This window comes from Agrobacterium sp. DE0009 (assembly GCF_007680755.1).
In the GTDB taxonomy this organism is placed as follows: domain Bacteria; phylum Pseudomonadota; class Alphaproteobacteria; order Rhizobiales; family Rhizobiaceae; genus Agrobacterium; species Agrobacterium tumefaciens_B.
Window position 1 is genome coordinate 222214 of the sequence record NZ_VEIU01000003.1, and the last position, 356815, is coordinate 579028.

332 protein-coding genes, 4 tRNA genes and 2 other RNA genes (1 of these 338 cut by a window edge) are annotated in these 356815 nt (G+C 59.5%); 190 read left to right on the forward strand and 148 right to left on the reverse strand.

Annotated elements, in window-relative coordinates; all coding sequences use genetic code 11:
* From FS804_RS13820 to FS804_RS13835, 4 genes are all read left to right on the forward strand, one after another.
* Positions 1-60, forward strand: the 3' portion of a protein-coding gene (locus FS804_RS13820; RefSeq protein WP_144577115.1) for a DMT family transporter. 837 nt of this gene lie to the left of the window's left edge; the window shows 60 of its 897 coding nt (coding positions 838-897); its start codon lies off the left edge, out of view; the stop codon is at positions 58-60.
* 78 nt (positions 61-138) lie between these two features.
* The gene (locus FS804_RS13825; protein WP_063950767.1) at positions 139-756 is read left to right on the forward strand and encodes a L,D-transpeptidase; all 618 of its coding nucleotides are present in this window, start codon (positions 139-141) and stop codon (positions 754-756) included.
* A gap of 239 nt (positions 757-995) precedes the next feature.
* Positions 996-1385, forward strand: coding sequence for a DoxX family protein (locus tag FS804_RS13830; protein WP_063950766.1), 390 nt, complete (start codon positions 996-998; stop codon positions 1383-1385).
* Positions 1386-1544: 159 nt separating this feature from the next.
* A complete protein-coding gene (locus tag FS804_RS13835) occupies positions 1545-2453 on the forward strand; it encodes a DMT family transporter (protein ID WP_144577116.1) in 909 nt (302 codons plus the stop codon).
* 251 nt (positions 2454-2704) lie between these two features.
* Here FS804_RS13835 and FS804_RS13840 read toward each other — a convergent pair whose 3' ends face one another.
* Entirely contained in the window at positions 2705-4177 is a 1473-nt protein-coding gene (locus FS804_RS13840) for a DEAD/DEAH box helicase (RefSeq protein ID WP_144577117.1), read from the reverse strand.
* Positions 4178-4677: 500 nt separating this feature from the next.
* Here FS804_RS13840 and FS804_RS13845 point away from each other — a divergent pair, with 500 nt between their 5' ends.
* Positions 4678-8340, forward strand: a complete 3663-nt coding sequence (locus FS804_RS13845; protein WP_144577118.1) for a response regulator — start codon at positions 4678-4680, stop codon at positions 8338-8340.
* 33 nt (positions 8341-8373) lie between these two features.
* On the opposite strand, the gene mnmD is transcribed toward FS804_RS13845, so the two are convergent.
* The gene (mnmD, locus tag FS804_RS13850; protein ID WP_144577119.1) at positions 8374-9156 is read right to left on the reverse strand and encodes a tRNA (5-methylaminomethyl-2-thiouridine)(34)-methyltransferase MnmD; all 783 of its coding nucleotides are present in this window, start codon (positions 9154-9156) and stop codon (positions 8374-8376) included.
* Between mnmD and FS804_RS13855 the strand changes: the two genes are divergently transcribed.
* The 9 genes from FS804_RS13855 to FS804_RS13895 all read left to right on the forward strand — a co-directional run bounded on the left by FS804_RS13855 (position 9155) and on the right by FS804_RS13895 (position 15097).
* Positions 9155-10363, forward strand: a complete 1209-nt coding sequence (locus FS804_RS13855; RefSeq protein ID WP_144577120.1) for an FAD-binding oxidoreductase — start codon at positions 9155-9157, stop codon at positions 10361-10363. The two genes, mnmD and FS804_RS13855, sit on opposite strands and share 2 nt — an antisense overlap.
* 96 nt (positions 10364-10459) lie before the next feature.
* Positions 10460-11167 carry a DUF1045 domain-containing protein gene (locus FS804_RS13860; RefSeq protein WP_144577121.1) on the forward strand — a complete coding sequence of 236 codons (708 nt, stop codon included), beginning with the start codon at positions 10460-10462 and terminating at the stop codon, positions 11165-11167.
* A gap of 200 nt (positions 11168-11367) precedes the next feature.
* Positions 11368-12291: an allantoinase PuuE gene (puuE, locus tag FS804_RS13865; protein ID WP_144577122.1), complete on the forward strand. Its 924-nt coding sequence runs from the start codon at positions 11368-11370 to the stop codon at positions 12289-12291.
* Positions 12291-12788, forward strand: coding sequence for a 2-oxo-4-hydroxy-4-carboxy-5-ureidoimidazoline decarboxylase (gene uraD / locus FS804_RS13870; protein ID WP_144577124.1), 498 nt, complete (start codon positions 12291-12293; stop codon positions 12786-12788). Before puuE ends, uraD begins: the two co-directional genes overlap by 1 nt.
* A gap of 53 nt (positions 12789-12841) precedes the next feature.
* Entirely contained in the window at positions 12842-13132 is a 291-nt protein-coding gene (locus tag FS804_RS13875) for a nucleotidyltransferase family protein (protein WP_063950758.1), read from the forward strand.
* The gene (locus FS804_RS13880; protein ID WP_144577125.1) at positions 13129-13491 is read left to right on the forward strand and encodes a DUF86 domain-containing protein; all 363 of its coding nucleotides are present in this window, start codon (positions 13129-13131) and stop codon (positions 13489-13491) included. The genes FS804_RS13875 and FS804_RS13880 overlap by 4 nt, the downstream gene beginning before the upstream one ends.
* A 3-nt stretch (positions 13492-13494) precedes the next feature.
* Positions 13495-13995 carry an ureidoglycolate lyase gene (locus FS804_RS13885; RefSeq protein ID WP_144577127.1) on the forward strand — a complete coding sequence of 167 codons (501 nt, stop codon included), beginning with the start codon at positions 13495-13497 and terminating at the stop codon, positions 13993-13995.
* The gene (gene uraH, locus FS804_RS13890; RefSeq protein WP_063950755.1) at positions 13992-14348 is read left to right on the forward strand and encodes a hydroxyisourate hydrolase; all 357 of its coding nucleotides are present in this window, start codon (positions 13992-13994) and stop codon (positions 14346-14348) included. Before FS804_RS13885 ends, uraH begins: the two co-directional genes overlap by 4 nt.
* Positions 14349-14353: 5 nt before the next feature.
* Positions 14354-15097 (forward strand): metallophosphoesterase, encoded by a 744-nt coding sequence (locus FS804_RS13895; protein ID WP_144577129.1) that lies wholly within the window; start codon positions 14354-14356, stop codon positions 15095-15097.
* Position 15098: 1 nt separating this feature from the next.
* Here FS804_RS13895 and FS804_RS13900 read toward each other — a convergent pair whose 3' ends face one another.
* Positions 15099-16370 (reverse strand): D-alanyl-D-alanine carboxypeptidase, encoded by a 1272-nt coding sequence (locus tag FS804_RS13900; RefSeq protein WP_186376819.1) that lies wholly within the window; start codon positions 16368-16370, stop codon positions 15099-15101.
* Between the two features lie 190 nt (positions 16371-16560).
* Here FS804_RS13900 and FS804_RS13905 point away from each other — a divergent pair, with 190 nt between their 5' ends.
* Both FS804_RS13905 and FS804_RS13910 read left to right on the forward strand, forming a co-directional pair.
* Entirely contained in the window at positions 16561-17145 is a 585-nt protein-coding gene (locus FS804_RS13905; RefSeq protein WP_144577138.1) for a TetR/AcrR family transcriptional regulator, read from the forward strand.
* Entirely contained in the window at positions 17142-17486 is a 345-nt protein-coding gene (locus FS804_RS13910; RefSeq protein WP_144577139.1) for a multidrug efflux SMR transporter, read from the forward strand. The genes FS804_RS13905 and FS804_RS13910 overlap by 4 nt, the downstream gene beginning before the upstream one ends.
* Before the next feature lie 152 nt (positions 17487-17638).
* On the opposite strand, the gene FS804_RS13915 is transcribed toward FS804_RS13910, so the two are convergent.
* Positions 17639-18772 (reverse strand): alpha-hydroxy acid oxidase, encoded by a 1134-nt coding sequence (locus FS804_RS13915; protein ID WP_063950751.1) that lies wholly within the window; start codon positions 18770-18772, stop codon positions 17639-17641.
* A gap of 199 nt (positions 18773-18971) precedes the next feature.
* On the opposite strand from FS804_RS13915, the gene FS804_RS13920 reads away from it, so the two are divergent.
* On the forward strand, positions 18972-19574 hold the full coding sequence (locus tag FS804_RS13920) for a hypothetical protein (RefSeq protein WP_246665887.1): 603 nt from the start codon (positions 18972-18974) through the stop codon (positions 19572-19574).
* Here the strand turns inward: FS804_RS13920 and FS804_RS13925 are convergent.
* The 3 genes from FS804_RS13925 to puuD form a co-directional block, all read right to left on the reverse strand.
* On the reverse strand, positions 19551-20270 hold the full coding sequence (locus FS804_RS13925) for a sulfite exporter TauE/SafE family protein (RefSeq protein ID WP_144577520.1): 720 nt from the start codon (positions 20268-20270) through the stop codon (positions 19551-19553). The genes FS804_RS13920 and FS804_RS13925 overlap by 24 nt on opposite strands.
* A 303-nt stretch (positions 20271-20573) precedes the next feature.
* Entirely contained in the window at positions 20574-21884 is a 1311-nt protein-coding gene (guaD, locus tag FS804_RS13930) for a guanine deaminase (protein WP_144577141.1), read from the reverse strand.
* Positions 21881-23143, reverse strand: a complete 1263-nt coding sequence (puuD, locus tag FS804_RS13935; RefSeq protein ID WP_144577142.1) for a urate hydroxylase PuuD — start codon at positions 23141-23143, stop codon at positions 21881-21883. Before puuD ends, guaD begins: the two co-directional genes overlap by 4 nt.
* Positions 23144-23614: 471 nt before the next feature.
* Here puuD and FS804_RS13940 point away from each other — a divergent pair, with 471 nt between their 5' ends.
* Positions 23615-23953: a hypothetical protein gene (locus FS804_RS13940; protein WP_006699610.1), complete on the forward strand. Its 339-nt coding sequence runs from the start codon at positions 23615-23617 to the stop codon at positions 23951-23953.
* On the opposite strand, the gene FS804_RS13945 is transcribed toward FS804_RS13940, so the two are convergent.
* From FS804_RS13945 to FS804_RS13965, 5 genes are all read right to left on the reverse strand, one after another.
* The gene (locus FS804_RS13945; protein WP_144577144.1) at positions 23929-24852 is read right to left on the reverse strand and encodes a LysR substrate-binding domain-containing protein; all 924 of its coding nucleotides are present in this window, start codon (positions 24850-24852) and stop codon (positions 23929-23931) included. The two genes, FS804_RS13940 and FS804_RS13945, sit on opposite strands and share 25 nt — an antisense overlap.
* A gap of 255 nt (positions 24853-25107) precedes the next feature.
* A complete protein-coding gene (gene xdhC / locus FS804_RS13950; RefSeq protein WP_186376805.1) occupies positions 25108-25947 on the reverse strand; it encodes a xanthine dehydrogenase accessory protein XdhC in 840 nt (279 codons plus the stop codon).
* A 195-nt stretch (positions 25948-26142) separates the two neighbouring features.
* Positions 26143-28482, reverse strand: a complete 2340-nt coding sequence (gene xdhB / locus FS804_RS13955) for a xanthine dehydrogenase molybdopterin binding subunit (protein ID WP_186376806.1) — start codon at positions 28480-28482, stop codon at positions 26143-26145.
* A 2-nt stretch (positions 28483-28484) separates the two neighbouring features.
* Positions 28485-29954 (reverse strand): xanthine dehydrogenase small subunit, encoded by a 1470-nt coding sequence (xdhA, locus tag FS804_RS13960; protein WP_063950745.1) that lies wholly within the window; start codon positions 29952-29954, stop codon positions 28485-28487.
* Positions 29955-30091: 137 nt separating this feature from the next.
* The gene (locus FS804_RS13965; protein ID WP_144577147.1) at positions 30092-30868 is read right to left on the reverse strand and encodes a 3-hydroxybutyrate dehydrogenase; all 777 of its coding nucleotides are present in this window, start codon (positions 30866-30868) and stop codon (positions 30092-30094) included.
* A gap of 220 nt (positions 30869-31088) precedes the next feature.
* Between FS804_RS13965 and FS804_RS13970 the strand changes: the two genes are divergently transcribed.
* The 4 genes from FS804_RS13970 (at position 31089) to sbmA (ending at position 35880) form a co-directional block, all read left to right on the forward strand.
* Positions 31089-32150: an LLM class flavin-dependent oxidoreductase gene (locus FS804_RS13970; protein WP_144577524.1), complete on the forward strand. Its 1062-nt coding sequence runs from the start codon at positions 31089-31091 to the stop codon at positions 32148-32150.
* A 54-nt stretch (positions 32151-32204) separates the two neighbouring features.
* The gene (gene map, locus FS804_RS13975) at positions 32205-32957 is read left to right on the forward strand and encodes a type I methionyl aminopeptidase (RefSeq protein ID WP_144577148.1); all 753 of its coding nucleotides are present in this window, start codon (positions 32205-32207) and stop codon (positions 32955-32957) included.
* 297 nt (positions 32958-33254) lie between these two features.
* On the forward strand, positions 33255-34445 hold the full coding sequence (locus tag FS804_RS13980) for an MFS transporter (protein WP_144577150.1): 1191 nt from the start codon (positions 33255-33257) through the stop codon (positions 34443-34445).
* Positions 34446-34611: 166 nt separating this feature from the next.
* Positions 34612-35880 (forward strand): peptide antibiotic transporter SbmA, encoded by a 1269-nt coding sequence (gene sbmA, locus FS804_RS13985; RefSeq protein ID WP_144577152.1) that lies wholly within the window; start codon positions 34612-34614, stop codon positions 35878-35880.
* Positions 35881-36050: 170 nt separating this feature from the next.
* On the opposite strand, the gene FS804_RS13990 is transcribed toward sbmA, so the two are convergent.
* Complete coding sequence (locus tag FS804_RS13990) at positions 36051-37034, reverse strand: polysaccharide deacetylase family protein (RefSeq protein ID WP_144577153.1); 984 nt, start codon at positions 37032-37034, stop codon at positions 36051-36053.
* A gap of 150 nt (positions 37035-37184) precedes the next feature.
* On the opposite strand from FS804_RS13990, the gene FS804_RS13995 reads away from it, so the two are divergent.
* The 4 genes from FS804_RS13995 (at position 37185) to FS804_RS14010 (ending at position 40963) form a co-directional block, all read left to right on the forward strand.
* Entirely contained in the window at positions 37185-37769 is a 585-nt protein-coding gene (locus FS804_RS13995; protein WP_144577155.1) for an NnrU family protein, read from the forward strand.
* A gap of 155 nt (positions 37770-37924) precedes the next feature.
* Complete coding sequence (locus FS804_RS14000; RefSeq protein WP_144577156.1) at positions 37925-38596, forward strand: tetratricopeptide repeat protein; 672 nt, start codon at positions 37925-37927, stop codon at positions 38594-38596.
* Positions 38597-38728: 132 nt separating this feature from the next.
* On the forward strand, positions 38729-40159 hold the full coding sequence (gene der, locus FS804_RS14005; protein WP_004443070.1) for a ribosome biogenesis GTPase Der: 1431 nt from the start codon (positions 38729-38731) through the stop codon (positions 40157-40159).
* A gap of 195 nt (positions 40160-40354) precedes the next feature.
* Complete coding sequence (locus FS804_RS14010; protein ID WP_144577158.1) at positions 40355-40963, forward strand: DUF2026 family protein; 609 nt, start codon at positions 40355-40357, stop codon at positions 40961-40963.
* Between the two features lie 174 nt (positions 40964-41137).
* Here the strand turns inward: FS804_RS14010 and FS804_RS14015 are convergent, their stop codons facing one another.
* Both FS804_RS14015 and FS804_RS14020 read right to left on the reverse strand, forming a co-directional pair.
* Entirely contained in the window at positions 41138-42187 is a 1050-nt protein-coding gene (locus FS804_RS14015) for a bifunctional monoglucosyl/glucuronosyl diacylglycerol synthase (protein WP_144577159.1), read from the reverse strand.
* A 116-nt stretch (positions 42188-42303) separates the two neighbouring features.
* Positions 42304-43224 (reverse strand): sugar kinase, encoded by a 921-nt coding sequence (locus FS804_RS14020; RefSeq protein WP_186376807.1) that lies wholly within the window; start codon positions 43222-43224, stop codon positions 42304-42306.
* 155 nt (positions 43225-43379) lie between these two features.
* Here FS804_RS14020 and FS804_RS14025 point away from each other — a divergent pair, with 155 nt between their 5' ends.
* The 3 genes from FS804_RS14025 to FS804_RS14035 all read left to right on the forward strand — a co-directional run bounded on the left by FS804_RS14025 (position 43380) and on the right by FS804_RS14035 (position 46291).
* Positions 43380-45044, forward strand: a complete 1665-nt coding sequence (locus FS804_RS14025; protein WP_144577161.1) for an alpha-glucosidase family protein — start codon at positions 43380-43382, stop codon at positions 45042-45044.
* A complete protein-coding gene (gene aac(6'), locus FS804_RS14030; RefSeq protein ID WP_144577163.1) occupies positions 45041-45490 on the forward strand; it encodes an aminoglycoside 6'-N-acetyltransferase in 450 nt (149 codons plus the stop codon). Before FS804_RS14025 ends, aac(6') begins: the two co-directional genes overlap by 4 nt.
* 144 nt (positions 45491-45634) lie before the next feature.
* Positions 45635-46291, forward strand: coding sequence for a hypothetical protein (locus tag FS804_RS14035; protein WP_246665888.1), 657 nt, complete (start codon positions 45635-45637; stop codon positions 46289-46291).
* A gap of 64 nt (positions 46292-46355) precedes the next feature.
* On the opposite strand, the gene ade is transcribed toward FS804_RS14035, so the two are convergent.
* Positions 46356-48050: an adenine deaminase gene (gene ade, locus FS804_RS14040; protein WP_186376808.1), complete on the reverse strand. Its 1695-nt coding sequence runs from the start codon at positions 48048-48050 to the stop codon at positions 46356-46358.
* A 276-nt stretch (positions 48051-48326) separates the two neighbouring features.
* Between ade and FS804_RS14045 the strand changes: the two genes are divergently transcribed.
* On the forward strand, positions 48327-49274 hold the full coding sequence (locus FS804_RS14045) for an HD-GYP domain-containing protein (protein ID WP_144577166.1): 948 nt from the start codon (positions 48327-48329) through the stop codon (positions 49272-49274).
* Positions 49275-49289: 15 nt separating this feature from the next.
* Here the strand turns inward: FS804_RS14045 and FS804_RS14050 are convergent, their stop codons facing one another.
* Positions 49290-49799, reverse strand: a complete 510-nt coding sequence (locus FS804_RS14050; RefSeq protein ID WP_144577167.1) for a GNAT family N-acetyltransferase — start codon at positions 49797-49799, stop codon at positions 49290-49292.
* A complete protein-coding gene (locus tag FS804_RS14055; protein WP_144577169.1) occupies positions 49796-51985 on the reverse strand; it encodes an anthranilate synthase in 2190 nt (729 codons plus the stop codon). The genes FS804_RS14050 and FS804_RS14055 overlap by 4 nt, the downstream gene beginning before the upstream one ends.
* A gap of 283 nt (positions 51986-52268) precedes the next feature.
* Between FS804_RS14055 and FS804_RS14060 the strand changes: the two genes are divergently transcribed.
* Complete coding sequence (locus tag FS804_RS14060; protein WP_144577171.1) at positions 52269-53225, forward strand: extensin family protein; 957 nt, start codon at positions 52269-52271, stop codon at positions 53223-53225.
* Between the two features lie 56 nt (positions 53226-53281).
* Here the strand turns inward: FS804_RS14060 and FS804_RS14065 are convergent, their stop codons facing one another.
* Positions 53282-55543 carry a TonB-dependent hemoglobin/transferrin/lactoferrin family receptor gene (locus FS804_RS14065; RefSeq protein ID WP_186376809.1) on the reverse strand — a complete coding sequence of 754 codons (2262 nt, stop codon included), beginning with the start codon at positions 55541-55543 and terminating at the stop codon, positions 53282-53284.
* A 343-nt stretch (positions 55544-55886) separates the two neighbouring features.
* Between FS804_RS14065 and FS804_RS14070 the strand changes: the two genes are divergently transcribed.
* Complete coding sequence (locus FS804_RS14070) at positions 55887-56408, forward strand: TIGR00645 family protein (protein WP_063950726.1); 522 nt, start codon at positions 55887-55889, stop codon at positions 56406-56408.
* Positions 56409-56502: 94 nt separating this feature from the next.
* Positions 56503-57219 carry a LuxR C-terminal-related transcriptional regulator gene (locus tag FS804_RS14075; RefSeq protein WP_144577173.1) on the forward strand — a complete coding sequence of 239 codons (717 nt, stop codon included), beginning with the start codon at positions 56503-56505 and terminating at the stop codon, positions 57217-57219.
* A gap of 38 nt (positions 57220-57257) precedes the next feature.
* On the opposite strand, the gene FS804_RS14080 is transcribed toward FS804_RS14075, so the two are convergent.
* The 3 genes from FS804_RS14080 to FS804_RS14090 form a co-directional block, all read right to left on the reverse strand.
* Positions 57258-58415 (reverse strand): DUF2333 family protein, encoded by a 1158-nt coding sequence (locus tag FS804_RS14080; RefSeq protein ID WP_144577175.1) that lies wholly within the window; start codon positions 58413-58415, stop codon positions 57258-57260.
* Positions 58416-58638: 223 nt separating this feature from the next.
* Positions 58639-59091: a pseudoazurin gene (locus FS804_RS14085; protein WP_063950723.1), complete on the reverse strand. Its 453-nt coding sequence runs from the start codon at positions 59089-59091 to the stop codon at positions 58639-58641.
* 113 nt (positions 59092-59204) lie between these two features.
* A complete protein-coding gene (locus tag FS804_RS14090) occupies positions 59205-59786 on the reverse strand; it encodes a thymidine kinase (protein ID WP_063950810.1) in 582 nt (193 codons plus the stop codon).
* A gap of 330 nt (positions 59787-60116) precedes the next feature.
* Between FS804_RS14090 and FS804_RS14095 the strand changes: the two genes are divergently transcribed.
* The 4 genes from FS804_RS14095 to FS804_RS14110 all read left to right on the forward strand — a co-directional run bounded on the left by FS804_RS14095 (position 60117) and on the right by FS804_RS14110 (position 64056).
* A complete protein-coding gene (locus tag FS804_RS14095; protein ID WP_371417879.1) occupies positions 60117-61019 on the forward strand; it encodes a choline ABC transporter substrate-binding protein in 903 nt (300 codons plus the stop codon).
* 281 nt (positions 61020-61300) lie between these two features.
* Positions 61301-62152 carry a choline ABC transporter permease subunit gene (gene choW, locus FS804_RS14100; protein WP_063950721.1) on the forward strand — a complete coding sequence of 284 codons (852 nt, stop codon included), beginning with the start codon at positions 61301-61303 and terminating at the stop codon, positions 62150-62152.
* Positions 62149-63195, forward strand: a complete 1047-nt coding sequence (gene choV / locus FS804_RS14105; protein WP_144577179.1) for a choline ABC transporter ATP-binding protein — start codon at positions 62149-62151, stop codon at positions 63193-63195. The genes choW and choV overlap by 4 nt, the downstream gene beginning before the upstream one ends.
* A 540-nt stretch (positions 63196-63735) precedes the next feature.
* Positions 63736-64056 carry a helix-turn-helix transcriptional regulator gene (locus FS804_RS14110; RefSeq protein ID WP_063950719.1) on the forward strand — a complete coding sequence of 107 codons (321 nt, stop codon included), beginning with the start codon at positions 63736-63738 and terminating at the stop codon, positions 64054-64056.
* Positions 64057-64285: 229 nt separating this feature from the next.
* Here the strand turns inward: FS804_RS14110 and FS804_RS14115 are convergent, their stop codons facing one another.
* A complete protein-coding gene (locus FS804_RS14115) occupies positions 64286-65473 on the reverse strand; it encodes a DUF3095 domain-containing protein (protein ID WP_144577180.1) in 1188 nt (395 codons plus the stop codon).
* A gap of 281 nt (positions 65474-65754) precedes the next feature.
* On the opposite strand from FS804_RS14115, the gene FS804_RS14120 reads away from it, so the two are divergent.
* The 4 genes from FS804_RS14120 (at position 65755) to queF (ending at position 68870) form a co-directional block, all read left to right on the forward strand.
* Entirely contained in the window at positions 65755-66861 is a 1107-nt protein-coding gene (locus FS804_RS14120) for a branched-chain amino acid ABC transporter substrate-binding protein (RefSeq protein ID WP_063950717.1), read from the forward strand.
* Positions 66862-66929: 68 nt separating this feature from the next.
* Positions 66930-67331, forward strand: coding sequence for a glyoxalase superfamily protein (locus tag FS804_RS14125; RefSeq protein ID WP_144577183.1), 402 nt, complete (start codon positions 66930-66932; stop codon positions 67329-67331).
* Between the two features lie 154 nt (positions 67332-67485).
* A complete protein-coding gene (locus FS804_RS14130; RefSeq protein WP_144577185.1) occupies positions 67486-68388 on the forward strand; it encodes a cation diffusion facilitator family transporter in 903 nt (300 codons plus the stop codon).
* A 17-nt stretch (positions 68389-68405) separates the two neighbouring features.
* The gene (queF, locus tag FS804_RS14135) at positions 68406-68870 is read left to right on the forward strand and encodes a preQ(1) synthase (protein ID WP_004430149.1); all 465 of its coding nucleotides are present in this window, start codon (positions 68406-68408) and stop codon (positions 68868-68870) included.
* Between the two features lie 25 nt (positions 68871-68895).
* Here the strand turns inward: queF and FS804_RS14140 are convergent, their stop codons facing one another.
* Positions 68896-69648 (reverse strand): DUF2076 domain-containing protein, encoded by a 753-nt coding sequence (locus tag FS804_RS14140; protein ID WP_144577187.1) that lies wholly within the window; start codon positions 69646-69648, stop codon positions 68896-68898.
* A gap of 100 nt (positions 69649-69748) precedes the next feature.
* Positions 69749-70339, reverse strand: a complete 591-nt coding sequence (locus tag FS804_RS14145) for a HupE/UreJ family protein (protein ID WP_144577189.1) — start codon at positions 70337-70339, stop codon at positions 69749-69751.
* Positions 70340-70572: 233 nt separating this feature from the next.
* On the opposite strand from FS804_RS14145, the gene FS804_RS14150 reads away from it, so the two are divergent.
* Entirely contained in the window at positions 70573-71154 is a 582-nt protein-coding gene (locus tag FS804_RS14150) for an ATP-dependent Clp protease proteolytic subunit (protein WP_144577191.1), read from the forward strand.
* A gap of 75 nt (positions 71155-71229) precedes the next feature.
* Here the strand turns inward: FS804_RS14150 and FS804_RS14155 are convergent, their stop codons facing one another.
* A complete protein-coding gene (locus tag FS804_RS14155) occupies positions 71230-71487 on the reverse strand; it encodes a pentapeptide MXKDX repeat protein (RefSeq protein ID WP_144577192.1) in 258 nt (85 codons plus the stop codon).
* Between the two features lie 185 nt (positions 71488-71672).
* Between FS804_RS14155 and FS804_RS14160 the strand changes: the two genes are divergently transcribed.
* From FS804_RS14160 to leuA, 6 genes are all read left to right on the forward strand, one after another.
* Complete coding sequence (locus FS804_RS14160) at positions 71673-72221, forward strand: sigma-70 family RNA polymerase sigma factor (protein WP_144577532.1); 549 nt, start codon at positions 71673-71675, stop codon at positions 72219-72221.
* Positions 72218-72862 (forward strand): NrsF family protein, encoded by a 645-nt coding sequence (locus FS804_RS14165; RefSeq protein ID WP_144577194.1) that lies wholly within the window; start codon positions 72218-72220, stop codon positions 72860-72862. The genes FS804_RS14160 and FS804_RS14165 overlap by 4 nt, the downstream gene beginning before the upstream one ends.
* Before the next feature lie 84 nt (positions 72863-72946).
* Entirely contained in the window at positions 72947-74125 is a 1179-nt protein-coding gene (locus tag FS804_RS14170) for a benzoate/H(+) symporter BenE family transporter (protein ID WP_144577196.1), read from the forward strand.
* A gap of 34 nt (positions 74126-74159) precedes the next feature.
* Entirely contained in the window at positions 74160-74429 is a 270-nt protein-coding gene (locus FS804_RS14175) for a BrnT family toxin (RefSeq protein ID WP_144577197.1), read from the forward strand.
* Positions 74410-74652: a type II toxin-antitoxin system BrnA family antitoxin gene (gene brnA, locus FS804_RS14180; protein WP_077224986.1), complete on the forward strand. Its 243-nt coding sequence runs from the start codon at positions 74410-74412 to the stop codon at positions 74650-74652. The genes FS804_RS14175 and brnA overlap by 20 nt, the downstream gene beginning before the upstream one ends.
* A gap of 318 nt (positions 74653-74970) precedes the next feature.
* Positions 74971-76680: a 2-isopropylmalate synthase gene (gene leuA / locus FS804_RS14185; protein ID WP_063950708.1), complete on the forward strand. Its 1710-nt coding sequence runs from the start codon at positions 74971-74973 to the stop codon at positions 76678-76680.
* Positions 76681-76876: 196 nt separating this feature from the next.
* Here leuA and FS804_RS14195 read toward each other — a convergent pair whose 3' ends face one another.
* Entirely contained in the window at positions 76877-77842 is a 966-nt protein-coding gene (locus tag FS804_RS14195) for a metallophosphoesterase (RefSeq protein ID WP_144577199.1), read from the reverse strand.
* Positions 77843-77923: 81 nt separating this feature from the next.
* On the opposite strand from FS804_RS14195, the gene FS804_RS14200 reads away from it, so the two are divergent.
* A complete protein-coding gene (locus FS804_RS14200) occupies positions 77924-78400 on the forward strand; it encodes an NUDIX domain-containing protein (protein ID WP_371417881.1) in 477 nt (158 codons plus the stop codon).
* Positions 78401-78415: 15 nt separating this feature from the next.
* On the opposite strand, the gene FS804_RS14205 is transcribed toward FS804_RS14200, so the two are convergent.
* The gene (locus tag FS804_RS14205) at positions 78416-79408 is read right to left on the reverse strand and encodes a glutathione S-transferase family protein (protein WP_144577203.1); all 993 of its coding nucleotides are present in this window, start codon (positions 79406-79408) and stop codon (positions 78416-78418) included.
* A gap of 295 nt (positions 79409-79703) precedes the next feature.
* Between FS804_RS14205 and FS804_RS14210 the strand changes: the two genes are divergently transcribed.
* Positions 79704-80273 carry a GNAT family N-acetyltransferase gene (locus FS804_RS14210; RefSeq protein ID WP_144577205.1) on the forward strand — a complete coding sequence of 190 codons (570 nt, stop codon included), beginning with the start codon at positions 79704-79706 and terminating at the stop codon, positions 80271-80273.
* Between the two features lie 334 nt (positions 80274-80607).
* On the forward strand, positions 80608-81921 hold the full coding sequence (locus FS804_RS14215; protein ID WP_144577207.1) for an MFS transporter: 1314 nt from the start codon (positions 80608-80610) through the stop codon (positions 81919-81921).
* 57 nt (positions 81922-81978) lie between these two features.
* Here the strand turns inward: FS804_RS14215 and FS804_RS14220 are convergent, their stop codons facing one another.
* Positions 81979-82944: an MBL fold metallo-hydrolase gene (locus FS804_RS14220; protein ID WP_144577209.1), complete on the reverse strand. Its 966-nt coding sequence runs from the start codon at positions 82942-82944 to the stop codon at positions 81979-81981.
* A gap of 86 nt (positions 82945-83030) precedes the next feature.
* Here FS804_RS14220 and FS804_RS14225 point away from each other — a divergent pair, with 86 nt between their 5' ends.
* A complete protein-coding gene (locus tag FS804_RS14225; RefSeq protein WP_144577211.1) occupies positions 83031-83984 on the forward strand; it encodes a LysR substrate-binding domain-containing protein in 954 nt (317 codons plus the stop codon).
* Between the two features lie 3 nt (positions 83985-83987).
* Here FS804_RS14225 and FS804_RS14230 read toward each other — a convergent pair whose 3' ends face one another.
* From FS804_RS14230 to FS804_RS14250, 5 genes are all read right to left on the reverse strand, one after another.
* Positions 83988-84401, reverse strand: a complete 414-nt coding sequence (locus tag FS804_RS14230) for a GNAT family N-acetyltransferase (RefSeq protein ID WP_144577213.1) — start codon at positions 84399-84401, stop codon at positions 83988-83990.
* Between the two features lie 85 nt (positions 84402-84486).
* Positions 84487-86571 carry a hypothetical protein gene (locus FS804_RS14235; RefSeq protein ID WP_144577215.1) on the reverse strand — a complete coding sequence of 695 codons (2085 nt, stop codon included), beginning with the start codon at positions 86569-86571 and terminating at the stop codon, positions 84487-84489.
* Position 86572: 1 nt separating this feature from the next.
* Complete coding sequence (locus FS804_RS14240) at positions 86573-89383, reverse strand: DUF4159 domain-containing protein (RefSeq protein ID WP_144577217.1); 2811 nt, start codon at positions 89381-89383, stop codon at positions 86573-86575.
* Complete coding sequence (locus FS804_RS14245) at positions 89380-90294, reverse strand: DUF58 domain-containing protein (protein WP_063950698.1); 915 nt, start codon at positions 90292-90294, stop codon at positions 89380-89382. Before FS804_RS14245 ends, FS804_RS14240 begins: the two co-directional genes overlap by 4 nt.
* A gap of 25 nt (positions 90295-90319) precedes the next feature.
* Positions 90320-91330: a MoxR family ATPase gene (locus FS804_RS14250; RefSeq protein WP_063950697.1), complete on the reverse strand. Its 1011-nt coding sequence runs from the start codon at positions 91328-91330 to the stop codon at positions 90320-90322.
* A gap of 175 nt (positions 91331-91505) precedes the next feature.
* Here FS804_RS14250 and FS804_RS14255 point away from each other — a divergent pair, with 175 nt between their 5' ends.
* The 3 genes from FS804_RS14255 to FS804_RS14265 are packed head-to-tail and all read left to right on the forward strand — an operon-like array spanning position 91506 to position 94017.
* Positions 91506-92135, forward strand: coding sequence for a DUF1285 domain-containing protein (locus tag FS804_RS14255; protein ID WP_144577219.1), 630 nt, complete (start codon positions 91506-91508; stop codon positions 92133-92135).
* Entirely contained in the window at positions 92132-92764 is a 633-nt protein-coding gene (locus FS804_RS14260) for a CoA pyrophosphatase (protein WP_144577221.1), read from the forward strand. The genes FS804_RS14255 and FS804_RS14260 overlap by 4 nt, the downstream gene beginning before the upstream one ends.
* A complete protein-coding gene (locus tag FS804_RS14265; protein WP_144577223.1) occupies positions 92761-94017 on the forward strand; it encodes a CCA tRNA nucleotidyltransferase in 1257 nt (418 codons plus the stop codon). Before FS804_RS14260 ends, FS804_RS14265 begins: the two co-directional genes overlap by 4 nt.
* 26 nt (positions 94018-94043) lie before the next feature.
* Here FS804_RS14265 and FS804_RS14270 read toward each other — a convergent pair whose 3' ends face one another.
* The 3 genes from FS804_RS14270 to hemF form a co-directional block, all read right to left on the reverse strand.
* Positions 94044-94229, reverse strand: a complete 186-nt coding sequence (locus tag FS804_RS14270; protein ID WP_144577225.1) for a DUF1059 domain-containing protein — start codon at positions 94227-94229, stop codon at positions 94044-94046.
* A 118-nt stretch (positions 94230-94347) separates the two neighbouring features.
* Entirely contained in the window at positions 94348-94614 is a 267-nt protein-coding gene (locus FS804_RS14275; protein ID WP_144577227.1) for a hypothetical protein, read from the reverse strand.
* 122 nt (positions 94615-94736) lie between these two features.
* Positions 94737-95648, reverse strand: coding sequence for an oxygen-dependent coproporphyrinogen oxidase (gene hemF / locus FS804_RS14280; RefSeq protein ID WP_144577229.1), 912 nt, complete (start codon positions 95646-95648; stop codon positions 94737-94739).
* Between the two features lie 131 nt (positions 95649-95779).
* Here hemF and FS804_RS14285 point away from each other — a divergent pair, with 131 nt between their 5' ends.
* Positions 95780-96055: a hypothetical protein gene (locus FS804_RS14285; protein ID WP_063950690.1), complete on the forward strand. Its 276-nt coding sequence runs from the start codon at positions 95780-95782 to the stop codon at positions 96053-96055.
* Between the two features lie 102 nt (positions 96056-96157).
* On the opposite strand, the gene FS804_RS14290 is transcribed toward FS804_RS14285, so the two are convergent.
* Together FS804_RS14290 and FS804_RS14295 are read right to left on the reverse strand one after the other, a co-directional pair.
* Positions 96158-97810, reverse strand: a complete 1653-nt coding sequence (locus FS804_RS14290; protein ID WP_063950689.1) for a Na/Pi cotransporter family protein — start codon at positions 97808-97810, stop codon at positions 96158-96160.
* Between the two features lie 172 nt (positions 97811-97982).
* A complete protein-coding gene (locus FS804_RS14295) occupies positions 97983-98444 on the reverse strand; it encodes a tRNA (cytidine(34)-2'-O)-methyltransferase (protein WP_144577232.1) in 462 nt (153 codons plus the stop codon).
* Between the two features lie 381 nt (positions 98445-98825).
* Here FS804_RS14295 and FS804_RS14300 point away from each other — a divergent pair, with 381 nt between their 5' ends.
* Together FS804_RS14300 and FS804_RS14305 are read left to right on the forward strand one after the other, a co-directional pair.
* Positions 98826-100676 (forward strand): ABC transporter ATP-binding protein, encoded by a 1851-nt coding sequence (locus FS804_RS14300; RefSeq protein WP_144577233.1) that lies wholly within the window; start codon positions 98826-98828, stop codon positions 100674-100676.
* 342 nt (positions 100677-101018) lie between these two features.
* Positions 101019-102887 (forward strand): ABC transporter ATP-binding protein, encoded by a 1869-nt coding sequence (locus FS804_RS14305; RefSeq protein ID WP_144577235.1) that lies wholly within the window; start codon positions 101019-101021, stop codon positions 102885-102887.
* A 74-nt stretch (positions 102888-102961) separates the two neighbouring features.
* Here FS804_RS14305 and FS804_RS14310 read toward each other — a convergent pair whose 3' ends face one another.
* A complete protein-coding gene (locus FS804_RS14310) occupies positions 102962-103894 on the reverse strand; it encodes an endonuclease/exonuclease/phosphatase family protein (protein ID WP_144577236.1) in 933 nt (310 codons plus the stop codon).
* Between the two features lie 311 nt (positions 103895-104205).
* Between FS804_RS14310 and petA the strand changes: the two genes are divergently transcribed.
* The 4 genes from petA to FS804_RS14330 all read left to right on the forward strand — a co-directional run bounded on the left by petA (position 104206) and on the right by FS804_RS14330 (position 107766).
* Positions 104206-104784, forward strand: coding sequence for a ubiquinol-cytochrome c reductase iron-sulfur subunit (gene petA / locus FS804_RS14315; protein ID WP_035220195.1), 579 nt, complete (start codon positions 104206-104208; stop codon positions 104782-104784).
* A gap of 14 nt (positions 104785-104798) precedes the next feature.
* The gene (locus FS804_RS14320; protein WP_063950685.1) at positions 104799-106082 is read left to right on the forward strand and encodes a cytochrome b N-terminal domain-containing protein; all 1284 of its coding nucleotides are present in this window, start codon (positions 104799-104801) and stop codon (positions 106080-106082) included.
* A 22-nt stretch (positions 106083-106104) separates the two neighbouring features.
* Complete coding sequence (locus tag FS804_RS14325) at positions 106105-106992, forward strand: cytochrome c1 (protein WP_063950684.1); 888 nt, start codon at positions 106105-106107, stop codon at positions 106990-106992.
* A 231-nt stretch (positions 106993-107223) separates the two neighbouring features.
* Positions 107224-107766 carry an adenine phosphoribosyltransferase gene (locus tag FS804_RS14330; RefSeq protein WP_144577238.1) on the forward strand — a complete coding sequence of 181 codons (543 nt, stop codon included), beginning with the start codon at positions 107224-107226 and terminating at the stop codon, positions 107764-107766.
* 49 nt (positions 107767-107815) lie between these two features.
* On the opposite strand, the gene FS804_RS14335 is transcribed toward FS804_RS14330, so the two are convergent.
* The 3 genes from FS804_RS14335 to ychF all read right to left on the reverse strand — a co-directional run bounded on the left by FS804_RS14335 (position 107816) and on the right by ychF (position 110172).
* Positions 107816-108283: a MaoC family dehydratase gene (locus FS804_RS14335; protein WP_144577240.1), complete on the reverse strand. Its 468-nt coding sequence runs from the start codon at positions 108281-108283 to the stop codon at positions 107816-107818.
* Positions 108280-108753, reverse strand: a complete 474-nt coding sequence (locus FS804_RS14340; RefSeq protein ID WP_063950682.1) for a MaoC family dehydratase — start codon at positions 108751-108753, stop codon at positions 108280-108282. Before FS804_RS14340 ends, FS804_RS14335 begins: the two co-directional genes overlap by 4 nt.
* Positions 108754-109068: 315 nt before the next feature.
* The gene (ychF, locus tag FS804_RS14345) at positions 109069-110172 is read right to left on the reverse strand and encodes a redox-regulated ATPase YchF (RefSeq protein ID WP_063950805.1); all 1104 of its coding nucleotides are present in this window, start codon (positions 110170-110172) and stop codon (positions 109069-109071) included.
* A 241-nt stretch (positions 110173-110413) separates the two neighbouring features.
* On the opposite strand from ychF, the gene clpS reads away from it, so the two are divergent.
* Positions 110414-110725: an ATP-dependent Clp protease adapter ClpS gene (clpS, locus tag FS804_RS14350; RefSeq protein WP_006699463.1), complete on the forward strand. Its 312-nt coding sequence runs from the start codon at positions 110414-110416 to the stop codon at positions 110723-110725.
* Positions 110726-110728: 3 nt separating this feature from the next.
* Here the strand turns inward: clpS and FS804_RS14355 are convergent, their stop codons facing one another.
* From FS804_RS14355 to FS804_RS14375, 5 genes are all read right to left on the reverse strand, one after another.
* Positions 110729-111181, reverse strand: coding sequence for a GNAT family N-acetyltransferase (locus FS804_RS14355; protein ID WP_144577242.1), 453 nt, complete (start codon positions 111179-111181; stop codon positions 110729-110731).
* A gap of 6 nt (positions 111182-111187) precedes the next feature.
* The gene (gene pth / locus FS804_RS14360; protein ID WP_063950680.1) at positions 111188-111904 is read right to left on the reverse strand and encodes an aminoacyl-tRNA hydrolase; all 717 of its coding nucleotides are present in this window, start codon (positions 111902-111904) and stop codon (positions 111188-111190) included.
* An 87-nt stretch (positions 111905-111991) separates the two neighbouring features.
* Positions 111992-112705 (reverse strand): ABC transporter substrate-binding protein, encoded by a 714-nt coding sequence (locus FS804_RS14365; protein WP_063950804.1) that lies wholly within the window; start codon positions 112703-112705, stop codon positions 111992-111994.
* Between the two features lie 16 nt (positions 112706-112721).
* Positions 112722-115109 (reverse strand): EAL domain-containing protein, encoded by a 2388-nt coding sequence (locus tag FS804_RS14370; protein ID WP_144577244.1) that lies wholly within the window; start codon positions 115107-115109, stop codon positions 112722-112724.
* 235 nt (positions 115110-115344) lie between these two features.
* A complete protein-coding gene (locus FS804_RS14375; RefSeq protein ID WP_063950678.1) occupies positions 115345-115956 on the reverse strand; it encodes a 50S ribosomal protein L25/general stress protein Ctc in 612 nt (203 codons plus the stop codon).
* A gap of 303 nt (positions 115957-116259) precedes the next feature.
* Here FS804_RS14375 and FS804_RS14380 point away from each other — a divergent pair, with 303 nt between their 5' ends.
* From FS804_RS14380 to adh, 3 genes are all read left to right on the forward strand, one after another.
* A complete protein-coding gene (locus tag FS804_RS14380; RefSeq protein WP_144577246.1) occupies positions 116260-118344 on the forward strand; it encodes a bifunctional diguanylate cyclase/phosphodiesterase in 2085 nt (694 codons plus the stop codon).
* A gap of 103 nt (positions 118345-118447) precedes the next feature.
* Positions 118448-119407, forward strand: coding sequence for a helix-turn-helix domain-containing protein (locus FS804_RS14385; protein WP_063950676.1), 960 nt, complete (start codon positions 118448-118450; stop codon positions 119405-119407).
* A gap of 174 nt (positions 119408-119581) precedes the next feature.
* Positions 119582-121099 carry an aldehyde dehydrogenase gene (gene adh, locus FS804_RS14390; protein ID WP_112766604.1) on the forward strand — a complete coding sequence of 506 codons (1518 nt, stop codon included), beginning with the start codon at positions 119582-119584 and terminating at the stop codon, positions 121097-121099.
* Positions 121100-121237: 138 nt separating this feature from the next.
* On the opposite strand, the gene FS804_RS14395 is transcribed toward adh, so the two are convergent.
* On the reverse strand, positions 121238-123502 hold the full coding sequence (locus FS804_RS14395; RefSeq protein ID WP_144577247.1) for a methyl-accepting chemotaxis protein: 2265 nt from the start codon (positions 123500-123502) through the stop codon (positions 121238-121240).
* 190 nt (positions 123503-123692) lie between these two features.
* Here FS804_RS14395 and FS804_RS14400 point away from each other — a divergent pair, with 190 nt between their 5' ends.
* From FS804_RS14400 to FS804_RS14415, 4 genes are read left to right on the forward strand one after another with little or no spacing between them, the layout of a single operon-like run.
* The gene (locus FS804_RS14400) at positions 123693-124532 is read left to right on the forward strand and encodes a glycosyltransferase family 2 protein (protein WP_144577534.1); all 840 of its coding nucleotides are present in this window, start codon (positions 123693-123695) and stop codon (positions 124530-124532) included.
* A 20-nt stretch (positions 124533-124552) separates the two neighbouring features.
* Positions 124553-124840: a lipid-A-disaccharide synthase N-terminal domain-containing protein gene (locus FS804_RS14405; protein WP_144577537.1), complete on the forward strand. Its 288-nt coding sequence runs from the start codon at positions 124553-124555 to the stop codon at positions 124838-124840.
* Positions 124815-126323, forward strand: a complete 1509-nt coding sequence (locus FS804_RS14410; RefSeq protein ID WP_246665889.1) for a glycosyltransferase family 39 protein — start codon at positions 124815-124817, stop codon at positions 126321-126323. Before FS804_RS14405 ends, FS804_RS14410 begins: the two co-directional genes overlap by 26 nt.
* A complete protein-coding gene (locus tag FS804_RS14415) occupies positions 126313-127161 on the forward strand; it encodes a phosphatase PAP2 family protein (protein ID WP_144577249.1) in 849 nt (282 codons plus the stop codon). Before FS804_RS14410 ends, FS804_RS14415 begins: the two co-directional genes overlap by 11 nt.
* Before the next feature lie 137 nt (positions 127162-127298).
* Here FS804_RS14415 and FS804_RS14420 read toward each other — a convergent pair whose 3' ends face one another.
* The 6 genes from FS804_RS14420 to lgt all read right to left on the reverse strand — a co-directional run bounded on the left by FS804_RS14420 (position 127299) and on the right by lgt (position 133315).
* Positions 127299-128231, reverse strand: coding sequence for a ribose-phosphate pyrophosphokinase (locus tag FS804_RS14420; RefSeq protein WP_003522877.1), 933 nt, complete (start codon positions 128229-128231; stop codon positions 127299-127301).
* 218 nt (positions 128232-128449) lie between these two features.
* Complete coding sequence (locus tag FS804_RS14425) at positions 128450-129199, reverse strand: hypothetical protein (RefSeq protein ID WP_144577251.1); 750 nt, start codon at positions 129197-129199, stop codon at positions 128450-128452.
* A gap of 89 nt (positions 129200-129288) precedes the next feature.
* Complete coding sequence (locus tag FS804_RS14430) at positions 129289-130440, reverse strand: Xaa-Pro peptidase family protein (protein WP_144577253.1); 1152 nt, start codon at positions 130438-130440, stop codon at positions 129289-129291.
* A 1-nt stretch (position 130441) separates the two neighbouring features.
* Complete coding sequence (gene pgeF / locus FS804_RS14435) at positions 130442-131236, reverse strand: peptidoglycan editing factor PgeF (RefSeq protein WP_063950668.1); 795 nt, start codon at positions 131234-131236, stop codon at positions 130442-130444.
* 150 nt (positions 131237-131386) lie between these two features.
* The gene (locus tag FS804_RS14440; protein WP_063950667.1) at positions 131387-132487 is read right to left on the reverse strand and encodes a class I SAM-dependent methyltransferase; all 1101 of its coding nucleotides are present in this window, start codon (positions 132485-132487) and stop codon (positions 131387-131389) included.
* A gap of 15 nt (positions 132488-132502) precedes the next feature.
* On the reverse strand, positions 132503-133315 hold the full coding sequence (gene lgt, locus FS804_RS14445; protein WP_186376820.1) for a prolipoprotein diacylglyceryl transferase: 813 nt from the start codon (positions 133313-133315) through the stop codon (positions 132503-132505).
* Between the two features lie 309 nt (positions 133316-133624).
* Between lgt and FS804_RS14450 the strand changes: the two genes are divergently transcribed.
* The 4 genes from FS804_RS14450 to FS804_RS14465 all read left to right on the forward strand — a co-directional run bounded on the left by FS804_RS14450 (position 133625) and on the right by FS804_RS14465 (position 135988).
* Positions 133625-133888, forward strand: coding sequence for an accessory factor UbiK family protein (locus tag FS804_RS14450; protein WP_063950666.1), 264 nt, complete (start codon positions 133625-133627; stop codon positions 133886-133888).
* A 426-nt stretch (positions 133889-134314) separates the two neighbouring features.
* Positions 134315-134815, forward strand: a complete 501-nt coding sequence (locus FS804_RS14455) for a YbjN domain-containing protein (RefSeq protein ID WP_004442934.1) — start codon at positions 134315-134317, stop codon at positions 134813-134815.
* A 1-nt stretch (position 134816) separates the two neighbouring features.
* Positions 134817-135635 carry a pyrroline-5-carboxylate reductase gene (gene proC, locus FS804_RS14460; RefSeq protein WP_144577257.1) on the forward strand — a complete coding sequence of 273 codons (819 nt, stop codon included), beginning with the start codon at positions 134817-134819 and terminating at the stop codon, positions 135633-135635.
* 11 nt (positions 135636-135646) lie between these two features.
* The gene (locus tag FS804_RS14465) at positions 135647-135988 is read left to right on the forward strand and encodes a tRNA-binding protein (protein WP_063950664.1); all 342 of its coding nucleotides are present in this window, start codon (positions 135647-135649) and stop codon (positions 135986-135988) included.
* Between the two features lie 21 nt (positions 135989-136009).
* Here the strand turns inward: FS804_RS14465 and FS804_RS14470 are convergent, their stop codons facing one another.
* The 4 genes from FS804_RS14470 to FS804_RS14485 all read right to left on the reverse strand — a co-directional run bounded on the left by FS804_RS14470 (position 136010) and on the right by FS804_RS14485 (position 139486).
* Positions 136010-137389: an ATP-binding protein gene (locus tag FS804_RS14470; protein WP_144577259.1), complete on the reverse strand. Its 1380-nt coding sequence runs from the start codon at positions 137387-137389 to the stop codon at positions 136010-136012.
* Between the two features lie 31 nt (positions 137390-137420).
* Entirely contained in the window at positions 137421-138134 is a 714-nt protein-coding gene (locus FS804_RS14475; RefSeq protein ID WP_144577261.1) for a response regulator, read from the reverse strand.
* Between the two features lie 2 nt (positions 138135-138136).
* Positions 138137-138646 carry a MarR family winged helix-turn-helix transcriptional regulator gene (locus FS804_RS14480; protein WP_063950801.1) on the reverse strand — a complete coding sequence of 170 codons (510 nt, stop codon included), beginning with the start codon at positions 138644-138646 and terminating at the stop codon, positions 138137-138139.
* 240 nt (positions 138647-138886) lie between these two features.
* On the reverse strand, positions 138887-139486 hold the full coding sequence (locus FS804_RS14485; RefSeq protein ID WP_063950661.1) for a DUF1236 domain-containing protein: 600 nt from the start codon (positions 139484-139486) through the stop codon (positions 138887-138889).
* A gap of 221 nt (positions 139487-139707) precedes the next feature.
* Between FS804_RS14485 and FS804_RS14490 the strand changes: the two genes are divergently transcribed.
* Positions 139708-140352, forward strand: a complete 645-nt coding sequence (locus tag FS804_RS14490) for an MBL fold metallo-hydrolase (protein ID WP_144577263.1) — start codon at positions 139708-139710, stop codon at positions 140350-140352.
* 87 nt (positions 140353-140439) lie between these two features.
* Here FS804_RS14490 and FS804_RS14495 read toward each other — a convergent pair whose 3' ends face one another.
* The 4 genes from FS804_RS14495 to FS804_RS14510 form a co-directional block, all read right to left on the reverse strand.
* Positions 140440-140655, reverse strand: a complete 216-nt coding sequence (locus FS804_RS14495) for a cold-shock protein (RefSeq protein ID WP_003494703.1) — start codon at positions 140653-140655, stop codon at positions 140440-140442.
* A gap of 446 nt (positions 140656-141101) precedes the next feature.
* The gene (locus FS804_RS14500; protein WP_144577265.1) at positions 141102-142004 is read right to left on the reverse strand and encodes a DMT family transporter; all 903 of its coding nucleotides are present in this window, start codon (positions 142002-142004) and stop codon (positions 141102-141104) included.
* A 149-nt stretch (positions 142005-142153) separates the two neighbouring features.
* Positions 142154-142465 carry a hypothetical protein gene (locus tag FS804_RS14505; protein ID WP_077224982.1) on the reverse strand — a complete coding sequence of 104 codons (312 nt, stop codon included), beginning with the start codon at positions 142463-142465 and terminating at the stop codon, positions 142154-142156.
* A gap of 146 nt (positions 142466-142611) precedes the next feature.
* Entirely contained in the window at positions 142612-143526 is a 915-nt protein-coding gene (locus FS804_RS14510; protein WP_144577267.1) for an EAL domain-containing protein, read from the reverse strand.
* Positions 143527-143736: 210 nt separating this feature from the next.
* On the opposite strand from FS804_RS14510, the gene FS804_RS14515 reads away from it, so the two are divergent.
* On the forward strand, positions 143737-144939 hold the full coding sequence (locus FS804_RS14515; protein WP_144577269.1) for a pyridoxal phosphate-dependent aminotransferase: 1203 nt from the start codon (positions 143737-143739) through the stop codon (positions 144937-144939).
* A gap of 93 nt (positions 144940-145032) precedes the next feature.
* Here FS804_RS14515 and FS804_RS14520 read toward each other — a convergent pair whose 3' ends face one another.
* A complete protein-coding gene (locus tag FS804_RS14520) occupies positions 145033-146148 on the reverse strand; it encodes a calcium:proton antiporter (protein WP_144577271.1) in 1116 nt (371 codons plus the stop codon).
* A 193-nt stretch (positions 146149-146341) separates the two neighbouring features.
* Here FS804_RS14520 and FS804_RS14530 point away from each other — a divergent pair, with 193 nt between their 5' ends.
* A complete protein-coding gene (locus FS804_RS14530) occupies positions 146342-146599 on the forward strand; it encodes a DUF2188 domain-containing protein (protein ID WP_063950654.1) in 258 nt (85 codons plus the stop codon).
* 102 nt (positions 146600-146701) lie between these two features.
* Here FS804_RS14530 and FS804_RS14535 read toward each other — a convergent pair whose 3' ends face one another.
* Complete coding sequence (locus FS804_RS14535) at positions 146702-147646, reverse strand: LysR family transcriptional regulator (RefSeq protein ID WP_063950653.1); 945 nt, start codon at positions 147644-147646, stop codon at positions 146702-146704.
* 88 nt (positions 147647-147734) lie between these two features.
* Here FS804_RS14535 and FS804_RS14540 point away from each other — a divergent pair, with 88 nt between their 5' ends.
* On the forward strand, positions 147735-148772 hold the full coding sequence (locus tag FS804_RS14540; protein ID WP_144577273.1) for an NAD-dependent epimerase/dehydratase family protein: 1038 nt from the start codon (positions 147735-147737) through the stop codon (positions 148770-148772).
* Positions 148772-149161: a DUF6220 domain-containing protein gene (locus FS804_RS14545; protein WP_144577275.1), complete on the forward strand. Its 390-nt coding sequence runs from the start codon at positions 148772-148774 to the stop codon at positions 149159-149161. The genes FS804_RS14540 and FS804_RS14545 overlap by 1 nt, the downstream gene beginning before the upstream one ends.
* A 51-nt stretch (positions 149162-149212) precedes the next feature.
* Here the strand turns inward: FS804_RS14545 and FS804_RS14550 are convergent, their stop codons facing one another.
* The 4 genes from FS804_RS14550 to trxB form a co-directional block, all read right to left on the reverse strand.
* The gene (locus tag FS804_RS14550; protein ID WP_063950650.1) at positions 149213-150325 is read right to left on the reverse strand and encodes an alkene reductase; all 1113 of its coding nucleotides are present in this window, start codon (positions 150323-150325) and stop codon (positions 149213-149215) included.
* Positions 150326-150447: 122 nt separating this feature from the next.
* Positions 150448-150738, reverse strand: coding sequence for a helix-turn-helix transcriptional regulator (locus FS804_RS14555; RefSeq protein WP_063950649.1), 291 nt, complete (start codon positions 150736-150738; stop codon positions 150448-150450).
* Positions 150739-151334: 596 nt separating this feature from the next.
* On the reverse strand, positions 151335-152231 hold the full coding sequence (locus FS804_RS14560; protein WP_063950800.1) for a LysR family transcriptional regulator VtlR: 897 nt from the start codon (positions 152229-152231) through the stop codon (positions 151335-151337).
* Between the two features lie 24 nt (positions 152232-152255).
* A complete protein-coding gene (gene trxB / locus FS804_RS14565; protein WP_063950648.1) occupies positions 152256-153230 on the reverse strand; it encodes a thioredoxin-disulfide reductase in 975 nt (324 codons plus the stop codon).
* Between the two features lie 248 nt (positions 153231-153478).
* Here trxB and FS804_RS14570 point away from each other — a divergent pair, with 248 nt between their 5' ends.
* A complete protein-coding gene (locus FS804_RS14570) occupies positions 153479-153946 on the forward strand; it encodes an Lrp/AsnC family transcriptional regulator (protein WP_186376810.1) in 468 nt (155 codons plus the stop codon).
* Between the two features lie 33 nt (positions 153947-153979).
* Here the strand turns inward: FS804_RS14570 and FS804_RS14575 are convergent, their stop codons facing one another.
* The gene (locus FS804_RS14575) at positions 153980-155035 is read right to left on the reverse strand and encodes a glycosyltransferase family 4 protein (RefSeq protein ID WP_144577278.1); all 1056 of its coding nucleotides are present in this window, start codon (positions 155033-155035) and stop codon (positions 153980-153982) included.
* An 86-nt stretch (positions 155036-155121) separates the two neighbouring features.
* Complete coding sequence (gene greA, locus FS804_RS14580; protein ID WP_003522847.1) at positions 155122-155598, reverse strand: transcription elongation factor GreA; 477 nt, start codon at positions 155596-155598, stop codon at positions 155122-155124.
* Between the two features lie 221 nt (positions 155599-155819).
* Here greA and FS804_RS14585 point away from each other — a divergent pair, with 221 nt between their 5' ends.
* From FS804_RS14585 to FS804_RS14595, 3 genes are all read left to right on the forward strand, one after another.
* Positions 155820-157052 (forward strand): putative DNA modification/repair radical SAM protein, encoded by a 1233-nt coding sequence (locus FS804_RS14585; protein WP_144577280.1) that lies wholly within the window; start codon positions 155820-155822, stop codon positions 157050-157052.
* The gene (locus FS804_RS14590; RefSeq protein WP_144577281.1) at positions 157052-158500 is read left to right on the forward strand and encodes a UdgX family uracil-DNA binding protein; all 1449 of its coding nucleotides are present in this window, start codon (positions 157052-157054) and stop codon (positions 158498-158500) included. The genes FS804_RS14585 and FS804_RS14590 overlap by 1 nt, the downstream gene beginning before the upstream one ends.
* 137 nt (positions 158501-158637) lie before the next feature.
* A complete protein-coding gene (locus FS804_RS14595; RefSeq protein WP_144577282.1) occupies positions 158638-159777 on the forward strand; it encodes a GGDEF domain-containing protein in 1140 nt (379 codons plus the stop codon).
* A gap of 51 nt (positions 159778-159828) precedes the next feature.
* Here FS804_RS14595 and FS804_RS14600 read toward each other — a convergent pair whose 3' ends face one another.
* The 5 genes from FS804_RS14600 to FS804_RS14620 form a co-directional block, all read right to left on the reverse strand.
* Positions 159829-160014, reverse strand: a complete 186-nt coding sequence (locus tag FS804_RS14600; RefSeq protein ID WP_063950799.1) for an Arc family DNA-binding protein — start codon at positions 160012-160014, stop codon at positions 159829-159831.
* A 5-nt stretch (positions 160015-160019) separates the two neighbouring features.
* A complete protein-coding gene (locus FS804_RS14605; protein ID WP_144577283.1) occupies positions 160020-160397 on the reverse strand; it encodes an SPFH domain-containing protein in 378 nt (125 codons plus the stop codon).
* Positions 160327-160929, reverse strand: a complete 603-nt coding sequence (locus tag FS804_RS25445) for an SPFH domain-containing protein (protein ID WP_144577284.1) — start codon at positions 160927-160929, stop codon at positions 160327-160329. The genes FS804_RS14605 and FS804_RS25445 overlap by 71 nt, the downstream gene beginning before the upstream one ends.
* A 289-nt stretch (positions 160930-161218) precedes the next feature.
* The gene (gene carB / locus FS804_RS14615; protein WP_063950643.1) at positions 161219-164707 is read right to left on the reverse strand and encodes a carbamoyl-phosphate synthase large subunit; all 3489 of its coding nucleotides are present in this window, start codon (positions 164705-164707) and stop codon (positions 161219-161221) included.
* Positions 164708-164865: 158 nt separating this feature from the next.
* Positions 164866-165675 (reverse strand): LytTR family DNA-binding domain-containing protein, encoded by an 810-nt coding sequence (locus FS804_RS14620; RefSeq protein WP_246665891.1) that lies wholly within the window; start codon positions 165673-165675, stop codon positions 164866-164868.
* A gap of 93 nt (positions 165676-165768) precedes the next feature.
* Between FS804_RS14620 and FS804_RS14625 the strand changes: the two genes are divergently transcribed.
* Both FS804_RS14625 and FS804_RS14630 read left to right on the forward strand, forming a co-directional pair.
* On the forward strand, positions 165769-166257 hold the full coding sequence (locus FS804_RS14625) for a DUF2306 domain-containing protein (protein WP_144577539.1): 489 nt from the start codon (positions 165769-165771) through the stop codon (positions 166255-166257).
* 96 nt (positions 166258-166353) lie between these two features.
* Positions 166354-167262 carry a neutral zinc metallopeptidase gene (locus FS804_RS14630; protein WP_063950641.1) on the forward strand — a complete coding sequence of 303 codons (909 nt, stop codon included), beginning with the start codon at positions 166354-166356 and terminating at the stop codon, positions 167260-167262.
* A gap of 42 nt (positions 167263-167304) precedes the next feature.
* On the opposite strand, the gene FS804_RS14635 is transcribed toward FS804_RS14630, so the two are convergent.
* Positions 167305-167784 (reverse strand): DUF2938 domain-containing protein, encoded by a 480-nt coding sequence (locus tag FS804_RS14635; protein WP_063950640.1) that lies wholly within the window; start codon positions 167782-167784, stop codon positions 167305-167307.
* A gap of 296 nt (positions 167785-168080) precedes the next feature.
* Positions 168081-170171, reverse strand: coding sequence for a methyl-accepting chemotaxis protein (locus tag FS804_RS14640; protein WP_144577286.1), 2091 nt, complete (start codon positions 170169-170171; stop codon positions 168081-168083).
* A gap of 329 nt (positions 170172-170500) precedes the next feature.
* Between FS804_RS14640 and FS804_RS14645 the strand changes: the two genes are divergently transcribed.
* Positions 170501-171898 carry an MATE family efflux transporter gene (locus tag FS804_RS14645; RefSeq protein WP_144577287.1) on the forward strand — a complete coding sequence of 466 codons (1398 nt, stop codon included), beginning with the start codon at positions 170501-170503 and terminating at the stop codon, positions 171896-171898.
* A gap of 37 nt (positions 171899-171935) precedes the next feature.
* Here the strand turns inward: FS804_RS14645 and carA are convergent, their stop codons facing one another.
* Complete coding sequence (gene carA, locus FS804_RS14650; protein WP_144577288.1) at positions 171936-173141, reverse strand: glutamine-hydrolyzing carbamoyl-phosphate synthase small subunit; 1206 nt, start codon at positions 173139-173141, stop codon at positions 171936-171938.
* A 335-nt stretch (positions 173142-173476) separates the two neighbouring features.
* Here carA and FS804_RS14655 point away from each other — a divergent pair, with 335 nt between their 5' ends.
* The 4 genes from FS804_RS14655 (at position 173477) to FS804_RS14670 (ending at position 179881) form a co-directional block, all read left to right on the forward strand.
* Complete coding sequence (locus tag FS804_RS14655) at positions 173477-173929, forward strand: GatB/YqeY domain-containing protein (RefSeq protein WP_063950638.1); 453 nt, start codon at positions 173477-173479, stop codon at positions 173927-173929.
* Between the two features lie 392 nt (positions 173930-174321).
* Positions 174322-176307, forward strand: coding sequence for a DNA primase (gene dnaG, locus FS804_RS14660; RefSeq protein ID WP_144577289.1), 1986 nt, complete (start codon positions 174322-174324; stop codon positions 176305-176307).
* 390 nt (positions 176308-176697) lie between these two features.
* Positions 176698-178752 (forward strand): RNA polymerase sigma factor RpoD, encoded by a 2055-nt coding sequence (gene rpoD / locus FS804_RS14665; RefSeq protein WP_063950636.1) that lies wholly within the window; start codon positions 176698-176700, stop codon positions 178750-178752.
* A 196-nt stretch (positions 178753-178948) separates the two neighbouring features.
* Positions 178949-179881, forward strand: a complete 933-nt coding sequence (locus FS804_RS14670) for a DUF930 domain-containing protein (RefSeq protein WP_063950635.1) — start codon at positions 178949-178951, stop codon at positions 179879-179881.
* A 90-nt stretch (positions 179882-179971) separates the two neighbouring features.
* On the opposite strand, the gene FS804_RS14675 is transcribed toward FS804_RS14670, so the two are convergent.
* Positions 179972-182524 carry an HWE histidine kinase domain-containing protein gene (locus FS804_RS14675; RefSeq protein ID WP_144577291.1) on the reverse strand — a complete coding sequence of 851 codons (2553 nt, stop codon included), beginning with the start codon at positions 182522-182524 and terminating at the stop codon, positions 179972-179974.
* A gap of 249 nt (positions 182525-182773) precedes the next feature.
* Here FS804_RS14675 and FS804_RS14680 point away from each other — a divergent pair, with 249 nt between their 5' ends.
* Both FS804_RS14680 and FS804_RS14685 read left to right on the forward strand, forming a co-directional pair.
* Entirely contained in the window at positions 182774-183196 is a 423-nt protein-coding gene (locus FS804_RS14680; RefSeq protein WP_144577293.1) for a secondary thiamine-phosphate synthase enzyme YjbQ, read from the forward strand.
* Positions 183197-183345: 149 nt separating this feature from the next.
* Complete coding sequence (locus tag FS804_RS14685) at positions 183346-183681, forward strand: hypothetical protein (RefSeq protein WP_063950632.1); 336 nt, start codon at positions 183346-183348, stop codon at positions 183679-183681.
* 168 nt (positions 183682-183849) lie between these two features.
* On the opposite strand, the gene FS804_RS14690 is transcribed toward FS804_RS14685, so the two are convergent.
* Complete coding sequence (locus FS804_RS14690; protein WP_063950631.1) at positions 183850-184593, reverse strand: SIMPL domain-containing protein; 744 nt, start codon at positions 184591-184593, stop codon at positions 183850-183852.
* Between the two features lie 180 nt (positions 184594-184773).
* Here FS804_RS14690 and FS804_RS14695 point away from each other — a divergent pair.
* Positions 184774-184849: transfer RNA gene (locus FS804_RS14695), tRNA-Ile, on the forward strand.
* A 125-nt stretch (positions 184850-184974) separates the two neighbouring features.
* Here FS804_RS14695 and FS804_RS14700 read toward each other — a convergent pair.
* Complete coding sequence (locus tag FS804_RS14700; RefSeq protein WP_063950630.1) at positions 184975-185346, reverse strand: hypothetical protein; 372 nt, start codon at positions 185344-185346, stop codon at positions 184975-184977.
* A gap of 206 nt (positions 185347-185552) precedes the next feature.
* Positions 185553-186182: an outer membrane protein gene (locus FS804_RS14705; protein WP_144577295.1), complete on the reverse strand. Its 630-nt coding sequence runs from the start codon at positions 186180-186182 to the stop codon at positions 185553-185555.
* 418 nt (positions 186183-186600) lie between these two features.
* Between FS804_RS14705 and FS804_RS14710 the strand changes: the two genes are divergently transcribed.
* Together FS804_RS14710 and FS804_RS14715 are read left to right on the forward strand one after the other, a co-directional pair.
* A complete protein-coding gene (locus FS804_RS14710) occupies positions 186601-187053 on the forward strand; it encodes a hypothetical protein (protein ID WP_063950628.1) in 453 nt (150 codons plus the stop codon).
* Positions 187054-187262: 209 nt separating this feature from the next.
* A complete protein-coding gene (locus tag FS804_RS14715; protein WP_063950626.1) occupies positions 187263-187823 on the forward strand; it encodes a dual specificity protein phosphatase family protein in 561 nt (186 codons plus the stop codon).
* A 70-nt stretch (positions 187824-187893) separates the two neighbouring features.
* Here the strand turns inward: FS804_RS14715 and FS804_RS14720 are convergent, their stop codons facing one another.
* Positions 187894-189153, reverse strand: coding sequence for an AGE family epimerase/isomerase (locus tag FS804_RS14720; RefSeq protein ID WP_186376811.1), 1260 nt, complete (start codon positions 189151-189153; stop codon positions 187894-187896).
* A 180-nt stretch (positions 189154-189333) separates the two neighbouring features.
* On the opposite strand from FS804_RS14720, the gene metH reads away from it, so the two are divergent.
* A complete protein-coding gene (gene metH / locus FS804_RS14725; RefSeq protein WP_144577299.1) occupies positions 189334-193107 on the forward strand; it encodes a methionine synthase in 3774 nt (1257 codons plus the stop codon).
* Between the two features lie 65 nt (positions 193108-193172).
* Here metH and FS804_RS14730 read toward each other — a convergent pair whose 3' ends face one another.
* Both FS804_RS14730 and FS804_RS14735 read right to left on the reverse strand, forming a co-directional pair.
* Positions 193173-194504, reverse strand: a complete 1332-nt coding sequence (locus tag FS804_RS14730; RefSeq protein WP_144577300.1) for an MFS transporter — start codon at positions 194502-194504, stop codon at positions 193173-193175.
* 78 nt (positions 194505-194582) lie between these two features.
* On the reverse strand, positions 194583-195359 hold the full coding sequence (locus FS804_RS14735) for an AAA family ATPase (RefSeq protein WP_144577541.1): 777 nt from the start codon (positions 195357-195359) through the stop codon (positions 194583-194585).
* Between the two features lie 319 nt (positions 195360-195678).
* Here FS804_RS14735 and FS804_RS14740 point away from each other — a divergent pair, with 319 nt between their 5' ends.
* Positions 195679-196335, forward strand: a complete 657-nt coding sequence (locus tag FS804_RS14740) for a hypothetical protein (RefSeq protein ID WP_144577302.1) — start codon at positions 195679-195681, stop codon at positions 196333-196335.
* A gap of 14 nt (positions 196336-196349) precedes the next feature.
* On the opposite strand, the gene FS804_RS14745 is transcribed toward FS804_RS14740, so the two are convergent.
* From FS804_RS14745 to FS804_RS14775, 6 genes are all read right to left on the reverse strand, one after another.
* Entirely contained in the window at positions 196350-197393 is a 1044-nt protein-coding gene (locus FS804_RS14745) for a zinc-dependent alcohol dehydrogenase family protein (protein ID WP_063950622.1), read from the reverse strand.
* Positions 197394-197466: 73 nt separating this feature from the next.
* Complete coding sequence (locus FS804_RS14750; RefSeq protein WP_063950621.1) at positions 197467-198525, reverse strand: ABC transporter ATP-binding protein; 1059 nt, start codon at positions 198523-198525, stop codon at positions 197467-197469.
* 13 nt (positions 198526-198538) lie between these two features.
* Positions 198539-199321 carry an iron ABC transporter permease gene (locus FS804_RS14755; protein WP_063950620.1) on the reverse strand — a complete coding sequence of 261 codons (783 nt, stop codon included), beginning with the start codon at positions 199319-199321 and terminating at the stop codon, positions 198539-198541.
* A complete protein-coding gene (locus FS804_RS14760; protein ID WP_144577304.1) occupies positions 199318-200202 on the reverse strand; it encodes an ABC transporter permease subunit in 885 nt (294 codons plus the stop codon). Before FS804_RS14760 ends, FS804_RS14755 begins: the two co-directional genes overlap by 4 nt.
* Before the next feature lie 100 nt (positions 200203-200302).
* Positions 200303-201409 (reverse strand): ABC transporter substrate-binding protein, encoded by a 1107-nt coding sequence (locus FS804_RS14765; protein ID WP_063950618.1) that lies wholly within the window; start codon positions 201407-201409, stop codon positions 200303-200305.
* A gap of 291 nt (positions 201410-201700) precedes the next feature.
* Positions 201701-202579: a MurR/RpiR family transcriptional regulator gene (locus FS804_RS14775; RefSeq protein ID WP_063950617.1), complete on the reverse strand. Its 879-nt coding sequence runs from the start codon at positions 202577-202579 to the stop codon at positions 201701-201703.
* Positions 202580-202755: 176 nt separating this feature from the next.
* Here FS804_RS14775 and FS804_RS14780 point away from each other — a divergent pair, with 176 nt between their 5' ends.
* The 10 genes from FS804_RS14780 (at position 202756) to FS804_RS14830 (ending at position 213284) form a co-directional block, all read left to right on the forward strand.
* Positions 202756-203529: an N-formylglutamate amidohydrolase gene (locus FS804_RS14780; RefSeq protein WP_144577306.1), complete on the forward strand. Its 774-nt coding sequence runs from the start codon at positions 202756-202758 to the stop codon at positions 203527-203529.
* 221 nt (positions 203530-203750) lie between these two features.
* Complete coding sequence (locus FS804_RS14785) at positions 203751-205265, forward strand: amino acid permease (protein WP_144577308.1); 1515 nt, start codon at positions 203751-203753, stop codon at positions 205263-205265.
* A gap of 64 nt (positions 205266-205329) precedes the next feature.
* The gene (locus tag FS804_RS14790) at positions 205330-206697 is read left to right on the forward strand and encodes a glutamine synthetase family protein (RefSeq protein ID WP_144577310.1); all 1368 of its coding nucleotides are present in this window, start codon (positions 205330-205332) and stop codon (positions 206695-206697) included.
* A gap of 68 nt (positions 206698-206765) precedes the next feature.
* Complete coding sequence (locus FS804_RS14795; protein WP_063950613.1) at positions 206766-207188, forward strand: helix-turn-helix transcriptional regulator; 423 nt, start codon at positions 206766-206768, stop codon at positions 207186-207188.
* Positions 207181-207597 carry a type II toxin-antitoxin system VapC family toxin gene (locus tag FS804_RS14800; RefSeq protein WP_144577312.1) on the forward strand — a complete coding sequence of 139 codons (417 nt, stop codon included), beginning with the start codon at positions 207181-207183 and terminating at the stop codon, positions 207595-207597. The genes FS804_RS14795 and FS804_RS14800 overlap by 8 nt, the downstream gene beginning before the upstream one ends.
* Positions 207598-207614: 17 nt before the next feature.
* Positions 207615-209003, forward strand: a complete 1389-nt coding sequence (locus FS804_RS14805; protein ID WP_144577314.1) for an aldehyde dehydrogenase family protein — start codon at positions 207615-207617, stop codon at positions 209001-209003.
* Positions 209000-210145: an iron-containing alcohol dehydrogenase gene (locus tag FS804_RS14810; RefSeq protein WP_063950610.1), complete on the forward strand. Its 1146-nt coding sequence runs from the start codon at positions 209000-209002 to the stop codon at positions 210143-210145. Before FS804_RS14805 ends, FS804_RS14810 begins: the two co-directional genes overlap by 4 nt.
* A gap of 379 nt (positions 210146-210524) precedes the next feature.
* Positions 210525-211241 carry a ParA family protein gene (locus FS804_RS14820; protein ID WP_144577318.1) on the forward strand — a complete coding sequence of 239 codons (717 nt, stop codon included), beginning with the start codon at positions 210525-210527 and terminating at the stop codon, positions 211239-211241.
* A 167-nt stretch (positions 211242-211408) separates the two neighbouring features.
* Positions 211409-212032, forward strand: a complete 624-nt coding sequence (locus FS804_RS14825; protein WP_246665896.1) for a TetR/AcrR family transcriptional regulator — start codon at positions 211409-211411, stop codon at positions 212030-212032.
* Between the two features lie 46 nt (positions 212033-212078).
* Positions 212079-213284: an MFS transporter gene (locus FS804_RS14830; RefSeq protein WP_186376812.1), complete on the forward strand. Its 1206-nt coding sequence runs from the start codon at positions 212079-212081 to the stop codon at positions 213282-213284.
* A gap of 69 nt (positions 213285-213353) precedes the next feature.
* On the opposite strand, the gene FS804_RS14835 is transcribed toward FS804_RS14830, so the two are convergent.
* A complete protein-coding gene (locus FS804_RS14835) occupies positions 213354-214745 on the reverse strand; it encodes a L,D-transpeptidase (protein WP_144577323.1) in 1392 nt (463 codons plus the stop codon).
* Positions 214746-214900: 155 nt separating this feature from the next.
* On the opposite strand from FS804_RS14835, the gene FS804_RS14840 reads away from it, so the two are divergent.
* The 3 genes from FS804_RS14840 to FS804_RS14850 all read left to right on the forward strand — a co-directional run bounded on the left by FS804_RS14840 (position 214901) and on the right by FS804_RS14850 (position 216558).
* Positions 214901-215734, forward strand: a complete 834-nt coding sequence (locus FS804_RS14840; RefSeq protein WP_144577325.1) for an aldose 1-epimerase family protein — start codon at positions 214901-214903, stop codon at positions 215732-215734.
* A 97-nt stretch (positions 215735-215831) separates the two neighbouring features.
* The gene (locus tag FS804_RS14845; RefSeq protein ID WP_063950605.1) at positions 215832-216170 is read left to right on the forward strand and encodes a TIGR01244 family sulfur transferase; all 339 of its coding nucleotides are present in this window, start codon (positions 215832-215834) and stop codon (positions 216168-216170) included.
* Between the two features lie 46 nt (positions 216171-216216).
* The gene (locus FS804_RS14850) at positions 216217-216558 is read left to right on the forward strand and encodes a RidA family protein (RefSeq protein WP_004442838.1); all 342 of its coding nucleotides are present in this window, start codon (positions 216217-216219) and stop codon (positions 216556-216558) included.
* A 265-nt stretch (positions 216559-216823) separates the two neighbouring features.
* Here the strand turns inward: FS804_RS14850 and FS804_RS14855 are convergent, their stop codons facing one another.
* From FS804_RS14855 to FS804_RS14870, 4 genes are all read right to left on the reverse strand, one after another.
* Positions 216824-217588, reverse strand: coding sequence for a HugZ family protein (locus tag FS804_RS14855; RefSeq protein WP_144577327.1), 765 nt, complete (start codon positions 217586-217588; stop codon positions 216824-216826).
* 80 nt (positions 217589-217668) lie between these two features.
* Entirely contained in the window at positions 217669-219321 is a 1653-nt protein-coding gene (locus FS804_RS14860) for a thiamine pyrophosphate-binding protein (protein WP_144577328.1), read from the reverse strand.
* Complete coding sequence (locus FS804_RS14865) at positions 219318-220520, reverse strand: CaiB/BaiF CoA-transferase family protein (RefSeq protein WP_144577330.1); 1203 nt, start codon at positions 220518-220520, stop codon at positions 219318-219320. The genes FS804_RS14860 and FS804_RS14865 overlap by 4 nt, the downstream gene beginning before the upstream one ends.
* 168 nt (positions 220521-220688) lie before the next feature.
* The gene (locus FS804_RS14870; protein WP_144577332.1) at positions 220689-221669 is read right to left on the reverse strand and encodes an alpha/beta fold hydrolase; all 981 of its coding nucleotides are present in this window, start codon (positions 221667-221669) and stop codon (positions 220689-220691) included.
* Positions 221670-221816: 147 nt separating this feature from the next.
* Here FS804_RS14870 and ettA point away from each other — a divergent pair, with 147 nt between their 5' ends.
* The 3 genes from ettA (at position 221817) to metF (ending at position 225531) form a co-directional block, all read left to right on the forward strand.
* Positions 221817-223466, forward strand: coding sequence for an energy-dependent translational throttle protein EttA (ettA, locus tag FS804_RS14875; RefSeq protein ID WP_004442830.1), 1650 nt, complete (start codon positions 221817-221819; stop codon positions 223464-223466).
* Positions 223467-223622: 156 nt separating this feature from the next.
* Positions 223623-224636 carry a metalloregulator ArsR/SmtB family transcription factor gene (locus FS804_RS14880; protein ID WP_063950600.1) on the forward strand — a complete coding sequence of 338 codons (1014 nt, stop codon included), beginning with the start codon at positions 223623-223625 and terminating at the stop codon, positions 224634-224636.
* Between the two features lies 1 nt (position 224637).
* Positions 224638-225531 (forward strand): methylenetetrahydrofolate reductase [NAD(P)H], encoded by an 894-nt coding sequence (metF, locus tag FS804_RS14885; RefSeq protein WP_063950599.1) that lies wholly within the window; start codon positions 224638-224640, stop codon positions 225529-225531.
* Between the two features lie 466 nt (positions 225532-225997).
* On the opposite strand, the gene FS804_RS14890 is transcribed toward metF, so the two are convergent.
* The 7 genes from FS804_RS14890 to FS804_RS14920 all read right to left on the reverse strand — a co-directional run bounded on the left by FS804_RS14890 (position 225998) and on the right by FS804_RS14920 (position 233718).
* The gene (locus FS804_RS14890; RefSeq protein WP_144577334.1) at positions 225998-227224 is read right to left on the reverse strand and encodes a lytic murein transglycosylase; all 1227 of its coding nucleotides are present in this window, start codon (positions 227222-227224) and stop codon (positions 225998-226000) included.
* Positions 227225-227346: 122 nt separating this feature from the next.
* Positions 227347-228126, reverse strand: coding sequence for a GH25 family lysozyme (locus tag FS804_RS14895; RefSeq protein WP_144577336.1), 780 nt, complete (start codon positions 228124-228126; stop codon positions 227347-227349).
* Between the two features lie 230 nt (positions 228127-228356).
* Positions 228357-229076, reverse strand: a complete 720-nt coding sequence (locus FS804_RS14900; protein WP_186376813.1) for a class I SAM-dependent methyltransferase — start codon at positions 229074-229076, stop codon at positions 228357-228359.
* Complete coding sequence (locus FS804_RS14905; protein ID WP_144577338.1) at positions 229073-230323, reverse strand: DUF3419 family protein; 1251 nt, start codon at positions 230321-230323, stop codon at positions 229073-229075. Before FS804_RS14905 ends, FS804_RS14900 begins: the two co-directional genes overlap by 4 nt.
* 302 nt (positions 230324-230625) lie before the next feature.
* Positions 230626-231696 carry a lytic transglycosylase domain-containing protein gene (locus FS804_RS14910; RefSeq protein ID WP_144577340.1) on the reverse strand — a complete coding sequence of 357 codons (1071 nt, stop codon included), beginning with the start codon at positions 231694-231696 and terminating at the stop codon, positions 230626-230628.
* A 123-nt stretch (positions 231697-231819) separates the two neighbouring features.
* Complete coding sequence (locus FS804_RS14915) at positions 231820-232455, reverse strand: LysE family translocator (protein WP_063950593.1); 636 nt, start codon at positions 232453-232455, stop codon at positions 231820-231822.
* 51 nt (positions 232456-232506) lie between these two features.
* Positions 232507-233718: a pyrophosphate--fructose-6-phosphate 1-phosphotransferase gene (locus FS804_RS14920; RefSeq protein WP_144577342.1), complete on the reverse strand. Its 1212-nt coding sequence runs from the start codon at positions 233716-233718 to the stop codon at positions 232507-232509.
* Between the two features lie 319 nt (positions 233719-234037).
* Between FS804_RS14920 and FS804_RS14925 the strand changes: the two genes are divergently transcribed.
* From FS804_RS14925 to FS804_RS15015, 19 genes are all read left to right on the forward strand, one after another.
* Positions 234038-234778: a DnaJ family molecular chaperone gene (locus FS804_RS14925; RefSeq protein WP_186376822.1), complete on the forward strand. Its 741-nt coding sequence runs from the start codon at positions 234038-234040 to the stop codon at positions 234776-234778.
* A complete protein-coding gene (locus FS804_RS14930) occupies positions 234775-235554 on the forward strand; it encodes an N-acetylmuramoyl-L-alanine amidase (RefSeq protein ID WP_063950590.1) in 780 nt (259 codons plus the stop codon). Before FS804_RS14925 ends, FS804_RS14930 begins: the two co-directional genes overlap by 4 nt.
* A 248-nt stretch (positions 235555-235802) precedes the next feature.
* On the forward strand, positions 235803-236342 hold the full coding sequence (locus tag FS804_RS14935) for a lytic transglycosylase domain-containing protein (protein WP_144577344.1): 540 nt from the start codon (positions 235803-235805) through the stop codon (positions 236340-236342).
* A gap of 96 nt (positions 236343-236438) precedes the next feature.
* Entirely contained in the window at positions 236439-237626 is a 1188-nt protein-coding gene (locus FS804_RS14940) for an FAD-dependent oxidoreductase (protein WP_144577346.1), read from the forward strand.
* A gap of 59 nt (positions 237627-237685) precedes the next feature.
* Positions 237686-238876 (forward strand): FAD-binding oxidoreductase, encoded by a 1191-nt coding sequence (locus FS804_RS14945; protein WP_144577347.1) that lies wholly within the window; start codon positions 237686-237688, stop codon positions 238874-238876.
* A gap of 56 nt (positions 238877-238932) precedes the next feature.
* Positions 238933-239334, forward strand: an RNA gene (gene rnpB / locus FS804_RS14950) — RNase P RNA component class A.
* Positions 239335-239735: 401 nt separating this feature from the next.
* Positions 239736-240176, forward strand: coding sequence for a division/cell wall cluster transcriptional repressor MraZ (gene mraZ / locus FS804_RS14955; protein WP_004430734.1), 441 nt, complete (start codon positions 239736-239738; stop codon positions 240174-240176).
* Positions 240177-240190: 14 nt separating this feature from the next.
* A complete protein-coding gene (gene rsmH, locus FS804_RS14960; protein ID WP_144577349.1) occupies positions 240191-241216 on the forward strand; it encodes a 16S rRNA (cytosine(1402)-N(4))-methyltransferase RsmH in 1026 nt (341 codons plus the stop codon).
* Between the two features lies 1 nt (position 241217).
* On the forward strand, positions 241218-241778 hold the full coding sequence (locus FS804_RS14965; protein ID WP_063950582.1) for a hypothetical protein: 561 nt from the start codon (positions 241218-241220) through the stop codon (positions 241776-241778).
* The gene (locus FS804_RS14970; RefSeq protein ID WP_063950581.1) at positions 241778-243520 is read left to right on the forward strand and encodes a penicillin-binding protein 2; all 1743 of its coding nucleotides are present in this window, start codon (positions 241778-241780) and stop codon (positions 243518-243520) included. Before FS804_RS14965 ends, FS804_RS14970 begins: the two co-directional genes overlap by 1 nt.
* Positions 243521-243577: 57 nt before the next feature.
* Positions 243578-245047 (forward strand): UDP-N-acetylmuramoyl-L-alanyl-D-glutamate--2,6-diaminopimelate ligase, encoded by a 1470-nt coding sequence (locus tag FS804_RS14975; protein WP_144577351.1) that lies wholly within the window; start codon positions 243578-243580, stop codon positions 245045-245047.
* Positions 245044-246477: a UDP-N-acetylmuramoylalanyl-D-glutamyl-2,6-diaminopimelate--D-alanyl-D-alanine ligase gene (locus FS804_RS14980; RefSeq protein ID WP_144577353.1), complete on the forward strand. Its 1434-nt coding sequence runs from the start codon at positions 245044-245046 to the stop codon at positions 246475-246477. The genes FS804_RS14975 and FS804_RS14980 overlap by 4 nt, the downstream gene beginning before the upstream one ends.
* A 23-nt stretch (positions 246478-246500) precedes the next feature.
* The gene (gene mraY / locus FS804_RS14985) at positions 246501-247601 is read left to right on the forward strand and encodes a phospho-N-acetylmuramoyl-pentapeptide-transferase (protein ID WP_063950578.1); all 1101 of its coding nucleotides are present in this window, start codon (positions 246501-246503) and stop codon (positions 247599-247601) included.
* 3 nt (positions 247602-247604) lie between these two features.
* The gene (murD, locus tag FS804_RS14990; RefSeq protein ID WP_144577355.1) at positions 247605-249014 is read left to right on the forward strand and encodes a UDP-N-acetylmuramoyl-L-alanine--D-glutamate ligase; all 1410 of its coding nucleotides are present in this window, start codon (positions 247605-247607) and stop codon (positions 249012-249014) included.
* Between the two features lie 5 nt (positions 249015-249019).
* On the forward strand, positions 249020-250174 hold the full coding sequence (ftsW, locus tag FS804_RS14995; RefSeq protein ID WP_063950576.1) for a putative lipid II flippase FtsW: 1155 nt from the start codon (positions 249020-249022) through the stop codon (positions 250172-250174).
* 6 nt (positions 250175-250180) lie between these two features.
* On the forward strand, positions 250181-251317 hold the full coding sequence (gene murG, locus FS804_RS15000) for an undecaprenyldiphospho-muramoylpentapeptide beta-N-acetylglucosaminyltransferase (RefSeq protein ID WP_144577357.1): 1137 nt from the start codon (positions 250181-250183) through the stop codon (positions 251315-251317).
* Positions 251314-252729: a UDP-N-acetylmuramate--L-alanine ligase gene (murC, locus tag FS804_RS15005; protein WP_144577359.1), complete on the forward strand. Its 1416-nt coding sequence runs from the start codon at positions 251314-251316 to the stop codon at positions 252727-252729. Before murG ends, murC begins: the two co-directional genes overlap by 4 nt.
* Positions 252726-253691, forward strand: coding sequence for a UDP-N-acetylmuramate dehydrogenase (murB, locus tag FS804_RS15010; RefSeq protein WP_063950573.1), 966 nt, complete (start codon positions 252726-252728; stop codon positions 253689-253691). Before murC ends, murB begins: the two co-directional genes overlap by 4 nt.
* 201 nt (positions 253692-253892) lie before the next feature.
* Positions 253893-254702: a GGDEF domain-containing protein gene (locus tag FS804_RS15015; protein WP_144577361.1), complete on the forward strand. Its 810-nt coding sequence runs from the start codon at positions 253893-253895 to the stop codon at positions 254700-254702.
* 68 nt (positions 254703-254770) lie between these two features.
* Here the strand turns inward: FS804_RS15015 and FS804_RS15020 are convergent, their stop codons facing one another.
* On the reverse strand, positions 254771-256075 hold the full coding sequence (locus FS804_RS15020) for an MFS transporter (protein ID WP_144577363.1): 1305 nt from the start codon (positions 256073-256075) through the stop codon (positions 254771-254773).
* A 542-nt stretch (positions 256076-256617) separates the two neighbouring features.
* Here FS804_RS15020 and FS804_RS15025 point away from each other — a divergent pair.
* From FS804_RS15025 to recN, 7 genes are all read left to right on the forward strand, one after another.
* Positions 256618-257544, forward strand: a complete 927-nt coding sequence (locus FS804_RS15025; RefSeq protein WP_063950571.1) for a D-alanine--D-alanine ligase — start codon at positions 256618-256620, stop codon at positions 257542-257544.
* Positions 257532-258464 (forward strand): cell division protein FtsQ/DivIB, encoded by a 933-nt coding sequence (locus FS804_RS15030; protein ID WP_186376814.1) that lies wholly within the window; start codon positions 257532-257534, stop codon positions 258462-258464. Before FS804_RS15025 ends, FS804_RS15030 begins: the two co-directional genes overlap by 13 nt.
* Positions 258461-259792: a cell division protein FtsA gene (gene ftsA, locus FS804_RS15035; protein ID WP_063950569.1), complete on the forward strand. Its 1332-nt coding sequence runs from the start codon at positions 258461-258463 to the stop codon at positions 259790-259792. The genes FS804_RS15030 and ftsA overlap by 4 nt, the downstream gene beginning before the upstream one ends.
* A gap of 91 nt (positions 259793-259883) precedes the next feature.
* Positions 259884-261641: a cell division protein FtsZ gene (gene ftsZ, locus FS804_RS15040; RefSeq protein WP_144577366.1), complete on the forward strand. Its 1758-nt coding sequence runs from the start codon at positions 259884-259886 to the stop codon at positions 261639-261641.
* A 273-nt stretch (positions 261642-261914) separates the two neighbouring features.
* Positions 261915-262874, forward strand: a complete 960-nt coding sequence (gene lpxC, locus FS804_RS15045; protein ID WP_144577368.1) for a UDP-3-O-acyl-N-acetylglucosamine deacetylase — start codon at positions 261915-261917, stop codon at positions 262872-262874.
* Positions 262875-263107: 233 nt separating this feature from the next.
* Positions 263108-263974, forward strand: coding sequence for an outer membrane protein assembly factor BamD (locus tag FS804_RS15050; RefSeq protein WP_063950566.1), 867 nt, complete (start codon positions 263108-263110; stop codon positions 263972-263974).
* Between the two features lie 15 nt (positions 263975-263989).
* Positions 263990-265663 carry a DNA repair protein RecN gene (recN, locus tag FS804_RS15055; RefSeq protein ID WP_144577369.1) on the forward strand — a complete coding sequence of 558 codons (1674 nt, stop codon included), beginning with the start codon at positions 263990-263992 and terminating at the stop codon, positions 265661-265663.
* Here the strand turns inward: recN and FS804_RS15060 are convergent.
* Complete coding sequence (locus FS804_RS15060) at positions 265660-266274, reverse strand: LysE family translocator (protein WP_144577371.1); 615 nt, start codon at positions 266272-266274, stop codon at positions 265660-265662. The genes recN and FS804_RS15060 overlap by 4 nt on opposite strands.
* A gap of 132 nt (positions 266275-266406) precedes the next feature.
* Between FS804_RS15060 and ligA the strand changes: the two genes are divergently transcribed.
* Positions 266407-268581 (forward strand): NAD-dependent DNA ligase LigA, encoded by a 2175-nt coding sequence (gene ligA, locus FS804_RS15065; protein ID WP_144577373.1) that lies wholly within the window; start codon positions 266407-266409, stop codon positions 268579-268581.
* Between the two features lie 62 nt (positions 268582-268643).
* Positions 268644-269546, forward strand: a complete 903-nt coding sequence (locus FS804_RS15070; protein ID WP_144577375.1) for an aminoglycoside phosphotransferase family protein — start codon at positions 268644-268646, stop codon at positions 269544-269546.
* Here FS804_RS15070 and FS804_RS15075 read toward each other — a convergent pair.
* Both FS804_RS15075 and FS804_RS15080 read right to left on the reverse strand, forming a co-directional pair.
* Positions 269543-270076 carry a GNAT family N-acetyltransferase gene (locus tag FS804_RS15075; protein ID WP_144577376.1) on the reverse strand — a complete coding sequence of 178 codons (534 nt, stop codon included), beginning with the start codon at positions 270074-270076 and terminating at the stop codon, positions 269543-269545. The genes FS804_RS15070 and FS804_RS15075 overlap by 4 nt on opposite strands.
* Before the next feature lie 184 nt (positions 270077-270260).
* The gene (locus FS804_RS15080; protein ID WP_186376815.1) at positions 270261-271190 is read right to left on the reverse strand and encodes a DMT family transporter; all 930 of its coding nucleotides are present in this window, start codon (positions 271188-271190) and stop codon (positions 270261-270263) included.
* Between the two features lie 200 nt (positions 271191-271390).
* On the opposite strand from FS804_RS15080, the gene gcvA reads away from it, so the two are divergent.
* From gcvA to FS804_RS15095, 3 genes are read left to right on the forward strand one after another with little or no spacing between them, the layout of a single operon-like run.
* On the forward strand, positions 271391-272293 hold the full coding sequence (gcvA, locus tag FS804_RS15085) for a transcriptional regulator GcvA (RefSeq protein ID WP_144577378.1): 903 nt from the start codon (positions 271391-271393) through the stop codon (positions 272291-272293).
* 43 nt (positions 272294-272336) lie between these two features.
* Positions 272337-272945 (forward strand): 3'-5' exonuclease, encoded by a 609-nt coding sequence (locus FS804_RS15090; protein ID WP_144577380.1) that lies wholly within the window; start codon positions 272337-272339, stop codon positions 272943-272945.
* Between the two features lie 46 nt (positions 272946-272991).
* On the forward strand, positions 272992-273483 hold the full coding sequence (locus FS804_RS15095; protein WP_144577381.1) for a CreA family protein: 492 nt from the start codon (positions 272992-272994) through the stop codon (positions 273481-273483).
* A gap of 35 nt (positions 273484-273518) precedes the next feature.
* On the opposite strand, the gene FS804_RS15100 is transcribed toward FS804_RS15095, so the two are convergent.
* Positions 273519-273986 (reverse strand): chemotaxis protein CheW, encoded by a 468-nt coding sequence (locus FS804_RS15100; protein ID WP_003522339.1) that lies wholly within the window; start codon positions 273984-273986, stop codon positions 273519-273521.
* A 223-nt stretch (positions 273987-274209) separates the two neighbouring features.
* Here FS804_RS15100 and FS804_RS15105 point away from each other — a divergent pair, with 223 nt between their 5' ends.
* The 3 genes from FS804_RS15105 (at position 274210) to FS804_RS15115 (ending at position 276068) form a co-directional block, all read left to right on the forward strand.
* The gene (locus FS804_RS15105; RefSeq protein ID WP_233282456.1) at positions 274210-274368 is read left to right on the forward strand and encodes a hypothetical protein; all 159 of its coding nucleotides are present in this window, start codon (positions 274210-274212) and stop codon (positions 274366-274368) included.
* A gap of 132 nt (positions 274369-274500) precedes the next feature.
* The gene (sco, locus tag FS804_RS15110; RefSeq protein ID WP_063950555.1) at positions 274501-275109 is read left to right on the forward strand and encodes a cytochrome oxidase assembly protein Sco; all 609 of its coding nucleotides are present in this window, start codon (positions 274501-274503) and stop codon (positions 275107-275109) included.
* Positions 275110-275189: 80 nt separating this feature from the next.
* Positions 275190-276068: a 50S ribosomal protein L11 methyltransferase gene (locus FS804_RS15115; RefSeq protein WP_144577383.1), complete on the forward strand. Its 879-nt coding sequence runs from the start codon at positions 275190-275192 to the stop codon at positions 276066-276068.
* Between the two features lie 145 nt (positions 276069-276213).
* On the opposite strand, the gene FS804_RS24970 is transcribed toward FS804_RS15115, so the two are convergent.
* Positions 276214-276387 (reverse strand): hypothetical protein, encoded by a 174-nt coding sequence (locus FS804_RS24970; protein WP_003522343.1) that lies wholly within the window; start codon positions 276385-276387, stop codon positions 276214-276216.
* A gap of 294 nt (positions 276388-276681) precedes the next feature.
* On the opposite strand from FS804_RS24970, the gene FS804_RS15125 reads away from it, so the two are divergent.
* Positions 276682-278523: an aminopeptidase P family protein gene (locus tag FS804_RS15125; RefSeq protein ID WP_144577385.1), complete on the forward strand. Its 1842-nt coding sequence runs from the start codon at positions 276682-276684 to the stop codon at positions 278521-278523.
* Here FS804_RS15125 and FS804_RS15130 read toward each other — a convergent pair.
* The gene (locus FS804_RS15130; RefSeq protein WP_063950553.1) at positions 278520-278834 is read right to left on the reverse strand and encodes an AzlD family protein; all 315 of its coding nucleotides are present in this window, start codon (positions 278832-278834) and stop codon (positions 278520-278522) included. The two genes, FS804_RS15125 and FS804_RS15130, sit on opposite strands and share 4 nt — an antisense overlap.
* Positions 278831-279550 (reverse strand): AzlC family ABC transporter permease, encoded by a 720-nt coding sequence (locus FS804_RS15135; RefSeq protein ID WP_144577387.1) that lies wholly within the window; start codon positions 279548-279550, stop codon positions 278831-278833. Before FS804_RS15135 ends, FS804_RS15130 begins: the two co-directional genes overlap by 4 nt.
* 182 nt (positions 279551-279732) lie before the next feature.
* On the opposite strand from FS804_RS15135, the gene FS804_RS15140 reads away from it, so the two are divergent.
* Positions 279733-279969 (forward strand): DUF2164 domain-containing protein, encoded by a 237-nt coding sequence (locus FS804_RS15140; RefSeq protein WP_144577550.1) that lies wholly within the window; start codon positions 279733-279735, stop codon positions 279967-279969.
* Positions 279970-280073: 104 nt separating this feature from the next.
* Here the strand turns inward: FS804_RS15140 and pncA are convergent, their stop codons facing one another.
* Positions 280074-280700, reverse strand: coding sequence for a bifunctional nicotinamidase/pyrazinamidase (gene pncA / locus FS804_RS15145; RefSeq protein WP_144577388.1), 627 nt, complete (start codon positions 280698-280700; stop codon positions 280074-280076).
* A 455-nt stretch (positions 280701-281155) separates the two neighbouring features.
* On the opposite strand from pncA, the gene FS804_RS15150 reads away from it, so the two are divergent.
* On the forward strand, positions 281156-282436 hold the full coding sequence (locus tag FS804_RS15150) for a DUF2778 domain-containing protein (RefSeq protein WP_144577390.1): 1281 nt from the start codon (positions 281156-281158) through the stop codon (positions 282434-282436).
* Positions 282437-282449: 13 nt separating this feature from the next.
* Here the strand turns inward: FS804_RS15150 and FS804_RS15155 are convergent, their stop codons facing one another.
* The 4 genes from FS804_RS15155 to FS804_RS15170 form a co-directional block, all read right to left on the reverse strand.
* Entirely contained in the window at positions 282450-282872 is a 423-nt protein-coding gene (locus FS804_RS15155) for a DMT family transporter (RefSeq protein ID WP_063950548.1), read from the reverse strand.
* A complete protein-coding gene (locus FS804_RS15160; protein ID WP_063950547.1) occupies positions 282869-283351 on the reverse strand; it encodes a DMT family transporter in 483 nt (160 codons plus the stop codon). The genes FS804_RS15155 and FS804_RS15160 overlap by 4 nt, the downstream gene beginning before the upstream one ends.
* 92 nt (positions 283352-283443) lie before the next feature.
* A complete protein-coding gene (locus FS804_RS15165) occupies positions 283444-284307 on the reverse strand; it encodes an alpha/beta fold hydrolase (protein WP_144577391.1) in 864 nt (287 codons plus the stop codon).
* Positions 284304-285203, reverse strand: a complete 900-nt coding sequence (locus FS804_RS15170; RefSeq protein ID WP_371417882.1) for a choline ABC transporter substrate-binding protein — start codon at positions 285201-285203, stop codon at positions 284304-284306. Before FS804_RS15170 ends, FS804_RS15165 begins: the two co-directional genes overlap by 4 nt.
* Before the next feature lie 137 nt (positions 285204-285340).
* On the opposite strand from FS804_RS15170, the gene betI reads away from it, so the two are divergent.
* Entirely contained in the window at positions 285341-285934 is a 594-nt protein-coding gene (gene betI, locus FS804_RS15175) for a transcriptional regulator BetI (protein ID WP_144577394.1), read from the forward strand.
* A gap of 198 nt (positions 285935-286132) precedes the next feature.
* Here betI and FS804_RS15180 read toward each other — a convergent pair whose 3' ends face one another.
* The 3 genes from FS804_RS15180 to FS804_RS15190 form a co-directional block, all read right to left on the reverse strand.
* A complete protein-coding gene (locus FS804_RS15180) occupies positions 286133-286945 on the reverse strand; it encodes a glycosyltransferase family 25 protein (protein ID WP_144577396.1) in 813 nt (270 codons plus the stop codon).
* 103 nt (positions 286946-287048) lie between these two features.
* The gene (locus FS804_RS15185) at positions 287049-289523 is read right to left on the reverse strand and encodes an ATP-dependent helicase (protein ID WP_144577397.1); all 2475 of its coding nucleotides are present in this window, start codon (positions 289521-289523) and stop codon (positions 287049-287051) included.
* Between the two features lie 102 nt (positions 289524-289625).
* The gene (locus FS804_RS15190) at positions 289626-290036 is read right to left on the reverse strand and encodes a carboxymuconolactone decarboxylase family protein (RefSeq protein WP_063950543.1); all 411 of its coding nucleotides are present in this window, start codon (positions 290034-290036) and stop codon (positions 289626-289628) included.
* Between the two features lie 226 nt (positions 290037-290262).
* On the opposite strand from FS804_RS15190, the gene FS804_RS15195 reads away from it, so the two are divergent.
* The 4 genes from FS804_RS15195 to FS804_RS15210 all read left to right on the forward strand — a co-directional run bounded on the left by FS804_RS15195 (position 290263) and on the right by FS804_RS15210 (position 299898).
* Positions 290263-291414 carry an efflux RND transporter periplasmic adaptor subunit gene (locus FS804_RS15195; protein ID WP_144577399.1) on the forward strand — a complete coding sequence of 384 codons (1152 nt, stop codon included), beginning with the start codon at positions 290263-290265 and terminating at the stop codon, positions 291412-291414.
* Entirely contained in the window at positions 291411-294557 is a 3147-nt protein-coding gene (locus FS804_RS15200; RefSeq protein ID WP_144577401.1) for an efflux RND transporter permease subunit, read from the forward strand. The genes FS804_RS15195 and FS804_RS15200 overlap by 4 nt, the downstream gene beginning before the upstream one ends.
* Positions 294558-294686: 129 nt before the next feature.
* Positions 294687-296099: an FAD-binding oxidoreductase gene (locus tag FS804_RS15205; protein WP_144577403.1), complete on the forward strand. Its 1413-nt coding sequence runs from the start codon at positions 294687-294689 to the stop codon at positions 296097-296099.
* Between the two features lie 91 nt (positions 296100-296190).
* A complete protein-coding gene (locus FS804_RS15210) occupies positions 296191-299898 on the forward strand; it encodes an AsmA-like C-terminal region-containing protein (protein WP_144577405.1) in 3708 nt (1235 codons plus the stop codon).
* 449 nt (positions 299899-300347) lie between these two features.
* On the opposite strand, the gene FS804_RS15215 is transcribed toward FS804_RS15210, so the two are convergent.
* The 4 genes from FS804_RS15215 to ssrA all read right to left on the reverse strand — a co-directional run bounded on the left by FS804_RS15215 (position 300348) and on the right by ssrA (position 302033).
* Positions 300348-300557 (reverse strand): ribbon-helix-helix domain-containing protein, encoded by a 210-nt coding sequence (locus tag FS804_RS15215; RefSeq protein WP_063950538.1) that lies wholly within the window; start codon positions 300555-300557, stop codon positions 300348-300350.
* Positions 300558-300670: 113 nt separating this feature from the next.
* Positions 300671-300874 carry a DUF4169 family protein gene (locus FS804_RS15220; protein WP_144577407.1) on the reverse strand — a complete coding sequence of 68 codons (204 nt, stop codon included), beginning with the start codon at positions 300872-300874 and terminating at the stop codon, positions 300671-300673.
* Positions 300875-300917: 43 nt separating this feature from the next.
* Positions 300918-301430 (reverse strand): SspB family protein, encoded by a 513-nt coding sequence (locus tag FS804_RS15225; RefSeq protein ID WP_063950536.1) that lies wholly within the window; start codon positions 301428-301430, stop codon positions 300918-300920.
* A gap of 229 nt (positions 301431-301659) precedes the next feature.
* Positions 301660-302033, reverse strand: a transfer-messenger RNA (tmRNA) gene (gene ssrA, locus FS804_RS15230).
* 140 nt (positions 302034-302173) lie between these two features.
* Between ssrA and FS804_RS15235 the strand changes: the two genes are divergently transcribed.
* The 7 genes from FS804_RS15235 (at position 302174) to FS804_RS15265 (ending at position 308678) form a co-directional block, all read left to right on the forward strand.
* A complete protein-coding gene (locus FS804_RS15235) occupies positions 302174-302482 on the forward strand; it encodes a DUF2853 family protein (RefSeq protein ID WP_144577409.1) in 309 nt (102 codons plus the stop codon).
* Positions 302483-302575: 93 nt separating this feature from the next.
* A complete protein-coding gene (locus FS804_RS15240) occupies positions 302576-303370 on the forward strand; it encodes a thymidylate synthase (protein ID WP_063950534.1) in 795 nt (264 codons plus the stop codon).
* Entirely contained in the window at positions 303367-303894 is a 528-nt protein-coding gene (locus tag FS804_RS15245; RefSeq protein ID WP_063950533.1) for a dihydrofolate reductase, read from the forward strand. The genes FS804_RS15240 and FS804_RS15245 overlap by 4 nt, the downstream gene beginning before the upstream one ends.
* A 143-nt stretch (positions 303895-304037) precedes the next feature.
* Complete coding sequence (gene hflK / locus FS804_RS15250; protein WP_144577411.1) at positions 304038-305159, forward strand: FtsH protease activity modulator HflK; 1122 nt, start codon at positions 304038-304040, stop codon at positions 305157-305159.
* 1 nt (position 305160) lies between these two features.
* The gene (gene hflC / locus FS804_RS15255; RefSeq protein WP_144577413.1) at positions 305161-306102 is read left to right on the forward strand and encodes a protease modulator HflC; all 942 of its coding nucleotides are present in this window, start codon (positions 305161-305163) and stop codon (positions 306100-306102) included.
* A 192-nt stretch (positions 306103-306294) separates the two neighbouring features.
* The gene (locus FS804_RS15260) at positions 306295-307839 is read left to right on the forward strand and encodes a Do family serine endopeptidase (RefSeq protein ID WP_144577415.1); all 1545 of its coding nucleotides are present in this window, start codon (positions 306295-306297) and stop codon (positions 307837-307839) included.
* An 89-nt stretch (positions 307840-307928) separates the two neighbouring features.
* Positions 307929-308678 carry an SDR family oxidoreductase gene (locus FS804_RS15265; RefSeq protein WP_144577417.1) on the forward strand — a complete coding sequence of 250 codons (750 nt, stop codon included), beginning with the start codon at positions 307929-307931 and terminating at the stop codon, positions 308676-308678.
* Between the two features lie 26 nt (positions 308679-308704).
* On the opposite strand, the gene FS804_RS15270 is transcribed toward FS804_RS15265, so the two are convergent.
* Both FS804_RS15270 and serB read right to left on the reverse strand, forming a co-directional pair.
* Complete coding sequence (locus FS804_RS15270; protein WP_063949279.1) at positions 308705-309268, reverse strand: GNAT family N-acetyltransferase; 564 nt, start codon at positions 309266-309268, stop codon at positions 308705-308707.
* On the reverse strand, positions 309265-310155 hold the full coding sequence (gene serB, locus FS804_RS15275; RefSeq protein WP_144577419.1) for a phosphoserine phosphatase SerB: 891 nt from the start codon (positions 310153-310155) through the stop codon (positions 309265-309267). Before serB ends, FS804_RS15270 begins: the two co-directional genes overlap by 4 nt.
* On the opposite strand from serB, the gene miaA reads away from it, so the two are divergent.
* Positions 310154-311050 (forward strand): tRNA (adenosine(37)-N6)-dimethylallyltransferase MiaA, encoded by an 897-nt coding sequence (miaA, locus tag FS804_RS15280; RefSeq protein ID WP_144577421.1) that lies wholly within the window; start codon positions 310154-310156, stop codon positions 311048-311050. The genes serB and miaA overlap by 2 nt on opposite strands.
* A gap of 6 nt (positions 311051-311056) precedes the next feature.
* Here the strand turns inward: miaA and FS804_RS15285 are convergent, their stop codons facing one another.
* Positions 311057-313063 carry an ATP-binding protein gene (locus tag FS804_RS15285; RefSeq protein WP_144577423.1) on the reverse strand — a complete coding sequence of 669 codons (2007 nt, stop codon included), beginning with the start codon at positions 313061-313063 and terminating at the stop codon, positions 311057-311059.
* 382 nt (positions 313064-313445) lie between these two features.
* Here FS804_RS15285 and FS804_RS15290 point away from each other — a divergent pair, with 382 nt between their 5' ends.
* The 3 genes from FS804_RS15290 (at position 313446) to FS804_RS15300 (ending at position 316599) form a co-directional block, all read left to right on the forward strand.
* On the forward strand, positions 313446-315239 hold the full coding sequence (locus FS804_RS15290; RefSeq protein WP_144577425.1) for an acetolactate synthase 3 large subunit: 1794 nt from the start codon (positions 313446-313448) through the stop codon (positions 315237-315239).
* Between the two features lie 19 nt (positions 315240-315258).
* Entirely contained in the window at positions 315259-315831 is a 573-nt protein-coding gene (ilvN, locus tag FS804_RS15295) for an acetolactate synthase small subunit (protein WP_063949275.1), read from the forward strand.
* A gap of 84 nt (positions 315832-315915) precedes the next feature.
* Positions 315916-316599 carry an SDR family NAD(P)-dependent oxidoreductase gene (locus FS804_RS15300; protein ID WP_144577427.1) on the forward strand — a complete coding sequence of 228 codons (684 nt, stop codon included), beginning with the start codon at positions 315916-315918 and terminating at the stop codon, positions 316597-316599.
* Positions 316600-316682: 83 nt separating this feature from the next.
* Here FS804_RS15300 and FS804_RS15305 read toward each other — a convergent pair whose 3' ends face one another.
* Positions 316683-317528 carry an aldo/keto reductase gene (locus FS804_RS15305; RefSeq protein WP_144577429.1) on the reverse strand — a complete coding sequence of 282 codons (846 nt, stop codon included), beginning with the start codon at positions 317526-317528 and terminating at the stop codon, positions 316683-316685.
* A gap of 164 nt (positions 317529-317692) precedes the next feature.
* On the opposite strand from FS804_RS15305, the gene FS804_RS15310 reads away from it, so the two are divergent.
* Positions 317693-318286 carry a LysE family translocator gene (locus tag FS804_RS15310; RefSeq protein WP_144577431.1) on the forward strand — a complete coding sequence of 198 codons (594 nt, stop codon included), beginning with the start codon at positions 317693-317695 and terminating at the stop codon, positions 318284-318286.
* Positions 318287-318291: 5 nt separating this feature from the next.
* On the opposite strand, the gene FS804_RS15315 is transcribed toward FS804_RS15310, so the two are convergent.
* The 5 genes from FS804_RS15315 to FS804_RS15335 all read right to left on the reverse strand — a co-directional run bounded on the left by FS804_RS15315 (position 318292) and on the right by FS804_RS15335 (position 321877).
* Complete coding sequence (locus tag FS804_RS15315) at positions 318292-319080, reverse strand: anti-sigma factor (protein WP_144577433.1); 789 nt, start codon at positions 319078-319080, stop codon at positions 318292-318294.
* Positions 319077-319634: an RNA polymerase sigma factor gene (locus FS804_RS15320; protein ID WP_186376816.1), complete on the reverse strand. Its 558-nt coding sequence runs from the start codon at positions 319632-319634 to the stop codon at positions 319077-319079. The genes FS804_RS15315 and FS804_RS15320 overlap by 4 nt, the downstream gene beginning before the upstream one ends.
* A complete protein-coding gene (locus FS804_RS15325) occupies positions 319618-319998 on the reverse strand; it encodes a hypothetical protein (protein ID WP_063949269.1) in 381 nt (126 codons plus the stop codon). The genes FS804_RS15320 and FS804_RS15325 overlap by 17 nt, the downstream gene beginning before the upstream one ends.
* A gap of 110 nt (positions 319999-320108) precedes the next feature.
* Positions 320109-320591, reverse strand: a complete 483-nt coding sequence (locus FS804_RS15330) for a DUF2269 domain-containing protein (protein ID WP_144577435.1) — start codon at positions 320589-320591, stop codon at positions 320109-320111.
* Entirely contained in the window at positions 320591-321877 is a 1287-nt protein-coding gene (locus tag FS804_RS15335; protein WP_144577437.1) for an SDR family oxidoreductase, read from the reverse strand. The genes FS804_RS15330 and FS804_RS15335 overlap by 1 nt, the downstream gene beginning before the upstream one ends.
* 124 nt (positions 321878-322001) lie before the next feature.
* Here FS804_RS15335 and FS804_RS15340 point away from each other — a divergent pair, with 124 nt between their 5' ends.
* Complete coding sequence (locus FS804_RS15340) at positions 322002-323129, forward strand: ATP-dependent RecD-like DNA helicase (protein WP_144577439.1); 1128 nt, start codon at positions 322002-322004, stop codon at positions 323127-323129.
* Here FS804_RS15340 and FS804_RS15345 read toward each other — a convergent pair whose 3' ends face one another.
* A complete protein-coding gene (locus FS804_RS15345) occupies positions 323130-323831 on the reverse strand; it encodes a MerR family transcriptional regulator (RefSeq protein ID WP_144577441.1) in 702 nt (233 codons plus the stop codon).
* Positions 323832-324059: 228 nt separating this feature from the next.
* Between FS804_RS15345 and FS804_RS15350 the strand changes: the two genes are divergently transcribed.
* Complete coding sequence (locus tag FS804_RS15350; RefSeq protein ID WP_144577443.1) at positions 324060-324815, forward strand: pyridoxine 5'-phosphate synthase; 756 nt, start codon at positions 324060-324062, stop codon at positions 324813-324815.
* Positions 324816-324983: 168 nt separating this feature from the next.
* Positions 324984-326249 (forward strand): NAD(P)/FAD-dependent oxidoreductase, encoded by a 1266-nt coding sequence (locus FS804_RS15355; RefSeq protein ID WP_144577445.1) that lies wholly within the window; start codon positions 324984-324986, stop codon positions 326247-326249.
* A gap of 225 nt (positions 326250-326474) precedes the next feature.
* Here the strand turns inward: FS804_RS15355 and FS804_RS15360 are convergent, their stop codons facing one another.
* On the reverse strand, positions 326475-327521 hold the full coding sequence (locus FS804_RS15360; protein WP_144577447.1) for an NAD(P)-dependent alcohol dehydrogenase: 1047 nt from the start codon (positions 327519-327521) through the stop codon (positions 326475-326477).
* 180 nt (positions 327522-327701) lie between these two features.
* Between FS804_RS15360 and FS804_RS15365 the strand changes: the two genes are divergently transcribed.
* The 3 genes from FS804_RS15365 to ilvC all read left to right on the forward strand — a co-directional run bounded on the left by FS804_RS15365 (position 327702) and on the right by ilvC (position 330552).
* Entirely contained in the window at positions 327702-328607 is a 906-nt protein-coding gene (locus FS804_RS15365) for an AraC family transcriptional regulator (protein WP_063949263.1), read from the forward strand.
* A gap of 222 nt (positions 328608-328829) precedes the next feature.
* Positions 328830-329483, forward strand: a complete 654-nt coding sequence (locus FS804_RS15370; protein WP_063949262.1) for a TetR/AcrR family transcriptional regulator — start codon at positions 328830-328832, stop codon at positions 329481-329483.
* Between the two features lie 49 nt (positions 329484-329532).
* Positions 329533-330552 carry a ketol-acid reductoisomerase gene (gene ilvC / locus FS804_RS15375; RefSeq protein ID WP_063949261.1) on the forward strand — a complete coding sequence of 340 codons (1020 nt, stop codon included), beginning with the start codon at positions 329533-329535 and terminating at the stop codon, positions 330550-330552.
* Between the two features lie 127 nt (positions 330553-330679).
* Here the strand turns inward: ilvC and FS804_RS15380 are convergent, their stop codons facing one another.
* Complete coding sequence (locus FS804_RS15380; RefSeq protein ID WP_063949260.1) at positions 330680-331129, reverse strand: RbsD/FucU family protein; 450 nt, start codon at positions 331127-331129, stop codon at positions 330680-330682.
* Between the two features lie 273 nt (positions 331130-331402).
* Between FS804_RS15380 and FS804_RS15385 the strand changes: the two genes are divergently transcribed.
* The 5 genes from FS804_RS15385 (at position 331403) to FS804_RS15405 (ending at position 337863) form a co-directional block, all read left to right on the forward strand.
* Complete coding sequence (locus FS804_RS15385) at positions 331403-332647, forward strand: PLP-dependent aminotransferase family protein (protein ID WP_144577449.1); 1245 nt, start codon at positions 331403-331405, stop codon at positions 332645-332647.
* A 328-nt stretch (positions 332648-332975) separates the two neighbouring features.
* Complete coding sequence (locus FS804_RS15390; RefSeq protein WP_144577451.1) at positions 332976-333959, forward strand: ABC transporter substrate-binding protein; 984 nt, start codon at positions 332976-332978, stop codon at positions 333957-333959.
* A gap of 9 nt (positions 333960-333968) precedes the next feature.
* Positions 333969-335663 (forward strand): iron ABC transporter permease, encoded by a 1695-nt coding sequence (locus FS804_RS15395; RefSeq protein WP_144577453.1) that lies wholly within the window; start codon positions 333969-333971, stop codon positions 335661-335663.
* Positions 335651-336679, forward strand: a complete 1029-nt coding sequence (locus tag FS804_RS15400) for an ABC transporter ATP-binding protein (RefSeq protein ID WP_144577455.1) — start codon at positions 335651-335653, stop codon at positions 336677-336679. Before FS804_RS15395 ends, FS804_RS15400 begins: the two co-directional genes overlap by 13 nt.
* 74 nt (positions 336680-336753) lie before the next feature.
* Positions 336754-337863 (forward strand): endonuclease/exonuclease/phosphatase family protein, encoded by a 1110-nt coding sequence (locus tag FS804_RS15405; protein ID WP_144577457.1) that lies wholly within the window; start codon positions 336754-336756, stop codon positions 337861-337863.
* Positions 337864-337892: 29 nt separating this feature from the next.
* Here the strand turns inward: FS804_RS15405 and FS804_RS15410 are convergent, their stop codons facing one another.
* On the reverse strand, positions 337893-339632 hold the full coding sequence (locus FS804_RS15410) for a diguanylate cyclase (RefSeq protein WP_144577458.1): 1740 nt from the start codon (positions 339630-339632) through the stop codon (positions 337893-337895).
* A 211-nt stretch (positions 339633-339843) separates the two neighbouring features.
* On the opposite strand from FS804_RS15410, the gene FS804_RS15415 reads away from it, so the two are divergent.
* Both FS804_RS15415 and FS804_RS15420 read left to right on the forward strand, forming a co-directional pair.
* A tRNA-Thr gene (locus tag FS804_RS15415) sits at positions 339844-339919 on the forward strand.
* 213 nt (positions 339920-340132) lie between these two features.
* Positions 340133-340702, forward strand: a complete 570-nt coding sequence (locus FS804_RS15420) for a hypothetical protein (RefSeq protein WP_063949079.1) — start codon at positions 340133-340135, stop codon at positions 340700-340702.
* A 58-nt stretch (positions 340703-340760) separates the two neighbouring features.
* On the opposite strand, the gene FS804_RS15425 is transcribed toward FS804_RS15420, so the two are convergent.
* Positions 340761-341114, reverse strand: a complete 354-nt coding sequence (locus FS804_RS15425; protein WP_063948538.1) for a nuclear transport factor 2 family protein — start codon at positions 341112-341114, stop codon at positions 340761-340763.
* Between the two features lie 392 nt (positions 341115-341506).
* Here FS804_RS15425 and FS804_RS15430 point away from each other — a divergent pair, with 392 nt between their 5' ends.
* Positions 341507-342109, forward strand: a complete 603-nt coding sequence (locus FS804_RS15430; protein WP_063948542.1) for a J domain-containing protein — start codon at positions 341507-341509, stop codon at positions 342107-342109.
* Between the two features lie 6 nt (positions 342110-342115).
* Here the strand turns inward: FS804_RS15430 and FS804_RS15435 are convergent, their stop codons facing one another.
* Both FS804_RS15435 and FS804_RS15440 read right to left on the reverse strand, forming a co-directional pair.
* Complete coding sequence (locus tag FS804_RS15435) at positions 342116-342721, reverse strand: DUF922 domain-containing Zn-dependent protease (protein ID WP_144577460.1); 606 nt, start codon at positions 342719-342721, stop codon at positions 342116-342118.
* A 158-nt stretch (positions 342722-342879) separates the two neighbouring features.
* On the reverse strand, positions 342880-343335 hold the full coding sequence (locus FS804_RS15440; protein WP_063948546.1) for a PRC-barrel domain-containing protein: 456 nt from the start codon (positions 343333-343335) through the stop codon (positions 342880-342882).
* Positions 343336-343488: 153 nt separating this feature from the next.
* Here FS804_RS15440 and FS804_RS15445 point away from each other — a divergent pair, with 153 nt between their 5' ends.
* Positions 343489-343914 carry a DUF1801 domain-containing protein gene (locus FS804_RS15445; RefSeq protein ID WP_144577462.1) on the forward strand — a complete coding sequence of 142 codons (426 nt, stop codon included), beginning with the start codon at positions 343489-343491 and terminating at the stop codon, positions 343912-343914.
* Between the two features lie 24 nt (positions 343915-343938).
* Here FS804_RS15445 and FS804_RS15450 read toward each other — a convergent pair whose 3' ends face one another.
* Both FS804_RS15450 and uvrB read right to left on the reverse strand, forming a co-directional pair.
* A complete protein-coding gene (locus FS804_RS15450; RefSeq protein ID WP_063948548.1) occupies positions 343939-344907 on the reverse strand; it encodes an alpha/beta hydrolase family protein in 969 nt (322 codons plus the stop codon).
* A gap of 58 nt (positions 344908-344965) precedes the next feature.
* Positions 344966-347926: an excinuclease ABC subunit UvrB gene (gene uvrB / locus FS804_RS15455; protein ID WP_144577464.1), complete on the reverse strand. Its 2961-nt coding sequence runs from the start codon at positions 347924-347926 to the stop codon at positions 344966-344968.
* A gap of 264 nt (positions 347927-348190) precedes the next feature.
* Between uvrB and FS804_RS15460 the strand changes: the two genes are divergently transcribed.
* A complete protein-coding gene (locus FS804_RS15460; RefSeq protein ID WP_144577466.1) occupies positions 348191-348652 on the forward strand; it encodes a GNAT family N-acetyltransferase in 462 nt (153 codons plus the stop codon).
* Between the two features lie 174 nt (positions 348653-348826).
* Here the strand turns inward: FS804_RS15460 and FS804_RS15465 are convergent, their stop codons facing one another.
* Complete coding sequence (locus FS804_RS15465) at positions 348827-349210, reverse strand: helix-turn-helix domain-containing protein (protein ID WP_144577468.1); 384 nt, start codon at positions 349208-349210, stop codon at positions 348827-348829.
* Between the two features lie 152 nt (positions 349211-349362).
* Here FS804_RS15465 and FS804_RS15470 point away from each other — a divergent pair, with 152 nt between their 5' ends.
* Together FS804_RS15470 and FS804_RS15475 are read left to right on the forward strand one after the other, a co-directional pair.
* Complete coding sequence (locus FS804_RS15470; RefSeq protein WP_144577470.1) at positions 349363-349974, forward strand: NAD(P)-dependent oxidoreductase; 612 nt, start codon at positions 349363-349365, stop codon at positions 349972-349974.
* 12 nt (positions 349975-349986) lie between these two features.
* On the forward strand, positions 349987-350463 hold the full coding sequence (locus FS804_RS15475) for a nuclear transport factor 2 family protein (protein ID WP_144577472.1): 477 nt from the start codon (positions 349987-349989) through the stop codon (positions 350461-350463).
* 110 nt (positions 350464-350573) lie between these two features.
* Here the strand turns inward: FS804_RS15475 and FS804_RS15480 are convergent, their stop codons facing one another.
* The gene (locus FS804_RS15480) at positions 350574-350966 is read right to left on the reverse strand and encodes an acyl-CoA thioesterase (RefSeq protein WP_063949081.1); all 393 of its coding nucleotides are present in this window, start codon (positions 350964-350966) and stop codon (positions 350574-350576) included.
* Positions 350967-351043: 77 nt separating this feature from the next.
* A complete protein-coding gene (locus tag FS804_RS15485; RefSeq protein ID WP_144577474.1) occupies positions 351044-351931 on the reverse strand; it encodes an RNA methyltransferase in 888 nt (295 codons plus the stop codon).
* A 209-nt stretch (positions 351932-352140) separates the two neighbouring features.
* Between FS804_RS15485 and FS804_RS15490 the strand changes: the two genes are divergently transcribed.
* Together FS804_RS15490 and FS804_RS15495 are read left to right on the forward strand one after the other, a co-directional pair.
* A tRNA-Tyr gene (locus tag FS804_RS15490) sits at positions 352141-352225 on the forward strand.
* Positions 352226-352250: 25 nt separating this feature from the next.
* Positions 352251-352324: transfer RNA gene (locus FS804_RS15495), tRNA-Gly, on the forward strand.
* A 116-nt stretch (positions 352325-352440) separates the two neighbouring features.
* Here FS804_RS15495 and FS804_RS15500 read toward each other — a convergent pair.
* Together FS804_RS15500 and FS804_RS15505 are read right to left on the reverse strand one after the other, a co-directional pair.
* Positions 352441-352635 carry a hypothetical protein gene (locus FS804_RS15500; protein WP_144577476.1) on the reverse strand — a complete coding sequence of 65 codons (195 nt, stop codon included), beginning with the start codon at positions 352633-352635 and terminating at the stop codon, positions 352441-352443.
* Between the two features lie 115 nt (positions 352636-352750).
* On the reverse strand, positions 352751-353071 hold the full coding sequence (locus FS804_RS15505; protein WP_186376817.1) for a BA14K family protein: 321 nt from the start codon (positions 353069-353071) through the stop codon (positions 352751-352753).
* Positions 353072-353334: 263 nt separating this feature from the next.
* On the opposite strand from FS804_RS15505, the gene FS804_RS15510 reads away from it, so the two are divergent.
* Together FS804_RS15510 and FS804_RS15515 are read left to right on the forward strand one after the other, a co-directional pair.
* Positions 353335-353784 carry a hypothetical protein gene (locus FS804_RS15510; protein ID WP_063948566.1) on the forward strand — a complete coding sequence of 150 codons (450 nt, stop codon included), beginning with the start codon at positions 353335-353337 and terminating at the stop codon, positions 353782-353784.
* A 586-nt stretch (positions 353785-354370) separates the two neighbouring features.
* Positions 354371-354739 (forward strand): MliC family protein, encoded by a 369-nt coding sequence (locus FS804_RS15515; RefSeq protein ID WP_144577478.1) that lies wholly within the window; start codon positions 354371-354373, stop codon positions 354737-354739.
* 465 nt (positions 354740-355204) lie between these two features.
* Here FS804_RS15515 and FS804_RS15525 read toward each other — a convergent pair whose 3' ends face one another.
* Positions 355205-355837, reverse strand: a complete 633-nt coding sequence (locus tag FS804_RS15525; protein ID WP_063949082.1) for a TerC family protein — start codon at positions 355835-355837, stop codon at positions 355205-355207.
* Between the two features lie 394 nt (positions 355838-356231).
* Here FS804_RS15525 and FS804_RS15530 point away from each other — a divergent pair.
* On the forward strand, positions 356232-356815 hold a 584-nt coding region (locus tag FS804_RS15530; RefSeq protein WP_144577480.1), incomplete at its 3' end, for a GTP-binding protein.

The window sequence follows — 356815 nt, forward strand, 5'->3', positions numbered from 1 at the left end:
GCGGTCACCGGGGTCTACCTGACCAACCGCAAACCGTCGGGGACGGTTGCAGCGCGTTAATTCCCACAACCTCATATTAGAGGTTTGTTAACCATAAAATTATACCTCTCGTTAATCACATGATTTGCCGGGGGTTACATGTCAATTTCACGTCGTGGTGTTCTGTTCGGATTACCGCTGTTTCTGGCTGGTTGCGCGCATACCGGGATGGGTGAGCAAAGGCTTAATTATGCGGCGAAGCCGGAAGAGAAATTTCCGCTGCCCGCCATGCACCTCGACAAGGTCAAGCCGGAGCTGCGCCGTCAGGAAGTGGCGTACGAGACGCACCACCCGGCTGGCACCGTCGTGGTCGACACACCGGCGCGTCGGCTTTATTATGTTCTGGGTGACGGGCGCGCCATGCGCTATGGCGTCGGCGTTGGCCGACAGGGGCTCGCGCTCAAGGGTGATGCCTATATCGGCCGCAAGGCGGAATGGCCGTCCTGGACGCCGACTGCCAACATGATGCGCCGCGATCCACGCAATCTCAAATTCGCAGCCGGCATGCCCGGTGGCCCGAACAATCCGCTCGGGGCACGTGCGCTTTATCTTTATCGCGGCGGCAACGACACCATGTTCCGCCTGCATGGCACCAACCAGCCGCAGTCCATCGGCCATGCCATGTCGAGCGGCTGCATCCGCATGCTGAACCATGATATCATCGACCTCTATAGCCGCGTGCCCGTGGGCTCGAAGGTGGTTGTGCTGCAGGCCTGATCAGGGGCGGATTTTCCGCCCTCGCGATCAGAAAAAATGTCTGAAGCTCTGAGTTGATTTTTCGGACTGCAAGTAAGTTTTCTATGGTCAAATCAACTATTTGTAGAAAATCGGGGTTTGCGTATTTTAGGTAGTTCTGCAATATCGGAAACGTGATTTCCGCTATGCCAGAGGTGTATCCATAAACGTGCCATCGCGTCGTCGACGGCGCTTCACCACTTCAACGGGGACACATTAAAATGGCAATGTTCGACTCTCTCTCGCGTTATCGCCCGCAGGCGCTCGGCGCGCTGCGCATCATGACAGCGCTGCTTTTCATTTCGCACGGAACGCAGAAGCTGTTCGGTTTTCCGGCATCGCAGATGGAGGGCTCTCTGCCGACCATGCTGCTGGTGGCGGCACTTCTGGAATTCGTCGGCGGCATTCTGGTGCTGATCGGCCTTTTCACGCGTCCGGTCGCCTTCATCCTGTCCGGCCAGATGGCGGTCGCCTATTTCATCGCACATGGGCCGAAGAGCTTCTTCCCAGCGCTCAACGGCGGCGATGCGGCTATCCTGTTCTGCTTCATCTTCCTTTATCTTTTTGCGGCCGGTCCGGGCGCTTTCTCCGTGGATGAACGCCGGGCCTGATCGCGCTGTCATCACCGATCTTTATTGAGGCCCCGCATGGCTGGAACCATGCGGGGCCTCGTGTTTTGAAATGGCAGAAACTTCGGTCGCCGCCGAAGCATTGATGCTTGTTTTCGGGTTAGGAACGGTTCCTCCTAAATGCAGTTGGAAAATTGATCCGTGACCTCCCAGAACACCATCGCCCGTGAATTGCTGTTTCTCGCCCTGCTGTCCACGCTGTGGGCCGCTTCCTACACCTTCATCAAGATCGGGGTGGAGACCATCCCGCCCATCACCTTCATCGCATCGCGCACGCTGATTGCCGGTCTGCTGCTTCTCGCGGTCATCCGGCTGCGCGGGCTGCGCTTGCCCACGGATGTTGCGACGTGGCGGCTGTTCTTCATCCAGGCCTGTATCAACAGCGTGCTGCCCTTCACGCTGATCGCCTGGGCGGAACAGAGCATCGATGCCGGGCTTGCCGTCATTCTCAATGCCACGACGCCGATCTTCACCTTCCTTCTCACCGCGCTTGTCATCCGGCACGAGGCGGTGAGCGGCCGCAAGCTGTTCGGCACCATTGCCGGCATGACGGGCGTGTGCCTCATCATCGGCATGGAAGCGCTTGACGGAGCGGGCGACGCGCTATGGAGCCAGTTCGCCGTGCTGACCGCAGCGTTTTCCTATGCCTGCGCGGCCATTTTCAGTAAAAATTTCAAAGGGCTCGATCCGATCATGCCGGCAGCCGGCTCGCTGATCTGCGGTGCGGTTCTGCTGTTTCCCGTCAGCCTGATCGTTGACCGACCCTGGACCTTGTCGCCTTCGGCGGAATCATTGACGGCACTTGTGTGCCTCAGCGTCTTTTCCACCGCGCTCGCCTTCATGATCTATTTCCGGCTGATGCAGACGCTGGGCTCGGTGGGCACGACCTCGCAGGCTTATCTCAGGGTGCCGGTCGGTGTTGCCATCGGCATGGTGTTTCTGGGGGAAGTGCCGACATCAGCCATGTGGGTGGGGCTGGTCTGCGTGATCGCAGGCGTGCTGGCCATGACTTTGCCGTCGAGACGTCGGCCAGTTGCCGAGGGCGGTTGAAGACAAAGAAAACCCCGCAAAGCCTGGACTTGCGGGGTGAAATTTAAAAGCGCCTGGGTGCACGACAACCGCATATAGACCGAGCGGGTGCCGCTTGTTTCTTCTCCCCGAGGGGGAGAAGTCCGCGGCAGCGGGATGAGGGGGCGAGGCTAGCAGTATATGGAGAGCTGGCCCCTCATCCGACCCTTCGGACCACCTTCTCCCCGGCGGGGAGAAGAAAGGCGCGGCAGCGCCGAGCGCCTCATAGCAACTTAGCGGTTACGGCCGCGATTGCCGTTGCCGGAAGCACGCTTCTCCTGGCCGTTGCCGCCGGCAGGTGCGTGGCGGTTGGCGCCGCTGCCACCGGGCTTGCGGGCCGGGCGACGGTGCTTGCGCGGGCCGGCCGGGCGGCCTGCGTCGCCTTCAGCCTGCTTGACGCGTTTGAAGTCGGACGTGACCTCGAGATCATTGTCCGCTTCGCGCGGGGCATGGTGACGCGATGGGCGGGTTTCACCGTTATGGCGTCCACCCTCGCGCGGACCACGCTGCTGGCCGCCATTGTTGTTGCGTCCGCCGCGGTTGTTGTTGGGGCGCGTGGGGCTTGCGAGACCGGCCGGACGTTCACCAGAGGCAACCGGAATATCGATCTTCATCAGCTTTTCGATGTCGTGCAACAGGCGGGTCTCGTCCGGTGCGCAGAAAGCAATGGCGATGCCGTCGCGGCCGGCACGGGCGGTACGGCCGATGCGGTGAACATAAGCGTCAGGCACTTCCGGCAGATCGTAGTTGAAGACGTGCGTCACTGCTGGGATGTCGATGCCGCGGGCCGCGACGTCGGTTGCGACCAGAACCTTGATCTCGCCATCCTTGAAGCCCTTCAGGGCGCGCTCGCGCTGGCCCTGGCTCTTGTTGCCGTGGATGGAGGCGACCTTGAAGCCGATATGTTCCAGATGCTTGTAGAGCTTCTCCGCGCCGTGCTTGGTGCGCAGGAACACGATGGCGCGGCCATCCGGGTTCTCGTTGAGCGACTTCTTCAGAAGCTCGGTCTTGTCGTTCTTGCCGGCGACGAAGTGGACATATTGCTCCACCTTGTCGGCTGCCTTGCCGGGCGGGGTCACTTCGACCTTCAGCGGATCGGTCAGGTAGCTGTGGGCGAGATCGGCGATTGCCTTCGGCATGGTGGCGGAGAAGAGCAGCGTCTGGCGCTTGGCCGGAACCATCTTCGAGATCTTGCGCAGATCGTGGATGAAGCCGAGGTCGAGCATCTGGTCGGCTTCATCAAGCACCAGATAGGTGACCTTGGAGAGCGAAATGGCATTGCGGGCAATGAGATCAAGCAGGCGGCCGGGAGTGGCCACCAGAATGTCCGTACCCTTCTCCAGCTGGAGCTGCTGCTTGTTGATCGACGCGCCGCCGACAACCTGGTTGATGCGCAGCGGCGTCTTCTTCACGAAGGCGCGCAGGTTTTCGCCGATCTGGTTCACCAGCTCGCGGGTCGGGGCAAGGATCAGCGTGCGGCAGGTGCGGTTTGCCGGGCGGTCCGCCTGCTTCATCAGCATTTCGATGATCGGCAGGCCGAAAGCGGCGGTCTTGCCGGTGCCGGTCTGTGCGAGGCCGATCAGGTCGCGGCCTTCGAGCAGCAGCGGGATGGCCTTTGCCTGAATGGGAGTAGGGGTCGTATAGCCAAGCTGGGTAACGCTGGCGACAATCTTTTCGGAGAGGCCGAGTTCGCTAAAACTGGTCAATATAATGCCTTTCGGGGCGCCAAAAAACAATCGTCCGGAACAGGGCTGCTGTCCGGCGGTTTCGGCGTCAAGAACCCCGCGTGAATTGGGAACTTGTGGGTTGGAATAACTTTCTGCGCATCAGTGCGGCACATGCCGTCTTCTGTAGTCTCTGCGCTTTTCCTTCATGCGGGCCGGATCCGTTCGAGGACTTTTCTCCGGTCATACGCTGCAGCTCACGCGGCTGCCGATGGTGAAAGCTTGACGGGGATGTGGGCGTTTTATGCGCTAAAGTCAAGCGATAGTTTTGTAAGCGGGCTGTCGCGACGCGCATGGCAGCCATGCGCACCCGCTTTCGGCAGGTGTAGCGAGGGGATGGCGCGGTCAAGAATTATGGTTAAAAAAGGATCACTGTACCGATGGATACATAGCAAAGATCGCTTTTATCACATAACGTTTTTGCGACGACGCCGGGAAATATTTGATTCGGCAAGGATCGACTGCAGGATGTGGAGTATCGATTGACCGAGGGTGGCGGGTTGCTGGAAAAGGCTTGCAGGGCCGTCGCTGTCCTGGACCTGCCGGCGTGCGTCAAGGACAGCGAGCTGCGCTATGTCACGGCCAATGAGGCCTATGGTCGCCTTTTTGGACATCCGCCCGGCCTTTTGAAGGGCCGCACCAGTTTTTCCCTGTCGGGTGATAACCGCGACGCCGAGCGTGAGGACCGGGAGCGTCGCGCGCTGGTCTTTGCCACCGACGAGACCATTGCAAGCCATACCGCGACGGTGTCCGGCAACCTGCGCTGCGAGCGCTTCATCGGCGACGACGGCAATCTTTTTCTTTTCGAGGTGTTTGAAAAAATGCCCTCGCCGGTGCTGGCGGCACCGTCGGCCGTCGGCGATGCGTCCGATCTGCTTTTCACCAGCGGCGTGATGGATTTCATCGATGCCGGTATCGTTGTTTATGACCGGGAAAACCGGCTGGTCTATTGTAATGCTCGTTTCGCGGAGTTTTACAGGGCCTTTGGCGTTGAGCTGACGCCGGGCATACGGCTCGAAGCGCTGATGAAGGCGCTCTATTTCTCGAGCGGCTATCGCACCGTCCAGGAAGACGATCCGGATTTCGAAGGGTGGATGCAGGGGCAGCTGCGGGATTTTGCGCTGCCTTATCTCGAAAGGGTGGAGCAGTTTGCCGACGGACGCTGGGTGCGCATGGTCAACAAGCGCCTGGAAGATGGCACGCTGGTCGGCCTGCGAGTGGATGTCACCGAGTTCAAGGCGCACGAGACGCTTCTGAACACGCAGATCCGCGAGACCTGGCTGTTGCGCGCCGCGCTCGAGCAATTGCCGGTCGGTGTCTTCCTGCGGGATAAAGACAGGCGGCTGACCTTTGCCAACGCGGCCTATGAGACATTTCTGGATGGCAGCCTCGCCGATCATATCGGCAGAACCGAAAGCGATATGTTCCCTGAGGAAGGCGAGCAATTCCGTCTGGAAAACGAGCATATCCTTGAAACCGGGGAGTCGATAGAAAAGACAGGCTGCGTTTCTCTTGCCGATGGCGGCACCATCCCCATCATCACCCGGCTCGGCCGCGTCGCGACGCCCGACAATGACTACTATCTGGTAGGTTCGGTCACCGATGTGAGCCTGTTGCAGGAGAGGGAGAACGCCCTTATCGCCGCGCGGGCGGAGGCAGAGGCGCTGCACCGCCAGCTTGAGGCTGTTCTCCACGCGCTGCCGGTCGGGGTGCTGTTGCTCAACGCCGATCTCGTGATCGAATATATCAATCCCTGTTTTTACAAGGTGTGGGGAGAGATCGGCGGGGGGACGTCGCTCGTCGGGATGACCTATCGCGACTTCATGCAGCTGAACTACGACAGTGGGCTCTATGACTATGGCGACAAATCATTTGAGGAGGTCTATGGCGAGCGGGTGCACCGGCTTCTGAACACGGAGGGGTTTGCGCCACGCGAGGTACGCAGCAAAAGCGGCAAGGTCACCGTCATCTCGAAAACCCGCCTCGAGGGCGGTAAAATCCTCAGTACCTATGCCGACGTTACCGATGTGCGCTTGCGCGATGCGGAGATCAGCAAAGCCAGGGCGGAGCTGGAGCGTGTCGGCGAATATATGCAGGGCGCGACACGCGCCATGGCGCAGGGCCTGGTGCTTGTCGAGCAGGGTACGATCATCATGTCCAACGAGGCAATGGCGCGCATGTTCGATGTGCCGCCCCATCTTCTGGATAAGGGTGAAAACTGGTCGGGATTCTTTTCCCATTGCGCCGGCCGCGGCGATTTCGGCACCGCCGAGGAGGCGGCTGCGACCCTTTCCGCCTGGAGAGAGAATATCGCGGCCAACCGGCCGTTTTCCTGGCTCATCCAGGTGGCGGGCAAAAGCTGGCTCAATCTGGAGGCGACCAACAGTTCCGGCAATTACTGGCTCATCATCGTCACCGATGTGACTGAGATGAAAGTGCGCGAAGAGGAATTGCAGCGCCTGCTTTCGCGCGCCGAAGCGGCGGACCGGGCCAAATCGGAGTTCCTGGCCAATATGAGCCATGAAATCCGCACGCCCATGAACGGTGTGCTTGGCATGGCGGAGCTTCTGGCCAAATCCAAGCTCGACACGCGCCAGAAGACCTTTACCGATATCATCGTCAAATCGGGCAACGCGCTTCTGACCATCATCAACGACATTCTCGATTTCTCGCGCATCGAGGCGGGCCAGATGAAGCTGCGCAACATGCCGTTCGATCCGGCGGAAGCGGTTGAAGATGTTGTGTCGCTTCTGTCGTCGGCGGCTTTGGAGAAGGACATCGAGCTGATCGTTCGCATCGATGCCTCGGTTGCCGGCAAGGTTATCGGCGATGCCGGGCGTTTTCGGCAGATCGTTACCAATATCGTCGGAAACGCCGTCAAGTTCACGGAAACGGGTCACGTGCTGGTCGAGCTTTCCGCCCACGCGACGAAAACTTCCGAAACGATTTTTTCCCTGCGGGTCGAAGACAGCGGCATAGGCATTCCCGCCGACAAGATCGAAACCATCTTCGACAAGTTCAGCCAGGTCGATGGTTCCGCAACGCGCCGGCACGAGGGTACGGGGCTCGGGCTGGCGATCACAGTCGGTCTGGTGGGCCTGTTCGATGGGGCAATCAATGTCGCAAGCGATGTCGGCAAGGGCTCTACTTTCGAGGTCAATATTCCGTTTCAGGTCACGGAAAAGCGGACGGAGCTTCCGCTGTTTTCGAAGGCAATCGAGGATATCCGGGTTCTCGTTGTCGATGACAACGACGTCAACCGCCGCATCTTGACCGAGCAGCTGAAAAGCTGGGGGATCGATGGCCACGCGGTGGGTGACGGGCCTACCGGCATCGCGGTGCTGGAAGAAGCGGTGGCGCTTGGATTTGTCATTGATGCCATCATTCTCGATTATCACATGCCGATCATGAACGGGCTGGATGTGGTGGAGCGAATTCGCGCCGATGCCCGATTCGACGAAATCGCCATCGTTTTCCTCACCTCCATGGATGTCGTCGGTGACGAAACGCTGTTTGCCGATCTCAACGTGCAGGCGCATCTGATGAAGCCGGCTCGGGCCCGGCTGTTGCGCTCCACCCTGTTCGACGTGGTGCGAGACGTCCGGTTCAAACGCGCCCACGGACATGCCGCGCATTTGCCATCAGGCAATTTCCCCGTCCGACCGGAGGGTTCGTCTTCCGACAAAAAGGAGCGCGCCGCGCCCCCGGTCGTCGCTCCAGACCGGCGCCGTCCGTTCCTTCTCGACGTGCTGGTGGCCGAAGACAATGACGTCAACCAGATCGTCTTTAGCCAGATCCTGCAGCAGGCGGGCCTGCGTTTCCTGATTGTCGGCAACGGCAAGAAGGCGGTACAGGCTTGGGAAGAGCATAACCCCGCCGTCATCCTCATGGACGTCTCGATGCCCGTCATGAATGGGCACCAGGCCACCCGCGCCATACGCGCCGCCGAACAGGCCGCTGGCGATGGACGGCATGTGCCTGTCATAGGCGTGACCGCCCATACGCAGGAAGCGGATCGCGAGCTTTGCCTGCAGGCCGGCATGGACGATTACCTGTCGAAGCCGATCAGCCCCGAAATCCTCGAAGACAAGATTGCGCAATGGCTGGGCGAGGAAATGCCACGGCGCGACCTGCCTGTCGTCTGACGGACGCCGCGCCGATTTTGGCGCTCATCAACGCTACCTCTTGGTGCCGCAGAGCATCTCTCTCTTGCCGGCAAAGCCCTTGCGACGCTCCAGGTCAAATCCGGCGGCGATAAGGTTGCGTCGCACAAAGCCTGCAGCGGCATAGGTCGCGAATGTGCCTCCGGGTGAGGTCTTCGCAAAAAGCGCCTGCATGATCTCCAGTGACCACATGTCAGGATTACGCGCGGGTGCGAAGCCATCGAGAAACCACGCGTCGAAAATTTCCTCGCTGCCCGCGATGCCGGCAAGCGCTTCGCCGCAGACGACCGTCAGCTGCGTTTGATCGTCGAGTTCAATATCGACGCGACCCCTCGGCTCGGCAGGCCACAGAGACGTTAGTGCTTTTCTCTCTGCATCCACTTGCGGCCAGCGGGACAGCGCCCGGCCGATCTCGTCTGCCGTCATCGGGTAAAGTTCGAAGGAGACGAAATGCAGTCTGGAACGACTGTTGCGAACCTCTTTCCACTGCCGCCAGGTCTCGCAGAGATTGAGCCCGGTGCCAAAACCGAGTTCGCCGATGCGGAAGCCCCCCTCCCATTCGCGCCAGCGGTCTGGCAAGCCGTTTCCGGACAGGAAGACATGGCCGCATTCCAGCCTGCCATCCGTCTGGCAATAAAAATGGTCGTCAAAGGCCCTCGAATAGGGCATATCCCCGTCACGCCAGTCGAGCGCGCTGGTGGTTTCGGCGGTTTCGCCGTTTGGCGAACCCGTCGTCGTGCCAGTCTGGCTGTCAGCCGAGATGCCTGCCGGGATTGAAGTGTCGTTGGAATGTGTCATGGCTAAAGCCGATAATCCCGCTTTCGAACAGGGTCAATCGCCAAGATTGCCGACGTCGGTGCCGCTTCTCATCGTTGGCGGCGGCGTCATGGGACTGTGGGCGGCCGTGAAGGCGGAGCGGCTCGGCATCGAGGCGCTGCTGGTCGAGGCGGAGCGTGCCGGCAGCGGCGCAAGTGGCGGGCTTCTGGGCGCGCTTATGCCGCATATGCCCGACCGCTGGTCGGACAAGAAGCAGTTTCAGTTTGATGCTCTTGTTGCACTGGAAGAGGAAATTGCCAGGCTGGAGGCCGAGACCGGCCTTTCCGCCGGTTATCGTCGCTCTGGCCGCATCATTCCGCTGCCCAAACCGCATCTTCGCGCCATTGCCGAGCGGCATGAGAAGGATGCGCTAGAGAACTGGGTGTCGGGTGATCGTCGGTTCAGCTGGCATGTCGGCGACAGCCCCTCGGTCACGGGCTGGGTGGATGACGCAGCGGGTGAGGCGGGTTTCGTCTTCGATACACTGGCGGCACGCGTTTCGCCACGGGCGATGATCGCCCTTCTGGCGGCTACCCTTGGCAGGGCGCAGCATGTGCGAATGGCTGAGGGCGTCGCGGTTGCGTCGCTCGAGGCTGATGCCGGGCGGGCGGTACTGTCCTCGGGCGACGAGATTTCTTTTGGCCATGTCATTGTCGCCAATGGGTACGGTTCTTTTCCGCTGATCCGCGATGCGCTGGGCCTGCAGGCCAGGGTTTCGCTCGGACAGGCGGTGAAGGGGCAGGCGGCGCTTCTTGACGCTGCAGCCGATCCGGCGATGCCGGTCGTGTTCCTGAACGGTCTCTATATCGTCCCGCATGAAGACGGCACCGTTGCGATCGGCAGTACCAGCGAAGATTGTTTTTTCGATCCTTTCAGCACCGATGAAAAACTCGAAAAGCTGCTTGCAGAGGCGTCCGCCATCGTGCCTTCACTTGCCGGCGCACCAGTGCTGGAACGCTGGGCCGGGCTGCGGCCGAAGGCGGTTGGGAGGGATCCGATGGTTGGTTCGATCCCTGGCCGTCCCAGGCTCGTTGCGCTTTCCGGTGGCTTCAAGGTGAGCTTCGGCCTTGCGCATTTTCTGGCCGAGGCCGCGTTGCAGGTCGTCTGTGGTCGCACGCCGGTCCTCCCCGCGGGCTTTGGCCTTCAACACCACGTGAGCATTGCCTCCGCGGACTTCGCAAAGCTCTGATAGGACACCTTACGTCGTTAATCTGTCACGCAAATCACGTATCTGCTGGCCTGCAAAGAGGCCGGTTTGTCCGCATTGGCGGCGAGGTGACAGCGCATGCGATACGCCATTCATTTCACGCCTTCCCCCAATGACCCGCTGACGGCGGCCGCTGCCGCATGGCTAGGGCGCGATGTCTATTCCGGTCAATCGGTGGAGCCGCCTGGCATGATCGACCTCGGCATGCAGGAGATTTCATACCACACGGCGCTTCCACGCCGTTATGGTTTCCACGGTACGATCAAGGCGCCGTTTCGACTTGCGGAAGGCCAGTCCGAGGCGGCGCTGCTGCGCGACCTCATGTATTTTTCCGGCAGGCAGCAGCCCTTCACGCTACCGCAACTGGTGGTAGCTCGTCACGAGAACGTCTTCAGCCTCGTACCGGAGCGCCCCTGTGAGGTGCTGCATTTCTTTGCCGCGCGCGTGGTGCAGGAATTCGACCACTACCGTGCGCCCCTGTCGGATGCGGAAATCGAGCGGGCGGATCCGGACCGGCTGTCGGCCTCACAGCTTACAAACCTGCATCGCTGGGGCAGCCCGCATGTGATGGACGAATTCCGGTTCCAGATGTCGTTGACTGGCGGCGTTGAGCCAGCGAGCTGCCAGCGTATCGAGCGGGCCGTGCGCAAGGTTTTCGAGCCGCTTCTTGCGCGGCCTATCCAGTTCTCCAGCCTCGCGCTCTTCATAGAAGATGAGCCGGGCGCACCTTTCCGCGTACATTCGCTGCACCCGATGGGCCGCGTTTCCGCCCGCAAAATCGCCTGAAAAACGTATCGACACAATCGTATACAAAAAAGCATCGGAATGTCGGCAAAATTGATCTCGACATTCCAGATGCGGATGCTACCGTTCGGATATCGCATATTCGAAGCGTGTGTTTCCGTTCCGGCACGTCACGTTTTGAAGGTCTGTTTTTCGTCTCCCGCATCGGTTTCCGGTGCGGGATGGATGGTCTGGGTGGCTGAATGATTTCCGAAAATTACTCCCGCAATCTGGTAGGCTACGGTCGCGAGACGCCTGATCCGAAATGGCCGGGCGGGGCGCGTATCGCCGTACAATTCGTCATCAATTACGAGGAAGGCGGCGAAAGCTGCATCCTCGACAATGACAAGGCGTCGGAATCGCTGCTTTCGGAAATCGTCGGTGCCCAGCCTTGGCCCGGTCAGCGCAATCTGAACATGGAATCGATCTACGAATACGGCTCGCGCGCCGGTTTCTGGCGGCTGTGGCGCATGTTCACCGGCCTTGGCGTCACCACAACCGTGTATGGCGTGACCGCCGCCATGGCCCGCAACCCCGAAGCTGTGGCAGCGATGAAGGAGGCGGGCTGGGAAATCGCCAGCCACGGGTATCGCTGGCTGGAATATAAGGACTTTTCCGAGGAGGAAGAGCGCAAGCACATCCTCGAGGCCGTGCGTCTGCATACGCAGGTAACCGGCGAGCGTCCCTATGGCATGTATCAGGGCAAGCCTTCCGATAACACGCTGCGCCTCATCATGGAGGAGGGCGGGTTTCTTTATTCATCGGATTCCTACGCGGATGATCTGCCCTATTGGGTGAAGGGGTTGAAGGATGAGCCATTCCTGATCATTCCCTATACGCTTGAAACCAATGACATGCGTTTTGCCACACCGCAGGGCTTCAATTCCGGTGACCAGTTTTACACCTATCTGAAAGATGCTTTCGACGTGCTTTATCAGGAAGGCGTCGAGGGCGCGCCGAAGATGATGAGCGTCGGTCTGCATTGCCGTCTCGTCGGTCGCCCCGGGCGTGCGGCAGCGCTTCGCCGGTTCATTGACTATGTGCTTGACCACGAGAAGGTGTGGATACCGCAACGCATCGAAATTGCCCGGCACTGGCATGAACACCACAAGCCGGAGGCGCTGTGATGGTGACGCGTGAGGAATTTGTCGCCCGCTTCGGCGGTGTGTTCGAGCATTCGCCCTTCATCGCCGAACGGGCTTATGATGCGGGCGGGGCCGGCCTTGAGCTGACGGCAAAGGCGGTCCACGCTGCGCTTCGTGCGCAATTTCGCGCTGCGACGGACGGGGAAAAGCTCGGCGTACTGCGGGCGCATCCCGATCTGGCCGGCAAGCTGGCGATCGCCGGCGAACTGACTGCCGACAGCCGGAACGAACAGGCCGGCGCAGGGCTGGATCGACTGACGCCGGAGGAGCATGCCCGCTTCACTGCCTTGAACGGGGCCTATACCGATAAATTCGGTTTTCCCTTCATCATTGCGGTGAAAGGGCTCAACAGGCACGATATTCTTTCCGCGTTCGAAGCCCGCATCGGTAATGATGCGGCTGAAGAGTTTGAGGCTGCGACGGCGCAGGTGGAAAAGATTGCCCGGCTGCGTCTTTCCGCCATGCTGCCGGAAGGCTGAATTGGCGAGTTCGAACGGTTCTGGTAGGATCGTGCTGGCTGGAGATTGACATCATGAGGCCTTCCGAGGCGCTGGAAAAGAACAGGCAGGCGATCCGCGACGCGACGAAGCGCTTCAATGCGGCGAACCCGCGCGTGTTCGGCTCGGTCGCCCGCGGAGAAGACCGGCCGGACAGCGATCTCGATATTCTGGTGGATGCGCTGCCGGGGACCACGCTGTTTGATCTCGGCGGGTTGCTGGAGGAGTTGTCGGCGCTCCTTGGCGTCGAGGTCGATGTTGTCACCTCCGGTGGCCTGCGCCCTGACATCCGCGCCCGCGTTCTGCAGGAAGCCAAAGCGGTATGAGCACGGACCGGCTACTGCTCTACCTCAAAGAAATTGACGTTGCTGCCTCGCGTATTGGAGATTTCATCCGGGATATGAATGAGGACGATTTTTCACGCGACACGCGCACACAGATGGCGGTGATGATGGGTCTTGCCCTCATAGGCGAGGCCGTCGCGAAAATCGACAGGCACTATCCAGCGTTTTTGCAGCAGCACCCTGACATTCCTTGGATGAAGATGAAGGGTATGCGCAATCTGATCGTGCATGATTACTTCCGGGCGGAGCTTTCGGTCGTCTGGAAAACGATAAAGCAGAGTATTCCGGACTTGCAGACGCGATTATCCCTCCTTCGAAACTGGCATGCCCAAGGTGAATGATATTTGACCGATTTTCTTGAGATAAGGCCTCTCACCAAAGAGGCGTTTGCGCCTTTCGGTGATGTCATCGAAACAACACTGTCCTCCATGCGGTATATCAACGGCGGCCAGACAGAGCGGCATCATGCGCTTGCAGCGCCGGAGGCTGCGGGTGAGGGTGCGCGCATCATTCTCAACATCTTCCGCGGTCAACCCCGCGTTTTTCCGCACAAGATCGACATGATGGAGCGGCATCCGCTCGGCAGCCAGAGTTTTTCGCCGCTCTCGGGTAAGCCTTTCCTTGTGGTTGTAGCGGACGATGACGGCGGCAAGCCCGACCGGCCGCAGGTGTTTCTGGCGCGGGGCGATCAGGGCGTGAATTACCGTCGTAATGTCTGGCATTATCCGCTGATGCCGTTGTTGGCGGTTTCGGACTTCCTGGTTGCCGATCGCGAGGGGCCGGGTAACAATCTCGAAGAGTATTTTTTTGACGAGCCCTATGTGATCGCGGAGCCCAACCTATGACCGGTTTGACAACCCACGTCCTCGATGCCGCCCATGGAACACCGGCGCAAGGCCTGACGATCGAGCTTTACCGGCTTTCCGGTGATCGCCGCGAGAAGTTGAAGACGGTGACGACCAACAATGACGGCCGTGTCGATGGCGGGCCGCTGCTCGTTGGCGACAGTTTCAAGGCAGGCGAATACGAGTTGGTGTTCCATGCTGGCGATTATCTGCGTGGCAAGGGCGTCGCGCTGGCAGAACCGGCCTTTCTCGACATCATCCCCATTCGTTTCGGTATTGCTGATGAAAGTGGCCACTACCACGTGCCGCTGTTGCTTTCGCCCTATAGCTACTCCACCTATCGAGGAAGCTGACGCCGATGATTTTTGCCGCCATTGCCGATGTTCACGGAAACTGCGCAGCACTGGAAGCCGTGCTGGAGGATATTGCGAAACAAGGCATAACAGACATCGTCAATCTCGGCGATTGCTTCAGCGGTCCGCTGGAGGCTGGATTTACCGGTGACGTGCTTGTCGGCAACTGGATACCCAGCGTTCGCGGCAATCACGACCGGGAACTGATCGAGCGCGCGCCTGAAGAGATGGGCAGCTGGGAGCGGCCTGCCCATGCGCAGCTCACATCAGCCCATGTGGACTGGCTGCAAACCTTGCCCTTCAGCATGGTGTTCAGGGATGTTGCCTATTGCTGCCATGGTTCGCCGCTCGGCGACCTCGATTACTGGCTCGAAACGCTGTCGCCGGAAGGTGTGCTGAAACTGCGGCCACTTGCCGAAATAGAGGAGAGGGCGGCAGGTATCAGCCAGCCGCTCATGCTGTGCGGCCACACGCATATTCCCCGCGTGGTCCAGCTTTCCAATGGCCGGCTGATCGTCAATCCCGGCAGCGTCGGTTGCCCCGGCTGGAAAGATGACACGCCTTTCGATCACCACGTCGAAGCTGGCCATCCACTCGCAAGCTACGCGGTTCTGGAAGAAACGGCGCGGGGCTGGCAGGTTCATTTTCGCAATATCCGTTACGACAATCTCGCCATGTCGGAAATGGCGCGGGTCAACGGGATTCCCTATCTCGCCGATGCCCTGACGGGTGGGTGGCTCAAGCGCTGAATCACCCCTCGCTGGTCATCACCACGCAGGCATAGGACTGAGCCTTCAGTTGCTTGCAGGCGGAAACTGCCGAGGACTGGTCTTCGAAGCCGGTGAAGCGGGCGCGGTAGAGCGTTGCCGACCCGCTTTGTACGGCTTCGGTGTAGGGTGCGATGCCGGAATAGTTGCCGATATTGGAACGGGCATTGGCGAGCAGCGAGCGCGCGGCGGCTTCGCTATCGGTGGCGGCGATCTGCACTTCCCAGCGGCTGCGCTGACCGGCAGACGCCACAGAGGGAGCCGGCCGCGGAATGGCTGAGACCTGCATCATGTCAGCCACCTGTTCGTTTGCGGTGGCAATCTGCATGGCGACAGGGTCAGCGCGGCGCTCGGCGAACATCGGCAGAGGCACGGCAGCGGGTGGCACGGCAGCGGCCACATCGAAGGCGCGGCTGGCGCTGGCGCTGGCGACGAGTTGTTCGGTGTTGCGGCCTCTCGACGCCTGCGGCACGGCCTTGTCGAGAAGGGCCGCCATCTGGGCGTCGCGGCTGCGCGCAGTCTTGCCGCCCAGCACGACGCCAACGACGCGGCGGCCATTGTGGTTGACAGCGCTGACAAGGTTGAAGCCGGAGGCGTTGGTATAGCCGGTCTTGATGCCGTCCATTCCCTGATAACGATACATCAGGTTGTTGTGGCCGCGGATGCGCTTTCCACGAAAATTGAAGGATTGCGTGGCGAAGAGGCTGTATTCTTTGGGGAAATCCCGTTGCAACGCAATACCGAGCTTTGCCATGTCACGTGCGGTTGTCACCTGCGACTTGTTGGGCAGGCCGGACGCGTTGCGGAAGACCGTTTTGGTCATGCCGAGTTGGCGGGCCTTGCGGGTCATCATCTCCGCAAAGCGCGCCTCGGAGCCGCCGAGATGGTCGCCCATACCTTCGGCCATGTCATTGGCGGATTTGACGATCATGCCATAGACCGCTTCGCGGACGGTAAAGGTCTGGCCCTGGCGCACATAGAGCTTCGAAGGAATGACCGATGCACCGTTCTTGGACATGGTTATCTTCTGGTCCCAGCGGAGTTTGCCGGCATGCAGCGCTTCGAAGGTGAGGTAGAGCGTCATCATCTTGGTGAGCGAGGCGGGATGGTTGAGCACGTCGGCATTGCGGGCGGCGAGAACCTTGCCGGTGTTCGCATCCATGATGAAATGGGCATAACCCGCCTGCGCAGGCGACGCCTGCAATGAGAGGATCGCGCAAAAGAAGGTGAGTGCGAAAACCCAGGCACCCGCCATTCCCCGTTTGATCATTCCCGACATAATCCGCCCCTTTTCATCCGATCGCCGCGACGGGCGAATATTTACTGACACTTTCCGGCAACAAAACCGCTAAAACTTTAGAGATCGCTTTCATGCTTAATTAAGTATGAATTTCAACCCGACAGACGGCCCTACAATTTCCTTGTAAAGAAACCAACCATCCGGTATGTTGCCTTTCATGACAAATGCACATGAACGCAAGAAGCAACCCGAACTCGTACGCCGCAATCTTCTTGATTGTGCGGCCAGACTTGCTGCTGAACAGGGCGTTGCGGCGCTCTCGGTGCAGGCGGTGGCAGATGCGGCAGGGGTGACGAAAGGCGGGTTGTTCCATCATTTCCCTTCCAAGCAGGCGCTGCTGGAAGCGGTCATGGCGGACCTCCTGGCGGCCTTGGACCTGGAAATCGACGAGCTCATCTCACAGGATTGTGAAGCTTTCGGGCGGTTCACGAGGGCCTATGTGAAGGCGGTTTTCTCGGATCGGGGCAGGGATTCGGGCAGGCAGTGGGCAGCGATCTCGGTTTCCATGGTGGGCGAACCATCGCTTCGGCGCATGTGGAACAGCTGGATCGAGGGGCGGCTTGCCCGTCATAAGGAAACGGATGATGGGGTGGTATTGGAGCTGGTGCGGCTTGCCGCTGACGGCATCTGGTTCGCCGATCTTCTGGCCGACGACGGCAGGGCAGGTGGCGACAGGGCGGCTCTCAAAGCGCGGATGATCGCGCAGACAAAGAAGGATGCAGGGCGATGAATGCAGCTGTCTTGACCTATGGAGCGCTTGTCGCCGCCATTATCTGCGAAGTCATCGCGACCTCCTTTCTGCAGCAATCGCAGCAATTCACGCGGCTTTTGCCAACCGTGTTGATGGCGCTGTTTTATGGCGCGGCCTTTTATCTGCTGTCATTTACCCTGCGGGCGCTGCCGGTGGGGGTGGCCTACGCCATCTGGAGCGGGCTCGGCATCGTTCTGATTTCGGGCATCGGTTATTTCGTGTTTCGGCAGACACTGGATTTCGCCGCCGTCGTGGGCCTTGGTTTCATCATCACCGGGGTGGTGATCGTGAATGTGTTTTCGAAGACGGTGGGCCATTGAGGCTGGGTGGTCTAGCGCGAAGGCTAACCCGACCGCGAGAGACTCTTTCGCGGCACAGACGCGCCGCGGCTGGATGCCGGATCTAGTCCGGCATGACGGTAGAGAGGTCTGCGAGCTGTGGTTGCGATGCCGGAAGTTCTGCCTTCTGACCATCACGCCAGAATGCTGCGATCCACATCGGTGATCAGCCGCTTGCCGCAAAGCGCCATGCTGACATCCATCTCCTTGCGAATGATCTCCAGCGCCGTGGTCACGCCCCGCTTGCCATCCGCACCGAGGCCATAGAGGAAGGGTCTGCCGATATAGGTCCCCTTGGCCCCCAGCGCCACGGCCTTCAGCACATCCTGACCGGAGCGGATGCCGCCATCCATGTGTACCTCAACCCTGTCGCCGACAGCATCGACGATCTTCGGCAGCATGGCGATCGAGGAATGCGCGCCATCGAGCTGGCGGCCGCCATGGTTGGAGACGATGATGGCGTCGGCGCCGGTATCAAGCGAGGCGCGGGCGTCCTCCTCGTCAAGGATGCCCTTGAGGATAAGTTTACCGCCCCAGCGTTCCTTGATCCATTCCACGTCTTTCCAGGATAAACGCGGATCGAACTGTTCCGCCGTCCAGGAGGAGAGCGACGAGAGGTCTGAGACATTCTTGGCGTGCCCGACGATGTTACCGAAGCTGCGGCGCTTGGTGCGCGTCATGTCCAGGCACCACTTCGGCCGGGTCGCCATCTGCCAGATGTGTTTCGGGGTGAATTTTGGCGGTGCGGAGAGGCCGTTGCGCAGATCCTTGTGACGCTGGCCGAGGATTTGCAGGTCGAGCGTCAGTACCAGCGCCGAGCAGCCGGCGGCCTTGGCGCGGTCGATCAGATTGTTGACGAAATCGCGGTCCTTCATCACGTAAAGCTGGAACCAGAAGGGTTTCGAGGTAACGGAAGCGACATCCTCGATGGAGCAGATGCTCATGGTGGAGAGCGTGAAAGGTACGCCGAATTCTTCCGCTGCCTTGGCAGCCAGCATTTCGCCATCGGCATGCTGCATGCCGGTCAGGCCGGTGGGAGAGAGTGCGACCGGCATAGATACCTTCTCGCCGACCATTTCGGTCGCCAGCGACCGGTCGGTCATATCCACCAGCACGCGCTGGCGCAGCTTTATCTTGGCAAAATCATCTTCATTGGCGCGATAGGTGCTTTCGGTCCAGGCGCCGCTATCGGCATAGTCGAAAAACATCTTTGGCACACGGCGCTGCGCCTGTTGCTTCAGGTCCGCTATGGTCAGAATTTTGCCCATGTGTAAAGCCTTCACATTTAAATGATGGCTTCACATAGCATGGCCAGGCGCTCCGCGCGACGATAAAGATGGACATGCAGTTGGTTTTTTGAAGGGGCGGGAATATTTTGATATTTTCTGAATTTTTACTTATAATACCAAGATAAATATTTGATAATATTAATATAAGTTGATGGGTAATAATATTATGAAGACTATTATGATGGTTCTCTACTTGATGTTTTCGTTATCGGTCTCTGCTCTTTCGGCCCCGTGCCCATCTGCTGCGGATAAAAACGACGGATTTCTCCTGCGTCATGAGACGAAGAAAAGCGAATTCAGGTCGATAGGGCGGATCGTCCGGGTTGATATGGACTTCAACGGTGCCGGGTCACAAAAGCAGTTTCTATATCGAGGTTTGATAGGGCTCGCCAGTTTAGGAGATGACGGAAACAACAGCCAATATTTCCTTTCCGACCTTGAGTCGTTTTGGCCGCTTAAGGTCGGCGCCCGTCGGTCTTTCGAATTTCTACTTCTTGATGGAGGGGAAACCGATGACAAGTGGTCGCTTGACCTTACCGTTACGAAACAGCGCGCTTTTCCTATGAGGTTCTGCAACTATCTAGTTCTTTACGTCTCGTTCGATATCCGGAAAAACGGCAAGAGTGACCAAAAATGGACGGCTGTTTACTCGCCTGACCTGCAAGTCACACTCGCGACAATTGATGACGAGGGCACTGAAGACGAGACGATGGTGGCCTATGACGTTATCGAGCCCCTGGGCACAGGCAGAACGACGTCAGTAGAACGCCCTGAGGAATAGTTCTGCGCCCAGCAGAAGCAGGCAGATAAGAAACCAGCGCCGAAATGTCGCCGGGCTGACGATATGGCGGATTTTTTGACCCAGCCACATGCCGATCAGCGCAGGCAGGACGGCGAGGGCGGATAGTGACAGATGCTCGACATGAAAAGCATCCTGAGAAGCAAGGCCAGCGGCGAGCGCGATGGTTGAGACCGTAAAGGAGAGGCCGAGCGCTTGCACCAGATCGTCTCGGCTGAACCCCAGCGACTGGATGTAGGGCACGGCAGGTACGACGAAAATTCCGGTGCCGCCGGTCAAAAGGCCCGTCACCAGCCCCATGACGGGGGAGAGTTTTGGTTCCAGCCTTGCAGGAAGCAAGACCGGTCGGGCAACCAGGCTGTAGGCTGCGTAAATCGCAAGGCACAGGCCGAGCGCCGAACTCGTCCAGGCACCAGTATCCGATGTCATCAGCCGGATGCCGATGAGGGTGCCGAGGGTGATAGCAATCATCATCGGCCACAGCCTTTTCACAATGGTCCAGAAATCAGGCCCAGCCAGCAATTGCCAGACATTGGTGATGAAGGAGGGGAGGATGAGCAGGCCGGCGGCGATGACCGGGGGCATGAAGAGGCCGAGCACGCCCATGGCGACCGTGGGCAGTCCCATGCCGGTCACACCCTTGACGATGCCGGCAACGATGAATGTCGTGAGGATCATGAGCAGGGTGGTTGTGTCTAAGTTCGGCACGGGGACTCCAGAGCGCTTTCGCATTCGGCCGAGATGGCGTCAGGCAATCATGTGGAGCGAGCGAGTGCCGCTTGTTTCTTCTCCCCGCCAGGGAGAAGGTCGCGGCAGCGGGATGAGGGGGCAAGCTCTCCGAAATCCTGCAACGTCGCCCACTCATCCGACCCTTCGGGCCACCTTCTCCCCGGCGGGGAGAAGAAAGAGGCGGCACACGCTCGATCCAATATGTGACGGATATAAACAAGTTAGCAGCTATATGTTTCGGCCGCAGCCGAACTATGCCAGCACGCTCTTCATCGCCTTGCCGGCCACATAGGTCTCCACCACTGTGCGGTCGTCGCCCATGGTCAGCATCAGGAACAGTTCTTCCGTGAGGCTTTTCACCACTTCCATTTTCAGGGCCATGGCTGACGTCGAGGAGGCGTTCAGCACCGTGATGTCGGCATCCGTGCCGGCCTCCAGCGTGCCGATGCGGTCGACCATGGAGAGCGCTTCGGCATTGCCGCGGGTCATCAGATACCAGCTTTCCAGGGGGTTGAGACGTTCGCCCAGCAATTGCTGAATCTTGTACGCCTCGTCCATGGTGCGCAGCATGGAGTAGCTCGATCCGCCGCCGATATCGGTGGCGACGGCGATACGAACAGGCTTTTCGCGCCGCTGCAGTTTTTTCATCGGGAAGAGTCCGGAGCCGATGAAGAGGTTCGAGGTGGGGCAATGCACTGCCACCGCGCCGGTCTCCGACAGTACATCCGCCTCGCGATCGGACAAATGGATGGCATGGCCGAGCAAGGTCTTTTTGCCCATCAGGCCGTAACGCACATAGATATCGGTGTAGTCGGTCGCTTCCGGGTAAAGCTCGCAGGTATATTTGATCTCGTCCAGATTTTCGGACAGATGCGTCTGGATGAAGAGATCGGGAAATTCCTGCGCCAGCGCCTGTGCAGCTTCCATCTGCTTCGGTGTGGAGGTGATGGCAAAGCGCGGGGTGATGGCGACGTGGTTGCGGCCCTTGCCGTGCCAGTCGGCGATGACGGCGCGCGTCTCGTCATAGGAGGTTTCCGGCGTGTCCAGCAGGCCCTGCGGGGCATTGCGGTCCATCATCACCTTGCCGCCGACCATCAGCATGTTGCGCTTCATGGCCTCCGTGAAAAAGGCGTCGGCGGAGGTCTTGTGCACGGAGCAATAGGCGGCGGCCGTTGTCGTGCCGTGGCGCAGAAGCTCGTCGTAGAAGTGTGTGGCGATGCGTTGAGCATGCGCGCTTTCAACGAAACGGCACTCTTCCGGGAAGGTATAGGTGTTCAGCCATTCCAGCAGGTTGGCGGCATAGGAGCCGATGACCTGCATTTGCGGGAAATGCAGGTGCATGTCGATGAGGCCGGGCACGATGAGATGCGGGCGGTGGTCCTTTTCCTCGACGTCTTCGGGTGCTGTCTTACGGATATCGGCGTATTCGCCGATGGCGGCGATCTTGCCGTTTTCGAGAAGCAGGCCGCCATCTTCGATATAGAGATAGCTTTGCGTATCGTCGATTGCGAGCGGCGCGCGGCGGAAGCTCAGCAGGCGGCCACGCAGCAGAACCAGGCTCATTCAGTCTTTCCTTCGGCTTTTCCAGCCCCGGACACCGCACTTTCATACCAGGCGGTCAGCACCTTGCGCTCATCCGGGGTGATGGCGGTGATGTTGCCCGGAGGCATGGCATGGCTGCGGCCGGCTTGCAAATAGATTTCGCGCGCGTGGGCGGCGATCTGTTCGTCGGTTTCGAGCTTCACCGATTTCGGTGTGAAGGGCACGCCTTCCCACACCGGCTCGGCGGCATGGCACATGGAACAGCGTCCCTGAACCACATCACGCGCCTTGGTAAAATGGGCATCGCTGACGAATTGCTGCTGCATGGGGGAGAGGGTGGCGGCCTTCTGCTCCTCTTCGCCGGTCAGCACCTTCGGCACGGTGGAAAGCCACATAATGACGATGAAGATGAGGGCGGTGAGAAGCCATGTCCATGTCGGCTTTCCCTTGCGGGCATGGGTGGTGTTGAACCAGTGGCGGATGGTGACGCCCATCAGGAACACCAGTGCGGCGATGATCCAGTTGAACTGGGTCGCAAAGGCCAGCGGATAATGGTTTGACAGCATGAAGAAGATGACGGGCAGCGTCAGGTAGTTGTTGTGCAGCGAGCGCTGCTTGGCGATGCGGCCATATTTCGGGTCCGGCGTGCGCCCGGCGATCAGGTCTGCGACGACGATCTTCTGGTTCGGAATGATGATGAAGAAGACGTTTGCCGACATGATGGTGGCGGTAAACGCACCCAGATGTAGGAAGGCGGCGCGGCCGGTGAAGACCTGCGTATAACCCCATGCCATCGCCACCAGCGCGACATAGAGCACGACCATCAGGCCCCAGGTATTGTTGCCGAGCGGCGATTTGCAGAGAAAATCATAAAACAGCCAGCCGATGGCGAGTGAGGCCAGAGACAGGGCGATGGCCTGGAACTGGGTGAGATCAAGCACGGAATGGTCGATGAGGAACAGGTCCGCGCCGCCATAATAGACAATACAGAGCATGGCGAAGCCGGACAGCCAGGTGACGTAGCTTTCCCATTTGAACCATGTCAGGTGTTCGGGCATCTGGGCAGGGGCGACCAGATATTTCTGGATGTGATAAAAGCCCCCGCCATGCACCTGCCATTCCTCGCCATAGGCCCCCGGCGGCAGATGCGCCCGTTTGACCAGCCCGAGATCGAGCGCGATGAAATAGAAGGACGAGCCAATCCAGGCGATGGCGGTGATGACGTGGAGCCAGCGGACGGCAAAGGCCATCCATTCCCACGCAATGGCATATTCGTACATGCGGTTCCCCTGATCCTTGTGCAGCGCACCTTGCGAGAATTTTAGCCTTTAGGGAAGGGGCAAGCAGTGATCGGGCAGAGATTGTTCACAATGCAGCGGAGATGTGTCTGCAATCCTCCCTCGATTCGTTTCAGCCCGATGACTGGGCTTTGTGAACTTGGAGGAGGTATGTCGGCCGGTGAGTTTGTGCTTAGCTGGCTAAGGCGACTCAGCTATTATGGTTTGTGCAGCCTTCCGGTGTGCTAAAATATCAGGCTGTGGACTTCGCGCCCACGCGCGTGGCTCCCATGACATGTTTCGCTGGCGGTTCTTCCGAAAGCGGGCGCTGCGAACCCTGGGCGGAGCAGATCAGGGGGCAGGTGTCGCAGTTCCCGGTGCCGTTGTGTCCGGGTGTGAGTGCCATGAGATTTTAAGTTAAGGGACGCAATGACCTTCCGGCTGCCGCCGTTGTTTTCAACGGAGACCGTGCCGATGCGCCTTGTTCTGACGGTTCTTTTTCTGCTTTTTGCATTCAGCGCCACCGCGCTGGCCCATGAATCCCACAAGGGATTCAAATATGAAAGCTACTGCTGCAACGGCGATGCCGAAACCGGCGACTGCCAGATGATTCCCACACGCAGCGTTCGGGTGACGTCTGATGGTTACGAGGTCTCGCTTGCGCCCGGCGATCACCGCATGGTCACGCGACGCCACGTGTTCAACTGGTCGCAGAGCCAGGCACGTCGATCCGAGGACGGCGAATATCATCTGTGTCTGTTTCCGGACGAGGATACGCCGCGCTGCTTTTATGCACCTGATATGGGGTATTGAGTCGACGGGCGGCTTTCTTCGATGCGCTTCAATATCCAGTCGCGAAACAGCTTGATCTTCCGGATGTTCCGGCGGTTTTCGGGGTAGACGAGCCAGTAGTTCTTGCCCTCGGTGCTGAGGTGCTCAAACGGCTGGTAAAGCCGGCCAAGCGCCACCTCGTCCGCGTAAAGCTCAGGGGTCAGCATGGCGACACCCTGGCTGGCGATCGCCGCGGCGGCTTCAAAGGCCTGCACATTGAGGCGGCTACGCGGGTAACGGTCAAGCCCCGGATTTTCGATGCCGACTTCCTTGAACCACTGGCTCCACCAGATATCGCCGGGATCGATGATGCGTAGGCGCAGCAGGTCTTCCGGCTTGTGCAGGCCGCCGATGCTTTCGGCGAGGGCAGGGTGAAGCATCGGTGTATAAACGCCGCGCAGCAATCGATGATAGATCAGCCCCTTGCCGTCATCGCTGCTCCAGCGAATGGCGACATCGCAGTCCGACTGGCTGAAGTCGATCAGTGTCCCCGATGTCTCCAGCCTGACCGCGATGGAGGGATGCTCGAGCTGGAAAGCGCCGAGATGCCGCGAGAGCCAGCGTGAGGCAAAGGTGGCAGTGGAATGGATCGTCAGCGTCGTGTCTGATGTATCGCGCACATTATCGACCGCCTCCCGCAACGTGTTGAAGGCATCCGCGACTTTGGGTGCAAGCCTCTGTCCAGCCTCCGTCAAGGAAACCTGCCGCGCCTTTCTGACAAAAAGCGGCTCGCCAATATTCTCCTCCAGCAGTTTCACCTGATAGCTCACCGCCGTCTGCGTCATGCCCAACTCTTCGCCAGCCTTGGTGAAGCTCAGATGCCTGGCTGCGGCGTCGAACACACGCAGGGCATTCAGGGGAAACTGCCGTGACATTTTCATGGATAATCTCTCTTTATGTGTCCGTGCAAAGGTTTCATTGGTTTCCGCCAGGAAATCAAGGCATTTTTACTCAGACAGATAAAATGAACTTCTGAAAATCAACGATGGAGACGAACATGCGCACGGCAATCTGGCGCGCGTGGTCCCGCCTGCGCGCGGGTCTGGGGAGAGTGGAAAATTTCGCCTATCAAAGCCTTCGCACCGACAATCTGGCAGACGACAGCCTGCCGGATGTGTTGAAACGCGATCTTGGCCTTAAAGATGGGCGGGCTGGTTTTTGTGGCGATGCCCGGTTTCGGTGGCAAAAAGCGCTTGAAGCAACTCGGCTGCCACAAGGGCCGCTATGACGGCGGGACGCTTGTCCCTGACGCTGCTGCCGCCGATGGGCAGGATGAGTTTGGCGAGGCGGCAATTAGGCTCGCCCTCCCGCTCCAGCCAATGGGCAAAGGTGGCGCGCTTGGTCTTCGAACCGATCATGCCGACATAGGCAAGATCCTCGCGGGCGAGCGCTTCCTTCGCGATGAGGAAATCGAGTGCGTGGTCGTGAGTGACGATGATCACTGCGCCATGAGCCGGAATTTTCGCAACGAGTGCTTCCGGCATGGGGGTGAGTATGGACACCACTGCCGACGGAAGATCGCGCAGCTCGTTTTCACGGGTCTCGACCACGGTCAGGGACAGTGGCAGCAGCGACAGGGCTTCGGCCAGCGCCTTGCCCACATGGCCGGCGCCAAAAATGAAGACGGCCGGCTGTTGCTCAGCTTCGCCTTTCAGCCTTGCCTCAAGCGCCGCCGCGATCTCCGTCGTGACCAGCCGGAAGCGGATGAGGGTGCGGCCGCCGCAGCACTGGCCGATTTCCGGGCCGAGCGGAATATCCATGTGATCCTCGGCAGCACCGCTGCGCAGCATGGCGCGGGCGTGGTCTATCGCCATATATTCGAACTGGCCGCCGCCGATGGTTTCCCAGATGGTCTCCTGGGTGACCAGCATGAAGGTGCCAGCCTCGCGCGGCGACGAGCCTTTCACGGCTTCGATTTCCACGAGTATTGTGGGGGTGGAGCGGGCGAGGAAAGAGGGTAAGGAGGTGTCAGGCATGGGTGCTGGCCCCCTCATCCGGCGCTGCGCGCCACCTTCTCCCCGGCGGGGAGAAGAAACCCGGAGCGCTGGCTCCGTCCACCTTACGTGCTTGCAGGAAGGGTGAGGCGGCGAGGCACATTTCTTCTCCCCGCCGGGGAGAAGGTGGCCCGAAGGGTCGGATGAGGGGGCTCGGCCGCATGGATACGCCCTCCCTCAAACCTTTTTCAGCCGTTCCACCGCCATCAGCACCCGCTCCGGCGTCGCTGGCGCGTCAAGCCGCGGACAAACCTTGTAATCGGCCACGGAAGCGACGGCCATGGAGAGCGCTTCGAGAACCGAGATGGCCAGCATGAAGGGCGGTTCGCCCACGGCCTTGGAGCGGCCGATGGTGGGTTCGGCATTTTCCGACCATTCCGCCAGCCTGACGTTGAAGCTCTTCGGCCGGTCGGAGGCGAGTGGGATTTTGTAGGTGGAAGGTGCGTGGGTGCGCAGCCGCCCCTTGCCGTCCCACCACAATTCCTCCGTCGTCAGCCAGCCCATGCCCTGCACGAAGGCGCCTTCGATCTGGCCGATATCGATGGCTGGATTGAGCGATTTGCCCACATCGTGGAGGATATCGGTGCGTTCCATCAGGTATTCGCCGGTCAGCGTATCGATCGATACTTCCGAGCACGCCGCGCCATAGGCGAAATAATAAAACGGCGTGCCGCGCCCCGCGGCGCGGTCCCAGTGGATTTTCGGCGTCTTGTAAAAACCGGCGGCGGAAAGCTGCACGCGGGCGAAATAGGCTTTTTTGATGAAACCGTTGAAGGCGATTTCTTCGAGGCCGATGCGCACGCGGTTCGGCAGGAAGACGACGTCCTCTTCCGGCACGTTCCAGTTCTCGGCAGCGAATTTGATCAGCCGTTCGCGGATCTGGCGGGCGGCGTCATAGGCGGCCATGCCGTTAAGGTCGGTGCCGGAGGAGGCGGCGGTGGCTGACGTGTTCGGCACCTTGCCTGTGGTGGTGGCTGTTATTTTCACCCTGTTGATATCCACCTGGAAGGCATCGGCCACCACCTGCGCCACCTTGGTGTAAAGGCCCTGGCCCATTTCGGTGCCGCCATGGTTCAGATGGATGGAGCCGTCATTATAGATATGCACCAGCGCGCCCGCCTGGTTGAAGGCGGTCATGGTGAAGGAGATGCCGAATTTGACAGGGGTGAGCGCAATGCCCTTGCGGATGATCGGGCTCGTTTTGTTGAACGCGATAATGGCTTCACGTCGTGCCCGATAGTCGCTTGACGTCTCCAGCTCCTCGACGACGCGGGCGATGATATTGTCCTCGACTTCCTGATGATAAGGCGTCGTGGTGCGGCCGGAACCGGTCTCGCCGTAGAAATTCAGCTTGCGAATATCGAGCGGGTCTTTGCCGACGGCATAGGCGATTTCTTCGATGAACCGTTCCGCCCCCAGCATGCCCTGCGGGCCACCGAAACCGCGAAAAGCGGTGTTTGAGACCGTGTGGGTTTTGAGCGGCCGCGAGGTGAGGTGCACATGCGGATAGAAATAGCTGGAGTCGGCATGGAACAGCGCGCGGTCGGTGACCGGGCCGGATAGATCGGAGGAAAAACCGCAGCGGGCGGCATAGGTGGCATCGACGGCGTGAATGCGGCCTTCGTCATCGAAGCCCAGTTCGTAATCGACGCGGAAATCATGGCGCTTGCCTGTCGCCGTCATGTCCTCGTCGCGGTCCGGACGGATTTTCACGGCCCGGTTCAGCTTTTTGGCGGCGATGGCGCAGAGCGCTGCGAACTGGTTGCCCTGCGTTTCCTTGCCGCCGAAACCGCCGCCCATGCGGCGGACCTGCACGGTGACGGCATTGGACGGCACCTGCAGGATGTGGCTGACAATGTGCTGGATTTCGCTCGGATGCTGGGTGGAGCTCCAGACCGTGACATCATCGTCTTCGCCCGGCACCGCCATGGCGATATGGCCTTCGAGGTAAAAATGTTCCTGCCCGCCAATGCGCATCGTGCCGGTGAGGCGGCGGGGTGCGACATCCATTTCCAGCTTCGCATCGCCGCGTTTCAACGTCATCGGATCGATGACGAGCGCGCCGCCGTTTTCGATTGCAGTGTCGATATCGGTGAAATGCGGCAGATCCTTATAGGTGATCTTTGCTTTCCGGGTGGCCTTTCTAGCGATATCGCGTGTTTCGGCAAAGACTGCGAAGATCGGCTGGCCGTAAAATTCCACCTTTGTTTCGGCCAGCAAAGGTTCGTCGTGGCGGCCGCCTGACGAGACATCGTTTTCGCCGGGCACGTCCTTGCCAACCATGACCCACAGCACGCCCGGTGTGGCCTCCACTTCGGAAAGGTCCATGGAGACGATTTCGGCGTGCGCCCGATCGGAAAGGCCGAGTGCGCCGTGAACGAGGCCGGCTGGTTCGGGAATGTCATCGATATACTCGGCGCTGCCGGTGACATGCTTGTGAGCGGAATCGTGCCGGAGCGAGGTGTGCATCGGGCCGTCGATTTCCGTCTTGGTCTTGTCGAAGCTCGTAGTGTCCATGTTCACGCCTCCTCCAGCGAGAAGCGGGCAAGTTCCTGCTTTTCCCCTGATGTCTCGAGGAAAAACCGTGTCAGCAAATTCTTGGCCGTGAGTTGCCGATATACGGCCGTCGCACGCCAGTCGGTCAACGGTGTAAAATCCTCGTCCAGCACGTCGCGCGCGGCATCGATTGTTTCCTGTGACCAGGCTTTACCGAGAAGCGCCACCTCGAGATGCGCGGCCCGTTTCGGCGTGCCGGCCATGCCGCCGAAGGCGATGCGGATGTCTTCGACTGCGCCATCGGCATCAAGCGTCAGATGGAAAGCCCCACACAGCGCAGAAATATCCTCGTCCCGGCGCTTGGAAATCTTGTAGACGGCGTAATGGCTTTCCGGCTTCTGGAACGGAATGAAAAGCTTTTCGACGAATTCGCCGCTCAGCCGGTCCTGCTTGCCGTAATCGATGAAATAGCTTTCCAGCGGCAGGCTGCGATTGCCGGACGGGGAGCGCAGGGTGAGCGTGGCCCCGAGCGCGATCAGTGCCGGTGGTGTGTCGCCGATGGGCGAGCCATTGGCGATGTTGCCGCCGATCGTGCCCATATTGCGCACCTGCTCGCCGCCGAGACGGTCGAACAGCCGGGCAAGCGGCGGGAAATGCTCTGCAATGGTCTTGAAGGCTTGGCTGTAGGTGACGCCTGCGCCGAGCGTGATGCCGTCTTCGCCCACGGTGATGGTTTGCAGATCCCCGAGATTGTTGATGAAGATGACGGGGTTCAGCGCCCGCATCTGCTTCGTCACCCACAGGCCGACATCTGTGGAGCCGGCAACTATGGTGGCCTTCGGTTCGGCGGCGTAAATCTCCGTCAGGTCGGAAAGCGTCGCCGGAATAATCGTGCGATCCTCACCTCTGACGACGGTGATCGTCTCGTTTTCGCGGACGGCCCAGAGCCTTGCCATGATATCCGTGCGGTCGCGTTGCAGCGGGTCGAACAGCGCGCTCGGGCGGGCGGCAGCGATTTTTTCGGCGGCTTTCACGATCGGCTCGTAACCAGTGCATCGACAGAGATTGCCTTGCAGCGCCTTTTCGATATCGGCGCGGCCGGGGTTTTCGCTTGATAGCCACAGGCCATAAAGCGACATGATGAAACCTGGCGTACAGAAGCCGCATTGCGAGCCGTGGAAATCCACCATGGCCTGCTGCACGGGGTGCAAGGTGCCGTCACGGGCAGCCAGATGCTCTACCGTGACGATATGGGTGCCATGCAGCGAGCCCAGAAAACGGATACAGGCATTGACGCTTTCGTACCGCAGAGAACCATCCAGCAGCCGTCCGACTAACACGGTGCATGCGCCGCAGTCGCCTTCCGCACAGCCTTCCTTGGTCCCGGTCAGCCGCTTGCTGATGCGGAGGTAATCGAGAAGCGTGTCGGTCGGTCCGAAACCCTTAAGCGAGATGGTTTCGCTGTTGAGGATGAAGCTGATCGCGTCTTTCATGCAATGCCCTGCCGTTTTGGCCGGCTGCCAACCCGGCTTCTTGTGATTATCCTGACGTATCTATGCACGCTACTGCGCACATATCGATTTCCGTTTTCGCAATTCATTGTTTCCATAACGGAAAGAAAATCTGGCAATTATTGCGCCGTCCAGCCGCCATCCACGGAAATATGGGTGCCTGTTATGTTGCCCGCAGCGTCGCTTGCCAAGAAGAGCGCAGCGGCTGCCACGTCATCGATTGTGACGAACTGCTTGGTCGCCTGCAATTCCAGCATCACGTCGTTCTTGACCGCCTCTTCGCTGATGCCGCGCACCTTGGCCATCTCAGGTATCTGTTTTTCCACCAGTGGCGTCAGCACATAACCCGGACAGATGGAGTTGACAGTGATGCCCGTCTGGGCAAGTTCGAGCGCCGCCGTCTTCGTCAGGCCCATGATGCCATGTTTGGCCGCCACATAGGCCGATTTAAAAGGCGAGGCGACAAGACCGTGGGCCGAGGAAATGTTGATGATGCGGCCTTTGCCGGCCTTCTTCATCAGCGGTATCGCAGCGCGCATCGTATGGAAGGAACTGGTCAGATTGATGGCGATGATCCAGTCCCATTTTTCCGTCGGGAATTCTTCGATGGGCGCGATGTGCTGGATGCCGGCATTGTTGATGAGCACATCCACCGAGCCGAGCTTTTCATGGGAGGAATTGATGAGGTCGGCAATTTCGTCCGGTTTCGTCATATCGGCGGGATGGTAAAGCACGCGCCCGCCACTTTCGGCTTCCAGCAGCAGGCGCAGTTTTTCGATTTCATCCTCGTCGCCGAAGCCGTTCAGCACGATATTGGCGCCCTCCCGCGCAAATTTCTGCGCGATGCCAAGGCCGATGCCGCTTGTGGAGCCTGTCACGATAACTGTCCGATGCATGCTTTCCCCTTTTTGCATTACTTCGCACATATTTAAGCAGCCTATGCCCAAAGGGGGCGGGCTGGCAATCGCCATTTAGGATTGAGGGTGCAAGGCGCTTCGTGCGGGTGCGGCCATCGATTTTTTCGACGCGAAGCATCCAGATTTTGCGGCAGATGTTGCGTTTGTCTTCGAGCCTTTCCATGCCTATCTGTTTGGCAGGAAAACAGAGGTATCGATAATGGAACTCGGTCTTTACACATTCGCGGATGTCAATCCCAATCCCGTCGATGGCCGTGGGCCGGAAGGCGCGCACCGCCTGCGGGAACTGCTCGAGGAAATCGAACTCGCCGACCAGGTCGGGCTCGATGTGTTCGGCCTGGGTGAACATCACCGCCCCGATTATGTCGTCTCCTCCCCGTCCACCGTGCTTGCGGCGGCCGCGGTCAAGACAAAGAACATCCGCCTGACGAGCGCGGTTTCGGTGCTGAGCTCCGATGATCCGGTGCGGGTATTCCAGCAGTTCTCGACCGTTGATCTTCTCTCGAACGGTCGTGCCGAGATCATGGCCGGTCGCGGTTCCTTCATCGAGTCCTACCCGCTCTTCGGTTACGATCTCGAAGATTACGACGTTCTCTTTGCCGAAAAGCTCGATCTGCTGCTGGCGTTGCGGGAGCAGGAAATCGTCACCTGGTCCGGGACCAAACATCCGGCGATCAATGGTCGAGGCGTTTATCCGCGTCCGTTGCAGGAGCGTCTGCCCGTCTGGATCGCGGTTGGCGGCACGCCGCAATCGGTGGCGCGCGCCGGCGCCATGGGCCTGCCAGTGGCTCTTGCCATCATCGGCGGCGAATATCGCCGGTTTGCGCCGCTGTTCGATCTCTACCATGAGGCAGCACGCCGGGCGGGGCAGGAAAAGACGAAACTGCGCACCAGCATCAACGTCCACGGCTTCATCGCCGACACCACCGACAAGGCGGCGGACCAGTTTTACGTGCCGCAGGCCGAAGTGATGAACCGCATCGGCCGCGAGCGCGGCTGGGGACCGACGAACCGTGCGCATTTCGATGCGGCGCGCGGACCGGAGGGCAATCTCTTCCTCGGCGAACCGGAACTGGTGGCGGAAAAGATCATCAAGGCGCATGGCGTCTTCAGGAATGATCGCTTCCTGTTGCAGATGGCCATCGGCCTGATGCCCCATGACCAGATCATGCGCGGCATCGAGCTTTATGGTACGAAAGTCGCTCCGATCGTCAGAAAAGAATTGACGGGGCGCGCCGATCCGGTGAAAGCCACGGCCTGATGATTACCAGGGCGGGCGTTTTCAGACCCGCCATGCAGAATAACGGACAGAGATATGGTCATTTCCACCGACGAAGAACTGGATCTGCTGAAGGATATCGGCCGTTTGTGCGCCGTTGCCATGCAGACCATGGCGGACGCGCTGGAACCGGGCATCACCACGGCCGAGCTGGATGCGATCGGCCGCAAGGTGCTGGAGGATAACGGCGCGCAGTCGGCTCCGGAATTCTGCTACAAATTTCCCGGTGCGACCTGCATCAGCGTCAACGAGGAAGTGGCCCACGGTATTCCGGGGCCTCGCATCATCAAGGCGGGCGATCTCGTCAATATTGATGTCTCGGCGGTGAAGAACGGCTTCTTCGGCGACACGGGTTCGTCGTTTGCCGTGCCGCCTGTCAGAAAGGAAATCGAGCGGCTGTGCCGTGATGGCAAGCGCGCCATGTGGACGGGCCTGCAGCAGGTGAAAACCGGCAGGCCTTTTGCCGATATCGGCAACGCGATCGGTGCTTTTGCCAAAAAGAACCGCTACACGCTGATCACCAATCTCGCCAGCCACGGCATTGGCCGTTCGCTGCATGAGGAGCCGAAGGAACTGGCGACCTGGCCGGACAAGGACGAGCGCCGCATCATGCAGGAAGGCATGGTGTTCACTGTCGAGCCATTTCTTTCGACGGGCGCTTACTGGGCGGAAGATGGCGATGATGATCCGTGGACGCTCTACAGCGATCCGAGTGCGCCGACGGTGCAATATGAACACACCGTGGTTGCTACCAAGAACGGGCCGCTGGTGCTGACGCTCGCGGACTGACAGCTACACCTGCCTCGGTCACCCTTAATCCTGACGTCGGAGCGAGCGGCTACCGCTTGTTTCTTCTCCCCACCGGGGAGAAGTCCGGGGCAGCCGGGATGAGGGGGCGAGCTCTCCGAGATCCGGCAACGTTCCCCCTCATCCGACCCTTCGGGCCACCTTCTCCCCGCCGGGGAGAAGAATACACGGCACCCTCGGAGCACATCGACGCTCCCCGTGTGACAGATAAAGACCGCTTATAAACCTGATCAAAATAACTCGCTTGTCGAATATTCGCCCCGTTGCGATAAGCCAGACATGAGCATCGACAAGCCACTTTCCGCAAGACATCTGACCGCACTCGGCCTTGCCGGCGCTTTGATGATGGCCTCCGCCATGGGTTTCGGCCGTTTTTCCTTCACCCCCATCCTGCCCGGCATGATGGCGGATGTGCCGCTTTCGGCGGGGGATGCGGGATTTGTCGCGGCTGGAAATTTCGCCGGTTATCTCGCAGGTGCTGTTCTTGCCGCCTCTTCCTGGGGATCGGGACGGGAGCGGCTGGTTGCCCTATGCGGCCTGTTTTCCACCGCTGTGCTGCTGCTTGCCATGGCCGCCTTCAACTCGGTTGCGGCCTTCACCGTCATCCGGTTCCTGGCGGGCGTCGCCAGCGCGATGACCATGATCTTCACCTCGCAGATCGTCATCGGCCATGCCGCGAAAGCCGGTAGGGACAGTGTGCAGGCGCTGCATTATGGCGGCGTCGGCGCCGGTATCGCGATTTCCTCGCTGGCGGTCTATCTGATCGGCGTAGTCTTCGATGGTGGCGGTTCTTCGTGGAGGGAGGAGTGGATCGCCGGTGCCGTCTTTTCCTTCGTTACATTTCTTCTCGTCTTCCGGGTGCTGCCCGCAGGCCCGCCACGGCATGCGTCTTCAGCTGCGGAGCCGCCGCTCAACTGGACGCGACCGCTGTTTTTGACGACGCTGGCCTATGGGCTGTTCGGTTTTGGCTATGTCATCACCGCCACCTTCATCGTGGCGATTGCGCGCATGGCGGCCGCAGGCGCTTTCGTGGAGTTTCTGGTATGGTTCATTACCGGCTGTGCCGCTGCCGTTTCGCTCTTTCTCTGGAAACCGGTGCTGAAATCACAGGGGGTGAAGCGGGCTTTCGTGATCGTTCTCGCCGTCGAGGCCGTGGGTGTCTTCGCCTCGGTCATGCTGCCGCCTGTCATCGGCGTGCTCGCCGGCGGCCTGCTTCTCGGGCTGACCTTCATGGTCATCACCGCCTATGGCCTGCAGCTCGGCCGGGAATTTGCCGGCCCGAGCCCGCGTCGCGCCTTCGCGCTGATGACGGCGGCTTTCGGCACCGGCCAGATTGTCGGGCCACTCGCCGCCGGCTGGATTGCCGAGGTGACGGGCAGTTTCACCGCACCCAGCATTCTCGCTTCCGCCATGCTTGTCGTCAGTATTCTGCTGATGCTGCCGGTGCTTAAGCGCGACCGGCCGTCTTGAACGACGCTCATTTCCAGGTTTTTAGGACATCCACCAGCTATCCGCGCCTTACATCTTGTTAAGGTCCGCGCTTCTCCGTTGCTGTGCACAAATTTCTGCCCTAGGTTCGGGCCATCTAGTGCTTCGCCAATAATGGCTGATTTCAAACGCGCGTGAGTCCAACAACGTGTTTCATTCCTTCTTTCCCAAACCGAAAATCTTCTTCACGTCGGCCATTATCTGGGCTTTTTTCGCCATTCTCGGATGGTACTTCATCGTTGAAGGGTTAGGCCGGTCTTGGGGCTATGTAATGCCTGAACAGGAACCCTACGATCTCAGCTACTTCCTGGTCCCGGCAAACCTGTTCTTTTACGCCTATCTCGCATTGTGCCTGGCGGCGTTCGGCGTCGTCTGGACCGTCATCGCCAAGGATCACCCCTGGAAGTACTGGTCCATCTGGGGATCGCTGCTGATTATCGCAGTGACCTATTTCGGCGTTCAGATTTCGGTCGTTATCAACAATTTCCGCCGGCCTTTCGGTGACCTTCTGCAAAACGCGCTTTCGAAACAGCCGGGTATTGAAGTCTGGGATTTCTACAGTCTCCAGATCGTCTTCGCCAAGATCGCCTTTCTCAGCATGGCCGTTTCGATTCTCACGGATTTCTTCACCAGCCATTATATCTTCCGCTGGCGTACCGCGATGAACGACTTCTACATGTCAAAGTGGGAAAAGCTGCGTCACATCGAAGGTGCCTCCCAGCGCGTCCAGGAAGATACGATGCGTTTCTCCTCGACACTCGAGGCACTGGGCATCACTTTGATCAATTCGGTGATGACCCTCGTCGTTTTCCTGCCGATCCTGTTTGCGCTGTCTTCTTATGTCTCGGAACTGCCGATCATTGGCGAGTTGCCGCATGCACTGTTCTGGCTGGCGATCGTCTGGTCCATATTCGGGACGGTGCTGCTGGCGACGGTCGGTATCAAGCTGCCCGGCCTGAACTTCCGCAACCAGCGTGTGGAAGCCGCCTATCGTAAGGAATTGGTATACGGCGAGGATCACGCCGACCGTGCCCAGCCGCCGACAGTGAAGGAGCTCTATTCCAATGTGCGGAAGAACTATTTCCGCATGTACTGGCACTATCTCTATTTCAACGTGGCGCGGTATTTCTACATTCAGGCCGATGCTGTGTTCCTGCTCCTGATGCTGGTTCCCACCATCGTGGCCGGCAAGATCACCTATGGTATCTACCAGCAGATCGCCACCGCTTTCGGTCAGGTCAGCAATTCGTTCCAGTATCTCGTCAATTCCTGGACGACGATCATCGAACTGCTTTCCATCCACAAGCGTCTTGTAGCTTTTGAAGCGGCAATCGACGACAAGCCGCTGCCGGACATTGATGAACGCTATTTGCAGCGGGAAGCGGAAGCCGGCGAACTGGCGGCGAACAATCCCTGATGGAAAAGGCACCCGCCACCCCGGAGCAGATCCGGGGCTCAGTGCGATCAAGAACTTGATCGCGAAGAACCTTTCACGGCGCAGACGCGCCGTCGCTGGATGCCGGGTCAAGCCCGGTATGACGGCCGTGGGTGCTTGACCTTTGCCGCAAACCGGAGAGTATGAGGAATTTACCCTTCGGTCTTCAGCTTCCTGCGCGCCTCGATCATCGGCATCGCCTCGGCATAGCTGACACAGGCAACATCGTCCTTCTGGCAGACCTCGCGCAGCAGCCGCTCATAGGCGTTCCAATAGGCGCCGCCGTTCATCTTCACGAAGTGAAAGCCCATCTGCAGGGGAATGCGTTCGCCATTATATTGCCGGTCGAAAGCGTTGCGGAAGGCGGTATAGGCGCGCTCCTCGAATTCTTTCGCGCGATCCGGCGTTTCGACGCCGATGGAGTGGCGGATGAAGAGGTTGTAATCCATGGCGATGATCGGGCGGTTGCCCGGACCTTCCGGAATGAGCGGCAGGCCGAAATGCTGGATGCCATCACGCTCCACCGGCCATTCCGGTCCCTTGGTAATGCTGGTGGCGTCATAAACGAAACGGTGCTTTTTCTGCGCTGTCGTGAGCGCCGAGCCCTGCGAGAGATAGGGCGCACGAAAACCGTTGATCTTCTTCACCATCTCGCGCCAGCCTTCGGGCTCCTCACCCTTCTTGCCAATCATTTGCCAGGCGTTTTCCAGCGTGCTGGTGAAGGTGGTGAATTCGCCGTCCCATTGGTCGGCGGTCCACTGGCCGCCATCGAAATGGCCGCAGGTGTGGTTGGCAATCTCGTGGCCTTCGCGATGAGCGGCCCAGATGTTTCTAAGCCTCGCCTCCACCTCTTCTGGTGATTGGCCGAAGCCGACATTGGAGCGGCCGGCCTTCTGGCCTGGTCCCTGATAGGTCTTTGCGCTGGTCTTGCGATCCATCACCAGCGTACAGGCGAGGAAATAGGTGAAATGCGCGCCGACTTCTTTCGCCGTCGCCCGGCTTCTTTCCCACAACGTATTGTCGCCCGCACCGTCAAAGGAGACGATGACGAGCTGCTTCGGCTTCTGCACCTCTTGCGCAAAAGCGGGAAGGGCGCCGAGAAGCGACAGGGAAAAGGCGGCAAGTGGGCGAAACATCAGTCATCCGTCATATGAAACACCGTGGCCTTTTGCGGGCGGAATGAGGCGAAGCTTTGAAGTGGCTGGCGTTTTCATGACTTTCAGCCTAATTCCTGTTCTTGACGGCGGTATTTGAACCGCTTCGTTCCACTTCGGGGGCCGTGTTCCATGCTTTTTCTCGCACTCTGTCTTGTCTTGTTCCTGCTCACCCATCTTCTGAAGGTGATCGCACCGCAGTTTCGCGCGCGCATGATTGCGGCGATGGGCGAGGGGCCGTTCAAGGGCGTGTATTCCGTCGTCAGCCTCGTCACACTCGGCCTTGTCATCTACGCTTTCGGCGAAGCGCGGCAGGAAACCGGCATGGTGTGGTATCCGCCCGTCTTCATGAGCCACATCGCCGTGACCCTGATGCTGCTGGCGATGATCTGTCTGGTCGCCAGCCTCGTCCCGGCTGGCCATATTGCAACGAAGACCAAACACCCGCTCATTCTGGCCGTCAAAATCTGGGCGCTTGCGCATCTTCTCGCCAATGGCGAAGCGTCTTCCATCCTGCTTTTCGTATCGTTCCTCGCCTGGGGCGTGGTGATGCGGATTTCGCTGAAGCGCCGGGAACGGGCGGGCGAAAAAGTGGTGCGGAACTTCGTGTCAAGCCGCTATGATTTGGTCGCCGTTGTGGGTGGCATCGTTCTCTGGGGCGCCTTCATCCTGAAACTGCACGAATGGTTGATCGGCGTTCAGCCCATCGCCATGTAGGAAATCGACGTTTCCCCCTTACATATCAGGCAAAATAGGCTAGAAGGCCGACCATGACCCCGGTTGGCTTTCTTTTGCCGATCCGGGTAAGCGGCTTGGTATGTCCGCGGACGGATGGATCGGGAACGATCTCCGCGCGGGTAACGGAGAATTTGATGGCAAACGAGAATGATACCTTTATCCGCGAAGTGAACGAGCAGATCCGCTCCGAGCAGCTGTCGCGCTTCTGGGGCCGTTACGGTATCGTGGTCGTGGGTGCCGCCGTTCTCGTCGTTCTCGGTGCCGCCGGCGCCGGCATCTACGAATACTGGAACACCAGCCGCGCTTCCAATTCGGGCGATCAGTTCCTGGCGGCCCTGACGCTTGCTTCGGAAAACAAGACGGATGAGGCGCTGAAGGCCTTCGCCGATCTCGAAACCTCCGGTCACGGCAATTATCCCGTTCTGGCGAAGTTCCGTTCGGCAACGCTGCTGTCCCAAAAGGGCGATGCGGCGGGTGCTATTGCCGCCTTCACGGCAATCGGCAACGATAATTCCGCGCCGCAGGTCTTCCGTGATACCGCCAAGGTGCGCGCCGCCTGGCTGCTGGTCGATAACGGCACCTATGAGCAGGTGGCTGCGCTTGCCGAGCCGCTCAGCACCGATGGCCAGACCATGCGGGCTTCCGCCCGCGAGGCGCTCGGTCTTGCCGCCTATAAGGCTGGCGATTTCGCCAAGGCCAGGCAATGGTTCGAGCAGATCATCAGCGACACGCAGGCGCCGCGCAATGTGGCGAACCGCGCGCAGATCATGCTCGACAACATCACCGCTTCGGGCAAGGCTGCCTAACGCCGCTGCCCAACCCGAGATCGCGCCGACAATCTTCGCATTGCCAAAGCGATCCAACGCATTATTTTACGCATGTCCTTTGCCCAAAACAGGTAACGTTTTGGGCAGACTTGCTTTAAGGAACCAGGATCAATGAGCTTCACCGTCGCCATAGTCGGGCGCCCCAATGTCGGCAAGTCCACGCTTTTCAACCGTCTCGTCGGAAAGAAGCTGGCGCTGGTGGACGACACGCCGGGCGTGACCCGCGACCGCCGTCCGGGCGAGGCAAAACTCGTCGACCTGCGTTTTACCATCATCGATACCGCCGGTCTGGAGCAATCCGGGCCGGAAACGCTCCAGGGCCGCATGTGGGCCCAGACGGAAGCGGCGATCGACGACGCCGACGTGACGCTCTTCGTCGTGGATGCCAAGGCAGGCCTGACGCCGGCCGACGAGACGCTGGCGGAAATGCTGCGCCGTCGCGGCAAGCCGGTGGTGCTGGTCGCCAACAAGTCCGAAGCGCGCGGTTCCGACGCCGGTTTCTATGATGCCTTCACGCTCGGTCTTGGCGATCCTTGCCCGATCTCGGCCGAACACGGGCAGGGCATGATCGACCTGCGCGACGCCATCGTCGAGGCAATCGGCGAAGACGTGGCCTTCCCGCCTGAGGTGGACGAGGCGGAAACGGATATCGTTTTGCCGCGCAGCGAGCCGGGTAGCGAAGACGAGGAAGACGAAGAGCCTGTCTATGACGAGACCAAGCCGCTGCGCGTCGCCATTATCGGCCGGCCAAATGCGGGCAAGTCGACGCTGATCAACCGTTTCCTTGGCGAAGACCGACTTTTGACCGGCCCCGAAGCCGGCATCACCCGCGACAGCATTTCCGTCGAATGGGACTGGCGCGGCCGCACCATCAAGATGTTCGATACGGCCGGCATGCGCCGTAAAGCCAAGGTGACGGAGAAGCTGGAAAAGCTCTCGGTTGCGGATTCGCTACGCTCGATCCGCTTCGCCGAAACCGTCGTCATCGTGTTCGACAGCACCATCCCGTTCGAAAAGCAGGATTTGCAACTGGTCGATCTCGTCATCCGCGAAGGTCGCGCCGCCGTGCTCGCCTTCAACAAGTGGGATCTGGTGGAAGACCCGCAGGCTTATCTGGCCGATCTGCGCGAAAAGACCGAGCGTCTTCTGCCGCAGGCGCGCGGCATTCGTGCCGTGCCGATCTCCGGCCAGACTGGGTATGGCCTCGACCGGCTGATGCAGAACATCATCGACACAGACAAGGTCTGGAACCGCCGTATCTCGACCGCCCGTCTCAACCGCTGGCTCGACGCGCAGACCACGCAGCATCCGCCGCCGGCGGTCTCCGGCCGTCGCCTGAAGCTGAAATATATGACGCAGGTCAAGGCCCGCCCGCCCGCCTTCATGATTTCGTGCACCCGGCCGGAAGCCATTCCGGAGAGCTATACGCGGTATCTGGTCAATGGCCTGCGCAAGGATTTCGATATGCCGGGCGTGCCAATCCGCGTGCATTATCGCGGCTCGGACAATCCGTTTGAGAGCAAGGCGAAGAAGCGGCGTTAATTTTGAAGTGAGGCGTTGCGGCCTGTTCCTTCTCCCGCCGGGGAGAAGGTCGCCCGAAGGGTCGGATGAGGGGGCCAGTGCTCCGTATATCTTAACCGTCGCCCCCTCATCCCGCTGCCGCGGACTTCTCCCCCTCGGGGAGAAGAAACAAGCGGCGGACGCTCATCCAACGCCCTGTTTTGAAGAGTAAAAATCATGCTGATCAAGCAGACCGACTATCAGCGGATCTACCGCGTTATCAACAGCCTGCTCCTGGCGCAGAACGCCGATCCCGCTTCGGCCTCAATGTATTTCAGCACCTTCGGCGCCTTCATCCTGCAGCAGCATTACAAGGTGAAGGCCGTGCCGAAGGGTGGGCTTGCGGCCTATAATCTGGGCGGAAAAGTGCTCCTGTTCGCGGATCATCGCGACGACGGTTATGTGACGGGCGCGGGCGAAAATTTCCACTGCTGGATCGAGGCCGACGGCTGGGCGATCGATTTCATGGCGCCAGCCTTTTCGCAGGGCGGGGACGCGCTTTCCGTGCCGGCAAAAATGTTCCAGCGACCGCTCTCCGCCATGGCGGCATCCATTAACGATCTCGGCCGATCCGGCGATTTCTTTTATCGTTCGGAGCCGGAAGCAACCGCCAGGCGCTTTGCCGAATGGCACAAACAGGCGGCGATCGGAGATATGGCAAGCGTCGCCGCCAACTGGTTTCGCAAGTCACCCAAGCAGATGGCCGCATCTCTTTCGGTCAAGGACCGGGATGGAAAGGAACGGGTCGTGCCGCTGACGGGCCAGTCGCTGGTCGGCGCCTGGTAAACGTGTTTTGTCGGAATAAGGACGGCCAGCGTAATCTCGCGGCAGCCGCCTGACGTCAATCAGCAGCCCGACCCCGTTCTAAAGATAACGGCAGTCGCGTCCTGATCGCCTTGTGACATTCCCGTCATGTTTCGTCCACTGGCCCCGCGCAAAAAAAGCGGGGATGCCTTGCCTTCAGGCAAGCTGCGAACGGGACAGCAGCGGCAGAGATTTTCCGGCGGCATGGATGACATTGTCGAGGAATTGTTTGGAGGCCTTTTCCCAGCTGTAGCTTTTGGAAAGGGCAAGCGCTGCCTGTGGTGAGCAGTGAAGCGCCGCCAGACAGGCATTGCGCAGATTATTGTCCAAAGCGCCGGCAGCCGGGTTGCCGCCGAGAATGTCGATCGGTCCGGTAACGGGGAAGGCGGCGACGGGCACGCCGCTGGCCAGCGCTTCGAGAATGGTGTTGCCGAAGGTGTCCGTCTTGGATGGGAAAACGAAGACATCGGCCTGGGCATAGGCATCGGCCAGGTCCTCACCGGTCTTTATGCCGGTGAAGAGAACATCGGGATATTTTTCCTGCAAGTCGTGGCGGGCGGGGCCATCGCCAATCACCACCTTGGAACCCGGCAGGTCGAGGTCGAGAAATTCCGGCAGGTTCTTCTCCACCGCCACACGTCCCACGGTCATGAAGATCGGTCTCGGCAGGTCGAAAGGCAGCTTGGTTTTCGGACGGGGATGGAAAAGGTCGGCGTCTATGCCGCGGCTCCAGCGCTTCAGGTTGCGCACGCCGCGGGCTTCCAGTTCGGTCTCAAGGCTCGGGGTGGCCACCATGCAGGTGTTGCCGCCATTGTGGAACCAGCGCACGAAGGCATAAAGCCAGCTTTCCGGTACGGGAAAGCGCGCCGCCACATATTCGGGAAAGCGGGTGTGGTAGCTGGTGGAAAAGCGCATGCGGTTCTTCACGCACCATCGCCGCGCCATGAAGCCGAGCGGCCCTTCTGTCGCAATATGCACGAAGGAAGGCTGGCTTTTTTCGATCTCCGCCGCCACGCGGCGATAACCGGCGACCGACAGGCGGATTTCCGGATAGGTGGGGCAGGGGATGCTATAGAAACTCTGCGGCGTCACCATGCGCACATCGACGCCGAGCCGCGCAAGTTCGGTATTGGTATTCTCGATCGAGCGAACCACGCCGTTGACCTGCGGGTGCCAGGCATCTGTGACAATCGTGATTCTCGTCATGAACACCGATCCTGCTCATTTGCACACGGGCGAATCCCCATTGCCCGGCTTCTGCCCGTATATGGGGTGCGCGTGTTACAGGATCATGTCAGGGCGGTATCGGCGGCGGCCAGGGGTTAGCCGACCAGCGGCAGCAACTCCGGGCTGATCAGCGCGCCATGGTGGCCGATGACGGTTGCCGCGGCCCTTGCGGCGAAGGTGGCGGCCTCTTCCGGAGAGATTCCGGTCACATAGCGGGCAAGGAAGGCGCCGTTGAAACTGTCGCCAGCGCTCGTCGTGTCCACCACATCCACGGCCTCTTCCGCCGGGGCGTGGCTGCGGCTGCCGCCGAAATCGAGCGTTGCGCCCTTGGCGCCGTCCTTCACGACGATGTTTTCAACACCGAGCGAACGGTAGCGGGTGATGGTCGCTTCCACGGAGACATCGCCGAAATGGCTGGCCTCGTCATCGAAGCTCGGCATGACAAGCGTTGCGGCGCGGGCACCATTGGAGATCGTCTGCAGCATCACGTCCTTGTCGGCCCAGAGGCGCGGGCGGATGTTGGGATCGAAGACCACCAGCTTGCCCGCCGCCTTGGCGCGGCGCAGTTCCGCGAGGAACGTATCGACATCATGCGCGGAGGCGAGAATGGCGAGCGTGATGCCTGAGAAATAGACCACATCCGCGCTTTCCACCGTTCTACGCAAGTGGTCCGCGTCCGCAGCGAGCTGTTTTGCCGCCGCGGCGTTGCGCCAGTAGCTGAAAGTGCGTTCGCCGTCCTTCAGGTTGATGAGATAGAGGCCGGGCGTGCCACCCTTGATGCGGCGGATTTTTTCAGTGCCGATTCCGGCTTCGGCAATAAAGGCCAGCATGTCTTGCGAGAGCGGATCATCGCCGAGGGCAGTGAAATAATCGACGGACCAGTCTTGCGGCAGACAGGCGCGGGCATACCAGGCGGTATTGAACGTATCCCCGGCAAATCCCTTGCGCAGCAGCCCGTTGCCGGCCTGCGACAATTCCACCATGCATTCGCCAATCGACAGAAACCGTCCGCCCACGCCATCATCCTCCCGAATTTTCCAGCCATGCGGCTTACGACGAGCGCAGGCTGCTGACAAGGGCGGTTCTCGCCGTTTGTGCAGGTGCGAAGTTAAGGTTTACGCGGAGGCATCGGCTTTATATTCTCCCGACAGACATGCTCAGGAGATTGCCGATGACGTTATCCCATGCCCCGGTCCACAAACCCCAAGCGCAATCGGACTGGTGGAAGGGAGCGGTGATCTATCAGGTCTATCCGCGCTCGTTTCAGGATACGACAGGCGACGGCTATGGCGATCTTGCCGGCGTCACCAAGCGCTTGCCATACATCGCTTCGCTCGGTGTCGATGCTATCTGGCTTTCGCCCTTCTTCACCTCGCCCATGGCAGATATGGGCTACGACGTTTCCGATTATTGCAATGTCGATCCGCTGTTCGGCACGCTTGCCGATTTCGACGCGCTGATGGCCGAGGCGCATCGCCTCGGCTTAAAAGTCATCATCGATCAGGTGATTTCGCACACGTCGGACCAGCATCCCTGGTTTGTGGGCAGCCGGGCGAGCCGGACAAACAGCAAGGCCGACTGGTATGTTTGGGCCAACCCCAAGCCGGACGGCACGGCACCGACAAACTGGCTTTCAGTATTCGGCGGACCGGCCTGGGAATGGGACGGGGTGCGCAAGCAATATTACATGCACAGCTTCCTGGCGTCGCAACCGGACCTGAATTTCCACAATCCCGAGGTTCAGGATGCGCTGCTGAAAACGGTACGCTTCTGGCTGGATCGCGGCGTGGACGGTTTCCGGCTCGATACCGTCAACCACTATTTCCACGACAAGCTTCTGCGCGACAACCCGCCGCTGTTCGACGAGGAAAGCTTCGGGCTCGACGCTTCCGACGTCAATCCCTACGGCATGCAGGACCATCTCTACGACAAGACGCGGCCGGAAAACATCGAATTCCTGAAGCGCTTCCGCGCGCTGCTCGATGAATATGAGGGCCGCGCCACCGTGGGAGAGGTGGGAGACGGGGCAAGATCGCTCAAAACCGTTGCCGCCTACACCTCCGGCAACGACAAGCTCAACATGTGCTACACCTTCGACCTTCTGGGGCCGGATTTCACCGCCAAACACATTCGCGGATCCGTCGAAACCTTCGGTAAGGTGGTGACGGATGGGTGGGTGTGCTGGGCCTTTTCCAACCATGACGTGGTGCGTCACCTCAGCCGCTTTTCGGAAGGCGCCGAAGAACAGACGCGGGTTGCCAAGCTCGCGATCTGCGTTCTCGCCAGTTTGCGCGGGTCCATTTGCCTCTATCAGGGCGAGGAACTCGGCTTGACGGAGGCGGAACTGGCTTTCGCGGATTTGCGTGACCCCTACGGTATTCGCTTCTGGCCCGCCTTCAAGGGGCGCGATGGATGCCGCACGCCGATGGTGTGGGAAACAGGCAAGCAGAATTCCGGCTTTTCAACCGCTGAGAAACCGTGGCTGCCAGTGCCCTATGCGCATGCGATGCACGCTGCGGATGCGCAGGAACGCAGGCCGGACTCGATCCTCAACCATTACCGGGCGGTTCTGTCGTTCCGGAAAAGCCATGGCGCGCTGCGTGACGGCGACATGACGTTCCTGAAAACCAATCTCGACGTGCTGGCCTTCACGCGCCATAAAGGGGAGCACACTTTGCTCTTTGTTTTCAACCTGACGCGCAAGCCGGTGGAGTTTCCCGTCCCCAAGGGCATGAGCGTAACCACAATTCTGCCTATGCCGGGGTTCGAGCCGTTGTTTGATGGCGGCACCGTCAAGCTGGAGGGGCTGGACGTTTTTTGCGGGATCGTCGCATGATAAAGTCTTATGAAGTGCAAAACGCTGGCGATTACCCGGATGACTGGTGCCTTCTGCGACACCGCCTGTGGCCGGATACGACGCTGGACGATCACAGGGCCGAGTTACAGGATGTCTGCGAAAACGGCGCCGGATTCGTCGTCCACGATCCTGATGGATCGGCCATCGGTTTCGCCGAGGCCAGTTTGCGGCGGGATTACGTCAATGGTTGCGATACGTCGCCCGTGGCCTTTCTCGAAGGGATTTACGTGGAGGAGGCGTATCGGCGGCAGGGCGTCGCCGCCGCGCTGGTGACGGAGGTAACCCGGTGGGCGATAGCCCAGGGCGTCAGCGAACTCGCCTCCGATGCCGAGATCGCCAATCTCAGCTCTCACCGCATGCATGCGGCGCTCGGATTTGAGGAGACGGAGCGCGTGGTGTATTTTCGCCGAAGGCTGGCTCCCTGATATCCCACCTCCAGGAGTAACAATACATATAATAAAATATTGAAATATGTTAATATATTCCGGATTTGTTTAGGTTTATATTTAGCAACTCCAGTCTTGCATAAGTTTCGGGCGCTAATATTTCTCACGTCAATTATTTCATGTTTGCAACTGGAAGGCGATGCAGGGGATATTGTTATGCCTGTTTCATTCAAGAGTTTGAACCAGTCCTCCGGCGGCAATTCGCGTTCTTCGCGCGCCAAAACGCAGCCGGCGAGACAGCCATCATCCGTCCGCGACACCTTTTCTGCCGGGCAGTCGTCCGTTCGTGCATCATCTGCATCCTCGCAAACGTCGCAGGCTTCGCGAACCTCCCAGTCGGCTCGAAGCGCGCAAAGCGCCCAGAGCGCTGCCGCCGCGCCCAATTTTCCCACCGATGACATGACGTCGTCTGATTTCATGCAGTCTCTGAAAGCAAAGCTTTCCGCGTCAGGGGATGATCCGGAGCAATATCTGCGCGCACGGTCGATGGTGGATGCCCTCTCGACCGGCCAATTGAAGGTTTCCGACCCTACGAAAGGTAAAACGGTCAATGCGTGGGATCCAGGCCAGAAAGGCACGAAGTCGACGGCCGCGACGGACATTGGCAAAACCGATTGGGTCGACTTCCTCAACGGCCATCTCAAGCGCAGTGACGACGGGACCCTGTCCAAGGGCAAAAATGGCAGCTATGTCGACAAAACAACGGGCAGCAATGCGTACTTCGGTAAGGTTGCAGACCGGTATTATTACGTCACATGGCCGTCGGAATCCAAGGCCTGAGAAGGCGATCCGCGCCGAAGGCGCGGACGCTGCGCTCAACGGACTTTGGTCCGAAATCCCTCTGTCAGATCAGCGCAAACCGGTCGACATCCACCATGCCCTTATCGGAAATCTTCAGATGCGGGATCACGGGCAGGGGGAGGAAAGCCACCTGCAGGAAGGGTTCTTCCAGTGTGGTGCCGAGCGCATAGGCTGCTTTTCGGAGCGTGTGCAGCGTATCGCGAACGGTCTCGTATGGCTCGAGGCTCATGAGCCCTGCAACCGGAAGCGCGATTTCGCCGGTCACCCGTCCGTCTTCGACCACAACGAAACCACCCTTGATGTCTCCGAGCCGGTTGGCGGCGAGCGCCATGTCGTCTTCGCTCACGCCGACGACGCAGATATTGTGGCTGTCGTGACCGACGGTGGAGGCGATCGCGCCCTTCTTCAGGCCAAAGCCCTGAACGAAACCGTTGGCGTGGTTGCCGTTCTTGCCGTGACGCTCAATGACGGCCACCTTGATGATGTCGTTCTCAAGGTCGACCGTGGTCTGGTTGCCGTCGGTCGGCAGCTTGTAGCGGCGGTGCTCGGTGATGATCTTGCCGGGAAGCACGCCCATGACGGGGCTTTCACCCTCCGTGACGGGCACGCCGAAATGGGCCGCCAGCACCGGCCTTGACTTGACGCTGTCGAGACCCACGGGCGCGACGGGCTTGCGGGTGGCAAAGAGGGCGTCATCGACGATGCGACCAGCGGAGAGCACCATGCTCGCCTTGCAGTTTTGCAGGCTGTCGATGACCACGAGATCGGCGCGCCATCCCGGCGCGACAAGACCGCGATCACGCAGGCCAAAGGCTTTCGCAGCGGAAATCGAGGCGGCGCGATAGATGGCGAGGGGTTCCACGCCGCTGGCGATCGCCGTGCGGATCATATAGTCGAGATGGCCCTGTTCGGCGATATCGAGCGGGTTGCGGTCATCCGTGCAGAGCGCCAGATAGGGTGACAGGCGTTCGGTGATGATAGGCATCAGCGCGTGCAGGTCTTTCGAGACCGAGCCTTCGCGCACCAGAATATGCATGCCTTTGCGGATTTTCTCCAGCGCCTCCCGGGCGCTCGTGCACTCGTGCTCCGTGCGGATGCCGGCGGCGAGATAACCGTTGAGGGCCGTTCCGGACAGAAGCGGGGCGTGACCATCGATATGCTGGCCCTGAAAGGCCTCAAGCTTGGCCATGCACACCGGGTCCTTATGGATGACGCCGGGGAAATTCATGAATTCGGCAAGACCGATGACCTTCGGGTGATGCCGGAACGGCAGCAGCTTTTCGATCGGCAGATCGGCCCCTGATGTTTCCAGATGGGTGGCGGGCACGCAGGAGGACAGCTGCACGCGGATGTCCATGATCGTTTCCATGGCGCTGTCGAGGAAGAACTGAAGCCCTTCCGCGCCCAGCACATTGGCAATCTCATGCGGGTCGCAGATAGCGGTGGTGACACCATAGGGCAGAACGCAACGGTCGAATTCATGCGGCGTGACGAGTGAGGATTCGATATGCAGATGAGTATCGATGAAACCCGGAACAACGATTTTTCCGGAAATTTCTATTTCGCGGATGCCTTTATAGGCTCCACAGGTGCCAACGACAGTATCCCCGCAAATAGCAATGTCCGAGGCGACCAGCTCTCCGGTCACGAGGTCGAAAAAGCGACCGCCCTTGAGAACCAACTCTGCCGGCTCTCGGCCAGTGCCCTGGTCGATGCGCGTTTCTAACTGGGAACTCATGGCCTTTTCTTCGACTCCTGGTATTGTTTGCATGCGATATGTTCTCTCATTTACATTCTGAGGTTGTTGTCAGCTTTTTTCTTCATCTCTTTGTCGCTTTTAAATATAGTGATAGTAAAAAATTTTCATATTCGTGTTATCTTATTTATAGTGTCGCATTCTGAAGCAAAGCCGGGAGGGCGAAGGCTTTATGCTTCGAGGGAGGGCGGTTCGGTCGGGTTCTTGCGAATTTCGGTTTGACCGTAACATTCCCGGGAAGGAAAATAAAAGAGTCTGATGTTGAAACGAATTTCAACCCAGCAATTGGCTGTGGGCATGTTTATCGAGGCCGTCGAGGGGACGGTTTCGAACAATCAAATTGCGCGGAAGCATCGCTTTCTTTTGCAGCGCGAGGAGGCTGTGCTGCAACTGAAAAAAAGCGGAGCGGAAAGCATCGTCATCAATACCGCCAAGGGTAGCGATGTCGGTGCCAGCCACGACCCGGCGAATGCCGGCATGTTGCAGACGAATCCGTCTCCATTGATGGTTGCAGCCGTCACTCAGGTGGTGCGCTCGGCCGCGGATTCGATCGCTGAGACATTTTCGGTTGCCGGAGGTGGCGGTTGTGTTTCCTTCGAGGGAATGACGGCGGCGGCGGGAAAGATTTCCAACGCCATTCAGGCAAACCCGGCCGTCTTTATCGGCGTCACGCGGCTGAAGTCAAAGGATGAAACGACCTTCGTGCATTCGGTTTCCGTCAGCGGCCTCATGATCCTCTTTAGTAATTATCTGGGGCTGAACAAGGAAACGGTCAACCTGCTCGGTGTTTGCGGCTTGCTCCACGATATAGGCAAGGTCGAAATCCCCTCATCCATTCTGAACAAGACAGAGGGGCTCTCCATCGAGGAGCGTGAGATCATCAATCTCCACCCCGTATTCGGGCGCGATATCCTGTCGCGTGACGGGCAGATGCCCGAAATGGTGCTTGATGTCTGCTTTAATCATCACGAGCGGATCGATGGCGGCGGTTATCCCAGCGGTCGTGCCGGCGGCGAGATCAGCCTTTACGCGCGCATTGCGGCGATTTGCGACGTCTATGATGCCGTCACCTCGGTCAGACCCTATAAGAAGCCATGGACAGCGAATGATGCGCTGACCTGGATGCTACGGCGCGATGGACATTTTGACATACAGCTTCTGAAGAAATTCGCACTGTGCATTTCCGCCTCGCTTCCGCGTGGCTAAGGCGCGGTCAGCCCGTCAACCGAAGATGATCGCCATGTTGAGGCTGTCAATGTGACGCCCGTCAATCAGGACGGCGTCGCGCGCTCGGCCTTCCTGCACAAAGCCGATCTTTTCATAAAGCGCAATCGCTCTGGCGTTGTCCGCATGCACGCTCAGTTCCACACGATGCAGCCCGAATTCGCGGGCAGCATCGAGTGTCCGCCGCATCAACCGCGCGCCCAGTCCCTTGTCGCGGTAGGCGGGCAGGATACCCATGCCGAGTGTCCCGCAATGGGCGCGGGTTGCCCTGTCATGGCGGCGGATATCGCACCAGCCGATCACTTTGCCATCCGCAATCGCGACGAATTGCGGATGGTCGTTTTCGATCATGTCGAGAACGAAGGCGCGCACCGCTTCGAGCGGCGGCGCCTCCAGGAAGCTCAGATATTTGCGTTCGCGCGACACCGCATCGAGAGCGCGATGAAAGCTCTCAATGTGTTCCGCCCTGATCGGCTCGATGCTGATGACGTCGGCAGCCGTTATCATGCCGCTTTCGTCTTCGCCTTGCGGGTCAGATGCACCACCACATTCTCGATCATCCGCATGCCGGCGTCCTGGCCGAGCGTCATGATCGATTCCGGGTGGAACTGAACGGCGGCCACCGGCTCCTTGGCGTGTTCGATGCCCATGATCGTGCCGTCTTCGCTTTCCGCGGTAATCATAAAATCACGCGGCAGGGTGGTGGGATCGGCGAAGATCGAGTGATAACGGCCAACGGTGACTTCCTTGCCGAGGCCGGAGAAGACGAGGCCGGGCTCCAGCACACGAATGCGCGACGGTTTACCATGCATCGGCACCGCAAGCTGGCGCAACTCGCCGCCATAGGCCTCCGCCAAAGCCTGAAGGCCGAGGCAAACGCCGAAGATCGGCAGTTCGCGGGCGCGGGCGGCCTTGATCGTCGCCTTGCAGTCGAAATCCGTCGGGTTGCCCGGTCCGGGGGAGAGGACGACGAGATCCGGCTGGAACCGATCGAAGACTTCAGCTGCGACAGGTGTTCTAACGGTCGAGACCGTTGCACCCGTCTGGCGGAAATAATTCGCCAGCGTGTGCACGAAACTGTCCTCGTGATCGACGAGCAGAATTTTGACGCCGGTGCCGACCTTCGCGGCATCGCGCTTGGTGGCAGCGGCGTTGGTCGCTTTCGCGTCACGGATGGCGGCGATCATGGCGGATGCCTTCAGTTCGGTTTCGGCTTCTTCTTCCTGCGGATTGGAATCGTTGAGCAGGGTCGCACCGGCGCGCACTTCCGCGATGCCGTCCTTGATGCGGATGGTGCGCAGCGTCAGGCCGGTATTCATGTCGCCGTTGAAGCCGACCATGCCGATCGCACCGCCATACCAGGCGCGCGGGCTCTTTTCATGACCTTCGATGAAACGCATGGCCCACAGCTTCGGCGCACCTGTGACGGTGACGGCCCAGGCGTGGCTGAGGAAGCCGTCGAAGGCATCCATGTCGTCACGCAGGCGGCCTTCGATATGGTCCACTGTGTGGATGAGGCGCGAATACATCTCGATCTGGCGGCGGCCGATGACCTTCACCGAGCCCGGCTCGCAGACGCGGCTCTTGTCGTTACGGTCGACATCCGAGCACATGGTGAGCTCTGATTCGTCCTTCTTGGAGTTGAGCAGCTTCAGGATCTGCTCGCTATCGGCGATCGGATCGTCACCGCGCTTGATGGTGCCGGAAATCGGGCAGGTCTCGATGCGGCGGCCGGAGACGCGCACGAACATTTCCGGCGAAGCGCCGACCAGATATTCCTGATGGCCGAGATTGATGAAGAAGGAATAGGGCGAGGGGTTGATCGCCTTCAGGCGGCGCGAAATCGCCGACGGGTTGCTTTCGCAGCGTTCCATGAACTTCTGGCCGGGGACGACCTCGAACAGATCGCCGCGGCGGAAGCTTTCCTTGGCCTTCACAACAAGTTCGGAATATTCGCCGGGACGATGATCGCCCTTGGGCGGGATCGTGTCGGTGGTCTTGAAGGGCTCGGGGGTAATGTCGGAAGACTTGCCGTCTGTCGTCACGCCGTCCTTTGCGAAGTCGTAGCGGTCGATCCAGGCCTTGGCGGAATAGTGGTCCACGACAAGAATTTCGTCTGGCAGATAGAGCACCATGTCGCGCTGGTCTTCCGGGCGCGCCAGCGAGAGCTTGATGGCGTCGAACTGGAAGGCGAGATCGTAACCGAAGGCGCCGAACAGGCCGATGGCCGAATCCGCACTCGAATAGAAGAGATCGACAATGGCTCTGAGGGCGGTAAAGACCGTCGGAATTTTCGAGCGTTCTTCTTCGGTGAAGACGCGGTCCGGTTCGTTGACGGTAAGATCAAGACGGCGGCTCGATGAGGCGCCAAGGGTAAGGTCGGGCGTCGCCTTCAGCTTTTCGGTAATGAAATCGAGCAACACTTCGCCACGGCCATTATAGGCCTCAATCCACATTTTGCGGCCAAAACAGGAAATGCCCAGCGGCGGATCGATGATGGCCGTATCCCAACGGGTGTAACGGCCCGGATATTCATAGTTGGACGAAAAAACCGCGCCGCGATGGGAATCGAGCTTTTCGACATAGTTGTCGATGGCATTGGCATAATCGGCGGCGCGACGCTTGCGGCTGACCTTGATGCCGCCTTTCGTCTCGTAGGTTTCCGCTCCGTCATCCTGAATGATCGTTACCATTTCTTTCGTACTTCCTGTTGTTCAGGCCCGATGACAGGCGGCAAAAATAACAAAAAAGCCGCCTGAAAATTCGGGCGGCTTGGACTTTGTCTGAAGACATGACTGGTCAAGGCCGCGTAAAGCTGCTCCACCACCAGTTAGCAATGTTCTTAGACAGGATATTCATGGGAAAATTGTTAGCGTGCACGCTCCGCCTTGGCAAGCGGATTTCGCCGGATGAATGAACCTTACGGGCCGCCGCCGCGTTGCTTCCCTGCCGAAATGGTCAGGAGTGCCCCGTAAAATGCTTCATCGCCTGTGTCTTCTGGCTGTCAGCCTCGCCTTGATTTCCGCTTCCGAACCGCCGGCGCAGGTGCCGTTGCCACAGCCGAAACCCGGCGAGGGGCAGGCCGTTACGCCTTCGGAAAAGCCAGCTGACGGAACGCCGCAAAATCCGGCGGAAGCGCCGAAACCTGTGCCGAAGCCTGAGCCTGACGCGGAGCAGAAGCCCGCAGTAAAACCGACAGGTTCCGAGCGGAAACCGGATGGCGAGAAAACGCCCGTTGAGAAAACGCCCGTTGACAAAAAGATCGATGAAACCGCCCCTCAGAGCCGGGGGGACGATGGCGGAGGGCAGCAGAAACCCGCTGACGAGGCGGCCAAACCCGATGAACAAATACCGGAACCGGTAAAGCCTGAGGACCCGGCCGCACTCCAGGCATGCCTTGGCGCGTTGAAGGAGATCGGCGCGGAGTTCAAACCGCTTGAGCCCATCCGCGACGAGGAACAGGGATGCGGCATCGAATCGCCCGTCGAGCTTTCGGTCGTTCTGCCAGGCATCAAGCTTGAGCCCGCCGGCACCATGCGCTGCGAGACGGCCCTTGCTCTTTCTCGCTGGACAAAGGAAATAATGCTGCCGGCGGCTGCGATCGCCATGCCCGAAAAGAAGGTGACGGCGATTGCCAATGCCTCGACCTATATCTGCCGCAACCGCAACAGTGCGGAAAATGGCAAAATTTCCGAGCATGCCAAGGGCAATGCCGTGGATATTTCCACGATCTCCTTCGACAGGGGCGAACCGCTGGTGATGAAACCGCGCGGCGAGGATGGCACGCCGGCGGGTGCGTTCCAGCGCACCATCACCGCCGCCGCCTGCCTGTTCTTCCGCACGGTTCTGTCCCCCGGCAGCGATGCCACGCACCAGGATCACCTGCATCTCGACGTGCTGGAGCGAAAGGGCGGCTATCTCTATTGCCGCTGATAAAAAATGGGCGGCCCGAAGGCCGCCCAACTGGAGATGATGCTTCCGCCCCGGATTTAGAATTTCTGGGTCAGGGAGATTTTGAAGGTGCGACCTGGTTCGGAATAGTATTCGTTGGATTGCGCGCCCCCCTTACGGGCCGTCGCATAGTCGTAATAAGTCTTGTCGAAGACGTTATAGACACCGGCATTGATGCGGAGGCCCTTAACCTGTTCCGGTTCGTACCATGCAGTCACGTCTACAACGCCGTAGCCGGGCGTCGCGAAGTAGGTCCTCTGACCATTGGCCACGATGTCGTTGCCGCGCCCGCCATTGGCGACGATCCAGTCCAGGCCGACGCCCCAGTTTTCGGCATCATAGGCAGCACTCATGACGCCCTTCAATGGAGCGACTGATTGCAGGAAGGCGCCATTGTCGAGGTTCTTGCCGTTCGCATAGGCCAATCCAGCACGCAGGCTGAAGCCATTGTCGAAGCGGACATGTCCCGATAGTTCGGCGCCATAGATGCGCGCGCGGTCGAGATTAACCTGGCGTGTGATGCCGCCCTGACGATAATTGTTGAGGTTGTAGCCGAGCGCAGCTGCCTGCGCCGACGTCAGGCTGGCCGTGTCGATGAAGTTTTTGTAGCGATTGTAGAAGAGGTTGATGCGACCGCCGACATCGTCGTCTCCCAGATTTGCGCCGATATCGAAACCATTGCTGGTCTCGGATTCTAGGTTCGGATTGCCAAGCCGCAAATAGGTCCCGGGGCCACCAAAGACGCTATATAGCTCACCCGCATTCGGTGCGCGGAAGCCCATCGCCCATTGTGCGTAAAGCTCAACCTTTTCCGAGAGGTCGTAGCCTGCGCGTAGCTTGGGAGAGACCGCAACGTCGTCAAACTCGCCGGGAAGCGGTAGGCGATTGGTGTTGCGGGCGTATTCTGCCGTCATCTTCGGGGTGTGCTGTACCCAGTCGAAACGCAGCCCCGGCGTCAATGTAAAACCGGTCTGGCCGAAGGCAATCTGGTCATCGAGATAAAAACCGATGCGGCTGCTGTCTACCTTTGGGGTATCGGCCTGGTTCGTGTGCAGGTTGGCGCAGGCAGAATAAGCGCCGGTATAGGGCAGGCGGCAATTGTCGCGACCAGAAGAATATTGTTCTGACGTGGCTCTCGAAAGATCGAAACCAAACGTCACGTCGTGCGACAGCTGGCCCGTCTCGAATTTCTTTTGAAGCGCGCCGACAAGGCCGAAACTGTTCTCGTCATAGTCATTGAGACGGCTGATGTTGCCGACGACAGTGGTCGAGCGATAGCCGTTATAGCCTGTTTCACGCGACTGCTTTTGCCAGTAAAGCGATGCCCAGGCGTTGTCGAGAAGCCCGTCGGTGCCAGGGGCGTCATAGAAGTAATCCAGCGAAATCCGATCGCGGGCGGTGGCGTTGTTCGTGAAATAGGCGTTCGGCAAATAGTTGTCGCGTGACCCCAAAACCGCGGCCTGGTTGATTTTGGAGTTCGTATCCCTGTCGCGGCGGAAGCTTTCCGCGGTCAGGCCGATACGATGGCCACCTTCAAGATCCTGACGCAACTTGAAGAGCAGGTTATGCTGATCATAGTCGGAGGGGTCCGCCTTCGTGCGCGTGGGGCCGTAGGTATCCACGCTGCCATTGGTTTTGCGCTCCTTGCCCTTCTTATATCCGCCCTGGAACATGATCGAGGTATTCTCGATTTTCTTTGCCACTGCGATCGAAGGTTCATAGCTGGTATCGGCGCTGTCAAATGTGAACTTAGCGACGCCGCCCCAGTCGCGACCCTCCTGAATAAGGTCTTCTGGTTCAAGCGTTCGCAAGCCGAGCACACCGCCGAGCGCACCCGAACCTGCTCTGCTCGAATCGGCACCACGCATGACGTCGACCGCTGAAAGCGATGAGAAGTTGAAGGAGTCGAGGCCACCCGTTGCGCCTCGCGTGGCGTCCGAGAGGTAACGCACGGGAATGCCGTCAATGGTCGTCAGCACGCGGTCGCCTTCAAGGCCGCGAATGTTGACCGAGCCGTCGTTCCGGTTGAAGGAGATGCCGGGCTGGGCGACCCGACCGAGGTCTTCAATGCTGGTGATCTGCTTCTTCTCGATTGTCGCAGCCGTCGTTTCGGTAGCAAGCGGGGTATCCGCTGGCGCGTTGCCCGGTTTGACGCGTTTGCCCTTGACGACGATCTTTTCGAGCGTCGTCGTGCCGTCCGCCTGTGTGGCGGCATCCTGTGCCGTGGCCGGGCTGGCGAGTGGCAGAAGAGACATGGCGGTGCACAGGAGCAGCGCGGACTGCGTGCGTGAGATGGACATTGAATACCCCCGGGTATGCTGCGCGCAGATGGGTGAGGGCGCGCGAAAGCGCACCGCACTCAAGCGCGGCTGGATCTGGTCTGACGTGTTACGGGCGAGCCGATAAGCGAGGACTAAAAAACATGACGATAAGAGTCAACATATTATATATGACTTTTTGCATCATGTTTTACAGCGGCGGGTAGTGTTGCAAAAATATGACGTTTGTCGGCTGCGACAAAAATGGCGAGCCGCGCCGAAAAGAACACAGTGCGGTCAAAGTCCCGACATTGCTGCTTGCTAGGTGATTTGCAGCCAGTCTAAACATGTCGCGACAATAACAGTTTCTCAATCGGATACGGAAATGAAGTCTCTTGAACTGCTCGTTGAGCGGATCATTCTCTCCAGCCGCTGGCTGCTCGTGGTGTTTTATCTCGGACTTGTCGCGGCGCTCGCGGTTTACGCGTTTTCGTTCGTGCTCAAGTTTCTGAAGGTCGCCAAGAACGTTTTCAACTATGACGAAGCGGACATGATCCTTGCCATGCTTGGCCTGATCGATGCGGCGCTAGTTGCCAGCCTCATCGTGATGGTAATGATTTCAGGTTATGAGAATTTCGTCAGCCGCTTCGATGATGCCGATGCCGAGGTTTCGTTTCTGGGCAAGCTCGATGCCGGCAGCCTGAAGATCAAGGTCGCCTCGTCTATTGTCGCGATCTCTTCGATCCACCTGCTGCAAATCTTCCTGAACGCCAATCAATATACAGACAGCAAGCTGATGTGGTTTACCATCATCCATCTAGCTTTTGTCGTCTCGGCGGTCATGCTTGGCTTTCTGGAAAAGCTGATGGCCAAGCCAAAAAATAAACCCGAAAAACCGGCTTTGTAAGCAAACCTGCCGAGATGACGCTGCTGTCCCTGCTCACCCCCATTGCAAATCTGTTTTGTCCGGTCACCGAAGCCGGCCAGACGGGTGTGCGCGAATGGTGACGACAGAGCGACAGGCGCGGTTGTGCCAGGAACTTTCAGCGACAGCCGACAAGATAAAATGGCTGGAAGCGCTGCAGGAGGTAATGCGCGCCTTCGGTTATGCCTATGTCACGCTGATCCGGCTGCCAGGCGGGCAAAACTCGTTTTCCCTGCCGACGATCATTGAAAGCAGCCTGCCGATCGCGGTCGTCAATGCGATGACGCAAAACGGCGCCCTCGGCGACTGTCTTGTCATCAAGCGGGGAGCATCGTCGATGATGCCGCAATATTGGTCGCTGGAAGATCCCGCCCTTGCCAGTCCGTCGTTACTGGAGGCCTCGGACGCCCTGAAAGCCATGGGCATGACATCCGGTGTCATGCTGCCGGTGCACGACATGTCGGGCACCCGTCATCTCATGAACTTCGCGGGCGACCGGGACGTGTTGCCCCAGGCGTGCCTGAATGAACTGAGCATGATCGCGCTGCACGCGCTGCAGGTTTATGACGGCCTATGTCAGGGCGGCGCCAAGGGGCGATCGCCTCTGACGAAACGCGAGCTCGACGTGGTCCGCTGGACAGCCCAGGGTAAGACTTCTGTCGAGATCGCCGACCTCTTCTCGATCTCCGAGCACACGGTCAATGCCTACATGAACAACGCCATCCGCAAGCTGGACTGTGTCAACCGCGCGCAGCTCGTCGCAAAGGCCATACGCCTGCGGTTGATCAACTAACCGGTGCACCCTGCGACTCTGGCTTGGGGACCAAGGGTCTATCGGTCGAGGACAGAGCGCAGTTCAACGAGGTTGGAGCGAACTCTCAACACGTAAAAGCCCATTGTCGCGAGATGCGACGGCATGATCCAGCCGCTTTCCTCACCATTGGAAATGATCGCCGGCTGGATGCGCAGCGCCGCGCGGGTTTGCGACAATGTATCGTTCCAGAGGTTGGTGAGGTTACGCTCGCGGATGACCTGCGCGAAATCCGATCCGGCGGCGGAGAGAACGCCGTAATACCCGTAGAGCTGGCCATAAGCGAACCAGAAGCGGTCATCGGCGCGGGTGTCAAACCAGCCGCCATTGTAGTTTTCCGAACGCTCACGCAGAATGGCGGATGTGGAGCCGATATCGCCGGCGATACGGTCGATGAACTGAATGAGGTTGTCGGCGCGGGTATCGAAGACGGCCTTGCAGGCGACGAGTTCGCCGTTGAACGCCTGGAAGCTGCGGATGGCGGCCCGATAATAGCTGGGCGTCGGTGTCTTGGGGCCGAAAGGATCGAGGCCGAAATACCAGGAATATTCGCTGAATTGCATGTTTCCACGCGCTTCCTGGAGATTGTTGTTGATGCCCGACGTGCCGCGCACGCGGCCAAGCGTGTCCACCAGCTCCACGGCAGTGCGGCGCACGGCCTGGTTCACGCCGCGCTGGAACGACGCCTTGTTATCGAGAAAGGGCGTGCTGTCCCAGTCCATACCGAAGAGGCCGAGACGATAGAGCAGCATGGAGGAAATCCAGGCGTTCTGATTGACATTAAAGTCCGTCAGGTCAGCGGCAGCATCGACAATGGCCGAGCGCTGGCAGACCGGGGCGGAGGTGTTTGCGGCAACACCGGTTGCACCGGCCGGCGCGGTCGGCGTTACGGCGGGCAGTTCCTGCCCGGGCGGTACGGTGCGTTCCTCAAGCTTGTAACGGGCGACATAGTCCGGATCGAAATTTGTCCAGACCTGGGTCTGCCAGACAAAGTAACCGTAAAAGCCGGCCAGCAGGATGACGATGAGGGCGATCGGCCCCTTGATCAGCCAGTTTCGACCGCTGTACCAGCCATGGGCCGCCATGAATGGCCACAGGAGCCAGGCGACGAGCAGACCGGCGGCTTTGCCGATGGCGCTGAAGCCTGCCTGAATGAGCGCGGTGATCCGGTCGATCATGTCGTCATAGTCTCCTCTGCCAGCTGGCTGGATGCTGGAACAGCTGTTCCGTTTTCAAGCGTTTGGCGCCTGGCGCAAACCGCATGACCGCTTCCAGATATGTCCCGGTCAATCTCGATACAACATGATTGCGAAACTTTTCTCAACCTGCGGTCCGTGACGGATGCCGCGCCATCTCACGGCAGGCGAAGAAGCGGGGCGTCACGGATGCAGGCGGAGGAGCTCAGAGGCCAAGCTTGGCGATTTCGTCGTTCAGCCGGTCCCGGGCCTTTTTCGGCAACTTGCCGTTCTTGACGGCGTCCAGATTGGCCGGCGTCCCTTCGCCGACAACGACGAGTGCAACCATGCCCATGCCGAGATGCGGCGTGCATTTAACGACGTAAGCGCCTTCCTTCTCGACGGTGACCGTCACGGCTTCGTTCATCTTGCCCTTGAAATCGGCGACACCTTCCGGGAGCATCTCCTTGACGGCTGCGGCATCATGACCCTTGTCGACCGGGACGAAGGTGATGACGTCGCCGACGGCGGCCTTGACGGTCGCGGGCTCGAATACCATCGCCTGCCCGTCGCTGCCCTTGTTCAGCATCTTCACCTCGATTTCAGCAGAAAGTGCGGGAAGCGCGAAAAGGCACGCGACGACAGCGACGCTTGCAAATCTGGAAGTTCTGTTCAGCATTATCTTGCTCCTGAGCGAAAGCACATCCAGCTGGGATGTGTCGCTGCCGTTCTAGCGAAGGGCGGGGGAGCGATCTTTGCGAAAAATCAAATGCGGCAACGCGACGCAGACCGTTAGCCGCCGTTCACCGTCTCCACCCAATGGCGGCGGCAGAAGGATACATATTTCTCGTTACCCCCGACCTCGATCTGCGCGCCTTCCGTAACGACCTTTCCTTCATTGTCGAAGCGGGCGACCATCGTCGCCTTGCGGCCGCAATGGCAGATGGTGCGGATTTCGCGGAGTTCGTCGGCGATGGCGAGCAGTTCTTTCGAGGCCGGGAAAAGTTTTCCCTGAAAATCCGTGCGCAGGCCATAGGTCATGACCGGAATATTCAGCCGGTCGGCAATGTCGGCAAGCTGCCAGACGTGGTGTTCGGAGAGAAAATTTGCCTCATCAATGAAGACGCAGGCGACGGGCGCCTCGGAATGGAGCGCCGACACCTCGGCGAACAGATCGGTGTTTTCGTCAAAGGTGAGGGCGGGGGAGGAGAGGCCGATTCGCGAGGCCACACGGCCGACGCCAGCGCGGTGATCGAAAGCTGCGGTGAAAATCAGCGTGCGCATGCCGCGCTCCTGATAATTGTAGGACGCCTGCAGCAGCATGGTCGATTTGCCGGCATTCATTGTCGAATAATTGAAATAGAGTTTTGCCATCATCCACTCTCCGGACACCGTCGCGCTTTTCACTGGTACGCGCCAAACATGCTGATTCCGCATCAGCGTCTTTTGGAGGCGATGAGGTGGATTGAACAGTATGGCCGCTGGAAACACACAGATTTCTGGGGCCATCCGCTTTTCGACATAACGGCGCGAAATGCCGACATTTTCACGATTTTGTCGCAAACGAGGTCCGAAAGCACGCAAATGCACGCGAGTTGATTGTGGCCGGAAGATATTGATAATGGCGAGGGAACGAAAAAAAGGGAGCAAACAATGTTTGCAAATAGACGTCGCTGTCTGGTTCTGGCCGCAGCAATCTCCTCCATGACGTTCAGTGCGGCCAGTGCCGCCGAACCTGCGAGCTGTGGTACAGTGCGTTTCTCCGATGTGGGCTGGACCGACATCACCGCAACCACGGCAACCGCTACGGTGCTCTTGAAAAGCCTTGGTTATGAAACCGACGTCAAGCTTCTCTCCGTGCCCGTCACCTATACGTCGTTGAAAAACAACAATATCGACGTCTTCCTGGGCAACTGGATGCCCACCATGGAAGGCGATCTCGCGCCCTACCGCGCCGACAAATCGGTCGAGGTGCTGCGTGAAAATCTGACCGGCGCCAAATATACGCTGGCGACCAATGCCAAGGGCGCCGAACTCGGCATCAAGGATTTCAAGGATATCGCCGCCCACAGCGCTGAACTCGATGGCAAGATTTACGGCATCGAGCCCGGCAATGACGGCAACCGCCTGATCCTCGACATGGTGTCCAAGGACACGTTCGGGCTCAAGGATTTCCAAGTCGTGGAATCGTCCGAGCAGGGCATGTTGGCGCAGGTCGCGCGTGCCGACAAGGCTGGCGAGCCGATTGTCTTCCTCGGCTGGGAACCGCATCCGATGAACACGAATTTCAAGCTCACCTATCTGACCGGCGGTGACGAGGTATTCGGCCCTAATTTCGGCGGCGCGACGATCTACACCAATGTCCGCAAGGGTTATGTAGAGGAATGCGCCAATGTCGGAACGCTCCTCAAGAACTTGCAATTTTCCCTGCCCATGGAAAACGAGATCATGGGCAAGATCCTGAATGACGGTCTTGAAGGCGAGGCGGCGGCAACGGCGTGGCTGAAGGCCAACCCGGCTGCAATCGAGCCGTGGCTTGCCAACGTCAAGACCAAGGATGGCAGTGCCGATGCCCTGCCTGCTGTCAAGAAGGCTCTCGGCCTTTAAGCCGCAAGATTATGCGTGACTGTATCCGGCCTGCCCGTCAGGCCGGATCAATGGGAATAACGATGCCCATGCGTGCCCTTGCCTGTAAAATTTCAGACATGGACAGTCATGCGCCAGTGCCGCGTCCGGCAGTCCCGTTGCCGGTCGTCTTTTTCTCGATTGGAGCAATCCAGGCAACTGGGTGACGACGCTCCGTATTTTGTTGTCTGCGCAATTCCCAAGGCAGAAACACAACGTATTCTGCCGGAATTGTTTTAGTTCACGAAAGGTCTTTTCTTACCGTGGAATGGCTCAGCGCTCCTGAAAACCGCCTGCCCGTCGGCAGATATGCCAAGGAGGCCATCGACTGGCTGACCGGCAATCTCGCATTTTTTTTCGACTGGCTTTCCTTCATTTTCCAAAGCGTCATCAACGCGCTGCTCTATGTGCTCCAAGCGCCGCATCCGCTCATCATCGTCGCCATCCTGACGGCGCTTTCGGCCTGGACGCGCCGTTCGGTCGGCATGCCGATCTTCACGGCGCTCGGCATGCTGCTGATCATCAACCTCGGCTACTGGAAGGCGACCACGGAGACGCTTGCGCTCGTTATCGCTGCCAGCGCAGTTTGTATGATCATCGGCGTGCCGCTCGGCATTCTGGCGGCGCGGCGCAAGTGGATCTATGCCGGCATGCGCCCGGTTCTGGATCTGATGCAGACCATTCCGACCTTCGTTTATCTCATTCCCGCACTGGTTTTGTTCGGCCTCGGCATGGTGCCGGGGCTGATCGCCACCGTCATCTTCGCCATTCCGGCTCCCGTTCGCCTTACCCGCCTCGGCATCATCTCGACGCCGCCGGCACTGGTCGAGGCCGCCGTGGCCTTCGGCGCTACGCCCTCGCAGGTGCTGCGCAAGGTGGAACTTCCTTTCGCTGCGCCGCAGATCATGGCCGGCCTCACCCAGACGATCATGCTGTCGCTGTCGATGGTGGTCATTTCCGCCCTCGTCGGCGCCAATGGTCTCGGTGTGCCCGTCGTGCGCGCGCTGAACACCGTCAACATCGCCATGGGCTTTGAGGCGGGACTTTGCATCGTTGTGCTTGCGATTGTGCTCGACCGACTTTTCCGGCTTCCCGGCGCGGAGGATGACCTATGAGTGACGCGATCATCTTTGGTAATGTCGATATTGTTTTCGGCGACCGGCCCGAGGCGGCGCTGCCGCTGATCGACAGGGGCAGCACACGCGACGAGATCAATGTCGAGACCGGTCTGGTTCTCGGTGTCGCCAATGCCTCTCTGAGCGTCAGCGAGGGCGAGATACTTGTGCTCATGGGGCTTTCCGGTTCGGGCAAGTCGACCCTTCTGCGGGCCGTCAACGGGCTTGCGCCCGTCGTGCGCGGCAATGTGGGTGTGAAGACCAAGTCGGGCTTTGTCGATCCATACAGGTCGTCGGCAAAGGCGCTGCGTGACCTGCGCATGCACACGGTTTCGATGGTCTTCCAGCAGTTCGGCCTCTTGCCCTGGCGCAATGTCGCCGACAATGTCGGCTTCGGGCTGGAGCTTTCCGGCGTACCGGAAGCAGAGCGCAAACGCATGGTCGCGGAGCAGCTGGAACTGGTGAACCTTTCCGCCTGGGCTGACCGGAAGGTGGGCGAACTCTCCGGCGGCATGCAGCAGCGTGTGGGGCTGGCGAGAGCCTTTGCCACCGGCGCGCCGATCCTGTTGATGGACGAGCCGTTCTCGGCGCTCGATCCCCTCATCAGAAGCCGTCTGCAGGACGAGCTTCTGGAATTCCAGAGCCGGCTGAAGAAGACCATTTTGTTCGTCAGTCACGATCTGGACGAAGCCTTCCGCATCGGCAACCGTATCGCCATGATGGAGGGCGGACGCATCATCCAGTGCGGAACGCCGCAGCAGATCGTCAGGGAGCCCGCCACCCCCTATGTCGCGGATTTCGTGCAGAACATGAACCCGATCTCCATGCTGACAGCCGCCGACGTGATGAAACGCGGTGTGGGCGAGCGGAACGGGAACCTCTCCGTGGCGGCCACGGCTCTTCCCTCGTCGCCGCTTATCGATATTCTCGATGCGCTTTCAAAACACGCCGGCGCGATTGGCGTCGTCGACAATGGCGCGATCGTGGGCACGATTTCGGCCGACGAGGTCGTGGCGGGGCTGACGCGCCACCGCAAAAAATAGTGATTCGTCGTCTCGAAGTCTAAAAGGGCCTCCGCTTTGGAGGCCCTTTTTATTTGGACGAAATCTTCAGGGGCGCCATTTTAAACGTTTCAGTGGCGGGAAAGACTATTTTTGATATCATAAGTTATGCATTAAAATAATTACGAATAAAAATCATATTGCAAACTTGGAGAAAATTGCGCAATGTTAAGCAAGATTCTTGGTTCGCTACTAAATTTAAGGTGTTAATAGATTGCGGTGCCGAAATCCGGCGTCAAGCGTAATGACTGCAATGATCAAGTCATGATCGTTTATTTCTTTTGAATAGTGTTACTAATGCGTTTTTTATTATGTTTTTTCGAAAAATCTGGCAAAAATCCTATAATTTAATCGACGTATCTTAACTCGATAGTCGATGAACAATATTCTTTGGAAAGGCCACGATATAAGCAAGATTTAGGTATATACAAGTTGTTGAACGAATTATAAAAACTCCATTTGGAACACCTATAATAGCCACCATGACCGTCGTTTTTGGCTGTCATCAGGAGACTTGAGCGTATGGATAACCAATCTCTTTCGGAACATAGCATCGCCGCTGCAGACCTGCTGTCAGCCATGGCGAATCCCAAGCGTTTGATGATCTTGTGCACGCTGGTGGATACGGAAGTGCCAGTTGGTGTTCTCGCTTCCCAGGTTGGTCTCAGCCAGTCCGCTCTCTCGCAGCATCTTTCAAAATTGCGTGCCCAGCGACTGGTAAAGACAAGACGGGATGCGCAGACCATCTATTATTCCAGCAATTCCGAATCCGTCAAAAAAATCCTCGCCTCGCTTGAGGATATTTATTGCCAGACGCAGAAGAGCAGCAAGACCGCTGCCTGAGCCAACGGCCTTTTGATGGGTCGGAAGCAGGACTTGACTGAAACCGGCGCATCGCGCCGGTTTTCTTTTTTGCGTGTTGTCGGGCGCAAAAGGGCCAGGGATGGAGCGTAGCGGTCTCGTGGCTTTGTTTGATCGGCGTCGGCAGAGCGTTTCGCAAGAGGCACTGTGACGGGATTTGCGCCGGCGTTACCCGGTTAACGAAGAAAAATAGAGCTTGCGACGTTTCCGGTCAAACCGGGGGCGCCTGAAGCATCGCAGACTGCATCTGTTGTTTGAGATGGCTTGCCGCAGCCGCATAACCGCCATCGGCGCCATCGACGAAATGCATGTGGTCCCGGGAAAGCGGAGAGGGCACGATACAGGTCATCAGCGCGGCGTCCTGCTCGTGCAGACCGTAATAGCAGCTTCCCGACAGACGCCCCTGTTCCAGCCGTGAGCGTATTTTTTCAAGCCGCGTGGCATCGATATCGACGGTCATCTTCAAACCGTCATCGAACTTTCGGAAATCCGTGTTGCTGGCGACCGAACGCCGGTAATTGGCGGCGTTGAACCGCCCGAGCGACAGTTTGGTGAGCCCGAGGATGTTGACGAGAAGGCTCTCGCTAAGAACCCGCATCGCGCGACGCGTCCTGCCCCATAAATCCTGGTGCGCAGCACCGGCGCGGGCTTCCAGGCCGAGACCTTCCCCCACGAAACCGAGTTTCGGTCCGTCTTCCGGCACCGGGTGGCCGTGTCTGCTGTCCTGCTCGGCGAGATCGACGAGATCGATGACCAGCTGGCGGAATGCCGGCATGTCCTGCGACGGACCCGGCACGGCGATGACCGACACCACCTTGCCATGGGATGCCGGGATGGGATTCCAGCGACAGGACAGTCCTGTCAGGTCTGGGCGCGCACCTGCGTCGGCTGCGGCGAGCGCATATTGCCCCTCCTTCATCCGGGCTTCCGCCCAGCTGTTGCCGCCACCCGAAAACATGGCGTAGGAAACGTCGTCGCTCGCCTGGAAACGGGCGACACGGATGTCGAAACCATTGTCGCGAATATCCTCGATGGGAACGAGCGCGACGCGCATCGCCAGGTCGAGATCGTCCTTTACCCAGCGCTGCACGTTGGAGAGCGCGGTGCGGGCGACACTCAGGCTCTGCGGCGGCACGGCAACGGCTGCGCCATCGCCGCCGAAAACGAAGGGCAGATCGTGACGTTCAAGACTGTTAGAGACAGCAGATATGACCGCTGCGCCAGCCATGTTGACCGCCTTGTAGCGACCGGTGCCGATCGCCGCCGTCGAATCGATGATATCGGCGATGGCCAGCGCCCATCCCGGCGGCAGAGCGCGATAAAGCGCAGGGTCTGCCACGTCTTCGAAATGCCGGAAGACGGGCAAGCCCGCCAGAAATTCTTCATCTGCTGTAGTCATGGCATATTATTCTCCAGCAGCGGCAAAAGGCCAAGCGTTTCCGAACGGTCGAATGTGCAGACATGAGACAATTGCGGTCGATCCGGTGAAGGATTTACCGCTAATGGACCTAATCCAGCAAAGGTGACTTGCATAAGGCATCAAACCTTCCGTATGAGTTGAGTGGAAGGCTCGGAATTCAAACATGGAACGGGTTTTCGCCGGAGGCGTCCGATAGCTTCATTCGGTCGACGCCCATGGCGCTCATCGGGGCAAGGCCCCATTTCCAAGGAGACACCAGGATGAAACTGAAGACATTGACCAGCGTGACGCTCGCCGCGTCCTTCGCATTCGCACCGCTTGCCCATGCCGAGATCGTCATCGGCCTGATTGCGCCGCTCACCGGCCCTGTCGCTGCCTATGGCGACCAGGTCAAGAATGGCGCCCAGACGGCAGTCAATGAAATCAACAAAAAGGGCGGCATCCTCGGCGAACAGGTCGTGTTGAAGCTTGCCGATGATGGCGGCGAGCCGAAGCAGGGCGTTTCCGCAGCCAACCAGCTGGTTGCCGAAGGGATCCATTTCGTCGTTGGTCCGGTAACATCGGGCGTCGCCATTCCGGCGTCGGACGTCTTTGCCGAAAACGGTGTGCTGATGGTGACGCCGACGGCAACTGCGCCGGGCCTGACCAACCGCGGCCTGTCGAATGTCTTCCGCACCTGCGGTCGTGACGACCAGCAGGCCGAGGTTGCAGCGAAATACGTTCTCGCCAACCTCAAGGACAAGAAGATCGCCATTATCCATGACAAGGGCGCTTACGGCAAGGGTCTGGCGGATGCCTTCAAGGCAACGCTGAATGCCGGCGGTGTCACCGAGGTTCTCTATGATGCCCTGACACCCGGTGAAAAGGATTTCGGCGCACTGACGGCTCGTCTGAAGTCTGAAAATGTCGATATCGTCTATTTTGGCGGTTACCACCCGGAAGCGGGTCTTCTGGCGCGCCAGCTCAAGGATGTCGGTGCCAAGGCTGCCATTATCGGCGGTGACGGTCTGTCGAACAGTGAATTCTGGAACATTGGTTCGCAGGCCGGCGAAGGCACGATCTTCACCAACGCATCCGACGCCCTGAAGAACGATGATTCCAAGAGCGCTGCAGAAGCCCTGAAGGCCGCCAACATTCCGGCGGAAGCCTTCACGCTCAATGCATACGCTGCCGTCGAAGTCCTCAAGGCCGGTATCGAAAAGGCAGGCGACGCCAAGGATTCCGAAGCGGTCGCCAAGGTTCTGAAGAGCGGCGAAGCTTTCCCGACCGCCATCGGCAAGGTCACCTATGGTGAAAGCGGCGACCTGACCTCGCAGGCCTTCTCGTTGTTCAAGTGGCAGGACGGCAAGATCGTCGCAGCCGAGTAAGTTGATCCTGACCGGCCGCACCCGTTGCGGCCGGTTTCGTTTTAGGACCTGAAAAGGATCGATGCAGCATGACCGATGCCGGGACGCGCTTGGAGGGAGATATCGGGTTCGAGAAGATGTTCCCGATCGTCAGGATATTCGACGAGGCGAAGGCGCGCGAGTTCTATATCGATTTTCTTGGCTTCGCCGTGGATTGGGAACATCGCTTCGGTGAGAATTTCCCGCTTTATATGCAGGTTTCCCGTGCTGGGATGGGCCTTCATCTCAGCGGCCATCATGGCGATGCGACACCGGGCTCGAACATCTTCGTCACCATGCACGGCGTTCACGCCTTTCAGAGCGAACTGGCGGCGAAGGATTATTGCTTCATGAAGCCGGGTGTCGAAGAATTGCCATGGGGCGACGTGATGGAGGTGACCGACCCATTCGGCAACCGCGTCCGTTTCTGCGAACAGAAAAGCCGGCCGTGAGGCCTTGAACGCCCCTGCGGCTCTTGACCTTTGCCATGGTTTGAACGATAGAACGCGCAAATAGCGAACCGCGCGCACGGGCACCCCGTGCGCGCGGTTCGTGCGTTTTGGGACTTGATGATGCAATTCGTTCGCATCCGCACGGGGAAAGAAAATGAACATTGAAGGCAATGCGCTGGTCAGGAAGCTCGCATTCTGGGGCATCCCGCTTTCTTTCGGCGTGCTCGGCCTGAAGCTCGTGGCCTGGTGGGTCACCGGCTCGGTCGCGCTGCTGTCGGATGGTCTGGAATCCACCGTCAACGTCGTCGCGGCCTTCATCGCTTATTTCGTCATTCGCTACGCCCAGAAGCCGGCGGACGACGACCACCAGTTCGGCCACCACAAGGCGGAGTATATTTCCGCTGTCGTGGAAGGGGTGCTGATTGTCGTCGCGGCTCTCTTGATCGTGCAGGAAGCCTGGGGGGCGCTTACCAGTCCAAGGTTGCCGGAAGCACCGGTTCTCGGTCTCGTCATCAATGCGGCGGCGGGTGCGATCAATGCCGTCTGGGCAACGATCCTCATCCGCGTTGGGAAGAAACACACCTCGCCGGCCCTTGCCGCTGATGGCCACCACATCATGTCAGATGTCGTGACGTCGGCAGGCGTTCTCGTCGGGCTCATTCTGGCGCTTGCGACGGGTTATGCCATTCTCGATCCGGTGCTCGCGATATTGGTCGCCATCAACATCCTGTTCCAAGGTTCCAAGGTCATCCTGCATTCGCTGGGCGGGCTGATGGACCGCGCCGTGGAGCCGGAAGAGGATGAAGCGATCAAGAAAGCGATTGCGGCCAATTCCGGTGGCATTATCGGTGTCCATGATCTCAGGACCCGCCGCGCCGGTTCGGCCGCCTTCATCGATTTTCACGTCGTCGTGCCGGCCGTCATGACGGTGCGTGAAGCGCATGATATTTGCGACCGCCTTGAAGATGCCATAAGGGACGTCATACCGGGCGCCAGCCTTGCCATTCATGTCGAGCCGGAAGGCGAAAAGGCGCATGGCGTCAAAGTGATCGTTTAATTGAACAGGAGTTATTCATGTCCGTGACGGATGTTTCCGGCCTGTCGCAGCTGGGCACGAAGGTCGATACGCCCGAAAGCCCCGAAAAGGCCGTTCTCGAAAAAGTGCCGAACGGCAATGCCGGCACCGACTATGTCGTGCGCTTCACCGCGCCCGAATTCACCTCGCTTTGCCCGATGACCGGCCAGCCGGATTTCGCCCATATCGTTATTGATTATATTCCCGGCGATTTTCTGGTGGAATCGAAGTCGCTGAAGCTGTTCCTGCAGTCCTTCCGCAACCATGGTGCGTTTCACGAGGATTGCTCGGTCTATATCGCCAAGCGGCTGGTGGAATTGCTGCAGCCGAAGTGGCTGCGCATCGGCGCCTACTGGTATCCGCGCGGCGGCATTCCGATCGACGTCTTCTGGCAGACCGGACCGGCGCCCGAGGGCGTATGGCTGCCGGATCAGGGCGTTGCCACTTATCGCGGCCGTGGCTGACCCGGCTGTTCAGGGGATAAATAGCTCAGACGAACGAGCTGTCGTCGCCTGAATCGAAATCGGCATCATCGGCGCTGTCGTCGTAATCGGCCTGCTGGATATCGTCGTCATTGTTATCCTGCGGGTTGGCGCTGTCACCATAATAGTTGTTGATGACCGTTTCTTCGACCGGCGCATTGCCAGTGCCACTGCTGCCGCCGAAGGGCGAGCCAAGACCGAGCGACGACATGTGGCTGCCGAAGATGCCGCTTAGAGAATTGGCAAGCAACATGCCGCCTGCAACGCCGGCGGCGGTGCCGAGCGCGCCCTGCAGAAAGCCACCACCGGACCGACCTGCCGCTGATGGCTGCTGGCTCCACGGTCCACCCGGCTGCTGCTGGGCTACCTGCGATCCCCACGGACCGGCCGTCTGTCCGGCGGTATCGTTGCGCCACGAAGCTGGCGCGGCGGCAGCAGGTGCAGGTGTCGGGGCTGGTGGCTGCGGCTGGCCGGTGCCGAAGATGGAACTGAGAAAGCCGCCCTGTGCTGCGGCCTGAGGGGCCGGATTGGCGCTTTCCAACGCGTGGATGCGTTCTTCGAGCTGCTTGATATGGGCTGCTGCCGCTTCCAGACCCTTCTCCTGAACGATCACCGCCTGCGCGAGATAATAGGGAGCTGCGGGCTGATCGCGCACGGCGTCTGCGATCAATGTTTCCGCCTCGCGGTCCCGCGGGGTGGCGGATGCGGCCTTGGTTCTTTCGAACAGGCCCTTGAGAAGCTGGCTTTCTTCCGGTGACATATGCTGCCTCCTTACCGTGAAGCGTAAATCCACGATAAGGAGGTAGGCCACAATTTTGGTTTTTCAAAGCGGTCCGAATTTTAAATTTCGGTAATGATCCTCAGCCGCCAAAGGCGAGCGAGAGGCCCGCAATCGCGGTCAGCGCGCCAACCGTGCGGCTGGCGACCGGGCCGAAGCGGGCGATGCCGAGACCGAGCGCGATGCCGGCTAGATGCAGGATGGCGGTGGCGATCATGAAACCGACGCCGAATTGCAGCGCGCCGGCGCTGCCGAGTTCGCCACCATGCGCGTGGCCGTGGAAAAGGGCGAAAGCACCGACGACGGCTGCCGCCGCTGCCGTGGGCAGCCTTGCCGCCATGGCGACCAGAAGGCCAAGACCGATAACGGAGGCGAGAATGGCGGGTTCGACGAAGGGAAGGCCAATGCCGTAAACCGCCATCAGGAAGCCCACGGCCATGGTGCCGACAAAGGCGGTGGGCACGATCCACAGCGCCTTGCGGTCATTGCGGGAAAAGGCGATCTGTGAAGCCCAGATGCCGACAGCCACCATCGCCAGAATATGGTCCGCACCGAAAAAGGGGTGCGAAACGCCGGCCATGAAGGAGCCGTGTTCTTCCGGGTTCAAATGCGCGAAAGCGGGCAGGGTGGTAACGCCGAGCGCGGCAGCGGCAAGGCTTAGTCTTTTCAGCATGGTTCCCTCTTAAGATTATCGCCGCCCATCTGCTATCTTGGGTTCCCGCAGCGTGCGGCACTGCAATGAGACGCCGACGATATCGCGAAGACGAACGAGCTGTCCATGCGTCATCTGCCGGGGGTGCTGTTTATTGTTCGGGCGCGAACCTTGTCTTTTTTGCTCATTGCCTTACGTAACAAGTCGCACTATGTCCGAAGGGCATGCACGAATTTTGCTGGAGAGAGCCGTTGATGAACGAAGACGAAGACGACAAGAGCAAGGAACTGCCGATCGGCAAGGAAACGGAAGCGAATCTTTTCAAGTCGCGTTCGATCTTCATCTATGGTGGCATCACGCAGGAACTGGCGCAGAAGGTCTGCACGCAGCTCGTGGCTCTTGCCGCCGCCAGCGACGACGACATCCGCGTTTACGTCAATTCGCCGGGTGGTCATGTCGAATCGGGTGATTCCATCCACGACATGATCAAGTTCATCAAGCCGAAGGTTTACATCATCGGTACGGGCTGGGTTGCCTCCGCTGGCGCGCTGATCTATGTTTCGGTGCCGAAGGAACGTCGCCTTTGCCTGCCGAACACCCGCTTCCTGCTGCACCAACCCTCCGGCGGTACGCGTGGCATGGCATCCGATATCGAAATCCAGGCCCGCGAAATCATCAAGATGAACCAGCGCCTGATCAAGATCTTCTCCAAGGCCACCGGCCAGAGCGAAGAAAAGATCGCCAAGGACATCGATCGCGATTACTGGCTGAGCGCAGAAGACGCCAAGGATTATGGCCTCGTCGGCAAGATCGTCGAGAGCCACTCGGAACTCTGATCTTCTGACTTTCCGTTGAAAAAAAAAGCCCGTGCCGATGAGAACCGGTGCGGGCTTTTTCCATTCAGGCTGGTGTCATTTCATCGTGTCACAGGCCTTCATCATGTCCGCTTTCTTCATCTTGTTCATTTCCATGCCGGCCTTGTGCATGCAGTCCTTCTTGCTGGTCATCGGCATCCCATCCTTTTTCATGGTCTCCATTTTCATGGTGTCACTCTGCATGGCGTCTTTTGTCATCGCGCCGGTCTTCATGCCGTCGGCATGGACGCTGCCTGCGAAGGACAGCGCGGAGAGCATGGAAGTGGCAGCAATGGCGATCACGGTGCGGGTCATGAAGGATCTCCTCTTGAAGTCGTTGAATGTCCGCCGGCATTGCGCCGCGGCTCACGATCATCCATTCGGACAGGACCGGCTGCTCGTTACATCTTCACGCGCTTGTGACGGCAAGTTCGGGCGAGATTTTTTTCAAGCCATTATGTAACAATAGTTTGCCGATGCCGAATAACCCCATAGTGACGATGACAGGCAGCCCTTCGGAAGAGACACTCAAATTGCTGATGCTGCGTTCTCTTGATGGGGACGAAAGCGCCTACAGGCATTTGTTGCACGCGTTGAGACGACTGCTGGTCGCCTATTACGGGCGACGCATGGCCGCCGCCTCCAGAGCGGATGTCGAAGATCTTGTTCAGGAGACTTTGTTGTCGCTTCACGCTAAGCGGGCGACCTATGACCGTGAAAGACCATTCACGGCGTGGTTTTTCTCGATAGCGCGCTACAAGCTCATCGACCACTATCGTGGCAGCGGCGCGCGGGCGCTTACAGAGGTCGAACTCGATGAGGCGCTTGAAGCCGAGTCCTCCGTTGACGCTGTCACGGCTCGCATGGATGTGGAGAGGCTGCTGGACGCGTTACCGGAGCGGCAACGCGATCTCATTCGACGGGTGAAAATCGAAGGTCAGTCAATTGCCGAAGCGGCGGCGAAATCCGGCCAGACGGAGCTTGCGGCAAGGGTTGGCATTCACAGAACGCTGAAAGTCCTGGCGGCAAAATTGCGGGGGGACAGGTGAGAAAGACGGAAGACATCATCGAGAAACTGGTAAGCAATCTTAAGCCCGTCCCGGCTTTTGCGCTCAAGTGCCGGTTTGCAATCGCGGCCCTGTCGGCGCTTGGCGTTTCGCTCGTGCTGATGCTTGCCGTTCTCGGCCCTCGCAGCGACATGAACGACGCCGTGACCGAGCCGGGTTTCTGGGTTAAATCCGCCTACAACGCCCTGCTGGCACTGACCGCGTTTTTCGCCGTCATTCGCCTTTCGCGGCCCGATGGCGAACGGGGTTACGTGTTTGTTTGGCATACGCTGATTTTTGTTGCCATGGCGGTGACTGCGCTTGTGCAACTGGGCTTTGCCGTGCCGGGCACCTATCGCACCCTTATTCTCGGCTCATCCGCACTGCACTGCCCGTTCTTGATCGTTGGTTTTGCGTCTCCCGTGTTTCTCGCGAATTTCGCGGTTCTGCGCCGTTCGGCGCCCGCTGACCCGACGCTTGCGGGATTTGTCGCGGGCGTTGCCGCCGGGGCGGCCGGGGCATGGGTCTATTCATGGTTCTGCACCGAAAACGGCATGGCTTTCGTGCTGATCTGGTACTCGCTAGGCATTCTCCTGACCGGCATCATCGGTTCCATTGCAGGCCCGCGCCTGCTGCGCTGGTAAGGGCGTACCTGTTCGCCCGTCGAGCATCTTGCCAGCGGATGGGTTTTTTGATCTTCAGAAGAAACAGAAGATCCAGGAACCGCCATGCTGAAAGATTTCTCCGTCCAGAGCCTGTTTATGGGCTGCCTCACCGCTTTCGTCGGTTTTGCCAGTTCCTTCGCCGTTGTGCTGCAGGGCCTGAAAGCGGTCGGCGCAACCGATTTCGAAGCTGCGTCCGGGCTGATGGCGCTTTCGGTGGCGATGGGGATTTGTGCTATCGTCCTCTCCGCCGCGACACGGCTTCCCATCAGCATCGCGTGGTCGACGCCGGGGGCCGCGCTGCTGGCGACGACCGGTGTGATCGAGGGCGGATTTCCGGCTGCGGTCGGCGGCTTTATCATCTGCGCGATCCTGATCATCATTGCCGGACTGTTCCGTCCGCTTGGAAAAGCGGTCGCTTCCATTCCTGCGCCGCTTGCCAATGCCATGTTGTCGGGTGTCATCATTGGCCTTTGTTTTGCACCGATCAAGGCAATCGGTTTTAATCCCGCGCTCGGCTTGCCGATTATTCTGGCCTGGATCATCGTCGGCGCTTTCAAACGGCTGTTTGCCGTGCCCGCGGCGCTCGCTGCTTTCGTGCTCGTCATGATCTTCGGCGTCGATATTCCCACGGGCGCGTTCGATAGCGTCGCACAGTCGCTGACGCCGCCGATGGAATGGGTGACGCCGGTCTTCAGCCTCCACGCCATCGTTTCCATCGCGCTGCCGCTCTTCATCGTGACGATGGCCTCGCAAAATATTCCGGGCATCGCCGTCCTGAAGGTCAATCATTACGACCCGCAGCCCGGTCCGCTTTTCGCGACAACCGGTTTCTTCTCGCTGCTGTCGGCGCCTTTCGGGGGCCATGCAGTCAATCTGGCCGCCATCACGGCGGCCATGTGCGCCGGGGAAGATGCCCATCCCGATCCGAAACGCCGCTACTGGGCGGCGATCATCGGCGGCGTTGGATATATCGTCTTCGGGTTGCTGGCGGGTGTGGTGACAGCCTTCGTCGCGCTCGCGCCGCCCATCCTCATTCAGGCGGTGGCTGGGCTGGCGCTGGTCGGCGCCTTTTCCGGCTCGGCGGTCGCTGCTTTCAAGGAGCCGGAAACCCGCGAGGCGGCGGCCATCACCTTCCTCATTACCGCCTCCGGCCTTTCCTTTGGCGGCGTTTCCGGAGCCTTTTGGGGGCTGATCGGTGGCGGGTTGATGATGGCGTTGCAGCGAGTGGTGAAGCGTGGTTAGATAAGATGCTTATTGTTTTAAAGAAATATTATTTATGGATTTCGAATTCGACCCTGCCAAAAGTGAAAGTAACAAAGACAAGCATGGAATAGATTTCACCGAAGCAAGGGCGCTTTGGCTGGACGAGAAAAGACTTGTCGTTCCTCTCGAAACCATATCGGAAGAGCGGTATATTATGATCGCGCAATTGCGAGGAAAGTGCTGGAGCGCGGTCTACACCTATAGAAATGACCGGTTGCGGGTCATTTCCGTCAGGCGTTCCAGAGACAAGGAGAAACAGCGTTATGAAGACCATCAGCGCTGAAGATTTTGACAAGAAATTCGACGATGGCGAAGATTTGGACGACTATATCGATTGGTCGAAGGCTCGCCGCCCCGGGTTGGAAATGGTGCATGTCGATATAGATCTTCCTGAAAAGGTCTTGCGCAGAGTGGATGCGGAGGCCGCACGCCTTGGCGTGACGCGTCAGTCCCTGATGGCTAATTGGATTGCAGAAAGGTTGGAAATCGGCAGGGGCGGAAAATAAGCCTGCACCGCACAAGATCACTTGTCAGACCGCCAGCCGCTGTTTATACACATCGCCATGAGCAACAGCATCGCAACAATTTCCGGCATGAGCGCGCAGATTTCTGCGAAGGCCTTGCCGTGCGGTGCACTCTCGCTTCTTAGCCTCGACCTTACACGCGGTTGCCGGGTCCAGTGAGGAGCGCCCGGCGGCCGAAAGCCCGCTGGTGCAAACGCTCCTCATCTCGAAATCTCATTTTATACTGGATTTAGGCCCCCAAGGGCCGCGCACCCGCCGATGGCTTGAAGAAGCCCGCGGATGGCGCAAGGAGGAAGCGACATGGACGCCAAGACCACCACGATTTCAAAGGGCATGACCGACGCGAGCGTGAAGTATCGCCCTTATCCCACCATCAATATCCCCGACCGTACCTGGCCTTCAAAGACCATCACCAAGGCGCCGATCTGGTGTTCTGTCGACTTGCGCGACGGAAACCAGTCGCTGGTCAATCCCATGGGTCATGATCGCAAGGCCCGCATGTTCAAGCTGCTCTTGGAAATGGGCTTCAAGGAAATCGAGATCGGTTTCCCTTCCGCCTCGCAGACAGATTTCGATTTTGCCCGCTGGTGCGTGGAAGAGGGCAATGTGCCTGACGACGTCTCCCTGCAGGTGCTGGTGCAGTGCCGGCCGGAACTGATCACCCGCACGTTCGAAGCGCTGGAAGGCGCCAACCAGCCGATTATCCATTTCTACAATTCCACGTCGGAATTGCAGCGTCGCGTGGTGTTCGGCAAGGATGTGCACGGCATCAAGCAGATCGCCGTCGATGCGGCCAAGATGATCACCGACATGGCGGCCAAGGCCGGCGGCGGTTACCGCTTCGAATATTCGCCTGAGAGCTTTACCGGCACAGAGCTGGAAGTGGCGCTGGAAATCTGCAACGCCGTCGTCGAGGTGGTGAAGCCGACGGCCGACAACAAGCTGATTCTGAACCTGCCGTCGACGGTGGAAATGGCGACGCCGAACATCTATGCCGACCAGATCGAATGGATGTGCCGCAACATCGACAATCGCGAAAACGTCATCATCTCACTGCATCCGCATAATGACCGCGGTACGGGCATCGCCGCGACGGAGCTCGGCCTGATGGCCGGTGCGGACCGCGTCGAAGGTACGCTGTTCGGCAATGGCGAGCGTACGGGTAACGTCGACGTCGTGACGCTGGCGCTGAACATGTATACGCAGGGTGTGGATCCTGAGCTGGATTGCCGTGATATCGAGCGCATCAAGGCGGTCTACGAATATTCCAACGAAATGACGATCCCGGAGCGCCATCCTTACGTCGGCGAACTGGTCTATACGGCCTTTTCCGGCTCGCATCAGGATGCGATCAACAAGGGCATGAAGGCTATCAAGGTTGCCAACCACCCGGTGTGGGAGGTGCCCTATCTGCCGATCGACCCGAAGGATGTGGGACGTTCCTACGAAGCGATCATCCGCATCAATTCGCAATCCGGAAAGGGTGGCATCGCCTATATCCTCCAGCAGGATTACGGCATCAACCTGCCGCGCAACCTGCAGGTGGAGTTCCGCGAGGATATTCAGCGCATCACCGACGAAGAGGGTGTCGAGCTGCCGGCCAAGCGCATCTATGAGCGCTTTATCGAACGCTACGTGACGCAGCCGAATGCACGCCTCAAATTCGTCGATCACCACACCTATCCGGCCGGCGATTTCAAGGGCGTGCGGATTGTTGCCGCCGAAATCACCGATAATGGTGAGGTGAAGCGTATCGAGGGCAAGGGCACAGGCCCGATCGATGGCTTCATCAATGCGCTGTCGGTTTATCTCGGCATCGATCTCTCAGTGAATGATTATTCCGAGCATTCATTGCAGCACGGCTCGAATGCGTCGGCCATCGCTTATGTCGAGATGGAGCATCCGGGCGGTAAGCTGTTCGGGGCCGGGGTGAATACGAATATCGTGGCGGCGTCGCTCGAGGCGATTGTTTCTGCGGCCAACCGGGTGCTGGAAGAGCGGGCGAAGTAAGCTTGCGTTGAGGGTGGGGGCTGCCCCCCCTCTGTCCTGCCGGACATCTCCCCCTCAAGGGGGAGATCGACTCGTGGCGAACTTTCTGTCATCTCGACCTTGGCAAACGAGGCTATGGTCGTGCTTACTGCTGATCTCCCCCCTTGAGGGGGAGATGCCCGGCAGGGCAGAGGGGGTAGCCCCAACCTCCTACCTCTCAATTTTCCGGGCTCTGCTCCGCCGGCCGCGAGAACCCGAGCGGCCGCCCGTTTTCGTAAAATACCCTGATATCCTCAAGCGAGACACCCGTCGCCGTTTCATTGAGGCTATGTCGTTCGCAGGTAACGTTCCAGGTGCCGGGACCCCCGGAAATGTTAAAGAGATTATAGGCCGCGCGCGGTTTTTCCCCACCCGGTCCCTGGCTGGCAGACGCGATGCCGACGACCGGAATATGGTCTTCCCCGTGATGCGTATTCAGCCAATAAACCGTATTCAAATGCGTGTGACCATGCAGCACGAGTTCCGCACCGCCAACACCGAGGGCGGCCGCGAAACGGCGAATACCGATCATACGCTTGTGGGTGGCGGCGGCGCCGCGGATCGGCGGATGATGGATCATCACCACGCGGAACAGCCCCTGCTCCCCCGCCTTCTTCAGCAGTTCCGCCGTAGCGCGCGCCTGCCGGTTGCCGAAATAGCCGGTGGCCGAGAAAGGTGGCGTGGCAATCGAGGTGGAACAGCCGATCAGCGCGACGGGGCCGCGCACGCGCATATAGGGGAAAATCTTGCGGTCGTCGTCCCACGCAGCGGGGTCGCCATCGCCGCGGACATAGGGGTACCAGGCCTGCATGGCCTTGTCATGCGCACCGGATACATAGGCGTCATGATTGCCGGGAACGACGGAGGTTTTCTCTGGATCGCCCACTTCCTCCAGCCAGTCCGCGGCGGCGCGGATTTCGATGCCGGTCGCAAGATTGACGAGATCGCCGGTGATAGCCAGATGATCCGGCGATTTAGTCTCGAGATCGTCGAGCAGCTTTTCCAGCGTATCGGTGAAGAGATGCTTGCGGCGGTTGCGATGCCAGTTGACGAAACCGGTAATCCGTTTCGATGCAAGTTCTCGGAAAGTGAGTTTCGGCAAAGGCCCCAAATGGACGTCTGAAATATGCGCAAGTTTGAACATGGCGGGAGAGATAACCTATGATATGCCGCACGTCCAACAAAAGCCTGCCGACGGGGAGAAACCAGAGTGAGTGATGAAACAATGCGGCGGGATGCCCGCCCGTTCCACACACGCCTGCTGATCCGCTTTCTGCATTTCGTTTTTCTGTTCACGCGCGGTGCAACGCTGGGGGTGCGTGCTGCCTGCTATGACGAAAAGGGCAGGATTTTTCTGGTGCGGCATACCTACTTGCCCGGCTGGTACCTGCCGGGTGGTGGGGTGGAGCGGGGTGAGACCCTGCTTTTGGCGCTTCACAAGGAAATCCGCGAGGAAGGCAATCTCGAGGCAGCCTCCAAGCCCGAGCTTTTCCACGTCTACCTCAATCTGGAAGGCAGCAATCGCGACCATGTCGCGCTTTACCGGCTGGATGTCACCCAGACACAGCCGAAAAAGCCCGATCACGAAATAGTTGAGAGCGGCTTTTTCGATCTGTCAGAGCTGCCGGAAGGAGTAACACCGGCCACCCGCCGCCGGCTCGCTGAACTCGCCGGGGAAGAAGCGCCGGCCGACCATTGGTAGCGACGTTTTAATCCCTCAAGACAGGGCCTCGCGGCCGTGCGCCAATGTCAGGTCCAACTCCGGACCGACAGGCACGATACCGGTTGGGTTGATGGTGCGATGACTGCGGTAATAATGTTCCTTGATGTGCCGGATATCGACCGTCTCAGGCACGCCCGACGTCTGATAAAGATCGCGCAGATAGGCCGTCAGATGCGGATAGTCGTGGATGCGGCGGATGTTGCACTTGAAATGGCCGACATAGACGGGGTCGAAACGGACGAGTGTGGTGAAGAGCCGCCAGTCCGCTTCCGTCTGCTCCGCGCCAAACAGGAATCTTTTATCCTTCAGGCGATCTTCCAGCATATCCAGCGTCTCGAACACCTTCACGGCATTCTGCTGATAGGCATCCTGTGTCGTGGCGAAACCGGCCTTGTAGACGCCGTTGTTGACGGTGTCATAGATGACGTCATTCAGCGCATCGATCTCGGCGCGCAGCGCCTCTGGATAATAATCCGCGTCCGATCCGGTGAGCCCGTTGAAGGCCACGTTGAACATGCGAATGATTTCCGCCGATTCGTTGGAGACGATGGTGCCGCGCTTTTTGTCCCAGAGGACCGGCACGGTGACGCGCCCGGAATATTTGGGATCCGCCTCGGTATAAACCTGCCACAAGGTGGAAAAACCGAAGAGATGGTCTTCGGTCGCGCCCGGTGTGCGCTCACCTTCCGGCCGGAATTCCCAGCCGTTCTCCAGCATCAACGGATCGACGACGGAGACGGAAATCAGGTTTTCCAGCTTTTTCAGCTTGCGGAAAATCAGGGTTCGATGCGCCCATGGACAGGCCAGCGACACATACAGGTGGTAACGATCTTTCTCTGCCGCGAATCCGCCTGCTCCGGAAGGGCCAGGCGCGCCGTCCGCTGTCACCCAGTTGCGGAATTGCGAGGCGCTGCGCTTGAAGTGCCCCTTGGTTTCCTTGGTGTCGTACCAGACGTCTTTCCATACGCCTTCCACAAGCATGCCCATGATGATCTCCTTGATTGTTTTCTTGGGGTCGATCCTACCCGGTTCACGGGCGGCCGCGAACCCACAAGGCATTGAACAATGCGTTTCCGTCTCGCATAACGGGAATGGCATCGCGCAGCGTTTTGTTCTGGACGGGTAGTTATTTTCCTGATAATTGCGATTTTCACAAATCTGAGGAAATTTTTGATTATGATCGAACCGCGGATGCTCCGACGACGCTGACGCTCCTGAACGCCCTAACCGGCGCAGCCGTCATCTATTGTCGCATCCGCATTCTGGAAGTTTCGGTCTCTTCATGTCCAAGCACGATCTTGTCTACCTCACCGAGGACGCGTCGCACGACGCCATCATCGACGTCATCAACGAAGAAGCTTTTGGTCCCGGCCGGCACACCCGTGCGGCAGCGCGCATTCGCGAGCAGGGGCCCCATGACCGGTCGCTGTCCTTCGTCTGCGCCGATGATGGCGAAACGATTGCCTCGGTGCGCATGACACCGGTTCTGGCCGGTGGCGTGAAGGGCCATATGCTCGGGCCCCTTGCCGTTCGGCCTTCGCACAAGAACAAGGGCATCGGTCGGGAACTCGTCCGGATCGCTATTGCTGCTGCAAGGCGGAAGGGCTCCGAAGCTGTGATCCTGATTGGCGATCCACCCTATTACATGCCGCTCGGTTTCGAGAAGGTCGCTTATGCGGCGCTTGATTTTCCGGGTCCTGTCGATCCGAACCGGGTTCTGGTCGTGCCGCTGGGTGATGATGTGCACCAGCGGCTGAAGGGCAAGATCGGCTGGCGCAAATGCGAGGCCGTGATGCCGGCCGCAGCGGCTGAAGATGAGGGTTTTGAGGAGCCGCTCAGGGTTTACGGTTGAGGGTTTCCAAAGGGGCTTTGTGCTTTTTAGCGCAGCGTAACACCGCGCCATTCCGGCCTTGAGCCGGAATCCAGCCAGAGCAAGCCTTTGGGCTGAAAGGACTGTTCCCACGGCGCAGACGCGCCGTGACTGGATGCCGGATCAAGTCCGGCATGACGGAAGGGGCGTTGCGCACTATGGCAAACATCGAGACTGCCGTGCACATCTCCTTGTGTGGTAAGATCTTCTTCCGCTAGCCTGTTTCGAAACAACGCGTCTCCCTCCACAGAATTCAATTCCGTTTCCTTCCCCCATGCGATAGCTAGGGAAAGTCGATTTCTGCAAGGGGGCGGGCATGACGGCAATCACCATGAATGATGCGCTGGAGCGCGCGGGCGCAGGCGCCTATCAACGGCGGCTGATGGGTATTTTTGGCCTCGTCTGGGCGGCGGATGCCATGCAGGTTTTGGCTGTCGGCTTCACTGCCGCCTCGATTGCGGCAACCTTCGGCCTGACGGTGCCGCAGGCGCTGCAAACCGGGACGGCGTTCTTTTTCGGCATGCTTTTAGGCGCTGCCGGCTTCGGTCGGCTGGCGGACAGATATGGCCGTCGCCGTGTGCTGATCGTCACCGTCGCCTGTGACGCCCTGTTCGGCGTGCTTTCGGTGTTCGCGCCTGATTTCACTATTCTGCTCGTCCTGCGTTTTCTCACCGGGGCCGCCGTGGGCGGCACGCTGCCGGTGGATTATGCGATGATGGCCGAGTTCCTGCCGGCGAAGAACAGGGGACGCTGGCTGGTGTTTTTGGAAGGTTTCTGGGCTGGCGGGACGTTGATCGTGGCGCTCGCGGCCTGGGGCGCCAGCCTTGCCGGTGTGGCCGATGCCTGGCGTTACATTTTTGCCGTGACGGCATTTCCGGCCGTTCTGGGTCTGGGCTTACGCTTTCTGGTGCCGGAATCGCCGCTTTACCTGCTGCGCACAGGGCGATTGGAGGAAGCCAAGGCCGTCGTCAACCGCATGCTGGTCACGAATGGCCGCGCGCCGCTCGATGCCGGAACAGGGCTTTTCCAGCCTGATGTGGCCAAGGGCCAGGGAATCTTTTCACCGGCGCTTCGGCAGCGCAGCCTCATGATCCTCGCCATCTGGTTCCTCGTTTCCGTTTCCTATTACGGCGTCTTCACCTGGATGCCGGCGAAACTGGCGGGTGACGGTTTCGGCTTCGTGCGCGGTTACGGCTTTCTGGTGCTGGTCGCGCTGGCGCAGATCCCCGGTTATGCGCTTGCCGCCTACGGTGTTGAAAAATGGGGCCGCAAGCTGACGCTGATCGGCTTTTGCCTGCTGTCTGCGCTCGGTTGCCTGCTGTTCACGCTCGCGGCCGGGGGCGTCATGATTGCGGCTTCGCTGTTGATCATGAGTTTTGCCCTTCTCGGCACCTGGGGGGCGCTTTACGCCTTTACGCCGGAGCTTTATCCGACCGAATCGCGCGCGACCGGCATGGGGGCGGCGGGCGCCATGGCACGACTTGGCGGCCTGCTGGCGCCGTCTCTGCTCGGTTATGCCATTGCGCAGGGTTTTGGCGTCGCGGTCGGCATCTTTGCCGGGCTGCTGGTGCTGGCCGCCATTGCGGCGACCATGATCGATGCGGAAACACGGCGGGTAGCTCTGACCTGAAGTCGCGACCCAAGGCGATGGCCCGATCTTTCAGAATCGGGCCACATCTTCTTCTTGTTATAGCGCCGCGTAATTGACCGGCAGCCAATCATAATTGGTGCTGTCGGCGCGCACGTGGCCGATGCCGGGGAAGGCGATGTGAGCGCCTGCCACGAGATACTTGCCTTCTACCGCCTGTTTGAACGCCAGATCGCGAGCGACCACCGCTGCCTTCTGGTCAACGTCGAACTCGATGGCGACATCGGGTTCATCGAACTGGAGGATATCGCCATGGGTGATATCGCCCCAGAAGACGATTTTCTGGCCTTCGCTTTCCAGAACGACCGCGCTGTGGCCTGGTGTGTGGCCGGCATAGAGGATCGACCCAAGACCGGGAACCGGTGCGGCATTGTCGCCGAATGTCTCGAACTTGCCGGCATCGATATAGGGCTGGATGCTCTCCTTCGCTTCGGCATAATATTTTTTCATCGCTTCGGGCGCTGCTTTCGCTTTTGCCTCGTCCAGCCAGAAAGCGGCTTCGCGCTTGTTGACGTGCAGGGTCGCGTTGGCAAAGACGCGTTTGCCATTCGCCGTCAGTCCGCCAGAATGGTCGGTATGGATGTGTGTGAGGATGATGTCGTCGATTTCACCGGCCTTGTAGCCCGAGGCTTCGATATTGGCGACGAGCTTGCCAAGGCTCGCGCCGAGATAGGTGCCGGTGCCGGCATCGATCAGCACCAGCCTGTCGCCGGTATTGACCAGAAACGCATTGACGGAGGTCGGCGTCTCGTCCGGTAGGAAGGCATCCTTCAGCACCTTGGATGCGTGTTCCGGTGTCGTGTTGGTGTAGAGTTTTGCAAGCGGCAGCGCGACGACCCCGTCCGAAAGGGCGGTGACTTCTACCTTGCCGACCATCAGCCTGTAGAAGCCGGGCGCCTGTGTGGCAGCGAGCGGCGCTTTGGCGAAGGCGAGGGTAGGCGCAATGAAAGGGGCTGCAAGGAGGGCGCTGGCGGCGCCTTTGAGAAGTGAGCGACGTGATGGCATTAAAGGCTCCTGAGTTAGGGAACGTCTTGAAACTTTCCGCACTCCAGCTAAGAGTAGGGAAGCCAGCAATCAAATCGATGTGACTTATGCAAACTATCGATCATTTCAATCTCCGTTCCTTCGACCTCAATCTTCTCGTCGCTTTCGATGCGATGATGGAGGAGATGAACGTGACGCGCGCCGCGCGCCGGCTGAAAATCCAGCAGCCCGCGATGAGCCATAATATCTCGACGCTGCGTACCCTGTTTCAGGACGAGCTTTTCATTCGCGTGGGGCAGGAAATGAAGCCAACTGCGCGGGCGCTCAATCTGGCGGGACCGGTGCGGCAGGCGCTGAGACAGGCGCAGGCGGCGGTTTTGACGGCGGATGTCTTCGATCCGGCGACGGAGCGCCGCACGTTCCGGCTGGGCATGTCGAGCGAGGTGGAGCTGTTGCTTTTGCCGGATCTGACGGCGCGACTGCGGGAGATCGCGCCCGGTATTCGCATTCTGGCCCGCAGCGGGCAGGAGCAGGAAATTACTGCGATGCTGGATACGGGCGTTATCGACATGGCTGTCGGATGCACCTATTCGAAGGAGCAGCGGCACCATTGCGAGCCGCTTTATTCCTCCAGCGTGCTTTGCTGCTTCAACCCGGCTTTGCTTGATCTGCCCAATCCCGTTGGACTGGACGACTATGTGTCAGCCAAACACGCGGTGATATCGCAGACAGACAGCCTGCATGGCTGCATCAAGGACGCGTTGGAATTGAGCGGATTGGAGATCGACGTCGTTGCCGCCGCGCCGGATTTTCTCTCGGTGCTGGCCACGGCACGGTCATCGGCCGTGCTTGCGACGGTCTCCTCACGTATCGCGCAGCGTTACGCGCCGATGCTGGGGCTTGAAACAAGCCCGGTGCCGGTGATGTTGAATTTCCCGCCGGTCGCCATGGTCTGGACCTTGCAGACCGATGCGGATGCCGGCTCCGTGTGGCTTCGCCAGCAGATCCGCACTGCCATGGGCCGAACGGCTGAGGCTAATCCAGCGGGAATCGCCGCCTAGAGACTAAAACCGCTTCTCCAGCCACGTGATCGACTGGCCGCTGGAAAGCGGCCCGAGCGCGCCGATCTTGGTGAAGCCGTAGCGTTCATAGGTTCTGAGCGCGTCCGGGTTCATCGTGTCGATATAGGCGCCGACGCAGCCGCGCTTTCTTGCCTCGTCTTCGGCCATGGCCAGAAGTTTCGAGGCCGTGCCTTGTCCTCGCATTGTCTCCGGCACGAAAAGAAGCTGCACGTAAAGCCAGCCCCGGGCGGTGTGGCCAACAAGGCCGCCGGTGACGGAATTGTCTTCATCGCGGATAGTGATGTTGAGCTCGCGTTTGTCGCTCTCGCCGAAGCGGGCGATGTTGTAGGCCACCAACGGCTCGCGAATGGCTTTTTCGACTTCCGCGTCGGCAACATCACTCAATACGAAATTCATGCCTGTTCTCCAGACGCCGGATGGCGACCGCTTTCGGTTTCACGCTGGAGACGGAAAACCCGACGCTGCCGTCGGGCCGCGGTCTTTACCGGCCCTCACGCCACCAGAGCGCGGAGAAGGCAAGGAGCAGGGCGCCGAGCCCGGCAAAACCGGCAAAGAGCGGCAGGGTGTTAACGCCTTTCAGCACCGTCTCGTCGGTCATGCGTATCAGCATGCGATCCTCATCGGCAACCCTGATATCGCCGCGAACCGGCAAAATATCCGGCAAAGCGATACGGCCGGAATTATCGGCCACACGATGCACGCTGCCCCTTGTGGCATCGGCCAGCGGTTTCAGCGTTTCGGTGGTTGAAATCATTGCCTTGAATTCGGGTGCGTCCACCGCGCCGACATGCACGAGGGTGGTGAAATCGCCGTTCTTGATCTCGAACAGGCCTGTTTCATCCATGCGGCGCTCGATTCTGTAGAGACCGGGCTCGCTGCTGGTGAAAACCATGTTCTCCGTCTTGCCGGAAGGGAAACGCACGCTGGCCTGACCGGGATCGTCGCCGATGGTCTGACGGGTGATCTGCAGGGTGCGGCCGTTGGCGCGTGCCGTCAGCGCCTCTTCCTCGAGTTCCGGTTCCTTCATCAGCCAGTGTGCGATGCGGCGGTAAAGCGCCACATGCGGGCCGCCGCCCTCATAACCACGCGCCCAGAGCCAACCCTGATCCGACAGCAGCATGGCGACGCGGCCTTCGCCCTGACGGTTGAGCACCAGCAGCGGGTCCTGTCCATCGCCCAGCATCACGGTTTGGCCCTGCGGCGGGTCGACGCTGATGGTGCGGAACCAGCGGCCCCATTGCGGCGGCTCGTTGCCCGAGCCTTCCAGCCCGCGGGTGACAGGGTGCTTCTTGCCCGCTTCCGAAAGGCGCGGGTAGAAGGCGGCCTGATGCACCTGACCTGTCGGCTGCGCCGGCAGCACGGAGGCGAGCGGGGTCATGGCGATTGAATCCTGACCGGCATGCTCCGGCCCGGCGGCGATCAGGAGCGCGCCGCCTTTTTCGACATATTGGGCGATGTAATCGTAATAGAGGATCGGCAGCACCCCGCGATGCTGGTAGCGGTCGAAGATGATGAGATCGAAGTCATTGATCTTCTCAACGAACAGTTCGCGGGTGGGGAAGGCGATCAGCGAGAGTTCGTTGATCGGCGTGCCGTCCTGTTTTTCCGGCGGACGCAGAATGGTGAAATGCACCAGATCGACCGAAGCATCGGATTTCAGGAGGTTACGCCATGCCCGTTCGCCGGCGTGCGGTTCGCCGGAGACGAGCAGGACGCGCAGGTTCTGGCGGATGCCTTCGATCAGATGAACGGCGCGGTTATTGGCAACGGTCACTTCGCCCGGGATTTCCGCAACGGAAAACTCCATGACGTTGTTGCCGCCGCGTGGGACCTTGAAATTGAACGGCGTCGGTTGGCCGGGGGTGGCCTGCAGCGTGGCGATTTCTTCGCCATTCATCTTAACCGTCACCTCAGCCGCACCGCCGCCTGCCGGGCGACCGTCATCGAAGACCCGCAGCGTCAATTGCTGTTCCTCGTTGACAATACCGAAGCGCGGGGCGCGAACGATTTCGATGCGGCGGTCGAACTCATCAGCCTTGCCGGTGATCAGGCCGTGCACGGGTGCGCGGAAGCCGAGCGCCTGTTCGGCATTAGGTTGCGCATTCGGAATATCATGTATCTGGCCGTCGCTGAGGAAGATCGCACCGCCGACGCGGGAAGGCGAGACATCCGAAACGGCGGAGGACAAGGCCGAGAAAAGCTGGGTCGACGGCGAATCGCTCTCACCATTATCGCGCACTTCAACGATGCGCGGCTCGATACGCGGGAAACGGGACAGCCGGTCTTTCAGCGCGTTAAGCGCCGTGTCCGTCATTTGCGGCCGGTCCTGCACGTCCTGGCTCTGCGAGCGGTCCACGATGACGGGGACGATGGTGGAGAGCGGTTCGCGCTCCTCCTGCGTCAGGAGCGGATTGGCGATGGCGGCGAGCAGGGCGGCAAGCGCCAGCCCGCGCAGCCATGCGCCACGCACGCCGCGCCACAGGCCGATGAAGGAAAGGAGAAGAGCGGCGACGGCCAGAATGACGATCACGATCCACGGCAAGAAGGGGGCAAAGGTCAATGTCATGTCACTGCCCCAACCGTTCGAGAAGTGCCGGAACATGGACCTGATCGGCCTTGTAGTTGCCGGTCAGCATATACATCATGATGTTGACGCCGGAGCGGAAGGCATGTTCGCGCTGCATCTCGTCGGGCGGTACAGTGGGCAGGACCGGTGCGCCCTGCGCATCAACGGCCCATGCGCCGGCAAAATCATTGCCGGTTATCATGATCGGCGTCACGCCATCGCCAGAGGAGGAAAGGCCGGAGGTGGTCTTGGCGGCCCCCTGACGCGATTCCACCCAGAGCGGCGAGCCATTGTAACGGCCGGGGAAGTTTGTGAGCAAATAGAAGGAGCGCGTCAGAACATGGTCTTCCGGCACCGGCTCCAGCGGCGGAATATCGATATTGGCGAGGATTGCCTGCAAACGCTCGCCATTGGCGCTGGTCGCGCCGGTATCGAGCGAAGAGAACTGGTCACGCGTATCGAAGAGCACGGTGCCGCCGGCGCGCATATAGGCGTCGATGCGCGAGATGGCGGCGCTGGACGGCATCGGGGCGGAGGCCGAAACCGGCCAGTAGATGATTGGGTAGAAGGACAATTCGTCCTTGGAAATATCGAGGCCGACAGGCTGGCCGGGCTCCAGCGTCGTGCGCCAGGTCAGGAATTCGCTCAAACCCTGCAAACCCTGTTCTGAAATGCGGTCGACATCGTCTTCGCCGGTGCGGACATAAGCGAGATGCGTGGTGTCCAGCCGCTCGAATATCTGCTCGTCGCCGGGTTTGGGATCGTCGGCGCGGGCATCGTTTGGCGCCATGGCGGCAAAGGCACCAAGCGCCAGCAGCATTGTGGCCACTGTGGCGCTGCGGGCTTTCGGCAGGCGGGCGAAGGCGCCGTTCATGAAGAGCACGATCAGGCTGTCGGCGATCAGCATCAGGAACGCAGCGATGAAGAGGGCAGGGCGCAGCGATTTCGCCGTTTCACCGATCAAGGCTTCGCTTGATGTGCTGACACCGGCGGCAGAGGTATCGAACGGGCGCAGCGTCGCACCTGCCGGCAGAAGATTGAGAGCCACGAAACCATCCTCTGTGCCGTAGAGGCCGGGGGGATTGTCGAAACCGGTGCGCGGAGGCTGGCCCGCGGGCATTTCCAGCGGCCGGGCAGTGCCGATTTCGGCAGATAGCGCGCCTTCGGCCGTCAGCAGCCGGAACGGGGGCAGGGCTGCGGCTGGGGCATTGGCGGAAGCCGAAGCACCGCCCGCCTTGGACAATTGCACGATACGGCGCAGCATATCGACGAAGTGGCCCGATATCGGCAGGTCGGACCAGCTGGCCTCGGCGCTGACATGGAATAGCACGATGCGACCCGCCTCGACATTGCGGGTGGTGACGAGCGGCGTGCCATCGGCAAGGCTTGCCCAGGTGCGTTCGGCGAGATCAGGTGTCGGCTCGGCCAGAACCTGGCGTTTGACGAGAATGCCGTCGGCCTTCGGCATGCCGGCGAAAGCGCCGAATGCAGGGAAATCGGCAAGCGGCTGCGGTTCTGCCCAGGAGAGCGCGCCGCCGAGTGCGCGTTCACCCTGTCTCAGTGTCACGGGCACCAGTGGGTCGTCGGCGGGTGCTGCGGCAAGGCGCGGCCCGGCGAAGCGGATCAACGTGCCGCCGCCCGCAAGCCATTTCTGCATCGGCTCATAGGTTTCCTGCGGCAGGCGGCCGATATCAGCCATGACGATGACGGAGGGGTTGGATTGCAGGATTTCCGGGATGGCCTGCGCGAGATCGGCCTGCCGCTGCGGAATGAGATCGACGAAGGGCTGAAGTGCACGGCTGATATAATAAAGCGGTTGCAGCAGCGGCTGGAAATCATTGCCGGTTTCGCCTGCCAGCAGCGCCACGCGGCGGCGGCGGAAGCCGTCATCGAGAAGATGCACTGCACCTGCCGTCGAAACACCTTCAAGGGAAAGACGGGCGAAATCGTTGCGCAGTTCGAAGGGCGCTTCCACCGTTGCCGTTGTTTCAGCCTGGCCGGGGGCGAAGGTGGCGATGCCATTGGCGAGGATGCGGCCCTGGCTGTCCTGCGCGTTGACCGTCAACCGGGCAGCGTCCGCAGTATCGAGCCTTGAGAGCGAAACGCTCATGGCTTCGGCATTGTTCGTTGCCCCCGTTATCGCGGCGATCGCCTTGCCGTCGCCGCTGACGATGCGGAATTCGGCGGGTGCAAGACTGGCGAGCGTTTTCAGGGCGCTTTCGTCCTGCGCCGTCTGCACGCCATCAGCGATATAGGCGAGGGTGCCGGGGGTCGTGCCGTTAAGCGCTTCGGTGATGGCTTCGGCGGTGCGGACACGATCGGGAACGAGCGGCTTCGGTTTTGCCGCTGCCAGCTTTTCCAGGGCGACCGCTGTCGTTCCGGGTACGGCGTCATGTTCGGCATCGGCTGTAAAAGCGATGGCGACGGGGCGCTCGGCACGCTCCGCATCCCCGATCAGGGCTTCCGCCGTCGCCACGCGTCGCTCCCAGTCGGGCGCAGACGCCCAGCTATTGTCAACCACCAGCACCAGCGGACCGCTGCCGGCGATGCCGCTGTTGCGTGGATTTACCACGGGATCGGCGAGAGCAAGAATCACGGCGGCGGCAAGCGCCATGCGCAGCAGGGTGAGCCACCACGGGCTTTTCGATGGTGTTTCCTCACGTTTCAACACCGTCGCCAGGATCTTCAGCGGCGGGAAGACTTCCGCCTTGGGGCGCGGCGGGGTGAGCCGCAGTAGCCACCAGATGGCAGGCAGCGCCAGCAAGCCGAAGAGGATATAGGGGCTGGTGAAGACGAAAGGCAATGCGCTCATCGGCGGCCACCGCCTTGCGCGGGTGCGCCGGAAAGATACATGTGCATGGCCACCAATGCCTCGGAAGCGAGATGATCGGTGCGATGGAACACGAAGTTCCAGCCCAGACGGCGAAGTGAGGAGGAGAGCGCCTCGCGCCTTGCGAAATAGGCGCGGGTATAGTCTTCGCGAATGGTCTCGGCGCGACCGGAGACCAGTTTTTCGCCGGTTTCCGGATCGCTGAATTCGGTGCGGCCGGAATAGGGGAAGGTCTCTTCAGCCGGATCGGCAATTTCCACCACGTGGCCGCGCAGGCCACGCCGTGCGAGGGGCGAAATGCGTTCCATCACGGCCTGCGCATCATCAAGAAAATCGCCGATCAGAACAATGTCGCTCGCGCCACGGATCATGCTCGTTTCCGGCATGCCTTCTGTCGGCGGCGCATGCATGATTGCGGTGGCGAGCCGTTCGGCGGCATTTCGGGCCGAAACCGGTTCCATGATGCCGGGGCAGCCGATGCGCTCACCCGAGCGCGCGAGGATTTCCGCCAGCGCCAGCATCAGTACCAGCGCCCGGCTTTCCTTGGAAACGGAGCCGAGGGTCGATTTGAACATCATCGACGGCGACATGTCGGCCCAGAGCCAGATGGTGTGGGCCGCTTCCCATTCACGGTCACGGACATAGGTGTGATCGTCGCGGGCGGAGCGCCGCCAGTCGATGCGCGAGAGACTTTCGCCCTCGGCATAGGGGCGGAACTGCCAGAAATTTTCGCCGATGCCGCGCTTGCGGCGGCCATGCCAGCCTGCGGTGACGGTGTTGGCGATGCGCTTTGCCTCGACCATGCAGTCCGGCACCAGGGCGGCGCGCTGGCGCGCGCGCGCCAGAACTTCGCTACCTGGCGTCTTGTCTACGATCTGGCCGATGGATGCCACATGCAGTCCTTTCGCGAACGTCGCTTCAGTTCTTCGCCTGCTCCACGAGGGCCGCGATGACATCGCGCACCGACATGCCTTCGGCGCGGGCCGCAAAGGTCAGCGCCATGCGGTGTTCCAGAACCGGTTCGGCCAGCGCATAGACATCGTCTAGCGACGGCGCGAGCCTGCCTTCGTACAGCGCACGCGCACGGGCCGTCAGCATCAGCGACTGGCCGGCGCGCGGACCGGGACCCCAGGCGACGTTTTTATCGGTCAACTTGTTGCCGTGACCGGGGCGGGCGGAGCGAACGAGTGACAGGATGGCGTCCACCACCTTGTCGCTGACCGGCATCTGGCGGATCAGCGCCTGTATCTCCATCATGCGGGACGCATCGATCACGCCACGTGCTTCACCCGAGGCGGTACCCGTCGTGTCGAGCAGGATCTGGCGTTCGGCCGCGAGTTCGGGATAACCGACATCCACCTGAAGGAGAAAACGGTCGAGCTGGGCTTCCGGCAGCGGATAGGTGCCTTCCTGTTCCAGCGGGTTCTGCGTCGCGAGAACGTGGAACGGCTTCGGCAGCTCATAGGTCTGGCCGGCCATGGTGATGTGGTATTCCTGCATGGCCTGCAGCAGCGCGGACTGCGTGCGCGGGCTGGCGCGGTTGATTTCATCGGCCATCAGCAACTGCGCAAAAACCGGTCCCTTGATAAAGCGGAAGGAACGGCGGCCGTTTTCATCCTGGTCCATGACTTCTGAGCCGAGAATATCCGACGGCATCAGGTCCGGCGTGAACTGGATGCGGTTGGCATCGAGGCCGAGCACGGTGCCAAGCGTGGTGACAAGCTTGGTCTTGGCAAGACCGGGAACGCCGACGAGCAGCGCATGGCCACCGGAAAGGATGGCGAGAAGCGTGTTCTGCACCACTTTTTCCTGACCGAAGATGACCTTGGAGACTTCGGTGCGGATCGCCGCAATGTCGGAAAGCGCCTTTTCGGCGGAAGCGATGATCGCCTTTTCGTCGAGGGTTTCGCCGGTATTCATCACGCCCATGTCGCTCTCCTCATACCTTCGCCGCTGTCGCAAGTGCATTCCGGCTTTGCTGGCCGTTGGCCGGAACGGATTTTGCGCTGCATATAGCTTATTGCTCTCTTGGCCGCTGACAAGCGCCATTCGAATGACTATGTCGTGACTTAGTATTTCCTTATCGGCAAAGCGAGACTCGAATATGGCAGCGGAGACGATAAATTCGGCAGGCGATGCGGCAGGGCTGGCGGCGATGATTTCCCGCGCCGCGGAACAGACCGGCGACGCCCGGCGCGGACCGGCCCCGGTCGAGCGCTGGAATCCGCCCTTTTGCGGCGATCTCGACATGGAAATCCGCGCCGACGGCACCTGGTTCTACCTCGGAACGCCCATCGGCAGGGCGCCGCTGGTTCGGTTGTTTTCCACTGTTCTGCGCAAGGATGAGGATGGCAAAACCTATCTCGTGACTCCTGTGGAAAAAGTCGGCATCCGGGTCGTCGATGCGCCTTTCGTGGCCGTGGAAATGAAGGTGACGGCGGGCGAGGTGGACGGCGAGCCCGTACTCACTTTCCGCACGAATGTCGGCGATGTGGTGGAGGCGGGGCAGGAGCATCCGCTGCGGTTTGAAATTTACGGCGAGAACCGGGAGTTGAAGCCCTATCTTCTCGTCCGCGGACGTCTGGAAGCGCTGGTGTCGCGGGCCGTGATGTACGACCTCGTCGCACTCGGAGAGGTGATCGAGGTGGACGGCGTCGACATGTTCGCGGTGCGCTCGGGGGGCGTCGTTTTTCCGGTCATGCCCGCCAATGAACTGGAACGGCTTTCGCAATGACAATGACGGCGCTGAAGGGTTTTACCGCCGCCGACTTCCGCCGGCGGGTGCTGCAGGAAGGCGAAGGCGTTGCCGAGAGGGAAAATGGCGATCACGTTCTCAATCCGGGCGTGGTGCTGTCCGGAAACGGCATCAAACTGAAGGATGCGGCGGTTCTGGTTCCCGTTATCGATGACGGCGAGGACGCGCGGGTGATCTTCACCCAGCGCACCTCCACCCTGCGCAAGCATTCCGGCCAGATTTCCTTCCCGGGCGGCGGTATCGACGCCGAGGACCGCACGCCTGAGGAGGCGGCGCTGCGCGAGGCGGAAGAGGAAATCGGGCTTTCGCGCTCTTTCGTAGAGACCGTGGGGCGTCTGCCGGATTATATTTCCGGTACGGGCTTTCGCATCAAGCCGGTGCTGTCCGTTGTTCGGCCCGGTTTCGACCTCACGCTCAATCCGGCGGAAGTGGACGAGGTTTTTGAGGTGCCTCTGTCCTTCCTGATGAACCCCGAAAACCACGGGCGCGGCAGCCGCATCTTTCAGGGGAAGGAGCGGTTTTTCTATGAAATGCCCTATGGCGAGCGCTACATTTGGGGCATTACGGCGGGCATCGTCAGGACGATTTACGAGAGGTTTTATTCATGAGCAGCCTTGCCGGTCAGGACTGGTTCGAAAAACCGGCGCTGAAGCGCATCTTTGCGCTTCTGAATGCCGATGGCGGCGAAGTGCGAATCGTGGGCGGGGCCGTTCGCAACGCTCTCATGGGCTTGCCCGTCGCGGATGTCGACATGGCGACGACGCTTACCCCTGATGTGGTGGTGGCGCGGGCAAGGGCGGCGGGCATCAAGGCTGTTCCAACCGGCATCGAGCACGGCACGGTGACTCTCGTGATCGACGGCGAAGGTTTCGAGGTGACGACGTTGCGCCGTGACGTGGAAACCAATGGCCGCCACGCACAGGTGGCTTTCGGTACCGACTGGCAGACGGATGCGGAACGGCGCGACCTGACCATCAACGCGCTTTACGCCGATGAAAATGGCGAAATCATCGATCTCATCAATGGTTTGCCCGACATCGAAACCGGGACGGTTCGCTTTATCGGCGATGCTGCGACGCGGATTTCGGAAGATTACCTGCGGATTTTGCGCTTTTTCCGCTTCTTTGCCCATTACGGCTCCGGCCGGCCGGATGCGGATGGTCTGAGAGCAAGTTCGCGGGCCAAGGACAAGCTGGCAACGCTCTCCGCCGAGCGGGTGTGGGGCGAACTCAAAAAGCTGCTTTCCGCCCGCGATCCGTCCCGCGCCCTGCTCTGGATGCGGCAATCGGGCGTTCTCTCGGAAATTCTTCCCGAGACTGAGAAATGGGGTATCGACGCCATTCATGGGCTGGTGGCGGCGGAGCAGGCCCTCGGCTGGGCGGTTGAGCCTATGCTCCGGCTTGCTGCCATCGTGCCGCCCGACCGGGAGAGGCTCGCTGCTCTTTCCGCGCGTCTGCGACTGTCAAAGGCGGAAGCTTCCTATCTTTCCAATTGGGCTTCGGCGCCGGCGGCTGATCCCGACCTTAAAGACACGGCTCTCGACCGTCTGCTTTACCGTCGAGGCGTTGAAGGCATGAAGGCACGGTTGAAGCTGGCGCTCGCAGCAGCCCGTGCCGATATCTCGGCCGGCGACACGGCGATGCAAAAGGTTGCGCGCTTTTCGACGTTGCTGGCAAGGGCGGAAAAATTTCAGAAACCCGCCTTTCCCCTAAGCGGTGCTGATGTGATGGCCGCCGGGGTTGAGGCTGGCCCAAAAGTGGGCGATGTTTTGAAGAGCCTGGAGGAGAAGTGGATAGACGTCAACTTCTCGCTTGACCGGGCAGCGTTGACCGCCCGGCTTAAGGACATGCTCGAGCACTAGAGCGCCGGAATGGTGATGCTCCAGCGTTAAGCCGCGTTCGCCTCGTCGTGGATGCGGGCCTTGATATTATCGATCATGTTTTCGCGGATAACGGTTTCGCCGTGAGCCGCACGCATGTGTTCCACAGTGCGGCGAACGACTTCTGCGTCATCATCCGCACGGGTGTGCCAGGCACAGCCGGGCACGAGCGTTCCACATTCAAAAAGTCTCATGGTCTTGCCTCCCTGTTTCAGCGAAAGGGCAGCGTGAAGTGAAGTGCCGCCCCTGCGGTATGAAACAAAAGTCCGCCGCTTATGTTCCAAAGCGGCGTCCTTGATTGCTGAACCCTGATTACTCGGGCATCGCCCAGCACTGGAAAACGGAGGACGTCCCGGCCGGCGGGATTTTTGTGCTGGGCCGTTCGTCATTATCCGCGCGCTTCACGGCTTTTCCGGCGAGCGTGCGTTTCACCTGTTCGACATAAAAGGAATGCGGCAGTTCGCGATCGCCCGTTGCGCGCATTTCGGCGGCAAGGCGGTCAATCAATGCGGTGGTATCGATGGATTGCGATGCTCCCTCGGCGGAAGCAGAAATAGGCATGCTGTTCGAAGTAATCATGACGATAGCTCCTCCAGTACGTCTGCGGGAGGAGACTATCACCGCCTTGGTTTTTCCATAAGTCCTAATTCGCGCTATTTGCGACGAAATGGCTGATGAGCGTCAAATCTGCGTGAAGCGCCCTAGGGCCAGCGCACCACCGGCGGCAGCGATGACAGGATTGATTCGACGTTACCCCCGGTCTTCAGGCCGAAGATGGTGCCGCGGTCATAAAGCAGGTTGAACTCCACATAGCGGCCACGGCGGATCAGCTGCTCGTCGCGGTCCTCTTCCGTCCATGGCTGGTTGAAATTGGAGCGGACGATTTTCGGATAGACGAGATTGAAGGCGCGGCCGACGTCCTGCACGAAGGCAAAATTCGCGTCCCAGCCGCCTTTCTCCTCTTCTGGATGCAACCAGTCAAAAAAGATGCCGCCTATTCCGCGCGGCTCGTTGCGATGCTTCAGGAAGAAATATTCGTCGCACCATGCCTTAAAACGCGGATAATCCGCAACGGGGTGCCGGTTGCAGGTGATCTCGAAGCCCCTGTGAAACAATTGGGTGTCCGGGTCTTCCTGCGTCCGCCTGCGGCCCAGAACGGGCGTCAGATCCGCACCTCCGCCAAACCAGTGACTGGTGGTGACGACCATGCGCGTGTTCATGTGCACGGCCGGGACATTGGGATTGACCGGATGGGCGATGAGCGACAGACCGGAGGCCCAGAAGCGCGGGTCCTCTTCGGCGCCCGGAATCTGCTTGCGGAATTCTGGCGAGAACTCGCCATAGACGGTGGACGTGTGGACGCCGACCTTCTCGAAGACACGGCCTTCCATCATTGACATCTTGCCGCCGCCGCCTTCGCCATTGTCGCGCAGCCACTCTTTCTGGACGAAGCGGCCGGGCTCCTGATCGGAAAGGGGACCTGTGAGTTCGTTCTCCAGGGTTTCGAAGGAGGCAACGATGGTATCGCGCAGGTGCTGGAACCACGCTTGGGCAACGGCCTTCCTGTCTTCGATATCCTCGGGCAAGCCCTTCGGCAAGATTGGCCGTTCCATTTCGTCATTCTCCTGCATTGAAGTCTGTGTCCCGCCGCGTCTAGCAGGTGTTTGCGCCGCGCACAAATTCGACTCGCCAAGCCAGCGCGTCGTCACTATCTTTAAAGATGTAGGTGCCAGAGGTGAATATCATGACGAAATTTACCGGACCGCCGCCGCTCGACGGGCTGAAGCGCAGGATCGCCAATCACCGCAAGGAGCGCGAAAGCGCCAGCGGCGTTCCGCAGCGAGACGGCATGTTCGTGCGCCAGACCTTTTGTCTCGGCCGCGAAGAAGCTCGCGCCAAGGCGCGGGAGTGGTTCGACAGTTTTCCAAAGGCAGCGTATTGGACCGAAGTGGAAAGCTGGCGGCAGCTCGAGGGTGACCGCATCGAATTCACCATGCGGCGGCTGCCGTCCGCCGATTGAGATTGGAAGCGTCTTCGCTATTCTTCGGATGCGAAAACGCGCCAACGTTTTGTCTGTCGCATTTCCGGACGGAAAACCAGGGGCACCCTTTCAGAAAATGCGCTAGGCGCGGGGCTCGGCATAGCGCAGGCGGCTTTCGATCAGCACGCCGCTTTCATCCAGGATGGGATGCGCCACCGACACGATGTGGGCGTTGATGCGTTTGAGGTCTCGCAACATGTCGAGATGAAGCGAGCTCGTCTGCATGCTCTCCGTCAACCCGTCACGCAGCCGCTCCAGATGCCGGTTTGACGATCGTTTTTCCAACCGGCGTATATCCACCTTGCTCTCCATGAGACGACGCGCCAGCTCGAAATCGCCCGTCACCAGAATGCTCTGGGCGGCGCGCAGGTTCTCGATGGTCATGTCGAACAGCGTCTTCAACTCCTCATATCCGTCATCGGAAAACTTGAAGTTGTTCAGCACCTTCTTGCGGATCTGCTCGCAGATGCCCTTTTCGATGATATCGCCGACATGTTCGAGATTGATGGCGTAATCGATGATGGCGATCGAGCGCCTTGCTTCCTCGTCGGCAAGCCCCTTGCGCCCCAGTTGGGACAGATAGATCTTCACTTCCTGCTGGCGGCGGTCGACCTTCTTTTCCAGAACGGAAACTTCCTGCAGCGGCGCAAGATCGTTGTGCTTGAAGGCGTTCTCGGCGCGAATCAGCATCCGCTCGATGCTGTCGCCGACGCTCAACACCTCGCGGGTGGCATTGGCGAGCGCGACGACAGGCACGTCCAGCGCCTGCTGATCGAGGAAAAAGGGGCCGTCCTCGGCCTTCGGATCTCCCGGCACCAGCTTGGTCATCAGGTCGGAGATCAGGCCGGAGAAGGGCCACGCCAGTGCCGCCAGAATGACGTTGAAGATGAGATGCGCATCCACGGGCAGCTTGGCCGGGGAAAGCGGCAATTGTTGCAGAAATTCTGCGCCATAGGAGGCAAGCGGCATGGCGATCAGGCAGCCGATGGTGCGCACCACGAGATTGCCGATCGTGATGCGCCGCGCCGAGGCGGGGCCTGAGAGTGTGGCGATGACGGGCGGAACGGCGCCGCCGAGATTGGCGCCGAGAATGAGAACGATGATCAGCCCGGTGGACAGCGTGCCGGTGGCGGCAAGCGACAGGATCAGGACCACCACGGCAAGGCTTGACGACGAGACGAAGGCGAGCACGGCGGAAAAGATCAGTGCAACGGGCCACGCGCCATCCAGCAGGCCGATGAAGACGCCAAGCGCCGGGGAGGCGCGCATGGGTTCGGTCGCGCCGCTCAGCAGATGCAGCGACAGAAGCATCAGGCCAATGCCGATAACTGCCGTTCCGCCGCCCTGTCTGGCATTGGAGCTGCCTTTTTTGAGAATGATGCCGGAAAGGATCAGAAGCGGGGAGAGCCATTCCACACCGGCTGCCACGATCCAGGCCGTCACGGCGGTGCCGACATTGGCGCCAAGCAGCACCACCTGCGCCATGCGCGGCCGGATGAGATCGCGCTCGGCAAAGGAGGCCACCGTCAGCGCCGTTGCCGTCGAGCTTTGCAGTGCCACCGTTGCGAAAAATCCAGAGAAAAAGGAGCGGGGACCATTCTGGGTGCCGGTTGCAAGCACGCTTCGCAGTTTCATGCCAAAGGCCCGGGTCACGCCGTCCTTCACCTGGGCAAGACCGAAAAGCAGCAGCGCGACGGCGCCGAGAAGGTTGACGATGACAATTGTGGATTGCATGCGACGTCTCCTCACACCCGCCAGCGGATGCTTCCGGCGAGGGCGATTTTTGTTGTCCGGCTAATAGTATAGGAGGGTCAACGCCTATGGTACAGGCCGGGTTGCGACAGTTTTGACGCGGAAATGGTTTAAATATTGTATCTGCACCAAAATATGGCGTTAAAAATGACGCTCACCCCCATGCTGTTTGCCGCAAAGCCTCGCCCGTGACCATGGCCGCCGACATCGCGACGTTGATGGAGCGCTGGCCCTCGACCATCGGGATGATGATTCGCTCATCCGCCCTCTCATGCACGTGGTCGGGTACACCGGCGCTTTCGCGGCCAAACAGCAGGATGTCATCCGCGCGATAGGTGATTTCCGTATACGGCACCGCAGCTTTGGTGGAGGCGAGAACAAGACGGCGACCGGTTGTTGCTCGCCATTCCTCGAAGCGGTCCCAGCTGACATGCCGGGTCAGGGAGGCAGCCGCAATATAGTCCATGCCGGCCCGTTTCAGATTGCGATCGGAAATGTCGAAACCTGCTGGCTCGATGATATCGACGCCGAGACCGAGGCAGGCGGCCAGCCGCAGGATGGTTCCGGTATTGCCGGGAATATCGGGCTGGTAGAGGGCGATCCTGATTGTCTGCATGGTCTCCTGATCCATGTTTCATGGGCGAACCCAGATGGCGCTGCTGCCCGTAAACCGGATGGGGAAATCCGTGCCTGTATGCGGTTGCACTTTTTTAAGGCAGGCGGCTGGCGTTTCGTCTTCTTTTGCGATAAAAGAGCGGCATCTTCAACACCAGCCAAAGGAGGTTTCCATGCCAAATGACATTCGCATTCGCCTCCCGGCCCCAGTGCTTCGCCTGCTGGCTTAGGTGGTATTCCGCGGCGCTGCCGCGTCTCCCGTATTTAAATTCACCATGTGGCTGTTGTGGCCATGTTAAAAGACTTTTCCGTTCCGTCGTGAGCCCTATCTGTGTCCGCTCACCATGCCACGATGGAGCGATTGATTGCCGGAGCTTGGCCTATGTTTGGCTGGTTTGAAAAACGCCTCGATCCCTTTCCCGCTTCCGCGCCGTCCGTAGCGCCGCAGAAGCTTTTGCCGTTCCTGTGGCACTATGTTAGGCCCGCATGGCCGTGGCTCCTTCTGCTTGGCCTCATGTCCATGGGCATCGCCATTGCGGAAGCCATGCTTTACAAATTCCTCGGCAATATCGTCGACTGGCTGTCCACGGCCAATCGCGAAACGTTTTTTGCCGATGAGGGCTGGCGTCTGATCGGCATGGCCGGGCTGGTGCTGTTCCTGCTGCCGCTGATGGGCGCAATCCACACCATGACCATGCACCAGACGCTTGCCGGCAATTTCGGCATGATCGCGCGCTGGAAAATGCATCGTTTCCTGTTGCGCCACTCCATGAACTTCTTCGCCAATGAATTTGCCGGCCGGGTGTCGACCAAGGTCATGCAGACGGCGCTGGCGATCCGCGAAGTGGCGCTGAAGGTGATCGATGTCTTCGTCTACGCCATCAGCTTCGTCATCTCGATGCTGTTCATGGTGGCGGCTGCGGACTGGCGGCTCGTCATTCCGCTGCTTGTCTGGCTTGGCCTCTATCTGGCGATCCTCACCTATTTCGTGCCGAAGCTCGGCCGGCTCGCGCAGGAGCAGGCGGATGCGCGCTCGATGATGACGGGCCGGATCGTCGACAGCTATACGAATATCTCAACGATCAAGCTGTTTTCCCATGCGGGCCGCGAGGAGAGGTATGCGCGGGAGGGCATGAACGTGTTTCTCGGAACCGTTCACCGCCAGATGCGCAAGATTTCCGGCTTCAACATCCTGATCGACCTCAACAATGCCGTGGTGCTGTTTTCCACGGCCGCCCTCGGTCTTTATTTCTGGATGCAGGGTTCGGTAACAGCCGGATCGGTCGCTATCGCCATCAGCCTCGCCATGCGCGTCAACGGCATGTCGCAGTGGATCATGTGGGAAGTCACGTCGCTGTTCGAAAACATCGGCACAGTCTATGACGGCATGTCGATGATGACGAAGCCGCATGACATCGTCGATGTCCCGAAGGCCCCTCAGCTTGCGGCGCCGCAGGGCGCTATTCGTTACGACAATGTTCGTTTCCACTACGGCAAGGACAAGGGCGTGATCGACGGGTTGACGCTCGACATCAAGCCAGGCGAGAAGGTTGGCCTTGTCGGCCGTTCCGGCGCGGGCAAGACGACGTTGATGAATCTGCTCCTGCGCTTCTATGATCTGGAAGGCGGCAAGATCACCATTGACGGGCAGGACATCTCGAAGGTCTCGCAAGACAGCCTGCGCGAACTGATCGGCGTCGTGACGCAGGACACGTCGCTGCTGCACCGGTCGATCCGCGACAACATCGCCTATGGTCATCCCGAAGCGACTGACGAGCAGGTGATCGCAGCGGCAAAGCGGGCCAATGCCTGGGACTTCATCGAAACGCTCGTCGACATGCATGGTCGCCAGGGCCTCGATGCGCAGGTGGGCGAACGCGGTGTGAAACTGTCAGGCGGTCAGCGTCAGCGTATTGCGATCGCCCGGGTCTTCCTCAAGAACGCGCCGATTCTGGTGCTTGATGAGGCGACCTCGGCGCTCGATTCGGAAGTGGAGGCGGCGATCCAGGAGAATCTGTTCGCGCTGATGGAAGGCAAGACGGTGATCGCAATTGCTCACCGTCTTTCGACGCTCACCGAAATGGACCGCCTCATCATTCTCGACAAGGGCCGGATCGTGGAAGCGGGAAGCCACGCGGATCTGGTCGCAATGGGCGGCATCTACGCCGACCTATGGCGCCGCCAGTCCGGCGGATTCATCGCCGATCACGAGGCGGAAGCGGCTGCGGAGTAGGGAAAATCGAGAGGGCGGCAAGCATGGTTCCCCGCCCTCTCGCCTATGATATGGGCGCCAACCTCTCCTCCGTCATGCCGGACTAGATCCGGCATCCAGTCACGGCGCGTCCGCGGCGTGAGAGGAGTCTTTTGCGATCAAGGACTTGATCGCGCTGGACCCCGGATCAAGTCCGGGGTGACGGTGTGAGGATGCAGCTGATGCGCAAAATATCGCTGGGTCGATTTAAGGGCGGGGAACATTTCCCGCCCTTTTTTCATTCCACGAACGTTACCGAAATATAATCTCTCCCCAAAGCCACTGCGGCTGTTCCCCAAGCGGGAATCTGCCTATATCCGGATCATGGTCATTACCCGCATCTTCGAGTATTTCGAGAACTGGATAAAGCCCTTCGACCGCAAGGACGATTTGCGGCCGCCGGAAAGCACGTTCGCCTTCATCTGGTTCTATATCTCGCAGGCGAAGGCGCCGTTTTTTGCCATGCTGGTGCTGGGCGGGCTGACGGCGGCCATCGAGGCGGCGCTGTTCTGGTTCGTCGGACGGCTCGTCGATATTCTCTCCACCGTAAAGCCGGAAGAGGGCTGGGCGGGGCTGCTTGCGGCGCATGGCGGCGAACTCGTGGGCATGCTGGTTCTGATCGGCATCGTGCGCTTCGTCGTCACCATGGTCACGGCGCTGGTGGACCAGCAGATCATCACGCCCGGCTTTTACAATCTGGTGCGCTGGCAATCCTACATGCATGTGGCGCGGCAATCGCTGACCTTCTTCCAGAACGACTTTTCCGGCCGTATCGTGACCAAGGTCTGGTCGGGCGGACAGGCCGCGGGCGATCTCGTAACCTCGTTGATGGAAAGCGTCTGGTTCGTCGGCATCTACTCGGTTTCCATGCTTTTCCTGATCGGGGGGCTGGACTGGCGGCTTGCGGTCGTCGTCGTTGTCTGGGTGGCGATCTTCTCGCTGCTGGCGCGCTATTTCGTGCCGCGCATCCGCTACCATTCCAGGGAAACGGCGGAAGCCGCCTCGATGCTGTCGGGCCGGATGGTGGATGCCTATAGCAATATCCAGACGCTGCGGCTGTTCGGGCGCGACGACGCCAATGACCGCTACATGCGACAGGGTTTCGATATCTTCCAGCGCGCGACGATGACGTTTACGCGGTTCATCACCGGCGTGCGTGCGTCCATGGCGCTGCTCTCGGGCGTGATGATCACGTCAATGGCGGCGCTCTGCATCGATCTGTGGCTGTCCGGCAAGATCAGTTCCGGCGCGGTGGCTTTCACGCTGGCGCTGGTGCTGCGGCTCAACTTTCTGCTCGGGCGGTTGATGACGCAGTTCAACGGCATCATGCGCAATTTCGGTACGGTGCAGAATGCCGCCGAATTGATCTCGCAGCCGATCGGTCTCGTCGATGCGCCCGACGCGGCGGTGCTCGAGGTGAAGAAGCCGAGCATCCGCTTTGAGAATGTCAGCTTCCATTATGGGCGGGCGGATGGCGTCATCGGCAATCTCAACCTCGAGATCAGGGCCGGCGAAAAGGTTGGAATCGTCGGGCGCTCCGGTGCCGGCAAATCCACCCTCGTCAACCTGCTGCTGCGTTTTTACGATGTCGAAAAAGGCCGCATCCTGATCGATGGGCAGGATATCGCCCATGTGACGCAGGAATCGCTGCGCGCTCACATCGGCATGGTCACGCAGGATACGTCGCTGCTGCATCGTTCCATCCGGGACAACATCCTGTTCGGCCGCACCGATGCGACCGAGGAACAGTTGCGGGAGGCGACGCGGCGGGCCAAGGCGGACGACTTCATCGAACGGCTTGAGGACCAGCGTGGGCGCAAAGGGTTCGATGCGCATGTGGGCGAACGCGGCGTGAAGCTCTCCGGCGGGCAACGCCAGCGTATCGCCATTGCCCGCGTGATGTTGAAGGACGCCCCTATTCTCGTTCTCGATGAAGCGACGTCGGCTCTCGATTCAGAGGTGGAGGCGGCGATCCAGAGCAATCTCGATGAGCTGATGCAGGGTAAGACGGTTCTCGCCATCGCTCATCGGCTGTCGACGATTGCCGCCCTCGACCGGCTGATCGTCATGGATCAGGGGCGCATTGTTGAACAGGGGACCCATTCCGAACTCATTAAGCAGGGCGGGCTTTATTCCGAGCTCTGGGCGCGCCAGTCGGGTGGCTTCCTTGCCGCTGATGAGGCGGCGCAATAAGTCAGCCGGGGCATTTCCAGCCGGAACGGGTTCGTTCCGGCGTCGGACAATGCGGCGATCCCACCGGAAACGCCCTACTTTCCGATCAAGAAATCCGCCATCAGGCCATAATGATTGGAGCCGAGATTGTCTTGCAGCCGGGTTGTCTTCATCAGCGTTGCCGGCTCGCGGGCGAAGATATGGTCGATGGCGATGCCGAAACTTCCTGCCCTGGTTGGCCAGGTCGCAGGCTCAAATGTCGCTTTCTTCAGATCATTGGCGGCGAGGAAGGCGCGCATGTCAGGTGCGATGCTGGATGAGTTGAAGTCTCCGGCGAGAATGAGCGGGCCGGTGATTCGAAATAGAATTTCGCTGATTTCGTCCAGTTCGTCCCGGTGATAATCGTCGAAATAGGGCTTGGTGATGTGCCCGGCGGCAAGTGTCAGTTGCGTGCCGTCGAGATCGACATTCGCCACGGCAAAACGATCCCGCCGAAGATCGCTGAGATTATAAAAGCGGCTTTCCAGCAACGGCCTTTTTGACAGGATGACGAGATCACAGCCGGGCGTACCCTCATAACAACCGAGCCGGTGCGGATAGGTTTGCTGCAGGCGCGGCAGGGCCGAGCGCAATGCGGCCGCCTCGAAAAGATAAACGGCATCGGCACCTGATTCGAGAACCTTGTCGGCAATCGCATCCGCATTGGCCGCGTTGTCCATCAAGACATTGAATGAGAGCAAGCGGAAGGGCTTTGCGCCCGGAGCCGCATTGGCCGTCGTTGAAAATTCCATGAGCATCGCCACGGCGTGAATGGCCAAGGCAAGTGACCAGATCAAGAGCACGGCCGAGATAGCGTCACGCGTCAGCCAGAAGACAAGGCATGAGACGAGGATGCAGACAGCAGCAATATGGAGCTGAAAGCTGGTGACGAAGGCCAAAAGCCAGAAGTCGGTGATGTAGCGCAGGCTGGCGATGACGAGGACGGCAGCAAGCGCCGTGGAAACCATGCACGAGAGCTTCGCCGTCATCCGAATCCCTGCTTTCAAAGCTCTCCCTTGAAGTCTCCTAACACGACGGATTTGAGCGCACAATGTTGCCGGACTGCCAGAGGCGGCGAAAAAAAATGACAACCAAATCGGGCGCTTCCGGCAGAATTACGGCAGCTTTGTGTGCTTTGCTCTTGCCAAGTCGGTCAATATTTTGCGATCACACAAAGTGACGCGGTTTCTTGATGCCGCAGGTGTGTCCAGGACCGAGGGACGGAGTTTGTCCTGGATCAAATCATAGCGGGAGGACTCATGCGATTTACGGCAAAAACAGCGCAGAGGATGGTGTAGCGGTGAGCGAGCACGTAACCAATCACGACGCTTCGGGTGAACCGACCCGTCGCGATTTTCTTTACCTAGTGACGGGAATGGCGGGCGCCGTCGGTGCTGCCGCAGTTGCATGGCCTTTCATTGACCAGATGCGTCCCGATGCATCGACGCTGGCGCTTGCCTCCATCGAGGTGGATGTCGCGGCCGTCGAGCCGGGCATGTCGCTCACCGTTAAGTGGCGCGGCAAGCCGATTTTCATCCGCAACCGCACGGAAAAGGAAATCGAGGAAGCCAAGGCGGTCGCTCTCGGCGATCTCAAGGACCCGGTGGCGCGCAATGCCAACATCGCTGCAGACGCGCAGGCGACCGATATCGACCGCTCCGCCGGGCAGGGCAAGGAAAACTGGATCGTCATGGTCGGTTCCTGCACCCATCTCGGTTGCGTTCCGCTCGGCCAGGCCGGCGATTTCGGCGGATGGTTCTGTCCCTGCCATGGCTCGCACTACGATACGGCGGGCCGCATTCGTAAGGGTCCGGCGCCGCAGAACCTCGCCATCCCGACATTTGCATTCACATCCGATACCGTGATCAAGATCGGATAAGGGGACAGATATTCATGAGTGGTCATTCCAGTTATCAGCCGTCCACCGGCATCGAGAGGTGGATCGATTCGCGGCTTCCCTTGCCGCGCATGATCTATGACAGCTTCGTCGCCTACCCTGTCCCGCGTAACCTGAACTACGCTTACACTTTCGGCGCGATGCTATCCGTCATGCTGATCGTGCAGATCCTCACCGGCGTCGTGCTGGCCATGCATTATGCGGCCGAAACGACGGTTGCGTTCAATTCCGTCGAAAAGATCATGCGCGACGTCAACCATGGCTGGCTGCTGCGTTACATGCATGCCAACGGTGCGTCGTTCTTCTTCATCGCGGTTTACCTGCACATTGCCCGTGGCCTTTATTACGGCTCCTACAAGGCGCCCCGTGAAATCCTCTGGATTCTCGGCTGCGTGATCTTCCTGCTGATGATGGCGACTGGCTTCATGGGCTACGTTCTGCCCTGGGGCCAGATGTCCTTCTGGGGCGCGACCGTCATCACCGGCTTCTTCACGGCGTTTCCGGCCATCGGTGAGTGGATCCAGCAGTTCCTGCTCGGCGGCTTTGCCGTGGACCAGCCGACGCTGAACCGTTTCTTCGCGCTTCACTATCTGCTGCCCTTCATGATCGCGGGCGTCGTTATCCTGCACATTTGGGCGCTGCACGTTACCGGCCAGACGAACCCGACCGGCGTTGAAGTCAAGAGCAAGACCGATACCGTTCCCTTCACGCCCTATGCGACGCTGAAGGACGCGCTTGGCGTTTCCGTGTTCCTCATCGGTTATGCCTGGTTCGTGTTCTACATGCCGAATTTCCTCGGTCACCCTGATAACTACATCATGGCCGATCCCTTGAAGACGCCGGCGCATATCGTTCCGGAATGGTACTTCCTGCCGTTCTACGCCATGCTGCGCGCCATCACCTTCAACATCTGGGTCATCGATTCCAAGCTGGGTGGCGTTCTCGTGATGTTCGGCGCGATCGTTGTGCTGTTCTTCCTGCCCTGGCTCGATACGTCGAAGGTTCGCTCCGCCGTTTATCGTCCCTGGTACAAGATGTTCTTCTGGGTCTTCGTGGTGAATGCCATCATGCTCGGCTGGCTGGGCTCCCGCCCGGCGGAAGGCACCTACGTCATCATGTCGCAGATCGGCACGCTTTATTACTTCGGCTTCTTCCTCGTCATCATGCCGATCCTCGGTCTGGTCGAAACGCCCCGGCGTATCCCGAATTCGATTACCGAGGCCGTTCTTGAAAAGAACGCCGCCAAGACGGGTGCCGCGCCAGCGGCAGCCCAGGTCTGAGCGCGAAGGAAGGATGACGACAATGAAGAAGCTTGTAACAAGCATCGCGCTTTTCGCCGCCATCGGCTGTTCCTTCACCGTCGCTTCGGCGGCGGAGGAGAGCCATGACCTCGCCACCAAGACGGAACATGCGATTGCCGGCGGCCATTTCCCGGTGATCAAGCCCGAGGAGCAGAGCTGGTCTTTTGCCGGTCCCTTCGGCAAATATGACAAGGGTCAGCTGCAGCGCGGCCTGAAGGTCTATAAGGAAGTCTGCTCGGCCTGCCATTCCATGAGCCTGGTTTCCTTCCGCACGCTGGGTGACCTCGGTTACTCGGACGAGCAGGTCAAGGCTTTCGCTGCTGAATACGAAGTGCAGGACGGCCCGAATGCCGACGGCGAAATGTATAACCGCAAGGCGGTGCCATCGGACCATTTCCCTTCGCCATTCCCGAACCATGAAGCGGCGGCCGCCGCCAATGGCGGGGCTGCGCCGCCCGACATGTCGCTGCTTGCAAAGGCGCGCGGCGTGGAGCGCGGTTTCCCGCAATTCATCATCGACATGATCCCGATCATCGGTGGTTACCAGGAAGGCGGCCCGGATTATATCCACGCGCTGCTGACCGGCTATCAGGATCCGCCGGCTGGTGTTGAAGTGGCCGAAGGCACGCATTTCAACCCGTACTTCGTCAGTGCAGTCGCGTTGAAGATGGCGCCGCCCATCAGCGCCGATCAGGTGACGTACGATGACGGGACGCCGCAGACGGTGGACCAGTATTCGAAGGATGTGGCAGCGTTCCTGATGTGGGCCGCAGAACCGCATCTGGAAGAGCGCAAACGCACCGGCTTTATGGTCATGGTGTTCCTGTTCATCTTCACGGCGCTGATCTATCTCACTAAAAAGTCGGTCTACGCCAACAAGGAACATTGATCGGCCTGCCAATGGCAACCGGATTCTCTAAGCCCTCACGGTCTCCGTGGGGGCTTTTTCATGCTTGGTACTTGGCTGGATAGCGGCGCGATCGCTCGCCTAAGCGCAGCCGCCGCTGTCAGATCGCGGCGGGAAAAGGGCGAATTTTCCTTTTTAGTTGGTCAACCGCCTTCAAATTGATAGGGTAGGCGATATCTTCTCATCGATTTTTCCCAATCAACTGGACATGCCATGACCGTCATTGCTTCGGAGCTTTCCGCTGCCATCCGCACCATTCCCGACTATCCGAAGCCGGGCATTATCTTCCGCGATATTACCACGCTGCTGGGAAATCCGCGGGCGTTCCGCCGGGCGGTGGATGAGCTCGTACAGCCTTACGCCGGGACGAAGATCGACAAGATCGCCGGCATGGAGGCGCGTGGCTTTATTCTCGGCGGCGCTGTGGCCCATCAGCTATCGGCTGGATTCGTGCCGATCCGCAAGAAGGGCAAGCTGCCGCATACCACCGTCCGCGTGGCCTACAGTCTTGAATACGGCGTCGATGAGATGGAAATGCATGTCGATGCGGTACAGCCGGGTGAAAAGGTTATCCTGGTCGATGATTTGATTGCGACCGGCGGCACCGCCGAAGGCGCGGTCAAGCTCTTGCGGCAGATGGGCGCCGAGATTGTTTCCGCCTGCTTCGTGATCGATCTGCCCGATCTCGGCGGCCGCAAAAAGCTGGAAGACCTTGGCGTGGACGTGCGCACGCTGGTGGAGTTTTCGGGTCACTGAAGGCAGCCGAGATAGGCAATGGCAAAGCCATTCCCTTCACGGCCTCGCCTCATTCGAACTCCAGAACGCTGCTCTGAAAAGTCAGCACTGTTTCGCCAGACTGGTTCACGCCTTCGTTGAACGTTGTGTTGAGCCATATCCCGGGTCTGGATTCGAGCGGACGGGCATCGAGCAGTGTGACGAAATAGGTAACGTCGTCGCCGGCGTAGACGGGCTTTTTCCATTTCAGATCGCGGAAACCCGGCGATGGGCCGAGCTTCGGCGGTTCGAGGCCTTCCAGTTTCAGCCTCTTCACCTCTTTTGCCCAGTGCGACAGAAAGCTTTTCATCCAACCCGCGCCCGTGTGCCAGCCAGAGGCACACAGGCCGCCCAGAACGCTGTGTTTGGCGGCTTCAGCATCGAGGTGAAACGGTTGTGGATCGAAATCGCGGGCGAAGCGAACAATGTCTTCGGCGGAAAAATGCAGCGTTTCGAGGGTGACGCGCTCGCCGATCGGGGAAAGTTCTGCGAGCCTCATGCCGCCACTCCCCCATTTTTGCGCATCAGAAACATGACGGTGTTTTCGCCATGTGAGACCAGGACGCCATGCTGGTTGTAAAGCTCGTGACGCAGTTTTACGAGGCCGATGCCCGGGCGTGAGGCGGAAGGGCGCTGTTCCAGCACGATCGATTTGCCCGAAAGCGTGTCCCCGGCCAGAACCGGCTTCTTCCAGTCGACATAATCGATGCCGGGGCTGCCCTGTGACGTCGAATCCGAGATATAGCTGTCGGCCATCATCCGCATTAACAGGCTACAGGTATGCCAGCCCGAAGCAGCCAGCCCGCCAAGAATGCTCTGGCGGCCTGCTTCCTCGGAGAGATGCATGGGCTGGGGGTCAAATTCGCTGGCGAAAGCGATGATCTGCTCTGCCGAAAGCGATTGCGGGCCAAGCGGAAATTCCCGCCCTACGGTGAAATCCTCGTAAGCATAGGTCACGACCGGCGCCATGGTTTCCTCCCTTCGCACAGTCAAAGTCGGCGTATCTAAGAGGATTTTTCCCTTTACGTAAAGGTCAAATATGCGGTGCAGCTCGCTTCTTTTGGGAGAGGCTGGAGCGGACGAATGCTACTTGTCGCCTTCTCCCCGAGGGGGAGAAGGTCGCGGCAGCGGGATGAGGGGGCGAGGGTCATTATATCAGGAGAGCTTGCCCTCTCATCCGACCCTTGTGGCCAGTATCTCTCCCCGGAGTAGAAGAGACAGGCGGCAATGTTCCGTTCTTGGGTACATCAGGGAAGCGACCGGCCTTTCCCGCGAAGGGCCTCATCAGGTGTTGAAGCGGAAGTGGATGACGTCGCCGTCCTGAACCACATATTCCTTGCCTTCGTCACGGGCCTTGCCAGCTTCCTTCGCGCCGACTTCGCCCTTGAAGGCAACATAGTCGTTATAGGCGATGGTGTTGGCGCGGATGAAGCCGCGTTCGAAATCGGAGTGGATGACGCCGGCCGCCTGCGGGGCCTTGGTGCCGCGCTCGATGGTCCAGGCGCGGCACTCCTTCGGGCCGACGGTGAAATAGGTGATGAGATCGAGCAGCTTGTAGCCGGCACGGATCAGGCGGTCGAGGCCCGCTTCTTCGAGGCCGAGGGCGGAAAGGAATTCCTTCGCCTCTTCGTCGGGAAGCTGTGCGACCTCGGATTCGATTGCAGCGGAGATGATGACGGTCTCGGCACCCTGGGCCTTGGCCATGTCTGCGACGGCGCGGGTGTGCTCATTGCCATCGACTGCATCGCCTTCTGCGACGTTGCAGACATAGAGGACCGGGTGCGCCGTCAGGAGGTTGAGGCCCTGAAGGATGCGCAGCTCTTCGGCATCGAGCGTGGAGAGCAGGGTGCGGACCGGCTTGCCTTCGTTGAGAAGCTTCAGCGATGCTTCCATCAGCGGCAGCTGCGCCAGCGATTCCTTATCCTTGCCGGTGGCGCGCTTGCGGGTCTGTTCCGTGCGGCGCTCGAGGCTTTCGAGGTCTGAGAGCATCAGCTCGGTCTCGATCGTTTCGGCGTCGGCGACCGGGTTGATGCGGCCTTCGACGTGTGTGATGTCATCATCCTCGAAGCAGCGCAGGACGTGCACGACGGCATCGACTTCGCGAATGTTGGCGAGGAACTGGTTGCCGAGGCCTTCACCCTTGGAGGCGCCGCGCACCAGGCCGGCGATATCGACGAAGGAGATGCGGGTGGGGATGATTTCCTTTGAGCCGGCGATGTCGGCAAGGATTTTCATGCGCGCATCCGGAACCGCCACTTCGCCCGTGTTCGGCTCGATGGTGCAAAAGGGATAGTTGGCGGCCTGCGCCGCGGCTGTTTTTGTCAGCGCGTTGAAGAGAGTGGACTTGCCGACATTTGGCAATCCAACGATACCGCATTTGAAGCCCATGGCTTGAAACCTGTCCGTTTGAAAGAATTCGTTGAGGAGCCTTTTGCGGAAACGGCAGGGCAAGGTCAAGCCCGCGGGCCGATTTGTGCGGCCAAAGCCCCTTTAATGGCGCGGAATTTCGGGCAGGGTTGCCGATGCCGCGGTTGCGGCGCAATATGAGCGGGTCAAGCGATCGATCTTTCGTCATCAACGGGGTTTTCCCATGAGCAACCGCGATGAACGGCAGGCACGAGCGGCCATGATGAGTGACAGTCCTGTCGATCTCAAACCAAAACCAAAGGTCAAGCCCAAGCTGGAGCGGCCAAAGCTCTACAAGGTCATTCTGCTGAACGACGACTACACGCCGCGTGAATTCGTGACCGTCGTGCTGAAAGCCGTCTTCCGCATGAGCGAGGAGGCCGGTCACCGGGTGATGATGACGGCGCATCGCTTCGGCAGCGCGGTGGTTGTCGTCTGTGAGCGGGATATCGCCGAGACGAAAGCCAAGGAAGCGACCGACCTTGGCAAGGAGGCGGGATTTCCGCTGATGTTCACCACCGAGCCGGAAGAGTGAACGTCACTCCTGCCGGATTTGAAAACCCGTCTTGTTCTGCACGAAGCCGCAGCTTTCGTAAAAGCCGTGAACCTCGGGATTCTGCCTGCCGGTGAGCAGCATGACCTTATAGCAGTTCGCCGCAAAGGCCGCCTCGACGGCATGGCGCACGACCGCGCGGCCATATCCGCGGCCGCGACGGTTTTCGAGTGTCACCACGTTTTCGATAAGGGCATAGGGACGGGCGGCGCGCGTGAGGTTTGGAACGATCTGTAGCGTGGCCGTGGCGACCGCGTTCCCGCCTTCGGTCGCAAGAAAAATGGAGAGCCCCGGCTGGGCCAGGATGGCGGCGAACGCCGTATCCGCTTCTTCTGCCGACATGTCTCGGTCGGCCGGATTGAGCGCACGATAAAGTTCAAGCAATCCAGCGAGGTCGTCGCGCTCCACCTCTCGCAAGACGACGGTGTCAGGTGACATTGATCATCAATCCTTCTTGCCGAACATGCGCTTCAGCATCTCGGCCATCGGCCCGGTTTCCGGCAGCTTTTTCGGCTGGGCGCTGTTACGCGCCTGATGGATATGGGACTGCGCAGCGGGCCTGGCTGCCTTGGCCGGCTTCTCGGCTTCGGGCTTGCTGCCCGTGGCCAGCGCCAGCTTGTTCATCAGCTGGGAATCCTCAGCCTTCACCAGCATGGAGGCGTTGTCGGCGATCGCGTCGAGCAGCGGCTCCAGCCATGTCTTGTCGGCCTTGGCAAAATCGCCGAGCACATGGCCGTGCACCCGTTCCTTGTCGCCGGGATGTCCTATGCCGAGGCGCAGGCGGCGGTACTCCTTGCCGCAATGGGCGTCGAGGGATTTCAGGCCATTATGACCGCCATGCCCGCCACCCGTCTTGATGCGGGCGCGGCCGGCCGGCAAGTCCAGTTCGTCATGGATGGCGATGATATCCGCGGGCGAAAGCTTGTAGAAGCGCATGGCTTCGCCAACCGATTCACCGGAAAGGTTCATGTAGGTCAGCGGCTTCATCAGCAGGATTTTTTCGCCGGCGATGTCGCCCTCGGAGATCTCCGCCTTGAATTTCCGAGACCAGGGCGCAAAGGAGGGCAGGCGCTGCAACGCATCGACAGCCATGAAGCCGATGTTATGACGGTTTCCGGCGTATTGCGCGCCGGGATTACCAAGTCCTGCGATGATCTTCATGGGGCTTGTCCGCGTTTTGCCTGATGATGGTGTTGTCACCATCCCGAAAACCGCCGGCTGTCAATCTTTTTGTGCCTGCGAAAGGTATCAGGGGCTGATGAGATCGTAGCGGTCGAAGATTTTCTGCTGCGTTCCATCGGCGATCAACTGGTCTAGTCGCGTCTGCAATCTGGCAATGATCTCGTCCGGGACGCTCTTGTTGCAGGCGAGCCCGAGCTGTTGTCGCGCAAGCGTTATCACCTCGCTGAAGGTGTCGGCGGGCAGGCTTTTGAACGTGCTTTCAGACATGGGCATCAGATCGATGCGGCCGGCTGCCAGCTTGTGGAAGGTGATTTCGAAATCCGCGCCGACATCCACCTGCGGGAAGCCGAGCTTTTGCAGAAGGGCTTCGGTGTAATCTCCACGCTGGGTTCCGACGCGATATTTTTTCGCGTCCTCGAGAGTGGCAGCCTGGATGTTTGCCTTGCGGCGGGCGACAAGCACGTTGCGATCGGTGTGAATGGGGGCAACCCATTTGAACAGGTTTTCCCGTTCCGGCGTCCTTGCGGTGGCGAAAACGCAGTGCATCGGTTGGGTCGTTGCCAATGCGATGGCCCGTGCCCAAGGCATGACCGTAACCTCGTAATCCGTTTTGGTCTGCTCGAGCACGATCTTCAGCTGATCGAAATAGACGCCGCGCACGCTGCCATCACTGGCCTGGACATTATAAGGCGGGTAGACCTCGGTTGTCAGAAACAGTTTGTCTGCGTTTGCCGGCGTGGTGAGAGCAAGAAAGATCAGGCAGGTGCGGATCAATCTCATGACATTCCCCAATGTTTCAGGCTTGCCGGGCGGCAATGCGATTTTGATCGGTGATCTCACCCAGACCGGCGATCAGCTTATCGAGAGGCTGCGGCCGGGCGAAGAGGTAACCCTGGCCAAAATCCGCGCCAATCTTGGTCAGAAGTTGCTTCTGCTCCTCGGTTTCGATGCCCTCTGCGATGACGGTGCAGTTCATCTTGTGCGAGATGGCCGCGATACCTTCGACCAGCATGCGGCTGCGTTGCCGGATTTCCGGTCCGTCGTCGCAGATAGAACGGGTAAAGGATTGATCGATCTTGACGATATCGACCGGGAAGCGGCTGAGATAGCTCAGCGACGAGTAACCCGTTCCGAAGTCGTCGAGCGCGATGCGGCAACCGAGCTGATGGATGGCATTGAGGATCGCCCGGATCTGCGGATCGTTTTTCATGATGACCGCTTCGGTGATCTCGATCACAAGGCGGGCGGGAACGATGCCGTGGCGGTGAAGGACACCCGCGATGCGTGTCGGTAGGCCCGGTTCGAATTGCAGCGGCGAAACATTGACGGCGACATAGGTCTGCTCCATGCCAGGCAGGTGCGAAAGCCTCGCGAGATTGGCGATCGCCTGATCGAGGATGACATTGCCGATACGCTGAATAGTGCCGTTTTCTTCTGCAAGACGGACGATGGTCGCCGGGGAAAGCAACCCTTTTTCCGGATGATTGAGACGCAGCAGCGCCTCGAAACCTGTCGTGCGGCCAGTGCCAAGGTTCTGTATCGGCTGGAAATAAGCCTCGAACCAATCGTCGGACAGCGCCTGGGCAATGTCGCGCTCCAACTCCGCATGTTCGCGGGCACGATCCATGATCGAGCTGTCGAAGACCTGCGAGCCGTTCTTGCCCATGCGTTTGCGGGTATACATCGCCATATCGGCATTTTGCAGGAGTTCCGAGGCGCTTGACGCGTGCAACGGATAGACGGCCATGCCGATGCTGGCGCTGATGCGAATGCTGTTATTGTCGATCTCGAAGGGTGTATCGAGCATGGCGCCGATGCGTTCGCAGAACTGCCGCGCGCGCTCTTCCACCTTTTCGCCGGCGAGCAGTATAGCAAATTCGTCGCCGCCCAGACGCGATGCGCTGTCGAGCGGCGTCAGAAGTGGCTCCAGTTTTGCGGTGAACTGTTTGAGCACGGCATCACCGGCGGCATGGCCGAGATTGTCGTTGATGGCTTTGAAGCGGTCGAGATCGATAAACAGGCAGGCGAGTTCGCTGCCGTTTTGGTCCGCATCGCGGATTTGCAGATCGAGAATCCCCTCAAAGCCCTGTCGGTTGAACAGGCCGGTCAGATGGTCGGAAATCGCCTGCTGGCGGTTGCGCTTTTCCGACTGGCGCAATTCGGTGACGTCGGTCATGACGCAGAGACAGGTGCTCTGATGGGCCGCATCGCTGGAATGGAGAGCCTTTTCCAGGACAAGCGCGTCCATGACGCTGCCGTCCATGCACCGAAAACGCACGGTAATGCCGTTGTGTGACGCATCGGGCAAGGGGTGCGCCGTCCTGCGCTGCTGGAACAGGAGCCGGTCATCGGGGTGGATAAGATCGGCAAAATTCAGGCCGAGTATCCGGCTGCGGTCGTAGCCCGTTGCCTGTATCCAATAATCGCTGACGGCGGCGATGCGGTCATGACTATCCAGCGAGAACAGCATGGCCGGCGTACGGTTGTAGATTTCCGTCTTGCGGGCGTGGGCATTCTTGATTTCCAGCTCTTCCTTTTCGAGCTGGGACTGCATTTCGTTGAAGCTTTTCGCGAGTCGGCCGATTTCGTCCTTCGAACGCCAGTCGACGTGATGGCGAGAACCTAGCCGCCGTGTCGCCTCTATCGCGGCCGCCAGCCGCATCAGCGGACGGATCACCATGAAGCGATTGCCGGCGATGGCTGCAATAACGATGGTGACGACGGCCACGATGAAAATCGTGATGAAAGCCAGTTCGGTGCGGCTCAGGGAGGTCAAAAGGCCAACGTCGTCGTAATAAACGGTCAGCAGCCCCACGGTAACGACGCCCTTGGTCGTCTTGTAGGTGACCTCACGGCTCGTCGAGGCGGCGTCCTGGATGACGTCGCTGCCGGCGGTCTGGATGATGTCGAGCTGGCCGGACGTGTCCTTGACCTCGACCATGCGGATCATGGGGTCGGAAACGAGGGTGCCGGTAATCTGGTTGATGGTGTCGTCATCCAGATCCCACAGCGGCCGGGCAAGCGCCTGCGCATTGGTGGAGAGGAGGATTTCGAGATGGTTGCGCTGGCTGCGAATGGCTTCATGGTAGGAAAGCGTCAGCAAAAGCGTAAAGAGCGGTGCGACCACTGTGAGAAGTGCGCCGGAAACAATCGCGATAAAGCGGCTTTCGACGGAATGAGCCATGTTAAATTGCAGTTACCCCTTGCCCCAGACTTGCTGCGCCGCGTTTTCTTCCGTCTGGAGATTGCACGGCAGCGCAAGGGTATCGTTTCACGGAAGTGTTAATCGACGCTGAAACGGCCCGCCCATCATGGCTGGGCGGCAAGCTTTCTGGAATTAAAGTTCATAAAAACTAAAAGGCCCGTTCCGAAACCGGAACGGGCCCAATCTTATAATCTGCAAGCCTTGCGGCCGCTGATTATTCCTCGGAAGCTTCTTCAGCTGCGGCTTCTTCTTCAACGCCAGCTGCCGGAGCAACGATCGTTGCGATCGTGAAGTCACGGTCAGCGATAACAGGCGTGATGTTCTTCGGCAGCTTGACGTTCGAGATGTGAACGCTGTCGCCGATCTTCAGGCCGGAGAGGTCAACCGTGATGGCTTCCGGAATGTCGTTGGCCGGGCAGTGGAATTCCACCGTGTGGCGAACGATGTTCAGAACGCCGCCGATCTTGATGTCCGACTTTTCTTCGTTTTCGAAGTGAACCGGAATTTCGACGTTGACGAGCGTGTTGCCCGAGACGCGCAGGAAGTCGACATGCATGGTGAAGTCGCGGACCGGATCAAGCTGGTAATCCTTCGGGAGAACCTTGATCTTCTTGCCGTCGACGTCGATCGTCGCAACCGTCGTCATGAAACCGCCAGCGTGGATACGCTTGGTGACTTCGTTGGTCGAGAGCGCGATGGAAATGGGGGCCTGCTTGTCACCATAGATGACAGCCGGAATCAAACCGTTGCGGCGAAGTTCACGAGAGGACCCCTTACCAACTCGTTCGCGCGCCTCGGCCTTGAGCTCATACGATTCTTTGCTCATGGCAATTCCTTTCGAGGTTATATGGAGAGTTCATGCCCGCGGGCGCTGAACTGGGGAGGCGCCAGGCACCATCCCACCCGCGTTGCCTCCAAGGGTGTCTACACGGGTGCGGGCGCTATAATACAAACGGCAGACAAAGACAAGAGTGGCCGGGTTTTGGCTGCTGCCGCTTTGTAATTTTATTAGAATTATCTAATTCACTCGCCTGTTGCAATTTTTAATATGTGCTTATCCATGCACATAAACCGGGTGAAAACTTGGCAACTGATAAGGCTATGCGCAACTCCAATCGCGTAGATCCCAATGCTCAAAGTTCTCCAGTGCCTTACCGTCGATCACGACTACAGATACACCGTTGCAGCGGTGGTTGTCTGCATGCTCGGAAGCTTCGTTTCGATGCGGCTTTTTTCGAGAGCGCGCCTGGCGACGGGGGTGCAGAAGGTCAACTGGCTGTTTCTGGCGGGCGTCAATGGCGGTGCGGCGATATGGACCACCCATTTCGTGGCGATGCTGGGCTATGTCGCGGCGGGCGAGGTGGGCTACGATCCTTATCTCACGGGTCTTTCGCTTCTGATTGCCATCTCCACGACAACAGCGGGTTTCGGCATTTCCGCCTATGGCGGGCGTAGCGTGATGGTGGAGGCCGGTGGTGTTATTCTTGGCCTCGGCATCGCGGCCATGCATTATACCGGCATGGCGGCCTATAATGTGCAAGGCATGATCGTCTGGGATCGGGCCTACGTCATCGCCTCGCTGGTGCTGGGGGCGGTGCTCGGCGCGCTCGCGGTCAATCGCATCGCCCGGCCACTCAACCGCTTCTGCCAATATGGCGGAGTGACATTTCTCATCCTGGCGATTGCCTCGATGCACTATACAGGCATGGCTTCCATGTCCTTCGCCTTTGACCCGCGCGTCGTCATTCCGGAGAATCTGCTGCCGCCGGCCATCATGGGCGGGGGCGCAATCGCCGTGACGCTGCTGCTTCTGGCGCTCGGGCTCTCGACCTATGTGATCGATGCCCAGTCCACCCAGCAGGCGGTTGCGCGCTATCGCCACCTCTCCCTGCACGATCCGCTGACCGGTATCCCAAATCGTGCGGCTTTCATCGAACATCTCAACCGCCGCACCCGCCATATCTCGCTCGGCGCGCATACGGCGCTTCTGTCCATCGATCTCAACCGCTTCAAGGAAATCAACGACGTGCATGGTCATGCGGCCGGTGACGCCGTGCTGCGCGCCATCGCCGACCGGGCGAGTTCCGTGTTGAAGGATGGCGAATTCCTGGCGCGCATGGGCGGCGATGAATTCGTGGCGATGACGCATTCCTATTATGTCAGGGCAGACGGTGCAGAATTCGCGCAACGGCTGATCGAGCAGATCAGCAGACCCGTGGAGTGGAACGGCCAGACATTTTCGGTTGGCGCAAGTGTGGGCATATCGGTGCGCAATTCCAGCTCCATCGATGCCGACACGCTGATGGCGCAGGCCGATGTTGCCATGTACCGGGCAAAAAGCGGCATCTCGGACACGATCTGCTTCTATGACAAATCCATGGACGAGGCTGCGCGGGAGCGGAATGCGCTTGCCGTCGCCATGCGCAGCGGTCTCGCCAATAACGAATTCGAGCTTTATTACCAGCAGCAGAACGATACCAGGAGTGGCAGCATCGTCGGTTTCGAGGCGCTCCTGCGCTGGAAACACCCGGGACGCGGCATGATTTCGCCGGTCGAGTTCATTCCCATTGCCGAACAGACCGGCTTCATCGTTGAGTTGGGCGAGTGGGTTCTCAGAGAAGCCTGCGCGCAGGCTGCGCGGTGGAAAAAATCGCTCACCATCGCCGTTAACGTGGCGCCGCAGCAGCTCGCGGATAATGAGTTCCCCGACAAGGTCGAGAAAATTCTCGCCGAGACCGGGCTTGCGCCGGAACGGCTGGAGCTCGAAATCACGGAAGGCAGCATCATTGCCGACCATCGCCACGCCCTTGTTACCATTCGCAAGCTCAAGTCGCTCGGTGTCAAGATCGCCATGGATGACTATGGCACGGGCTACTCCTCACTTTCGACCCTGCAAAGCTTCCCGTTCGACAAGATCAAGATCGACCGCGCTTTCATCGATGGTCTCTCGACCAATGCGCAGTCCGAAGCGATCGTTCGCTCGACGCTCATTCTGGCGCATAGCCTCAATATTCCGGTGCTGGCTGAAGGGGTGGAGACGATGGCTCACGTTGAGTTTCTCCGGCGGGAGGGTTGCCTGCAGGTGCAGGGATTCTTCTTCGGCAAGCCCGGTCCGCTCACCTCCATCGCCAATCTCGTGGACGATACTTTCCTGTCTGCCGAGGACGAAACCGAAGCGGCCTCTGACCGGCGATATCTGAAGGCTGCACGATAATCCCTTTCGCGCCCGCTCAGGTGCCGCGCACCGGCCGCAAAGTTTTTAGTTGAAACGTCGACGCTTCCAGCGCACCATCGCACAAAAGCTTTGGGAGGAGCGCATGCCGACAGACATCGCCCATGCGGAACGCGTGTATGAAACCGCACGCCATCGTTCCGCCGCCGCAAGTTCTCCGATTGTCGCCTCGTGGCGGCGTTGCATGGTCAAGCACCGGCTCGCGCCAGAGGAAAACCGCAAGCCGATTTTTTTGAGCGAGGCGGAATTTCGCCGTGCCCGTGAAAGCGCTGCCGGCCTGATTGCCGAAAGTACCGATGAGCTGGACCGGATTTTCCACAGTGTCGGCAAATCCGGCTGCTGCCTGCTTTTGACGGACGCGCAGGGCGTCGCGCTGGAGCGGCGTGGGGCCGCGGGAGACGATCGCGATTTCCGTTCGCTCGGCCTCTGGTCGGGAGCCGTGTGGAGCGAGGAAAGTGTCGGCACCAACGGTATCGGCACGGCCCTCGTCGACGAGCGTTCGGTTGTGGTCTATCGCGACCAGCATTTCTTCACCTCAAATACCGAACTCTGCTGCACCACCGCGCCCATTCGCGACCATACCGGCCGGGTGACGGGCGCGCTTGATATTTCCACCTGCCGCGACGACATCAACGAGATGACCTTCTCCTTCGTCACGCAGGCGGTGAAGGACGCGGCGCAACGCATCGAAGGCAATCTCTTCCGCCGTGCTTTTCCGGGTGCGCGCATCGTGGTCGTGCCGAGCGGCTTCGGAACGGCGCTTTCGCTGCTTGCCGTGGATCAGGACGATCTCGTGCTCGGCGCAACCCGCGCCGCACGCCTTGCGCTGAAGCTCGATGATATAAGGATCGCACAGGGTGTGCCGGCTGCGGATATTTTGCAGGAACAGCGCCATGACAGCGGTTCCGACCTTGCGGAAGCGGAACGCTCGGCGCTTCGCCGCGTGTTGTCGCGCACCAACGGCAATGTCACGCAGGCTGCCTCGCTGCTCGGCATCAGCCGCGCGACACTTCACCGCAAAATGAAGAAGTTCGACGTCCATTGAGGATTGCAGACCCCGTTTTCTGGCCGAATGTGCCAGAGAACGGCGGCTCTGTCGCAGATGTGAGACAATGTGCGCTGCGGAACCGCGCCGCCCCTCTACCGAACCGTATCATCTAGGCTCACCTTTCTCCCATGCGGTCCGCTCAGGATCGTTTTCATCAGGGAGGATGAAATTATGAATATTCAGGTTCAGCAGAAAGCGGGCGAAGCGCCCTTCAAGCTGAAATACGGCAATTACATCGGCGGCAAATGGGTGGAGCCGAAATCCGGCCGCTACATGGATAACCTATCGCCGGTGACCGGCCACAAGATTTGCGAAGTGCCGCGTTCGGATGCCGCCGACATCGAATTCGCGCTGGACGCGGCCCATAAAGCCCGCGACAAATGGGGCAAGACCAGCATAACCGAGCGTTCCAACATCCTGCTCAAGATCGCCCAGCGGATCGAAGACAATCTAGACCTTATCGCCCGGGCTGAAACCTGGGATAATGGCAAGCCGCTACGTGAAACCACCAATGCGGATATTCCGCTTGCGATCGATCACTTCCGCTATTTCGCGGGCTGCATCCGCGCCCAGGAAGGCACGATCGGCGAAATCGATAACGATACCGTCGCCTATCACTTCCATGAACCACTCGGTGTCGTCGGCCAGATCATCCCGTGGAACTTCCCGATCCTGATGGCCGCGTGGAAACTTGCACCGGCTCTTGCTGCGGGCAATTGCGTCGTGCTGAAGCCGGCCGAACAGACACCGGCCTCCATACTCATCGTGATGGAGCTGATCGAAGATTTGCTGCCGCCCGGCGTCCTCAACATCGTCAACGGCACCGGCCTTGAAGCTGGCAAGCCGCTGGCCCAGAGCAACCGCATCGCCAAGATCGCCTTTACCGGCTCTACCTCGGTCGGCAAGGAAATCATGCGGTATGCGGCCGACAACGTGACCAACATCACGCTCGAGTTGGGCGGCAAATCGCCGAATATCTTCTTTGCCGATGTGATGAATGAGGACGATGCCTTCCTCGACAAGGCGCTCGAAGGTTTTGCCTTCTTCGCACTGAACCAGGGTGAGGTCTGCACCTGCCCATCCCGCGCGCTGGTGCATGAATCGATCTATGACCGGTTCATGGAAAAGGCGATCAAGCGCGTGCAGGCCATCAGCCAGGACGATCCGCTCAACCCGTCGACGATGCTGGGCGCACAGGCCTCGCAGGAACAGTTCGACAAGATCATGAGCTATCTGGAGATCGGCAAGAAGGAAGGCGCCAAAGTTTTGACTGGCGGTGATCGCAAGACGCTGTCGGGTGATCTAAAAGACGGTTATTATATTCAGCCAACTGTTTTTGAGGGCAACAACAAGATGCGGATTTTCCAGGAGGAAATCTTCGGTCCTGTCGTTTCTGTCACCACCTTCAAGACAGTGGAGGAGGCGCTCGAAATCGCCAATGACACGGTTTACGGTCTCGGCGCAGGTGTCTGGAGCCGTGACACCAATATCGCTTACCGCGCCGGGCGGGGCATCGAAGCGGGTCGCGTGTGGACGAATTGCTATCACGTCTATCCGGCGGGTGCTGCGTTTGGTGGTTACAAGCAGTCCGGCATCGGTCGCGAGACCCACAAGATGATGCTCGATCATTACCAGCAGACCAAGAACCTGCTCGTCTCTTACAGCCCGAACAAGGTCGGCTTCTTCTGAGGTTCTCCCCGGAAGCCGGCGAGGGTATGGTGCCAGGTCGCCGGCGTGTTCCCAGGGGCTTCTGCTCCTGGGAACCCGGATCGGAGTTAAGGCAAAGCAAAAGGCCGGAGGATTTCACCTCCGGCCTTTTGTTGAAGCTTATGCTGCGTAACGCTGGTCCTGCGGGCGGGTATGACCAACCGAGAATTGGGCAACCTGTTCGGTGAGGCCGTCAGCTTCACTTGCCAGCGAGAAGGCCGATGCCGTCGTTTCTTCCACCATCGCGGCATTCTGCTGCGTGACATGGTCGAGTTCGTTGACAGAGGCGTTGATCTCGCTGAGGCGGCCGGATTGTTCGCGCGATGCCGTGGCGATTTCCCCGATCTGGTCGTTGACCGACTGGATGCGCTTCTGGATTTGCTCGAGGCTTTCACCGGTCTTCAACACCAGCGCCACGCCGCTTTCCACATCGCCGGCGGAGGTGGCGATCAGCGTCGTGATGTCACGGGCGGCGGCTGCCGATTTCTGAGCCAGTTCGCGAACCTCCTGCGCCACGACCGCAAAGCCCTTTCCGGCTTCCCCGGCACGGGCGGCTTCCACGCCTGCATTCAGCGCCAAAAGGTTGGTCTGGAAGGCAATCTGGTCAATGACGTCGATGATCTGGCGGATTTTGGCCGACGAGGTCTCGATGCGCTCCATGGCGACGATCGCTTCTTTAACGACTGCCGTGGACTTGTGGGCGTCCTGCATCGTGCCCGCCGTGGCCTCGACGGCGACATTGCAGCGCGATAGCGAAACGTTTACAGCCTGTGTCATGTCAGCGAGCGCGGCGGCCGCTTCTTCAAGGGCCGCGGCCTGACGTTCGGTGCGCCGCGACAGGTCTTCCGATGCGCTCTTCAATTCGCCGGAGCCGGAACGGATGGCGTTCGCGCTTTCGCCGATATTGGCGATCGTCGCTTCCAGTCCGGCCATGGAATTGTTGAAGTCGATGCGCAGGTGATCGAGCGACGGCACGAAGGATTTCTCGATGCGAAGATCAAGCCTGCCGGCGGCAAGATTGGCAAGACCGGTCGCGAGTGCATCGACCGCTTCTTCCAGTTCCTTTGCGCTTCGCGCCTTTTCCATTTCGCGCTGGGCGCGTTCCTCGTCCAGTTCTTCGCCCTTGCGATGGGCTTCTTCTTCCATACGCTGCTTGTCAAGAATGCCCTGGCGGAAGGATTCCAGCGCGCGCGCCATGGTGCCGATTTCATCGCCGCGGGAAACGGCCTTGATCTCGATGTTGTTCTCGCCGCCGTTGAGGCGTTCCATCAATCCGGCAAGCCCGGTTAACGGTTTGGTGAGGCTGGCGGACACGAAAATGCCAATCAGCGTCATGATCGCCAGCACCGCCAGCGTTGCGGCGGTCGCCCAGAAAGCGAGATCATTGGCAGCTGCCAGAACCTTGCTCTCCTGCTGGCCGATCGCCAGGAGATGCTTCTGGCCAAAGACGGTGACGGGGCGGTAGGCATAGAAAATGTTGCCGGCAGACGTCTTGGCCAGCACCATTCCGGCGTCGTTTGCGCCCGCCAGCGCCGCGAGATTTTTGGAAACGGCGGCGTCCGGGCCGCCGGACAGCACACCGGCGCGGCGTTTGCCTTCAGTGCTCAGAAGGACCGCGTCATCGATGGATTTTCCGGTTTCCTCGGGCGTGACGACGGCGCCGATACGATCCGCCGAGATGCGCATGACGACGGCGCCCTTGCGCTGCAACTGACCCCAGTTAGAGACGGCGAGCGGCATGCCGACCATGGCTGAATCATTCTCGCCGCCGCTGAAACCAGTGGTGCTGATGACGCCGTCCTTACCGGCTTCGATGCGCTGGAAAAGGTCCTTGAGGGCCGCGTTCTGCGGTTCCGCCACGTTGGTCAGGAAGTTCTTTCCCTTGGTCACGGAGTAAATGATGAGGCCATTCTTGTCGATCACGTAGATGTCGCTGACGCGGGTGTTGCGCCAGACGCTGGCAATGGCGGCGTTGATGGTCGCGTGGCGAATGGCATAAAGCAGTCGCAGTCCCTCGCCATTGAAGGAGGCGCGTTCTTCCTCCGAAACACCGTCGCGGCGAAACGCTTCGATGATGGCGTCTTTTTCCGTCGGCACGACAGTCGTCATCGTTTCGAGCGCCTGCGCAATTGCGGCATTCTGCGACAGTTCGGAAATGCTCTGCTCGACGCGCAGCGTATAGGCGTCGAGTTGCTTGGACTGGTTTCCTGCAACCGTGTCGAGCCTGATTTCGCTGGCGTCGATCAGTCCTGATTTGCCCATCTCATAGGACAGCAGCCCCACGGACAGGCAGGAAACGAGCGTTGCGCCCGTTACAAGCGCTGCAAATTTTGCCTTGATGGACAATGATTTAGTTTTGACAGCAGTCGGATTCACACCCGGCATCCTGTTTCCTCCCCCCAAAAGAACATGCCCGTACCGTTGCAAGAATTGCTTACGGTCACGTTAAAAGCGTGGTGAATTGTACGATTATTTTCCCGTTACGCGTGAGGAAATAGCGCGCTGCCACCGAGCCGGGCTCGTTATAAAACTGCAATGGAACAGGCGCATATCGGAAGAAGTTCAACGGCTGTTCATATTCATGCAAGCTTTCCGCGCTCCTTTCCCCGCTACCAGCAATAATGTCTGCAGCGCCCATGCGGATGGATGTGACGGAGCCAGCGTGAAACCCATTCCGGATTTCGCCGTGATCGTGCCCATGCACAACGAAGAAGCGAGTGTCGAGACGCTCGTCGGTGAGATCGTTGCCGCCTGCAGGCCCGTCGGCAATTTCGAAATTGTGGTCGTGGACGATGCTTCCTCCGACGACACGGTCAGAGCGGTGCTTTCGCTCGCAGATGATTACCCGATGTTGCGGCTGGTGCGGCATGACCGTCAGGGCGGCCAATCGGCGGCGATCCACAGTGGTGTCCAGGCAGCGCGGGCGCCGATCGTGTGCATGCTCGATGGCGACGGCCAGAACCCGCCCGACAATCTGCCGACACTTCTTGGGCCTCTTCTTTCAGCCACCGCACCGCAACGGCTGGGCCTTGTCGCCGGCCAACGCGTCGGCAGGCGGGATACGCTTGCAAAGCGACTGTCCTCGCGCTTTGCAAATCAGCTGCGCGCCCGCATCCTGAAGGATGGCACGCGCGATACTGGCTGCGGCCTCAAGGCGTTCCGGCGCGACGCCTATCTCGCCTTGCCCTATTTCGATCATCACCACCGCTATTTCCCGGCACTCTTCTGCCGCGATGGCTGGCAGGTCGCCCATGTCGACGTCACGCATCGGCCGCGGCTGCACGGCAACTCCCACTATACCAATATCGGCCGCGCGCTTGTCGGTATTTACGATCTCATCGGCGTGGCGTGGCTGCTGCGTCGGCGAAAGCGCTCGAATTGGGCGGAAACCTTCATAACGGAGACGTCGCCGTGAATGTACCGGCTTTATGGTCCATGCTGCATGTGAACAGCTGGGAGGAATTTCTGTGGGTTTGCACGGGCTTCATGGGCCAGATGCTGTTCACCACTCGCTTCCTGCTTCAGTGGATCTCCTCTGAGCGGGCAAATCGTTCGGTCATGCCCGTGACCTTCTGGTATTTTTCCGTTCTTGGCGGTCTGGTGCTGTTGTCCTATGCCGTCTGGCGGCGCGACCCGGTCTTCGTCATCGGCCAGGCATCCGGCCTTCTCATCTATTTCAGAAATCTCTGGTTGATCCATGCAGAACGCCGCCAGCATGCATGATGGCGTGGCTCTGCCCCATGTGCAGGCGAGCGAACAGCGCGGCTGGCTGACATTTGCGGTTACGGCGATCATCGTCGTCACGGCGCTGCGAGTCTTAGCGCTGGCCTTCAATCGGACGGATCTTTTCGTGGATGAGGCGCAATATTGGCTCTGGGGCCGGGAGATGGCGCTTGGCGCCTATTCAAAGCCGCCCCTGATCGGCTGGCTCATCCGTGCCGCAACGATATTGGGGGGCGGCGAGGGCACGTTCCAGGTGCGGTTGGCCGCCCCTGTCGTGCATGGTATTGCGGCTGCGGCCATTCTTGTGCTGGGCCGTAGGATCTATGATGTCCGGCTGGCCTCGCTGGCTGCCATGGTCTATCTGACGCTGCCGGCCGTAACGCTCGGCAGTCTCCTGATCTCGACCGATACGCCGATGATGCTGTTCATCGTGCTGTCGATGATGGCGGTGCGCAATCTTGCGCTTGCCCGCAGCCAGGGCAGGTCGGGTCTCGGCTGGAGTATCGGTCTTGGCCTCTGTTTCGGCCTCGGACTGATGTCGAAATATGCGATGATCTATTTCCTTCCCTGCTTCATCGCAGCCGGCTGGCTTTGCGACGCCTGGCGCATCCGGCTGCGTGATGCGGCCCTTGCGGCACTGGTCTGTCTTGCCGTCATCGCACCTAATCTGTGGTGGAACGCTGCACATGATTTTATGACCGCACGCCACACGGCCGACAATGCAAATTGGCACGGCCTCCAGCTTAAGGTCGGCTCGGCTCTGGAATTCTTCTTCTCGCAGGCAGGCGTTGTCGGCCCCTTCGTTTTTGTCGGCATGATCGTCGCGACGATCCGCGCCAAGACGGCGGAAGCCCGTGCGCTGGTCGCTCTCTCGATGCCGATTGTGCTTCTCATTACGGCCCAGGGCCTGATGTCGCGCGCACTCGCCAACTGGGCGGTCGGGGCCTATGCGGCCGGCGTGCTGCTTGCGGTGCCGGTTCTGGCGTCACGGCGTTGGCTTATCGGTTCGACCCTGGTCCTCAGTAGCATTGTTGCGATTGCGTTGCCGCTGATGACCATCGCCGGAACAGGATTGCGCCTGCCGAACGGTGAGCTGGCGATGGCGCGGTATCTCGGTCGCTCCGAGCTGGTGTCGACCGGCCTGTCGCGGGCGCGCGAGGCGGGGGCGGATGCCATCGTCGCAAACGATCGCTCGATACTGGCCGAGCTTTTTTACCAGCTGCGGGAGGAGAAACAGGTGCTGCCACGCGCCTTGCCCGAGACCGGCGTCCCTTCCAGCCACTATGCACTTCTTTATCCTCTCAAAGCCGGCGAGGCGAAGAATCCGCTGTATCTGGCAATCGCCGACAGCCTGCCTGCATGTTTTGGCGGTGAGGCGCCGGTTGCGCGCTGGACCGCAGGGCCTGGCTTCGTCGAAGGCCGGGAGATTGGCCTCTGGCGGCTTCCGCCACAATGCATTCCGGGGAATGCCAATGGACAATGATCTCGCCCACATGCGCATTACCATCTGGGTGACGCTCGTCGCGCTGGCGCTCGTCATTCTGTTTGCAACCTTTCCTTCCATTGATCTTCGTTTTTCCGCCCTGTTCTTTTCGCCGGTGGGCCAGCCATGGCCCGGGCTGGAGCCCGTACCAGACCGGATTCGCGACACGTTGCGCGAAGGTGTCGAGCTTGCGGCGTTTCTGGCCTTCGTGATGCTGGTCGGCAATCTGCGGCTCGCCGCCCTGCAGCGAACCGGCTGGCGGGTGTGGGCCTTCCTTTGTGGGCCGGTGATCCTTTGCGCTGGGCTCCTCGTCAACGGTGTTCTCAAGGCGATGATTGGTCGTGCGCGCCCATTCAGCGTGACCGAGTTTGGCGGACATCAGCTTTTCACGCCGCCCTTTCAGTTCAGTACGCAATGTTATTCGAACTGCTCTTTTTCGTCCGGTGAAACCGCGCTGATAGCCAGTTTCTTTCTGCCGCTCTGCGTGCTGCTCTGGCCGCGGTTAGAACGGCGCGGACGACTCGTGGCGGGAGGCCTTGCCGCCGCCATGATCGTCCTCATGTCCGGATTGCGCATTGCGGCGGGTGGGCATTTCCTCAGCGACGTGGTGATGTCCATCCTGTTTTCGGCGCTGACGACCCTGTTCCTTTACCGAGCGCTGGCGATCAGCTGCCACCGTCACCTTTTCACCGGTGATGCTGTCTCTGCCGATGCAATGAGCCTCTGGCGCAATGGCCGCCATGCCTTGGTTGCGCGTGTCTGGCGCTGGTGGCCGAAGATAAAGGCCAGAGCCTCTCGCCTGCAACGGCCGCCGGATCCGGGCGCGGCGCCATCGTGAAGACGTTGACGTTTCCGCTTCATCAGGCAAGGTGAGGGTGCGATTTCATACAATCCCGGTGCACTAAAAGGCAGCGCCCAGCAAATATAGCCGGGCGATTGGAAAGAGCAAACTAACGGGCGTATCTGCCGCGTTCGTCAGTCGAACAGGCCGGAAACCGACTGTTCCTGTGCGGTGCGGTTGATCGCTTCGCCAAGCAGGCCGGCGGTGCTGACCACGCGGATATTGTGCGCGGATTGCACGCCCGTGGTCGGCTGGATGCTATCGGTGATGACGAGTTCGCGCAGCTTCGAGGAAGCGACGCGCGCGACCGCGCCGCCCGAGAGCACACCGTGGGTGATATAGGCGGTAACGCTGGTCGCGCCCTTTTTCAGCAGCGCTTCAGCGGCGTTGCAGAGAGTGCCGCCGGAATCGACGATATCGTCGATGAGGATGCAATCCTTCCCCGAGACGTCACCGATGACGTTCATGACTTCGGATTCGCCGGGACGGTCACGACGCTTGTCGACGATGGCGAGAAGACAGTCGAGGCGCTTGGCGAGCGCGCGGGCGCGAACCACACCGCCGACGTCAGGTGAAACGACCATGACATTGTTGGTGTCATAATGGTCCTTCACGTCCCGGGCGAGAATGGGCGCTGCAAAGAGATTGTCGGTGGGGATATCGAAGAAGCCCTGGATCTGGCCGGCATGAAGATCGAGGGTCAGGACGCGGTCGGCGCCGGCTTCGGTAATGAGATTGGCAACGAGTTTGGCAGAAATCGGGGTGCGGGGCCCTGCTTTGCGGTCCTGGCGGGCGTAACCGAAATAGGGAAGCACCGCCGTAATTCGTTTGGCCGAGGACCGGCGCATGGCATCGATCATGATGAGAAGTTCCATCAGATGATCGTTTGCCGGGAAGGAAGTGGACTGGACGATAAAGACGTCCTCGCCGCGCACGTTCTCGCTGATTTCTACGAATATTTCCTGGTCAGCAAACCGCTTTACAGTGGCATTTCCGAGAGGAACATTAAGATACTTGCAGATCGCTTCGGCAAGGTGCCGGTTCGAATTGCCTGCGAAAACCTTCATTGCGGCCGCCTGTTTCCATGCCATCGCCTTGCGCCACGGGGCTCAATCCACCGTAACCAAGCGTCGTTCAAGGGGAGGAACATCCGGCCGAAAAGCCTTGCCGGATACGCCTTGTTGCCATGCGCGCCTTAATAGCGCTGTTGCTTCCGATTGCAAGAGGACTCCACGCTTTCGCAATGATTTTCCTGAAATCTCTGTGACTTCTCCCGTGTTTTACCTCATCCCCGTTGTGTCTGCTTCCACGACGTGTAGTCGCTGAGCGTCTTGGCGGCGATATCCTGCATGACCCTGTCGGTGACTGCAGCCCAGGGGTCGCTGCCTTTCGCCGCAATGCTTTCCTGCCCCTGAAGGCGGTGGAGGCGCACGCCATTGGCGTCGAGAACGTCCCAGACGTAAACGATATTGACCTTGCCGCCATCGGCGAAGGCGGAGAAGTATCCCTTCAGGATGTTTTCGGCCGAATTGTCATTGGAGGCGCGGATGGTCAGCCCTTTCGCCCGCGCTTCGGCCCCGAGCTGGCGCGACAGCGGTGTGACGGCCTGCACAGGTGCGCCGATGATCGGCAGAAAGCGGATAGAGTTTGTCGGCGAGGCGGGCGCGAGCGACGCCGTTTCCTGGCTTTGTCCTGATTGAGCAGGGGCAGCGGGCAGGGCAGCGGCCTGGCTCTCGCGGAGCGGCTCGCCGTACTGGTTGCCGTTTGAGATCGCCTGTGCCTGCGCCTGCAACGAGTTCTGCGGCGCATAGGCGGGCACGGAACTTCCGATAGCAGGCGCGCCGGTGGGCGCGCGGTCGGCGGCGGCGGCCATCTGGTCGAGATCGCCCTGCGTCACCGGCGTCGATTGCGAGGCGTTGTGGCCAACATCCACCTGCGGCGTCAGCGCCTCGGTCGTGTTGCAGCCGGACAGGATCAGCACCAGCGCTGGAACAACGATGGCCGGGAAAAGGGAGGTGCCTCCCGTCCGGCTCATGCGATTTTCCCTCTCATGTTCCGCTCCTTCGTGCCCAAGGTGGCGCAATGTAAGGGCGGTTTTCCTAGTCTGTCAAACCCGGTGGCGATTTAAGCTGTGAGAAGATCGAGGTTATGGCGCGAGAGGGGTTCGGGAGCACCTTCGGTCGTCAGATAGGTCTGGCCGAGGGTCATGGCCGTGCCGGAATCGGAATCCATCACGATCATATGCACGAAGAGTGTCATATCGGGCGTGATCTCCTGCGGATTGCCGGCGTGAAACATCTGGTGCTCCATCCAGGAGGGCGAAAAACGCGCGCCGAGCGAATACCCGCAGGAGTTCAGCCTGTGGCGGGTCAAGCCACGCTCGTCCATCACGCGGGCATGCACGTCAAAGACGTCTCCGAACGTATGCCCGGGGCGCAGCACCTCCTCGATCGCGGTCAGGTTTTGCAGGCAGGCGCTGTAGAGTTCCTTCTGGCGGAAATCCTGTTCGCCGATCACCACCGTACGCATCATGGCGGCGTGATAATGGGCGCTGACGCCAGCCCATTCCAGTGTCAGCTGATCCTTGCTGTCGAGGACGCGACGGCCTGCCTTGTAGCGGCAAAGAAGCGCATCCGCGCCCGAGCCGATAATGAATTCATTGGCAGGATAGTCCCCGCCGCCGGCCAGAACCGCGCCCTGCATCGCCGCGAGAATGGCAGCTTCGTCCGCGCCGGGCTTGATGAGCGGCAGTGCAGCATCCAGAGCCTCATCGGCCAGTTGGCCGGCCTTGCGGGCATAGGCGATTTCGGCGGGACTTTTGACGAGCCTCAGGGTGCTGACGAGATAGGATGCATCAACCATCTGGCCGAAGCTGGCAAGCTGGTTGTCCATCAGGCGGGCGACCCGGCCGGTCATGCCGTGGGTGTCGTATTCCACGCCGATCTTGGCACCCAGAAGGTCGAGGTCGCTCAGCAGGTTCTTGAGATCGAGGGTGGGGTCGGCGTTCGGCCGGTCGACCCATAAAAGGATGTTTTCGATGATGGAGGTGTTGCGGGCCTGGCGCAGATCCGCCGAGCGTGTCAGCAGCGTCATGGAGCCATCCGATTTCACCACCAGCGTCTGGAAGAAGCAGTAACCGAACGTGTCATAGCCGGTCAGCCAGTACATGCTTTCCTGCGCAAACAGGAGAACGGCATCCAGCTTCTCCTCGGCCATTTTTGCGAGCAACCGCTCGCGACGGGCATCGAATTCCGAAAGCTCGAAGTGCAGGGCCATCTTAGTCCTCCAGAATTGCAATTGCAGAAATCTGCCGTCCGTAATCGGGTTCGGCGCGGTGGGTGGTGCGGCGATAGGAATAAAACCGCTCCTCGTCCGGATAGGTGCAGAGGCCGAGATTTTCCGCCTGCACGCCGGCCTTGGTCAGGCGGTCTATGGTGAATTGCTTGAGGTCGAACAGGGCGTGGCCTTCCTTGTCCGTCCCAGCAAAGTACGCCGCATAGGCTGGATCGATATCGGTGAAGCGCGCCACATATTCCGGCCCGACCTCGTAATTGTTCTGGCTGATGGAGGGGCCGAGCGAGGCGAGGATGCGCTCACGTCTGGCGCCGAGCTTCGTCATGGTCTCGATGGTGTTTTCAAGCACGCCGAAGAGCGCGCCCTTCCAGCCGGCATGGGCGGCACCCACGACACCCGCTCCCGCATCCGCAAACAGGATAGGCCCGCAATCGGCGCTCAGGACGCCCAGCACGAAACCCGGCGTTGCCGTCACCATGGCGTCCGCCTGCGGGCGGCTGCCGTCATAGGTGTCATCGACCACGACGACATCGGGCGAGTGGACCTGATGCACGGTTGCGAGACGATCGGCGGGAAGGCCGAACCATTCCGTCACACGCCGGCGGTTTTCGGTGACCCTTTCCGGTTCGTCGTGCGAGCCGAGGCCGACGTTGAGCCCTTGGTAAAGTCCCTCCGACACGCCGCCCTGACGGGTGAAAAAACCATGGCGGACGCGATTTTGCCCTGACGCGGCGAGCAGCGGAGACTGGAGCGGGAGCGGCAGCGTAACGTTCGGCATTGGGTGGGAATTCCTTGGAGAATATCGCTGTTGGCCAGTGAGATAGGGTTGAGCGAGATGTTTCCGGTTGCCGCGGCGTTGCGCGGCGGTGTGATGCAGTGTGCCTGCGTCGTGTGTCACGGCGATGTTGGCCCAGAGCCTGTTGCGCTGTCAATCCACCGGACGAAACGGCAGGAGATGGATCGCGGGACTTGAAACGGCAACGACCTTGAAAAGTTCCCCCATTTTGCCGGCCCCTTCGCCGGCAAGGCGGTTCACGGCTTCGGCAATCGCAAGTGTCTGGTCCGGTGTCGCCTTGGCGGCGAGCGCGCCGGCCCTTTCCTTGAGGCCAAGGCCATAGAGGAAGTCGCCCTGCCTCAATGTTCCGTTGACGTGCACGCCAGTCGCCTGCGCCGTCTTCACAAGGCTTTCGAAATCGACGTGGCTGGTGAGGTCCGCCTCGCCGGGATGGGCGAGCGGCGGATCGAAGGCGTGGTTACGCATGGCCTGCAGCGTATCGCCATAACCGGCGACGAGGTGGCCGTAATCGATGGCGAGCGCGGTGCCGCCATGGGCAGACAGGCGCTGGCAGATGGCGGTCATCACAGCTTCGCGGGCGGGAGAAATCTCGAATATGGTGCCAAGGGGCTGCCGGTCGGGCTGCGGCGGCAGCAGGCTGGGATCAATGCCTGCAAGGCCGGTTGAAAAGACGAGGTCGTCATTCGCATCTAGGCTGACGACCCTTTCGCGGAACCCCTGTGGGGTCTTCACGAATTGCCGGATTGGGATCGCGTCGAAGAGTTCGTTCGCCACCAGCAGCAGAAAACCGGCGGGCACATCGTCGAAACTATCGTGCCACGTCAGCTTATCCGCATGCGCCCGCAACGTTTCCTTCTGGGCCTCGGTAAGGCGCGGGCTCGTCTCGACCAGATGGACCTGCATTGTCTCATAAAGCGGTGGCGCGATGCGGCGGATCACCCGCAGCATGTCCGACATCATGGTGCCGCGGCCGGGTCCGATTTCCACCAGCTGTGCTTGCGCCGGTGCGCCATGCCGCTGCCATGCGTGGACCACGAAGACGCCGAGCATTTCGCCGAAAAGCTGGCTGACTTCGGGCGCGGTTATGAAGTCACCCGAACGGCCGAAGGGTTCGCGGCTTTTGTAATAACCGTGTTCGGGATCGGCGAGACACAGCGAGAAGTAATCCGTGACGCTGAGCGGACCATTAAGCCGGATAAGGGATTTGACGCGGTGCGCGAGCGGTGTGGTCATGGCTGGCCATACCCATCAGGCAGTTTTTGCGGCGCTGCACGCCCGCAGGATCGCCCAGAGACCCAAAAGGAACATCGGCGTGGACAGCACCATGCCCATCGTCAGCCAGTTGCCGGCGAGATAACCGATCTGGGCATCCGGTTCGCGGAAGAATTCCACGAAGATGCGCGACAGCGCGTAGCCGCAGACGAAGATGCCCGTGACGGTGCCCGGCTTTTTCAGCGACTTGAAGGCATAGATGGCAATGGCCAGAAGAATGACCAGCACGAGCCCTTCGAGGCCGGCTTCATAAAGCTGGCTGGGATGGCGCGCAAAGGGCCCGCCCGTCGGAAACACGACGGCCCACGGTACATCGGCAATGCGGCCCCACAGCTCGCCGTTGATAAAATTGGCGATGCGGCCGAACAGCAGACCGATCGGCGCAACGGCGGCGACGATGTCGAACATGCTCCAGACCGGGATGCCGCTTCTGCGGGCGAAAAGGATCATGGCGATCGTCGTGCCGATCAGTCCGCCATGGAACGACATGCCGCCGTTCCAGATTTCGATGGCCCGGATGGGATTAGCGGCAACGGCCGCCAGATCGTAAAACAGGATGTAACCGATGCGCCCGCCGAGCACGATGCCGCCGGCTGCCCAGAGAATGAAATCGTCAAGATGCTGGGCCGAGATGGGCGAGACGTCGTTCGGCCACAGTCGATCCGTGCGGGCGAGGCGCCGCGCGTAAAGCCAGCCGAGCATGATGCCCGCGACATAGGCAATGCCGTACCAGTGTATCGCCAGAGGACCGATGGACAGCGCTATCGGATCGATATTCGGGAATGGCATGATGGCGAGAGAGGTGGGAGCGGCTATCAATCCGTATATATTCCGTCATCGTTGCTGGGCGGACAACGGATCGATCCGTTGTCGCAAAGGGCCGGGCGATGATGCTCACCGGCCCCCTGACGCCATGGAAAATGGCGATTGCTGTCGCGGCGGTCAAGGTGATTCTTTAAGCTTTGGCTTAACCTGCCGCAGGCGGCGCAAGCTCCCGGGAATTTTCGATTTTGCTTGCAAGGTGGCGGTGGAGTGCCTACCTGAATGCTATCAACAGCGGGCAAGACGATGCCCCTGAACCGACGAAGGACAAGCGCCATGAGCACGACAGGCACCAATCGTTTTCTGGATGAATTCGCCAAGCTGATGACCGATGCGGCAGGTGCCGCGCAGGGTGTGCGCAAGGAAGCGGAAGCGGCGTTTCACGCGCAGGCGGATCGCTGGCTGAACAGTCTGGATGTCGTCCGCCGCGAGGAATTCGACGCGGTTCGCGAGATGGCCATTCAGGCCCGGGATGAAAATGACGCGCTGCGCGCCCGCATAGAGGCTCTCGAAGCAAGGCTCTCGGCCGCGAAAGACTGATTTTTTTCGCTTTTCCTCAGAAGCCCCGGATCGCAGGCGATTCCGGGGCTTTTCGTTTTTCAGGCCCCACCCGGCAACGTGACCTTCGGTTGCCGAAAATTGCGTTTCGACGCGAATTTTTTGTGCCTGTGGACACTTCCAAAAAACGCAATCGGCAGAGTCGCTTAAGACTCTCGCCTGAGGTGATGGGCAAGAAGATATCCACTGTTCAAAAGGTAAAAATGGCGGGCGAGGGGTGGCAGCGGGACTCGGCCATTATACACTGATTTTAAATGATGATTCGAAAAGACCGGTAAGCTCCAGACAGGGTGAATGCGTAATTCTGGTGGTGTCGGGCAATCGTCTCAAATGTTTATCCCGGTTGGTGTGTGCGTTTTGTGCCCGGCGTTCAAAACACGACATTCCGATCGGCTGAGAAGGTGCCGCATGAGTCTGATAGAATTTGAAATTGAGCGTCAGTCCAATCCCGTCGATATGATCGAGATTGTCGCTGCCTCGAATGACTGGTCGTTCGAGCGTTCGGGCGAGGACGAGATCGCCATGACTGTGGCGGGCCACTGGGCCGATTATCACGTTTCATTTGCATGGATGGAAGATTTCGAAGCGCTGCATCTTGCCTGCGCCTTCGACATCAAGGTGCCGGACCACCGTGTCAACGAAGTCATTTGCCTGCTGTCGCAGGTCAACGGTCAGGTGCTGATGGGTCATTTCGACCTGTGGCGTCAGGAAGACGTTGTGATCTTCCGCCAGTCGCTGCTTCTCTCCGGTGGTGCCGAGCCGAACAACCAGCAGGTGGAAGTTCTGCTTTCGAGCGCGCTGGAGGCCTGCGAGCAATATTATCAGGCTTTCCAGTTCGTCGTCTGGTCTGGACTCGATGCTAAAAGTGCAATCGAAGCGGTCATGTTCGAGACCGTGGGAGAAGCGTAACATGGTGTACAAGGCTTCCGGGCCACTCGTTCTGGTGGGCGCCGGCAATATGGGCGGCGCCATGCTGTCCGGCTGGCTGAAGAAGGGTGTGCCGGGATCGAAGGTCATCGTCATTGATCCGCGCCCTTCCGACGCCATGCGCACGACGATTGCGGAGGCCGGCGCGTCACACAGTGAAACCGTTCCCGATGGGGTGAAGGCCGGTGTTCTTTTCGTGGCGGTGAAGCCGCAGATGATGGATGCCGTGCTGCCATCGCTAAAGCCCCTGCTGGGGCCGGAAACTGTCCTCGTTTCCATTGCCGCCGGCACGACGATTGCGACTTTCGTTTCGCATTTCGGAGAGGTTGCCGCGGTCCGGGCGATGCCCAACACGCCGGCGATGGTGGGCCGTGGTGTCACCGGCGCTTATGCCAACGCTCTTGTCACTGGCGAGCTGAAAAGCGTCGTGGACGGGCTGCTGAAGGTGAGCGGGCCGGTCGAATGGGTCGACGCCGAAAGCGATATCGATGCGGTGACTGCGGTTTCGGGAAGCGGACCGGCTTATGTCTTCTATTTGGTGGAATGCATGGCGGAAGCCGGTCGCAAGGCGGGGCTTCCGGCCGACATTGCCATGCGTCTCGCGCGTGAAACCGTCGCCGGTGCCGGCGAACTCCTGCATCAATCCGCCGATGAGGCATCACGCCTGCGCCAGAATGTGACCTCGCCCGGCGGCACCACGGCTGCCGCGCTTGCCGTGCTGATGGCGGATGATGGTATGCAGCCGTTGTTCGACAGGGCCGTCGCTGCTGCTAAAACCCGCGCTGAAGAATTGGCGGGCTGAAGGGAAAGGCCATGAGCGAGCAGATTTCCTATGCTGATTTCGAGAGGGTCGATATCCGCGTCGGCACCATTGTCGAAGCTGAACCTTTTCCCGAAGCGCGCAAGCCGGCAATCAAGGTAAAGATCGATTTCGGACCCGACATCGGCATCAAGAAATCCTCGGCGCAGATCACGGTGCATTATACGCCGGAAAGTCTGGTCGGCCGGCAGGTGCTGGGCGTGGTGAATTTTCCGCCGCGCCAGATCGGCCCTTTCCGGTCCGAAGTTCTCACGCTCGGTTTTGCAGATGCGAACGGCGATATCGTGCTGGCCGCGGTTGAGCGCGCAGTGCCGAACGGCGAGAAAATGTGCTGACGCGAATACGCTGTTGAGGCGTCACGCCGGAATTTTGACGATAACTCTCAAGCCGCCCAACGGGCTGTCATCCAGCGTCACATCGCCGCCGTGGCTACGGGCGATATCGCGCACGATGGAGAGGCCAAGGCCCGTTCCGGAAGCATTGAGGTTGCGCGCCTCGTCCAGCCGGAAGAACGGCTTGAACACATCTTCGCGTGAGATTTCAGGGATGCCGAGACCATCGTCGTCAAAGGTCATGATGATGGAACGTGGCGCCTTGCGGATATCGACGTGGAGATTGCTGGCGTAACGTCGCGCATTTTCAGCCAGATTCGCAACGAGACGCGACAGGGCGTTCGGACGGGCGATGATTCTCTCGATATTATAAAGCTCGTAGCTGAACTTCTTGCCGTGCAGTTCGAAATCATGGCCAATTTTTTCGAGAAGTGCCGGAAGTTCCAGCGTGCCGACATCCTCTTCGACATCGGTGCGGGCGAAGGTCAGATAGGCCTCCAGCATGGACTGCATGTCCTCGACGTCCTTATCCAGCCCTTCGAGGTCGGGATTGTCGCCGGCGAGCGCCAGTTGCAGCTTGAAGCGGGTGAGGATGGTGCGCAGGTCGTGGCTGACGCCGTTCAGCATGGCGGTGCGCTGCTCCATCTGCCGCTCGATTCGCTCGCGCATGAGGATGAAGGCCAGGCCGGCGCGCCGCACCTCGTCTGCGCCGCGCGGGGAGTAGCCGCTCATTTTCTGGCCCTTACCGAAGTTTTCGGCCGCCTTTGCCAGCGCTTCGATAGGCTTGATCTGGCCGCGCAGGAAAAGGATGGAAATGGCGATCAACACCAGCGAAGCGCCGACCATCCAAACCAGAAAGATATGCGTGTTGGAGGCATAGGCCGAGCTGCGGCTGGTAAAGACACGGAGTGTCTTGTTTTCCAACTGCACGCGGATTTCGACAAGCGAGCCGTTGCCATAGGTGTCGATCCAGAACGGCCGGCCGATCTGCTGTTGCAACTGATCCGCAAGGATCCTGTCGAGGATCGAAAACAATGGCTCTGGCTTTGGTGCGGGCAGCTCTGTCTTGGGCTCGATATAGACACTGAGATCGAGTTTCTCGCGGGCGATGCGGATGACGCGCTGATAGTCGTCCTCCTCCGGGTCCGTCTGTAGCAAGGCGATGATTGCCGAGATATCGCGCGTGACCGCTGCCGAAAGGCGTTCCGTCACCAGCTGCCAGTGGCGCTCCATGAAAACGGCCGCAACAACGGCCTGAAGCAGGATCATCGGCAGGATGATGATCAGCAGCGAGCGGGTATAAAGACCTGTCGGGAGCCAGTGGCGCAGCCATCTGCCGAAGGAGCGCCAGGCCTTTGCCACGGGACTCTTTTTGAACGTGTCGAGAAAATCGAGGCTCGCCATGGTCGTGCGTTCGCCCTTCCTTGGGTGCTCGTCAGTCCACGCTCAGGCGGTAACCGATGCCGCGCACCGTTTGCAGATAAACAGGATTGGCAGGGTCGTCCTCGATCTTGCGACGAAGACGGTTGATCTGCACGTCGATGGTTCTCTCGCCCACGTCCGATTCTGCTTCGACCAGTTCGTGTCGGGGAATCGTGTCGCCGGCGCGCAGCGCAAACAGCAGCATGATCTCCTGTTCGCGGTCCGTCAGCCGGATTGTCTCAGGACCGCGTCGCAATTCCTTCTTCGGGATGGAGAAGCTGTAGGGGCCGAACATGATCTGTTCGATCTTCGGCGTATCGGGCGAGATGTTGCGCCGCAGGATATTGTTGATACGCAGTACGAGTTCGCGCGGATCGAAGGGCTTGGCGAGATAGTCATCAGCCCCCGCTTCAAGGCCGGCAATGCGCGAATCCGCTTCCGACCGGGCGGTCAGCAGAATGACCGGCACGGATTTGTTTTCGTTGAGCGAGCGGGTGAGCGACAGCCCGTTCTCGCCGGGCATCATCACATCAAGGATAAGAAGATCGAAGCGGATACCAACCATCTTGCGCCGCGCCTCGGCGGCATCGGCAGCGACAGAGATTCGATATCCCTTATCGCCAAGGAAGCGTTGCAGGAGATCGCGGATACGCGCGTCGTCGTCAACGATCAGGAGATGGGCCGCGTCGTCATCGGCCGGTAGACGTTTTGCCGGAGCCTGCGCCATCGTCACTCGTCCTCCGCGCTCGCCGTCGTCGCGGCGGGGCTGCGCATCTGTGCAAGGAACTGCCGCACGCAGGCCCGCGCGTCCGGTCCCAGACCTTCGAGCGCGCGGTCGATGCGGCGCGATTGTGGCTCGCTGAGCGCCAGCGCCAGTTCGCGGCCCGTGAGCGTGGGGTAAAGCCTGCGCTGGCGGCGATCTTCGGGACCTGCCATCTGCCTGATGTAGCCGTCGTCTATCAGCTGTTTGAGCACGCGGGCGAGGCTCTGCTTGGTGATGCCAAGCGTGTCCAGCAAATCCGCCACCGTCATGCCCGGCTGCCGGCTGACGAAGTAGACAACACGGTGGTGGGCGCGTCCGTAATCCAGTTTCGACAGGATGACATCGGGATCGGAGACAAAGTCGCGATATGCGAAAAACAGCGACTCGATCGTGTCGAAATCGATCTTGCCGTCATCAACCTTCGGGAGTGCCGGTGTCTGCCTTGCGGCGGCGGATTTTAGCGATTGCGGTGGCACTGCGGTTCCTTCATATCCTGCGGCTGTCTGATCATAGCTGACAGGCGTCAATGCGCCAATATTCTGTAAACATAGCCGAAAATGCGTCCACTCGGGAGAATGCCGCCAATCATTTTCTGTTGCGGTGGATAATATGGCGCGGGTGCGGGTGCAACTGGAATCAGGAAAGCCGATACAGGACATGAAAAAGAGCGCGGTCAGACCGCGCTCTTCATATCAACGAATGCTGATAAACCGGATTTACTGGTAGACGTAAACGATACGGCGGGTCGAGGGTTCGACGAGAACCGGAACGTCGTTCACGCGGACGTAGCGGTACTGATAGTCCGGGACCTCAACCAGACGGGTATCGGCCGGCAGGACGCTCCCCACCGCGATGTCGCCATCATAGGTGACGGTGTCTGCGGGATGCTCATCAATATAGGTGATGACCGACTGCGGCGGATCGACTTCGCCCACGCGGCCGAGATTCGGGTCGCCCGGGTTCGGCTCGGACTGTACGCTCGCGGTTTTCTCATAGGTCACAACGGGAACGCTGAGTTCCGTGCGGCGCTCCTTGAGGATCACGGGCGAGCCTTCGTACATCACGTTCAGGTAATCGGCATGGGCCCAACCGCGCAGGCCGTTCACCTCAATGCGGCACCAGCTGCTACCCTCCATGCAGCCATCCAGCACGGCGTTGCTGCCACGGGTGGCAAGGCCGAGTTCCGGATAGTCCTCGCCCGGGCCGGAACGGACCGAAATATCCGATGCGGTGGTTGCGACCATGGCGGCATTTGCATAGCCTGCCATCAAGGCAAAGGCGCCACCAGCGACCAGCATTTTAAGCTTCTTGTCCATGTGTCTCACTCCTTTCAAGACTGGTGCTACAACGTCGCAACCATCAGGGCGTTCCACATTTTTCAGGGATATCAGGCCCTCCTTCCTATTATGTGCCTGTAAAAAATAGCGATTTTCTTTGCCCCTGCGCGGCCTGAAAAAGCGGGGAACGGTCGTCGGCATTGTGCCTTCCTCCCCCGCGGGCTATAGGACACATCAGCTTTCAGACAGGAGAACAGGATATGGGTAAATTGCAGGCGGGCATTATTCCGGTCACGCCATTCGAGCAGAATTGCACCATCCTGTTCGATCAGGACACCAAGGAAGGTGTCGTCGTCGACCCCGGCGGGGATGTGGAGGTCATTCTTCAGGTCGTTGCGGAAAACGGGATTACGCTCAAGGAAATCTGGCTGACGCACGGTCATCTCGACCACGCCGGCGGTGCCGATGAATTGAGGGGCAAGCTTTCGCTCCCTGTGATCGGGCCGCATGAGGACGATCGGCCCTTGCTGGAGAGGATCGAAGTGCAGGCGGAGAAATACGGCATCACCGGTCTCAAGAATGTGACGCCCGATACGTGGCTGAGGGATGGCGACACGGTTTCCTTCGGGGAGCACATTTTCGAAGTCTATCACTGCCCCGGCCACGCGCCCGGTCACGTGATCTATTACAACCGCGACCAGAACTTCGCTCATGTGGGTGATGTGCTGTTTTCAGGGTCGGTAGGGCGCACGGATTTGCCGGGCGGAAACCACGAGCAGTTGATGGCGTCCATTCGCGACAAGCTCCTGCCGCTGGGAGACGACGTGGGCTTCATCTGCGGCCATGGCCCCGGTGGGCGGCTCGGCGAAGAGCGGCTCAACAATCCCTATCTGAAGGGGCTCTGACGGCCGGTGACGGGAGGCCGGGGGCTGCGCATAAAAAAACCCGGCATTCCTGCCGGGCTTCAACTAGAAGAGAAAGCCGTTTTAGGGTCAGCCAGCAATCTGCAGATTGACTGCCTTCGGCCCCTTGCCGCGACGATCCGGTTCCGTGTCGAAGCTCACTTTCTGATTTTCTGAAAGTCCGGACAGGCCGGAAGCCTGTACGGCAGAGATGTGAACAAAGATATCAGCGCCACCATTGTCTGGCTTGATGAAGCCGAAGCCTTTGTCGGTATTGAAGAATTTTACGGTGCCAGTTTCGGCCATGCATCAGGTCCTTTTCGCTCTGCCCGCGTTCAGCTACAGGCAGCATTACAGTTTTGCCCCGCGTGGGCGTTGGCAGGCAGTTCTTGACTAGTGAGAAAATGGACCTTCGCAGCGGGAAGTAATGGCGTTCTCATCCAACGTTTTTCGTCCCACCGCCCGAGGTTTATAGCGTCCCCGGTGCGCAAATTTATAGGCCTTCCCATGCTCGCAAATTGCCCGAACCGCAACAGATTGCTGCGTTTATCTAAAATTGGCAAGCAAAAGTTTTCACGGGCTTTTTGTCAGATAAAAAACCTGCGGTAGAACTGCATCAAGGAAACGCACATTTTTTCCGCATAAGGTATATCTGCCGAAATAATTGCCGTTTCCGTCAGCCTTTTGGGGCAAAATTTTGGGTGCAAAGCGGCGGATTCCTGCGAAAAGCAGAAAAATCAGTTTTGACGGCGTCAGGTCGTTTCGGTCAGGGGTTTGGGGCGTTTACGGGTCAATTCGGGCACCAGTTCAACCATGAGGATGGCGGCGAAAATGATCAGGCATCCGACGTAGCCTGCACCCGAAATGGTTTCTTTCAGGAAGACCGAGGCCAGCAACGCGCCGAAAAGCGCCTCCGAAGACAGGAAGATCGCGGCCTGCGGGGCAGTGGTGTAACGCTGGCCGATGACCTGCAGGACGAAAGCGAGTCCGGAGGACACGAGGCCGACATAGAGGATTTCCGCCAGCGACGCCTCGATCGCGGCAAAGCTCAGCGGTTCGAACACAGCGCCGATCATGCAACTCAGAAGGGAGCAAACGGAGAACTGTGTGCACGAAAGCGCGAGCGGCCTTCCGCTCTCGGAAACGAAGCGGCCAGCAAGCGTAATCTGGATCGCCCAGAAGAAGGCGCAGACGATACTCAGAAAATCGCCTTTCGTCAGCGTTTCGAAAGCGCCGCCGGAGAGCAGGAAGATGCCGCCCAGCATCATCAGCGCGCAGGGCCAGACGATCCAGTGGGGATGCCGACGGTAAAGAATGACGGCGATGACGGGCACGAAGATGACGTAAAGCCCGGTCAGGAAACTGGAATTGGTGACGGTTGTTGTCAGCAGCCCGACCTGCTGCGTGGTTGCGCCGGCAAACAGGGCGAGACCGACGAAAATGAAGTTGCCGATCTCGCGCCGGCGTGGCGGCGATTTCCGCGACCGCGTTTCCATGAGTGCAAAGGGCAGCACGGCAATGGCGGCGATCGCGAAGCGAAGGCCGACGAACCAGAACGGGCCGATCGACGCCATGGCGGAGGACTGTGCGACGAACCCGCCACCCCAGATCGCGGCGGCGAGCAGAAGCAGCATATTGGCCTGGAGACGAGTCATTCTTTGCACCGCACAGCAGGGCCGGGCGATCATTCAGTCACGGCCGTGGAAACAGGAATTTTTTGAAATGCCGAACCGGCGATGCGGACGACTGGTTCCCGGGTGCTTTAGCAGCAACATGCCAACGCCGCAAGCAAAGGTAGGTCGCCCTACCTGAAGCGGCGCGCCTCGTCCTTCAGGCTACGCCGGGTGAGCGTCAGGCCGCCAATCGCAAGGCCGATGAAGGCGGCGGCGGAGAGACCGATGAGCAGGAGATGCGGGCCGGCCTTCGTCGTTGCCGCAACCTGGGGAATGGCCGCCGTGTGCAGCGTGTCGACGGCCTGTGTGGCGGCATTGGCCGAGGTTGCGATGCCCGCGGCCATGGTGACGATGACAAGAAAAGCGGCAACGGCCATCCAGAGGGAAAACAGGGTTCTCTGCGCCCTTAACCTTTCAACGGAACTCCGGTCGTTGGTAAACATGGCTGTCGCCTCTTGCCCCTGTTCTTGAAGGATAAAAGAGGCTTCGAAATGGACGGCTTGGAGACCGAATTCTGGCGTTCCGCGGCATTTATTGCGGCCATATTGTGGCAGAGGGGTTTGCGGCAGCTTTTTTGATGCGTTTGCCCTTAAAGCCCCCGTTTCCCGAATGTTCGGGTCTGGCGCGCGGGATGCGGCTCTTCTCTGAAAAATCCCAGTGGCGCACCGCTTTTTTCCGGCCGCGATGGTGAGAAATCGGTGCTGCCGAGTTCAGGGAAACGCGTGTCGAACGTCGTCGGCGCAAGTTCGGGCCTCGCCAGAATGTAGCCCTGCATCAGGACGACGCCGAGGTCCTCGCACAAGTCCACCTGCCAGCTCGCCTCCAGGCCTTCGAAGACCGGCTCGATGCCGTCTTCCCGGAACTGACGGACGATGACACGCAGAAGGGCGGCGCCCGCTGAATTCTGCATGAAATCCCGCACCCAGCCTGCTTCGAACTTCACGTAGTCAGGCTTGATGAGCTTGACCCTTTCAATATCGGAATCGCCGGCACCGTAATCGTCGAGCGCCACGCGAAAACCGATATCGTGCATGTGATAGGCGAAGTCGGCGACCATCTGCGTGTCGGAGGCCTTTTTCTCGGAAATTTCGCACACGATGCGATCGGCCGTCAGGCCCGCCTCGTGGGCCGCAAGGCGCATGCGTTCCACTTCCTGCCGCATCTTGGCCGGGGTCTGGAACAGGCCAGGGTGAAAGTTGACGAAAATGCGGGCGCGGGCGCGGTTTAGGCGGCCAGTGTTGAGGATGTGGACCGTGCGCAGGATGCTGTCGATGTTCTCGATGTCCCCGGGCGCGACCAGCGAGAAAAATTCGCCCGGCGTCACTGGCTCGCCATTGCGATGCGGCCGCACCAGACCCTCGAATGAATCGATGTCGAGCGCGCCATTTGCCGTTCTTCGGAAAATGGGCTGCAGCGCCGATTTGAGGTTGAACATGTGATAGGCCGTGGACCATGTGCCATCGACCTCTCGGACAAGACTGGAAAAGATGCTTTTGGGCGCCATTTTTCCACCAGCTACAGAGACACGACCCCTATTGCCGTCAATGTATCACGACAAGCGTTACTTCCGGGTTAAGAAAGGCTTAAATTGTCCCCAACGCCAGATAGGCCGGCTTTTGGCCTTGAAACTGGTCCCGTCTTTCGACATAGAAATTGCCGCAGCAGACGAGATTTCCGAGCTCTGCGATGTCAACCCCAATAGGACCGATTAAAAATGGCCTTCCTTGCCGACATTCTCTCCCGCGTAAAGCCATCCGCCACCATCGCCGTTAGCCAGAAAGCCCGCGAGCTTAAAGCACAGGGCCGCGATGTGATTAGCCTTGGCGCCGGCGAGCCGGATTTCGATACGCCCGACAATATCAAGGAAGCGGCCATTGACGCGATTAAGCGCGGTGAAACGAAATACACGCCCGTTTCCGGCATTCCGGAACTGCGCAAGGCGATTGCCGACAAGTTCAAGCGTGAAAACGGCCTCGACTACAAGCCGGAGCAGACGATTGTCGGTACCGGCGGCAAGCAGATCCTGTTCAACGCTTTCATGGCGACGCTGAACCCGGGTGATGAAGTCGTTATCCCCGCGCCGTACTGGGTCAGCTATCCCGAGATGGTCTCGATCTGCGGCGGTACGCCCGTGTTCGTCGACGCGACGCTGGAAGACAATTTCAAGCTGAAGCCGGAAGCGCTGGAAAAGGCGATCACGCCGAAGACGAAGTGGTTCGTGTTCAACTCGCCGTCCAACCCGTCGGGCGCGGCCTATTCGCACGACGAGTTGAAGGCGCTGACCGATGTGCTCGTTAAGCACCCGCACGTGTGGATCCTCACGGATGACATGTATGAGCACCTGACCTATGGCGACTTTAAATTCGTCACGCCGGTGGAAGTGGAGCCTTCGCTTTATGACCGCACGCTGACGATGAATGGTGTCTCCAAGGCCTATGCCATGACCGGCTGGCGTATCGGTTACGCTGCCGGCCCGCTGCCGCTGATCAAGGCCATGGACATGATCCAGGGCCAGCAGACCTCGGGCGCAAGCTCGATTGCGCAATGGGCCGCTGTCGAAGCTCTGAACGGCACGCAGGATTTCATTCCGGCGAACAAGAAGATCTTCGAAGGCCGCCGCGACCTGGTCGTCTCCATGCTCAACCAGGCCAAGGGCATCAGCTGCCCGGCTCCGGAAGGCGCGTTTTACGTGTATCCGTCCTGCGCCGGCCTGATCGGCAAGACCGCGCCTTCGGGCAAGGTCATCGAGACCGATACGGATTTCGTCTCGGAGCTTCTGGAAGCCGAAGGCGTTGCCGTTGTTCAGGGTTCGGCCTTCGGCCTCGGCCCGAACTTCCGCATTTCCTACGCCACGTCGGAGGCGTTGCTGGAAGAGGCCTGCAAGCGTATCCAGCGCTTCTGCGCTGATTGCCGCTGATTGGCCAACGATCGTGAATGAAAAGCCCGGCAGTGATGTCGGGCTTTTTGTTTTCAAGTCACAAGCCTTTCCATGCCGCGTTTTTCGTTTCGGTCAGAGCCCCAGAAACAGCAGCATGATGAAGGTGGCGAAGAGAATGAAATGCGTCATGCCCTCGATAGCATTCGTCTCGCCGTCATTCAGATTTATCGCAGCGGCGATGAGCGTAATGAAGACCATAACGGTCTGAACTGGTGTCATCGCCATGATGAAGGGCTGGCCGGTGTAAAGCGCGATACCCTCCATGACAGGCACGGTCAGGATGACCGTCGAGAGCGAAGCGCCCATGGCGATGTTGACCACCGCCTGCATGCGGTCGCGAAGGGCGGAGCGGAGCGCAGTCAGGATTTCAGGCGAGGCCGAGATCGTCGCAACCACGACCGCCATCAGGGCAGGCGGTGCGCTGGTTCCTTCAAGGCTTTCGCTGAGGAAGGCGGACATGAACTCCGCCAGCACGCCGATCAACACCACGCCGGCGATGATGAGGCCGATGGAAAGCGGCACGCTGCCTTCGTCGTCGTCTCCCGCATGGCTGCCTGACGCCTGCCCCGACTGGCCGGCCGGACGGGGCTTCTTTGGGTAGGTGTAGCTGAAGAAATAGCTGTGCGGACCGACCTGCATTTTGAGGAAGAGCGCATAAAGCGCAATCATCGCGAATATCGTGAAGACAGAGTAGATGTGCCAGCTCTGTTCAGGGATGAATTCCGGCACAATCATCGATATGCCCATGGCGGTCAGTATCATCACGCCATAGGTCTTGCCGGAATCGTCATTGTAAGGCTGCTCGCCGTGGCGAAGGCCGCCGAGGAGGGCCGCGAGGCCCAGAATGCCGTTAATGTCGATCATGACGGCGGAATAGATCGTGTCTCGCACCAGTGTCGGCGAACTGGACTCGCTCATGATGATCGCGAGGATCAGCACCTCGACGGCGACCGCCGACAGCGTCAGGATCATCGTCCCGTAGGGATCGCCGACCTTTGCAGCAAGAATTTCCGCGTGATGGGCAACCCGCATCGAGACCAGAACGATGAGGCCGATGAGGACGACGGCGGCAATCAGCGCTGCCGTCTTTCCCGCTTCGAATATCGTGTGCTCGGCTAAATAGGCGATGATTGCCGCCGGTATTGCCAGCAGCAGCATCCGCTCCTGCTTGATGATAGATCCCACCATGAATTTCCCTTCCCCATGTCGTCGCAGGCTGTAGCCTATCGTCCCTCAGATCAAGCAGCATTTGCGCTTGAATGCTTTTGGTAGGATAGTGATGTTGCAGGACATGCAGATCACGCCGCGCTGTCCCATCGGGTGCAATGCTTGAAGCGCGGTTGTGGTTGCCATGTTGCCGACTGAGACAGGAGGACCATGCATGACCAAAGTGGTGTACGAGATCGTCGAACACGACGGAGGCTTCGCTTATCGTATGAACGGCGCTTATTCCGAGACCTTTCCCACCTATGACGACGCCCGCGCCGCTGCGCGCATTGTAGCAGCCGAACAGCAGGTGGGCGGCGATGACGAAGAAATCAGCTATCAGGACGAGCGCGGCAAATGGCATGAGGAACATAGCCAGGGCGGCGACCGGCCGGAAGCAGAGGTTGTCGACAAGACCTCGCCACCCGCCTGATTGAGCCGGGCCGGGTCGTGCCGGTCCGTCGACTATTTCAATATGCCTTCGACGGGTCTGGCGCTCATGCGGCCTTGAGGAACTTGGGCTGCCGCCGCTGCCCTAGCGCTTCTTGGGCGGCGCTCCCGGATCGGTTTCCTTCAGATGACCTTTGAGACCGTCGACCAGCGCGCTGAAAACCGCGCGGCACCGCGGTGAGGTCTTGAGATTTTCGTGCATCGCGACCCAGGTATGGAGCGGGATGTCGATGTTCGGGAGAACCTGGACCAGCCGCGGGTCTTTTCGCGCCAGGCCGATCTGGCAGACGCCTATCCCGGCGCTCGCGCGGATCATGGCGAGTTGCGCCAGATTGCTGTCGGCGCGGATTTCGAAGGAGATTTCCTCGATATCGGGAAGATCGGGCTCAAGAGAGCGCATCCGATGAATGGCCGCGCGGATGAAAGGCGTTTTGCGGTCGAAACCGACCATGCGATGATGGTTGAGATCTTCGGTGCTTTTCGGCACGCCCGCTTTTGCCAGGTAGTCGCGCGTCGCATGAAAACCCAGGCGGAAATTGCCGATGTAGCGCATGACGATCGCATCCTGCATCGGTTCGGTCATGCGAATGGCAATGTCGGCTTCGCGCCTTAACAGGTCTTCCAGCGTGTCGGAAAGGGAGAGTTCGATTTCAAGCCGCGGGTGGGTCTCCTGCATGGCCGTGATGATCGGCGGCAGCATTTCGACGCCGATGATATCTGACGCGCTGATACGCACCGTGCCTTCGATCTTGCCGACCTCCCCGGAGGCCGCGCGCATCAGGGCTGCTGTCGTTGCCGCCAGATTTTCCGCGTATGGTCGAAGCGCCAGCGCCGCCTCCGTCGGCATCAGGCCATGAGGCGAGCGGATGAACAGCGGAAAACCGACGGCTTCCTCGAGAGCTCCGATGTGTCGCCCCGCCGTTGGCTGGGTGATCCCAAGTTCGCGGGCGGCGGCAGAGAGCGAACCGTCACTCAGCACGCTCAGGAAGGTGCGGTAGAAATCCCAGCTGATATCACGGTTTTTCGTCATAATATTTTGTATAGCCGCTCCACTCATTTCGACAATTTCGTATATCGCAGATCGAGCCGATACTCCAGACACACAAAGGAGTACGGCGATGTCTATTGGAAATAACGTGAGTGCGGCGAAGGACGAACGGCCCCTGGCGCTGGTGCTGGGTGTGAATGGCGGCGTTGGCCGCCAGGTTTCACGCATGTTGCTGCAAAGGGGCTGGCGATTGAGGGCGATGACACGCCGGAAGCCGGCAGCCGAGGCCGCTGGCGACATCGAATTCGTCACAGGCGACGCCATGAACCGGCAGGACGTTTTGAGGGCGGCGCAAGGTGCCCGGCTGATCGTGCACGCGGTCAATCCTCCCGGCTACAGCGATTGGGAGAAGCAGGTCGTGCCGATGCTGGACAACACGATCGCTGCCGCCGAAAGCTGCGGTGCAAGGATAGTCTTTCCCGGCACGGTCTATAATTTCGGTTCAGACGCCTTTCCGCTGCTGACCGAAGAGAGCCCGCAGCAGCCGTTTACGCGCAAGGGCGCGTTGCGTGCGGAGATGGAACGACGGCTGAAAATGGCTTCCATGCGTGGCGTGCCCGTGCTGATCGTTCGTGCCGGAGATTTCTTTGGGCCGGATGCGAAAAATAACTGGTTCTCGCAGATGCTGGTAAAGCCGGGACAGCCCGTCCGCAGCGTCCGAAACCCCGCGGCGCCCCATGCGGGACATCAATGGGCCTATCTGCCTGACGTGGCGGAGACGATCGGACGGCTGTTGGATCGCGCCGCTGACCTGCCAGCTTTCGCCGTCTTCCATATGGAAGGTTTTTGGGACTTCGACGGGCTGCAACTGGTTGCCGCCATCGAACGGGTCGTGGGACATCCGGTCAAACAGCGCCGGCTCTCCTGGACCGGCATTCGATTGGCAGCGCCCTTCGTTCCCCTGTTCCGCGAAGTTCTGGAGATGCGCTATCTCTGGCAGATGTCGATCCGGATGAGCAATCGCAAGCTGACGGCGTTTCTGGGGGGCGAGCCCAAAACACCCATCGATGTCGCGGTGTCGACCACGCTGGCGAGCCTTGGATGCCTAGAGCAGAACCAACCGCCCGTAAGCCTCCCTCAGCCTGTCGATGCGAAGGGCGGGGTGTAATGGCGACGGTCATAAACGGGGTGTCAGGTCCCCGGCGCCTGTTTGCTGTGATTTCGGCAAGCGTGCCATTGCTGATCTTCGCACAGGTACTGCTGGCAGGGCTGTCGATATATTACGACGGATCGCTGATTTCGCTTCACAAGGGCCTTGGCATGCTGGTCGCCCTGCCGATCCTGTCGCTGGCGGTCCTCGCTTTGCGATATGATGAATTGCGGCCCAACCTCGCGCGCACATTGGCTTTGCTCGGCCTTTATTGCCTGCAGGTGGCGCTGATGAGCATCGGCCGTGAAACAGGCAATGGTTTGCTGCAGGCGCTGCACCTGCCCAATGCCTTCATCATCGGTGCGTTTTCAGATTATGCCGCACGTCAGGCGCGACGCCCTCTTTAAAAAAAGACCGCATCGCAGTCGTGCGATGCGGCCTTTCCATGTGTGGGTATATCAGGCAAGCGCCGGATAGTCGGTATAGCCTTCGGCCCCGCCGCCATAGAAGGTCGGCTGGTTCGGTTCATTCAAGGGCGCGTTGTCCTTGAGGCGGCGCACCAGATCCGGGTTGGCAATGAAGGCCTTGCCGAAGGCAACGGCATCGACCTTGCCGCTCTCGACAGCTTCGATCGCGCTCTCACGATCGTAGCCGTTATTGGCGATCCACAGGCCCTTGCCACCGGCATTGCGGTAAGCGGCCTTGAAGGCGGCATAATCGAACGGCTTGTCCCCCTGCTTGAAATCGCGGGGGCCACCCGTTGCGCCTTCGACGACATGGATGAAGGCGAGATTACGCTTGCCAAGCTGTTCCACGACGTAGTTGTACAGCGGCTGTGGGTCGGCCTCGAAGATATCGTTGGCAGGCGTGACGGGAGAGAGGCGAATGCCAGTGCGGCCTGCACCAATCTCACCTGCAACCGCATCAACGACTTCCAGCAGGAAGCGGGCGCGGTTTTCGATCGAGCCGCCATACTCATCCGTGCGTTCGTTGGTGCTGGATTTCAGGAACTGCTCGATGAGGTAGCCATTGGCCGCGTGGATTTCGACGCCGTCGAAACCGGCCTCCAGTGCCGCGCGTGCACCGCTGCGATAGTCCTCGAGGATGAGGCCGATATCGTCGATGGTAAGCGCACGCGGCTCCGACGTTTCGGCAAAGCCGCCGGTGCCGTCATCATTGATGATATAGGTCTTGGATTTGGCCGTGATGGCAGACGGGGCAACCGGCTGGCCACCATGGGGTTGCAACGAGGTATGGGAGATGCGGCCCACGTGCCAGATTTGTGCGACGATCTTGCCGCCGGCCGAATGCACACCCTGGGTGACCTGTTTCCAGCCCTCGATTGCTTCCCGCTTATAAAGGCCGGGAACGTCGGCGTAACCCTGACCCTGCTGGGAGATCGGTGTGCCTTCGGTGACGATCAGGCCCGCACTGGCGCGCTGTTCGTAATAAGTGGCATTGAGATTGTTGGGAATGGCACCTGGGGAACGGTTGCGGGTGAGGGGCGCCATGACGATACGGTTGGCGAGTGCGATATCGCCGGCCTGTGCCGGTTCGAAAAGACTGGTCATGCGACTACACTTTCTGGTCGGTTGGCGTAATTGCGCGGCAGGCGCGCTATCCTGATGGGATGCCGGATCGAGTCCCCATTGTGGTTTCCGTCCGGCACCCCGAGGCTCAAAGCTTGGGAGGCTCAGAGATTTGTCTGCAGATAATTGCGAAAAGCGTCGATGGTTTCCTCGTTCCGTTCAAAAAATACCCATTGCCCCACCTTTTTCGACCGGATGAGGCCGGCTGACTGCAACACCGCGAGATGTGACGAGACGGTGGACTGCGACAGGCCGCTGATCTGGAATTGGTTGGCGCACACGCCCATGCTGAAAGGGTGGTCCTGACAAAAGTGGCTCTCCGGCCGCTTCAGCCATTCCAGAAACTTCAGCCTTGCAGGGTGCGAAAGGGCTTTGAGGATTTCCTCCGGGTTCATCTGGACGTTTTCAATATCTGACATGGTCGATATATATATCGATAAATTTCGATATACAAGTCACGTCTCTGTGAGAAGGATTGCCGACCCTGTCCCTCCAAAAAAGAAGGCCGCTGGATATTTCCGCGGCCTGATAAGTTTGAAGGTCAAAACCTCCAGAGGGGAACAGCTGTCGCGTGCCTGAGCGAGCGTGACAGCCAACTAAGATATGGTGGGAGCGAGAATGCAAAACAAGGTTGCATCATCCGGTATCTCGCCGATTTGGAGAAAATTCTTGCGGGTAAAAAAAGAGGGCCGCCGGATAGATCCAGGGCCCTTTAAGTGTGAAGGTCAAAAACCTCCAGAGGGGAACAGCTGATGCGGTGGAACTGGGAGGAAAAGCCACCGTGTGCATCAGCTGAGTGCGATATGGTGCTTTTTTGTGCATGGAGCAACTCTTTTTTGTGCAGGTCAGGCATGCGTACCGTGCAGCCCTCGATATTTCCGGTATAATTTATGTGCAAAGCTAAAGAAGGGCGCTCGCGCACCCCTCCCACTTTTGACGTCATAAGGCTATGAATCTAATAGACTATCTTCTAACGGCGATTATTTTTCCGTCAGAAGTTCCAGTTCCTGGCCTTGGCAACGATGAAATCACGGAAGGCCTTCAGCTTTGCAGCGTTTTTCATCTCGTCGGGATAGCAGAAATACGTATCGAATGACGGGATGTCGGCCGCGAGCGAAAGCTGGATGAGGCCGGGATCGCGGCCAACGATATAATCCGGCAGGCAGGCAATACCGATTCCCAGCAGGCAGGCCCGCTTGATCGAGGTCTGGCTGTTGATCTGCAGGTGCGGCGTGCGCGTATTGTCGGAGGAGCGTCCGGCATTTTCGAGCCAGTTGACATCAAGCAGGTAGTTTGGCGCCGGTTCACCGAAGGAAATGATGCGGTGATTATCGAGGTCTTCGATCGACTGTGGTTCGCCGTATCTGTTGATATAGGACGGCGCAGCATAGACGTGCATGTGCACGGTGAACAGCTTTCGCTGAATGAGGTCCGACTGCTGCGGCTGGCGCAGGCGGATCGCACAATCGGCGTGACGCATGTTCACGTCCAGCTCCTCATTGTCGAGGATGAGCTGAATCGACATTTCCGGATAGAGCTGAAGAAACTCCTGCACCTTGTCCGTCAGCCACCCCTGGCCGAGGCCGACGGTCGTCGTGACGCGCAGCTTGCCGCTCGGCTTCTCCGTCGTTTCGGTGAGCTGCATCTTGACGGTTTCAAGTTTCAGCAACACGTCGTGAGCGGTGCGGTAGAGCAACTCACCCTGTTCGGTGAGGATGAGGCCGCGGGCATGGCGATGGAACAGTTTGACGCCGACATCCTGCTCCAGCGCGCTGACCTGACGGCTGATGGCCGACTGGGACAAGTGCAGCTTGTCAGCAGCATGGGTGAACGACCCTGCTTCGGCTGCGGCATGAAAAATGCGCAGTTTATCCCAGTCCAATGGCATTGCCATGCCTATCCTGCCTTTCGGTTATTCCGCTGCAACTGCAAGCGGTTGATGCGCGGTGAGGTAACGTTCCGCTTCCAGCGCCGCCATGCAGCCCATCCCGGCGGCAGTGATGGCCTGACGATAGATGTCGTCGGTGACGTCGCCGGCGGCAAAGATGCCTTCCACGTCGGTGGCGGTGGAATCGGGGGCCGTCCACATATAGCCATTGTCCTTCAGCTTCACCTTGCCCTTGAACAGTTCGACCGCAGGGGCGTGGCCGATGGCGACGAAGACGCCATCGACAGGCATGTCGTTGATCGCGCCCGTCCTGGTGTCCCGCAGCTTCACGCCGGAAACGGAAGGTGGCATTGGCGGCTTTGCCGGCGCACCGGTAATTTCAGCGACTTCCGTGTTCCAGAGGATGTTGACGTTTTCCTTGGCGAACAAGCGCTCCTGCAGGATTTTTTCCGAACGGAAGCTGTCGCGACGGTGCACGACGGTTACCGTCTTGGCGATATGGGCAAGATAGAGCGCCTCTTCCACGGCGGAATTGCCGCCGCCGACCACGATCACATCCTTGTTGCGATAGAAGAACCCATCGCAGGTGGCGCAGGCGGAAACGCCAAAACCCTGGAAATGCTGCTCGCTCTCAATGCCGAGCCACTTGGCCTTGGCGCCGGTGGCGATGATCAGCGTATCGGCGGTCCAGACCTGACCGGAATCAGTCTTCACCACGAATGGCCGTACGTTGGTTTCAACTTCAGTCACGAGGTCGCTGACGATTTCCGCGCCCACATGGGTTGCCTGCTTCAGCATCTGGTCCATCAGCCAGGGACCCTGGATGGGATCGGCAAAGCCCGGATAGTTCTCGACATCGGTGGTGATCATCAACTGACCGCCCTGTTCCATGCCGGCAATCAGCACGGGTTTCAGCATGGCGCGGGCGGCGTAGATCGCTGCCGTGTATCCGGCGGGACCGGAGCCAATGATCAATACCTTCGTGTGGCGGGCAGTCATGGAAACCTTCCTTCTCAATAACGGGCCTTTGCGCCATGCACTCCAGCCGCAGGACGGCGGACGGGCCGCAACCCCTTCGTTGCCCGGTATTTAAGGTTGTCTAGTGTCTTTATTCAAGGGCAGCCTTGCGTTACCAACAAGGCAGTTGTGGATGTCTGCGCAATTTTGTGACCGGGCAGCGTCATAATGTTGCGAATCCCGCGCCGGATAGTACAAGGAAGTTCTCCACCTTAACGAGGTACTCTTTCGTGACCAGCGTCGAACTCGATGCCATCGATCTGAAAATCCTGCGCGAATTGCAGCGCGACGGGCGCATGACCAATGTGGAACTCGCCGAACGGGTCGGCATCTCGGCTCCCCCGTGCCTGAGACGCGTTCGCAAGCTGGAAGAGGCGGGCGTGATCGAGGGATATCACGCCATGTTGAATGCCCCGAAGCTCGGTTTTGATCTTGTCGCCTTCTGCATGATCGGCCTCAAGCGACAGGCGGACAGCAATCTGAAGGCTTTCGCGGCGGCAACCGCCGGCTGGTCACTGGTGCGGCAGGCCTGGATGGTCTCAGGCGAAAGCGACTTCCTGCTGCATTGCGTGGCAAAAAACCTGACGGAGTTTCAAGATTTCGTCATCGAGGTCCTGACCGCGGATGAGAACGTCGACACGGTGCGAACGATGCTGACCATCCGTCAGGTCAAGCGCGTCGGCCTCGTGGAAATCTGATCCGAACCTGTCGCAGTTGACGCGCTGGCCGCGTCACGCACGCCGTAGGGCGTCGTAGACCTCGCCAAGGCTGGTCGCTTCTTTTTCAAGCGGAAAAGCCCTGCGGACATGGGCGAGCCCGGCGCTGCCATGCACCTTTGCGCGATCGGGATCGGCAAGATAGGGCTTTATCGCATCGCGGAGTGCTGGGTAATCTCCCGCCGCGACAACGGCGCCGGTCTGGCCCTCAACAATCATTTCTTCATAGGCGCCGGCATTGCTCGCAACCACGGCTGTCTGCGAGGCCATGGCTTCGAGCGGCGTGAGACCGAAACCCTCGTTGCGCGATGGTGCGACGTAAAGGCTCAAGCGCCGGTACCACGGCTTGATGTCGTCAACCTCGCCCTGAAAGACGATACGCTCCGCCAGGCCGGCCGCTTCGACATCGGCGACGAGCTTGTCGCCAAAATCCGTGTGTTCCTTCGTCACCCGCCCGGAAACAACCGCCGTCCACTCAGGGTAATGCGGCAACAGTTCGATCATCGCACGCACGAACAGGTCCGTGCCCTTCTGATGGCGCACGCGTCCGAAGCAGCCGATGAGATAGTGTCCGGGCAGGCCCGCTGCTGCCATCGTGTCGTCCGGACCCGCTGGGGGATGGAAGAGATCGGTATCGACGCCGTGCATGACGACTCGATGCGGCACTTCCAGAAACGAGCCGGAACGGCCGTTGGTGGCAACAACGGCATCCATCTTCGAAATCAGGAAGCGCGTATAGGCGGAATGTCGCCTCTGCGCCGCGGAGGTAAAGAGCAGCTTCACCTTCATGCGCAGCACATCCCGCATGATGATGCCGGGCAGCATTTCCAGGTTACGGCGTGCATGCCACACGCGCGGGCCGCCAAACGGGCCATTTCGCCATAGCTGCCAAAGGTCGCGAAAGCGAACATGCGGCAGATGCGGCGGCAGACCGGGGCCGATGACGGCGACCTTCTGCCCCAGCCGGTTCTGCACCGGTATCAGTTGAACGATGGTGGAGGTCACGCCGGAGAGCCTGCGCTTGAAATTCGGCGCAAGCACCTGCACATCTTTCAGACTGACGTTGGACAAGCTCGGCTTCCGTCTCTGCGGCTGATTTCAGAAATCTGTGGCGCTGAAAAACAATGCGCCCGGATGGGCGCATTGCATGGGGCTGATCAGCCCCACTGAACCGCGAGAATTTCGTAGCCCTTGGCGCCGCCGGGCGCGTTGACTTCGATGCTGTCGCCGACTTCCTTGCCGATCAGGGCGCGGGCGATGGGGGAAGAGATGGAGATGCGGCCGGCCTTCACGTCGGCCTCCTGATCGCCGACGATCTGGTAGGTCTTTTCCTCATCGCTGTCTTCGTCAACCAGCTTGACCGTGGCGCCGAACTTGATCTTCGAGCCCGACATTTTCGACAGGTCGATGACTTCGGCGCGCGCCGTCAGGTCCTCGAGTTCGGTGATGCGGCCTTCATTGTGGCTCTGGGCTTCCTTGGCAGCATGGTACTCGGCATTTTCCGAAAGGTCGCCGTGAGCGCGCGCTTCCGCAATCGCCTCGATGATACGGGGGCGTTCCTCCTGCTGGCGCCAGCGAAGCTCCTCCTGAAGCTTGACGAATCCACCCTGAGTCATCGGTACTTTTTCTACCATTTTTTTATCCTTCGCATTCCGGTCGCTTTACTTGCAGACACAAAAAGAAACAGGTTCCGGAGAGGAACTCCGGAACCATGCCAAAATCAAATCTGAGCCGACTATATCAGAAGACGACCGCGAAAGGCCAGCAAATTTCAGGCGTGATTATTCCATAATATTATCAATATCTTGTTCCCCAAGATTGACAATCTTCAATAGAACATATAGAGAACATATCCATGAAGAAGTCGATCAGGCAACGGCTGGCCATTCTCTCCGACGCAGCGAAGTACGACGCGTCCTGCGCATCGAGTGGCACGACCAAACGAAACTCTGCAGCATCAGGCGGTCTGGGTTCCACGGAAGGGTCGGGCATTTGCCATGCTTACGCTCCCGATGGACGCTGCATTTCGCTCCTGAAGATCTTGCTCACCAATTTCTGCATTTATGATTGCGCCTATTGCATCAACCGGTCGTCCAGCAATGTGGAGCGGGCGCGCTTCACGCCGGAAGAAGTGGTCTGGCTTACGCTCGAGTTTTACCGGCGCAACTACATTGAGGGGCTTTTTCTGTCGTCGGGCATCATCCGGTCGTCAGATCATACGATGGAAGAAATGGTGCGCGTTGCTCGCGAGCTGCGCGTGACGCATGGTTTTCGCGGTTACATCCATCTGAAATCCATTCCGGAAGCATCGCCCAAACTCATCGAGGAGGCGGGGCTTTATGCGGACCGCCTTTCGATCAATATCGAATTGCCGACCGACAGCGGCATTGGCCGTTTCGCACCGGAGAAGCAGCCGGCCAACATCCGCCGCTCGATGGCTGATATCCGGCTGAAGATAGAGGAGGCGGGGGAGCCGACTGTCAGGACGAGAAAGACCAAGCGTTTTGCCCCGGCCGGGCAGAGCACGCAGATGATCGTGGGGGCCGATGGGGCTGACGACAGCACCATTCTCTCCACCAGCGCCCGGCTCTATGGCAGCTACGGCTTGCGACGTGTCTATTATTCGGCCTTCAGCCCCATTCCGGACTCATCGAAAAACCTGCCGCTCATCAAGCCGCCGCTGATGCGGGAGCACAGGCTTTACCAGGCCGATTGGCTTTATCGCTTTTACGGTTTCGATATCGGCGAAATCACGGCGATTGGCGGAGACGGCATGCTTGATCTCGATATTGATCCAAAGCTTGCCTGGGCCTTGAAACATCGTGAGCGGTTCCCCGTGGATATCAACGTTGCAGATCGTGAAATCCTCCTGCGTGTCCCTGGTTTCGGCACGAAGACGGTCGCGTCCATCCTGTCTTCGCGGCGCTTCCGGCGGTTAAGGCTGGAGGATGTCGCCCGCTTTGGCGTTTCTCTCAAGAAGGTGAAGGCTTTTATCGTTGCGGAGGGCTGGACGCCAGGCAAGCTGACCGAGCGGCCGGATCTGCGCGCCATGTTTGCGCCGCAGCCTGAACAATTGTCGCTTCTGTGATGTATGGGCCGATCCTTGAGGGGCGGGGCGAGTTTGGCGAGTGGCGGGACGCTGCCCGGGCGGCACTTGCCGGGGATATCCCGCCTGAGCGGATCGACTGGCGGTTACACGGGGACATGGCGGGGTTGCTGGACTTTGCCGGGGATCCTCTACCCCCGTTCAAGCCGGGCACCGCCGAGATTTCGGTGCCGGCTTCGTTTGTTGCGCTTGCGCAGGCGGTCATCTGCCACAGCGATCCGGGGCGATTTGCTTTGCTTTACAGGCTGTTGTGGCGGCTGAGGCAGGATCGCGCCCTGTTGCAGTTCAAGTCGGACCCAGATGTCGCCGAGGCGCGGCTACTGGAGAAATCGGTGCGCCGCGACTGTCACAAGATGACGGCTTTCGTTCGTTTCAAGGAGTTGCCTCTGCCGCAAGGGCAGGGTGGGCGGCGGCGGTTTATCGCCTGGTTTGAGCCGGACCATTTCATCGTGGAGCGGACAGCGCCGTTTTTTCAGCGCCGATTTACCGACATGGACTGGCTGATCGCCACGCCAAACGGGTCTGCGCGTTGGGATGGGACCGCGCTTCAGACGTCGCGGCAGCCAGCCGAAAAGCCCGATCTCACCGATGAGACGGATGAACTATGGCGGACCTATTACGCCAATATATTCAATCCGGCGCGTCTCAAAATCAAAGCCATGACGGCGGAAATGCCGAAAAAATACTGGAAGAACCTGCCCGAGGCCGATCTCATTCCCGACCTTATTCTCGGCGCGGAGGCGCGGGTGATGGAGATGGCTGCCAAGGCGGCAAGCCAGCCGCAGCCGTTTCACCATAGGCTGCAGGCGGCAGCGGCTGCGCGTGAGATGCCGCAACCGGTGCCTGATGGCACGCTCACCTCGCTGGCGCGGGAGGCAAGTCATTGCACGCGCTGCCCGTTGCATTGCAATGCCACTCAGACGGTATTCGGCGCCGGTCCTGAAAACGCAAAGATCATGATCGTTGGCGAGCAACCCGGTGATCACGAGGATCTTGCAGGCAAACCCTTTGTCGGTCCCGCTGGCCAGCTTTTTGACCGCACGCTTGCCGAGGTCGGCATCGAGCGCAACAGCCTTTACGTCACCAATGCCGTCAAACACTTCAAATATGAATCCCGCGGCAAACGGCGCATTCACCAGCGGCCGAATGCCGGTGAAGTTGAGCAGTGCCGTTGGTGGCTCAATCAGGAAATCGCGCTCGTGCGGCCGAAGCTCATCGTCGCAATGGGTGCGACGGCGCATTACGCACTGACCGGCAGCAAGGAGAAAGTCACGGAGGTGCGCGGTCGTCCGCTGCCGATAGACGAGGGCAGGACGCTTTTTATCACCGTGCACCCTTCCTATCTTCTTCGCATCCCCGATGCACAGCGAAAAGATATGGAAATGACGCAATTCAAGAACGATATACTTTATGTAAGTAAATTCGAATAAATTTATGTTGGGGATTGCCTTTATTCATGACAGAACCCGCGCCGCGTGTTTTTACGTGTCGTTAAGTTTTCGTTTTAATTGAAACTTATGCGATTCATTTTATATGTCCCGTCAAAATATTTATAGATGGACATATTATGCTTGGCGAACTTGACCTTGCAACAGTCATTTTAATGCAGAAATGCTCCTATATCGTGGGCCTGTTGAGTTTCATTTATTTGATGCTGACTAACAGGGGGCTGCGTGGCCCCATTACGCTGGCGGCGGGTTTTGCGGCAATGACGGTGGGCTCCACGCTTGCCGGCTATGGCGAGTGGAAAATCGTGCCGCCCGCCGTGTGGCAGCTCGGCAGCGTCATCTTCGGCATCGCGGGTTACATGCTGATCTGGCTCGGCCTAAAGACACTGAGCGATGGGCGAAGGGTGACGCGCAAGACCTTGATGATGACCTGTCTCGTCGCCGTGATCGGCATCATCATTGCCTTTCAGGTGGCCGAGAACAATGCGTTGCGCGCGATGCTCTTCAACGCATGCGCGGCGCTGGCCTATCTTAGTGCAGCATGGGTGCTGCTTATCGGTTGGCAGAAGGAGCCGCTGCTTTCGCGTGTTGCTCTTGGTGTCATCACCGGTCTTTCCGGGCTGATTTCGCTTTCAGTGGTCAAAGGCCTGCTTTCGCCCTCCCTCGCCTCCATCAATATCGTCAATGCGTTTTTCCTCATCATCATGCTGAATTTTGCGATCGCTCTCTTCGTGATGATGCTGGTTGCGGAACGCTCCGAACGAAAACTCCTGGTGCTTGCCAATACCGATCCGCTCACGGGCGTAAAGAACAGGCGCTTTTTCTTCCAGACGATGCCGGTAAAGCCTGAACCGACGGACGCGGCGATGCTGCTGGATATCGATCACTTCAAGTCCATCAACGATCGTTTCGGCCATGCGGTCGGAGATAGCGTGCTGCAGGAAGTGGCGAAGCGCATTGGCGGCAGTATCAGGGGAGGGGACGTGCTCGCCCGATATGGCGGCGAGGAGTTTATCATTTTTCTTCCCAGCGCAGGCAGCGAACGGGCCACGATGATCGGAGAGCGCATTCGCAACGCGGTCGCTTTAAACGAAGTGGATTGTGGCGGGTTGCGGATCGCCGTGACCATCAGCATCGGCGTCGCCACGGGCGGCGAGACGGATTGTGATCTCCAGGCACTGGCCGAGATGGCTGACCGCGCGCTCTATCGGGCCAAGAGCGAAGGCCGAAACTGTGTGCGGGAAGCGCTGGCCGCCTGAAGAACTCCAGTGCAGACATGGTCAAGCATCAGTATGGTCTCGTCGCGGCGGCTACGACCCGTCGTCGCTCTTGCCCAGCACGCCCCGCCGGGAGAGCGCTTCGCGCAGCAGGATTTCGATCTGAGCGTTGACGCTCCGCAAGTCTGAACTTGCAGAGCGCTTGACCGCTTCGAGAATTTTAGGTTCGATCCGGAGCGGAAATGCTGTTCGCTCGGGACCGGGCGGGCGCCCAGCCATCAATTTTATCCGTACAATGTTTCGGCGTTGATAACCGGCGTTGCGTCCTTTTCGCCGACGAGGACGATAAGCGTGTTGGAGACCATGGCGGCCTGACGTTCGTGGTCGATTTCGATGTTCTTCTCTTTCAAGCCCATAAGCGCTTCCTTTACAAGCTCAACGGCACCCTTGACGATCGTGCGTCGCGCCGCGATGACCGCCGCCGCCTGCTGGCGTCGCAGCATGGAGCTTGCGATTTCCGGTGCGTAGGCAAGGTGCGTGATGCGGGCGTCGGTGACCTCGATGCCCGCGGCGGCGACCCGATTGCGCAGTTCAGCAACGAGGTTGACGGTTATATCTTCCCCGCCATCGCGCAGCGAAACGATAGCCAGATCCCTCGTCACCTCCTAACCAGTTGTCATAAGGGTGCTGGCTGGCGATTTTGCGAAGGGCGGTTTCTGCCTGCATGGCGACGAAATTCTTGAAATCGTCGACTTCCAGAAGCGCCTTTGCGCAATCTCCGACATGCCAAACAAGCGCGGCTCCGATCTCTATCGGATTGCCCGCCGCATCATTGACCTTGATCGATTCAATGTGGTGGGTCTGGAGACGACGGGAGATACGCTGAATGCTGAAGAAGGGATTCATCCAGCGAAGCCCGGCCGACTGATCGGTGCCCTGATATTTGCCGAAGAGGGTAAAGACCGCGCTTTCGTTCGGCTGGATCATGAATACACCGAAGCCGATGAGGACCGCGACGCCAATCAGCAGGGCCGAGACCAGCAGTGGCAGGAAGGAAAACGTGCCGGACGACTGCCAGATATGGATCTGATACGCGAGCATGCCGATGGCAATGGCGATCGCCGCAATGATCAGACTTACGGCAACATAGCCGTGGTGGGTGGAAACCGGCTTATCTGCAATACAAGACGACATGAAAACCTCATAAAAAATGATGTATTTATGATATCATAAATTGGTGTCGGATCAAGACGGTTGTTGAGGTTGATTGCTTTTGAAGGGCCTGGCGCGTCGACATTGCCGCTGACGCATGGTCGGTTCATTTAAGGGAACCGCGTTATCCGGTCTTGTAGACCTCACTGCCGGCGATGCGCGGGGATCGCGGTCTTGATACCGCTGCCGGATGACAGCTGGATTACGCAATGCAAAAACGCCGCGAGCCCGGTGGCTCGCGGCGTTTTATAGAGGGCTGAACTCGGAGTACTTAGTTGAAGTAGCTCTGCAGCGGCTTCACTTCCAGATTTCCGGCCTTCAGCGCCTGGATGGCGAGGGCTGCGGCTTCTGCGCCGGCCATCGTCGTGTAATAAGGCACCTTCTGCATCAGCGTGGCGCGGCGCAGCGATTTGCTGTCCGAAATCGCCTTGTTGCTGTCGGTGGTGTTGATGACCAGCTGGACCTGACGGTTGCGGATGGCGTCTTCGATATGCGGACGGCCTTCCTGCACCTTGTTGATCTTCTCGGCGTTGATGCCCTTTTCGGCAAGGAAACGCTGGGTGCCGCCGGTCGCCAACACTCTGAAGCCGCTTTCCACGAGAATGCGGATGGCGGGCAGAACGCCTTCCTTGTCCTCGTCACGGACCGAGACGAAGACCGCGCCGGAGCGCGGCAGGTCGACACCGGCGCCGAGCTGGCTCTTGGCGAAGGCGAGCGCGAAATCCGTGTCGAGGCCGATGACTTCACCGGTCGAGCGCATTTCCGGTCCAAGCAGGATGTCGACGCCCGGGAAGCGCGCGAAGGGGAACACAGCTTCCTTGACGGCAATGTGCTTGAGGTTGCGCGGATCGGGCTTCTCGCCATAAGCGGCAATTGCCGGCCCGAGTTTTTCGCCCGCCATGACGCGGGCGGCAATCTTGGCGATCGGCGCGCCGATGGTTTTTGCGACAAATGGCACGGTACGCGAGGCGCGCGGGTTGACTTCGAGAACGTAGATCGTACCGTCCTTGATGGCGTATTGAACGTTCATCAGGCCGCCGACCTTGAGCGCCTTGGCAAGAGCGGTCGTCTGGCGTTCCAGTTCGTCGAGCGTTTCCTTCGACAGCGAACGCGAAGGCAGCGAGCAGGCCGAGTCGCCCGAGTGGATGCCGGCCTCTTCGATGTGTTCCATGATGCCGGATACGAAGACGTTTTCGCCGTCGCACAGCGCGTCGACGTCCACTTCGACGGCGTTGGTCAAGTAGCTGTCGAACAGCAGTGGGTTCTTGCCGAGCAGGGTGTTGATCTGGCCGGTCTTGTCGTTCGGGTAACGCTGCTTGATGTCTTCGGGAACGAGCCCCGGAACCGTGTCGAGCAGGTAGGTCTGGAGCTGACCTTCCGAATGGATGATCTGCATGGCGCGGCCACCCAGAACGTAGGACGGGCGAACGACCAGCGGGAAGCCGATTTCCGAGGCGACGAGGCGGGCCTGCTCGACCGAATAGGCGATGCCGTTGTTCGGCTGGGCGAGATCGAGCTTCATCAGCAGCTTCTGGAAGCGATCGCGGTCTTCTGCGAGGTCGATCATGTCAGGCGCGGTGCCGAGGATCGGAATACCGTTCTTTTCAAGCGCCTCTGCGAGCTTCAGCGGGGTCTGGCCGCCGAACTGCACGATGACGCCGACGAGCTCACCCTTTTCCTGTTCGGCGCGCATGATCTCGATCACGTCTTCAGCCGTCAGTGGCTCGAAATAAAGGCGGTCGGAGGTGTCGTAGTCGGTAGACACCGTTTCCGGGTTGCAGTTGATCATGATCGCTTCGAAGCCGGCGTCCTTCAGCGCGAAGGCGGCGTGGCAGCAGCAATAATCGAACTCTATGCCCTGGCCGATACGGTTCGGGCCGCCGCCGAGGATGACGACCTTCTTGCGGTCGGAGACCTGTGCTTCAGAGCGGGCGGCGCCGACGAAGGGAATTTCATAGGTCGAATACATGTAAGCAGTCGGCGAGGCGAATTCAGCCGCACAGGTGTCGATGCGCTTGAAGACCGGGCGGACGTTCAGGCTGTTGCGCAGCTCGGCCACTTCCTTCGGGCGCTTGGACGTCAGGCTGGCGAGGCGGGCGTCGGAGAAACCCATGGCTTTCAGCATGCGCAGATTTTCGGCATCCTGCGGCAGCCCATGCTCGCGGATGCGGGCTTCCGTATCCACGATGGCCTTGAACTGTGCGATGAACCACGGGTCGATCTTCGAGTTTTCGTGGACTTCCTCTTCGCTCATGCCCATGCGCAGCGCCTGGACGACCATGCGCAGGCGATCCGGCGTCGGTGTGCCGATTGCGGCGCGGATCGCGTTCTTGGAGCCTTCGCCTTCTTCGAAGCCGGGAATTTCGATTTCATCGAGACCGGTGAGACCGGTTTCGAGGCCACGTAGCGCCTTCTGCAGCGATTCCGCGAAGGTGCGGCCGATGGCCATGACTTCACCGACCGACTTCATGGCGGTGGTGAGGATTGGCGAGGCGCCGGGGAATTTCTCGAAGGCGAAACGCGGGATCTTGGTGACGACGTAGTCGATCGAGGGTTCGAACGATGCCGGGGTCGCACCGCCGGTGATGTCGTTTTCCAGCTCGTCCAGCGTGTAACCGATAGCGAGTTTGGCGGCGATCTTGGCGATGGGGAAGCCGGTTGCCTTGGAAGCCAGCGCAGAGGAGCGCGACACGCGCGGGTTCATTTCGATGACGACCAGGCGGCCGTCCTTCGGATTGACGGCGAACTGCACGTTGGAGCCGCCGGTCTCAACGCCGATCTCACGCAGCACCGCAATCGAGGCGTTGCGCATGATCTGGTATTCTTTGTCCGTCAGCGTCAGCGCCGGCGCGACGGTGATCGAGTCGCCGGTATGGACGCCCATCGGATCGATGTTTTCTATGGAGCAGATGATGATGCAATTGTCCGCCTTGTCGCGGACGACTTCCATCTCATATTCCTTCCAGCCGAGAACCGATTCTTCGACCAGAACTTCCGTGGTCGGCGAGGCGTCGAGACCACCAGAGACGATGTCGAAGAATTCCGAACGGTTATAGGCGATGCCGCCGCCGGTGCCGCCGAGCGTGAAGGATGGGCGGATGATGGCGGGCAGGCCGACATGATCGATGGCCTGGGCGGCAATGGCCATGGCGTGGGCCATGTAACGCTGCTTGCGGTCGGTTTCGCCGAGGTTCCACTGGTTTTCCAGCTCGTCCAGCGCCTTGTCGAGGTCCGGGCCGGAGAGCTTGCCCTTCAGTTCCGCCCGCGCAGCTTCATGCTTCTTGCGGTCGGCATCCTTGATTTCGGTGGCGTTGGCGAGCATCGAGCGCGGGGTTTCAAGGCCGATGCGGGCCATGGCTTCGCGGAAGAGCGCGCGGTCTTCGGCCATGTCGATGGCTTCGGGCTTCGCGCCGATCATTTCGACATTGTAGCGGTCGAGAACGCCCATGCGCTTGAGAGAAAGCGCCGTGTTGAGCGCGGTCTGGCCGCCCATGGTCGGCAGTAGCGCGTCCGGGCGCTCCTTGGCAATGATCTTGGCCACGACCTCAGGGGTAATCGGCTCGACGTAAGTGGCGTCGGCAAGACCCGGATCGGTCATGATGGTGGCCGGGTTGGAGTTGACCAGGATGACCCGGTAACCCTCTTCCTTCAGCGCCTTGCAGGCCTGCGTACCGGAGTAATCGAATTCACATGCCTGACCGATGACGATCGGTCCCGCGCCGATGATGAGAATGGACTTGATATCTTGGCGCTTCGGCATGGGCTCTCTCGTTCCGCTTTTCGGTTGCGCAAAACACCGGCCAGGGTGGAAGATCACCGGCCGGGGAGCGCAATTCAAATGTTTTCAGGCTAGAAGCGGCTTATAGGCAAATGTTTTTGAGAACGGAACCCCATAAATTCCGGAATCGACAGAAACTCTTAACGGGCAGGGGCAAGCGCGGCAAAACGGGCCTGTACCGCCGAGGTGTAAGGGCGACTGACAGGAATTTCCTCGCCGCCCTGCATCACCACGCACAAGCGCCCCGATTTTCTTGAAAGCGACACCACGCCCGCATCTGCAACCCAGTGGGAGCGGTGGACCTGCAAGCCCTGCGCAAGACCGATTTCCCGCAAGGCATCGGCAAAGCGTAAAAGCACGAGCTCACGCCCGCGGGTCGTGACGATTTCGGTGTAATGATCCTCGACAGAAAGCCGCAGCAGTGCACCGCGCTTCTGCGGCGGCAGGCGTTCCAGCAAGGGTACGTCGCTTTTGCCCTCATTCTCTCCCGCGTCAGCCGGCTCTTCGGCTGCGGGCAACGACTGGCAGACGGCGAGATAACTGAGCAGGCAAAAGATGACGCAGAGCGGCAGCGCCGAGATGGCGCTCCCGGGTACCGAAGCAAAGTCCAGGTCTTTACCGAAGAATACGTGGTTCGTCACGGCAAGCAGAAGTCCGATCGGCATGGCGGCGGCAACAGAGCCAATCATCATGCGGGCCAGCATGTTGTTGATACTGCCAGCGAGGATGTCGCTCGCGACCGTGGAAAAGGTGATCGCCAATATCCAGGCACCAGCCTGCACACTGGTCCAGTAGAGCAGCCGGTCGGCAAAGCTCATGGTTTCGCTGGTGCCGAACGGGCCGGTCAGGATGAAGATTGCCAGTATGGCGAAAAATGTCAGCCACAGCCGTCGCGATTGCAGGGTGGTGTGCATTCTACGAAGCGTGGATAGCAGATAGGGGTGATCCACGAAGTTTTCCTGCAGTTGACGCCAAAGAGTTTTTCTTTTCCGCATGTTTTGCCGAAGTTGCCGATGATTTCAATCGGGACATCACCTTTCTCCATGTCGCTACAGCCGCTTCTTGATGCACCTTTTGCCGTGCAGTTTCATGTCGCCACCGTCGTTCCCGCCGCAATTCTCGGTATTGTCGTTTTCCTGAGCCGAAAGGGAACGGCGACACACCGGCTCCTCGGCAAAGTCTGGGTGGTCTTGATGGTGATGACGTCCATCTCGTCCTTCTTCATCCACGAAATAAGGATGGTCTATGGCTTCAGCCCCCTCCACCTGCTCTCCATGTTCACCATCTATGGCTGTCTGAAAGCAGTGTCTTTCGCTCGCCAAGGCGATATCAAACGCCACAGACGTATCATACAGAGTGTCTATCTCGGCGGCATTGTGATTGCCGGTGGCTTCACCTTCATTCCCGGTCGCATCATGCATGCCGTCGTTTTTGGCGATGGCGGTGGTGGTCCGATCTGGCTCACGATGACATTGCTTGTGCTCGTCTTGCTGGGGTTTGGCATCTTGAGAAAACGACGGCCGGGCCTTTAACCAATCCGCTTCCGCATCGACCATGTTCTTCCGGAACAAACTTGATTAGACTGCTGTTATACGGTGTCTTTTGAGGCAATTTTCGGGGAGACTATCATGGAATGGAGAGGGCGCCGCCAGTCGGACAATATCGAGGATCGTCGTGGAATGTCCGCGGGTCCCGGTGGAGATCCGTTTTCGCGTGGCGGCATGCGTATACCCATCGGCCGTCGTGGCGGCGGCATCGGCATCGGCGGCCTTCTGGTCATCCTTCTGATCAGCTGGGTTCTCGGCATCAACCCGCTGACACTGCTGACCGGCGGTGATCTTTCCATGGATGGTGGTGGCACCACGCAGCAGTCCGGCACCCGTCCGCAGGGCCAATCGTCAGATGAGACGACAGCTTTCGTACGCACAGTGCTCGCTGAGACGGAAGACACCTGGAGCGGCATCTTCCAGTCTGCTGGCGAGACCTACCAGAAACCCACGCTCGTGCTCTTTTCAGGCCGGGTCGCTTCGGCTTGCGGCTCTGCGTCGGCGGCGAGCGGCCCATTCTATTGCCCGAACGACCGCAAGGTCTATCTCGACACCAGCTTCTTTAATGAACTGGACAAGCGTTTCGGCGCCTCAGGCGATTTTGCGCAGGCCTACGTCATCGCCCATGAGGTCGGCCACCATGTCCAGAACCTGACGGGCGTCCTGCCGGAGTTCAACCGTCGCCGCCAGTCGATGAGCGAGACGGATGCGAACAAGATGTCGGTGCGCGTGGAGCTTCAGGCAGATTGCTACGCCGGCATCTGGGGCAAGTTCACCGAGCAAAAAGGCATTCTTGAAACCGGCGATCTCGAAGAGGCCCTGAACGCCGCTCACCAGATCGGCGACGACACGTTGCAGAAGCAGACGCAGGGTTACGTGGTGCCGGACAGTTTCAACCACGGCACCTCGGCGCAGCGCGTTGAATGGTTCAAGCGCGGTTTCCAGAGCGGTCGTGTCGAGGACTGCGATACGTTCTCGGCTAATATTTGAGAATAGCACTGAAAAAGGGGGCCGATGAGCCCCCTTTTTTCATCAACGCATCAGGAGTGCGACGGCATACATGCCGAGCGCAAAAACCGTGTGGGCGACAAGGTTCATGATGCGAACCTTTGTGGGGTTCGGCGTCTTCGCTGCCGCCCAGCCAATACCCAGCCCCGGTTGCAGCAGAAACCAGCCCGCGCCGACGGTAACGATGCCGACGATCCACGGCTCGATGAAGGACGGATTGGCAAACCATGCGGTTGGGACGACCAGCGCGAGAACGATGCCGTAAAGGATGCCGACCGCGTAGTGCGAGATCCAGCCGAGCGCCAGTTCGTGCTCATAAGGTTCCGCCGTGGCGATGCTGTCGTGAAATATCCGGCCCTTCGGCACATGCCAGAACCAGCGGCCAACCGGTGCCCAGTTGGGCGCGGACTGGCCAAAGAACCTGTGCAATACGATTGCCCATATATCCATAAATACGGTGCCGCCAATACCCATGGCAATGCCGCGCCACATCAGTTCCAGCATAGATTCCTCCCCATGATGATGATCGATCAAGCTCTAGCGGATCGGGTCGATGGCGGAAATGGTCTATTGCCGGAGGTGGCGAAGAAAAATGGCCGGATTGTCCCGGCCATGAGATTCGTGAGAAGCAGGCTGGAACCTCTCCTCCGTCATGCTCGGGCTTGTCCCGAGCATCTGCAACCTATTTTTTATACGAGATGTGGTTGGATCCTCGGGACAAGCCCGAGGATGACGTCGAGAGTGGGTGACGGTTGGCCATGATCCGGTGCTATAATGACCGGGCCAATATCGTTTTCCCTCTAGGCAGCACGCCCATATTCCGCCTGCCGCCGCGAGGCCGTGGCGAGCTGGAACTGCGCAAGCAGCTCGTTGAGCGCCGCCGCTTCCGAAGCGAGGCCATGGCTTGCTGCCGTCTGCTCCTCGACCATGGCGGCGTTCTGCTGCGTGCCCTGATCGATGGTGTTGATGGCGGTGTTGATTTCCTGAAGGCCGGTCGACTGTTCGCGCGATGCGGTGACGATCGCATCGATGTGGCGGTTGATCTCCTGCACTTCGCGGACGATGGTTTCCAGCGCCTTGCCGGCATTGCCGACAAGTTCGACGCCGGACTGCACCTGCGAGGTCGAGGCATTGATCAGCGTCTTGATCTCCTTTGCCGCATTGGCGGAGCGCTGAGCAAGCTCGCGGACTTCCTGCGCAACAACGGCAAATCCTTTGCCGGCTTCACCGGCGCGGGCGGCTTCGACACCGGCGTTGAGCGCGAGCAGGTTCGTCTGGAACGCGATTTCATCGATGACGCCGATGATGTTGCTGATCTCAGACGATGATTTCTCGATGCCTTCCATGGCGCGAACGGCATCTTCCACGATGACGCCCGACTGTTCGGCATTGCTGCGCGCGCGATCAACCAGACGGCCGACTTCTTCGGCGCGGCGCGCGGAATCCTTGACCGTGGTCGTGATCTCCTCAAGAGCCGCCGCTGTTTCCTCAACTGAAGCCGCCTGCTGTTCGGTGCGGCGTGCCAGATCGTCGGCCGACTGGCGGATTTCGCCGGCGCCCGCATCGATCGCAAGCGCGTTCTGCCCGACGGTGCTGAGCGCAGCGTTCAGCTTGGCGACGGAATTGTTGAAATCGTCGCGCAGGCGGTCGATGCGGGACACAAACGGCGTATCGATACGGTAATTGAGATCGCCGTTGGAGAGATGAGCAAGGCCCTTCGCCAGCGAATCGACGGCGAACTGAATATCGGCCGCGTCCTTGGCTGCCAGTCGTTCCCGCTCATTGCGCTCCTGTTCTGAAAGCGTGCGGTTTTCTTCGGCATCTCCTTCAAGCCGCAGGCGCTCCATGGCGTTCGAGCGGAACACGGCGACGGCCGCAGCCATGGAGCCGATCTGGTCGGTGCGTTCCTGGCCGGGAATGGCGACATCGAGGTTGCCGGCAGCCAGGCCTTCCATGGCAGATGTCATCTGCGTCACCGGGCGAACGATGAAGCGAGACAGAACTGTAGCGAGAAGGCCGATCATGATAGCTGCCGCGAGAATAGTGGCGATGGTCGCGGCCATGCGGAACTGTCCGATGGCGCCATAGGCAACATCCGAATCGACGACGAAGCCGAGATACCAGTCGACCGAAGGCAGGCCCGCAACCGGAATGAAGCTCGTGATCTTGCCCTTGCCGTCGATTTCGGTCTGGGAAATGGCAGAGGAAATTGCCGGCGTATTGACCTTGAAGAGATCGGTCAGCGGCTTGTCGACGAATTTTGCATCGGGGTGGATGAGGATCTTGCCGTCCTTGCTGACGAGGAAGGCATATCCGTCCTTGCCGGCATCCACGGACGTGATCATCTTGACCAGGGAGTCGAGCGAGAAATCGCTGCCTGTCACCCCGGCAAGCTTGCCGTTGACGGAGACCGGAATAGCGGCCGTGATGATGAGCCCGCCGGTCGAGGCGTCATTATAGGGCTCGGTGAGAACAGTTTTGCCAGCCTTCACAGCATCCAGATACCATGGGCGTTTGCGCGGATCGTAACCTTCCGGCAGCGGTGTCTTGGGGAAGGTGGTGAAGGTGCCGGTCTCGGCATTGCCGAAATAGGTCGACATGAACTGCGCCGTCAGCACGTCGTTTTCCAGGAACGCCAGCTTGGCACCGTCTTCCGGAAGCTTGGCAAGCGTCTTTGCCACTGTCTCCGTCAGCATGATGCGGCCGTTCAACCAGTTGGAGATGCTTTGCGCTGCCTGCTTGCCGGAGGAATCAATATTGTCCGCCACGGCTTCGGTTGTTACCCGATGCTGCAGACTGTCGATATAATATGAGAAGCACGCAAAGGCAGCGACGACGAGAGATGACGCGGCAACAAGAATGCGCGTCATGAGATTTGTTTTCTTCGGCAAGCTACAGATCCTTGAAGCCGGATGTACCGATAAGGTCATCATGAACAGTGGTTGGGAAAACATGCCTCAAAGGCGGGAATATTCTGCGTCATGCAGCTTATGATTTTAAAAGCACTCTCAGATGTTCTAACGAATAATGATGAATGGTAAAATTCGACTAAACTTATGTTTAGATGGTGCGTCTTTTCCGACCTTGCGGTAACGCGTCGTTGCTGCTTAATTTTTAACCATCCACTGCTGCCGGTTGCGTGGAGGCAGCGATTATTTTATTCATCTCGAGCTGCCGTTGCGCAAATCGCGGGCAACGGCCAATGTTCGGGTGAAATACAATGTCTTCGTCGGTTGTTGCTGGAACCGTTCCGTCCGGATCGGGGTCGTGGTTTTCGCATTTCAAGGCTACGCTTGTTCTCGGAATTCCTCTTATTGGCGCGCAGCTCGCGCAACTTGGCATCCATACCACCGATATGGTGATCGTCGGTCAGCTGGGGGCTGAGAAGCTTGCGGCGATGGTGCTGGCCGGGCAGTTCTTTTTTGTCGTCTTTATTTTTGGTACGGGCTTCTCTGTCGCGGTTGTGCCCATGGTGGCGCAGGCTTACGGACAAGGCGATGCAACATCTGCGCGCCGCTCGCTGCGCATGGGCATGTGGGTGGCGATCGCCTACTGGCTTCTGACGCTGCCGATCTTCATGAACGCCGAGCGGATTCTGGTTGCGCTCGGGCAGAACCCGGATGTGGCGTCGCTGACGGGCCATTATCTCGCCATCGCCAAGTTCGGCCTGCTGCCGGCACTGCTGTTTTATGTGCTGCGCGGCCTTGTCAGCGCCATCGGCCGGGCAGGCATCATTCTTTATGCCACCATCATCATGCTGGTGATGAATGGTATACTGGCTTATGCGCTGGTTTTTGGCCATTTCGGCCTACCCGCCATGGGCATGAATGGCGCGGCCGTCGTTGCTGTCATCGTCAACGCCTTCAGCTTCATCTTCATCGTCGCTTATGTGCAGACGCGGGAGGAAACGAAGAAATACGAGCTCTTCGTGCGCTTCTGGCGGCCGGACTGGCATGCGCTGTTTGAAGTGCTCCGTCTCGGCCTGCCGATCAGCATCACCATTCTTGCCGAAGTGACGCTGTTTGCGGCTGCCTCTATCCTGATGGGGCAGATCGGCACGGTGCAGCTTGCGGCCCACGGTATTGCCCTGCAGCTCGCCTCCATCGCCTTCATGATTCCGCTCGGTCTGTCTCAGGCGGCAACGGTTCGTGTGGGCGTAGCGCGGGGGCAGGGGGATTTCAGGAATCTCATCCGTGCCTCGATCATGATCTACGCCATTGCCTGCGGCATCGCCATCTGCGGCGGCATCCTGTTTGCGGCGGTGCCGGAATTCCTGGCGAAGTGGTTCCTCGATCCGAAATTGCCGGAAGCCGCGGAAGTTCTCGCTTATGCCAGCAGCCTCGTGGTGATTGCCGGCATCTTCCAGCTCGTCGATGGCATTCAGGCGGTCACGGCAGGCTTGCTGCGCGGGTTGAAGGATGCGCGCATACCAGCAATGCTGGCGCTCATTTCCTATTGGCCGATCGGGCTGGCGCTTGCCTGGACCATGGCCTTTCCGCTCGGCTTTGGCGGACGCGGCGTATGGTTCGGCTTCGTGATCGGTCTTTCGACAGCCGCGGTTCTTCTCACCATCCGCTTTGTGCTCTTGGTGAAGCGTGAAATGAAAACGGCCCGCTGAGAAGCGGGCCGCATGTAATGTCTGGATTGGAAAAGTATCAGCGTTCGGCGAGCGCTGCCTCACCCTTCTTTTCACGCAGCAGGTTGACGAAGCGGCGGAAGAGATAGTGGCTGTCCTGCGGACCCGGCGATGCTTCCGGGTGATGCTGGACGGAGAAGACCGGCTTGCCGGTGATGCGCAGCCCGCAATTGGTGCCGTCGAACAGCGAGATATGGGTCTCTTCGACGCCTTCGGGCAACGACTTGGTGTCGACCGCAAAGCCGTGGTTCATCGAGACGATTTCAACCTTGCCGGTCGTGAAGTCTTTGACCGGATGGTTCGCGCCGTGATGGCCCTGATGCATCTTTTCGGTCTTGGCGCCGACCGCAAGGCCGAGCATCTGGTGTCCGAGGCAGATGCCGAAGATCGGCAGGTCGGTCTTGATGAGGTTCTGGATGACGGGAACGGCATACTCGCCCGTTGCGGCCGGGTCTCCGGGGCCGTTGGACAGGAACACGCCATCCGGCTTCAGCGCCATGATGTCTTCAGCCGAGGTCTGTGCCGGAACGACCGTGACCTTGCAATCGAGACCGGTAAACAGGCGCAGGATGTTGCGCTTGACGCCGAAATCGACGCAGACAACATGATATTTCGCATCGGCTTCGCCGAGCGTGCCATAGCCCTTGTTCCAGACCCACGGCGTTTCGGCCCAGGTGGAGGACTGGCCGGAGGTGGCTTCGATGGCGAGATCAAGGCCCACAAGGCCGCTCCACGCCTTGGCTTCCGCTTTCAGCGCTTCGACATCGAAGACACCGTTCGGATCATGGGCGATAACGGCGTTCGGCGCACCGTTTTCGCGGATCCATGCCGTCAGGGCGCGGGTGTCGATGCCGCAGAGGCCGATGACGCCGCGGGCCTTCAGCCAGGCATCCAGATGCTTGACGGCACGGAAGTTCGAGGGGTCGGTGATGTCAGCCTTGAAGATGACGCCGACAGCACCACGGCGGGCGGCGGGCGTCAGGTCTTCAATGTCTTCCTCATTGGTGCCGACATTTCCGATATGCGGAAAGGTGAAGGTGACGATCTGGCCGAGATAGGAGGGGTCGGTCAGGATTTCCTCGTAACCTGTCAGCGCCGTGTTGAAGCAGACCTCGGCCTGAACCTTGCCGGTTGCGCCGATGCCCGTTCCTTCAATCACCGTGCCATCGGCAAGAACAAGCATTGCAGTCGGTTTGCGGGTAGTCCAGGGCGCTGTCTCGGTCATCTCGTTCCGTTTCTGCCGCTTCGCACCCCGCCTCTTGAAAGGCAGGGGGTAAGGGGCCATTTTTGTCGCAGGCTTCGTGACATAAAGGGGCGCGCGATAAAGCTCGCGTTCCGACCCTTCGTTAAAATCTCGTGCAGGTGCCGGAAAATAACGAAAGCAGCCCAAGCGGTCAACCGCAGGGCCAAGATTTACGCGGATTTAAGCTGCCGTAGATTCAAGGGCTTATGCAATTGATTTGCTTGAGCGTGTTTGCTCGTTTATGTCGTTGCGAAAAATAAGGCGGAAAGTTTCCGTATCAGGAAGCTTGATAGCGGGCTTTCCCAAGGAGAAGAAAAATGCTGCGCGACGTGTTCGCTAATAGTTTGAAGGATGCGCTGAAGGCTCGTGACGCCAGACGCACATCGACCGTGCGTCTCATCCAGACGGCCATCAAGGATCGCGATATCGCCAATCGCGGCGTGGGCAAGGACCCCGTCAGCGACGAGGACATCATGCAGATCCTGACAAAGATGGTCAAACAGCGCGAGGAATCCGCTGCCATCTACGAGGGCGCCGGCCGTCCCGAGCTTGCCGCTCAGGAGCGCGAGGAAATCGTCATCATCAAGGAATTCATGCCGGAAGAAATCCCGGCCGAAAAGGTGCGCGAACTCTGCCAGGCAGTCATTACTGAGACCGGTGCTTCCGGCCTGCGTGACATGGGCAAGTGCATGAACACGCTGAAAGAGCGCTATCCCGGCCAGATCGACTTTGCGAAAGCCTCGGGCGTCGTGAAGGAACTGCTGAAGTAAGTTCGGCATTGGCGGAAAAAGTAAAGGCAGGGCAGATGTGGGCTGCCCTGCCTTTTTTCTGTCGACGAAAATGCACTCCGGCGGATCAGAATGCTCACAAGCGCAGGCTTTTTCGGGGGGGACGTGCCTGCGGTGCGTCGGCAGATTGCTGTGATATCGTTGCTTCGACTGTGATTACGGTGTACACCGCCCAGACACACCGCTCAAATTACAAAAACATAATTTTTAGTGATGCTGCAGCGCCACAAATTTGCCAGAAGCGAGCGCAAAGGCGTTTCCATCTTTCGTGCCGCCCTGTGAATAACGGGTATAGTGGCTGTTAGCCTGTTCCAAGGGTTGGTACTGGCGCCATTCCGCGCTTATATGGAAGACTGGCCTCGAACAGGTAACCCATGCGCTTTTCCAATTCTTTCCTCGATGAGATACGCGACCGCGTGCACATCTCCGATGTGATCGGTCGACGTGTGTCATGGGATAAGAAGAAGACCAACACGTCGCGTGGAGATTATTGGGCCTGCTGCCCGTTCCACGGCGAGAAAAGCCCGAGTTTTCACTGCGAGGACCGCAAGGGCCGCTATCATTGCTTCGGCTGTGGCGTATCGGGCGATCATTTCCGCTTTCTGACGGAGCTCGAGGGTTTAAGTTTCCCCGAGGCCGTGCAGCAGGTTGCCGACATGGCAGGCATCCCCATGCCGCAGCCTGATCCCCAAGCGGAAAAGCGGGAGCGCGAGCGTACCTCGCTGCAGGACGTCATGGAAATGGCGACGCTGTTCTTTCAGGATCAGCTGCAAACGGCGCTTGGCGCGCGGGCGCGGGCCTATCTGCGTGATCGCGGGCTGACGGGGCGCACCATCGAGACCTTTCGGTTGGGTTATGCGCCCGACAGTCGCAACGCACTGAAGGAACATCTGGCAAGCAAGGGCGTCCCCAAGGAGCAGATGGAAGCCTGCGGGCTTGTGGTGCACGAAAACGTGCCGGTCTCTTACGACCGGTTTCGTGACCGCATCATGTTTCCGATCCTGTCGTCGCGGGAAAAGGTGATCGCCTTTGGCGGTCGCGCGATGGCCGCGGATGCGGTGGCAAAGTATCTCAATTCCAATGAGACCGAGCTGTTTCACAAGGGCAATGTTCTCTACAATTTTTCGCGGGCGCGCCGTGCATCGCAGGCGGCCGGCGGTACGGTCATCGCTGTCGAAGGGTATATGGATGTCATCGCGCTTTACCAGGCCGGTGTCGAAAATGCCGTTGCCCCGCTCGGCACTGCGCTGACCGAAAGCCAGCTCGACCTGCTCTGGAAGATGTCGCCGCAGCCAATCCTCTGCTTCGATGGCGATGGTGCGGGCATTCGCGCCGCCAACCGTGCGGCCGACCTCGCCTTGCCGCACATCAAGCCGGATCGCTCCGTCAGCTTCGCGCTGCTGCCCGACGGCAAGGACCCGGACGATCTGGTGCGGCTGGAAGGGCGTGCGCCGTTTGACCGGGTGCTGTCGGAAGCAAAGCCGCTCGCCGCGATGATCTGGAGCCGCGAGACATCGGGTGTCACTTTCGATACGCCGGAAAAACGTGCCCAGCTTGAAAGCCGACTGCGGCAGATCGTTGCCGTCATCGGCGATGAGACGGTGCGTCGGTTCTATCAGCAGGACATGCGCGACAGGCTGAACGGCTTCTTCCAGCCACGTTTTCAGCAGGGCGGAGCCCAGACCGGCAATTTCCGTCGGAACGGCGCACAACCGGCGGGCCGCGGTTTCCAGCGCAATGCGCCGGGAAGGGGCGGAGCGATGGCCGCGCCGGCCAGCAGCATTTCGGACCGGCTGGCGCAATCCGGCCTGGTCAGGGGATACCAGACCAAGCCGTCCCTGCGGGAAAGCGTTCTCGCCATTACCATTGTCAACCATCCCGAACTGCTGCTCGAGGAATATGACGAGATCGCCGCCATCGACTACGAGAACCGCGATCTTCAACGGCTGTGGTCATCGGTGCTTACCTATGCAGCCGAAAACGCAGCGGAAATTTCCCGTGCATCGCTCATCGAGCGGCTGTCCCAGCAGGGTTTTGAGCCGCTTCTGAAAGCGATGGACCAGCAGGTGCGCAATGCCCGTTTGTGGACGGCAACCGAGCAGGCCGCAATGGAAGATGCGCGCGAGGGATATGTGCAGGCGCTTTCGTTGCACAAGCGGACGAAGTCCCTGCTGTGGCAGAAGCGTGAACTTGAGCGGGAAATCGCCGAAGCGACGGATGATGAACGTGGCACGCTTTTGGTGCGGGCGCTCGCTGAGGTGCAACTGGAGATCGGTCGCATGGAAAATCAGGAGGCGATCATCGACGGTTTCGGCGTCATGTCCGGCCGGGTGAAGGGGCCGGCTTTTGGCCACGGCTGACCTGCGCCGAGAATTGAACGGCCAATGGGGTTGCCTTTTGCGGCCAGCATCCTAAATAGGGGATAGTCTGGTGATAACCCGCAAAATGCGGCTCTTTTTAATAATTCCGCAGCTGTCTCGCCTTCAAAGGCTTGACGGGGCGGGAAATAGCGGGAATCACCAATTCAGGAAAAGTAAGGTGGAATGAGCCTTGGCGGATAGAAGTTGCATGAGCAAGCATTTCCGGGTGCACCGTCTTTGCATTCTGCCTGAGGCTGCCGTGGTTAATCGGCAATTAAAGATCACTCCGTTAGGTGTCTGACAGTGATTCGCGGCAAAACGCTGTATGCTCATGGGGCGGACGGCGATGCGGCGGAACAGGTGTTAGCGTCAGGGAAAGCGACGAGATAGATGGCAACCAAAGTCAAAGAAAACGAAGAAGCAGAAAACGAACGCGACGGTGCGACGGATGGCCCGCTTCTCGACCTTTCGGATGACGCAGTCAAAAAAATGATCAAGGCCGCCAAGAAGCGCGGCTATGTGACCATGGACGAATTGAATGAAGTTCTTCCGTCCGATCAGGTTGATCCTGACCGGATTGAAGACATCATGGCCATGCTGTCGGAAATGGGCATCAACGTCATCGAAGACGAGGACGCAGAAGAAGCCGCCGCCAGCGACGATGACAGCGATTCCGAAAGTGACGATTCCGAGGGTGGCGAACTTGCGCCCTCCGGCGGCACCGCACTTGCGACCGCCAAGAAGAAAGAACCGACCGACCGTACCGATGACCCGGTGCGCATGTATCTGCGCGAAATGGGTTCCGTGGAGCTTCTGTCGCGCGAAGGCGAAATCGCCATCGCCAAGCGCATCGAGGCCGGCCGCGAAACGATGATTTCGGGCCTGTGCGAAAGCCCGCTGACGTTCCAGGCGCTGATCATCTGGCGCGACGAACTCAACGAAGGCACGACGCTGCTGCGCGAGATCATCGATCTCGAAACGACCTATTCCGGCCCGGAAGCCAAGGCCGCGCCGCAGTTCCAGAGCCCGGAAAAAATCGAGGCTGACCGCAAGGCTGCCGAAGAGAAGGAAAAGACCCGCAAGCTGCGCGCGCCGACCGGCGACGAGGATGTGACAGACGTCGGTGGCGACGGCCTGCCGCCGGAAGAGGAAGAAGAGGACGACGACGAGTCCAACCTTTCGCTTGCTGCGATGGAAGCCGAACTGCGCCCGCAGGTCATGGAAACGCTCGATACCATCGCCGATACCTACAAGAAGCTGCGCAAGCTTCAGGATCAGCAGGTGGAGGCACGTCTTGCCTGCACGGGCACGCTCTCTTCCGGTCAGGAGCGCCGTTACAAGGAACTGAAGGATCAGCTGATCACGGCCGTGAAGTCGCTGTCGCTGAACCAGAACCGCATCGACAGCCTTGTCGAGCAGCTCTATGACATTTCCAAGCGCCTGATGCAGAACGAAGGCCGTCTGCTGCGCCTTGCCGAATCCTACGGCGTCAAGCGCGACAGCTTCCTCGAGCAGTATCACGGTGCGGAACTCGATCCGAACTGGATGAAGTCGATCGCCAATCTGGCTGCTCGTGGCTGGAAGGAATTCGCCCGCGAAGAAAGCAACACGATCCGGGAAATCCGCCAGGAAATCCAGAACCTCTCCACGGAAACCGGCATCTCCATCGCCGAATTCCGCCGCATCGTTTCGATGGTGCAGAAGGGCGAACGCGAAGCGCGCATCGCCAAGAAGGAGATGGTCGAGGCCAACCTGCGTCTCGTGATCTCGATTGCGAAGAAGTACACCAACCGCGGCCTGCAGTTCCTCGATCTCATTCAGGAAGGCAATATCGGCCTGATGAAGGCGGTGGACAAGTTTGAATACCGTCGTGGTTACAAGTTCTCGACCTATGCGACGTGGTGGATCAGGCAGGCAATCACCCGCTCGATTGCCGATCAGGCCCGCACGATCCGTATTCCGGTGCACATGATCGAAACGATCAACAAGATCGTTCGTACCTCGCGCCAGATGCTGCACGAGATCGGCCGCGAGCCGACCCCGGAAGAGCTGGCTGAGAAGCTGGCCATGCCGCTGGAAAAGGTTCGCAAGGTTCTGAAGATCGCCAAGGAGCCGATCTCGCTCGAAACCCCCGTGGGCGACGAAGAGGATTCGCATCTCGGCGACTTCATCGAAGACAAGAATGCGCTGCTGCCGATCGACGCCGCCATTCAGGCGAACCTGCGCGAGACGACGACCCGCGTTCTGGCGTCGCTGACGCCGCGTGAAGAACGCGTTCTGCGCATGCGCTTCGGCATTGGCATGAACACGGACCATACGCTTGAAGAGGTTGGCCAGCAGTTCTCGGTTACGCGCGAACGTATCCGTCAGATCGAGGCGAAGGCGCTGCGCAAGCTGAAGCATCCGAGCCGCTCGAGAAAGCTCCGCAGCTTCCTCGACAGCTAAGCTTTTGGCTTTATAAAAAAATGGAACCCGGTCAGTCGGCTCTGGCCGGGTTTTTTATTTCCCGCGCTGGCGAAGTCTGCGACAAGCCTTATGTGTGAACGTGAGCATGTCGTTCTGATGGACGTGCTCAGCCTCGATTTGGTTCGATGAGATGCAACAGGTTTCGGCAGGCAGGTGGCGACGCGGAGGATGGGCTGTGCCCGTCTCGGTATTGCTGCATCTTGCGATTGTCGCGCTGTTCTTTTTTCAATTGCCGGAGCGGATAGCCGAACCGCAGGAGCCTGAGAGCGTCAGCGTCGAACTGGTGCCGCCGCCGGAGGAAAAAAAGCAGGAGGAACCCCCGCCGCCTGCTGCGCCTGCCGAAGAAGAAAAACCAAAACCGCCGCCACCACCGCCACGCCCACCGCCCCCACCGCCAAAGGCGGAGGCGGAGACGAAGCCGACACCGCAACCGCAAGCGACGCTACCGTCCATCGCAATGAGGCCGGAAGAGGCTCAGGCCGATCCCGAGGATAAGCCGGGCAAGACCGAGGAAACGGAAAAGCCGCAGCCATCATCGGACCCGGCGAGCCAGCCGGAAAAAAGTGCCGAGGAAAAGCCCGCGCCCCCCGCTGCCAACAGCGACCTCAAGGCTTCCGCCGAACAGGGGGAGATTGCGGTTTCTCCTGTGAAGGAGGAAACTCCACCGAAGGAGCCGCCTGTGCCGCAGGCAAAACCGGCAGAGGAAAAACCTTCCGAGGTCAAGGAAGACAAGCCGGCAAAACTTCCGGCCGCCAAGAACCTGCTGTCATCGGCTCTGCTGACACCGGCGCAGAGACGGCAGATGTTCGGCGATCTGCCGCCACGCCGCCGCATCGTGCAGCTTTGCCAAGCTGAAGCGCTCGCGCAGATAAGGGAGGAGTATCCTGATACTCGCGGCATGTACGGCTTTTCGGATACAGGTGGACGCATATCGGGCAATGTTCTTGACGCTACCGGCGGGGCGTTCAACGTTGGCGACGTTTGGCGTGACGTTACATTTCAATGCGAGGTGGATGTCGACAACTACGCAGTGACTGCGTTTAGAATCAAGATCGGCAATGTCATTACGCCGGCAGAAGCAACCAAACGCGGTTTCACTGGACGGTAGAAACGAGCCCTTTCGCGGGACCACGCAAAGCCGTCGTACATCGATGCCCGACCCTGAAGTGGTAGGGATGTCTCCTTGCCCTCGTTCGGGTCATACCCGCTCGATATCTCCGACCAGAACCGCAATACCCGCCATCAGCGCATCCTCGTCATAGGGCTTCCTAATCACTGGCACGGTTCCAAATTCATCCGGCACCATGCTGCCATCGGCGTAACCGGTGGCGAACATGAACGGGATGCCTCGGTGGTAAAGTTCGCGGGCAACGGGGATCGAGGTGTCGCTACCGAGATTGATGTCGAGAATGGCGACATCAGGGACATAGGTTTTCAGCTTCTCGATCGCCATCGCTGACGAGGTCGCCGTTTCGATCGTCTTGATGCCGTTATCCTCCAGCATGTTCTCGACGTCCATGGCGATCAGCATCTGATCTTCGACAAGTAAGACTTTCAACGGCTCCTCCCGATTATAGCGCCTGGGCTGCGATGCGGGTTCATTCTCCGCTGGCGTGTCGGCTGTTGTCGTGGCCGACGAGACGTGACGGAAAGGCAGGAGAATTTCCGCCTCAAGCCCATCCTGCAGGTAACGCAAGGTGCTGCGCCCGCCGAGATCGTAGGGAATGCTGCGGCTGATAAGCGCCGTGCCGAAACCGGCGCGGGATGGCGTCGGCAGTTTTCTCGGCAGGATTTCCCGCCACTCAAACTCGCAGTCGCGGTTCTCTGTGATCTGCCAGCGCACATGCAATTGCCCGCCGTTTTGCGACAGCGCGCCATATTTGGCGGCATTCGTCGCCAGTTCGTGCAAGACCAGCGCCATGACGGAGAAAGCGCGGGAATCGAGCGTGACCTGGGGGCCTTCCAGATTGACCGTGGTTTCGGGAGACCGATGCGGCGAGAGCTCCGCCTCGAGAAGGTCGCGCAGGGCACCGCCACCTTCGCCGCGAATGATCTGATCGTGTGCAAAGGACAGCGCCTGAATGCGGCCTTTCAGCGCCGTCACATATTCCTGAAGCGTCTTTCCTTCCTGCGAGGGATTGCCGACCAGCGATTTGATGATGGCGAGGACGTTCTTGACGCGGTGGTTGAGCTCTTCATTCAGCATGCGCTGGCGAACTTCCGCGCGTTCTCTTTCGCCGGCTATGAGTTCGCTGTGATGAAAGGCAACTTCGACAAGCGCTATTCTGGCTGCCTCGGCGATTTCCCGGTCGTCCTCCGACCAAGGCTGCGCCTGCAAACGCACTGTCTCTTTCCAGATCGCAAAGCTTTTGCGAGGCGTGAGACGGTCGCCCATCGGGCCGCTTTCATATTGTTTTTCCGGGTTGCCTGCCCAGTTCAGGTTCTGCACGATCTCCTTGCGGAAGAACAGCAGGTAGTCGTCCTTGACCTGTGAGAGGGGAATGGCGAGCATGCCTGCAGCCGTGCCAGCATAGAGTTCCGCTTCAGGTATGGCATGCGACAGCGCATGGGTGGCCCACACCCTGCCTCCGGATGCCGAGGCGGCGAAACGCACCAATCTCGGAATGACGTCCGGGGGCGGTGTAGCCCCATGACCGTGCCAGTTGTTTCCCACCCAGAGACCGACGCCGTCGCATGGCATCAGATCGGCAAAATCCTGGAAACTGTCGATCAGCAGTTCTTCGATATTGGCGTGATGGGCAGCAAGGCGCAGAAACCGATCGAGCGCTGCATGGGCGCGGTTGATGGTATCGAGCCGGCGCTTCTGCTTCAGGACCTGCAGATGCATGGAGAAAAATTCCCCGAACATCTCCGCTGCGATCCTGACCGGCATGGAGAGCACGCGCGGCGAATAATGGTGGCACGCGATCAGGCCCCACAGGGCACCGTCGACGATCACCGAAATGGACATGGAAGCGCCAACGCCCATATTGCGCAGATATTCGCAATGAATGGGAGAGACGCTGCGCAGATGCGCGTAAGAGAGATCGAGCGGCTCACCGGAGGCATCGATGGCAGGCAGAACCGCGACGCGGGCACCGCTCGCATCGGAAATGATGCGCAGTGTGTTTTTCAGATAAAGCGCGCGTGCCTGTTGGGGTATGTCGCCGGCGGGGAAATATTGCCCGAGGAAGCTTTCCAGCTCCGGCTGCTTTGCCTCCGATACGACTTTGCCGGCGCCATCCTCTTCAAAACGATAGATCATCACCCGGTCATAACCGAGCGTTGCCTTGATGAGTCGGGTCGTTCGGGAGATCAGGCTTTCGACGCTATCGGCCTCGCGAATGCGGTCTACCATCTTGCGCGCGGTGCCAAGCGGCTGCGTCTCACCTCTGGACGGTTCAAACTCAACGATTGTCGTGGATTTATAGCGATGCAGCGTGATGTCGAAACTGCGGCCATTCTCCAGTTCCGTGGCTGGCAACATGGCGGGGCGTGTTGTCCTGCCGGTGACGGTGAGGGCGTTGCGAAGATCGTGGACAAGTTTCTTGCCAAGCACCTCTTCGGCGGTTTTGCCGTTTATATCACCCGCGATTCCAAGCACGTCGCGACAGTTCTCGGAGTGTCGCACGACGACGCGCATGCCATTATCGCAGGCAATGAGACAGCCGTGCGGTTGGATATAGCCTGGTATGTGGATCGGTTCGCGATCGCAGTTTGTCAGATCTAATCGAAAATCACCGGACGCCATCTATCAGTCTTTCGCGGCCAGTGCATGTGAGCGGCCAGGGCGTGGCTTTTGCTCGAGATAAGGGGAGCCGAAGTCATTCATTCTAGTCCGTCTGCCCTTCCTCATTTGCAACTATTATCGGTCTTCTTTGTTCTCGGATTGGGACGCCGAAGCCGCTTTACTTATGTACCCCTAGCGATACCGGGTACAATTTGACATAGCAGAACGTCGGAAATGCTAATTTTGTTCCGACTATAAGAAAGAAAAAATGTGCCGCAGAAGAAAATAACCATCGCGACGCGCGGACAGGGTCTTTATGAGTTCACGCGCCAGGCAAATGAGCTGGTGAGGGACGCAGGGCTCGATGAGGGGCTGCTGACGATTTTCCTCAGGCACACATCCTGCTCGCTGCTCATTCAGGAAAATGCCGACCCGGATGTTCAGCGTGATCTCCTTTCATATTTTTCCCGGCTTGTACCGCCTTCCGATGACCCCTCCATGCGTTGGATCATCCACACGCTCGAAGGCCCAGATGACATGCCCGCCCATATCAAGTCGGCCCTGACGACTGTCTCGATCGGTGTGCCGATCAGCGACGGCAGGCTGGTGCTCGGCACCTGGCAGGGGATTTATCTGTTCGAACATCGTGACCAACCGCATCGGCGGGAGATTGTGTTGCATATCTCTGCGTGATCTCTGGATCGGATTGAGGCTTTCGGCGTTAAGCACCCTGAACGCCTGCTGAACATTCGGTTCTGCTGATATTCAGATGGGCGATCCTAATGTCGCATCAATCGCCGGGGAGGTTCTCCTGTCGGCGTAGAAACAAATGGAGTGAATTCATGTTCAGCACCTTTGCAAAAACCGGCCTGGCTGCTCTGATCGCCCTTGGCGGTATCTCTTTTACCGCTCCGGCTGCTTCTGCCGCCTCGGATGTCCAGCTGCGCGTTCAGGTTCGTGATGGTTATGGCCATGGTCAGGGCTGGGGTCGCCCGGGTCGCCCGAACCGCGGCTGTGCGCCGTGGCTCGCTGAAGAAAAGGCAAGCCGCATGGGCATTCGCCGCGCACGTGTTGTCGATGTGTCGCCGCGCCGTGTCGTGGTTGCTGGCTTCGACCGTCATGGTCGTGACCGCGTCGTCTTTGCGAACGAGCGCGGCTGCCCCGTCATTCGCCGCTAACAGCCCTCAGTTTTATCGACCTGCTGATATCCCCGTCGAGCAGAAAGATTAAAAATGCCCCCCGCTTGTCCTGAAGGACAGGCGGGGGGCAATTCATTTTCAGGAAGACGTTGCGCCGACGCGTAGGCAATGACGGGCGACACGATAGCGTGCCGCCCGCTCGTGCACTTACTGATCGAGAGCGAAGGTCACGTTCACGACGACGCTGTAGTTGTTCTCGCCGGAAGCAACGGGAACGCTATCGGCTTCCTTCATCATCGAAGCGCGCATCGCGCCTGCGGGCACCGGCATCGGGCGCTGCATGTTTTCGCTGATTTGGATGACACGGCCGAGTTTGACGCCTGCGGCTTCCGTCAGGGTTTTCGCCTTCGCCATGGCATCGGCAACCGCCAGTTTGCGGGCTTCCGTCACCGTTGCGTCTGGCTTGTCGTTGGTGAAGGTAATGTCGCCGCCCTGGTTGATGCCAAGTTTGACTGAGGTGTCGAGGATCGTGCCGAGTTTCTTCAGGTCCCGCACGCGAACCGTGAGCCCATTGGACACCTGATAGCCTGTGATTTCAGGCGCGACGTAAACGCCGTCCTTCGGTTCATAATGTTTGTAGAGCGGCTGCACCGAGAAGTTGCTGGTCTGCAGGTCGCGGTCTTCAATGGCGGCGTCCTTGAGCGCTTTCAGAACGTCCGCCAGCGCCTTGGAGTTCTCGGTGAGTGCCGCGGCGGCGGTCTCTGCCTGCTTGACGACGCTGAATGACAGGATCGCCATATCGGGAGCAATGGCCGCCTGACCTTCGCCGGAAACACTGATCGTGGCTTCGCGCGGGTTGGCCTCCTGCGCAGATACCTGGGCGGCAAGCGGCATGATGGCTGCTGCCGTCATTGCGGTGAGCGCGAAAAGGCGGGCCGTTTTAGTCTTCATGGTGTTTCCTCTATGATTGAGTCCCTGCGACGGGTATTGCCTCAGATTGTGTAGCGAATGCGGCGGGATCGCTCTTGGCAGGCATGATTGGCTTGTCGGGCTCAAAAAATTGCGTTAGAGCGTGACCCACCGGATTCGAACCATTGCGGACCGGTGGTTTCGGACGAGTTTTTCCGGAAAGGGCCTGTAGCTCAATGGTTAGAGCCGGCGGCTCATAACCGCTTGGTTGGGGGTTCGAGTCCCTCCGGGCCCACCATTTCCCTTTGAACACAATTGCTTACGGAGAATGGCTTGACGATTGCGGCTTTGCGACGCGTCGTGTCTCGTCTGGAGTTCGTCTGGCTTGCGCCGAGGGCAAGCCAGACTAACAGGTGTTTGGAATCAGTCGCAGACCCGCATGCTTTCCGTGTGCCACCCGCCATCATAGGAATTGGGCACGCGCCGGTCTTCGAACCAGCAGCGCGGCGGGGGCGGCGGTGGCGGTTCATAGTAGCGGGGGCCGCCGTTGCCGTTGGCGATTGCGCCGCCGATCAGGCCGCCGATGACGCCTGCGGCGAGGCCGCCGGCAATGGCGGCGCCGTCATTGTGGCGGCGATGTTCGCGGTAGGGCGGTGGGGGCGGGCCGCCGCGGTCATAACCACGGTCGTAGCGCGGACGATAGGGATAATCCTGCGCGGCAGCGGTGCCGTAGGACGCAAAAACACTGCCAGTCGCGATAAGCGCGGCAATGGTAGAAAGAATGATCTTTTTCATCGGGGCTACTCCATAAGCCTGCTTGCGGAGATAGAGGCCTATTATGCCCGGATGATGGCACAGTATGGGTGAACGGCCTGTGAATGGCGGATTGCCGAATGTTCATGTTGCGTGGGCGAGCAAGCCGAACGGGTGGGGAGGAATTTAGCCCCGATACGCAAAAAGCCCGGCTTGGCCGGGCTTTTCCTGGTAAATTTGGTCGGTGATCAGAATTTCACACCGAGGCCCACTTTGACCGTGTGCTGATCGAAATCGGTATTGATGCCGAAGATGTCCTTGTCGCCATAATCGTTGTAACGATATTCCAGGCGGCCGAACACGTTGTCGGTAAACGCATAGTCCAGGCCTGCGCCAACGGTATAACCGTTAAAGGTCGTGCTGTCCTTGCCGCCGGGCGTTTCGATGAAGCCGCGGGTCGCGGTCCAGCCGGCAGTACCGTAAATCAATGCGCGGTCGAAGGCATAACCCACGCGTCCGCGAACGGATCCCTGCCAGTCGGTGCCGACGTTGACACCCGCATAGTCGTTGTCGTTCCAGTTGTAATCGACATCACCTTCGATACCCAGGACGAAGTTGTTATCGAACTGATAGTTATAGCCTGCGAAGGCACCGAGAACGCCTCCATCGAAACTATCCGATACGACGGGTCCGCCGGCTGAAAAATCGCCGTTCGCCCAGCCTGCACCACCCTGAATACCGAGGTAAGGTCCGGACCAGGTAAAGACGGGCAGTGTTTCCTGTGCGACTGGCGGTGCCGGGTTTTCATAAACCGCATCCGCGGCCATCGCCGTGCTGGCCGACAGGGCCAGGAGTGACGTTACGATCAGCGTTTTCATCGTTTTCTCCCTGAGCTGACTGACATCCATAGCATAAATTAGCTACTTTTAATATGGGGCTGGATTTCACGGTTCCAAGAGGCTGTGCGTCCTCTCGGCATTGCTTGGCCAACGACCCCGGATCGCGGCTTTTTATCGCCCCGCATCATTCTACTGTTGCTGGGAACGCCTTTGGCTGCATTTGGTTCCGCGTGTTGTTGCATCGAAGGTGCCAGGGTTGATGCAAGGTGTCACGCTTGGTTGTCTTGACAGGGGGGAAGGCGACCATAAAGTTGTGGCTGTCTGCCGCAGCCCTTGCTTCGACGTCATGGCGCATACGGTCGGTCGGACGGCATTGGCCCCTAAAGACAGACCGAGGGTGATAAGGCATGGGAGGATGAGATCGAATGGAGATTGATTTTAGTGGAGGAGGGGCGACGTGATTGTCGGAGCCGTTCTCAGTGCCATCCTTCTCATTTCTCTCATTGCATTTCCACGGCATCTGAAATCCGTCGTCATCGGCCTTCTGCTGATCTGGACCACAACGGCGGCATTCGTGATTTATGATTGGCAGCGCGGTAGCCAGCGCCTGGAACATATCATTGCAACCGCCAGCTTCGACGCGGCTTGCCCGGACCCGGCACTGCCGATCCGCGTCAGCTTTCGTAACGACAATGCGGTCGCGGTGCAGCGGCTGACCTATACGCTCGAAGGGTTCGAACCTGCCTTCCGCGCCTCGGTTGCCTTTGATCCCTATCAGGTAAGTGAGAGGCGAATAGAGGCGGGCCAGACTTTTTCCGCCTGCCGCTCTTTCCGGCTGCGCAACAATGAGCGGGTAGAGCCGCAACGGCTGGAATGGCGCGTCACCGTTATCTCCGCGGAATTTGGCTGAAGACGTCAGGGCCTGCAGCCATCACGGCATTTTGAAAAATCTCGAGCCGGTCAGTGGGTGTCGTAAAGGCCTTATATCTCAGCGGCTTCAAGTGGCAGTTCGGTGCCCTAACTGCGGCGGGCGGCGGTGTCGTCAGCACCTGCTGACTTGTTTTCGTCCATTTGCAATGCCACTTCCCCTGCATCCGATCGGCTTCGTGGGTTGATGTTTTGCGCCTTGTTCTGAGATTCCTGAAAATCACCGCTGTCTGCGTCGTTGGGCTTCCGGTTCTGGCCGGCGCGCATATGGGCATCGGTCAGCTGACCGGAAATTTTCATGAGGTCATACCCGGGGAACTGTACCGTTCGGCTCAGCCGAGCGGCAAGGACATCGCGGCCTATGCCAAGGCTTACGGGATCAAAACCATCATCAATCTTCGCGATGAAAAGCGCGAGGGATGGTATGAGGCTGAGAGCCGCGCGGCGAAAAACAATGGCATCCGCCTTATCGATTATCCGATGAGTTCGAGCGAAAAGCTTTCGGTCGACGATTCGGAAACGCTTGCAGCCGTGCTGCGAAATGCCGAAAAGCCCGTCCTGATCCATTGCGAACATGGGGCGAACCGAACGGGTCTTGCCTCCGCGATCTATGTGTCTGCCGTGGCCGGCAAGAGCGAGGCCGCCGCCGAATTCCAGCTCTCGCCCTATTACGGACACGTGCCTATACCCGGCATCGGGCGCTATGAAATGTATCAGTCCTGGGATGATTTCGAGGAAACGATCGGGTTCTGATGCGAAGCCTCACGCCTCGTGGCGTTATGCCGGCCCTGGGCCGGCATAACCAACGGTCTCGCAGCGCGCCTTAGAAGTCTCCACCGCTGTCGCGGATGACCTTTGTCAGGCTTCCCGCTGCCGGAAAGAGCGGGATGAGGCAGGCCTGGAGCGCGTGGTAGATATCGCCCTTGCCGGGGAATAGCGTGTGAGCGGGCACCAGATTCTCCGTCAGCTCCTCATGCCAGCCACCGTTTCGATGATCGATGAAGCTGTTGGCAATCGTGCTCCAGATGCGGCGGTAGCTGTCTTCGTAGAAGGGGTCCGCCGGCAGGTTTTCGTTGAGGAAGTGCGCCGCACCCGCCGCCTCGCACATGGGCCACCAGAGTTTGGCCCGCTTGTCGGGAGTGTCATTCCAGTCGAGCGTATAAAAGAAGCCGCCCTTGTCCCGGTCCCAGCCAAGCGCCATGGATTGCACGAACAGGGATTTGGCGGCGACAGGCATCCAGTCGTGCCGGCGTTCGCCCAGCACCCAGAGCTGGAGAATAAGGCGGGCCCATTCCAGCCAATGGCCGGGTGTGGAGCCGGAGGGGCGGAACATTTCGTTGCCGCGATACTCCTTGTCGAGGGTCCAGTTCTCGTCGAAATGCTCCGGCACGCGGAAATCCAGTTCGCCGGCGCGGCGGCGGATGACGAGATCGGCGATGCGTTCGGCCTTGTTGAGGTAATTATTGTCGCCGGTCACCTCATAGGCCGCCATCAACGCTTCGGTCAGATGCATGTTGGAGTTCTGGCCGCGATAAGTGTCGATGGGCGACCAGTCGCGGTTGAATTCCTCGGCGATAGCGCCGTGCTTCTCTTCCCAGAAACGGGTTTCCAGCACATCGGTAATATCGGCCAGCATCCGGTCGGCGAGCGGGTGGCCGACGATTTTGGCGGAAGAGGCGGCCAGAAGCACGAAGGCGTGGCCATAACCCTGCTTGGTGGCGTCCACTGGGCCGGCATCGTTCACCTGCCAGAAATAACCGCCATGGTCGCTGTCGCGGTGTCTGTTCCAGAGATAGGTCATGCCGTGGTCGACGATATCGCCGCAGCCCGGACGGCCAAGCAGATGGCCGATGGAGAAGCAATGCACCATGCGGGCGGAGGCGTGGATGCCGCGCATCGGGTCGTTCGGCTGCAGCGGCGCGCCTTTGGCGTCCAGATCAAAAAAGCCGCCGGCAGGATTGAGGGCCCGGTACTGGAAGAAGTCGAAAAGCCCCTCGGCCTGTTTTACCAGCCACTGGCGGTGCCAGGGCAGTGTATTCCAGTTGCGGCTGTTGTGGTCGTCCTCGGCCATGTCTTCCTCCATGCGATTTGCTGCTTCGGCTTATATCCTTGCCATAGAGGCCTGTCATCTGGCAGCGATATTTCGTAACGTGCCCCATGGGCGCAAAGACATTCCTTTGCCTTGAAGATATATTGACATAAACATATCTTTATGTGACTTGACGATTTGTGGTTTTGCGAAGCGGAAATGGGGAGTGTGCCGGTGTTAGACGATCTTTTTGGCCCTGTGGGGGCAAAGCGCGACGGCGCGGAAATCTTCCAGGCGCTGCGCAAAGCTGCAAGCGAACGCATCCTCATTCTCGACGGCGCCATGGGTACGCAAATCCAGGGGCTCGGTTTTGACGAAGATCATTTTCGCGGTGATCGCTTCATCGGATGCGCCTGCCACCAGCAGGGCAATAACGATCTTCTGATCCTCACCCAGCCGGACGCCATCGAAGACATCCATTACCGCTACGCCATGGCCGGGGCGGATATTCTGGAAACCAACACGTTTTCGTCCACACGCATTGCGCAGGCCGATTACGAGATGGAAAATGCCGTCTACGATCTCAATCGCGAAGGCGCACAGATCGTGCGCCGCGCCGCCCAGCGCGCGGAGCGGGAAGATGGCCGCCGCCGTTTCGTTGCGGGCGCCATCGGCCCCACCAACCGCACGGCCTCGATTTCCCCTGACGTCAACAATCCCGGTTACCGTGCCGTCAGTTTCGACGACCTGCGCATTGCCTATGGCGAACAGATCGATGGCCTGATCGACGGTGGTGCCGACATCATCCTCATCGAGACGATTTTCGATACGCTGAACGCCAAGGCGGCGATCTTTGCCTGCGAGGAGCGTTTCGAGGCAAAAGGCATCCGCCTGCCGGTCATGATCTCAGGCACGATCACCGATCTCTCCGGCCGCACGCTGTCCGGCCAGACGCCGTCTGCCTTCTGGAATTCGGTGCGCCACGCCAACCCCTTCACCATCGGTCTGAACTGCGCGCTGGGTGCCGACGCCATGCGTCCGCATCTGCAGGAATTGTCCGATGTCGCCGATACCTTCGTCTGCGCCTATCCCAATGCCGGCCTGCCGAACGAGTTCGGCCAATATGACGAAACGCCTGAGATCATGGCGCGTCAGGTGCAGGGTTTTGCCCGCGACGGCCTCGTCAACATCGTTGGCGGTTGCTGTGGCTCGACGCCAGAGCACATCCGGGCGATTGCGGAAGCTGTCAAGGATTACAAGCCGCGCCCGATCCCCGAGCACAAGCCCTTCATGTCGCTTTCGGGCCTTGAGCCCTTCGTGCTGACCAAGGACATTCCTTTCGTCAACGTCGGCGAGCGCACCAACGTCACCGGCTCGGCCAAGTTCCGCAAGCTGATCACCGCCGGTGACTATACGGCGGCGCTGGCCGTTGCCCGCGATCAGGTGGAAAACGGCGCACAGATCATCGACATCAACATGGATGAAGGCCTGATCGATTCCGAAAAGGCGATGGTTGAGTTCCTGAACCTCATCGCCGCCGAGCCTGATATCGCCCGCGTGCCAGTCATGATCGACAGCTCGAAATTCGAGATCATCGAGGCCGGTCTGAAATGCGTTCAGGGCAAGTCAATCGTCAATTCCATTTCGCTGAAGGAAGGCGAGGAAAAGTTTCTCCAGCAGGCGCGGCTCGTCCACAATTACGGTGCGGCGGTTGTCGTCATGGCGTTTGACGAGGTCGGGCAGGCGGACACCTATCAGCGCAAGGTGGAAATCTGCGCGCGTGCCTACAAGCTGCTGACCGAAAAAGCCGGCCTGGCGCCCGAGGACATTATCTTCGATCCGAACGTCTTTGCTGTCGCGACCGGTATTGAGGAGCACAATAATTACGGCGTTGATTTCATCGAGGCCACCAAGACCATCCGCGAAACCATGCCGCTTACGCATATTTCGGGGGGCGTTTCCAACCTGTCCTTCTCCTTCCGCGGCAACGAACCGGTGCGTGAGGCGATGCATGCCGTGTTCCTCTACCACGCCATCCAGGTTGGCATGGATATGGGCATCGTCAATGCCGGTCAGCTTGCGGTTTACGACAATATCGATCCGGAGCTGCGCGAGGCCTGCGAGGACGTGGTGCTGAACCGCCGCGACGATGCGACCGAACGCCTGCTGGAGGTCGCGGAGCGTTTCCGTGGCACAGGCGCCAAGGATACCAAAGTTCAGGACCTGTCCTGGCGTGAACTTCCCGTCGAGAAAAGGCTGGAGCACGCGCTGGTCAACGGCATCACCGACTATATCGAGGCCGACACGGAAGAGGCGCGCCAGAAAGCGGAGCGTCCGCTGCACGTCATTGAAGGGCCGCTGATGGCCGGCATGAACGTGGTGGGTGACCTCTTCGGTTCGGGCAAGATGTTCCTGCCGCAGGTGGTGAAATCCGCCCGCGTGATGAAACAGGCGGTTGCCGTTCTGCTTCCCTACATGGAAGAGGAAAAGCGCCTGAATGGCGGCGAAGAGAAGAAGGCCGCCGGCAAGGTGCTGATGGCGACCGTCAAGGGCGACGTGCACGATATCGGCAAGAACATTGTCGGCGTCGTTCTCGCCTGCAACAATTACGAGATCATCGACCTCGGCGTGATGGTGCCCGCGACCAAGATCCTCGAGACCGCCGTTGCGGAAAAGGTCGATGTGATCGGCCTCTCCGGCCTCATCACCCCGTCGCTCGACGAGATGGTGCATGTGGCCGCCGAAATGGAACGGCAGGGTTTCGACATTCCGCTCCTGATCGGCGGCGCAACCACTAGCCGTGTGCATACGGCGGTGAAAATCCATCCGCGTTACGAGGCAGGGCAGGCGATCTACGTCACCGATGCCTCGCGCGCCGTGGGTGTCGTTTCCGCGCTTCTCTCCGATGAGCAGAAGCCTGCCTATATCGATGGCATCCGCGCCGAATACGCCAAGGTGGCGGAGGCTCATGCCCGTAACGAGCGTGAGAAGCAGCGCCTGCCGCTTTCCCGCGCCCGGGAGAATGCGCATAAGATCGATTGGTCTGGCTATGAGCCCGTCAAGCCGCAGTTCTTTGGCACCAAGGTGTTCGAGACCTATGACCTCGAGGAGCTTTCGCGTTACATCGACTGGACGCCTTTCTTCCAGACATGGGAGTTAAAGGGCCGTTTCCCGGCAATCCTCGATGACGAGAAGCAGGGCGAGGCGGCGCGGCAGCTTTATGCCGATGCGCAGGCGATGCTTGCGAAGATTATCGAGGAGAAGTGGTTCCGGCCGCGCGCGGTGATCGGCTTCTGGCCGGCCAATGCCGTGGGCGACGATATCAGGCTGTTTACGGACGAAAGCCGTAAAGAAGAACTGGCGACCTTCTTCACGTTGCGTCAGCAGCTTTCCAAGCGTGACGGCCGTCCGAATGTAGCGCTTTCCGATTTCGTCGCCCCTGCCGACAGCGGCGTTGCCGATTATGTCGGCGGCTTCGTGGTGACGGCGGGTATCGAGGAAGTGGCGATTGCCGAGCGTTTCGAGCGCGCGAATGACGATTACTCGTCCATCCTCGTCAAGGCGCTGGCAGACCGTTTCGCTGAGGCCTTTGCCGAGCGCATGCATGAGCGGGTGCGCACGGAATTCTGGGGCTACGCGCCGCAGGAAAACTTCAATGGCGACGAACTGATCTCGGAAGCCTATGCGGGCATTCGCCCCGCGCCTGGCTATCCGGCCCAGCCCGACCACACCGAAAAGAAGACGCTGTTCGCCCTGCTCGATGCCACCAATGCAGCGGGTGTGGAATTGACGGAGAGCTATGCCATGTGGCCGGGTTCTTCCGTGTCGGGCATCTATATCGGCCATCCCGAAAGCTATTACTTCGGCGTTGCCAAGGTGGAGCGCGACCAGGTTCTGGATTATGCGCGCCGCAAGGATATGCCGGTGGAAGAGGTGGAGCGTTGGCTTGGCCCGGTGCTCAACTATGTGCCGACGAATGCGGCAGAAGAGATCGACAGCGCGGCGTGAGGCTCGACGCATTGCCTCCTCAATAAAAAGCGCGGGGCCTGCCCGCGCTTTTTTTTACGTCAAACCTACGAACGCAACGCCGCCAATTCTTCAATGCCGACATGACTTTCGATCTCGCTGCCGCGCAGATAGAGATAGACGCCGAGCGCGAAGGCGAGGATGGCGATGAACACCAGATACCAGGCATGCGCCATCGGGTTGATCGCAAGCGCTGTCGTCACACCAATCGGCGTCAACCCGCCGAAGACCGCGTAGGAGACATTGTAGGCGAAGGAGAGGCCGGAGAAGCGGACCGAGGCCGGGAAGGCGCGGACCATGACATAGGGCACCGCACCCGCCATGCCGACGGAAAGGCCCATGACGCCATAGAGCAGGAACATGGTCTGAAGCGAGGTTCCGGCATAGCTATAGAAGGTGAAAGTGGCGACGCCGAAGAAGATGCTGGCGCCCATGAAGAAGATGCCCGAGCCGACACGGTCGATCAGCGCTCCGGCGATGATGACGCCGAAGATCAGGAAGAGCGTGCCGAAGCTGGTACCGGCGAGCGCCTGCGTTGGCGTATAGCCGTAGAGCTTTTGCAGGAAGGTGGCGGTCATCAGCGTGGTGACGACGATCGCTGCCGACAGAACCCATGTCAGCAGGGCGGAGATGATCACGCCGCGCATATGATGCTTCAGCACCAGCCCAAGCGGCAGCTTGTCGGTGAGCGACTTGGACTTCTTCATTTCCATGAAGATTGGCGTTTCCTCAAGCCAGCGGCGCAGATAGACCGCGATGAGGCCGAAGACGCCGCCGAGCAGGAAAGGGATGCGCCAGGCGTAACCGGCCACATCTTCCGGTGTGAAGAGCGAGTTGATGGCAAAGGCGATCAGTGAGCCCAGCATGATGCCGAACGAAAGACCGGACGTGAGGAAACCGCAGGCAAGGCCGACGCGGCGGAAAGGCACATGTTCGGCAACGAAGGTCCATGCACCCGGTACTTCACCGCCGATGGCCGCACCCTGCAGCATGCGCAGGATGATGAGCAGGATGGGAGCGGCCACGCCGATGGTGGCATAGGTCGGCATCAGCGCCATTCCGAGTGTGGAGAGCGCCATCAGGAGGATGGAGAAGGCGAACACGCGCTTTCGGCCATACCGGTCGCCATAATGCGCCAGCACAATGCCGCCGAGCGGACGGACCAGATAACCGGCGGCAAAGATGCCGAAAGTCTGGATCATCACCAGCCAGTCCGGCATTTCAGGCGGAAAGAACAGATGTCCGATAACGGTCGCGAAGAATACGAAAATGATGAAGTCGTAAAATTCGAGCGCACCGCCCAGTGCCGAAAGGCCTAGCGTTTTGTAATCCTGGCTGTTGAGTGGCCGGGCTGCTGCCGGGGTGGTGGTGGGAGACATGACGCCGCTTCTCTTCTAAATTATGTATTACTTACGGGAATGCGACATGCGCGCTGCGATTTCAAGCCTTATCGATGCTCAATCGCTCAGGTATTTTGACGGACGGTCGAGGAAACGCCGCAGAAAGCTGATGTTGTCCAGTTCATCGTACAGACGCTCGCTAATTCCATCGTCATCGAAGGAGTAGATCGTCGCTTCGGGAATGGCCAGCAGCACAGGTGAGTGGGTGGCGATGATCAGCTGCGCGCCATGGTCGGCCGCGCTGCGGATCAGTTCGGCCAGTTCAAGTTGCTTCTGCATGGAAAGCGGACTCTCGGGTTCGTCGAGAAAATAGAGGCCTGCGCCATGGACCCGGCGGTGGAGGATGTCGAGAAATCCCTCGCCGTGCGATCTCGAATCCAGAATATTGTGACGGACAATCTTGCGAAAAGTTTCCGGGGTTTCGTCGGGGAAGTCTTCGCCTTTTTTCAGAGCTTTCTCGCGTTCCCACCGAAAATCGTCCAGCGCCTCCTCATTCTGGCGGCGAATGTAGCCCAGCACGTCCTCAGCGCGCAGGAACATGCGGATTTTCGGGTGTTTCTTGCGGGCGAAATAAAATGCCTTTGCGACCGTTTCGGCGTGCTGGAGGTAAAGATCGCCCGCCACCTGGCCGTGATTGCCGATCGCATAGGCCGTCATGCCTGCCGCCAACCCCTCAAGCAAGGTGGACTTGCCTGAGCCGTTATTGCCGGCGAACAAGGTGATCGGCGTCTTGAAGTCCAGACGCTCCAGATGCCGCAGCGCCGGAACGGAGAAGGGATAGCCGTTCCTGTCAGTCTGCGTTTCCTTCATCGTAACGCTGTCGAGAAACAGCATGTCGCGGTCCTTCATCCAGTTTTCCGATCGCCACACACCGATGCACGATCAAGGAGATGGTGCAAATCGATTGCGCTTCATTGCAGTCTACCGTCGCGCGCCGGCTGCGCCAATGGCTGCTGCGCCAACCGGGATCGGTCATGGCGGTCTGGAATTTTTGATTTTTTTAAATTACTAAAATATAGAATCCTATATTTTCATGTATTGTTCGTCGATTTTCTCTAATATAAATAAAAAGTAGACTTATATAAACAGTATAAACTCCAAATTAATGGAGCATGTTTAATTGTTATCCATATTTTATATTTGAGAGATGTGAATGATGCATCTTGCACTCTTTTCGGTCGCATTTCTGTTTTTTGCGATATTTGCAAGTGAATCCGAGGCGGGTCGGTTCCGGTTTTCTGTCTTGCCCTCATTTGGCGGCGGCGAGACGATCGATCTTGTTTACGACCTGCCGGACACAGAGCCGTTTCTCCGCAACGGGGAGGCCTATGATCTCGGTTATCTCAATAGCGAAAAGAACAGCGGCTACGTTCTATATCGTGGCGAGTGGTACAGCAAACTCACCGATGCGGATATCGCCAGGTTGAAAGCGAAGCTTGGATTCGATCCGACGACGAAGGACCGCATGGAGCGGGCGGCAAGGGGCAGCAACGCATCCTGGACGCTTGCGATCGTGCTCGCCGTCGTCGTCGTCGGCATCTTCGTGCTGGTTCACAAGACGATGCAGATCGTGCGTTGGCTTGGCCGCTTGTCCACAACGTCTTTTGTCAAGGCCAGCAAGGCGCAGGATGAGGAGGAGCCGCTCGCGCCGCTTGAGGCTCGCAGGGCGCGGCTGGCGAAACGAAACCAGGGCGACGCGCCTGCCGAGCCGGTATCGCGCGGTCTGAAGGATCGTGGTCCGGCACCGGATGAGCCGTTACCGGCCCGGACCGGCACCCCCGCCAGAGCTTTCGGTCGGCGGAACGCATGAGGCTGGTTGGAGCGCTATTCGAAGCGGTCGATGATGCTGATGCCGCTTTCCTGAAACCTGTCCATGGCGGGCAAGGCCGTTGCGGCCTCGCTCAAGGAGATATGGCGGCCGATCAGCTTTTCAGGCGCGAGCCTGCCGCTTTCGATCATGGCCAGCATGTCCTCGTAACGCCATGCCTGCATGCCATGGCTGCCGTAGATTTCGAGCTCATGTGCGATAACGCGCGCCATGGGAATGGCTGGCATGGCATGGTCGGCAAGCATCAGGCCCACCTGCACATGGCGTCCGCGCCGGCGCAGGTTGCTGATGGAATTGCAGCAGGTCTGCGGATGGCCAAGCGCGTCGACCGAGACATGCGCGCCGCCACCGGTGATGTCGCGCACGGCCTCGGCGACATCGGCAACGGTGCGGCTATTGATCGTTGCGGTCGCGCCGAGCTGGCGGGCCATGTCGAGCTTGTCGTCGGCGATGTCGATGGCGACGACCTGTGCGCCGAGACCCGCGCCGATCATGATGGCGGAGAGGCCGACGCCGCCGCAGCCATGAACCGCCAGCCACTCGCCACCCTTCAGCCGTCCCTGATCCGTCACCGCCCGGAAAGAGGTGGCAAAACGGCAGCCGAGGCCCGCCGCAGTGGCATAGCTCATCGTCTCCGGGAGGTGAACGAGGTTCTGATCGGCGAAGTCGATGGCGACATATTCAGCGAAAGAACCCCAGTGGGTAAATCCAGGCTGGAACTGCGCCTCGCAAACCTGCTGGTTTCCCGAGCGGCATTCATGGCAATGTCCGCAGCCCGAAACGAAGGGAACGGTGACTCGGTCGCCGGTCTTGAAGCGGCTGACGTTTTTGCCGACGGCGGCGATGACACCGGCGAATTCGTGCCCGGGCACGTGCGGCAGGCGGATATCGGGGTCATGGCCCATCCAGCCATGCCAGTCGCTGCGGCAAAGACCGGTTGCCTTGACGGCGATGACAACGCCGTTTTCTGTCGGCTCCGGATCGGGAAGAGAGGCAACGACAGGGGTTTCGCCAAAACGTTCATAGAATAACGCGCGCATAGCAGCCTCACATCTTCATTTGCGGTCGATATGAGGCCTGCTTTAACGATTTCCCTCGACAGAGGAAAGCGATTTAATCTTTGATTACCATGAGATCGTTGGCGGCAAATTTCAGCGTTACTTGCTCGCCAACGGCCGGGGGCGCCGTGCCGGGATCGTTGAACATGTCGAAAGACAGGGTCGACCCGCCGAGATCAAGACGGGTACGGATGACGGAGCCAAGGAACTGACTGGAGGTGACGATGCCTGATATCGCGACATCACCCTTGGCGTCCGCGCCAAGCGCGCCGGCTTCCGGCCGCAAGGCCAGCGTGATCTTTTCGCCATTGGCCGCTTCCACTGGTCGCGGCAGGGTGATCTGCTGATCGCCGACGCGTATGACGTTCGCCGCGGCATCCACGACGATCGCGTCGATAAGGTTGAGCGTACCGACGAAGGAGGCGACGAAACGGGTCGCAGGCTTGTTGTAAATATCGAAAGGCGAGCCGATCTGGTCGGCGCGGCCGCCGTTCATGACAACGATGCGGTCGGAAATCGACAGCGCCTCTTCCTGATCGTGGGTCACGAAGATGGTGGTGATGCCGAGTTTCTGCTGGATCTGGCGGATTTCTTCGCGCAGCGACACGCGGATCTTGGCATCAAGCGCGGAAAGCGGTTCGTCCAGCAGAAGCACTTCCGGCTTTGGTGCGAGCGCGCGGGCAAGCGCCACGCGCTGCTGCTGGCCGCCCGACATCTGGTAGGGGTAACGGTCCGCCAGATGCTCCAGATGGATGAGCTGGAGCATTTCCTTCACGCGGGCTTCGATCTCGGCTTTCGGCTTGCCGGCGACTTTCAGGCCAAAGGCGACGTTTTCAAAGACGTTCATGTTCGGAAACAGGGCGTAGGCCTGGAAAACCATGCCGATGTTCCGCTGATTGGGGCGCAGCGCCGTCTGGTCCTTGCCATTGATGACGATCGAGCCGCCGGTCGGCGTTTCAAAACCGGCGATCATGCGCAGCACGGTCGTCTTGCCGCAGCCCGATGGTCCAAGGAAAGAGACGAATTCACCCTTCTCGATGGCCATGTTGAAATCATGCACGACCTGCACGGAGCCGAAGGATTTCTTGATGTTGCTAAGTGTCAAAAAGCTCATGAAAATCTTGTCCTCAGGCCTTGGGAGGCGCGCCCTTCTGATAACGGGAAACGAGTTGGATGAGACCGAGGCAACCCCAGGTGATGCCGAACGAAATCACGGCAAGTGCTGCCGGTTCATAAGCGCGGTTGGCGCCGAGCAGCTGCATGTAGGGGCCGAAGGCCGGGCGGTTCAAAAGGGCCGCCATGGTGAATTCACCGATGACGATGGCGAAGGTCAGAAATGCGCCCGACAGCACGGCAACCAGGACATTGGGCAGGATGATGCGCGACAGGATGGTGGTCCATCCCGCGCCGAGGCTCTGCGCCGCTTCGGTTAGTGTGGCCACGTCGATGGTTCGAAGACCGGTATCGACGGCGCGGTACATATAGGGCAGGGCGAGCGTGGCGTAACCGAACATCAACAGCAGGTTGGTGCCGAAGCTCGTGCCGGTCAGCGGCAGCCAGCTCGAGGTGTTGTAGAGCCTGATGTAACCGAAGACGATGACGATGGCCGGGATGACCAGCGGCAGAAGCGTGATGAATTCGATATAGGGGCGCAGGCCCGGCAGTTTCAGGCGCACCCAATAGGCGGTTGGCACAACAAGCAGAACACCGAAAACGATGGTGAAAAGCGCCATCACGACGGAATAGCTGAAGGTTTCCTGAAAGCGTGGATCGGTCAGCACCCTTGCATAGGCGTCGAAGGAATATTCGCCGCGCCGCATCTTCAGGGAGAAATTGGTCATGCCGATCAGCGGCAGGGCGAAATAGAGCAGGCCGAAAATCAGCGCGCCCCAGGCGAAGAAACGCTTCATTTCAGCCACCTTTCGCTGCGGGCGCGCAGCCAGATATAAAGTGCGTTGGCGATACCGGTCACGACGATCATGCCGAAGGCGAGCGCGTAACCGAGATGCGGATTGCCAAGGACGTCGCCGCGGATCTGCGCAAAAAGCAGGATCGGCACGATATTGAGAGAGGAGCCGGTCAGCGCGATAGCGGTTGCGACGGCGCCGAAGGCGTTGGCGAAAAGCAGCGACATGGTTCCGAGCAGCGAGGGCAGCAGGATCGGGAAGGCCACCATGCGCCAATATTGAAAACCGGTCGCGCCGAGAATTTCCGCAGCCTCGCGCCATTCGCGTTTCAGGCCGTCAAGCGCAGGGGTGATGATGAGGATCATCAGCGGAATCTGGAAGAAAAGATAGGTGACCGTCAGGCCCCAGAAAGACAGGATGTTGAAGCCCAGGAGCCTCAGGTCAATGCCGACCTGCGTCTTCAGAAAGACTGTCAGCAGACCGACCGGGCCGAGTGTTGCGATGAACGCAAAGGCAAGCGGCACGCCGGCAAATTGCGAGGCGACGCCGGAAAAAGTGAGAAGCGGGCCGCGAATGCGCTGCGGCAGACCGCCGAGCACCACGGCTGCGGCCACGGCAAAGCCGATCAGACAACCGAGTGCGGCAGAGGCGAGACTGATCTTTATCGAGATCCAGTAGGCCGAAAGGATGGAGGCGGTAAAAAGTCCCTGGATGTTTTCCAGCGTGAAAGTGCCGTCTGCCCGCTGAAATGCGCCAATGACGATCTTCATCGTCGGCATGATCAGAAACAGCAGCACAAAAACGGCAAAAGGTACGACGCCTATCCAATGCAGCGGCAGCTTTCTGCCCGCGTCGGATGGTCCGGCGGTGTTGGTTGATGGCATCCTTGTCCCCAAACGCCGTTTTAAAACGGTCTGTCTATGAAGGTCTAGATCATAAAAGAAGCACCCCGGGCTTCGAGGGTCCGGGGTGCGTTTTCAACAGTTACTTCACGTTTGCGCCGACGACGCTGTCCCAGCCGCCGGTCACGGCAGCCTTGTTGGCATCAACTTCCTCGAGTGTCGGGAAGATTGCCTTTTCGTAGGCAGCTGCCGGCGGCAGGCTGTCGATGAGTTCCTGCGGAACCTTGCCGGCCTTGACCATCGCGTTGAAGCGGATCGGGTGGCAATAACCCTTCAGCCAGCCAAGCTGGCCGTCGTCCGAATAGAGGTGTTCCATCCACAGCTTTGCAGCGTTCGGATGCGGTGCGTAAGCGGAGATGCCCTGAACGTAGACACCAGCGAGAACGCCCTTCTCGGGAACGACGACTTCTGTCGGCGGGTTGTCGTTCAGCGTCTTCCTCCAGGAAAGCGCGTTATAGTCCCAGGCAATGATGATCGGCGTTGCGCCCTGTGCAAGCGTGCCGGCCTTGCCGATGGTCGGCAGGAAATTGCCCGCCTTGTTGAGATCGGCGAAGTATTTCAGGCCCGCTTCACCGGCTTCCTTACCGGATTTCGCACCGGTTGCGAGACCGGCGGCGAGAACACCGAGGATCGCCTGGTTGGAGGCGCGCGGGTCACCCGCAAGTGCGACCTGACCGGAATAGTCAGCCTTCAGAAGGTCTGCCCAGTCCTTCGGCGTTTCCTTGACCAGATCCTTGTTCACGAAGAAGGACATGACGCCGTAATAGTCGCCGTACCAGTAACCTTCGGGATCCTTGACGTTGTCAGGAATTTCGTCCCAGGTGGAAACCTTGTAAGGCTGCAGCAGGCCTTCGGCCTTCATCTGCGGGCCGAAAGCGAGACCCACGTCGATGACGTCAGGCGCCTGCGGACCCTTGTTGTCCTTGTTCGCCTTCACCGCTTCCACTTCGTCGGCAGAGCCGGCGTCCGGGTTCAGTTCGTTGACGGTGATCTCCGGGTACTTTGCCTTGAAGGAAGCGATGACGTCGCCATAACCGCACCAGTCGTGCGGCAGCGCGATCGTTGTGAGCATGCCTTCCTTCTTGGCAGCGGCGATCAGTTCGGCGCTCGGTTCAGCGGCGGCAATGGCGGTGGATGCAATGACCAGCGCGGTGGTTGTAGCAAGCAGTCGGCGGCAGTGAGAGATCACTTTTTTTCTCCTCTTCGTGTTCTCATATTGCGGACGCTGATACGGAGTCTCGATGAAGCTAATGTGACGGCTGGATTGCAACTTATTTATCCGGATTCCGCCACTTTAAGCCTGTTTTTCCGCCATTATCAGGCTTTCTGGCCTGCAATTGCGGGAGTTGTCCGTTCTCGTCCGTTAGACCAGATGTGTTCCCCAGCTTGGTTTTTCCCCTGCTTTATCGTGCTGGTAGCGATAGCAGGTATCCAATCAGCGAGCAGCATCGGCGTCAAGTCGTATGCCGGCTACGCATATTCACGTTCTGTCCGGACGCCGGAAAAGGCGTGTCTGTTCAAACAGGCCCTCCAGTGCGTTCATGCGTTCCTTGGTTTCGTCCCATGTCCCGCTCTGCACCGCTTCGATCAGCGCCTCGACGACGAACAGGGTCACGACAGACGAATCCCAGGCGGACGGGGCCTCGATCTTCACCCGGAAAATATGCAGTGCATGGCGCGCCACCGGCGATGTCCACTGGTCGGTAAAGAGGATGATCTGCACCCCATTTGCCTTCGCCACCTCAGCAAGCGTCGTCATATCGTGCTCGTAGCGGCGAATGTCGAAAATGACGAGCACGTCGCCAGCGCTCATGTTCAGCATATATTGCGGCCAGGCGCTGGAATTGGACGACATCAGAGCCGTCTTCGGCCGGATCACCTGCATGTGGGTGAAGAAATATTCGGCAATCGCACCGGTAATACGACCGCCGACGAAATAGATGCTGCGCTTGCGGTCTGACAAAAGTGCTGCGGCATTGTCGAAGACGGCGGTGTCGAGATCACCAAGCGTATCGCGCAGATTGCCGGTAATGGCGTCGGCGAAGCGGTTGAGAATGTGCAGGCCGGGCGCATTGGTTGCCCAGCGGTCATGTTTGGCGACGGGGCCGGAGATCGTCGCTTCCAGTTCCTGATGTAAGTGCGCCTGAAACTCGGGGTAGCCCCTGTAGCCCAGCTTCTGAACCATGCGCGCCACTGTCGGCGTGGAAACGCCTGCATTTTCAGCGATGGTGGTGATGCTGCCGAGACCGGACATGGGATAGTTGCCGAGCAGGCTTTCCGCCAACCGTTTTTCCGAACGGGTCAACGCGTCGTAATGGGCATGAATGACATCCGAGACGGTCGCCGTCGTGCTGCGCAAACTTTTCCCCTTCCGGTCTTCTGCCGGTGTGATTGCTAAAATAAACATCTGTGCGCGCTGCCGAGTCAATGGGAAAAATGAAGAGAAAATTTCAAAATTCCATTTGACACTGGCTGCAATGTGAAGAATTCTTTTCGGCGTTAACGGAACGCCGGGGTTCCGGGTGGGGTGCGTGCATGACGCTGCGGTCACGGTTTTTCACAGAAGCGGAAGGGCAGGCCGTCGGCGTCGAGAACGCTGGGGGCAAAGGTGATATCCTTCTCGTCTGCGAGCATGCCTCTGCCGCCATTCCACAGAAATACGGCACGTTGGGTCTTTCGCCCGATGTGCTTTCCAGCCATGCCGCATGGGATCCCGGTGCTCTTGCCGTTGCCCGGCTGCTGTCGCAGAAATTCGATGCGACGCTGGTTTATCAACGCTTTTCGCGTCTCGTCTATGATTGCAACCGCCCACCCGAATCGCCTTCCGCCATGCCGGTGAAGAGCGAGATTTACGATATTCCCGGCAATTTCGATCTCGATGAAGCGGAGCGTTTCGCCCGCATCTCGGCGCTCTACGTGCCATTTCATGACCGGGTGAGCGAGATCGTCGCGTCGCGGCAGGCTGCCGGCCGCAAGGTGGTGGTGGTGACGATCCATAGTTTCACGCCGGTTTATCATGGTCAGTTCCGCGAGGTGGAGATCGGCATCCTGCACGATAGCGACAGCCGGCTTGCGGACGCGATGCTGGCCGGTTCCGAGGGGGCATCGCTCACCGTCAATCGCAACGATCCATACGGACCGGAAGACGGTGTGACCCACACGCTGCGGCTGCATGCGCTGCCTAACGGGCTTTTGAACGTCATGATCGAAATCCGCAACGATCTTATCACTGATGGGGGAGAGCAGGCGGAGATCGCCGCTTTTCTTTACGAGCTTATGGGGAAAGCACTCGCATCGATAGACGAGTGAGGGAGCAGGGGCGGCCGACGGTGAACACATCGGGGCCTGCCATCAAAAGGAGACTGCCGCCATCCGGTCAATCCGGTCAAAGAAGCCGGGAAAAGAAGCGGTACGGGAACAGCAGATGCGTGCGGCGCGATCCGGGAATTCCCTGACGGCGTCGAAGACTGGGGCACAATCGGCCAATCCTGGCTGACTGGCTTGTTTTTTTCTTATCAGGAGAGAAGGGCATGGACAGTTCATCATCAGGCGTCAGCTACAAGAAGGCTGATGCATCCTATTTCGAAAAACGCGGACTATCCCGTTATGCGGGCGTTTGGTCGCTCTGGGCGCTTGGCGTCGGAGCGGTCATCTCAGGGCATTTTTCCGGATGGAATTTTGGCTTTTCCACCGGCGGCTGGGGCGGCATGCTGGTGGCGGGCATCATCATCGCCGTCATGTATATCGGGCTGACATTTTCGATCGCTGAAATGAGCCCGGCGCTGCCGCATACGGGTGCAGCCTATTCCTTCGCCCGCACGGCCATGGGGCCATGGGGCGGCTTCATTACCGGACTTTGCGAGAATGTCGAATATGTGCTGACACCGGCGGTCATCGTCACGTTCATCACGGCTTATATGAACTCCATTCTGGGGCTCGATCCTGCCTATTCACCCTTTGTGTGGATAGGTTTCTATGTGATCTTCCTTGCTCTCAACGTTTTCGGGCTGGAACTTTCCTTCAAGGTGACGCTGGTCATCACGCTGATTTCGCTCGGTGTTCTGGTGTTCTTCTGGATCAGCGCCATTCCGAACATGGATTTCTCCCGATATGCGCTGAACATCGGCGTTGGCCCGGATGGCAAGGCGGTGGAGTTGCCGGAGGGCGGCGGATCCTTGTTCCCCTTCGGTTTTTCGGGCGTTCTCGCCACGCTGCCTTTCGCGGTCTGGCTGTTCCTCGCCATCGAACAATTGCCGCTGGCGGCCGAGGAATCCGTCGATCCGAAGCGCGATATGCCGAAGGGCATCATCCTCGGCGTGATTACTCTGATGGTTTCGGCCTTCATGATTGTGCTGCTCAATCCGTCCCTGCCGGGCGTCGGCGCCTTCCATCTCAGCTCCTCGCTTGAGCCGCTGCTGGATGGCTTCAAGGCAATTTACGGCGATGGCGGCGTGGTGCTGCTTGGCATCGTCGCGCTCACCGGCCTGATCGCGAGCTTCCATACGATCCTTTATGCGCAGGGCCGGCAGATCTATTCGCTATCGCGGGCCGGGTACTTCCCGACCGTGCTTTCCATCACCCACTCGAAATACCGCACTCCCTTCGTGGCCAATATCGCCGGCGCTCTCGTTGGTCTTGCAGTCATGCTGGTCATCTGGTTCGCACTGGGCGCGGAACAGGGCGGCAGCATCATCGGCAGCGTGCTTCTGAACATGGCCGTGTTTGGCGCGATGTTCTCCTATATCCTGCAGGCGATTTCCTTCATCCTGCTCCGGAAAAACCTGCCGCATATAGAGCGGCCGTTCCGCTCGCCCTTCGGCATTCCGGGTGCGGTGCTGACTGTTATCATCGCCATCGTCACACTGCTTTACCAGATCCAGGATCCGAACTTCAGCAAGGGCGTGCTGTGGGTAGCGGTCTGGTTTGCGGTCGCCATCGCCTATTTCGCCTTCATCGGGCGCCATCGCCTCATCCTGTCGCCGGAAGAGGAATTCGCGCTGGAGCACAAGCAGGCGGCTATGGCCGCGGCAGCTGCAAAGGCCTGATGCTCACAAACACGGGCGGCCGCATCCCGGCCGCCCGATCACGACAATAAAGGGAACGGACAATATGACGAGCTACACATTCGACGCGCTTAAGATGGATGTCGCCGAGGGCCGCATCGACACGGTTCTGGCCTGCCTTGTGGACATGCAGGGGCGTCTGATGGGCAAGCGGTTCCAGGCCGAATTCTTCGTCGAAAGTGCCTATGAGGAAACCCATAGCTGCAACTACGTGCTTGCCACCGACATGGAGATGGAAACCGTTCCCGGATACAAGTCGTCCAGCTGGGAAAAAGGATACGGCGACTATGTGCTGAAACCCGATCTCTCGACGCTGCGGCGTGTGCCGTGGCTGGAAGGCACGGCGCTGGTGCTCTGCGACGTGCTCGATCATCACACACACGAGGAGGTGCCGCATTCCCCGCGCGCGATGCTCAAGAAGCAGGTGGCGCGGCTGGAGGCCATGGGACTGAAAGCTTTTATGGCGACCGAGCTGGAGTTCTTCCTCTTCGACCAGACCTTCGATGCGGCGCGCGCCAGTGGTTACAAGGGTCTGAACCTCGCCAGCGGCTATAATGAGGACTACCACATCTTCCAGACGACCAAGGAAGAGGACGTCATGCGCGCGCTCCGTAAGGGCTTGCAGGGCGCCGGCATTCCGGTTGAAAATTCCAAGGGCGAGGCGTCTCCCGGTCAGGCGGAAATCAATGTGCGTTATGCCGAGGCGCTGACCATGGCCGACCGGCACGCCATCATCAAAAATGCCACCAAAGAGATCGCCTGGTCGAAGGGTAAGGCGGTGACGTTCCTCGCCAAGTGGAACTACAATGCCGCCGGCAGTTCTTCCCACATCCACCAGTCGCTGTGGAGCCTCGACGGCAAGACCCCGGCGTTTCTGGACAAGAACGCCGAGCATGGCATGTCGCAGCTGATGCGGCATTATGTTGCCGGGCTTCTGGCCCATGCCAGCGAGATCACCTATTTTCTGGCGCCCTACATCAATTCCTACAAGCGGTTCATGGCCGGCACGTTTGCGCCGACCAAGGCGATCTGGAGCCTCGACAACCGCACGGCGGGATATCGTCTCTGCGGGGAGGGCACAAAGGGCATCCGCATCGAGTGCCGTGTCGGTGGCTCCGATCTCAATCCCTATCTCGCGATGGCTGCCCTGCTTGCAGCAGGCATTGACGGCATCGAAAATAAACTTGAACTTGAGCCCGCTTTTGTCGGTGACGCCTATGGCGGCAAGGATGTGCGCGAGATACCAAAGACGCTGCGTGACGCCACCGCATTTCTGGATGGATCGACCATGCTGCGAAAGGCCTTCGGCGACGATGTGATCGATCATTACGTCCGCGCCGGGGCGTGGGAACAGGAAGAATACGACCGCCGCGTGACCGACTGGGAAGTGGCGCGCGGTTTCGAACGGGCGTGAGATCATGGCGTTGTTGAAATCTCAATTTTAGAGGATATTGTTGCTATTACCTCAATGGAGGCGCGACAATGATTAATGATCGGATTGATAAGGCGTGGTTTTCGCAACAGTTAAAGAAAAGGGGCGGGAGTCAGGCTGACTTGGCTCGCTTCCTGAGGCTAGACCGAAGCGCGGTGACACGCATGCTAAATGGGGAACGGAATATGAGCGTGGAGGAGCAGGACCGGATTGCCGAATATCTCGACGTTCCCGTCGGCGACGTCGCTCTTCATCGTCGGGGTGGTGCCGCCGGTTTTTCCGAAAACAGCCAGGCGACCTATGCCGGGTCTGCTTCGTCCCGAGGACAAGGTCGCGACGTGCGTAACGTCGGTGCGGCGGAACGTCGACATCCGATTTTCGGTTGTATGAAAGGCACTATTACTGTCATGCCAGATGTGGACCTCACCGAACCCGTAGATTTTGAATGGGGAGAAAAGCTCTACAATGAGTGACGGCATTCTTCTCGATACATGTGCGGTGATCTGGATGTCACAGGGTGAGCCTGTTTCGGACGAGGCGGTCAATATCTTGAACCAGTCCTATCAGGCGGGCAATCCTGTTTGCGTCTCTGCCGTCACCGCATGGGAGATGGGTATGCTGGTTGCGAAGGGACGCCTCAGTGAGACCAAAAGTCCCCAGCGTTGGTACGACGATTTTAAAAGGGAGGCCGAAGTCATCGAGCAGCCTGTGACTGCGGATATTTTTATCGCATCCTGTTTTCTTCCTCAGCTTGCTCATAAAGACCCGATCGATCGTATTTTGATTACGACGGCGCGAGAACACGACCTCACCATCATCACACGCGACCACGTCATCCTGGCCTATGGCGAAGCCGGCCACGTGAAGACTTTAGCCTGCTAGAACCGGAGTTACTTGGCATGACCATGATCCAGAATATCTCGCCCATCGACGGCTCGGTTTATGCCGAGCGGGAGGCGATGTCGCTGGAGGCGGCGCGCGCCGCCGTTTCGAAAGCGCGCAAGGCGCAGAAGGACTGGGCGCGACGTCCGCTTGAGGACCGTGTTCAGCTGGTTCTGAAGGGTGTCGCCCGCCTCAATGAAATGGTGGCGGAAGTGGTGCCGGAACTCGCCCACATGATGGGCCGTCCGGTGCGTTATGGCGGTGAGTTCAAGGGTTTCAACGAGCGCTCCAACTATGTCGCCTCCATTGCCGCCGATGCGTTGGCGCCGCTCGTCATCGAGGAAAGCGGCAATTTCGAACGCCGCATCGAGCGTGAGGCGCATGGCGTCGTCTTCGTTATCGCGCCGTGGAACTATCCTTACATGACGGCGATCAACACCGTCGCGCCCGCCTTGATGGCCGGCAACACAGTCGTCATCAAACATGCGGCGCAGACGCTGCTGGTGGGTGAGCGCATGGTGCGGGCTTTCGTCGAAGCCGGTGTGCCTGACGATGTCTTTATCAATGTCTTCCTCGACCACGGCACGACGTCGGCACTGATTTCCGAGGGCCTTTTCAACTTCGTCAACTTCACCGGTTCGGTGGAAGGCGGACGTGCCATCGAGCGCGCCGCGGCCGGCACCTTCACTGGCCTCGGGCTCGAACTCGGCGGCAAGGACCCCGGCTACGTGATGGAGGATGCCGATCTGGACGCCGCCGTCGATACGCTGATGGATGGTGCGACCTATAATTCGGGGCAATGCTGCTGCGGCATCGAGCGTATTTACGTCAACGAAAACCTCTATGACGCCTTCGTCGAGAAGTCCGTGGCGTGGGTTTCCAATTACAAGCTCGGCAATCCGCTGGAACAGGAGACCACGCTTGGGCCGATGGCCAACAAGCGTTTCGCAAAAGTCGTTCGCGCGCAGATTGCCGATGCCGTCGCGAAGGGGGCCAAAGCACTGGTCGATCCAAAGCTGTTTCCCGCCGATGATGGTGAGAGCGCCTATGTCGCGCCGCAAGTCCTCGTCAATGTCGATCATTCCATGGAATTCATGACCGAGGAGACCTTCGGCCCGGCTGTCGGCATCATGAAGGTGAAGAACGATGACGAAGCCATCGCGCTGATGAACGACAGCAAATACGGCCTGACCGCTTCGCTGTGGACGCAGGATGCCGCCCGCGCCGGGCGGATCGGCCGCGAAATCGAAACCGGCACCGTGTTCATGAACCGTGCGGATTATCTCGACCCCGCCCTTTGCTGGACCGGCGTGAAGGAGACGGGCCGGGGCGGCTCGCTTTCTGTCCTCGGTTTCCAGAACCTGACCCGTCCGAAATCCTACCATCTGAAGAAAGTCACGAAATGAATATCGTCGCCAACTGGAGTTATCCCACCGCCGTCAAGCTTGGCCGTGGCCGGATCAAGGAACTGGCGGAAGCCTGCAAGACGCTCGGCATCAAAAAGCCGCTTCTCGTTACGGATCGCGGCCTTGCCAATATGGCGATTACCGCGCATGCGCTCGATGTGCTGGAGGAGGCGGGTCTCGGCCGGGCGATCTTCGCCGAGGTCGATCCGAACCCCAACGAAATCAACATGGAAGCGGGTGTGAAGGTCTATCGCGATGGCGGCCATGATGGCGTCGTGGCATTTGGCGGCGGCTCGGGGCTCGATCTCGGCAAGACCATCGCCTTCATGGCCGGGCAAACGCGCCCGGTCTGGGATTTTGAAGATATAGGCGACTGGTGGACCCGCGCGGACGCTTCCAAGATCGCGCCCATCGTCGCGGTTCCGACGACGGCCGGCACCGGTTCGGAAGTCGGTCGCGCCAGCGTCATCACCAATTCGCAGACGCATGTGAAGAAGATCATCTTCCATCCGAAGCTTCTGCCCGGCGTCGTCATCTGCGATCCCGAACTGACGGTCGGCATGCCGAAGGTCATCACGGCCGGCACGGGCATGGACGCCTTTGCCCATTGCCTCGAAGCCTATTCGTCGCCGTTCTTCCACCCGATGAGCGCCGGCGTGGCGCTGGAGGGCTTGCGGCTCGTCAAGGAATTCCTGCCGCGCGCGTATAAGGACGGCACGGATATTGAAGCGCGCACCAACATGATGGCGGCAGCGGCCATGGGGGCGGTTGCCTTCCAGAAGGGGCTTGGCGCCATCCACTCGCTCTCGCATCCGATCGGCGCTGTCTACAACACCCATCACGGCATGACCAATGCCGTCGTCATGCCGGCGGTGCTGCGCTTCAACCGTCCGGCGATCGAGGACAAGATTGCCCGCGCCGCCGCCTATCTTGGCATTTCCGGCGGTTTCGACGGCTTTTATGACTATGTGCTGAAGCTTCGCAAGGAACTCGGCGTGCCGGAGAATCTCACCGCCATGGGGATCAAACCGGATCGCATCGACGAGCTGGCGGCGGAAGCGATCAAAGACCCCAGCTGCGGTGGCAATCCAGTGCCGATGACGCTGGAAAATACCAAGGCGCTTTTTGAGGCTTGCTTTTAAAGGGCATCTTTTTATTCGTGAGGCTGGTTTGAGATCGAGGGCGTGCTGCTTGTTTCTTCTCCCCGGCGGGGAGAAGTCCGCGGCAGCGAGATGAGGGGCGAGGCCAGCGAATGACCGCGATCAAGCCCCCTCATCCGACCCTTCGGGCCACCTTCTCCCCGGCGGGGAGAAGAAACCAGCGGCAACGTCGCGCCGGAACGAGCCAGGATACGATATCCAGCCCACGAACCCCGCGATGAGCCCATCGCCGGCGTTTCTCATAGCACTTCGTCCCGGCGTTAGCGTTTTATTAACCCTGTTCGTTAAGATTGTAGAAAGCACCATGAAGTGCGTCGGTGCGAGAATGAGCATGAAACGGCTCTGACGAACAGGGGGTATCATGTCAGTCATCACTTTCGCCAATACCAAGGGCGGCGCGGGGAAAACCACGGCCGTGCTGCTTCTGGCAACCGAATTGGCCCGTAGCGGCCATCGCGTGACGGTTCTGGATGCCGATCCGCAATTATGGATCTCCCGCTGGCACGAACTATCGGGCGAGATCGAAAATCTCTCGGTGATTTCGCATGTGACGATGGCTTCGCTTGAGGGGCACATTCGCGAGAACCGGGCCAACACCGACTGCTTCATCATCGATCTTCCGGGCGCAAAGACGCCGCTTCTGACCATGGCGCTCGGAATTTCCGATCATGTTCTGATCCCGGTTCAGGGCTCAGCCATGGATGCGCGCGGTGCTGCCGAAGTTCTCGATCACATCGAATTCCTGAACCGCAAGATGGGCAAGGAGATCGCCCACTCCATCGTGCTAACGCGGGTCAATGCCATGGTCGCGACGCGTTCGCTGCTGCTCGTGAAGATGCTGCTTTCGGAAAAGAACGTGTCGATGCTGAACACGGCGATTGTCGAGCGGGCGGCTTATCGCGATATTTTCGACCATGGCGGAACGCTTCTCTGTCTGGATGGCAAGAAGGTCAGCAATATCGACAAGGCGGTCGAAAACGCGGCGGCTTTTGCCGAGGAAGTCATCAACCTCCTGCCGAAAAGACTTCCGAGGCGCGTTGCTCATCTGGCGCGTTTGGTGACACGCAGGGCCGCCTGATCCATCATTTCTATCCCAGCTGGTTGCAGGCAAATTGCGACTTGGGATGAAATTGGCTTCCCACACAATTCGTAGCAGGGGCGCCGTTACGAGGCGCTTCCTAAAGGCTCTTCGTGGGACGAAAATTTTCGCTTGATTTGGAAACGATCGTTTCCTATATTCCGCTCATGAGCAATTTGAGCCACTCCAATTCCCCGGAACAACGCCATCGCGGCCGCCCGCGCGAGTTCGATCTCGATCGCGCGCTGGATGGTGCGATCAAGGTGTTCTCGCGGCGCGGTTACCACGCAACTTCGGTCGGTGATCTCACCGATGCGATGGAACTGGCGCAGGGCAGTCTCTACAAGGCTTTCAAGGATAAGAAAGCCATCTTCATCGCGACGATGGAGCGCTACACGATCATCCAGACCCAGCGCTTCGAGGCGGCGGTGGCCGGTTTCGAAACCGGCTATGAGCGCCTTAAGGCGGGCCTGATGTTTTATGCCGAACGTTCTCACGGCGGGGTCGGCTCGGATGGATGTCTCGTGGTTGGTGCCGCCGCCGACTTGGCTGCGCTGGATGAAGACATTGCCGTCGTGGTCGAGCGGGCAGTGAAGATGAGGGAGCGGATTGTCGCCCGGATTATCGCGGAAGGGCAGAAGGATGGTTCCGTGGCCTCGAAAGCCGATCCCGATGATCTTGCTCGGGCGATGCTGTGCATGATGTACGGCATGCGCGTGGTTGGAAAAACCGGGCGTAGCCTCAAAGACATGGTGGCAGTGGTGGATCTCGCCATGAAGCTTGCCGATTAATTTAGTGACTATTTAGGAAACGATTGTTTCCATATTGGAGAAAATGATGACAACGCGTGTGATTAATGGGGATGATGTCCAGACGACATCGATTTCCCCGGCCTTGACCTTCCTGCTTGCAACAGCCTGCGGATTGATCGCGGCCAATCTCTATTATGGCCAGCCGCTTGCCGGCATTATCGGCGCGGAGCTTGGCCTGTCTGCCGGCGCGACCGGGCTGATCGTGACGCTGACGCAGATCGGCTACGGTGTCGGCCTCCTGTTCGTCGTGCCGCTCGGTGACCTCATCGAAAACCGCAAGCTTGTGGTCAGTTCCGTCTCCATGGCCGTGCTATCGCTCGTTGCTGCAGCGTTTGCCCCGCACGCCGCGCCGTTTTTGATTGCCGCATTTCTTGTCGGTGTCAGTTCGGTGGCGGTACAGGTCATCGTCCCCTATGCCGCACACATGGCGCCGCACGCCGTTCGCGGGCGCGTCGTCGGTAACGTCATGAGCGGCCTGATGGCCGGCATCATGCTGGCGCGGCCGGTTTCCAGCCTCTTGTCGGAAGTCGTTTCCTGGCGTGGGGTCTTCCTCACCTCTGCCGCCGTCATGGCCCTTCTCGCTGTCGTCCTCTTCCGGCTGCTGCCGGTTCGTGTGCCCGAAGCGAGACTGGGATATGGCGCCCTGATGGCATCCATGGGCCGGCTGGCGCTCCACACGCCGCTCCTGCGCCGGCGGGCGATCTACCATGCCTTCATGTTTGCGGCCTTCAGCCTGTTCTGGACGACCACGCCCCTTTATCTGAGCGGTCCGCATTTCAATCTGAGTCAGGGTGAGATCGCGCTGTTTGCCTTGGCGGGTGCTGCGGGCACCGTGGCCGCTCCGATCGCCGGGCGGATGGCGGATCGTGGCTGGACGCGGGCAGCCACGCTGTTTGCACTGCTGGCAGTCGCGCTTTCTTTCGCCATCACGCATCTGGCTCCGGAAGGTTCACATCTGGCGCTTGGCATTCTGGTCGTCGCAGCCATCGTTCTGGACTTCGGCGTCACCACCAACCTGGTCCTCGGCCAGCGGGCGATCTTCACGCTCGGAGCGGAATTCCGCAGCCGCCTGAACGGCATCTATATGGCGACGTTCTTCATGGGTGGGGCGATTGGCTCGGCAGTGGGAGGATGGGCCTATGCCGCTGGCGGATGGCAAGCCGCGTCATGGCTGGGGTTTGCGCTCCCGGTTGCAGCGCTGCTCTATTTCCTGACGGAAAAGCACGAATGAGATGCCACACATACAAGAAAGCCCGGCGGACCAAACCGCCGGGCTTTTTTCGTTTTCGTGTCGTCAATCCTATTCCGCGAATTCAACGACCACGCCGGGGCGGACCATCTTTGCCAATTCGGTCGCATCCCAGTTCGTCAGGCGGATACAGCCGTGGCTGTTGGTCTTGCCGATCTTGGAAGGTTCCGGCGTGCCGTGAATGCCGTATGTGGGTTTCGACAGGGCAATCCACACCGTACCGACCGGCCCGTTTGGACCCGGCGGAATCTGCAGGATCTTGTCATTCTGACCCTGCTTGAAGTTGATTTTCGGATTGTAGGTATAGCCGGGATTGAGCGCGATGCGCTCCACCGTATGCGTGCCGCTCGGTGAGGGCGTATCCGTCGAACCGATCGTGGCGGGATAGGCGGCGATAAGATTGCCATCCTGGCCATAGGCAAAGACCTGCTTGATACCCTTATGAGCGACGATGCGGGCGACCTGACCCTTCTTCGGCTCGCCGGGGTTCACGACCTTGATGATGGTGCCGGGCACGGAGAAATCGATCCCGGGGTTCAATTCCTTCAGGTAGTTCTCATCCATGTGGAACCGTTCCGCCAGGGCTTCCGTCGTTGACGTGAAGGAGAGGGCAGGCAGTTGCGATTTTTCGGCATAGTCGTCCGGAATTGAAGCGACGTAGGGACCGGCCGCATCGGCCGCCGTGATCGTGTAGTCCACGATCGGCATGCCGCCGGAAGCACGCAGCCGCTCGAGAATGTCGTCGGAATTGTTCGGGTCCAGCTTTTCGCCGGTCATGTCCTGCCAGGCGGCAATTGCCTTGTTGACGTTGTCGCCCATTTTGCCGTCGATCACACCGGGGGAAATACCCTCGCGGTCGAGGAAGGTCTGGAGTGCAACGATTTCCTGGCGCGACCGGTTGACGGGTGTCGTAACCGGCGTGTGCCGCTCGATCAGATGCTCCGGCTGCGGGACGGCGGCCGTAGTGCTTTCGCCCGGCACAGGCTGACCCAGGGGGCCGCTCTCGACGGCGCCCGGCGCGGGAACGGAGCCGGTGTAGAAACTTTCGTCGGAGCCGTCGCCGCGATATTCGCGATAGTCGCGTACGCTGCCATTGTCCTGATAGCCGTAGTCACGCTGTGGCTCGCGATACTGGCCGCCTGGGGCAGGGGGGTAATAGGTTGTGTCGCGCTGCTGCCTTGCCTGCTGGCGCTGCTGCGGGTAACCGGATGGCATTTCCGTGGCGAGCAGGTTGCCATACTGGTCGTAAAACACGGTGCGGCCCATCGCATCCCGGCTGATGACGATATCGCTGCGTTCAGGCATGAAATCGAGAACCCGCCCATCCGGCGTCACAAGCATGGATTGCTCGCCATAACGCTGCTGCGCGCCAGCCTGTAGCGGGGCGAAAACTGACGCCAGTGCGACCGTCAGACCCAGAGCGGCGTTAAGAAAATGTTTCACGATTCTGCTATCCCTTGCTTCGTCACCGATAAACACACGCTAATCTTGACCCTATTGTGAAAAAGGTGAATTCGCGGTTAATGCAATCTTAATTTTCCTCACAGTTAGTAGCGTTTCCGTGATTTCTGCGTTTTTACTGCCACAGGGAGGCTGTCTTGCATTCTTTTCAGGCGGGCAAATCGCCGCGCATTTTCCTTGATGAAACCTCCGTCTTCGATATCGGGTCGTGCATCGTCGATGGCATCGACATCGCTCCCGGTCGCGCCATTCCCGATGATGGCGATCCGCGGATCGACCATTCGCTGGAAGGCTTCCTCTTTACCTGCGGTCCTGATCATATCCGCCATCCCGTGGTGATCGATGACGGTGGCGATGGGCGCCGATATCCGTTGCATGGCTCCTTTTCCGCGCATCCGGCAAAGATCATCACCTTCGACACTCACGAAACCAATGCGCTGGCGCGTGTAGAGGTTCCCGTAAAGCTGGCGGATGGTGGGACTGCGCTTCTTAATCGCACCTGGCGCATCGATGGTGAAAGCGGTGAAATCAGCCTCGACGACCGCATCGTCAACACATCGGAGCGGCCGATGCCGGTCTTCCTGATGTATCATATGAATGTCGGTGCGCGGCTGTTCGACGACGCCGTGCGGCTTGAAGGCGCGATGTTCGAGAATGGCGGCCATGGCTGGCGGTTTGGCGAAGAGCCGGGCAGCGTTTTCTGCGTTTCTGCCGGCAATGATGAATGGGCGGAACTGAAGCTCGGGCCGATTGCGGCCATCGGCGGCAAGACGTTGAGCGTCCGGTTCCGGACGGAGACACTGCCCTACCTCCAGATGTGGCGCAATCAGAAAGCACCCGCCAATGTGCTGGGTATCGAGCCCGTATCCCACCGTTGGGTGGAGCGCAGGGAGCTTGAGGCGGCCGGCGAGTTCAACATCCTCCAGCCGGGCGAAAGCCGCTCCTTCGGCCTGCGCTTTTCCATTCTTTGAGCCGTACCGAATGGAGATCGCCCGTCATTGACGCCGCGGTTTTGACCGCTTACATCGGATGCGGATTTCAAGGGTGACGGCCAGCGGAGGCACGAAGATGGATATCAGGCGCATAGACGACGAGTATTCGGTAACCGGACAGATCAGCGTCGCCGATCTCGACCAGATCAAGGCACTTGGCTTCAGGTCGATCGTGTGCCACCGCCCTGACGGCGAGGAAGAGGGGCAGCCGCTTTTCGCTGATATAGCAGAGCGCGCCGAGCAGCTTGGGCTGACGATCATGCATGTCCCGGTCGGTCGCTACGGTGTCGACGCCGATGCCGTTGCCGGCATGGTGGATGCGCTGGATGAATTGCAGCGCCCGATGCTCGGTTATTGCCGGTCTGGCGCGCGCTCCACCGCGATCTATGAAAAGACCCACCACCTGCGCGGCTGATCTTTCGAGCAGCTTCATTTCCAATACCAATCAACAGGAGTTTTTCATGACCATCAAGCGTATCGAGCCAGGCAAGCGCATGAGCGGCGCCGTCGTTCACGGCAACACCGTTTATCTGGCCGGCCAGGTTGGCGAAGGCACGAGCGTGACGGAACAGAGCAAGTCGGCTCTTGCTGAAGTTGACCGTCTGCTGGCGGCTGCCGGTTCCGACAAGTCGAAGATCCTGCAGACCATCATCTACCTTTCCGACATGTCCACCTTCGGCGAGATGAACGCTGTGTGGGAAGGCTGGATCGACCCGGCAAACCCGCCGGCCCGCGCCACCAGCGAAGCAGCGCTTGCTACGCCGGACTACAAGGTTGAGTTCATCGTGACGGCGGCTCTCTGAGCCACGGTTTGATTGATGGGAAAGGCCGGGTCGCGGAAGCGGCCCGGCTTTTTTATGGGATGGGGTCAAGAACTCTCCCCGTCATTCCGGGCTTGACCCGGCATCCAGCCTCGGCGCGTCTGTGTCGTGAAAAGAGTCTTTTGCGATCAAGGACTTGATCGCGCTGGCCCCCGGATCTAGCCCGAGGTGACGGCGCGGCGTGGCGACATGGCCACAAAATGCCAAGTAGAAGCAATTTTCATGTTTTTTGAATCGCTTACGTCCGTCACCTCACCGGAGAAGCAAGCGCCTTCTCAAACTGTTTCAACGTCTCAACCCGCTCCGCAAACCATAGCCGCGCCAGATCATTTGCCGAAGCGAGATCGATACCATCAGGGTCGATTGAGGTGATCGTCCAGCGCCCGGCTTTGGCGCCTGCGAGAACGGCAAGCCGGCCCGCTTCGCCCTTGATGGCGTTGAGGCGGGCCGCTTCGTTTTCCGCCGTCGCCATCAGTTCTTCTGCGCCTGACAGATCGGTGCGCAGATCGGCCGGGGTGATGTTGCTGGCGTTGCGGGCCGGTCCGCCATTAATCTGCACGCCTTGCGTCCGCAGCCGGTAAAGCCTGGTGTCGGGAAGGGAGAGATAGAGTTTGGCCTTGGGGTATCGGGCAATGTAGCGCGCGATGGCGAGCGGCACGTCATCCGGGCTAATCTGTTCCGCCCTGCCAACAAGTGTCAGTCGCGGCAGCGTCAGCGCATCGCCCTTGCCGAAGGGGGCGAGCGTGAGCGAGATACGCGGATCGCTTTCCATGTTGCGAGCATGCAGCGTCAGCCCGGCCGCAAAGAAGAACGGCGTGCCGTCAGGCTCAATGCCGATATTGGTAGCGGTCGTATAGGGATAGCCGCTGACGGGATCGAGCGTGGCGAGTGCTGCCGTGCGGGATGTGTGCAGCACATCGCGGGCAACGCGCACGGCCTCGAAAGGTGCGCCGGCCGAGGGCTCGATCTTTGCGCCGCGTGGGGTGATGACGGGAGGGGCAACATCCGGCATGTTGTTTCCTAAGCTGTAAGTTTTACTCAGGATTTACACCATGCCGGAGCCATGTCCATCATCAATATCGGTGGGCAATATCAGGCCCGGGTTCTGATCTGTGTCAGCGTGCGCGTCGGCGTGATCGCTTCCGCATCCAGCTTCACCTCGATGATGGCAGGTTTTCCGCTGGCTCGCGCGCGCTTGAAGGCGGCGGCGAAGTCTTCGGTCTTTTCCACCGTTTCGCCGTGCCCGCCATAGGCTTTGGCGAAGGCTGCGAAATCGGGATTGACGAGATCGGTGCCGCTGACACGGCCGGGATATTCCCGCTCCTGATGCATGCGGATCGTGCCGTAGGTGCCGTTATTGACCAGCACGGTGATGATCGGCAGATCGTAGCGTACGGCAGTGATGAATTCCTGACCGTGCATCATGAAGCAGCCGTCGCCGGCAAAGCAGATGACCTCGCGCTCCGGGAACAGATGCTTGGCGGCAACCGCCGCCGGCAGGCCATAACCCATCGAGCCTGATGTCGGTGCGGACTGTGTGTTGAAACGGCGGAAACGATGGAAGCGGTGCACCCAGGTGGCGTAGTTTCCAGCGCCATTGGTGAAGATGGCATCTTCAGGCACATTCGTCTCGATCCAGTCCATGATTGGACCCATCTGCACGGCGCCGGGTCCCGTCTGGGGCGGCGTCGACCAGTTGAGATAGGCCTCATGCATTATTGCCGTGCGGGACGCCCACGCGTCGTTATGCGGCAGATCGACGGAGGCCAGCGCGGCAACGAAGTCATCCGGCGAAGCGCAGATGGCGAGATCTGGCCGGTAGACGCGCCCGAGTTCTTCGGCTTCCGGATAGATGTGGACCAGTTTCTGCGACGGGTAAGGGATGTCGAGCAGCGTATATCCTGACGACGGCATCTCGGAGAGGCGGCCGCCGAGGAGGACCACCAGATCGGCGTCCTTGATCTCCTTCGAAAGCGCAGGGTTGATGCCGATGCCGACGTCACCGGCATAGGAGGGGCTTAGATGATCGAACAGCATCTGGCGGCGGAACGAGCAGCCGACGGGCAGCTTGTATTTTTCGGCAAATGCCTTGAAGTCTGCGACGCTTTCCTCGGACCAGCGTGTGCCGCCGATGATGAAGACCGGGCGTTTCGCCTCAGCAAGCATTTCAGCAAAGGTTGCGATCTGGGACGGGCCAGGATGGGCCTCGACCGGAGTATAGGGCTTTGCCTCTGGCGCTTCGACCTCTTCAACCAGCATGTCTTCAGGCAGGGTCAGCACAACCGGGCCGGGCCGACCGGAGGTGGCGACGGCAAAGGCCCGGGTGACGAATTCGGGAATGCGGCGGGCGTCATCGATTTCGCCCACCCATTTGGCAAATTCGGTGAAGGCGCGGCGATATTCCACTTCCTGAAAGGCCTCGCGCTCGCGAGCCTCGCGCTGCACCTGGCCGATGAAGAGGATCATCGGAATGGAATCCTGGCGGGCAATGTGCAGACCCGCAGAGGCGTTCGTCGCGCCCGGCCCGCGGGTGACCATGCAGATGCCGGGTTCGCCCGTCAGCCGGCCCCAGCTATCGGCCATCATGGCAGCGCCGCCTTCCTGACGGCAGACCAGTGTTTCAATGCCGCTCTCATAGAGGGCGTCGAGGACCGCGAGATAGCTCTCGCCCGGCACGCAGGAGACGCGGCTGACGCCATTGGCCTTCAACGCTTCGACAATCAATTGTCCGCCGGTTCTCTTCATGGCGCGGTGTTCCTTTCAATCGTTTCCAGTTCGGCCAGCACCTGCGCCTGATGTTCCCCGAGCTTCGGGCTCGGGCGTTCGTAACGCAGCGGTGTTTGCGACATTATAATCGGTGTGCGGACGCCGGGGATGACTGTGCCGTCTTCGCTCGCAAGATTGACGCGCAGGGCGCGGGCCTTGATCTGCGGATCGGCGAACATTTCCTCGATCGAGTTGATCGGTCCCGCAGGCACGGCATTCTTTTCGCAGGCGGTGAGAAGATCGCGCTTCTGCCATTTCAGCGTTTCGGTGGAAACGATCCTGCGCACCTCGGTCTTGTGGGCGACGCGGGCCCTGTTGGTCGCATATCGCTCGTCATCGGCAATGGCGTCGATGCCGAGAATCCCGCAGAGACGGCGGAACTGGCCGTCATTGCCGACGGCGAGGATGAGAAAGCCATCTGCCGTCGGCACCACCTCATAGGGCGAAATATTGGGGTGGGCGTTGCCAAGCCGCACCGGCGGCTTGCCGGAAACGAGATAGTTCATGTTCTGGTTGGCAAGAACGGCCGATTGCACATCCAGAAGCGCCATGTCGATATGCTGACCCTCGCCGGATCGCATGGCATGGATCAATGCCGCCTGAATGGCCGTGACGGAATAGATGCCGGTGAAGATATCCGCGACCGCGACGCCCGCCTTCATTGGCTGGCCGTCCGCTTCGCCTGTGATCGACATGAAGCCGGACATGCCCTGCACGATGTAATCGTATCCGGCGAGATCGGCATAGGGCCCTGTCTGGCCGAAGCCGGTGATGGAACAATAGATGAGCTTGGGGTTGAGAACCCTCAGGCTCTCGTAATCGAGGCCATATTTCGCAAGGCCGCCGCGCTTGAAATTTTCGATGACCACATCGGCAGTACGTACCAGCCGGCGCACCAGTTCGCAGCCATCGGGGGTCTTCAGGTCGGCGACGACCGAGCGCTTTCCGCGATTGGTGGCGTGGTAGTAGGCGGCGGAAAGGTTCTCGCCATCATCGCTTTCCACGAAGGGCGGCCCCCAGGCGCGGGTGTCATCGCCACCCTCGGGGTTTTCAACCTTGATGACATCGGCACCCATATCGGCCAGCATCTGCCCCGCCCAGGGGCCGGCCAGAACACGCGCCAGTTCTATGACGCGAATGCCTGCGAGCGGCGCTTTCCTGTTCGGCATATCGGTCATCTGTCCCCCGGTATTTGTGTCTGTCGGTTTATAGACCGCTGCTTGCCGCGTCGCATGTGATTTTATCTCATGGACTTATTCCGTTTTGGAACGGCACTAAACTGGGGCTGACACGGCAGCTTCGACATTCGTTGTGTTTTGAGAGTCCCCTAATTCCGTCATTCCGGCTCAAGGCCGAAATGACGGGGAGGGCGTTTTACTGCCACCCACCACCCGGTCGCACCAGGCAGCGAAATCCGCAGCCGGGGCCTGCCAGCCGATTTCGTTCAGTGTCTCGTGCCGCATGCCCTTGTAGATGGTGTGTTCGACATGGCTGAAGCCCGCCTGGCGGAAACGTTCGGCCAGCCAGACGATCTCCCTGCCATCATTGGTGGCAGCATCCTGATCGCCGCTGACCAGCAAGAGCGGCAGCTTTTTCGGCAGGCGCTCGATGAGTTTTGGCGCGCGATAGGAGAGTTCGAAGACATCCTGCCAAAGGGAAACGCTTGCCTCGAACTGGCAGAGCGGGTCTTCCACGTAAGCGTCCACCGCAGCCTTGTCATGGCTCAGCCAGTCGGCATGGGTGCGCTTTTCTGGCATTTTTGCATTCCAGGCGCGGAAGGTGGCTTTGGGCAGGATCGCGCTCGGCACATCGGAGCCTTTCAGCATTTTCTCAAGCCGCAATACCACTTGTGCTAAACGACCCATAAAGCCGGGATTGAGATTGGAATTCCAGATCGACAGCCCATCGAAGGCATCGGGATGGCTGACAGCGGTGTTCAGCGCCACAAGCCCGCCCATCGACTGGCCGAACAGGATGACGGGCAGGCCGGGATGTCTTTCTGCCGCCATGCGCCGCATCGCCATGACATCGGCCACCACCTTTTCCACGCCATCCTTCCAGGCGAAGCGGCCGAGAGGCGCATCCGCCGCTCTCGTTCGGCCGTGGCCGCGATGGTCATGGGCATAGACCTCGAAACCCTGCTTCGCGAGGGTATCGGCAAACCGGCGATAACGCCCGGCATGTTCCACGAGACCATGGCAGATCATCAGAACGCCACGGGCGGGGGCAAGGGCGGAGGGCTGATGGCGGAAGGCGATGGATGCGCCGGAGGGGGCTTCCAGCCTCTCAATCCGGCTGAAAGCGAAGTTATCCGTCGTCTCATTCATTGTCACACCCATCGCGTGCTCACACAGCTTCTCATAATCATGGGGTCATAATCGTGCCAGAGGTTGCCCCAAGGTCCTATTTACCCTACATAGCGGCAAATTTCCCGATACGTACTCTTAAAAATCCGATGTGGAGCATTCGCTACAATGGCACGTCAATTCATCTATCACATGGCTGGGCTGAACAAGTCCTATGGCGCGAAGAAGGTTCTGGAGAACGTTCATCTCTCCTTCTACCCTGATGCCAAGATCGGTATCCTCGGCCCGAACGGCGCCGGTAAATCGACCGTTCTCAAGATCATGGCCGGCCTCGACAAGGAATATACCGGTGAAGCCTGGCTCGCCGAAGGTGCGACGCTCGGCTATCTCGAGCAGGAGCCGAAGCTCGACGAAAACAAGACCGTCATGCAGAACGTCATGGAAGGCGTGGCGAGCAAGACGGCGATCGTCGACCGCTATAACGAATTGATGATGAACTATTCCGACGAAACGGCGGAAGAGGGCGCAAAGCTTCAGGACATCATCGACAGCCAGAACCTCTGGGACCTCGAAAATCAGGTCGAAATGGCCATGGACGCCCTGCGTTGCCCGCCCGGCGATTCGCCCGTGACCGGCCTTTCCGGTGGTGAGCGCCGTCGTGTGGCCCTGTGCCGCCTGCTGCTGTCGCAGCCGGACCTGCTGCTGCTCGACGAACCGACCAACCATCTGGATGCTGAAACCATCGCCTGGCTGGAAAAGCACCTGCGCGACTATCCCGGCGCCGTGATGATGATCACCCACGACCGCTACTTCCTCGACAACGTTACGGGCTGGATTCTCGAACTCGACCGCGGCCGCGGCATTCCTTACGAGGGCAATTACTCCGCTTATCTGCAGGCGAAAGCCAAGCGCATGCAGCAGGAAGCCCGTGAAGATGCCTCGCGTCAGAAGGCCATCAGCCGTGAACAGGAATGGATCGCCTCCAGTCCGAAGGCCCGCCAGACGAAATCCAAGGCCCGTATCAAGGCCTATGACGAGCTGGTGGAAGCAGCGGAAAATCGTCGTCCCGGCGATGCGCAGATCGTTATCCCGGTTGCTGAGCGTCTCGGGCGTGTGGTCATCGAGGCCGAGAACCTCACCAAATCCTATGGCGACCGCGTGCTGATCGAGAACCTGTCCTTCAAGCTGCCGCCCGGCGGTATTGTCGGCGTCATCGGCCCGAACGGTGCCGGTAAGACGACGCTGTTCAAAATGATCACCGGCCAGGAAAAGCCCGATAGCGGTTCCGTGACTGTCGGTGACACGGTTCAGCTCGGTTACGTCGACCAGAGCCGCGATGCGCTGGCGGGTGACAAGACCGTTTGGGAAGAAATCTCCGGCGGCAACGACATCATCAAGCTCGGCAAGTTCGAAGTGAACTCGCGCGCCTATTGCGGCGCCTTCAACTTCAAGGGCGGCGATCAGCAGCAGAAGGTCGGCAACCTCTCGGGTGGTCAGCGCAACCGCGTTCACCTCGCCAAGATGCTGAAGGCCGGCGGCAACGTGCTCCTGCTCGACGAACCGACCAACGACCTCGATACCGAAACGCTGGCAGCGCTTGAAGAAGCGCTGGAAGCCTTCGCAGGCTGCGCCGTGATCATCAGCCACGACCGCATGTTCCTCGACCGTCTGGCGACGCACATCCTCGCCTTCGAGGGTGACAGCCATGTGGAATGGTTCGAGGGCAACTTCGAAGACTACGAAAAGGACAAGGTCCGCCGCCTCGGCCCGGAGAGCATCAAGCCGGGCCGCGTCAGCTACAAGCGTCTGACGCGCTGATCCTTTTCAAAAGATCCAGGAAGGCCCGCCGCAAAGCGGGCCTTTTTCCTTTCATGAACAGACTTGGTGACGAAGACCGCACTTAGTGCTTGCATCAGACGCAACATCGACATAAAGATATCTTTATATCTTGATTAGAGTGTGAGGCATCGCAGAGTGGCGTTCGGTCTGGACAAATTGGTGGATCTGTTGAAGGCGGCGGGCGAAACGACGCGCTTCCGCCTGCTGGCGCTTCTGGCGGCTGGCGACTTGACCGTCACGGACCTGACCGAAATTCTTGGCCAGTCGCAGCCGCGCATTTCCCGTCACCTGAAGCTTCTCACGGAAGAGGGGCTGATCGAGCGGTATCAGGAAGGTGCCTGGGCGTATTTCCGCTTGCGGCAGGATGGCGAGCCTGCAAGTGTCGTCCGCCAGCTGCTTGCGGCGGCGTCCCCTTCAGATGCGGTTCTGCAGCGTGACAGCGAGCGGCTTGCCGCCGTCAAACGGGTGCGGGCGGAGCGGGCGCAGGACTATTTCAGCCGAAACGCGTCGGCCTGGGACGAGTTGCGTCGCCTGCATGTCAGCGACGAGGCCGTGGAAGGCGCGCTTCTGAAACTGGTGGGCACCACCCCGGTTGATTCCCTCCTTGATCTCGGTACCGGTACGGGCCGTATCCTGCAGCTGCTGAGCGGCATCTATCGCCGTGCGATCGGTGTGGATGCCAGCCGCGACATGCTGTCGGTGGCGCGCGCCAATCTTGACAAGGCGGGCGTCGTCAACGCTTCCGTGCGCCACGGTGATATTCTGAACCTGCCGCTGGAAGGACAGGATTTCGATTTGATCGTCATCCATCAGGTACTGCATTTCCTCGACCAGCCGGAAATCGCTCTGTCTGAGGCCGCGCGCATGCTGCGCCCCGGCGGGCGACTGATCGTCATCGATCTTGCGCCGCATTCCTTCGAATATCTGCGTGATGAGCACGCGCATGTGCGGCTCGGTTTCTCACACCCGCTGATGGAAGAGTGGATGAAGAAGGCCGGGCTGTCTCTGGAGCGCGCCGTCGATCTTCATTCTGAAAAGGCGTCGGACGAAGCTCTGGACGTTACGATCTGGGTTGCCCGCGACCAGCGGCTGCTGATGGCAGACGATGTGGCGCAAGAGGCGGTTTTACTTCGCTCCGGGAGGGCATGACATGTTGAGATCGGAAAACACGCGCCACAATGGCAATATCCGACTGTCTTTCGAGTTTTTCCCGCCGAAGAACGCCGAGATGGAAACCCAGCTTTGGGAGACGGTCGACGAGCTGAAGAAGTGGAACCCGGATTTCGTCTCCGTCACCTACGGGGCTGGCGGTTCCACCAAGGCGCCGACGCTGGACGCAGTGCGCCGCATGATCGGCGACAGCCATCTGCCGACGGCCGCGCATCTGACCTGCGTCGATGCCAGCCGCGACGAAGTGCATCAGGTCGTCGAGGAGTTTCGCAACGCCGGCGTGCGTCATTTCGTGGCGCTGCGTGGTGATCCCTCGACCGGCATCGGCACGGCCTATCAGCCGCATCCGCAAGGCTACGAGAACGCTGCCGCGCTGGTCAGGGGCCTCAAGGACCTCGGCGACTTCGAAATTTCCGTCTCCGCCTATCCGGAAAAGCACCCGGAAAGCGAAAGTGACGCCGTCGATATCGATATGCTGAAGCGGAAGGCTGATAACGGTGCGACACGGGCGCTGACGCAGTTCTTCTTCGATAATGACGTCTTCGAGCGTTATCTGGAGCGCGTGACGGCGGCAGGCATCACCATTCCTGTTGTGCCCGGCATCATGCCGATCCAGAATCTGACGCAGCTCAAGCGTTTCGCAGGTCGCTGCGGTACCAGCATCCCCGCCTTTCTGGATGAGCGTTTCGAAGGTTACGACGAGGATATCGACGGCCGTGCCCGTGTCGCGGCAGAGGTTGCCGCCGAGCAGATCGCCGACCTTCAGCGGCGCGGCGTCAGCGAGTTTCACCTCTACACCATGAACCGCGCGCCACTGGTCAACGCTGTGCTGGAAAATCTGGGGCTGGAGCGTCTGCGCCGTAGCGCGGCCTGATGTGACGCCCGACGGTAGCCGAATACAAAAAAGCGCAGGTCCCAAGGGATCTGCGCTTTTTAAATTCGTGTCATCTACGGTTCTTTACTGCGTTTGGTCTTCACGTTTCGTCAGATGAAAAGCATCATCGCCACGAACAAAAACGCCAAACCGACTGCCAAGGCATTGAGAGATTTTGTAAGTCCCATGGGTGCCTCCTCTTGTTGACAGGTTCGATAATATGACCGTTTTGTGGCGGTTGAAAAGCGCTTTCTGTGATGCGCTGCAGCACGGTTTGCCACGCCGTGAAAAAGCGTTTTCGGTAATTTATTGAAAATAAACGATTATTAATCAATCACGCAGTGCTTCAGAGGTTTAAAAAAAGTAAATGACCGGGGTGTTATCCCCAGTCATCCAGTCGAGATTAGCGATTTCCGCCTTGATTCCGGCCGACAGATTAAAGGCCGGAGGGCGCCATTAATACTTGTTAAAGCGCCTGCAGAAGCGCTGCCGTTGGCCAGCCGTCCGCCGGCATGCCCAGGCGCTGCTGCTCCTTCTGGATCGCGACGCGGGTGCCGGAACCGAGAATGCCATCCACCTTGCCGACATTGTGGCCACGGGCTTCGAGCTTGGTCTGAAGCTGCTTCATGGTGGCGTCATCGAAGCCGGGATCGGGGTTGCCCTTGTCATAGACCGGGCCGCCCATCAGGCGGGTGGCGAAATAGGCGGCCGAGGTCGTGTAGATGAACGACTGGTTCCATTCCAGATAGATGTTGAAGTTCGGATAGGTCAGGAAGGTCGGTCCCTTGCGGCCCTGCGGCATGATGAGGGCGGCGGGGAGGGATGCGAAGGTCTTGTTGCCATCGCGTGGGGTGACACCTAGCGCAAACCATTCGCCAGCGGTCAGCGGGCCGCCGAGGCCGGATTTTTCCCAGGGCAGGTTTTCCGGCAGGGAAACTTCCTGAATCCAGGGTTCGCCCTTCTTGAAACCGAGATGCTGGATGAATTTCGCTGCGGTCAGGATGGCGTCGGGCGCACTGCTCTTGACGTTGATATGACCGTCGCCATCACCATCGACACCGAAAGCGATGATGTCCTTTGGCAGCATCTGGACCTGGCCGATTTCACCGGCCCATGCGCCCGTATTGGTGGCGGGATCGAGATCACCATGCTGAACCATTTCGATCAGCGCCAGCAGTTGCGGACGGAAGAGCTCCGGGCGGCGGCAATCATGCGACAGGGTTACCAGCGCGTTGCGGGTGTTGAAATCGCCCTGAACGGCGCCAAAGTCGGTCTCCATGGCCCAGAAGGCGGCAATGACGCCAGCGGGCACGCCAAACTCATTTTCGGCGCGGGCGAAGGTGGAGGAGAGCTCCTGCAGTTTCTTGCGGCCAATATCAAGGCGCGCCTGACTGACGGTGCGCTGTGAGAATTCGAGGAAGGTCTGGCGGAAAACACCCTGTGCGCGGTCACGCGAGAGCACCTTCTGGTCGATCTGCGCGCCAGCCAACGCCTTCTGGATGGCGTCTGCCGGAATGCCCTTGGCCAGCGCGTCGGCCTTGACGCCTTCAAGGAAGGTGCCGAGATCACCACCACAGGCGACCTGCTTGGGATCGTCAGGCGAGGCAACCGGTGGCGTGGCGAGGGCTGCACTGGAAGACAAAAGAGACAGAGCGGCGGCAAAAATGATGCTGCGCGACCGGAACGTGGGCATGGGAATTTCCTCGATAGGTTGTTAGCCCGCTTTACCCATATGTTTGCGACAAAAAAACGGATCGGGCGATCTGACGTGGTTGAACAACGCCGAATTTTAGAAAGTGTTGCTTCTTGGCCGTTCTATTTGGCCGAAGCGATCCATTTCCGCCAGTTTTTCTCGCTTCCGGCAAAGACGTTGATGTCGGTGGGACCGTTCACCCCGGGCACGACGCCGGTGGCGGTGTATTGCCAGAAAGCCCATTTGCGGTCTTCGTAAATCTTGGCCGGATGGGCTGCGACGGAACGCACCCAAAAATGGTAGTCATTGAACTGGCCGACGAGATTGTCGCGGTGGAAATCAACAGAGGTATAGATGATCGGGCGTTTGCCGTAATGCGCCTCGATGCGGTCGAGGAAGCGCTTCATCTCGGCGCGGACGATGGCAGGGGCAGGGCGCGTCTTGCAGGTGGGCGAGGAGGGGTTCCATTCCACATCCAGAACCGGCGGCAATGTAACCGCGTCCTTCGGCACGTTTCTGATGAACCAGTCGGCCTGAGCGTCAGCGGTCGAGCAGAAATAATAGAAATGGTAAGGCGCGTGCAGGATATTGGCGGCTGCCGCACTGCGCCAATGGTCGCCGAATTTCGGATCGATGCGATCCGATCCTTCGGTCGCCTTGATGAAGACGAAGGAAACGCCTGATTTGCGAACGGTTTGCCAGTCGACATCGCCATTCCACTTGGAGACGTCGATGCCGTGGACCTCATGCCGGTGCGGATTGTTGACACCGAAATCCTGCGGATCGGTATCGGAGAACTTCGGCTTGGAAACGGATGCGGTTTCCAGCAGGTCATAGCTGGTGGAGGTGCAGCCGCCGATCAGCAGCAAAGCAGTGAGTAACGCTGATAAACGCAGCCGCATTGGAACCCTGAGGAATATGTTGCCCACCCGGCTGCGAAACGACGCGCCGTATCTCCCGATTTACCCATAACATGGTAAACAAAGTGATATGGCAAGGGCTGACGTGCTTTTTGCGCTGCGCAAGTCGCTGAATTCGTAGCGATTTGCTCTATCGACGCGTGATTGGGTGCGGACACGGCCCGAAAACGCTGATGTCTCGGACGAGGGAGCGTCTATTCGGCGCTCGTTAATCAGGCATCCGCCAACAGGCGCTGGATTTTCGGATGCTCGACATCGGCGACCGGAAGCGTGATGACGGCCCGCCAGGCATAACCCCTGGCGATTTCTTCGAATTCGAAATCGCCATCGAAACGGCCAGCCATATTGGCCAGAACGTAACGAAGATTGGCGCGGGGCGTAACGTGAAAGCGCGTGAGCCACGCTTGCAGTAGGCTGCGGAACCACGTCGGCAACTGCTCCTGCTGGCCGAAATCGACGATATGCAGCGAACCGCCGGGCTTCAGAGCCTTGAGCGCCTGTTCGATCGCTTTTTCCCAGTCCGGTATCATAGACAGCGCATAGGGTATCATGACCCGGTCGAAACCGTCGGCCTGGCCGAATTCCGATGCGCGAAAGGCGGTGGCGTCGGCGACACGCAGAATGGGGCGTTCGGCCTTGCCGGCAAAATTCTCGGACGCGGTCAGCAGCATTTCTGCGGATATATCGAGGCCGAAGAGCTTGGCGTGGGGAAATCGGCGGCTTGCCAGCAGGAGGTTTCGACCGGTGCCGCAGCCGATTTCCAGCAGCGTGCCGCCCTTCGGTACATCGAGGCCGGATATGGTCCGGTCACGGCCGAGAAGGTAATATTTGCGGGTTATATCGTAGATGTGCCGCTGGTGGCGATACATGCGGTCCATCAGGCTCGCATGGGCGCTGTCTGCAAGGCTCACATTCTCGCCAATGGTCTTCATGCCATAGCCCTCTGGTAAATATGGAAGCCGCCATAAATGGCCGAGCGGTCCATAGCATTGAGCTCGTTGGAGCGCTCCTCGAGATAGGCCCACTGGTTGCTGATGTCAGGTGAAAGCCGGCCTTCGATGACACTCGTTTCGGCCGCCGTACGGAAGATGACACGCGCGCCTGGTGCGGCGGTGCGGCTGATCTGTGACCACAACTCGTTGAGTTGCACGTCCGTCATCCAGTCCTGTGCGTCGAGCAGGATATAGCGGTCGACGGCGTTTGCGGGCTTGCGTGAGAGAAGCTCGGTATAGGTTGCGTGATGGACGGTGACGCGGACGGTGTTCTTACGGATCGTCTCGTAATATTCCGGTTTGAGATAGGCGGGCAGGGCGCCCTCATGCGGCTCGGGATAACGGCGCGCGAAGGCCTGCCAGGCGAAATAATTGTCGCTGAGCGGGAAGTTGCAGGCAAGCTTTGCCAGACGCTCCTTGAGGACGGACGCAACCGTGCCGTCGCTGGAAAGGCTGGCCAGCTCGTCATATTGGCGCGGCGGAATGCCGAGGCCGAAAAGCGAGCTTTTGCGCTTCGTCAGCCAGCGCACCACCGGCTTGTCAAACAGCGGCGCGACCTTGCTGTCAAAAAACTGGCGCTGTTCATCGAGCGTGCGGGTCTTGGCCATTTCTGTAAGCTTCACGCCATGCAGCCGGGCCATGAGGTGGCCCGCGCCAATGAAGCGGCCCAGCAGGCCGGTGCGATAGATGTTCCGGTCGAACACCGAAATGCGCCGGCGGCCGGATAGGGTGCGCTTCGACCAGTAGGCCCTGGTTGTGGCATCGAGATGCTCGGCTATGAAACGGTCATAACCGACGCTGTTGCTGCGGTGATTGGCGCGGCCGAAGTGGCGCACAACGTCCTGGTGCGCCGGTAGATGGCGGAAGGCGGCAAGCTTCAGCTTGTTCAGCGCGATGTGGTGCGGATTGAGGTCTACCACATCGATGCTGGCGGGGTTGCGCGACAGATAGGCGAGCATGTTACAGCCGCCGGAGCCGATGGTGACGATGCGGTGGCCGTCGCCAAGCTCCATCGCTTCCATATCGATCTCAGGGTCTTCCCAGATCTGCGGATAAACGAGGCCCGAAAAGAGGAGGCCGAAGAAGCGCTCCGACAGGCCGCTTTTGGAGAGTGCCTTGTGCTGGAGCAATGCGGACTTCAGTTTGGTATTCTTACTGAAGCCGGTCTTGGGTGCCGCACTCGTCATCTAATCACCTCTCAGTCGATTGAGAGGCGTCTACAGCCGTGACGCTACAATTTGATGACAAGGGCTGTGGGTGAAATCAGGGCACCGAAAAGACGATGTGGTCCATCGGCGTCGACGCAGTGGGCGGGACCCCGTTACTCACGACGTCTTCCTCGAGCTCGACCCGAGGATCCATAATGCACTGCAATCATAAATTCTCGGGTCAAGCCCGAGAATGACGAAGAGAAAATTTCAGGCGCTTTTGTCACCGGTATCGAGAAGCCGGACGAATTCAGGCGGCGTCTCCAACCGAGCCAATGCGATTACTTGCGCAGAACGTGCAGCATACCCTTGCGCTTGGCATCGTAATAATAACCGCGCGCATAAAGCCGCACGGCGTTGTCGCGGTCGTTGCCTGCAACGACCCATGCGCCACGCAGATATTTGACGGCGTATTTGAGATTGGTTTCGGCGTCGAACAGGCCGGAGGCCGGGCCATCAAAGCCCATGGAGCGAGCCGTCGCGTGCCTGATCTGCATCAGGCCGAAATTGCCGCTGCTGTAGGCGCCGGGATTGTATTTGCTTTCACGCTGCACGACGCGGTGAACCAGATCTTCCGGCACATCATACATGGTGGCGTATTTGGTAATCAGCCCGCTCAGCTTTTCGCGTCCGGCCGGCGCGGCGTTCAGCGGCGCCGTCATTGATTCGTTCTGCCTGATGGCAGCAAGAGCAGCGTTTGTGGGCCCGGCGGCGTAGGCCAGAACCGTGCTGCCCGGTTTCGGCATCGGAATGACCTTGCGTTCCGCTGTCAGTTCGGTGCCGATCGAGGGCGAGCCGGGCGGCGGCGGTGCGGGCGGGAAGCTACCCTTGACGGCAACCACCTGCGGCAAATCGGCGGCAGAGTTGTGGGCAATTGGCTTGGCAGCCGTTTCGATGGCTGCTGACGCGTGCGTCATGGTTGCCGGAGCAAGCGCCGCAGCCGTGGTGGGCGCAGCGGACGCTTCGGCGGTCTGTGCCATCTCGGTCTGCTGCGGCTGCATCTGTGCCGAGATGGCTGCAGCGGCTGCAATCTCAGAGGCTGGCGGCAGGGCCACGCGTCCGCCCTTGACGGCGACGGCAGTGGGAAGTGCTGTTGCCGAAGAAGCGGCTCCGGCTTCGGCAGTCTGAACTGTCTGTGTGGCAGGTGTACCGCCTGCAGCGGTTTCAACGGTTGCTGGCTGCGCTGATGCTTCGGCTGTATTGGTGGGAGTCACCGTTGTGATTTTCGGGCCATTGGGACCTTCCTTGGCGGCATATTCGACGCTGGTGCATGCGCTCAATGCCAGTGCCAGACCCACGGTGGAAGACAGAAGAAGTGCACTTCTTCCGCGGAATTTTCCCGAATTTCGCATGTTGCCGCCTTCGTTAGCCCGTCTCTTGATACCCCCGCGTCAAGCGAAGCAGGCAGTGACCCGTCGCGCTTTCATTAACCTATTGTAAGGATAGCGGCAAGCCGGGACGTCAAAGAGCACATTTCAGGCCGCGATTCGCCGGTAGCCCGCGCTGACGGCGCGGCCGGAAATGAAGTGTGTGCGGTATTTCGCCCTTATCTTTTTGTCACCTGACATGCGGCGCACCAGCGCAAGCGTCGGTCCGGCAAGCAGGGCCTGTACCGTGAGAATGACAAGCGTCATAAGCAGGATGGCCGCCTGCGCCATCGCCAGCGTTTCGATCGTGTTGCCGGAGGCCGAGACGAACTGCGGCAGCAGCGCCAGAAAAAACGCGAAATAGCGCGGGCGAAGTGCCGAAATCCCATAACAATCGCGGAAGATGCCGCTCCAGGATTTGCCCGGCAGATTGTCATTGTCGGCATTGGCCGCCTGGGCTGCCGGCGTGGCGAAAGTCCACAGCAGAAAGAGCATCAGCCAGCCAATGCCAGCCCATTGCACGATTTCAACAAAGGATTGAGGGAGATAGGTGAGACCGGCGACCGGAATGGCCGAGATCGTCATCGCGGTGACGATGCCGAGAGCGCCTCCGGTGACCGAGGCAAAGATCGTCTTCCTGCCACGAATCGCGGCATAGGAGGCGACAGAAAATACAAGGGGGGAGGGAAGTGCGAACACAACGGCACATGCTGCGCAAAAAATCAGCCAGGCCTGTCCAGACATTCTCTTCCTCCTTGCCCTCCCTGTCGCCGTCTATTTTAGACTATCGTAAAATCAGGCCGCTGTGAACGGCTGACCGACGTGTTCCATCACTTCGGTGAACCATTTTGCAGAGAGGTCGAAATGCTTTCCGCCCTTGATACGCGGAAACTCGATGGTCCGCAATTTGCCATTTTGATCTTCGTCGTGACCGGTGACGCCGGAGACCTTGTTGAGGGCGCTTTCCACCGCGAGATCGACCATGCCCTGGATGAGACGCAAATCGTCGCCATTGGCTGGTGCTGAACGGGCGAAATAGCCCGATTTCTGCACCATCGAGCGTTCCGCGCCGATCAGGCTGGCAAACTGTTTCTGGAACCAGCCGCCGACATTGATGGTATCGATCTTCACGTGGCCGAATGCGTCGCGCTTGACCGCCTCGCCGGAAGCTTCGCGCTCCGCGACGATGGAATCGAGGCCGGCTCCTTCAGAGACGAACAGCGTGACGTAGCCGTGTCGGTCCATGATTTCCTTGAGCCGCTCTGCTTCGGCTTCAATGTCGAAGGCCATTTCCGGCAGGTAGATGCCGTCGATGTTCTTCATCTGCGAGTTCATCATCAGTCCTTCGACATACGCGTTGCCGCGGGTCTTCTGGATATAGGCGCGGGCGGTGGCCGCCGTCAGCCAGCCGCAGTGGCGGCCCATGACTTCATGGATGACGAAAGTTTTGGGTGCTGCGCTCTGCTCGTTGCTGACATTGTCGAAGAAGGATGCCCCGACTTCGGCGGCTGTCCAGGCGCCAAGCGACTGCTTGATCGGGACCACGTCGTTATCCACCGTCTTCGGCAGGCCGACAACGGTGAGGTCATAACCGTTCGCACCGAGATAGGCGGCAAGGTCGGCGGCCGTCGTGTTTGTGTCGTCGCCGCCAATCGTGTGGAGAATGGTGACGCCGTCAGCCGCCAGCCGGTCAGCCGCGACGCGCAGCGGATTGTCGCCTTCCTTGACCAGGCCACGTTTGGCGCAATCGGCGGCATTGGTGAGCTTGACGCGGCTGTTGCCGATCGGCGAGCCGCCGTAACGGTGCAGTAGATGCGCTTTCTCGCGCATGTCCCTGTTGATTTCGATGCGGTCACCCAAGAGCACGCCCTGATAACCGGAGCGGTAAGCGATGATATCGATTTCGGGTGCGATGTCGCTGTAGCGCTCGATCAGGCCGCCGACCGCCGAAGAGAGACAGGGCGCAAGGCCACCCGCGGTCAGCATTGCGACTTTCTGTTTAGCCATCACGGCTCTCCTTTTCACATTTGCCCAAAATCTTGTCTGGCAAAGGGATGCGACAGCCGCGTGTAGCTGTAAAGTGAATTTATGAAGAAAAATGCCGATTTCTTGCGGTTTTTCAGCGGCTTGACGAAATCAGGCGAATATAATCGTTTCAATCGCGGCAAGGATGGGGCCGCCATGGCGTGCTGTGGAAAACCCCGGCACGCGCCGGACGGCGCATCTTGTTCCTCAAGCAAAACTGTCGCAAAGATGAATAAAAGTTAATGCCGCAGTGCAGCCGGAGATATTGCATTCGCGGCGATATGCCGTCATGCTTGCGGGCATGATGTTCGATTTCGCCTGTCTGCAAATTTCATCCCTGTGGGAGCGACTGCTCGGCGCAATCGGCGACGCGGCAGGCAATGCGCTCGGGCGCGTTGTCGAAGCTATCCGAACCCTGTTCGAGGGCGACCCGGAAACCCGCCGCAAGGTATCCTTTTCCGTCGCCATCATCGCCCTCTCCGCCAAGATGGCGAAGGCGGATGGTGTGGTCAACGACGCCGAAGTTCGCGCGTTCCGGCAGATTTTCGATTTCCCGGAAGAAGAAGCAAAGAACGTTGCCCGTCTTTATAACCTCGCGCGTCAGGACGTTGCCGGTTACGAGGCCTATGCCGAGCGGCTGGCTGGTCTTTGTGGTTCCGGTCACGACAATTGCGAGATGCTGGAAAGCGTCATTGACGGCCTTTTTCATATTGCCAAGGCCGATGGGCTGATCCACGAGCGGGAACTCGCTTTCCTCGGTCGCATCGCGGAAATCTTCCGTATCACCGAAGATCATTTCGAAACGATCATGGCGCGGCATGTGCATATGGATGGGCGCGATCCTTACCGCGTCCTTGGCGTTTCACCTTCCGACGACTTCCTGGATATCCGCAAGCGTTACCGTTCGCTGGTTGCCGAGCATCACCCGGACAAGCTCATCGCCCGTGGCGTTCCCATGGAATTGCATGCGGCCGCGAATGAGCGTATGGCGGCTCTCAACGCCGCTTATGCGGCCATTGAGAAAGAACGCCGCGTCGCATGAATGACACTCTGCCGGATTTTGTCCCGGATTTCGGGCGCGCTGCCGTTGCGCCCTCGCCCAATCATGGCGAGAGGATCGGCGTTGCTGGCCCCGATATCATTCTTCTCCACTATACCGGCATGACGACGGCTGACGGCGCCCTTTCGTGGCTCTGTAATCCCGAAAGCCAGGTGTCCAGCCACTATTTCGTTTTTGAAGACGGGCGCATCATGCAGCTCGTGCCGGAAACGCGCCGCGCCTGGCATGCGGGCAAAAGCTTCTGGGCGGGGCACGAGGATATCAACTCCCGTTCCATCGGCATCGAAATCGCCAATAAAGGTCATCCCGGCGGGCTGCCGGCGTTTCCGAAAGAGCAGATCGATGCGGTCATCGAATTATGTCGCGATTGCGGCCAACGCTGGAATATAGCGCCTGAAAGGGTGCTTGCGCATTCGGACGTGGCGCCCATCCGCAAGGTCGATCCAGGCGAAAATTTCCCATGGGACATCCTGTCGCGGCAGGGTGTCGGCCACTGGGTTGAACCCGCGCCGATCCGCGGCGGCCGTTTTTTTCAGCGCGGGGATCACGGCCAGCCGGTCGAAGCGCTGCAGTCGATGCTGTCCATCTATGGTTACGGCGTTGAAATATCGGGCAATTATTGTGAAAAGACCGAGGGCGCCGTAGCGGCGTTCCAGAGGCACTTCCGGCCCGCGCTGGTGGACGGCATCGCGGATTTTTCGACCATCGACACCCTGCACCGGCTGATTGCCAGTCTACCGAAATTTTCGGTCGCCTGAACGCGGGTTTTGGAAAATGAATCCCGGCATGTGGCTCTAGCCAAGTCGCTTTTTTTGACATGCCACAGTTAATCCGCATTGAGGAAGTTTAAGAAGGTCACTGTATGCGGTGACGTTCTTCAGGGGAACCTGCCGTCAATATCAATCAAGGAGACTGGACAGCGGAGAGTCGTGATCGACTTTCCGGGCGTTGATTATTTGTGCCGCTTCATTGGTCCGGTCGTCCGATCTGGAGACTTTTTCTACATATGAACAGGGTTGTTGTTGCTGTCGTCGCGGGCGTTGTTATGCTGGCTTCGCAGGTGGGGATTGCTTTTGCCAAAGATGAGGATGTGAAGACCAAGACCGTGACGTTGGAGACTTTTTTCCGCAAGCCCGGTTACCCCATTCCCGAAAAGAGCCTGCCGGCCTCGCTCAAGAACGACTATTCCGATCTGATCGTCAAATATGCCAAGCGTTATGGCGTCCCCACGAATCTTGCGCATGCGATCGTGTCCGTGGAGAGCAAGTTCAATCCCAAGGCGCGCGGCAGCGCCGGCGAGGTCGGGCTCATGCAGATCAAGCCGGCGACGGCGCGGATGATGGGCTATCGCGGCACGACCAAGGCGCTCTACGATCCCGAGACCAATATCCGCTGGGGCATGCAATATCTGGCCACGGCGCATCAGCTGGGTGGCGGTCAGGTTTGCAGCACGATCCTGCGGTACAATGCCGGCCATGGCGCCACCCGCATGAACCCGGTTTCCAAGCGTTATTGCGGTAAGGTGCAGGCGTTGCTGGCCGGCTGAGGATTTCATCGTCTGCGAAACTGCAAAATTGCGAAAAGCGATTCCGGTTCGGCCCCGCATGCTGTAGTCAGAGGCAAAGCTGATGCGGAGCGTGACATGCCGGATTTCAAATACATCGTCGTCGGGGCCGGGATGATGGGAGCGGCCGCGGCGCGGCATCTCTCGGTGCAAACGGATGGCGTGGCGTTGATCGGTCCGGCGGAGCCGGCGGATCGAAAGGCGCATAAGGGCGTCTTTTCAAGCCACTACGACGAGGCGCGAATCACGCGCGGGTTTGACGGCGATCCCGTCTGGGCGGAACTGGCACAACGTTCCATCCGCCGTTATGCCGATATCGAGGCAAAAAGCGGCATCCGCTTTTTCACGGAGGCAGGCTGCCTGTTCACCGGCAACGGCAAGGGGCTTGCCGGCGACTATGTGTCACGCGCGCTGTCCTCGGCCGACCGTCTTGGCCTTGGCGTAGAGACGCTGGGCCATGATGTGGTCTCCGACCGGTTTCCGATGTTTTCCCTGCCTGCCGACCACAGCGGTTACTTCGAGCCGCGCCATGCCGGCCACGTCAACCCGCGCGCTCTGGTAAAGGCGCAATGCGCAATCGCAGAAGCGCAGGGTACGCGGCTGGTGCGGGAAACGGCGGCGCAGATCCGCGATACGTCGCGCGGCGTCAATGTCATCACGCGGGAAGGCGCGACTTACACCGCCGATAAGGTCATTGTTGCGGCCGGCGGCTTCACCAATATGGCGGAACTTCTGCCATCGCCGGTCGATATGGCGGCGACTGGCCGCACCATCGTGTTTTTCGAGCTGGATGAGGCAAGGCAGTCGATATTCGGCACGATGCCATCGACGATTGTGCTTGCCGAAACGGAGGACGACATCGTCTACATCCTTCCGCCGGTGCGGTATCCCGATGGAAAAGTCTATTTGAAGATCGGCGGTGAAAGCGAAAAGGGCAGGCTCGAAACCCTGGCTCAGGCCGTTGACTGGTTCCATTCTGACGGAACGCCTGCCGAGGTGGAGTTCCTGAAGAAAAAAGCCCTGTCATTGATGCCGGAACTTGACGGTTGCTCGGTAACATCAGGTTCCTGCGTCGCCTCGATCACCCGCAGCGGTTATCCCTATATCGGCTATACCCAATCCTCCAACATCGCGGTTCTAACCGGCGGCAATTTCGTTGCCGCCAAATCCTCCGACGAGATCGGGCGGCTTGGCGCGCAGTTGCTTCTGAACGGTCAGCTGAAGGAAGATGAATTCGCTGCCGAAATGGCGCCGGTTTTCGTCTGAAATATTTGCGCCAGACGGCTAGAAGGTTGCAATGGAAGTGAGCGGGTAAAGAGGGCGGCATGTCGGGACATTTCAAATATATCGTTGTGGGGCGTGGCATGATGGGTGCTGCCGCCGCCCGCCATCTGGCCGAAACAGTCGATGGCGTCGCGCTGATCGGTCCTGGTGAACCTGCCGACATCAAATCGCATCAGGGTGTCTTCGCCAGCCATTATGATGAGGCGCGGATTACTCGCACTATCGATGGCGATGCCGCTTGGGCGTTGCTCGCCAACCGCTCCATTGCACGTTATGGCGATATTGCGACGAGAAGTGGTGTGGAGTTTTACGCCCCGGTGGGCTGTCTGATGGTGGGACCCGAACGGGGCGGAAAGAACCCCTTCGTCGAGAATGTTCTGTCCGCAGCCGCCCGGCTTGGCGTTTCCACGGAATTGCTTGAGGACCAGAGCCTGAAAAGCCGCTTTCCCTATTTCTCCTTCGAACAGGGTTGCGAAGGTATCTTCGAGAGCGACAATGCCGGTTACGTCAACCCGCGCGCGCTGGTGAAGGCGCAAGCGATCCTCGCGGAGAAGGCGGGCGCTATACTGATCGACGACATCGTCGTCTCAACCCGTGAAAGCGGTGGCAGGGCGTCGGTGCACACCACTTCAGGCGCGGTTTATACCGCAGACCGTGTGCTGGTGGCGGCTGGCGGCTTCTCGATCATGCAAGATCTGTTGCCCCAGCCTGTGGCGCTGGATGTTTACGCGCGCACTGTTGCGTTCTTTGAGATAAATGAGGGTGACCTTGCGCAATATGCGGGCATGCCGTCGTTGATCTATGAGCCGCGCGACACGACAAAACACATCTACCTGCTGCCGCCGGTCCGCTATCCCGATGGCAAATTCTATCTGAAGATCGGCGGCGATCCCGACGACAAGCGGCTTACAAGCGATCCAGAGATTCGGGAATGGTTCCGCTCCGGTGGCCGGGAAAGCGTGCGGGATCATCTCGCTGGCATCGTCGGAACGCTGGTGCCTTCCGTTGATCTCTCGCGCGTCTCTATGGCGGCCTGCGTTGTATCCAAAACGCAAAGTGGCTATCCGGCCATTGGCTTCACGTCTTCGCCGCGCATTGCCGTTCTGACTGGCGGCAATGGGACGGCGGCCAAGAGCTCGGATGAGATTGGGCGGCTCGGTGCCCTGTTGCTGCGGGACGGACAAATCGCCGACGGTGCCTTCTCGACAGATTTCAAACCGGCATTTCTTTGAGCTTTCCCGTCGCTTTTCGGTGGCTTTCGCTGCGGAACATGGTTATGCAGCCCAAGCCAGTTGGCCGGGCAGCCGCGCTTTACCAATGTCGAAAGACGGTAAGGTGAGGAAAGTCCGGGCTCCACGGAAATACGGTGCCGGATAACGTCCGGCGGGGGCGACCCCAGGGAAAGTGCCACAGAGAGCAAACCGCCATGCTTCGCATGGTAAGGGTGAAAGGGTGGGGTAAGAGCCCACCGCGCTTCTGGTAACAGCGGCGGCAAGGTAAACCCCACCGGGAGCAAGACCGAATAGGGATGACACGGGGCGGGCGAAAGCCCGTTCACAGCCGGTTTCCGGGCCCGTCATCCGGGTGGGTTGCGCGAGGCGGCATGCAAATGCCGTCCCAGATGAATGGCTGCCACGTTCCGGGTCAAACCGGGGCCATACAGAACCCGGCTTACAGGCCAACTGGCGAATTTTTCTTTTCCGTCGCGGACGGGAAACATCTAAAAAATCATATCATCATATTGTTTTTAAATCGGAAAATTGCCCGGTTAAGCCAGCCTTTGTGCCGGTAAACCGCCGTCTTCGCGCGCAAAGTAAACCATTCGTTAAACTTAACGGCTTATGAATTTCCGATGCGAAGGCGGTATCGTGCCGGCTTCATCCCATTGACGCCCATAGTGTCCCATGATATCCCAAATGCACACCACATTGGGTCGTGTTTTTGACCCGCAATCGCTGAAACAAGTGAGGAGCCTGCGAGGGGCTGCTGCAGGGCATGTTGTCCTGGCGCTTGGCGATGTGTCGTGCGTACCGGTGTCGGCTGCGGGGCGGATGGATCGCTTTGCGGCATGCGGTTTTGGCGAGTTGAGTAATGGACCGCTTTTTATCGAACGTGACGAACAGGATCGACGCCAAGGGGCGCGTTTCGGTTCCGTCTCCGTTTCGTTCGGTGCTGGCCAAGCGCGGCATTCAGGAGCTGTATTGTCTCCAGGATTTCGCGTTTCCGGCAATCAGTGTCGGCGGTCCGGATCTGCTGGAGCGCTACGAGCGGCAGATCGCGTCCATGGATGCCTTCTCGCCGGAAGCGAACGCAATGTCGCTGCTGGTTCACGGCGGCGGTGTTTTCATGAAGCTCGACCAGGAAGGTCGATTGATGGTGACGGATTTTGTGCGGGAATTCACCGGCATCTCTACCGAGGTCACCTTCGTCGGACGGGCGGATCATTTTCAGCTTTGGCAACCGGATGCGTTTTTGGCGGCGCAGGCGGAGGCAAGAGCGGGGCGCGGTTTTTCGGCTGCTCGCCCCGCCTAGGACGGGGACAGTCAATGGCGGCGAATTCTGGCGGACGATCTTCTGATGCCGATGGCGGACCTCAGCGCCATATTCCTGTGCTGCTTCGCGAAGTCATCACCGCACTTGAACCCGCCCCCGGCAAGGTCATTCTGGATGGCACTTTCGGTGCCGGCGGCTATACCCAGGCCCTTCTCGATCAGGGCGCAAATGTCATCGCGCTCGACCGCGATCCAACGGCTATCGCCGGCGGTCAGGCCATGGTCGCGGCCAATGGCGGCCGCCTTTCGCTCATTCAATCGCAATTTTCCGATCTCGCAAAGCATGCGCCGGAGGGTGGCCTCGATGGGGTGGTTCTCGATATCGGTGTGTCCTCCATGCAGCTCGACGAAGCCGAGCGCGGCTTCTCCTTCCAGAAAAATGGCCCGCTCGACATGCGCATGTCCGCTTCCGGCGTTTCGGCGGCGGATGTCGTCAACCGCGCCAAGGTTGGGGATCTTATCCGCATCTTCGGTTTTCTCGGCGAAGAAAAGCAGCCGGGTCGCATTGCCCGCGCCATCGAGAAAAAGCGGGCGGAAGAGCCTTTCCGTACCACCCGCGATCTAGCGGGCCTGATCGAGATCGTCACGCCGCGTAAAGCCAAAGACAAGATTCACCCGGCAACGCGGGTGTTCCAGGCGCTGCGCGTTTTCGTCAATGACGAGCTGGGCGAGCTGGCGCAAGCGCTGTTCGCTGCAGAGCGGTCCTTGAAGCCAGGAGGGCGGCTGGTCGTCGTCACCTTCCATTCGCTGGAAGACCGTATCGTTAAGAAATTCTTCTCCGACCGTTCGGGCAAGGCCGCGGGTTCCCGGCATCTGCCGATGGTGGAGGACAAGCCCGCCATTTTTGAGACTATTGGCAAGCCGATGATCGCCGCCAGCGACGAGGAGGCGGAGCTCAATCCGCGGGCCCGTTCGGCCAAACTTCGCGCGGGCCTGCGCACCACGGCACCGGCGCGTGCTGCGGACTTCTCGATATTCGAGCTTCCCGATCTCGCCAGCCTTGAAAAGATGGGAGGCTGATATGCTGCGCACTTTCGATGTCATCTTGATGGGGGTCATGGTCGCTGCGGCGGTCGTGACCTACTCGATCAAGCACAAGGCCGATCTGAAGCTTGAAGAGGTCCGCAAGCTTGAAGCCGAGATAAAGCTTGAAAAGGATACGATCGATCTCCTGCGGGCAGACTGGGCATTGCTGACGCAGCCGAACCGCCTGCACCGTCTGGTCAATGCCTATCAGACGGAACTCGGTCTTTCGCCGACGCTGCCGACGCAACTGGCGCAGCCGCGCGAGTTGCCCATGCTGCGCTCGCAGTTGCCGCAGCCGCCCGAGCCGGAAGGCATGAGCGTTGAAGACGTCATCGCCGCTGCCGTCAATGGCTCCAAGCCCGGCGCGACGCTGGGTGGCGCTTCCAAACCAAAATCCCCGCCGGCGGGTCAGATTGCCGTGAACGGCGTTCCGGTGCCGACCCCGCGTGCCCGTGTTTCTCGCCCCGCACCGGCACCCGTGCCCGTGGCTTCCGCCACCGTGGGTGATGAAACCGACGACATGGACGACACGATAACAGGATCGGTGAACCGCTGATGTCTTTTCTCTCCCGCGCCATGGTTTTGAAGAGCAAGGCTCACTTTTCCGCCAGCACGACCGGCATCCACGCCGATCATGCGGCGTTTGAAGGCGCGCGCAAGAAGCGCGCGGCGCAGGCAAAAAGCCGCGTGGGCCTTCTCATTTTCGGTTTCGTCGCCTTTTACGCCGTCGTCGGCGGACGTCTGGTGCAATATGGCATGGCCGAGCAGGAGACGGTGTCGAGCATTGCGCCTGCCGACCGCTTGATGGCGTCGCGCCCTGATCTTCTCGACCGTAACGGCGAGGTGCTGGCCACCGATATCCGCACCGTCTCGCTTTTTGCCGAGCCGCATCGTATCGTTGATATTGACGAGGCCATCGAAAAGCTGCGCACGGTCTTGCCGGACCTCGACCAGCGCACGACCTACCAGAAGCTTTCCTCCAATTCGCGGTTCCAGTGGCTGCGCCGCCAGTTGACACCGAAGCAGCAGAGCCAGATTCTCGCGCTTGGTATTCCCGGCATCGGCTTCCGCCCGGAAAAGCGCCGCTTTTATCCCGGCGGGCCGACCGCGGCGCATGTTGTCGGTCACGTCAATATCGACAACCGCGGCGTTGCCGGCATGGAGCGTTACGTCGACAGCCAGGGCCTTGCCGATCTGACGGCGCTCGGCATGACGAGCGATCAGCCGCTGGAACCTGTAAAGCTCTCCATCGACCTGCGCGTGCAGTCCATTGTGCGTGAAGTCGTGACTTCGGCCATCACGAAGTTCCAGGCGATCGGCGCCGGTGCCGTGGTTCTGGATGTGCATACCGGCGAAGTTCTCGCTATGGCCTCGGTGCCGGATTACGATCCAAACAACCCGGCCGAAGGCGCGAAGGAAGGCTGGCTCAACCGCATGTCGAACGGCACGTTCGAAATGGGCTCCACCTTCAAATCCTTCACCATTGCCATGGGTCTTGATTCGGGCCGCGTCCGTCTCGGCGATATGTTCGACGCGCGTTACCCGATCCGCATCGGCGGCTTCACCATCAAGGACTTCCACGGCAAGGGCCGCATGCTCTCGGTGCCGGAAATCTTCCAGTATTCGTCAAACATCGGTACGGCGAAGATTGCTGACACCGTTGGCACCGAAGGCCACAAGGAATTCCTCACAAGGCTTGGTCTTCTCACGCGCATGCAGACCGAACTGCCTGAAGTGGCGCTGCCCTCGCAGCCGCGCGAGTGGAAGAAGATCAACTCCATCACCATTTCCTTCGGTCACGGCGTTTCTACCACGCCGCTGCAGACGGCGGTTGCCGGTGCGGCGCTCGTCAATGGCGGCAAACTCATCGAACCGACCTTCCTGCCGCGCACCCGCGAACAGGCGGATCAGGTGGCAAAGCAGGTCCTGAAGCCCGGCGCCAGCAAGGATATGCGCTTCCTCTTCGAGTGGAACGGCGTCAACGGTTCCGGCCGAAACGCGCGCGTCGATGGCTTCAACGTCGGCGGCAAGACCGGCACGGCCGACAAGGTCGTGAACGGTCGCTATGTTCACGACAAGAACTTCAACGCCTTCCTGTCGGCTTTCCCGATGGATGATCCGCAATATGTGGTGCTGTCCTTCATCGATGAGCCGAAGACGGACAAGGGCAACGGCGCGGCACTTGCCGGCACGTCCGCAGCGCCCATGGTGCACGATATCATCAGCCGCACGGCGGCGGTGCTGGGTGTGAAGCCGAAGTTCGGCAAGGATGGCTCGGCCTTGCTCGTGTCTTATTGATTGTTAGCTTATGATGTTCCGGCGATTCGCGCCGGGGGGACAAGACGGACACAGTCGATGAATTTGCGAGATATATCCGGAAACGCGTTTCCGGAATTGAAAGAATTGCTCCTGTCTGAAACAGGGGCGATCGAAATCGGGGGGATTACCGCAGACAGCCGCAAGGCTGCGCCGGGCAGCCTGTTCGTGGCGGTTTCTGGCACCAAGGTCGATGGTGCGACCTATGTGAAGGACGCGGTTGCCAAGGGTGCGGTCGCCGTTGTTTCCGGGCACGCAGTAGACGCCGACGTGCCGGTTCTGGTCGTCACCGACCCACGCCTTTATCTCTCCCTTGCCGCCTCCCGCTTTTATGGGAAACAACCGGAAACCATGGTCGCCGTCACCGGCACCGCTGGAAAGACATCAGTCGCCTCCTTCGTGCGGCAGATATGGGCTTTCGCAGGCCATGCTGCGGCGCAGATCGGCACAACCGGCGTCATCGCTCCCGGTCGTGAGGATTATGGCGCGCTGACGACGCCCGATCCGGTCACGCTGCATGCGCTTCTCGCCGAGCTTGCAAGCGAAGGCGTGACCCACGCCGCGATGGAAGCTTCCAGCCACGGTCTCGATCAGCGCCGCCTCGATGGCGTGCACCTTTCTGCCGCAGGCTTCACCAATCTCGGCCGCGACCACATGGATTACCATCCGACCGTCGAGGATTACATGGCCGCGAAGATGCGGCTTTTCGATACACTGATGCAAAAAGGCGCTCCCGCGGTGATCTTCGCCGATGATCCCTGGTCGGACAAGGCGATCCGGGCAGCGCGCGAAGCCGGTCTCGATGTCCGCACTGTCGGACGGAACGGCCAATATCTCGCTTTGAAGCGCGTCGAGCATTTCCGCCACAAGCAGATGATCGAAGTGCATCATGACGGTGTCATCCACGAAGTCGATATCCCGCTGGCGGGTGATTTCCAGGTGGCCAATGCGCTTGTCGCCGCCGGTCTTGCCATGTCAACGGGTGTTCCCGCCGCAAGGGCGCTCAAGGCGCTCGAAAAGCTGGTCGGCGCCGCAGGCCGCCTCGAACTTGTGGGCCAGACGAAAAACGGCGCGCTCGCCTATGTGGACTATGCCCACAAGCCGGATGCGCTGGAGAATGTGCTGACTTCTGTGCGGCCCTTCACCTCCGGCCGCATCATCACCGTCTTTGGCTGTGGCGGCGATCGCGACAAGGGCAAGCGCCCGATCATGGGCGAGGTCGCCACGCGTCTTTCCGACATCGTCATCGTCACGGACGACAATCCGCGCTCCGAGGACGCGGCGACCATCCGCTCGGAAGTCATGGCCGCCGCACCGGGCGCACTCGAAATCGGTGACAGGGCCGAGGCCATCCGTCATGCGGTATCGATGCTCTCGCACGGCGACACGTTGATCGTCGCAGGCAAAGGACATGAAGAGGGGCAGATCGTTGGGTCCGTGACGCTGCCTTTTTCCGATCATGAGCAGGTGCGCGCTGCACTGGCAGGGCTGGAAGGATCGAAAATTTGAGCTGGTTATGGACAGTCGCCGACATGATCGCCATCACGGCAGGACGCCCGGTGGGCAATTTGCCGACGGGAATCACCGGCATTTCCATCGACAGCCGGTCGGTCAAGCAGGGCGAGGCCTTTTTCGCGATCAAGGGTGATCGGGTGGACGGCCATGACTATACCAGCTTTGCCGTTGCCAATGGCGCTGGTCTTCTGGTCGTTGCTGAAGCAAAGCTGCCTGCGCTCGGCCGTCTGACGGTGCCGATGATCGTGGTGGAAGATGTGCTCGCAGCCCTTGGCAAGCTGGCCATCGCGGCGCGTGAGAGAACCTCGGCGCGCATCATCGCGGTGACCGGTTCGGTCGGCAAGACCACGACCAAGGAAATGCTGCGGCAGGCGCTCGCCCCTTCGGGCCGGGTGCATGCGGCAGTGGCGTCCTTCAACAACCATTGGGGCGTGCCGCTGACGCTCGCGCGCATGCCAGCGGACACGGAATTCGGTGTTTTCGAAATCGGCATGAACCATTCCGGCGAAATCCGGCCGCTGGTGAAGATGGTCCGTCCGCATGTGGCGATCATCACGACCATCGCACCTGCCCATCTCGGCAATTTCAAGAACATCGAAGAGATCGCTAGCGCCAAGGCGGAGATTTTCGAGGGCGTGGAGGAGGGCGGTTCCGTCATCCTCAATCGTGACAACGCGCAGTTCGAGCAGCTTGAGGAGGCGGCGCAGGAGCAGGGTATCGAGCATATCCTGACCTTCGGTCAGCACGCCAAGGCCGATTTCCGCTTGGCCGATTTCGAGAGCACAGCGACCGGCTCGACGATCTGGGCGATCCTCAATGGCGAGACCAGCGAACTGCATCTCAACATTCCGGGCCGGCACATTGCAGACAATGCGATGGCGGTGCTTGGTGCCGTGGCGATCACGGGCGCCAATCTTGATCGCGCCTTCGAGGTGCTTGGATCGCTTGAGGCGGTGAAGGGGCGTGGCCAGCGTCACCATCTTCAGATCAACGGTGGCTCCTTCCTGCTGATCGATGAAAGCTATAACGCCAATCCGGCCTCCATGCGGGCGTCGATCGCCGTGCTGGCGGAAACGCCGACGCAGGGTCACGGCCGTCGCGTTGCCGTCCTCGGCGACATGCTGGAGATGGGCGAATTTTCGGCGCAACTGCATGAAGAATTGGCCGGACCATTGCTCGCGGCGGGTATCGAACATGTGTGGCTCGCAGGCGAGGCGATGGCCGCCTTGCGCGACGCGCTGCCTGACAGCGTTACCGTCATCTGGTTCCCGACGACGGCGGAACTTATCGATTTCGCCCTGCAATGGGTGCAACCGGGAGACGCGCTGATGGTAAAATCGTCACTCGGGCTTGGTTTCGGCAAGATTGTCGCCGCCCTGCTTGACAAGTATCCGGCATTCCCCGAGACGGAACGCCAAGTCTGAAATAGCCTTTTGAAAGGGCAATTATGCTGATCTGGCTCGTCGAACTGTCGGATAAAATTCAAATCTTCAACCTGTTCCGGTACATCACCTTCCGGGCCGGTGCGGCGATGTTTACCTCGGCCCTGATCGTCTTCCTGTTTGGACCGGCCATCATCAACTCGCTGCGCGTTCGCCAGGGAAAAGGCCAGCCGATCCGCGCCGATGGACCGCAGACGCATTTCAAGAAGGCCGGCACTCCCACCATGGGCGGCTTGATGATCCTTGCCGGTATCCTCGGCGGCTCGCTTCTGTGGGGCGACCTGTCGAATGTCTATGTCGTCGCCGTTCTGATGGTGACGCTCGGTTTCGGCGCCATCGGCTTCTACGACGATTATCTGAAAGTGACGAAACAGAGCGACAAGGGTTTTTCCGGCAAGGCGCGTCTGGGCATCGAATTCCTGATCGCGGCGATTGCCGTGTTCTTCATGATGAAGGTGGCGCTCGCTTCCGCTCCGCATGGCGGCACGCTCGGCAGCTCCATCGCCTTTCCCTTCTTCAAGGAATTCGTGATCAATCTCGGTTATTTCTTCGTGCTCTTCGGTGCTTTCGTCATCGTCGGCGCGGGCAATGCCGTGAACCTGACGGATGGTCTCGATGGTCTGGCCATCGTCCCCGTGATGATTGCCGCCGCGACATTCGGCGTGATTTCGTATCTCGCTGGTAATGCGGTTTTCGCCAATTACCTGCAGATCAATTTCGTGCCCGGCACGGGTGAGCTCGCCGTCATCGTCGGCGCCGTCATCGGCGCGGGTCTCGGCTTTTTGTGGTTCAATGCGCCGCCCGCCGCCATCTTCATGGGTGATACGGGGTCGCTCGCGCTTGGCGGCCTGATCGGCTCCATCGCCGTCGCCACCAAGCACGAGATCGTCATGGTCATCGTCGGTGGTCTCTTTGTCATGGAAACCCTGTCGGTCATCATCCAGGTGTTCTGGTTCAAGCGCACCGGCAGGCGCGTCTTCCTGATGGCGCCGATCCATCACCATTTCGAGAAAAAGGGCTGGACGGAAAGCCAGGTGGTCATCCGTTTCTGGATCATCTCCGTTGGCCTCGCGCTGCTTGGCCTCGCTACCCTGAAGCTGAGGTAAGCGATGATCCCGGTCACGTCGTTTAAAGGCAAGAAGGTCGGTCTGTTCGGGCTCGGTGGTTCGGGTCTTGTAACCGCCCGTGCACTGGCGGCTGGCGGGGCGGATGTCGTGGCTTTTGACGACAATCCCGACAGCGTCGCCAAAGCGCAGGCTGAGGGCATCACGACGGCGGACCTACGCACCATCGACTGGCCTTCATTCGCATCCTTCGTGCTGGCCCCGGGCGTACCGCTGACGCATCCGAAGCCGCACTGGTCAGTCGATCTGGCGAAAGCCGCTGGCGTTGAGATCATCGGTGATATCGAGCTATTCGTCCGTGAACGTCGCGCGCATGCGCCGGATTGCCCCTTCATCGCCATTACCGGCACAAACGGCAAGTCGACGACGACGGCATTGATCGCGCATATCCTGAAATCGGCTGGTCGCGACACGCAGCTCGGCGGCAATATAGGTACGGCCGTGCTGAGCCTCGATCCGCCGAAGGCGGGACGCTTCTACGTGGTGGAATGCTCTTCCTATCAGATCGATCTCGCCCCGACGATCAATCCGACCGCCGGTATCCTGCTCAATCTGACGCCTGACCATCTCGACCGCCACGGCACGATGCAGCATTATGCCGACGTCAAGGAACGGCTGGTGGCTGGCAGCGGCACGGCGATTGTCGGCGTGGATGACAGTCATTCGACGCTGATTGCCGATCGCATCGAGCGCGCAGCTGTGAAGGTCGAACGCATTTCCAAGCGTAATGTCGTTTCCGAAGGACTTTATGCGGAAGGCAGCCGTATTTTCCGGGCGCATGGCGGCACGTCTTCGCTGCTCACCGATCTCGAGGGTATCCAGACGCTTCGCGGCAGCCACAATGCACAGAATGCCGCGGCTGCAATTGCGGCCTGCCTTGCAGTCGGCGTCTCGGAAGATGAGGTTCGTGCCGGTCTCAAGTCCTTCCCGGGCCTCAAGCACCGGATGCAGCCGGTGGGTCGACGCGGCAATGTAACTTTCGTCAATGACAGCAAAGCGACCAATGCCGATGCTGCTGCACCCGCACTTTCGAGTTTCGACCGCATCTACTGGATCGCCGGGGGTCTGCCGAAGGCCGGTGGCATCACCAGCCTTTCGCCGCTCTTTCCGCGCATCGCAAAAGCTTATCTGATCGGCGAGGCGGCTGCTGAATTTGCCGCGACGCTCGGCGAGGCGGTGCCTTACGAAATATCCGGTACGCTTGATAAAGCCGTGCAGCACGCGGCGGCAGATGCTGAAAAGGACGCGACGGCCGGCAATATCGTGATGCTGTCCCCGGCTTGCGCAAGCTTCGATCAATATAAGAACTTTGAAGTCAGAGGTGATTCGTTCGTCGCAGAGGTTGCGGCGCTCGATGGCATGACGATGCTCGTTCACTCTGGAAAAGGGGACTGAAGGCCATGGTAAGCCGAGTTGATCGCGGTCCGGTCGCGGAATGGTTCTGGACCATCGACCGTTTCTTTCTGGCGGCGTTCATCGCGCTGATGGGCATTGGCCTGATGCTGTCCTTCGCGGCATCACCCGCCGTCGCCGAGCGTATCGGCCTCAACAGCTTCTTCTTCGTGGAACGTCAGGCCATGTTCATGGTGCCGTCGCTGGCGATCATGATCGGCCTGTCCTTCCTGTCGCCCCGCCAGGTGCGGCGTGTGGCCGTCATCATGCTGATCGTTTCCCTGCTGATGATGATCTTCGCGCTGTTCTTCGGTATCGAGGTGAAGGGCGCGCGGCGGTGGATTTCCATCGGCAGTTTCTCGATCCAGCCTTCGGAATTCATGAAGCCGGCCTTTGTGATCGTCTGCGCCTGGCTCTTCGCCGAACGGGCGCGCCATCCTGAAATTCCGGGCAATCTATTCGCCATCATCACCTTCGGCATCGTCGCCGCACTTCTGATCGCCCAGCCCGACTTCGGTCAGACCATCCTGACATCGGTGGTGTGGGGCGGCATGTTCTTCATGGCGGGTGTGCCTTGGTTCTGGATCATCATGCTCGGCGGTCTCGGCGTCGGCGGTATCATCACCGCCTACCTGATGTTGCCGCACGTCGCGGGCCGTATCGACCGGTTCTGGACGGGTGAGGGCGATACGTTCCAGGTTGATACGGCGCGTGAAGCGATCATTCGCGGTGACTGGTTCGGCCGCGGACCCGGTGAGGGCATCGTCAAGCGCATCATTCCCGACAGCCATACCGACTTCATCTTCTCGGTGGCCGCGGAAGAATTCGGCATCGTTTTCTGCATGTTCCTCGTCGCGATCTTCGCCTTCATCGTGCTGCGCGGCCTGTCGCACGCCTTCAAGGAGAAGGACGATTTCTGCCGCTTTGCCGTGGCCGGTCTGGTGCTTCAAATCGGCATGCAGTCGATGATCAATATCGGCGTCAATCTCGAACTGATGCCTGCCAAGGGCATGACCCTGCCGCTGATTTCCTATGGCGGCTCGTCGATGATGGCGATATGCGTGACCGCCGGCTTTCTTCTGGCGTTGACACGCCACAGACCCGAAAAGCGGGCGCAGGAGCGGAGTTTCTTCCGCGTCGGTTCCGGCGTTCCCGCGGAGTAAACGATCATGAGCAAGGGTATCGTTCTTCTTGCCGCCGGTGGAACCGGCGGCCACGTGTTTCCGGCAGAGGCGCTGGCGCATACGCTGAAGGCACGCGGTTACCAGGTGCATCTCGTCACCGACAGCCGCGCCGAACGTTATGCCGGCAAGTTCCCGGCGGATGAAATTCATGTGGTGCCGTCTGCAACCATCGGCTCCAAAAACCCGGTTTCCGTGGCGCGTTCGCTTTGGAAGCTCTGGATTGGCCTGCGCGCGGCGCGTCGGCTGGTGGCGAAACTGAAGCCGGTCGCTGTTGTCGGTTTTGGCGGCTACCCCACCGTGCCTCCGTTGCTGGCCTCCACCGGGCTTGGCGTTCCCTCCATCATTCACGAACAGAATGCCGTGATGGGCCGGGCCAACAAGGCGCTTGCCGGACGGGTAAAGGCGATTGCCGGCGGCTTCCTGCCGCCCGCGAACGGTCAATATTCCGAGAAAACTGTCGCGACAGGCAACCCGGTGCGCCCAGCGGTGCTGGCGGCCTCAGAAATACCATACACCGCCTCGCAGACGGGTGAGCCTTTCCAGCTCGTCGTGTTTGGCGGCAGTCAGGGTGCGCAATTTTTCTCGAGCGCTGTCCCCGCTGCGATCTGCCTTCTGAAAGACGAGCAGCGCAAGCGCATCGTCGTCACCCAGCAGGCGCGGCCGGAAGACAAGGACAGCGTGATCGCCTCCTATCAGAAACTGGGCGTAAAGGCTGACGTTTCACCCTTCTTCGGCGACATGGCCTCGCGCATCGGTGAGGCCGATCTGGTTATCAGCCGCTCGGGCGCTTCGACGGTATCGGAGCTTTCGGTGATCGGCCGTCCGTCGATCCTCGTGCCTTATCCGCATGCGCTGGATCATGATCAGGCGGCGAATGCGGCAGCGCTGTCGGCCGCGGGCGGGGCAAGTGTCATCAAGCAGGCGGAGCTGTCGCCGCAAAAGCTTTCCGGCCTGATATCCTCGGCGCTTGCGGAGCCGGATCGTCTTTCCGCAACCGCAGCAGCGGCCAAGGCAACCGGCAAGCCGCATGCGGCGGATGTGCTGGCCGATCTGGTGGAAGCAATCGCCTCTGGGCAATCCATACAGGAATTCAAGAATAAGAATGAAGGAGTTGGGGCATGAAGATGCCGAAAGCCATAGGCCTTGTGCATTTCATCGGCATAGGCGGGATCGGCATGAGCGGCATTGCCGAAGTGCTTCACAATCTCGGCCACCGGGTGCAGGGCTCGGATCAAGCGGAAAGCGCCAATGTGCAGCGTCTGCGTGAGAAGGGTATCGAAGTATTTGTCGGCCACACCGCTGATAACATTGGTGATGCGGAAGTCGTGGTCGTTTCCACTGCGATCAAGAAGAGCAATCCGGAACTCGTCGCGGCGCGGGAAAAGCACCTGCCGATCGTTCGCCGTGCGGAAATGCTGGCCGAGTTGATGCGCTTCCGTAACGCCATCGCCATTGGCGGCACCCACGGCAAGACCACGACGACCTCCATGGTCGCGACGCTGCTGGAAGCCGGCAATCTCGACCCGACCGTCATCAATGGCGGCATCATCAATGCCTACGGTACCAATGCACGCATGGGTGAGGGCGAGTGGATGGTGGTGGAGGCGGATGAATCCGACGGCACCTTCCTGAAGCTGCCGGCCGATGTCGCCGTCATCACCAATATCGATCCCGAACATCTTGACCATTACGGCAATTTCGATGCCGTGCGCGCCGCGTTCCGGCAGTTTGTCGAGAACGTACCGTTCTACGGTTTCGGCGTCATGTGCCTCGATCATCCCGAGGTCCAGGCGCTGGTCGGCCGGATCGAAGACCGCAAGGTTATCACATACGGCGAGAACCCGCAGGCCGACGTGCGGTTTTCGAATGTCCGCATCGATGGCACGCGCTCAGTCTTCGACGTGGAAATCCGCCGACGCCGCACCGGCAAGGTGTTCTCCTTCAAGGATCTCGTCCTGCCGATGCCTGGCCGCCACAACGTGTCGAATGCGACCGCTGCCATCGCCGTTGCCAATCGTCTCGGCATCTCGGAAGCCGACATCAAGAAGGGACTTGCATCCTTCGGCGGCGTCAAGCGCCGTTTCACGCTCACCGGCGAATCCAATGGGGTGCAGGTTTTTGACGATTACGGACACCACCCGGTGGAGATCAAGGCCGTGCTGAAGGCAGCGAGGGAAGCCTGCAAGGGCCGCATCATCGCCGTGCACCAGCCGCACCGCTACAGCCGCCTTTCGAGCCTGTTTGATGATTTCGCGCATTGTTTCAACGATGCCGATACGATTCTTCTTGCCCCGGTCTATGCTGCGGGCGAAGATCCTATCGAAGGCGCAAGCTCCGAAGCGCTGGTTTCAGCCATCAAGGCCGCCGGCCACCGTGATGCCCGTTTCCTCGAAAAACGGGAAGACTTGGCGTCTGAGGTCGCAGCCATTGCGAATCCGGGTGATTTCGTGGTTCTCTTGGGGGCTGGAAATATCACGCAATGGGCAGCGGCGCTGCCGTCGGAATTGAAGAGCATATCAGGAAAGTCTGAATGAGACAGGTCGATGGGGTGAAATTGCTGGGGAGGCTCGGCGACGGGGTAAATGAATTGCGGGGACGTCTGACACCGGATGCGCCCATGGACCGCGTGACGTGGTTCAGAGCCGGCGGTCTTGCGGAGGTGATGTTCCAGCCGCACGATACGGATGATCTGATTGCCTTCCTGAAAATTCTGCCGGAAGACGTGCCTTTGACCGTGGTCGGCGTCGGCTCGAACCTGCTTGTACGTGACGGCGGCATTCCGGGTGTGGTCGTGCGCCTATCCGCCAAGGGCTTCGGCCAGGTTGAGCTTGCGGGCGAAAACCGCATCAAGGCCGGTGCGATTTGCCCGGACAAGCATATTGCGGCCATGGCCATGGATAATGGCATCGGCGGCTTCCATTTCTATTACGGCATTCCCGGCTCCATCGGCGGCGCGCTGCGCATGAATGCGGGCGCAAACGGCGGCGAGACGCGTGAGCGTGTTGTGGAAGTCTATGCGGTTGACCGTCAGGGCAATCAGCATGTGCTTTCCAACGCGGATATGGGCTATAGCTACCGCCATTCCGGCGCCGACAAGGGCCTTATCTTTACCGGCGCGCTGTTTGAGGGTTATCCGGAAGACAAGGCGAAGATCCGTGCGGATATGGACGCCGTGCGGCATCACCGCGAGACCGTGCAGCCGATTCGCGAGCAGACCGGTGGTTCAACCTTCAAGAATCCAGACGGTCATTCCGCCTGGGAACTGATCGACGAAGCGGGTGGCCGTGGTCTGGTCATCGGCGGCGCGCAGATGTCGTCGCTACATTGCAATTTCATGATCAATACCGGCCATGCGACCGGTTACGATCTGGAATATCTCGGCGAGACCATCCGCAGGCGTGTTTTCGAGAAATCGGGCATCCGGCTGGAATGGGAAATCAAGCGCCTTGGCCTCTTCATGCCGGGTCGTGAAGTGGAGCCGTTCCTCGGGGCGTAAACCCCGGCGAATGCTGCCTATGACAAGAAAATTCTGCTTTTGATCGACTGTTACGTGTTTCGTAACGGTCGATCAATGTCTTTTATTCTATCTTTTGGGGTGAATGCTCGATCGGCCCGGGCAAGGTTTCGTTTTTGAATTTTATATTGTTTTTTTATTAGGAAATACTAACAGAAATATTTGATCTGGGTGCCTTTGAGCATGATGTTGGGTCTTTGGAAAAAACCGATCGAGATGATGAGTTTTTCGGTCGCGACGCTCGAGGGTCGGCGGCGGCTCAAGCCTCTGGAATTCTCCATCCGTATTGCTTGTCTCGTGACGCTCATTGTCATTCTGATGTGCACGGGCGGCCTGACGCTTCTCGCCCAGTTCGGGCTCGTGACCGATCTCTTCAATGGGATCGTGTTGGCTGTGACGCTCGGCGGCGCTGTGGCGTTCACCGTGACATTGCTGGTCTGCTGGCTGAATGCAAGGGAAGTACAAATTCTCGTGCAATCTCACGAGCGTTTTCTGCATCTGAGCCATACGGACGCCCTGACTGGTCTCAGCAACCGGCTCGGCCTTTATGCGGCATGTGATAAGCTCGGCACCGACTACTGCGTCGCATTTTTCGATATCGATCATTTCAAATCGGTGAATGACAGGTACAGCCATCTCGTCGGCGATCTCGTCATATCGAGCGTCGCCAGCCGGATAAGGGAGTATTTCGATCCTCCAGCGCATGTCGCGCGCTTGGGCGGCGAGGAATTTGTGGTCGTCCAGGAGACCAGCCGGCTGGCCTTCCTGAAGATGTGCGAGAGGGTGCGCGCAGCCGTCGCGGCGACGCCGGTGGACTACCAGGGCTTGCGGATCACGGTAACGATTTCGATTGGTGTCGCTTTTCGCGGCGACGCCGAAATTTTCGACAAGGTCATGCACAATGCCGATCTGGCGCTTTACCGGGCGAAAGAGGGCGGACGCAATCGCGTCTGCATGACGGGGCACGTGGAGCGCCGACAGTCGGTGGCTTAAGCAGAATTTGACAGACAAAAGCCCGCGAAACGAAGGTTTCGCGGGCTTTTGTCGTTGAGCGTCTCAGATCAGACTTCGTCCTTGCGCGACAGAAGAATGCAGGCGAGCGTAATGAGGGCGGATACGCAGAGGTAATAGCCGACATAGCCCATGCCGTAGTTCACCTGCAGCCATGTGGCGATGTAAGGCGCCAGCGACGCGCCGAAGATGCCCGCCATGTTGAAGGTGATGGACGAGCCGGTGTAGCGCACGCGGGTCGGGAAGGGGGCTGCAAGCGCTGTGCCGATCAGGCCGTATGTCATGCCCATCAACATCATCGCCAAAGCGGCGAAGACGAAGATCGAGCCTTCGCCACCGGTCATCAGGCTGGGCAACAGGAAGGAGAACAGGCCGATCAGAACGGTGGTGATGATCAGGATTTCGCGACGGCCGAATTTCTCGGCGAGCTTGCCGGCGACCGGAATGAAGATACCGAAAACCACGGAGCCGAGGATCTGCACTTCCAGCGCGTCGAGGAACGGAATTTTCAGGACCTTGACGTTGTAGGAGAGCAGATAGGCGGTGCCGATGTAGAAAAGCACGAAAGTGGCCAGTGCCACGAAGGTGCCGAGCACAAGGCTGCGCTTGTGGTTGCGGAACAGTTCCGCGACGGGCACGGCCACACGTTCTTCCTTTTCGATCGCCTTCTGGAAATCGGGCGTTTCGGTGATGGACAGGCGAACCCACATGCCGACGGCGATCAGGATGATCGAGGCGACGAAGGGAATGCGCCAGCCCCAGCTGAGCAGGGCTTCCTGCGACATGAAGTGCAGCAGGATCCAGAAGACGCCTGACGAGAGGAACAGGCCGACGGGTGCGCCGAGCTGCGGGAACGTGCCATACCAGCTGCGCTTGCCGGGAGGGGCATTTTCGGTGGCGAGCAGGACGGCACCGCCCCATTCGCCACCCAGACCGAAGCCCTGGCCGAAGCGGCAAAGCGCCAACAGCAGCGGCGCAAGGACGCCCGCCGTCTCATAGGAGGGCAACAAACCGATCACGACCGTCGAGACGCCCATGGTCAGCAATGCTGCGACAAGCGTTGTCTTGCGGCCGACGCGGTCGCCGTAGTGACCGAAGACCACGGCGCCCAAGGGGCGAGCGAAAAAGGCGATGGAGAATGTCGCGAAAGACGCCAGAAGCGCCGTCATCGGGTCATTGTTCGGGAAGAACAGGGCCGGGAACACGAGCACTGCGGCCGTGGCGTAAACGTAAAAATCGAAAAACTCGATGGTCGTGCCGACCAGGCTGGCAGTGAGAACTCGTGCAGGCGAATTTGTCTTTACAACGTTCGAATTGTCAGCTGTCGGCGATACCGGAGATATCGCTTCAGTCATGGTATTGGTTCCATTGTGGAGGATTGCAATGTCATGCCTAACAAGGCGCTGAGTGGGTTAACGCAATTTTCGTTCCCATGGAATGCAAAAAAAGAAATATTGCAAATAATGTGATTGATCAGGCGGTGGGCATGCTGCCGCCCGACGGTGGTCGTTCAGCGATTGAGAGACTGATTCAGGCAGTGGATTTAACGCGCTGAAACGCCAGATAATTTTCTCTGGGGAATAATGCTTCCTGTTAACGTTTCGGCCTTGCCATCGTCTCGCATGGACAGGGGTCATGGCCGCGATTTATTTCCGATCATTGAAAACCCGCATGTTGCAATCCTCGCAACTCTCTGATTCCAAGGAGGGAATCCGGATCAGTGCTGATTCTTTAATGGAACTTGGCATGTTGGGCGCGGCGGTTAACGAAAGTAAACGATTCATTAACCTTAATGGCGTTTAACTGATCTCAAGGATCATGTGCCAGAATCACCGTCGTTCCAAATCGGTCGGTTCGCAGCATGGTTCGTAACGGAGAGTTGGTGTCAGAGGGTTCGATGGGCGGCAAACACGTAGCTGTTCTTATGGGTGGATTTTCGTCGGAGCGGCCGGTCAGCCTGTCGTCGGGCAATGCTTGCGCGCAGGCTCTGGAAGACGAGGGCTACAAAGTCACCCGTGTCGATGTGGGGCGCGATATCGCTGCCGTGCTCGACGAGCTGCGCCCGGATGTCGCTTTTAATGCGCTGCATGGGCCCTTCGGCGAAGACGGCACCATTCAGGGTATCCTCGAATATCTCGCCATTCCCTATACCCATTCCGGCGTCTTGGCTTCCGCCCTTGCCATGGACAAGGCGCAGGCCAAGAAGGTGGCTGCCGCCGCCGGCGTTCCTGTCGCTGCCGAACGCGTCATGAACCGATTCGATTTCACCAGCGAACATCCCCTTGCGCCACCTTATGTGGTGAAGCCGGTGCGTGAAGGCTCGAGCTTCGGCGTCGTGATCGTCAAGGAAGATCAGTCGCATCCGCCGCAAATTCTCACGTCCTCTGAATGGAAATACGGCGACCATGTCATGGTCGAGCGGTATATCCATGGCCGCGAATTGACCTGCGGCGTGCTCGATGGCGAGGCGCTGGGTGTCACCGAGGTGGTGCCGCTTGGTCATAATTTTTACGATTACGATGCAAAATACGCCGCCGGTGGCTCGAAACATGTCATTCCGGCGGAAATTTCACCGAAAATTTACCAAAAGATTCAATCATTGGCGGTTATGGCGCATCGGGCGATCGGGTGCCGTGGCGTAAGCCGTTCAGACTTTCGTTACGACGACCGTTTCTCAGAAGATGGCGAAGTTATCTGGCTTGAAGTGAACACCCAGCCGGGCATGACGCCGACCTCCCTGGTGCCGGAAATGGCGGCCCATGCTGGCCGCTCCTTTGGTAACCTTGTCAGCTGGATGGTGGAGGACGCTTCGTGTTTGCGATGATCGGCAAAAAGTCGACGGCAAAAAAGCGCGAGCAATTCGCGGCGGCGCCCAGCGCCGACGACCGCATGGTATTGCCGCGTCCGCTGCGTCGCGTCGTGCGCTTCGGCGTCAGCCTTGCGACCGGACGCATCCACATTCCCGCCCATACCGGCACGATTGCGGCCGTCGTCTTTTATGCGGCGACTGGCCTTTACGGCATGTCGCTTGGCGGCCACACCAACATCGTGACACAGGCGACCACGTCTGCCGCCGGTTTTGCGGTTGAAGACGTCAAGGTCTCCGGCAACCTCCAGACGTCGGAAATCGACGTTTTCCAGCTTCTCGGCCTTGATGGCAGCACCTCGCTGATTGCGCTCGATATCGATGCCGCGCGCCGCAAGCTCGTGCAGCTTCCCTGGGTCGAAGACGTCGATATCCGCAAGGTTTACCCGAAGACCATCGAGGTCCGCCTGAAAGAGCGTCAGGCTTTCGGCATCTGGCAGCACGGTTCGGAACTGTCGCTCATCGAAAAAAGCGGCAGCGTGATTGCGCCGCTGCGTGACAATAAGTTCGCTTCCCTGCCGCTGTTCGTCGGGCGCGATGCGGAAACAGGTGCAGCCGGTTTCGTCGATCAACTGGCGGACTGGCCGGAAATCCGCAACCGGGTTCGCGCCTATGTGCGCATCGCCGGCCGCCGCTGGGACCTGCATCTCGACAACGGCATCGTCGTGAAGCTGCCGGAAGAAAATCTGCCGAAGGCGCTGCAACTGCTCGCGCGGCTCGATCTGGAAGAGAAGGTGCTGTCGCGTGATGTCGCTGCGGTGGACCTGCGCCTTTCGGATCGCACGACCATTCAATTGACCGAAGGCGCTGCCGAGCGCCGTCAGGCTGCTGTCGATGCGCGCACCAAGGCTCTCAAGAAAGCGGAGAAGAACACATGAGCTTTTTCGGTTCTTCCCATTTCGGCCTGCCCCGGCTGAAGCCGCTGTCTTCCAAGCGCAGCCACATCGTTTCGGTGCTGGACATCGGCTCGACCAAGGTCGTTTGCATGATCGGCCGGCTGACGCCGCGTCAGGAAAGCGAAATTCTGCCCGGCCGCACCCACAAGGTGGAAATCATCGGCATCGGCCACCAGCGTTCGCGCGGCGTGAAGTCAGGCGTGATCGCCGACCTTGATGCGCTGGAAGGTGTCATTCGTCTTGCGGTCGACGCGGCCGAGCGCATGGCGGGGCTTACCGTCGACAGCCTGATCGTCAATGTTTCGGCTGGAAGGCTTGCCAGCGATATCTATACGGCGAGCATCGATCTCGGCGGGCAGGAAGTGGAAGCGAGCGATCTGCGCAAGGTTCTGGTGGCGGCAAGCCAGCAGTCCATGCGCCAGGACCGGGCCATCCTGCATTCGCTGCCGACGGGCTACTCTCTGGATGGTGAGCGCGGTATCCGCGATCCGCTCTCCATGTATGGCGACCTTCTCGGCGTCGACATGCATGTGGTGACCGTCGAACGCACGGCGTTGAAGAACCTCGAGCTTTGCGTCAACCGCGCGCATCTGTCGGTCGAAGGCATGGTGGCGACGCCCTATGCCAGCGGTCTCGCGGCGCTGGTGGACGACGAAGTCGAACTCGGCTGCGCCGCCATCGACATGGGCGGCGGCACGACGACGATCTCGGTTTTCGCCGAAGGCCGGCTCATCCATACGGATGCGATCGGCCTTGGCGGCCATCACGTTACGACAGATCTTGCACGAGGCCTCTCGACACGAATCGAAGATGCGGAGAGACTGAAGGTGGTGCATGGTTCGGCATTGCTGAATGGCGCGGATGAGCGCGACATGATTTCGATCCCGCCGATTGGCGAAGATGATCGCGATCAACCATCGCAAGTTTCAAGAGCATTGGTCACCCGCATCGTGCGGGCGCGTATCGAAGAGACGCTGGAATTGATCCGTGATCGTATCCAGAAGTCCGGCTTCAGCCCGATTGTCGGCAAGCGCGTCGTCCTGACCGGCGGCGCAAGCCAGCTGACGGGTCTGCCGGAAACGGCGCGGCGCATTCTTGCCCGCAACGTTCGTATCGGCCGCCCGATGGGTGTTGCCGGTCTTCCGGTCGCGGCAAAGGGGCCTGCCTTTTCGACGGCGTGCGGACTGATGATCTATCCGCAGGTAGCGGACATCGAAATTCATGCGGCGCAAGGCGGAATGTTCTCGCCGTTTGGCAATGGTAGCGGCCGGATAGCCCGGGTGGGGCAATGGCTGAAAGAGAGTTTTTGAGTAGCCTCGGGGCGCAAGCCGGAGGTTTCAGAGTTGAGTTTCAAGAATCGGCCAGCGGGGCGATGCGGCCAGAGAAAGAAGGAATGTTAAAATGACGATACAGCTGCAGAAGCCTGATATCACAGAGCTGAAGCCACGCATCACCGTTTTCGGTGTTGGCGGTGGCGGTGGTAACGCTGTCAACAACATGATCACGGCTGGCCTTCAGGGCGTCGACTTTGTCGTTGCCAACACGGATGCCCAGGCGCTGACCATGACCAAGGCAGATCGGGTCATTCAGCTCGGCGTCAACGTCACTGAAGGCCTCGGCGCCGGTTCCCAGCCGGAAGTCGGCCGCGCTGCCGCTGAAGAATGCATCGACGAGATCATCGATCACCTGAACGGCACCCACATGTGCTTCGTCACCGCCGGCATGGGCGGCGGCACCGGCACCGGTGCTGCTCCTGTCGTCGCACAGGCCGCCCGCAATAAGGGCATTCTGACGGTCGGCGTCGTTACCAAGCCTTTCCACTTCGAAGGCGGTCGCCGTATGCGTCTTGCCGAACAGGGCATCGAGGAACTGCAGAAGTCCGTCGATACGCTGATCGTCATTCCGAACCAGAACCTCTTCCGTATTGCCAATGACAAGACGACCTTTGCGGACGCCTTCGCCATGGCCGACCAGGTCCTCTATTCCGGCGTTGCCTGCATTACCGACCTGATGGTGAAGGAAGGTCTCATCAACCTCGACTTCGCCGACGTCCGTTCGGTCATGCGCGAAATGGGCCGCGCAATGATGGGCACCGGCGAGGCTTCCGGTCCGGGCCGCGCGATGCAGGCTGCGGAAGCGGCCATCGCCAACCCGCTGCTCGACGAAACCTCGATGAAGGGTGCGCAGGGTCTGCTGATCTCCATTACCGGCGGTCGCGACCTTACCCTGTTCGAAGTCGACGAAGCTGCGACCCGCATTCGCGAAGAAGTCGATCCGGATGCGAACATCATCCTCGGCGCAACCTTCGACGAAGCGCTTGAAGGCCTCATCCGCGTCTCCGTCGTTGCAACCGGCATCGATCGTGTTGCAGGCGTCGGCGAACAGAACGTTGCCGAAATGCGCGCCGCAGCCGCCGCTGCAAAGCCGCTTATCCGTCCTTCCGCGGCCGTTGCTCCCGCTCCGGCCGCAGTACAGCCTGCCGCAGTTTCGCAGGCACCGAAGGCCACAGACCCGATTGCCCAGACCATCCGTTCGGCTGAAGCCGAAATGGAACGTGAACTCGGTTTTGCCGCTCACCAGCAGCCGGCTCAGGACTTCCGTCCGCAGAGCAAGCTGTTTGCATCGTCTCCGGCTGAAGCACCGGCGGCACTGCGTCCGGCCCAGCCGGTTCAGCAGGCCGCTCCGGCTCCCGTTGCTCCGGCACCGGTCTATCACGCGCCGGAACAGCATGCCGCTCCGGCACCGCGCATGCAGCAGCCGCAGGCTCCCGTCTATCAGGAACCCGCGCCGGTTGCCCGCCAGCCTGAGCCGGTTCGCATGCCGAAGGTCGAGGACTTCCCCCCGGTCGTGAAGGCTGAGCTGGACCACCGCACCCATGCCGCTCCTGCTGCCCAGGAAGAGCGTGGCCCGATGGGTCTTCTGAAGCGCATCACCAACTCGCTTGGCCGGCGTGAAGAGGAAGAAGTTCCTTCCGACATGATGGACGCACCGAGCATGGCTCCGCAGCAGCGCCGCGCCCCGCTTTCGCCGGAAGCAAGCCTCTACGCCCCGCGTCGTGGCCAGCTTGACGATCACGGCCGCGCAACGCCTGCTTCCTCCAGCCATCACGATGATGACCAGCTGGAAATCCCGGCGTTCCTGCGTCGCCAGTCCAACTAAAGGCGATTCCATAAGCCTCTTGAAACGCTCGGATCTCACGATCCGGGCGTTTTGTTTATTTCACGTTATTAACACTAAATTAATCAGCGTTTTCAGCCGCTTGTGCATGTAACAATCCGAAACGAACAGTGATTTGTCGTGGCACGTACATGTGCGTATGTATGAGGATGGGTAAAGGAACAGACTGACTTCGCCGGTCGTTAAAACCCGGCTTGAAAACTTTGAACGGCGCTGACCCCAAGCGACGCTGTTTGCAAAACAAGGCATAGACGCATGACCATCGGACTGCTCGGATTTCAGACAACTATCGCACATGCTGTTCAGCTTAAAGGCATTGGCGTGCATTCCGGCAATCCGGTCTCGATGACGTTCCAGCCTGCAGAAGCTGGAACGGGCATTGTTTTCAATCGCCTTCATGACAATGGCAGCGTGACCGAACTGAAGGCCGTTTCCGCCAATGTCGGTAACACCGATCTTTGCACGGTGCTCGGCCGCTCGCTGATGCAGTCTGTCGCGACGATCGAACATGTCATGGCCGCCATCTACGCCATGGGCCTCGACAACCTCATCGTCGAGGTTGACGGCCCGGAAGTTCCGATCATGGACGGCAGCTCGGCACCTTTCATCGAGGCGATTGAATCCGTTGGCATCAAGAACCTCGGTGTGAAGCGTCGCTATATCAGGGTCATCAAACCTGTACGCATCGATTCGGGTGCTTCCTGGGCGGAATTCCGTCCCTATGACGGCACGCGCTTCGAGGTCGACATTGATTTCGATACGCCGCTCATCGGCAAGCAGTCGTGGAAGGGTGACCTGACGGCTGAGACGTTCAAGAACGAGTTGTCGCGTGCCCGCACCTTCGGCTTCATGCGCGACGTGGAGCGTCTGTGGGCCGCCGGTTATGCGCTTGGTTCCTCGCTTGAGAACTCGGTCGTCATCTCCGACGACAACAGCGTCATCAATATGGAAGGCCTGCGTTATGCCAAGGACGAATTCGTCCGCCACAAGACCCTGGATGCCGTGGGCGACCTGGCGCTTGCCGGCGCGCAGTTCATCGGCTGCTATCGTTCGTACCGCGGTGGCCACAAGGTCAACGCCAATGCGCTGAAGGCGCTGTTGAGCGACCGTACAGCTTACGAGATCGTCGAAGCCCCGGCTGCCCGCCATCAGATGGTTCGCGCGCGCGAATTTGTGGCGGTCAACATGCCCGAATTCGCACCCTGGTCTGCATAAGATTTTCTGCGGGCTATCAATTGACAGGAAAAGCCGCTCCTTTGGGGCGGCTTTTTCGTGAGGCTGGGCAGGAAGTTGCATATTATCGCCCGATATTCGTACGATTGCATGGGGCGATGCCATAAAAATGCGTTAATGCGTCATCATTGCGTTGCCCTGCGGATGCTTTTATGGCTAGAACGCCAATACAAAGCCGATGCTTATGTATTTGCGCGGGAAGTGGGAACTGTCGAATGAAGCATGTAGGGTCTGGTGCAATGAAGGGTACGATGCGGGGGATCGCCGTTTCGTTGATGTTGGTCGGCGCGAGCGTCGTCGTCACGGCCTGCCAGTCCGATCCGGATATCGACATCACCAAGCTCGGCGTGGAGACCGATCCGCCAGACGTTCTCTACAAGCAGGCGCTGGCGAACATGAACAAAGGCAATATGACGGAAGCCTCACGCAAGTTCGAGGCGATCGACAAGCAGTACCCGTTCACCGAATGGGGACAGAAGGCGCTTGTCATGCAGACTTTCATTGCCACGCGCACCAACAAGAACGACGTGGCCATCGCGTCCGGCAGCCGGTTCCTGCGCCAATATCCGCGCTCGAAGGACGCCGCCTACGTTCAGTACATGATCGGTCTTGCCTATTCGAAGCAGATTTCGGACGTGACGCAGGACCAGCGCGCCGCACAGCGCACTATCGAAGCGATGAACAAGGTCGTGACGGATTATCCCGATTCGGAATACGTGCCCGACGCACAGGCCAAGATCCGTTTCGCTCGCGACCAGCTTGCCGGCCGCGAAATGCAGGTCGGCCGTTATTACCTCGAGCGCAAGGAATATCTTGCTGCCGTGTCGCGCTTCCGCATCGTGGTCGAGCAATATCAAAACACCAACCAGATCGAGGAAGCGCTCGCGCGTCTCACCGAAGCCTATTATGCCATGGGTCTGGCGGACGAAGCCCAGACGGCTGCTGCCGTACTCGGTAACAACTATCCCGATAGCCAATGGTACGCTGACTCTTACAAGCTGCTGAAGGGTCAGGGTCTCGAGCCGCGTGAAAACAAGGGATCCTGGATTTCGCGGGCCGGCAAGAAGCTCATCGGCGCCTGAGACGGGGCATAGACCATGCTGGTCCAGCTCTCGATTCGCGATATCGTTCTCATCGAAAGGCTCGACCTCGGTTTCGAGGCGGGCCTTTCCGTGTTGACGGGCGAGACGGGTGCGGGCAAATCCATTCTGCTTGACAGTCTTTCCCTTGCCCTTGGCGGGCGCGGGGATGGCGGCCTCGTGCGTCACGGCGAAGACAAGGGGCAGGTGACGGCCACTTTCGAAGTTCCGAACGATCATCCGACCCGGCTTCTGCTGCGCGAGAACGGCCTCGATGACGACGGCGATCTGATTTTCCGTCGCGTTCAATCGGCTGACGGGCGCACCAAGGCTTATGTCAACGACCAGGCCGTAAGCGTGCAGATGATGCGGCAGCTCGGTCAGTTGCTGGTCGAAATCCATGGTCAGCACGACGACCGCGCCCTTGTCGATACCGACGCGCACCGCACCTTGCTGGATGCCTTTGCCGGGCTCAGCGATGAGGCGCGGACCGTTCAGGGCCTCTACCGGACCTGGAAAGATGCCGAGCGGGCCCTGAAGACCCACCGTGCCAAGGTGGAGGCGGCGGCGCGTGAGGCGGATTACCTGCGGTCCTCCGTCGAGGAACTGGAAACGCTTTCGCCGCGCGATGGCGAAGAGGATGAGCTGGCAGAACGTCGGGCCGTGATGCAGAAATCCGAACGTATTGCCGGTGATATCGCTGAGGCGAGCGAATTTCTGAATGGCAATGCTTCGCCCGTGCCTGTCATCGCCTCGATGATGCGGCGTCTGGAACGTAAGAGCCATGAGGCGCCCGGCCTTCTGGAAGATACCGTACAATTGCTGGATGCCGCGCTCGACAGCCTCTCCAACGCGCAGATGGAAGTGGAGGCGGCCCTGCGCCGCACCGAGTTCGATCCGCGTGAGCTGGAGCGGGTAGAGGAGCGGCTGTTTGCGCTGCGCGCCGCTGGACGCAAATACAACGTCGCCGTACCTGACCTTCCGGCTCTCGCCGAAAAAATGGTTGCCGATCTCGCCGACCTCGATGCCGGTGAAGAAAAGCTCGGCAAGCTCGAGGCCAATCTCGGTGTGGTCAAAGCTGATTTCGACCGGGCCGCCCACTCGCTTTCTGAAAAGCGCCGTCATGCCGCGGAGGCTCTTTCGAGCGCCGTGATGGCGGAACTCCCGGCGCTGAAACTGGAACGGGCGCGGTTTACGGTCGAGGTGACGTCCGATCCCGAACAGGCGACGGCTGACGGCATCGATACGGTGGAATTCCACGTCCAGACCAATCCGGGCACGCGCCCCGGCCCGATCATGAAGGTTGCCTCGGGCGGCGAACTGTCGCGCTTCCTTCTGGCGCTGAAAGTCGCGCTTGCCGACCGCGGCTCGGCACCCACGCTGGTCTTCGATGAAATCGACACCGGTGTCGGCGGAGCAGTGGCGGATGCCATCGGCCAGCGTCTGCGCCGCCTGTCCAAAACCGTACAGGTTCTCTCCGTGACCCATGCACCGCAGGTGGCGGCGCGGGCGGCGACCCATCTTCTCATTTCCAAGGGGCCCTCGGGCGACGGCAGTGAGCGCATTGCCACGCGCGTCGCAACCATGGAGCCGCAGCACCGCACCGAAGAAATTGCCCGCATGCTTGCCGGCGCGTCGGTAACGGATGAGGCGCGGGCTGCGGCTGCGCGCCTGCTGGCGGCCAAGGACTAACGGCTGACGGCTATTGCCACACCAGAGCCAATCATGACACCACCGGCGGTTCGGTTCACCCTGCGGACGATCCTCGGCTCGCGAAGCATTTGTCTTGCGCGCACCGCCAGCAACACGTGGCCGCCTATCACGACTGTTTCCACGACGATGATGACGGATGCGAGCGCCAGGAGGTGATTGACCGTCAATGACGTACCGACCACGTTCGGCAGGAGTGCTACGTAAAACAGCGGCATTTTGGGATTGCCGAGGTTAAGGGCGGTTCCCGTGGCGAAAATCGACAGCAGGCCACGTCTGTCCCTTACCGGCTGCAAATCGGGGACGACTGGCTCGGCTGTCCAGAGCTTATAGCCCATCCAGATCAGATAGGCAGCGCCGCCATAGCGCAACACCGCCATCACCGTCCCCATTTCGGCCGCGAGAATTGACAAGCCCAAGACTGCGAGTGTCAGGAAGATCAAGATGCCGGCAACGGTGCCAGCGCCATAGGCAATACCCGAGGCGGCACCGTGAGTGATTGTCCGGGCGACGATCGTCATATTGTCCGGTCCCGGACTGGCCGCAAAGACAAAGAAGGCCACTGCGAAGGCAAGAAGTGTGGTGACGTCCATTCGGGGGCTCCGGCAAGTGTTTCATCCGGATGCCCAGAATAGCGGATTCTCGTGCGATGAGAAGCGAGGATGGTTTTGCGTTCGGCAATAATTCGCTAAAAGCATTGCAGATTCATCTATGAGGCTTCTTCCATGTCGAAAGACCAGAAACCCGTCGAAACGCTGACCGAGCTTGAAGCCTCGTCCGAGCTTGCATTTCTGGCAGCGGAGCTTGCCCGCCATGATGCGCTTTATCACGGAAAGGATGCGCCGGAGATCTCGGACGCTGAGTATGATGCGCTGAAGCGGCGCAACGATGCGATAGAGGCGGCTTTTCCGGCGCTGGTGCGGGCTGACAGCCCGTCAAAAAAGGTGGGTTTCACCCCCCTCCCGACTTTTGCGCCCATCGTTCATGCGCGGCCGATGCTGTCCCTCGACAATACGTTTTCCGAGGAGGACGTGCGGGATTTCGTCAGCTCGGTCTATCGCTTCCTCGGTCATCTGCCTGACGATTCGATTGCCTTTACTGCCGAGCCAAAGATCGATGGGTTGTCCATGTCCATCCGCTACGAGAACGGCAGGCTGAAGACCGCCGCGACGCGTGGCGATGGCACGACGGGTGAGAACGTCACCGCGAATATCAAGACCATCAAGGAAATCCCGAACACGCTGCCATCGGGTGCGCCTGATGTGGTGGAGGTTCGCGGCGAGGTCTACATGGCCAAGAGCGACTTTCTGGCGCTCAACGCCCAGATGGAGGCCGAAGGCAAGCAGACTTACGTCAACCCGCGCAACACAGCCTCCGGCTCGCTCCGGCAGCTGGACCCCAATGTGACGGCGAAACGCAAGCTGCGGTTCTTTGCCTATGCGCTGGGTGAGGTCTCCAATGGCGGGCAGACGACGCGGCTCGCGGATACGCAATACGGCATTGTCGAGAAATTCCGGGAATGGGGATTCCCGGTCAATCCGTTGATGAAACGATTCACATCAGCCGAGCAATTGCTTGAGCATTATCATGAAATCGGCGTTGCCCGTCCTGATCTCGATTACGATATCGACGGCGTTGTTTACAAGGTCGATCGGCTCGATCTTCAGGAGCGTCTGGGTTTTCGCTCCCGCAGCCCGCGCTGGGCGACGGCGCACAAGTTTCCGGCCGAACAGGCTTTTACAACGGTGGAGAATATCGAAATCCAGGTGGGACGGACCGGTGCCCTGACGCCGGTGGCGCGTCTCACGCCGATCACAGTCGGCGGCGTCGTCGTGACAAACGCAACGCTGCACAATGCCGACTACATTGAAGGTATCGGCAATAATGGCGAGCGGATTCGCCCTGAGGATCACGATATCCGCATCGGCGACACAGTGATCGTCCAGCGCGCCGGCGACGTTATTCCGCAGGTGCTGGACGTGCTTCTGGACAAGCGCCCGGCTAATGCCGAAAAATATGCCTTTCCGCAAAAATGCCCGGTCTGCGGCAGCCATGCCGTGCGGGAGCGGAATGAGAAGACCGGCAAGCTCGATTCGGTCACGCGTTGCACGGGCGGCTTCGTCTGCCGGGCTCAGGCCGTGGAACATCTGAAGCATTTCGTTTCGCGCAATGCCTTTGATATCGAAGGCCTCGGTACCAAACAGATAGACTTCTTCTTCGAAAGCGATGATCCGGCACTTTCGATCAAGACGGCGCCTGACATTTTCACGCTGAAGACGCGGCAGGAGGCTTCACACCTCACCAAGCTTGAGAATATCGACGGTTTCGGCAAGGTGAGCGTTAAGAAGCTGTTCGACGCTATCGACGCGCGCCGCGAGATCGATCTCAACCGGTTGATTTTTGCCCTTGGCATCAGGCACGTCGGCGAGACGACGGCGAAGCTTCTGGCCCGTTCCTACGGTACCTACGAGCATTTCGAAGAGGGCATGAAGGCGGCGGCTGACCCGGCGAGCGATGCCTGGGCTGAACTCAACAGCATCGACGGCATCGGCGAGGTGGTGGCGCGCGCCATCGTGGAGTTCTACAAGGAGCCGCGCAATCTCGATGTCATCGACCGGCTGATGCGCGAGCTGCGGCCCAAGGAGGCCGAAAGGCCCTCGACGGAAGGTAGCCCGGTTGCCGGCAAGACGGTCGTGTTTACCGGTTCGCTGGAAAAATTCACCCGCGACGAGGCGAAGGCCCGCGCAGAAAGCCTTGGCGCAAAAGTGGCCGGATCGGTGTCGAAGAAGACGGATATTCTCGTGGCGGGGCCCGGCGCCGGTTCCAAGCTGGCCAAGGCAACCGAACTCGGCGTACAGACCATGGACGAGGATGAGTGGCTGGCGCTGATTGGCGGCTGACGCTGTCACGGCAATGTTGTCCTCTATCGGTAGAGCTTTGCGCCTGAGACGGAAAGCACAGGATGGATGACCGCATCGTCGTTACGGTAGAGCAGGTAAGGAGGCTGGTAGCGGGCCAGTTTCCGCAATGGGCTGCACTTGACGTGCGGCCTGTGGAGCTCAGCGGCTGGGATAATCGCAGCTTCCGCCTCGGTGACGAGATGCTGATCCGGATGCCGAGTGCCGCGCGCTATGGTGCGCAGGTGGAAAAGGAACATCGGTGGCTGCCGGAGCTTGGGCCGCACCTGCCTTTTCCGATCCCTGTGCCACTGGCGCTAGGGCGGCCGGGAGAGGGGTATCCTTTCAGCTGGTCCGTTTATCGATGGCTCGAAGGCGAGCCACTTGCGCAGCATCTGCAGCACGTCGATCTATCGCAGGTCGCGATCGACGTTGCGTCCTTTGTGAACGGCCTTCAGCAAATCGACGCCTCGCAGGGGCCGCCCGCTGGCGCGCATAATTTCCACCGCGGGGGATCATTGGCGGTCTATGACGACGAAGCGAAGGCTTCGGCGGCGCGGGTTGTTGACGAGATTGACCAGGCGCTCGCCATGGAGATATGGCAGCTTGCCCTTTCCAGCCGCTGGGAACGGCAGGGTGTGTGGGTGCACGGCGATATTGCCGAGGGCAATCTGCTGGTAAGGAACGGCCGCCTTTCGGCAGTTATCGATTTCGGCAGTTGCGGGGTTGGCGATCCTTCTGCCGATCTCATCCTTGCCTGGAACGTTCTCGACAGGGAAAGCCGGAGCGTCTTTCGCCGCGCGCTCGCATTGGATGAGGCGACATGGCAGCGTGGGCGGGGCTGGGCGATCTGGAAAGCGCTGATCGTCCTCGATGCGGAGCGCGGACGTAACGACAGGATGGCCGAATGGTCGCGGCGGACCATTCGGGAGGTGTTTGCCGATCACATTGAGAGCCGGAACGCCTAACGAAGGCGTGCCATGACGTGGGCATCGACGTATTTTCCGTCGCGATAGGCGTCGTTGCGCAAGGTGCCCTCGCGTTCAAAGCCGAATTTTTCGTAGAGCCTGATCGCTGGGAGGTTGTCGGTGAAGACGTTGAGCTCAATTCGCTTGATATCGTGCCAATTGTCGGCAGTGTCTATCAACGTTGCCATGAGATGCGACCCCAGTCTTTTGCCTGCAAAGTCGTCATGAACGCTGATGACGAGATCGGCAATGTGAGCCTGCCGCCCCGCCCGGCGATAAAGGCCGCCATTGGCGATGATCTTCCCACGCCATTCGCCAACGATGACGACATCGTTCGGACCACGATTTTCCATGGCCTTTCGGGTTTTCTCCACCGATTGGAACGGCTGACGAAGCGTGCCGTGGCGGACACCGGGCAGATTGAACATGTCTGTCAGCGCTTCGGCGTCATCCAGGCGCGCAGCGCGCAGAACAACATCGCTCAACTGAAATTCATCGTCTTGATTATCGGCAATTTTGGCGTTCTGCATGCCTGTCTCCGTGGCCTGGAAGGAGCAGGAATGCGAACCCTGCTCGTGTTGGCAGGGTGAAAGTCTATCGTCTTAACGCAACGACATACCTGACCCTGCCGGGTGGCCGGTGAGGGTATAGTGACGGGTGTGTCTCTGGCGAATGACGATCATGGCGGCAGAATGCTTTTAGCCCTCAAGTCTGTCAAGCCGGGGCGCTGCGAAACAGGCCCCTGAGTTTTGCCGGCAACCTGCCGTCTATTGCGGCCAGCCCCGCGGCGATCAATGTCATGCCGGCGAAATGTTTCAACTCCAGTTGCTCGCCAAGGAGCAGCGATCCAAGCAGGATGGCGCTGACCGGGATGAGGAAGGTGACGAGCGCGAGGTTGGTGGCGCCGGCGCTGGCGAGAATGCGGAAGAAGATCAGGTAGGCGAGTGCCGTTGAGAGCAGGGCGATGCCGATCAATGCGCCCCAGGTCCCGAGGCTCGGTATGGCGAGCGTCCATGGCCTGTCGATGAGAAGGGCGGCGGGGATCAACATGATTGTGGAGGAGGAAATCTGCCCGGTGGCGGTCATCAGCGGTGGCACCCCCATGGCCTTGAAGCGGCGGCCGAAAATACCGGCGAAGGAATAGGATATGGCCGCGCCTAGAATGGCAAGCTGGCCCCAGAGGCCGGATGAGCCGGTAAAGGCGGCGGGGCCGATCATGGTCGCCACGCCGGCGAAGCCAATGAGGACACCGGCCAGCTTGTTGCCGGTCATCTTTTCGTCGGCGGTCAGAAAATGCGCGACGATAACGGTGAAAAGCGGTGTCGTGGCATTGAGGATGGAAGCCAACCCGCTGGCAATATGCGTCTGCCCCCAGACAATGAGGCAGAAGGGAACGATGTTGTTGAGCAGCCCCATTCCGAAGAAGGCGCGCCACACCGCTGTTTCGCGCGGCAGGCGAAGACCCATGATGCGGCAGACGATGAGGAGGGCCGTCGCGGCAAATGTGACCCTTAACGCAACGATGGTGACCGGCGGCAGCTCCTTGACCGCAACGCCGATGAAAAAGAACGATCCGCCCCACAGCAGTGAAAGCGCCATGAGCATCGCCCACTCGCGGGCATCCATCTGTTTCTGTATTGCCATTGTGATCTCTCCGGAACCATCGGTGTGGACATGATCGCAAAGCCGATCGACGCAGACCACCCGAAATCAGGTTGAGTTTAGCTTAAGGGAAGGCGGTGTGATTCACCGTCCATGTCATGTCCTGTTGCGCCAATTTACGCTGTATCCTATGATTAATTCAAACGATTGTTTCTCGCGTAATGATTGAGGTGAGCTAAATTATGGCAGCCGAACTTCCTTCGCTGAAAGGTCTGCAGGCCTTTGAAGCCGCAGCGCGGTATCGCAGTGTCACGCTCGCCGCCAATGAGTTGAACGTCACGCCCGGCGCGGTCAGCCTGCAAATACGGGAGCTGGAGACGCGGCTTGGGGTGCAGCTGTTTTTGCGAAGGCCGCGCAGCATCGAACTGACGCGGGAGGGTGAGCGGTATTACGGCGCGCTTCGCACTGCCTTCCGGATGATGCGCGAGGCAACCGCAGAATTAACGGCGCGGTCCGAGGTGACGGCCATCACGCTCAGCTGCACGCCGACGTTTGCAATCCAATGGCTGATGCCGCGACTGCCGGCGTTTCAGCAGCAGCATGCACATGTCGACGTTCGCGTCAGCGTCACGAATCGGCTGGTCGATTTCGCCAGGGATAATGTCGATCTTGCCGTAAGGCACGGCTTTGGCCGTTACGAGGGACTGGAGAGTGTTCGCTTCATCGATGACAGCACGCTTCCAGTCTGCTCGCCGCAATTGCTTGAAAAATATGGTGCGTTACGCGAGCCTGGAGATCTGGCATCCGTGCCACTTCTGCATGATGAAAACAGGAATGAGTGGCGGCGCTGGCTGGAGGCGGCGGGAGCGCCTGAAGTCGATCCATCGGGTGGTACGGTCTTCATCGACAGCAACGGCGCGCTGGATGCGGCCAAGGCCGGGCACGGCGTCGCGCTCACGCGCCGCTCGCTTGTTGCGCGCGAGTTGGCGGAGGGCGCTCTGGTTGCCCCCTTTGGCAAGGACATGGCGAGCACGCTTGCCTATTTCATCGTTTATCCCAGGCGCGCGATGGATAATCCCGACCTCGTGGCGTTCATCGACTGGATGATTTTGGAAGCCCGTTCGGGAGAGGCCGGTTCTCTTTGAGGCCAATCCGGTTTATGCCAGATGGGAACAACGGGAATCACTCTTGAAAACCATCGCCATCGATTTCGAAACCGCCAATGAGGAGAGGGGCAGCGCCTGCTCCGTCGGTCTGGCGTGGATAGAGGACGGCCAGATCGTTCGTGTGGAAGAACGTCTCATCCGTCCCAGGGATATGCGCTTTTCGCCGTTCAACATTGCGGTTCACGGCATCCGGCCGGCCGATGTCGAGGATGCGCCAGAATTTCCTGAGGTGATGGAGGAGTTCATCGACGATATCAATGGCGCGACGATGATCGCGCATAACGCAGCCTTTGATTTCAGCGTGATGCGGGCGTCATTCGACAAATACCGCCAGTCCTATCCTGATCTTTCCTATCTGTGCAGCGTCAAAATTGCCCGGCATGTCTGGCCCGAGCTGATATCGCACAAGCTCAATGTCATTGCCCATCATCTCCAGCTGCGTTTCGTGCATCACAATGCTGCCGAAGACGCGGTCGTCTGCGCCGCCGCTTCCCTCGCCGCCGCGCGGGCCCTGGGCGTCGCGCATGTCCGCGATCTGGCCGACAGGATCGGCATGGTCGCCGGCCGCCTGACGGCCACCGGTTACCAGCCATGCAGCATGAAAAAACGTCCCGTAGCACGGGTTGCCTGAGCGGCTTTCCCACCTATGTCTAATCGAGAGTAACGGAGAAGGTGCGATGAGGATGAAAACTCTGTCGGGTTTGTTTGCGGGTCTGCTGGCGCTTCTGCCAGCTGCGCTCGCGCATTCGCAGGTTGTCGGCAAGGTCGGCGTCGACTGGATGGGCAATGACATCGTTATCGAGGCGATCGCCGATCCGAAAATCAAGGGCGTCACCTGCCACGTGACCTATTTCGATCGTGGCGTCATCGACCGGCTGAAAAACGGCAACTGGTTCGAAGATCCCTCCAACAACGCCATCTCCTGTAGCCAGACGGGACCGGTGGAAATCGGCGATATCGATCTGTCGAAGGGCGGGGAAGAGGTGTTCCGGCAGGGTATGTCGCTGGTCTGGAAGAAACTGGTCGTCAGCCGCGTCTATGACAAGGCCAATGACACGCTGATCTATCTGGTGCATGCGCGGGAGCTGACCGACGGTTCGGCCAAGATGGCGATTTCCACGGTGCCGCTTTATAATCAGCAGGTCACATGGCAAAAGGGCAAGCCGTAAGGCCTGCCCCTCTCAATTGCGTTATGATGCCTGGATCAAGCCGCTTCGCGCGCCAACTCGTCGGCAATGACGGTGTCGAGGTTCAGGAAGCAGACCATGCTCTTTTCGAGCGCCACGATGCCGCGGCAGAAGCTGCGCTGTTCTTCCGGAATGATATCGGGCGCCGGCTGCAGGTCTTCGGAGCGAATGGTCATCATGTCGGAGACCTGTTCCACAAGAAGTCCGACCAGCTTGCCACCGATATCGGTAACGATGATCGCCGAGCGCTCCGAAGGCTCGGTCATTTTCATGCCGAGGCGACCGGCCATGTCGATGACGGGAATGACGGCGCCGCGCAGGTTGATAAGGCCAAGAACGTAAGGCGGCGTGTGCGGCATCGGCGTCACCGGCGCCCAGCCGCGGATTTCGCGGATCGCCATGATGTCGATGCAGAATTCCTGATCGCCCAGATGGAAGGAAACGATTTCGAGATATGCGCCAGATTGCTTGATGGCGTTGGACATGACGGCAGGTTTCCTCTGATGGCTCTCTAACAGGCCCGCGCAGGATTGAGCTTTATGCGGTGCCGGAAATGAACCGGGAGACATCATGTCGAGGCTTTGAAAACCGCTGGGGTCATCATGCGCAGCAAGATTTTAAACTTTCCCTAACAATTGCGGGTTTGCATAGTGGAAACCCAGTGTTTTGGCGGTTTTCGCGACCGTGGAAACAGGTTATCATCGTCACATGAACACGCTCGTCTCTCACCCGCTGAAGTTTATTCTGGCAAGTCTTGCCGCTTTGGCTTCGCTTGCCATCGTAATTCTGACCTTTGAGGGATGGGTGCGGCACGGAACGGACATCTTCCTCTCCGCCTTGCAGAGCGGCATCGCCTGGTGCATCTGAAGTCGCCGGCGGCGATTTGTGACAAATCAGCGCGGTCGGCCAAAATACGGTCAGTTGAATTGCTGCCATGGCCCCCATTCGCTATCAGTGCGTAGCCTGCGATATGCAAGGCTTTCGGGGTAGGATTGGACTATGAAGAATATTCGTATCGTATTGTGGGCCGTGGTGGTCGTTCTCGCCGGTGTGGTCAGTTGGCTGACGCTCGAGATGACGAAAACCCGTGAGCAGATGGTGGAGACGGCCTATGGCGTGCCGTTTGAACTGACGGCGCAAAATGGATCGCCAATCACCGAAAAAGCTTTTCAGGGCAAGCCGACAGCGCTGTTCTTCGGCTTTACCCATTGCCCCGAAGTCTGCCCGACGACCCTGTTTGAGTTGAATGGCTGGATGGAGAAAGTGGACCCGGCCGGCGACAAGCTGCAGGCCTACTTCGTCTCCGTCGATCCCGAGCGTGATACGCCCGAGATCATGCAGCAATATGTATCCAACGTCTCGAAGCGCATTACCGGCATCACCGGCCCTGCCGACAAGATTGCAGAGACGCTCAAAGGCTATCGCATCTACGCCAAAAAGGTGCCTGTCGACGAGAAGGATCCGAATGGCGATTACACCATGGATCATACGGCCTCCGTCATTTTGCTCGATGCCAACGGTCGCTTTGCGGGAACAATTGCTTACGGGGAAAACCCTGATGTTGCCGAGCAGAAGCTGCAGAACCTTCTGAAGGGCGTGAAGGTATAATTGCGCGGCGCTTATTGGACTGGCGACAGTTTTATGGCAAAGGCAGATTGAACAGCCAAAGCCAGAGAAAGCAGCCTGCCGTGAGCGAAATCCGACTTTACGTCACCACGACCGAAATCAAGGCCGGTGAAATCCTCGATCTGATGTCGGATTATTTCGGCGAAGAGGACGTTGCGATCGCCACGACCGAGGTGGACGAGAAGCGCGACATCTGGGAAGCCTCGGTCTATCTGATGGCCGAGCAGGAAGAGGAATTTCGTGAGCGTATCGGCACGCTGCTTGCGCCCGCCTTTCCGGGCCTTGTCATCGACAAGGAGATCGTTCCCGATGTCGACTGGATCGCCAAATCGCTAGAGGGTTTGAAGCCGGTCCGGGCAGGCCGTTTCATCGTTCACGGCGCTCATGATCGAGATAAGGTGCGGGCAAACGATCTCGCGATTGAAATCGAGGCCGGCCAAGCCTTTGGCACCGGCCATCACGGCACGACGGCTGGCTGCCTTGAAATGATCGAGGACGTGCTGCGGGCGCGCACCGTGCGCAATGCGCTCGATCTCGGCACCGGCAGCGGCGTTCTCGCCATTGCCGTGCGCAAGACGCGTCCCATTCCCGTGCTGGCGACTGATATCGATCCCGTCGCGGTGAAGGTGGCGAAGGAAAATGTGCGGCTGAATGGCATCGTTTCCGGTATGACGCTGGAGACAGCGCCGGGCTTTCATTCGGATGCCTTCCGCAAGCATGGGCCGTTCGATCTCATCATCGCCAATATTCTGGCGCGGCCGCTTATCAAGATGGCGCCGCAGCTTGTCACGCATCTTGCACCCGGCGGCACCGTGATTCTCTCCGGCATTCTGGCATCGCAGCGCTGGAAGGTGCTCTCCGCCTATAATGGCGCAAGGCTTTCCCATATTCGCACCATCTGGCGTAATGGCTGGGTAACGCTCCACCTGCGCAAGGACTGAGTTCCCGGCAACGCCTTTACCGGCAAAAGAAAAGGCGGCGCTTTCGCGCCGCCTGGAACCCGCGAGCGTGGGAGGAGCTTGCTCAAGCGGGTCGACGTATTCTTGTTCAGACGCGGTGGAGGGAGGATCGCCGCGCCTGACGTTATCAGAATACGTAGCTGGACTTTGCCTTGCGACGCAGATCGGCGCGGTTCATGCCGAGCGCTTCGAGCGACTTGTCGTCGAGGTTCAGAAGGGCGGCGTTGACATGGCGGCTGACCTGACGCTCGCGTGCTTCAACGACGCGATCGAAGGCGGTGCGGAGGAAAGATTTTGCCATTGCTTCAAATCCTTTTTTCCCAGGAGAGTGTCTCTCTCGCTGTGTTGTTCTTGATATAAGCGATGTGTTTTTGTTTGGTTAGGTGGGAATGCTCACGGTAGATATGCGCATGTCGCATATCACGATGTCTTGAGTAATACTTTTGCCGCGCAGAATGCACAATTTGTCGCCGTATTCCGCGCTGTCATATATGGCTTGAAACCGGCTTCACCCGCATGGCATTGTCTTTTCCGGCCGCTTGCCTGTGTTCATACGAGCGACCGATTTTGTCATGACAGTTCCCGAAAGACACCCATGTTCCAGACCTTCGAAAACAAATCCGCGCCGCAATTTGGCAAGGCCCGTGTCGAGGCGCTGCGCGCCGGTTTCGATACACTCGGTATCGACGGATTCCTCGTGCCGCGCGCTGATGAATATCAAGGGGAATATGTGCCTGAGTGCGCCGAACGCCTGTCATGGCTGACGGGCTTTACCGGCTCTGCCGGCATGGCGCTGGTGACGCGCACACAGGCGGTGGTGTTTGTCGATGGCCGCTACACGACCCAACTCACGTCGCAGGTCGATCAATCGGTGTTCACCAGCGGCGATCTCGTGGGCGCGCCGCCCTCTGTCTGGCTTGCTGACCATGCGCCAAAGGGTTTCCGACTCGGTATCGATCCATGGCTGCATACCGGTGCGGAGCTGAAGCGGCTGGAAAAGGCGTTGGCCGGCAAGGGCGGTTCCGTGGTGCTCGTCGAAAAGAACCCACTGGATGCCCTCTGGGAGGACAGGCCGGCCGAGCCGCTGGAGCCCGTTGTCATCCAGCCGGAGGCTTTCACCGGCACGCTGTCGAAGGACAAGATCGCAGCGCTCGCTAAAACGGTTGCGGAGAAGGGCGCGGATGCCTTGCTCGTCACCGACCCGTCCTCCATCGCCTGGATTTTCAACATTCGCGGAAACGACGTGCCACACACGCCGCATCCGCTTGCCCGCGCGATAGTTTACGCCGATGGCCGGGCAGATATCTTTCTCGACAAGCGCAAAACCGGCATCGAGGCCGAAGCCTATCTGGCGCAGCTTGCCACCCAATTGCCGCCCTCGACAATTGCCGACCGTCTGCATGCCATTGCCAGCGCCAAGGGCAGGGTAATGATCGATGCCGATCTGACCCCGGTGGCGCTGACCGGCGCCATCACCGCGGCGGGAGGGACGCTGGTCGAAGAGGCCGACCCGGTGCGGTTGCCGCGTGCGCGCAAGAACAAGGCGGAGCTTGCGGGCTCAGCCGCCGCGCATGTGCAGGATGGGGCGGCCATGGTCGACTATCTCTGCTGGCTGGACAGTCAGCAGCCCGGCAGCGTCACCGAAATTGCTGCGGTCAAGGCTTTGGAGGCAGCGCGCATCAAGGTGGGGCAGGGCCTGCAGAACCCGCTGAAGGACGTCTCTTTCGACACGATTTCCGGTGCGGGCGAACACGCCGCCATCATCCATTACCGCGTGACGACAGACACCGACCGGACACTCGCCGACGGCGAGATGTTCCTCGTCGATTCGGGTGCGCAATACGTCAACGGCACTACCGATATCACCCGCACGGTTGCGGTCGGTGCTGTTCCGGACGAACAGAAGCGCTTCTTCACACTGGTCCTGAAAGGGATGATCGGCATCAGCACCGCACGGTTCCCGAAGGGAACGCGCGGGTGCGATCTCGATCCTCTGGCGCGCATCGCGCTATGGAAGGCAGGCGCGGATTATGCGCATGGCACCGGCCACGGCGTCGGCTCTTATCTTTCCGTGCATGAGGGGCCGCAGCGTATCTCGCGGCTTTCGACACAGGAGCTTCTGCCTGGCATGATCCTGTCGAACGAGCCGGGTTATTACCGCCCCGGCGCCTTCGGCATCCGCATCGAGAACCTGATCTACGTACGCGGGGCTGAAGACGTACCCGGCGGCGACCAGCCGATGCTTTCCTTCGAGACGCTGACCTGGTGCCCGATCGACCGCAGGCTGATCGTCACGGCGCTCCTTACCGACGAAGAACTCAACTGGCTGAATGCCTATCACGCGGGGGTTCTGGAAAAGCTTTCGCCGTTGATCACGGATGAAGAGGTGAAGGCTTGGCTGGTTGCTGCAACCAGGCCCCTTGAGCGGGCTGTTTAAAAGAGCCCGAAATGCCTCATGGCAATGACGATGGCCCAGCCGATGACAAGCATCGTCAGGCCAGGAAAGCGCAGGCAGACCAGAAGGGCTGCCACCATGCCGATCTTTACCTCGTATCCACCTTCGAAAAAGGCGGGTGCGACAAGCGTGGTCAGGACCGCAACCGGCACCGCGTTTAATCCCGCCTCCATGCGTGGTGGGATCGATTTCATTCGTGTCATCAGCACGTAGCCACCAACGCGGGTGAGATAAGTGGCGATGGCGGCAAGCGCGATCAGGAAGAGGGTATCGCCGTGCAACATGTCGCTCATGGCGCGTCCACCCCGTTCTCGGCACTCAACGTCTCGCTCGGCTTCGGCGGATAGATGACCGCGACAAGGATGCCGGCCACCGCACCAAGGCTCACATGCCAGGGCGAGCCGACAAAGTGATAGGCCACCGTCGCGCCAACAGCGCTCGCCAGCATCACCGGATAGAAATTCTCCCGCTGGCGGAAGCTGAGGACCATGCCCATGAAATAGATCGGCAGCAGCACATCAAGACCGATGGCGTTCGGGTCCCCGACGAGGTTGCCGAGCGATGCGCCGACAACGGTCATGACAATCCACAGCAGGTAAATCGGGGCCGCGAAGCCCATGTACCAGGAAAAATCCACTCGGCCGGTATTCTCGTATTTCCTCACGGATTCGGCGAATTGCGGATCGACAAGGACAAAGAAGCCGGTAGCCTTCTGCAAAAACGACCAGTTCGAGATCATTCTGGCAATGGCGGCCGAATAAAGGATGTGGCGGAAATTGACCGCGAAGACCGAAAGAACGATCAGCCAGGGCGCAACCTTCTGGCCGAAAAGTTCGATACCCACGAGCTGGCTCGCGCCGGCATAAACGGTGCCGCTCATGATCGTGGCCTCGGTGATGCTGAGACCGTTGTCGGCGGCGACTGCGCCGAACAGTGCGCCGAAGGGGGCAGCGGAGAGGGCGATCGGGAACCCGCTCCTCAACCCCTCGCGGAAATCTAAATTAGACATGTTTGGGAACTCCTTGCCGCCGCTCTATCGCCGTCCTGTCCGACTGGCAAACGAATTGCGTGAATGGATCGATTGATTAACTTGAAGCTTCCGTTACGGTAACGCTTGCTGTGGAGCGCAATATCCACCGGCTTCGCGCCGGGTCTCCACGCGGATCTCAGATGCCGGACAGTGGAAAATCGATGCTGGAAAAGCAGGAAAAGGCCGATCTGGCCGCTCGTATCAGGGCTTATCTTGCCCGGGAGGCCGAAGCCGAAATCGGTCTCCTACAGGCGGAAATCTTCGTCGATTTTCTGGCCGAAGAAATCGGATATGTTTTCTACAATCAGGGGCTTCGCGATGCCCAGACGGCGATGTTGAGACGGCTTGATGACGCGGCCGGAGATATCGACGTGCTCGAGAAGGCCAAGCCTCGCTGATCTAGAGCATTTCCTGTGATCATGGGATCACCGAAAATGCTTTATCCTTTTGTTATTGCCGCATTATCCGACGCCGAAGCGTGTTCACTTCGGGTGGAAATGTTCTAGTCGCCCAAAATGTCGCCGCTTTTCAGAATCGTCGCACCTTTTTCCCGCATCGTCGCAATCGCAGCCTTGATACCTTGCGGATCGATGCCGCGGCTGGCGTCCTCGATAAAACGGACCTTGACGCCGGGCAGCATCTCCAGCGCATCGAGTACGGAAAAACTGACGCAGTAATCGGTTGCAAGGCCGCAGATGTCGAGTTGTGTCACGCCCTGGCGCGTCAGATAGTCGGAAAGGCCGGTTGTGGCCACCTGATCGTTGTCGCGGAAAGCGGAGTAGCTGTCGATTGCGGGGTTCTCGCCCTTCTGCTGGATGTAATCGAAGGCTTCCGTTTTCAGGTCGGCATGAAACTCGGCGTCGGGCGTGCCTTGCACGCAATGGTCCGGCCACATCATCTGCGGCCTGCCGGAGAGCTCTCCCATATCGAACGGTTTCTTGCCGGGATGCTGCGAGGCGAAGCTGCCGTGATTTTCCGGGTGCCAGTCCTGCGAGGCGACGATGAGATCATAACCGCCATTGTCGATCAGCGCATTGGCAATGGGCACGACCTTGTCTCCATCGGCAACCGCCAGATTGCCGCCCGGGCAGAACCCGTTTTGTATGTCGATGAGCAGCAGCGCCTTCATGATGGCCTCCCGTTTTTTTAAAGGATGCCAAGCCAGCTTTGGCGGATCAAGTCATTTTCGACCTGTCGTGCAGAGGACATTGAACGCACGGTGGCTTGCCATGTCGCAGTCCTGCCGCATTTGCAGCAAATTTCCGGCCAAGTCGGAATTTACCTGACGATGTGGCGACGGAAATTTTCCAGGCCGATGACGGCCCTTACAAGGGCATTTCCCGGGACGATGCAGTGCGGATGCACGCTGTACCCGCGCAAGTCATTGTTTTGCCTTCGCCTTAAGATGCGCAGACCTTAACGAAATATTTTTGCAGGGACTCGTAAACACTTTGGTTACCATAATTCGGCATGCTTCGAACCAGTCAGTTCCGAAAGCGGCGTGGTGTTCACCGGCTCTTCGGATGTCCCAAAATCCCTCCGGCATCGACCGGATGTGCGTGAACGGTTCGAGTAACGAGTATCATGGCGTTTTCTGCTGCGGCCTATAATGATGCCGGCTTTGCCGGTTCGTCTTCCGCCAAGAGAGGCAAATCCTCTTCGCACGGGCGCATGTCCGCGCTCCTCGGCGGCGGCGTTTTTGCCGGACTGTTTGCCGTCGCGGCCTTTGCCTCGCTGCACAGCATGGCGGCTGCCTCGCATGGCGTGGGGCAATTTGAAAAGACGCTGGTCGCCAACCTCGATTCAGCCGAAACCGCGATCGCACACGCAGCTGCACGCGATATTCACGTGCGCAAGTTTTCCCGGTTGAGCGATCATAACCACGTCCAGCAAAAAGCGGTTCGCCTTGCCGGCATCATGCCTGAAATTGGCGCGAAGGAATTCGGCGAGCGTTTTGGTGCGGCTGCTAATGCCAAGGGGCAGGCGACGGTAAAGGAACTTGCCGCCCTGAAGCCATCGGCAATCGTTGATTCCGCTTTGGGCCGCACCTCGGACGTGGCCTATCAGAGCACCGTCCCCCAGCATCCCGCATTTGAAGTGGCGCTGGCGCGACCGCAGATCGAGGAAGAAGCAAGCAGTCTGCTTCCGGACGATGTGCCGCTGCCGAGTTTCCGGCCTGAAGTTGCGACCGCCGAGGCCGTTGAGCCGTCGCCGCGTCCTGCCACGTCATCCAAGGCTGATGTTCCGGCCGTCGCTTCCGCTCCTGCTTTCGATGCGCCGGTTCCGCTGCGCGCGCCCGCGCCGCCAAAGCAGAGCACGGGCGCCATGCTCGCCTTTGCAAAGCCTGATAATCCGATGCGCGAGCCGAGCAAGATGGATGCCGTTCCCTGGCCGGACCGCGGCAATGGCACCGCCATCTACGATATCTCCTCCGGTGTCGTGCACATGCCGAATGGCGAAAAGCTGGAAGCCCATTCGGGCATCGGCAAGATGCGTGACAATCCCGACTATGTGCATGTGAAGATGCGCGGCTCGACGCCGCCTTCCAGCTATCGACTGACGATGCGCGAAGCGCGCTTCCACGGTGTCGAAGCCATTCGCCTGACGCCGGAAAACGGTGTCAATCCGCACGGCCGCGACGGTCTTCTTGCCCATACCTACATGCTCGCGAAACGCGGCGAGTCGAACGGATGCGTGGTGTTCCGCGATTATTCGCGCTTCCTGGCTGCCTTCAAGCGCGGCGAAGTCAAGCGCATGGTGGTTGTGCCGAAGCTGAACGGCAATCGTCCGACACTGGCAAGCAGCGGCGGCAAGAGCGGCGGAAAGACCCTGTTCGGCATGTTCTCGCGTGGCAAGGATTCCTGATCGCGTTTTGGTTTCAGCGACGCCGTTGCGTCAGCACCATGCCGGCAAGGATAAGCAGGATTCCCAGTGCAGAGGCCCAGATTTTCGGCGGGTGTTCGCTGAAAAAATCGAGAACCACGCCTGACACCATCTGCCCGCTGATGACGAGAAGGGCAGTATTGACCGCACCGATGCGGGGGATGAGCCAGCTTCCTGAGGCGATGAAAACGACGCCGATCGGGCCGCCAATATAGGCAAGCCATGGTGCCTCCGCCGCGCCCGGCGGAATGAGACCGCCGACGGCAAGCCCGATAACGGTCAGGACGCCGAAACCCACAATGTGGTTCCAGAAGGAGGCGATCAGCGGCGAATTGGAGAGGCTGAGGCGACCGTTGATCTGGCGGCTGAGCGCGACGAAGACGCCGCCGGCAAAAGCCATGGCGATCCAGACAATCATGCGGCTCTCCCGACAAGGATGATGAGAGCGCTGCCGCAGAGGATGAGCGCCACGGCGGCCAGGTCCCGCAGGTCCGGCCTCCTTTTCGGCAGGCCGAAAAGGCCGAAAAGATCGGCGAGCAGACTGAATATCACCTGCCCTCCAAGGCCAAGCGCAATGGTGCCTGATAGCGCCAGCGGCGAATTGACGGCCGTGGAGGTGAGAATGACGATGGCCGCGCCGACCACCCCGCCGCAATAGGCCCATAGCGGCGCTTTCGGTTTTTCTGGAGCTGTCCTGTCTTTCTTTGGCCGCATGACGGCGAGATAGATCAGTGCCGCCACCGTCCCGGTGCCGTGTGCGGTCCAGGACGAAAACAGGGCGCTGCCGTAGTGGGCGAGCTGGCCGTTAAAATGGACCATCAATGTCAGAAGACAGCCGCTGGCAAAGGCAGCGGCGAGGTGCAGCGGATTGAGGCGTGGATGGGTCGTGTCTGTCATGGCGGCCGAATTTTGATTGCGCTGTGAAGCGTTATCCTATCGGTGCCGGAAGCGAAATCGAATTCTCGGGTTACAGGGGTCCGTTAAAGCGATCAGCGATCTCCAATGGACGTCTGGATGTTGGTGCGCGCGCCGGCTTGCATCATTACTTCCGCGAAGAACTCTGTGACCAAAGTCGAAACGCAGCGTGGATCTTCCCAGTGTGGATTGTGTCCTTGCCCCGGCAGCGTCACCGACTGGGCCGTGGGAAAGGCCTCGGCAAGTTGCTGTCTGTGAGATTCGTCAAAGAGCGGGTCTTCCGAGCCGGAAATGCAGAGCACGGGAACATCTATCTTGGAAGCACTGTGGCGCAGGTTCGTTTCTGCGAAGGCTTTCACGACGCCATGCCAGATTTCCGCCGGCATGTTAGCCGCGTCATGCTTCATTCTGCCGAGAAAATCCTCGTTGACGGGATGGTTGCAGAAATACCAGTCGCGCAGGAAGCCGCCCGTCGGCTTGATCGGGTCGCGCAAGGCGAGGATATCCTGGGTGAGCGTGCTTTCAGAGCCAAAATCCGGCTCCAGCGTGCCGGAAATCAGCCCCATCGCACGGACGGAGCAGGAACGGCGGGCCGCCAGCTCAATTGCTGTCATCGCTCCGAGGGAGTGGCCCAGCAGAAACAGCCGAGAGATGCCCATAAGGGTCAGGAAACGGTCGATGGTTTCCGCGAAGTCGGCGACGTGAAAACCATGTCCGATGGAGGATGACCCATGTCCCGGCAAATCCGGAACAATCAGCCGGTACTCTTGCAAGTAGGGCTCCAGCATCGAAAAGCTGCGGCTGGTGTCGGAAAAGCCGTGCAACATCAGCAGCACGGGCCCGGGGCCTTCTGTATCGATGAACGCCATTTGCCGTTTGCGCGGCAGGTCGATATAGCGCTTGCGATCTTCCCAGTGATTCAAAGACAACGCCGTCATAGCCCAAGCTCCGCCTTTACCGTTGAGAGTCCGTTCTGCCCATCGGCGGTGGAGACGTCTTTCAGCCATTTCTCAAGCCGCTGCGGCTCCGCTTTAATGGCTTGCAGCGCCGCGTCTTCCGGCGTCAGGCCGCCGTTCATGATCAGGTCCATGCCTTTGTTTTCGAAATCGACGTCGAATTCGAGGTTTTGCAGCAGTGCCACGACATTCGGACATTGCTGCGCATAACCCTTGCGGACTTGCGTATCGACGGTGGCAGCACCGAAGTTGGGTCCATAAAACTTGTCGCCACCAGTGAGATATTTGATGTCGAACTTGCTGTTCATCGGGTGGGGTGCCCATCCCTGGAAGACGATGAACGTCTTGTTGCGGCTGAAGCGCGCGACTTGGGAAAGCATGCCCTGTTCGCTGGATTCGACGACCTCCCAGTCCTTCAGGCCGAGCGACGGGTCATTGACGGCGTTCAGCATCAACTGGTTCGAGCCGGGCTCGATGCCATAGAGTTTCCTGTCGAACTTGTCGGCGAACCTCTGCAGGTCGGAAAAGTCCTTGACCCCGGCCTCCCACACATACGTCGGCACGGCAAAGGTATATTTGGCGCCCACAAGGTTGGTGCGGACTTTTTCGACCGAACCGTCTTCCTTGTAGGGCTTGTAATAATTGACCATCGCCGGATCCCAATAGCCGAGGAAGACGTCGAGGTCTTTGCTTTTCAGGCTGGTGTAGATGACGTCGATGCCGAGCAGCTGGCTTTGCGGCTGGTAGTGTAGCGCCTTTAGCAGTGTCGAGGCGATGCCGGTGGTGAATGCAAGGTCGTTCCAGCCCGGTTCCGCCATGCGAACGACCCGACAGGTTTCGGGGTCGGCTGAAAAAGCCGCGCTTGCGCCAGATATCATCAATGCTGTCGCGAAAAGAACCGTCCTAAACCGTCCCATCAGTCAATCCTTTGCCTTACAGGTCATGAAATTGACCCGTGGGACAATAATTGATCTTTTCGGAAAATTTGTCAATGTGTCTCTGTAAGGAGACTGAAATGCGACTCACTAAAATAAGCGATATTCGCCGGGCTGAGCTAAGACGGGCAGCATTCGAAGTGTTGCAGAGAGAGGGAATGGCGGGGGCAACTCTAGAGCGGGTTGCGGCGCAGGCGGGCGCCTCCAAAGGCATCGTGCTGCATTATTTTGCGAGCAAGCAGGAGCTTTTCGAGCATGCTATGCGCGAAGCCAATGTGAAGCTGGCGGAGGTGGTCGTGGCACGGCTCAATCGCGCCACAAGCGCGCGGGAGAGATTGCAGGCAATTATCGATGCGAATTTCGACGAGAGCTTCTTTCAGCCGTCGATCTGCCATGCCTGGCTTTCGCTGTGCGCCGAGGTTCCCCGTGAGCCGCAGCTTGCGCGGATCCAAAAGGTGATCCATGCGCGCATGCGGTCGAATCTGCTCTCCGCATTGCGGCATCTCGTATCTGAGGAGGACGTCGAACCGATAGCACTGGGGATCACCACGCTGATCGACGGGTTATGGCTTCGGTCTGGCTTGCAGTCCGGCGGCCTTTCGCGACAGGAGGCGATGGCGCAGATGGATGATTACCTGTCACACCGACTGCCGAGCGCGGACGCCACCGCCTGACTGCACGCCCATCGGGCGAGATGGATCAAAGGCCATGGAACCAGGTCTGTCCCGCCGCATTATTCCGGCATGAAGAAAACGACTCGCAAGCCATTGAACAGGATGACGATTTTCGTCATCTCGATTTTCATTCTCGCAGCCGTGGTTGCGGCAGTTTATCTGATCGGCTTTACGCCTGGCGAAACGTGAGCCGGGCGTTCAGTGCCCGGCAGCCAGTGTTTTGCGCTTGTCCCGCTGTAACGCTACCGTTGCCTTAGCCACAAGCAATCGGAAACCGCGCAGCAGGAAGCGGGTGGTTTCAAGGTAGGCGCGATAGGGCAAAACGGTGAAGTAACGCCAGCGGGGCAGGCGGTAGATGCGAAGATTGTTCTGTATCTGGCTCTCGCCATCGGCATCCTGCGTCGCGCAGAGCGGGTAGATGAAGGCGGACTTCAGGCCGGCGAGATATTCCAGGTCGAAGGCGATGTCGTAGGCGAGCCGCATAGGAATGAGACTGGCGATCCACTTTCCGGCCCGGCGGTTGACGAGATAGGCGCCCGATCCTTTTTCACGTGTGAGGGCAATTGCCAGAGAACGGCCGTTGGACAGACGTCGAAACGCGAATTTCCGGCCATTGCTGACCGTCGTGAGCCGCAGAATGTCCCAGTCCCGGCCGTTCAGCACGGCCTCATCAATGGCATCCAGAAAATCCCCGTCGAAGACCACGTCGTCTTCGAGGATCAGCGCTATGTCCGCGTCAGCGTCCATAAACCGGCTGGCGCAGGCAACATGGCTCAAATAGCAGCCGATCTCGGGCGGAGAGGTGCGGCGGCCATGCATCAGCATGTAGGAGAGCTCGCTGAACTCTGGAATGGGATAGTTCAGTTCCCTGCCGTTGACGCCGGGAACGCGTTCGGCCTCGAGGCCTAACGCATCGAGACGCGCATTCATGTCGGCAAGGCGCTTTGTGGCGCTGTCCATGTTGATCAGGAAAACCGCAAGCTTGCGCTGGCTCTTCGGTAATATATGCAAGGCAGTCCTCACCCGTTTTCCACATCCCAATGCAACTCCTTTATTGCAACGGCATGACGTGGGCTACGGAAAAAGCGGTCTGCGGGCACTCATAGTTGTCGAATCAAACCTTTTCCACAAATCCATCCAGCACGCGCTTCTGGCCGGCGCGGTCGAAGTCGATCGTGAGCTTGTTCCCCTCGATGGCGGCGATATTGCCGTTGCCAAACTTGATATGGAACACGCGGTCGCCCACGAAGAATTTTGACGGCGTGTCAGCGACGGATTTCGCCACCAGTTCCCCGTCGATGGTGCGGGTACGGGGGCCGCTTTCGCCGTAGCCGATGCGCTCCACCGCGTGGCCGGAGCGTGTGCCCCAGTTGTCGCGAGTGGCGTCGCTGCGGTTCTGCTGCGCACGTTTCCAGCCGGGGGTGGAATAGGTGTTGGCGAAGGGATCGGCCTTGTCGAAACGCGACTGGCCGTAGCCGCCGCGCCCGCCATATCCGCCGTAACTGCTATCGGATGCTGCAACGTCCACATGGGCGGACGGCAGTTCGTCCAGGAACCGCGAGGGCAGGGTGGATTGCCACAGCCCGTGAATGCGGCGGTTCGAGACGAACCAGATATGGCAGAGTTTCTTGGCACGGGTGATGCCGACATAGGCAAGACGACGTTCTTCCTCAAGACCGGAGCGTCCGCCTTCGTCCAGCGCCCGCTGGTGCGGAAACAGGCCTTCTTCCCAGCCGGGCAGGAAGACGGTGTCGAATTCCAGACCCTTGGCGGAATGGAGCGTCATGATGGAGACGGCATCGAGGTTTTCGTTCTGCTCGGCATCCATGACGAGTGCGACATGCTCGAGGAAACCGCGCATGCTTTCAAAGGCTTCCATCGAGCGGATGAGTTCCTTGAGGTTCTCGAGCCGTCCGGGTGCTTCGGCCGTCTTGTCGGCCTGCCACATGGCGGTATAGCCGCTTTCGTCGAGGATCTGCTCGGCAAGCGTGGTGTGTTCGGTGTTTTCGAGCAGACCCTGCCAGCGGCGGAAATCCTGCACCACATCGAACAGCGCCTTGCGCGCCTTCGGTTTCAGCTCGTCGGTCTCGATGATGTCGGCGGCCGCGGCCAGCATCGGAATGTCACGCGCGCGCGCATAGTCGTGCAGATTGCGGATCGTCGTATCGCCCAGACCGCGTTTCGGTGTGTTGACGATTCGCTCGAAGGCGAGATCGTCAGCCGGCTGGCAGACGAGGCGGAAATAGGCCATGGCATCGCGGATTTCGAGGCGCTCATAAAAGCGCGGGCCACCGATGACGCGGTAATTGAGGCCGAGCGTGACGAACCGGTCTTCGAATTCGCGCATCTGGAAGGAGGCGCGGACAAGGATCGCCATGTCGTTCAGCATGTTACCTTTGCGCTGAAGCTGCTCGATCTCTTCGCCGACGGCGCGGGCTTCCTCCTCGGAATCCCAGGCCGCATGCACCACGACCTTTTCGTCATCAGGGCTGCTGCGTTCGGTAAACAGCGTCTTGCCGAGACGGCCCTCATTATGGGCGATGAGATGGCCGGCCGCACCGAGAATATGCTCAGTTGAACGATAATTGCGTTCGAGCTTGATGACCTTGGCGCCGGGGAAATCCTTGTCGAAACGCAGGATATTGTCCACTTCCGCGCCGCGCCAGCCATAGATCGACTGGTCGTCGTCACCGACGCAGCAGACATTCTGTGGCTCGCCCTTGGCGCGCTGGGCCAAGAGCCGCAGCCACATATATTGCGCCGTGTTGGTGTCCTGATATTCGTCCACCAGAATGTACCGGAACTTCTGGTGATACTCCTTTAGAATATCGGTGTGGCGGCGGAAGATGCTGATCGGGTGCAGCAGCAGGTCGCCGAAGTCGCAGGCGTTCAGCGTCTTCAGCCGGTTCTGATAGGCGGTGTACAGTTCGCGGCCCTTGCCGTTTGCGAAGGCGCGGCTATCTCCTTCAGGAATATCCGGCGGCGTCAGGCCTTTGTTCTTCCAGCCGTCGATCATGCCGGCGAACTGTTTGGCCGGCCAGCGCTTATCATCGAGACCTTCGGCCTGGATGAGCTGCTTGATCAGCCGCACCACGTCGTCCGTATCGAGAATGGTGAAATCCGACTTCAGGCCGACGAGTTCGGCGTGACGACGCAGAAGCTTGACCCCGATGGAGTGGAAGGTGCCGAGCCAGGGCATGCCCTCGACCGCGCCGCCGACGAGAACGCCGATGCGTTCCTTCATCTCGCGTGCGGCCTTGTTGGTAAAGGTCACAGCGAGGATCTGGCTCGGATAGGCACGGCCGGTCGCGAGAATATGGGCGATGCGGGTTGTCAGAACACGGGTCTTGCCGGTGCCGGCGCCCGCGAGGACGAGAACCGGGCCGTCAAGCGTTTCAACCGCTTCGCGCTGTTCCGGGTTGAGCCCGGAAAGATAATCTGGCGCGGCACGCGTCTGATCACGGGCGGCCATGGCGCGGGCGGCAATTCCAAGCCCGCCGCCGTTTTCCGACGGGGCATTGTTCGTCGCCCTGCGCGGCGCCACGGGTTCCTCATCGAAGAACGGCATATCGTCAAAACTGTTGCTCATGCGGCCCAATGTAGTGATTCGGGATGTAAAGGCCAGAACCGCGTTCTGCTTTTATTCCGGTATCACCGCTCAAAACGCCTATTCCAAGGCATTATTTCGGGTTCATGCACTCTGGTCAGCATCAAAAGCGGCATCGACGGGCACTTGCAGGGCTACCGCAAGCTGGTTGGTCTTGCCGGCAAGCGCGATCACCCGCATCAGATCGGCATGCTGTTCGTTTGTCATTCCCTTGGCTTTTGCGGCGGCGGTGTGGGAGTGGGCACAGTAGGAGCAGCCATTGGTGACGGATACTGCAATGTAAAGCATTTCCTTCACGAGCGGGTCGAGCGCCGAAGGTGTCGCCATCACTGCCTTGACCTCGGCCCATGTCTTTTCCAGGAGATCGGGGTCAAAGGCGAGATATAGCCACATATTGTTGATGAAATCCGATTTGCGGGTGGTCCGGATATCATCGAAGACCGCTTTCACACGCGGATCGGCTTCTGGATTTTGTGTTTTCATGACGGTGCTCATGGCTTCCTCCGGCTCGTTTTCTCCCGGATAGGTTATCCGCGTGTGAGAACATTTGCGATAATTATGGTCCCGGTCGCGCTTTCACCGAAAATCCATTACAAATTACAAATACGTAAGAAACGGATTTGTGCGTTGCCTCGTTTCTGGCAAGCAGGAATACTGCGGACGTCCCGAAGTCTATGATTCAAGGGGCGATTTATGCTGTGATGATCAACCGGAGAACTATATGCGGGTCTGGAAACAGGTGGGTGTCAGTCTGGCCGTCGTTGGGGCAGGGCTCTGTCTCTGGGGCTTTTATTCGCCTGAGGCCCGTAATGTGCTCGCCAGCGTCGGACTTGCAAAACCGGCCCCCGGCGCCGTTGAGGTTGCGGCGGCAGGGCCATCGGCTGGCCAGAACGGCAACGGCGCGCGCCGCAATTCCAACGCCACGCTCGTGGTGACGGCCCCGGTGAAGCGAGGCGTCGTCAACGATCGTCTGAACGCGATCGGCAATGGCCAGGCGATCCAGTCGGTCGTCGTCATGCCGCAGGTCTCCGGCACGCTTGCGGAAATCCGCACCTCATCGGGACAGCGTGTGGTGAAGGGCCAGGTATTGGCGCGTCTGGATGACGACGAACAATTGATCGAACGGGACAAGGCCCAGGTCGCGCTCCGCAGCGCCGTCGACAAATCCAATTCCTACAAGAACCTGAAATCCGTCGCCCGCCTCGACGTGCTTGATGCGCAGATCGCGGAGGAAGCTGCAAAGCTTGCGCTCAGCACCGCGGAGCTCAATTTGAAGCGGCGTGATATCGTGGCGCCGATCAATGGCGTTGCTGGCATCGTTGCCGCCAATATCGGTGATAACGTCACGACACAGTCAACCATCGTCAGCATCGATGACCGGTCCGAAATTCTCGTCAATTTCTGGGCGCCGGAGCGTTTTGCGACGGCGATCAAGATCGGTATGCCGGTTGAGGCAACGTCCATTTCGCGGCCCGGCGAAACCTTCACCGGCGAGGTCGAGGCGGTCGACAACCGCGTGGATGAGGCGAGCCGCACCATTCGTATCCGTGCGAAGTTCGGCAATGAGAAGGACGAGCTGAGGGCTGGCATGTCCTTCGGCGTTACCATGCGATTTGCCGGCGAGACCTATGCCTCCGTCGATCCGCTGGCAGTGCAGTGGGACGCGGAAGGCTCCTATGTCTGGCGTGTCGTAGACAACAAGTCGAACAAGGTGCGGGTGCAGATCGTGCAGCGCAACCCGGACGCGGTGCTGGTGAAAGCCGAGCTGGCGGAAGGCGAGCCTGTTGTTATCGAAGGATTGCAGCGCGTCAGGGAAGGCGGCGCTGTCCGCATCGGTAATGCGCCGAAGGCTGAGGAGGTTGCCAGCCAATGACGCAGTCGCCCTCCGGTCAGGACTCCAAGCTTGCCTTTACCGCGCTTTTCGTGCGCCGGCCCATCCTTGCGGCTGTCCTTAACACGCTTCTGGTTGTCGCTGGGCTTGCAGCCCTTGTGGGTGTTGAGGTGCGCGAACTGCCGGATGTCGACAGGCCGACGATCAGCGTCAGGACGACCTATGAGGGGGCGGCGCCTGAGACCATCGACCAGGAAGTGACGCAGACTATTGAAGGGGCGGTTGCCCGCGTCAGTGGCGTCAAATCCATCTCGTCCAATTCGCAGTTCGGCACCAGCCGCGTCACGATGGAATTTGGGGACAGCGTCGATATGGCCGTCGCGGCCAATGATGTGCGCGATGCCATCGGCCGTGTGACCAACCAGTTGCCTGACGATGCCGACGAGCCGCAGATCATCAAGGCGGATTCTGACAGCCAGCCCATCATGCGTCTTGCGGTCACCTCATCCACGCTCAGCATGGAAGACCTGACCAAACTGGTGGATGACGAAATTATCGACCGTCTCGCCGCTGTCGATGGTGTCGCCGATGTGGAGCTTTATGGCGATCAGGAAAAGGTTTTCCGCGTCGATCTCAATCAGGCGGCGCTTGCCAGCCGTGGTCTGACGGTCACCGATGTTTCCAATGCGCTCGCCAGCGCCGCTCTCGATGTGCCTGCGGGATCGCTGAAAAGCGCGACGCAGGATATCGTCGTGCGCGCCACGGCGAGCCTGACGAAACCCGAGGACTTCTCCAATCTCCTCATCAAGGACAATATCCGCCTTCGCGACGTCGCGACCGTCATGCTTGGCGCGGATGACGAATCGACGTCGCTGCGCTCCAATGGAGTACAGGGCGTCGGTCTTGGCGTCATTCGCCAGGCGCAGTCCAACACGCTCAACATTTCCACCGGCGTGAAGGCTGCGGTCGAAACGATGTCGGCCAATCTGCCCGAGGGAACGCGCATCGTGGTAACCAGCGACGATGCGGTGTTCATCGAGGGTGCGCTGCATGAGGTGGAGATCGCGCTCGGGCTTTCGGCGGTCATCGTCGTTGTGGTGCTCTATCTCTTTCTGCGCGATTGGCGCGCGACGCTCATTCCGGCGATCACCATGCCGGTCGCGCTGATCGGCACGATCATCGCCATCTATATGGTCGGCTTTTCGGTCAATATTCTGACGTTGCTTGCCATCGTGCTTGCGACGGGCCTCGTCGTTGACGATGCGATCGTAGTGCTGGAAAACATCGTACGCCGCCGGGCGGAAGGCATGGGACCCCGAGCAGCCGCCGTTCTCGGCACCCAGGAGGTCTTTTTCGCCGTCATAGCGACGACCGCGACGCTAGCCGCCGTCTTCATCCCGCTCTCCTTCCTGCCGGGCCAGCTTGGCGGCCTGTTCCGCGAGTTCGGTTTCGTGCTGGCCTTTGCGGTGGGCCTGTCATCCATCGTGGCTTTGACTCTCTGCCCGATGCTCGCCTCGCGCATGCTGAAGGAGGGGCTGAAGGAGCCGACCGGGCCGCTTGCGTGGTTTGGCAATGTTTTCGCTGCGACCTATAAATCGACGCTGTCCGCCTGCCTCAATAACCCGCTGATCGTCATCGTCGTTGCCGTGATCTTTTCCGGCCTGTCATGGATCGCCTTTGGCATGATCCAGAACGAACTGACGCCGCGCGAGGACCGCGCCTCTATCATGATGCGGGTCACCGCGCCGCAGGGCGTGAGCCTCGAATATACCCGCGACCAGCTGCAACGTATCGAGGAAAACCTGCAGCCGCTGCGCGACAGTGGGGAAATTCGCAACATCTACTCCATCACCGGCATGAACGGCTCGTCCAATACTGGCTTCATGGTACTGACGCTCGCTCCCTGGGCGGATCGCGAGCGCACGCAGAACCAGATCGCCGCTGACGTCACATCCGCCGCCAACAAGGTTCCGGCCTTGCGCGGCAATGCCATGCAGCCGAACAGCCTTCGCATCCGCGGCGCCGGCAACGGCTTGCAGATGGCAATGGTCGGCAGTAATTACGCAGCGCTGACGGAGGCGACGCAGAAGCTGTTGCTTTCGATGGAAGAGAGCGGTCTGTTCGACACGCCGCGCTTCGACAACGAGCCCAATCAGGCGCAGCTCTCCGTGTCCATCGACCGCGAGCGCGCCTCCGATCTCGGCATCGACATCACCGGCCTGTCGCGCGCCATGCAGTCTTTGCTGGAGGGTCGCTCGATCGTTGACGTCTTCGTGGATGGCGATGCCATCCCGGTCAGGCTCTTGTCTTCCACTCGACCGATCAATGATCCAACCGATCTTGAAAACGTGTTCCTGAAAACGGGTGACGGCAAGATCGTGCCAATGTCGGTCATCGCCTCGCTCAAGGAGAATGCGGTGGCGCCGCAGCTCAACCGCGAACAGCAACTCCCCTCTGTTGGCTTTACCGCTAACCTGAAGGACGGCGTTTCGCTCGGTCAGGCCCTGCAAAAAGTCAACGAAATGGCGCAATCCGTGATGCCGCCCGGCGCGCGTCTGCTGCCGCTTGGCGAGGCGGCCACGCTGGAGGAAAATTCGAGCGGGATGCTGCTGACCTTCGGTTTTGCGATCGCCATCATCTTCCTGGTGCTTGCTGCGCAGTTTGAAAGCGTGCTGAGTTCGATCATCATCATGTCGACGGTGCCGCTCGGCCTTGCCTGCGCCGTCATCGCGCTGCTCGTCACCGGCTCCAGCCTCAACGTCTACAGCCAGATCGGCCTCGTGCTGCTCGTCGGGGTGATGGCGAAGAACGGTATCCTTATCGTCGAATTCGCCAACCATCTGCGCGATCAGGGAGCAACCGTGCGCGAGGCTATCGAAAAGGCCACCAGCATCCGTCTGCGCCCGGTCATGATGACGATGATCGCCACCATTCTCGGCGGCGTGCCGCTGGTGCTTGCCCAAGGCGCCGGGGCGGAAGCACGTATCGCGCTCGGCTGGGTCATCGTCGGCGGTCTGGGTTTTGCGACGCTGGTGACGCTTTACATCACGCCGGTTTCCTATCTCCTGATCGCCCGCTTCGCCAAACCGCAGGCGGATGAGGAAATTCGTCTGCATCGCGAGCTTGAACTTGCCGCCCGCCGCAAGGCGCTGGAGGAGGACAAGCCGTTGCTTGCCGCGGAATAGGATCGACGCCAAACCACAAGCAGTGCAATCGCGATGCTGGACAAAGCGCTGACCTTATCCCATACCTCCTGACGAAATTTCGTAACGGTTCGAATCCGTTACGGGCGGATGTTGCGGCGGAGACGGACGATGGCGCTCAAGGATGTGGTGGCGGGTAAACGGAACGAAGAAGGTATCGCGTCTGCGCTCGCGGTGCTGAAGCAGCAGCTGGGCGAGAAAGTCCAGACCGGCCAGGCGTTTCGCGAGCAGCACGGCCACACCACCACCTATTTGACCCTGCAGGCGCCAGACGGCGTCGTCTTTGCCGAGAGCGCCGATGATGTGAAAGCCGTGGTGAAGGCCTGCGCGCACTATAAGGTGCCCGTCATTCCCTTCGGGACCGGGTCTTCGCTGGAAGGGCAGGTGAATGCGCCGAACGGCGGAATCTGCATCGATTTCAGCCGGATGAATCGTATCATTGAGGTGAATGCCGAAGATCTTGACGTGACGGTGGAGCCGGGCGTGACGCGCGAGGACCTCAATGTCTATCTGCGCGATACAGGCCTTTTCTTCCCGATCGATCCGGGCGCGAATGCCTCGATCGGCGGCATGGCTTCGACACGCGCTTCCGGCACCAATGCCGTGCGTTATGGCACGATGAAAGACAATGTGCTCGCGGTCACCGCCGTCGTAGCCAATGGCGAGGAAATCCGCACGGCGCGCCGCGCCCGCAAGTCTTCTGCGGGCTACGATCTGACACGGCTCTTTGTCGGCGCTGAAGGCACACTTGGCGTGATAACGTCCGTGACGCTGCGGTTACAGGGTATCCCGGAAAAGATCGTGGGCGGTGTCTGCACCTTCGACAGTATCAAGGCTGCCTGCGATGCCGTCATCATGACGATCCAGATGGGCGTTCCGGTCGCCCGCATCGAATTGCTGGACGAAGTGCAGGTGCGCGCCTGCAACGCCTATTCAGGTCTGGACTATGCGGAGAAGCCGACGCTCTTCGTGGAGTTCCACGGCACGGAAGAGACGGCGGCGCTGCAATCGCAGCAGTTCGCCGAGATCGCAGCGGAATGCGGCAGCGTCGATTTTCGCTGGACGGGCGATGCTGCCGAGCGCGCCAAGCTCTGGAAGGCGCGTCACGATGCCTATTGGGCGTCGCGGGCGCTTGCCCCGCATCTTGACGGTCTCTCCACCGACGTCTGCGTGCCGATCTCACGGCTGGCCGATTGCGTGGTGGAAACGCAGCGGGATATTGCCGAGAACGGCTTTCTGGCGCCGATCGTCGGCCATGCGGGTGACGGGAACTTCCACGTGCTTATTCTGTTCGATGGCAAGGATGCCGAAAGCGTCGCGAAGACGGAAGCCTTTGTCGCCCGCCTCAACCGCCGCGCCATCGCCATGGACGGCACGTGCACCGGCGAACACGGCATCGGCCAGGGCAAGATGAGTTTTCTCGCCGAAGAGGCCGGCAATGCACTGGATGTGATGCGCGCCATCAAAACGTCGCTCGATCCCGACAATATCTTCAATCCGGGTAAATTGTTCCGGCTTGTCTGATCATTCTCACATTTGATTGGTACAAAAGGCTGCTTGCCGTTAAGGCAGAAAAGAATAGGTTTGCAGCGTTCGCGAAGGGAGATGCAGGTCAGTGCTCGGACGTATTCTGGTTTTTCTGGGCGGACTGCTGGCCTTGGTGCTGTTTTCGGCGCTGCTCATTCCCTATTTTGTCGACTGGACCGATTTCCGTCGTGATTTTGAAGACCAGGCAAGTCGTATCCTTGGCAAGAAAGTCGTCGTGCACGGCCGCGTCGAGGCCCGAATCCTGCCTTTCCCGTCGGTAACGCTGCATGATGTGCGCGCCGGAACGGATGCGGATGGATCGCCGCTCATCCAGGTCGCACGGTTCTCCATGGATGCCGAGCTTGCGCCTTTTCTTTCTGGCGAAGCGCGCATCTTCGACATGCGCATCGAAGAACCCAAGGCCAAGATAAGACTGCTGAAAGACGGTACGCTGGACTGGATGCGGGGTAGCCGTGCCGAAATCCCGGCGCGCACCGTGGTTCTCGAAAGCGTACAGATCGAAGGCGGGCAGATCGAATTCATCGATGAGCAGTCTGGCCGAAACCGTATCGTGACGGGCCTCAACGCCGATATGTCTGCAAATTCTCTCGCCGGCCCCTGGAAAGCCGAGGGGCGCGCGGCTGTTGACGGGCACCCCGGTTCCTTCTCCCTCTCCAGCAGCGAGCCGGATTATGCCAATGGCCGCATGGGTCTCAGGCTGCGCCTTGTGCCGGATGAACATCCTGTCGAGGTCGATCTCGATGGTGCGATCGCCGCAACGGCGGGAAAGCCGGCCTATAGCGGATCCTTTGCCTTCACCTTCCGCGAAGATCAGAAACAGAAGCAACAGCAAGCCGGACAATCGATCTTTTCCTCACCGCGCACCCGTGGAAGCTTCGAGCTCACCAATGAGAGCGTGCGAATTTCGAGCTACCGCATGGAGCTTGGCGGCAGCGAAAATCCTTACGTCGTGACGGGGGAGGCAACGCTTGATACCGGCGCCAAGCCGGAATTCCTGCTGACGGCCGACGGCCAGCAGATCGACGTCGCGCGCTTTGCGCCGCCTGTCGTGCAGACGGGCAAGACGTCGCGCCAGCCGACCGTATCCGTCCGTCAGCGCATCGAGGCATTTGCCGCGATGGTGGCGCGCATTCCGGTGCCGCCTGTGCCGGGCAAGGCAAGCATCAGCCTTCCAGCGCTGGTGTCCGATGACACGACAATTCGGGACATCCGGCTGGATGTTCGCCCGGATGGCAGCGGCTGGCAGGTGGTGAATGCCGTGGCGACGCTGCCGGGCAGGACGCAGCTGGAAGCGAAGGGATCGCTGACGCTGCTTGGCGGTCCGGCTTTCAACGGCAATATGCTGCTCGCCTCCAACCAGCCCTCGGGGCTGGCGAGCTGGCTTTCCGGCTCAGTCGATCCGGCAATCCGCCAGCTCAACGCTGCCGGTTTCTCTGCCGATGTCTCGCTGACGACGCTCAACCAGCGTTTCGATAATCTGGAACTTGCCATCGGAGATGCATCGCTGAAGGGCGCTCTGGAGCGACGCTCGGATGGCAAGGAGTCCAATCTCTCCATCGATCTCTCGGGCAACGAAATCGATCTCGACGCGCTGAGGGCGCTCGGCAGTCTGGCGCTTGGCGATCAGGTCGGCGGTTCGGTCCTCGATCATCGCATTACCGCGAAATTCAAGGCCGACCGCTTCAATATGGCCGGCGTGACCGCCAACAAGGTCGAGACTACCTTTAATATCGCAGGAGGTGTGCTCTCGCTTGAAAACATGACGGCCGGCGATATCGCCGGTGCGGAAGTGAAGGCTAGGGGAGAGTTGCAGGGTTCGCTGCTCAAATATGCGGGAAAGGGCACGGTAAACCTGCATGCGGCGGATATGCAGTCATTGTTCGCCATGCTGCAGCAGAAGTTGCCTGACCATCCGTTCCTCAGCCGCCTGGCGGCGAGCGCGCCCTGGTATGCGAATTCGGACCTTGCCGTTGACGTTTCGGTCAACAGTGAAAATGGCGGCGCGAATGTCGCCGTTTCCGGCACCGTCAATGGCAGCCGGCTTTCAGCCGTTGCCAAGATGCCGGATTTCCTGTCGATAACAGACGATACGGCCATGTCGCTGGAAGCGGTCCTGAAGAACCAGTCGACCGCGATCCTGTTCGGTCAGGCCGGTCTCAATCCGTTGCCTTTCGATGCGGATGGCGAGGGGCTCCTGTCCCTCAAACTCAATGGCACGCTCGGCTCGCCTGCCCAGACAGAATTGCGCTTCTCTACCGAACGCACACATTTTTCGATGAACGGTTCCTTCTCCGTGGCCGCCGGCAATTTTGGTGAAGGCAGCGCGGATGTCGCGCTCGAAAGTGCTGATATCGAGCCCTATCTCATCATGAACGCCGTTGGCCTGCCGCAGCTCGGCGGCGGTCTGGCAGTGAAGACCAATGCGAAAGTCACTGTTGACGGGCAGAAGATTGCTTTGTCGTCCATCGGCGGCCAGGTGGGCGGAAATCCATTCTCGGGAAATCTGGCGTTCCAACGCGCCGCGCCCTATCCCGTCGACGGTGACCTTTCCTTAAGGACGGTCGATCTCGCCTGGCTGGGAGACGCGATGTATGGCCCGGTGATCGATCCGGAGACCGGCGCGCTCAACGCCAAGCCGCTTGCCATGGCCGCGTTCCCGCAGCTCAAGGCGTCGCTGGCACTGAAAGCGGAGAGCTTCGAGGCCGGTCCATTGGGCACCGTGACGGGTCTTTCGACGAGGGTCACGCATGATGCCGGCTCACTCTCGCTCGATGATGTCAGCGGCACCTTTATGGGCGGCAAGCTCACGGGTCGCCTGGCCATGTCGACCGGCGAGGGGGCAGGAATTTTCCGCACCAAGATTGCGGTGACCGACGCAAACCCGGAGCCCATCCTGTGGGCCAATGCCAACGGCCCGGTTGCGACGGGCAAGGTCGCTATCGACCTGACGGCGGAATCGACGGGTAAAAGTGTTGCTGAAATGCTCAAAGCAGCGGGTGGCTCTGGTGAAATCCGGGCGGGCGGGCTTGTCGTCAAGGGTCTCAACCCTGGCGCTCTTGCCCCGATCCTGCAGGCAGCGGACGGCTTGCAGCAGCCGATCGATGCGCCGAAGGTGCGTCCGCTGGTGGATCAGACCCTGTGGCAGGGCGAAATCGGGCTTGGCGATGTGGCGTTGCCATTCTCGTTGAACGGGGGTGCGCTTCATTTCCAGAACCTGCGCGCCGGCATCGATCCCGTCACGCTGACGGCCGATGCGAGCGTCGATCTGGCGGCTTCCACTGTGAACGGTGACGTCGATCTCCTGTTCAATCCCGGCACCGAAACGGTCGCAGGGGCCGAGCCTTCGGTGCGTCTCAACTATAACGGCCCGCTTGCCGCTCCGGCTTTGACGACGGATGTGTCCGCGCTCAGCAATTTCCTCTCGCTGCGAGCGTTCGAAAAGGAGCGTCGCCGGGTGGAGGCCATGCAGGCGAGCGTTCTTGAAAAGCAGCGGCTGCGCCGCGAAGTCGTGCTCTACCGCTCGCAGGCGGCAGAACGACAGGCCGCAAAAGAGCGGGCGGAGGCGGAAGCCAAGGCGCGGGCGGAAGAGGAAGCCCGCCAGAAGGCGGCAGCCGAAGAGCGCCTGCGCCAGGAAAAGGAACAGCAGGAGCGGCTGCAACAGCAACAGCAGCAACAGCCGGCACCGGAGCGACAATCCGCCCCGGCCCTCGTCGTACCACCGACAGAAGACGCGATACGGCAACTCGCGCCGGGAGCACCGGCTGCGACGCCATAATTCTTTCCAGGAAACCGCGGAGCGGCTTTTCGTGCAGATGATGTTTCGAAGAGACAGCGCATCCGGCGCGGTTCCGTGTAAACCCGATGGGCCGCGCGCGTGCGGGCAGACTTCGAGCGATCACTCGCAGCCGGTGTTCGTCGTATAGGATAGCGAGGGTGGAGGCGACAGGCTCGTCACGATTGAACGATGCGTCAAGGCGACCTGAAACCAGTCCTGATGGGCAAGGCTACGCAATACCAAATCGCCTTGCAGCGCAAATTAGCCTTCGAATGTTTAAGGAATGCTTTCACAGCTTTACGAGTTTTGTGGGGGAATTCTTATAGTGGTTGATGGGCCGACGTGCCGGGCTGGAATGCGTCCGGCAAATGCGAAAGCACTCGCGCATATCCCAATTCCCCGTTCACCGGGGATGCCGGGTCATCGCAGATGACGGATCCAGTTTGGACTCAGCGGGTTTTCAGCCAGTTCAGCACGTAAACCCTGAGCGACGACGACAAATTGCTGTCGGCGGCGCGATTGTCGTCGATTTCGGCAAGTAGGGCCGCAAAACTGATCTTGCGCTTTTCCGCGATGATTTTCAGCTCGTCCCAGAAGGCATCTTCGAGTGAAATGCTGGTGCGATGGCCATGCAACGTCGCGGAGTGCTTGCGGATCATCAGATCAGGCTCCGGCGGGTCCGGTTGAGGGTCTGAATCATGTCTCGCCGGCAAGTCCCTGTTTTGCGATTCTTTTCCGTTGGCCCCGACATTCGCAGCACGCGGTTGGACGTTCAATCTTGATCGCCGTTTTCATCGCTCTTGTCGAGCCGGCCCTGATCGAGCGCCTTTTCGGCTTTGGCATTCAGCGCTGACGTGAGATTTTTTTCCGCTTTGGTGCGGCCGAAGGACAGGCGGTTCTGCTCCGCCTGCTTTTCCTTTTCACTGCGGACCTTCTGTTTCCGAAACTGGCGCAGATTGACGATATCGGCCGCCATGGGGATATGCCTCCTCGAGTTTCGAAAGTCGGGGGTAAAACTGCTATTGCTTCTTGCGGAAGGCGTCGAGCGAAACGACGGACCCTTCCTTCTTTTCCTCGCCTGCCTTCGGCGTCTCGGAAGCAGCCGCCGGTTTCGCCTCATGGGAAACGGGATAGGCAGTGATTTCCGCCTCTTCCATTTCTTCCTCTTCAGCGAGCGGCACGTCGAATTCGAGTTCGAAATTCACCGAGGGGTCGTAAAAACCTCTGATGGCATTGTAGGGGATGACCAGCTTTTCCGGCGTGTCGGAGAAGGAGAGGCCGATTTCGAAGCCGGTTTCGGTAACCTTCAGGTCCCAGAACTGGTGCTGGATGACGATGGTCATCTGCTCGGCGTATTTTGCCTTGAGGTGCTGGGAAATGCGCACGCCCGGGGCGCCGGTCAGGAAGGTGATGAAAAAGTGATGGTCGCCGGGCAGGCGGCCGGTTGCGGCCACTTCACCCAAAACCTTGCGAATAACGCCGCGAAGGGCATCCTGTGCGAGAATGTCGTAACGGATATGATCCTGCCCCATGCGGTCCTGTCTTTCCCTTATTCGAACGTCTTTTCATGCACGGCGCGGACTGCGCGCCTAGGACGCTGTAACACTTTGAATCTTAGCCTAATCCCATGTCCGAACCATTTCTGATCCTCAAGGCTTATGCTTTGGACAAGTATACGCAATGTCCGGAACGGCAGCAACGGAAAAGCCGATGCCGTCTGCAAGTCAGCTATCATATAATCAATTCAGGCAAAATGGAGAAGGTGGAGGTTTCTGTTGCCAGGTACCTCCGAACCCCGCCTCACGGGGCTAACCGTGAGGACTTAGAGCGGAATTCCCGCACCGCCATTAGGCAGCGAGAGCGTATTCCTTAGCGTTGTTGTCGTTTGCAACTACACTTGTGACCCGATAACGGCGGTATCATGCCGAGCAAAAGTTCGATCTTTACGCCCTTGTCGATCCTATTTCGCCCCCATCAAAAGCCGGCCTTCCATAGGTGAAGGTCCGCCGGTTTTTGGTGGAGGCGCCGGGTACCGCCCCCGGGTCCAATAGGTTTATTACACCGACCGTTTATCGCCATAGCCGGGTTGCCCCGGCAAGGTTCATATAGGCGTTTCACCCGCGCGAGAAAAGGGGGGAGATGACAATTCGATGAAAAGGTTTTGTCCACTACCTGCGCAATTTAGACAATTCTTGACGACGAGGGATTGCTGTCTCATTCTCCATGCAACCGGTCATTTGAAGCAACCGGGCCGGGGGCACACGAAGGAGTGGACATGACTGACTATCTCGCAGATGTGAAAAAATACGATGCCGCAGCCAATGAAGCGATTGTCGGCAAGATCGTCAAACATCTCGGTATTGCCCTGCGTAACCGGGATTCCTCACTGGTGTCCGCCTCCGATCCAGAAGAACTTGCGCGCGTCAAGGCGAGCTGGTGCGTCAAAAAGCTCGGTGTGACCGATGACAGCGCTGACAAGGCCATTGCCGCTGCTGCCAAAGCCATGGCGGCGGATCGGTCCAAGTCGCGTGTGACTTTCTATTATCTGGTGGCCAAGGAACTCGACAAGCTCCAGTCGCTCTGATTTGATCCGGGGATAGCCCGTATTCGGTGATTGGTTCTGCCGCCCTGTGCTATTATATAGTCCCTCTGTATCAGGGAATCGGCGGCAGAACGTATGAAACAATATCTCGATCTTCTCCGGCATGTCATGGAAACCGGCTCCGACCGTGGAGACCGCACCGGCACAGGCACACGCTCTGTCTTCGGTTATCAGATGCGTTTCGATCTTTCGGAAGGTTTTCCGGTTCTCACCACCAAGAAGCTGCATCTGCGCTCCATCATCCATGAGCTGCTGTGGTTCTTGAAGGGCGATACAAACATCGCCTATCTCAAGGAAAACGGCGTTTCCATCTGGGATGAGTGGGCCGACGAAAACGGTGATCTCGGTCCGGTCTATGGCGCGCAATGGCGCTCCTGGCCCGCACCGGACGGACGCCATATCGACCAGATCGCGCTTCTGATCGAGGCTTTGAAAACCAATCCCAATTCCCGCCGCCACATTGTTTCGGCCTGGAACCCGGCGCTGGTGGACGAGATGGCGCTGCCGCCCTGCCACTGCCTGTTCCAGTTCTATGTTGCGGATGGAAAGCTCTCCTGCCAGCTTTACCAGCGCTCTGCCGATATCTTCCTCGGCGTGCCGTTCAACATCGCCTCCTATGCGCTTTTGACGCTGATGGTGGCGCAGGTGGTTGGCCTGAAACCTGGCGATTTCGTTCACACGCTCGGTGACGCGCACATCTATGCCAACCATTTCGAACAGGCGCGGCTGCAGATGACGCGCACGCCGAAAGCCTTGCCGACGATGCGGCTGAACCCCGACGTGAAGGACCTTTTCGCCTTTAAGTTCGAAGACTTTACCCTGGAGAACTACGAGGCCGATTCAAGCATTAAGGCACCGATCGCAGTATGAGCGAGCCGCGCGTCACCATCATTGTCGCAGTCTCCGAGAACGGCGTCATCGGCCGCGATCTCGACATGCCGTGGAAGTTGTCGACCGATCTCAAGCGCTTCAAGGCGATGACGATGGGCAAGCCGCTCATCATGGGCCGCAAGACGTTTCTGTCTGTCGGCGAACGTCCATTGCCGGGCCGGCCGCATATCATCGTCAGCCGCAATGCGGATTACCGGCCGGAAGGCGTCGACGTGGTCGGCTCGCTGGAAGAAGCCCTCGATTTGGCAAAAGCCAGAGCCGTTGAGCGAGGCGTCGATGAAGTTTTCGTTGCCGGTGGCGGCGAGATTTACCGTCAGGCCATGCCCTTTGCCGATCAACTTTCCGTCACCCACGTGGCGGTAAAACTCGACGGCGACACTTTTTTTCCGGAAATCGACCCCGCCGTTTTCGAGAAAACTGACGAAATCCCCGCTCCTGCAGGGGAAAAGGACAGTTATCCGGTTCTGTTTACCACTTATGTGCGAAGGGCCGCGGCAAAGTGAACTATTTAGCCTGATTGGGTATTTAGTTACCACCTCTGCGTTGAAACAAACGTTTCTCCTTCCTATAACGGGTCGATATTCCCGCCGCACGCGAGCAATCGCTTTCGAACGGAACCGGGAGAGGCTTTTATAAAGAGGTATTGATGCCCTGGAGCAATCAGAATGGCGGCGGCGGCCCTTGGGGCGGCGGCGGTGGAGGAAACAACCAGGGCGGCGGCGGCGGCCCGTGGGGGCAGGGGCCTAACCGGCCGCGCGGCGGTGGCGGCGGCGGCAATGGCGGCCCGCCCGATCTGGAAGAGATCATCCGGCGCAGCCAGGACCGTTTCAAGAACGTGCTGCCCGGCGGTTTCAATGGCGGCGTTGTCGCCATCGTCGTTCTTGTCGTTCTGGTTTTTATCGGCATTCAGTCCATCTACACCGTCCAGCCGGACGAGCGGGGCGTCGAGCTGCGTTTCGGCCGTCCAAAGGACGAAATCTCGATGCCGGGCCTGCATTTCCATCTCTGGCCGATCGAGACGGTGGAAATCGTCAAGGTCACGGAGCAGCAGCAGAATATCGGCTCGCGTGCGTCCTCGTCGTCATCCAGCGGCGTGATGCTGACCGGCGACCAGAACATCGTCAACGTCCAGTTCTCGGTGCTCTACACGGTCTCCGATCCGAAATCCTATCTCTTCAACGTCGACACGCCGGCTGAAACCCTGCAGCAGGTTTCCGAAAGCGCCATGCGCGAGGTCGTCGGTCGTCGTCCGGCACAGGATATCTTCCGCGATAACCGTCAGGCGATTGCGGCCGATGTGCGCGGCATCATCCAGTCCACCATGGACGGTTATGGCGCCGGCATTTCCATCAATGCCGTGGCTATTGAAGATGCAGCTCCGCCGCGTGAAGTGGCCGACGCCTTCGATGAAGTGCAGCGTGCCGAACAGGACGAAGATCGTTTCGTTCAGGAAGCCAACCAGTACGCCAACCAGAAGCTCGGTGCCGCGCGCGGTCAGGCCGCGCAGATTCTCGAAGAAGCGAACGCCTATAAGTCGCGCGTCGTTAACGAGGCACAGGGTGAAGCGCAGCGTTTTGTTTCGATCTATGACCAATATCGCACGGCGCCTGATGTGACCCGTCAGCGCATGTTCCTGGAAACGATGGAACAGGTCCTCAAGGGCTCGAACAAGATCATCATCGATGAGAAACAGGGCGTAGTGCCTTATCTGCCTCTGAACGAGATCATGCGCAACAATCCGGGCGCAGCACAGCAGGGAGGCAACTGATATGAGCAACCGTCTTACGGCCGTTCTCGTCGGTCTCGCCATCCTGCTTTTCCTGGGTTATTCCTCGATCTTCGTCGTCAATGAGCGCCAGCAGGCCATCGTGGTCCGCTTCGGTCAGATCCAGGACGTGAAAACGTCGCCGGGCCTGTACTTCAAGCTACCTTTCGCCTTCATGGATGCGGATCGCGTCCAATATGTCGAAAACCGCGCGTTGCGTTTCGATCATGACAATATCCGCGTTCAGGTCTCCGGCGGTAAGTTCTACGAGGTCGATGCCTTCGTGGTCTATCGCATTACGGATGCGCGCCGCTTCCGCCAGACGGTGTCGGGCGACCAGATGTCTGCGGAATCGCGCCTGCGTACCCGTCTCGACGCCTCGCTGCGCCGGGTCTACGGTTTGCGCGGCTTTGAATCGGCGCTGTCGGATGCACGCGCGTCGATGATGCAGGAAGTCCGCGACGATCTGCGCCCCGATGCGGAATCGCTCGGCATCAGCATTGTGGATGTCCGCATCCGCCGTACCGACCTGACGCAGGAGGTCTCGCAGCAGACATTCGAGCGCATGAAGTCGGAACGTTTGGCCGAGGCCGAACTGATCCGCGCCCGCGGTAACGAAGAAGCGCAGCGTCGCCGCGCCATCGCCGACCGTCAGGTCGTGGAACTGGAATCCGACGCCCGTCGCCAGTCCGAAGTGCTGCGCGGTGAGGGCGATGCCGAGCGTAACAAGGTGTTCGGCGAGGCCTTCCAGCGCGATCCTAACTTCTTCGAGTTCTACCGCTCGATGTCGGCCTATGCCAACGCGCTGAACGGCAACGGCACGACACTCGTCCTGTCGCCGGATTCGACCTTCTTCCGTTACTTCAACAACATCGACGGTGCGGCCCCCGCCGCTCCGGCAGCCCCTGCCGCTCCCGCAGCGCCAGCGCCAGCGCCGGCGAACTGATAACGGATCGATTGATTTTGGAGGGGCCGGTTTTTACCGGCCCTTTCTTTTTGGTCAGCTTTCGTGCCAAAGCTGTGGTCAGGGGCATGGCGTCCACGCCTGTTCACGAAAAGGTATTTTTACACTTCATCATTCCGCCTTATGCTTTGACGATATATGCAGGGCATGACGATTTGAAACGCGAGGACGCTTATGGCCGTGACCCTTCTTTCGCCCTTTCGCAGCAGCATTGCCGCAGTCGCGGGCATGGCGCTCATGGCGGGCAGCCTAGCGGCGCCGGTTGCGGCAAGAGCGCAGAGCCATGGGCCGGAATCGGTCGCTGATCTGGCCGCGCCGCTGCTCGATGCGGTGGTGAATATTTCAACCTCGCAGAACGTCAAGACGGAGGGCAAGGGCCCGGTTCCGCCGAAACTGCCTGAAGGTTCGCCCTTCCAGGAGTTCTTCAAGGACTATTTCGACAGCCAGAAGCCGGAAGGCGGCGAAAAGGTCAATTCGCTTGGCTCCGGTTTCGTGATCGACCCTGCCGGCTATGTTGTCACCAATAACCACGTGATCGAAGGCGCTGACGCCATCGAGGTGATTTTCCCGAATGGCTCCAAGCTCAAGGCGACACTGGTCGGCACCGATACCAAGACTGATCTTTCCGTCCTGAAGGTGGAGCCGAAGGCGCCGTTGAAGGCCGTCAAGTTCGGTGATTCGCGCAGCATGCGCATAGGCGATTGGGTGATGGCCGTTGGCAATCCCTTCGGTCTCGGAGGGTCGCTGACGGTGGGTGTGATTTCCGCGCGTGGCCGCAATATCAATGCCGGCCCCTATGATAATTTCATCCAGACGGATGCGGCCATCAACAAGGGTAACTCCGGTGGCCCGCTCTTCAACATGAAGGGCGAGGTGATCGGCATCAATACGGCGATCATTTCGCCGAGCGGCGGTTCGATCGGTATCGGTTTTGCCGTGCCGACGGAGCTTGCGCAGAATATCGTCCAGCAGCTCATTGAATTCGGCGAGACACGCCGCGGCTGGCTCGGCGTTCGTGTCCAGCCCGTCACAGATGACGTGGCCGCGAGCCTCGGTATGGATAGCGCCAAGGGCGCGCTCATTTCCGGCGTTGCGAAGGGTGGTCCGGTAGAGAACGGCCCAATCCAAGCCGGCGATGTCGTCCTGAAATTCGACGGCAAGGACATCAATGAAATGCGCGACCTGTTGCGCATCGTGGCGGAAAGCCCTGTGGGCAAGGAAGTCGACGTTGTCGTCTATCGCGACGGCAAGGAAGAGACCGTCAAGGTCAAGCTCGGCCAGTTGCAGGATACGACCGATGAGAAGGCGTCGGCCGAAGACCAGCAGAGCGAAGACGGCGATGGTGGCACGCTTGCCCCTGAAGACGACGATGGCGCAGACGATCAGGCGCAGGACCAGACGCCCGAAGTGCGCGAGGCACCGCAGACCGTCCTTGGCATGAATCTCGTGGTGCTCAGCAATGAGTTGCGCAGCGAAAAGGGCATTGCCGAAAGCGTGGAAGGGGTGCTGGTCGCCAGCGTCGAGCCCGGTTCCGCCGCCGAACAGAAGGGCATGAAGGCCGGCGACGTTATCGTCGAAGTTGGTCAGGATTTCATGGAAGTTCCAGGCGATGTGCTGGTGCGTGTCAACGGGCTGAAATCGGAAGGCCGCAAGAACGCCCATATGATGGTGGCGGATGCCCAGGGCAATCTGCGCGTTGTAGCGCTGCCGCTGGAATAGGCGATTTCAGCCCGGTCCATCAGGAATCGGGTGGCTGCGGCCTCGTCATCTCCCTATCCCTTGGCCTCCATTGAACGGAGGTCAAGGACATGAAACTACTCGACAATAAAGTCGCGATCATCATCGGTGCGTCGTCAGGAATAGGTCGCGCGACAGCGACGTTGTTTGCCGCCCAGGGCGCTGCCGTCGTCATCAATGCGCGCGGCGAGAAGGCGCTGGATGAGGTCGCTGACAAAATCAGTGGAGCCGGTGGCCGTGTGCACGCCGTTGCCGGTGACGCCGGTGTTGCGGAAACACATGCGCGGCTGGTGGATGCGGCCGCCAGCGTGTTCGGCGGGCTCGATATCGCCGTCAACAATGCCGGCGCCGTGGGTGCCCCGAAGCCGATGGCGGAGATTTCGCCTGAGGAATGGGCCTATGTCCTCAACGTCAACCTGACATCCGCCTTTCTGGGTGCGCGCTATCAGATCCCTGCGATGTTGCAGCGGGGCGGCGGATCTATTGTCTTCACCTCGAGCTTCGTCGGCACCAGCGTCGGTATACCGGGCATGTCGGCCTATGGTGCTGCGAAGGCGGGATTGATGGGGCTGGTGAAGGGCATTACCGCCGACTATGCCACCAATGGCATTCGGGCCAATGCGCTGCTGCCCGGCGGTGTGGACACGCCCATGGCCGGGGATCAGGCGCAAAAGGACTGGGCTGCTGGGCTCCATGCCATGAAGCGTATTGCCGAGCCCGAGGAAATTGCGCAGGCCGCGCTCTTTCTCGCAAGCCCCATGGCAAGCTTCGTCGCAGGCGCGGCGCTGTTTGCCGATGGCGGTAATGCCGCGGTGAAATGACCTTCGGAACTGGCGGGTCGGTGTCGTTACCGCGCCCGCCATTCCTCCAGCGTTAGCGCATAGGTCACGTGCGGCCGCAGATGCGGGTGGGTATCTTCCGGTACGCGCGGATGGTCGAAATCGCGCGACGGGTCGCGCTTCAGGCCGATGCGCTCCATCACTGCCGTCGAACGGTGGTTGTCGTGGACGGCGAAGGAGACGATTTCGGGCGTCTCCTTTTCATCGAAGGCCATGACGAGCAGCGATTGGGCGGCTTCGGTCACATAACCATGCCCCCAGAAGCGAGTAGCGAGCCGCCAGCCGATTTCCATCGTGCCGATCGGGAAGGGCGGATCGAGGTTCATGACGGGGGATATGCCGCAGAACCCCATGACTTCGCCGGTCTCGCGCAGTTCCATGGCGTAGAAGCCGTAACCGCTGCCGCGAATCATGCCGTTGATGGTTTCGAGCACCGCATCCGCTTCCGCGTGGCTGCGGCGGAAGGGGAAAAATTCCATGACCTTTTCATCCGCGTTGATTTCGCGGAACAGGTCGCGGTCGCTTTCCTTCCACTCGCGCAGAATGAGTCTCTCTGTCTCGCGAATGATCATGGAACGACGAAATCCGTCTTGCGATAGCCCTGAATGTATAGAAGCGCGGTCAGATCGCCGTGGTCGATGCGCATCTGCGCCTCGGCGGCGACGGCGGGCTTCGCGTGCAGGGCAACGCCGGCACCGGCAACGTGCAGCATGCCGAGATCGTTGGCGCCGTCGCCGACTGCCATTGCCTCATCAGGCGAGATGCCGAGCTTTTCGGCAATGTCGGTCAGCGCATCCACCTTGGCCTGTTTGCCGAGGATGGGTTCGGCAACGGTACCGTCAAGTTCGCCATTGGCTTCACCCAGCAGATTGGCACGGTTTTCGTCAAAACCGAGCGTTGTGGCAACCCGGCTCGTGAAGACAGTGAAGCCGCCTGACACGAGGGCCGTGTAGTAGCCCTTCGCCTTCATGGTGGCGATGAGTTCCCTGCCACCAGGTGTCAGCGTGATGCGTTTTTCGATGACGTCGTCAATGACGGAGACAGGCAGGCCCTTTAGCAGGGCGACGCGCTCGCGCAGCGCCGGCTCGAACGCGATCTCGCCGTTCATGGCGCGGGCGGTAATGGCGGACACCTCGTCCTTCAACCCGACTTCGGCCGCCAGTTCGTCGATACATTCCTGTTGGATCATGGTCGAATCCATATCGGCGATCAGCAGTTTCTTGCGCCGTTGATCCTGTTCCTGGATAACGATATCGATCGGCTTTCCGGCGAGCGCGGCGGCAATCGCGCCTCGCGCCTGCTCAGCCGCGGTGCCGGAGGGCAGGGCGATATCGCAGGCGATGCCATCGGCCAGCCAATAGAGCCCGGATGCGCTCACCGCCTTTGCGGCCGCTTCGCCGAGGGCCGGTGTCAGAACGGGATTTGACGGATTGGCGATAAGCGTGGCAACGAGAGCCATGATGAAAAACCTTGATGAGAATTTTGATGCGATCCTGATAACCGGACCGACGGCAAGCGGCAAGTCCGCGCTTGCGCTTCGCTTAGCGCGGGAGCGGGATGGCGTCGTCATCAATGCCGACAGCATGCAGGTCTATGACACGCTGCGGGTGCTGACCGCCCGGCCATTCGAAGAGGAAATGGAAGGCGTGCCTCATCTGCTTTACGGCCATGTTCCGGCCAGCAGCCTCTATTCGACAGGCGAGTGGCTGCGGGACATTATAGGCCTCCTTGCCGATTTGCGCGGGCAGGGGCGCTTTCCGGTCATCGTCGGCGGCACGGGGCTTTATTTCAAGGCGCTGACGGGTGGCCTCTCCGACATGCCCGCCGTTCCCGATGACATTCGTGAAGGGCTGCGCGCCCGGTTGATCGAGGAGGGGGCGGCAAAACTTCACGCCGAATTGGTGAGCCGCGATCCGCCCATGGCGCAGACGCTCCAGCCGGGGGACGGGCAGCGCATCGTCCGGGCGCTGGAGGTGCTCGAGGCCACGGGGAAATCGATCCGGGATTTTCAGCAGGCGAAGGGACCGTTGATTGTCGATCCGGAGCGCGCTCAAAAAATCGTCGTTCTGCCGGAAAGGTCGGTGCTGCACGATCGCATCAATCGCCGCTTCGAGACCATGATGCAACGCGGTGCGGTGGAGGAAGTGGAAGCGCTTCTCGCGCTTGACCTAGCGCCCGACGCAACGGCGATGAAGGCGATCGGGGTTGCCCAGATCGCCGATATGCTGGCCGGGCGCGTGGGTGAGGCGGAGGTGATCGAAAGATCGGCAGCGGCGACCCGCCAATATGCCAAACGGCAGATGACATGGGTTCGCAACCAGATGGGAGACGACTGGACGCGTATCCAACCGTAGGGCGGCTCAGTCCTTTCGGTAGAGACTGCCGAGTGGTTTTTTCAACAGGCTGTCGCGCAGCGAAGGGCGGCTCTCGGTTGGTGGCGGGCCATTCTGCGCCTGCATCTGGAGGCTCGCCTTGCGAAGTTCGTTGACGGCGGTTGAAGCTAGATCGGTCGTGGACGGGCCTGTCGGCGGCGCGACTGTACGGCCGGGCAGCATGTCCGGCCGGTAGGGCTCGTGAGCGCCGGCGGTCGCGCCCAATTCCTGTTTCCAGCGGCTCACATCTGGCGGCTGCTGTGGCGCGGGCGTCGGTTCCGGAAAATCGGGGAAGGAGGCTTCGAAGCTCTGCTGGAAACCGCTGATGAGCGGCTTTGTCGTGGCGCGCATGCGGGTGACGATGCTGTTCAGGTCCACCGTGTCGGGCGTCTCGTTGGGCGCATGGCTGACCGCGCCGCTCGCCTTCGGCAACTTGGCTGTCGGCACGCGGTCGAAACGCATTCGCATCGGCACGCTGACGGCCTCGCCGAAAGCGATGGCTTCGCCGTTGCCGATGGACGATAAAAAGCTTGTGGTCGAGGTCGAGGCGTTCGGTACGGCCGACAGAATGATCTTCTGGTCGATCTCATTCGACAGCCGCATGGCAAAGACGGTCGAGCATTGCGACAGGATTGTCTGATCAAGCTCGCTTGGCCGCTGGCTGATGACGCCGAGCGAAATACCGTATTTGCGGCCTTCCTTGGCGATCTGGGCAATGGATTGCCGGGTCGGGAAGAAGCCGCGCTCCGGGTCTGCCGGCACATAACGATGCGCCTCTTCGCACACGACAAGCATATGCAGCGATCCTCGCGCGAGGACCGCCAGTTCAAACGACATGCGGCACAGGACCGAGACCACCGAGTTCACGACTTCGGAGGGAATGCCGGACAGCTGGAAAACGGAAATCGGCTTGCCATCGCCGGGGATGCGGAAAATATGTGCGACTGTCTCCAGAATGGTGTCGCTGATCGTGTTGCTGGAGAACATGAAGTTATAGCGCGGGTCATTGATGGCCGAGAGGATGCGGCCTTTCAGCGATCGCAGCGCCGGTTTTTCGCCGCGTCCTTCCAGCCGGCCGATGCGCTCATCGATGAGGGCGAGAAGATCGGCGATGCGATAGGGCACCGGCGTATCGGGTGTAATAGCACTTTTATCGGAAGTGCGTCGGACAGCGGACCCATCGCTGCCGCGAAACGCCTTCTTGGCTTCCGGAATGAGGTCACGGAGAAAATCCATTTCCTCCGGCACTGGCCTGCGGCCGCGGAATATAACCTCCGCAAATTCCTCGAGGCGCATCAGCCAGAAGGGCAGGTCCAGCGTGTCGGTGTCGATGACGACGGAATGGTCCGGGAAGCCAGCGGCAAATTCATTATGCGGATCGAGAATGAGCACGCGCAGTTTCGGGTCTGTTTCGATTGCCTTGTTCAGAAGCAGAGATACCGCTGTCGTCTTGCCTACACCTGTCGATCCGACGACGGCGAAATGTTTTGACAGCATCTGCGGAATGTTGATGGCGGCATTGATGCTGTCGTCCTGGGTCAGTTTGCCGATCACGCAGGCATCACGGCGGCTGCTGTCGAAAATCTTGGCAAGATCCGTGGTGCGGATGCGGTGCGCCACCGCGCCGAGATAGGGGTAGCGGGAAATGCCCGTGGAGAAGCGCTCGCTGCCATCCTCCGTGCGGTAGACCTCGCCGACCATTTCGACGTCGATCAGAAGCCTGTTCGGTCTGTCCGCCGCCCAAAATTCTTCGCTCGTGCGCATGGCGAAGACGAGGGCTGCGACGCGGCTCGTACCCATTTCAATGGAGATCAATCTCCCGACGGACCAGAGTTGCGAGACATCCGTGGTACCCGCTTCCGTTTCCGCGGCGATCGTCGCGCGCGACCCGTCGCAGGCGATAACGCGGCCGAGCATGCGGTTCGCCGGCTGCTCGCCGGATCGCCGTTCGTTTTCGCCCATGGGGGACGCGCTATGAAACGTGTCGTTCGTCACATCTTTTCCCGTGACATGCGGATGATCGCGGTGGTTCGGGCAACAGTCGCCCTCCCTGATATAGAAGATTATGCTTAACAACATGTGTACTTGCCGTATTCGAAAATTTCGTGGGGATACGATTTAAAGTAATAAAAGAAGGCGACGGCGATTTTTTCCCGCAAAATGCGTTGACGGCTGGGGCTTTTGTGGCTAACACTCCGGCCCATGAAAAATCTTAACGTACTTATCGTGGTGGGACGGCGCATGGGCAGGATGGTGTAACCATCCGGCGAAAGCACCCATGCGCTGAACGAGGCTCCTCTAGGGGCCTTTTTTTATGTCTTCAAACAGGCCCTCGGGCTCCTCGATATCCAAAGCCAAAGCGGGATGGAAACAGGCAATGACGGATAAGGACAATACGGAAAACAGCAATCGCATGACAGGTGCGGAGATCGTTCTGCAGGCGCTGAAGGATAACGGCGTCGAGCACATCTTCGGTTATCCCGGCGGTGCCGTTCTTCCGATCTATGACGAGATTTTCCAGCAGGAAGACATCCAGCATATTCTCGTGCGCCACGAGCAGGGCGCCGGCCACGCGGCCGAAGGTTATGCCCGCTCCACCGGCAAGGTTGGCGTCATGCTCGTTACCTCCGGTCCCGGCGCGACCAATGCGGTCACCCCGCTGCAGGATGCGCTGATGGATTCCATTCCGCTCGTCTGCCTGTCCGGCCAGGTTCCCACCACGCTGATCGGCTCGGATGCATTTCAGGAATGCGATACCGTCGGCATCACACGCCCCTGCACGAAGCACAACTGGCTGGTCAAGGACGTCAACGAGCTGGCTGGCATCATCCATGAGGCTTTCCGCATTGCGCAGACCGGCCGTCCGGGTCCTGTTGTTGTCGATATTCCGAAGGACATCCAGTTCGCCACCGGCACCTATACGCCGCCTTCCGCCGCCATTCAGCAGAAGAGCTACAAGCCAAAGGTTCAGGGTGACCTCAATGCCATCCATGCCGCCATCGAATTGATGTCCAAGGCAAAGAAGCCGGTTTTCTATACCGGCGGCGGCGTCATCAATTCCGGCCCGGAAGCCACCCGCCTGCTGCGCGAACTGGTCGAGCTGACCGGCTTTCCGATCACTTCGACGTTGATGGGTCTCGGCGCCTATCCGGCTTCCGGCAAGAACTGGCTCGGCATGCTTGGCATGCACGGTTCCTACGAAGCCAATATGACGATGCATGATTGTGACGTTCTCGTCTGCGTCGGCGCGCGTTTCGACGACCGGATTACCGGCCGCATCAACGCCTTCTCGCCGAATTCGAAAAAGATCCACATCGATATCGATCCGTCCTCGATCAACAAGACGGTTCGCGTCGACGTTCCGATCATCGGTGATGTCAGCCACGTTCTGGAAGATATGGTTCGCTTGTGGCGCGCCCTGCCGAAGAAGCCGGAGAAGGCGCAGACGGCGGATTGGTGGTCGCAGATCGAACGCTGGCGCGCCCGCAACTCCTTCGCCTACAAGAACTCAAACGATGTCATCATGCCGCAATATGCGCTGCAGCGGCTTTATGAGGCATCGAAGGGACGCGACACCTACATTACCACGGAAGTTGGCCAGCATCAGATGTGGGCGGCGCAGTTCTTTGGTTTCGAGGAGCCGAACCACTGGATGACCTCGGGCGGTCTCGGCACGATGGGCTATGGCCTGCCGGCCGCCATCGGCGTTCAGGTTGCGCATCCCGATGCGCTGGTTATCGACATTGCCGGTGACGCCTCTATTCAGATGTGCATTCAGGAAATGTCCTGCGCTATCCAATACGGCTTGCCGGTGAAGATCTTCATTCTCAATAACCAGTATATGGGCATGGTGCGGCAGTGGCAGCAGCTGCTGCACGGCAACCGCCTGTCCAACTCCTATACCGAAGCCATGCCCGATTTCGTCAAGCTGGCGGAAGCCTATGGCGCGGTTGGCATGTATTGCGACGACCCGAAAGAGCTGGACGACAAGATTGCCGAGATGATCGCGGTCAAGAAGCCGGTTATCTTCGATTGCCGTGTTGCCAACCTTGCCAATTGCTTCCCGATGATCCCGTCTGGTAAAGCCCATAACGAGATGCTGTTGCCGGATGAGGCGACGGATGAAGCGGTCGCCAACGCCATTGACGCCAAGGGCCGTCAGCTAGTCTGAGCCGGGAGAGGAAAAGGACATGAACGCACACCTACAACCCACCGGCTCCGCCTACTTCATTCAGAAGGAAACGGCTGCCGTCGAAAACCACACGCTGTCGGTTCTCGTCAGCAACGAGCCGGGCGTTCTCGCCCGGGTCATCGGCCTGTTTTCCGGCCGTGGCTACAACATCGAAAGCCTGACGGTTTCGGAAACGGAACATGAGGCGCATCTGTCGCGCATCACCATCGTGACGCGCGGCACGCCTATCGTGCTGGAGCAGATCAAGGCGCAGCTGGAACGGATCGTGCCGGTGCACCGGGTTCTCGACCTGACGGTTCGCGCCCGCGAACTCGGGCAGGAGCGGCCAATCGAGCGGGAAGTGGCGCTGATCAAGGTTGCCGGCACCGGTGAAGTGCGCGCCGAGGCGTTGCGGCTTGCCGATGCGTTTCAGGCCAAGGTCGTGGATGCGACGGTGGAGCACTTCATCTTCGAAATCACCGGCAAGTCGTCGAAGATCGACCAGTTCGTGGCCATCATCAAGCCGCTCGGGCTGATCGAAATCTGCCGCACCGGCATTGCCGCGATGAACCGCGGCCCACAGGGCATGTAAAGCCTCGGCGTTCGATGAAACAAAGGACCGCCTCGTGCATTTGCCGGGGCGGTTTTTTATTACCCTTGATGCGAGGAGAAGCGGATGACGAAAAAGCGTGCAATCGTCACAGGCGGAGCAGGACTGATTGGCTCGGCCATATGCGAAACCCTTTTCAGCAAAGGTTGGGACGTCGCTTCCTTCGATCTAAAAAAGGATGAAGCCCCGTATCGGTCCCTCGAGTGTGACGTTGCGGATGAGCAGGCGGTCGACCAGGCATTCAAAGCGCTCGAATGGGATAAGCTCGATTTGCTCGTCAACAATGCCGGCATCGCCAACCCTGATAACGGACCCATTCACGAGATGGCCTTGGCTGACTGGCGAAAGATCACCGACAGTCACCTGACGAGCGCCTTTCTAATGACCCGACGCGCGGTGCCGCTGATGCGGGAGGGTGCGAGCATCGTCAACATGGTCTCGACACGCGCTTTCATGTCGGAGCCGCAGACCGAGGCCTATGCGGCATCGAAGGGAGGCCTGACGGGGATGACACATGCCCTCGCAATCAGCCTTGGGCCGAGCATCCGCGTCAATGCAATCGCGCCGGGATGGATCGCCGACGATAAAAAGTTGCGTGCCAAGGATCACCAACAGCATCCGGTGGGCAGAGTGGGGAGAGGGAAGGACATCGCAGATGCGGTGCTTTATCTTGCCGATGCGGGCTTCATGACGGGGCAGGTCCTCGTCCTTGACGGTGGCATGACCAGGAAGATGATCTACGAGGAGTGAGCCGCTTTGCCGTCAGCGGCTCTTGTGAAACTGATTCAGCTCCTTCGGAAACCGATTCCGGATCACGCTTCAAGTTGTTGCTATCACAGCATTTCCAGCGCTGTCTTGCGTGTCGGCGGCGGGAAGGCTGCGTCGAGAGCTGCCCAGTCTTCATCGGTGATCTCCAGGTCCGTCGCACCCCGGTTTTCCTCGACGCGGGAGACGCTGGCGGATTTCGGAATGGCGATGACCCCGTCTCTTTCGAGAAGAAAGGCCAGAGCCAGCTGGGCAGGAGTTGCCTGATACGCCTTGGCGATGCGGATCAGTTCGTGGTTCTTCAGGATCCGGCCCTGCTCGATGGGGGAATAGGCCATCAGCGGTACGCCATGCTCCTGGCACCAAGGCAGCAGTGAGAACTCGGGACCGCGCCGGGAGAGATTGTAGAGCACCTGATTGGCGGCGCAGTTGCGCCCCTCTGGAACCGCAAAAAGCTCCTGCATGTCTTCGCTATCGAAATTGGAAACGCCCCAGTCGCCGATCTTGCCATCCCGTTTGAGCCGCTCGAAGGCAGATACGGTTTCCGCCAGCGGATGCTCGCCGCGCCAGTGCAGCAGGTAGAGATCGATGCGGTCGGTGCCGAGCCTTGCGAGGCTGCGTTCGCATGCGTCGACAACGCCCCTTGCGCTGGCGTTCCAGGGGTAGACCTTGGTGACGAGAAACACCTCGTCGCGACGGCCGGCGATTGCCGCGCCGACAACCTCTTCCGACCTGCCGTCAGCGTACATTTCGGCGGTGTCGACGAGTGTCATGCCGAGGTCGATCGCCTTGCGGATGCTTTCTATCTCCTGCCGCTCGGATGATCTTGTTTCCCCCATGTTCCAGGTGCCAAGGCCAAGAGCCGGAACCTGCTTGCCAGAGGGCAGGGTGACGGAGGGAATGTCGTCATACATGGGTGTGCTCCAGCGCTTGATGATTGGACGATAATTTATTGTCGCGACTTCTCAAACCCGGCAGGGGAAGGATCGATCCATCAAAAAATTTGACCGCGGTCATCGATCCGGCTGGCTGGTCTGATGCTGGTGGCGTGGGTAGGGTTTCGTTTCAAGGAGAAACCATGACCGTTGAAACTTTTATTGCGCTGGTGCTGTTTGCCTTCACCACCTCGATCACCCCGGGGCCGAACAATATGATGCTGTTCGCATCAGGCGTGAATTTCGGGTTCCGCCGCACCATTCCCCATATGCTTGGCATCGGGGTGGGGTTCCTGTCGCTGCTGATCGGCGTTGGCCTCGGTCTTGGCGCCCTGCTGCATTCCGCGCCGGCGCTTTATACGGGGCTGAAATTCGCGGGTGGGCTCTATCTCGTCTGGATCGCGTGGAAGATTGGCACCTCGCGCAGTCTCGGCGAAGGTTCTGCTGCGTCCGAGCCGATGAGTTTCCTTGCCGCTGCCGCCTTTCAGTGGGTCAACCCCAAAGCCTGGGTGATGGCCGTTACCGCCATGGCGACCTACACCAGCGAGACCCAATATTTCCTGACGGTCGTGATCGTTGGCCTCGCTTTTGCTGCAGTCAACCTGCCGAGTGTTTCGACCTGGGCTGGTTTCGGCTCTGCCCTTCGCGACTGGCTGTCGGTGCCGGTGCGGCTTAAATGGTTCAACATCACCATGGCCGTGCTGCTCGTCGTCAGCCTCTGGCCGATGCTGAAGTAGCATCCTTACGTCGGAAACTGCCGGTAACATTCCTCGGCAATGGCCTGCACCTCCTTACGCGTCAGTTCGGCCGATACGGCGTAACCCAGTTCATTGTCGATCCAGTAGAAGGTCTCGATCCCGTCCGCGCTCGCCATGCGGAAGCTCGTGGTGCGGTTCTCCTCGTTATGGCCGATCAGCACCGTCACCCGCCGGCCGGTCTTGTCCTGATACATCAGCATCGCCCCCGGCTTGCCGCTGACGGGGATGAGGCGTCCTCCGACGAGGTCATAGCCGAGCTTCGACAGATCGGGGATGGCGAATGGATAACCCAGCCGCTTGCCAAGCCATGCGGCGAGATGCTGCTGCTCTCCAGCGCCCACCTCGACCGGATGACGCACCTCGCTCGCATAGATGAGATAGGCGGTTTTCGCCTGCGAGGGAATATCCGTTGTCGCGGCCGCGAGGGTGACGTCCTGTGGCGTCGAAAAAGACGCCGGCAGGAGCCTGCCTGCCGCAGCGCCCGCCACGAAGATCATCAGCCCCGCTGCGATCTTGACGAGCGCCGGCTTCAGCCGCGCGGCATTGTTCGCAGCTGGCGGGTTGAGCATCGATACGTCCCGTGGATGGGTCGTGGCGTAGGCGGTGAAGGCGTTGCGGAGAATGTCGGCCTGCTTCTGCCATTCCTCAACACGGATGCGTTCTTCCGGCCTTTCGCTGAGCCAGGCTTCAACAGCAGCGCGATCTTCGTCGGACAGAAGCCCGTCGACATAGGCGTGCAGATCGTCCTGGCTAATGGCCTCTCGCCGGTTCATCGTGGTCTCCGCAGGGGTATGATGTTATCCGCCGCCAGGTGCTGGCGAAGGGTTTCGCGGGCACGCGACAATCTGGACATGACGGTGCCGAGCGGGATCGACAGCGTCTCGGCCGCCTCCTGATAGGTGTAGCCCTCCACTGTCACCAGCATCAGCACCGCCCGCATCTCTGGCGAAAGAAGGGCGAGCGCGCCGTGCAGACGATCGTTCTCCAGAGTGTCGGAAAACGCGTCCGTGCCTGCGATGCTCTCGTGGCCGTCGAGGCTCTCGGACGGGTGACGTTTCTCGGCGCGGTGGCGGTTGCGATAAAGATTCGTCATTATCGTGTAAGCCCATGTTTTCAAACCGGTTCCGCGCCATTGTCTTTTGTTGGCGAGCGCCTTTTCCACGCATTCCTGCAGGAGGTCCTCACCATCGGCATCGGATCTGGAAAGGCTGCGGGAATAACGGCGTAGCATGGGAATGAGGGCCAGCATCTCCGCTTCGAAGGTGCCGGCTGCGGGGGAGAGGCTCCCCCGCGCTTTTCCAGTCATGCGGTCAGGGTTTTGCGGCATCCCAGACACCATTCACGCCGTCGCCGGTGGCATCGCCCTTTTTCATGTCCTTGACCCAGTAATAAAGCGGCATGCCGTCCTTGGCCCACTGCATCTTGCCATCCTTGCGCTTCACGAGCGAGTAAGCTCCCTCGGCCTTGTCGCTGGCTGCCGCGAAAAACGGCGGCCAGTTCGCGGCGCACTTGTCGTAACAATTGGATACGCCCTTCTTGTCATTCTTGAAAGTGTAGAGCGTCATGCCTTTTTCGCCTGCGAGCACATTGCCCTTGGCGGTCTTGACCGTTTCCACCGCGGGAGCGGCATAGGCCGTTCCGGCAAAGGCCAGAACGATGGCGGGGACGATAAAGCGGATTTTCATGGACATATCCTCCTTGGTTCAGACGGGCTCTAGCCGCCAGCACATCAAGAGACACCGCCGGCCGCCGGTTTATTCCCGGCTCAACGTCGTTTTTTCAGTTTAGTCATGTCGCCGCATCAGCCGAACAGGGGAATATCCGGCTTGTTGAGCATCAGCCAGATGATGCCAAGGACTGCAAAGAAGGCGGGAAAACCACAGGCGAACCAGACGCGGTAGAGGCGGAACCATTGCGCCGGCAGGGCCTGTCTCCTGGCGGCGCAGTCTCGGGCGATATCGCGCAGCCTCATCTGGATCCACACCACCGGCAGCCAGAAAATGCCGGTGAAGACGTAGAGGCCAAGCGAAAGGGCGATCCAGCCTTCGGTGAGCGGCCAGCCGATCACGCGCGCCAGAAAATAACCGGTCACTGGCTGGATGATCGCGGCGGTGGCGGTGAAGATCGTATCGGCAATGACGACCGTGCCTGCCACATGCGCGATCAGTGCCGGGTTTTCCGTTCGCCGTGCCACGACCATAAAGAAGGCGATGCCCGCGCCGGTGCCGAACAGCACCGTTGCGCCGATGACATGGGCAAGCCGCAGCAGTTCCTCAAGCGTCATTAGCGTTCATCCAGCGTGGCGAGGGCAACGAAAGTCAGGGCAATGGAGGGCAGCACCTTGACGAGGGGACCGAGCGGATCGAGCCACAGGCCCGGCTCCAGCAGGCTGCCGCCCGTCAGATAGGCTGCGCTGACGAGCAGCATGCCGATAAGCGCCTTTCTGGCCAGCGGCCGCCACAGGACGGCGACGCCGAGGGCGATATCGGTGAGGCAGGTGGCGAGTGTAAGGGCGATTGCTGGCGCCTGCGGCATGAAGGCCAGAAAATGCGCCGCTGCTTCGTTGATATTCAGCAGCGGTATGAGGCCGGACAACAACCAGAACAAAGACAGGCAAAGAATGACCAGCGGTTTCAGCAGATAGGATCTGGCAAACCACAGGTCCTGCACGCCGGAAGGGTGGGCGGTCAGCGTCTGCTTCAGTGTCTTGAGCGATGTCATCGTCGGTTGCGCCTCACTCTCCACGATGATGCCTTCCGACATGACCGTCATGGCGGTTGAACGCAGCGGCGAGCGCCAGCCGAGCCTGCCTGCGGCATCCGCCAACAGGCTGACAGGTCGTGTGAGGGCTGCCGGAAGATTTACGACAGGGGCGGGAGGTAGGCCAAGCCACTGCCGGTGCGTGGTCACCATGTCTTGCAATGTCAGTGTTTCCTCTGCGGCGAGTTCGAGATCGCTGCCCGGCGGGACTTCACCATCGATGGCCGCGCAAACGGCTGCCGCCACATCATCGACCGCGACCGTTCGAACGGGCATTGTGCTATTGACGAGCGGGAGGATGAAAGGACAGCCGGCAAGCGCGCGGACCAGCGCCGTGCCGCCATGGGCATTGCGACCGACAACGAGGGCCGGGCGCAGAATGACGTAAGGCAGGCCGCTTGCGGTGAGCGCCTCATCGGCGTGGCGTTTGGTGGCAAGAAAGGGCAGGTCGGCCGCGGCGCCCGCTGTGCGGGCCGATATCTGGATCACCAGCCTGCCACCCGCCTGCGCCGCCGCCTCGTAAAGCGCCAGCATGGCTTTTTCCTGCGTCGCTGCAAGGTCATCTGAAAGACCGTCCTGAAGCGCGCCGGCGCAGTTGACGATGGCGTCGTGATCCCCGACCAGCGCGTTCCAGTTCGATGCCTGCGTCATGCGGGCGAGATCGGCGGAAATCCAGGTCACAAAAGGCCATTTGTCGGTGGCGCGTGTTACGGAACGTGCCAGGCCAGTGATGGCGTGGCCTCTGCCGTGAAGGCTACGCACCACCTCCGAGCCGATGAAACCTGTCGCGCCGAGAATCAATATCTTCATGCGCGGCATGATAGCGGCCGTGATTTAAAAACCAGCCCTGTTTTATTGCCGCATTCTCATTGCGCGATTCATCTTTCGTTCTTTTTCTGTTGCGCATCAGGCTCGAATCCTGCGATGAGGGCGCATGTTATTTTCACCGCAACAGGACGAAGCGCTCAAGGCGGTTTCCCGCTGGCTGAAGGAAGGCCGCACACCGGTTTTCCGGCTGTTCGGTTATGCCGGGACGGGCAAGACGACGCTTGCCAAACATTTTGCGGAGAATGTCGATGGCGAGGTGCTGTTTGCAGCCTTCACCGGCAAGGCGGCGCAGGTGCTGCGTTCACGCGGGGCAACCAATGCCCGCACCATCCATTCGCTGATCTACCGCCCGCGTGGCGAGGAAACCGTTGAAGACGAGGAAACCGGCAAGACCTCGATTGCGCCGATGTTCTCCATCAACCGCCAGAGTCCGCTTGCCAAGGCAGCACTCATCATCATCGACGAATGCTCGATGGTGGACGAACAGCTCGGCAAGGACCTGATGAGCTTCGGCACGCCGATCCTCGTACTTGGCGATCCCGGCCAGTTGCCGCCGGTTTCGGGCGGTGGTTTCTTTACCGAGCAGGAGCCCGATTATCTTTTGTCGGAAATCCACCGCCAGGCGAAAGATAATCCGATCATCCATCTTGCCATGGATGTGCGCGAGGGCCGGGAGATCATGCGTGGCGATTATGGCTCCGCGCAGGTGATTTCAAAGTCTGAAGTGACGCAGTCGCTGGTGCTGGAGGCCGATCAGGTGCTTGTCGGCACCAACAGGACCCGCCGCCGCTATAATCAGCGTCTCCGCGAGCTCAAGGGGTTTTCCGCCGATTATCCGCAATCGGGCGACAAGCTGGTCTGCCTGCGGAACGATCCCGCCAAGGGCCTGCTCAACGGTTCGCTCTGGCAGGTGATGAGCTCGTCGCGCGAAACGGTGAAGCCCGGTATCAACCTGATGATCCGGCCTGAAGACGACGATATGGATCGCGGCGCGGCCAAGATCAAACTTCTGAAGGCGGCGTTTGAGGATGTGGAGACCGAAATTCCGTGGTCGACCCGCAAGAGATACGACGAGTTCGATTTCGGCTATGCACTGACGGTGCATAAGGCGCAGGGTTCGCAGTGGAACAATGTGGTTCTCTTCGATGAGAGCTATGCTTTCCGCGATTCCCGCGAAAGATGGCTCTATACCGCCATCACACGCGCGGCGGAAACGCTCACCATCGTCCGTTGATCAGGCGCGGATGACGCCGAGCAGGACCGCCTTGGCGACCGCCTGAAAGCGATTGCTGGCGCTGAACTTTCCGATGATCTTCGCCTCAAGAATATTGAGGTCGCTGCCGGAAAGACCAAGGGCGCGGGCGAGCCTGACGGGCGCGTACCCCTCCGCCATCAGTTCCAGGCATTTGCGCTCGGTCTCGCTCAGGGCGATTGTCGCCGTCGGCGTTCGTTCCGCCTCCTCGTCGCCTTCCGCATCCTGATCCCCGGCAACGAGAAACTCCTCGATCTGCTGGGCCTGCCGCTGAAGGGTCGAAAGCTCAGCCGTCAGCTCCCGCTTTCGCTGGCGAAGCGCGGTGTGAAATACCTCATCCGCCTCTTCCTGCGAGACAGAGCGGCCGAGTTTCTCCATGATCTCGGTAATGGTGGCGACCGATATGCCGACTTCGCGGCACACATTGATGACGGCCATACGCTGGACGTTGCGATGGGTATAGACCCGCATCTGGCCCACACGCCTTGAGGTCAGCAGGGCCTTTTCTTCGTAAAAATGAAGTGTCCTGTGGGTGACGCCAAAAATGTTCGCCATGTCGGCAATGGGGACTGGCTCGGCGGGCAGTGAAGAGGGCAGGCTGACATCGGGTAAAAAACTGCTGAACCTTGAATTCGGTTTGTCTTCGTCGCCGTTGCTTTTGAACGGCAGCCGCCCATCCTGCATAGTCTCCCCCTCGCGCTTTCCGGCAGTGTGCTGCCTTCCAGGGCGTCCGCGACCTGTTCCCTCAGGCGGACGTCCTTCTGATCATGACTTATTTTCAATGCTACATCAGGGCCGTAATGCTCGTTTGCGTGATTTCGTTCCCACCGGAATAAAAAATTTGCCAGCCTTCTTGCGAATGACTTCAAGCTGCGGGAAACAGGGGTGACGTCCGAACCGGAGCCTCATGCCATGCCCGCAAAACTTTCCGTTAATCTGAACGCAATCGCCATGTTACGCAACCGTCGCGATCTACCGTGGCCAGACGTCGCGCATTTCGGGCAAATTGCACTCGCTGCGGGTGCAAGCGGGCTGACTGTACACCCGCGGCCGGATCAGCGCCACATCCGTTTTCCCGACTTGCCGGTGTTACGGGCGCTTATTGACGATCAGTTTCCCGAAGCAGAGTTCAACATCGAAGGGTATCCGACCGAAGATTTCCTCGTTCTTTGCGAACAGACGCAGCCGGAACAGGTGACGCTGGTGCCGGACGACCCGTCTCAGGCGACATCCGACCACGGTTGGGATTTCCGCGCGCACGGCATTTTCCTGAAGGACGTCGTTTCACGTCTGAAAGCCGGCGGCATGCGCGTATCGCTTTTTGCCGATGGTGATGGAGAACGTGAACCGGTGGAGCTGGCGGCGGCAACGGGCGCGGCGCGCATCGAACTCTACACCGGCCCCTACGGCGGCTGCTTTGACGATTCGCAAAAGGCCGATATGCTCGCCGAAAAGCTTGGACAGACAGCCGAACACGCCAGGGAGGTCGGCCTTGCGGTAAATGCCGGGCATGACCTCACCGTCGCGAATCTGCCCAAGCTCATGAAATATATCCCATATCTCGCCGAGGTCTCCATCGGCCATGGTTTGACTGCTGACGCGCTGGAATATGGTATGGCTGAAACAGTCCGGCGTTTTCGGCAGGCCTGCGGTCAGGCTATTTCATAACCAAAGCCCATTTTTTGCCCTATGCTTCGTCTTGCGCATGCTCCGTGCGCGAGACGGCGAAGAGATCGGAACCGGTTCCGCTGATCTCAGTTTTGTTTTGAGGATCGGGTATTCGAAGGCCGCAATTTACGTGTGGTCGGAAGCTCCGGCTTTGGAAGGCATAGACATATGAACGACCATCATGTTGTCGTCGTGGGTGGAGGCTTCGGCGGCTTGCAACTGGTACACGGGCTGGAGGGGGCCCCTGTCCGCATTACCTTGATCGACAGGCGTAATCACCATCTGTTTCAGCCGCTGCTTTATCAGGTGGCGACAACGGCGCTGGCGACATCCGAAATCGCTTGGCCGATCCGTCACCTTTACCGTGACCGTGCGGAGGTCAGAACCCTGCTCGCCGAGGTAACAGGTGTAGACCGGGCCGCCCGCACCGTGCATCTGAATACAGGGCAGGCGATCTCGTTCGATACGCTGGTGCTGGCCACGGGTGCCCGCCACGCCTATTTCGGGCACGATGAGTGGGAGCGTTCTGCGCCAGGCCTCAAGACGCTGGAAGATGCGACCACGATCCGGCGTCGTCTGCTTCTCGCTTTCGAGCGCGCAGAACTCGCCACCAGCGAGGAAGAGCGTCAGGCGCTGCTGACTTTCGCCATCATCGGCGCAGGCCCGACCGGTGTTGAAATGGCGGGCATGATCGCCGAGCTCGCCCACAAAGCCCTGCCGGCCGAATTCCGCAATGTCGATACGCGAAGGGCGCGGGTGCTGCTTGTGGAAGCTGGGCCGCGCGTTCTTCCCGTTTTTACCGAAGATCTTTCGGCCTATGCAAAGTCCGCGCTCGAGAAGCTGGGCGTCGAAGTCCTGCTTGGGACGCCGGTATCGGCCTGCACGGACGAGGGGGTGACGGTGGGTGAGACCCATTACCCCAGCCGAACTGTCGTCTGGGCCGCAGGCGTTCAAGCCTCTCCCGCCGCAAAATGGCTGGATGCGCCGTCGGACATGGCAGGGCGCGTGGTTGTCGGTCCGCAACTCACCCTTCAGGACGATGCGGATATTTTCGTGATCGGTGACACCGCAGCTGTCAATCAGGAAAATGGCAAGCCGGTGCCGGGAATTGCCCCCGCCGCCAAGCAGCAGGGCGCCTATGTGGCGAAGGTCATCAAGGCGCGACTTTCCGGCAAACCTTCACCGGCGGCCTTCCGCTACAGCCATCAGGGCAATCTCGCCACCATCGGCAAACGCGCGGCGGTGATCGATTTCGGCAAGTTGAAGCTGAAGGGCGTGGTGGCATGGTGGATTTGGGGGCTCGCCCACATCTACTTCCTGATCGGCACGCGCTCGCGGCTCGCCGTGGCGTGGAGCTGGCTGTGGATTTATCTGAGCGGCCAGCACAGCGCGCGTCTTATTACCCAGAAAGAGACGCTGAAGGACGAGGCGTGAGGGTCGCGGCGGAGAAAAAAGGGGGGGAGGCACCGGCTTCCCGCCCTTGATTTACGGCAACTACCCAACCGTCTCCTCCGTCCTGCCGGGTTTTGCCCGGCATCCATCCACGGCGCGTCTGCGCCGTGAAGAGAGTGTTTTGCGATCAGGCACTTGATCGCGCTGGACCCGCATTAAGTCCGGGGTGACGGCGTGCCGATGTAGCGTGTTTGCCTAGTCTAACGCTTAAGCGTCAAGCGAGGCCATGTCGATGACGAAGCGGTAACGCACGTCGCTCTTCAGCACGCGCTCATAGGCTTCGTTGACATCCTTGATGTCGATCTTTTCGATCTCCGACACGATGTTATGCTTGCCGCAGAAATCCAGCATTTCCTGGGTTTCCTTGATCGAACCGATCATCGAGCCAGCGAGTGAACGACGGGCCGGAATGACAGAGAAAGCATGAACCGGGATCGCATGTTCCGGTACGCCGAGCAGAACCATCGTGCCGTTGACCTTGAGCAGGTTGAGATAGGCGTTCCAGTCGATTTCGGCAGAGACCGTGCACAGGATCAGGTCGAAGGTACCCGCGAGCTTCTCGAAGGTCGAGGCGTCGCTGGTGGCGTAATATTCCTTCGCACCGAGCTTCAGGCCATCTTCCTTCTTGGAGAGCGTCTGCGACAGGACGGTGATCTCAGCGCCCATGGCCGAACCGATCTTCACACCCATATGGCCGAGACCGCCCATGCCGACGATCGCGACCTTTTTACCGGGGCCGGCATTCCAGTGATGCAGCGGCGAATAGAGCGTGATGCCGGCGCAGAGCAGCGGCGCTGAGGCGTCGAGCGGCAGGTTTTCCGGGATGGCGAGGACGTAATCCTCGCGAACGACGATATGGTCGGAATAACCGCCCTGCGTCGCCGTCTTGCCGTCGCGTTCGACGGAGTTGTAGGTCTGAACGAGGCCCGGCATATACTGCTCATTGTCGACATCGCGCGTGGCGCAACCGACACAGGAATCGACGAAGCAGCCGACGCCGACATGGTCGCCGACCTTGAACCGGGTGACCTTGGAGCCAACGGCGCGCACGACGCCGGCGATCTCATGGCCCGGCACGATCGGGTAGACGGCATTCTTCCATTCGTTGCGGACGGTGTGGATGTCCGAGTGGCAGATGCCGGCATATTTGATGTCGATGACGACGTCGTCATCATTGGGCTCGCGGCGTTCGAAAGTGAACGGGGTAAGCGGCTTTGACGCATCGGTCGCAGCGTAACCTCTAGCAATTGCCATCTGAATATCCTTTCGGAAGTTTGGGGACGATGGAATATGCGACGGAAGATGCTGAAGCCGTTAGAGCGATCCTCCGAGCTTTTTGCACGATCCTGCAAAAATTGACTGTCCGTCTCTTTGCGAAGTGCATTAGGCATTCTAGATAAACAAGGCTTTCTCCTCACTTGAAGGGTATCCCTCATGTCCCTGCCGTTCAATCTCTATCAGGAGATTACCTCCATCGCCGCGCGGCACGCCACAGCCGATGGCGAGGTGAGGACTGCCATCGATTCTCTCGGGATCAGTCGGCGGACCACCCCTAGCGCACCCTGCCACGGGAGCTATCGTCCCTGTTTTGCGATGGTCATCCAGGGCGCTAAGTGCGTTCAGCTGGGGACGGACACCATCAATTACGGGGCGGGCGACTATCTGCTGACCTCCCTCGACCTGCCTGTCGCCTGGCGTGTGGTGGAGGCGAGCCAGGAGGTGCCGCATTTTTGCATTTCCCTTGCAATCGATGGTGAAAAGCTGCTCGATCTCATGCGTCGCGTGCCGATCGATCCACCCTCCGAGCCGGTTAATGCGCAACGTGGCATCGTCGTGAATGCCGCCACGCCGGAGCTTCTCGACGCAGCCGTCCGGCTGTTGCGTTTGCTTGATCGTCCCACCGAGATTGCCGCGATGGCGCCGCTGATCGAGCAGGAGATTCTCTACCGCATTCTTACAGGGCCGGCAGGTGGCCAGTTGATGAACATCATCGCGGCGGGAAGCCCGGGCAACCGCATCGCCCGCGCCATCGCCTGGCTGCGCGAAAACTTTGCCCGCCAGTTGCGGGTGGAGGAACTGGCCGAACAGATCGGCATGAGCGTGTCTTCATTCCACCATCACTTCAAGACGATTACGGCCATGACGCCCGTGCAATATCAGAAGCAGCTTCGTCTGCATGAGGCGCGTCGGCTGATGCTGCTGGAGCGGCTGGATGTCGGCACTGCCGGCCACCGCGTCGGCTACCAGAGCCCCTCGCAATTCAGCCGTGAATACAGCCGCTTCTATGGTATGGCGCCGTCGCGAGACGTGGATGTCTCTCGCGAGCTTGCTGCGGGGTAGGGCGCGGCGTCGATATAGGCGCCCGGCAGGGCAGAGAGGGGCAAAGCGCGCCCGCGATCCACTGTGAGTGACGACCACGCCTGAAGCACGTCATCCCACGCTGCACCGCACCAATTCTTCTCCGTCCCGGAAGAATCCGCTTGACCCCAACGCCGCCTCCGCTTAAATGGCGCTCGAACCGTACCGTACGGTACATCAATCGAACCATTGGAGTGGAAAGACTTGGCTTCCGACCCGATCACAGCGCAGGAATTTTCGCCGCGCCAGAACGCCGTTCTGGACCAGGCGTTGCGTCTATTGGTCGAGGGCGGAGAAAAAGCGCTCACCACGTCGGGTCTGGCGCGCGCCGCCAACTGTTCCAAGGAAAGCCTCTACAAGTGGTTCGGTGATCGTGACGGCCTGCTTGCAGCGATGATCACTTTTCAGCAGAGCAAAGTCCGCACCTTCGAGAAGGCGGGGGATCGTGTTTCCGCGCCGCAGCTTGCCGATCACCTCGAGGTTTTTGCGCATGATCTGCTGGATGTTTTGGCGGGCGACGTGTCGCTGGCGCTGAACCGCCTCGCCATCGGCCAGGCCAGCCGGGACGGTTCGAAGCTCGGTGATCTGCTCCTGGAGCGCGGTCGTCGCCAGATCGACCGGCGCGCGCGGGGACTAATCGAGGCAGGTCGCCGTTCCGGCTACCTGCGTTTCGATGATGCCGAAGAGGCATATCGCAGTTTTTACGGCCTTATCGTTTCGGATCTGCATGTGCGCATGCTGCTGGGCGAGGCGCCGGAAAAGGATTTTTCCGCCCGGGCAAAGAAGGCTGTCATTGCCTTTCTGACGCTCTACGGGACGGAAAAGGTACATTCGGAACTGGGCGGCAAGGTCGCCTGAGATTCCGGTCCAGACAACTGAGAGACAAGCATTAGGGAAGGACCATCAAATGCGCGTTTATTATGATCGTGATGCGGATCTCAATCTCATCAAGGCGAAGAATGTCGTCATCGTCGGTTACGGTTCGCAGGGCCGCGCCCATGCGCTGAACCTGAAGGATTCCGGCGCGAAGAACGTCGTCATCGCGCTCAAGGCCGGTTCGCCGACCATCAAGAAGGCTGAAGCCGACGGCTTCAAGGTCATGACCGTTGCCGAAGCCGCCAAGTGGGGCGACCTCATCATGATGGCGACGCCGGACGAGCTGCAGGCCGACATCTACAAGGCCGACATCGCCGGCAACATCCGTGATGGTGCCGCGATTGCATTCGCCCACGGCCTCAACGTTCACTTCGGCCTCATCGAGCCGAAGGCATCGCTCGACGTCGTCATGATCGCACCGAAGGGCCCTGGCCATACGGTTCGCGGCGAATACCAGAAGGGCGGCGGCGTTCCCTGCCTCGTTGCCGTTCACCAGAACGCTTCCGGCAACGCCCTCGAACTCGCGCTCTCCTACGCCTGCGGCGTTGGCGGTGGCCGTTCGGGCATCATCGAAACGAACTTCAAGGAAGAGTGCGAAACCGACCTCTTCGGCGAACAGGTCGTTCTGTGCGGCGGTCTCGTCGAACTTATCCGCGCCGGTTTTGAAACCCTGGTAGAAGCCGGTTACGCGCCTGAGATGGCCTATTTCGAGTGCCTGCACGAAGTGAAGCTGATCGTCGACCTGATCTATGAAGGCGGCATCGCCAACATGAACTACTCGATCTCCAATACGGCCGAGTGGGGCGAATACGTCACCGGTCCGCGCATCATCACCGCGGAAACCAAGGCTGAAATGAAGCGCGTTCTGCACGACATCCAGACCGGCAAGTTCACCTCGGACTGGATGCAGGAATACCGCTCGGGTGCTGCCCGTTTCAAGGGCATCCGCCGCATGAATGACGTTCACCAGATCGAAGAAGTCGGCGCCAAGTTGCGCGGCATGATGCCCTGGATCGGCAAGAACAAGCTGGTCGACAAGGCCGTCAACTAAGCTTTATCGCTTGGTGTAAAATATTGCGGCCGGGGCGAAAGCTCCGGCCCTTTTCGTTTGTCAGGCGCGAGTGGTTGACGACAGCGCCCCCGAACTCGTATGCGCCGTTTTCACCAGCGTCGGTCTCTCACTTCGGCGGAATGACGCCCTTGGTCAGCAGAAAGCAGCCATAAAACCGGTTTTCACCCGTCGTGATGACGCAATAGGCCTGCTTGGCTTTTTCGTAAAAGGCGAAGCGTTCGATGCCATACATGGGAGCTGATTTTCCCTCGGCCGCGTCGATTTCCTTCTGCACTTCGGCCTGCACCGGCTCCAGCTGATCGGGCGCACCCATCACTTCCATGCGGCCGACCGAGGGCTGCAGCGGGGTGTCGAGCGGCAGCACGGACAGGATTGCCTTCATGGCGCGGGCGGCCGAGACGTTGTCGATATGCAGCACTTTCCCGACCGCTGTGTGGCGGGCCACCGAGTCGGAGGGGAAGTTGGTGTCCGAGATAACCAGCGTATCGCCGTGACCCATGGCGCGCAGCGCGTGCAGAACGTCGGCGTTCAGCGCCGGGTCGATATTTTTCAACATGTCTTCTAACTCCCATCATCCTCATGCCGTCCGCGGCACCGGCGCGCAATCCAGCCGGAAAAGCGCGCGGCGTCAATCGCAAACAGAAGATTGTTAAGCCTTCCCAGAGGGTGTATCTGGCTTTGTCCGCGAAATCGGCCTCGATTGAGACCAGTTGAGCGGAATGTGCAGGGAGGCAGAAATAATTCGAAAAACTGATAAGTCAGTATTGCTGACGTATCGACATTTCTGTAAAGATGCACGCACAAAAACGACACAAGAGGAAACGTACCCATGCTCAATTGGGAACAAATTTTCGCCACCCGCTCTTCGCGTATGAAAGCGTCTGAAATTCGCGAGCTGTTGAAGCTGCTCGAACAGCCTGACATCATTTCCTTTGCCGGTGGCATTCCGGACCCGGCTCTTTTCCCCGCAGAGGAGTTCCAGCAGGCTTACGCGGAGATTTTTTCCGGCGCGCAAGTCAACTCGGCACTGCAATATTCCGTGAGCGAGGGTTACAAGCCGCTGCGCGAATGGCTGGCGGGCGAAATGGACAAGATCGGCATCGAATGCACGGCCGACAACGTCTTCATTGTTTCCGGTTCGCAGCAGGGGCTCGATTATCTCGGCAAGCTGTTCCTGTCGCCGAAGGATACGGCGCTGGTGACCTGGCCGACCTATCTCGGCGCGCTTTCCGCCTTCAACGCCTACGAGCCGAATTACGATCAACTCAATCCCGGCGGCAACCGCACGCCCGAGACCTATCGTGAGACGGCCGCCAAGCTTGGCGGCGCGGTGAAATTCGCCTATCTCTCGGCCGATTTCTCCAATCCGACCGGCGAAACCGTCGATCTTGCCGGCCGCGAAAAGGTTCTGGCGCTGGCCGATGAGCTTGACATCGCCGTCATCGAAGACGCCGCCTACCAGTCGCTGCGATACGATGGCGAGGCGGTGCCGCCGATTATGGCGCTCGATATTGCCCGCTCGGGCGGCATCGAGAACACCCGTACCATTTATTGCGGCAGCTTCTCGAAGACGCTCGCGCCCGGCCTTCGTGTCGGTTACATCGTTGCTTCTGCGCCTGTTATCCGCAAGCTGGTGCTGATGAAGCAGGCCGCCGACCTGCATTCCTCGACGATCAACCAGATCGCCATCGAACGCGTCGCCTCGCGCGGCTTCGACAAGCAGGTGGCGAAGATCAAGGCAGCCTACAGCGCACGGCGTGATGCGATGCTCTCCGCGCTTGAGAAGTACATGCCGAAGACCACCAGCTGGACAAAGCCGGAAGGCGGCATGTTCATCTGGGTAACGCTGCCGGAGGACATGGATGGGGCCGCCCTGCTCGCCAAATCCATCGCCACGGAAAAGGTCGCTTTCGTTCCCGGCCGGGCCTTCTTTGCGGATGGTTCGGGCACGAATACGCTGCGCATCAGCTTCTCCTGCGCCAACGAGGCGATGATCGAGGAAGGCATGAAGCGCCTTGGACGGTTGATCGCGACGGCTCAGGCAGAAACGGCTGAGGTGGTCCCGGCGATTTGATAATCTGCTTACGGCAGCGGTGGAGGGTGCGGCTTCACCCCCCTCTGTCCTGCCGGACATCTCCCCCTCAAGGGGGGAGATCGATTTGCGGTGAGGTCCCGCCCATCTCCACGTTTGAGATTGAAGTGACAAACGAGCGTCTTGCCGATCTCCCTCCTTGTGGGGGAGATGCCCGGCAGGGCAGAGGGCGGTAAGCCGCGATTATCAGGGAACATTGTTCCTCTCGATCAAGACGGTCCCGAGAGATCACCCGCAAAAATCCTGCCTGTCACATACATGTTATGCAAGCATGTTTAAGCGGTCCCATAAAACAACAGGGACTGGATCCATGAAAACGCTGCTCTCCGCTTTCACCGCCATCGTATCGCTCGGCTTCATCGCCACCGCGGCCAATGCCGCCGATCTGGTGCTTTATACCAGCCAGCCGAACGAGGACGCGCAGGCGACCGTTGATGGATTCAAGGCCGCCAATCCGGGTCTCGAGGTTGAATGGGTGCGTGACGGAACGCCGAAGATCATGGCCAAGCTGATGGCCGAGATCAATGCCGGCAATCCGGTTGCCGACGTCCTTCTGATCGCCGATACCGTGACGCTGGAGCGCATGAAGCAGGCCGGCCAGCTTCTCGCCCACAAGTCTGCCGAAGCCAAGAATATCGATGCCTCGCTTTATGATGCGGACGGCTATTATTACTCCACCAAGCTCATCACGACCGGTATCATGTACAACACCGCCGCCGCGATGAAGCCGACGAGCTGGAAGGATCTGGCCAAGGCAGAAGCCAAGGGTCTGGTCACTATGCCGAGCCCGCTCACCTCGGGTGCCGCACTGATCCACGCGCAGACGCTTGCCGCCGCAAACGGCCTCGGCTGGGATTACTACAAGGCGCTGAAGGCCAATGAAGCCATTGCCGGCGGTGGCAACGGCGCGGTGCTGAAGTCCGTCGCTTCGGGTGAAAAGGCCTTTGGAGTAGTCGTTGATTACATGCCGATCCGCGAAAAGGCCAAGGGCGCACCGGTCGAGTTCGTTTTCCCGGAAGAGGGCGTGTCGGCCGTCACCGAGCCGGTCGCGATCATCAAGGGCACCAAGCATGAAGAAGCGGCCAAGAAATTTGTCGATTACGTGCTTTCGGAAAAGGGCCAGCAGGGCTTCGTCAAGCTCGGTTACATCCCCGCGCGTGCAGACGCCGGCATGCCGGAAGGTTTCCCGGCGCGCGACAAGATCAAGGTTCTGCCGCTCGGCGCTGCTGATGCACTGAAGAACTCCGAGCAGGATCTGAAGACCTTCTCCGATATCTTCGGCTCCAAGGGCTGATAGTGCGGAATGACCCGTTCCAAGGCTTATGGAAGCAGCCAGCCGCGCTGGCTGTTTCCCTTTGTGGTGAGTGTCGTCTTCGCACTCAGCGCCCTGCCGCTCGGCCGGCTCGCCTATACCGGCATCATCTCGTCCCTGAATGGTGACATATGGCGGCTTCTCGCCGATCCGGCCCTTTGGGATGCGGCGCTGAACACAATCTCTACATCGTTTTTCGGCATGCTGATTTCACTTGCCATCGGCGGCTCCTACGCGCTTTCGCTGACGCTGTGTGACATCCGCGGGAAGTCGATTTTGAGCTTCCTGTTCATGCTGCCGATGATGATCCCGCCGCAGGTGACGGCGCTGTCGTGGATCGGCATGACCGGCCCGTCGAGTACGCTTCTGAAGGCGATCGGCCTTGCGCCGGCGATGGGATCGCCGCAGCCGCTTTATTCCGTTGCCGGCATCGCACTTCTGCTCGGCGTGCAGCATGCGCCGCTCGTTTATCTGTCGCTGCGCGCCGGTCTGCTCGCCTTGCCGCAGGACGGCATCGAGGCTGCCAAGCTTTCCGGTGCCTCGCCGCGCCGCGTGCTGTTCGATATTATCCTGCCGCTGTCGACGCCGGGATTGATCGCAGGCGCAGCGATCTCTTTCGTCTCCAATGTCGGCAATTTCGGCATTCCGGCGATCCTCGGCATCCCGGCCTCGATCTTCACTCTGCCGACACTGATCTACAGCCGTTTTGCCAGTTTCGGCACCAGCACCTTCGGCGATATCGCGATTCTCTCGACCATGATCGCGCTCATTTCTGTGGCCGGGCTTGCGTTGCAGGAACGGGCGATGAAGGGCAGGGACTATCGCATCATCGGCCTTTCCGGCAAGGCGGCGACTTTCGGGCTGGCGCGGTGGCGGGTGCCGGCAGAGCTTGCCCTGTGGCTCGTCCTGTTCTTCATGCTGGTCGCGCCGTTGACGGCGCTGGTGGCGAGCTCGCTTGCTCCCGCCTATGGCGTGCCGCTCAGCCTCAAGACCGCAACGCTGCATGCCTATGAGGAGCTACTGTATCGGCAGAGCGTCACCCGCACGGCCTTCCGCAATTCGCTGTTTCTGGCAACAGTCACATCATTGTGCCTATTGGCGGTGACGGTGCTGACGGCCTATTTCCTGGTGCGTGGCAAGAGCCGTTTCATGTTCCTGCTCTCGGCGCTGGTGGACATTCCCTATGCCCTACCGGGCGTCGTTATCTCCGTATCCTTCGTGCTGCTGTTCGCAGCCCCCATTCCGCTGCTGGGCTTCACGCTTTACGGCACGATCTGGATCATCCTGCTCGCTTACTTCTCCTCCTTCTTCGCCGTCAGCCTCAAGCCCATGGTCAGCGCCTTCCTGCAATTCGATCCATCGCTGGAAGAGGCCGCAAGGCTCTCCGGCGCCGGTTTCTGGCGGCGGCTCCGGGATATCATCTTGCCGCTGGTCGGTCCTGCGGCCGGTGCTTCCGTCATTCTCGTCTTCCTGATCGCCTGCAACGAGCTGACGGTCTCGGCGCTCCTCTGGTCCGCCGGCACACAGACGCTCGGCGTGCTCATCTACAATCTCGATGACAGCGGCAGCTTCGATCTCGCCTCAGCACTTTCGGTGCTCGTCGTCATCATGGTCATTGTCCTTATGCTGCTGCTCGAAATTCTGGGGCGCTATCTGCCAAAAGGAGTCGTTCCGTGGCGAAACTGATCCTCAACCGCCTCTCTAAAAGTTTTGGTGCGGGAGCGAAGCCCGCCGTGGACGATGTATCGCTAACGGTTCGCGAAGGTGGTTTTCTCGCTTTGCTTGGGCCTTCCGGCTGCGGCAAAACGACGGTGCTGCGCATGATCGCCGGCTTCGAACAGCCGACCGATGGTTCCATCCTTCTCGGCGAGCGCGTGCTGGCCGATGCCGGCAGCATGGTACCCCCCGAGCGGCGTAACATGGCGATGGTGTTCCAGTCCTATGCGCTGTGGCCGCATATGTCGGTTGCCGACAATGCCGGCTATCCTCTCAAGGTGCGCGGCATATCGGGAGAAAAATATCGAGAGAAGGTGCGCCAGGCGCTGGCCGCCGTCCGTCTCGAGAGTTTTGCCAATCGCCGCCCCGCCGAACTATCCGGCGGCCAGCGGCAGCGCGTGGCGCTCGCCCGCTGCCTTGTGACCGAGCCTGATGTGGTGCTGCTCGACGAGCCGCTCGCCAACCTGGACCGGCACCTCCGTCAGGAGATGGAGGAGACGTTTCGCGAATTCCACGTCCGTTCCGGCGCAACGATGATCTATGTCACTCATGACCAGGCCGAGGCCATGGCGCTGGCGACCGATGTCGCCGTCATGTCGCAGGGCAGGCTGCTGCAGGTCGCCGCGCCGGCGGAGCTTTATGCGCGACCGGAGGGCAGGCTGGTCGGTTCGCTGGTGGGGCAGGGGGCGATCCTCAACCTGTCGGTGCCGGAAGGGGGCGGGCGCGATCTTGATTGGGCGGTGCTTCGGGCGGCGATGGAAGGGGTCACGCAATTGCCTCAGGCGGATGTTCTCGTGCGGCCGCAGGATGTGTTGCAAGATCCGGAAGGCATTGGCTGCACGGTGACGTCGGTTCTTTATGAGGGCGAACGATATGCTCTGCGTCTCGATCTGCCGGATGGGCAGGTGCTGAGGGCCTATTCGCGCGAGGCGGTGACGGTGGGTGACAAGTTCCCGGTTGCCATTCGCAGCGGGTGGCGGCTTTAGAGCGCACGTGTCCCGAACGCTGGAAAGGCGGAACGACACCAGCTAAGCTGCGGCCGTAGCAATGGGATTGATTCATGTCGCTTCGGCTTGCCACATTCAATATCGAAAACCTTCTCACCCGTTTCGATTTCACCGGCTTTCGCAACCAGACGCGGCGCGACAGGGCGATGCAGCTTTTCGATATCCGCGATGAGGCCACCTATCAGGCGCTCGAAAGCGCGCGGATGGTGTCATCCACCGACGATACGCGCCAGCTTTCGGCGCTCGCCATTGCGGATGCGGATGCCGATATTCTCTGCCTGCAGGAGGTCGACAACATGGCGGCGTTGCAGGCCTTCGAATATGGTTATCTCTATCGCATGGTCGGCAACGGCTACATGCAGAAATATCTGGTAGAGGGCAATGACAGCCGCGGCATCGATGTCGCCGTCGTGATGCGTGAGGAGACGCGAGACGGCGACAAGATCGAAGTGGTCGACATCAAGAGCCATGCGGCGCTCACCTATCGCAATCTCGATCTCTTCAGTCCCGAGCTGGCGACGACAAACCAGATCGACGACAAGATTTTCAAACGGGACTGTCTGGAAATCGACCTGCGGATCGGCGGCAAGCCGCTGACGCTCTATGTCACCCATCTTAAATCCATGACCAACTCACGGGACGCGGTGGATGCTAGGCTTGGCACCATGCCTGTTCGCGAGGCGGAAGCCCGCGCCGTTCGCCGCATCATCGAAAATCGCTGGGGCGTGGGTAACACGCATAACAAGAATTTCGCGATCTGCGGCGATATGAACGACTATCAGGAGCGCGTTGCGATTTCCGGCGACAGGCGCAACGGTTACAGTTTCACGCCGATCCGGGAAGAGCTGAGCGCTCTCGATATCTTCACGGCCGATGGTTTCGTCGTCAATCCGATGACGCGCCGCGACGTCATGGATCGCTGGACGCTCTACCATTCGCGCGGGCCGCAGGAGCAGCATCTTTGCCAGCTTGACTATATCTGGCTTTCGCCGCGCCTGGCGGAAACGAATGCCACCCATGTTCCTGAAATCATTCGAAACGGCCAGCCCTTCCGCACGGTCTTTCCGCCGGGCCAGGAGGTGGAGCGCTATCCGCGCACCGGCTGGGATCGTCCGAAGGCTTCAGATCATTGCCCTGTGGTCATGACGCTGGATCTGGTCTAGCGGACGTCACATCAGCGTGACATTATCGCTTAGCCGTTTGCGACCTTTGGGAAATAGGTCGCCCACACGCGGTTTCTGCCGGCGCGCTTGGCCTCATAGAGCCTGTCGTCGGCTATGGCGATCAATTCGTCCCAATTGCCAATGGCGCGTGCTTCCTGCCAGACAACACCGAAACTTGCTGTCAGCGATAGACCGCTCTGTTCATCGATGATCTGAGCTTCGATCATGCGACGAAGCCGATCGGCGGTGGCGGTGGCCATGGCGTGGCTGACATCCTGCAACACGACGACAAATTCCTCACCGCCATATCGCGCCAGAATGTCGCCGTTGCGCAACGCGCTTTTCAGAAGGCTCGCGGTCTTCTGCAGCGCGAGGTCGCCCATGGCGTGGCCGTAGCGGTCGTTGATGGATTTAAAGTGGTCGATATCGACGATCATTACGCCGAGCGCCGGACATTGCTCGCCGCTGCTCAGGATGGAGCGGACCGATTTTTCCAGCGCGCGTCGATTGAAGACACCGGTGAGGGCATCGGTTTCGGAAAGGGCACGCAGCTGCTCGGCCAGCGCACGTTGCTGATCTTCCATTTCTACTTTCTGGCGGAGCTGTTCACGCAGGAAATCAAGCTCCTGGAACATTTTTTTGACCTCCGGCGCGACACCGTCCTTATGGTCGACTTCCGAAAGATCGCCGGCGGCTATCGCCGCTATCTGCGCACGCACGGACTGCATCGGCTGGAAGAGCGCCGTTCTGTAGACCCAGGTCAGGCGAAGCAGGACGAGAACTGCAATGAGGGCAAGAAGCAGAGACGACGCGCCGTAGACCAGCGCTCTTTCCTTGTTGTTTTCGATCCTCGCCCGTGTCTCGGAGAGGATGAGGTCGCGCAGCTTGTCCGAGGAGCGCATGCCCTGAATATAGCTTTCGGAAAATTCCCGCACGCTCGGGCGGGCAGAGGGCATCACGATGGCAATCGTGTTCTGTGCATAGCGAAGCGCCTGACCGAAATAGTAGGAGTCGAATTCACGGAATGCGGCATCCAGACGCGGGGTCGACAGATAGGCAGCCGTGTAGTTCCACAGTGAGGACTTTATCAACAGCAGGCTTTGCATCTCGGTATCGAATTTTGCGCGATAGCTGAGCGTGTCCTGCCGGTTAGCCTGCATGCTCATGACGACATAGGAGCCGAGGCGGCCGATCCTGTCACGCATCACACCGGCCGTGCCCGTCATGGCAACGTCGATCGCTACGTCAGGCGTTTTCGTTATGATGGCGCGGGCGGCCCTGCCGCGCAGCAGGTTCACACTATCGGCGGCCTTGAACATCGACTGGATGGCGTTCGCCATGGCGCTATAGCTGCGTGCCTGAGGGGAAAGAGCCGCGACTTCGTCCACGAGCCGGCGCGATTCAGCAAGCCTCTGGCGGGTTTCGAGCAGCGATTTTGCAAAGCCGGGTTGCATCTTGATTTCTTCGGCGAAGGACGTCTCGACTTGGGAAAGCTTGTCGTCCGTAGCCTTGCGCGCAGCGGCAAGAGCGTCGATCAGCTTGGCATCCACTGAAGACGCCGCCATCAGATTGTTGGCGGGGCCACGCTCGGCCGAGACCAGCCAGGCCGATTGAAGCGCGGTTTCAAAGCGGACAAGTTGCTGGGCGTTTGTCCTGTAACGCAGGTAGTTGGAAACGCTCGGCAGCGCGGCAAGGGTCGCCAGCAATATGGCGCTGACGGCGATGACGATAGTGCCGGTCAGTTGGATTTTCTGTATGCTCGCGCGCATCGGATGCGTATTCTCGCTGGAATGGTTATGGTACATCGCCATTTTAGCAACGCCGCGTAAACACTTCGCTTATTTTGTCATCTTTGATCCGATAGCGATCACGCCGCGGAAAGGCGTAGGGCCAGGTGTGGAAAAGAGCGCGTCTGGCTGCTCGGACACAATTTTCGCTTTACACCAGGTCAGAATCTGATAGTTGGCAAGGCACTGGCTTGCCCTTGTAGCTCAGTTGGTAGAGCACCTGATTTGTAATCAGGGGGTCGCGGGTTCGAACCCTGCCGGGGGCACCAGTGAAATCAATCCTTTCACCGCACTATGTCTGGTTGACTGCGCCTGCTGCTCGGCAGCCGCACGGGCCTGCTTAATCCATTTGATGAAAACACCGCGCCGTGGGCCCACCAGAAGACGAGGGAACTTCGCGCTGGGTATCCGCCAGAGTTGTAAAGCCGGTTGCTTTCAGCGTATCTTCTCGATCAAGAGATGGACGAGAAGCGGCGGGTGTGATGGATGCCTATGGTCATTTGCGGATATTGGTCAGCCTTATCCTCGGCCTCGCAATTACCCGCGTCTTGTCCGGCCTTTCAAGGCGGCTGCAGGAGCCGCAGAAAACCGACCGCACCCATGCCCAGATCGTCTGGTCGATTGCCCTGCTTCTCGGGGCCGTGCATTTCTGGTGGTGGGAATTTGCCTTGCGGCTCATCCAGAACTGGAATTTCTGGATTTACATTTTTGTCCTTGTTTACACGTCGCTTTTCTTCCTGATGTCGACGCTGCTTTACCCCGACCATATTCAGGAATCGGCTGAGCGGGAGAGTTTTTTCCTGCGACGGCGACATGCTTTTTTTGCGCTTTTTGCGGCCTCCTTTGTGTTCGATCTGATGGATACTTACATCAAGGGAAGGCAGCATTTCGAACAGCTTGGGCCATGGTATCTCGTGCGGATCGTCTGCGGTCTGCTCATCGCACTCGTGGCGATGAGGACCGACAATAGCCGCACGATCATGTGGCTCGGTGTGGTATGGCTGCTTTTCGACGCGATCTGGATTACCGCAATTTACAGCGACCTTTTTTAGGTCGTTGCCTGCCGCGACAGTCGAGAAGCTGACGATGTTGCGCCGGCCCAAGTCCTGCCTATGGCCTGATATGATAAAGCTTGTGGACGATCGACCAATTGCCGTCGTGTTCCAGCAGCGACAGATATTCATAGAAGTCCATGCCGTCGAAGCGCGTCGTCACCTTGACCGAGGCGCTGTCGCCCTCCTTGTCAATGCCGATGATCTCGAAAGCGGGATCATGATCGGGCAGGCCGCGTTCGCTGCTGCGCAACTGATCGATGAAGTCCTCCAGAGACAGCCATTCGATTTCACCCCGAAAGTTTCCGACGATACTGGCGCGTGGGTCGAAGACATCACGCATCAGGCTTTCATCGGCATAAGCCACGGCATGCACATAGTCCGTCACGGTCTGGGTAATGGTTTGCGGCACCGGATCGTCCTCCCTTGATCCAAAAAACAAGCTTACACCTGTTGGCACCTTTCTGCCATAACCCCTGGAAAACCGGTCGTCTGCCACCTTTCCTGTGTTGTTTGCAAACGTTTCCGGCGTATGCCGTGATGAAGGGCGGGATATGTTTTGCTGCCGCTTTCCACAATTTTGTCCCGCCTGTCGCTATAGTCGCCTTGGGTCCGACAAATTTCGGCATCAAGGGCATTGCGCCGGTCGTACTGCGGCGCGACGCGAGGCTTTTATGTGGCTTTGCCGGTTTAACCGCTGGCGCGGGGTGCCGCGTTGGGTGGATTTGGCTTATGATCCATCTGTGAGGCATGCGAGATTGATGGCAGGTCTGCGGGTGAGAGTATGCGTCTGAAGGTGTTTTTGTGATTGATCCCTATGTTTTGCTTGGCGTGGAACGCGATGCCGACGAGGCGGCGATCAAGTCTGCCTACCGCAAGGTGGCCAAGGCCGCGCATCCTGACAGCGGCGGCGATGCCGAACAATTCGCGCGTTTGCAAACCGCCTATGAGCTTCTCAAGGATCCCGTGCGGCGCAAGGTGTTCGACGACACCGGCTACGATCCGCAGCTGGCCGACGCCAAGGACCTGAAGGGCCTGCTGATGCTGGAGACGCTGGTCAATGAATTCATTCTGGACGAGCGCGAGCCCGGCAGCTTCGATCCCGTCGCCGCCATGCGACGCAAGCTGACCGACGACATTCTGAAAAGTCGCTTTCATATCCTAGAGCTCGAACGGCACCGTACCCGGGTTCGCAAGCATATGGACCGCCTCGGCCGCAAGCCCGACACCGACGTGCTGAGCTCCATGCTGCGCGCCCGCAGCCAGTCCATCGCCGAGGCGATCCGCAATGCCGAAGCGCAGATCGAGGCGATTGAGCAGGCTTACACGATGCTCGAGGGCTACTCCTACGAGTTGGAGAGCGTCACGCTTGCAGAGCCGCTGCTGAAAGGCGAGGCGGCGGAATAGCCCGTTTCAGGGACCGTTGACGAGCGCGAGAATAAGCTGGTGCACCCGCCCACCGGGAGAAAGCTCGTCCCGGTCGAAATCTCGACCGCGCTGGCGCTGTTCGTTGGAGAGTTCGCCAAGCCGCTGCTGCAACACGGCGCGCACCTTCTGGCATTTTGGATCGTCTTCCGCCCTCAGGCCGATGCTGAAGGCCTCGATCTTCTTCACCATGTCGAGAATATGGCCGCCATGCACGCGCTCATGGGTTTCGACACCCGTGATGAAGGTTTTCCAGCTGGCAGCGACGGCGGGCGGCAGATTGGCAGGCGCTTTCGGCCACGTGTAAATGATCGTCAGATTGGGTCTGGCGCTGGCGAGCACACAGGCGCCATCCGGCTGCGGGCGATAATCCCGACGCCAGGTGAGCTTGAAGGTGGTGTGGGCAATGGCCTGTACCCCGGCCATCGGGCCGCGTTCGCCGATTGACTGATACAGCGCCCCGCCCGAACCGCCACTGATGGCATAGGTCTTTATCTGCTCGGCGGGTTTCCAGCCGGTCTGCGCCGAGAGGGGAATCGCGCTCACGAGAAGGGCGGCGCTGACGAAAAGGGGTAAGAACTTATGGGCGGGCACGCATTGATCCTTGGTGATTTGCGTGCCGAAGATAGTCGAGGGCAGGCGGGCCAGACAAGGAAATGTTGGCCGCCGATGGGATCTCGGTTCGGATAATGCTCATACGAAAACCCCCGCGCCTCGGCGCGGGGGAGACAAGTGTGCGACCGCAGGGGTAATCAGTCGTCCAGCTTGTCATAATCGAGCTTGGGAGCGTTCTGCAGCGCGTCCTTCGTCGTGTCGACATAGGCCTTCCACGTGCCGTTATCGTTATTGACGGCGACCGAGGCCGGGTCGAGAACGACGTAGCTCTTGTCGATACCGAGGAAGCCGCCGACGCTGGCAACGAGACCGATCACGGTCTTGCCGTCGCCGATAACGACATCTTCGATCTCGCCGATGTTTTCGTTCTGCGCGTTGTAGATGTCCATGCCATCAAGCTGGGAGGCCGTGAGGTCCGTCTTCTGAACGTTGATGAACTTCAGCGGGCCGTTTGCCTTGGTGCCCATGGTGATTCCAGGGCCGGACAGGGTGGCGTCCGCGCCAGCAGCAGGGGCCGTGGTTGCCGTCTGGGCAAAGGCCACGGAAGAGGTAAGCGCTGCTGCGGCAGCGAGAGCGATGACATTGATTTTCATGATGTTTCTTCCCTTTGTATGCTGAACATTGCGTTCGGGGAAGAAACGGCAGAAGGCCAATTTGGTTCCGCGTTAGAGGAAAGGAAAATTTGGTTTAAGCTGGAAACCGGTGTAGCTGTTTGCGGACATACCAAGCTTGCATCGGGAGGCGTCATGGTAAAAATGGTAACTGAAAAAGATGCGGAGGAAATCGCGGCGTCTGACATCATCGACCGAAAGATTGCGGAACTTGGCGACTGGCGCGGCATTACGCTCGCGCAAATTCGCGCGGTCATCAGAATGGCTGATCCTGACGTCGTTGAAGAGGTGAAATGGCGCGGCGTGCCGGTGTGGTCGCATGCGGGTATCCTTTGCACGGGCGAAACCTACAAGGCTACCGTCAAGATGACATTCGCAAAGGGGGCATCGCTGCAAGACCCGTCCGGCCTGTTCAACTCCAGTCTGGAAGGAAACACGCGGCGCGCGATCGACTTTCACGAAGGGGATAGCGTCAATGAGGAAGCGCTGGCGGCGCTGATCAGGGCTGCGGTGGCGCTGAATGTGGACAAGAAAGCCGGGAAGAAGCGATCCGGGACATGAATGAGTCGGCACGGGAGCGAGCTATTAGTCGCTGGCGACGTCGGCCGCCTTGTCCCACTCTCCGTCGATAAATTTCAAGGCATCGATGATGGAGACCTTCCAGACGGACCACACGTGGTCGCCGTCAGTGACTCGCAGTTCGGATTTGCGCTTGTCGGCCTGCAATGTCTCGTGCAGGGCGATGGCGCCGCGCCAGAGGAAGAAACCGTCATCGTCGCCAACCGTCAGATAGGTGGCAGGCAAATCCTCACTCTCGGCAACATGCTGGGCAACGAGCGTGAAAACGTTCTTTTCATTGAACAGACGCGCATCGAAAGGGGTGCCGAAAGCACCGGAGAAGTGGTCGCCGGTTGAAGGCAGGACGATGCCGCTTGTGAAGGTGGTGCGATCGACCTGATGAAAAAAGGCGCTGTCCTGAATGAGCTTGAGTTCGGCCGGGGTCTTGTCCAGATCGGACGCGGGAACATTCTGCCATATGGCGCCGGAGAGACTCGCAACGGCGCCGTAAAGGTCCTCGTGGCCATAGGCGAGATGCAGCGCGCCGAAACCGCCCATGGAAAGCCCGGCGATGGCGCGACCTTCCCGATCTTTCCGCACCGGAAGCGTTTTCTCAATCTGGTGACGGAGGTCGCCGGTCAAGGCCGTTTCGTAATCGCCGGGGCCGCCGACGGCCGCGGAATCCACATACCAACTATTCTTCACGCCCGGCATCACGACAACGAGCGGACGGATAGCGCCTGCTGCTATGAGCGTATCAAGCGTCTTCTCTATATTGCCGAGGTCGCGCCAGCTGTTCTCGTCGCCATCATGGCCGTGCAGCAGATAAAGTACGGGCCAGCCATTGTCAGGCGGCGCGCCATCGGGGCGGTAGATGTTCACGGCAAGCGGCGCATTGAGGGCGGCACTATGGAACGTGGCGTCTTCGATTTGTCCGGCAAGAGCCGAGCTGGCGAAAAGGAGGAGGAGCGATGCGGCGAGGCCATGTCGATGCATTAATATTCCTCCCCGTATTCTGTCGTCCCGATTACGTTCTTCCCACGTCACCTACCGCTCACCGACCCGGCCGGCCCGTCTTGCCCTTTGTCCTGCTTTTGCGCTTCTGCTCTCCGGCATCCTCATAGGAGCCCGCACCGATTTTGCCGCGGACCAACGGTCGTGGATCGTCCGTGGCGCGCTCCGGCTGTCCCTCCAGCAGCGGTGAGAAGCGTTTTCCTGCCTGGGTTTCGGGCTTGTCGGGCACCGCGCCGCGCACGGGCTTTTCGGTTCTGCCCACGGTCATTTCGTCCAGCGTGTTTCTGCGGAACAGCGGCTTCCCCGCGTCCGAGCCGGGGCCCATTTCGTCCAGCGAGGGTTTGGCGAAGAGGGAGGTTGCGGCGTGTGGCTCACCCCCCTCTGTTCTAGCGGACGTCTCCCCCTCAGCGGAGGAGATAGACGAGTGGCTTCGTCTGTTGTTTTTACCGCCGCCTTCAATAGCGCGTGCCTCTTCCTTGGCCATGGGGTCGTCCATAGTGGCGAGTTCGGCGGCCTTGAGGCGTTTGATCTCGTCGCGCAGGCGGGCGGCCTTTTCGAAGTCGAGGTCGGCCGCGGCGTCGCGCATGGATTTTTCCAGCGCGTTGAGATGGGCCTGAAGATTGTTGCCGACGAGGTGGCCGCCATCGGCGAACCCCTTGCCTGATGTGCCCGATATATCGGCCCTGACGTGGTCGCGCTCGTAAACCGAATCGAGAATATCGGAAATTTTCGCCTTCACCGATTCCGGCGTAATGCCATGTTCCGCATTGTAGGCCATCTGCTTTTCGCGGCGGCGGGCGGTCTCCTCCATCGCCCGCTTCATCGAACCGGTGATATTGTCGGCATAGAGGATGACCTTGCCGTCAACGTTACGGGCGGCGCGGCCAATAGTCTGAATCAGCGAGGTTTCCGAACGCAGGAAACCTTCCTTGTCGGCGTCGAGGATCGCGACAAAACCGCATTCCGGGATGTCGAGACCTTCGCGCAGCAGGTTGATGCCGACGAGAACGTCGAAAGCGCCAAGGCGCAGGTCGCGGATGATCTCGATGCGCTCCAGCGTGTCGATGTCGGAGTGCATGTAACGGACGCGAACGCCCTGCTCATGCAGATATTCGGTGAGGTCCTCGGCCATGCGTTTGGTCAGCACGGTGCAGAGCGTGCGGTAACCCTTGGCGGCGGTCTCGCGGATTTCGCCGAGAACGTCGTCCACCTGGCTGCGGGCGGAGCGTACCTCCACCGGCGGATCGATCAGTCCTGTCGGACGGATGACCTGTTCGGCGAAGACGCCGCCGGACTGTTCCAGTTCCCAGGAGCCGGGGGTGGCCGAAACCGCGACGGTGAGCGGGCGCATCGCATCCCATTCCTCGAAGCGCAGTGGGCGGTTGTCCATGCAGGAGGGCAGGCGGAAGCCATATTCGGCCAGCGTCGCCTTTCGCCTGAAGTCGCCGCGATACATGCCGCCGATCTGGCTGACGGAAACATGGCTTTCATCGATGAACAGCAGCGCATTGTCAGGGATATATTCGAACAAAGTCGGCGGCGGCTCACCGGGGTTGCGGCCGGTGAGATAACGCGAATAGTTTTCAATCCCGGCGCAGGAACCGGTCGCTTCCAGCATCTCGATGTCGTAGCGCGTGCGCTGTTCCAGTCGCTGGGCTTCCAGCAGGCGTCCTGCCTTTTCCAGCTCGGCAAGGCGGCCTTTCAGCTCTTCCTTGATCGACTTGATCGCGCCGTTCAGGGTTGGACGCGGCGTGACATAGTGCGAGTTGGCGTAAATCTTGACCGATTGCAGGTCGCCGGTCTTCTGGCCGGTCAGCGGGTCGAATTCCGTGATCGAATCGATCTCGTCGCCGAACATCGAGATGCGCCAGGCGGCATCCTCAAGGTGGGCGGGGAAGATTTCGATGGTATCGCCGCGCACGCGGAAAGAGCCGCGCTGGAAATCCATGTCGCGACGTTTGTATTGCTGGGCAACGAGGTCGGCGAGAAGCTGGCGCTGGTCCAAGCGGTCGCCCACCTGCATCTGGAAGGTCATGGCCGTATAGGTTTCAACCGAGCCGATACCATAGATGCACGAAACCGAAGCGACGATGATGCAGTCGTCGCGTTCCAGCAGCGAGCGGGTGGCGGAGTGGCGCATCCGGTCGATCTGCTCGTTGATCGAAGATTCCTTCTCGATGAAGGTGTCGGAGCGCGGCACATAGGCTTCGGGCTGATAATAATCGTAGTAGGAGACGAAATATTCCACCGCATTGTCGGGGAAAAAGTTCTTGAACTCCGAATAGAGCTGCGCCGCCAGCGTCTTGTTGGGCGCGAGGATGACGGCCGGTCGCTGCGTCTCCTCGATCACCTTGGCCATGGTGAAAGTCTTGCCCGAGCCTGTAACACCCAGCAGCACCTGGCTGCGCTCGCCTGAATTGATGCCTTCGACAAGGTCGGCAATGGCTGTCGGCTGGTCACCTGCGGGCTTGTACTCCGAAGCCATGCGGATCGGCACGCCGCCTTCGGATTTCGGCGGGCGGGCCGGGCGGTGCGGCGTCCACAGCTTGCCGTCCTTGAACAGCGGGTTGCCGCTCTCGATCAGCTTCGACAGCGCATCGACAGTCGCGGTCACAGAGCCGGGTGCGAGGCTCGCCGCTTCTTCAAGGGACACATCCATGCCCGCGACTGGGTTAAGACCGGCGGCGGCACGGGTCTTCGGGTCGCTTGATGCGCCGATCGATACACCGCGCGCCGTCTTGGAGGCCGTGGTGTTTTTCGCCGTCTTCGAAGCCGCTTTCTGTGCTTCCTTGCGCGCTTCGATTTCGATCTTCTTGCGGTGCTTGCCCGCTTTCGAAGCAATTTCCCGTTGCGTTTCCACGGAGCCGGCTTCGGCTTCGGCCTCCAACTGCTTCACCCAATCGGCGACGCTGCCGCTGAGCGGCGCACCTTCAAAGGACGATTGCGGAGCTTCCTCGAAGCCTTGACGGGAGGAGGTGGAGTTTTTCGGTGATCTGGCCATGGGCGAAATATGGAGGGAGTCAGTCGCAAAGTGAAGGGGAGGCGATGAAAAAATGAGTACAAAAAGGAAACGAAGAGCCGGGAACGATATCCGCGCGAATGCGCTGCGGCGCGGATGGTGTCGGTCCCTTGAACTCGGCGGAAATCGATTCCGCTTTGGCGAACGGCGATTTCGAGCCATAAACTGGTGCGGACACCGCGCCGAAGCAAAAGCGGCTTGATCGCGATTCGAGATTGATCTCAAGATATGTGAGGTAATTCGTCGATGAAAATACGGCCCGCAACGAGCGATGATGCAGCGGCGATGGCCGAGGTCCAGAACGAGATATTTTCGGCTGGCCTGCGCAAAGCGCCGACGGATGTCATGACGGTGCTGGCGAATTATATCGAGCACGCCGACCGTATCGAATGCTCGGTCGCCGAAGACGAGGATGGGCGTATCCTTGGGTTTCAGTCGTTGCGCTATGCACGACCGGACAATCCCTATGGTGTTGCGCAAGGCTGGGGCATCATCGGAACCCATGTAAGTCCCCGGGCGGCGAGAAAAGGCGTCGGTTCCGCACTGTTTGCGGCGACGCGTCAGGCGGCGGAAGCGAAAGGTCTCCAGAATATCGACGCCAGCATCGGTGCCGACAACCTGCTGGGGCAGGCCTATTATGAGGCCATGGGCTTCACGACCTATCGCCAGCCGCACGGGTTGGTTTGTAAGGCTTACCGGCTGGGATAGACGCGGCTGGTTTTCAGGGAGGGCCCAGGCGTTCAACCGCCAGGGGTTCCTCCAAGGAATGATTGCTGAAACGACGCCAGGTTTTGGCGATAGTTATCCTTGAGCGGCGCGACGAGCTGTTTCTCGAGATCCTCGAGGAGACCATCGAGCACGACGCACTCCGCGGCGCTTCCGTCAACTCCGACTATCGTTCTCGGAATAGTTCAGGCGGGCCTTGCAGATGCGGACATGGTTCTCGTCTGCCCATTGCACGAGCAGTTGCATCGGCACCAGAAACGAGTGGCCGAGATTGGTCAGTTCATATTCCACCCGCGGAGGAACCTCGGCGTAAACCGTGCGTCGGATGAAGCCGTCTTCTTCCAGCCGTTTGAGCGTGCGGGACAACATCTGCTTGGAAATGTCGTCAATTTTGCGGTTCAACTCGTTGAAACGCTGCACGCCGCCCTGCAGGGCTTCCAGAACAAGCAGGCTCCATTGATCGCCAATACGGTCCAGCACATCCCGGATAGGGCAGGGCTGCTCAAAGGTGAATGCCTCTTTGGTTTGCGTTTCCGCCATATCCTATTCCTGTGCCCGTCGCCCATGTAGGTCATTGCCATGTGACCAGATCAGCCGCCGCTGACTTCTTGCGGCCAGCGCTGCGATACCATAGCTGTTTCCTGCGGTCTATAAATTAGACCGATAACGATATTCACAAGAGGAAAGATGTCATGGCTAAAATCGCGCTCATCGGTGCATCCGGCAATGCCGGGTCCCGTATTCTGAAGGAGCTTTCCGACCGGGGACATGAGGTGACGGCGATCGCCCGCCACCCCGAAAAAATTTCCACCCTGCGCGGCGTGGTGGCAAAGACGGGCGATGTGTTCGATGGTGAAGCGCTTGCCGCGCTTTTGAGGGGTCACGATGCCGTGATCAGCTCGGTCCATTTTACGGCGAGTGATCCGAAGACGCTGATCGAGGCTGTGCGGGCCTCCGGCGTTCCGCGGTATCTTGTAGTCGGTGGTGCCGGAAGCCTCGAAATCGCACCGGGCCAACGCGTGGTCGACCTGCCGGATTTCCCGGCCGCCTATAAGGCCGAGGCGACCAAGGGCGCCGAGTTTCTGGATCTGCTGAAGCAGGAAAAGGAACTCGATTGGACCTTCCTGTCACCATCAGCCGAATTCGTGCCGGGGGACCGAACGGGCAAATTCCGCATAGGCAAGGATAGTCTTCTCAGCAACGAGGCGGGGAGCCGCATTTCCTTTGAAGATTATGCCGTCGCGCTTGTCGATGAAATCGAGAAGCCGCAGCATTCCCGTCAGCGTTTTACCGTCGGTTATTGAAAGGAGCGATCCATGAATTTTCTCACACGTCGCCTCGCCGTCGTCACGCTCGCGCTTGCACCGGGGTTGGTGGCCGGACCGCTGCTTGCCGAAACCGCAAAGCGGGATTTCGGCCAGGAAGAAGCCAATCGCAAGCTGGTGATCGAGTTCTACGACACGGTCTTCAACAAGCATGAGGTGGAGAAGGGAGCTGCCGTGCTTGTCGATAGCTACAAGCAGCACAATCCCATGGTGCCGGATGGAAAGGCGCCCTTCGTCAATTACTTCACCGGTTTCTTCAAGGAAAATCCTCAGTCGAAAGCCCGGATCGTGCGCAGCGCGACGGATGGTGATCTGGTCTATCTGCACATTCATTCGACGGAAAATGATGGTGACCGCGGCAGGGCCATCGTCGATATTTTCCGTGTGACCGACGGCAAGATCACCGAACATTGGGACGTGATCCAGCCCGTTCCGGAAAATGCAGCGAACAGCAACACGATGTTCTGAGCGCGGCGTTTCCCTCGGCGCCAACTGTCGTCCAGGCGTGAGGGGGCGCTTGGCACCTTAGGTTTCAAATAAGCGATGGGTGGCGACGTCGCCACCCGATTTCGCGGTGGTTATTCCGCAGCGGGAATGGGGGTCGGCTGTCCGTTTTCGTCCATGGCCACCATGATAAAGGTGCCAGCCGTTACCTTTTCCAGCTTATCGTAGCGGGAGCGCTGCGCCCAGGCTTCGACAGTCAGCGTAATGGAGGTGCGTCCGACGCGGGCGATATCGGTGTAGATGGATAGCGTATCGCCGATCTTCACCGGCAGTTCAAAGGCCATTTCCTTGACTGCGGCCGTGACCACGCGACAGCGGGACCGTTCTGCGGCGCGGATGCCGCTTGCCAAGTCCATCTGAGACATGACCCAGCCGCCGAAAATATCACCGGCCGGATTGGCGTCGGCCGGCATGGCGAGCGTTCGCAACGTCAGCTCGCCGGTCGGTTTAATGGTCTGCTCAGTCATGTTGAGATTTTCTCCGTGCGCAATGACAAAGGCGCAACATGCGATGCGCGTTTCCATTTCGCAAGGAAGGGAAAGCGTCAGGCCGACGCTTTGCCCAGAAATTGCTGCGTTGCGTAAAGCGCGATCGCTGCGGCATTCGACACGTTGAGCGATTTGATCTCGCCTGGCATATCGAGACGGGCGAGCGCGGACACGGTTTCGCGGGTCTTCTGCCGCAGCCCCTTGCCCTCGGCGCCGAGAACCAGCGCAATTTTTTCACCGCTGAACGTCTGCTCGATGGGGGCAGGGCCTTCCGAATCCAGTCCGACGGAGAAGAAACCGAGTTTATGCAACTCGCCCAGCGCATCCGCCAGGTTCGTGATCTGGATATAGGGAATGAGTTCCAGCGCGCCGGATGCCGATTTCGCCAGCACGCCCGACTCGGTCGGGCTGTGACGCATTGTGGTAATGACCGCCCCGGCGTTGAAGGCGACTGCCGAGCGCATGATGGCGCCGACATTGTGCGGATCGGTGACCTGATCGAGCACGAGAATGAGCGGGCTGTCCTTCAGCGCGCCGAGCCGCTTGACCGGCAGCGGTCGGGTTTCCAGCATTACGCCCTGATGGATCGCTTCCGGGCCGAGCACGCGGTCGATATCCTGCGGCGAGACAATCTCAACCGGGAATGGCTGCGCCTCCGCTTCACCGATGTCCAGCCGGGCGAAGGCATTCTGGGTGACGGAGAGCTTGACGATCTGCCGCTCGGGATTGGCGAGCGCGGCGCGCACGGTGTGTAGCCCATAGAGATGAACCTGATCCGGCGCCGGCTGCGGCGGCTTCCAGTCGTCAGCGCCACGGTTGCGGCGCTTCGGCTGCTGCGGGGTCGGAATTTCGCCACGCTCACGCTTGGCGTCGCGCACGGCACGGCGCAGGTTGGCGTAGTGCGTGTCGCGGGTGGATTTGTTATTGGTATCGTCTTTGCTCATGGCGCCTTATATCTCCGCGAGCAGCCGCGCACCAGCCCCCGCGATAATCCACAGGGTGGCAAAGCGGTTTGAATTTTTTCCAGAAAATTCGTGAAAGGGCGTGTTGACAGAAACGAACGAGGCCGTCATATACGCGCCACAGACGACGCAACGGCGCTTCGCCGCAGCGAAATCTGAAGAGCTTGGTCGCTCGATCCTAGCAGAAAGCTGGAGGGATGCCCGAGTGGTTAAAGGGGACGGACTGTAAATCCGTTGGCTACGCCTACGTTGGTTCAAATCCAACTCCCTCCACCATTCTGCACGGATCGAAATCACCACCGCGGGTATAGCTCAATGGTAGAGCAGCAGCCTTCCAAGCTGAATACGCGGGTTCGATTCCCGCTACCCGCTCCAAACTTTCCAAAAATTTACACAATCAGCTGGTGTTTGCGCGTTCGTTTGGTTTTCGGGCTTATCGTGTGCGCGCAACCTGACGCAGCGGCCTAGCCAAGAAGCGAACATTCTTCGCTTCACGAGGGCTCCAGGGTCGACTGAAGCCGCAATCTTTCGGCATCCAATTCGCTCAACCTGCTCATATGGGCAGTTATTTCCTCGAAGATCGTCGCACGATCATGGGTCGCCATGCGCTCCGCTCGACGCAGGGCGCCGATAACCTCAATCAGCTCAATGCGCTCTTGATTCAATTTTTCCAAATTCCACAACATCATGCTTTCCCCATTCGCTTGCGTGTCAAACGGCGGCCGGCTGAAAAGGTTCAGATCAATAGAATTTAAGGTAAATTTTATCTTGTTTTCGCGGAAGCGTTGAGCCGCTTGCCCATTAATAGGGCGAGCGACACTGGGTGCGGCTGCCGGTGGGCGCCATATAGCTATTGTCTGTCGCATGGTAGGATGCGTAACGCGCAGCGCACCATTTGACGTGGTTGATTTCGCTCTGTGAGAGGGCATAGCCCTCCGATGTGGCGTCTTCGCCTTTTCCGGCAGCAAAAGCGGTCGCGGGGTAGCCTCGCTGGTCGGACGGCTGGGCCTCCGTTTCGTAGGCGGGCTGAATAAGGCTCAGGGCATTGGCGGGCGCGATTGAAGCGGCAGATAATGCGACGCCAAGAGCGAGCGCGGAGATAGTCTTCGGCATCCTCAACATCGATAAATCCTCGTTATTCGTTCGAGATGCTAACGAAAATTTAGGAATTTCGTTCCGGTGAGGGATTGACTTCACACGAATACGTGATTCTTGATGGAGGTTATCCCGGCTACACGTTGCATGCGACGGCAACCGCATCTCACGCCCAGAAAGGCCGTTTTATCCGGCTTCATCAGGGCATTGCACGCCTGCTGCGCTGCTCGTTGACAAGTGGAAAATCCGGTCGGATAGTCGCCCGGCAATCATGCACACGGGAGTCTTCCATGTTTAACAAGGCTGTCATTCTCTCCTCATTCGCGCTGCTGGCATCGGCGGCGTTCGTTTCCCCCGCGGCCGCACTCACCATGAAGGAGTGCAGCGTGAAATATCAGGCGGCGAAAGCCGACGGTTCCGCCAAGGATATCAAGTGGAACGACTATCGAGCGAAGTTCTGCGGCAGCGAAGCCGCCGCCGAAGATGCAGCCGATGACAAGCAGGTCGCGGCGACGACTGAAAAAGAGCCTGAAAAACCGACGATGAAGGCCCCGAAGGGCGTGGCTTTCCCGAGTGCTGTCGATAAAAAATACTCCAGCGAGACCCCGGCGAAGGCGCGGCTGAAGACCTGCGTCGACTCCTATCACAAGAACAAGAATGACGGCACACTCGGTGATCTCAAGTGGATCCAGAAGGGTGGCGGTTATTGGAGCCTGTGCAATACGGCGCTCAAGAGCTGACGTAAGCTGGCGCGGGTTGATCAGTGTCTACCCGCGCCAGTGCTTAATCCAGGACGGTCGGGGCGTGTCCGAACTACGCCGGACTTGATGTTTATACCCTTTCTGCTGTTGCCGGCGAACAAGGGGGGGCGTAACATCCCCGCTCACGACCGGCTTGCGGACGTCTTGCTGTCGGAAACAGCGTGGCTTGGAGCACCCCGTTTTAGGGGTAAGATCTGTGAATGGCCTACGATTTATTCTCTTGATAAAGACGGGTTGACGCTGCGGCTCGACCCGCATCCAGCAATTCAACTTCGGCGGCATTCCAATAGGTCCCGCCGGCAAGTGGGCGGATGACAAGACGATTTCGAAATTATCTCGCGGTTCTCGCCATATCCCTGCTGATGTGGACCGTTATCCTCGGCGTCGTTTATTGGCTGTTTCGCTGAATCTGCCTCGATATATAAGTATTAAAGAAAATTCATGAATATCCTGCGTCAGTGTGGCCGGGGTATTGCGTCGTAATGCATATTTTATACGTAAGGGCACCGCTGCCATATTTTGGCTATACTGGCGTCACCTATGTCACGAAACCGGAGAGGCCATCATGAAACAATCAGCAACCCTGCTCACCCTCGCAACCGTCAGCCTGTTCGCCGCGCCCGCCGCCATGGCGGACGATCTGGTGATTCCGCTCACGAAAGACACGGTGGTCGAGAAGGTTGAGACCACTTACCGGTGCGGGTCCGACAAGGTCGAGGCCGTCTATTTCAATGCGGGTGATATCAGTCTCGTGCGGCTTGGGCTGAAAAGTGGCGTGACCGTTGCCGCCAATGTCATTTCCGGTTCCGGCGCGCGATATGAGAGCGGCGTCTATGTCTGGTGGTCGAAGGGGGACGAGGCGGATCTCTACGACGTGATGGCTGATCCGGAGATGAAACAGCCGACTCACTGCGTTGATGTGAAGAAATCCTGAGCGGCGGCGGAGCCATGGAGCGGCGGCAGGGCGGTTTCTGAAACCTTGCCATGCCGCCGGTCAGCGTGGAAGTGCGCGCGTGGCGCGTTCAACCAAGAACGAGCGACGCTAGAAGCGCCAGCAGGATAAGGGAGCTGGCGACAACGCCGAGCCTTACCCTGCGAAGGCGGCGGGTTCGCCCGCCACTCCAGTCATAAGCCATTGGCAGCTTTACCTTTCTTTTTATTATTATGACTCTCTAACTAACTCCCTAGGCTTGCCCGTGGCTGACCTCAACTGCCAGAAACCATTGGCGAAAATTGATGATTTCCCTGTCTTGTCCATTTCCGAAAGGCATCGCGGCGACGGATTCTTCCTGTTCTGCAGCCGGTCGAAACGGGGGCGGCCGTATACGCCGATCGGCCAATGAAAAGGCCCGGAAACGGGCGTCTCCGGGCCTTTGTGGTGTCATCTTGAATGGCGGTCTCAGCCGAGGTAGGGCCTGATATAAGGCAGAACCTCGATCGTGCCGTGATAGAGCATGTTCAGCGCCACATAGATAATGACCATGAGGCCGAGATAGGAAATCCAGCGATAACGGTGCAGCAGCTTGGCGACGAAGTTGGCGGCGAGCCCCATGAGCGCGATCGAAACGACAAGGCCGATAATCAGCACCGTGACATGTTCCTGCGCAGCGCCGGCGACGGCGAGGACGTTGTCGAGGGACATCGAAACATCGGCAATCACGATCTGGGTCGCCGCCTGGAAGAAGGTCTTGTGACCCTTGGTCAGGTCGGCCTCTTCGTCGGTGACCTCGTCTTCCATTGAGCCTGCGGCCTCGCGCAGTTCCGACCACATCTTCCAGCACACCCAGGCGAGCAACAGGCCGCCGAAAAGCTGGAGACCGACAATGGAGAGCAACTGCACGGTGATGGCGGCAAAACCGATACGCAGCACGGTGGCGGCGATGATGCCGACGAGGATCGCCTTGCGGCGGAGATGGGCGGGCAGGCCGGCGGCCGCAAGGCCGATGACGATGGCGTTGTCGCCCGCCAGGACGAGGTCGATTGCGATGACCTGCAAGAATGCCGTGAAGCCGGCGGCTGTAAAAATTTCCATGGGTTTGTCCTGAACCGGAAAGAAGGACGCGGGGGGAAGCGGCGGATCAATGGACTTTGCCAACCGGCACGCCCGTCCGATCGCCCGTCTCCCCCCGGCGATGAATTGTCCTTAAGCCAAGAAGGCCGCAGCGGTAAAGAAGTTGTGATGGAAATATCTTGATTAGTGATCGCGATGGGAGGGGATGGCCATCGGCGTATCGCCATGGTGTGACGGCCTGTCGGGCTTTAAATGCCTCCAGGTGTGCACCATATACGCGGCTCGAGGTGCACTTAAGCCGCGCGCGCAGGCGCTTTCGCAATTAAGTCTTGCGCATTCGCTTACAAAGCCTTAAACGGCGACACCAAACCGGTTCGCCGGGGAAACTACTTCACGTTCACAGGAAGCAATTCACATGGCAAAGAGCAAGTTTGAGCGCAATAAGCCGCACGTCAACATTGGCACGATCGGTCACGTTGACCATGGCAAGACGTCGCTGACGGCAGCGATCACGAAGTTCTTCGGCGAATTCAAGGCGTATGACCAGATCGACGCCGCGCCTGAAGAAAAGGCCCGTGGTATCACGATTTCGACGGCGCACGTTGAGTATGAGACGGCGAACCGTCACTACGCGCACGTTGACTGCCCCGGCCACGCCGACTACGTGAAGAACATGATCACCGGTGCTGCCCAGATGGACGGCGCGATCTTGGTTTGCTCTGCCGCTGACGGCCCGATGCCGCAGACCCGCGAGCACATCCTGCTTGCCCGTCAGGTTGGCGTTCCGGCGATCGTCGTGTTCCTCAACAAGGTCGACCAGGTTGACGACGCCGAGCTTCTCGAACTCGTCGAGCTTGAAGTTCGCGAACTTCTGTCGTCCTACGACTTCCCGGGCGACGACATTCCGATCGTCAAGGGTTCGGCGCTTGCTGCTCTTGAAGACAGCGACAAGAAGATCGGTGAAGACGCGATCCGCGAGCTGATGGCTCAGGTTGACGC

Excerpts from the sequence above, each read along its gene's own strand:
- FS804_RS14325 (WP_063950684.1), top strand. The coding sequence starts at position 106,105 with ATGAAGAAGCTTGTAACAAGCATCGCGCTTTTCGCCGCCATCGGCTGT.
- FS804_RS14045 (WP_144577166.1), top strand. The coding sequence starts at position 48,327 with ATGTTGAAACGAATTTCAACCCAGCAATTGGCTGTGGGCATGTTTATC.
- sco (WP_063950555.1), top strand. The coding sequence starts at position 274,501 with ATGAAGAATATTCGTATCGTATTGTGGGCCGTGGTGGTCGTTCTCGCC.
- FS804_RS14200 (WP_371417881.1), top strand. The coding sequence starts at position 77,924 with ATGCGGCGGGATGCCCGCCCGTTCCACACACGCCTGCTGATCCGCTTT.
- FS804_RS14825 (WP_246665896.1), top strand. The coding sequence starts at position 211,409 with ATGAGCAATTTGAGCCACTCCAATTCCCCGGAACAACGCCATCGCGGC.
- FS804_RS14735 (WP_144577541.1), bottom strand. The coding sequence starts at position 195,359 with ATGCTGTTTCTCGACAGCGTTACGATGAAGGAAACGCAGACTGACAGG.
- FS804_RS14510 (WP_144577267.1), bottom strand. The coding sequence starts at position 143,526 with ATGGCGCCCAAAAGCATCTTTTCCAGTCTTGTCCGAGAGGTCGATGGC.
- hemF (WP_144577229.1), bottom strand. The coding sequence starts at position 95,648 with ATGGAACGGCCAATCTTGCCGAAGGGCTTGCCCGAGGATATCGAAGAC.
- FS804_RS14540 (WP_144577273.1), top strand. The coding sequence starts at position 147,735 with ATGTCTATTGGAAATAACGTGAGTGCGGCGAAGGACGAACGGCCCCTG.
- FS804_RS14555 (WP_063950649.1), bottom strand. The coding sequence starts at position 150,738 with ATGAACCCGGAGGAAATCCTCAAAGCCCTTTCGCACCCTGCAAGGCTG.
- FS804_RS14250 (WP_063950697.1), bottom strand. The coding sequence starts at position 91,330 with ATGGGCGTGATGAATACCGGCGAAACCCTCGACGAAAAGGCGATCATC.
- FS804_RS13995 (WP_144577155.1), top strand. The coding sequence starts at position 37,185 with ATGCTTTTTCTCGCACTCTGTCTTGTCTTGTTCCTGCTCACCCATCTT.
- FS804_RS14965 (WP_063950582.1), top strand. The coding sequence starts at position 241,218 with ATGCTGCGCACTTTCGATGTCATCTTGATGGGGGTCATGGTCGCTGCG.
- FS804_RS15470 (WP_144577470.1), top strand. The coding sequence starts at position 349,363 with ATGGCTAAAATCGCGCTCATCGGTGCATCCGGCAATGCCGGGTCCCGT.
- mnmD (WP_144577119.1), bottom strand. The coding sequence starts at position 9,156 with ATGACACATTCCAACGACACTTCAATCCCGGCAGGCATCTCGGCTGAC.
- FS804_RS15320 (WP_186376816.1), bottom strand. The coding sequence starts at position 319,634 with ATGCCGCAAAACCCTGACCGCATGACTGGAAAAGCGCGGGGGAGCCTC.
- FS804_RS14865 (WP_144577330.1), bottom strand. The coding sequence starts at position 220,520 with ATGACCGATATGCCGAACAGGAAAGCGCCGCTCGCAGGCATTCGCGTC.
- FS804_RS14545 (WP_144577275.1), top strand. The coding sequence starts at position 148,772 with ATGGCGACGGTCATAAACGGGGTGTCAGGTCCCCGGCGCCTGTTTGCT.
- FS804_RS13910 (WP_144577139.1), top strand. The coding sequence starts at position 17,142 with ATGAATGCAGCTGTCTTGACCTATGGAGCGCTTGTCGCCGCCATTATC.
- FS804_RS15290 (WP_144577425.1), top strand. The coding sequence starts at position 313,446 with ATGACGGATAAGGACAATACGGAAAACAGCAATCGCATGACAGGTGCG.
- FS804_RS14600 (WP_063950799.1), bottom strand. The coding sequence starts at position 160,014 with ATGGCTGGGCGCCCGCCCGGTCCCGAGCGAACAGCATTTCCGCTCCGG.
- FS804_RS14630 (WP_063950641.1), top strand. The coding sequence starts at position 166,354 with ATGGAATGGAGAGGGCGCCGCCAGTCGGACAATATCGAGGATCGTCGT.
- FS804_RS14900 (WP_186376813.1), bottom strand. The coding sequence starts at position 229,076 with ATGAAGACCATTGGCGAGAATGTGAGCCTTGCAGACAGCGCCCATGCG.
- FS804_RS14330 (WP_144577238.1), top strand. The coding sequence starts at position 107,224 with ATGACCGTCATTGCTTCGGAGCTTTCCGCTGCCATCCGCACCATTCCC.
- rpoD (WP_063950636.1), top strand. The coding sequence starts at position 176,698 with ATGGCAACCAAAGTCAAAGAAAACGAAGAAGCAGAAAACGAACGCGAC.
- FS804_RS14070 (WP_063950726.1), top strand. The coding sequence starts at position 55,887 with ATGAAGTCTCTTGAACTGCTCGTTGAGCGGATCATTCTCTCCAGCCGC.
- FS804_RS15070 (WP_144577375.1), top strand. The coding sequence starts at position 268,644 with ATGGATGACCGCATCGTCGTTACGGTAGAGCAGGTAAGGAGGCTGGTA.
- FS804_RS15150 (WP_144577390.1), top strand. The coding sequence starts at position 281,156 with ATGGCGTTTTCTGCTGCGGCCTATAATGATGCCGGCTTTGCCGGTTCG.
- FS804_RS14905 (WP_144577338.1), bottom strand. The coding sequence starts at position 230,323 with ATGACGAGTGCGGCACCCAAGACCGGCTTCAGTAAGAATACCAAACTG.
- FS804_RS14420 (WP_003522877.1), bottom strand. The coding sequence starts at position 128,231 with ATGAAGGTTTTCGCAGGCAATTCGAACCGGCACCTTGCCGAAGCGATC.
- FS804_RS15265 (WP_144577417.1), top strand. The coding sequence starts at position 307,929 with ATGAAACTACTCGACAATAAAGTCGCGATCATCATCGGTGCGTCGTCA.
- FS804_RS15300 (WP_144577427.1), top strand. The coding sequence starts at position 315,916 with ATGACGAAAAAGCGTGCAATCGTCACAGGCGGAGCAGGACTGATTGGC.
- FS804_RS14285 (WP_063950690.1), top strand. The coding sequence starts at position 95,780 with ATGACGAAATTTACCGGACCGCCGCCGCTCGACGGGCTGAAGCGCAGG.
- proC (WP_144577257.1), top strand. The coding sequence starts at position 134,817 with ATGGTGTACAAGGCTTCCGGGCCACTCGTTCTGGTGGGCGCCGGCAAT.
- FS804_RS14145 (WP_144577189.1), bottom strand. The coding sequence starts at position 70,339 with ATGCTGAAAAGACTAAGCCTTGCCGCTGCCGCGCTCGGCGTTACCACC.
- FS804_RS13900 (WP_186376819.1), bottom strand. The coding sequence starts at position 16,370 with ATGGCGGGTGCCTGGGTTTTCGCACTCACCTTCTTTTGCGCGATCCTC.
- FS804_RS13860 (WP_144577121.1), top strand. The coding sequence starts at position 10,460 with ATGCGATACGCCATTCATTTCACGCCTTCCCCCAATGACCCGCTGACG.
- ftsZ (WP_144577366.1), top strand. The coding sequence starts at position 259,884 with ATGACGATACAGCTGCAGAAGCCTGATATCACAGAGCTGAAGCCACGC.
- FS804_RS14225 (WP_144577211.1), top strand. The coding sequence starts at position 83,031 with ATGCAAACTATCGATCATTTCAATCTCCGTTCCTTCGACCTCAATCTT.
- FS804_RS13925 (WP_144577520.1), bottom strand. The coding sequence starts at position 20,270 with ATGATCCTCACGACATTCATCGTTGCCGGCATCGTCAAGGGTGTGACC.
- ychF (WP_063950805.1), bottom strand. The coding sequence starts at position 110,172 with ATGGGCTTCAAATGCGGTATCGTTGGATTGCCAAATGTCGGCAAGTCC.
- FS804_RS15500 (WP_144577476.1), bottom strand. The coding sequence starts at position 352,635 with ATGTTGTGGAATTTGGAAAAATTGAATCAAGAGCGCATTGAGCTGATT.
- FS804_RS15385 (WP_144577449.1), top strand. The coding sequence starts at position 331,403 with ATGCTCAATTGGGAACAAATTTTCGCCACCCGCTCTTCGCGTATGAAA.
- mraY (WP_063950578.1), top strand. The coding sequence starts at position 246,501 with ATGCTGATCTGGCTCGTCGAACTGTCGGATAAAATTCAAATCTTCAAC.
- FS804_RS14895 (WP_144577336.1), bottom strand. The coding sequence starts at position 228,126 with ATGCGGCTGCGTTTATCAGCGTTACTCACTGCTTTGCTGCTGATCGGC.
- puuD (WP_144577142.1), bottom strand. The coding sequence starts at position 23,143 with ATGTACGAATATGCCATTGCGTGGGAATGGATGGCCTTTGCCGTCCGC.
- FS804_RS15020 (WP_144577363.1), bottom strand. The coding sequence starts at position 256,075 with ATGACTGAAGCGATATCTCCGGTATCGCCGACAGCTGACAATTCGAAC.
- FS804_RS15305 (WP_144577429.1), bottom strand. The coding sequence starts at position 317,528 with ATGTATGACGACATTCCCTCCGTCACCCTGCCCTCTGGCAAGCAGGTT.
- FS804_RS14935 (WP_144577344.1), top strand. The coding sequence starts at position 235,803 with ATGAACAGGGTTGTTGTTGCTGTCGTCGCGGGCGTTGTTATGCTGGCT.
- FS804_RS14265 (WP_144577223.1), top strand. The coding sequence starts at position 92,761 with ATGAGCAGCCTTGCCGGTCAGGACTGGTTCGAAAAACCGGCGCTGAAG.
- FS804_RS14320 (WP_063950685.1), top strand. The coding sequence starts at position 104,799 with ATGAGTGGTCATTCCAGTTATCAGCCGTCCACCGGCATCGAGAGGTGG.
- xdhB (WP_186376806.1), bottom strand. The coding sequence starts at position 28,482 with ATGGACACTACGAGCTTCGACAAGACCAAGACGGAAATCGACGGCCCG.
- FS804_RS14755 (WP_063950620.1), bottom strand. The coding sequence starts at position 199,321 with ATGAAGCGTTTCTTCGCCTGGGGCGCGCTGATTTTCGGCCTGCTCTAT.
- FS804_RS14975 (WP_144577351.1), top strand. The coding sequence starts at position 243,578 with ATGAATTTGCGAGATATATCCGGAAACGCGTTTCCGGAATTGAAAGAA.
- FS804_RS14750 (WP_063950621.1), bottom strand. The coding sequence starts at position 198,525 with ATGAGCTTTTTGACACTTAGCAACATCAAGAAATCCTTCGGCTCCGTG.
- FS804_RS15390 (WP_144577451.1), top strand. The coding sequence starts at position 332,976 with ATGAAAACGCTGCTCTCCGCTTTCACCGCCATCGTATCGCTCGGCTTC.
- FS804_RS14415 (WP_144577249.1), top strand. The coding sequence starts at position 126,313 with ATGGACAATGATCTCGCCCACATGCGCATTACCATCTGGGTGACGCTC.
- FS804_RS14015 (WP_144577159.1), bottom strand. The coding sequence starts at position 42,187 with ATGACGAGAATCACGATTGTCACAGATGCCTGGCACCCGCAGGTCAAC.
- hflC (WP_144577413.1), top strand. The coding sequence starts at position 305,161 with ATGAGCAACCGTCTTACGGCCGTTCTCGTCGGTCTCGCCATCCTGCTT.
- FS804_RS13945 (WP_144577144.1), bottom strand. The coding sequence starts at position 24,852 with ATGAAAATGTCACGGCAGTTTCCCCTGAATGCCCTGCGTGTGTTCGAC.
- lgt (WP_186376820.1), bottom strand. The coding sequence starts at position 133,315 with ATGCCATTCCCGAATATCGATCCGATAGCGCTGTCCATCGGTCCTCTG.
- FS804_RS14290 (WP_063950689.1), bottom strand. The coding sequence starts at position 97,810 with ATGCAATCCACAATTGTCATCGTCAACCTTCTCGGCGCCGTCGCGCTG.
- FS804_RS14465 (WP_063950664.1), top strand. The coding sequence starts at position 135,647 with ATGAGCGAGCAGATTTCCTATGCTGATTTCGAGAGGGTCGATATCCGC.
- FS804_RS15095 (WP_144577381.1), top strand. The coding sequence starts at position 272,992 with ATGAGGATGAAAACTCTGTCGGGTTTGTTTGCGGGTCTGCTGGCGCTT.
- FS804_RS15405 (WP_144577457.1), top strand. The coding sequence starts at position 336,754 with ATGTCGCTTCGGCTTGCCACATTCAATATCGAAAACCTTCTCACCCGT.
- FS804_RS15240 (WP_063950534.1), top strand. The coding sequence starts at position 302,576 with ATGAAACAATATCTCGATCTTCTCCGGCATGTCATGGAAACCGGCTCC.
- FS804_RS15100 (WP_003522339.1), bottom strand. The coding sequence starts at position 273,986 with ATGTCCAACGCCATCAAGCAATCTGGCGCATATCTCGAAATCGTTTCC.
- FS804_RS15050 (WP_063950566.1), top strand. The coding sequence starts at position 263,108 with ATGAAGCATGTAGGGTCTGGTGCAATGAAGGGTACGATGCGGGGGATC.
- FS804_RS15475 (WP_144577472.1), top strand. The coding sequence starts at position 349,987 with ATGAATTTTCTCACACGTCGCCTCGCCGTCGTCACGCTCGCGCTTGCA.
- FS804_RS15080 (WP_186376815.1), bottom strand. The coding sequence starts at position 271,190 with ATGGCAATACAGAAACAGATGGATGCCCGCGAGTGGGCGATGCTCATG.
- FS804_RS14385 (WP_063950676.1), top strand. The coding sequence starts at position 118,448 with ATGCCGACAGACATCGCCCATGCGGAACGCGTGTATGAAACCGCACGC.
- FS804_RS25445 (WP_144577284.1), bottom strand. The coding sequence starts at position 160,929 with ATGTCGTCTTGTATTGCAGATAAGCCGGTTTCCACCCACCACGGCTAT.
- FS804_RS14910 (WP_144577340.1), bottom strand. The coding sequence starts at position 231,696 with ATGCGAAATTCGGGAAAATTCCGCGGAAGAAGTGCACTTCTTCTGTCT.
- FS804_RS15365 (WP_063949263.1), top strand. The coding sequence starts at position 327,702 with ATGTCCCTGCCGTTCAATCTCTATCAGGAGATTACCTCCATCGCCGCG.
- FS804_RS15260 (WP_144577415.1), top strand. The coding sequence starts at position 306,295 with ATGGCCGTGACCCTTCTTTCGCCCTTTCGCAGCAGCATTGCCGCAGTC.
- xdhC (WP_186376805.1), bottom strand. The coding sequence starts at position 25,947 with ATGCCTGACACCTCCTTACCCTCTTTCCTCGCCCGCTCCACCCCCACA.
- FS804_RS15195 (WP_144577399.1), top strand. The coding sequence starts at position 290,263 with ATGCGGGTCTGGAAACAGGTGGGTGTCAGTCTGGCCGTCGTTGGGGCA.
- FS804_RS14120 (WP_063950717.1), top strand. The coding sequence starts at position 65,755 with ATGAAACTGAAGACATTGACCAGCGTGACGCTCGCCGCGTCCTTCGCA.
- FS804_RS15060 (WP_144577371.1), bottom strand. The coding sequence starts at position 266,274 with ATGGACGTCACCACACTTCTTGCCTTCGCAGTGGCCTTCTTTGTCTTT.
- rsmH (WP_144577349.1), top strand. The coding sequence starts at position 240,191 with ATGGCGGCGAATTCTGGCGGACGATCTTCTGATGCCGATGGCGGACCT.
- FS804_RS14430 (WP_144577253.1), bottom strand. The coding sequence starts at position 130,440 with ATGGCCCTGCACTTCGAGCTTTCGGAATTCGATGCCCGTCGCGAGCGG.
- FS804_RS14060 (WP_144577171.1), top strand. The coding sequence starts at position 52,269 with ATGCTTCATCGCCTGTGTCTTCTGGCTGTCAGCCTCGCCTTGATTTCC.
- FS804_RS14970 (WP_063950581.1), top strand. The coding sequence starts at position 241,778 with ATGTCTTTTCTCTCCCGCGCCATGGTTTTGAAGAGCAAGGCTCACTTT.
- FS804_RS15025 (WP_063950571.1), top strand. The coding sequence starts at position 256,618 with ATGGGCGGCAAACACGTAGCTGTTCTTATGGGTGGATTTTCGTCGGAG.
- FS804_RS14260 (WP_144577221.1), top strand. The coding sequence starts at position 92,132 with ATGACAATGACGGCGCTGAAGGGTTTTACCGCCGCCGACTTCCGCCGG.
- FS804_RS15440 (WP_063948546.1), bottom strand. The coding sequence starts at position 343,335 with ATGAAAATCAATGTCATCGCTCTCGCTGCCGCAGCAGCGCTTACCTCT.
- FS804_RS14405 (WP_144577537.1), top strand. The coding sequence starts at position 124,553 with ATGCTGCATGTGAACAGCTGGGAGGAATTTCTGTGGGTTTGCACGGGC.
- der (WP_004443070.1), top strand. The coding sequence starts at position 38,729 with ATGAGCTTCACCGTCGCCATAGTCGGGCGCCCCAATGTCGGCAAGTCC.
- FS804_RS14690 (WP_063950631.1), bottom strand. The coding sequence starts at position 184,593 with ATGAAGACTAAAACGGCCCGCCTTTTCGCGCTCACCGCAATGACGGCA.
- FS804_RS15200 (WP_144577401.1), top strand. The coding sequence starts at position 291,411 with ATGACGCAGTCGCCCTCCGGTCAGGACTCCAAGCTTGCCTTTACCGCG.
- lpxC (WP_144577368.1), top strand. The coding sequence starts at position 261,915 with ATGACCATCGGACTGCTCGGATTTCAGACAACTATCGCACATGCTGTT.
- FS804_RS15510 (WP_063948566.1), top strand. The coding sequence starts at position 353,335 with ATGTTTAACAAGGCTGTCATTCTCTCCTCATTCGCGCTGCTGGCATCG.
- FS804_RS15245 (WP_063950533.1), top strand. The coding sequence starts at position 303,367 with ATGAGCGAGCCGCGCGTCACCATCATTGTCGCAGTCTCCGAGAACGGC.
- map (WP_144577148.1), top strand. The coding sequence starts at position 32,205 with ATGGTCATTTCCACCGACGAAGAACTGGATCTGCTGAAGGATATCGGC.
- FS804_RS14850 (WP_004442838.1), top strand. The coding sequence starts at position 216,217 with ATGACCATCAAGCGTATCGAGCCAGGCAAGCGCATGAGCGGCGCCGTC.
- FS804_RS14595 (WP_144577282.1), top strand. The coding sequence starts at position 158,638 with ATGCTTGGCGAACTTGACCTTGCAACAGTCATTTTAATGCAGAAATGC.
- puuE (WP_144577122.1), top strand. The coding sequence starts at position 11,368 with ATGATTTCCGAAAATTACTCCCGCAATCTGGTAGGCTACGGTCGCGAG.
- hflK (WP_144577411.1), top strand. The coding sequence starts at position 304,038 with ATGCCCTGGAGCAATCAGAATGGCGGCGGCGGCCCTTGGGGCGGCGGC.
- FS804_RS15125 (WP_144577385.1), top strand. The coding sequence starts at position 276,682 with ATGTTCCAGACCTTCGAAAACAAATCCGCGCCGCAATTTGGCAAGGCC.
- FS804_RS14150 (WP_144577191.1), top strand. The coding sequence starts at position 70,573 with ATGAACGAAGACGAAGACGACAAGAGCAAGGAACTGCCGATCGGCAAG.
- FS804_RS15380 (WP_063949260.1), bottom strand. The coding sequence starts at position 331,129 with ATGTTGAAAAATATCGACCCGGCGCTGAACGCCGACGTTCTGCACGCG.
- FS804_RS15330 (WP_144577435.1), bottom strand. The coding sequence starts at position 320,591 with ATGACGCTTGAGGAACTGCTGCGGCTTGCCCATGTCATCGGCGCAACG.
- guaD (WP_144577141.1), bottom strand. The coding sequence starts at position 21,884 with ATGAGCCTGGTTCTGCTGCGTGGCCGCCTGCTGAGCTTCCGCCGCGCG.
- FS804_RS14160 (WP_144577532.1), top strand. The coding sequence starts at position 71,673 with ATGACAGGCAGCCCTTCGGAAGAGACACTCAAATTGCTGATGCTGCGT.
- FS804_RS14305 (WP_144577235.1), top strand. The coding sequence starts at position 101,019 with ATGGTCATTACCCGCATCTTCGAGTATTTCGAGAACTGGATAAAGCCC.
- FS804_RS14075 (WP_144577173.1), top strand. The coding sequence starts at position 56,503 with ATGGTGACGACAGAGCGACAGGCGCGGTTGTGCCAGGAACTTTCAGCG.
- FS804_RS15310 (WP_144577431.1), top strand. The coding sequence starts at position 317,693 with ATGACCGTTGAAACTTTTATTGCGCTGGTGCTGTTTGCCTTCACCACC.
- murC (WP_144577359.1), top strand. The coding sequence starts at position 251,314 with ATGAAGATGCCGAAAGCCATAGGCCTTGTGCATTTCATCGGCATAGGC.
- FS804_RS14490 (WP_144577263.1), top strand. The coding sequence starts at position 139,708 with ATGGGTAAATTGCAGGCGGGCATTATTCCGGTCACGCCATTCGAGCAG.
- FS804_RS14520 (WP_144577271.1), bottom strand. The coding sequence starts at position 146,148 with ATGGTGGGATCTATCATCAAGCAGGAGCGGATGCTGCTGCTGGCAATA.
- FS804_RS15480 (WP_063949081.1), bottom strand. The coding sequence starts at position 350,966 with ATGACTGAGCAGACCATTAAACCGACCGGCGAGCTGACGTTGCGAACG.
- FS804_RS14010 (WP_144577158.1), top strand. The coding sequence starts at position 40,355 with ATGCTGATCAAGCAGACCGACTATCAGCGGATCTACCGCGTTATCAAC.
- FS804_RS14760 (WP_144577304.1), bottom strand. The coding sequence starts at position 200,202 with ATGCCATCAACCAACACCGCCGGACCATCCGACGCGGGCAGAAAGCTG.
- FS804_RS14920 (WP_144577342.1), bottom strand. The coding sequence starts at position 233,718 with ATGGCTAAACAGAAAGTCGCAATGCTGACCGCGGGTGGCCTTGCGCCC.
- FS804_RS13825 (WP_063950767.1), top strand. The coding sequence starts at position 139 with ATGTCAATTTCACGTCGTGGTGTTCTGTTCGGATTACCGCTGTTTCTG.
- FS804_RS13855 (WP_144577120.1), top strand. The coding sequence starts at position 9,155 with ATGGCTAAAGCCGATAATCCCGCTTTCGAACAGGGTCAATCGCCAAGA.
- FS804_RS15105 (WP_233282456.1), top strand. The coding sequence starts at position 274,210 with ATGAACACGCTCGTCTCTCACCCGCTGAAGTTTATTCTGGCAAGTCTT.
- FS804_RS14375 (WP_063950678.1), bottom strand. The coding sequence starts at position 115,956 with ATGAGCAAAGAATCGTATGAGCTCAAGGCCGAGGCGCGCGAACGAGTT.
- FS804_RS14205 (WP_144577203.1), bottom strand. The coding sequence starts at position 79,408 with ATGGGCATGCTTGTGGAAGGCGTATGGAAAGACGTCTGGTACGACACC.
- FS804_RS14810 (WP_063950610.1), top strand. The coding sequence starts at position 209,000 with ATGAATATCGTCGCCAACTGGAGTTATCCCACCGCCGTCAAGCTTGGC.
- FS804_RS14790 (WP_144577310.1), top strand. The coding sequence starts at position 205,330 with ATGACGAGCTACACATTCGACGCGCTTAAGATGGATGTCGCCGAGGGC.
- uraD (WP_144577124.1), top strand. The coding sequence starts at position 12,291 with ATGGTGACGCGTGAGGAATTTGTCGCCCGCTTCGGCGGTGTGTTCGAG.
- FS804_RS15395 (WP_144577453.1), top strand. The coding sequence starts at position 333,969 with ATGACCCGTTCCAAGGCTTATGGAAGCAGCCAGCCGCGCTGGCTGTTT.
- FS804_RS13965 (WP_144577147.1), bottom strand. The coding sequence starts at position 30,868 with ATGCATCGGACAGTTATCGTGACAGGCTCCACAAGCGGCATCGGCCTT.
- FS804_RS14450 (WP_063950666.1), top strand. The coding sequence starts at position 133,625 with ATGAGCACGACAGGCACCAATCGTTTTCTGGATGAATTCGCCAAGCTG.
- xdhA (WP_063950745.1), bottom strand. The coding sequence starts at position 29,954 with ATGAAAGACGCGATCAGCTTCATCCTCAACAGCGAAACCATCTCGCTT.
- FS804_RS14235 (WP_144577215.1), bottom strand. The coding sequence starts at position 86,571 with ATGACATTGACCTTTGCCCCCTTCTTGCCGTGGATCGTGATCGTCATT.
- FS804_RS13830 (WP_063950766.1), top strand. The coding sequence starts at position 996 with ATGGCAATGTTCGACTCTCTCTCGCGTTATCGCCCGCAGGCGCTCGGC.
- FS804_RS14440 (WP_063950667.1), bottom strand. The coding sequence starts at position 132,487 with ATGACCACACCGCTCGCGCACCGCGTCAAATCCCTTATCCGGCTTAAT.
- FS804_RS14090 (WP_063950810.1), bottom strand. The coding sequence starts at position 59,786 with ATGGCAAAACTCTATTTCAATTATTCGACAATGAATGCCGGCAAATCG.
- metF (WP_063950599.1), top strand. The coding sequence starts at position 224,638 with ATGTTGAGATCGGAAAACACGCGCCACAATGGCAATATCCGACTGTCT.
- FS804_RS15445 (WP_144577462.1), top strand. The coding sequence starts at position 343,489 with ATGGTAAAAATGGTAACTGAAAAAGATGCGGAGGAAATCGCGGCGTCT.
- FS804_RS14080 (WP_144577175.1), bottom strand. The coding sequence starts at position 58,415 with ATGATCGACCGGATCACCGCGCTCATTCAGGCAGGCTTCAGCGCCATC.
- FS804_RS14845 (WP_063950605.1), top strand. The coding sequence starts at position 215,832 with ATGGATATCAGGCGCATAGACGACGAGTATTCGGTAACCGGACAGATC.
- FS804_RS14720 (WP_186376811.1), bottom strand. The coding sequence starts at position 189,153 with ATGGAGGAAGACATGGCCGAGGACGACCACAACAGCCGCAACTGGAAT.
- FS804_RS14500 (WP_144577265.1), bottom strand. The coding sequence starts at position 142,004 with ATGACTCGTCTCCAGGCCAATATGCTGCTTCTGCTCGCCGCCGCGATC.
- FS804_RS14130 (WP_144577185.1), top strand. The coding sequence starts at position 67,486 with ATGAACATTGAAGGCAATGCGCTGGTCAGGAAGCTCGCATTCTGGGGC.
- FS804_RS15505 (WP_186376817.1), bottom strand. The coding sequence starts at position 353,071 with ATGTTGAGGATGCCGAAGACTATCTCCGCGCTCGCTCTTGGCGTCGCA.
- carB (WP_063950643.1), bottom strand. The coding sequence starts at position 164,707 with ATGCCGAAGCGCCAAGATATCAAGTCCATTCTCATCATCGGCGCGGGA.
- FS804_RS15360 (WP_144577447.1), bottom strand. The coding sequence starts at position 327,521 with ATGGCAATTGCTAGAGGTTACGCTGCGACCGATGCGTCAAAGCCGCTT.
- FS804_RS14625 (WP_144577539.1), top strand. The coding sequence starts at position 165,769 with ATGTCGCTACAGCCGCTTCTTGATGCACCTTTTGCCGTGCAGTTTCAT.
- FS804_RS14785 (WP_144577308.1), top strand. The coding sequence starts at position 203,751 with ATGGACAGTTCATCATCAGGCGTCAGCTACAAGAAGGCTGATGCATCC.
- leuA (WP_063950708.1), top strand. The coding sequence starts at position 74,971 with ATGGACGCCAAGACCACCACGATTTCAAAGGGCATGACCGACGCGAGC.
- FS804_RS14635 (WP_063950640.1), bottom strand. The coding sequence starts at position 167,784 with ATGCTGGAACTGATGTGGCGCGGCATTGCCATGGGTATTGGCGGCACC.
- FS804_RS15420 (WP_063949079.1), top strand. The coding sequence starts at position 340,133 with ATGGATGCCTATGGTCATTTGCGGATATTGGTCAGCCTTATCCTCGGC.
- FS804_RS14645 (WP_144577287.1), top strand. The coding sequence starts at position 170,501 with ATGTCTTCGTCGGTTGTTGCTGGAACCGTTCCGTCCGGATCGGGGTCG.
- FS804_RS15135 (WP_144577387.1), bottom strand. The coding sequence starts at position 279,550 with ATGTCTAATTTAGATTTCCGCGAGGGGTTGAGGAGCGGGTTCCCGATC.
- FS804_RS15485 (WP_144577474.1), bottom strand. The coding sequence starts at position 351,931 with ATGAGCAAAGACGATACCAATAACAAATCCACCCGCGACACGCACTAC.
- FS804_RS14230 (WP_144577213.1), bottom strand. The coding sequence starts at position 84,401 with ATGAATTTCGTATTGAGTGATGTTGCCGACGCGGAAGTCGAAAAAGCC.
- FS804_RS14110 (WP_063950719.1), top strand. The coding sequence starts at position 63,736 with ATGGATAACCAATCTCTTTCGGAACATAGCATCGCCGCTGCAGACCTG.
- FS804_RS14740 (WP_144577302.1), top strand. The coding sequence starts at position 195,679 with ATGATGCATCTTGCACTCTTTTCGGTCGCATTTCTGTTTTTTGCGATA.
- FS804_RS15350 (WP_144577443.1), top strand. The coding sequence starts at position 324,060 with ATGCCCGCAAAACTTTCCGTTAATCTGAACGCAATCGCCATGTTACGC.
- FS804_RS15190 (WP_063950543.1), bottom strand. The coding sequence starts at position 290,036 with ATGAGCACCGTCATGAAAACACAAAATCCAGAAGCCGATCCGCGTGTG.
- FS804_RS14310 (WP_144577236.1), bottom strand. The coding sequence starts at position 103,894 with ATGACGGCGAAGCTCTCGTGCATGGTTTCCACGGCGCTTGCTGCCGTC.
- FS804_RS14455 (WP_004442934.1), top strand. The coding sequence starts at position 134,315 with ATGAGTCTGATAGAATTTGAAATTGAGCGTCAGTCCAATCCCGTCGAT.
- FS804_RS15170 (WP_371417882.1), bottom strand. The coding sequence starts at position 285,203 with ATGATATCTGGCGCAAGCGCGGCTTTTTCAGCCGACCCCGAAACCTGT.
- FS804_RS14915 (WP_063950593.1), bottom strand. The coding sequence starts at position 232,455 with ATGTCTGGACAGGCCTGGCTGATTTTTTGCGCAGCATGTGCCGTTGTG.
- FS804_RS15075 (WP_144577376.1), bottom strand. The coding sequence starts at position 270,076 with ATGCAGAACGCCAAAATTGCCGATAATCAAGACGATGAATTTCAGTTG.
- FS804_RS15270 (WP_063949279.1), bottom strand. The coding sequence starts at position 309,268 with ATGATCATTCGCGAGACAGAGAGACTCATTCTGCGCGAGTGGAAGGAA.
- FS804_RS15215 (WP_063950538.1), bottom strand. The coding sequence starts at position 300,557 with ATGATCCGCAAGCACTCCGCGACGTTGCATGGCCATCGCACCAGCATT.
- FS804_RS15355 (WP_144577445.1), top strand. The coding sequence starts at position 324,984 with ATGAACGACCATCATGTTGTCGTCGTGGGTGGAGGCTTCGGCGGCTTG.
- serB (WP_144577419.1), bottom strand. The coding sequence starts at position 310,155 with ATGGCTCTCGTTGCCACGCTTATCGCCAATCCGTCAAATCCCGTTCTG.
- FS804_RS15235 (WP_144577409.1), top strand. The coding sequence starts at position 302,174 with ATGACTGACTATCTCGCAGATGTGAAAAAATACGATGCCGCAGCCAAT.
- FS804_RS14215 (WP_144577207.1), top strand. The coding sequence starts at position 80,608 with ATGACGGCAATCACCATGAATGATGCGCTGGAGCGCGCGGGCGCAGGC.
- FS804_RS13880 (WP_144577125.1), top strand. The coding sequence starts at position 13,129 with ATGAGCACGGACCGGCTACTGCTCTACCTCAAAGAAATTGACGTTGCT.
- FS804_RS14365 (WP_063950804.1), bottom strand. The coding sequence starts at position 112,705 with ATGAGATTGATCCGCACCTGCCTGATCTTTCTTGCTCTCACCACGCCG.
- FS804_RS15140 (WP_144577550.1), top strand. The coding sequence starts at position 279,733 with ATGCTGGAAAAGCAGGAAAAGGCCGATCTGGCCGCTCGTATCAGGGCT.
- FS804_RS14705 (WP_144577295.1), bottom strand. The coding sequence starts at position 186,182 with ATGAAAACGCTGATCGTAACGTCACTCCTGGCCCTGTCGGCCAGCACG.
- dnaG (WP_144577289.1), top strand. The coding sequence starts at position 174,322 with ATGCGCTTTTCCAATTCTTTCCTCGATGAGATACGCGACCGCGTGCAC.
- FS804_RS14025 (WP_144577161.1), top strand. The coding sequence starts at position 43,380 with ATGACGTTATCCCATGCCCCGGTCCACAAACCCCAAGCGCAATCGGAC.
- FS804_RS14470 (WP_144577259.1), bottom strand. The coding sequence starts at position 137,389 with ATGGCGAGCCTCGATTTTCTCGACACGTTCAAAAAGAGTCCCGTGGCA.
- FS804_RS14410 (WP_246665889.1), top strand. The coding sequence starts at position 124,815 with ATGCAGAACGCCGCCAGCATGCATGATGGCGTGGCTCTGCCCCATGTG.
- murB (WP_063950573.1), top strand. The coding sequence starts at position 252,726 with ATGAGACAGGTCGATGGGGTGAAATTGCTGGGGAGGCTCGGCGACGGG.
- FS804_RS14395 (WP_144577247.1), bottom strand. The coding sequence starts at position 123,502 with ATGCCGGGTGTGAATCCGACTGCTGTCAAAACTAAATCATTGTCCATC.
- uraH (WP_063950755.1), top strand. The coding sequence starts at position 13,992 with ATGACCGGTTTGACAACCCACGTCCTCGATGCCGCCCATGGAACACCG.
- FS804_RS14685 (WP_063950632.1), top strand. The coding sequence starts at position 183,346 with ATGTTCAGCACCTTTGCAAAAACCGGCCTGGCTGCTCTGATCGCCCTT.
- FS804_RS14255 (WP_144577219.1), top strand. The coding sequence starts at position 91,506 with ATGGCAGCGGAGACGATAAATTCGGCAGGCGATGCGGCAGGGCTGGCG.
- FS804_RS15450 (WP_063948548.1), bottom strand. The coding sequence starts at position 344,907 with ATGCATCGACATGGCCTCGCCGCATCGCTCCTCCTCCTTTTCGCCAGC.
- FS804_RS24970 (WP_003522343.1), bottom strand. The coding sequence starts at position 276,387 with ATGGCAAAATCTTTCCTCCGCACCGCCTTCGATCGCGTCGTTGAAGCA.
- trxB (WP_063950648.1), bottom strand. The coding sequence starts at position 153,230 with ATGACTGCCCGCCACACGAAGGTATTGATCATTGGCTCCGGTCCCGCC.
- ilvC (WP_063949261.1), top strand. The coding sequence starts at position 329,533 with ATGCGCGTTTATTATGATCGTGATGCGGATCTCAATCTCATCAAGGCG.
- FS804_RS14860 (WP_144577328.1), bottom strand. The coding sequence starts at position 219,321 with ATGAAGAGAACCGGCGGACAATTGATTGTCGAAGCGTTGAAGGCCAAT.
- FS804_RS15525 (WP_063949082.1), bottom strand. The coding sequence starts at position 355,837 with ATGGAAATTTTTACAGCCGCCGGCTTCACGGCATTCTTGCAGGTCATC.
- FS804_RS14000 (WP_144577156.1), top strand. The coding sequence starts at position 37,925 with ATGGCAAACGAGAATGATACCTTTATCCGCGAAGTGAACGAGCAGATC.
- FS804_RS14585 (WP_144577280.1), top strand. The coding sequence starts at position 155,820 with ATGAAGAAGTCGATCAGGCAACGGCTGGCCATTCTCTCCGACGCAGCG.
- FS804_RS14220 (WP_144577209.1), bottom strand. The coding sequence starts at position 82,944 with ATGCCATCACGTCGCTCACTTCTCAAAGGCGCCGCCAGCGCCCTCCTT.
- recN (WP_144577369.1), top strand. The coding sequence starts at position 263,990 with ATGCTGGTCCAGCTCTCGATTCGCGATATCGTTCTCATCGAAAGGCTC.
- FS804_RS14115 (WP_144577180.1), bottom strand. The coding sequence starts at position 65,473 with ATGACTACAGCAGATGAAGAATTTCTGGCGGGCTTGCCCGTCTTCCGG.
- adh (WP_112766604.1), top strand. The coding sequence starts at position 119,582 with ATGAATATTCAGGTTCAGCAGAAAGCGGGCGAAGCGCCCTTCAAGCTG.
- FS804_RS15220 (WP_144577407.1), bottom strand. The coding sequence starts at position 300,874 with ATGGCGGCCGATATCGTCAATCTGCGCCAGTTTCGGAAACAGAAGGTC.
- pth (WP_063950680.1), bottom strand. The coding sequence starts at position 111,904 with ATGAAGATCATCGCAGGACTTGGTAATCCCGGCGCGCAATACGCCGGA.
- FS804_RS14730 (WP_144577300.1), bottom strand. The coding sequence starts at position 194,504 with ATGTCTCCCACCACCACCCCGGCAGCAGCCCGGCCACTCAACAGCCAG.
- FS804_RS14340 (WP_063950682.1), bottom strand. The coding sequence starts at position 108,753 with ATGGCGCCGGTCGTGACCTATGCTTACGAGGATTTCACCGTAGGGCGG.
- FS804_RS14675 (WP_144577291.1), bottom strand. The coding sequence starts at position 182,524 with ATGGCGTCCGGTGATTTTCGATTAGATCTGACAAACTGCGATCGCGAA.
- FS804_RS14475 (WP_144577261.1), bottom strand. The coding sequence starts at position 138,134 with ATGGCGCAGGCTCCGGCAAAACGTCTACCGGCCGATGACGACGCGGCC.
- FS804_RS15315 (WP_144577433.1), bottom strand. The coding sequence starts at position 319,080 with ATGAACCGGCGAGAGGCCATTAGCCAGGACGATCTGCACGCCTATGTC.
- greA (WP_003522847.1), bottom strand. The coding sequence starts at position 155,598 with ATGGTAGAAAAAGTACCGATGACTCAGGGTGGATTCGTCAAGCTTCAG.
- choV (WP_144577179.1), top strand. The coding sequence starts at position 62,149 with ATGAGTGACGCGATCATCTTTGGTAATGTCGATATTGTTTTCGGCGAC.
- FS804_RS13905 (WP_144577138.1), top strand. The coding sequence starts at position 16,561 with ATGTTGCCTTTCATGACAAATGCACATGAACGCAAGAAGCAACCCGAA.
- FS804_RS13990 (WP_144577153.1), bottom strand. The coding sequence starts at position 37,034 with ATGTTTCGCCCACTTGCCGCCTTTTCCCTGTCGCTTCTCGGCGCCCTT.
- FS804_RS14870 (WP_144577332.1), bottom strand. The coding sequence starts at position 221,669 with ATGAATGAGACGACGGATAACTTCGCTTTCAGCCGGATTGAGAGGCTG.
- FS804_RS15225 (WP_063950536.1), bottom strand. The coding sequence starts at position 301,430 with ATGGGGCAGGATCATATCCGTTACGACATTCTCGCACAGGATGCCCTT.
- FS804_RS14270 (WP_144577225.1), bottom strand. The coding sequence starts at position 94,229 with ATGAGACTTTTTGAATGTGGAACGCTCGTGCCCGGCTGTGCCTGGCAC.
- FS804_RS14485 (WP_063950661.1), bottom strand. The coding sequence starts at position 139,486 with ATGGACAAGAAGCTTAAAATGCTGGTCGCTGGTGGCGCCTTTGCCTTG.
- FS804_RS13920 (WP_246665887.1), top strand. The coding sequence starts at position 18,972 with ATGATGGTTCTCTACTTGATGTTTTCGTTATCGGTCTCTGCTCTTTCG.
- FS804_RS15335 (WP_144577437.1), bottom strand. The coding sequence starts at position 321,877 with ATGAAGATATTGATTCTCGGCGCGACAGGTTTCATCGGCTCGGAGGTG.
- FS804_RS15460 (WP_144577466.1), top strand. The coding sequence starts at position 348,191 with ATGAAAATACGGCCCGCAACGAGCGATGATGCAGCGGCGATGGCCGAG.
- FS804_RS14295 (WP_144577232.1), bottom strand. The coding sequence starts at position 98,444 with ATGCAGACAATCAGGATCGCCCTCTACCAGCCCGATATTCCCGGCAAT.
- carA (WP_144577288.1), bottom strand. The coding sequence starts at position 173,141 with ATGACCGAGACAGCGCCCTGGACTACCCGCAAACCGACTGCAATGCTT.
- FS804_RS14530 (WP_063950654.1), top strand. The coding sequence starts at position 146,342 with ATGACCAAAGTGGTGTACGAGATCGTCGAACACGACGGAGGCTTCGCT.
- uvrB (WP_144577464.1), bottom strand. The coding sequence starts at position 347,926 with ATGGCCAGATCACCGAAAAACTCCACCTCCTCCCGTCAAGGCTTCGAG.
- FS804_RS15185 (WP_144577397.1), bottom strand. The coding sequence starts at position 289,523 with ATGAGCAACAGTTTTGACGATATGCCGTTCTTCGATGAGGAACCCGTG.
- gcvA (WP_144577378.1), top strand. The coding sequence starts at position 271,391 with ATGGCAGCCGAACTTCCTTCGCTGAAAGGTCTGCAGGCCTTTGAAGCC.
- FS804_RS15340 (WP_144577439.1), top strand. The coding sequence starts at position 322,002 with ATGTTATTTTCACCGCAACAGGACGAAGCGCTCAAGGCGGTTTCCCGC.
- FS804_RS14210 (WP_144577205.1), top strand. The coding sequence starts at position 79,704 with ATGTCCAAGCACGATCTTGTCTACCTCACCGAGGACGCGTCGCACGAC.
- murG (WP_144577357.1), top strand. The coding sequence starts at position 250,181 with ATGAGCAAGGGTATCGTTCTTCTTGCCGCCGGTGGAACCGGCGGCCAC.
- FS804_RS14300 (WP_144577233.1), top strand. The coding sequence starts at position 98,826 with ATGTTTGGCTGGTTTGAAAAACGCCTCGATCCCTTTCCCGCTTCCGCG.
- FS804_RS14655 (WP_063950638.1), top strand. The coding sequence starts at position 173,477 with ATGCTGCGCGACGTGTTCGCTAATAGTTTGAAGGATGCGCTGAAGGCT.
- FS804_RS14590 (WP_144577281.1), top strand. The coding sequence starts at position 157,052 with ATGTATGGGCCGATCCTTGAGGGGCGGGGCGAGTTTGGCGAGTGGCGG.
- FS804_RS15015 (WP_144577361.1), top strand. The coding sequence starts at position 253,893 with ATGATGTTGGGTCTTTGGAAAAAACCGATCGAGATGATGAGTTTTTCG.
- FS804_RS15410 (WP_144577458.1), bottom strand. The coding sequence starts at position 339,632 with ATGCGCGCGAGCATACAGAAAATCCAACTGACCGGCACTATCGTCATC.
- FS804_RS14155 (WP_144577192.1), bottom strand. The coding sequence starts at position 71,487 with ATGACCCGCACCGTGATCGCCATTGCTGCCACTTCCATGCTCTCCGCG.
- FS804_RS15515 (WP_144577478.1), top strand. The coding sequence starts at position 354,371 with ATGAAACAATCAGCAACCCTGCTCACCCTCGCAACCGTCAGCCTGTTC.
- FS804_RS14195 (WP_144577199.1), bottom strand. The coding sequence starts at position 77,842 with ATGTTCAAACTTGCGCATATTTCAGACGTCCATTTGGGGCCTTTGCCG.
- FS804_RS15345 (WP_144577441.1), bottom strand. The coding sequence starts at position 323,831 with ATGCAGGATGGGCGGCTGCCGTTCAAAAGCAACGGCGACGAAGACAAA.
- pncA (WP_144577388.1), bottom strand. The coding sequence starts at position 280,700 with ATGAAGGCGCTGCTGCTCATCGACATACAAAACGGGTTCTGCCCGGGC.
- FS804_RS13895 (WP_144577129.1), top strand. The coding sequence starts at position 14,354 with ATGATTTTTGCCGCCATTGCCGATGTTCACGGAAACTGCGCAGCACTG.
- FS804_RS14820 (WP_144577318.1), top strand. The coding sequence starts at position 210,525 with ATGTCAGTCATCACTTTCGCCAATACCAAGGGCGGCGCGGGGAAAACC.
- FS804_RS14335 (WP_144577240.1), bottom strand. The coding sequence starts at position 108,283 with ATGAGGCTCGCAGAACTTTCCCCGATCGGCGAGCGCGTCACCCTCGAA.
- FS804_RS13915 (WP_063950751.1), bottom strand. The coding sequence starts at position 18,772 with ATGGGCAAAATTCTGACCATAGCGGACCTGAAGCAACAGGCGCAGCGC.
- FS804_RS14065 (WP_186376809.1), bottom strand. The coding sequence starts at position 55,543 with ATGTCCATCTCACGCACGCAGTCCGCGCTGCTCCTGTGCACCGCCATG.
- ftsA (WP_063950569.1), top strand. The coding sequence starts at position 258,461 with ATGAGCTTTTTCGGTTCTTCCCATTTCGGCCTGCCCCGGCTGAAGCCG.
- FS804_RS15325 (WP_063949269.1), bottom strand. The coding sequence starts at position 319,998 with ATGTCCATGAAAATCCGCTTTATCGTCCCCGCCATCGTTCTGGCCTTT.
- FS804_RS14560 (WP_063950800.1), bottom strand. The coding sequence starts at position 152,231 with ATGCCATTGGACTGGGATAAACTGCGCATTTTTCATGCCGCAGCCGAA.
- ade (WP_186376808.1), bottom strand. The coding sequence starts at position 48,050 with ATGAGTTCCCAGTTAGAAACGCGCATCGACCAGGGCACTGGCCGAGAG.
- FS804_RS14855 (WP_144577327.1), bottom strand. The coding sequence starts at position 217,588 with ATGCCGGATGTTGCCCCTCCCGTCATCACCCCACGCGGCGCAAAGATC.
- betI (WP_144577394.1), top strand. The coding sequence starts at position 285,341 with ATGCGACTCACTAAAATAAGCGATATTCGCCGGGCTGAGCTAAGACGG.
- FS804_RS14495 (WP_003494703.1), bottom strand. The coding sequence starts at position 140,655 with ATGGCCGAAACTGGCACCGTAAAATTCTTCAATACCGACAAAGGCTTC.
- FS804_RS14940 (WP_144577346.1), top strand. The coding sequence starts at position 236,439 with ATGCCGGATTTCAAATACATCGTCGTCGGGGCCGGGATGATGGGAGCG.
- FS804_RS15165 (WP_144577391.1), bottom strand. The coding sequence starts at position 284,307 with ATGACGGCGTTGTCTTTGAATCACTGGGAAGATCGCAAGCGCTATATC.
- FS804_RS14515 (WP_144577269.1), top strand. The coding sequence starts at position 143,737 with ATGGCCTTCCTTGCCGACATTCTCTCCCGCGTAAAGCCATCCGCCACC.
- queF (WP_004430149.1), top strand. The coding sequence starts at position 68,406 with ATGTCCGTGACGGATGTTTCCGGCCTGTCGCAGCTGGGCACGAAGGTC.
- FS804_RS14425 (WP_144577251.1), bottom strand. The coding sequence starts at position 129,199 with ATGAGCCGGACGGGAGGCACCTCCCTTTTCCCGGCCATCGTTGTTCCA.
- FS804_RS14505 (WP_077224982.1), bottom strand. The coding sequence starts at position 142,465 with ATGTTTACCAACGACCGGAGTTCCGTTGAAAGGTTAAGGGCGCAGAGA.
- FS804_RS15465 (WP_144577468.1), bottom strand. The coding sequence starts at position 349,210 with ATGGCGGAAACGCAAACCAAAGAGGCATTCACCTTTGAGCAGCCCTGC.
- pgeF (WP_063950668.1), bottom strand. The coding sequence starts at position 131,236 with ATGCCGAACGTTACGCTGCCGCTCCCGCTCCAGTCTCCGCTGCTCGCC.
- FS804_RS14355 (WP_144577242.1), bottom strand. The coding sequence starts at position 111,181 with ATGTCACCTGACACCGTCGTCTTGCGAGAGGTGGAGCGCGACGACCTC.
- FS804_RS14550 (WP_063950650.1), bottom strand. The coding sequence starts at position 150,325 with ATGACCAGTCTTTTCGAACCGGCACAGGCCGGCGATATCGCACTCGCC.
- FS804_RS14535 (WP_063950653.1), bottom strand. The coding sequence starts at position 147,646 with ATGACGAAAAACCGTGATATCAGCTGGGATTTCTACCGCACCTTCCTG.
- FS804_RS13980 (WP_144577150.1), top strand. The coding sequence starts at position 33,255 with ATGAGCATCGACAAGCCACTTTCCGCAAGACATCTGACCGCACTCGGC.
- brnA (WP_077224986.1), top strand. The coding sequence starts at position 74,410 with ATGAAGACCATCAGCGCTGAAGATTTTGACAAGAAATTCGACGATGGC.
- FS804_RS14240 (WP_144577217.1), bottom strand. The coding sequence starts at position 89,383 with ATGAGCGCATTGCCTTTCGTCTTCACCAGCCCCTATATCCTCTTCGGC.
- ligA (WP_144577373.1), top strand. The coding sequence starts at position 266,407 with ATGTCGAAAGACCAGAAACCCGTCGAAACGCTGACCGAGCTTGAAGCC.
- FS804_RS15155 (WP_063950548.1), bottom strand. The coding sequence starts at position 282,872 with ATGATTGTCTGGATCGCCATGGCTTTTGCCGGCGGCGTCTTCGTCGCG.
- FS804_RS14745 (WP_063950622.1), bottom strand. The coding sequence starts at position 197,393 with ATGCGCGCGTTATTCTATGAACGTTTTGGCGAAACCCCTGTCGTTGCC.
- FS804_RS14370 (WP_144577244.1), bottom strand. The coding sequence starts at position 115,109 with ATGGCTCATTCCGTCGAAAGCCGCTTTATCGCGATTGTTTCCGGCGCA.
- FS804_RS13970 (WP_144577524.1), top strand. The coding sequence starts at position 31,089 with ATGGAACTCGGTCTTTACACATTCGCGGATGTCAATCCCAATCCCGTC.
- FS804_RS14945 (WP_144577347.1), top strand. The coding sequence starts at position 237,686 with ATGTCGGGACATTTCAAATATATCGTTGTGGGGCGTGGCATGATGGGT.
- FS804_RS14175 (WP_144577197.1), top strand. The coding sequence starts at position 74,160 with ATGGATTTCGAATTCGACCCTGCCAAAAGTGAAAGTAACAAAGACAAG.
- FS804_RS14380 (WP_144577246.1), top strand. The coding sequence starts at position 116,260 with ATGCTCAAAGTTCTCCAGTGCCTTACCGTCGATCACGACTACAGATAC.
- FS804_RS14055 (WP_144577169.1), bottom strand. The coding sequence starts at position 51,985 with ATGGTAACGATCATTCAGGATGACGGAGCGGAAACCTACGAGACGAAA.
- FS804_RS14095 (WP_371417879.1), top strand. The coding sequence starts at position 60,117 with ATGACGTTCAGTGCGGCCAGTGCCGCCGAACCTGCGAGCTGTGGTACA.
- murD (WP_144577355.1), top strand. The coding sequence starts at position 247,605 with ATGATCCCGGTCACGTCGTTTAAAGGCAAGAAGGTCGGTCTGTTCGGG.
- FS804_RS14925 (WP_186376822.1), top strand. The coding sequence starts at position 234,038 with ATGATGTTCGATTTCGCCTGTCTGCAAATTTCATCCCTGTGGGAGCGA.
- FS804_RS14085 (WP_063950723.1), bottom strand. The coding sequence starts at position 59,091 with ATGCTGAACAGAACTTCCAGATTTGCAAGCGTCGCTGTCGTCGCGTGC.
- ftsW (WP_063950576.1), top strand. The coding sequence starts at position 249,020 with ATGGTAAGCCGAGTTGATCGCGGTCCGGTCGCGGAATGGTTCTGGACC.
- FS804_RS14795 (WP_063950613.1), top strand. The coding sequence starts at position 206,766 with ATGATTAATGATCGGATTGATAAGGCGTGGTTTTCGCAACAGTTAAAG.
- mraZ (WP_004430734.1), top strand. The coding sequence starts at position 239,736 with ATGGACCGCTTTTTATCGAACGTGACGAACAGGATCGACGCCAAGGGG.
- FS804_RS14275 (WP_144577227.1), bottom strand. The coding sequence starts at position 94,614 with ATGATTACTTCGAACAGCATGCCTATTTCTGCTTCCGCCGAGGGAGCA.
- clpS (WP_006699463.1), top strand. The coding sequence starts at position 110,414 with ATGAGTGACAGTCCTGTCGATCTCAAACCAAAACCAAAGGTCAAGCCC.
- FS804_RS14140 (WP_144577187.1), bottom strand. The coding sequence starts at position 69,648 with ATGTCACCGGAAGAAAGCCAGCTTCTCAAGGGCCTGTTCGAAAGAACC.
- FS804_RS14830 (WP_186376812.1), top strand. The coding sequence starts at position 212,079 with ATGACAACGCGTGTGATTAATGGGGATGATGTCCAGACGACATCGATT.
- FS804_RS15160 (WP_063950547.1), bottom strand. The coding sequence starts at position 283,351 with ATGACAGACACGACCCATCCACGCCTCAATCCGCTGCACCTCGCCGCT.
- FS804_RS13940 (WP_006699610.1), top strand. The coding sequence starts at position 23,615 with ATGCGCCTTGTTCTGACGGTTCTTTTTCTGCTTTTTGCATTCAGCGCC.
- FS804_RS14930 (WP_063950590.1), top strand. The coding sequence starts at position 234,775 with ATGAATGACACTCTGCCGGATTTTGTCCCGGATTTCGGGCGCGCTGCC.
- FS804_RS15205 (WP_144577403.1), top strand. The coding sequence starts at position 294,687 with ATGGCGCTCAAGGATGTGGTGGCGGGTAAACGGAACGAAGAAGGTATC.
- FS804_RS14800 (WP_144577312.1), top strand. The coding sequence starts at position 207,181 with ATGAGTGACGGCATTCTTCTCGATACATGTGCGGTGATCTGGATGTCA.
- FS804_RS14170 (WP_144577196.1), top strand. The coding sequence starts at position 72,947 with ATGCTGAAAGATTTCTCCGTCCAGAGCCTGTTTATGGGCTGCCTCACC.
- FS804_RS14050 (WP_144577167.1), bottom strand. The coding sequence starts at position 49,799 with ATGATAACGGCTGCCGACGTCATCAGCATCGAGCCGATCAGGGCGGAA.
- FS804_RS14805 (WP_144577314.1), top strand. The coding sequence starts at position 207,615 with ATGACCATGATCCAGAATATCTCGCCCATCGACGGCTCGGTTTATGCC.
- ilvN (WP_063949275.1), top strand. The coding sequence starts at position 315,259 with ATGAACGCACACCTACAACCCACCGGCTCCGCCTACTTCATTCAGAAG.
- ettA (WP_004442830.1), top strand. The coding sequence starts at position 221,817 with ATGGCACGTCAATTCATCTATCACATGGCTGGGCTGAACAAGTCCTAT.
- FS804_RS13875 (WP_063950758.1), top strand. The coding sequence starts at position 12,842 with ATGAGGCCTTCCGAGGCGCTGGAAAAGAACAGGCAGGCGATCCGCGAC.
- miaA (WP_144577421.1), top strand. The coding sequence starts at position 310,154 with ATGATGAAAAACCTTGATGAGAATTTTGATGCGATCCTGATAACCGGA.
- FS804_RS14700 (WP_063950630.1), bottom strand. The coding sequence starts at position 185,346 with ATGAAAAAGATCATTCTTTCTACCATTGCCGCGCTTATCGCGACTGGC.
- FS804_RS14890 (WP_144577334.1), bottom strand. The coding sequence starts at position 227,224 with ATGCCCACGTTCCGGTCGCGCAGCATCATTTTTGCCGCCGCTCTGTCT.
- FS804_RS15130 (WP_063950553.1), bottom strand. The coding sequence starts at position 278,834 with ATGAGCGACATGTTGCACGGCGATACCCTCTTCCTGATCGCGCTTGCC.
- FS804_RS14780 (WP_144577306.1), top strand. The coding sequence starts at position 202,756 with ATGACGCTGCGGTCACGGTTTTTCACAGAAGCGGAAGGGCAGGCCGTC.
- FS804_RS14125 (WP_144577183.1), top strand. The coding sequence starts at position 66,930 with ATGACCGATGCCGGGACGCGCTTGGAGGGAGATATCGGGTTCGAGAAG.